Source organism: Streptomyces sp. NBC_01571, assembly GCF_026339875.1.
Taxonomy (GTDB): domain Bacteria; phylum Actinomycetota; class Actinomycetes; order Streptomycetales; family Streptomycetaceae; genus Streptomyces.
Genome location: NZ_JAPEPZ010000001.1, coordinates 5,028,594 through 5,486,360 on the forward strand (window position 1 = coordinate 5,028,594; position 457,767 = coordinate 5,486,360).

The window sequence follows — 457,767 nt, forward strand, 5'->3', positions numbered from 1 at the left end:
CGTCGTCCTGAAGGGCGCGCAGGGCCTGCCGGACGGTCCCCCGCTCGACACCGAACTCCTCCGCCAGCTCGGCCTGCGTGGGCAGACGGTCTCCCGCCTTGAGGTCTCCGGCCCGGATCCGATCCCTCAGGACGTCGGCGATCTCCTGCGGCGAAAGCCTTCTGCTGCCGTTCACTGCAACGTTCTCCTGGGTCACGACCAAACGTTACAACTCCCACCCATCTACGGGGAGTTGTTTAAAAGTTGTTTATGACTGGCGGCCAAGTGGGGACAACCTAAACAGAGTTGGCAGCCAACTTGGCCAAGTTGGCGGAAGTTTTGCCTCCCCCACCGAGCCAGGTGCCCCGACTCACCGGACTCACCCCCGCACACCCCAGAGGAACCACCACGCCACAGTAGAAGCAGGAGAACCGACCATGCCCGCCATCGCCCTTCTCTCCGCCCTCTTCGTCGTCGGCTTCGACCAGTTCGTTCAGTGGCAGTACGGCACGACCGGCGTCGTCGGTCTGCTGCTGCTCACCATCGGGGTCAAGGCGAAGAGCCCCACCTGCAGCTCCATCGGGGCGGTCGTCCTCGCCCTGCTGGTGGCCGGCCCCGCCCTGTGAGCCCCGGCCGGGAGACGGTCAGCCCGAAAGCAGCAGCTCCGAGCTGATGGTCTCCCACAGCGCGTCGAACCAGAGATGGGACTGCTCCACGAACGTGGTGTCCCGCGGCCCGGCTCCGTGCGCGAACGGGAACAGCATCGACTGGGTGCCCCGGACGTCGTACATCTCCAGGTACTCGTGGTCGACCTCCTCCTCGCGCCTGGCCAGGGTGTAGTACGCGAAGAGCGCTTCGACCCCGTTGAGCAGGTACAGCTTCACGGGCGGGGTGAAAGGCAGCGCGCGGAAGGCGACGTTGACGTCGATGCCGTGGGTGGCGCGCAGGGCGAGCAGGTTGTGGCGCAGCACCTGGCCCTGGGCGTTGCGGTTGGTGAGCCAGCTGCGCTGGAGCCGTCCCGAGGCCGAAGCGTCCACCGGGGCCGGGAAGGCCAGGTCGATGTCACTGCTGGGGAGCAGGACGCGGACGTCCACCCTGGCTGGTTTTATACGGCCCGCGTGAATTTGCCGGAGGGGCTCGCCCATGGCAAGGGTGAGCGAGATCGAGGTCAGGCACAGCGCGTCGATCTCCACGTGCCGGGCCCCGAAGGCGGCCGTGATCCGGCCGCCCAGCGCCACCGTGGTGGGCTGCGGTGAGGCTTCCGGGCCGGTCAGACCCCGTCCCAGGGTGTCGGCGACGGTGGCCGGGCTCCCCTTGGACATGTTGACGAGCAGGTGCTCCGACTGCAGGATGCGTAACGCCTGACGGACGGCCCCGCGCTCGACACCGAACTCGTCGGCCAGTTTGGCCTGTGTGGGCATGCGCTGGCCCGGCCGCAGCTTGCCGGACCTGATCCGGCTCCGCAGTTCGTCGGCCACTTCACGGTGTGACCTCTGTGGCCGTGGTGACCTGTTCCGCCCATTGGCGGCGGCGTGTTCCGGCTCCACGACCAAACACTACAACTTCGCGCCATCTTTGGGCAGTTGAAGGATAGGTGGTTATGAGTCGACCCAACGCGGAGATAACCATGAGTGAGTTGGTTGCCAACTTCAGCAACATGGTCAAACTTCCCGAGGGGTTGGCCGCCGGAGTCGTCCAAGCGCACGTTCGGTCGACCAGGTGGACGGTCCCAGCGGGGTCCGCCTCGCCGTCCCGAAGGAGGGACCGTCATGCCGCTCATCGCCCTCGCCGTCGCCGCCCTCGCCATCGGATTCGAACAGATCATCCAGTGGAAGTACGGGCCGATGGGCCTCATCGCCTTCGCCGTGCTGACCGTCGGCCTCAAGGCCAAGAACACCACCCTCAGCGGCATCGGGGCCGTGATCCTCGTCCTGCTGCTCTCCCAGTCCGGCTGATCGGGCACCACCGTCCGGCAGTCCGGCTGACCGGGCTCTCCTCCGGAGGGGAGCCGGGAGCCCGGTCGGTCCGTACGACGCACCGCCGCACGTCGAACAACAACCACAACCGCAGTGCTACGGAGCACGCACGAGGAACAAGGAGCCAGGAAGCCGCGGCCACAGGGAGGAGCAGGAGTCGGGCCGGTAGAACTCAGGACTCAGAAGATGTCCGGGCACCACGGTCGCCTGGACGTGCGGAGCAGGGCGTCGGCCACGGAGGCGGCGCCCTCTCGTTCTTCCCGCACCCGCCCGAGCGCGGCGAGCCGCACCGCCGACGCCTCGCCGAGCCACAGGGCCGACAGCTCACGTACGTCCAGCGTGAGGTCGGCGCTCTGCCCGGTCGGAGCGCACACCGCGCCGTCCGGACCCACGTCCAGCCGGTAGCGCCCGGCGGACAGTCCGTCCCCGTCGGTGACGTCCAGGACGAGGCTCCCCGAGCCCGCGTACGTACGCGCCTCCATGGCCCGTACGACATCCAGGATCCGCACCCACAACCAGTCCGCCTGGCTGGTGATCCGGGCGGCGCGCGGGTCCGGCAGGAAATCCGGCAGCAGGTCGTCGGGGGCGCGCCAGCCGGTTTTGACCCGGGTGATCCAGTCGATCGAGCAGAGGTAGTGCCACAGGGCGCGCTCGGCGGCGGGGGTCACCCCGATCAGCCATTTCACGGTGGCCGTGTTCAGCGGCTGCTTCGCGTCGCCCCAGTTGTCGTCCGACTCGTAGGCGACCAGGCCCTCCACCTCGCCGTCCGCCGAGCGGTACACGGCGTAGAACGGCTCCGTCCACGCGGCGCCGTCCGAGTTCAGCGCGCCGGTGTTCACCTGCCACCAGCGCTCGACACGGCTGACCACGCCCGGCTGGATGCGGCTGAGCCGGGCGTGCAGCTCCGGGCCGGTCTTGCGCACCTCCTCGCCGTCCACCAGGTCGATACGGCCGCCGTCGGCCGGGCCCGACCAGCGGCGGTCGAGGCCGGTCCTGGGGACGTCGACGGTCCACTGGGTGGCGGTGGTGGCGGGTCCGAAGCCGTACCGCCCGTAGATCGGGTACTCCGCGGCGATCAGCGTGGCGACCACGTCGCCCCGTTCCTTCGCGGCCGCGAGGGCGGTGCCCATCATCCGGGTGAGCAGGCCGCGGCGGCGGTGGGTGGCGGTGACGGAGACGTTCGTGATCGCTTCGGCGGGGACGAGGGCGCCGCCCACGGTGGTGAGCTGCTGCGGGAACGAGCGGAAGGTCGCGACGCATCGGCCGGCGTCGAAGGCGCCGAGTGTGCGCGGCAGGTGCATGTACGAGCCGCGGTCGGCCGTCTCCTGCTCGGAGACGGCTGGGGAGCGCAGGAATCCCGTGTTCAGCGCGCGGATCCAGTCCGGGATCTCGGTCTCGGTGATCGGTCGTACGTCTATTCCATCGCGGCGGCTCATGAGGGCACGCTAGGTGTACGTGCCCGAGGCTGTCGCGGGTTTTTTCGCCCCCGCCGCCCCTACCCGACCCATCCTGTCCCTGGGGCTCCGCCCCGGACCCCGCCAAGGGGCTGCCGCCCCCCTGGACCCTCGCTTCGCCCGAAGGGCTCGTCCTCAAACGCCGGACGGGCTGAAAATCTGCAGCCCAGGCCGGCACCCCCAGCCCGTCCGGCGATTGAGGACGAGGCCGTTCAGGCCGAACGGGGGTCTGGGGGCGGAGCCCCCGGGTACGCGATGGGTCGGGTAGGGGCGGCGGGGGCGAGGAAACCCCGCCGCCGGTCAGAACGTGGCGCGGATCTCGCCGACCTCGGCGCTCCCGCCCATCAGCGGAGCGCGCCCGATCCGCGACAGGACCGGCGCGTCCAGGCCCAACCGGGTCAGCGTGCGGGCCAGGACGGGACCCAGCGCCCGGCCACCACCGTCGTCGATCTTGAAGGCGAAGGCACGGCCGTCGGGAAGGGCCACCGCCTGGACGGCCTCCGCACCCATCTTGGACAGCACCCCCGGCACCTCCCGCATCAGCCACGTGTCGGGCCGCCGCGTACCGGCGACGTACTCGGGATGGGTCCGCATCGCATCGGCCACCCGCCGCTCCGCGGAACCCGGCGCGGCGGCGACGAAGGAGCGGAACGCCCGCGCCAGCCCGGTGAGGGTGAGGGCCATCAACGGCGCCCCGCACCCGTCCGTGCCGACCGCGGCCACCGGCTCCCCCGCCGCCTCCTCGACCACGGTGTGGACGAGCCGCTGCAGGGGGTGGCCGGGGTCGAGGTAGGACTCCAGCGGCCAGCCCCGCTGCGCGCACACGGCGAGCATCGCCGCGTGCTTGCCGGAGCAGTTCATGGTGACCCGGTCGCGCACACCGCCGGCTGCGAGGTAGGTCTCCGCCTCCACCGGGTCCAGCGGCAGGTCCGGCGGGCACTGCAACAGCCCGGCGCTCAGCCGGTGCTCGTCCAGCATCTTCCGCACGAGATCGAGGTGGAAGGTCTCCCCGGAGTGGCTGGCCGCGGCGAGGGCCAGCCGTTCACCGGTCAGGTCGAGGCCGGCCCGCAGCACCCCGGCCGCCTGCATCGGTTTGTTCGACGAACGCGGAAAGACGGGTGTGTCCGCGTCGCCGAGCGACCATTCGACGGACCCGTCCGCGGCCAGCACCACCAGGCTGCCCCTGTGGTGCCCCTCGACGAATCCCGAACGGACGACCTCGGCCAGAACGGGAAGGCCCGGAGGAGTCCGGACCGACCGGGGTGCCCGGAGCGCGGGGAGGGCCTCACCGGCCGCGCCCTCCGGATGGACCGGCGGGACCGAGGGGGACGACGAGGGTATGGAGGGGTCTGCGGGGGCGGCGGACATCGGCGGTGGCCTTCCGGGACGGGACCCGCGCGTTGATCGGACCGGGACGCCGCACCGGGGATGTCCCGGATGCCGCCGGCCGAGCGCCGCGACCGCGTGCCCGGGCCGTTCCCGGTGCGGTCGCAGCGACCACCGCACACCCCCGGGATCGCCGGGGGCCACCGCGTCACATGAGCAGGTCGTCTACTTGTGCTTCCCCATCACGGTACCTGCGGGCGATCTCGGCACTGCAATCGTCGGCCGTCCGCTGCAGCCGCTGGCGGCGCCGGGAGACCTGCTGCTCATAGCGCACCAGCCGCCCCATTCCCTCGACCAGCTCTTCGTCCGTACGGGCCTCCAGGTCCGACAGCTCCACCTCGGAGAGCATGTCGGAGGCGAGCCGGCGGTACTCCTCGCCGTGCGGTGTGCCCACCGTCACATGGCGGGCCGAGGATCGGTGCCGGGCCGGCGCGTCCGTCAGGATCTCCGGGAGCCGGTCGACGACCGAGGGCTCCCCCGCCGCCCCACGCCCCACGGCCGACGAGGCCGAGGACGAGGATGTGGGTGTGGATGTGGATGTGGATCCGGACGATCCTGCCGGTCCGCCCTCATCCGCACCCGAGCCCGACTCCGCGGCAGGCGCCCGCAGCCCCCCTCGCCGCGCCAGCTCCGCCCGCAGGATGTCGATACGGCCCTGGAGCAGCCGTCGCACATAGCTGAGGTCGGCCTCGTCGCGCTGGGCGTCGCGCCGCAGGGTCCGCAGTTCGGGCAGCCGCAGCAGGGTCAGATCGGGCTGGGGCGCGTCGGTGGGCAGCGGGCTGTCGGTGCGCTGCGCGGGAGGGCGGTGGGCTCCCGCGCGACCGCCTCCCGCCCGCGGACTCGTCCGGGTCAACGACACGGCTCCGGGCGGCTGCCCGATACTCGGTGTGCTCATGTGCCTCTTCCGTCCCCTCGACCGGCGCGGTCCACCCCACGGTTGCACCGCAACACACGCATCGTGCCACCCCAAGTGGCCGCTATGTGACCGAGTGCCCCTGATCGGACCTAGATGGGGGGTTAAGGACAAAAAAAGAAACCCCAAAGGGCGCCACAGGGACCTCGGAGGACTTCGCCGGGACCCTCCCGAACGGTCTTCGCCGCACACGGCATGATGGTCACATGCGTGCGGTGGTGCAGAGGGTGGACGGCGCGAGCGTCGTCGTGGACGGCGAGACGGTCGGGGCGATCGACGGCGAGGGGCTGTGCGTGCTCGTCGGCGTCACGCACGACGACACCAAGGAAAAGGCGGCCCAACTGGCCCGCAAACTCTGGTCGATCCGCATGCTGGCCGACGAGAGGTCATGCAGCGACATCGACGCCCCGCTGCTCGTGATCAGCCAGTTCACGCTGTACGGCGACGCCCGCAAGGGGCGCCGCCCCACCTGGAACGCGGCGGCCCCCGGCGACGTCGCCGAGCCCCTCGTCGACGAGGTCGTCGCGCAGCTCCGCGCACTGGGCGCGACGGTGGCCACGGGCCGTTTCGGCGCCCGGATGCGCGTCTCCCTGACGAACGACGGCCCGTTCACCGTCGTCGTCGACATGTGACGACTGACGAGCGGCGACGCACGACGGCCGACGGATGCCGACCGTCGACGGGCGGGGCGGACGGGTGCCAGGTGCCGGGTGTGACGGATAGGGCTAGGGCTACGGCTCGACGACGACTTCCTGCGCCGCGGCCGTGGTGTCCGCGAGCAGCGGCGCGTCGAGCGGTACGTTCCGCTTCACCAGCGCCAGCGCGATCGGGCCGAGCTCGTGATGCCGTACGGCGGTGGTGATGAACCCGATCTTCCGGCCGTCGGGGCCGTCGCCCGCCAGCCGGAGTTCGGCGCCGTGCGGCGGAAGGTGCACCTCGCTGCCGTCCAGGTGCAGGAAGACCAGCCGGCGCGGGGGCTTGCCCAGGTTCTGCACCCGGGCCACCGTCTCCTGGCCCCGGTAGCAGCCCTTCTGCAGATGGACGGCGCTGCCGATCCAGCCCAGCTCGTGCGGGATGGTGCGGTGGTCGGTCTCGAAGCCGAGCCGCGGGCGGTGGTGTTCGACGCGCAGCGCCTCGTACGCGAGAAGCCCGGCCGCCGGACCGGCCTTGCCGGCGTACGACTCCAGGTCCGTGCGCGGAAGGAGGAGATCACGCCCGTACGGCGTCTCGCGGACGACGGCTCCCTCGGGGACCTCGGCGATCGAACCGGCCGGCAGGTGCACGACCGCGAAGTCGCCCGTGCGGTCGGCGACTTCGACACGGTAGAAGAACTTCATGGACTCCAGGTACGCGATCAGCGCTTCCTGGGTGCCGGGCTCGACGTGGGCCCAGGTCGTGGTGCCGTCGTCGACGAGGTACAGCGCGTGTTCGATGTGGCCGTGCGCGGAGAGGATCAGCGCCTCGGTGGCACGGCCCACCGGGAGGTCCGTGACGTGCTGGGTGAGCAGCAGGTGCAACCAGCTCAGCCGGTCCTCGCCCGTCACGGCGACGACGCCGCGGTGCGAGAGATCCACGAAACCGGTGCCGTCGGCGAGGGCGCGCTGTTCACGGAACAGGTCGCCGTAGTGGGCGGCGACGTCTTCGTCGACGCCCTCGGCGGGGACCGCGCCGGGCAGGGCCAGGAGGGGGCTCTTCATATCCACACAGCCTACGACCCGGCAGCCGCCGAATTTATTTCTTATTTCCCGGACCCCTGCTTCTTGGTCCCTGCTTCTTGGCCCCTACTTCACTTCTCGGCCCCTACTTCTTGGCGGCGCAGTCCTGGCAGCGGCCGAAGATCGCGAAGTGTTTCATGTCCGTCTCGAAGCCGAAGGTGTCGCGGAGCTTCGCGGTGAACTCCGCGGCGACCGAGATGTCGGCCTCGATGACGTTCGTGCAGTCCCGGCACACCAGGTGGATGTGGTGGTGACGGTCGGCCAGGTGGTAGGTCGGCGCGCCGTGCCCGAGATGTGCGTGGCTGACCAGGTCCAGCTCCTCGAGCAGCTCCAGCGTTCTGTAGACCGTCGAGATGTTGACACCGGAAGCCGTTTTGCGCACTTCGACCAGGATGTCGTCCGGGGTCGCGTGCTCCAGCGTGTCCACGGCTTCGAGCACAAGCTGCCGCTGCGGAGTCAGCCGGTAACCGCGCTGCCGCAGATCGCTCTTCCAGTCGGTGCCTACCACGCGGCCCAGTCTAGGCTGCCAGGATCTCCCTGACGCGTGTCACGACGCTCTCCAGGCTGAAGGGCTTGGGGAGGAGGACCACCGGGACCTCGCGACCGGCGTCGCGCAGGATGCGGGCGACGTCCGCGCCGTCGAAGTCGGGGAGGTGTACGTCGAGGACGACGAGGTCGGGGGTCTCGGCGTACGCGGTGTTCAGCGCGGCGACGCCGGTGCCGACCGCGGTGACGGCGAAGCCCGCCAGCCGGAAGGTCTCGGTGAGCAGCTCGCGGACGTCCTGCTCGTCGTCGACGACGAGCACGCGGGCGGCGGCAGGCACGGGTACGGAGGCCGGTACGGGAGCAGGCGCGGCAGCGGGCACGGGCACGGCTGGGTTCACGGGCTCTTCAGGAAGGAAAGCGGGGCCGGTCACCCTCGTAGAGTTACCGGCCCCGCATCAGAGAAGCGTGAACTTTCCCTGTACATCGCTTGAGAGCGGCCGCTGACGACGCGATCGACGCCCGGTCTACTTGAAGAACGCGATCCCGTCGTCCGGCATGTCGTCCGGGAGGGCCTTGGCCCAGCGCTCGACGTCCTCCGGGGTGACGACCTTCTTCAGGTGCGCGGACATGTAGGGGCGCAGCTCGACCTCGGGGGTCTGCTTCTCGCCGACCCACATGAGGTCGCTCTTCACATAGCCGTACAGACGCTTGCCGCCGGTGTACGGACCGGAGGCGGCGGTTCGCGCCACCGCGTCCGTGACCAGGTCGATCTGCGGCTTCTTCTCGGCCAGGTCGCCGTACCAGATCTCGACGACACCGTCGTCGCGGGTCATGACGACCTCGACCTTGCGGTGGGCGTCGATGCGCCAGAAGCCCGACTCGGACTCCAGCGGCCGGACCTTGTTCCCGTCGGCGTCGAGCACCCAGGTGTGCGAGTGGTACTCGAGGAAGTCGCGCCCGTCGTGGCTGAAGGTGACCTCCTGCCCGAAGTTGCACTTCTCGGAGCCGGGGAAGTCGTGGACACCCGCGCCGGCCCAGTTGCCGAGCAGGAAGGCAAGGGGGAGCAGGTCCTTGTGGAGGTCGGACGGGATCTCGATCATGAGCAGCTTTTCGTCGTCGACGTCAGAGGCGGGGTCAGCGCTGGCCCTGGTACAGCTTCTTCACGGTCAGCCCGGCGAAGGCCAGAACGCCGACGCAGACCAGAACCAGCAGGGCTTCGAAGAATGCCTCAAGCACGGGGTGCTCCTCGGGTGACGCGGTGGTGGGCGGTGACAGGCGGTACAAGAACCGGACCCCACTCTAGTCGTGCGGGGCCCGGCTCTCTCTGCGAGGTACACCCTGGCGGCTCAGCCCAGCAGCTGGCTCTGCAGGGCCACCGTCTGCTGGAAGGGGACGGCCTCCGTGACGCCCTTGCGGGACTGCACGATCACGGCGAGGGTGTCCCCGGCCTCGAGGTACGCCTCGCGGACCTGCTCGGCGCCGTACGGCTTGGTCTCGGCGTACGGCGAACGGTCGACGTCGTCGATCCCGGCACGGGCGGGGTAGTCCTGGTCCCTGGACATGCCCGCGGCGCCGCGCATCGCGTACTCCGGGCTGTTGTAGGAGGTCAGATCGGTGGTGCCGAGCTCGTCCACGACGGCCGCGGTGCCGAAGTGCAGCAGGTAGATCCGCGTGTGCGTGCCGTCCGGTGTACGCCAGCCGCGCGCGGCGATGTTCCGCAGCCCGTTGTCGGTCAGCAGCTGTCCGATGGTCTCCCGGTCGTCCTTGGATGCGTACTCCGCCAGGAAGGTCTTCGTCGCCAGCCAGCCGTCCTCGCCGCGCAGCGCCGTGTCGGCCTTGGCGCCCTTCGGCGCGGGCAGTACGAGTCCGCGCAGGTCGGCGTAGTGGGTGCCGGCCTTGTTCGCCTCGTCGAACGGGCGGGGGCTGCCCGCGGGCAGCGGCGGCATGGTGATCTCCGGGTAGTCCCAGCGACCGTCCGACTCCGTCGCCAGACCCGGGACGTCGGTTCGCTCCATCCGGGTGATGCCGTACGCGGCCGAGGTGCCGACCGCGGCGAACACCACGGTGGCGGCCGTCCAGCGCAGGACGGCGCGCAGGACGCGGCGGTCCTTCTTCACCGGCGGTCCGGCGGGCACGCCGGCCGGTGCTTCGGCAGGCGGCCCGGCCGCCGGATCGACGGACGGTTCGGCCGCCGGATCGACGGACGGTTCGGCCGCCGGATCGACGGACGGTTCGACGGGCGGCTCGGCGGGGAGCTCGTCCGCCGGTCGGGGTGCGGGCAGCGGTGCGGCCTGTTCCTCGACGGACGTCGTCTGCTCGGTCATACCGCCTCCCCCGGTTCTGCGATGCGGTCGAGCTGCTCGCGCAGCAGCTTCGCGACACCCTTGGTGTTCAGTGGCTTGGCTCCGTACGCGGTGAGGCTGACCAGTACGTCGCCCTGATAGGCGGAACAGACCATCGCGTCGAGCTTCTCCTTCTTGTCCTTGGGCGGCAGGAAGCACTTGGCGTTCTTGTGGCCCTCGATCTTCGGCCCCGTGCGGAAGATCTTGAGGGCGTCGAAGAACTCGTTCTGGAACGTGGACATGTTCCGGACCGCCGTCTTGTCCTCCATCTGGGCCAGCTCGATGCTCACCGTGAACTCGGCCTGCAGCGTGTAGGTGTCGGTACCCAGGTAACTGCGCATCGCGATGCCCTTGGTGTGCTCCTTGTCGATGCGCTTCTCCAGCTGCCGCCGCTGGGAACGGGGCAGCTCGCGCAGCGACTCCTTGCGCAGGGCGGCGGCCTCGGGTCCGCTGAGCGAGGCGTCGTTGCCGAACTCGGCGATGTCGGGTCCCCGGGTCCAGCCGTCGGTGCCGTACGGCACGAGCACGGCGGCGAGTCCCGTGGGCCCCTTCGCCTTCCTGGCGTCGTCGTGCGCGGCCTTGGGGAAGGTCCAGGTGGGCGCGCCGGGGTCCCGGTCGGCGTCCTGGACGGTCACCACGGTGTAGGCGCTGCCCGCGACGACGGCCCCGACGAGCAGGACGGCACCGGCGACGGCGGCGACACGGCCACGGCGTACGCGCTTCCTGGCCGGAGCGGGCTCGGGCGCGCTCGCCCCGGGCTCGGCGGAGGGCTCCGGCGCCGCCGTCGCGGACACGGAGGACGACTCCGGCGCCGCCGGCTCAGGCGTGCCAGTGACGGTGGGCTCGGGCGTGCCAGTGACGGTGGGCTCGGGTGTGGCGGTGGACTCAGGCGTGGCGGTGGACTCAGGCGTGGCGGTGGACTCAGGCGTGGCGGGCGCCGGGACGGTCCCCGCGTCCGACGGGTTCGCCGGTTGCTCGTTCACAGCCGCTCCATCTGCCGCTTGGCCAGGTCCATGATCGTCGCCTTCGGGATCGGCTTGCTGTCGTAGATCCAGATCTCCATGGCGATGTCGCCGCGCCAGGCCTGCGCTTCCGCCCCGTAGACCGGCACGTAGCCGGGATTCGTGTCCGGCTTGCTGTGGACGTACACCATGCCGTTCCCCGTGCCGGGAATGGCCCAGCTGCGCGTGCCGCTCTCCTTGTCCGCCCAGTACTGGCCGTTGTCGGACGCGTCGCCGGCGGCGAGTTTCTCCTCCTGGCGGTACTGGAGGAGCCTGACTTCCACGGTGCCGGCGCTGCCCTGCTTCCAGCCCGTCACGGCCGCGCGCCGGAACTCGTCGGCGACCAGGTCCTTGAAGGCGCCGTCCGGCTTCGTGAACGACTCCGCGTACTCGCCGACGTCCATCCAGCCGTCGCTGCCGATCCAGTCGGCCTCCCGCGCGCCCTTGGGCCGCTTCAGCAGGAGCTTGCGCAGGTCGCCGTCGGTCTTCACCCGGTGGTCCTGCGCGGCCGAGAGGGGCTCGGGGGCCGCTCCCCGCGCCTGGGCGACCACGGGCTGCGAGAGCGACGGCAGCCCGGTGGGCTCACGGTCGGCCTGGATCAGGTAGCCGGCACAGGTACCGGCGACCAGCCCCAGCACGGCGGCCGTGGCGATCAGAAGGGTCGTACGCCCACGCCGACGCCGACGCACGCCGGGTGCACCGGACTCGTCAGGCGCGTGGGACACGTCGGGTACGTGCTCGGGCGTCTGCTCGGACGTATGGTCGAGCGGCTGCGGCGCTTGGGGGAGTTCCCCAGGTGCGTCGGCCGCTTCGGATGTTTCGGGTACTGCCTCGACTTCCAACTCGTCCCCCCACGGAACGCGAAGCACGGATTCCGTATCCGCGCGCACAGGAGACCCATGGGTAACCCACGGGGTTGTAAGAGCCCTGATCACGATTCGGACTCCGCCGACTACGATGCATCCATGGCGAAGAAGCTCCTGATCAAGGTGACGGCGGGGGCCGACGCCCCGGAGCGCTGCTCACAGGCGTTCACGGTGGCGGCGGTGGCCGTGGCCAGTGGCGTCGATGTCTCCCTCTGGCTGACCGGGGAGTCCGCCTGGTTCGCCCTGCCGGGCCGGGCCGCCGAGTTCGAGCTTCCGCACGCGGCTCCGCTGCCCGGTCTGATCGACTCGATCCTCGCGGCGGGCCGCATCACGCTGTGCACGCAGTGCGCGGCCCGCCGGGACATCACGGAGAAGGACGTGCTGGAGGGCGTGCGCATCGCGGGCGCCCAGGTCTTCGTCCAGGAGGCCATGGCGGACGAGACGCAGGCGCTCGTCTACTGAGCGGTCGCCGCCGGCCCGGGCGCGGGGCAGCCGAACTGCCGGACAGGCCCTACGGCCGCCGCTTCTTCCCGTCCAGCTCGTCCCACCACTCGTCGGACTTGGGGTCCCCCGACGGGTCGTCCCACCAGCGGTCCTCGGGACCGCGCCGGTTGGCCACCATCGCGGCGAGCGGCGGAATCACCATCGCCACCACGCACATCCCCACGGCCGCGGGAATCGACCAGATCCGCACGACTCCCCAGGCCAGGACGAAGAGACCGATGCACGTCCCCATCATGGCGAAGTACACGTGCCGCCGTCGTGCGTACATACGTCCAGAGTAGGTCCACGGAAGCGGTCCGGCGCGGGACGTGCGGGCATACCGAAGGGCCGCACCCCGAGCGTTCGACCCGGGGTGCGGCCCTTCAGCCGTTCAAGGTCCTGCGGGGTGCCGTCAGACGGCGATGGCGACCTCGGCGAGGCCGCCCGTCCGGGCGACGACCGTGCGGTCCGCGGTGCCGCCGGGGACCAGGGCGCGTACGGTCCAGGTGCCCTCGGCCGCGTAGAAACGGAACTGGCCCGTCGCGGAGGTGGGGACCTCCGCGGTGAACTCGCCGGTCGAGTCCAGCAGACGCACGTAACCGGTGACGGGCTCGCCGTCGCGGGTCACCTGGCCCTGGATGGTGGTCTCACCGGGCTTGATCGTCGAGGCGTCCGGGCCGCCGGCCTTCGCTCCACACATATTTCGATTCCGTCCTTCTGGCCTTGGGGGTTACTTGTTGGCGCCGAGCTCGATCGGGACGCCGACCAGGGAGCCGTACTCGGTCCAGGAACCGTCGTAGTTCTTGACGTTCTCCACGCCGAGCAGCTCGTGCAGCACGAACCAGGTGAGCGCGGAACGCTCACCGATGCGGCAGTACGCGATCGTGTCCTTGGCGAGGTCGACCTGCTCGTCGGCGTAGAGCTCCTTGAGCTCGTCGTCCGACTTGAAGGTGCCGTCGTCGTTGGCGTTCTTCGACCACGGGATGTTGCGGGCGCTCGGGACGTGGCCCGGACGCTGCGACTGCTCCTGCGGAAGGTGCGCCGGGGCCAGCAGCTTGCCGCTGAACTCGTCGGGCGAACGGACGTCGACCAGGTTCTGCGAGCCGATCGCGGCGACCACGTCGTCACGGAAGGCGCGGATCGCCGTGTTCTGGGCCTTGGCCTTGTAGTCGGTCGCGGCGCGCTCGGGCACCTCGACGACCAGGTCGCGGGAGTCGAGCTCCCACTTCTTGCGGCCGCCGTCGAGGAGCTTCACGTTCTCGTGGCCGTAGAGCTTGAAGTACCAGTAGGCGTAGGAGGCGAACCAGTTGTTGTTGCCGCCGTAGAGGACGACCAGCGTGTCGTTGGCGATGCCCTTCGACGACAGGAGCTTCTCGAAGCCCTCCTGATCGATGAAGTCACGGCGGACCGGGTCCTGGAGGTCCTTGGTCCAGTCGATCCGGATCGCGTTCTTGATGTGGTTCTTCTCGTACGCGGACGTGTCCTCGTCGACCTCGACGATGGCCACGCTCGGGTCGTCCAGGTGGGCCTGGACCCAGTCGGCGTCTACCAGGACGTCGCTGCGGCTCATGCTCTTTCTCCTCCGGGGCAGTTGCGGCGGGGCGGTGCGTTAGAGAGAGGGTGCGCGGTCATGCCTGTCTCGGCTGCGCGGCGCGCACGGGGGTCCCTGGCGAAGAAGGGCCAGGGCGGGGCGGATGGGCGAATGCCCCCGCTCAGAAGGTGCGACAGAGCATGGCGGCGACGCGGCACAGGTCTACTGCCCGCCGCTTCGTGAGGTCCGCCTGTCGCTTCATGCGTCCGATCGTAGGGACGGACAGCGCGACATGTCACCGGTGTGTCGCATCATGAGATGGGATCGTCCGGGATGTGGGATGAGATGACCATCGAAACCACTCCCGCCCGCTCACCGGGCCCCGGCGCCCGGCATCGCGTCCGCCGCGCATCTGCCGTACGGACGGGCCTGTCTCGCCTTTCGGACAGCCGCGCCCGACGCCGCCTCCGACCGTCCTTCCGGCCGCCGCCTCCGGCCCGTCGCCCCGAACGCGGCCCGCGATGCGACCGCCGGCCCCCCGTACCGCCGCCGGAACCGCGGACCCCGGCGGGGCCGGCAACCGTCCTACCCGACCAGCTTGACGTCCGAACCCTTCACCGAGATGTCCACTCCGTTCGCGGCCGCCTCGACCTTGTCGAGCTTGATGCCGCCCGGCAGCCCGTCGATCCTCTGCTCGAAGTCGGTGATCGCCCGGATCCGGCCCTCGACGACATCCACGCCCAGCTTGGGCAGCCCGTCCGCGTGCACCTTGACCAGGTTGCCCCCGACCACGGCGACGGAGCTCAGCACGGAGACCGGCTCGGGCAGCTTCTTGCCGAACACGGTGGCCGTGAGCTCGACCTTGATCTTCCCGTTCCCGCCGTCGGAGAGTCCGACGACCTGCGCGGTGACGCCGGGGGCGACCTGCGTCGGCTGGGACTTGGCGGCCTTGATCAGCTCGGCGTAGGAGACGGTCGCGGAGCCGGAGGCGCTGTTCGCGGTGGCGGAGCTGTAGTCGCCGTTGAAGCTGACGCCGTGCATCTCCGCGTTCAGGGTGTCGATGCGGATGGTGCCGGCGCCTCCCGCGGTGCCCTTGGCGCCCTCCGCCGACGCCTCGTAGTCCTTGATGCCGATCTTCACGTCGTCGAGTTCGCCGGCGGCCACCTGGGTGAGGAAGGGGAAGCCCTCGATGGACACGTCGGGGGTGCTGGTGAGGCCCTCGGTGCTCCTGATCCGGTCCGCCGCCTTGTCCTCCGCGAAGCCGACCGCCACGCGGTCCGCGATCACGAACAGCCCGCCGAGGATGACGGTGACGACCAGAATTATTCGCAGTGCGCGCATGCTCAGGGTTCCCCATCTGGACCGGGTCCGGGCGGCCGACATGGCCGTCCTGCGCGAACGTAACCCCGGAGGGCCCCGTGAAGGGGCCCTCCGAAGCGGTTGTCGATCACCTGTGACGAACGGCGGGGCCCTGGCGCCGGCAGGCCCCGCACGGCGCCCGCTAGCTCAGCGCGCGGCCCAGCAGGTAGACCGCCGGAGCGGCCGCCGCCAGCGGGAGAGCCACACCGGCCGTGAAGTGCACGAAACGCGACGGGTAGTCGTAACTGGCGACCCGGTGGCCGATCAGCGCGCAGACACCGGCGCCGAGCCCCAGGAAGGCACCCTGGCCGCCCAGGTCCGTCATCCCGCCGACCACGAATCCCGCGCCGGTGGCGACCAGCAGGGCCACCACCACGGAGGCGGCGGTGGGCAGCGGCAGCGCGCGGACCAGGATCGCCACCGCGACCGCGGCGGCGCCCACCGTGACGGCGTCCGGCTCGGCCGCGAGGTGACCGGCCGCGATGATCGACAGCGCCGCCGAGACGACGGTCGCCATCAGGCCGTACATCCGGGTGTCCGGGTCGGCGTGGCTGCGCAGTTGCAGGACGAGCGTGAGCAGGACCCATACGCCGAGGGTGCCGAGGATGGCGGCGGGCGCGTTCTCCCGGCCGGCCGCGAGCAGCACCACGTCGGCGGTCACCGCGCCCAGGAACGCCAGCGCGATGCCCTGCCGGGCGGGCCACATCCCGTTCAGCCGGAACCAGCCCGCCGCGGTGACGGCCTGAAGCAGCACCAGCGGGACGACGAGGGCGTACTCGCCGATCGCCGCCGTGCCCGAGAGCAGCAGCGCGAGCACCGCGGTGAGCCCGGCGGGCTGGATGCCGGGTTCGATGATGGGCGAACGGCCCTCGGCGCGGGCGCGCTGGGCGTCGGTGACGCGGGCGTTGCCGGTGACGGTCGCGGGGCCGTAGCCGGGTGCGGCCCCGGCGCCCGGGGCGTTTCCGGCCGCGGGGGCGGGGGCGGACCCCGCCATGGGCGCGGGCACCTCGGGGTGCTGCTGCGGCCGGGCGTGGTCCCAGCCCTGCGCGGCGGGTTCCCGGGGCGCCGGCCGGGCCGCGGCTCCGTACCCGTACGCCTGGGCGTGCGCGCCGCCCTGCGGGTGCCCGGTGCCCTGCGGCTCCGCGTACCCCTGGTGGGCCTGCTGGTGGCCCGGGGGCTCCTGCCGGCCGTCGGGGGTCCGGGGTGTCCGGGGCGGCGCGTACGCCGGGTCGGCGGCCGGCGTCGTGGGCTGCACCTGGGTCTCCCAGGTCTGGCCCTCCCACTGCTGGGTGTGCTGCTGCCAGTCGGCCTGCTGCTGAGGCTGCTGATACGGGTCGTGCCCCTCGTGCGGGGGCTCGAACCGGGGCTCGTACGGCTGGTTGCTCATCGTCTCGCTCACCCTCCTGCGAACGGCGGGAGCACCTCGACCGTGCCGCCCTCGGCCAGCGGTACCGTCTCATGGCCGCGGGTACCCACGGGGTCACCGTCGATGAGGAACGAGCATCGCCGCAGGACGCGGACGAGTTCGCCCGGGTGTCGCTCGCGGACCCCGTCGAGTGCCTCGGCGAGCGTGCCCGCCTCGTACGGCTCCTCGGCGACACCTGCCGCGGCCTTGGCGGCGGCCCAGTAACGCACCGTGCCCTTTGCCATGTCGTTCCTCAATCAGTGGACCAGCGGATCCAGTGGACCGGCGGATCGGTGGGTACGTGCCATCAGTCGATACGTGCGTCAATGGATACGTGCGTCGGTGGACACACGCATCGGTGAATCCAGTGAACACGGTCAGGCTAGCCCGCGGCCGAACCCGCCCACGCACCGATGCGGGCCAACAGCTCGTCGCGGGCCGCGTGCTCGGCGTGGCCCATCCCGTGCTCCACCCAGAGTTCGGCGTGGCCGCGGGATGCCTCGGCGAGCATCCGCGGGTGGTCCAGGGGGAAGTAGCCGTCCCGGTCGCCGTGGACGATCAGCAGCGGAGTGGGCGCGATGAGCGGGACGGATTCGACCGGCGAGGCCGGTACCGGGTCCCAGTCGCGGGAGTGGATGCGGGTCCGCAGTCCGTAACGGCCGACCACCCGTCCCGCCGGCCGGGTGACCAGCCAATGCAGACGCCGCATGGGAGCCGTACCCCGGTAGTACCAGCGGGCCGGCGCGCTCACCGAAGCCACCGCGTCCGTACGCGCCTCCGTGCGCCCCTCGTGCTCCCGGCCGGCTTCCCCGTGCATCGCCGCGTGCCGGAGCACCACCGACCCGCCCATCGAGAAACCGACGGTGGCCACGCGCGTGTGCCCCAGCTCGCGGGCCCATCCCACGGCGGCGTCCAGATCGTGCACCTCGCGGTCGCCGACGGTGGAACGGCCACCGGAACCGCCGTGACCTCGGAACGAGAACGTGACCACCGCCGCGTCCCGGCCGAGGACGTCGGCCACCCGGCGCACGTGCGGACGGTCGAGACCGCCCGTGAAACCGTGCGCCACGACGATCGCCAGGCTCCCGCCCACGTCGTCGGAAGTCCCCCTCGCGGGGTCGTACGCCGCATCGATCGTCACCCCGTCGACAGTGCGCAGAAACCTCCGCAAAGGGGCGCGCGAGGCCGTCTCAAGGGATGGACGAAGGGAAGATCCCGTCACTTGACCTGCCGGACCTGAGCTCATGTGGGCTATTCTGCTGGGCAGAGGACTCGGGCAGCGAAGCCCCCGGGTCCTTTTGTGCTTTCTGAAGCGTTGTATACGAAACGGGAAACCGCCGGTGTACGAAGCCCACGAAGGCACGGCGACTCCCCGGGACGCGGGAGCCGCGCCGCAGGGGAACAAGCGAAGAAGCAACGAAGCAGTGCCGCAAACTCCCCCACCGCCTTGAGGGCGTGGGAGGTACCCCCATACAGGGACCGAGGAGGAACCAGACGTTATGGGCGAGCGAACCGTGCACGAACGTAGGACGACCCGGGCAGGTGGGGCGCGATGAGTTCTCTGCTGCTCCTGACCAATGCCCTTCAGCCGTCGACGGAGGTGCTTCCCGCTCTCGGCCTGCTCCTGCACAACGTGCGAGTGGCTCCGGCGGAAGGACCCGCCCTCGTCGACACCCCCGGTGCCGACGTCATCCTGATCGACGGCCGACGTGATCTCCCGCAGGTGCGCAGCCTGTGTCAGCTGCTGCGCTCGACGGGACCCGGCTGTCCCCTCGTCCTCGTCGTGACGGAGGGCGGTCTCGCGGCCGTCACCGCCGACTGGGGCATCGACGACGTTCTCCTCGACACCGCGGGTCCGGCCGAGGTCGAGGCCCGGCTGCGGCTCGCCATGGGCCGCCAGCAGATCGTCAACGACGACTCCCCCATGGAGATCCGCAACGGCGACCTCTCCGTGGACGAGGCGACGTACAGCGCCAAGCTCAAGGGCCGGGTCCTCGACCTCACCTTCAAGGAGTTCGAGCTCCTCAAGTACCTCGCGCAGCACCCGGGCCGGGTCTTCACCCGCGCACAGCTGCTCCAGGAGGTCTGGGGCTACGACTACTTCGGCGGCACGCGGACGGTCGACGTCCACGTACGCCGGCTGCGCGCCAAGCTCGGTCCCGAGCACGAATCGCTGATCGGAACCGTCCGGAACGTCGGTTATCGATTCGTTACACCCGAGAAGGTGGAGCGGGCCGCGGACGAGGCGAAGGCCAAGGCCGCACAGCCAAAGGCGGCGGATGCGGACGAGACGGCGCACCGCGGCGCCGCGCGCGCGGTCGAGGCCAAGGCCGAGGCCCAGTAGGCCTCCGTACGCCCTGCCCAGAGGCGGGTCCATCCGCGTAGACTCCGCGCGTGGCCAAGGTGACGAGGGACGATGTGGCGCGACTGGCGGGTACTTCCACCGCCGTCGTCAGCTATGTCATCAACAACGGACCGAGGCCGGTTGCCCCGGCCACGCGCGAGCGCGTTCTCGCCGCGATCAAGGAGCTGGGGTACCGGCCCGACCGGGTCGCCCAGGCCATGGCGTCGCGGCGGACCGAGCTCATAGGCCTGATCGTGCCGGACGCGCGCCAGCCCTTCTTCGGCGAGATGGCGCACGCGGTCGAGCAGGCCGCGGCCGAGCGCGGGAAAATGGTCCTGGTCGGCAACTCCGACTACATCGCCGAGCGCGAGGTCCATTACCTGCGCGCCTTCCTCGGCATGCGGGTCTCCGGCCTGATCCTCGTCAGCCACGCGCTCAATGACAACGCCGCCGCGGAGATCGAGGCCTGGGACGCCCGCGTCGTACTGCTGCACGAACGCCCCGAGGCGATCGACGACGTGGCCGTGGTCACCGACGACATCGGCGGCGCCCAGCTCGCCACCCGCCACCTTCTCGAACACGGTTACGACTACGTGGCCTGTCTCGGCGGCATCGCGGAGACGCCCGTCGTCGGCGACCCGGTCTCCGACCACGTCGAGGGCTGGCGGCGTGCCATGCAGGAGGCCGGGATCCCCACCGAGGGCCGTCTCTTCGAGGCGCCGTACAACCGCTACGACGCGTACCAGGTCGGCCTGCAGCTGCTCGCCGGGCCCCACCGGCCGCCCGCCATCTTCTGCTCCACCGACGACCAGGCGATCGGCGTGCTGCGCGCCGCCCGTGAGCTGCGCATCGACGTCCCGGGGGAGCTGGCCGTGGCCGGCTTCGACGACGTCAAGGAAGCCGCGCTGACGGATCCGCCGCTGACGACGATCGCCTCCGACCGGTCGGCGATGGCCCGTGCGGCGGTGGATCTCGTACTCGACGACGGGCTGCGGGTCGCGGGGTCGCGGCGCGAGCGGCTGAAGGTGTTCCCGTCCCGGCTGGTGGTGCGGCGGTCCTGCGGTTGCGCGTGAGACCGCCGGTCCGGCTCCGGCCGGACGCGCGGTTCCCCGCCGCCCCCTGAAACGCACGTCGGCCCCGCGGATCGCGGGGCCGACGCTTTGTTTCCGGAGTGCGCCGGAGGGCACGAACCGCCTGGAACTGCGGGTGGTACCGACTAGAACAGCAGGTTGTACTGGTTGAAGCCGGAGCCCAGGCCGACCCGCGAGCCGAAGAGGCTGCTGGAGGCCTTGTTGGTGCCGGGGTAGAGCCAGAGCTTGCCCGCCGAGTCGCGGGTGACGACATCGGCGATGCCGTCGCCCGTGACGTCGCCGTTGGAGACGTACGAGGTGAAGTTCCAGCCCGTACGGGCCTGGATACGCGCCGACCACGGGGTGTGCTCGACCTGCGTGCCCCGGTAGAGGTACAGCACGCCGGAGCTGTTGCGGACCAGCAGGTCGGCACGGCCGTCGCCGGACAGGTCGCCGTGACCGAAGATCTTGACGTTCTTCCAGGCCTTGTTCACGACCTTCACGCGGCCGTAGAACTCGCCGTTGCCCTTGCCCGGGTAGAGGTAGACCGAGCCGTCGGCGTCCACCGCGACCAGGTCGGGGCGGGCGTCACCGGTCATGTCGCCGGGGATGGCGTACGACTTGTAGCCGCCCCACACCGAGGTGATCTGCATCCACTCGAACTCGTCCGAGCTGTGGTTCAGGTAGCTGCGGTACAGCTTGCCGTCGCCCTTGTCCCGGATGATCAGGTCCTGGAAGAAGTCCCGGTCCAGGTCGGCCTGCAGGCCCCAGCTGGCGTTCTGCCAGCCGCTGCTCTGGAAGGCGCGGGTGGTGAGCGAGGTGCCCTTGCTGTCCTGCTCGAACAGGCCTCCGGACGGGGTGCGCTCCAGCAGGTCGGCCTTGCCGTCGAAGGTCAGGTCCGCGTCGTCGATGCGCGGCTGCGCGGCCCAGGTGTACGAGGACACCTTGGTGAAGACCGGGTAGGCACCCTTCGCGGTGCAGCCCGCGACACCCCACGAGACGATGCCGACGACCTTGCCGCCGACGATCACCGGGCCGCCGGAGTCACCGTTGCAGGGGCTCTTGGTGCCCTCGTCGGTGCCGGTCGCCGGGGTACCCGCGCAGAACATCGAGCCCTCGACGAAGTCGTCCTCACCGAGGACCGTCCGCATCGCGCTGTTGCAGGTGGAGTCGGCGACCAGCGGCAGGGTCACCTTGCGCAGCGTGGCCGACAGCTCGGCACCGTCGGCGCCGGAGGTCAGGCCCCAGCCGTAGACGGTGGCGGAGTTGCCCGCCTTGTAGGAGGCGCTGTCGCCGGCGGCCACCAGCCGCTGCCACTGCTGCTCCAGCGGGCGGTCCAGCGTGAGGACGGCGATGTCGTTCTGGACGGTGTCGCTGTTGTAGTGCGGGTGGTTCCACTGGCGGTAGACGCCCGCGACCGTACCGGTCGTGTCGTCCAGCAGACCCGTGGCACCGGCCACCACAGCGCCGTTCTTGACCCAGTTCAGGCCGGCGACGCAGTGGGCGGCCGTCAGGACCTTGTTCGGGGCGACGAGCGTGCCGCCGCAGAAGTAGCCGGTGCCGGCCGCGCTGTCGTAGTAGGAGAGCTGGACCATCCACGGCGCGGAGGAGATGGTCGTCTGGCTGCCGCCGATGATGAACGGCGTCTTCTTGGGGCTCGTCGCCGGGGTCGCCTGGTCCTTGACGGCCTCGGCGACCCTGTGGCGCAGTTCCTTGTCCGAGACGGTCGGCTTCGCGGGCTGCGCCTGGCCGACGTCCGGCAGCGACGGTCCGTCCGCCGCCTGGGCGGGCTGCGCCGCGAAGGCGCCGGCGCAGGTCAGCGCCAACGCGAGAGCGGCCGTGGGCAACGCCGTGACAGGGCGTCTCCAGCGGTCGCGCAGAGCACGTATCACTCAGGGCTCCTGGGATGGGTGCGGGTGGGTCATGACGTGAATGGCCCGAGAAGGGCGTACGACGCACCGGCCCGACCGACGACAGCGGTCGTCGGACATGGCCGACCAACCGCCTGCGTCGAATCAGGCACCACCGCGGAGCCCCCCTCCGGCGCGGTGATCATAGGCCCCACCCGCCCCAGAACACATGTGCTAGGCACCAGGCATTCAAGTATTCGCCGGTCGCATTCCGTGAGATCACCCCGGCGCAACCTGTTGTTTCCCCGATCCGGGCGGGGCGGCGCGCCTTTATATCGGGCATACGAGGTTCTGTCGGGCTTCTCAGCGGGGACTCAGGGAGCTCTCATGATCGCGCGGGAGTCTCATGTCATGACCGAGAGCTTCCGCCGCAGCGGCGAGTACCCCCAGGGCGACGACCACCAGTCCCCGTACCTCCAGCAGCAGCCTGCCTCCGCTCCCTCCCCCGTGAACCCCGAGTGGCCGGCGCCGCCGGCGTACGCGCCGGCCCCGCCGGTCGCCGTCGAACCGGGCACCACGGTGTGGCCGGGCTCCGGTCAGGTCGGCAGCGGCGCAGCCGGCGGTCATGGCGGCGGTCATGGCGGCGGTCATGGAGGCGGAGGCGCCGCCTACCCGGGACATCCCGAGCCGCCGGCCGGCTCCACCGCGGTGCTGTCCGCGGCCCCCGTGCCGCCCGGGACCGCGCGGAAGAAGCCCACGAGGGGCCCGCTGGCCCTGATCGCCGCGGTCGCGATAGTCGCCGCCGCCATCGGGGGTGGCACCGCGTACGGCATCCAGGAGCTGACCGGCAAGGACACCGCGTCCAGCAGCACCAGCACCACCGTGGTGCCCACCGCCAAGAGGGGCACCGTCGCCGGGGTCGCCCAGGCGGTCAGCCCCAGCATCGTCGAGGTCAGCGCGACCTCGAACGCCGGTTCGTCCACCGGTTCGGGCGTGATCATCACGTCCGGCGGCGAGATCGTCACCAACAACCACGTCGTCTCGGGCGCCTCCGCGATCAAGGTGCGGCTGAACGACGGAAAGTCCTACACCGCGAAGGTCGTCGGTACCGACAGCAAGAAGGACCTCGCGCTCATCGAGGTCGCGGACGCGCCCTCCGGTCTGAAGGTCGCCACGCTCGGCAACTCCGACGGCGTCCAGGTCGGCGACGACGTCGTCGCGATCGGCTCCCCCGAGGGGCTGACCGGCACCGTCACCAGCGGCATCGTCTCGGCCCTCGACCGGGACGTGACCGTCTCCACCGACGAGAGCCAGGGCCAGCAGCAACAGCAGGGCGGCGACAGCGGTCAGTGGCCGTTCTCGTTCGGCGGCCGCCAGTTCAACGGCGACACCGGCTCCTCGACCACCACGTACAAGGCGATCCAGACCGACGCGTCCCTGAACCCCGGCAACTCCGGCGGCGCGCTGATCGACATGAACGGCAACATCGTCGGCATCAACTCCGCGATGTACTCGGCGGCTTCGGACTCCTCGTCCAGCTCGTCGGGAGCGGGCAGCGTGGGCCTCGGCTTCGCCATCCCGATCAACACCGTCAAGGCCGACCTGGCGAACCTGCGGGCCGGCGGCTCCGACAGCTGACACCACCGACACGGCTCCGACAGCTGACAGCAGCACAGGACAGCACACCCAGGAGGTCGACATGATCTGGAAGCGGATCTCTCGGATTTCCCCGGTCACGCACTCCCGCGAAGGCGGCGACCCGGCCGGGCTCGACCTGGCCCTCGCCGTGGCCCGTGAACTGCACCTGCCGGTGCCGCGGGCGCCCGAGGTGGCGCTCCCGGCCGCCGTCCCGCAGCTGATGGGCCTGCGCACCCCCGCCACCCGCTCGCACCGCCGCAAGGTCCCGCTGAGCAGGCTCAGCACGCTGGCGGGCTGAAGGTCCCACGGCAGTACGGGACACTCCTTCCGATCCGAGCCCTTCCTTCATAGCTGGGACGGTTCTTCCCCTACTGACGCTTTCCGCCCCCGCCCGGAAACGTGCGACGCTGAAGGCCGTCAGACCCTCCACCCCACCGCACCCGAGGACTCCCGCCCATGAGCCCCGCCGAAGGCGACCGTGAACCCCAGCGCATCCTGATCGTCGACGACGAGCCCGCGGTCCGCGAAGCACTCCAGCGCAGCCTCGCCTTCGAGGGGTACGACACCGAGGTCGCGGTCGACGGCGCGGACGCGCTGGAGAAGGCGACCGTCTACCAGCCCGAGCTGGTCGTCCTGGACATCCAGATGCCCCGGATGGACGGCCTGACGGCGGCCCGCCGGATGCGCGGTGCCGGCACGACGACCCCCATCCTCATGCTGACGGCCCGCGACACGGTCGGGGACCGGGTGACCGGCCTCGACGCGGGCGCCGACGACTACCTGGTCAAGCCCTTCGAGCTGGACGAGCTGTTCGCCCGGGTCCGGGCCCTGCTGCGGCGCAGTTCGTACGCGGCGACGGCGGGCACCGCCCCGGACGAGGACGCGCTCACCTTCGGCGACCTGCGGATGGACCTCGCGACACGCGAGGTCACCCGGTCGGGCCGGGCCGTGGAACTGACCCGCACCGAGTTCACGCTGCTGGAGATGTTCCTCGCGCACCCGCGCCAGGTCCTCACCCGCGAGCAGATCCTGAAGGCCGTCTGGGGCTTCGACTTCGAACCGTCCTCCAACTCCCTCGACGTCTACGTGATGTACCTGCGCCGCAAGACCGAGGCGGGTGGTGAGCCGCGGCTCGTGCACACGGTTCGAGGGGTCGGGTACGTGCTCCGCTCGGGCGGCGCGGAGTGATCAGACGGTTCAGATCCCTGCCGATCCGTTCCCGGCTGGCGCTGCTGGTGGCGGCCGCGGTGGCCTTCGGGGTCGCGGCGGTCTCGGTGACCTGCTGGTTCATCGTGCGGGGGAAGCTGTACGACGAGATCGACAACAACCTGCAGGACCAGAAACAGGCCCAGCAGTACACCCTGGTCCAGGGCGTCCTCGACAACTGCCGCAAGGAACCGAGCAACGACAACGACTTCCACGGACGGTTCGACGACTACGCCCAGGTGATCAACTCGGACGGGACCGTCTGCGTCTTCGGGTACTCGGCGGGCTCGGTGACGGTGACCGACGGCGACAAGGCCGTGGCCAAGCACCCGCAGTTCAACAAGAGCAAGCCGCGGAACGGGACCGACACCAAGGGCAACGACGTCCGGGTCCTGGCGATGCCGCTCGTCGTCACGAACTTCCCCCGCGAACTCCCCGGCACCCGCGTCCTGTACAGCGACCACGCCTACGTCGTGGCCGTTCCTCTCAAGAGCACCCAGGCCACCCTGAACGACCTGGCCCTCGTGCTGCTCCTGGTCTCCGGGATCGGCGTGGTCGGCGCCGGCGCGGCGGGCCTCGCGGTCGCCCGAGCGGGCCTGCGTCCCGTCGACAAGCTCACCGAGGCCGTGGAACACGTGGCCCGCACGGAGGACCTCTCGATCCGCATCCCCGTCGAGGAGGGCAACGAGGACGAGGTCGCCCGCCTCACCCGCTCCTTCAACTCGATGACGTCCGCGCTGGCCAACTCCCGCGAGCTGCAGCAGCAGCTCATCGCGGACGCCGGCCACGAACTCCGTACGCCCCTGACCTCCCTCCGTACGAACATAGAGCTCCTCACCCGCAGCGAGGAGACGGGCCGCCCGATCCCCCCGGCCGACCGCAAGGCGCTCCTCGCCTCCGTCAAGGCCCAGATGACCGAACTGGCCTCGCTCATCGGCGACCTGCAGGAACTCTCGCGTTCGGACGCGGGCCAGCAGGCGAACACCGTGCCGACGGTCCCCCTCCAGGACACGGTCGAGGCGGCGCTGCGCCGCGCACGGCTGCGCGGACCCGAGCTGACGATCACGGCGGACCTCCAGCCCTGGTACGTCCGGGCGGAGCCCACCGCGCTGGAGCGGGCCGTGGTCAACCTCCTGGACAACGCGGTGAAGTTCAGCCCGGAGGGCGAGGCCGTCGACGTCGTCCTCAAGGACGGCGAACTGACCGTCCGCGACCACGGACCCGGCATCCCCGCCGAGGACCTCCCGCACGTCTTCGACCGCTTCTGGCGCTCCCCGTCCGCCCGCGCGCTCCCCGGCTCGGGCCTGGGGCTTTCGATCGTGGCGCGCACGGTGCAGCAGGCGGGCGGCGAGGTGTCCCTGCGGCCGGCCGAGGGCGGCGGCACGGTGGTGTCGGTCCGGCTGCCGGGAGCGCCCACCCCGCCGCCGGACATGGCCCTCGACCAGGAGTGACCGCGGGGAGCGGGCTGCTCACGGGCTCACCGGCGCCAGCTCGGTGAGGCGCCGTTCGGCTCTCCGTAGGGCACGGGACGGCCCGTGAAGGCGTCCAGGAGGACGCGGTCGCCGAGCCGCCCGGCCAGTCGCACCGTCACCTTCTGGCGCAGCATCACACTGGCGCAGGGACCTTCGCGCACCCCGGTGACGAAGGCGGACAGCACCACGCTGCCCCCGGTCTCCAGCACGTGCACGGCGGGGCCGTCGTCGCAGGTCCCGTGTCCGGCCGTCACGGTGACCGACCGGCCGTCGCCGGCCACCTCGGCCGGCCCGGCGAGGGGCGCCAGTTCGCTCGTGGACACCTCCCGCTGCGGCCCGATCGGCGGCGGGGGGAGCTTCGAGGGGGCGACGGCGGCCCGCTTGAGCGGGGTGTCGTACCCCTCCAGGGTGAACAGCCAGGCCGGGACCGTCGCCGGGCCACGGCTGGTGGCGAGGGTCATCACGCCCTGCCTCGCCCCGGTCACGGTCAGGTGGGGGCCGTCGTTGCCTCCGCGGGCCACGGACCCGTACGCCTCGCGTGCCCCGGTCAGCGGCAGGACGGGCGGGGCTCCGCTCCTCCAGCGCACCTTCCCCTCCGCGGGCCCGGCAGCGGGAAGCGTGCCGCGCAGGACGAAGTTCTGCGTCGTGAAGGCGCGGGTGTCGGCGCCCGCGTGGAAGCCGCCCGCGGGCGGCTGCACCGCCTCCCCCATCGGGTGGTAGCCGGCGCGCCAGGTCCGGGCGGCCACGGATCCGTCCCAGGCCTCGGCGACTTGGCGGGCACGGGCCTCCCTGCGCGCCTGCGCGCCGTGGTGACCGCCCTCCTCACCGCCGCATCCGGCGGTGAGGAGGGCGAGGGCGAGCAGCAGGTGGGCGGTGACGGTGGACTTGATCTTCGTACGCATGGGATCCCCAGGGACGGACGTCGGCGGACGGAGTCGTGCGGCGTGGAGCCCGCACCGCACCTGTGACGCCCGGCCCCGGGCCGCGTTCGGTCCGTTCCTCCCGTGGCCGCGCACGATGCGGCATCGTTACCTCATCCCTGCCGGGGCGAGCGGGCAGGGAACGGACACCGCACGAACGGCGCGGCGGATCCGGCCGGCGACGGCGAGGCCGTACGCCGTACGCCGCCCGCCGGGGAGCTAGGCGCCCCGCGTCACCAGGGAGCCGGCCTCCGGCGTCGCCAGCCGCGCGTACGCGCCGCCCCTCGCCAGCAGTTCACCGTGTGTCCCGGCCTCCAGCAGCCGGCCGCCGTCCACGACCAGGATGCGGTCCGCGTCGGGCGCCAGCGACAGATCGTGCGTGATCATGATGGTGGTGCGGCCCGCCATCAGCCGCCGCAGTGGCCGCACCACCCGGCGGGCGGCGATCGAGTCGAGCCCGGCGGTCGGCTCGTCGAGGACCAGGACGGGCGCGTCGCGCAGCATGGCGCGGGCGATGGCGACGCGCTGGAGCTGGCCGCCGGAGAGCGCGGCCGTGCCGGGGGCGATCCGCGTGTCGTACCCGTCGGGCAGCGCGCTGACGAAGTCGTGCGCGGCGGCGTCCCGCGCCGCCCGCTCGATGTCCGCCCGGGACGCTCCGGGCCGGCCGCACTCGATGTTCTCGCGGATCGTGCCGCGCAGGACCAGGGTCTCCTGGGGCAGCAGCGCGACGTTCTCCCGCAGGAACTCCAGGGACATGTCGGGCAGGGGGACGCCGTCCAGGCGGATCACGCCGGCCGTGGGGTCGTAGAAGCGGGTGAGGAGTCTGGAGAGCGTGGACTTTCCGGCGCCGCTCGGACCGGTGACGACGACGAGTTCGCCGGGGTCCGCCGTGAAGGTCACGTCGCGCAGGGAATCGCGCTCGGCGCCGGGGTAGCGGAACGACGTGCCGTGGAAGTCGACCCGGCCGCGCACGGGCCAGTCCGGGTCCGGCTCGGCGGGTTCGGTGACGGCGGGTTCGGTGTCCAGGATCTCCTGGATGCGTTCCGCGCCGGCGGTGGCGGCGGTGAGGGTGAGGCCGAGCCCGCCCAGACTGCGGATCGGCGGGTACAGATACCCGAGGAACGCGGCGAAGGCGAGCAACCGGCCCAGCGACATGCGCCCCTGCGAGATCTCCCAGGCGCCGAGGCCGATGACCACGAGCACGCACAGGGTCTCGACGACCTCGACGAACTGCTCGTACCTCTCGCCGGCCCGTGCGCCGCGCACCGATGCCCGCATCCAGGCACGCGCCTCGCGGTCGAGCCGCCGCTCCTCGGCGCGCCGGCGGTTGTAGGCCTGGGTCAGCACCACGTTGCCGAGCGACTCCTCGACGACCGACGTGATCGCGCCGTCGGCGGTCCGCTCCTCCTGCGAGGCCTGCCTGATCCGGCCGGAGAAGCGGCGGGCGGCGACGAGGAAGAGCGGGGCGAGGACGAAGGTGACCAGGGCCAGGTCCCAGCGCAGCCAGAGCGCCGCGGCGGCGTAGAAGACGGCCGAGAAGGCGGCGGAGACCGTGCCGACGACACCGGACACGACCATCTGCTCGACGGCCTCGACATCGCCGGTGAGGCGTTCGACCAGGTCGCCCCTGCGGTGCTTCTGGAAGAAGTCGGGGGGCAGGTCCTGGACATGCCGGAAGACGCTCGCGCGCAGGCGCAGGACGAATCTCTCGGCGGTCCACACGGCGAGGGAGTTGCCGAGATAGCCGACGATCGCCCCGATCACGGACACGCCCAGCCAGGCTCCGGCCGGTCCCCAGAACGCGGCGAGCGACCCCGACGTGAGCGCGTGGTCGGTGAGCTGCGCGAAGAGCAGGATCGCGGCCGTCTCGGCGAGCGCGGCCACGACCACGCAGCCGACGATCAGCACCAGCCATGCGCGGTCGCCGCGGGTCAGCGGCCAGAAGCGTGCGAACCCGGCCTGTACTTCACGCATATCCACTCGGTTTCCCTTTCCGGTCCTCGAACTGTCCGGCAAAGCCGAGGCGGGGCCGCCGGAAAAGAATTCCGGAGACCCCGCCTTGTGCGATGCGCCGGCGCGCCCTTTGCGATCTTCCGGCCCGCCGTGCGATCCGCTAGCGGCCCTGGCGGCCGACCGGGCGCAGCTTCGGGGCGGTCTTCTTCGCGCCGGGCTTCGGTGCGGGCTTGGCGGCGTGCCGGTGGGCCGGGGTGGCCTTGCGGGAGTGCTTGACCGGGACGATCCTGTGGAAGCTCATGGGGTGCTCCTTGTTCGGTACGGGTGAATTCCCTTTGCCGTTCGCGCTGTTCGCTTTCGACATGGAAAACATTACGGCGCCCCGGACCCGGAAATCGCCAATTCCGCTGAGACCTGCATGAATTGCTACTGAAAGAAGTTCTCAGGACGACAGAGGAACCAATCAGCGGCTCACACAGAATTTATGACACCCCGTACCCGTGACTTACCGACGCAAGGCCAGGACGATTGAATTCAGCGGGGTTTTGTCAACGCCCGACCGACAGCCCCGTCCCCGTCACGTCGACCCGTATCCCGTCCCGCTCCACCCGCACGTCCCGCAGCCGGATCCGCCCGTCCGCCGGATGCGGCAGCCGGAAACCGAGCGAGAGCTGGTCGACGAGGACGGGGCGGGTCAGGCGGGAGAGGCCGTCGAGCAGCGCCGGGTCCAGGCCCAGCCGCTTCAGGAGCTCGGGGTGGGCCGTCGCCACGTCGAGGAGGTTCAGGCGCATCGCCTGGTGGACGAAGGCCGGCGACCCGGTCAGGGACGCGAGTTCGGTGTCGTCGCGCAGCGCCTCGCGCACCGCCCGGTCCGGCACCCCGAGCCTGCGGACGACCGACGGGACGGACAGCAGCGCCCTCGCCCTGACGGTCTGGCTGCCGAGGCGGGCCGCCGAGCGCGGGGTGAGGTGGAGGCCCTCGGAGGCGCGGGCACCGGGGCGGTACGTCGCCAAGTCACCGATGTCCAGGCGCATTCCGCCGATGTGGGTGGAGATGCCGCGCGTCCCGTCGCGCCGGATGCGCGCGTCGGCCCGGAGCCTCAGGTCGTGACCGGCGACCGGCAGGGTGCCGCGCGCCCGCACCTGGTCGCGGCCGTGTCCGGTGAACGTCAGCTGGGAGGAGCCCAGTTCGCGGTTCAGGTCGTCGAAGGAGAGGAGCACCTCGCCGTGCAGCTCGGGGATGCGGGCGCCGTGCACGTCGGTCGGTCCGTCGCTGTCGAGCCGTACCCGTGTCGCGGTCGCCGACACCTTCGCCAGGGAGACCCGGTCGGCGGCCACGTCCGGCACCGTCACCCGCACGGAGTCCAGCCGGTCGTCCGCGAGTTGGGTCAGGAAGGGGAAGCCCCCGATCTCGACCTCGGGCGCGGCGGTCAGGTGCAGCTGGTCCTTGAGTGTCTGCGAGGCCCGGTGCTCGGCGTACAGCAGCGCCCAGCGGTCGGCGAGCGTGAGGAACGCGGCGAGGGTCACGACGAGGACGGCCGCCTTCATCGCGAACGGCAGTCCCGCGAGGTGCCTGCGGCGGCGCCGGCTGCCCCGGCGGTGGTTGGGCGGGGCCCACGCCTCGCCCGGCTCCTCGCCCGGCTCCGGCGGGCCACCCGGCCCGGTCTCCGGCCCGTCCCCGTGGAGAAAGTCCTCCAGCGGGCCCGCGCCACCGAGGGTGCCCAGTTCGTCGTACGGGTTCGGGTAGCGGTCCGGCGGGTCGTCCGGGAGGTCGTACGGACGGTCGTACGGGTTCGGGAGGTGGTCGGCCGGAAGGGGATGCGCTGTCATGCGGTGGGGGGTACGCATCGTCTCATCCGACCATGCGTACCGCCCCCGACCGCAACCGCAACCGTCCGGATGCGATCTACTTCACGATCTTCGCCGGTTCCGGTGTCCGGCCCGAACGGCTACCGAACGACCGTGACACGGTCCGCCGCGGGCACCGGATACGGCGTCGTGGCCGAGGAGTTGGCCGTGAGGTAGGACTCGAAGGCGGCCAGGTCGTCGCCGCCGACCAGGACGTTCGTACCCTTGCCGAGCTCGGCGAAGCCGTCACCGCCGCCCGCGAGGAAGGAGTTCATCGCGACGCGGTAGCCGGCGGCCGGGTCGATCGCCGTGCCCTCGAGCTTGACCGAGCCGGCCACCACGCGGGCGGCGCCCGTCTTGGTGAGGTCCAGCGTGTAGGTCAGGCCCCTGGAGATCTGCAGGATCTTCGGCGCGGCCTCGTTCGCCCCGCTGACCTGCTGCTGGAGTGCGGTGATCAGCTGGGCGCCGGTGAGGGTCACGAGGTTGACGGTGTTGGCGAACGGCTGCACCGTGTACGCCTCGCCGTACGTCACCACGCCGTCGCCCTCGCCGCCGCTCGCGGTGTAGGTGAGCCCGGCGCGGATGCCGCCCGGGTTCATCAGCGCGATGTCGGCCTCCGGGTCGACCGACTTGCCGTACGCGAGCTGCGCGTCGGCGATCATGTCACCGAGCGGGGACTCGGTGCCGGCGTTGCCGATCTCGCCCGCGATGTAGCCGATGGGGCGCGAGGCGATGGGGCCGGCGAGGGTGTTCCACTTCGCGATCAGGCCCGTCATGTCGGCGGCCTTCGCCACGTCACGGGTGACCACGTGGTTCGCGGACTTCACCGCCGTACGCGCGATGTCGCCCGTCCAGCGGTCGTACGTCAGCGTGGTGTCCGTGTAGAGACGGCCGAAGGAGGAGGCCGACGTCACCATCCGGGGGTTGCCCGCCGGGTCCGGGATCGTGCACGCGTACGCCTGGTGGGTGTGGCCGGTGACCAGCGCGTCCACGGCCGGCGTGACGTTCTTCGCGATGTCGACGATCGGGCCGGAGATGCCGTCGCCCGCGCCGGGGCTGTCGCAGTCGTAGTTGTACGCCGCCGAGGCGGGCGCGCCGCCCTCGTGGATCAGCGCGACGATCGACTTCACGCCCTGGCGCTGGAGCACCTTGGCGTACTTGTTGATCGTCTCGACCTCGTCACCGAACTTCAGGCCCTTGACGCCCTCCGCCGACACGATGTTCGGGGTGCCTTCGAGGGTCACTCCGATGAAGCCGACCTTGACGCCGTTCTTCTTCCACACCCAGTAGGGCTTGAGGATCGGCTTGCCGGTCTTCTCGCTGGTGACGTTCGCGGCGAGGTAGGGGAAGTCGGCGCCCCGGAACTTCGCCTTCTTGTCGTAGCAGCCGTCCGTGGGGTGGCAGCCGCCGTTCTGCAGGCGGGCCAGCTCCTTGGCGCCCTCGTCGAACTCGTGGTTGCCGACGCTGGTCACGTCCAGGTCGAGCTTGTTCAGCGCGTCGATCGTCGGCTCGTCGTGGAAGAGCCCGGAGAGCAGCGGGGAGGCGCCGACCATGTCACCGGCGGCGGCCGTGATCGAGTACTTGTTGCCCTTGCGGGCGTCGCGCAGATGCGTGGCGAGGTACTCGACACCGCCCGCGTCGATCGACTTGGTCGTCCCGTCCGCCTGCAGCTCCGTGACCCGGCCGGAGGAACCGGACGGCGGCTCCAGGTTGCCGTGCAGATCGTTGAAGGACAGCAGTTGTACGTCCTGGTAGCGGCTGCTGCCGTGGTGGTGCCGGGCGGTCGCCCTGTCCTGCCCCGCGCTCGCCGGCATCGCGGCGGCCAGGGCGGCGACGGTGGCCAGGCCCGCGGCACCCGCGAGGAGGCGATGGGTACGTCTGTTCCGGAACGTCGGCGGCATGGGGTCCCCCCAGGAGAACGGTGAGAGCTACGAGTGTCACGAGCGCTGTGCGACGGCTGTGGCTTTGCACGCACTTTAGAATCAACGCGCGTAGCACACCAGGGGGTTCGGGGTTACGGACTGGTTGCCGTCGCCTCACCGGCAGACGCACGCGCGGGAGTCGCGAGGGGACGCGCGGGGAGCCGCGGTGTGGCGCGGCGCCGCCCCGGGAGACCGCCCGCCCCGCCACGATCCACATCCACCCCGCCCAACTCCTTGTCCGGAAAAGACCGCGCCGTACCCTCGTATCCATGACCAGCGACGACACCGCACCCCCCGCGCTCTCCCGCTCCATCGAGACCTCCAGCGCGCTCTCCCCGGCGCAGGCCGAGGACGTGCTCCGGCTCCTCTCGGAGGCCGCCCTGGCCGACGGACAGCAGGCGGTCTCCGAGCAGGGTCGGCTCCAGCTGAAGGGCGGTGCGCGCGAGGGCGTACGGCATCTGCTGCTGACCCTCGGCGACGTGCTGGTCGGATACGCCCAGTTGGAGGACACCGACCCGGTGGAGGCCCCGGCCGCCGAGCTGGTCGTGCACCCGGCGTACCGCGGACACGGCCACGGACGGGCGCTGGGTTCGGCGCTGCTCGCCGAGTCCGGCAAGCGGCTGCGGGTGTGGGCGCACGGCGGGCATTCCGCGGCCCGGCATCTCGCCCAGGTCCTCGGACTCACCCTCTTCCGTGAACTGCGTCAGCTCCGGCGGCCGTTGACCGATCTCGACCTGCCCGAGCCGAAGCTCCCGGACGGCGTGCGCGTCCGTGCCTTCGTGCCGGGCCGGGACGACGCGGCCTGGCTCGCCCTGAACGCCGAGGCCTTCGCCCACCATCCCGAGCAGGGCGCCCTCACCCAGCGCGACCTGGACGACCGCATGGCCGAGCCGTGGTTCGACCCGTCCGGGTTCTTCCTCGCCCTGCGCGGTGACGAACTCGTCGGCTTCCACTGGACGAAGGTCCACGCCACGGAGGGCCTCGGCGAGGTCTACGTCCTCGGGGTCAGCCCGGCCGCCCAGGGCGGCGGCCTCGGCAAGGCCCTCACCACGATCGGGCTCCGCCATCTCGCCGCGCAGGCTCTGCCGACCGCCATGCTCTACGTCGACGCCGACAACACCGCGGCCGTGGCCGTGTACGAGCGCCTCGGTTTCGTCACCCACGAGACGGACCTGATGTACCGCAGCGAGTCCTGACGGACCTGGGCGGGCCTACGTACCCGGCGTGGGGGCCGGCCGCATCCGGTCGGGGCCCGACGTACCCGGGCGGGGCCCACGCAGCCGGGGGTGGAGCCCGACGGACCTGGGCGGGCCTACGTACCCGGCGTGGGGGCCGGCCGCATCCGGTCGGGGCCCGACGTACCCGGGCGGGGCCCACGCAGCCGGGGGGGGGGAGCCCGGCGCACCCGGGCGGGACCTACCTACGTACCCGGGGGTGGACCCCGACGTACCCGGGCGGGGCCCACGCAGCCGGGGGTGGAGCCCGACGGACCTGGGCGGGCCTACGTACCCGGCGTGGGGACCGGCCGCATCCGGTCGGGGCCCGACGTACCCGGGCGGGCCCTACGTACCCGGGGGTGGACCCCGACGTACCCGGGCGGGACCTACGCACCCGGGCCGGACCGACGCACCCGAGGGCGGAGCCCCACGTACCCCCAGGGCGGGCCTGGCCCGGACGTGAGCGGGGTGCCGCGTACCCGGGGTGGGACTCGGCCGTGGCTGGGCCGCGCCCTGCGTGCTCGGGGCGGGGCCTGACGTGGTGGGGCGGAGCCCTCAGCGACGGGCAGGTGTGGGTGGGCGCCACGTCCGTGCGGGTTCCGTGCAGCACACCGCGCAGAGCAGTGCCGCCACGGCCAGGACGGCCGCCCACCGCTCGTGGGCGGCGTCCCAGTGCGGGTCGTTCACGGACACGACCAGCGCCCACCGCTCGGGCAGCAGCAGGGTCGGCACCGTCATGGCGGTGACCAGCAGGCCCGTCGCGACGGCCGGGCCCGGCTCGGCCCGGTCCGTGAACCGTACGGCGGCGGACGCGGCGGCCAGGGCGGTCGCCGCGATCGCGGCCGCCTCCAGCGTGAGCGCGCCGGCGGGGGGCCGCGCCCCCTCCGGTACGAGGAGCAGCGCGACCGTCCACCAGAGCGCGGCGGCCGGGGCCACCAGCGCCATCCGCAGGCCGCTGCGCAGCGGCCTGCGGGCCGGTACCGCCGCGGTGGTGTGCCGCGCCGGGTCGTCCAGCAGGAACGCCAGCCCCACGCCGAGGACGAGCGCGGCTCCCCGCAGCAGGTTGAGGCACAGCCACGGATCCGGCTGACCGGGCAGCAGGTGCGGGATCCCGGCCAGCAGGAACCCGAGACCGCCGCAGGCCGCGAGGGCCGTCCGGGGCAGGGTGCGCCAGACGGGCCGTACGAGGGCACGGATCACGGCCTGGTCCCCGTTCGTCCGCCCACGGTTCGTACGCTCCCGTTTCGTGCGCCGACTTTTCGTGCGCCGACTGTTCGCGCGCCGGCTGTTCGTACGCTCGCTGTTCGTACCCTCACGCCTCGTCCGCTCCCGCCTCGTCCCCTCACGGGTCGCGCGAGCGCGTCCGCGTCCGTGGCCGTGTCCGGCGCTGTCATCCCTCGCACGGGTCACCGTCCGGTTCCGGGTCCGTCGCCCCCGCCTTGGCCGGCACTCCCAGCAGCTCCGCGACCCGGGCCGTCGAGGTCTTCGGGGAGATCAGCTGCGACCAGTGGGCCTTCACCTTGGCGGTGACGCCGTAGCGGGGCTTCCTCAGCAGCTCCCGCACGATCCGCGTCTGTTCGTCGGTCATGGAGAGCGGCTCCGCGGGGGCCAGGACGATGGCGGAGCCGGTGACGCTGTCGTCGAGGCGGACGTGCCGGAAGAGCGTCATCGGGTCGGACTCCGCGCCCAGTGCCAGCCACATGATGGTCACCATGCGCGCGTCGCACACCGCGCTGCCCGCCTTCTCGTCCCCCGCGACCAGGACGGACGCGACGGCGACAGCGAACTCCGTGACCCGGTTGCCGCCCCAGGCGGTGCCGACGGTCACCTGGCCGGGCACGGTGGACGGTTCGAGGGCGGGGTTGTCCGCCAACCCGGAGCGGGCGTCGACGCGCTGGCGCACCGTCAGCCGCTCTCCCCAGGCGGCGCCGCCCGCGAGGCTCCGGACCCGGTCGACGACGGTGGCCCAGTCGGCCGTGCGACCCTTCCACTCGGGGAAGGCGCAGTACACCGAGGTGCCGTGCTCCAGACACGACTGGACCTTCTCGGGGGCGAGCGAGGCCCGTTCACGGGCCGCGACCGTCGCGGCCGGGGTGCCGCCGGACTGAGCGACCGCCCCCACCAGCGTCAGGGCGAGCGCACCCGCGAGGACCACCTGGACGGTCTTCGTACGGCCGCCGCCGACCAGCACCGCGAGAACGGTCACGAACAGGGCGAGCCCGAGGAGGTACAGCGCGTGCCAGGCGGCCGGACGGCCGAGCAGGTCGGAGGGGAACGGCCTGGCGCCGGTCTCGGTGACGACCGGGGACAGCCAGGCCGTCCAGCCCGTCCCGCCGGAGGCGCTCCCGCCGAGGACCTGGGTGAGGAGCAGGAAGACGAGGAGGACCGGCGCGGCCACGGCGGAGGGGACCAGGCGGCCGAGGAGGACACCGAGCGCGCCGAACAGCAGGACCGTCAGCGGGCCGACGGCCAGTTCGGCGGGTGAGCCGTGCCCGACGGCACCGGGCTTGAGCGCTTCCCAGGTGAACTGGACGGTGACGCAGACCGCGACGAACAGGGCGGCCGGGACGACGGACAGCGCGTGGGCGACCGTACGCCGCCAGGGCTCGACGACCAGCACCCCGAAGTGGCGTTCCGTGTCGTTGCGGTGGGAACGCCGGACGGCGCGGTTGACGCACAGCATGACCGAGAGACCGACGAGCATCGGCATGCTCTGGGTGGCCCGGTCGACGTCCTGCAGCACGGGGTAGTCGCCCGTCCGGCTCGTGCACTGCCACACGATCCAGCCGACGTACAGCAGCGCGACACCGACGAAGGACAGGTAGAGGCGCAGCTCGCGTGCCTCGAAGCGGGCGAGGGCGGCCACGGCCGCCCAGGGGTGCGGCTCCCGCGCCGGCCCGACGGCTTTGGCGGGGGTCTCCAGTACGGTGCTCATCCCGCCGCCACCTCCGCGGGCGCGCCGTCGAGGGTGAGCAAGTATCCGTCCTCCAGGGTCGGTTCGAGGAGTGCGGCGCCCGGGGGCGGGTCGCCGACGTTGCGGAAGGAACCCGTGCCCGTACGCCATCCGGCGCGTGCGGTCGGGTCGCGCTCGGCGCTGCTCCACACATGTCCGTCGGCGCGTGCGGCCAGTTCGACGGGGGTGCCCTCGAAGAGGACACGTCCATGGGCCATCACGATGACGCGCCGGCAGAGCATCGCGACGTCCTCGGTCTGGTGGGTGGAGAGGAGAACGGTGCGTTCCTCCCCCGCGCGGGCGATCAGCTCCCGGAAGCGCATGCGCTGCTCGGGGTCGAGGCCGACGGTGGGCTCGTCGAGGACGAGGAAGCCGGGGTCGCCGACGAGGGCCGCGGCCAGTGCGACCCGCTGGCGCATACCACCGGACAGCTTCTTGATCCGCTTGCCGCGTACGTCGGTCAGGTCGACGGCCTCCAGGACCCGGCGCACCTCGCGGTGCCGGGCCGTACGGTCCGTCTGCTCCTTGAGGATCGCCACGTAGTCGACGAACTCGAAGGCCGTGAAGTCCGGGTGGAATCCGGGGGCCTGCGGCAGATAGCCGAGCGTGCGCCGGAGGTTCTGGCGCCCGGCCGGCGTGGCCGGGTCGTGTCCGAGCACCGTGAAGGCGCCCCGGTCGGCCGGCACGGCGGTAGCGAGCACCCGCAACAGGGTGGTCTTTCCGGCCCCGTTGGGACCGATGAGCCCGGTGACACCTTCCTGGAGCCGCACCGACACGTCGTCGAGGGCGGGGGTCCTGCCGTAGCGGAGGCTCAGCCCGGAGGCGGAGACGGTGGGGGTCATACGGCGCTCCTGCGGAAGTGGTCGAAGAAGGGGGAAGGGGTGTAGATGACGGTGGTGAGAGGGACGGAGGGGACGGAGGGGACGGAGGGGACGGAGGGGACGGGTGAGAGGCGGGAGAGGGCGGAGAAGGGGTGCGTGGGGGAGGTGGCCGCGGGCCTCCTCATCCGTCGCTCCCGCCGTCACCGCCTCCGGTGTCCCCGCCGATGCCGCCCGCGAAGGACCGTCGGCGGTGGCGGTCGGAGGCGCAGACGACCACGTGGAGCAGCTCGGCCGCGAACGCCGCGAGTGAGACGGCCATCAGCAGCACGGCCTTCAGGAGGCGCAGCCGCCGCTCCCGTCGGGTGACCGGCACGACCGGCGGGACCGGCGTGGGCGGCGCAACCGGCGTGACCGGTGCGAGCGTCACGGCCTGCGCGGGTGGTGTCCGGTCCGTCATCCCGTGCCCCCTCGGGTGAACGCCCGGAACGGCTTCCGGGGGGACGACGCGTCGAACCCGTCGCGCGCCAGGTACAGCAGGCCGGCGGCCAGCGCGGCCACCGCCGCCGCGACGCCCTGCCCGGCCGCCGTGAACGGCGCGGGCGTCCCGTGGTGGGGCCCGGCCGCCGACGCCGTCAGAGCGATCAGCGTCACCCACACCGTGGCGACCAGGCCGGGCGCGAGCACCGGGCCCAGCCGGGGCGTCAGCGCGAGCCCGGTCCCGGTGAGGGCCAGCGCGGGCAGCAGCCAGGCCAGCGCGCGCAGTCCGTACGCGGGCAGGGCGAGGGTGGCGAGACCGTTCAGGCCGAGGACGACGGTCAGCACGGCGAGCGTGCGGATCATCAGCAGCCGGAATCCGTGCGTCGGTGAGACGACCGCCATCTCGTAGGTCGGGTCGAGCACGGGCCCGTACGACAGCGCGACCCCGGCGAGCGGGAGCAGCGGCGCGAGGGCCAGGAACAGGTTGGGCGCGGTGGCGGACTGCGCCGAGTCGGCCGCCGCCACGGTCATGACCAGCACGGCGGCGACCGCTCCCAGCCAGGAGCGGCGCAGCACGGGTGCGGCGGCCAGCAGGCGCGCGGTGTGGTCGGCGACGCCGATGCGCACCAGCAGTGACTCGAGCAGGCGCGGCCGCGGTGCGTCCAGTTCGGCGTCGAGCCGCTCCCACCCGGCGTCCAGCGCGACCGGGTCGGCCGCCGCGGCGAGCGTCTCCCGGCAGTGCGCGCACGAGGCGAGGTGGGTGTCCGCGGACCAGAGCCGGGGCGGGGTGAGTTCTCCTCGCGCATAGGCCCGGATGTCCTCGTCCGGCACGTGCCAGGCCGTGCCGGTCTCCCTGTCGATGCCGCTCATGCCAGCGCCTCCCGCAGCTGCTTGCGCGCGCGCAGGGCCCGCGTCTTGACCGTGCCGGGCGGTATGCCGAGCAGGACGGCCGCCTCCCTGGTGGTGAGGCCGTCGATCACCGTGGCCTGGAGCACCGCCCGCAGTTCGGGCGAGAGCCGGACCAGGGCGCCCGCGAGGTCTCCGTGCTCCACCCCCGCGAGCACGCGTTCCTCGGCGGACGCCTCGTCCCGGTGGCGCAGGCGGGCCAGGGCCTGCCGCAGCCGGCCGCGCGCGCCGTCGCCGCGCAGGGTGTCGATCAGTCGCCGGGAGCCGACGCGCCAGAGCCAGCCGGCCGCGTCGCCCTCTTCCCGGTAGCGCGCGGTGCCGCGCCAGACGGCGAGGAACGTCTCCTGCACGACGTCGTCCACCAGCCCGGCGTCCGCGCACCGTCCGCGCAGGCGCGCGGCCAGCCACGGCGCGTAGCGCCGGTACAGCTCCTCGAAGGCGCGACGGTCCCCGTCCGCCGCGATGGCCCGCAGCAGCTCCCCGTCGCTTCTCGTTTCCCTCACGTCACCTCATCGGACGAGCCCCGGCGATCGGTTCACGTTCGCGCCGACGGATTTCGCACTTGACTCACGGCACCCTCCTGCACCACCCTTTCACTACTCAATTAGTGAAAGGGTGGTTGTGGAGTGGTGGAGTACCGCATCGACCGGCGCAGCGGTGTCGCCACGTACGTCCAGATCGTCCAGCAGACCAAACAGGCCCTGCGCCTGGGCCTGCTGGAACCCGGCGACAAGCTCCCCACGGCCCGCGAGGTCGTGGAAGCCACCGCGATCAATCCGAACACCGTCCTCAAGGCCTACCGCGAGCTGGAGCGCGAAGGCCTGGTCGAGGCCAGACGCGGCCTGGGCACCTTCGTACGCCGCTCGCTCGGTACCGCCACCCCGGCCGACTCGCCCCTGCGCGCCGAACTGGACGCCTGGGTGACCCGAGCTCGCGCGGCCGGGCTCGGCCGGGACGACATGGCGGCGCTCTTCACCTCCGCACTCGACGACCGCTTCACTCAGGAACACGCCAAGGGAGACCAGGAATGAGCAACACCGCCATCGAGGCGGCCGGACTCGGCAAGCGGTTCGGGCGACGCGGGAGCTGGGCACTGCGCGCGTGCTCCTTCCGGCTCCCCGCGGGACGCGTCTGCGCCGTCGTCGGTCCCAACGGCGCGGGCAAGTCGACCCTGCTGTCCCACACGGCCGGCCTGCTCGCCCCCACCGAGGGCGCCCTCACCGTGCTCGGCACCCACCCGGCCGCCGCCCGCGAGCGCGTCGCGTACGTCGCCCAGGACAAGCCGCTGTACCCGCAGCTCACCGTGGCCCAGACGCTGCGCGTGGGCCAGGAGCTCAACCCCGCCCGCTGGGACGCCCGGGTCGCCGGGCGGATCGCGTACGAGGTCGGCGGCCTGGACCCGAAGAAGAAGATCCGCGCGCTCTCCGGCGGCCAGCGCACCCGGGTGGCCCTCGCCCTCGCGCTCGGCAAACGGCCCGAACTCCTGCTCCTGGACGAGCCGATGGCCGACCTCGACCCGCTCGCCCGGCACGAACTGATGGGCACCCTGATGGCCGAGGCCGCCGAGTACGGGACGACGGTCGTGATGTCCTCGCACGTCGTCGCCGAACTGGAGGGCTCCTGCGACTACCTGCTGCTGATAGGCGACGGCCGGGTACGGCTGGCGGGCGACCTGGACGACCTGCTGGCCGCGCACACCCTGACCACCGGCCCGGTCCGGGACCTCGCCCCGCACACCGTGGTCGAGTCCCGCACCACGGGACGCCAGCAGACCGCCCTGATCCGCCCGCAGGGCCCGTACCCCGCCGACACCGGAGCCACCGCGCCCTCGCTGGAGGACCTGGTCCTCGCGCATCTGCGCAACCCCGCGGCCCCCGCGCTGATCCTCGCACCCGCCCGCACCCAGGAGCCCGCCGTATGACCGCGCTCGCCACCACCGGCACCCCGGCGGCTCCCGTCCGCCGCCCGTCGGCCTCGCGCGGCCTGGTCCGGACGGTCCTGCTGCTGCACCGCCCGGCCCTCTGCGCCGGGGCGGGCCTGTTCGCCGTCCTCACCGTCCTGCTGCTGTGGCTGCACGGCCCCGCGATGGACGAGGCGGCCACCGCCTGGCGGCAGTACGACCACTGCCGGGAGTCCGCCTGCACCTACGACCAGGACTCCCTCCTCACCTACAAGTCCTTCTCCCAGTACGCCACCGTCGCGGTGACCCTCGTGCCGTTCCTCGTCGCCGCCTGGGCGGGCGCGTCGCTGTTCGGCCGCGAACTGGAGACCGGGACCGCGCGGCTCTCCTGGACCCAGTCGGTCTCCCCGGCCCGCTGGCTCACGGTCAAGCTGGCCCTCCCGGCCGCACTCGTCACCGCCGGGACGAGCGTGCTGGTCCTGCTGCACCAGCGGACCTGGCGCAGGAGCCAGAGCAGGATCGACACCGCCAAGGGCTGGGCCGACCCCCTCGTCTTCCACGCCAACGGCCCGACCACCGTCGCCCTCGCCCTGTTCGGTCTGGCCGCCGGCGCGCTGGCCGGCCTCGCGCTGCGCCGCTCGCTGGGCGCGCTCGTCGTCTCCCTGACGCTGACAGCGGGCGTCCGGGGCGCCGTCGCCCTGGCGCAGCCCCACCTCTGGTCACCGGTGCGGACCGTCACCAGCCTGCACCACAACGGCCCCACGAGCCTCGGCCTCACCGTCGACGAAGGCATCCTCACCTCCACCGGGGGCCGCCTCGCCAACCCGTACTGCGGCAGCGACCTCAGCATCCGGTGCCGCGAGCTGTACGCGAACCTGCACGCCACCAGCTTCTACAGCGACTCCCACCCGTACTCCCACTACTGGCCCCTCCAGTGGGTGGCGACCGGGATCGTCCTCGCCCTCACCGCGCTCGCCGTCCTCACCGCCTTCCGGCTGCTGACCCGGCAGGTCGGCGCCACCCCGAAGGAGGCCCGCCGATGAACGCCGTCAGCGGACTCCCGTGGACCGTCCTGCGCCTGCACCGCCCGGCGCTGGCCCTGTGGGGCGCGTTCGTGGCCGCCGTCGGCGGGCTCCTGGTGTGGGCGGTCGAGGTCCAGGCCGACCGGGCCCGGGAGGAACTGGCCTACTGCGCACACCACGAGACCTGCTTCCTCACCGCCACCGCCGACTACGGCAACACCCTCCGCTGGACCGCCGTCGTGCTGTGCTACGCCTTCTGCGCCGTCGCCGCCTGGGCGGGCGCCTCCCTGGTCGCCCGCGAACTGGAGTCGGGCACCGCACAGCTCGCCTGGACCCAGTCGGTGTCGCCGACGCGCTGGCTGACCGCCAGGCTCGCCGTGCCCGCACTGGCCGTCACGCTCGGCGGCGCGGTGCTCGTGGCGCTGTTCCGCTGGGCCTGGTCGAACAACCCGGACCGGCTGGACGACGGCTGGAGCGGCTTCAGCACCTTCGTCGCCCTGGGCCCCGCGACGGTCGCGTACGCCCTGTGCGCACTGGCCGTCGGCGCGCTCACCGGCCTGCTGCTGGGACGCGCGCTGCCCGCCCTCGGCGTGACCTTCGCCGTGACGCTGCTGCTCAACCAGGTCCTGGGGGCCTGCCGCGCCGACCTGTGGCCCAAGGTCACCCGGACCGGCACCACCGAGGCAGGGCTCCCCCACCGGGCCTGGCAGCTGGAGAACGGGGTGCTCGTCCACGGCCGCCGGGTCGCGAACCCCGACTACGGGCACTGCGTCGGTACGGCCGCGCGGATCAGACGCTGCGCGGCCGACCACGGGATCACCGGCCATTACTCGGTCTACCATCCGGTCTCCCACTTCTGGCCCCTCCACCTGGTGGAGACCGGCATCGTCCTCGCCGTCGCCACCGCGGCCACCGCGGTCACCTTCCGACTGCTGCGCCGCCGCACCGCGTAGACCCCGTCCCCGCACCGCGGGAAGAGAGCAGAACCGGCCTCCGCGACCTGTCCGTACGCCCTCCACGGGGGTGGGGACGTACGCGGCCCCCGGACATGTGACGTCCGGGGGCCGCCCCCCGATATCCCGCACGTCATGTCGCCGTAACCATCGATTCAGACGAGCTTGCGACGCTCAGCCAATGAAGCCCGCCGTGCCAGAGCCTTCGCCTCCACCGGAGAACGAGCCCCAGCCGTCGACGGCGGACGAAACCGTGTCCGTGCCCCGCCCGGGGCACTCCCGGTCGGACGAAGCCGTGAGCCGGGGAGCCGTCATCCGCCTCGCCGCGCTGCCGCCCGCCCGCTCCGACGCGCCGGTCTCGCGTCCGGCGCGGAAGAATGGGTCCATGAACCAGCCCAGCGCCCAGGCCCAGGTCCAGCACCCGCAGCCGTCCGTCGGTTCCATCGCCGCGCACCGGCCGCACACCGTCGCCGCCAACGTCTCCGACCTGGAGCCCGACCTCGACGCCGACCTCGACGCGTACGAGGACACGGTGCAGGACGGCGTCCAGCTCCCGCAGGGCCGGTTCCTGGACCGGGAACGCAGCTGGCTGGCGTTCAACGAGCGCGTCCTGGAGCTCGCCGAGGACCCGAGCACGCCCCTCCTCGAACGGGCGAAGTTCCTGGCGATCTTCGCCAGCAACCTGGACGAGTTCTTCATGGTCCGGGTGGCCGGTCTCAAGCGCCGCATCGCGACCGGCGTCGCCACCAAGTCCGCCTCCGGCCTGCAGCCGCGCGAGGTCCTGGAGATGATCTGGGCCCGCTCACGCGAGCTCATGGCCCGGCACGCGGCCTGCTACCAGGAGGACGTCGCCCCCGCGCTCGCGGAGGAGGGCATCCACCTGGTCCGCTGGAGCGAGCTCACCGAGAAGGAGCAGGCCCGCCTCTTCACGCTCTTCCGGCACCAGATCTTCCCGGTCCTGACCCCGCTGGCGGTCGACCCCGCGCACCCCTTCCCGTACATCTCCGGCCTGTCCCTGAATCTGGCCGTGGTCGTGCGGAACCCGGTCAGCGGTCACCGGCACTTCGCACGCGTCAAGGTCCCGCCGCTGCTCTCCCGTTTCCTGGAGGCCTCCCCGGACCGCTACGTCCCCATCGAGGACGTGATCGCGGCCCACCTGGAGGAGCTCTTCCCGGGCATGGAGGTGCTGGAGCACCACACCTTCCGCCTCACCCGCAACGAGGACCTCGAGGTCGAGGAGGACGACACCGAGAACCTGCTCCAAGCACTGGAGAAGGAGCTCATGCGGCGCCGCTTCGGGCCGCCGGTGCGCCTGGAGGTCGAGGAGTCCATCGACCGGTACGTCCTCGACCTGCTGGTACGGGAACTGAAGATCTCCGAGGCCGAGGTGTACCCGCTGCCGGGCCCGCTGGACCTCACCGGCCTGTTCGGCATCGGCGCCCTCGACCGGCCCGAGCTGAAGTACCCGAAGTTCATCGCGGGCACCCACCGCGACCTCGCGGAGGTCGAGTCGGCGTCCGCGCCCGACATCTTCGCCGCCCTGCGCGAACGCGACGTCCTGCTGCACCACCCGTACGACTCGTTCTCCACCTCCGTACAGGCCTTCCTGGAGCAGGCGGCGAGCGACCCGGACGTCCTGGCGATCAAGCAGACGCTGTACCGGACGTCGGGCGACTCGCCCATCGTCGACGCGCTGATAGACGCCGCCGAGTCCGGCAAGCAGGTCCTCGTCCTCGTCGAGATCAAGGCACGCTTCGACGAACAGGCCAACATCAAATGGGCCAGGAAGCTGGAGGAGTCCGGCTGCCATGTCGTGTACGGGCTCGTCGGGCTGAAGACCCACTGCAAGCTGTCGCTGGTGGTGCGGCAGGAGGGTGACACCCTGCGCCGCTACAGCCACGTCGGCACGGGCAACTACCACCCCAAGACCGCCCGGCTGTACGAGGACCTCGGACTGCTCACCGCCGACCCGCAGGTCGGCGCGGACCTCTCCGACCTCTTCAACCGGCTCTCCGGCTACTCGCGCCGCGAGACCTACCGCCGGCTCCTGGTCGCCCCCAAGTCGCTGCGCGACGGCCTGATCGCGCGGATCAACAAGGAAGTCCAGCACCACAACGCCGGACGCCCCGCCTTCGTCCGCATCAAGTGCAACTCGATAGTGGACGAGGCGATCATCGACGCGCTGTACCGCGCGTCCCAGGCCGGAGTCCCCGTCGACGTGTGGGTGCGCGGCATCTGCGCGGTCCGGCCCGGCGTCACAGGCCTGTCCGAAAACATACGGGTCCGGTCCGTGCTCGGCCGCTTCCTGGAACACTCACGGGTCTTCGCGTTCGGCAACGGCGGCGAGCCCGAGGTGTGGATCGGCAGCGCCGACATGATGCACCGCAACCTCGACCGGCGGATCGAGGCCCTCGTCAGGATCACCGACCCGGCCCACCGGGCAGCCCTCAGCCGGCTGTTCGAGACCGGGATGTCGGACACCACCGCTTCCTGGCACCTGGGCCCGGACGGCGAATGGACCCGGCATGCGACCGACCAGGATGGCCAACCGCTGCGGAACGTCCAGGAGATGCTCATAGACGCCCGGAGGCGCCGGCGTGGCACAGCAACACCTTGACCCCACCGACCCCACGGCCGGGTCCTCACCCCGGCTGGCGGCCCCGCCCGACCGGCGGCACCCCCATGAGCAGGGCGGTACGCCCGTCGGCGAGGTCCTCGCGGACTATCTGCGGGACCAGGCCACGGAGTTCCTCCGTTCGCTGCGGCAGCACCGGGAGACCGGCGCCGCGGCGGGCGGCTCGACGGATTCGGTCGACGCGGCGCGCGCCCTGCGCCGCTCGGCCCGCCGCATCAGCGGCACCCTGCACACCTTCCGGCCCCTCCTCGACACGGACTGGTCGGAGGGGATGCGCCCCGAACTCGCCTGGCTGTCGGGCACCTTGGCGCGTGAGCACGCCTACGCGGCCCGCCTGGAGCGGCTGCTCGGCGCGCTGAACCGGCTGTCGGGACCGACCGCCTTCCCCGCGCAGACCCCGGGGGGCGCCGACGTTCCGCCCAAGGGCCAGATGACCATAGGGGCGGCGAAGGCGGGCGCGCTGCTCGACCGGCAGCTGACCCTCGCCCGCACCCGGGCGCACTCGGCGGCGCTCCAGGCGCTGGGTTCCTCCCGCTTCCACGCGGTCGCGGACAGCGTCGCCGTGCTCGCGAGCGAGGTACCGCTCACCACCGCGGCCACCGCGGCCGACCTGCGCCCACTGGCGGCCGCCGCACAGGACCGGCTCATCGACGCGGTCGCCGCGCTGCCGCTGATCACGGCGGGCCATCCGTACAACGCGGAGGCCCTCGTCCTCGGCCTCTCCGCGGACGCGGCTCCCCATCCCCAGGACGCGCCCTGGCACCAGGTCCGGCTGCTGCTGCGGCTGCACCGCTACGCGCGCGAGTGCCTCTACCGGGAGGGCGTCCCCTCCGACGTACGGCTGCTCGGCGCGGGTCAGGCCCTCGACCGGCACCGGGACGCGGCGGAGGCGGCCGCGGCCGCGGCGTCGGCGGCCCGCACCCCGCGCATCGCCCCGGCGACCGCGTACGCGCTCGGCGTGCTCCACGCGGACCAGCGGCACGAGGTGGAGGCGGCACGCTTCGCGTTCCAGCAGAGCTGGCAGAAGGAAGCCGTACGCACCCCCTGAGGGAGACCCCATGACCGACGGCACCGACATCATCCGGGCGGCGGGCTGCGTCCTGTGGCGCCGCTCGCCCGTCGACGGCGAGCTGGAGGTCTGTCTGGTCCACCGGCCGAAGTACGACGACTGGTCGCATCCCAAGGGCAAGCTCAAGCGCGCCGAGGACGCCCTGGCCGGGGCGCTGCGGGAGGTCGAGGAGGAGACGGGGTACTCCGCGGTACCGGGCGCCACCCTGCCCACGCTCGGATACCTCGTCGGCGGACGCACCAAGGAGGTCCGCTACTGGGCGGCCGAGGCGGCGGACGGCTGCTTCCGGCCGAACAGCGAGGTCGACCGCGTCCTGTGGCTCCCGCCGACCGCGGCCCGGCACCGCCTGACCCAGCCCAGGGACCGCGACCTGGTCGACGCACTGCTGCACTCGCTGCATCTGGCGTAGGTCCGTGCGGCCCTGGGGCCCGGGGTGCGGCCGGCGAGGTCCCGGGAGACGGCCCAGGAGGTACGGACCGTGAAGTCCGGCGCACGCCGTCGCATCCCGCCTGGACGCCACGCCTGTACGAGGCACCCGCGCGCCGTACACGTGCGCCGGGTCGCACCCGGTCCCGTCCCGCCTCTTGCGCCGAAACCTGAACGATTGCGGCCGGTTGCCTAGAGTTACCAATGAGACCCGAGTTGTCGGAAACCACCCCGTGTCCTCGACGTAAGCGTTCCGTGACCTCACCGCACCGACCGCAGGGGTTCACCCTCCGTTCACTTATGGCCATCGGCGCCTTCACCTCTTCTGCCTAATTTCGGCCTTACGCGGTGCGGACCGCGCCCCGGGCAGGTCCTGGGACACGGCTTCCGCCTACCACCGACATCGCACGCCGCCACTCGACGGCGGCTCCTGGAAGGAACTCCCGAAAAGTGAAGCTTCAGCGCAAGAACCGGCTTCGCGCCCTCTCGCTCGGTGCCGTCGCCGTCTCCGGCGCCCTGGCCCTCACGGCGTGCGGCTCGGACGACACCGGCAGCAAGAGCACCGGCGACAAGGCGACCTCTTCCGCCACGAGCGCCAGCGCCATCAAGTGCGACGACGCCAAGGGCCAGCTGCAGGCCTCCGGCTCCTCCGCGCAGAAGAACGCCATAGACGCCTGGGTGAAGGAGTTCACCCAGGCCTGCTCCGGCGTCCAGATCAACTACAACCCGACCGGTTCGGGTGCCGGCGTGACGGCCTTCACGCAGGGCCAGACCGCGTTCGCCGGTTCGGACTCCCCGCTGAAGCCCGAAGAGGTCGGCGCGGCCACGAAGGCCTGTGGCGGCAACCCGGCCATCGACCTCCCGATGGTCGGCGGCCCGATCGCGATCGGTTACAACCTGCCGGGCGTGGACGGCCTCGTCCTCGACGCGTCCACCATCGCGAAGATCTTCGATGGCAAGATCACGAAGTGGAACGACTCCGCGATCGCGAAGCTCAACCCCACCGCGAAGCTGCCCAGCACCAAGATCCAGGCGTTCCACCGCTCGGACGAGTCCGGCACCACGGACAACTTCACCAAGTACCTGAAGGCCGTCGCCCCGTCCGACTGGAACTACTCCGGCGGCAAGGCGTGGCAGGCCAAGGGCGGCCAGTCCGCGCAGGGCTCCTCCGGCCTCGCCCAGCAGGTCAAGCAGACCGCCGGCGCGATCTCCTACTTCGAGCTCTCCTACGCCGCTGACGGCATCAGCACCGTCGACCTCAAGACGGACGCCGCCACCCCGGTGAAGGCCAGCGTCGAGAACGCCACCAAGGCCATCGCCACCGCCGAGGTCAAGGGCACCGGCAACGACCTGTCGCTCGGCCTGAACTACAAGCCGACCGAGGAGGGCGCCTACCCGCTCACCCTGGTCACCTACGAGATCGTCTGCGAGAAGGGCAACAAGGCGGACACCCTGCCCGCCACGAAGGCCTTCCTCAACTACATCGCGAGCGAGGACGGTCAGAAGCTTCTGACCGACGCCAAGTACGCGCCCATCCCCGCCCAGATCATCACCAAGGTTCGCGCCGCCGTCTCGAACCTGAGCTGACCTGAGTGTGCGGCCCGCCTCACCGAGGCGGGCCGCACCGTCCGGTGCACCGCCGCCTGGAGCCGCCACCCCTTACGGTTCCGCAGACCGGAGAATCCTGATGGACATAACGACACAGAACACCGAAGCACCACCTCCCACCCCACAGACTTCCGCGCCCGGCACGAAGATCGCCGACCGCGGCGCCTCCCGCACCGGAGACCGCGTCTTCATCGGTCTCTCCCGCGGGTCGGGCATCTTCCTTCTGGTGATCATGGCCGCCATCGCGGCCTTCCTCACCTATCGCGCGGCCAACGCGATCAGCGAGGACCACGGGAACTTCCTCACGACGTTCGAGTGGAACACCAACCTCCTGCCGCCCAGCTTCGGCATCGCGGTGCTGGCCTTCGGCACGGTGGTCTCCTCGATCATCGCCATGGCCCTCGCGGTCCCCGTCGCCGTCGGCATCGCGCTGTTCATCACGCACTACGCGCCGCGCAAGCTCGGCGGCCCCATCGGGTTCGTGATCGACCTGCTCGCCGCCGTCCCGTCCATCGTGTACGGCCTCTGGGGCGCCCTCGTCCTGGTCCCGCACATGGACGGCCTCTTCGGCTGGCTCGACCACTACTTCGGCTGGACCGGCATCTTCGAGTGGCAGGGCGGTGCCCCCCGCTCGATGCTCACCGTCGGCGTCCTGCTCGCGATCATGATCCTGCCGATCATCACCAACGTGAGCCGCGAGGTCTTCCGCCAGGCTCCGCTGATGATCCAGGAGGCCGCGCTCGCGCTCGGCGCCACGCGCTGGGAGGTCATCCGCATGTCGGTGCTGCCCTTCGGCCGCTCCGGTGTGATCTCCGCGTCGATGCTGGGCCTCGGCCGCGCGCTCGGCGAGACGATGGCCGTCGCCACGGTCCTCTCGCCGACCTTCGAGATCAACGCCAGCCTGCTCGACCCGGGCGGCGGCACCTTCGCGCAGAACATCGCGAGCAAGTTCAGCGAGGCCACCCCGCTCGGCCAGGACGCGCTGATCGCCTCCGGTCTCGTCCTGTTCGTCATCACCCTGCTGGTCAACGGCGGCGCGCGGATGATCATCAACCGCCGCAAGGAGTACTCGGGGGCCAACGCATGAGCCACGCATCCGTCACCGAGAGGCGCCCCAGCAGTCTGCGCGGCGCCAGCCTCCCCTCGTGGTCCCCGTGGGGGATCGCCGTGGGCGCGCTCGTCCTCGCCGTGGTCATCGGTCTGGTGGGCGGACTCGACAGCAAGGTCCAGTGGGGCCTGATCGCCGCGATCCTCTTCGTCCTCGGCACCTACGGCATCTCGGCCCGCGTCGAGGGCCGCCGCCAGGCCAAGGACCGGGTCGCGACCAGCCTCGTCTGGGTCTGCTTCCTCGTCGCCATCGTCCCGCTGGCCTCCCTGATCTGGGAGACCGCCAAGCGTGGCGTGAAGGTCTTCGACATCTACTTCCTGACCCACTCCATGGGTGTGGTCGCCGACACCGAGACCGGTGGCGGCATCTACCACGCGATCATCGGCACCCTCGAGCAGGTCGGCATCGCCACCCTGATCGCCGTGCCGATCGGTGTGCTCACCGCCGTCTACCTGGTGGAGTACGGACGCGGCAAGCTCGCCAAGGCCGTCACCTTCTTCGTCGACGTCATGACGGGCATCCCGTCGATCGTCGCCGGCCTGTTCGTCCTCAGCTTCTGGATCCTGATCCTGGACATGGGCTACTCCGGCTTCGCCGGTGCGCTCGCCCTGTCGATCCTGATGATGCCCGTCGTGGTCCGCTCCACCGAGGAGATGCTCAAGCTCGTACCGAACGAGCTGCGCGAGGCCTCCCTCGCACTGGGCGTCCCGAAGTGGCGCACCATCATCAAGGTGGTCCTGCCGACGTCCATCGGCGGTATCACCACGGGTGTGATGCTCGCGGTCGCCCGCATCACGGGCGAGACCGCCCCGGTGCTGCTCCTGGTCTGGGGCACGAACTTCATCAACACCAACCCGTTCTCGGACCCGCAGGCCTCGCTGCCGCTGTACATCTACCAGCAGTACGCGAACAGCGCCGGCTCCGGCGCGGCCTACGACAGGGCCTGGGCGGCGGCACTCGCGCTCATCGCCTTCGTCATGATCCTGAACCTGGCGGCCCGCGGCATCGCCCGCTGGAAGGCCCCGAAGACGGGCCGCTGACGCGGCCAATCAGCGACCCGAACCTCTCGAAAGAAGCAGTGACTGACATGGCCAAGCGAATCGACGTGAGCGGTCTGACCGCTTACTACAGCGCCCACAAGGCGATCGAAGACATCTCGATGACGGTCGAGCCGCGCTCGGTGACGGCCTTCATCGGCCCCTCCGGCTGCGGCAAGTCGACCTTCCTGCGCACCCTCAACCGGATGCACGAGGTCACCCCCGGCGGCCGCGTCGACGGCAAGGTCCTCCTGGACGACGAGGACCTGTACGGCCAGGGCGTCGACCCCGTCGCCGTGCGCCGCACGATCGGCATGGTCTTCCAGCGCCCCAACCCCTTCCCCACCATGTCGATCTTCGACAACGTGGCGGCGGGCCTCAAGCTCAACGGCTCCTACCGGAAGTCCGAGCTCAACGACATCGTCGAGAAGTCCCTCAAGGGCGCGAACCTCTGGAACGAGGTCAAGGACCGCCTGAACAAGCCCGGTTCGGGCCTGTCCGGCGGCCAGCAGCAGCGACTGTGCATCGCGCGGGCGATCGCGGTGGAGCCCCAGGTCCTTCTCATGGACGAGCCGTGCTCGGCCCTGGACCCGATCTCCACCCTCGCCATCGAGGACCTGATCGGTGAGCTGAAGGAGCGCTTCACGATCGTCATCGTGACGCACAACATGCAGCAGGCCGCGCGGGTCTCCGACCGCACCGCGTTCTTCAACCTGGCCGCGGTGGGCCAGCCCGGGCGCCTCATCGAGATCGACGACACGGAGCGGATCTTCTCCAACCCGTCGGTCCAGGCCACCGAGGACTACATCTCGGGCCGCTTCGGCTGAGCCGTCCCCCACGAACCCCTCGCGGTGCTGCATGGCGGTGCCACCGCGAGGACGAGAAGGGCCCGCCCCCGGCTCCCGGGGGCGGGCCCGCTCCCGTTCCGGCCTGAACGGCCTCGTCCTCAATCGCCGGACGGACTGAAAATACGGGCACACGCCTGAGCCGGGACCTACGCGGAAGACGGGGCCCGCGCCGGAAACGAGACCCGCCCCACAGACGCCCGACCCACGCCGAGGCCACGAACCTGGGCTGAAGACGAGACCCGCCCCACAGACGCCCGACCCACGCCGAGGCCACGAACCTGGCTGAAGACGAGACCCGTCTCATAGATGCCGGCCCAGGCTGTTAACGCTGGCCTGGGCCGGAGGCGCGGGCTCACGCCGCAGATCCCTGCGCGCGCCGAGGGCTCCGGCAGAGGCGATGCCCTCCAGCCCGTCCGGCGTTTGAGGACGAGCCCTTCGGGCGATCGGGGGTCCAGGGGGCGGAGCCCCTTGGCGGGGCACAGGGGCGGAGCCCCACAGAAGGTCTACGGCCAGAGCCACCAGCGGGGCCCAGGGGGCGGAAGCCCCAAGCCGGGGTCCAGGGGCGTAGCCCCAAGCCGGGGTCCAGGGGGCGAAGCCCCAAGCCAGGATCCTGGGCGAAGCCGCACGCCGGGATCCAGGGGGCGAAGCCCCGAGCCAGGGCCCTGGGCGAAGCCGCACGTCGGCGTCCAGGGGCGGAGCCCCAAGCCGGGGTCTGGGGCGGAGCCCCAGGTACGGGATGGGTCGGGTAGGGGCGGCGGGGGCGAGAGAAACCGGTCACCAACCCCCGCAGGGACCAGGCCCCCTACAGGAACGCCAGGTCAACAACCCAGAAGCTGGCGGCAGCCACCAACGCCGCCGCCGGCATGGTGATGAACCACCCCAGCACGATGTTCTTGGCGACACCCCACCGCACGGCGTTCACCCGCTTGGTCGCCCCCACACCCATGATCGCGGACGTGATCACATGCGTCGTGGAGATGGGCGCCTTGAACAGAAACGCCGTGGCGAACATGATCGACGCCCCGGTGGTCTCCGCGGCGAACCCCTGCGGCGGATCCAGCTCGATGATCTTCCGCCCCAGCGTCCGCATGATCCGCCACCCACCCGCGTACGTACCGAGGGACAGCATCACGGCGCAGGAGATCTTCACCCACACCGGAATCGGATCGTCGGCGCCCTGGACGTCACCGATGACGAGCGCCATCACGACGATACCCATCGTCTTCTGCGCGTCCTGCAGACCGTGCCCCAGCGCCATACCGGCCGCCGAAACGGTCTGGGCTATCCGAAAACCCCTCTTGGCCTTGTGCGGGTTGGACCGGCGGAACAGCCACATGATCGCGCACATCACCAGATAGCCGCCGATCAGACCGACGACCGGCGACAGGAACATCGGGATGATGACCTTGTCCAGGACGCCGGACCACAGGACGGTCGTACCGCCCGCGAGCGCCGCCCCCACCAGACCGCCGAACAACGCGTGCGACGAGGACGAGGGAAGACCGAAGTACCAGGTGACGAGGTTCCAGACGATGGCCCCGATGAGCGCGGCGAAGAGGATGCCCATCCCCTTGGAGCCCTCGGGCGTCGCGATCAGACCACTGCTCACGGTGTGCGCGACCCCGCTGCCGAGGAACGCGCCCGCGAGGTTCATCACCGCGGCCATGGCGAGCGCGGCCCGGGGGGTCAGCGCACGGGTGGACACCGACGTGGCGATGGCGTTCGCCGAATCGTGGAAGCCGTTCGTGTACGTGAATCCGAGCGCGACCCCGATGGTCACGATCAGCGCAAAGGTGTCCACGAAGCCTCAGGACTCCTTGACGGCGATGGTCTCCACCGTGTTCGCCACGTGTTCGAACGCGTCGGCCGCTTCCTCCAGCACATCCACGATCTGCTTGAGCTTCAGCACCTCGATGGCGTCGTACTTGCCGTTGAAGAGCTGGGCGAGCAGCTTGCGGTGGATCTGGTCGGCCTGGTTCTCGAGGCGGTTGACCTCGATCCAGTACTCGGTGAGGTTGTCCATGGTCCGCAGGTTCGGCATCGCCTCGGCGGTCAGCTCGGCCGCCCGCGCCAGCACCTCGATCTGCTGCTCCACGCCCTTGGGGAGCTCCTCGACCTGGTACAGCACGACCAGGTCGACGGCCTCCTCCATGAAGTCCATGATGTCGTCGAGGGACGAGGCCAGGTTGTAGATGTCCTCGCGGTCGAAGGGTGTGATGAAGGAGGAGTTCAGCTGGTGGAAGATCGCGTGCGTCGCATCGTCACCGGCGTGCTCGGCTGCCCGCATACGCTCTGCGATCTCGGCTCGGGCGGAGGCGTCGGCCCCGAGCAGTTCCATCAGGAGTTTCGAGCCCGTGACGATGTTGTCCGCGGATGCGGAGAACATGTCGTAGAAGCTCGTCTCCCTGGGGGTCAGACGAAATCGCACGTGAGGTCCTCGGGGTCCTTTTGTTTCGGTCAGGCTGATGCTAGGCGCATCATCCGGCCACGGCTAACCGGCCGTCCCCCAGTGTCGCCCATGAGGCACAGTGATCAGCACAGGGTCCGGTCCCGGCAGCGGGCAAGGGCCCTATACCCAACGAAGTTCGATACCATATACCTACCAGGGGTATATGTAACCGACCTTTCCGGCGGGATCAGCAGGAGGACACGATGACGACCACCGAGGCCGGCGCGCCGGTGCCCTCCGGTGACACGCGGGAGGCCGCGGAGGCGGTCGTGACCGACCACGACCGCGGTGTCCACGGCTACCACAAGCAGAAGGACGAGCACCTCAAGCGCCTGCGCCGGATCGAGGGCCAGATCCGCGGTCTGCAGCGCATGGTCGACGAGGACGTCTACTGCATCGACATACTCACGCAGGTCTCCGCCTCCACCAAGGCCCTGCAGTCCTTCGCCCTCCAGCTCCTGGAGGAGCACCTGCGCCACTGCGTCGCGGACGCGGCCCTCAAGGGCGGCGACGAGATCGACGCGAAGGTCGAGGAAGCCACGAAGGCGATCGGCCGGCTGCTGCGCACCTGAGGGCTGTCACCGTCCGCCCCCTCGCGAAGCCCGGCACACACCAGGCGGGCGGCGTGACGGCCGGACCTACTGCTCCGTGCCGCCCTCCCGCGCACGTTCTTCGGCCACTTTCAGCACCTCGTCGATGCTCTCCAGGCTGAGCCGGTCCTCATGGGCGGCCGACGCCGCGATGATCAGATCGCCGCACAGCTCGATCTCGGCGAGGGCCACGTGGTCCTGAACTGCCGTACCGCCGACCGGAGCCACGCGCGTCACCTCTTCCTGCCGTCACCGACTTCCTAGAGTAGGGAGCGGCCTACACACCGCGCATGGCACGGAAGGGCCATTTCCAGCCCCCAACCCCGCCTCCCACGAGGAGCCCGCGCAGGGACTCCGTGCCCCTGCGCCGCCCCCGGTTCGGGCCCCTACCCGCACTTCGCCGGCCCGCACGGCCTGCCGCACACCCTTCACCCCGCGGTCGCCGCACCTCTACGGCTCCGCGATCTTCCCCGCGAAGATGTCCGCGGATTCGGGAAGCCGTACGGGCGCCGGGACCCCGAAGTCGTACAGCAGGGTCGTCGAGGCGACCGCGACCGTACCCCTGTGCTGGCCGTTGACGAAGCTGAACCGGCACCGCAGCTCGCGGATCCGTCCCTCGTCGTCGAGATAGACGTCGAACGGGACCTCGGCGGTGGCGAACCCTTTCGCCGCCGCCCGCAGCGCCTCCCGGTTCCCCTTCGACGCGCTCCGCGCGGCGAGGTCCAGGTCGGCGGTCCCGCGATAGTGCGCCACCGGGACCCCCGCCACCTCCGTCCGGCCGGCGTACGTCGCCGTCCGCACCCCGCGCAGCAACTCGGCCGCGGCGAACGGGTCGGTGGCGCCGCCGGTCACCAGATTCCCGTCGGAGAGCGTCGCCGTGTCGACCCGCACCCACTTGTCGGCCGGGACACCCGCGCCGCGGTTCTTCATGAACAGGGCTCCCGGGGCGAGGAGTTCGGTGATCGGCCGGTGCTCCTCGGCACCGGCCGGGTCCTGCGGCAGCTCGACCGTGAGCTGCCCCGACTGCTTCCTGAAGTCGTAGACACCCTCACCCCGGATGGTGACGCGGGTCCCGCCGGTGGCCATCTCCATCGACGTACGGGCCCGCGCGCTGCCGGCGCGCTCCAGCGTGGCGGCGGCGCGGTGCAGCACCTCGGCGGAGACGGCACCCGAGCGGGTGCCCACGGCGGCGGGACGTGCGTCCTCCGCACCGGCGCGGCCGGCCGAACATCCGGCCACGCAGCACAGGAGCCCCGCCACCGCGACCGCGAGAACGCGAGCGTCCGTCCGCCTGCCCTGCTGCGCCACCATCGTCCGCCGACCCCCAGCCGGTCCGTCCCGGGCCTCCTGTCGTCCGGTTAACGACGAGTAGGGGCGCTCGTCACGCGGGTGCGATTCCGTTTGCTTGCCTGGGTAACGTTACGGACGTGGCGCAGCAGGACGACATCCCATTCGCCGGAGAACACCGGACCATCACGGTCGAACAGGGCCGCTTCTGCGTGGCCCGCTGCTCCTGCGGCTGGAGAGGCCCCGCCCGCCGGGCCCGCAGCCTCGCCCGCACGGACGCGGAGTCCCACACGACGCCCCCGCTCGCCTGACCCCGCCCTGCCCCGCACGCCCTCGCGCGCCAGGGCCGGGCAGGCGCGAAGCCCTCGGCAGGAGGCCGGATTCGGGGTGCGATGCCCGTGATATCCGTCATAGGGGGATCACGGTCCTGTAGCGGTTGCGTTCTTCGCCCGTCCGTTGTGGAACCCTCGGAACCGGTCACCCGTCTCGTCCCACGGGAACCGAGCGGGAGGCTCACATGCAACGGCGAATATTCATAGGCGGCGGCGCGGCCGTACTCGCGGCGGCGGTCACCACCGCGTGCAACGGGAAGGACGGGGCGGCCACCAGGACGTCGTCCGGGGCCGCGGAGACGTCCAGCGCCCCCGTCCGCACGACCTCGGGCGCCACCCCCGCCGGCGTCCGCGCCGCCGCGAACTGGACCGCCCTCGCCAAGGACCTGGACGGGCCGCTGGTCCGCCCCGGCGACCGCGCCTGGCCCGCGGCGCACCAGCTGTACAACACCCGCTTCGACACGCTGAAGCCCACCGCCGTCGCGTACGCCGCCCACGCGGACGACATCCGTACGGCCATGGCCTACGCCCGCGCCCACCACATACCGCTGTCGATCCGCAACGGCGGCCACTCCTACGCGGGCTGGTCCTCCGGCGACGGCCGGCTGATCCTCGACGTCTCCAAGCTGGACAAGATCCGGGCGTCCGCGAACGAGGCCGTCGTCGGCGCCGGTTCCAAGCTGATCGACGTCTACCGCGCCCTCGCCGCGAAGGGCGTCACCATCCCCGCGGGTTCCTGCCCGACCGTCGGCGTCTCCGGTCTGACCCTCGGCGGCGGCCACGGCGTCGTGTCCCGGGCCTACGGTCTGACCTGCGACAGCCTCACCCAGGCGACGCTGATCACAGCGGACGGCAAGCAGCTCGTCGCGAACGCGAGCGAGCACAAGGACCTCTTCTGGGCGCTGCGCGGCGCCGGCAACGGCAACTTCGGTGTCGTCACCGAACTCCGTTACAAGACCCACCCCGCCCCGCAGGCCGTCTCCGCGTACCTGTCCTGGCCGTGGGCCAAGGCCGCCGCCGTGGTGAAGGCCTGGCAGGAGTGGGGCCCGGACCAGCCGGACGAGATCTGGTCCTCGCTGCATCTCGCGAACGCCGCCGGGGGCACTCCCACCGTCTCCGTCGCCGCCTTCTCCCTCGGCACCTACGGCGAACTCCAGAACGCCGTGGACCGCCTGGCCGACCGGGTCGGCGCCCCCGCCTCCAGCGTCTCCCTCAAGAAGCGCTCGTACGAGGAGTCGATGGAGGTGTACGCGGGCTGCTCCTCCTTCCCCACCGACCCCCAGTGCCATCTGCCGGGCACGACGCCGGGCCGGGCCGCGCAGGGCGCCCTCGGCCGCGAGACGTACGCGGCCCGTTCGGACTTCTTCGACCGCTCGATCTCCGCGGCAGGCATCCAGACGCTCCTGAACCAGATCGCCGCGGTCCGCGGCGGCGCGGGCAGCATCGCGCTCACCGCGCTGGGCGGCGCGGTCAACCGTGTCTCCCCGACCGCGACGGCCTTCGTGCACCGCCGCTCCCGGATGCTCGCCCAGTACATCGCCTCCTGGCAGGCGGGCACCTCCGGCACCACGGCCCAGTCCTGGCTGACCTCCGCGCACACGGCGATGGCCCGCCACGCCTCCGGCGCCGCCTACCAGAACTACACGGACCCGACCCTCACGGACTGGCGCAAGGCGTACTACGGCGACGCGGCGCCCCGGCTCACCGCACTGAAGAAGCAGTACGACCCGGACCGCTTCTTCTCGTTCCCGCAGGCGCTGTAGAAGCCGTCCGCTCCAGAGGCCGTCGCCGCAGAAGCCGCGCCCGCGCGGCCCGGTGGGAACCGGGCCGGGATGGGAACCGGGCCGGGACCGGAGGCGGCGGCTACGCCGCCAGGTCGGGCTCTTCGGGCCGCTCCGCCCGCGCCTCCGGAATCAGCGCCCGCTGTCCCGTGAGACCCGCGCGCCGCGCCCGCACGAGCCGGCCGGCCCGCGGGGACCGCTCGACGGCCTTCATGACCGGCGTCAGCAGGGCCATGGCGAGCGGGGACAGCAGCAGGGCGACGGCGGTGCCGAGGGCGAATCCGCCGATGACGTCCGTCGGGTAGTGCACGCCCAGGTAGACCCGGCAGAACCCCTCGACGAGCGCGAGCCCTATCCCGGCCAGCCCGAACTTCCGGTGCACGACGAACAGGCCGACCCCCATCGCCATCGTGAGCGTCGCGTGGTCGCTCACGAAGGAGAAGTCGGTCTTGCCCGCCACCAGGACGTCGAGCCCCTGGTGGTCCACGAACGGCCGGGGCCGCTCCACGAAACCTCTTATCGGCACGTTCACCAGCACCGCGATTCCGGCGGCCAGCGGCGCCCACACCAGCCCGGCCACGGACGACGCCGCGCCCTCGCCGCCGCCGCGCCGCACGGTCCACCAGCACCACAGCACCAGCAGGACCATGGCGAGCAGCAGTCCGTACTCGCCCACGAACTCCATGCCCCGGTCGAACCAGTGCGGTGCGCCGTTGGCGAGGCCGTTGATGTCGTAGAGCAGGTCGACGTCGGGGTTCGAACCGGATTCGGCGAGTCCAGCCATGGTGCTGCGGCCCCTTCGTCGTCTTTCCCGCGGGCACGCCCTTTCGCGCGCCGCTCGATCCACCCCGTGATGTGTAGAACCGCGGCCCGGAGGTCCTGGATCCGCTCTACGTCATCAGGAACGCACACTGCCCTTCAGTACGTTCCACACTCCACCGAATGATCACGCAGACGTTATCGAAGAGAGATACATCGCCGCAGCTCAGGGGGTGGGTTCAGACCGTGGTCGGCAGTGCTTTCGCGCCATCCTCGGTCACGCGCGTCGCTCCGAAGTAGTCGGGGGTGTCGATCGGGTCGAAGCGGATGACGGCACCCGTCCGCGGCGCGTCGATCATGTAGCCGCCGCCCACGTAGATGCCCACGTGCCGGATGGCCCGCGAGTCGGTGAGGTCGTCGGAGAAGAACACCAGGTCCCCCGGCAGCAGTTCCTCCCGCGCGGGGTGCGGTCCGGCGTTGTACTGGTCGTTGGCGACCCGCGGCAGGGTGACCCCGACGCTTTCGTACGCGGCCTTCGTCAGACCCGAGCAGTCGAAGCGCCCGCCCTGGTCAGCGGTGCCGTTGCCGCCCCACAGATAGGGCGTGCCGAGCTTCTTCTGCGCGTAGTAGATGGCCGCGGCGGCCTGCCGTGAGGGATCGACCCGGTTCACGGGCCGGGCGAAGCTCTTCTCCAGGGTGGTGATCGTCTTCACGTAGTTCCGGGTCTCCCGGTACGGCGGGACGCCCCCGTACCTGATGACCGCGTACGCCCCCGCGTTGTAGGCGGCGAGCATGTTCTCCGTGATGTTCCCCGGCGCGTCCTTCACGTACGAGGCGAGCTGGCAGTCGTACGAGGCGGCCGACGGAATCGCGTCATTCGGATCCCATACGTCGCGGTCGCCGTCCCCGTCGCCGTCGACTCCGTGCGTGGCCCACGTCCCCGGGATGAACTGCGCTATCCCTTCGGCCTTCGCCGGGCTCCTGGCGCTCGGATTGAATCCGCTCTCCTGGTACAGCTGGGCGGCCAGCAGCGCGGGGTTGATCGCGCCGCACAGGTTTCCCCACTTCTGCACGAGCGTCTGGTACGCGGCCGGTACCGCGCCCTTGGCGAGCCCGACCGAGCCGCCTCCGACGCCGTTCGCGAGGTTGCCCGCGACCACGTAGACCCCGACGACGAGCAGCATCACGAAGGAGAGTCCCGCCCCGGCGACAGCGGCCGCCACGACCCATGCCTTACGCACCGTCAACCGCCCCTCGCCGCACAGGAGTCCGCCGCCGCCAGTGTAGAGGCGGCCCCCGCGCCGCGGGACGATCGCACACGAGGAGAAACCGCATGTGGCGGCCCTGTCCGGGCGTCTACCGCACCCCTTGCGCAACTCCCCTGCCCCGCAAGGCGGTAACGCGCCAAAGGGGACACCGGGCCACGGCCAAAAGGCGCCCGCGCGCGGCGTGGCGCTCCCCCCTACTGCTCCTGCGTCGACCGGTACAGGGCCCGGGCCTCGTCCCCGAGGACCACGCTGTACGAGATGTCGTCGGTGTCCCCGCCGGCCTCGTGGCCGCCGATGACTCCGACGACCTCCCCGTACCCGTTCACCCAGGGGCTGCCGCTCGTGCCGCCGGCGAAGGCGGGGCAGGCGATGCGCTGCTGGGTGCGGCTGTGGACGGTGGGCCTGTTCGTGCAGGTGATCGGCGCATCGAGGGTACTGGGGTAGCCGGTGACGGTCACGGCGGTCGCCCCGGTCTCCCGCCCCGTGACGAACGCGTTGCCGCCGACGACGTCCTCGACGCCCTTGCCGCCCCGGTCGGCGACGGTGGCGAAGGCGACGTCGCTGTCCTCGTCCTGGGCGCCGGTCCACGCGTCACCGACGTACGTCCTGCGGATCTCCCAGATGCCGTACGGCGCCTTCCCGTCGCGGTATCCGGGCGCGAAGCGGAGTTTTCCGCCGCCGTCCAGGCAGTGCGCGGCGGTCACGAGCAGGTTCCGTCCCTTGCTGTGCACGACGGACGCCGTACAGAAGTGGCCGCCCTCCAGAGCGCCGCTGCCCCCGAACAGCGCGCCGACGCGAGAGGCCGCCACGGTGCCGGAGGCCCGCGCGGTCACACCGAGGGGCCCGCGGCCGTCATCGGCCGCCGCCACGGAGGCCGATGTCACGGCCAGCACCGCGACCGCGACGAACAGGGCGTTCCGCCTGGCACCAGGGGGACGATTGATGCGCTTCATCGGTTCATACTCTGGCTCACGGATCTGAGAGAAATCCTGAAACCACCTTGAGAAATTGGCGTGAGTCCCCGGCGGAATCCGCCGTACGGCCCACGTCCACCGACCGTCCTCTCTCGCACTCCGATCAAATGACGTCACGCTACGTTACTCGAGCCACGTCCCCTGCGCGCGGCGGGCAGGATATCCACAGCCTGTGGACATCCACCCCGCACCGCACACCGCCCCGGCACCCGGGCGCTCCCGGGCACCACGGGAGGAAGGCCTCCACGGCCCGAGTACCCCCGAACCCCGACGGGACGCGGGCCGCCCCCGACGACGCCCGGATCCGGGACCCCGCCCTGACGCGGGCCTGTGCGGACGGGGCCGTGTCAGGACGCGGTCGGGGAATCGCCGCCCGCGGGCTCCCCGTCCCCGGCACCCCCGCCGTACGCCGCGGCCGTGCGGGCCGCGGCCTCCCGGGCGGCGCCCTCGGGCTCTCCGGCCGCGAGGCTCGCCCGGTACCAGCCCTCGCTGCTCAACGTCACGAACCGGCGCCCCTCGTCGGAAGCGAGCCAGGCCGTGCTCTCCTTCGGATCCACGGCCGGCCCGGACGACAGATGGGCGGCGAGCCCCATCAGACCGAGGTCCCAGCCGACACCGACCGCGCCGGGCCCGTACTGCGCCCAGCGTTCCTCGTCGACGTGCGCGATGTGCGCCAGCTCGAAGCGCGTCACGGCTTCCGCCACCGCCGTCAGCCGGACCTCGATCCAGCTGACCTCACCGCCGAACTCCCAGGTCGCGGCGAAGCCCCGGGGCGGATCGCAGCGCTCGACCGTGCCGCCCGCGTTGCCCTCCAGCTGGTAGGTGCCGCCGAGCCTCAGCTCCCCGGAGACCGGCAGGAACCAGCGTGGGATGCGCCGGGCGTTGGTGCAGGCGTCCCAGACCTCCTCGCGCGTCACGTCGTACGTCTGGCGCACCGTCACCACCCGCGCCTCGCCCGCCCTCCCGGAACGGGTACCGACCTGCCGCCTCACCGCGTCGATCTGATGGCTGACGTCGATCATGGAGTGCTCCTCGGATCCGCTCGCCCGGCGGCCATCTCACCACCGACAGCCTCCGAACCCGCGCAACTCCACGCATTCCCGCGAGCCCGGCCGAGCCGACTCCGGGCGACGGGAGCGCACCCCGCACCCCGTTCCGCGACGGACCTCGTCAAGTACCGCTCGTACCACGGCCTCCCGGCCCGCACCCACACCAACGGCTGTCCCTGCAAGGCCAGTCGGGCCGGTACGGCGGGGATACGGGCCGCGGCAACCGGCCGCGGCCCGTTTCCGTGCGCCACGGCGACGGGGATAGCCTGCGTGACAGCGATCGGGCGTCCACATCCCGCAGACGCGCGACCCGGAGAACATCGGCTCGACAACCCGTCAGAATCGGGACGCGTCCGCAGCACACCTACGAGGCGAGCAGGGCGACTGTCCCGCCCACTTCGTAGAAGGGGTTAACGACGGAACCACACGACAGGTTCCGCATCGACTTCATTGCCCGGCGTGACCTGCCGTGATACACAGAGTGACCATACGACTCTCCGCATACCGGCGCACGCCTCCCGAATGGGGCCCGCGTGCGCCGGTCGCAAGGGATTCGTACGAAACCCGCCAATCAATGACGCCAAGTCGACATGCGACAGCGTCATTGTCGGCGAGAATGGGCCCGACCTCTGCGCGCAGTGGCAGGGGGTGCAGAACTACCCACTAGGGGCGGTGACTTACATGCTTTTCGCAGCCGACAAGGGCGACATCACCACAATCATCGGCGGGATCGCCCCGGACTGGGGTCCCTTCGGCAGCCTGGGCAACGAAGCCAAGACGATGATCCAGGTCGTGATGGCGGTCGCCATCCTGCTCTGCCTCGGGATCGCGATCTGGGGAGCGGCCAAGCAACGCATCGGCGCGACGGCGCTGCGCGACACCTTCAGCGCGGAACAGGGCAAGGGCCTGATCATCGCGGGCCTCACCGGGGTCTTCATCATCGGGTCCCTGGGCACGCTGTTCACCATCGTGTACGGCATGGCCGTCTAGCCCCGGCCGGGGCGCCCGGCTTCTCTCTCCTCCGTCTGTCCGATCCACCTGTCCGTCGCGCCCACCGGCTGAGGTTGCGTTTCCCTGATGTCGAGTCACCACACCGCGTCCGCGCGGAAACCAGCACGGCTACCGTCGTACTACGCGATTCAGCAGAGGTTGAGGGGGCGTACGCGGCATGAGTCTCGGTGACGAACCCGGATACGGGGACGGCTCCCGCGGCGACGACGGGAGATACGGGGGCACGGGCCAGACCCGGACCCGCCTCCCCGACCGCCCCGGCGACGTCTACGGCGGCGCCCGCCGCGGACGCTCGTCCTCACGCAGCCTGGTCACGGTGGTCGGCGTCGTGGTCCTCCTGATCGCCGCGATCGCCTTCGCGAACCGTGGAGGAGACGATTCCCCTTCGACGGGCAACGGCGGTGGAAGCGGGGGCGACAAGTCCAGGACCTCCCCCACGGCGGCCTCCGGGGAGCGGCCGGTCGATTCGAAGACGAACGGGATTCCGGCCGGGTACAGCCACGACGTGCAGGGCGCACAGAGCGCGGGGGCGAACTACGCGGTCGCCCTGGGCTCCGACGGCATGTTCAACGCCGGCAAGCGCCATGCCATCGTGCAGGCCGTCGCCGACCCCAGCGCCCTGGACCGACTCCAGTCCGGCTTCGACGCGGACTACTCGGCGAACTTCCTGAAGAAGATCGGTCTGGACACCGACGGCGGCGCGCCCAGCGGAAGCACGTTCGTCAATCGCACCCTGCCGGTGGGCACCAAGGTCACCTCGTCCAGCGACACCGCGGCCACGGTCGAGGTCTGGTGCAACAGCCTCTTCGGGCTCACAGGCGAAAGCTCAACCAACCCTGTGACCAGCGGCTGGTTCACCGTGACCATGAAGCTGACCTGGAACGGCGACTGGAAGGTCCTGCAAACCAGCCAGAAGACCGGCCCGACCCCCGTCAACGGAGACAACGCCGTCTCCGGCGCCGACGAGATCGGCAAAGCGGTCGAGGAGTTCGGAGGGTTCACGTATGCCCGGTAGCCCGCACCACGCGATCAAGCTCACCGGCGTCGTAGCAGCCGTGCAGACCACAGCCGTGCTGCTGGCCTCGCACGCCTACGCGGCACCCACCCCGAAGGCCACCGACGACTCCTGCTCACTGATCGCGGGCCCGGCCAGGAAGTACTGCGAAAACGACGGCGGTTCCGGCGGCACCGCCGGCTCGCCCCCCAGCCTCACCTCCACCCTCGACCCCCTCTCCTCCCTCGCCAAGGGCTGCGCCGACGCCGCGTCCTGGACCATCGACAAGCTCTCCTCCGCGGTCAACGACACGGCGAACGTCGACTTCACGAACCCCAAGTTCCTCCAGCAGTACGCCGTCGTCTTCGCGGCGTCGACGATCCTCACCCTCCTCCTGTGGCTGCTCGCCGTGGCGAAGAGGGCGGTCCGGGGCGTCCCCCTCGGCACCGCACTCTCCGAGGCGATCGGCTTCCTCTGGCTCACGGTGCTGGCGTCCGCGTTCACCCCGCTGATCCTCTACACCGTCGTCTCGGCCTCCGACGGCGTCACCGACGTCCTCGCCAAGACCACCGGCAACCAGACCGACACCTTCTTCGGGACCTTCTCCGGCGCACTCGCCAAGGGCGAGAACATCGGCGGCGGCCCGATCATGCTGATCGTCGTGTCCCTGGTCTCGATCCTCGCCGCCGGCGTCCTGTGGCTTGAGCTCGTCATCCGCGCCGCACTCCTCTACGTCGGCGCCCTCCTCGGCACCGTCGTGTACGCGGGCCTCGTCGACAAGAACCTGTGGGGCCACGTCCGCCGCTGGGCCGGCGTCATGATCGCCGTCATCCTGGTGAAACCGGTCATCGTGATAGTGCTGGGCCTGGCCGGCGCCCTGTCGACCGACAACGGCCCGGACTCCTTCTCCGCCGTCGTCTCCGGCCTCGCCATCATCCTGCTCGCCATCTTCGCCAGCGCCATGATCTACCGCTTCGTCCCCGGCTTCGGCGACGAGATCGCGAACTCCCGCAACAACCGCATCATGCAGGGCGCCGAAGGCAAGGCCGCGGCCGTGATCAGCTCCCCGGCCACCCTCGTCGCCCAGGGCATCAAGACCCACAGCACCCGCGCCGACCACAACGGCGGCGGTGGCGGAGGCAACAGCGGCAACCAGCCGCCCCGCCCCGCCAACCCCGCCTCCGGCGGCGTGGCGGCGCACAGCACACGTACGCCGAACGGCGGCGGCGGATCCGTCCCGGCCGCCGCGCCGCCGCCACGTACGAGTCCCACCGGAAACACCCGCAACAGCAGTTCCAACCGCACGGGAGGTGAAGGGCGTTGACGACCGAGTCCCACGTGTCCCATCCGGTCACGCCCCGCCGTACATATCTGATCGGCCGCGCCCGGCCGAACGCGATGGTCGGCCGGAATCGCGAGTCCGGCGAGATCGTGCTCATCATCGCGGGCGCGTTCCTCGGCATGATGTGCGGTCTGCTCGTCCCCGTACTGTCCCTGCGGATCGTGCTGCTGATGGGCTTCCCGCTGCTCGCCCTCGCCGCGGTGTACGTCCCGTACAAGCGCCGCACGTTCTACAAGTGGTTCGAGATCAACCGCAGTTACAAGCGCAGCCTGCGCCGCGGCACGGCCTACCGCAGCAACGTCATGGAGGCCGGCACCCACCTCGACGGCCGGGAGATCGAGATCGGACCGCCGCCCGGCATCGGGCGGATCTCCTGGCTCGCGGCCCCCTTCGGACCCGACGAGATCGCCGTGCTCCTGCACGCCGACCGCCGCACCGTCACGGCCGCGATCGAGATCGAGGGTCCGGGCGTCGGCCTGCGCGACAGCGAGGACCAGGAAGCCCTCGTCGACCGCTTCGGCACCCTCCTCAAGCACGTCGCGAACGGCGACGGCTTCGTCACCCGTCTCCAGATGCTCGCCCGCACGCTCCCCGCCGACCCGGACGCCCACGCCAAGGACGTCGCCGTACGCGGGGACGATAAGTCCCCCGGCTGGCTGCAGCAGTCGTACGACCAGCTCCAGTCCATGGTGTCCACCAGCAGCGAGCAGCACCGCGCCTATCTCGTCGCCTGCATGCACTGGACCCGCGAACTCGCCGCCGAGGCCCAGGCCATGGCGCGAGCAGCCCGGCCCCAGGGCGGCAAGAAACTGGACCGCGACGCGGGTCTCGCCGTCGTCATGGCCCGCGAACTGACCGACATCTGCTCGCGGCTCCAGGAAGCCGACATCCGCGTACGCCAGCCCCTCGGCCAGGGCCGGCTCTCCTCCCTCGTGCACTCCATGTACGACCCCGACCACCCCATCGACCACATCCAGGCGATGACGAAGCGCAACGCGTGGCCCGCCGAGCTCGACGCCATGGAGCCCACCTACCTCCAGGCGAAGACCCGGGAGTCCTCCACCCGCGCGCCCTGGTGCCACGCCACGGCCTGGGTGAAGGAGTGGCCGATGACCCCGGTCGGCGTCAACTTCCTCGCCCCGCTGCTGGTCCACACCCCGGACGTCATCCGCACGGTCGCCGTCACCATGGACCTCGAACCCACCGAGATCGCCATCGAGCGCATGCTGACCGAGAAGACCAACGACGAGGCCGAGGCCAGCCGCCAGGCCAAGATGAACCGCACGGTCGACCCCCGCGACATCGCCTCCCACAACCGCCTCGACCAGCGCGGCGAGGACCTCGCGAGCGGCGCCGCCGGTGTGAACCTCGTCGGCTACATCACCGTCTCCTCCCGCTCCCCCGAGGCCCTCGCCCGCGACAAGCGCACCATCCGCGCCTCGGCCGGCAAGTCGTATCTGAAGCTGGAGTGGTGCGACCGCGAGCACCACCGGGCCTTCGTCAACACGCTCCCCTTCGCCACCGGTATTCGGAGGTAAGGCCCTGATGCGGGATCCGCTGTCCGCCGCCACGGACGCCTTCACGTCCTTCCTCTTCGGCAAGGTCGAGACAACCCGGCTGCCGGTCCGCACCTCCACGGGCCAGGCGCAGGCCGTCTACCTGCCCACCGCCGCACCCGGCCTCGGCGACTCCGGCGTCATCATCGGACGCGAGGTGTACTCAGGGAAGGGATACATCTACGACCCCTTCCAGCTGTACGGGCAGCAGCTCCCGGCCCCGCACTGGCTGGTCCTCGGCGAGTCCGGCAACGGCAAGTCGGCCCTGGAGAAGACCTACGTCCTGCGCCAGCTGCGCTTCCGCGACCGGCAGGTCGTCGTGCTCGACGCCCAGGGCGAGGACGGGGTCGGCGAATGGAACCTCATCGCGGAGGAGCTGGGAATAACTCCCATCCGCCTCGACCCCACGGCCGCCCTGGACATGGGAATCCGGCTCAACCCGCTCGACCCGGCGATCACCACCACCGGCCAGCTGGCCCTGCTGCGGACCATCATCGAGGTCGCGATGGGCCACGGCCTCGACGAGCGGTCCGGCTTCGCGCTGAAGGTCGCGCACGCCTACGTGAACGAGACGATCGTCGAGCGCCAGCCGGTCCTGATGGACATCGTCGAGCAACTGCGCCACCCCGAACCGGAGTCGGCCGAGGCGATGAACGTCGCCATAGACGACGTACGGGCCTGGGGCCTGGACGTGGCCCTGGTGCTCGACCGGTTGGTCGACGGTGACCTCAGGGGCATGTTCGACGGCCCCACGACGGTCGGCATCGACCTGGACGCCCCGCTCATCGTCTTCGACCTCTCCCACATCGACCGCAACTCCATCGCCATGCCCATCCTGATGGCGATCGTCGGCGTGTGGCTGGAGCACACCTGGATCCGGCCCGACCGCAAGAAGCGCATCTTCCTGGTGGAGGAGGCGTGGCACATCATCAACAGTCCCTTCGTCGCCCAGCTCTTCCAGCGCCTGCTGAAGTTCGGCCGACGCCTCGGCCTGTCCTTCGTGGCGGTGGTGCACCACCTGAGCGACGTGGTCGACGGAGCGGCGGCCAAGGAGGCCGCGGCGATCCTGAAGATGGCGTCCACCCGCACGATCTACGCGCAGAAGGCCGACGAGGCACGGGCGACGGGGCGGGTGATCGGCCTGCCCCGGTGGGCCGTGGAGATCATCCCGACCCTGACCCCGGGCATCGCGGTCTGGGACGTCAACGGCAACGTGCAGGTCGTCAAACACCTGATCACGGAGACCGAGCGGCCCCTCGTCTTCACCGACCGCGCCATGACCGAGTCCTCCGCGGACCACCTCGCCGACGACGCGCTGCGCGCCGCGGAACTGGAGGCCGAGGAGCGGGCGGCGGCCTTCGTGGAGCAGCACCTCAGCGATCTCGACGGCACGTCCGAGTCCACGGTGGCATGAGATGAGACCGGACGAGCGGGAACGGGAGCGCGCGGGGGGCATCCCCGACGGTCTGCTGGTGGGCGTACTGGCCTTCCTCCTCGGCATGACCCTGCTGGTGTGGTCCGCCACCGGGCTCGCCGGACGGCTGGCCCGGGGAGCCTGGCCGGCGGCGGTCACCGTCGCCCGTACGCCCCTGGCCCTGCGCCATCTGATCGGGCAGCCGCAGGACGTGGCGGGCGCCTGGCCCGACACCCCCGCGGGCCAGTTGCCGGGGTACGGGCTCTTCTGGGGTCTGTTCATCGGGCAGTTGATGGTGCTGGTCGTGCTGACGGTGTTCGTGATGGGCACGGTGGCGCGGTGGCGGGCGGTGCGGGCACGGCGGAAGGCGGGCGCGTACGCGCCGCAGGCCCAGGTCGCCGCTCGTGCACCCGAACCCGCACAGGACCCGGTCCAGGCGTACGCCGAGGTCCCGAAGAGCGCCGAGGAACCCGCGCGTCACGAGGTCCCGGTGCCCCGGCCCGCACCCGAACCGGTCGAACTCCCCACGGAGGCACCGCAGACGACGCCGGCTCCCCTGGCGGCCGGCGGCCCACGGGTGGGCGGCTGGGAAGGGACCCCGGCCGCGGGCACGGTCGTCCTCGGCCCCGCCGAGGCCCGTCACCCCACCGCCACCCAGGCCGTACGGGACGCGGAGGGCCCCGTCCTGGTCGTCACCTCGGACCCGAGGACCTGGTCGGAGACCAAGGACGCCCGGGCCAAGCTCGGCCCGGTCCTCCTCTACGACCCCACCCACCGCTGCGACACCCCGGCCCGTCTGCACTGGTCCCCCGCCGCCGGCTGCGAGGACAAGGCCACCGCGGCGGCCAGAGCCGCGGCGCTGCTGGCCCCCGTGCGCCCCAGCGCCAAGGTCGACCACGCCATGGCCGACGTCGCGGAAACGCTCCTGCGGAGCTATCTGCACGCCGCCGCCGTGGAGGGCAAGGCCTTCCGGCACGTCCACCGCTGGGCCCAGGGATCCCAGGTCCAGGACGCGGTACGGGCCCTGCGTACGAACCCCAAGGCCGCTTCCGGCGCGGCGGGCGAACTCGAGGCCGCGCTCACCTCGCACACCGAACGCCGTGACATAGCGCAGGAGTTGACGGCCCGCGCCCTGTCCTCCCTGTTCACGGTCAACATCCGCGAATCCTGCACGCCGAACCGAAGTGACGCCCTCACTCTGGATTCCTTCGTGAACGAAGGGGGCACGCTTTATGTGGTCGGTGAACCCATCGAGGACCCCAGGGCGAATCCCGGCGCCATGCCGCTCCTGACGGCCCTCGCCTCAAGCGTGGTCGAGCGCGGTCGCCGCATGGCCGAACGGTCATCCACCGGTCGCCTCGACCCACCACTTACGCTCGTCCTGGACGACGTGGCCGCGGTGGCCCCGCTCCCTCAGCTCCCCGACCTGCTGACCGCCGGAGCGGGCCTGGGTCTGCCGACCCTGGTCCTGCTCCGCTCCCGGGAACAGAGCAGATCCCGCTGGCCGCAGTACGACCTCCCGGTCTGACAAGGGGGGTCGGCCGTCCGTCGCGGGCCACCGATGCGTGATCCAGACGACGCCCTCTAAGACCGTGTGATCACGAACTCCAGATCCCGTGCTCCCTTGTCACCCACGGACGGAGTGCTCCCGCCGGTCGGCGCGAACCCCGTCCGCCGGTAGAAGGCCTCGGCGCGCCCGTTCTTCTCGTGCACGAACAGCCGTACGCGCTCCAGGCCGATCTCCCAGGCCCACGCGAGCGCGGCGTCGAACAGCGCGTCCGTCACACCGCTTCCCCGGTGCTCGGGCCGTACGAAGACACCCACCACATGTCCCTGGTCCCGCTCACTCACGTTCCCGAGGATGTCCAGCTCTCCGGCCTTCTCGACCAGCACGACCACGGAGCCGGTCCACACCCCGTCCGGGTCGACGGCGACGAACTGCCGCCGCTCGAGCACGCCTTCGGCGGCCCCCGCCGCCCGTTCCTGCCAGAACGAGTCGGGCCGCGCCACGGACTCCTCGTACGTCTCCACGAAGGCTAGATGCGCGACGGGGTCCCGCAGCGCGAGGAGCCGGAGCTCCTTCACCGAACGCCACTCGTCGGCCCGTATGGAACGGATCTCTTGGTTCATACGGGCCACGGTAATGCCCGGCCATCGTCGCGCTCACCCGGTTTTCCGCCCCCGACGTTCCACCCTGCCGACCCCGGAGATCCACCCTGCCGATGCCCGTGGTCCAGGCCCCCGTCATGCTCTTCCCTGTACGACGTGCTGTGCGACGTCCCCGACGGCGTTGCCACGACACGGAATTGACTCTTACTGTCGCCGGCTTGCCAGGGAGAAAGACGCATGCCCAAGGTCCAACTCGAAGAACTCCGTCACGTCATCCACCCTCCGGGCAAGCTGGAGAGCAGGGCGGAGCACTGGGCCGGCCGCCTCTACATGCGTTCCGTCTCCCTCCGGGTGACACGGCTCGCTCTCGGGACCCGTTTCTCGCCCAACCAGATCACGGCCGTGATGGTGGTCGCGGGCGTGCTCTCCGGAGTCGCGCTGGTCCTGCCGGGTCTGGGCGGTGCCGTGCTCTCCGTCGTCTTCATGCAGCTGTACCTTCTCCTGGACTGCGTGGACGGTGAAGTCGCCCGCTGGCGACGGCAGTACAGCCCGCTCGGCGTCTACCTGGACCGTCTCGGTGCCTATCTCGCGGACGCCGCCGTGATGGTCGGGATGGGCATCCGGGCCTCCGAACTCGGCCTGGACCCCTACCTGGTGGCCGGCCTCGCGGCGGCCATCGGCGTCCTGCTCCTGAAGTCGTCCTCGGACCTCGTGCACGTGGCCCGCTCCGACAGCGGCATGGAGAAGGCGACCGACCAGTCCGTCGTCCCGCGCTCCAGCGGTCTCGCCCGGATACGCCGTCTCGCCTCCGCGGTCGGCCTCCACCGCCTGGTCAACGGCATCGAGTGCACCCTGCTGCTGCTCCTGACAGCGGTCGTCGACCTCGCGCTCGGCGATCTGACGGCGACGCGTGTCGCTACGGTGGGCGTGACCGCCATCGTGTGGCTGCTCGTGCCCGCGCACATCGTCTCGATCGTCGCTTCGTCCCGTCTGAAGTAACGGCGCCCTGGGCAGCCCTCAACGCGTTCAGCCCCCACTCCCGGGGACGGGGGTGGGGGCTGAATGTCTGTACGGGTACAGGGCAGGGCCGACGGCGGGCCGGAAACACGAAAAAGCCCCAACTCGCGGGTTGTATCCCGGAGTTGGGGCTTCTTCTCAAAATTTGTTCGGCGGCGTCCTACTCTCCCACAGGGTCCCCCCTGCAGTACCATCGGCGCTGTAAGGCTTAGCTTCCGGGTTCGGAATGTAACCGGGCGTTTCCCTCACGCTATGACCACCGAAACACTATGAAACTGTCAACCGGAGCCGTGGCAAAGCTACGACGGTTGTTCGTGGTTTCAGAACCAACACAGTGGACGCGAGCAACTGAGGACAAGCCCTCGGCCTATTAGTACCGGTCACCTCCAGCGGTTACCCGCCTTCCAGATCCGGCCTATCAACCCAGTCGTCTACTGGGAGCCTTAACCCCTCAAAGGGGGTGGGAATACTCATCTCGAAGCAGGCTTCCCGCTTAGATGCTTTCAGCGGTTATCCCTCCCGAACGTAGCCAACCAGCCATGCCCTTGGCAGGACAACTGGCACACCAGAGGTTCGTCCGTCCCGGTCCTCTCGTACTAGGGACAGCCCTTCTCAATATTCCTACGCGCACAGCGGATAGGGACCGAACTGTCTCACGACGTTCTAAACCCAGCTCGCGTACCGCTTTAATGGGCGAACAGCCCAACCCTTGGGACCGACTCCAGCCCCAGGATGCGACGAGCCGACATCGAGGTGCCAAACCATCCCGTCGATATGGACTCTTGGGGAAGATCAGCCTGTTATCCCCGGGGTACCTTTTATCCGTTGAGCGACGGCGCTTCCACAAGCCACCGCCGGATCACTAGTCCCGACTTTCGTCCCTGCTCGACCCGTCGGTCTCACAGTCAAGCTCCCTTGTGCACTTACACTCAACACCTGATTACCAACCAGGCTGAGGGAACCTTTGGGCGCCTCCGTTACTCTTTAGGAGGCAACCGCCCCAGTTAAACTACCCATCAGACACTGTCCCTGATCCGGATCACGGACCCAGGTTAGACATCCAGCACGACCAGACTGGTATTTCAACGACGACTCCACCATGGCTGGCGCCATGACTTCAAAGTCTCCCAGCTATCCTACACAAGCCGAACCGAACACCAATATCAAACTGTAGTAAAGGTCCCGGGGTCTTTCCGTCCTGCTGCGCGAAACGAGCATCTTTACTCGTAGTGCAATTTCACCGGGCCTATGGTTGAGACAGTCGAGAAGTCGTTACGCCATTCGTGCAGGTCGGAACTTACCCGACAAGGAATTTCGCTACCTTAGGATGGTTATAGTTACCACCGCCGTTTACTGGCGCTTAAGTTCTCAGCTTCGCCAAACCGAAGTTTGACTAACCGGTCCCCTTAACGTTCCAGCACCGGGCAGGCGTCAGTCCGTATACATCGCCTTACGGCTTCGCACGGACCTGTGTTTTTAGTAAACAGTCGCTTCTCGCTGGTCTCTGCGGCCACCCCCAGCTCACCGAGTAAATCGGATCACCAGTGATGGCCCCCCTTCTCCCGAAGTTACGGGGGCATTTTGCCGAGTTCCTTAACCATAGTTCACCCGAACGCCTCGGTATTCTCTACCTGACCACCTGAGTCGGTTTAGGGTACGGGCCGCCATGAAACTCGCTAGAGGCTTTTCTCGACAGCATAGGATCATCCACTTCACCACAATCGGCTCGGCATCAGGTCTCAGCCTTGATGTGCGACGGATTTACCTATCACACGGCCTACACCCTTACCCCGGGACAACCACCGCCCGGGATGGACTACCTTCCTGCGTCACCCCATCACTCACCTACTACAGGTCTGGACCATCGGCTCCACCACTCCCCTTTGCCCGAAGGCTCCAGGGCGGCTTCACGGACTTAGCATCGCCTGGTTCAATGTTTGACGCTTCACAGCGGGTACCGGAATATCAACCGGTTATCCATCGACTACGCCTGTCGGCCTCGCCTTAGGTCCCGACTTACCCTGGGCAGATCAGCTTGACCCAGGAACCCTTAGTCAATCGGCGCACACGTTTCTCACGTGTGTATCGCTACTCATGCCTGCATTCTCACTCGTGAACCGTCCACCACTGCCTTCCGGCGCGGCTTCACCCGGCACACGACGCTCCCCTACCCATCACAGCAGGCGTTGGCCCTATTGCTGCAATGACACGACTTCGGCGGTACGCTTGAGCCCCGCTACATTGTCGGCGCGGAATCACTAGACCAGTGAGCTATTACGCACTCTTTCAAGGGTGGCTGCTTCTAAGCCAACCTCCTGGTTGTCTGTGCGACTCCACATCCTTTCCCACTTAGCGTACGCTTAGGGGCCTTAGTCGATGCTCTGGGCTGTTTCCCTCTCGACCATGGAGCTTATCCCCCACAGTCTCACTGCCGCGCTCTCACTTACCGGCATTCGGAGTTTGGCTAAGGTCAGTAACCCGGTAGGGCCCATCGCCTATCCAGTGCTCTACCTCCGGCAAGAAACACACGACGCTGCACCTAAATGCATTTCGGGGAGAACCAGCTATCACGGAGTTTGATTGGCCTTTCACCCCTAACCACAGGTCATCCCCCAGGTTTTCAACCCTGGTGGGTTCGGTCCTCCACGACCTCTTACAGCCGCTTCAACCTGCCCATGGCTAGATCACTCCGCTTCGGGTCTTGAGCGCGCTACTAAATCGCCCTATTCGGACTCGCTTTCGCTACGGCTTCCCCACACGGGTTAACCTCGCAACACACCGCAAACTCGCAGGCTCATTCTTCAAAAGGCACGCAGTCACGAGATATGTGCAAGCACATATCCGACGCTCCCACGGCTTGTAGGCACACGGTTTCAGGTACTATTTCACTCCGCTCCCGCGGTACTTTTCACCATTCCCTCACGGTACTATCCGCTATCGGTCACCAGGGAATATTTAGGCTTAGCGGGTGGTCCCGCCAGATTCACACGGGATTTCTCGGGCCCCGTGCTACTTGGGTGTTTCTCAAACGAGCCGTTGACGTTTCGACTACGGGGGTCTTACCCTCTACGCCGGACCTTTCGCATGTCCTTCGCCTACATCAACGGTTTCTGACTCGTCTCACGGCCGGCAGACCGTGAAAGAGAAATCCCACAACCCCACATACGCAACCCCTGCCGGGTCTCACACGCATATGGTTTGGCCTCATCCAGTTTCGCTCGCCACTACTCCCGGAATCACGGTTGTTTTCTCTTCCTGCGGGTACTGAGATGTTTCACTTCCCCGCGTTCCCTCCACTTACCCTATGTGTTCAGGCAAGGGTGACAGCCCATGACGACTGCCGGGTTTCCCCATTCGGAAACCCCCGGATCAAAGCCTGGTTGACGACTCCCCGGGGACTATCGTGGCCTCCCACGTCCTTCATCGGTTCCTAGTGCCAAGGCATCCACCGTGCGCCCTTAAAAACTTGGCCACAGATGCTCGCGTCCACTGTGCAGTTCTCAAACAACGACCAACCACCCATCACCCCCGGCTAACACCGGAGTTCACTGGGGCCGGCACTGAAGGCAGCCAACAATCGGCCGTACCTTCAGACACCCAACAGCGTGCCCGACCAGATCCCGTCCGGAGATCATGCTTTCCACGCTCCTCTCAGAGCAGTACTCGCAAGCCTCCGACCCGTGAAACCGGCCGAATAATCAACGTTCCACCCATGAGCAACCACCGTCGAACGTGTGCCGACGTAATGGCCCTGGACCACCAGGCAAGCCTGGCAGCCTAGATGCTCCTTAGAAAGGAGGTGATCCAGCCGCACCTTCCGGTACGGCTACCTTGTTACGACTTCGTCCCAATCGCCAGTCCCACCTTCGACAGCTCCCTCCCACAAGGGGTTGGGCCACCGGCTTCGGGTGTTACCGACTTTCGTGACGTGACGGGCGGTGTGTACAAGGCCCGGGAACGTATTCACCGCAGCAATGCTGATCTGCGATTACTAGCAACTCCGACTTCATGGGGTCGAGTTGCAGACCCCAATCCGAACTGAGACAGGCTTTTTGAGATTCGCTCCGCCTCACGGCTTCGCAGCTCATTGTACCTGCCATTGTAGCACGTGTGCAGCCCAAGACATAAGGGGCATGATGACTTGACGTCGTCCCCACCTTCCTCCGAGTTGACCCCGGCAGTCTCCTGTGAGTCCCCATCACCCCGAAGGGCATGCTGGCAACACAGAACAAGGGTTGCGCTCGTTGCGGGACTTAACCCAACATCTCACGACACGAGCTGACGACAGCCATGCACCACCTGTACACCGACCACAAGGGGGGCACTATCTCTAATGCTTTCCGGTGTATGTCAAGCCTTGGTAAGGTTCTTCGCGTTGCGTCGAATTAAGCCACATGCTCCGCTGCTTGTGCGGGCCCCCGTCAATTCCTTTGAGTTTTAGCCTTGCGGCCGTACTCCCCAGGCGGGGAACTTAATGCGTTAGCTGCGGCACCGACGACGTGGAATGTCGCCAACACCTAGTTCCCACCGTTTACGGCGTGGACTACCAGGGTATCTAATCCTGTTCGCTCCCCACGCTTTCGCTCCTCAGCGTCAGTAATGGCCCAGAGATCCGCCTTCGCCACCGGTGTTCCTCCTGATATCTGCGCATTTCACCGCTACACCAGGAATTCCGATCTCCCCTACCACACTCTAGCTAGCCCGTATCGAATGCAGACCCGGGGTTAAGCCCCGGGCTTTCACACCCGACGTGACAAGCCGCCTACGAGCTCTTTACGCCCAATAATTCCGGACAACGCTTGCGCCCTACGTATTACCGCGGCTGCTGGCACGTAGTTAGCCGGCGCTTCTTCTGCAGGTACCGTCACTTTCGCTTCTTCCCTGCTGAAAGAGGTTTACAACCCGAAGGCCGTCATCCCTCACGCGGCGTCGCTGCATCAGGCTTTCGCCCATTGTGCAATATTCCCCACTGCTGCCTCCCGTAGGAGTCTGGGCCGTGTCTCAGTCCCAGTGTGGCCGGTCGCCCTCTCAGGCCGGCTACCCGTCGTCGCCTTGGTGAGCCACTACCTCACCAACAAGCTGATAGGCCGCGGGCTCATCCTTCACCGCCGGAGCTTTCAACCCACCCAGATGCCCAGGCAGGTATTATCCGGTATTAGACCCCGTTTCCAGGGCTTGTCCCAGAGTGAAGGGCAGATTGCCCACGTGTTACTCACCCGTTCGCCACTAATCCACCCCGAAGGGCTTCATCGTTCGACTTGCATGTGTTAAGCACGCCGCCAGCGTTCGTCCTGAGCCAGGATCAAACTCTCCGTGAATGTTTTCCCGTAATCGGGACGACACCACGAGAGCGGAACCAGGAAGAGGAATAATCCTCCCGGTTCACAGCGTCCTCGCTGTGCGCCTACCCCGAAGGGGCAGGACTTTTTCAAAGGAACCTCGTCCCAGCCGATCGGCCGGAGACGGGGTATCAACATATCTGGCGTTGATTTTTGGCACGCTGTTGAGTTCTCAAGGAACGGACGCTTCCTTTGTACTCACCCTCTCGGGTTTTCCTCCGGGCGCTTCCCTTCGGTCTTGCGTTTCCGACTCTATCAGACCGTTTCCGTATCCGATTTCCTCGGTGCTTTCCAGGTTTCCGCTTTCGCGTTTCCCTTTCCGGCGGTTCCGACTCTATCAGATCCTTTCGGGCCTGATTCCCAGTCAGTGGGGCTTGTCTTCCCGGCTGTTGGGCCGTTCCGACGTCCCGAACTTTAGCGGATCCTCCCGGCAGGTCCTAATCGGACCGCCGAGCCCATTCGAATTGAATTCGGGCACACCGAATTCGCCCCGGCTGGGAGATCGTGCTGGTGGTTTGGGTGCCGCATCCGCGGCGGAGGTGCTACCGGGAAACCGTTACGGCTCCGTGGCAACTCGAAGAACTTTACGGAGCCAGGAGGGGTATGTCAACCGCCTCTGTCAAGATCTTTAATCGAGGTCGGTGAGTCGTCCGCCGGCGTCCGGCTGGGCGTGCTCCACGCGGCGGAGGAGCCGGGTCAGGACCTCGCCCAGGACACCGCGCTCCTCGGCGGAGAGGTCCTGGAGAAGGTCCTCCTCGAAGACCGTGGCCAGGCGCATGGCCTCCAGCCACTTCTCACGCCCCTCGGCCGTCAGCTCCACGATGACCCGTACCCGGTTCGACTCGTCCCGCTCCCTGGTGACGAGCCCCTCCGCGACCAGGCGGTCGATCCGGTGGGTCATCGCGGCCGGGGTCAGCCCCAGCCGCTTCGCCAGGTCGCTCGGACCCATGCGATAGGGGGCGCCCGAGAGTACGAGGGCCTTGAGGACCTCCCACTCTGCGTTGCTGATGCCGAGGTTGGCGGTCTGACGGCCGTAGGCGACGTGCATCCGGCGGTTGAGACGGCCGAGCGCCGAGACGATCTTCTCGACCTGGGGGTCGAGGTCCTGGAACTCGCGCTGATAGGCGGCGATCTGCTCTTCGAGGGTCGGCTCGCCGCTGACGCCGGGGGTGTCGGCCATGGCCGAAGTATCGCATGACTCGCTTGGCGTTGAAGTCCTTCGAGGTGTAGAGTTCAACTTCTAACTTTAGCTTCGAAGTCTTCAGGCTTGCACCCTTCCGGGAGCAGGCCTGTGCTTCGCGACCAAGGCAGGTGAAAGTGACCAGGGCGATGGGCGCAGCGATGCGCCGGATCCACGTAGGCAACGCACTCGGAGCGTTCGGGCTCGGCTTTACCGTCCCCTTCCTCTATGTCTACGTGGCGCAGGTGCGGGGACTCGGCTCCATGACGGCGGGCGTCGTGCTCGCCGTCTTCGCCGTGGCCGCGCTCGTGGTGTTGCCGTTCGCCGGGCGCGCCATCGTCCGGCGCGGTCCGCTGCCGGTCCTGCTCACCGCCCTGGCCACCGCCGCCCTGGGAGCGCTGAGTCTGGGGCTCGCGAGCAGTGCCACGACCGTGGTGCTGTCCGCGGCCGCGCTCGGTGCCGGGCAGGCCGTGATGCAGCCGGCGCTGGCGACGATGATCGTGGACTGTTCCACCGCGGACACCCGTTCGCGTGCCTTCGCCACTCAGTTCTTCCTGCAGAACCTCGGGCTCGGGGTCGGTGGTCTGATCGGCGGCCACATCGTCGACACGACCCGGGCGGGTTCGTTCACGCTGCTGTTCGGGATCGAGGCGGCGATGTTCCTGGTGCTCGTCGTGATCATGGCGACGGTGCGGATGCCGCGCGCGCCGCGGATCCGGGACGAGGCACCGCAGGCCAGGGGCGGCAGCTGGAAGCAGCTGCTCGGCAACCGGGCCATGGTGCAGCTGTCCGTGCTGGGCTTCGTGCTGTTCTTCGCCTGCTACGGGCAGTTCGAGTCGGGGCTTTCCGCGTACGGCGTCGAGGCGGCCGGGATCTCCACCTCCGCGCTCGGTACGGCGATGGCGGCGAACACGGCGATGATCGTGGTCGCGCAGTTCGCCGTGCTGAAGCTCGTGGAGCGCCGGAAGCGGTCCCGGGTGATCGCCGCGGTGGGGCTCATCTGGGCCGTCGCCTGGGTCGCGGCCGGGTACGCGGGCCTCGGGCACGGCAGCCGGACCATGGCGACGGCCGCGTTCGTCTCGACGTACGCGCTCTTCGGGCTCGGCGAGGCGATGCTGTCGCCGACCGTCGCGCCGCTGGTCGCCGATCTGGCTCCGGCGGGCCTCGCGGGGCAGTACAACTCCGCCTTCGCCCTGGTGAAGCAGCTCGCGCTGGCCATCGGTCCGGCGGTGGGCGGTCCGATGGGGGCCTCGCTGCACGGACCGTACGTCGTGACGTTCCTGCTGTTCTCGCTGGGCATCACGGTCCTGGCGGTGCGGCTCGGGCGGCAGCTCACTCCGGTGCAGAACCAGCCGTGGCTGGCGAAGAGCCGGGTGGTCGCTCGGGGCGGGGCGCCGGCGGAGCCGGTGGCCGCGAGCGCCTGACGAACGACGCGGAGCCGGGCCGTCACCACGTCCTGTGGTGACGGCCCGGCTGTCCGCATTCCGTGGGGGCTTCCGCGGGGAGTTCCGGTTCAGTGGGCGGTGCGGGGAAGAGCGAACTCGCACCACACGGCTTTTCCGCCACCGGGGGTGCGTCTGGAGCCCCAGCCGGAGGCGATCGTGGCGACGATCGCGATGCCCCGGCCGGCCTCGTCGGCGGGTTCGGCGCGGCGGCGGCGCGGGAGGTGGTCGTCGCCGTCGGTGACCTCGATGATCAGGCGGCGGTCGGTGCGGCGCAGCCGCAGCCGCATCGGCGGGGTGCCGTGCTGCAGGGAGTTGGCGACGAGTTCGCTGGTGGCGAGGACGCCCAGGTCGTGCAGGTCCGGGGGGAAGCGCCAGCTCGTCAGGACGCCGGAGGCGAAGGCCCGCGCGCGGGGGGCGGCTTCCACCCCGCCCAGCAGTTCCAGCGCGGCGTTGCGGAAGAGCTCGCCGTCGGGGCCCGTGCGGGCCGGGTGCTGGAGGACCAGGACGGCCACGTCGTCGTCGTGGTCGGCGGTGACGCCCGCCGAGCGGACGAGACGGTCGCAGACGACCTGGGGTGTGCCGGTGGCGCCGGCGAGGGCGCGCTCCAGGGCGGCGATGCCCTCGTCGAGGTCCTCGTCGCGGCGCTCCACCAGACCGTCGGTGTAGAGGACGGCCGTCGAGCCGGGGCCCAGGGGGACCGAGCCCGACGTGTGCATCCAGCCTCCGGTGCCGAGGGGCGGGCCGGTGGGTTCGTCGGCCCGCAGCACGGTGCCGTTCTCGTCGCGCACGAGGATCGGGAGGTGGCCCGCGGACGCGTACACGAGCCGGCCCTCGTTGGGGTCGTGGACGGCGTACGCGCAGGTGGCGATCTGGTTGGCGTCGATCTCGGTGGCCAGGCCGTCGAGGAGCTGGAGCACCTCGTGCGGGGGCAGGTCGAGGCGGGCGTACGCGCGTACGGCGGTGCGCAGCTGGCCCATGACGGCCGCGGCGAGCACCCCTCGTCCCATCACGTCGCCGATGACCAGGGCCGTGCGGCCGCCGCCGAGGGTGATCACGTCGTACCAGTCGCCGCCGACCGCGGCCTCGGTGCCGCCGGGCTGGTAGGTGGCGGCGACACGCAGGTCGTCGGGCTCCTCCAGCTCCTGGGGGAGCAGGGAGCGCTGGAGGGTGACGGCGGTCTCGCGCTGGCGGCGCTCGCTGGCGCGCAGCCGCTCGGCGGCCTCGGCGTGGTCGGTGACGTCGGTGGCGAAGATCAGCACACCGCCGTCGGGGCCGTCCGGGGTGGCGTCGACAGGTGTGCAGGTGAAGGTGTACGAGCGGCCGCCGGGCGCCTTGCGGGACTTGACCGTCCGCGGCTTGCCGCTGCGCAGGACCTGGTCGAGGAGCGGGAGCAGGCCGGTCTCGGCGAGCTCGGGGAGCGCCTCGCCCGCGGGCTCGCCGACGGGACGGGCGCCGAAGGCGGCCGCGTAGGCGTCGTTGACGTAGGCGAGGCGGTGCTGGGGGCCGTGCACGAGGGCGACCAGGGCCGGGACGCGGTCGAGGACCTCTCGCACGGGAAGGTCGTCGACGGCGGGGACGGGCTGCCGGTCGTCGGTCAGCCGCTCGGCGCGGGCCGCGGGCACGGCCCCTTCACCTCGCCGGTCCGGGGAGGCCATGTGCTCGGTCCGCGCTGCGGCGCGGCGCTGCGTTCCGGGGAGCCGGGCGCTCCAGCGCGTGAAATTCACCGAATCCTTGCCTCGTGATCCTTGCCTGGTGATGGTCGTCTCCGGTCGGCTCCGGATCCGGTCGGGGTCGGCCCGCGGCGCGGTCGCCGAGGGCTCTGCGTCCCCTGGGGGTGCGGCGCTTGGGAAGAAGCCTCGTGGGTGCGGAGAGCGGGCGGTCGGCCCGCCCAGGGTCGTGGACCAGTCTGGCCGACCGGACCGACATCCGTCAGACGCCTGCCTGATCGGTGGAGTTCCTGGGTCCGGTCAGGACGACCCCTTCGGGTCGAGCTTCGGGTCGAGTGGATGTTTTCCACCGGCCGCGAGTTCGAACTCCGCTCGGGGGTGTTCGAGGGATCCGAGCGACACGATCTCCCTCTTGAAGAGTCCCGCCAAGGTCCATTCGGCGAGTACGCGGGCCTTGCGGTTGAAGGTCGGGACCCTGCTGAGGTGGTAGACGCGGTGCATGAACCAGGCAGGATAGCCCTTCAGCTTGCGGCCGTAGACGTGTGCGACTCCCTTGTGGAGTCCCAGGGACGCGACCGAGCCGACGTATTTGTGGGAGTACGTCTCGAGCGGTTCGCCGCGCAGGGAGTGCGCGATGTTGTCCCCGAGGACGCCGGCCTGGCGCACCGCGTGCTGGGCGTTGGGCGCGGTCTCCTTGCCGGTCTCCGCGGCGGTGACGTCGGGGACGGCGGCGGCGTCTCCCGCGGCCCACGCGTGCGGGGTGCCGTCGACGGAGAGCCTGGGGGTGCACTTGAGGCGGCCGCGTTCGTTCAGCGGCAGGTCCGAGGCGGCGAGCACCGGGTGCGGCTTGACTCCGGCGGTCCACACGACCGTACGGGTGGGGAAGCGGGCGCCGTCACTGAGGACGGCGATCCGGTCCGCGCAGGAGTCGAGGCGGGTCTTGAGGCGTACGTCGATGTTGCGGCGGCGCAGTTGGGTGATCGTGTACGTGCCCATCTCCTCGCCGACCTCGGGGAGGATGCGGTCGGAGGCCTCGACGAGGATCCACTTCATGTCCGCGGGCTCGATGTTGTGGTAGTAACGCGCGGTGTAGCGGGCCATGTCCTCCAGTTCACCGAGGGCCTCGACGCCCGCGTACCCGCCTCCTACGAAGACGAAGGTCAGGGCCGCGTCGCGGATCGCGGGGTCGCGGGTGGAGGAGGCGATGTCCATCTGCTCGATGACGTGGTTGCGCAGGCCGATGGCCTCCTCGACGGTCTTGAAGCCGATGGCGAAGTCGGCGAGACCGGGGATCGGGAGGGCGCGCGAGATCGAGCCGGGGGCGAGGACGAGTTCGTCGTAGGTGAGTTGTTCCGTGCCCGCTCCTTCCTCGGTGGCGAGCGTGCTGAGTGTCGCGGTGCGCCGGGCGTGGTCGATGGAGCGGACTTCGCCGATCACGATCCGGCACCGGTCGAGGACCCGGCGCAGCGGGACGACCACATGGCGCGGGGAGATCGAGCCGGCGGCCGCTTCGGGAAGGAACGGCTGATACGTCATGTAGGGGTCGGGCGAGACGACGACGAGCTCGACCTCACCCCGTTTAAGTTCCGGCTTCAACTTTCGCTGGAGACGGAGGGCGGTGTACATCCCGACGTAGCCGCCGCCGACGATGAGAATGCGCACAGGTTCCTTCACCATCCCATGACGCACCCAGCTCTGGAGTTTGTCCACAGCCTCGACAATTTGTGTGACCGGCTGCCGTGAACGCGGAGGGTTGGCCGATTTGCCGGAGTACGAGGGAAATTCGCAGGTCAGCGCGAGTGGGCGGGGGGTGCGGAGGGGGCGCAACCGGGAGGTATCCGACCCGTACTCCGATCGGGGGGCGCTCTGTGCGGAACCTGCCCCTTCTGAATTGACCCCCACTCAACTATGTTCGTGTGTCGACGGGGTGTAGGGGGATGTGCTGGACGAGTCCGCGCGGCGGGTTCGGGAATCAGGCTTGTTCCGCTCGCTCCGTCTTCCAATGGCGGGGAGTCTCCGGGGGGAGACGTCATTACCGGGGGAACGCTTATGCACATTCAGGACTCTCATTGGTCTTCCGCGTCTGCCATCGCACCCGGTGGCACGGTCGGCGCGGCAGCGGGCGGCAACGTCCGTGTTCCGGCGGACGGATCACGGACGGCGCCGCTGCGCGTGGACGCACAGCGCAATCTGGAACACGTACTGCGCGCGGCGCGCGAGGTCTTCGGCGAGCTGGGCTACGGCGCGCCGATGGAGGACGTCGCGCGGCGCGCCCGGGTCGGTGTCGGCACGGTGTACCGGCGCTTCCCGAGCAAGGACGTCCTGGTGCGCCGGATAGCCGAGGAGGAGACCTCCCGGCTGACCGACCAGGCACGCACGGCGCTCGGTCAGGAGGACGAACCGTGGTCGGCGCTCTCGCGCTTCCTGCGGACGTCGGTGGCCTCGGGCGCGGGACGGCTGCTGCCGCCGCAGATCCTGCGGGTCGGTGTCGCGGAGGACGGCCCCGTCGCGGACGAGGCCAGGGTGCCGCAGCAGCGCTCCCAACTCGGCACCGAGCTCAGGCTCGTGGAGCAGCGGCCGACACCCGGGAACGTGGTCGACGACGCCGGGGCGGCCGCGCTGCTCGACGTGGTGGGCCGGCTGGTGGACCGGGCGCGTGCGGCGGGCGAGCTGCGCACGGACGTGACCGTGGCGGACGTACTGCTGGTGATCGCCACGGCGGCGCCCTCGCTGCCGGACGCCGCCCAGCAGGCCGCGGCCTCGGCCCGGTTGCTGGACATCCTGCTGGAGGGGCTGCGCTCGCGTCCCGCGTGAGCGGCCTCGGACCGGTCCGGCAGGGCCGACCGTTCCGGCAGCGGCCGGGCCTTCCCGCGGCGGTGGACCACCGCGCGCGGGCGCTCCGGCACGCACGCCGTACACGCACGCCGAACACCCGCGCCACGAGCGGCGCTCGCACCACCCGTACCACCCGGACATCCGTGCCACCGGCACCATCCCTGGCACCCGCACCACCCACAGTGCCCGTGCCGCCCGCCTCGTCGGGCGGCACGGGCACTGTGGGCTCCACGGACGACGCAGGACACATCACGACATAACGGCCATAGCGGCAACTTCCCTGCTGGAAGCATTTATTGACTATTCCCCAAACGGGTGACCGCTAGAGCTGTCGTGCGGCAAAACCCCCCGGACGAGTGGTTGGCCCGTGCGGCGCGGTCCCGCCCCTGCGGCATGTGGCACTCTGTCCCGGTATTCGGGTCCGAGTGTGCAGGCGGGGGCTTTCCGCGATGAGCGTTGACGGGCGGGACGAGTCACTCGGTGACGGCGGCGCGGAGGCGGGCGGGCGGCCCTCGCAGCAGGTCCCCAGTCAGGGCGGACCCCCGGCGGACGACCTGGGCACCTCCGGCCCGCCGACGCCCTCCGGCATCCCGGGCCCCTCCGGCGCCCCGAACCTTCCGGGCCCCTCCGGCACCTCCCACGGCACCCCCGGCGATCCCAGCGTCCCGGCGCAGCGCGACCGGTTCGATCCACGGGACGTCAGCGGTGTCCTGCCGCCCCCGGTCGAACTGCCGCCGTCCGACGCCGATCTGATCGCGCGCGTGCGGTCGGGTGACGACACGGCGTACGAGGCGCTGTACCGCCGTCACGCGGAGGCCGTCCGCCGTTACGCCCGTACCTGCTGCCGGGACGCGCACACCGCCGACGACCTGACCGCCGAGGTGTTCGCCCGCATGCTCCAGGCGGTGCGCGGCGGCCACGGCCCCGAGCACGCCGTACGCGCCTATCTGCTGACGACGGTCCGCCGCGTCGCCGCGAACTGGACGAAGTCCGCGAAGCGGGAGCAACTGGTCGACGACTTCGCGGTGTTCGCCGCGCAGGCCGTGCGCGGCGCCGAGGTCTCCGACGACGACACGCTCGACCTCGGCGCGGACGCGCGCGCGATGCACGAGGCCGAGCAGTCCATGGCCATGCGGGCGTTCCGTTCGCTGCCGGAGCGCTGGCAGGCCGTGCTGTGGCACACGGAGGTCGAGGACGAGTCACCGAGCGAGGTCGCCACGCTCTTCGGGCTGGACGCCAACGGCACCCGTGTCCTCGCCAGCCGTGCCCGCGAAGGCCTCAAGCAGGCCTACCTCCAGGCGCATGTGAGCGCCACGCTCACCCGCGACGAGGAGTGCGCGCGCTACGCCGACCGGCTCGGCGCCTACGCCCGCGGCGGGCTGCGCACCCGGGCCGAGCGCGGACTGCGCAAGCACCTGGAGGAGTGCGCCAAGTGCCGGCTGGCCGCGGGCCAGATCAAGGAGGTCGCCAGCGGCATCCCCGCCGTCGTGCCGGTCGCGGTCATCGGCTGGTTCGCTGCCGCCGGGTACGCGAAGGCCGTCGCGCTCATCGCCGGTGGTGCCGGGGCGGGAGCGGCCGGGGCGGGAGCGGCGGGAGCGGCCGCCGCGGCAGGTGGTTCCGGCGGAGCGGGCGCGGGTGGCGGGGCGGCGGTCTCCGAGGGACTCGGGGCGCCGGTCAAGGCCGGAATCGCGGCGGGCGTCGTCGCGGCGGCCGCCGCGGCGGCCGCACTCGCACTCGCCCTGGCGGGCAACGAGAGCACCGCCAGGACACCCGAGGCCGGGCCCGCCGCCTCGCCCGCCGTCGAAGCGCCGCCCCGGACACCGACGCTCCCTCCGTCGAAGAGGCCCGCGCCGCAGCAGCCGGTGGCGGCCACCGCGCCCGCCCGCACCCCCGCTCCGGCACCGAAGCCCACCCCGAAACCCGCGCCCAGGCCGTCCCCGCCCCCCACGAAGACGAAGCCGGAACCCACGACCGGCCCCACTCCGCCCCCGCCCCTGCCCCCGGACCCGGCACCCAGCCCGACGCCGACACCCGCACCGGTCGTCTACCAGTGGAACGAGCTGCGCTACGGCATCACCGGCGACCACACCGGGCCCGAGATGCGGCTCGGCGAGAGCAGCTGGGTCTGGCAGCGGTGGGGGATGTCGGTCTCGGACCAGCGGTACGCGCACGGAGTGACCGTCCACGGCACGTCCTCCGTCACCATCGACCTCAACCGCAGCTGCTCGGCGTACGAGGCTCAGGTCGGCGTCGACGACCTGACGATGGGCCTGGGCCGGGTCAGCTTCTCCGTCTACGCCGACGGAGCACGCCTGTGGCGGTCACCGCTGGTCAGGGGTGGCGACCGCGCGATCCCCGTCCGGGTGCATCTCGCGGGCCGGCAGACGGTCCGGCTCGTCGTCGAACCGCGCACGCCGTTCGACTCGGTGGCGCTGGCGGACTGGGCGGAATCGAAGTTCGAGTGCCAGTGAGCCCCATCGCAGGAGGAGCCGCACCGGCCACCGCACGAGGAGCCGCACAGGCCACCGTCCGCTCCGTCGGCACCGGTGGCCTCGGCGGCTAAGGACTAAGGACTGTCGGCGGGGTGCTCCTTCACCGCCTCCGCGAGGTCACGCAGGGCGTCGTCCGCGGTGAAGTCCGCTCCCCTGGCGCGCTCCGACGCGTAACGGCGGGGGCCGAGGGCCGTGCGGGCGGCGGCCTCACCACGCTCGGCGGCGGCGTGCTCCAGCGCGGGGCGGGGGTGACCGCCCCGCCATCGTGTCCCCACGGCGAGCAGACGGGTCGCGCGAGGATGGTCGCCGAGCCCGGACAGCAGGGCCGCCGCGCTCTCGACGAGGCTTGCCGTCACCACGTCGGCGCACCGCCCCGCCACCGCTGCCTCCAGGGCGTCGGCCATCTTCCGCAGCCCGTGCTCCGGACCGGACTCGGCGGCCGTGATGAGCGCATCGACCCAGTTCAGCGCCGCCATGAACTGCGGCGGAGGGGTGCCCCGCAGACTCATCTCGCCGGCCTTCCCCCACATGTCGCGCGCGAGGGCGATCTCGCCGTCGTCCAGGGCCAGCTGCGCGCGCAGCAGCCGGACGAAGGCGCGGGAGTCCATCACCCCGTACCGCTCGGCCGCCTCGTCCGCCTCCGCCAGGGCGGCCAGCATCTGCGGCCGCTCGCCCGCGCGGTAGGCGAGCTCGGCCAGCCGCGCCAGCAGGAACGGCGTCTCGGCGTGCGCGCCGACCTCGAAGGCGAGCCGCAGCGCCTCCTCGTACTCGGCCTTCGCCTCGTCGTGGAGACCGCGCGCCATGGCCGCCTCGGCGGCGGCGCTGCACACCTGGGCGCGCATCCAGCGGTCGCCCACCCGCCGGCTGAGCACACGCAGCTCGGCGAGGTCGTCGTCCACACCGGGCATACCGCCCGGGGCGTCGACGACCATGTGCGTACGGAACATCAGGGTGACGCCGATCGCCCAGTCGTCCCCGTAGGCACGGCAGTTGGCGACCGCCTTGTTCATGGCCGGACGCACGTCGTACGAGCCGCTCAGGAAGAAGGCGGCCATCGGCCAGACGATGCCCGGCATGCTCGCCGCGTCCGGGCCGCCCTTCTCGAAGGCGTCGCGCACCCGTTCCACGTACTCGCGGATGCGGGGATGGTCCTGTTCGTCCAGCGTCCCGGTCTCCACGCGCATGAACAGGTGCAGCATCCGTATCCGCATCCGCAGGCGGTGCAGCGGATGGGACTCCTCCCCGCCGGGGGCGTCGAGGAAGGCGTCCAGCGGGTCGAAGGGCTCCAGCTCGGCGAGTCCGGCGCACCCGTCGGCGCCGGGAGCCGGGTGTGCGCCGTGCGCGGATCCGGTCGCGTCGAGTGCCACGCCCAGACGCAGGACGCGTTCCGTCCACTCCGTGCCCTCGCGGCGGAAGTTGCGCAGCCACCAGAACCATCCCATGGCGAGGACGAGCGAGGCCGCCTCCTCCTCGGCGCCGGCGACGACCGAACGGTGGAGGGCCGCCCGGATGTTGTCGAGCTCGGTCTCCAGGCGGCGGATCCAGGGCAGTTGGGCGGCGGAGCGCAGCAGCGGCTCGGCCTGTTCGACGAGCCCCCGCGCCCACGCACGGTGGCGGCGCTCGGCCTCGGCGCGCAGGTCGGGAACCTCGGCGGCGCGCTCGGCCGCGTACTCGTGAATGGTCTCCAGCATCCGATACCGCATGCCCCCACCGCCACGCGCCCCGTCGGCGCCGCTCCCGTCGGGGTCCGCGTCGTACGGGGTCGCGACGACGAGGGACTTGTCGACGAGCGCGCCGACGAGGTGGGCGGCGGGGCCGGTGCACACAGCCTCGGCGGCGGCGAGGTCCCAGCCGCCGGCGAAGACGGACGCCTCGCGCAGCACGGTCCGCTCCCGCTCGTCGAGCAGGTCCCAGGACCAGTCGACGACGGCGCGCAGGGTCTGCTGGCGGGGCAGCACGGTGCGGCTTCCGGAGGTGAGGAGCCGGAAGCGGTCGTCGAGCCGGTCGGCGATCTGGCGTGGCGTCAGCAGGCGCAGGCGCGCGGCGGCCAGCTCGATGGCCAGGGGCAGGCCGTCGAGTCGCCGGCAGATCTCGTCCACCGCTTCGAAGTCGCGCAGGGCGGCGTCGGCGCCGGGACGCACGGCCGCCGCACGCTGCATGAACAGACGCCGCGCGGGATCCGGCGGCAGGGGCTCGACCGGACGCACCAACTCACCGGGCACGCCGAGGGGTTCACGGCTGGTCGCGAGGATCGTGAGCCCCGGGCAGTGGGTGAGGAGGGTCTCGGCGAGCTCGGCCGCGGCGCCGATGACATGTTCGCAGTTGTCGAGAATGAGGAGCGGGTCGCGCGCGGCGCAGTACTCGACGAGCAGGGCGAGCGGGTCGTCCTGGGCGACCACCGTCTCGTTGCTGATCAGCGCGGTCTCGCGGAGACCGAGGGCACTGACCACGGCGCCGGGGACCGCCTCGGGCCGGTCGAGCGGGGCCAGCTCGACCAGCCACGCCTGCGGGAGCCCGGCGGCGGCTTCCTCGGCGAGGCGGGTCTTCCCCGAGCCGCCCGGTCCGGTCAGCGTGACCAGGCGTGCCCGCCGCAGATCGGAACGGATCGCGTCGAGGTCGGGTTCCCTTCCGACGAACGAGTTCAGACGGGGACGAATGTTGCCGTTCCGCTCCGGCCGGGAGGGTATCGGCGCCGGCCCGGTCTCCTGGGCGAGCAACTCGGCGTGCAGGGCGCGTAGTTGGGGGCCCGGGTCAGTGCCCAGCCCGTCCAGCAGGGCACGGCGCACCTCCTCGTACGCGGCCAGCGCGTCCGCGCCGCGGCCCGTGTCGCGCAGGGCCCGGAGGAGCAGGGCGCGCAGGGCCTCGTCGTACGGGTGGGCGGTCGTCAGCTCCTTCAACTCCGGTACGACGTAGGGGGCGCGGCCCAGTCGCAGGTCCGCCTCGATGCGGGTGCGCGTCGCCTCCAGGCGGAGTGCGTCCGGGCGGGTCGCGGCGCTGCGGTCGGGGAGGTCCGCGAGGGCCGGACCGCGCCACAGGGCGAGGGCCTCGCGGAGGCTGCGGGCGGCGGTGGGGGCGTCGCCGTGTTCGAGTGCCGCCGTGCCCTCGCGGACCAGGCGCTCGAAGACGAACAGGTCCACGTCGTCCCTGGCGGCGCGCAGCCGGTAGCCGCCCGCCTCCGAGACGACGGCGTCCCTGCCGAGGGTGCGGCGCAGGCGCCCGACCAGGGCCTGCAGTGCCGCCGGGGCGTCCAGTGGGGGTTCGTCCGCCCACACCTCGTCGATCAGGGTTTCCGGGGATGTGGTGCGATCGGGGCGTCGGGCCAGGGCGGCGAGCAGCGCGCGGACGCGGGGGCCGCCCACCGTGGTCGGTGTTCCCCGCTCGTCCTCCGCCTGGGCCACTCCCAGGATCCTGTACCGCACGACCCTATTCTCACCGGTGCCGGTGGGTGGGGCCGCGGCTTTCCCCCCGCCCGAGCGTCGCGCCCCCGGCGGCCCCCCGAAAACCTTCCTTCGCCCCCGCCGCCCCTACCCGACCCATCCCGTACCTGGGGGCTCCGCCCCAGCCCCCGCCAAGGGGCTGCGCCCCCTGGACCCCCGCTCGCCCGAAGGGCTCGTCCTCAAACGCCGGACGGGCTGAAAACCCACACCTCGCCCCCGCACCGAAGGCCCCGTGCCGGCGCGTCACATGCCCGCAGCCGACGATGCACGGAAGGGGCCGTGCCGGCGTCTCGCAGGCCGCCACCCACACACCCGCAGCCGCCCCCGCACCCGCACCCGCCCGTGCCACGCGAGGGGCCGTCCCGGTGTCTCGCAGACCGCCGACCACGCACCCGCAGCCGCATCCGCACGCGCAGCCGCAGCCGCCCGTGCCACGCGAGGGGCCGTGCCGGTGTGTCGCAGGCCGTCGCTTACGTTCGGATCGAGCAGCGGCTCCCATGCCCGGCCCACGTCTGATCCGGCGGCGACGGCCTCGACACACCGGCACGGCCCCGACCCACCCACCGCGGACCACAGACCGGCAGCGACGCCCTACCCCCGCCCCCCGGCCCCCGCCCCCAACGCCCGCCCCTGCGGCACGATCCCCGCAGGCACCGCCCGCTGCCGCGCGGGCGTCCCCGTCCAGCACGTCCCCCGCCGCGCCAGCAACCGCCGCAGCCACAGCTCCAGGGAGACCAGATCCGCGAGCCCGTCCAGCGGCAGCGGCTCCCCCGCGGCAGCCGCCCGCAGGGCCTTGCGCACGACCCGCGCCTCCACCAGCCCGGCCTGCGCGAGCAACGGCGTGTCGAACAGCGCGATCAGGGAGTCCGCGGCCACCCGCAGCCCCGTCCGCGCGGCCGCCGCCGAGGACGCGTGCGAAGGCGCCCCCCACCCGGGCGGCAGTTCGGCCACCCCGGCCCCCTCCAGCACCGAACGCAGAATCTCCGCCCGCGCCCCGGGCTGGACCCGCAGCGCCTCCGGAAGGGCCCGGCAGGCGCGGACGACCTGGTTGTCCAGGAACGGCATGTGCAGTCGCTGGAAGCGGATCTCGGCGGCCTGCTCCAGGACGCGGAGATCGCCGGCCTGACGAGCGAGTGCCGCGCGGGCGCGGAAGTCACCGGGCCGCTGTCCGGGCCCGACCCCGGGCCGACCTGTGGTCCCCTGCAGGCGAACCGATACTTCAGCCAACGCCTCACCGGTGAGCCAGCGCGCCGCCGGGCCGGGCCGGGCCCAGGTGAGCGCGGCGAGCGACGCCCCCACGGCCCCGCCCGGTTCCTCGAACCGCCGGTGCAGCAGCCGGTCGGCGAGGACGTCGACACCGGTCCGGTACGGCGTGCGCGCCAGTCTGCGTGCCGCGCCGTACACGCGCGCGGGAACCATCACCGACCCGTCGGCCTTCGCCAACGCGGCGACGGGGCGCACCAGATGACGTCTCTTGCGGTCCATCAGCAGGTCGGCCAGCCGCGCCGGATGGGCGTCGAGCACCTGCCGGGCCCCGTACCCCGTGAAGTGGTCCGCGCTGCCGGAGGCGAGCCGCGCCCGGTGCCGCGCCGCGGCCACCAGCGAGGGTCCGGGTTCGTCGGTCAGCGGACCGTCCAGGTCGGCGTACGGGAGGGTCTCCTCGCCCCCGGTGACGACCACATGGTGCAGCCGGGGATTGGCGGCCAGCGTCCCGGCCCGCTCCAGTTCGGCCTCCCGCCCGCGCACCGCGAGGTCGTTGAACGTGACCGCGAGCAGCCGCTCCCCGGCCCCCGTGCCGTGCCCCAGTACGGTCCCGGGCGCCCCCGGAAGCCCCGCGGCGAGCAGGGCCAGCGTCCCGGAGGCGGGCCCTCCCGAGAGGTCGGACCCGATCCCGGGCACGGGCATGCCTCGCGCGGCGCGCCGTTCCGCGGGCCCCATTCCGGGGACGGGCCCGGGGTCGATGTCGGTGCCGGGAACGTGCCGGGGCGCGGCGAGACGCGCGCGCACGGCCTCCACGAGGGCGTCCCGGACGCCGTCCACCGCGCGGTCGGGGTCGGCGGAGGGCGCGGCGACGGCGAGCGACGCGACGGGTTCGTAGCCGGCGATCTCCCGGGCGCCGGTGCGCAGGATCAGCGCGTGTCCCGGCGGAATCCGCCGCACACCTTCGTAGGGCGTCGAGTCGTGGACCGCGGCCGGTACGTCGGGGGCGGCGAGCAGGGCCGCCAGATGTCCGAAGTCGAGGTTGGCCTCGATGAGGTCGGCGAGCGGCAGCGCGGCGGTCGCGTACGCGGTGCCGCCGGCCCAGGGGGTGTAGAAGACGGGCCGGATGCCGGCGAGATCACCCGCGACGGTGACGCGGCGGCCGACCTGGACGACGGCGGTGTAACTGCCGGACCACGCGGTGAGATGCCGCAGTGCGCCGCCGCGCGCCGCGAAGAGTCCGACCCGGATCTCCTCGTCGCTCGCGCCACAGGTGCCGAGGACCGCGATCCGGTTCTGGGCGTCGGCCTTCACGACGCGGACCTCGTCGGGGCGCCAGTCGCCGACCGCCCAGAGCGGATCGGGGTCGCCCCACAGGAGTTGGGAGCCCACCGGGTGCACGGTCTCGCCGTCGTTTCCGGTGGCGCCCGCCGAACCGATCTCGGGCGCCCTGGCGGCGGCACTGCTCCACCCCACCAACCACCGCATCGACGCCTCCACGGACTGTGGACAACCAGTGCACCGTACGAACTCGGCACCATGCTGCCACGAAGAGTGCGCGCGGGAGGCTTCCTGCGACGGCTTGCGCCCCCTGGAATGCGCCCCCGCGAACGCGTGCGCGCCGCTGGGGAGCGACTGCAAAGCCGATCCGAAACAACTGCGAACGCCCGCCGGGGGAAGGGCAGTCAGGGGGGACGGGCGAACGGGACGCCGAGGGCGGGGGTGGATCTGCGACGCGAATGCGCCCCCGATACGCTCCCCTCGGACACCCTGCGCGCCCTCAAGTCGCGTGGTGGGAGCGGTAATCACCCGCGCGAAGCACCGTCGATTTTCGGCCAAATCGGCCACGGCCGGACAGCCGTGCACACTCTCCGTACAGGCCCTGCGCACCGCTGGACCGACGCACGGTCCGGGAGGCGGAGTTCGCCTCCCGGACCGGTCCGCCGCCCGCGGGGATGGAGGCGGCGGTGTCCCCCAGCCCACTGGATCCAGTACAGCGGGCCGACCCACGCACCCTCCATGGAAGCGCTCCCCCGATGGCCGGAGAAGAGCGCACGGGCGGGCGCACAGCCACACAACAGGAGCACGCCGCAACCGTCCGTACTTCCGTACGGACCACAATCCCGCCATTGGGAACAACGCCCCTTAACGCATGGGATGCGGCGAACTACGCTGGGTTTACGAATGCCGCATGGTTATGCCAGCGCGGCAGCCGTCTGTGTCGAGGGGTGGCGCATGTCCAGGGAGCAACGCGGGCCGAACGAAAAACTCGGCGCCGTTCTCGCCCTCGCGGGAATCAGCAACGCAGGACTCGCGCGGCGCGTCAACGATCTCGGCGCTCAACGCGGGTTGACTCTTCGCTACGACAAGACGTCCGTGGCGCGCTGGGTGTCGAAGGGAATGGTGCCCCAAGGTGCGGCTCCGCACCTCATCGCGGCCGCCATCGGGCAGAAGCTCGGCCGCCCGGTGCCGCTCCACGAGATCGGTCTGGCGGACGCGGATCCCGCGCCCGAAGTGGGCCTCGCCTTCCCCCGTGACGTCGGGCAGGCGGTGCGGTCGGCCACCGATCTGTACCGTCTCGATCTCGCCGGGCGCCGGGCAGGCAGCGGCGGCATCTGGCAGTCACTGGCCGGATCCTTCGCGGTGAGCGCCTACGCGACCCCCGCCTCACGCTGGCTGATAACCCCGGCCGACAGTTCGGTGGCGCGGGACGCGAACCCTGCCGAGGGCTCCGGAGCGCCACTGAAAGTCGGCCACAGCGACGTGCAGAAGCTCCGCGAGGCAGCCGAGGACGCCAGACGCTGGGACTCCAAGTACGGAGGCGGCGACTGGCGTTCGTCGATGGTGCCGGAGTGTCTGCGCGTCGAGGCGGCTCCGCTGCTGCTCGGCTCGTACTCGGACGAGGTCGGCAGGGCCCTCTTCGGGGCGTCCGCCGAACTCACCCGCCTCGCCGGCTGGATGGCCTTCGACACCGGCCAGCAGGAGGCGGCGCAGCGCTACTACATCCAGGCGCTGCGGCTGGCCAGAGCGGCGGCGGACGTCCCCCTCGGGGGCTACGTGCTCGCCTCCATGTCCCTCCAGGCGACCTACCGGGGCTTCGGCGACGAGGGCGTCGACCTCGCCCAGGCCGCCCTCGAACGCAACCGCGGGCTGGCCACGGCCCGCACGATGAGTTTCTTCCGCCTCGTCGAGGCTCGCGCCCACGCCCGCGCCGGTGACGCCCACGCGGCCGGCGGGGCCCTGCGGGCCGCGGAGGGCTGGCTGGAGCGGGCCCGGGACGGCGACAACGATCCGTCCTGGTTGGGCTTCTACTCGTACGACCGGTTCGCCGCCGACGCGGCGGAGTGCTACCGCGATCTCAAGGCGCCGCGCCAGGTCCGCCGCTTCACCGAGCAGGCGCTGTCGAAGCCGACGGAGGAGTTCGTCCGCTCCCACGGTCTGCGCCTGGTGGTGTCGGCGGTCGCCGAGCTCGAGTCGGGCAATCTGGACGCGGCGTGCGAGCAGGGCGTACGGGCGGTGGAGGTCGCCGGGCGCATCTCCTCCGCGCGCACCACCGAGTACGTGAAGGACCTGCTCCACCGGCTGGAGCCGTACGGCGACGAACCGCGCGTGGCGGAACTCCGGGAGCGCGCACGACCGCTGCTGATGGCTCCCGCGTAGACCGTGTCGACGGCCGAGTTCAGTGGCCGCGTCGGTGGCCGTGTCCGGTGGTCGTGAGCGGTGGTCCGGCCCTTCGCGTCACCCGACGGGAAGGGCCGGACGGCGGGACCCGGCCGGGATCGGCTCCGCTCCGGTGTGCGGGGACGGGGTGCGCGGGGACGGGTGTGCGGGGCGGGTGTGCGGGGCGGGATGAGCCCCCGCGGGACACGGGCTCGCCCCGTCCCCCGCACGCGCGGCGTCCTCTCGTCCATCTGTGCGATCTTCGCGGCGCTTTCCGGGTTTGAGGGCATTGTCAGTGGCGCAGTGCACTATCGAAGCCGGGAGGTGGAGCAGGTGCGGATCGTTCACGACTGCGATGTGCTGGTGATCGGCGGCGGGATCGTCGGCCTGTCGACGGCGTACGCGATCACGCGCGCCGCGCCGGGCACACGGGTGACCGTGCTGGAGAAGGAGTCCGGCGCCGCCCGGCACCAGACGGGGCACAACAGCGGGGTGATCCACAGCGGGATCTACTACCGGCCGGGCTCGCTGAAGGCGCGCTACGCGGTGCGCGGCGCCGCCGAGATGGTCAAGTTCTGCGCGGAGTACGGCATCGCGCACGCCGTCACCGGCAAGCTGATCGTCGCCACCGAGAAGGCCGAGCTGCCCCGCCTGCACGCACTCGTGCAGCGGGGCCGGGAGAACGGGATTCCGGTCCGCGAGCTGGGCACCGCCCAGCTCGCGGAGTACGAGCCGGAGGTGCGCGGGCTCGCCGCGATCCATGTCGGCACGACGGGGATCTGCGACTACGTGGCGGTCGCCCGGCAGCTCGCGGAGGCCTCCGGCGCGGAGATCCGCTACGGGGCCGAGGTCGTCCGCATCGACCGGCGGGACGCCCTCGGTGTCGCCGTCCGCACCGGTGACGGCACGATCGTCCGTGCGCGGGTGCTGGTCAACTGCGCGGGGCTCCAGTGCGACGAGGTCGCGCGGCTCGCGGGGGACGAGCCCGGGATGCGGATCGTGCCGTTCCGCGGCGAGTACTACTCGTTGGCGCGCCCCGAGCTGGTGCGGGGGCTCGTGTATCCCGTGCCGGACCCCGCCTTCCCCTTCCTCGGGGTGCATCTCACCCGGGGGATCGACGGAGACGTCCACATCGGGCCCAACGCGGTGCCCGCGCTCGCCCGGGAGGGGTACGGGTGGGGGGTGATCCGTCCCCGCGAGGTGGGCACGACCCTGGCCTGGCCCGGGTCGTGGCGGATGGCCCGGCGGCACTGGTGGTACGGGGCGGGGGAGCTGCGGCGGTCGGTGTCCAGAAAGGCGTTCACCGGGGCCGTGCAGCGGCTGCTGCCGGCGGTGACGGTGGACGATCTGGTGCCTGCGGAGGCGGGAGTGCGGGCACAGGCGGTGCTGCGGGACGGGACGCTGGTGGACGACTTCCTGATCGAGGAGGGGGTGCGGACGGTGCATGTGCTGAACGCGCCGTCGCCTGCCGCGACGGCGGCTCTGCCGATCGGGAGAGAGGTTGCGCGGAGGGCGCTGGCCGCGCTGGCGGCGACCTGAGGGTTTTCGCCCCCGCCGCCCCTGCCCGACCCATCCTCCACCTGGGGGCTGCCGCCCCCAGACCCGGCCAAGGGGCTCCGTCCCTGGGCCCCCATCGCCCGCAGGGCTCGTCCTCAAACGCCGGACGGGCTGAAAATCCGCAGCCCAGGCCCGCACCATCAGCCCGTCCGGCGCTTGAGGACAAGGCCCTTAAGGCCGGAGCGGGGGGTCCGGGGGCGGCAGCCCCCAGTGGGCAGCGCACGGTTTCCGCGGGACCTGGTCGTAAAATCGACGCATTGTGTCTGAGTTCCTGAGCAGCTCCCCCGAAGAGCCCCAGCCCGCCGGCGACACCCAGCGGGAGCGCCCCCGTGCCAAGGGAGAGCCCCGGTTCCCCGACGGGCCGAAGGCCGATCCCGCCGGATCGCACTTCGAGCGGCGGATCCGGAGTTTCCAGCCGCGCCGGAGCCGGGTGACGGCCGGGCAGGCGGACGCCCTGCAGCGGCTGTGGCCCAAGTGGGGTCTCGACATCGACGGGCAGCGGATCATCGACCTGGCCGAACTCTTCGGTGCCGACCTTCCCGTCGTCCTGGAAATCGGGTTCGGCATGGGCGAGGCCACGGCGCGGATGGCCATCGAGGACCCGGGGACGGGCATCCTCGCCGTCGACGTGCACACCCCCGGCCAGGGCAACCTGCTGAACCTCGCGGACCAGAACGGACTGTCCAACATCCGGGTCGGCAACGGCGACGCGATCATCCTGCTCCGCGAGATGCTCCCGCCGGACTCGCTGAGCGGCCTGCGCGTGTACTTCCCCGACCCGTGGCCCAAGAAGCGCCACCACAAGCGCCGGCTGATCCAGCCGGAGTTCCTGGATCTCGTCGCGACCCGCCTCGCGCCGGGCGCCCTGGTGCACTGCGCGACCGACTGGGAGCCGTACGCCGAACAGATGCTGGAGGTGCTGACCGCGCATCCGGACTTCGAGAACACCGCGCCGGACGGCGGTTTCGCGCCTCGTCCGGGCTTCCGGCCGCTGACCCGTTTCGAGGGCCAGGGGCTGGAGAAGGGTCATGTGGTGAACGACCTCCTCTTCCGGCGCGTACAGCACCGGGAGCAGCACACGTCGGGCGACTGACACCCCCGCGGACCGCCTCCGGCACCGTCGCGGGCACCGCCCCTGCCTCGTTAGGGTCAATGCCGTGGCCACCTTCCCCGCGTACCCCACGCAACCCGGCGCTCCCGGCGACGCGCCGGCCGCCGGTGCGCCGCGGCTCCCGCACTGGTGGCAGCGATGGGGGTCCCTCCCTGCTCGAGCGCAGCCGCGGGCTTGGGGGAGGGTCCGGTACGGCGCGCTGACCGCCCTGCTCGCGCTCTCCGGTCTCGTGATCCTGGCCCTGGTGCGCCGGCAGACCGGTACCGAGGGCTTCCTGGTGGGCCTCGGCCTCGCCGTGCTGCCCGTCCCGCTCCTTCTCGCCGCGTTCCGCTGGCTGGACCGGGTCGAGCCCGGCCCCTGGCGGAACCTGCTCTTCGCCTTCGCCTGGGGCGCGTGCGCGGCGGCCCTGATAGCGATCGTCGCCAACAGCTTCGCGACCCGGTGGATAGCGACCGCGACCGCCGACCCGTCGAGCGCGGACACGCTCGGCGCGACGGTCATAGCCCCGATCGTCGAGGAGTCCGCGAAGGCCGCGGCCGTCCTGCTGGTCTTCCTCTTCCGCAGACGGCACTTCACCGGGATCGTCGACGGCGTGGTCATCGCCGGGGTCACCGCGACCGGCTTCGCCTTCACCGAGAACATCCTCTACCTCGGCAACGCCTTCGGCACGGACCAGCTCAGCGGCGAGCGCGGACTGGCCTCCGTCACCGCCGCGACCTTCTTCGTCCGGGTCGTGATGGCGCCCTTCGCGCACCCGCTGTTCACCGTGTTCACCGGCATCGGCTTCGGCATGGCTGCCCTGTCCGCCGAGCGCCGGCGGCTGCGCCGCGTCCTGCTGCCCCTGGGCGGACTGCTGCTCGCGATGGGCATGCACGCCATGTGGAACGGCTCGTCGAGCTTCGGGGAGTACGGGTTCTTCGCGGTGTACGGCGCGTTCATGGTGCCGGCGTTCGGGCTGCTCACGTTCCTCGTCGTCTGGACCCGGCAGCGCGAGCTGAGGACCGTCCGCGCCGAACTCCCGGCGTACGCCGTCGCCGGGTGGCTGACCCCGCCCGAACCGTACGTGCTCGGTTCGATGCGGGCACGGCGGCTCGCCCGTCAGTACGCGGCCCATCACTTCGGCAGGGCGGCGGCACGGTCGGTCGCGCGGTACGAGGCCTGCGCGACCTCGCTCGCGTTCCTGCGGCACCGGGGACGGAGCGGCCGCGCGGGCGCCGATTTCGTCGTCCGGGAGCGGGAGTTGCTCCACGAGCTGTGGCGGCACCGGGAGGTCGCCCGCCCCTCCCTCGCGTACGCGGCACGGGTGACCGCGCCGGCCGTAGCGCTGCCACCGCCGTGGCCCGCCGCGTACGGCCACGGCTATGGCCACGGCGGCGGCCACGGCTACGGCTACGGCTATGTGCCGGCGCAGCCGTCCGCCCCGGACGGACGTCCGTACCCTGCCCCGGCAGCGCCCCATCCGGCGTACGACCCGTACCGGACCTGAGCGGCGCCGGGGCCGGGGAGCGGATCGCTCAGGCCGACGCCTCCGTCAGCCGCGCCAGTTCGTCGTCCTTCAGCGTCAGGTCCGCGACCGCGAGCAGCGCCGGAAGCTGTTCGACCGTCCGCGCGGAGGCGATCGGTGCCGCGACCGTGGGCCGGGCGGCGAGCCAGGCGAGGGCGACCGTGGCGACCGGGACGTCATGGGCACGGGCGACCTCGTCGAGGGCGTCGAGGACACGGGGGCCCCGCTCCGTCTCGAGGTGCTTGCCCGCGCCCTCGGCCCGCGCCGAGTCGACGGTCGTGCCCGGGCGGTACTTGCCGGTGAGGAAGCCGGCGGCGAGGGCGAAGTACGGGACGGCGGCCAGTCCGGTCCGGGAGGCGACCTCCTGGAGAGGGCCCTCGTAGGTGTCGCGCGAGACGAGGTTGTAGTGGGGCTGGAGGGCGGTGTAGCGCGCGAGGCCCTCGCGGTCGGAGAACTCCAGGGACTCCGCGAGCCGCTCGGCGGAGAGGTTGGAGGCGCCGATCGCCCGGACCTTTCCGGCCCGGACCAGCTCGTCGAGCGTGCCGATGATCTCCTCGACCGGGACCGAGGTGTCGTCGAAGTGGGTGTAGTAGAGGTCGATGTAGTCCGTGCCGAGCCGGCGCAGTGACGCGTCGGCCGCCGCCCTGATGGTGTCCGGGGCCAGCCCCTTGTACTGGGGATGGGCGCCGACCTTGGTGGCGAGGACGACATCGGAACGGTTGCCGCGCGCGGCGAACCACTTGCCGATGATCGTCTCGGACTCGCCGCCCTTGTTGCCGGGGATCCACGCCGAGTAGCCGTCGGCGGTGTCGACGAAGTTGCCGCCCCCGGCCACGTACGCGTCGAGGACGGCGAAGGACTGCGCCTCGTCGGCGGTCCAGCCGAAGACGTTGCCGCCGAGGGCGAGCGGGAAGACCTCGAGGTCGGAGGAACCGAGCTTGCGGAGAGGAGTCATACCCCATTGCAACAGTCGTACCGGACGACTGCATTCCGCACCCGCCGTACTGGTGGCGGGCGCCGGATCAGGGGTTGATGCCCTTGCCGTGCAGCCACGCCATCGGGTCGATCGCGTCGCCGCCGCCGGGGTGGACCTCCAGGTGGAGGTGCGGCCCGGTCACGTTGCCGGTCGCGCCCACCCGTCCGATGACGTCGCCCGTGCCCACCTTCTGCCCCACGCTGACGCTGATGGACGACTGGTGGCAGAACCACAGCTCCGTGCCGTCGTCGAGGGTGAGGATCGTGCGGTAGCCGTACGCGCCGGCCCAGCCCGCCTCCGTGACGGTGCCGCTGTGGATCGCCTTGATCAGCGTGCCCGTGGGGGCGGCGAAGTCGAGGCCGGTGTGGTACCCGGAGGACCACATGGAGCCGGCGTCGCCGAAGCGGGAGGTCAGGGTGTACGAGGAGGTCGGCAGCGAGTAGCTCTTGGCGAGCTCCGCGAGGCGCGCGGCCTCGGCCTTCTGCTTGGCCTCCGCGTCCGCCTTCTTCTTCGCGGCGGCTTCCTTGGCCTTGGCCTCGTCCTGCTGCTCGGCGGCCAGCGCGACCGCCTTCTTCGCGGCGGCCGTCTCGGCGGCGGCCTGGGCCGCACTGTCGACCTGGTCCTGCTGGGACTCGGCCTGCTCCATGATGCGGGCACGCAACGCCTCCCCGGCGTCCGCGTTGCCCTGGGCGGCGTCGGCGCTGGTGAGACCGGCGCCGGTGAGCGGGGTGGAGGAGCCCTTCGGCGTGCTGGAACCGCCATCGGAAATCAGGGCCTTGGCCGACTGGGTGACCGAGGAGAGGTCGGGCAGCGAGATCGACACGGGCGGCTTGCCGGGCGCGGCGGTGGCGATGCCACCCGCACCGACGGCGGCCAGGACACCGACGCCGAGGACGGTGGAACTGCGGGCGAGCCCGCCCCCTCGCTGCTTGGAGACGCGGTGCCGGCCGCGGACGGGAGCGACGGAATCCGCGGTGGGGTTCCACTCCTCCCAGGGGCCCTCGTCGTCGCCGCGGGAGTAACCGAAAGTCTGGGTCTCGTTCGGCGCGAACGAAGTGGGCTGGGCAGGCCGGTTGGACGCCACGTGGGCGCGCTCCTTTCCTTCCTTCTCGCCTACCGGGTTAGCTGACGGGTTCGGAGCAGGAAGGTCTCCTACGCGCGTCAACCCACGGTGTCTCCACCGTGAAAGACGCTCGATTCACCCCAAGTTGGTGGTTCCCCGGTTCCCTCGCGGGATTCGGCGCGTGCGCACGGAGCCGTCTCTTGTGACGGCTGGGACGACCGCGCTGCGTTATCGAACGTTAATAGACTCCGGTACCGGATTCCAAGCCGTTCACGCTGATCATTGCGCTCTCTTGGCCAGGACTTACGGGCATGAGCGGCGGAAAACGGGCGAGTTGACCCACCCTCCCCCACGAGCCCGTCTTTGACGATGCGTCAGGCGTTGTGCGGAGGGACACCGTCCGGCTACCCCTCGTCACAACGATCAAGGAACGCCGCCGCCTACCCGGGACGCCGTACGGCGAGCAGCGCCATGTCGTCCGAGAGCGCGCCGCCCGTGTGCCGTCGGACCCCCGACGCGAGCGCGGCCAGCAGGGCGTCCAGGTCGCGGAAGGTCCGTCCCTCGAGCCGTTCGGCCGGCTCGTAGAAGTTCCCCCGGCGGTCGCGCGCCTCGGACAGCCCGTCCGTGTGGACCAGCAGTGTGGAGCCGGGCGGGAAGTCCGCCGTCTCCGTGCGGTCGGGCCAGGAGCCGAGCTCGCCCATGCCGAGCGGCAGCGCGGGGTCCGCGGCGTCGAGCGTGGCCAGCGTGCCGTCCGCGTGCAGGAGCAACGGCGGCGGATGGCCGCGGTTGACGATCCGTACCGCGTCGCCGTCGTGCGGGATCTCCGCGAGGACGGCCGTGGTGAAGCCCTCGAAGGCGTCCAGGCCCTCGCGCCGGGTGCCCTCGCGGGCCAGCGCCCGTTCCAGCCGCTGCGCGACCGCCTCCACCGTCGTCTCCTGCTCGGCCGCCTCCCGGAACGCCCCGATGACCACCGCGACGGCGGCCACCGCGCCCATGCCCTTCCCGCGGACGTCGCCCACCACCAGCCGTACGCCGTGCGGGGTGTCCTGCACCGCGTACAGGTCGCCGCCGATGGACGCACCCTCCTGGGCGGCCTCGTAGCGCGCCGCGACCTCCAGGGCACCGATCCTGGCCTCGGGCTCCGGCAGCACGGCGCGCTGTGCCGCCTCGGCGATCTGGCGGGCCCAGGCGAGCCGTTCGTCCGAGCGTCGGACGAGGACGTTGATGAGGACGGCGAGGCCGACGACGGTCGCCACCGTGACGACCTCGGTGATCGAGCCGATCCCCATGCGCAGGCCGGACCTGAGACGGAGTGCGAGCAGTGCGGCCAGTGTCAGGGCGCCTGCGAGGAGGGTGCCGCGCAGCGAGAAGAGAGGCGCGGCGACGAGCGGGGCTGCCGTGAAGAGCGGGGCCGCGGTGAATCCGGGCGGTGTCAGGACGTCGTAGACCACCGCGACGACGACGAGCAGCACCGGCAGTACCCGCACCAGGGTCGAGGCGTGCGAGATCCGGCGCGCGTCCGCCTCGGCCGGAATCCGTGGCGGCTCGCTCCCCAGCCCGGGGTCGGGCACGGGGTCGCCGGGCAGCCGTCCGCCCGACCGGTCGTAGGGCTGTTCGGCCCGCTGCGCACCACCTGGCTGCCCCACCCGTCCAGGTTTCCCGGAGTGGGGGGAGTGGGCCAGCGGTGTGGACCGACCGGGGGACGGCACCGAAGGCCCGAAACACCAGGGCGGGAAACACCGAGGCGGGAAACACCAAGGGCCGGACCTCGTGAATCCGAGTTCCGGCCCTTGGCCTTGAGTAGCGGGGACAGGATTTGAACCTGCGACCTCTGGGTTATGAGCCCAGCGAGCTACCGAGCTGCTCCACCCCGCGTCGTTGAAACCAGTGTACGCCATGTTCGACCCCCGGAGCACACCCGTGCACGCACGCCCCACGACCAGGCCTCTTCCTCCGCGGTTCCGCTCCGCTCCCCCCGCGGTTCCGCTCCGCTCGCGCCCACCACGGCAGGGGAGCCCGACCGCCGGAAGCCCCTCCGCCAAGGGCTGTCCCGTGATCCCCGGCGGGCGCACGACGACAGCCACGGCACCTCGCCGCGTTGTCGGATCGCCCGAACACACCCAGCATGAGGACGACCCTCCGCCTTGCGATGCACCGCATCCGACGCCGCGCGCCGATCCACCGGGGATCACGGGACAGCCCTTAAGGGGCGCCGAGAAGATGCCGGTTGGGTGCCGTGGCCCGCTCCTCGAACTCCGGGAGCACCACGACGTCCGCGCCCGCGGCCGCCAGCAGACCGTTTCCGTCCGCGCCCGCCACGAACGTGTCCGGCTCCCGCCAGGCGGTCACCACCCTGCGCACTCCCGCGTCGAGAATCAGCCGGGCGCAGGGCGCGGGCCGCGAGGCCCGCCGGGCGCACGGTTCCAGACTGCTGTAGACGGTGGCGGACGCCAGCCGCGGATCCCCGGCGGCGATCTTGGCGAGTGCCGCCTCCTCCGCGTGCGCGACCGGGTCGCCCCCCTCCCGCGAGTGTCCGCGGGCCAGCTCGGTGCCGTCCGCGGCCACCACCACCGCGCCCACGCTGAACGCGGTCTGCGACGGCGGGCAGAGCGCGGCCAGTTCGCACGCGACCCCCAGCCAGTGCCGGTCCGCGGCGGCCGCGAGCCCGCCGGTGCCGGGTGCCGTGGGGACGTAGCGGATGAGGACGACGTCTCCCACCGCCCGCGTCTCCACCAGCCGCATCCGCCCGGGCGGGTATCCCCCGGGCCCGAACAGCCGTGGTGCGTCCGCCTGTCCCACGAAGAGCGGGGCGACGGCGAGCTGCAGCTCGTCGGCCAGGCCCTGGCCCATCAGCTGGGTGTGCACGCGCCCGCCGCCCTCGACCATGAGACGCCGCACCCCCCGCACGTCATGGAGGTGTTCGAGCACGGCCCGCCAGTCCAGTTCGGCCCCCGTCGCCACCACGTCGACGCCCGGACCGCGCAGGGCGTCGGCGGCCCGTACGGCCCCCTTGTCCGTGGTGTAGACGATCTTCTCGCCGCCCGTGTGCCAGAACTGCGCGTCGGGGTCGAGGTCGCCGGACCCGCTGACGGTGACCTTCAACGGGTAGGCGGGGCGGCCTTCGGCGACGCGGGCCGCCCGCCGCTCGGCGGAGTTGACGAGAAGCCGGGGATTGTCCGAGCGGATGGTGCCGGCGCCGACCAGGATCGCGTCGCTGGACGCCCGCACCTCGTCGACCCGGTCGAAGTCGGCCGGACCCGAGAGCAGCAGCCGTTCGGGGCCGGTGTCGTCCAGGAAGCCGTCGAGGGAGACGGCGGCGGACAACAGGACGTAGGGATGGGGCATGGGACGCTGCCTCCGGCTCCGAGCTCCGCGCTCTGGGCTGCTAGTGACTCAAGTGGGTGCTCGAGTGGCGGTTCATCAGTGGTTCAACTTTTAAACAATACCTAGACTGGCGGCATGACGACCCGCTGGCTCACTCCCGCCGAGCAACGCGCCTGGCGCTCGTACATCGCCGCCGTCTCGCTCCTGGAGGACACGATCGACCGGCAGCTCCAGGCGGAGGCCGGCATGTCCCACCTTTACTACTCCATCCTGGCCATGCTGTCCGAGGCCCCGGAGCGGCGGCTGCGGATGACCGATCTCGCCGAGGTCCTGAAGATCACCCGCAGCCGGCTGACCTACGGCGTGACCCGGCTGGCGAACGACGGCCTGGTACGCCGGGAAGGGTGCCCCACGGACCGGCGCGGTCATGTCGCGGTCCTCACGGACGAGGGTATGGCCGTCCTGGAACGGACGGCGCCCGGGCACGTGGAGCAGGTCCGCGCGGCGCTCTTCGACCGGCTGACCCCGGAGCAGGTGGGGCAGTTGGAGGAGATCTGCGCGAGCATCACCCGCGGCATCCAGGGCGAAGGGCCCGGGGTCCAGGGGGAAGATCTGCCGTGGCGGCGGCGTTCCTCCTGAGGACGCACGGATGGGGTGGACCGGGCGGACCGGGCGGACGGGGTGGGCAGGGAAGCCGGGTGAGCCGCAGTCGGCCCATCTCCGCCGGAAGTGTTGCTTGAACTTTAAAGCATCAGGTACGGTCGCACTCCGAGGCTGTGCTTCAAATATGAAACACAGTCCCTGGGAAACCACTGCCACCGACCGCTGGACCGGAGAGACAACATGCGCGACTTCCCCACCGCCACGGTGCGCACCCGCGTCGCCGTGCCCCTGCGCTTCGGCGACGGCTACTCGGTCGACGCGGAACTGGTCACCTTCCACGGACTGGCCGACGGCCGGGAACACCTCGCCGTCGTGCTCGGCGAGGCGGGCGCGAACCCGCTGGTGCGCCTGCACTCCGAGTGCCTGACCGGCGACGTCCTCGGCTCGGCCCGCTGCGACTGCGGCCCGCAGCTGCGCGAGGCGGTGGAGCGGATCGCGGAACGGGGCGGCGTGCTCCTGTACCTGCGCCAGGAGGGCCGCGGCATCGGCCTCTACAACAAGCTCGACGCGTACGCCCTCCAGGACCAGGGTCTCGACACCTACGCCGCCAACGCCGCCCTCGGCCTGCCCGAGGACGACCGCGACTACACGGCGGCCGCCCAGATGCTCCGGGCCCTCGGCGTCGGCTCCCTGGACCTGCTCTCCAACAACCCCGACAAGGCCGAGCAGCTCCGCGACCTCGGCATCGGGGTCTCCCACCGCGTCCCGACGGGCGTCTTCACCACCGCCCACAACGTGCGCTACCTCCGCGCCAAGGTCCTCCAGACCCAGCACACGCTCCCGCTGCCGGAACTCACGGCGGGCTGAGCCCGGCTGCCCCCGACACACCGAAGCCCCGGGCCGCATGCACTCCGGCCCGGGGCTTGTCGGTAGACCCTGTGGGACTCGAACCCACAACCAATGGATTAAAAGTCCACTGCTCTGCCAATTGAGCTAAGGGTCCACGCACCGGCCCGCATCCATCCCGCGCCGACGCATCCCCGAGCATAGCCGGACGAGGCCGGGACTCCGATCGGGTATCGGTCTCCCGGCCGCGCCGAAGGTGCGCACGGCCGGGGACCAACCGCGCACAACGCTACGGATCGACCGGTTCGGGCGCACCCTTGCGCGCCGCCTCGCGGGCCCGGGTGCGGGCGTGGTCGGGGTTGAGGAACCAGTGGCGGGCCGAGGCCGTCCACCAGGCCGCGGCGGAACCGAGGACCACGAGGACGGCGACCGGGGCGTAGTTGAACGTCTCCCAGGTGACCGGGGAGACCTGCGGCAGCATGAACAGAACGGTGATGACGACCACCCAGACGACCGACACCACGCCGATCACGCGCGACCAGCGGCCCAGATGCCACGGCCCCCGTTCGAACGCCTCCCCCTTCCGCAGCCGCAGCAGCGTCGGGATGACGTAGGCGATGTAGAGCCCGATCACGGCGATCGACGTCACGGCCGCGTACGCGGTCACGTTGATGAGGTAGGGCAGCCCCAGCACCAACGCCCCAAGCGCCGCCAGCCACACCGCCGCGACCGGTGTGCGCGTGCGCGGGCTCACGGTGTGCCACACCCGGGAGAACGGCAGCGCCCCGTCCCGTGAAAAGGCGTAGATCATGCGGCTGTTGGCGGTCACGGACGCCATCCCGCAGAACAACTGCGCGCCGATCACGACCAGCAGCAGGAGCTTGCCCGCGGTGGCTCCGAGCGCGTCGAGCAGGATCTGCGCCGGCGGCGCGCCGGTCGCCGAGCCCAGCTCCTTGTCGTACGACTGGATGGCGAAGGTGAAGCCGAGCAGGAGGACGAAGCCCGCGATCCACGACGTCCAGATCGACTGCACGATGCCCTTGGGGCCGGCCGTCGACGCGTCGTGCGTCTCCTCCGTCATATGGGCGGAGGCGTCGTACCCGGTGAACGTGTACTGCGCCATCAGCAGGCCGACGAGGACGACGTACACACCGCTGCCCCAGCCGGTGTTGTTCACGAAGTGCGTGAAGACGAAGGACGCGGACTGGTGGTGGTCCGGTACAAAGGCGAGGGCACCCACGATCACCGCGACGCCCAGGACGTGCCACCACACGCTGATGTCGTTGAGGAGGGCGACGATCCGGACCCCGAAGGTGTTGAGCAGTCCGTGCAGGACGAGGATGCCGGCGAAGAGCAGGATCGTCCGGCCCGGCGTGACCTCGAAATCGAACTGCAGGTTCAGGTAGGCGCCCAGGAAGGACGCCGCGCCGAAGTCGATGCCCGCGGTCACCGCGACCTGCCCGAGGACGTTGAACCACCCCGTGAACCAGGCCCACGCCGCCGCGGAACGCTCGGGGGCGAGCCGGTGCGCCCAGAAGTACAGGCCCGCGGACGTCGGATAGGCCGAACAGATCTCGGCCATCGACAGTCCGACGAACAACGTCATCAGTCCGACCGCGACCCATCCCCAGGTGATCACGGCGGGACCGCCGGTGTTCATGCCGAACAGATACAGCGTCAGACAGCCCGAGAGCACCGAGATGATCGTGAACGAGACCGCGTAGTTGGAGAACGCCGACATGCGGCGGGCCAGAACCTGCGTATAGCCGAGCTGGGCAAGCCGTTCTTCGTCCGACAGCCCACTCGCCTTGGCGTCATCTGTCATGCCCCCAGCGATTCCCTTGCCGGGGGCATGACATGCGCCACAACGGTGAGCAAACTGGCTAGAAAAGGCCCCTGTAGCCCTGCCAGCCGCTCGCGATCTTCACCCGTGAGCCGAACGAGCCGGTCCCCGTCCCGGCGTTGCGGTAGACGTTCCCCGAGGTGTCGCGCTCGACCAGGTCGCTCTTCCCGTCGCCGGTGATGTCCCCGACCCCGACGATCGCGTTGTAGGACGCGCCCCAGCCGGAGAAGACCTTCACCCGGTCCTTCAGCGGGCCCGTCCCCGTGCCGTTGTAGCGGTACAGCGTCCCCGCCTTGTCACGGGCGAGCACGTCCCCGATCCCGTCGCCGTTGAGGTCCCCGGCACCGACGATCTTCGTGTAGCCCTTCCACGCCGTACGGATCCTCTTGCCCGCGGCGAGCGTTCCGTCGCTCTTCGCGGCGAACAGGTAGATGTCGCCGGTCGAGGCTTTCCGCGCCAGCAGATCGGGCCGCCTGTCACCGGTCAGGTCGCCCGGCGAGGTCAGGACGTCGTAGGCGTTCCATCCGGTGCCGAGCGCCTTGTACGGCGTCGAGGGGGTCGGCGCCGTGCCGCACGCGGGTTTGTAGCCGCGCAGGGACCCGTCGCTCATCCGCACCAGGACGTCGTTGCAGCGGTCGCCGTTCAGATCGCCGAACGGCACCGCGACGGTCTTCGTCGACCAGCCGCTGCCGGTGGCCTTCCCGGCGAACGCGCCCTTCCCGTCGCCCTGTTGGAAGGTCAGGCCGCCCGTAGAGTTCAGGGTGAGGAGGTCGGCGGTGCCGTCCGGAAGCCGTTCGGCGCCCACATGGTCGTGGCGCACCGGGCTGCCGCCGTGCAGCCGCACTGTGCCGCGCACCTGGAGGGGGCCACCGACACCGTCCGCGGGCGTGACGGAAAGGGTCCAGTCGTAGGAGCCGTCCGGCAGGAAGACGTCCCCCGTGAGCCCCGGATCATCGCCGTGCCAGCCGACACTCAGCTCACCTCGCGCAGCACCCCCGTCGCGACCGTCGCCGTAGACCTTGCCGGTGGCGCGGTTACGCACGGTCAGATCCCAGGTCGCGGCCGGCTTCGACAGCAGCACGGTGGTCAGCGTGTCCGGGATGGTGTCGATCTCGTGCGCCCCGACGGACGACGCGCTCCGCGCGGGCGCCAGCAACCGCAGCGGCTGCTGAGCCACCCCGGAGGGTACGAGGTGCACGCGCTCTTGGTCGTCCACGTACGCCGCGTTCGCGCCGGACTCGTCGACCGTCCAGCGCACGTCCCGCTGTGAGACCCCGGTGTCGGGCAGATCGCCGATGATCCGGCTCTCGGCGCTGCCACCCGCGACCGCCGTCAGCGTCAGCTTCCCGGCCCGCTTGTCGTGCGTGACGACGTACCCGTCGCCGAGCTTCGCCTCGCCGGCGGGCACGGCCACGGACTTCTTCGCCGTACGGTCGAAGACGCCGGCCCTGCCGCCACAGGTCCAGTAGATCCACCGGCCGAGGGCCTGGAGCTCGGTGGGCATGCAGCCCGCGTCCGTGGTCAGGGTCTCGGTGGTCTTCTTCGCGGTCAGGTCGTACGCCGTGACGGTGCCGGGCGTCGCTCCCGCCGTCCAGAGCACGTCGCCGGAGAGGGCGGCGGCTCCCGGGGTACGGGTGAGCGCCGGAGTTCCGTCGTTGCCGATCGCGTACACGTACTGCTTGTCGGCGGCCGTGTAGAGGACGTACCGGCCCGAGACTTCCGTGACCCGGCCGCCCGCGGGCACGCTCCGCTGCCACAGCCCCGCTGTCGTCGGGCCGTTCACCCGAAGCAGCTCGGAGGTGTCCGACCCGTGCTCCAGCCAGACGATCCGGCCGTCAGCCGTGCCGTGCAGCGGGGCACAGGCCGCGCTGTCGGTCGCGCAGGAGCCGATCACCACGTCGGACGTGAGGCGCGGGGTGAAGTCGACACGCTCGCCGTACTCGGGGCTTCCGGTCACGGCGACGCTCCGCACGTAGTCGTCACGCGTTCCGTTCCTGCTGGTGTCCGTGACGACGAGACGGCCCTGGTCGAGGGAGATCCCCTGGACCGGGACGGCCGGCTTGGGCAGCGGCTTGACCTGGGTGACGACCGGGGCGCCGTCGGGGCCGGGGGCGATGCGCTGGATGCCCCAGTCGTCGGCACCGGCGCGGCCCATCTTCACGGCGGTGCCCCCCGGACCGCTCACCATCCCGTAGGCCGAGGACGGCATCAAGGTCACCGCCGCACCGCCGCCGATCGGCTGCGCGACCACCTGGTTGACGCCGTTGACCAGCCAGTCGCCGACGACGGCCAGGTCGTGGTTGGAGTTCACCTGGTCACCGACGTTCCGCAGGACGACCTCGGCCGGTGCCGCCGACAGGTCGGCGCGGGGGAACACCAGCACCTTGGCCTTGTCGTAGGCGCCGACGACGACGTGGTCCGGCGAGATCCACACCTTGCTGTACGCGATGGAGAGCGGACCACTCCAGCTCTGCACCTGCCCGCTCTCCCGGTCGACGGCGACCAGGCGCGCCTCGCCGTCCAGCGTCGCGCGCAGGAAGACACTCTTGGCGTCCGCGCCGGCCGGCAGCCCGAACTTGAGACCAGCGGGTCCACCGCCGACGGTCACGTCTCGGGTGCTGCCGTCCGCCCCCGGGGTCAGCAGGTGAATGATCCGGGTGCTCGTGCCGTCCTCGGCGGTCCCGTTGCGAAAACCGACGACCAGGTTGTCGTAGGGATTCAAGAACCCGGTACCCGCAGGCATCTGGAGGCGCTGGGTCGTGCCGTCCGCCGCGTTCCATAGCTCGACCTGGCCGTCGGGGTACTTGTAGGCCAGGACGTCACTACCGGTGGGTATGGCGGACGCCCCGGACCGGACCGGGACGGGTACCGACTCACCGTCCGCGTAGCGCGTCCACAGTGACGGCTCGCTGCCCTCCACACGGTGGAAGACACCCTGTGCCCCGGCGCTGTCGTGGCCGTTCGCGCTCGAGGAGTTGAGGAAGGCGGCCGAGGTGTAGGTGTTCCGCAACTGGGCCGGAACCACCGTTTCCTGTGCCACGGGCAGCGCGGACGCCGGCGTCGGCAGCAGCGGGACCAGCCCGCCCGCGAGGGCCGCGGACGCGGCGGTGGCGACAGCGATACGTCTCCGTCGAGCGCGTTGGACGAAGGCATGACGAACCAAAGGGATCCCCTCCCGGAACGGTGCGGAGAGGCGACCACCGTCCCAGGCGTCGGCCTGGCCCCCAGCCGTCGCATCCCCCACACACAAGTCGGCCGATCATACAGAGAGTTCACAGGGGAGCAGAGAGCGTTTACCGCCCCTGCCCTCGCGGACAGCGATGTGGCCCCCACCCGGAACCCGGGTGGGGGCCACATCACTTGGCTATGTCAGCGGCGGTCAGCCGTTGCGCTTCCAGCGCGGCTTCTCGTCGCGGCGGAAGGAACCGCCGCCGGTGCCGGGGCCGGTGCCGGTGCCGGTGCCGCGGTGGTCGTCGCGGCGGCCGTAGGGACGCTCGTGGCTGCCGGAGCGGAAGCCGCCGCCCGACGGGCGGTCGCCCTGACGGTCACGGTTGAAGGGACGGTCGCTGCCACGGTGGCCGCCACGGTCGTCACGGCGCTCGAAGGAACGGCCGGTGCCACGGTCGTTGTCGCGGCGGAAGCCACCACGGTCACCGTCACGGCGGTCGTCACGGCGGAAGCCGCCACGGTCGTTGTCACGACGCTCGGGAGAACGGCCGCCACGGTCGTCACGGTTGAAGCCACCGCCACGGTTGTCGTCCCGGCGGAACCCACCACGGTTGTCGTCACGACGCTCGAAAGAACGGCCGCCACGGTCGTCGCGGTTGAAGCCGCCGCCACGGTTGTCGTCACGACGCTCGAAGGAGCGGCCGCCACGGTCGTCCCGACGGTCGTTGTCGCGGCGGAAGCCACCACGGTCACCGTCACGGCGGTCGTCACGACGGGCACCACGGTCGTCGCGGTTGAAGCCGCCACGGTCGTTGTCGCGGCGGAAGCCACCACGGTCGTTGTCACGACGCTCGTAGTTGCCCCGCTCGTCACGGCGCGGACGCGACTGCTCGTAGGACGGCCGCTCCGCGGGCTGCTCGGACACGGCGGCGGGCACCTCGGCGGGAGCCTCGGCCGCGGCCTGCTCGATCACGGCCTCCGCGGCCGCGGCGACCGCGGTCTCCGGGTCCTCGCCCCGCTCACGCGCGGCACGGGCGACCAGACGGTCGGCCTCACCGCGCAGCTCGGCGGCGCGACGCTGCGCGCGCTCCAGCTCCTTGGTGAGCTGCGTGACCTCGCGCTCGGCCTGCTGGGCGGCGTCGCCCGCGGACTGCGCCTGGACCTCGGTCATCGAGCGGGCGCCGGTGATCTCGGCGACCTCGGGCTCGAAGGCCGTACCGGAGTTGATGATGTGACGCGCGGCGTCGACGCCCGCGTCCTCCATCAGCCGGAAGATCTGGCGGCGCTGGTGCGGCAGCGACAGCGACACGACGGTGCCGGAGCGGCCCGCGCGAGCGGTACGGCCGGAGCGGTGCAGGTAGTCCTTGTGGTCACCGGCCGGGTCCACGTTCAGGACCAGGTCGATGCCGTCCACGTGGATACCGCGGGCGGCGACGTCGGTCGCGACGAGCGCGTTGACGTAACCGTCCTTGAAGTCGGCCAGCGTCCGGGTGCGGGCGCCCTGCGTCATGCCGCCGTGCAGGGCGTCGGCCTTCACACCGGCGTCGCGCAGCTGCTCGGCGATGCGGTCGGCGCCCAGCTGGGTGCGGACGAAGATGATCGTGCGGCCCTTGCGGGAGGCGATCGCGGCGGTGACCGGCGCCTTGTCCTTGGGCTTCACGATGAGGATGTGGTGCGACATGGTCGTGACGTTGCCCTGGGCGCTGTCGACCTCGTGCGTGACCGGGTTGGTCAGGTAGCGCTTGACCAGCGTGGAGATCTCGTTCTCCATCGTGGCGGAGAACAGCATGCGCTGGCCGCCGGCCGGGATCTGGTCGAGCAGCTCGGTGACCTCGGGCAGGAAGCCCAGGTCCGACATCTGGTCGGCCTCGTCGAGGACGGCGATCTGGGTGTTCTCCAGCGAGCAGGCGCCGCGGTTGATGATGTCGCGCAGGCGGCCCGGGGTGGCGACGAGGACGTCGACGCCGCGCTCCAGGGCGTAGATCTGGTTGCCCATCGACGTACCGCCGCAGACGACCTTCATCTTCAGGCCGAGGACGTCGCCGTAGGGCTGCAGCGCGTCGGCGACCTGCATGGCCAGCTCACGGGTCGGCGTGAGGATGACGGCGCGCGGCTTCTTCTTCTCGGTGTGACCGCCGGCGAGCTGCGCCAGGGTCGGCAGACCGAAGGAGAGGGTCTTGCCGGAGCCGGTGCGGCCGCGGCCCAGGATGTCCTTGCCGGCCAGGGCGTCCGGGATGGTCGCGGCCTGGATCGGGAACGGGCTGGTCACGCCGTTCTGAGCGAGCTTGCGGACGACGCCCTCGGGAAGACCGAGGGTCGCGAAGGTGATCTCGGGGGCGGCCTCGACGGCCTCGATGGTCTCGACGGAGGCCTCTACAGCGGCCTCGACGCCCTCGATGTTGTCGCCCTCGTTGTTCTCGGGCACGACGACGTGATCAGTACTGGAAACAGACATGCGAAATGCGAACCTTCCGGAGTTCTACGGCACGCGCCCAAACTCCGTGAAGTCGCAATCGACCGCCTCTATGCGGTCCGGCCACGGCAAGGGAGAGTACGCGCCACGCGGCGCTCTCTGCGTTGGCGCCGGGCAAATGGGATCAAACGATCTACTACCATACGCACCCCTCACCCCTGAAGGCAAACTGACCTCAAAAAGCCAGGTCAGGCGCGTACGAGAAGGGGAACACCACCGCCCCCCGAACCTATTCCCCGCCGTTCTCCCCTTCTTCCGGTCCTCGCTCCCCGCTCCCGCTCTCCGCCTCTCACCGACCCCCTCCTGCCCTTCCCGTCCTCCTCGTCCGCGTCACCACCAGCGGTGCCGGACCGGCGCCCCGGCCCGCGGCGCCGGCACCCGGTTCAGCATCTGGGTGCCCTGCTCGTGCGCGGACGACGACGGCTCCGCCGTACTCGGCTCGGAGGAGGGCGACGAGGACGGCGGGGGAGGCGGGGGCGGTGGTGTCGGATCGGACGTCGCACGGGTGGGACTCGGCACACCGCCGGACGGACCGGGCCGGTCCGTCCCGCCCTTCCCGTCCCCGTTCCCGCTCGCCCCGCCGGACGGCTTCGCCGCACCCGACGCCGACGCCGACGCGGACGCCTCGCCGGACCGTGCCTCACCGGGCCGGCCAGGGGCACCCCCCTTCGCCCCCGTCCCCCCGTGGAACCCGCCGCCGCCCCCGCCGCCCGCGGATCCCCCGTCCGGTGCGCCGCCTCCGCGGTGCCCCGCCGAGTGCGCGGGCTCGGGGCGGCCCGCGTCGTCACCCACACTCATGCAGCCGGCGGCGGCCGCTACGACGATGACCGTGGCGGCCAGACGGACGGATACGTACAAGGCGCGCACGGGCAGCCACCTCCGGTTGGGGTCTCCCTGCTCGATCGCTGCCGAGAGCCCGGGGAAGTTCGGGGAGTCCCCCTGCCCAACTCCCGCCGCCCGCAAGAGGACACGCGCCAAGACGCACCGCCGTCGGACGGCTCACCCGTATCCGAGCGCGTGCAACCGGTCGTCGTCGATCCCGAAGTGGTGAGCGATCTCGTGCACCACGGTCACCTCGGTCTCCGCGATCACGTCCTCCCGGGTCGCGCACATCCGCAGGGTCGGCCCCCGGTAGATCGTGATCCGGTCCGGCAGCACCCCCGCGTACCACTCACCGCGATCGGTCAGCGGAGTCCCTTCGTAGAGCCCGAGCAGCCCCGGGTCGGACGGGTCGGGCTCGTCCTCGACGAACACCGCCACGTTGTCCATCAGCCGTGTCAGCTCCGGCGGAATCCGGTCCAGCGACTCGGCGACCAGTTCCTCGAACTCCTCGCGCGTCATCTCCAGCACACGGCCATTGTCCGGCACGACCGCCCCGCACGAGAGTCGACGACGGCCCCGGACGGAACACCGGAGTCACCCAGCTCTCCAGGGGCGGAGTCACCGAGCCCTGCCGGTCGGGGGACCACCCGCCCGCGCCGCACCGCATACCCGCCCGCACCCTTGGGCATACGGGACCAATGGCCCGCGTCCCCGCTGCCGTAACCGTCCCCGCGACCGCCCTGGCCCGTCGCTGCCGCACCCTCGGCAGCCGCGTCCGCCGCACCCCTCGCGCCCGTCCCGTGGCCCAGGAACTCGTCCAGCAACCGTCCCCGTACGCCAGGGCGCTCGGCCTGATGGCCGTCGTCCTGCTCGGCGCCTGGCTGGGCCTGCTCATCGTGGGAAACGTGCGCGCCCCGGTCGGCCCGATGAACACCACGATGACCCTGCGCCCGTCGGTGACCGGCGGCACGAAGATAAACGTCTCCCCGCTGGGCGCCCTCGAACTCGACAGTCATGTCGCCCCCGTCCGGCTCGACGTCAACGTCGACCAGCTCGACCCGGTCCGCGCACAGGCCCTGGTCGACCACCCGGAGCGCCTCTCGGGCCTCCAGGACGAGGTCGCGCACGACGTCGAGCACGGCACGCTCGACCTGGCCGTACGGTCCTGCGTCGCGGTCGTCTCCGGGGCCACGGCACTCGGCCTCGCGGTCTACCGCCGGCCGCGCCGCGCCCTGGCCGCCGGCGGTCTGGCCCTCACCCTCCTCGCCGCCTCCGGCGCGACGGCCTTCGCCACCTGGAACCCGGACTCCGTCCTGGAACCGAAGTTCTCGGGCCTTCTCTCCTCCGCCCCGTCCCTCGTCGGCAACGCCCGCAGCATCGTCAGCGAATTCGACGTCTACCAGAAGGAACTGGCGCGCCTGGTGACGAACGTGACGAAGCTGTACGACGTCACCTCCACGCTCCCGACCTACGAACCGGACCCCAGCACGATCCGGGTCCTGCACGTGTCCGACATCCATCTCAACCCGGCGAGCTGGAAGATCATCGCGTCGCTGGTGAAGCAGTACGACATCAACGTGATCGTCGACTCCGGCGACACCATGGACCACGGCACCGCGGCCGAGAACGGCTTCCTGGACCCGATCGCGGACCTGGGCGCGCCGTACGTCTGGGTCAGGGGCAACCACGACAGCCGTCTCACCCAGCGGTATCTGGAACACCTGAAGAACACGCACGTCCTGGACGACGGCCGCGCGCTCACGGTCGCGGGCCTGCGCTTCGCGGGCATCGGCGACCCCCAGTTCACACCCGACCGCTCGGTCGCACCCGGCGGCGGCGCGGCGGAGGAGCTGGCCGGCGCCCGCCTCGCCTCCTCCCTGCGCGACCAGCGCGCCGCGGGCACACCCGTCGACATCGCCATCGCCCACGAACCCTCGGCGGCCCGGCTGACGGACGGCGAGGTGCCCCTGGTCCTGGCCGGCCACCTGCACCACGAACAGACGGAGGTCATGAAGTACGGAACCCGCCTGCGCGTCGAGGGCTCGACGGGCGGCAGCGGCCTGCGCGCGATCGAGGGCACCTACCCGGACCCCATCGAGGCCTCGGTCCTCTACGTCGACCGGGACACCCACCGCCTCCAGGCCTGGGACGAGATCAAACTGGGCGGCCTCGGACTCACGACGGCGGAGGTCAGCCGCCACCTCCCGAAGGAGAACCACCCCGGCGCCCCCCGATCCCCCTCTCCCACCTCACCCGCCGCCACCCCCGCCACTCCTTCCTCCAGCTCCTCCGACAGCGCCCCGTAAACCGTTTTGGCGATACCTCCCGCCATCCCATATGCTTCTCACGTCCCCGACGCGCTGAGGAAGCGCCCAGGCGGGCCGATAGCCCTCATCGTCTAGCGGCCTAGGACGCCGCCCTTTCAAGGCGGTAGCACGGGTTCGAATCCCGTTGGGGGCACGCAACACCGTGTGCGACACTGTTCACGCGTCGCACACAACAGCTTGGTCCTGTGGAGCAGTTTGGAGTGCTCGCCACCCTGTCAAGGTGGAGGCCGCGGGTTCAAATCCCGTCAGGACCGCTGAGGTTTCTCCGGAAACCTCGTGGCTGGGTAGCTCAGTTGGTACGAGCGATCGCCTGAAAAGCGATAGGTCGCCGGTTCGACCCCGGCCCCAGCCACCACATGAAGGGCCCCGTCCGTCGGACGGGGCCTTTCATCGTATGGTTCGTCCCTGAACTTGGCATGCACCGTGCAGGACACGGTGTCCTGGGGATGGGGAACCCATGGTGTTACTCAAGGGCGAGCCGAAGCCGCAGACCGCGGCCAGGCGGCAGGCGCCGGTGCGCGAACTCGACTTGGAGCGGTATCGCGCCCGATACGGACTACAGGCGGTTCTCCTGAGCAATCTGGCGATCGCCGGCGTGGCGATCTTCGGAGTCTGGCGCCTGGACGGCGACAAGTCCGTCATCATCGGCGTCCTCACCGCGGCCTTCACCGCCGTCAGCAGCATGACCACGGCCTACTTGGGCATCAAGGCCGTCTCCAACACCGCCCAGGCGATGGCCCAGTCGGCCCCCTCCCGCCGGGACGCGACACCCCCCGCAACACCCCCCAAGAATCCATAACCGCCCCCACGCCCCCGCGGCCGCCCATGCCACACGAGGGCTGTGCCGTTTGTAGCGCAAGGCCATCGCCGACGCACCCGCAGCCGCCGACACACGGAAGGGGCCGTCCCGGCGTCTCGCAGACCGCCGCCCACGCACCCGCAGCCGCCGACACACGGAAGGGGCCGTCCCGGCGTCTCGCAGACCGCCGCCCACGCACCCGCAGCAGCCGACACACGGAAGGGGCCGTGCCGGTGTGTCGCAGGCCGTCGCTTACGTTCGGATCGAGCAGCGGCTCGCATACCCGGCCCACGCCTGATCCAGCGGCGACGGCCTCGACACACCGGCACGGCCCCGACCCACCCACCGCCCGGCACACCCGCCACTGCCACTGCCACTGCCACCGCCACCGCCACCGCCACCGCCACCGCCACCGCCACCGGGAACCCCACCCCACACCCCCGCCGAAGGCACCCCCGCCCAAAACCGTTCGCCAGGAATTTCGGCGAGGTGAGATCCTGGACCGCGTATGTCTACGCATCCTGCCCCCGCCCTCGGCGATCTCGCCCCCCGCCTGGCCGAGCTGTCCCTGCGCGACGCGCACCGGCTCGGCCGCAGGCTCGAGGGCGCGCGCCGGATCCGCAAGCCCGAGGCCCGGACCGCCGTGCTCGCCGAGATCGAGGCGGAGGTCACCAAGGCCGAGGCCCGCATGGCCGAGCGCCGCGCCCGCGTGCCCGCCGTCACCTACCCCGAGCAGCTCCCCGTCAGCCAGAAGAAATCGGACATCGCCGACGCCATACGCGACCACCAGGTCGTGATCGTCGCCGGTGAGACCGGCTCCGGCAAGACCACCCAGATCCCCAAGATCTGCCTCGAACTCGGCCGCGGCGTCCGCGGCATGATCGGCCACACCCAGCCCCGCCGCATCGCCGCCCGCACCGTGGCAGAGCGCGTCGCCGACGAGCTGGACACCCCGCTGGGCGAGGCCGTCGGCTGGAAGGTCCGCTTCACCGACCAGGTCAACCCGGACGGCACCTTCGTCAAGCTCATGACGGACGGCATCCTGCTCGCCGAGATCCAGACCGACCGCGAGCTGCGCGCCTACGACACGATCATCATCGACGAGGCCCACGAACGCTCCCTCAACATCGACTTCCTGTTGGGCTACCTCGCGCAACTGCTCCCCAAGCGCCCGGACCTCAAGGTCGTCATCACCTCCGCGACCATCGACCCCGAACGCTTCTCCCGGCACTTCGGCGACGCCCCGATCGTCGAGGTCAGCGGCCGCACCTACCCCGTGGAGGTCCGCTACCGCCCGCTCCTGGAGGAGGAAGGCGACGACGCGGACCGCGACCAGATCACCGCGATCACCGACGCCGTGGAGGAGCTGCAGGCCGAGGGCAAGGGCGACATCCTCGTCTTCCTCTCCGGTGAGCGCGAGATCCGCGACACGGCGGACGCGCTCACGAAGAAGAACTACCGCTTCACCGAGGTCCTCCCCCTCTACGCCCGCCTCTCGCACGCCGAGCAGCACCGCGTCTTCCAGCCTCACACCGGCCGCAGGATCGTGCTGGCGACGAACGTCGCGGAGACCTCGCTCACCGTCCCGGGCATCAAGTACGTCATCGACCCGGGCACCGCCCGCATCTCCCGCTACAGCCACCGCACGAAGGTCCAGCGTCTCCCGATCGAACCCGTCTCGCAGGCCAGCGCCAACCAGCGCAAGGGCCGCTGCGGCCGTACGTCCGACGGCATCTGCATCCGTCTGTACTCCGAGGACGACTTCGTCTCCCGCCCGGAGTTCACGGACGCGGAGATCCTCCGTACGAACCTGGCGAGCGTCATCCTCCAGATGACCGCGGCCGGCCTCGGCGACATCGAGAAGTTCCCCTTCATCGACCCGCCGGACCACCGCAACATCCGTGACGGCGTCCAGCTCCTCCAGGAGCTGAACGCGTTGGACCCCACGGAGAAGGACGTACGCAAGCGCCTGACCGAGACGGGCCGCAAGCTCGCCCAGCTCCCCGTGGACCCCCGGCTGGCCCGGATGGTGCTGGAGGCCGACAAGAACGGCTGTGCGCGTGAGGTGATGGTGATCGCCGCGGCGCTGTCCATCCAGGACCCGCGCGAGCGCCCCTCCGACAAGCAGACGCAGGCCGACCAGCAGCACGCCCGCTTCAGGGACGAGACCAGCGACTTCCTCGCGTTCCTGAACCTGTGGCGCTACGTCCGCGAGCAGCAGAAGGAGCGGGGCTCCTCCGCCTTCCGCCGCATGTGCAAACAGGAGTTCCTGAACTTCCTGCGCATCCGCGAGTGGCAGGACATCTACACCCAGCTGCGCACGGTGGCGAAGCAGATGGGCATCCACCTGAACGAGGAGGACGCGGCCGACCAGAGCGTCCATGTCTCGCTCCTGGCCGGCCTGCTCTCGCACGTCGGCATGAAGGACGTGAAGGAGACCGGCGGCGAGAGCGGGCGCGCCACCGGCAAGAACGAGTACCTGGGCGCCCGCAACGCCAAGTTCGCGATCTTCCCCGGTTCGGCGCTCTTCAAGAAGCCCCCGCGCTTCGTGATGTCGGCCGAGCTGGTGGAGACCTCCCGCCTCTGGGCGCGGGTCAACGCGAAGATCGAGCCGGAGTGGGTCGAGCCCCTGGCCGGGCACCTCCTGAAGCGGACGTACAGCGAACCGCACTGGGAGAAGGACCAGGCCGCCGTGATGGCGTACGAGAAGGTCACCCTCTACGGCGTGCCGATCGTCGCCCAGCGGAAGGTCAACTACGGGCGCATCGACCCCGAGACGTCCCGCGAACTCTTCATCCGCAACGCCCTCGTGGAGGGCGACTGGCGCACGCACCACAAGTTCTTCGCCGACAACCGCAGGCTGCTGACCGAGGTGGAGGAGCTGGAGCACCGTGCCCGGCGCCGGGACATCCTGGTCGACGACGAGACGCTCTTCGACTTCTACGACCAGCGGGTGCCGGAACACGTCGTGTCCGGAGCGCACTTCGACTCCTGGTGGAAGCACAAGCGCCACGACGAGCCCGAGCTTCTCGACTTCGAGCGTTCGATGCTCATCAACGAGAAGGCGGGGGCCGTCACCAAGGACGACTACCCCGACTCGTGGCGTCAGGGGCGTCTCAAGTTCCGGGTGACGTACCAGTTCGAGCCGGGCGCGGACGCCGACGGCGTGACGGTCCACATCCCGCTCCAGGTCCTGAACCAGGTGACGGACGAGGGCTTCGACTGGCAGATCCCGGGTCTGCGGGAGGACGTCGTGACGGAGCTGATCCGCTCCCTCCCCAAGCCCATCCGCCGCAACTACGTGCCCGCCCCGAACGTCGCGCGGGCCTTCCTCGACCGTGCGGTCCCCCTCCAGGAACCGCTGGCGACGACGATGGCCCGCGAGCTGAAGCGCATGGTCGGTGTCACGCTCACCGCCGACGACTTCGACTGGTCCCGGGTCCCCGACCACCTGAAGATCACTTTCCGGATCGTCGACGAGCGGCGCCGCAAGCTCGCCGAGGACAAGGACCTCCAGGCGCTGCAGCTCCAGCTGAAGCCGAAGGCCCGCAAGGCGATCTCGCAGGCCGCGGCGGCGACGGCGGAGCGCGAGGGCGGCGAGTCCCTGGAGCGCACGGGCCTCACGGACTGGACGATCGGCTCGCTGGCGCGCGTCTTCGAGACGCGCCGGGCGGGCCAGCCGGTCAAGGCCTACCCGGCCCTGGTGGACGACGGCGACACGGTCTCCGTACGCCTCTTCGACACCGAGGCCGAGCAGGCGCAGGCCATGTGGAAGGGCACCCGGCGGCTGATCCTGCGCAACATCCCGGTGAACCCGGGCAAGTTCGCCTCGGACAAGCTGACGAACGCCCAGAAGCTCGCCCTGTCCGCCAATCCGCACGGCACCGTGCAGGCCCTCTTCGACGACTGCGCGACGGCCGCGGCGGACAAGCTGATCGGCGACTTCGGAGGCCCGGCGTGGGACGAGGAGTCGTACCGGAAGCTGTACGACAGGGTGCGCGCCGAGATCGTCGACACGACGGTCCGTACGGTCGGACAGGTGCAGCAGGTGCTGGCCGCCTGGCAGGCCTGTGAGCGCCGTCTGAAGGACGTCAGGAGCCCCGTGCTGCTGGCGAACCTCGCGGACGTGCGGGGGCAGCTCGACGCCCTCGTGAAGCCCGGCTTCGTCACGGCGACCGGTCTGCGCCGGCTGGCCGACCTCATGCGCTATCTGGTGGCCGCGGACCGCCGGCTGCAGCAGATGCCGACCAGCGTCCAGCGGGACACCACCCGGATGGAGAAGGTCCACGAGATGCAGGACGAGTACGCCTGGCTCCTGGAGCAGATGCCGCAGGGCCGTCCGGTACCGCAACAGGTCCTGGACATCCGCTGGATGATCGAGGAGCTGCGGGTCAGCTATTTCGCCCACGCGCTCGGCACGGCGTACCCCGTCTCCGACAAGCGCATCGTGAAGGCGATCGACGCCGCGGCGCCGTAACGGGGCCCGTACGGTGGGTGAGTTCGACCCCGGGCTCACCCTCCTGTACAGTCTCTTCTCGCAGCACAGCGCACGAACAGTGACTGCGAAACCTGGTCCTGTGGAGCAGTTTGGAGTGCTCGCCACCCTGTCAAGGTGGAGGCCGCGGGTTCAAATCCCGTCAGGACCGCAGTAGATACGAGAGCCCGGGTCTTCGGACCCGGGCTCTCGTGCGTCCGATACTCTCGCGCATCCCGTACTCCCGCGCGGTCCACACTCCTCCGCCCCTGCTCCGCCCGCGGGGCTTCCGCGTCTTGACGGCGCCACATTCCCCGGGTACCCCAGAAACCAGGGCTCTCGACCCCCTGGAGGTGGCCCATGGCGGCATCGGCCCGGCACGAGACGCGCGCCCTGCTCCGCGCCCATCTGTCGGCCGCTTCCGGCTACCGCCATCTGACCCGGCACTGCCCGATCTGCCACCGGCTCCTGAGGCTGGCCATGGAACCCGCTCCGTACGGCGAGGAGGACGAGACGGCGGCCGAGGACGAGAGCCCCTCCAGGGCCTGAGCCGGGGCGCCGGGAATACGGACCCCCTCCCAACTCCTTTAGCGCAGAGGAGTCGTGAGCGACAAGGACTCTGGCATGTGACGGGTGTCACCGCATAAGTTTTCAGAACAGCGAAACTTACACCCCACCTACAACTAGTCAATTTAATATGTGCAATTGCACCACCCGCCGAGGACTCCCACAGAAGATCCGACGGCCCTCCCCAGACTCCCACAAGGCCGCTCACAGACCCTCCGCGCCGCCCGCTCCCACGACCGCCCGGCGCACGGACGGAGCGTCAAGGGGGCGCGCCCGGGGCGCCGGAGGAGCGCCGTCGGGCCCGCCAGGACCCGGCCGGGGCACAAAAAAATCGCGCTGGACCCGGCGGAGTCCAGCGCGATCGACGACGCACCCTTGTCATTGGTGGAACTGGGTCGGGCGTGAGCCCTGTTGGGGCAGGACCCGCGTCGCTTGAAGCTGTGGTTCGGACGTTCCGGCGGATTGGGGGAGCTGCCGAATTGTCCGGTTATGTAATTGTTCAGGCCTCGCTGCGCTGCTGCGGGATGCCCGCAAGCAGTGCACGGACCTCCGCTTCGCGGTAGCGGCGGTGCCCGCCGAGCGTGCGGATGGACGTAAGTTTGCCGGCCTTCGCCCACCGTGTGACCGTCTTGGGGTCGACGCGGAACATGGTGGCGACCTCAGCCGGGGTCAGCAGCGGCTCGGCATCAGGGGTGCGAGCGGTCATGAGCGGCCTCCTCGGGAGAACCGAACCTTCTCGGTTCTTTCCTCTAAATTCTGCACCTTGACCCGCGTTGCCCGAAATGGCGGACGCGAGTCGAGTCGGTTATAGGACGAACGGCTTGTCCTCGGCACTACAACTACACCATCCGTCCAGCCGCGTCGGCCAAACCGATGGAATTGCCCTCCCAGGTGTTCATCAGCGACGGAAGCCGATGGACCATGCCATAGCGGACAGTCACGACACTGTGACGATCAGTCACAGGGCGATCAGGAGTCACCAGACCCCCCATAGCGTGCAATGCGGAGATTCCACCCAAACACGGGTAGAAGGAGTCCTCCCCGGACTCCTTGTCCTATTTTGGCACGGGGAGGGGTAAGCGATGCAAGAGCCAGGTAAGTGCCATCCGTCACGCTTGACACACCGTTGACACAAAAGACCGGATCGGGACCTACGTCCCGTAGTCGGGACCTACGTCCTACAGTGGGACCTCTTCGGCGTGCGAGGACCATACGTCAGTTCGGTTGCCCTCGGCTGAGATACGCGTCACACGTCCCGGACGGGGCCACGCGACACGCCCGGCCCACGTGATCCACCCGGCGGACCTCAGTTCGAGGACTGCCGGTCCCTGACCGAGCGCCAGCGCTCCACGAGCCGCCCGTACGCCTCGCCCGCGGTGGCCCCGTCCCCGTCGCGCAGCGCCTCGATGCCCTCGGCGACGTCCGCCGCCGAGTGGTCGTCCTCCAGGTGTCCGGCCGGCAGGACGTGCACCAGCCCGCCGTAGTCCAGCTCGACCAGCGAGCGCGGGTGGAACTCCTCGAGCCAGCGCCCCACGTCCACCAGGCCGTCGATGAGCGGCCCCTCGTCGAGGGTGTCCCGGAGCGTCTTCAGCGCCCGCGCGGTCCGCCGGCGCGCTTGCACCATCGGCGTCCGGTAGCGCAGCACCGGCGCCGCGCCGTCGCCGCCCGCGCCCTTCTCGTACTCCCGCTCCTCGTCGGAGACGAGCACGAACCAGTTCAGCGGCACCTGCCAGGTCGAGCTGCGGATCCACGGGCGGGCGTCGGGGTTGCGGGCCAGCCAGCGCTCGTAGTCCAGGGCGGCCTGTCGGCGGACGAGCGGGGGCAGCACCGCGTCCAGGACCGGTGCCGGCAGTTCCTCGGCCAGCTCGCCCAGCGCCTGCCAGCCCCGCAGCCGGGTGCGCCAGGGACAGACGCAGAGCACCCCGTCGACGTCCAGCACGAACGCGTCGGCGCTCTCGTGCACCGGCACGGGGATCGGCGGCGTCGGGAGCAAATCGGCCAGGGAACGGCGCAGTTCGTCCTGGTACGACGGACGCTCCGCGCGCCGGGCGTAGCGCGCCCAGTGGCCGCGCTCCGGCTCCGCAAAGGCGGCCAGCGGTTCGTAGACGCGCAGATAGGACGCGTACGGGACGACCACCGAGGACACCTTGGGCACCTCTGCTCCCTCCCCATCGGACCGAACACGAAACCCGGACGGGAACGTGTTCAACCGGCACACGAGCGACCGGGAAAACACTGCAAATCGTCCCACGGTCGTGCGGAAACGTACTCCGGGAGAAGGTGATCCTGAACACTGCGCGGATGGTGACCGGACACAGGCTCTACCCTCGTGCCCACGGGCGCCCGCCATCCGTACGGGCACCGTCCTCAACCGCCGCTACTTACCTGGGAGTCACCACAGTGACCGACGTAACCGACGGCGTCCTGCACACCCTGTTCCACTCGGATCAGGGGGGTCATGAGCAAGTCGTGCTGTGCCAGGACCGGGCCAGCGGCCTCAAGGCCGTCATCGCCATCCACTCCACCGCCCTGGGCCCCGCCCTCGGCGGGACGCGTTTCTACCCGTACGCGAGCGAGGAGGAGGCCGTCGCCGACGCGCTGAACCTCTCGCGCGGGATGTCGTACAAGAACGCCATGGCCGGTCTCGACCACGGCGGCGGCAAGGCCGTCATCATCGGCGACCCCGACCAGATCAAGAGCGAGGCGCTGCTGCTGGCCTACGGCCGGTTCGTGGCCTCGCTCGGGGGTCGTTACGTCACGGCCTGCGACGTCGGCACCTACGTCGCCGACATGGACGTCGTGGCCCGGGAGTCCCGCTGGACGACCGGCCGTTCGCCGGAGAACGGCGGCGCGGGCGACTCGTCGGTCCTGACCGCCTACGGGGTCTTCCAGGGCATGCGGGCCAGCGCCCAGCACCTGTGGGGCGACCCGACGCTGCGGGGCCGCAGGGTGGGCGTCGCGGGCGTCGGCAAGGTGGGCCACCACCTCGTGGACCACCTGCGCCAGGACGGCGCCGAGGTCGTCGTCACGGACGTGCGGCCGGACTCCGTGCAGCGGATCCTGGACAAGCACCCGACCGGGGTCACCGCCGTCGCCGACACCGAGGCACTGATCCGCGTGGACGGGCTCGACATCTACGCCCCCTGCGCGCTCGGCGGGGCACTGAACGACGCCTCCGTGCCGGTCCTCACGGCGAGGATCGTGTGCGGCGCCGCCAACAACCAGCTCGCGCACCCGGGCGTCGAGAAGGACCTCGCGGACCGCGGGATCCTGTACGCGCCCGACTACGTCGTGAACGCGGGCGGCGTCATCCAGGTCGCCGACGAACTCCACGGTTTCGACTTCGACCGGTGCAAGGCGAAGGCCGCGAAGATCTTCGACACCACGCTGGCCATATTCGCACGTGCGAAGGAGGACGGGATTCCCCCGGCCGCCGCGGCCGACCGGATCGCCGAGCAGCGGATGGCGGAGGCGCGTCACCGCGGCTGACGGAACCGGCCATTCGGAACTCCTCGTTCCGGCTCGTTTCCAGCTTGTCAGGGACCCGCCGAGGGAAGACTTGGAGAGAACTCTCACTCCTGTCGGCGGGTCGGGCGCCAATAAGAGGTTAAAATCGCGGTTGACCAGCGGGGACAGGGCACCTCGCAGGTTCTGGGCGTAGGCGCGTCCTGCGGGCGACGTACCGTATGGGCGCGGGCTCAGGTACCGTGGAAGCCCTACGGACCGGTCTCTCCACGGAGAGCCCGTTCCAGATCATGAACGCGTGTCAAGACTCTGGGGCCACCGAGCCCCGTATCCGAGGGGGTCGAGCCATGGGGCGCGGCCGGGCAAAGGCCAAGCAGACGAAGGTCGCCCGCCAGCTGAAGTACAGCAGCGGCGGGACTGACCTCTCGCGCCTGGCCAATGAGCTGGGCGCTTCGACTTCGAGCCAGCCGCCGAATGGCGAGCCGTTCGAGGACGACGACGAGGAAGACGACCCGTACGCCCAGTACGCGGATCTCTACAACGACGACGATGAGGACGAGGACGACCAGTCCGGTCCTCAGTCTCAACGTCGCGGCGCTTGACGCAACAGCGTCCCTCGCGGTTTCCGCGATCTCTCGTAGCAGATTCCTGTTGGCGGACTTCTGCCGACAGATCTTCGCCGGCGGTCCTCCGTCGGCGGGTTCTGTCGGCAGAATTCTCATGACAACCGCACTTCACCCGGTCCGGGGCGCCAGCGCCGGACCGGGTTTTGTGCTGCCCGGAGGGCGTCAGCTCGCGTAGTCGCCGATCAGGGCCGCGCCGGTCGTGTGCTCGCCGCGCTCGGTGATCTCACCGGCGATCCAGGCGTCCACACCGCGGTCCCCGAGGGTGGCGAGCGCCGCGTCCGCCGATTCCTCGGGGACGATCGCGATCATGCCCACGCCCATGTTGAGCGTCTTCTCCAGCTCGAGCCGCTCGACCTGCCCGGTCCGGCCGACGAGGTCGAAGACCGGGGCCGGCATCCAGGTCTCACGGTCGACGATCGCGTGCAGGCCGTCCGGGATCACCCGGGCGAGGTTCGCCGCGAGCCCGCCGCCGGTGATGTGGCTGAAGGCGTGCACCTCGGTGGTCCGGGTGAGCGCCAGACAGTCCAGCGAGTAGATCTTGGTGGGCTCCAGCAGCTCCTCGCCGAGCGTACGGCCGAACTCCTCGACGTGCTGGTCGAGGCTGAGGTTCGCCCGCTCGAAGAGAACGTGCCGGACGAGGGAGTACCCGTTCGAGTGAAGCCCGGAGGCCGCCATGGCGATCACCGCGTCACCCGTGCGGATACGATCCGCACCGAGCAGCCGGTCGGCCTCGACCACGCCCGTACCGGCGCCCGCGACGTCGAAGTCGTCCGGACCCAGCAGACCCGGGTGTTCGGCCGTCTCGCCGCCCACCAGGGCGCAGCCCGCGAGGACGCAGCCCTCGGCGATGCCCTTCACGATGGCCGCGACACGCTCGGGGTGGACCTTGCCGACGCAGATGTAGTCGGTCATGAAGAGCGGCTCGGCGCCGCACACCACGATGTCGTCCATGACCATCGCGACCAGGTCGTGTCCGATGGAGTCGTACACGCCGAGCTGCCGGGCCAGGTCGACCTTGGTGCCGACGCCGTCCGTGGCGGAGGCGAGCAGCGGACGCTCGTACCGCTTGAGGGCGGAGGCGTCGAAGAGGCCGGCGAAGCCGCCGAGTCCGCCGAGGACCTCGGGGCGCTGCGTCTTCTTCACCCACTCCTTCATCAGCTCCACGGCGCGGTCGCCCGCTTCGATGTCGACGCCGGCAGCCGCGTAGGAAGCACCGGAAGGGCTGCCCGTCGCCGGAGGTGACTGATCAGAGACAGAAGACATTGCCTGGGATCTTTCGGGTTGGTGAAACGGGGCTCTGCGGCACTTACGGGCGACGGATGGCGTCAGCCGCGGCCGTGGCTGCGGGACCCGCGGCCAGCTCGGTCTCCAGGAGCTGCTTGCCGAGCAGCTCGGGGTCGGGAAGCTCCATCGGGTACTCGCCGTCGAAGCAGGCCCGGCACAGGTTCGGCTTGGCGATGGTCGTGGCCTCGATCATCCCGTCGAGGGAGATGTACGAGAGGGAGTCGGCGCCGAGCGAGGTGCCGATCTCCTCGACGGTCATGCCGTTGGCGATCAGCTCGGCACGGGTCGCGAAGTCGATGCCGAAGAAGCAGGGCCACTTCACGGGCGGGGAGGAGATCCGGATGTGGACCTCGGCGGCTCCGGCCTCGCGGAGCATGCGCACCAGCGCGCGCTGGGTGTTGCCGCGGACGATCGAGTCGTCGACGACGACCAGCCGCTTCCCCTTGATGACTTCCTTGAGGGGATTCAGCTTCAGGCGGATGCCCAGCTGCCGGATGGTCTGCGAGGGCTGGATGAAGGTCCGGCCGACGTACGCGTTCTTGACCAGACCCGCGCCGAAGGGGATTCCGCTGGCCTCCGCGTAACCGATCGCGGCGGGCGTCCCGGACTCCGGAGTCGCTATCACCAGATCAGCCTCCACGGGGGCTTCCTTGGCGAGCTTGCGGCCCATCTCGACACGGGACAGGTACACGTTCCGGCCGGCGATGTCCGTGTCGGGGCGGGCCAGGTAGACGTACTCGAAGACACAGCCCTTGGGCTTCGCTTCCGCGAAGCGCGAGGTGCGCAGGCCGTTCTCGTCGATGGCGACGAACTCGCCCGGCTCGATCTCGCGGACGTACGCGGCGCCGCAGATGTCGAGGGCGGCGGATTCGGAGGCGACCACCCAGCCGCGCTCCAGTCGGCCGAGGACCAGCGGGCGGATGCCCTGCGGGTCGCGCGCCGCGTAGAGGGTGTGCTCGTTCATGAAGACGAGGCTGAAGGCGCCCTTGACCTGCGGGAGGACCTTCGCGGAGGCCTCTTCCACGGTGAGCGGCTTGCCGTCGTCGTCGACCTGGGCCGCGAGCAGCGCGGTGAGCAGGTCGGTGTCGTTGGTGGCGGCCACCCGGGTGGTGCGGCCGTCCTGCTTGGGGAGGTCGGCGACCATCTCGGCGAGCTGCGCCGTGTTGACCAGGTTGCCGTTGTGGCCGAGCGCGATGGAGCCGTGCGCGGTGGCACGGAACGTCGGCTGGGCGTTCTCCCAGACGGAGGCGCCGGTGGTCGAGTAGCGGGCGTGACCGACCGCGATATGACCCTGGAGCGAACCGAGCGAGGTCTCGTCGAAGACCTGGGACACGAGGCCCATGTCCTTGAAGACGAGGATCTGGGAGCCGTTGCTGACCGCGATACCCGCGGATTCCTGGCCTCGATGCTGGAGGGCGTAGAGCCCGAAGTAAGTGAGCTTGGCGACCTCTTCACCGGGGGCCCAGACTCCGAAGACGCCGCAAGCGTCCTGGGGGCCTTTCTCGCCGGGGAGCAGATCATGATTGAGTCGACCGTCACCACGTGGCACGGCTCCGAGTGTAGGCGAGATCGACCACTGGTCCGAATTGGGGATACGGGGCCGCTGCGGCTCACTTGTCGGCGACCGCCGTGACGTGCGTGCCGTTTGTGCTGGTCAGAGCGAGGCTGCGGTGATCCAGCGTGTAGCGCACCGTGCTGTCGAAGAGGCTCAGCAGGGTGCGCTCGGTGTCCATGAGTGAGGCGTCGCACACCATCCGGGTGGTCCGGGGGGCGCCGAGGGTGATATGTCCGTCGCGGACCGTGGCTTTCGCGGAGACGCTGTTGCAGCCGACGCGGCCGGAAAGCGTGCCCCGGCGCCGGTCCAGGACGAAGTACGCCGCGGCTCCCGCGGGCAGGGGCCGGGCCGCGTCGCCGACGCCGACGGACGTGATGGTCCACTTCGTGCCGTGGAGCGGGACGTCCGCCTCCCTGGTGAGACCGACCCGGTCGCCGTCGCCGGTGGTGAGGGTGAGCCGGTCGCCCTTGACCGCGGCGGTGAACGTGTCCCGGCCGAAGACGCGGACCAGGCTCTTCTCGAAGGCCATCGGGGTCTTCCCGCAGGCCATCTCCGTCATCCGGACGTCGCCGAAGTCGACGCGGTCGTTCTTGACGGTGGCGGTCGAACCGAAGCCGTTGCAGCCGAGGTTGCCGCTGACGCGGCCGTCCCGGTCGATCCGCAGGTAGGCGCCGCCGGGTGAGCGGGTGGTCCTCCCGTCGACGGTGAGGCTGTCGACGTTCCAGTGGACGCCGGTGACGCCGGTGCCGTGCGCCGCGGTGACGGACGACGAGCCCGTCCCGCCGGGGTCACCGCCCGCCGTCTCGGTGCCGCAGGCCACGGCGAGCGGAAGCAGGGTCAGGACGCTGAGGGTCAGTCGCTGCTTGTCCATGGCGATGGGACGGGACGGGTGGGGTGGTCGGTTCCCTCCGGCCCGGCGTCGCGCGGGCCCGTAGGCGTCGCGCGGATCCCCTCGGCGGCGTATTGCGCGGGGCGCGGCACGCGAGGTACGCGGGGCGCGGCGCGCGGGACAGGCGAGGCCCACGGCAGCGGTTACGCGGGTTCCGTCGCCGCGCATGCGCGAGCACCGCGGCGACACACGGCACGCGGGCACGGAGCGGGGAGCACACGGGGCACGGGGCTCGCCCTGACGGACACGCGAGGCGCACCGCAGGGGACTCGCGGGTCCGGCGCCGCTCCGGTGGTGAGGGTGCGGGTCAGCCCATGAGCGGCAGGAGCGGGGCGAGATCCGCCCGCTCCCCGCTCGCGCCGACCCTGGCCTCGTCCAGCGCCGTCCGCCAGTCCACGCGTCCCGTGGCGAGCCGGATCCAGGTCAGCGGGTCCGTCTCGACGACGTTAGGCGGCGTTCCCCGGGTGTGGCGGGGGCCCTCGACGCACTGCACGACGGCGTACGGCGGGATCCGCACCTCCGTCGACGCGCCCGGCGCCTTCACGGCGAGCGCGTCGGCCAGCAGCCGGGTGCAGGTGGCCAGGGCCTGGCGGTCGAAGGGGATGTCCGTGCCGGCGGCGCGGTTCAGGTCGTCGGTGTGCACGACGAGTTCCACCGTGCGGGTGACGAGGTAGTCGGCGAGGGTCATGGCGCCGGTGGGGGCACCGGCCGCCCGGTCGGAGCCGGGGGTCCGGGGGAGCGTGGCGAGCAGCCGGCCGTCGGGTGCGGTGGCCAGCCGCTCGGCGTACCGCTCCCCGGTGCGGGCGTAGAGCGCGTCGAGGTCGGGGTGGTCCGCGGCCAGGCGGCGCGTGCCGGCGGCGATGTCGCCCGCCCGCCCGGCGGTGGCGCACGGCCAGTCGAGCAGCGTGACTTCCCTGCCCGCGGGTTCCGGCCGGTCGAGGTTCCGGCTGACGTTCTCCAGGGCCGTCGTGACGTGCGCGGCCAGTTCCCGCACAGTCCAGTCCCCGAGGCCCGAGGACCGCGCCAACCGCTCCTCGTCGAGGTCGCGTACGCCGTCGCGCACGTGTCCGAACTGTGCGAGCACCGCCGCGCGCGTCTTGACGGGGTCGTAGGTGCGGGTGCGTTTCCTGGCCGGAGGCATGATCCCCAGAGTAGGCGGTGGACGGACGCGGGCGTGGGGCACGGGCGCGCGAAGGCCCCGCCCGGAAGTCCGCTTCCGGGCGGGGCCTTGACACTCGTACGGCCCGCGGTGCTACGCGAGGAGCGCCGGGATCGTCCCCTCGTGCGCCGTGCGCAGCTCCGTCAGCGGGAGCACGAACTCGCCCTGCACCTCGACCACCGCGGTCGCGTCGGACTCGGTCCCGTCCACGACACCGATGCGGGTGACGGGCAGGCCCCGCGCGCCGCACATGTCGTTGAAGCGGAGCTCCTCCGAGCGCGGGACGGCGACGACCGCGCGGCCCGCCGACTCCGAGAAGAGGAAGGTGAAGGCGTCGAGACCGTCGGGCACGACCAGCCGCGCGCCCTTGCCGCCGAGCAGCGCCGATTCGACCACGGCCTGGATCAGACCACCGTCGGACAGGTCGTGCGCCGAGTCGATCATGCCGTCGCGGGAGGCGGAGATGAGGATCTCGCCGAGCAGCCGCTCGCGCTCCAGGTCGACCTGCGGAGGCAGCCCGCCGAGGTGGTCGTGGACGACCTGCGACCAGGCCGAACCACCGAACTCCTCACGGGTGTCGCCGAGCAGGTAGAGGAGCTGTCCCTCTTCCTGGAAGGCGACCGGGGTGCGGCGGGCGACGTCGTCGATGACGCCCAGCACGGCCACCACCGGGGTCGGGTGGATCGCGGCCTCGCCCGTCTGGTTGTAGAGCGAGACGTTGCCGCCGGTCACCGGAGTGCCCAGCTGCAGGCAGCCGTCGGCGAGACCGCGGACGGCCTCGGCGAACTGCCACATGACGGCCGGGTCCTCGGGCGAGCCGAAGTTCAGGCAGTCGGAGACGGCGAGCGGCTTGGCACCGGTCGTCGCGACGTTGCGGTAGGCCTCGGCGAGCGCGAGCTGCGCACCCGTGTAGGGGTCGAGCTTCGCGTACCGGCCGTTGCCGTCCGTGGCGATGGCGACGCCGAGTCCGGTCTCCTCGTCGACGCGGATCATGCCCGAGTCCTCGGGCTGCGCCAGCACCGTGTTGCCCTGCACGAAGTGGTCGTACTGGGAGGTGATCCAGGACTTGGAGGCCTGGTTGGGAGAGCTCACGAGCCGGAGGACCTGGTCCTTGAGCTCCTCGCCCGTCGCCGGACGCGGCAGCTTGTTCGCGTCGTCGGCCTGGAGGGCGTCCTGCCACTCGGGGCGGGCGTAGGGGCGCTCGTAGACCGGGCCGTCGTGCGCGACCGTGCGCGGGTCGACGTCGACGATCTTGCCGCCGTGCCAGAAGATCTCCAGCCGGTCGCCGTCGGTGACCTCACCGATGACGGTGGCGATGACGTCCCACTTGTCGCAGATCTCCAGGAACCGGTCGACCTTCCCCGGTTCGACGACCGCGCACATGCGCTCCTGCGACTCGCTCATGAGGATTTCCTCGGGAGAGAGCGTCGAGTCCCGCAGCGGTACGTCGTCCAGGGTCACGCGCATGCCGCCGGAGCCGTTCGAGGCGAGCTCGGAGGTGGCGCAGGACAGACCGGCCGCGCCGAGGTCCTGGATGCCGACGACCAGCTTCTCGGCGAAGGCCTCCAAGGTGCACTCGATGAGGAGCTTCTCCTGGAAGGGGTCGCCGACCTGGACGGCGGGACGCTTCGACGGCTTGGCGTCGTCGAAGGTCTCGGAGGCCAGGATGGAGGCGCCGCCGATGCCGTCGCCGCCGGTGCGGGCCCCGTAGAGGATGACCTTGTTGCCCGCGCCGGACGCCTTGGCGAGGTGGATGTCCTCGTGCTTCATGACGCCGATGGCCCCGGCGTTGACGAGGGGGTTGCCCTGGTAGCAGGAGTCGAAGACGACCTCCCCGCCGATGTTGGGCAGGCCCAGGCAGTTGCCGTAGCCGCCGATGCCTGCGACGACACCGGGCAGGACGCGCTTGGTGTCGGGGTGGTCGGCCGCGCCGAACCGCAGCGGGTCGACGACGGCGACGGGGCGGGCGCCCATCGCGATGATGTCGCGCACGATGCCGCCGACGCCGGTGGCCGCGCCCTGGTAGGGCTCGACGTACGACGGGTGGTTGTGCGACTCGACCTTGAAGGTGACGGCGTAGCCCTGGCCGACGTCGACGACACCGGCGTTCTCACCGATGCCCACGAGGAGCGCGTCGGACTGCGGGGCCTTCTCGCCGAACTGGCGCAGATGCACCTTCGAGGACTTGTACGAGCAGTGCTCGGACCACATCACGGAGTACATGGCGAGCTCGGCGCCGGTCGGACGGCGGCCGAGGATCTCGACGACGCGCTCGTACTCGTCCTTCTTCAGGCCCAGTTCGGCCCAGGGCAGCTCGACGTCGGGGGTCGCGGCCGCGTTCTCGACCGTGTCCAGAGGCGTGCGGCTCATGCGGTGACCAGCTTCTTGAGGATCGAGGTGAAGAAGGGGAGGCCGTCGGTGCGGCCGGAGCCGACGAGGGGCTCGACGGCGTGCTCCGGGTGCGGCATCAGACCGACGACGTTGCCCGCCTCGTTCGTGATGCCGGCGATGTCGCGCAGCGAGCCGTTCGGGTTGACGTCCAGGTAGCGGAACACGACCCGGCCCTCCGCCTCCAGCATGTCGAGCGTGCGCTCGTCGGCGACGTACCGCCCGTCCATGTTCTTCAGCGGGATGTGGATCTCCTGGCCCGACGCGTAGTCGGCCGTCCAGGAGGTCCCCGCGTTCTCCACCCGCAGCTTCTGGTCGCGGCAGATGAAGTGGAGGTGGTTGTTGCCGAGCATCGCGCCGGGCAGGAGGTGCGCCTCGGTGAGGACCTGGAAGCCGTTGCAGATGCCGAGAACCGGCATTCCGGCCTTCGCCTGGGCGATCACGGTCTCCATCACGGGCGAGAAGCGCGAGATGGCGCCGGCCCGCAGATAGTCGCCGTACGAGAAACCGCCGGGCAGCACCACGGCGTCGACCTGCTTGAGGTCCTTGTCCTTGTGCCAGAGGGCGACGGGTTCGGCGCCCGCGAGCCGGATCGCGCGCTGGGTGTCACGGTCGTCGAGGCTGCCCGGAAAAGTGACGACTCCAATACGAGCGGTCACTTTCCTGCCTCCACCTTCTCGTCCTCCACCTTCACGGTGAAGTCCTCGATCACGGTGTTGGCGAGGAAGGATTCCGCCAGTTCGTGGATGCGGGCGAGGGCGGCCTCGTCGACCGGTCCGTCCACTTCCAGTTCGAATCGCTTTCCCTGACGTACGTCGGAGACGCCTTCGAAACCGAGACGCGGCAGTGCACGCTGCACCGCCTGGCCCTGGGGGTCGAGGATCTCCGGCTTGAGCATGACGTCGACTACGACGCGTGCCACTGGCACTCCCGGTGTGTGGTGCTGAGCAGGTCCCTTCAGACTACCCGTACAAAATTTCTACCCGCGTAGATTCGTAGAATCCTACGTGAGCCCGATCACGATCCCGCATCGACGCGGGGGCCTGCACGGAAAATCCTGGGAAAAACCGCAGAAGAGCGGTGGGACCCCATTGCCTCCTGACACGCGGAAGGATTTAGTCGGGCTTCACAATGCAATGCCCGGCACTGTACAAAGGAATTGGCAATAGCCGATACTTTGCCCAATAACAGCCGGACAGTCGGCATCTCCCCGACAACTCCGTGGCGTCCGCGCACGTCATGGGGTGTGATCGCAGAGGTGCCGCGCGAAGGGACCGATATTCGTGGCGCAGCGTGTCGTGGTCACTCTCTTCGACGACATCGACGGCTCGGAAGCGGCGGAAACGATCGCCTTCGGACTCGACGGCAAGTCGTACGAGATCGACCTCAATCCAACCAATGCCAAGAAACTGCGTAAGGTCCTCGCGCCCTACGTCGAGGCCGGCCGCAAGCAGTCGAAGTCCGGGAAGGCCTACACGCACACCGCGTTGACGCCCGACCCGGCCGCCGTCCGCGCCTGGGCCCGCTCCAACAAGCTGGACGTGCCGCCGCGCGGCCGCATCCCCAAGAAGGTCTACGAGGCGTTCGCCGAGGCGCACTGAGGCCCGCGCTCCGTCCGCCTCGGGGCGCCCCCACTGCCCCGGGGGTGCCCGCGAGGGCCCGTCAGCGGGCCTTGCCGACAACCGACTTGCGCAGACCCCCAGGTGATCAGCTACAGTCTGGAACACGCCGAGGGGCAAGGCCGAAAGGCCCGAACCCCGAGGAGTCACGCGGGTGTAGTTCAGTAGTAGAACATCCCCCTTCCAGGGGGAAGGCGCAGTGTGCAATTCCTGTCACCCGCTCTGCAACCCTTACCGATCAGGTAGGGTGGTGCTCGCACCGATCGGTGAAAGCCGGTCGGGGGCAAATGCGGACGTAGCTCAGTTGGTAGAGCGCAACCTTGCCAAGGTTGAGGTCGCGAGTTCGAGCCTCGTCGTCCGCTCCAGGAAGCAAAGACCCCGGTCAGTCGACCGGGGTCTTTCTCGTATGTCCGTCACACGGCTGCCGCATGAGCCGAAGACGTGTGTCCAGGTCGTGTGTTGAAAGCCCGTGCCGAAGGCCCGTGCCGATGGCCTGTGCCGGTGGGACCCGGTGAGAAGGAACAGCGAGAAGGCACCGGCATGCGGGCGTCTGACATTTGTCATGCGGAGTGATGACACCGCGCACTGCTGCCGCGTCCGGTCCGCGGGGACGCTGATTTCATGAACACGAACGAGCACGATGACGTGATTGAGGTCACCGATCTGCGGCGCGTGTACGGGGCAGATTTCGAAGCCGTGCGCGGAGTCACCTTCTCCGTGGGCCGCGGTGAACTCTTCGCACTGCTGGGAACGAACGGCGCGGGCAAGACCTCCACGGTCGAGCTGCTGGAAGGCCTCGCCCCGCCGGCCGGCGGACGGGTCCGGGTCCTCGGGCACGATCCGTACGAGCAACGCGCCGCCGTCCGGCCCCGGATCGGCGTGATGCTGCAGGAGGGCGGCTTCCCCTCCGAACTGACGGTCGCGGAGACCGTACGGATGTGGGCGGGCTGCACGAGCGGAGCCCGGCCGACGGCCCGGGCACTCGACCTGGTCGGGCTCACACGGCGGTCCCGCGTACGGGTGAAACAGCTGTCCGGAGGCGAGAAACGGCGCCTGGACCTGGCGCTCGCCCTCCTCGGCCGCCCCGAGGTCCTCTTCCTCGACGAGCCGACGACCGGGCTGGACGCCGAAGGGCGCAGGGAGACCTGGGAGTTGGTACGCGAGCTCCGCGACACCGGCACGACCGTGCTGCTGACCACGCACTACCTGGAGGAGGCGGAGCAGCTGGCCGACCGGCTCGCGGTCCTCCACGAAGGGCGCATCGCGGCCTCCGGCACCCCCGCCGAGGTGACCGCGTCCCAGCCGTCCCGGATCTCCTTCGAACTGCCGGCCGGCTACTTCCTCGGGGACCTGCCGCCGCTCGGCACGCTCGGCGTGACCGACCACGAGACGGCGGGCCGCACCGTCAGGCTGCGTACCGACGAACTCCAGCGGACCGCGACCCGACTCCTGCGGTGGGCCCAGGACGAACAGGTCGAACTGCGGGGACTCGACGTCCGGTCGGCCTCGCTGGAGGAGGCGTTCCTGCGGATCGCGCGGGACGCGTCCGGGGCCGACGGAGTCTCCGGTACCGGGTCCCGGGCCGAGGCCGGCTCCGATGACCGTGACACAGGGGCGACGACGGAGAAGGAGGCCGTGGCATGAGCGCGGCGACCATGACCGACCCCCGTACGGGGACCACCACGACGGCGGGGCGGATGGCGGCGCTCGCACGCGCCGAGCTGACCCTGCTGGGACGAACGAAGGCGACGCTCGCCGCTGCCGTGATCGTGCCGCTGGCCCTGCCGTTCAGCCTGCGCTCGACCGTCGACCAGATGGACCTGAAGGGCACCGGACTCTCGGTGGGCTCGGTCGTCCTGCCGTCCTCCGTCGGTTTCTCCCTCCTCTTCGCGGTCTACAGCTCGCTGGTGAGCGTGTACGCGGCCCGCCACAAGGAGCTCGTCCTCAAGCGGCTGCGCACCGGGGAACTGCGGGACACGGAGATCCTCGCGGGCGCTGCCCTGCCTTCGGTCGCGATCGGTCTGGTGCAGTGCCTGGCCCTGACCGTCGCATGTGCCGCCCTGCTGGACGTCGGGGCACCCCAAGCCCCCCATCTCGCCGTCCTGGGCCTGCTTCTGGGCCTGGCGATGTGGCCTCCGCTCGCGGCCGTCACCGCGAGCCTCAGCAGGAGTGTGGAAGGCGCCCAGGTGACCGCCATGCCCCTGATACTGCTGTCCCTGCTCGGTTCGGGCACCTTCGTCCCCCTCCAGATGATGCCCGGCGCACTGGCCTCGGCCTGTGAACTGCTGCCCCTGACCCCGGTGATCACCCTGGTCCGCGGCGGCTGGACCGGCGGCCTGTCCGCGCACGACGCCCTGGGCGCCGTCGGGACGGCGGTGGCCTGGACCGTGTTCGCGGTGTTTGCTGTACGGCGGTGGTTCCGCTGGGAGCCGCGGCGGTGACCACGCACCCTCGGAGGTCGGTATGAGCAGGCCGGGCGGCTGGTGGCGGGGCAAGAGCACGCCGGCGAAGGTCGAGACCTACACGCGGTGGTCGTTCCACTTCTTCGCCCTGATCGAGATCACCTCGATCGGACTGCCGCTGTTCGCGAACGTGGCCGGCACGCTGTCCTGGTGGCTGTTCGCGCTGGTGTGCGGGCACTCCGCGCTCTGCGCGGCGACCGCGTCGCGGGCGCTGGACTGGGTACGCGGCACCCGCGACCGCCCCCGGCGGATGCTGACCGCGCTGGCGGCGGTCACCGCTCTGGTCGCCGTGGTGGCGCTCACCCTCTCGGGCACGGACTGGCGTCCGGCGACCGACGTCGAGGTGCGCCAGGGCGCCTCGATGTTCGTCGGTGTCATCGCCTTCGGCACCGGGACCCTCGCGCTCGGCACGCGGGACCGGCGCCGGATGACCCATGTGGTGGTCGGGGCGACGGTGGGTGCCGGAGCGGTGTCGTTCCCGCTCGGCTTCCCCGGCCCCGCCGCGCTGATCATCGCCGGCACGGTCCTGCTCACCGCCGGATTCCTCGCCTTCACGGCCGCCTTCTCCGTCTGGCTGCTCAACGCCGTGTACGAACTCGACGCGGCCCGCGAGACCCGGGCCCGCCTCGCGGTCGCCGAGGAGCGGCTGCGGTTCGGACGCGATCTGCACGACGTGATGGGCCGCAACCTCGCGGTGATCGCGCTGAAGAGCGAACTCGCCGTGCAGCTGGCCCGGCGCGGGCGGCCGGAGGCCGTGGACCAGATGACCGAGGTGCAGCGGATAGCCCGGGAGTCCCAGCGCGAGGTGCGCGAGGTCGTACGCGGCTACCGCGAGGCCGACCTCACCGTCGAACTCGCGGGCGCTCAGGGTGTGCTGAAGGCCGCCGGCATCACCTGCGAGGTGACCGGTTCCGCGACGAGACTTCCCGCACAGGTTCAGTCGGCGCTCGGCTGGGTCGTCCGGGAAGCGACGACGAACGTGCTGCGGCACGGGGACGCGCGGCGGTGCGGGGTCTCGCTGCGGGTGGCGGACGGGAGGGTCACCCTCACGGTGGAGAACGACGGGGTGCCGGACGCGGTCGCCGCCGCCTCCGGAGCGGGAGAAGGCGCCGGGCCCGGCGACGGCTCCCGGCCCGGCGACGGCTCCGGGCCGGGCGAGGGCTCCGGGCTCGTGGGCCTGCGGGAGCGGCTGACCGAGTTGGACGGGACCTTGCGGGCCGGACCGGCCGACGGCGGCACGTTCCGTTTGACGGCCGAGGTGCCGCTTCCGAATCCGGCGGAGCCCGATCAGCCGGAGGCGAATCCACCGGAGCCGAATCCGTCGGCGGTGCCCGCGCCGCGTCGAGTGAACGAGGTCAGATCATGACGCACGTACCGTCCCCGTCACCCGTACCGCCCGTACCGCCCGTACGTCTGCTGCTCGCCGACGACGAACATCTGATCCGGGGAGCGCTCGCCGCGCTGCTGGCCCTGGAGGACGATCTCGTGGTGGTCGCCGAGGCGGCGACCGGGCCCGAGGCACTGGCCATGGCACGGGCGCACGTTCCCGATGTCGCCGTGCTCGATCTCCGGATGCCGGGGGCGGACGGTGTGAGCGTGGCCACATCGCTGCGGGCCGAACTGCCCGGCTGCCGGGTGCTGATCGTGACGAGCCATGGGCGGCCGGGTCATCTGAAGCGGGCGCTTGCGGCAGGTGTACGGGGCTTTGTCCCCAAGACCGTCAGCGCGCAACGGCTCGCCGAGATCATCCGTACCGTGCACGCGGGAAACCGTTACGTGGACCCGGAGTTGGCCGCCGACGCGATCTCCGCCGGGGACTCCCCGCTGACCGCGCGGGAGGCCGAGGTGCTCGAGTTCGCCGCCGACGGCGCGCCCGTCGCGGAGATCGCGGAACGGGCCGCGCTGTCGCAGGGGACGGTACGGAACTATCTGTCGTCCGCCGTCTCCAAACTCGGGGCGGAGAACCGGCACGCGGCGGTGCGTCTCGCACGGCGGCGAGGTTGGGTATAGTTGCTCTCGCACCACAGCGCATGCGGACGTAGCTCAGTTGGTAGAGCGCAACCTTGCCAAGGTTGAGGTCGCCAGTTCGAACCTGGTCGTCCGCTCCAGTGCAGAAGCCCCCGGCCTCCGGCCGGGGGCTTCTTCGTGTGCCGACCCGCTCCCTCAGCTCCAGCTGGTGCCGGTCAGCCGCTCGAACGCCTCGATGTACTTGGCGCTCGTCGCCTCCACGACATGCGCCGGGAGCGCGGGCGGCGGCTGCTCGCTCCTGCGGTCCCAGCCCGACTCGGCGGACGTCAGCCAGTCGCGGACGAACTGCTTGTCGAAGGACGGCTGGGCGCGGCCCGGCTCCCACGCGTCGGCCGGCCAGAAGCGCGACGAGTCCGGGGTCAGCACCTCGTCGGCCAGGACGAGGGTCCCGTCCTCGTAGCCGAACTCGAACTTGGTGTCGGCGAGGATGATCCCGCGCTCACGCGCGATGTCGCGTGCGCGGCCGTACACGGCGAGGGTCGCCTGACGCAGCTGCGCCGCGGTCTCGGCGCCGACCTGGCGGGCGACCTCCTCGTACGGGACGTTCTCGTCGTGCTCGCCGACCTCGGCCTTGGTGGCGGGGGTGAAGATCGGCGCGGGGAGTTCCGAGCCGTCGACGAGGCCCTCGGGCAGGGCGAGACCGCAGACCGTACGGGAGGCGTCGTACTCCAACAGGCCGGAGCCGGTGAGGTAACCGCGCGCGACGCACTCGACCGGAACCATCCGCAGCGACTTGCAGATCAGGGTGCGGCCGGCCCAGTCGGCGGGGGCGCCGGGCGGGAGTTCGGTGCTCAGGACGTGGTGGGGGACGAGGTCGGCGAGCTTGTCGAACCACCACAGGGAGAGCTGGGTGAGGACCCGGCCCTTGTCGGGAATCTCGGTGGGCAGTACCCAGTCGTAGGCGGAAAGACGGTCACTGGCGATCATCACGAGGTCGCCCGCCTCGTTCCGGTACAGGTCGCGCACCTTGCCGGTGTGCAGATGCACCAGACCCGGGACCTGGAGGGGCTCGGGCTTTTCGACGAATCCGGACACGGTTCCTCCCCGTATTTCTGTCCAAGTGGCTCGATTCTCCCGTATGCGGAGAGCGGCTCCGGCCACGGGGTGCCTGGACGGCGCGGGGAGGTACCGCGCGGGGTGCACGGCGGGTGCGCGCCGCGGCGCCTGCTCAGTCCCGTTTGCAGATGCGGTCGAGGAGGTTGGCCGTGGCCCGCTGGACGCGGGTGTCGACGTGGCCCGGCCGGTCCAGGGCCGGGGACCAGGCGAACGTCCCGGACGCAAAGACCAGCGCGCCGGAGGGCGCTCGGTAGAGGGAGGTCTCCTGGTGGCGGACGGCGCCCTCGCTGTCCCGGTACGGGGAGTGGGCGAGGAGGATGCGGCCGTCGTGCTCCGGCAGCGGGGCGCGGGGGAAGTAGCGGTCGGCCTCGCCCGCGACCATGCCCTCGAGTTCGTCGCCCTCGTGCGCGCCGGTGGCGTCCCACAGCCAGTGGTCGCAGTTGCGCACGACCAGGGGGTGGGGGTCGGGGACCCTGCCCGCGTACTGGATGCCGATGAGCTGCTGCTCGGGCCGGTCGATCTCCCGCCACAGCGACGGCTTTCCGGGGCCCCTGCGCTTGCGGCAGGTCAGCAGGCGGTCCGCGACACCGGACGGCGAGGGACCCAACTCCACTTGCCAGTACATGGTGTTGGCGGAGAGGAAGACCAGCGAAGTGCCGTTTCCGCAGGCGAGTTCCGCGGTGCGGCGCATGGCCGGCGACCAGTACTCGTCGTGGCCCGGGAAGACCAGGCCGCGGTAACGGGTGGGGTCGACGCGGCCGGCGTGCAGGTCACGGGCGTCGGCATAGGCGAGGTCGTAGCCGTAGCGCTCGGCCCAGCGGATGAAGTCGTAGGCGTGGCCGACGTGGAGAGGGAGGCCCGCGCCCGCGTACGGGCGGTCGAAGGAGACCGTCGTCGCCGCGTCCGCCTCCCCGAGGAGCCGGCCGTCCTCGTCCCACGCGTGATAGAGGCTCGCGCCCGTACGGCCGTCCTCCGGATAGAGGTTGTACGCCTGCCAGGTGATGTCCGGGAGCAGGAGCAACAGGTCGGCGGGGTGGTTGTCGCGGACAGTGAAGGGGACGTGGGAGCGGTAGCCGTCGGCGGTGGTCAGTACGGCCACGTACGCGCCGATGTTCCAGTAGCTCGGGATCTGCAGGCGCCAGGACAGCCACCAGTGGTGGCAGGAAACGGTTCTGTCGGCGGTGAGCGGCGGGGGCTGGACGATCCCGGAGAGGCGGGGGCTGGTGGTGATCTTGCTGGCGCCGTCGCCTCCGTAGTGCCCGATGCGGTAGATGTCGACGCTGAATTCCTGGGGCGGATCGACGGTGACATGGAAGTCGATGGCCTCGCCCGGGGCGGCCGCGCCGTTGGAGGCGAACCCCTTGATCTGGCGGTGCACGTCGTCCGCGGAGCGGGGGCCCCCGATCCTGGGCTGGGGAATGGCACCCCTCACCGGCTTCGTGGCGTCCCGCAGGAGGGTGGCGCCGGGGGCGTGGTCGATGTACCAGGGGACGACGTGCCCGGTGTCGTCGAAGTACTGCTCGTCGCCGCGGAGCCAGGGAACGGGTCCCTGGCCGAAGGGGTCCGTCACGGCGTGCGCGAGAGCTCCCGACTCCCAGCGACGGATCTGCTCCGATCCCATGCCTGCTCCCCTCCCTCGTGCCCCCGTCGGTTCCGTCAACCTCTGCCCGGCGCGCGAGTCTCTGCCCGGCGCGCGATCGGTCCCAGCACATCACATTACGCACGCACTCCGTCACCGTTCGTCGCGAATTGACGTGAACGGAACGGGGGAATCCGGACCCGGGCGGGAGAATCCGGACCGGGGTGAGTGGGAAGGGTCCCACTCGCTCGGTGCCGAGCACGGTACTCGGCCCGGTACCGGCGCGTCGCTGTCGTGTTCAGACGAGCCGGACCGGCTTCTCCGGGCGGACACCGAGGCGGCGGAGCCAGTCCCGGAGGGGGGCCGGGTCCCCGTCCTCGACCAGGGTCAGGACGCGCGGGCCCAGATCGGCCGCACGTTCGCCGCCGACCAGGAGGGACGGTCCGTCGAGCCAGTCGAGCCCGGGCGCCGCGCCCGCCGTGTCCATCGCGGCGCAGCAGACCATCGCGGTGACGTGGTCGGCCAGCAGCTCGCGTCCCGTGCGCGGCGGCTGGAGCGGGAAGAGCGGCAGCATCCCGTCCTCCCAGAACGCCAGGTCGGGCCCCGGCTGCTCCGCGCCGCCACTCGGTACGGAGACCGGCACCGACGCCTCGTCCCGGGCCAGCTCCGCGCTGAGGCCGGCCGCGAGCGCCGCCGTCCGCTCGCTCCCGAGGCAGAGATCGCCGTCGTCCTCGTCCGCGCCCATCCGCTCGTACGCTCCGCGCCGCTTGGTGACGAAGGGGACGGAATCCGGCTCGGGGGCCGTCCCGGAGGCGGCGCGCGTGCCGGTGTCGGCGTCGGTGGCTGCGTCGGCATCGGTGGCTGCGCCGGCTTCGCCGTCGTTCGGCGGCACCGTCAGGTGGTCCAGGACGCGTGCCAGTGTCGGGCCGCCACGGTCGGGCACCGTCGGGTCCGAGGAGTGGCGGACGCCCAGCGCGTCCAGGACCCGGTGCAGGCGGGCGGCGTCGGTCCGCCAGGTGCGGTCGACGACCTCGTCCGGATACTCCTGCCAGTCCACCGGAGCCCAGTCGGGCCCGGTCTCCGCGGGCCCGCCGTGGAAGAGCCGGGCGGCGAGCAGCGAGGCCGCCTCGTCCACCGTGCCGGGCTCTTCGAGCAGGTCGCAGGCGGGGCGCTCGCCGAGGCGCGAGGTGAAGCCCTCGGCCAGCCGGTCGCGGCGGGAGAGCTCGGTGAGGGCCGCGACGACACCCGCGTCCAGCCGGGACGGCCAGCGGCCCATCCGCCAGGCGGGCAGTGCGACGCGGTTCAGCAGCCGGTCCCAGCCCGCGTAGGCCAGGCCCACCTGTTCCTGGGCGACGATCCGCAGGCCGTAGTCCACGGCCTGCGCGCGCTCGGCCGCGGCGGCCGCCACTCCGCGCTCCATCTCGGCCGCGTGCCCCCGGCAGCTGCGCAGCAGCAGGCGGGTCACCCAGCCGACACCGGCCAGCACCGTGCGGACCACCGGGCCGTGGGCGGGTGCCGAGGCCACGGCCACGGCCGCGTCCAGCCCCCGTACGAACCGGCGGGCCGCGGCTATGTCCGGGTGCGCGGAGGGTCCCGTACCGGCGACGACCGGGGCGAGGACGGCGCGCAGTTCACCGACGCGCATCCACCACAGGAAGGGCGAGCCGATGACGAGGACGGGAGCGGCGGGGGTGCGGCGGACGTGCGCCGAGGCTCCTCGTGCGCCCGTTATCTCGTCCCTGGCCCGGGGCGGCGGCGGTCCGTGCGCCGGGTGGGTGCGGTCCTCCAGCCAGCTGTCGCAGTCCGGGGTGAGCGCTATCGCGGAGGGGGGAGGGACGTCGAGGCGGTCGGCCAGGTCCCGGACCATGCGGTACAGGTCGGGGGCGGATTCCTCCGCTACCGGGACCGTGGGGCTCACGGCGGGACGGGCGCGGGCGACGACGAGCGCGATGCCCGCGGCCGCGAGGAGGACGAGGCCGGCGAGGACCGCTACGACCCAGCGCGTGACGGGCCACGCCCCGCCGGTGATGTGACCGGTCGAGCCGCCGACGAGCAGCACGACGGCGACAGCCGCGGGCAGCAGGGCTACGGCCAGCGCGCGGCTGCGGATCCGCAGCACGGCGAGAGCCCGGGAGCGCGCGGCCTGCGCGCCCACCTCCACACCCATACCGGTCACGACCGGAGGTCACCCCCTACTGTCCGCTCGTACGGGGCTGTTTCACAGCCCGCGCCGGCGGATGCCCTGGCTTTGCTCACTCCCCCACTGTGGCACCCGCCACCGACATCGCAATGCCGGTGGGCCAAGTGCCGGAATGCTTTCGCCGCACCCTAGTTGGGGCCTCGGTCCCCGTCAGGCGGTTGGGGCATCGCTCACTCGATGGAATGGCTTTGGGGAAAGGTGGATGACCGTGGGCAATGATCAGGCCCCGGATTCCGTACAGAATCCGGGGCCCAGGGGCAGGTCGTGGACCGGGTGCTACGCCGTCGCCGCGGCCCCCGCCGAGGATTCGGCCGCGGCCTTCGCGGCGATGTCCGTACGGTGCTGGGAACCGTCGAGGCCGATACGGGCGAGCGCCGTGTACGCGCGGTCGCGCGCCTCGGTGAGGCCGGTGCCGGTCGCCGTGACGGACAGCACGCGGCCCCCGGCGCTCACGACCGCGTCGCCGTCGTACTTCGTCCCGGCGTGCAGGACGTACGCGTGCGGGGCGTCCTGGGCCGCCACCTCGTCGAGCCCGGTGATGGGATCGCCGGTACGCGGGGTGTCCGGGTAGTTGTGCGAGGCCACGACCACGGTGACCGCCGCGCCGTCGCTCCAGCGCAGCGGCGGCAGGTCGATGAGCGTGCCCTCGGCGGCGGCGAGGAGGACGCCGGCCAGCGGGGTCTTCAGACGGGCGAGGACCACCTGCGTCTCGGGGTCGCCGAAGCGGGCGTTGAACTCGATCACCCGTACGCCGCGGCTCGTGATCGCCAGGCCCGCGTAGAGAAGCCCGGAGAACGGGGTGCCGCGGCGGCGCAGCTCGTCGACGGTCGGCTGGAGAACGGTCTCCATGACCTCCTCCACCAGCTTCGGGTCCGCCCACGGGAGGGGCGAGTACGCGCCCATGCCGCCGGTGTTCGGGCCCTGGTCGCCGTCCAGCGCGCGCTTGAAGTCCTGGGCGGGCTGCAGCGGGACGACCGTCACACCGTCGGTGATCGCGAAGAGGGAGACCTCGGGGCCGTCGAGGAACTCCTCGATGACGACGCGTTCGCAGGCGTTGGCGTGCTCCCGGGCCTTCGCGAGGTCGTCGGTCACCACGACGCCCTTGCCGGCCGCGAGGCCGTCGTCCTTCACGACGTAGGGGGCACCGAAGGCGTCCAGCGCCTCGTCGACCTCTTCGGGAGCCGTGCAGACGTAGGAGCGGGCGGTCGGAACGCCCGCCCGTGCCATCACGTCCTTGGCGAAGGCCTTGGAGCCCTCCAGCTGCGCGGCCTCCTCGGAGGGGCCGAAGCAGGGGATGCCCGCGGCGCGCACGGCGTCGGCGACCCCGGCGACGAGCGGTGCCTCCGGGCCCACGACGACCAGCTCGGCACCGAGCTCGGTGGCCAGCGCGGCCACCGCGGCGCCGTCGAGGGCGTCGACCGCGCGCAGCTCGGCCACGTCCGCGATGCCTGCGTTCCCGGGGGCGCAGTGCAGGGCGGTGACGGCGGGATCGAGGGACAGGGAACGGCACAGGGCGTGTTCGCGGGCGCCGCCGCCGATGACAAGGACCTTCACGGGGTCAGCCTAACCGCCGGGGGCGAGTGTCCTTGTGGGGGCTTCCGAAGCGGGGGGTCGGCGGAGTTGGTGGGATCCTCCAAGTGGTCCTTGGGGGTTCCTGGGGTTCTCGGCTGTTCCGGGGGTCTCGGGGTCCCGGGTGACTCGCCGTCCCGGCGTCCCGGCGTCCTGGCGTCCTGGCGTCCTGGCGTCCCGGGGTCCTGGCAGGGACGTGGACAGGAACCGTGGCTCGGACGGTCACGGGCCCGTGACCGTGGCCGGACTCGGGCCCGGGCTACTCGTTCGAGAACTCCTCGACCACCGTGGCACCCAGTTCGCGGACGATCAGGTCGTGGCCCGAGAGTGCGGACTCGTCGAGGTCGGGGTCGTCGTCCTCGGGAATGTCGTCCTCGGGGGCCACCGGGGGCGGCGGCTCGGGGGCGGGAGGTCCGCTGGGTCTCGACGCGGGCGCGGCCGGGGCCTGGCCCGCGGGCGGCCCCTGCGGCGCGGCGGCGCGCGAGGCCGGGGCCTGCGACTGCGGGGCCGCGGGACGCGGTGCGGCCGGCGCCCCGCCGTATCCGGCACCGCCACCGCCGTACCCGCCGCCTGCGCCACCACCACCGCCGCCGAACCCGGGGCCGGGTGCCGTCATCGGCGGCGGTGCCGAGCCGCCCGAGGCGTCGACGATCGCCTCGATCTTCCACTGGATGTTGAACTGCTCGGCCAGCGCCTGCTTGAGGACGTCCTCGCTGCCGCTGCTCGCGAAGTTGTCCCGCGCGCCCGCGTTGACGAAGCCGATCTGCAGCGTCGTGCCGTCGTACCCGGTCACCTGGGCGTTCTGGCTGAGCAGGATCCAGGTGAAGCGACGGCGGTTCTTGACCGCCTCCAGGATGTTCGGCCACAGCACGCGGGGGTCGGGGCCACCGGCCGGGGGCGCCTGCGTCGGCGCCGCGGCGGGCGCCGCCGGGTTGCCAGGGGTGGTGGGAGCCGAAGGCGTCGGGGCTGCTGGGGGTGCGGCCTGGGCCTGGCCTCCGCCCGCGGAAGCCGGCGTCGGCCAGCCACCGGGCCGCCTGCCGCTGCCGGCGGCCGTCGCGGTGGGCCACGCACCGGGCGCGGGCCCCGCCGGCGGAGCCGCCGCGGCGGCCGGCGCCGGTGCCGGTGCCGGTTCGCTCGTCGGAGCGGGGGCGGCCGGCGTGGGGGCCTGGGACGCGGCGGCGGGTGCGGCCGGGGTGGGAGCCCCCGCACCCTGCGCCGGAGCCGCACCGCCGACACCAGCACCAGCACCGGCACCGGCACCGGCACCGGCACCGGCACCGGCAGTGTCGTACCCCCCGTGCCCCTCGGAGCCCGCGCCGCCGGGACCTTGCGCCCGTACGGCGGCCCGGGCCGCGGCGGGTCCGCCGCCCGGCGGGACCCCGGGGCCACCGGGGGCCGCGGTGGCCGCGGCCGCCATTCCATGTACTTCGGGACCGGGCACATACCCCATGGCGGGGGCGCCACCGCCGGAGAAGTTCACCCCGCGCTCGATACGGTCCAGCCGGGCCATGAGGGCCCGCTCGTCCCCGTAGGCGGCGGGCAGGAGCACGCGCGCGCAGATGAGTTCGAGCTGGAGCCGCGGCGAGGTGGCGCCGCGCATCTCCGTCAGTCCTTCGTTGACGAGATCGGCGGCGCGGCTGAGCTCGGCGGCACCGAAGACCCCGGCCTGGGCCTGCATGCGCTCCACCACGTCGGACGGGGCGTCGATGAGCCCCTTCTCGGCGGCGTCGGGCACGGCCGCCAGGATCACCAGGTCGCGCAGCCGCTCCAGCAGGTCGGCGACGAACCGCCGCGGATCGTTGCCCCCCTCGATCACGCGGTCCACGACCTCGAAGGCCGCGGCGCCGTCCCCCGAGGCGAACGCCTCGACGACCGAGTCGAGCAGCGACCCGTCCGTGTAGCCGAGGAGCGAGGTGGCCATGGCGTATGTCACACCCGCGTCGGCCGCTCCCGCGAGGAGCTGGTCCATGACGGACATGGAGTCACGCACGGACCCCGCGCCGGACCGCACGACCAGCGGCAGCACCCCGTCCTCGACGGGAATGCCCTCGCGCCCGCAGACCTCGCCGAGGTACTGGCGGAGGGTCCCCGGCGGCACCAGCCGGAACGGGTAGTGGTGCGTACGGGACCGGATCGTCCCGATGACCTTCTCGGGCTCGGTGGTGGCGAAGATGAACTTGAGGTGCTCCGGCGGCTCCTCGACGACCTTCAGCAGCGCGTTGAAACCCGCCGACGTGACCATGTGGGCCTCGTCGATGATGTAGATCTTGTACCGGCTGCTCGCGGGCCCGAAGAACGCCTTCTCTCGCAGGTCACGGGCGTCGTCGACACCACCGTGCGAAGCGGCGTCGATCTCGATGACGTCGATGGATCCCGGGCCGTTGCGTGCGAGGTCGCGGCAGGACTGGCACTCCCCGCAGGGCGTCGGCGTGGGCCCCTGCTCGCAGTTGAGGCACCTGGCCAGGATGCGCGCGCTGGTGGTCTTGCCGCACCCGCGCGGACCGCTGAACAGGTACGCGTGATTGACCCGGTTGTTCCGCAGCGCCTGCTGCAACGGGTCGGTGACATGCTCCTGCCCGATGACCTCGGCGAACGACTCCGGGCGATAGCGGCGGTACAGCGCGAGAGACGACACACCTACGAGGTTATAGGCGCCCACTGACAACAAGGACCGCCCGCGATGACAGCGTCCGGCAAGCGGGGACGGCACGCCCTCACATCCCCGGCAGACGCAAGCGCCCCCCACGCACCCGCCAGAGCCAACCTACCCTTGCTGCCTTCCGGCCCTGGGGGAGTTCAGTCAGATAGCGCCACGTGAGGGGCTGCGCTCACAGTACCCGATCCGAGCGGGGGGAACGAGTTCGCGAGCACTCCTCAACGTCTTGTATTGTTTGCCGCGGAGGATTCGCCTAGTGGCCTAGGGCGCACGCTTGGAAAGCGTGTTGGGGGCAACCCCTCACGAGTTCGAATCTCGTATCCTCCGCCAGTGCCTCACCGGGCACGACTCGAAGGGCCCCACCGTTCGCGGTGGGGCCCTTCGACGTTGTCCTCAGCCCTCGTTGTCCTGGTTTTTGTCCACAGCGGGTTCCTCCGCAGGTCCCCAGATCGCTTCGGCGATCTTCCGAGCGACGTCCTTGAACACTGCGTCGGGCACATGCAGGTACCGCGCCCGCATACTCGCGGACGTACCCGGCTCCCACCCCATGATCTGATCAATGACGCGGGACGGACACCGAGCAGCATGAGAACGGTCGCGGCCGTGTGACGTGCGTCATGCAGCCGCCCGTCCCGTACCCCGCGTCCTCCAGCAGTCGCTTCCAGTCGTGATAGTCCGTGTTCGGACTCAGCGGGCCCCCAAGCAGCTTGGTGAACACTTAGTCCGACTCGGCCCACAGGTCGCCGGACGCCTTACGCTCACGCTCCTGCGTCTCGCGGTGCGCACGGAGCATGACGACCAGCGGGCCCGGCAGGGGCACGGCTCGCCGGCCTGCCCGGGACTTGGTGTTCTTGGTCTCGCGCCGGACCTGCACCTTGGCAGGGCAGTACCCCGCCTTCCGGCCGCACGGCGAGGCTTCCGGGCACCCGTGCTCGTAGCGGGGCGGAGACGGTTCCGGCGCAGTTTCAGGTACTCGTTGTCCAGGTCGACGTCAGACCAGCGCAGTCCGAGCGTCTCGCCCCTGCCGCAGTCCGAGCGCCAGTGCCGGCATCCAGAGCGCGCTGTTCCGGCGCTTGTTGGCTTTGAGCAGCAGGCACTGAACCTCTTCCAGGGAGTAGGGCTCCACCTCGGATTCGTCCTCCTCCAGCCGCGGTCGGCGCGCCGCAGCACACCGCCTCCACCACGGCGGATCACCTGCTTGCCCACCTCAGGAGAAGATCACGAAGACCTGGAAGATCCTCCGCGGCTGTCGGCTGAAGGGCGACGGAATCCCACCGCGCCATGATTGGCATCGCCCGTCTCCACAACCTTGCCCTCACCGGATGAACGAGCGTGCCGGACCTCGACCGACCACGCTCACACCGACTCGAAGATTGATTACGGGACAACGCTCAGCCATGGCGGGTGTGCCCACAAATCCCACGTGGACGGCGGTACACGACCGTGCTGCACGCGCGTACGGATCACAGGACCGAGTTCGTGGTCGGGTAGCGGCTGGTCGGTGGATCGCGGGCGGTATGACGGTGTGTCTGTAGGGCCGCGCAGGGCGGGTGTGGCTTGATCGTCGGGCGGTCCCGGCAGGGGCCTGAACATCAACCGACGTCCGTGGCACGTGCGGAGTGCCACGCTCTTTGTCGAGGAGTCCCCATCGTGAGACCGACCCTGCAACATGTCATGTTCCCTCGACGTGGCGCGGGAGCCGCGGGTGAGCGGCGGCGCCCGGCCAGGCGTGCTGCCGTCCTGTTCGCCGCGGTGGCGCTGCCGGCGGCCCTGGTGGTGCCCTCGGCCACGCCCGCCGCAGCGGCGGTGCCCGTGACGGTCACCTTCAACACGGGCGCCGACCAGCCCTTCACCGTCCCGGCCGGCGTCACCCAACTGACCGTCACCGCCACAGGCGCCGCAGGACAAAACGGGACCAACGGCGGCACAGCCGGCAACGGCGCCACCGTCACCGGCACCGTCACGGTGCCGCCGAGCACCACCACCCTGTATGTCAACGTCGGCACGGGCGGGGGCGTCGGCGGCGGATCGGCGACTACGGGCGGTGCCGGCGGCGGTTCCAGCGATGTCCGCACCTGCAGCTCGGCCGGCCCCGGCTGCACCCTGACCGGCGTTCCCGGCACCGACCCCCGCCTCATCGTCGCGGGCGGCGGAGGTGGCGGCGGAAGCGGCTACTCCTCCCTCCTCAACCCGGAGGCCACCGGCGGAAACGCCGGAATCACCGGGGGGGCCGGCGGCAGCAGAACGAACAGCGGCCAGGGCGGCGGCGGCGGAACCCAGACCGCCGGCGGCGCAGGCGGAGCCGCATGCCCCTTTTCCGGTGGTACATCCGGCACTCCGGGCACGGGCGGTGCGGGCGGCAACGGCGGAGGCGGCTTCGGGGCGGGCGGAGGCGGGGGCGGCTGGTTCGGTGGCGGCGGCGGCGGAGGCTGCAACCGTATTGATTTTCCTCCCGCTTTCGGTCCCGGTGGTGGCGGTGGTGCGTCGAACCGCGTCCCCACGGGTGGCACCTCCGGACCTGCCGCGGGAGCGGCCAAGGTGACCATCACCTACGAGCCGGTGCCCCCCACCTGCGCGACCGCCACGCCGACCATCACCGGCACCAACGGCAACAACGTCCTGATCGGCACTCCCGGCGATGACGTGATCTTCGGCCTCGGCGGCAACGACGTGGTCGACGGCCGCGGTGGCAACGACATCATCTGCGGCGGCGACGGCAACGACTCCCTCACCGGCGGCGACGGCAACGACCGCATCGAAGGCGGCAACGGCACCGACACCCTGAACGGCGGGAATGGCAACGACGCCCTCTTCGGCGGTCCCGGCAACGACGCCCTCTTCGGCGGCACCGGCACCAACACCAACGACGGCGGCACCGGCACCAACGCCTGCTTCAACCCCTCCACCGGACCCGGCTGCTTCTGACCCCGCACACGCCTCCGACCTGATCGACGAACATCAGAAACGGGCCCCGGCACATCCCTCGTCACAGCGGCGACCCACGCACGAGGCCCGTTTCAACACTTCGTCCATCCGAGGAGAGGAAGCCTGCTCGCATACGGAGCCGAGTCCAGAGGCTCCTCCGCCAGTGCCTCACCGGGCACGACTCGAAGGGCCCCACCGTTCGCACTGGGGCCCTTCGACGTTGTCCGTCTCGGTTTCGGTCTCGGTTTCCGTCTCGACCGGCATTTCCTTCGGCTCCGGACGGCTCCCGGAGAGCCTGTCCGACCTGCCACGCGGCCTTCCGGCACATCGGGCCCGTGACGCGCGTGTACCGAGCGCTCATCCGGGCCGCTCCTCCGGGCTCCCGTCCCATGATCGCGTCGGCCACGACGTCCGGGACGCCAAGGATCAGGAGCACGGTCGCCGCCGTGTGACGAGCGTCATGCAGCGGTCCACCCCGAACGCCCGGTGAGGCGAAGACGGACCCCTCGCCCTCGCCGTCCGCACCGGCCGCGATCCGCTCGCGACGGGCCCGCTCCCCGTCGGGCGGTAACGGCCTTCCGTCCGCACGAGCAGTCCCCATAAACGTGCGCGGTACTTGGCCCGTTCCGCGATCAAGATCGATACATCTCGATATGGCCAGAAATACGAAGTGCCGCCACGCTGAGCAACGACTCCAGAGGTGGCGAACCGCCTCTCTCCGAGGTCCGTCTCATGGCTTCCCTCCGGCTGCGCGGTTCGGTTCCGCCTTCTCAGCTCAGTTGCTCGGCCAGTCCGACGATGATGCCCTCCGGGCCGCGGAGGTAGCAGAGCAGATAGCTGCCCTCGAACCGGGCGATCTCGCCGACGAGTTCGGCGCCGTGAGGGCGCAGGCGGGCAACGGTGTCCTCGATGTCGTCGACGGCGAACATGACGCGGTGCGTGCCGAGAATGTTGTGCGGCCGGTTGCGCGGCCCGGCACTGATCACCGCGGGGCTGCGGTACTTCGCCAGCTCGAGCCGGCTGTGCCCGTCCGGGGTCCGGACCATGGCGATGTCGCAGTGGACGCCGTCGAGTCCGGTGCACCGGTCGGCGAAGGGGCCCTCGACCTCCGCCCTGCCCTCCAGCTCCAGGCCGAGTTCCACGAAGAACGCGATGGCGGCATCCAAGTCCTCGACGACGATGCCGACGTTGTCCATCCGCTGAATCGCCATGCTGCTCTCTCCTTCTTCCTCGTACGGCCGGGTGGCCGCTGATGTCCCTGGGACGGAGCGGGTGGCACGCTCTCGACATCCACAGACCGCCGAACTCCGAACTTCATTCGCAGCGGGCGGCACGGCGGACGCCCGTATGGGGTCCGCGCCTCTCGCTCTGAGCCGGATCAAGGAGCAGGGGACGAGCCGGCGGGGCCCCGCGGCGCCGCGGGCGCGTCTCAGGACGCCCACGACCATCCCTTGACCCTTCACAGGCGCGGTCATGACCGCGCATTCATCCCGTCTTCACCTGCGGTGATGCGTCTTTGACAGGATTCTCAACGGGCCTGTGAACGTCGGGAGTTCCGAGCGTCCGGGCTCGCTGCCCGCCCAGCGGATTCACATCGCCTCCCCTATCGACCGTTAAGGACACGAGTGTTCCCTCCCCGTCACACCGCCAGAGCGGCACGCGTCATAGGCACCTTCGGCGCCGCGGCCGCACTCTCCATCGGTATCGCTGACACGGCGTTGGCATGCAGTATCAGCGACTTCTCGGCAGCGGCCGTGTGCGACGCGGGCGGCACCGGCGTCATCCGCGTCACCGACCGGGACGGCTCCGGCACCCCGGCCACCGTCAAGCTGTACCTGCAGCTGAACATGCCCGGCGGCGAGCGGCTCGTCGACACCAGGACCATCGAGCACCCGACCGCGCAGGGCGTATCCGTCGATCTCACTCCCTCGGACTGGTACCCAGGGGGGACCTACCGGGTTCACGTCAAGGCGGGCGACCAGGTCGACGACGACATCCAGCCGATGACCGTCATCCCGGATGAAACCTGCGCGCCCTCCACCCCCTCCTCCTCGGCGTCCGCCACTACGCCCACGCAGCCCTCCTCGCCGTCCTCCACCGCCCCGGCCGCGACGCCGAGCCCGGCGCAGAGCAGCAGCGCAGCCGCCGCGCCGGGTGCGAGCAGCGCCCCGACCCCCGCGGGCGGCAGCTCCGGCCTTGCCGAGACCGGCGCGGGCAGCGGCACCACCGTGATCGCCGGCGCCGCCGCGGCCCTGGTCGTGACCGGCGGTGGCATGGTCGTTGCGTTGCGCCGCCGAGCGGTACGCGGCTCCTGACGGCACCTGCTCCCTCTTGAGGCCGAAGCACGATCGAGCGGCTGGGACCGGGCGGCGGCCGGCCTCATCGCGCCGGTAAGCGAGCCGGCTCCCGTCTCGGTCGGGCCCCGCCGTCCGCGGCGGGGCCCTTCGACGTTGCCCGTCCCGGGTTCCGTCTCAGCTGGTTCTCTCTTCGGCTCCGGGCGACTCCCAGCGGGCCTGTCCTGGCACTTCGGTACGTAGCCAACGAGCAAGCACGGAGAAATCGGTCTCGGTGAGGCCCTCGGCCGGGTCGACACGGTGGAGCAGTGAGGGTCCTGGGTGCTGCGCGGCGACCCAGAGTCGGTCCACGGCGCTGATCTCGTCGTCGACCCAGATGAAGGGGCGGTGACCGGCCCACTCCACGAGGGGGCGCGTCTTCCAGTGCAGGCCGTGCGGGCCGACGTCGGTGGAGGGCTCGGGCCACTCCACGACCGGCAGCCTGGGCAGGCCGATCCGCGCGGCGACGGACTCGTTGGCCTCCTCTATCCATGTAGAGGCCCACACCAGATCGCATCCGAGCGCCATCAGGCGCGGCCCGAGGGCGCGGTCGAGCCGTCCGAGCAGTGGGTTCCCCCCGTCGGGGACCGCTCCGGGGCCGGAAGCGGGAGCCTGAAGCCCGCCGGGCGACGCACCGAACGGGATGAGCGGTCCGTCGACGTCCAGGAAGAGGATGGGGCGCTCCACCGAGTGGGTCACGGCTGCACGATAGCCCTGCGTGGCAGAGCGTCAGCGCCCATGTCGGCGTGTGCGGGGGCCTCTCCGCCTGGGCGCCTTGCCTCCTTGCCGCCCGAGCGCCCGGCCGACTCGCCCGCCTCGCCGCCTCGGCCGAAGAACGTACACAGCACAGCGTGAGGTTGTCGCCCGCCGAGGGGCGTCCGGCCAGATCACCTGACGGCCGGTCTGCCGACGGGAGGTCCACGGCGTACCCGCTTCCCGTCGACTCCGTCCGCCGCGAGCGCATCCACGGCGGCCCCCGGCGGCGAATGAGCCCGGGCGCGCAGGTGCTCACGTCCGTCCCGACCACGAGAACGGCCCGTTCACTCAGCCATGTACGACGAGAACACCCGTCAACTGTCCGTGACCTGGCCGCCGGGGGCGCCTCGATGAAGGGAATCGTCCGCGGCTACTGGTGCGAGTGCCGGACCGAGGACCTCGCCGCGGGCGGTCCGCCGGCGCTGCTCGCGTCGATGGACGCCTACTCGGCCGCGCAGGCCGACCGGTGGATGGCGGTCGCCCTGCGCACCATCACACCGGCGCTCGGACCCGCCGCGGCGGACGAGGCCTGGGACTGGCTGTACGACGGCCGCATCGAGATGCGCCAGGCCCTGCTGCGCTCGGAACCGTGTTCGGTGTCGGTCGACAACAAGGCCACCCGGCTCACCTGGACCGCCCGCCCCGTCCTCTTCCTGCCCCTCGCGCACCGCGAGGGGGCGGGCTCTCCGGACTGCGCCGCCAGGCGCACCCCCGGCACCGGCCGTCCGCATCCCCGTCCCCGTCCCCTGTAGGAACCTGCCCGGTACGGACGTACGGGGACTTGAAGGACCGCCCCGCGCGGGACCGGCGCCGGCGAGTACGCGCGAGGCGCGCCGTGACCTTTCCGCCACGCGCCCTGTTAGCGACTCTGCCCGCCGCCACCTGCGCCAGGGAAGCCCTCATGACGATGACCAGGCCGTGTCCGGCGGTGTACCCGTGACCACGACGGTTCCGAGCCCCAACGCGGTCGACGGCTGCTTCCTCAGCTACGAGCGGGACGAGCCCCGGTTCCGGCCCTATGTCGGGGCGGTCCTGGAGGTGACCGGCTCCTGCCCGGGTCCGGGCCCGGTGCGCGAGCAGATCGCCGACCGCGTGGACCGCATGCCGAGCCTCGCCTGCAGGGTCACCCGGCAGGGCCGCCGGACGGTCTGGGAGCTCGATCCCGGCTTCGACCCGCGCCGCCATGTGCACGAGATCGTCGTGGAGGAGGGCCTCCCCTCGCTCGGCCGGGCCGTGGACGCGCTGCTCGGTGAGCCGATCGGCGCCGGCGCGCCCCGCTGGGGGGTCTGGCTCATCCACGGCTACTCCCCCGACGCATACGCGCTGTTCTACCGCGCCCACCACGCCGCCCAGGACGGCCAGGCGGTGCTGGACGCGCTCACGACCCTGTTCGGGGTGGGTCCCGCCGTTCCTCCCCGCCAGGCCGTGGACGAAGCGATCGGCGGCCGTGGCACCGGCGGGGCACGGGACCCGCTCGCGTGGGTGAGGAACATCCCGGCGCGGGCGATCGCGCAGAACGCGGCCGACACCGTACGCGGTCTGCGGTCCACCCTGACGTGGGCGCCGCACCGCCCCCTCACCGGCCGGACCCGGCTGCTGTCGGCGGCCGTGCCGGTGTCCTGGCCCCGGGACGTCGCGAAGGCCCTCGGGGCCACGCCCAACGACGTCTGTCTGGCCGCGCTGGCGGAGGCGGTACGGGACTGGGTGCCCGAGGAGTGGCGGGCCCGCCCCGGGCGCGGCCGGGAGCTGCACGTGGGAATGCCGGTCAGTCTCCGCCGGCCGGAGGAGCGGTTCGCGGTGGGCAACAGGGTCTCCGCGGTGCGCGTTCCGCTGTCCTACTGGGCGAAGTCGCCCGCCGACCGGGTGGTCGCCGTCGCCCGCGCGACCCGCCGGGTCAGGACCGAGGGAATGCGCCGGGTACTGCGGGCACAGCTGGAGTGCCTTCCGCAGTGGCTCGTCTACCGCTTCGTCCGGCAGTCCTGTGCCGCGAGCAGCGCGGTGGACACCTCCGGGCTGCTGCGCGTTCCCCGCCGGCTGGCGGTCGGGGCGGATCCGGTCGAGGGGGTGGTGCCCACCCTGTTCCTGCACGGCGACCACCTCTTCGCGGTGTCGTTCCTCTCCTACCAGGGACGGGTCCGGGTGAGCTTCACCGTCGACCGGGCACTGGACGACGTCGGTGATCTCGCCGCCCTGTGGGCCGGAGCCGTCGAGCGGCTGTGGCGCGACGTCACCGTCAGCCCCGCCGACCCCCTGGGCCCTGCCGGTCACGCCGGTCACGCCGGTCACGCCGGTCACGCCGGTCACAGAGATTCGTACGCGTCCCGTACCGGGGAGAACTCATGAGCACGACCGGCCGTGAAGGGTCCACCGCCCTGGTCACCGGCGCCAGTTACGGCATCGGCGCCGACATCGCCCGCGCCCTCGCCGCCCGCGGCCACCACCTCGTCCTGGTGGCCCGCAGCGCCGATCCCCTGGACCGGCTCGCGGCCGCCCTCGAAGCCGAGTACGGGATCGGTGCCCGCCCGCTGGCCGCCGACCTGAGCACCGAGGCCGGCATGGAGCTGGCCGCCGCGCACGCGGGCGACGCCGACATCCTCGTCAACAACGCCGGTGCGGGACTCGGCCTGTCCTTCGAGCGCACGGCGTGGGAGGAGGAGCGGCGGATGCTCGCCCTCAACGTCGTGGCCCCCTCCCGGCTCGTCCACGCGGCGCTGCCCGGAATGCTCGGCCGGGGCCGCGGACGAATCCTGAACGTCTCCTCGGTGGCCGCCACCGCGCCGGTCTGGCAGGGCACTTCCTACGGCGCCTCGAAGGCGTACGCCCTGGCGCTGACCGAGTCGCTGGCCCACACGCGCCGTATCCGCAGCTCGCCGGTGGCGCTGACCGCCCTCGTACTGGGGCACACCGTCTCGGAGTTCCACGAGCGGGCCGGTATCCCGCCGTCCCCTCCGTCGCTCACCCTCGCCTCGCCGTACGTCGCCGAGCGGGCGGTGCGGGCCATCCTCCGGCGCCGCCCGCCCGTCGTCTGCGTGCCGAGCGTCCGCTACAAACTGCTGGCCGGGCTGCTGCGTCATCTCCCGCGCCGGGTCGTCGCCCTGCCCCACCTGGCCGACGACTTCACCGTCACCTCGTACGAGGCGCCACGCCCGCCGTACGGGGCCGGGGAGCCGCGGACCGGCGGGCGGGAGTCAGCCTGGGGTGACGGCCAGGACGGCGTTCTGCCCGCCGAAGCCCACGGACAGCGAGAGCGCCAGCCCTAGCCTTCCCCGGCGGCTCCCGGTCGGGATGTCGAGGTCGATCGCCGGATCGGGTTCCTCCAGGTTGGCCGTGGGCGGAACGAGACCCTGTTCGACGGCGAGAACGGTGAACGCCGCCTCCACCGCGCCCGCCGCTCCCAGCAGGTGCCCGGTCACCGGCTTGGTGGACGTCACCGGCGGGCGGTGCGGGAAGAGCCCGGCCAGCACAGCGGCCTCCGCCCGGTCGCCGGCCGGGGTCCCGGTGCCGTGGGCGTTGACGTGGGTCACGTCGCGCGCGCTCGCGCCGGCCTGTGCGAGGGCCTCGCGGACGGCCGTGCCGAGTCCCGTGCCGTCGGGATGAGGCCGCACCACGTGGTGCGCGTCCGAGGAGGCGCCGTAACCCGTGATCCGGGCGCGGGTCCGGGCACCGCGGGCCCGGGCGTCGGCGGTGCGCTCCAGGACCAGCATCCCGGCCCCCTCGCCGATGACGAAGCCGTCCCGCCGCCGGTCGAAGGCGCGCGGCGCTCCGGTGGGGTCGTCGAAGCGGTGGGACAGCGCGCCGATCCGGTCGAACCCGGCGACGTAGAACGGTGTGATGGCGGCGTCGGCGCCACCGGCCAGCGCGATGTCGCACCGGTCCAGGGTCAGCAGGTCCCGTGCCATGCCGAGGGCGGTCGCACCCGACGCGCAGGCGGTGTTGACCGTGCAACTGGCGCCCGAGGCACCGAACTCGATGGTCAGCTGGGCGGCCAGGGAGTTGCCCAGGGCGGCGGGCACCGCGTACGGCGACATGTCCTGCGGGCCGGCCGCCAGCAGCGCGCGGTGCTCGGACTCCAGGGTCTGGGCGCCGCCGGTGCCGGAGCCCACGATCACCGCGACGCGCGCGCCGTCCCACCGCGCCGGGTCCAGCCGGGCGTCGGCCAGCGCCTCCCGCGCGGCGAGCAGGGCCAGCTGCGCGCAGCGGTCGGGCCTGCGCGCCCGGGCCCCGCCGAGCCGGACCGGGTCGAAGCCGCCCACCCGGCAGGCCAGGTGGGCCGGAAACGTCTCCTGCTCCCCCGCCAGTACGGCGGTCGGCAGTCCCTTGCAGACCCGCTCCCAGCCGGGGGCCCAGCCGTCGCCGGCCGGGGTCACCAGTCCGAGGCCCGTGACGCAGACATCCTGTCGCCCGGTCATACGGAGGTCACCTGGCTCCGACGAGGGCGGCCACGTCCGCGACGGTGTGGGTGGCGCCGATCTCCTCCTCCGTCACCGCCACCCCTTTCTCGCGGCGCAGGACCAGGGCCAGTTCGACGACGGCGATGGAATCCAGGCCCGCTTCCTCGCGCGTGGCGTCCGGGCTGATGTCATCCTCGGAAAGCCCAAGAGAAACAAGAACGTTTTTGAGTTCTTCGTATGACACTTTTTCTCCGTCGCGTGGATGGCAGAGCAGACACCTCAAAGTACCATCTCCAAGGGAACCGAATTCTCCGAGAGAATTAATGCGACAGGCGAGCGATGGGCGAACGCAGGAATGGATATTCTGGAAAAGTGCCGGCCGTGGACCGCGGAGCATCTGCGGGCGACGGGACGGGACTGCTACTTCCGGGCGATCGGCGACACGTTCGACGGCACGGAGGCCGATTTCGAGGGCCGTCGGGTGATCGTCGCGGCCTCTCACGACTACCTGGGCCTCTCCGCGGAGCCCCGGGTGCGTGAGGCCGCCGTCGCCGCCGTACGGCGCTTCGGCACCTCGCTGGGAGGGTCCCGGGCGGTGAGCGGCTCGCTGGAACTGCACGAGGAACTGGAGAACGATCTGGCGGCGTTCCTGGGCCACGAGGCGGCCGCCGTTCTTCCCTCCGGATATCAGGCGAATTTGATGCTCGCCCCTCTCCTCGGGGACGGGGACACGGTATTCAGCGACTTTTCCAATCATGTTTCACTGGAAGAGGCCGTCCGTCTCGGCAGGGCGAACGAACGCAAATTCCTGCACGGCAACCTCGATCACCTGGAGGAATTGCTCAGCACCGCCGACGGAATCGGAAACGGAAACGGAGGAGCCGGAACCCGAGGGGACGGAAGCGGAACCGGCGGGAAATTGATCCTCACGGACGGGGTCTTCTCGGTGGACGGGGACGTCTGCGACCTTCCCGGCCTCATGAAGCTGGCGGACGCCCACGGAGCACGGGTCGTCGTCGACAGCTCGCACGACCTCGGGGTGCTCGGCCCGACCGGAGCCGGCGCCGGCGAGCACTTCGGACTGCGTCCGGACCTTGTCACCAGCGCCCTGTCCAAAAGCCTGGCCTCGGTGGGCGGGGTGATCGCCGGCCCCGCCGACGTGATCCGCTATCTGCGGTTCCACGCGCGGACGGCGCTGTTCACCGCGGCGGCCTCACCGGCCAACGTCGCCGCCGCGCTGGCCGCGCTGCGGCTCCTGCGCGCCGAACCCGAACGGCGCGTACGGGTCTTGGATCTCGCCGAGCGGCTGCACAACGGCCTGCGCGCGCTCGGCTTCGACACCGGGGCGTCCGTCACGCCGGTGGTGCCGGTGCTGGTGCCGGGGCGCGAGCAGTGCATGCGCATGTGGCGGGAGCTGTTCGAGGCCGGAGTGTTCGCCGCGCCCATGGTCCACCCGGTCGTCAGGACCGGCCGTGAGGTGCTGCGGATCACCCTCACCGCCGCGCACACCGATGACCAACTCGCGCGGGTCCTGGCCGCGTTCGAGCACGTGGGCCGCGTCGAGGGGGTCATCCCCGGCTCCGCGCCGGCCTCGCACACCCCGGTACGGATCGCCCGCCCGCGCGGCCCGCGGACACTGACCGCCACGCACGACGGGAGGCCCCTCGGTGCGGGGGTGCGGCGGCCCACCCCTTAGGCGGCGGACGTACTTCTCAGGCGGGGGACGTACCCGGTGCCGTTCCCGGTGCCGCGGATCAGCCGATCCTCACGGTCTTCGAGACGGTGACCTGGTCGATGTCGGTGGTGCGGACCGTCGCCTTCATCGTCCAGGTGCCGGCCACCGGGAGGGTGACGCCGTCGGCCCCCCAGTAGCCGCCCCGGTTCGCCAGTTCCGCGTCGATCGGGCCGATCCGCTGGGACTCCAGGGTGAAGGTGAGGCGCAGTTCGGGCACGGTCGCGATCCCTCCGTCGGGGCCGAAGATCACGGCCTGCACGGAGTTCTCGCCCACCCGGCCCGGTGCCAGTTCGATCTGCACCTTGCCGTGACCACCCGGTGTGCCCACGTCGAACGGAATGATCGTCGCGGCCCCCGCCGACTGCCCCGCGGCCGCGGTTGCCGAGGCCGCGGCGGCCTCGGTGGCCGCCCGGCCCGGCTGGGTCCCCGTGAGCAGGGTGGTGATCACCAGTACGACGATGCCGACGGTGACCTCGGCCAGGACCGAGCCCCGCAGGGCCCGCCGGTAGCGGGCGGTCTCGTCGGAAGGAGGCGCGTCCGGACCCGGGCCCGCACCCGGACTGCCGGAGGTGCCCTCCGCGTCGGCCGCACCGTCGTCGGCGCCGGCGGACGCGCCACCCGTCGTCGAAGCGCCGGACGACACGACCCCGGAGCCGGTCCCGCTGCCGTCCGCGACGACCGGTGCCCCGCCGCTGCCCACGACCGCCGGCGCCCCGACGGTCTCCGGCACGCGCTCGGCCACCGCCACCGCCACCGCGGCGCGCTCCTGCGCCGCCGCCATCAGCCGGCCCGCCCAGCGTCGCGAGTACGCCGCCCCCGCCAGCAGGCACAGCACCGCGATCAGCTTGGCGACGAGGATGCGGCCGTACGAGGTCGAGGTGAGGGCGTCCCAGGAGCCGAGGCCGCGCCAGGACTGGTAGACGCCCGTGACGACCAGGACGGCGACGGAGGCGAGGGCGAGCCGGGAGAAGCGGTTGACGGTGGCCGCGGGGAGCGGTTCGGCCGACCGGTACAGCGCGGTCAGCAGCGCCGTCAGTCCGCCCAGCCACACCGCCATGGACAGCAGGTGCAGGACGGAGGAGACCATCGCGACGGGTACCTGGACGCCGGCGGACGCGTGCTCGGCGGCGGCCCAGGTGACGGCGAGGGAGACGGTGAGCAGCGCGCCGAGCGCGAGGACGCCGCGCTCCCTCCGGTCCGCGCGTACCGGGTAGAAGGCCACCGCCGCCAGCAGCACCAGCCGGGCCAGCAGGGTGAGACCCGGCCTGCTGACCAGTGTCTCGTTCAGGACGGACGGGTCGAGGGCGTCCGCGGGGCCGCTGCCGCGTTCGTAGGGGCCCCGCAGCAGGAGCAGCGCGAAGGTCGAAAGGAACAGCGTCCACCAGCCCGCGAGGAGCAGTCGCCGTACCGGGCCCGGGAATCCGCAGACCAGGACGAAGGCGGCGGCCCCGATGAGCAGGGCGAGACCGCCGTACGCGACATAGCGCGCGAGGTCGTAGAGCGTGGCGGAGACCTTGTCCCCGGCGGGGTCGACGGGGACCGGCGCGACGGTCGCGGAGGGTTTGCCGATGGAGAAGGTGAAGGCGCCGGAGACCGGATGGCTGTCCGCCGAGACGACCCGCCAGGCCACGGTGAAGGTGCCGGTGCCGAGGCCCTTGGGCAGGGTCACGCGGGCGGTGTCCGACCGTCCGTCCGCGTGCCCCGGCTCGCCGGTGTGGACGCGCCGGTTGTCCGGGTCCAGCACGCGGAAGGAGTCGTCGAGGAGCCCGACCGACTCGGTGAACGTCAGGGTCACCTGGCGGGGAGCCGTCTTCAGCACGCTGCCGTCCTGGGGATCGGCACCGGTCAGCGCCGCGTGGGCGGACGCGCCGCCCACACCGCCGAAGAGGACCAGAACCAGCACCGTGCCCAGCAGGGCCAGGCCCCGGGCCACGCGCCGTCGCTCCCGTCGCTCCCGCTGTCCTCGTCCGCTCACACGCCGTCTCCGTCTCCGCGTTTCCCGAGTCACGGATACGTACGGACGAATCCGGCGCCGTGCTCACTCCACCGGCGATGCGCCCGATTCGGCCGGGGCGCCCGGGGTGCCCGGGGTGCCGGGCGAACCCGTCCCGAACACCGCTTCCCGGTGCAGGAAGGCGAGCCGGGCGCGCTTCTCGGGCAAGTAGACCCCGGGAAGGTCGATTTCGGGAAGCACGATCTCGGGGCCCGGTTCGAATCCCTGCCGGACCAGGCGGGAGATGGCCTTCGCGTTGCGTGCGTCGGGTTCGACCACCACCCGCCGCCGGTCGAGGCCGATCAGCACATAGGCGGTGAAGGCGGTCAGCAGCTTCGAGGACCAGCCCGGCCGGGCGCCCTCGGTGCCCGCCGGGCCGATCAGCAGATGGACCCCGATGTCGCCGGGCTCGACGTCGTAGCACTCGCTGACCCGGTCGGCCCCGGGCTCGTACGTCTGGAAGAGCGCGGCGGGCTCGCCGTCCTTGACCACGAGGAAGGCGTGGTGGGTGTCGAGCGAGTCGAGGTGGAGGTAGGTCTCCAGGACCTGTTCCCTGGTGAACCCGGTCATGCCCCAGAATCCGGCGCGCTCCTGTGTCACCCACCGGTGGATGACGTCCAGGTCGGCGGAAGGGTCGACGGGCAGGACGCGGACGGTGCCGAAGCCGTCGATCTCCTCTTCGTGGACGGCCTCGCGGGCGGACGCGTACGGCTCAGTAGTCATGGTTCTCCTCGTTGTCCCGGACGGATTCCGAGGTGTCGGGCGGGGCCGTCTCCCGTTCCTCGGTCAGCCGGCTCCAGTCGGTGCGGACGGGAATCAGCTCTCCCCTCAGCCACAGGGGGAGTTGGTCGCGGTGATGGGCCGAGCCGGGAACCCCGGAGGCACCGAACGGCACCACCCAGAGGCTGTTGTCGCGGTCGGCGAGGTCCCAGACGTAGCGGGCGGCCGGGCCGCGCGCGCTCAGGTCGGTGAGGCCGGGGACGGCCGAGGTGGACAGCACGCAGTCGTGGTCGCCGGCCAGCCCCGGTTCGTCGTACGCGTCGCCCGCCAGCGCCCGCCAGGGGGCGAGGCGGTGGCTGTCGCCCCAGACTCCGAGCGGCCGCGCGGCCGCCTCCTCGACGGCCGCGCGCACGAGGCCGGCACGGTCGATGCCGTACAACTCCTCGGCCCTGAGCAGACTTTCGAGGGCGAAGCCGATGCGGGGGAGCAGGGCGAGCCAGGGGCGGAGGACCTCGGGATACTCGGGCGGGTCGGCCAGTGCGGCAAAGACGGGGTGGGCCGCGAGCCGTCGTACGACCCCGCCGCGGACCGCCGCGTACGCCGCCGCCCCCGCGCTGTCGGCCTCCATCCGGCGGTCCCAGAGCAGCAGCCGGTCGCGCAGGGCCGCCGCCCGCGGGGTCAGTCCGTCGAGAGTGGCGAGGAGGTCCAACAGGGGTGCGGCGGAGGCGAGATGGGTGTCCATGTGGACAGCCGCCATGTCCGGGGCCGGCCAGGCCGTGCGGGAGGCGAGCAGGTCGCGGATGCGCGCGGCGCGGTGCGGCGGGGCGAACTCGACGCCGAGCGGGGTCGCGGGGCCACGCTGGTTGGCCATCACGGCGATGCCGTCCTCGACGGTTCCGTACGGCATCTCGTGCCAGCCCCGCCACTCGTGTCCGGGCTCCCAGGCGGCGACGATCCGGGTGCGGTTGTCCTCGTCGCGGACCGGAACCCGGCCCGCGACCCGGTGCAGCACCGCGCCCGTGGTGTCGGCGGCCTGGACGACGTTGACGGGCTCGGCCCAGAGGTCGAACGCCCGGTCCACGTCGGCGACTTCGCGGGCCCGCAGAAGCGGGAGCAGGGCGCTGAAGCCGAGGTCCCCGGTGACGCGGGGCGGGTAGCGGAGGCTGATGGGGCCGACCGCGCCGCGGCCGTCCGCGTCTCTTCCGCTCCCCTCGGCTCCCGCGTCGCTCCCCTCGGCCGTGCCGTGGTCCGTCTCGCTTCCGCCCATGACGACCAGCCCCCTCGCGGTCTCGATCACCTCGACCTCGACCGGTGCGCCGCCCGCGACCTCGACCGTCTCCACGTGCCGGGTCACCGGCCGCCACTGACCGTCCGGGTCCAGCGCCTCCAGGTCCTCGCCTCCCGCTCCGGCCGGGCGCAGCCGCTCCCGGTACAGGTCCTGGTAGTCGGCCATCGCGTTGGTGATGGCCCAGGCGACGGTGCCCGTGTGGGCGAAGTGGGCGATGCCCGGGACGCCGGGGACGGCGAGGCCGACGACGTCGAACTCGGGGCAGGAGAGATGGATCTGCTGGTAGACGCCGGGGTCCTCGATGAAGCGGTGGGGGTCGCCCGCGATGACCGGCCGTCCGGTGACGGTCCGTTCGCCGGTGACGAGCCAGCCGTTGCTGCCGGAGGTGCCGGGCCCGTCGGTGGCGAAGAGCCCCACGGCGTCGGCGCCGAGCCGCCGGACGACCTGCTCGCGCCAGAGCTTGGCGGGGAAGCCGGCGAACAGGATGTGGGTGGTCAGCCAGACACCGAGCGGGGTCCAGGGCTCCCAGCGGCCCGGTACGAGTCCGGAGCGGGCGAACTCCGGTGCGTGGCGGGCGCCTTCGGCGAGCCCTTCGTTGACCCCTTCGACGTACGAGACGACCCACTCGGCGGTCTCCGGGTCCCGTTCCTCCAGGGCGGCGAAGCAACGCCTCGCGGTGCCGTCGAGCCGGGCCCGGCGGGCGAACACGTCCCAGGCGGCTTCCCCCGCGCCGAGGAACGTGGCGGAGGTGCCCTGCGAACGGTGCCGTTCGACCTCCAGCTGCCAAGCGCGGTCGACGGCGGTGATACGGCCCTGGGCGCGGGCGAGTTCGAGCGCGCTCGCGGCGCGCAGGTGGGGGATCCCCCAGGGGTCACGGCAGAGCTCGGCGTTCATGATCCATCCCCACTGTTCTCAGGTTAGGCTAACCTAACTACCGTTGCGAAATCGTACGCGAGGGGTGGGGACAGGATGGGCCAGGGGCACGGCTGGGAGGGCGCGGTACTCAAGCTGCTGCGCGGCAAGGACTTCACGTTCACCGTGATCGGGGCCGAGGACGTCACCCCGCACTACCGGCGGCTGCGCCTCACCGCCGGCGGCATGCTCGCGGCGACCGGGGTGCATCCCACGCTGTGGGTCCGGCTGTGGTTCGACGACGCGGGCAAACCGCACCAGCGGGCGTACACGCTGGTCGACCCCGATCCGGCCGCCGGCACCTTCGGTCTGGAGTTCGCGCTGCACGAGGGCCGCGCCTCGGACTGGGCGCGGGCGGCCCGTCCCGGCGACACCATCGAGGCGACGGTCCACGGCACCGCGTTCACGGATCCGGACCCGGCCCCCTCCCATGTCTTCGCCGTCGCCGACCCGGCCTCGCTCCCCGCCCTCAACTCCCTGCTGGACGCGATGGGGCAGGCCCCGGCGACGATCTGGTTCGAGACGGACCACGGCGTGGACGGGCTCCCCTTCCGCACCGCTTCCGCCCGCCACACCGTCCGCCCGGTGCCCCGCCGCGACCGGGGCGCCCACCTCGTCGCCGAGGTCAAGGCGGACCTCCCCGGCCTCCTCGAGGGCGAGTCGGACCCGTACGTCTGGATCGCCTGCGACACCGCCACGACCCGCTCCCTGACGACGTACGTCCGCAAGGAGCTCGCCCTCCCCAAGCAGCGGGTCAACGCGATGGGCTACTGGCGTACGACCTGAACGGTGCCCCGCGCGAGGACGGTGCACCGCGCGAGGAGGCGCCGGGGCCGTCCGCGCCGGATCATCGACGCATGAACATCAGCCTTCACATCGCCCAGGATCCCGACGCCGACGAACTGCTCGGCCGCAGCCCGCTCGCCGCCCTGGTCGGAATGCTGCTCGACCAGCAGGTACCGATGGAGTGGGCGTTCAAGGGACCCCGCACGATCGCCGAGCGCCTCGGCACGGACGACCTGGACGCGCACGAGATCGCGGCGTACGACCCGGAGAAGTTCACCGCGCTGCTCTCGGCGAAACCGGCCGTGCACCGCTACCCCGGCTCGATGGCCAAGCGGATCCAGCAACTGTGCCAGTACCTCGTGGAGCACTACGACGGAGACGCCGCCGCCGTCTGGAAGGACGCCGGCACCGGCGCGGAGCTCCTCCGGCGCCTCAACGAGCTGCCCGGTTTCGGCGCCCAGAAGGCCCAGATCTTCCTGGCCCTCCTCGGCAAACAGCTCGGCGTACACCCCAAGGGCTGGCGCGAGGCGGCGGGCGCCTACGGCGAACCGAAGGCGTTCCGCTCGGTCGCCGACATCACCGGACCCGAGTCCCTGGCGAAGGTGCGGGCCCACAAACAGGAACTGAAGGCGAAGGCCTCCGGCGGATGACCGGCACCGTCCGCCCGGGCCGTGCCGGCGCCCGGGCCCGCGCCGTTCCCGGGGGCTGCCGCCCCCGGACCCCCGCTCCGGCCTGAACGGCCTCGTCCTCGAACGCCGGACGGGCTGAAAGACATGCCCCTGGCCCGAACATACCTACGAGGACCGCCACCTCCGGCCCGTCCGGCCTGAACGGCCTTGTCCTCAATCGCCGGACGGGCTGGGGGTGCGGGCCGGCGCTGAAAGCCTGACGCCCGAGCCGGAACGATCCAGCACGGGCGTGCACCATCCAGCACCAGCCCGCGTCTCCACAGACGGCCGAACTCTCCAGCACCGGCCCGCACCTCCACCCGACGGCCGAACTCTCCAGCACCAGCCCGCACCACCACCCGACGGCCGAACTCTCCAGCACCAGCCCGCACCACCACCCGACGGCCGAACTCTCCAGCACCAGCCCGCACCACCACCCGACGGCCGAACTCTCCAGCGCAGGCCTCCATCTCCACCCGACGGCCGAACTCTCCAGCACCAGCCCGCACCACCACCCGACGGCCGAACTCTTCAGCGCAGGCCCGCACCTCCAGCCCGTCCGGCGTTTGAGGACGAGCCCTTCGGGCGAGCGGGGGTCCAGGGGCGGCAGCCCCTTGGCAGGGGATCCGGGGGGCGGAGCCCCAGGGATGGGCCGGGTAGGGGCGGCGGGGGCGAGCGAGGGGCCACCGGCGCAGCCCCCGGCAGGGTCCCGTGTGGGCCACCCCACTGGCGGACCGCCCCCCACAGCCGAAGCATGAGACAGAACCGCGGCACCCGACACCGCCCCCACCGTCAACCACACGCCGCGCCCGTACGCCATGAGGGCGTATCTCCCCGCCGCCGGATGAACCAACCTCCCGCTGAGGGGACATGACCTGACATGAGTCCCGCCCCGTCGCGCCGCCGCCCGCATCCGTGGCGCCGGCACGCGTGGATGCGGGTCCTGGCGCTGCTCGTCGTCACGTTCCTCGCCGCGGGCGCGCAGGCCGAGGCGCTCTCCGCGTCGGCCCCCGTGGCGGTCGCCGACGTCTCCGGCCACTGCTCCGAACACGACGCACCCGACACGGCGCTCCGTCCGCCCGGCCGGCCCGAACACGGCCGCGTCACCCCGCCGCACCCCACCCCCGGCACCGCCGGACACCCGGACCACGCGTCCCGGCCCCGCCCCGTGGCGGCTTCGCCCTCTCCCGTCCCGCCCGCCCTGCGCTCGGTGGTCCTGCGCTGCTGACAGACCCGGTCGGTCAGCAGATCAGGTACCAGCGAACGCAAGGACACAGTCATGCCCAACGACCCGTACGCGGTCCTGCGCGCCCTGCTGCGCGCGGAAGCCGCACGCAACACGCCCAAGCCGAACCAGGACGCCCTCCGGCCGCACGGACCGGACGAGGGCCGGGACGCCGCGTCCCCGTCGTCTCTGACCTCCCCGGCTGTCGCACCGAGGAAGGGCGGGCGCGGCTAGGCGCCCACAGAGACAGGGGACGGCCGTCCGCACCGGACGGCCGTCCCTGGGGCATGTCCTCCCCTTCCCGTGGCGCCCTCCCCGTCCCGTCGCGCCCCTCCCGTCGGCGGGCACGCCGGGGGAGTCCTACCGCCTGCGGCGAGCCGTCCCGAAGAGGGAGCGGGTGATCTCCCGCCCGATCTGCGTCCCGACCGACCGCGCCAGGGACTTGAACACACCGCTGGTGACTACCTGCTCGACGACCGACGTCTCCTTCTTGGGACCGCCCTTCGCCGGCGTCCTCCCGGGCGAGGGCTCGACCTCCGCGGCAGCCCGCGCGCGTGCGGCCTCCTGAGCGGTGAGTTTCTCGTACGCGGACTCGCGGTCGACCGCCTGCGCGTACCGCCCGTACAGCGAGGACTCCCGCGCCGCCCGGTCCAGCGCGGCCGCGTCGACCGGACCCATCAGGGACCGCGGGGCCCGCAGCCGGGTCGCCGCGACCGGCGTCGGCGCGCCCTTCTCGCTCAGCACGGTCACCACGGCCTCGCCGATACCGAGCGCGGTGAGGACCTCCTCCAGGTCGTACCCGGAGTCCGGGAAGGTCCGCACCGTCGCCTTCAGCGCCTTCTGGTCGTCCGGTGTGAAGGCGCGCAGCGCGTGCTGGACACGGTTGCCGAGCTGCGCGAGGACGTCGGCCGGCACGTCCTTCGGGGTCTGGGTGACGAAGAAGACGCCGACCCCTTTCGAGCGAATGAGACGGACCGTCTGCGTGATGGACTCCAGGAAGGCCTTCGACGCGCCGGAGAAGAGCAGATGGGCCTCGTCGAAGAAGAAGACCAGCTTCGGCCGGTCGGCGTCGCCGACCTCCGGGAGGTCGTGGAAGAGGTCCGCGAGCATCCACATCAGGAAGGTCGAGAAGAGCTGCGGTCTGTCCTGGACCTCGGGGAGTTCGAGGACGGAGACCAGGCCGCGCCCGTCCGGCGCCGTCCGCAGCAGCGCACCGGTGTCGAACTCCGGTTCCCCGAAGAACGGGCTCATGCCCTGCGCCTCGAACGCGGTGATGGAACGCAGGATCACCCCGGCCGTCGCCGTCGACAGCCCGCCGATCCCCGTCAGCTCCTGCTTGCCCTCGTCCGAGCCCAGGAACGCGACGACCGCGCGCAGGTCCTTGAGGTCGACCAGTTCGAGGCCCTTCCGGTCGGCGTAGTGGAAGATCAGACCGAGGGACTGCTCCTGGGTCCGGTTGAGCTGGAGCACCTTCGACAGCAGCACCGGCCCGAAGCTGGTGACCGTGGCCCGTACGGGGATGCCGTGCCCCAGACCTCCGAGCGCGAGGAACTCGGCCGGGCAGCCGGCCGGCGTCCACGCCTGATGGAGCTCCTGGGCCCGCGCCCGCACCTTCTCCTGCGGCACGCCCGGCTCCGAGATCCCGGACATGTCGCCCTTGACGTCGGCCAGGAACACCGGCACCCCCTGGGCCGACAGCTGTTCGGCGATCAGTTGCAGCGTCTTGGTCTTGCCGGTGCCGGTGGCACCCGCGACCAGGCCGTGCCGGTTGAGCATGGGCAGCGGGATGCGGATCTGCGCGTCCGGCAGACACCGCCCGTCCCAGAGCAGGGCGCCCAGGTCGAGAGCCGGCCCGGCGAAGGCGTATCCGGCGGCGATCCTCAGGGCTTCGGCGGGCAGCGCGGCCCCGCCGCTCACCGCCTCCGGCCCGACGGCCGCGTCGCCGCTCACCCGATCAGGTGCAGCTGTCGGAGGCGTCCCCGACCCGGTGTCACTGTCACTCATGTCAGGCCTCTGTTCCCTGTTGCTTCCCGGTCCGGGTGTGCCCGGCAGGTTCCGGGCAGGCAGGGAGAGTTACCGGTTCGCCCGGATTTACAGCGTCTTTTCCAGCGTCGCACTCCGTCGCCATGGCTGCGCCCGGAAGGTCTGGGCCGGTAGGCTTTCCGTGTGATCTTCAAGCGCATCGGAAACGGCCGGCCGTACCCCGACCACGGCCGGGAAAGCACCCGGCAGTGGGCGGACGTCGCACCGCGCCCGGTCCGCCTCGATCAGCTCGTCACGACCAAGGGCCAGCTGGATCTGGAGACCCTCCTCGCGGAGGACTCCACCTTCTACGGCGACCTCTTCGCGCACGTCGTGAAGTGGCAGGGCGACCTGTACCTCGAGGACGGCCTGCACCGCGCCGTGCGCGCCGCGCTGCAGCAGCGCCAGGTGCTCCACGCCCGCGTCCTCGAGCTGGGCTAGAACCCGCCGGACCGGAGCCCCACCCCCGCGAACGGGCGTACGTTGACCCTTTTGGGTTGGACTGCGTGCGGGTCAATGATCATTTAGTAGGCATCGCCGCCGCGGCACACTACGCTGCGCCCATGAGCATGCTCACTCCCCCTGGCATGGGCGGCCAGTACCGGATCACGGGGGACAAGTACCCACGGATGCGCCGGCCCCGAGGGCGCCGCAGGCTCGTGTTCCTGGTCGTCGCCTCCGTCACCGCGCTCGGGCTGATCGGGTGGGGAACCCTCCAGCTCATCGACGTCTTCACGGGCGGAGGTGACAAGGCCACGGCAGCCGGCACCAAGGCGCACTGCGGGACCGGTCCGTCGGCCAAGGCGTCCACGGCCGCGGTGTCCAGCGCCGCCGGCGCCCTGCCCCGACCCGGCAAAATCACGGTCAACGTCCTGAACGCCACGCCCCGCAGCGGGCTCGCCAAGGACACCGCCGACGAGCTGAAGAAGCGCGGGTTCCGCATCGGCGACGTGGGCAACGCGCCGAAGGAGTACGACAAGAAGGTGGCCGGCCCCGGGCTGCTCCTCGGCTCCACGGCCGCCGTCAAGGCCGCGCTGCCCGTCCTGGGCACCCAGCTCGCCGGCGCCCAGCTGAAGGCCGACGGCCGGACGCAGGCGGACCGGGTCGACCTCGTCATCGGCACCGGCTTCACCTCGCTCACGAAGAAGGAGGACGCCGACAAGGCGCTCGCCCTTCTGACCCAGCCGAAGCCGGACTCCTCCACCGAGCCGAAGAACTGCTGACCGCCGGACGGCGCGACACGCGCCGCCGACGGCGCCGAACAGACCCGACACACCGAACACACCGGACACACCGAAGGTCCCGCGTCCGACGCGGGACCTTCGACGACTTCACGGGCCGGGCGGCACGCGGGGCTGCTACTCGGCGGCCCCGTACATCCGGTCGCCGGCGTCGCCCAGGCCGGGCACGATGTAGCCGTTCTCGTTCAGGCGTTCGTCGACGGAGGCCGTGACGACGGTGACCGGCGTGCCCGCGAGCTCGCGCTCCATGACCTCGACGCCTTCCGGGGCGGCGAGCAGCACGACGGCGGTGACGTCGTCGGCGCCGCGCTTGATCAGTTCCTGGATCGCCGCGACGAGCGTGCCGCCGGTGGCCAGCATCGGGTCCAGGACGTAGACCTGGCGCCCGGAGAGGTCGTCCGGCATCCGGGTCGCGTACGTGGACGCCTGGAGGGTCTCCTCGTCGCGCACCATGCCCAGGAAGCCCACCTCGGCGGTCGGCAGCAGCCGCACCATGCCGTCGAGCATGCCGAGGCCCGCGCGCAGGATCGGCACGACCAGCGGGCGCGGGTAGGACAGCTTGACGCCCGTCGTGGAGGCCACCGGGGTCACGATGTCGACCTGCTCGGTGCGCACGTCCCTGGTGGCCTCGTAGGCGAGCAGGGTGACCAGCTCGTCGGCGAGCCGCCGGAAGGTCGCGGAGTCGGTGCGCCGGTCGCGCAGGGTGGTGAGCTTATGGGCGACCAGGGGGTGGTCGACGACGTGGAGACGCATGCCCACAACAGTAGCCGGGCCGCCATGTCGCTCGCGCTGGCATCAAACCGCCCGTCCGGGGGAAGGCGGAAAGGACGAACCTGGGGTGGTGTGCGTATGACGGACCGGGAAGAGAAGTCCCCGGAGCAGTCCATGCAGCCGAAGCAACAAAAGCGCTCGGCGCGACCCGAGCGGCCCGAGCAGCCGCCACGCTGGCCGGAGCGGCCGGTCCAGCGGCCGGAGCAGGAGACGGACGCCCAGCGCAGGCGACGCCGGGCCCAGTTCCTCCGTGAACTCACCGAGGCGCGCGAGCTGCGCGACCGCGTCCAGCCACGCCGCGCCAAGGTCGCCCGCCTCCGCCACGCCATGCGCATGCGCACCTTCCGCTGGTAGCTCCGCGGGGATCCGCCCACGCCGTGAGGGCGTAGACATGCACGCGCGACGCCAAGGGCCGCGTACGATCCGCTGGTAGCGATCAAAAGAGGCAGACACAGCAGCCCGAAGACGTCCCCTGGGCGCTCTGTTTCTGCCACGATTCCGAGTGGGTGGGGTCTCGGAGCAGCACTCCCCGCCCACCAACCTCCGCCGGGGGGACCCCCAACCGGCACGCCTATGACCAGTGGGAGAGTCACGGTGTACTTCGCCGCACTGCTCGCGCGCACCGAAGACGGGTGGGAAGCGAGCGACACAGAGCTCGACGATGTGGAGACCCTGTCGGATCTGACCGACCTGGCCCGTGAAGCCTCGGAGGAGGACACGGTGCTCGTACTCATCGAGCAGGAGGACGCGTGGTTCGGCGTCGTCCGCGTGGACGGCGAGGAGGACCCTCGTATCTACGTCTCGGATGCCGCAGCCGCCGCCCGCAGCTCGTACGGCGAGATCCTGCTCACGGACGAACTACTAGGACGGGATCCGGGCGACGACGACGCCGACCTGGACTCCCTCGACCTGGACGGCACCGAGGACGGTGAGCCCGACGACGCACACGACTCCGATGACGAGGACGAGACCGTGTCCAGCGAGGCCGTCTCGCACAGCCCCGTCGGGGACCGCGAGATCCTCGCCGACCTCGGGGTGAGCGAGAAGGAACTGCTCGCCCTGGACGAAGGCGACGCGCTCAGCACGATCGCCGACGCCCTGGGGGCGGCGGAGGTCCTGGAGACCGTCCGCTAGTTCCCCGGGTTAGGTTTCCCGGGTGAGCGGCACAACAGAGACCTTTCCACGAGATCCGGTACGCGACCGCTGGCGGGCCGCGATGCGGCTCGCCCTGGACGAGGCCGAGCGGGCCGTCCGGGGCGGGGATGTCCCCGTCGGCGCCGTCGTGCTGTCCACGGACGGTACGACGGTGCTCGCGACCGGACACAACGAGCGTGAGGCCACCGGTGATCCGACGGCCCACGCCGAGGTGCTCGCGATCCGCGGGGCCGCCCAGCGGCTCGGCGAGTGGCGGCTGTCCGGTTGCACGCTCGTCGTGACCCTGGAGCCCTGCGCGATGTGCGCGGGCGCGCTGGTGCAGTCCCGGGTGGACCGGGTGGTCTTCGGAGCCCGCGACGAGAAGGCGGGCGCGGTCGGCTCCGTCTGGGACCTCGTACGCGACCGCCGGCTCAACCACCGGCCCGAGGTCATCGGCGGTGTGCTCGACGAGGAGTGCGGCCGTCTCCTCACCGGATTCTTCCGCTCCCGCTGAACCCCGGAGGTGCGGGAAACGGATTTCGGACCACGGCCCACCTTGGGGTAAGGTCTCTCTCGGTAGCGTGTCCGAGCGGCCGAAGGAGCTCGCCTCGAAAGCGAGTGTGGCGCAAGTCACCGAGGGTTCAAATCCCTCCGCTACCGCAGGTAGAAGGGGCGTCCGGTTCATCGAACCGGACGCCCCTTCGGCTTCCGTCTCAGTTTCCGTCTCAGTTGCGAAGCTGACCGCCCAAACCATGCGCGAGCAGGTCACCGCAAGAGCAGAATCTCAGTCGACATGTAGGAGTACTGGCCAACGGGGGCGAGGTATGGACTCAGGCCTATTCACGAATCTCGCGTCGGTCGTCACCGTAGCGGCAGTAATCTCGACAAACCCGGCAATCCGCCGCGTCCTCAAGTCGGTCTTCCAGCGCCCACGGGAGACTTCCGTCATCATCACGATGGACGGCAAGCAGATCGAGGTAACCGGCACCTCAACGGTGACAACGCAAGCTGCAGTTGAGTTGGTGCTGCGCAGAGCCTTCGAGGCGGACTCGGAGGCTGCCAGGGAAGACGACACAGCCGCCTCTCAGGCCCCGGATTCAGAAGGCACCCGAAGGAGCGGGGGTGCAGAAAATGAGTGAAGGAGTCGTTGGAGGCCCCGCCGACGTACCTGAGCCTTCTTCATTCGCGCACAACTCGGGCGCAACGAGCACGCCCCCCGCACTAACAACCGTGACCGCCCACTTCAAGTTGGTGTTTCTGTGCGTGACTGCAATCACTCTCCTCACCCTTGCAGCCAGCTTGTATATCGGCATCTTCGTAACGAAGCCGACTGAAGCCGCGAAGTCCGCAATGGATACCTGTTCGACCCTCGCAAATCTTGGCTTCGGTGCCATGGTCGGACTTCTGGGCGGCAAGGCCGTGAACTAAGGGGGCAAGGATCTCCCTGCCCCCTACCCGTGTTCAGCCGATCCGTACGAGTGCCCCAGCGAGTCCGTCATCGTCGCCTGGTCCGGCTCCGGGCGACTCCCAAATGAGCCCGTCAACTCGCTGCGCAACCTCATCGCGAACGGTGTCGACCATGTGCTGATACCGCGCAGCCATGGCGGTGGTGGACCACCCCATGAGGCCCATGACGGCCCTCTCTGAGACCCCGAGGATCAGGAGCACCGTTGCAGCGGTGTGACGTGCGTCATGTAGCCGGCCGTCCCGCACCTTGGCGTCCCTGAGTAGTTCCTTCCAGTCGTCATAGTCCGTGCGTGGAGGCGTTCCCCGCCCAACGGGCGTCGCGAAGAGCCAGCCCTCATCCGTCCAGTCAGACCCCGCCGCGTCGCGTTCGGCATCCTGCCTGGCTTTGTGCATCTTCAGCAGGTCTACGAGCTGAGCCGGCAGGCCGACCGATCGGCGCCCCGCGCGGGACTTCGTGTCCGCCGTCTCGGGGTTGGTCCGTTCGCGCTGCGGGCAGTAGCCGGCCTTTCTGCCGCACCTGTCGCCGCACCCGTGGGCGTAGTGAGGGCGGCGACGGCTCCGACGCACCATCAGCACCCCACGTCGCAGATCCACATCAGCCCACTTCAGGCCGAGAGCCTCCCCCTGTCGGAGCCCGAGAGCCAGAGCTACGGCCCAGCGGGCAGAGTTCCGACGGCCGTCGGCGGTCCGAAGCAGTCGTTGAACCTCCGTGACGGTGTAGGGCTCGATCTCCTCTTCGCTCAGACGAGGAGCCTTGGCGAGCTGCACCGGATTGCGCGTGAGGTGACCCCGCCGTACCGCCTCATTCAGTGCAGTCCGAAAGGTGCGGTGGATCTGATGGATCGTTCCGGCCCTGCGACCATCGGCCTGCATCTTTCCGTAGAACCGTTCGATGTGCTCAGGTCCGAGCTTGTCCAGACGGTGCGCTCCAAGAGCGGGGATCAGGTGTTTCCGCACTGCAACGCCGTACCCCACCATCGTGTTCTCGTTGACGGCCAACGGGGCGATGCTTTCAACCCAATGGGTCAGCCACGTCTCTACCGTCCAGGCTCGCCCGGCCTTCCGAACGGTGCCGCCGTCCCGCTGCTTCTCCAGCTCGCGGACGGCTGTCGTGACCTCGGCTCGGGTCTTGCGTTCGACATGGCGACGATCCGGCTTGCCGTTGTCCCGGATTCCTACGGTGACGCGGCCGTGCCACTTGCCATCCTTGCCCAGGTAGATGGACGAACGGCCGTTGGGCTGCCGGGTGCGCTTGTCGTTCTTCTCTTCTGCCACGGGTACTCCTCAGGCTGCTGCGGCGGTCATAGGGGCGGGGGTGTGCTGCGCCTCGCGGCGGCGGGTGACGAACTCGGGCACAGCGTCGACCGGCACCCTGCGGAGGTGGCCAACGGTGATGGATTCCAGCTCTCCGGAACTGATGAGCCGGTAGCAGACGGTGCGGCCGATCCGGAGGCGGCGGGCAGCTTCCTCCACGGTGAGCAGTACGAGGGTGTTGTCGAACGCGTCGGCGGGGGCCGTATCCATGCGGAGATCTCCCTGAAACCGAAGGAGTGAGGGGTAGCGGGTGCGCGTGTCTGTCCGAGGTTCGGATTTCTGCGTCACCGCGTCATCTGCGTCACTTGAGGCTCTGACCTGCGGTTTTGGGTGACGCGGCGGATCGGGGCTGCGTCACCGCTGCGTCATCGGCTGCGTCACCGGGTGACGCAGGTGACGCAGAATGACGCAGAGCCGACCGTCTGCGTCACCGCTATTGCCGCAGGCCAGCGGCGGTTTTCCGAGTCGGGTGACGCAGGTGACGCAGCGTCTTCCCTCTTAGGACAAAGAAGGGGCTGCCTGTAGTACTCGGGTGCGCCTCACAGAGCGAAGAAGGAGCCGCTGCGCGGCGCGACCTTGGAGCGGCGTTCCGCCGAACAGCAAGAGGAGCACGCCACGCCGCGGGTGCTCCTCTTGCTGTTGGCTTGAGCGTGTGGACCCACGGGTCAGAACGCCTGCGTCTGCTCGTGCGGTGGCAGGGTCAGGGCGACGGTGCGGGTCATTTCGAGGTAGCGGCCCGCCTTGGTACGGCCCGAGTCGATGAGCACGCCCCGTGCCGCCAGCGTGGGTTGGAGGCGCTTGAGGCGGTCGGAGAGGACTTTGCCGGTGGTCGGCCACCCCTTGGGCAGAGGGCGGCACTCGTCGCCGCTGTAGACGCTGCTGAGGCATGACAGCCACTCCGTGGACGTCATCCGCTGCGCCGTGCCCGGCTCGATGGTGTCGGCGTGCCGCAGGACGGTCTGTGCGAGGAGGTCCCCCTCGATCACGTCGTCGTTCAGGTCGTCCAGACTGGCTCGGTAGGCGGTGAGAGCTCCGAGCCCGGTCGCGGCATCGAGCTGTGCGCACAGGTGGGCGAAGTCCGCCATCCGTAGGTCGGTGGGGGTCTCCGTCTCCACTGCGCGGACCTTGACCGTCAGGTCCAGGAGCGAGCCGAGGACCACGGGCAAGACTTCCGCGTAATCCGCCCACAGTTCAGCTTCGGTACGCCGGACACGGGGCCGCTCCAACCGCAGCGGCAGGAGCCGTTCCGCAAGGTCGGGGCGGATGACACCGACGTCGATACCGGTGAGGAGCAGGGGGCGGCGGTAGCCGACGCGGAACACGTCCCCGTCGGTGAACAGCGCGCGTTTGACGCTCTCGGCTCCGGTCACGATGCAGCACATCGCGTCGGAGAGATCCGGCGTCATGTGCGACAGGTTGTCCAGCGCGGTGATCCATCCCGCCGCCACCGCCGCGATCAGGTTTTCCTCATCCTTCGGTGCCCGGCGCAAGTCACCGCTCATCCCCTCGATGATCCGGGTGAGCATCCGGCCCCCGGTCGACTTCCCCGCCCCCTGCGGCCCCGTAAGGAACGGCGCTGGTACCGGCACGGACGGCCCGAGACAACCGATCAGCCACGCGATAGCCAAGCACTCGGTTTCCGCGTTCGCGAAGTTGCACAGCCGCATCAGCAGGTCAATGCCCTTGCCGTTGGTGTCCTTCGCCGGCAACGGGAGTTCCCCAGTGAGCTGCGTCCGGCGCCAGCACACCTCACGCGGGTCGGGGGTGAGCACGTCCCAGCCGGTGGGGTGGATGCGGACGGACTTGCCGTCATCGCGGCCCAGGTCCAGCCACGTCGCCCCGTCGAACCCGGGGGCGACACGGATGTGCACGGCGTGCGTGTCCGCGTCCAACGCGAGTGCTTCGATCAAGTCCAACGCCTCCTTCATCGCCGACCCGTTGAACACGCCGTGCCCGTCCTTGAACAGGCCGACCATGAGTTCCTGGCGGTGGCTGCCCGTGGTGCCCTGCGAGCGGATCGGCCGGGCGACGGGGTGGCCCGTCTTCTGCGCGTACACGGTCCCGTCTGCGGTGCGGAAGTACCGGAAATGCTCCTGTGCGTAGTCCGCAATGACCTTGCGGCCGGGGTTCTTTTCGTCGTCAGACATGGCTGAGTCCCAACGTGATCAGGGCGTTGGTCCACGCGTCGGTGCAGTGCCGCGGCGATTCGCCCTTGGCCTGCGCGGCCGTGAACAGCCGTGCAGCGTGGGCATCGGTGAGGCAGCCGCACCGGCCGTGCGTGGACAGCACGGCGAGGAACGTCCGGTAGACAGTGGCGTGCACCGCACTCGATGCCGCGGCGATGCTCTGTTCCGCCATGGCGATGCCACGTTCGAGAAACGAGGGTGTGCGGTGCGGACACGCGCCCCGTTGGCCACTCAGGGGCACTGAGAGCGTCTGTGGCGCCCTACGGGCCGCGGGCGGCTCGTTTACTGTCAGGGCGCGCACAGCGTCCGTGAGAGCGGCCGTGACGCCCGTGCCAGATCCGAGCCAACGGGCGTATGCCATAAGGGACTTGATGTCGATGCCGGGTCGTACGGCGTTGGCGGACTGCATGGTGCCGCGGTAGATCCAGTGCTCGCCCCGGGTCGTGGCCACGGTCCGGGTGGCCGGCAGGGTCTCGCGGGCCCACGCGATAGCGGCGGGGTCGTCCAGGTCGACCACGGTCACCCCGGCGCCGCCGGGGTGGTAGGCGACCGCCGTCGCGTGCTGCCATACCGGCGCCCACGCTGTGGAGTTGAGGGCCTGCGGGTCGGTGGTGGCCGCGGCCCACCCGTGGCACGGCCGCGGGCAGACGCAGGGGCCCGGGGTCCGCATGTTGGGCCGGCCACCGCACGCGTTCCTGGCGCAGGTCGGGCAGTTCCCGAACGGCAGCTTCCCCCGGCGCAGTGGCAGAACGGGCACGCCCTGCGTCGCGAGAAGCAGGGCAGTGCGCAGGTGGTCTTTCATGCGGCGCTCCGGTCGGTGAGGAGCATTTGGTGGTGGCTGGGGATGGCGTCGATGACGCGCTCGCGCCAAAGCAGGGCGTAGTCAATGCAGTTCGCGCAGTTCTTGTGTGGGTGGCCGGGCAGCGGCGGCCGGCGGCGGGCGTGGGAACTCCAAGCGGCGGAGTCCGCGGAGGCGAGGAGGTGCCCGACGCGTTCCAGGCCGAGGATCTTGAAGCCGAAGCCATGCAGACGCAGGCCGTGCGCGGCCATCGCGGTGACGATGGCAGCGCCCTGGCGGGTGGACTGCAGTCGGCAGACCGAGCCCAAGCCGACGACCGGTTCCGCCCGCAGGTCCACGTCCGCCTTCTCGTACAGCTCCACGCAATGCTCGTACTCGGGGATGCTGCGCCCTTGTAGGACGGGGGCGATGCGCAGGTCGGGGGCGAGGGAGCGCAGTTCGAGGAAGTTCGCCACGGTGCGGCGCTGGTGCTCAGCAACGGACAGGTGGGTGCCGACGAAGTACTGACCGCCGAACCAACCGCCATGGATGATGGCGTCCTCGCACATCCAATCCTGTTGCGCAGCCCAGTCGTAGGGGCCGACGTGCTCCCAGATACGTCGCAGGTCATCGACGTACTGGCGCGGTGTGCGGGTCCAGATGCCCCTTTCCTTCAGCTCCGAGAAGCCTCCGGAGTCGATCGCGTAGGGGCCTTGAGCCTCGTCCCACTTCCGGGCGCGGTCGAAGTGCTCGGACTTCAAGAACAGCGGCACGTCGGTCAGGCGCAGCCAGTGCCGTTTGTGGGTGGTCAGGTAGAACCGCATACCGGCCGCGGCGGGAGCTCCCGCCGGTAAGGCTCGCGGCAGGCTGGTGGGTTGCGTCATGCTGAATGTCTCCAGTTCCTTCGAGGGATGCTGGTGGACAAGGGCGGCCCCGTTCTTTGGCGAGACGTGGGGGCCGCCCTTGGCGTAGCTAGCTGTAGAACTTGTTCCGCTTGATCACGGCTTTGCGGATGTTGACCGTCGTCCCGCCCTTCGAGCCGGATGCGGTGAAGATCTGCACGGCGATCCATCCGCCGAAGATCACGGCGGCGAGGATGATGAGTTGGGTGATCAGGGCGGTGAGTGCGGCGATGAACGTCGTCAGGAGCAGCAGCCCGCCGCACACCGCGAGGAACCCCACGCCCCCGAGCGCGACGTTCACGGCCGCCCGGGACACGGCCGGCTTGGCAGTGGCCGGCCCCGGCTGCACGGGGCTGATGGCGTAGCCGGTGACGACGCGGCCGTCCGGCAGGACGACGCTCGCCACGCTCGGAACGGCGCCCGGCTGCACCGGAACGAGCGGCGCCGGTGCCATGACGACGGGGGTGATCGGGGTGGGCCGGTGGACGTCCACGGCGGTCTCGTACCGGCCGTGGGGGGCGTGTTCGGGGTACATGCGGAATCCCTTCGCGATGCGGTGCAGGGAGGCGGGACCACCCCCGTGCGGGGTGGCTGTGGAGGGGTGTTTCGGGGGTCTGACCTGCGGTCCTCCCTGACTCCCTGAGCGATCATTTGTGCAGCTCAGGGGCAGGGAGGTGGGTCAGGGAGGGGGTTAGGGAGTTCTCCCTGTCTCCCTGCCCGGGGCGGGGTCGGCTCCCTGTCATCCTTCGGCGGAAGCGGAACCGTCCGCGTCGCGGTTGGCGAGCGAGCGCAGGACGCGGTCACGGCTGACGACCATGACCCCATCGGACTTGTGCGGCTCCGCGCCGGCGTCGTCCAGGACGCGCTTGAGGTCGATGAACGACCAGCCGCCGTACGCATCCGCACTCAGCGCAGCTAGGCGGGCCAGCACGTCCTTGGTCCGCACCCGCGGCTTGTCCCCGAGCACGCTCGCGATGTCGGTGAGCGGGTCGCGCTTCTCACCGCGGTTGAGGGTGGTGACGCCGTCACGCAGGGCCTTGGCTCGCTCGGTGATGGCCTTGGCGTCCTCATCCCCGATGAAGTGCGTGCGCACGGTGATGGAGGACTGACCCTTGGGGATCTCGATGCCGTCGGAGGCGATGACCAGGGTTCCCTTGTCGAGTCCCTGGCGCAGCAGGTGCGGGGCTGCGCCGGCGTTGACTGCCTTCTCGCCCAGCGCCATGACGGACTGCGCTGCGGTGCCCAGGGCGAGGGAGGCGCGGGTGTGGGCGCCCTCGCGGACCAGCTTGGGAAGGTTCTGGTCGGTCGGGTCCTGCGTTCCCTCGTACATGAGGACGTCGACCACGCGGCCCTGGTTGTGGACCTTGCGCACGGCCATGAAGTAGCGCGACAGGGCCTTGGATCCGCCGTAGGGGCGCTTTTGGTCGTCCATGGCCGGGCACATGAACGCCACCTGTGCTTCGTCCACGATCCCGATCAGCGGGTCGAACACGACAGTGGGGTCGGCCTGTCGCTGCGCGATCCGCTGGTTCATCTCGTCAACCAGGCCCTCAACCATCTCGGTCGCCTCGATCACGTGCTCATCGGTCGGGCCCTGAATCAGGATGGTGGCCAGTCCGTCGAACATCGACCAGTCGCCGGCGCCCTTGAGGTCAGCGATGCGGAACTCGACCCGTCGATCCAACGACGCCCACAGCGCCAGCGACCGAAGCGCGGCGGTCTTGCCCTGGTTCGACAACCCCGTGATCAGCAAATGCCGCTGATACAGAGACAGCGCCGCCGCGTCGCCGCGCAGGTCCTGCCCCCACGGGGCGCGGCCCTTGGTGTAGTCGGCGGTCATGGTCTCGTCGGTGACCAGCGGAGACGGGCCGATCGGCTCATCGAGCGCCCCGGAGTCCGCGATCCACAGCCGCACCGTCCGGGCAGCAATGGGGATCATGATGAACACTTCGTGCTCGTGCCGGGTCAGGTTCTCGGCAAGCTTCCGGCGCCGGTTCTGCACCTCGATCGTGGACACCCCGGACGGGAGCGTGACGTCGACTTCCACGCCGCATCCGGCGATCCGGATCGGCCCGAGCATCGACGCGCCGGCGTCGCCCATGTCCTTGATGGCGTTGCGGAGCGGGGCGACTCCGAGATCCCGGAGTGCCTTGATGACGATCGACGGGGTGATCGGCTCGCCCTCACCGTTCTTGATGTTCGCCGGCAGTGCCCACGCGGGGGCCGCGTGCTGCTTGCTGCCGACTGCCCACAGGGCGAGCAGGGCGAGGAACGGGCCGATCGTGATCACGGGCCCCCACACGACCTGAACGATCCAGATCAGCAGGTTGATGAAGTCGACGGCCGCCATCAGCGGCGTGACGACGTCACTGACGTCCTTGGTCGCAATCGCCATGACGATGCCGAGGGCGACCAGTCCGCCTATGCCCATGCCGGTGCCGGCCGCGATGCCCTTCGCCGCGTCGATCGGGGAAGTGAGCAGGTCCATGCGGCGGCGGTGCCGGGCGTCGCGGTAGCGCTGCCCGCGCTCCTCCCACTCGGCCGCGAGTTCCATGTTCCCCGCAGCCTCCGCGGTGCGCATGTACCGCTCGTAGCGGGCGGCAGTCCGGCCGTCCCACGCCCGGCGCCCGACGATCCGCGCGCCCCCGACCACATACAGGCTGTGGCGGGCGGCAGCGCGGGCGGTCGCTTTCGTGTGGTCGTGCGTGACGGCCGTCTTCACCGCACGCCCGGAACGGACCCACAGCGGAACGGGCGGGGCCGGGGCGGGTTCGGGGACCACGGTCAGGGTGGTGACGGTGGCGGGCTCGTTGGTGTCCTTGTGCAGGTGGACGACGTTCTCGGTCATGTGGAGCGTCTCCTGTTCAGGCGTGGGAGCCGGGGACGATGCGGTTGGCGAGGTACTCGAAGCCGTAGGCTTCGGCCTCTTCCTGGTCGACGAGCCAGTTGTGTTCGCGGGCGTCGCGGCGTGACTGCCGCTCGATGCCGAACCCGGCGCGGGTGTTGGCCACGACCCGCTCGAACACGCCCTTGCGGCTGAACTGCATGGCGTGGGTGAGTTCGTGAACGAGCGTCACGGCGAACGCTTCGGGGGTGGGGTGCTTGTCGACGTCGATGATGATCAGCGCGCTCTTGTCCGGGCGCGGGATGGCGCGGGCCTGGATCTCGCGGGCCACCTTGCGGGCGTCGCGTTCGGCACGGTTGAGGGTGCGGCGGTCGATGGCGCCGGCGAGGGCGATGTCGGCGGCGGTCATCGCTTCGGCCATGCCGCGTTCGTTGGTGAGGATCACCTCGACGTCCGGCATCCGGCCCGGCACCGCCCGGTTCACCACGGTCACGGCCTGTTCCGTCAGCCGTTTCGCGGTGCGGGCGGTCGAGCCGTATCCGGGGATCTTGTGCGTGCTCACGGTCGTCTTCACACGAGTCTCCGAGGGGAAAGCCGCAGGTCACGCGGCAGCAGATTCGGCGGTGATGCACAGACCGCAGATGCCGTGCCGGGTCGACAGGCAGTAGCTGTAGGTGATCTGGCACTTGGGGCAGGTGCGGCGGGCGAGCATCGCCAGGGCGAGCGCGCCCCACTTCCGCGACGTCATCGGCCGCACGGGCTTGGCCAGGTCGAGGCGGTAGAGGTAGGAGACGCGCACCCCGCCCTGTCGGCGGTTGACGCGCATGACTTGCGCGGCGATTTCTTGCCCTCCGGGGCGCAGACCGCGGGCCCGTAACTGTCGGCGGGTGGCGAGCCCGTCCGGGGCCAGGCGCCACGGATAGGTGGAAACCAGCGGGTTCGAGGGATTTGGACGGTGTTCTCGTGAGAACCCGCTGGGGACGTGGTCTTTTTGGTCGGGGGTGCCGCGCGGGTTCGGCTTTGGAGCGTGCGGCAGGATGGGGCTCCGATCGGTGGAGGGGGCGTTGGGGTGAGCTATGACCTGCAAGCGGTGATCGCCGGTGAAGAGGTGCTGCGCGCCGCTTCACTGGATTTGCCTGCTGCTCGGATGGCGTCGCTCGGACAGGGCCTGTCGCTGATGCCGATGACAGACGCCCTCTTTGATTCCGTCGCGGACGGCAGCGATAACGGCGCTTTGGGGTTCTGGCGGCTGCCGGGAGGGTTCGAGAAGACCCTCGCTGACTGGTCGACCGCTGGGCCGGTGGCCTACGTGGAAGCCGAGTACTTCGGCGGTGTGGGCGAGCAGCAGGCTGCCGTGTGGGATGCCGGCACCGTCGTGCTGGGACCGCTCCATGTACAGGAGGGCCAGCCCTTTCCGCCAGCTGGCAGCGCCATCTCGCAGGCACTTCGACGGCTGGGCGTCGTGGCGAGCGCCGGGGAGGACGAGTTCTCAGCTGTGGGATTGGGCCGTCACCGACACGGTGAGAGATGGATAGCCTGAGCAGCGGCTTCCGGATTCCCGCATGAACGGGCAAATTCCTGGCTCCGCTCGCGGAATCTGCCCGTAAGTGCGAGAACCTCGTGACCTCGTGGGCACGCCCCGCGCAGGATGCTCACCTGCGCACTTGCGCCGACGCGGCCGCCGCACATCTCGGGGAACCCGCGTGAACTCCAGTTGGTATCCCGTAGCGGTCCCCGGACGGGTCGAAGCACTTGCCCCACGCGGCGGACATCAGACGGCCGCCTTAGCGGCCCGCTCGCCGCGCAGGGTGTCCCGCAGCGTCCGGGCGTTGACCGGTGAGGTGTGGACCGCGAGGCGGATGCCCTCCGCGGTGAGCTTCGTGTCCGGCCAGTCGGCGGTGACGCGCCGTGCCTCATCGAGCAGTTGATCGGGGGTGCGCTTCGGCCGGCTCGATCGAGCGACTGCGGGGACCCGACCGGTTGCCCGGCGCGGGCGGGTCGACTCCGCAGCAGCCACTGACCGCCGCTCGATTGGCGTTGCGGGAATCGGGGCGGTGGGAGTCGGGACGGGCTTGAGGGGAACCGCCGGCTTCTCGAACGGAACGGTCACGGGATCGGGCATCCGCACGGGCGCCGTGGCGACCGGGGCGGGGGTCGATTCCGCGAGGTCAGCCGTAGACCGTTTGCTCACGCTCTCGGTAGATTCCTCCGCATTCACGACCGGCGCCGGAATCGACTCCGTGGTCGGGGCGGGGCGGTGGTGCAGGACCTTGGCGACCAGATCGGAGCCGAAGTAGATCGACCCGACCGGAAGCGAGGTGGCCAGCAGCACGAGGGCGTAGTTGGCAGGGTCCCAGTCGGCGAGCCGTCCCCAGTCGACCGTGGCGCCGTGCAACTGCGGGATGAGTCCGTGGACGTAGTTGAGGACCAGCGAAGCGGCGGTGTAGGTGCCCAGGACCCGCAACGCGAACGTCCTTGCCTGGTCTGTCAGGACCAGGGTGGCGACGAGGGCGAGGGCCATCAGGCCGTCGACCACGAACGGGTAGAGCGTCGCCGCGGTGTCATCCGCGCCAATCGCGGTGGCGATGTCCCGCAGCGCGTTCCAGGAGACCCGGAACGCCATGGCGACCACGACCACCAGAGCGAGGACTAACAGGCCCTTTCCCCACCGGTTCACGCCGCACCGCCGGCGGCTTCAGCGTCGGTGGTGCGGTTGGCGAGGACGCGGTACTCGGTGAGGACCCGAGCCAGGGCCCGGCGGACGCGGCGGGTGTCGACCTCGTTCGGGGTGTGGTCCATGGCGATGATCTGCGCGTCGATCAGGTCGACGTCCGCCAGGATCAGCGGGAGCTCCTGCTCGATCGCGTCCAGTTCCGCGTCGGTCGGCTCGTTCCACTCGGCGAACGCGGTAACGGCTTCCTGAACAGTGACGATGGGGTTCGCGCGTCGTCGAGGGCGTCGCCGCCTTCCGCGCGCTCGGCGACCTGATCCCCGACGTGCGGTTCTGGGAATGCGACTGGAACATCACCGACCGGCCCATCGCCTACGACTTCGCGATCAACTCCGCGGTCGACGACGCGGACGCCCTGCAGCGGTACTTGGAGCATCCGGCGCATCAGGCGGGCGTCGCGCTGTGGCGCGAGTTCGCGACCTGGGTGATCGCCGACTACCCCTTCTGAGCCGCGCGCCCCGGAGCCCCTCGCCACGACCGGCGGGGGGCTTCTCCGCGTCACGGGCCCCCAACTCTCCACAGTTCCCGTTCAACACGGCTTTATGCGGTGCTTGCACACAGTGCACATGTCTTGTGATGCTATGACCGCTTTTGACGGATGAGTTGACGGATCTGACGGATGATAGAGGTGGAGTTGACCGTGCCGGCCAGTACTGCGCCTCAAGCACCGCCCCAGGAACCGACGGCACCTCTGGAGCGGACCCCGCTCCACGAACAGGCACCTCCCCAGGAGCGGGCTCCCCTCCAGGAACAGCCGGCACCTCCCCAGGAGCGGCCCCAGCTCCTGGAACAGGCGGCACCGCCCCAGGGCCGGACGCCGGAGCAGGAGCGCGCTCCGCAGGAGCATCCGGCGCCGGAGCAGGAGCGGGCGCCCGAGGAGGAGCAGGCCCCGTTCCAGGAGGCCGCCCCCGAGCGCCGACGCGGCGCCGACACCCGGGCCCTCACCCAGGTGCTCTTCGGCCGGCTCAAGACGCTGGAGCCGGGCACCGCCGAGCACGACCAAGTACGCGGGGCGCTCATCGAGGCGAACCTGCCGCTCGTCCGCTACGCCGCCGCCCGCTTCCGCAGCCGCAACGAGCCCATGGAGGACGTGGTCCAGGTCGGCACCATCGGGCTCATCAACGCGATCGACCGCTTCGACCCGGAGCGGGGCGTGCAGTTCCCGACCTTCGCGATGCCCACGGTCGTCGGCGAGATCAAGCGGTACTTCCGCGACAACGTCCGCACCGTCCACGTACCCCGCCGGCTGCACGAGCTGTGGGTGCAGGTGAACAGCGCCACCGAGGACCTGACGACGGCCTTCGGGCGTACGCCCACGACCGCCGAGATCGCCGAGCGGCTGCGCATCACCGAGGAGGAGGTGCTGTCCTGCATCGAGGCCGGGCGCTCGTACCACGCGACCTCCCTGGAGGCCGCCCAGGAGGGCGACGGGCTGCCCGGGCTGCTCGACCGGCTCGGCTACGAGGACCCCGCGCTCGACGGGGTGGAGCACCGCGACCTCGTACGCCACCTGCTCGTGCAACTGCCCGAACGCGAACAGCGGATCCTTCTGCTGCGCTACTACAGCAATCTGACGCAGTCGCAGATCAGCGCCGAGCTGGGCGTTTCCCAGATGCACGTGTCAAGGCTCCTCGCCCGCAGCTTCGCACGTCTTCGATCCGCAAACAGGATCGAGGCGTAACCGGTAAGAGCGAATCGCTCAGAGATTCCTTTTCCGTCCGTTCAGCCGTGAAATGCCGTCAGACCCCCTTTTTCCAGGGCCGATTCACCCTCTCCATGTCGACATGTCACTACAGCGTGTTGCCGACATGTGACATTCTGCCGGAAGCGCGTTTGCCGCAGCCTCCCGACCGGTATTCAGGTGGAGGCTGCGTTCCTCCGACGGGAGCGTCCGCCGCGACCGTCCGCGACCCAAAGGGGGTGGCATGTCCGCAGACCAGGGCAGCTCGAAGGTGCTCACGCTCACGAAGAGCGACTCGGAGCCCGACGCGCTTCACGTTGTCATTGCCGACGTATCGGCCCTTCCGGCCCCGGATGCCGTCCCGGCCGCTCCGGCCGCTCCGGCCGCCCAGGCCGCTCCGACCTCGGAAGCCATCGACACCCGCACCCTGTCCCGCTCCCTGTTCCTGCGGCTCGCCGCACTCGGTGAGGACAGCCCGGAGCGCGGCTACGTCCGGGACACACTCATCGAGCTGAACCTCCCGCTCGTCCGGTACGCGGCGGCCCGCTTCCGCTCCCGCAACGAGCCGATGGAGGACATCGTCCAGGTCGGCACCATCGGCCTGATCAAGGCGATCGACCGCTTCGACTGCGAACGCGGGGTGGAGTTCCCGACGTTCGCGATGCCCACCGTCGTGGGCGAGATCAAGCGCTTCTTCCGCGACACGTCGTGGTCGGTCCGGGTGCCGCGCCGTCTCCAGGAGCTGCGGCTCGCCCTCACCAAGGCCAGTGACGAGCTCTCCCAGAAGCTCGACCGCTCCCCGACGGTCGCCGAACTCGCCTCCGTGCTCGGCGTATCCGAGGAGGACGTGGTCGACGGCCTGGCCGTGGGCAACGCGTACACGGCGTCCTCGCTGGACTCGCCGGCCCCCGAGGACGACGGCGGCGAGGGCTCCCTCGCGGACCGCCTCGGCTACGAGGACACGGCCCTGGAGGGCGTCGAGTACCGCGAGTCGCTGAAGCCGCTGCTCGCCAAGCTCCCGCCCCGCGAGCGCCGCATCATCATGCTGCGCTTCTTCGCGAACATGACCCAGTCGCAGATCGGCGACGAGGTCGGCATCTCCCAGATGCACGTCTCCCGGCTGCTCACCCGGACCCTCGCCCAGCTGCGCGAAGGACTCATCTCCGACTGAGGAGCCGGCGCGGGAGAACGACCTCCCGAGCCTTCATAATTGACGGTCCGTCAGTCACACTGGCGCGATGCGTCGAGCGGGTCGAGCGACTTGTCGTCCTGGCCGTCGAGGCGCCCTGGTGGGCGCCTCGACGGCTGTGGTGTGTCTGAGCGCCGTGCTGGCCGCGTGCGGCAGCGGCGGCGGAGGCGGCGGCCACGTCGCGGCGGGAGTGCCCGGGGGGTCCGGCAGGGCCGTGGCCCCCACCGGCGACGTCTCCCTGGCCCCACTGGCCGGGGGGAGCGCCTCACACCCCGGGAAGGGCCCCCGCGGCGACGCCGGGGCGGCCGCCGACGGGACGACGCGGCCGGCCGGGAGTCCGGGGCCGCCGGGACCGTCCTCGGACGTTGCCGGGAAGGGGGCGGGGGCGGGCAGCGGCGCCGGGACCGGCGGACCTCCGGCACCTGCCTCCACGGGCGGCAACCCGGGTCGGGCGCAGGCGAGTTCAGGCAGTGGGCCGACGACCGCCCCGCCGACGCACCCGGCACCGTCCGCGCCGGCGCCCGCCGCCGTGCAGGTGGGCGCGCCCGAGCGGGAGGCCACCGGTCAGCGCTGGTGCGAGAAGGTGACCCTCTCCTTCCGCAACACCGGCGGCACCGCGGTGCGTTCGGGCACGGTGACCCTCGGGACGCACATCATCGGGGCGCTCGGGATCGACTGGGCCACGATCGGGTCGACGCGGGACCTGCCCGCGCCGATCGCCCCGGGAGCGGGCACCAGGAAGTCCTGGACGGTGTGCGTCGACGCCTGGCGCGTGCCGTTGGGCATGCACATCGAGACACGGGACGTGTCCGTCCAGTGGAAGTGACCCGCCGCTACCGGCGGGGCGTCCTCACGACAGGGCGAGCCATGCCACGGCGGCGACGACCGCCACGGCGACGACGATGCCGATGATGAGGCCGATGCGGGGACCCGCCGGGGCGGCCACCTGCTGCTGCTGACGGGCCTGGGGGCCCTCGTCGACGAAAGCGCGGAACATCTGGGTGCTACCCGCGGGGTCGTAGTTGCCCTCGGGGCCCTGGGTGTTTGCCATGGCCCAGGACCCTAGCGAATAGCCGGAGCCCACCCAAGTGCGGGGGCCCCTCTGGTGCGCGGCCGGGCCTCACAGCCGACTCTCAGTCCGGCACCGCTCTCACCAGCAGGTTTACATTTGCCAATGCTTGCCTTTGCCATGTTTTTATCCCAGTGGGGACCATTTCGTTTGCCTGCAGCAACCAACTGCATTTATGGTTGCCCCAAGCAACGAATATGGAGGGGCGATGGCCGAGCGGGCGCAGTACGAGGAGTTGGCCCGTCAGCTCAGTGCCATCGGCGCCGTGAAGAGGGAGCTGGCGCGGATCCTGCCGCACGACTGCCCGGCGGGTTCCGCCGCCGTGCTGACGCTGCTGGGCCGCCACGGCGACATGCGGATGAGCAAGCTCGCCGAGCTGCTCTCCGTGGACATGTCCGTGACCAGCCGCCATGTCGCGCACGTCGCCGACCGGGGCTGGATCGAACGCCTCCCCGACCCGGCCGACAAGCGCTCGCGCATCCTGCGTCTCACCGACGCCGGGCACGCGCGGCTCGACGAGCTCTCCCGGCGCTCCTCGCAGCTCTTCGCCGACCGGCTCAGCGACTGGTCCGACCAGGAGGTCGGGCTGCTCAGCCACCTCATGGGCCGGCTGCGCGAGAGCTTCGGCGACTGCCGCACCACCCAGCGGCCCCCCTGTCCGGCCGCTGCCCAAGCAGCCCACGCAACAGAACCGACCACCACCCGTACACCCGCGTAAGCACACGAAGCACTAGAGAAGGAAGCCCATGGCAACGACCACACCAGCCGGTGTGCGGGCTCACGCCAAGCACGGAGGTGGGTCCTCCGACGGCGCTCCGATGACACACCGGCAGATCATGGAGGCGCTCTCCGGGCTGCTCCTCGGCATGTTCGTCGCGATCCTGTCGTCGACGATCGTCACCAACGCCCTGCCCGAGATCGTCGGCGACCTGGGCGGCGGCCAGTCCGCGTACACCTGGGTCGTCACGGCCGCGCTGCTCTCCATGACCGCGGCCACGCCCCTGTGGGGCAAGCTCTCCGACCTGTACAGCAAGAAGGCGCTCGTACAGATAGCCCTGGTCATCTACGTCCTCGGATCCGCCGCCGCGGGTCTGTCGCAGAACGCCGGCATGCTGATCGCCTGCCGCGTGGTCCAGGGCATCGGTGTCGGCGGTCTGTCCGCCCTCGCCCAGATCGTCATGGCGGCGATGATCTCCCCGCGCGAGCGCGGCCGCTACTCCGGCTACCTCGGCGCGACCTTCGCCGTCGCAACCGTCGGCGGTCCGCTGCTAGGCGGCGTCATCACCGACACCTCGTGGCTCGGCTGGCGCTGGTGCTTCTACGTCGGTGTGCCGTTCGCGGTCATCGCGCTGATCGTGCTGCAGAAGACCCTGCACCTGCCCGTCGTCAAGCGGGAGGTGAAGGTCGACTGGGGCGGCGCGTTCTTCATCTCTGCCGCGGTCTCGCTGCTGCTGGTCTGGGTCACCTTCGCCGGTGACAAGTACGACTGGATGTCGTGGCAGACCGCCGCGATGGTCGGCGGCGCGATCCTCCTCGGCGCGGTCTTCGTGCTCGTCGAGTCCAAGGTGAGCGAGCCGATCATCCCGCTGCGGCTGTTCCGCAACCGCACCATCACGCTCTCCTCCCTCGCCTCGCTCTTCGTGGGCGTCGCGATGTTCACCGGCACGGTCTTCTTCAGCCAGTACTTCCAGCTGGCCCGAGACAAGTCCCCGACGATGTCGGGCGTCATGACCATCCCGATGATCGGCGGCCTGTTCATCGCCTCCACGGTCTCCGGCCAGGTCATCACCAAGACCGGCCGCTGGAAGTACTGGCTGGTCAGCGGCGGCGCCCTGATCACCGCGGGCCTCGGCCTGCTGGGCACCATCCGCTACGACACGACCTACTGGCACGTCGCGATCTTCATGGCGCTGCTGGGCCTCGGCATCGGTATGACGATGCAGAACCTGGTGCTGTCCACGCAGAACCAGGTGGCGCCGTCCGACCTCGGGTCCGCCAGCTCCACGGTGACGTTCTTCCGCTCCCTCGGCGGCGCGATCGGCGTCTCCGCGCTGGGCGCGATCATGTCCACCCGGATCACCGACTACGTCAAGGACGGCCTGTCCGGCCTCGACCCCAAGTACGCGGCCGCGGCGGCCTCTTCCGGCACCGGCACCATCCCGGACATGGACGCCCTGCCCGCCCCGCTGCGCACCCTCCTGGAGAGCGCGTACGGCCACGGCATCGCGGACGTCTTCATGATCGCCTCCGCGCTGGCGCTGCTCGCCTTCTTCATCATGCTGTTCATCAAGGAGGTCCCGCTGCGGACCTCGGGCGCGCTGGCCCAGGCTGCCCAGGCCGCGCAGGCCGACGCGGGGGTTCCCGCCGTCGCCGCCGCCGAGGAGGCCCCGGCCCGGTCCGTCCCCGCGACGGGTACCGCGACGAGCACCGTGGCGGACACCGAGTCCGCGCCGGAGGGCACCCAGCGGCTCGCCGCCGTCGCCACGGCGACGCGGGAGAGCACCCCGGCGCCGTCCGGCGGGATCCCCGTCCGCGGCCACGTCCGCGGCGCCGAGAGCGCGCCGGTGCCGCAGGCCGCGGTCACGCTGATCTCGCTCGCGGGACGGCAGCTGGGCCGGTCGGTCGCCCAGGCCGACGGCTCCTACGCCGTGGACGCGCCCGGCACGGGTTCGTACGTCCTGATCGCCTCCGCCGACGGCTTCCAGCCGCAGGCCTCGACGATCGTCGTGAACGGCGAGCCGGTGGCGTACGACATCCTGCTGAGCGGCACGAGCGGGCTGAGCGGGCTCGTGCGGGCCGCCGGAGCCGGGACCCCGGTCAAGGACGCCATGGTCATCGTGACCGACGTGCGCGGCGACGTGCTGGCCACCGGGACCACCGGTGAGCAGGGCGAGTTCAGTTTCGCCGAGCTGGTGCCCGGACCGGTGACCGTCGCGGTGAACGCGGCGGGCCACCGTCCGCAGGCGCTGCCCGTCGAGGTCGGTGGCGCCGGGGTCACCCGGGTCGAGGTCGAACTCCGCGCGGGCGCCCAGCTCCAGGGTGTCGTACGGGCACCCGGCGGCCCGCTGCCGGACGCGCGGGTCACGCTGGTCGACGCGGCCGGCAACGTGATCGGCACGGCGCGCACCGGCACGGACGGCGCGTACGCCTTCACCGACCTGGACGGCGGCGAGTACACGGTCATCGCGACGGGTTACCCGCCGGTGGCCACCGCGCTGACCGTCGGCGGTCGCGGTGTCGACGACCACGACATCGAACTCGCCCACCCCGGCGAGTAAAAGGAATCCCCGGCCCGTGGGACGCGCGCTCCGAGCGGAGGCCGTGCTCCCACGGGCCGGTTCATGTGCAAGACAGGCAGGAGAAACGGGATGGGACTGACCGCACGGATTCGTACGCGGGACGGATGGGCCGTGTCGCACGCGGTCGTCACGGTGACCGACATGACCGGGACGCAGGTGCTGCGGGCCGAGGCGGACGCCGAGGGCGCCGTACGGGACGCGGGTGCGCTGACGCCCGGCGCGTACACCGTGATCGTCACCGCGGTCGGGTACGCGCCCGCCGCCTCCAGCGCGATCGTCACGGCGGGCGGACGGGCCGAGGTCGGCACCGTGGTCCTCGCCCGGCAGGGCGGCACCGAACTGCCGCCGCCCGGCCCGTGGACCGTCGACCCCGCCCACTCCTCGGTCGGCGCCGTCGCCCAGCACCTGGGCATCTCCAGCGTGCACGGCCGGTTCACCGACTTCTCGGGCACCATCGAGATCGCCCCGGACGAGGTGGCCAAGTCCCGTGTGGAGGCGGTGATCCAGGCGGCCTCCATCGACACGGGCAACGGGATGCGCGACGGCCACCTGAGGTCCCCCGACTTCCTGGACGTCGAGACGTACCCGCTGATCACCTACCGTTCCACCGGCCTGACCCCGGCCGGCTCCGACCGCTGGACCGTCCACGGTGAACTCACCCTGCACGGCGTCGTCCGTCCGGTGGACCTGGACCTCGCCTACCTGGGCACGGGCGCGGACCCGTGGGGCGGCACCCGCGCGGCCTTCCGTGCGACGGCACAGCTCCACCGTGAGGACTTCGCGATGAACTACAACCAGGTCGTCCAGGCGGGCATCTCAGCGATCGGCACCACGCTGAAGGTCGAGCTGGACGTGCAGGCGGTGCAGGGCGGCTCGTTGCCCAAGATGTGAGGTGCCCCGGATGTGAGGTGACACCCCACGCGGCGGCCCGTTCCCGGGCACGGGACAGCCCTTAGGCTGCCCCCATGGCACCGAACATCGCGACGAACACCTCCGTATCCCGCGACGAACTGCTCGACTTCGTCCGCCCCCGCCACCGCGCCATCCTGCTCACCCGCCGGGCCGACGGCAGCCCCCAGGGCTCGCCGTTGACCTGCGGGGTCGACGACGCCGGCCGCATCGTCGTCTCGACGTACCCCGAGCGCGCCAAGACCCGGAACGCCAAGCGGGACGAGCGGGTCAGCCTGATCGTGCTGAGCGACGAGTGGAACGGGCCGTGGGTCCAGATCGACGGCACGGCCGAGGTCATCGACCCGCCGGACTCCGTCGAACCGCTGGTCGAGTACTACCGGAACATCGCGGGCGAGCACCCGGACTGGGACGAGTACCGCGCGGCGATGCTCAAGCAGGGGAAGTCGATCATCCGGGTCACGCCCGAGAAGTGGGGCCCGGTCGCGACGGGCGGCTTCCCGGCGCGTCTGGCGTCCCAGGAGTAGCCGGGGAGCACCCCGAGACCGCCGGTGCCGCGGCGGTCGGCGTCCGCCCCGCCGGGCGGCCGCCGACCGCCGCGGGGCGATACGGCTAGGCCGTGTCCGCGCCGCGGGCCACCATCGTCTCGATGCCCGCGATCAGCGTCTCCAGGGCGAACGCGAAGTCCCGTTCGCGCATCTCCTCGACCGTGTCGCCGCCGCGTGCCTCCATCAGGTCCGCGGCGCTCTCGAAGTTGACCGAGAACTGCGGCTGTTCACTGATCGTGCTCATGGCCTGGCGGAAGTACTCCTCCTGGCTCATGCCCGCCGAGGCGCAGCGCTGCACGAAGTGGCCCTCGATGGTGCCGAAGCCGTACACGAACTGGAAGACCGCCGAGAGCGCGCCCATCTGGCCGTACGGGGGAAGACCCGTGCTGCGGACCACCTTCTGGACGCAGAGCGAGAAGGCCATGGAGTGCGGGCCGATGTTCAGAAACGTGCCGATGAGCGGTGACACCCAGGGGTGCCGGACCAGCAGGGCGCGGTAGCCGGAGGCCACGGAGCGCAGCTGGTCGCGCCAGTCCTCGCCCGACTCGGCGTCGGGCAGCACCAGTTCACCGAAGACCGCGTCGAGGGCGAGTTCGAGCAGGTCGTCCTTGGTGTCCACGTACCAGTACACGGACATCGCGGTGACGTTCAGCTCGGCGGCCAGCCGGCGCATGGAGAACCTCGCCATCCCCTCGGCGTCCAGCAGCCGCACCGTGACCTCGGTGATGCGGTCCCGGTCGAGCCCCGACGGCTGGCCGCCGCCGCGTGCCGCACCGCCCCGGGGGGCCTTGCCCTCCAGCCAGACACTGGTCCGCGCCGGACGCTTGGGCCGGTCGGCTGCCCTCACCATGGCGTACCTTCCTCGGAACGGGGACTGCGGTCACTCGCGACGGCGGGCCGGAACGCTCCCGTCCGTCCTTCCCGATGCTAAGCGCGCGCTCCACGGAATCCGCCATCGCGGAGTCTGCCCTCTCCCACGCCGTAGCAACGCCGCGGCCACGGAACGGGCGGTGGCCCGGAGCTCGTCGCTCCGGACCACCGCCCCCGTTGAAGACCTCCGGACCACTGCCCGGCGAAGACCTCCAGGTCAGCTCGTCGGCTGCGTCAGGTCGTAGAAGGTGGCCGAACCGACCGTCACCTTCTTGAAGTTGGCCGTGACCCACGAGCTGATCCGGGAGGAGGTGGAGGTGGTGCCCGAGGCGCCGCCACCGCCCATGCCGCCACCACCCATGCCGCCGCCCGAGATGAAGTAGTGGATCCTGCCGTCGGTCACGTACTTCTTGAACTGGGCCAGGGTCGGGGACGGGTCGGTGCCGTTGAAGCCGCCGATCGCCATCACCGGTTTCCCGGTGGCCAGTTGGTAGCTCGCCGAGTTCTGGGAACCGATGGCCGCGGCCGCCCAGGTGTAGTCGTCGGCGTTCTTCGACAGCAGCGTCCTGGCCGCGGAGCCGACGCTCGCGCCGTTCAGCAGACCGCCGGCGCCGGGACCCGCGCCCATGCCGCCGCCACCCGTGCCACCGCCGGGCATGCCGCCCCACTGGTTCCGGCCCTGGGCACGGCCGTTGCCCTGGGTGCTCCCGTCGCCCTGCTGGTTCTGGCCCGGGAAGCCACCGGTGCCGCCCGTCGGGGGCGCGCCCATGCCACCGCCCTGCTGCCCGTTCTGCTGGGTGCCGTTGCCGTTCCGCTGGTTCTGGCCGCCGCCGGGGAAGCCGCCCCGCATACCGCCACCGCCACCGGGACCGCCCGTCACGCTCGCCCCGGACGGACCGGCCGTCACGATGGAACCGGAGTGCCCGGTGTTCACCGTGGAGAGCGTGTACGCCGTCGGGCCGGCGACCGCGGCCACGAAGCCCAACCCCGCTGCCGCGAGCGCCAGATGACGGCCGAGCCGGGTCACGAAGATCAGACCGAGCGCGCCCGTCAGACCGCCGACGAGGACCAGCCACTTGAGCCAGGGCAGGTAGTCGGAGGTGCGGTTGAGGAGGACGTACCCCCAGGCCGCGGACGCGGTGACCGCGCCGGCCAGGGTGAGCGACGCCCACACCCTGCCCCGCTCCTCCCACAGCACCGTCGCGCCCATGCCGACGACGGCCGCGATGTAGGGGGCCAGGGCCACCGTGTAGTACTGGTGGAAGATGCCGGCCATGTAGCTGAAGACGGCCACGGTCATCAGCAGCGAGCCGCCCCAGGCCAGGAACGAGCCGCGGGTCAGGTCGGTCCGCCTCGCCTTCCGGGTGAGGACGATGCCGGCCACCAGCAGGATCAGGGCCGCCGGGAGCAGCCAGGAGATCTGGCCGCCGATCTCGGAGTTGAACATCCGGTCCCAGCCCGTCTCACCCCACCGCCCGGCGGCGCCACCGCCACCGCCACCGACGCTGCCGGTCTCGTCTCCGCTGATGCGGCCGAGGCCGTTGTAGCCGAAGGTCAGTTCCAGGAACGAGTTGTTCTGCGAGCCGCCGATGTAGGGGCGGGAGGACGCGGGCCACAGCTCGACGATCGCGACCCACCAGCCGCCGGCGACGAGCATCGCCGCCGCCGAGAGCCCGATCTGCGCGAACCGTTTCCGCAGGCTCACCTGCGCGCACACCGCGTAAAGCACGGCCAGCGACGGCAGGATCAGGAACGCCTGGAGCGTCTTGGCGAGGAACGCGAAGCCGACCGCGACGCCCGCCCACACCAGCCACTTCGTCCGGCCGTCCTCCAGGCCGCGCAGCACGCAGTAGACCGTGACGGTCATCAGCAGCGCGAGCATCGCGTCCGGGTTGTTGAACCGGAACATCAGCGCGGCGACGGGAGTCAGCGCGCACACCGCACCCGCGATCAGACCGGCCGCCGGGCTGAACCGGCGGCGTACGGCCGCGTACAGGACGCCGACCGTGGCGACGCCCATGAGCACCTCGGGGACGAGGATCGCCCACGAGCCGAGGCCGAAGATCCGCACCGACAGGGCCATCGGCCACAGCGAGGCCGGGGGCTTGTCGACGGTGATGGCGTTGGCCGAGTCGAGCGAGCCGAAGAAGAAGGCCTTCCAGCTCTGGCTGCCGGCCTGGACGGCCGCCGAGTAGAAGGAGTTGGCGTAGCCGGAGGCGCTCAGGTCGTAGAGGTAGAGCAGACCGGTGGCGACGAGCAGGCCGACGAAGGCGGGGCGCACCCAGCGCGGGTCCTCGGGCCGGCCGCGTCGGACGCGGTGGAGGAAGGGCCGCCCGGGCTCACCGGACCGGGGAAGGACGCCGGGTTCGGAGGACTCCCGCGGGGCCGTACCCCCCTGCGCGGCCGACGGGCGTCGCGCGGGAGCCGGGTCCGCGGAGGGATGCGTGTCGCGCTGGTGGCTCGTGTCGGGCTGAGTGGTCATCGTGCGTCCCTCGGATCGTGGTCGTACGGGCGCACCGGCTGCAACTGCACGGTGGCGTCCCCCCAGGTGCGGTCCGCGGCGTCACGGGCGCGGAACCCGTCGGTGTCGTAGCCGTTGTCGCGGATGTTGTCGTGGGCGTTGTCACAGGTGTTGTCGTACGGGGGCGGGGCCGCGGCCGGGGTGTGCTGCGCCACCACCGTCGAGGACGTGCCGTCGCGCCGGTCCGGGAAGACCCAGGCGCGGAAGAGCAGGAACCGCAGCACGGTCGCCGCCAGGTTGGCTGCGATCAGTACCGCCAGCTCGGTGGAGTGCGCGGGGCTGCTCGTCGCCGCGTTCAGCGCGGCGAGCGATCCGCTGGTGAGCGCGAGGCCGATACCGAAGACGACCAGGCCCTGCGCCTGGTGACGGACCGCGCCGCCCCGGCCGCGGACCCCGAAGGTCAGCCGCCGGTTGGCGGCGGTGTTGGCGACGGCCGAGACCAGCAGGGCGAGCGCGTTGGCGACCTGTGAACCCGAGAAGGTCCGGAAGCCGCTGTAGAGCAGCAGGTAGAAGAGCGTGGACAGGGCGCCCACCACGCAGAAGCCGACCAGTTGACGGGCGAGGCCCCCCGGCACGTCGGTCAGGTCGCGGTCGCGCGGGTCGTCCCCGAAGGGGCGCGCGAGCCGGTCGAGCGGCAGCGATCCGGTGCCGAGGGCGCGCCCCACACGCCACACGCCCTTCAGGTCGTCGGTCGCCGTCCGCACGATGTGCACGGTCGAGTCCGGGTCGTCGACCCAGTCGACCGGCACCTCGTGGATGCGCAGTCCGGCGCGCTCGGCGAGCACCAGCATCTCGGTGTCGAAGAACCAGCCGGTGTCCTCGATCAGCGGCAGCAGCACCTGGGCGACGTCACGGCGGATCGCCTTGAAGCCGCACTGCGCGTCCGAGAAGCGGGCCTGCAGCGAGCCGCGCAGGATCAGGTTGTAGCCGCGGCTGATGAACTCCCGCTTGGCGCCGCGCACCACGCGCGAGCTCCGGGCGAGCCGCGAGCCGATGGCGAGGTCGGAGTGGCCGGAGATCAGCGGGGCCACCAGCGGCAGCAGGGCGTTGAGGTCGGTGGACAGGTCCACGTCCATGTAGGCGAGGACCGGGGCGTCCGAGGCCGACCACACGGTGCGCAGCGCGCGCCCGCGGCCCTTCAGTTCGAGTCGGCAGGACCGGACCTCCGGTATCTGCGACTCCAGCCGTGCGGCCACCCGGGGAGTGGTGTCCGTCGACGCGTTGTCCGCGACCGTGATGCGGAACGCGTACGGGAACGTGCGCTCGAGATGCTCGTGGAGTCTCACCACACACCGCTGGAGGTCCTTCTCCTCGTTGTAGACGGGGATCACTACGTCCAGGACAGGCGTACCGGCGGACCCGGCCGGGAGGTGCTCCCGCGCCGGCAGGTCGCCGGGAGAAGAGTCGGTTCGCATGGGAACGACTCTGGTCAGACGCCCTGTTGCACCCATGTGGTGGCGCTGTGCTGTGGCTGTGAGTGCCGTTGCGTCTTTGTTTCCCCGGTCGTCTCCACGATCGGGTCGTGGGTGAGCGCGGGCAGGTGCAGGGTGAACACCGTCCTGCCCGGCACGCTGTCGACGGTGACGGCGCCCCCGTGCGCGGAGGCGACGGCCTGCACGATGGCGAGCCCGAGGCCGGTCGAGCCGGAGGCGCGGGAACGCGAGGAGTCACCGCGCGCGAAGCGTTCGAAGACGCGGGGCAGCAGGTCCGGCGGGATGCCGGGTCCGTCGTCCTGGACGTCCACGCACAGCCACGGCCCGTGCCGGTGCACGCGTGCGGTGACCGTCGTACCGGGCGGGGTGTGCGTTCTGGCGTTCGCGAACAGGTTGACCATGACCTGTTGCAGACGGGCGGCGTCCGCGAGGACGAGCGCGGGTTCGTCCGGCAGCTCCAGCCGCCAGTCGTGGTCCCGGCCCGCCGCCCGGGCGTCGCTCACGGCGTCGACGACGAGCGGTACGAGGTCGGTGCCGTCGTACTGGAGCGGGCGCCCGGCGTCGAGGCGCGCGAGCAGCAGCAGGTCCTCCACCAGCCCGGTCATCCGGCCGGCCTCCGACTCGATCCGCCCGAGGGCGTGCCGGGTGTCGGGCCCGGTCTCCTCACGTCCGCGTCTCGTCAGCTCGGCATAGCCGCGGATCGACGCGAGCGGCGTACGCAGCTCGTGACTGGCGTCCGCGACGAACTGCCGCACCCGCATCTCGCTCTGCTGACGGGCGTGCAGGGCGCCGTGGACGTGGTCGAGCATCCGGTTGAGCGCGGCGCCGACCTGGCCGACCTCGGTGTGCGGGTCGGCCTCGGACTCGGGAACGCGCTCGTAGAGGGTGACCTCGCCGGTGTGCAGGGGCAGTTCGGAGACGCGGGTGGCGGTGGAGGCGACCTTGCGCAGGGGGCGCAGGGCCAGCCCGACCAGGACACTGCCGGCGATGCCCGCCGCGACGAGACCGGCGCCGGTGACGCTGAACTCGACGAGGACCAGGGTGTTGACGGTGTTGGTGACGGTCCTGGTGGGGATGGCGACGTAGTAGGCGCCCCGGGGGCCTTCCCGGTACTCGGCGCGGTACTCGCCGAGGCCCGGGACGTCCACGTTGTGCGTGCCGGTCCTCGGCACGGTGGCGAGCGCGGCCTTCTGGGCGGCGCCGAGCTCCTCGGTGCCCATGTCCTGGACACTGCCGACGGCGGTGGCGTTCTCCTTGGAGACGACCGCCCGGGTGATCACGCCGTTCGACACGACGGCACCGATGGTGTCCGCCTGGTTCGGCCCCCTGGTGAGGAAGTCGAAGACGTCGGTCGACACGATGCCGGCGCCCGCGGACCAGGAGGTCGGGGGTATCCCGGTGCCACCGGCCTGGTTCCCGCCCCCCGGTTTGAACGGGCCGGTGGCGCGCTTGGCGACCTCGCTCAGCGTGCCGTCCAGCTGCTGGTACAGATGCGACCGCAGCGCGAACGTCGTCACCGTCCCGATCACCGCGCACACCACCGCGATCAGCGTCACCGCGGAGACGACGAGCCGCGTCCGCAGTGTGCGCGGCTGTCTCCCCCGCCCCTGCGCACGCGGCCGTCGCCGTCCGCTCATGACACCGCGGGCTTGATCAGGTAACCGGCTCCGCGCCGGGTGTGGATCATCGGCTCGCGCCCCGCGTCTATCTTGCGGCGCAGATACGAGATGTAGAGCTCGACGACGTTGGCCTGGCCGCCGAAGTCGTAGGACCACACGCGGTCGAGTATCTGTGCCTTGCTGAGCACGCGTCGGGGGTTGCGCATGAGGAACCGGAGCAGTTCGAACTCCGTCGCGGTGAGGTGGATGTTGTCCCCGGCCCGGGACACCTCGTGGCTGTCCTCGTCGAGAGTGAGGTCCCCGACGACCAGCGTGGAGTCGGAGCGCCGGTCGGCGGCACCGGAGCGGCGGATCAGCCCGCGCAGCCTGGCCACGACCTCTTCCAGGCTGAACGGTTTGGTGACGTAGTCGTCGCCGCCGGCCGTCAGACCGGCGATGCGGTCCTCGACGGCGTCCTTGGCGGTGAGGAAGAGGACGGGCACGTCCGGCAGTTCACGGCGCAGCCGCCCCAGGACCGCGAGCCCGTCCATGTCGGGCAGCATCATGTCCAGCACCACGGCGTCGGGCCGGAACTCGCGCGCGCTCTGCACCGCGCCCTGTCCGTCCCCCGCGCTGCGGATCTGCCACCCTTCGTAGCGAAGGGCCATGGACAGGAGCTCGGTGATCGACAACTCGTCGTCCACCACCAGGACTCGGACGGGGCTCCCGTCCGGCCTCAGCAGTTCGGTGCGCCCCTGGGGCGAGGTCGTGGTCATAGCGGACACCTTGCTGGGCGCCGCTGAGAGCATCCTTTCGGAGACCTGTGATTTTTCTGAGAAACACACAGGTGCCTCTCAGGGAATCCCTGGGAAGATCACTCGGCGCCGCGGGCAACTCCGCCCCGGGCATCTCCGGACGGGGGCGCGATCCCGAAGAGTCGCGCGCCGTTCTCGTAGCAGACCGCCCTCAGCCAGTCGTCCCCCAGGCCGAGCCGTTCCAGGGCGTGCAGTTGATGGGCGTAGGGATACGGGATGTTCGGGAAGTCGGTCCCGAGCAGGATCCGGTCGCCGAGGTCCGCGAGCCGGGCCGACGCCTCCCGTGGGAACGGCGCGAGCCGCTCGCTGAAGTCGGTGAACGCCATCGTCGTGTCGAACCGTACCTCCGCGTACCGCTCGCCGAGGGCGAGGAACTCCTCGTACTCGGGCATCCCCAGGTGCGCGACGATCAGCCGCAGCCCGGGATGCCGGGCGAGGACCCGGCCGGCGGGCTCGGGCCCGGTGTACTTGCCGGGCGTGGGTCCGGACCCGCAGTGCATCACGACGGGGATCCCGGCCTCGGCGAGCAGCCCCCAACTGGAGTCGAGAAGCCGGTCGGCCGGGTCGTACGCGCCCACCTGGACGTGTGCCTTGAAGACGCGGGCGCCCTGCTCCACCGCCTCCCGCACATACGTCTCGACGCCCGGCTCGGGGAAGAGGGTGGCGGTGTGGAGGCAGTCGGGCGTGCGCCGGGCGAAGTCGACGGCCCAGGAGTTGAGCCATCGCGCCATGCCGGGCTTGTGCGGATAGAGCATCGCCGTGAAGGCCCGTACGCCGAACCCCCGGATCAACGACAGCCGTTCGTCCTCGTCGCCGCGGTAGGTGATGGGCCATTCGATGCCGCCGGTCAGCGGGCCGAGGCCGTCGAAGTAGTCCCACACCTTGCGCAGGACCCGGTCGGGCATGAAGTGGGTGTGGACGTCGACGAGCCCGGGGAGCCCCAGCCGCTCCCAGAACCGCCGTACGTCCTCCGTGTCAGCCGTGCGCACGCCCGGACCCCCCGCCGCGCAGGAACGTGTGGCTGCGCTCGACCTTGGCGACGTGCAGGGAGTACGTCTCGTACCAGTGCTCGCGTCCGTGCCGCTGGGCGGCGAGGTGCTCCAGGTCGGTGCGCCACTGCTCGATGGCCGCCGGGTCACGGAAGTACGCGACGGTGATCCCGAGACCGCCGGGCGTCCGCGCGGAGTCCTCCCCGAGGAATCCGGGGATCTCCCTCACCAGCTCGCCCATGCGCTCGGCGGTCTCGGCGTAGCCGTGGTCCCCCTCGGTTCTCACGGAGGTGAAGACGACCGCGTGGTAAGGGGGTTCGGGGGCGGCGACGGGTGCGACGGATGCGTCGGGCAGGACGGTCGGGACGTCGCCGGCCACATGACCTTGGACGTCGACAGGTGTCCGGGGTTGATCGCTCATGTCGTCCACGATGGTCGTCGGTGTCATTGCCGGTCCACCCCCTTTCCGAAAGGGACGCCAAAGGGATCCGACTCTTGACCTCACGCTCCCCGGCCGGCCGGGCGCATCCTCAGAACAGCCCGTCCTGGACCACGGCGTCCTCCGCGTCGCGGAACTCCTGTACGGGCACGGTGAATCCGCTCGCTCCCGCGGTCAGTTCCCACCCGGTCATGAGCCGGGTGTCGAGTACGACCACGCCCTTCCCGGTCGCCAGGTGCAGATCGGGACCCGCGGCGGCGACCAGCTCTCCGCTCACCGCGCCGCCGCCGGTCAGCTCGCTCACCGCGCCCACGGCTGCCGGGACTCCGTCGAGCCCGAACACCCCGACGTGGTCGACGGCCCGGAAGGGCGCCCGCTCCAGGGAGTCGGGCCAGCCGTCGAGCGCCGCGACGCGCGCGTGCAGCTCCCGGATCTCCTCCAGCCGCTCGGCCGCGTCCGGCAGCGCCGACCGCACCCTTCGCTTGTCGGCGTACCGAATCCGGTCCGGCACCCCGAGCGCGGCCCGCAGCAACTCCTCGGTGCGCCGCGCGGCCATCAACGGCCCCTCTCCCAGCCAGCTGAAACACACGGCGCCCTGCTCCAGCAGTCGCGCCGAACCGCGTGCCGAGCCGGTGATCCCGACCTTCACCATCCCGGGTCCGAACCAGGCGAGGTACACGCGGTACGGACGCGGGTCGTCGGCCATCGTGTCGGCGGCCACGGAGTGCGCCCGGTCCAGCCGCGCGCACTCCTCGCACCGCGCTCCCGTGCTCCGCCCCGACACGGCCGCCCGCACGGGGCACGCGTTCCCACGGGCTCCCACGCATGTCCGGCCGCCGCCGGCCACCACGGCGAAGGCGACACGCTTCCCCGGGGACAGCGCACTCTCCCGCCCGCCACCCCACACCAGCACGGGACCGCCCGCCGACCACCGCAGACCCGAACATCTCCACGTCTGTGCCATCACTCACGAGCGTAGGCGCTGCCACTGACACGCGCCCGGCCCGCCCGCACGGAGCCGCCCACGCCCACCCCCCTCGAACGCCTCTCCGTGTCCTCACCGCTCCCGCGGAGTCATCACCGGCGGCTTCTCGGCCCCCGCCCCCATCCGCCCGGCGATCCGGTCCAACGACTCGGCCACGCGTCCCAGGGCGGCCGCCATCGCGTCCTGGCTCCGGGCGATCATCTGCCGGCTCCGGCCGATCACCTCGTGGCCCCGTGCGAGCGCGTCCTGGCTCCGGGTCACCGCACGCCGCCCATGGCCGGACTCCCGCAGCGGCCGGGTGGCCTCCGCCGCCGGCCGTGCACGCCGGGCCGCCGGCCGATTGTCCCCGGCCGGCAGCGCGTCGCGCTCGGCCGACAACTCGTCGCGCGCCGCCGCCCGCGCCGCGAGTTCCTCGTCCACCAGGATGTTCCGCTCCTCGAACCGTACGAGGGCATCGGCGACCTGCTGAGGCACGACGTAGGCGACGCTCCCGTCTGAGGCGGGTTGCACGGGGGCCGGTTCGAGGGCGTAGCAGCCGTCGCGCTGGACGGTCACGACGGTCTCGGCGACCCAGGCCTTGAAGGGCTCGCACGCGGGCTTGGCGCACCCGTCGACGAGCCTGACGAGCCCCTGCAGATTCACCATCTTCATCGACTTCTTGAGCCTGCGACCCGCGATCCTGCTCAAGCCGTCCGCTCCGTGGACGCCGCGCGCGAGATCCTCCAGACTCTGCCGGCACTCTGCCGCGACATGCCGGAGAAGGGCTTGGCGGGTGTTCGTGTACCCGAGAACCCTGGCCACGTCCGACGCCGCGAACCAGTGCTCTCCGTCCGGCAACGTCACCCTCCGTACCCGCGAGCCGGTCGCCGCGGACACGAAGTCGTCGATGTCGATCGCGTCCTGCTCGTACATCGAGCATCACCTCCACGCCGGAAATTAGGCGAGGAAGCGGGCAACTCCTCTGGACATCAACGACGTTCACCCGATAGGCGACAGAAGGATCGATTCGTCGCAACCAGCCCCACCCGGGAGGGCCGCCGGTCCGACGACGCAGAACGCGGATTCCGCCCAGGACGCGGCACGTCCACCGCCATGTCGCGGCTCCGGAAGCCGTCGGGTGTAACGCGGCGGGACCCCCACGGCGTGTAAGAGGTGACGTTCGACCACGAAAGGACACACGGTGAGGGAAGCACCCGCGGACTACCTGGAGTTCGCAGTCGCCCGCAGCGGGCCTCTGTTCCGGACCGCCTGTCTGCTCACAGGTGACTGGCACCTCGCCGAGGACCCGGTTCAGGAAACTCTCGCCAAGATGTACCGCTCCTGGCGGCGGATCAGCCGTGCGGAATCCCCGGTGGCCTACGCCGACACCGTGCTGGTGCGGACCTTCATCTCCCAGCGCCGCCCGCAGCTCCACCGAGCGCCCCAGCGACCGGCTTCCCGACGCGGCCGGCCCGGGGCAGGACGCTGAGCTGCGGATGGCCCTGCTGGACGGCTTGGCCGGATGACGGCCAAGGACCGTGCCGTGTTGGTGCTCCGCTACTGGGAGGACCGCTCGGGACGTCGGTTGACGTTCAGGCCCCTGCCGGGACCGCCCGAAGATCAACCCACAGCCACCCTGCTCGGCCCTACAGACACACCGTCATACCGCCCGCGATCCACCGACCAGCCGCTACCCGACCACGAACTCGGTCCTGTGATCCGTACGCGCGTGCAGCACGGTCGTGTACCGCCGCCCACGGGAGGGGCGGCGAAGCCCTCCCCAGCGAGTCAAAGATGATCCTGATCGGCGATGTCCGGGGCGTTGATGTCACCCGCTGATGTCAAAGGCCCCGCCGGTTCAACCGGCGGGGCCTTTGAGCTGTGTGCACTCGGCAGGATTCGAACCTGCAACCTTCTGATCCGTAGTCAGATGCTCTATCCGTTAAGCTACGAGTGCCTGTTCTGTTGTTCTATCGCTGTCCCGCTTCCGGGCTTTTGACCCGCTCGCGGCGACAGGAAGAACATTACATGACTGCCGCCGCCATGTGAAATCCATTAGCCACACCCCTTGTGAGCTGGGCAAACGCGCTTCCGGGGGGCGTAACGCCGAAGCCCCGGTCCAGAGGGACCGGGGCTTCGGATCTTGCTGCGGAGGCGGAGGGATTTGAACCCTCGATGGGCTTTAAGGCCCAAACCGCATTAGCAGTGCGGCGCCATAGACCGGACTAGGCGACGCCTCCAGCACTACCGCCCGCGCGAGCGCGGGTGGTGCGTTGCAGATGATGACACAGCCGGGTGGGCTGTCACCAATCGGCTCCTACGGTACTAGGCAGGCGGGCCGCAGAGCAAAGCCCCCCAGGCCCTCGGGGCGTCGCGCAACCGCGTGGGGCGCGGGGCGTTAGTCAGGTCATGTCGCGTCCTTCCGTCACCATCTCCCGGCCCCCTCTCTCCTCCCGGCTCCTCCTCTCCCCGCGGCTCGCGTTCGTCACCGCCGCCACCGCCGTGTCCGTCTCCGCCGTGCTGTCCGCCGTGCCCGCCGCCGCACACGCGGACGCCGGGGCGGGAGAAGGCCGGCACAGCGAGGCCACGCGTCCGCAGGCGCCCCGCACGGGATCCGTCCTCGCCGTCCTGATGCCTCCGCCGGTCCGCGCGGACGACTCCGGGGACCGGCTGACCGTCACCGTCCGCCACCTGACAGGCACCGGCGACAGAACGTACGACCTGCGGTGTCATCCGGCCGGCGGCAGCCACCCCGCCCCGGAGCAGGCGTGCGAGACGCTCGACCGGCGGACGACCTGGGGGAAGGACCCCTTCGCCCCCGTCGCGCCCGGCACGATCTGCACGATGGTCTACGGGGGACCGGCCACCGCCCACGTGACCGGGACCTGGGCCGGCCGGCCCGTCGACGCCCGGTTCGACCGCGCCGACGGGTGCCAGATCGCCCGCTGGGACGCCCTGGTACCGATGCTGCCGGACACCGGTGCGTAGTAGCGCGGTACCGCTGCCGGACCCCGGCGTGCGGTGGCGCGGTTGCCGCTGCCGGACGGTGGCGTGGTGGCCACTGCCGGACCGCACCGGGGTCCGGCGGAGGGCATAGCAGGATCATGGTTCGGGGGAGGGCGAAATGCACAGTCACAGGTTCTACGTCTCATCTGCGTCGGTTCTGCGTGCGACCTCCCTCTCATCCGGCATCGCGAGCGGAACCTCTGCCCGTAGACTCCCTCGCGTGACACGCTGCGGGCAGGTTGGCAAGATGGCCCTCGCGGTCGGCAAGGTGCGGTAACAGGGAGGAAGCGTCTCGTGAGCAGCAGGCCATCCCGAGGCGCTGCTCGCCTCGCAGCCATACTGGACGCGCTGCCCGACGCGTTGGTGCTGGTCAACGCCAATGGGACCGTCGTCAACGCCAACACCATCGCCCTGGAGGCCTTCGAGGCCCCGGGCACCGCTCTGGTGGGACGGGGCCTGCTCGATCTGCTCCCCCAGTTCGACTCGCGGCTGATCCCCGGGTCCATGCGCAGGCCCGACACCATCGACGAGCGCGGGCGGACCAAGCCGACCCGGATGGTCGCGCGGCGGACCGACGGGAGCGAGTTCCCGGTCGAGGTCACCAGCGCGAATCTGGAGGACGGCCAGCAGGCCTACGACAGCCACGGCTACACCGCCGACGAACTGCTCATGCTCGTCGTACGCGATCTGTCGGGCACCGTCGACACCGAGGCCGAACTCGCGCGTTCGCAGCGCCAGACCGAGATGATCCTGCGGGCCGCGGCCGAGGGCGTCGTCGGGACGGACACCGAGGGGCGGGTCGTTCTGGTCAATCCGGCGGCCGCCCAGATACTGGGATACCGGGCCAGCGACCTCGGCGGGCAGGACCTGCACTCCCTCATCCTGCACTCGCGCGCCGACGGTGAGGCCTTCGCGTACGAGGAGTCCCCGCTCGCCGACACCCTGCGCTCCGGGCGCAAGCACCGGGTGCGCGGGCAGGTGCTGTGGTCCAAGTCCGGGGCCAAGGTCCCGGTCGACCTCACGACCGCTCCGGTCCGGGACGGGGACCAGCTCGTCGGCGCCGTGATGACCTTCACCGACCGCCGGCCGTACGACACCCTCGTCGAGGAGAAGGACACCGAGGCCACCCGGCACGCCGAGGAGCTCGCGCGGATCGGTGAGGAGCACGCCGGGGAACTCGACGCGCTGCGCGAACAGCACGCGGCCGAACTGGCCGAGGTGCGCGAGAGCCACGAGGAGGAACTCGCCGCGGGCGACGAGCGGTACGCGGCGCTCGGCGAGCGCGAGAAGGACCGCTACGAGGCGCTGGCCGCCCGGCACGACCAGCTGCTCGCCGTGCTCGGGCAGTCCCTGCGCGGGCCCCTCGACCAGCTGCGCGGCGAACTGTCGAAGCTCGCCGCCGACGACGCCGGTCAGCTGTGGCCCGAGGCCAACCAGGTCCTGCACCACCTCGCCGCCGGCTACTCGCGGATCACGACGCTGGTCGACAACGTGCTCGGCTACCAGCGGCTCGACTCCGGCGCCGAACAGATCGTCCGTACGAACGTCATGCTCGACGCGGTCGTCGCGGCCGGTGTCGACGGCGCCGTCGAACTGATCGGGCCCGGGCGCGTGCAGTTCGCCGTGCACGCGCCGCCCATCGAGGCCGAGGTCGACGCCGGGCTGCTGGCGAGGGCCCTCGCGCATCTCGTCGCGGACGTCGCGGGCGTCGACGCGACCGGCAACACGCCGGTGTCCGCGGGCGGCTACATGGACAACACCGTCGTGGTCGCGGCGGCGCAGCGCGGCGAGGTCGTACGGATCGAGGTGCGCGGGCCGTACGCCGGGGGCGACCCGGTGCACGAGCCGATCGTGCGCGGGATCGTGCGCGCGCACGGCGGTGTGCTGCAGACGCACGAGGTGCCCGGCATGAGCGGCAGCGCGTTCGTGCTGGAGGTGCCGATCGGCACCGGCGCCGGGGCGGTCGTGCCCCCCGTCACGGCCATGCCGCAGATCGAGGCCCCGGTCTCCACCGGCGCCGAGGTCGCGCTGCCCGAGCAGGCCTCGCACCAGGGCGGTGGCAGGCGGCGCGCCCGGCGGTCCTCCGTGGACGCCTTCCTGGAGAGCGAGGTCGCCGCCGCGGAGCCGGTGGCGACCGAGAGCGGCGCGGTCGCTCCCACCGGACGGCGCCGCCGGCGCGCGGCCGGCGAGCAGGGCGCCGTCGAGGTGTCCGTGCCCGCGCAGGGATCGGGCGCCGAGCTCTCCGGTGACGACGGCTCGGGTGGTACCGGCCGTCGGCGCGGGCGGCCGAGTGCCGTCGAGGACGCGGGTGACGGCGGGACCGAGGCCGTCTCCGAGGGCGCGGTCGTCATGGCGGGCGAGCACGGGGCGGGGACCGCTGCCGTGGGTACGGGACTGGGTGGGACGGTGCCTCCGCAGGGAGTGCCCGTGCCGTCCGGGCCGGCCGGGTCGTCCGGGCGGCGTGCCCGGCGCGACGGCGAACAGCACGCGCTGCCGCCCGCGCTGCCCGTGGCCGCCGGCGCTCCGAACGCTCAGGGTGCACCGGGCGACCAGGGTCTGCGCGAGGCCGGCGGGACTGCCGAGGGTTCCGGTACGCAGGCCGGCGGGCGGCGCCGGCGCGCGCTGGCCGCGGCGGCCGAACGCGCCGCGGCCGCCCAGGAGACCGGCGCCCGTCCCGCGTTCGCGCTTCCGCCCGCGGACGCGGACCGTTCACCCGAGTACATCCAGGCCCAGCAGGCGCAGCAGGCCCAACTCGCCCAGCAGCGGCTCCTGGAGCAGGGCGGCGACGCCGTCGGCGCCGGGCACGTCCACGGCGGCGAAGGCCGTCACGACGTGATGTCCGCCGGCTCGGCCGACGAGCACACCCCGCCCCAGCCGCACCCCGTTTCCGCGCCGTCGGGTCGGCGCCGCGCGCAGCAGGCGCCGGCTCCGGCCCAGCCGGGCACGGTCCCGCCGGGTGCGGTTGCGCCGGGTGCGATCCCGTCGCCCCAGGTCCAGTCGGCGCCGGTCCAGCAGGGTGCCGTCCCGCCCGGTGGCCGGCCCGGACCTGCGGGAGCACCCGCGCAGGGCGGCGTCCCGGCACAGTCGCCCCCCATGCCGGGACTCCCCGGACAGGCCGTCCCCGCGCAGGCCCGGCCCGCCGCGGCCGCGGCACCCCAGGCCTGGCCGGCCCCGAACACCGAGGACACCTCCGGTGTCGGGGCCCCCAGCCCCGTGCGGCCCGGCGCCCCCGCGGCCCCCGTGCCTCCCGCCGTGGCCGCCTCCCAGCCGCAGCTCCGGCCGGAGGGCCCTGCCCAGGGCGCCCCTCTGCCACCCGAACTGCCCGCGCAGCCCCAGCCCCCGACGCGACCCCAGCCGCAGGCGCAGGCACGGATCGCCCAGCCGCTGCCCGCCGAGGCCGCCGCGCCCGTCGACCCCAACTCGACGCAGGGCCGGGCGATCAGCGTGCGGACGCTCGGGCAGGGGGTCCCGTTCGCCCGCCAGGCCGCCCCGAACGGATCGCAGGCACCGTCGCAGCCGCAGTCCGCCACGCCTCCCCCGCACCAGACGAACGGCTCCGGCCGCCGCCGCAAGCTCGGTACACCCCCGGAGCCCGTCGTCGAGCGCCCGGAGACCGCGGCCCGTGCGCACCCGACGGCCGGTCAGACCCCCGGGGCCCGGCCGCCCGGCGCGACCGACGGCGCGGGACGTTCGTACGCCATAGGAGCCCCGGACAAGAACGCCGACGAGGGCCCCGAGCCGCTGGACGGTCCCGGCGGCGCGGTCGAGGTCGCCGACCAGCCGCACCCGCGGCCGGTGGACGACGAGCTGCCGCCCGAGCCGCTGGACAACCCGCGCCGGCTGCTGGTGTGGCCCGCTCCGGACGTGACGACCCAGCAGGCGCTGAGCGACCGCGGGTACCGGCCCGTCATCGTGCACTCGCGCGAGGAGGTCGACGCGCAGATCGCCGCGTTCCCGGCCGCGCTCTTCGTCGACCCGCTGACCGGTCCGATCACCCGCACGGCACTCCAGTCGCTGCGCCAGGCCGCCGTCGCCGCCGAGGTGCCGGTGCTGGTGACGGCGGGGCTCGGGCAGGCGACGCGCGAGGCGGCATACGGCGCCGATCCCGCCGTACTCCTGAAGGCGCTGGCGCCCCGGGACTCCGAGCAGCACCCGCCGCGCGTGCTGCTCATCGAGGAGCACGCGGAGATCGCGCTGGCGCTGACCTCGACCCTGGAGCGGCGCGGCATGCAGGTCGCGCGGGCGTCCACGGACGAGGACGCGGTGACGCTGGCCTCGCAACTGCGGCCGAACCTGGTCGTGATGGATCTGATGCAGGTACGGCGCCGGCGTGCCGGAATCGTCGACTGGCTGCGGGCGAACGGGCAGTTGAACCGCACCCCGCTCGTCGTCTACACCGCCGCGGTCGACCCGGCCGAACTGCCGCGGCTCGCCGCGGGGGAGACGGTACTGTTCCTCGCCGAGCGTTCGACCAGCGCCGAGGTGCAGGACCGGATCGTCGACCTGCTGGCGCGGATCGGCACCAACTGACCTCGCGCGCGGCGCGCTCCGGCGTCCGTGGAGGGCCCTGCCTGTGTGCGGGGCCCCGGCGTCCGTACGGTGATGACCTGTGCGTATGCCGGGCGGGGAGCCGTGGAGGCGCCCGCCCGGCGTAGGGGGGTCAGAGCCTGGTCACGTCCAGCGCGCCCTCGGCGTACTGCCTGCGCAGCACCTTCTTGTCGAACTTGCCGACGCTCGTCTTGGGGACCGCCCCGATGATCGTCCAGCGCTCGGGGAGCTGCCACTTCGCGATCCTGCCCTCGGTGGCGAGGAAGGCGCGCAGCGTCGCGAAGTCGGCGGTGGAGCCCTCCCTGAGGACGACGGTGGCGAGGGGGCGCTCGCCCCACCTGTCGTCGGGGACTGCGACGACGGCGGCCTCGGCGACGTCCGGGTGGGACATCAGCGCGTTCTCCAGGTCGACCGAGGAGATCCACTCGCCGCCCGACTTGATGACATCCTTGGCGCGGTCGGTGAGGGTCAGGAAGCCGTCGTGGCTGATGGTGCCGACGTCACCGGTCTTGAGCCAGCCGTCCTCGCTGAACTTGTCGGCGGGCCGGAGGGGTTCGGTGCCCTGGCCGCCGTAGTACGCGCCGGCGATCCACGGACCGCGCACCTCCAGCTCGCCCGCGGACTCGCCGTCCCAGGGGAGCCGTTCGCCGCCGGGGCCGGTGAGACGGGCCTCGACACCGGCCGGGAAACGGCCCTGGGTGAGGCGGTAGGCGAACTCCTCCGCGGTGCCCACGACACTGGCCGGCGGCCGGGCGACGGTGCCCAGCGGGGACGTCTCCGTCATGCCCCAGGCGTGGCAGACCCGCATCCCCAGCTTGTCGAAGGCCTCCATGAGCGAGGGCGGACAGGCCGAGCCGCCGATCGTGACCTGGGTGAGGGAGGAGACGTCCCGGGGCTTGGCGTGCAGTTCGCCGAGCAGTCCCTGCCAGATGGTGGGGACGGCCGCGGCGTGCGTCGGCCGTTCGGCCTCGATCATCTCGGCGAGCGGCGCCGGCTGGAGGAAACGATCCGGCATGAGGAGGTTCACGCCGGACATGAACGTGGCGTGCGGCAGCCCCCAGGCGTTGACGTGGAACTGCGGGACCACGACGAGGGAGGTGTCCTGGTCGGTGAGGCCCATCGACTGGGTCATGTTGACCTGCATGGAGTGCAGGTAGATCGAGCGGTGGGAGTAGACGACGCCCTTGGGGTCGCCGGTGGTGCCGGAGGTGTAGCACATGGCCGCGGCGGCGCGTTCGTCCAGCTCGGGCCAGTCGTACGCGGTCGGCTTCCCCGCGATGAGCTCCTCGTACTCGTGCACCCGCACGCTCGCTCCGGCGAGCAGTGAACGGTCGCCGGGACCCGACACGACGACGTGCTCCACCGTCGGCAGATGGGGGAGCAGGGGTGCGAGCAGCGGCAGCAGGGAGCCGTTGGCGACGATCACGCGGTCGGCGGCGTGCCGGACGATGAACACCAACTGCTCGGCGGGGAGGCGGAGGTTGAGGGTGTGCAGGACCGCGCCCATGGAGGGGATCGCGAAGTACGCCTCGACGTGCTCGGCGTTGTTCCACATGAGGGTCGCGACTCGGTCGTCGTCCACGACGCCGAGGTCCTCGCGCAGCGCGTGCGCCAACTGGGCCGCACGGACGCCGATCTCGGCGTAGGAACGGCGCTGCGGCTCTCCCTCACCCGTCCAGGTGATCACCTGTGATGTGCCGTGGATGGCCGACCCGTGGGTCAGGATCCTCGAGATCAGCAGCGGTACGTCCTGCATCGTGCTCAGCACGGCGTCCTCCCGGGGGCGACATTGCCTACGCGGTGTTAAGGGTTGCGCTGATTCTGCGCACATACCGCGCGGTATGTCACTAGTTCCGGGCGATCGATCAGCTCACAGGGGCCGAACGGCCACCGGGGGGATCACAGAACACCGGTCCGGTGTCAGCGCACGGGCTCCAGCTCGGGATCCTCACGCAGCTTGCCGAGCGCCCGCGACACGGCCGACTTCACCGTCCCGACGGAGACGCCGAGCACCTCCGCCGTCTGCGCCTCGCTCAGGTCCTCGTAGTACCGCAGGACGACCATGGCCCGCTGCCGCGCCGGCAGCTTCATGATCGCGCGCCACATCGCGTCACGCAGCGCCTGCTGCTCGGCGGGGTCCCCGGCCGGCACCCCCTCGGGCTCCGGCAGCTCGTCGCACACGAACTCGTCGACCTTGCGCTTGCGCCACTGCGACGTCCGGGTGTTCAGCAGCGCCCGCCGTACGTAACCGTCGAGCGCCCGGTGGTCCTCGATCCGCTCCCACGCGACATACGTCTTGGTCAGCGCGGTCTGCAGCAGGTCCTCCGCGTCGCTCGGGTTGGGGGTCAGCGACCGGGCGGTACGCAGCAGCACCGGCTGACGCGCCTTCATGTACGACGCGAACGACGGGTAGGACGGATACGACGGGTACGGGAAGGTCCGCGTCGCGACGTTCGCACCGCTGGTGCAGACGGGTGTGGTCATGACTCCACGCTAGGAGTGACCCCTACTCCTTCGGATCGGCCGCAGGTCCCGAAGCGATGTCCCCCTCAGGTTGTAGGAGGGGGGCCCGCTCCACCTCCTGAGGGTGGACGAGCGGCGCCCGCACCCTGAGGGTTCACCCCTGAGAGACCCGTACGGCGGTGGTACGGCGGCCGCCGCACAGGGCTCCGGAGCGTCCTCACGAGACCCCGGGCGCCTCTTCTCCCCCGTCCGTCCCCAGGATCAGCCCCGAGGTGGGAACCCCGGTACCCGCGGTGACCAGGGTGCGGCGGGCACCGCGTATCTGGTTCACGGAGGTGCCGCGCAGCTGCCGTACCGCTTCCGCCACCCCGTTCATCCCGTGCAGGTACGCCTCCCCGAGCTGCCCCCCGTGGGTGTTCAGCGGGAGGCTCTCCGCGGCGACGAAGTCCGCGGCCTCCCCCGGTCCGCAGAACCCGAACTCCTCCAGCTGCATCAGCACGAACGGCGTGAAGTGGTCGTACAGAATCCCCACGTCGATGTCCGCGGGGGTCAGGCCCGAGGTCCGCCACAGCTGCCGGGCCACCACTCCCATCTCCGGCAGCCCGGTCAGATCGTCCCGGTAGAAGCTCGTCATCTGCTCCTGTGCCCGGCCGGCGCCCTGGGCGGCCGCCATGATCACCGCGGGCGGCCGCGGCAGGTCCCGGGCCCGCTCCACCGAGGTGACCACCAGCGCCTGGCCGCCGTCCGTCTCCTGGCAGCAGTCCAGCAGTCTCAGCGGCTCCACGATCCACCGCGAGGCGGCGTGCTCGGCGAGGGTGATCGGTCTGCCGTGGAAGTACGCCGCCGGGTTCGTCGCCGCGTACTTCCGGTCCACCACCGCGACCGGGCCGAAGGCCTCGGGCGTCAGCCCGTACGTGTGCAGATACCGCTGGGCCGCCATCGCCACCCAGGAGGCGGGGGTGAGCAGCCCGAACGGGAGGGCCCAGCCGAGCGCCACCCCCTCGGCCGACGGCTCCCGCTGCTGCACCCCGGCGCCGAATCTCCGTCCCGACCGCTCGTTGAACGCCCGGTAGCAGACCACCACCTCGGCCACGCCCGCCGCCACCGCGAGCGCCGCCTGCTGGACGGTCGCACAGGCTGCGCCGCCCCCGTAGTGGACCCGCGAGAAGAAGGACAGCTCGCCGATCCCGGCCGCCTGGGCGACGGTGATCTCCGGGCTGGTGTCCATCGTGAACGTCACCATGCCGTCCACCTCCCCCGGCGTCAGGCCCGCGTCGTCGAGCGCCGCCCGCACCGCCTCCACGGCGAGCCGCAGCTCACTGCGCCCGGAGTCCTTGGAGAACTCGGTGGCCCCGATCCCGACGATCGCGGCCCGTCCGCCGAGGCGGTCCCTCGTCCGCACGCTCATGCCGCGCCCCCGGCCGGGAGGGTGACCGTCACCGTCGCGGTCACATGTCTGCCGATGCCGTTCGCGCCGACGACCCGGACCGTCGCCGTGTCGCCCGAGACCTCCTCGACCGTGCCGGTCAACACCATGGTGTCGCCCGGGTAGTTGGGTGCGCCGAGCCGTATGGCGACCTTGCGCAGGACGGCGTGCGGCCCGAAGTGGTCCGTGATGTACCTGCCGACCAGGCCGTTGGTGGTGAGGATGTTCATGAAGATGTCGGGGGACCCCCTTCGCCGCGCCAGCTCCGGGTCGTGGTGCACGTCCTGGTAGTCCCGCGAGGCGATGGCGCCGGCCACGATCAGCGTGCGCGTGACCTCGATCTCCAGCGGCGGCAGTTGGTCACCGGGCCTGGCCGTCGGCAGTTCGTCACCGGATTTCGTCATCGGCGGATCGCCGGCGCGCTCCGTCCTCGGCGCATCCTTGTCGCCCGTCATGCCCCTCCCTCCTCGCGCACGAGCAACTCCCCCAGTTCTTGGAGCACTTCGTCGCCACAGCCCAGGTAGGCGTCCAGCTGCCGCCCCCACAGGAAGTGCCGGTGCACGGGGTGCTCCAGATCGGCCCCGGTCCCGCCGTGCAGATGCTGGCCCGTGTGCACGACCCGTCGCCCCGCCTCGGACGCCCACCAGGCGGCCGTCAGGGCGTGCGTCGCACAGGGCAGCCCCTCGTCACGCCGCCAGGCCGCCTCGTACGCCGTCACCCGGATCGCCTCGGTGTCCATGTACGCGTCGGCAGCCCTGAGTTGCACCGCCTGGTTGGTGGCGAGCGGGCGCCCGAACTGCTCACGTGTGTTGGTGTGCTCCACCACGCGCGCCAGCGACCCCGCGCACACCCCGGCCTGCAACCCGGCGAAGGCGGTCCGGGCGGTGGCGAGCACGTCCGCGTGAGCGTCCTCGGCGTACCCGGCCGCGAAGGCGTCGCGCGCACCCACGGAGGCGTCGGGCCCGGGGACGTCGGACCCGGTCGCGGCAGCGCAAGCGTCGGCGTCCCGCCCCCGCACCGTCTCGCCCCTCGTCTCTCCGCCCGTCTCCCCACCCGTCGCTCCGCCCAGCCGCTCGCCCGGCGTGCCGTCGAGGGTGAGCCGTCCCGCCGACCAGGGCGCCGTCAGCTCGACCGGCTCGCACCGCGCGTCGACGGTCCGCACCAGCCAGAGCCGACGCCGGTCGTCGGCGACGAGTACATGGGTGGCGTCCCGCAACCACGGCACCGACGGGACGACACCGCTCAACCGCCCCGAAGCCGTGGCGCGGACCGGTGACGGCGGGGAGACCGCACCGCACACCACCACCGTCCCGTCCCCGATCCCGGGCAGCAGCCGCTGCCGCTGCTCCGGCGAACCGTGTGCCGCCACCGCCAGCAGTCCGTACACACAGCTCGCCGCGAACGGCACCTGGGCGGTGGTCCGCCCCTGTTCCTCCAGGAGGAGCACCAGGCCGAGGAGCCCGGTCTCCGCCACGGCGGTCATCAGCCCGGCCGCGCACAGCGTCTTCCACAGCTCGGCGTCACTGCCGGTCCCGGCGGCGGACAGCCGCTCGTGGGTGGCGAGGTCCCCGAAGATCCGGGCGGCCAGATCGCGAGCCGCCGCCTGCTCCTCCGTGGGCGTGAAGTCCATGTCAGCGCCCGCCTCCCTCGATGCCGTCCCCGGCCCGGAAGACCGGCAGGACCATCTCCTCGTCGTACCGCTCGAACTCCAGCCGCACCGGCATCCCGATCCGCACCTTGTCGTACGGCACCCCGATCACGTTGCTCACGATCCGCACGCCCTCGGCCAGCTCGATCAGACCGACCGCGTAGGGCGGATCGAACGCAGGGAAGGGCGGGTGGTGCATGACGACGTACGAGTAGACGGTCCCCTCACCGCTCGCCTGGACGGTGTCCCACTCCAGGGAGCCGCAGGCGGCGCACCCCGGCAGCCAGGGAAGGCGCAGCGTCCCGCAGTCGGCGCACCGCTGGATCAGCAGCCGGTGACGGCCCACGCCCTCCCAGAACCCGGCGTTGTCCCGGTTGACCACCGGCCGTGGTCTGGCGCCTCTCGGCCTGCCCGCCGCCGGGGCGTACTTGAGGATCCGGAAGCGGTGTGTCCCCACGAGCTCGCCGGCCGACCGCACCTCCGTCCGGGTCGTGACGAAGTGCCCGCCGCCGAGCCGGGTCGTCTTGTGCTCGGAGACCGATTCGATGACCGCGTCGTAGGTGATCTCGTCCCCGGGGCGCAGTGGCCGCAGGTACTCCTGCTCGCAGTCGGTGGCGACCACCGAGGTGCACCCCGCGTCGTCGAGCAGCCCGAGCAGTTCCTCGAACGCGCCCGACCGGCTCCGCTGCCCGGAGAGGCCGCCCATCGTCCACACCTGGAGCATGGTGGGCGGCGCGACGGCGCCGGGACCCTCGTACGCCGGACTGGTGTCGTCCATCGCCTCGCACCAGTGCCGGATCATCGGCTCGTTGACCGGGTCCCTGCCGACGCCCGCGACGGCGGCCGGCCGTCCCTCGTACGCCTTCAGCCGCGCCGTCCACGCGGCCGGTCCGGCGCTCACCGCCGTCCCCTCGTCATCCCCAGCCGCATGGTGGCCACGATCTCCCGCTGCACCTCGCTCACCCCGCCCCCGAACGTGTTGATCTGCGCGGCCCTGTTCATCCGCTCCAGCTCGCCGTCCCCGAACACCCCCTGCGAACCGGAACGCACCAGCGCGTCGTCACCCACGATGTGCTGACATAAGCGATACGTCTCGACCGCCGCTTCCGTTCCCGCGACCTTCACGCCGGCGGCGTCGCCCGGCGCCAGCCGACCGGCCCCCACATCCGCCACCAGACGCCAGTTGAGCAGGCGCGACGCCGCCAGCCGCGCATGCGCCTCGGCCAGCCGCGAGCGCACCCAGGGCTCGTCAATCCGGCGCCGCCCTGTCACCGGATCGGGTGTGCGCGCCGCTTCCAGCGCGGCCGTGTAGAAGTCCTCCGCCTGCATGCCGATCGCGGCGAGGGCGACGCGTTCGTGGTTGAGCTGGTTGGTGATCAGCTGCCAGCCGCGGTTCTCCTCGCCGACGAGACGGGAGGCGGGGACGCGGATGCCGTCGTAGTACGTGGCCGTGGTGGTCAGGCCGCCGACCGTCTCGATCGGAGTCCAGGAGAACCCGGGGGCGTCCGTGGACACGAGGAGGATGGAGATGCCCCGGTGCCGGGGAGCGTCGGGGTCGGTGCGGCAGGCGAGCCAGATCCAGTCGGCGTGCTGGGCGTTGGAGGTGAAGATCTTCTGCCCGTGGACCAGGAAGTCCGTGCCTTCCCGTCGCGCGCGCGTGCGCAGCGCGGCCAGGTCCGTGCCGGCCGAGGGCTCCGAGTAGCCGATCGCGAAGACGAGGTCACCGCTCAGGATGCGCGGCAGGAAGTACTCCTTCTGCTCCTCGCTGCCGTACTTGATGAGCGTCGGTCCGACGGTGTTCAGCGTGACCATCGACACCGGCGCACCGGCCCGGTACGCCTCGTCGAAGAACACGAACTGCTCGTCCGCGCCGCGTCCTTGTCCCCCGTACGCGGTCGGCCAGCCGATTCCGAGCAGTCCGTCGGCACCGATGCGGCGCAGCAGCGCGCGCTGCCGATCGGGCTCGTGGGCGGGCGGGGGCCCGTCGGGCATCAGGTCCCGGAAGTACGTGCGCAGCTCGGCGCGCAGCCGTCGCTGGCGCTCGGTGGGGGCGAGATGCACGGCGGCGGCCCTCCCGGACCTCGTACGGACAGGGGTTTCTGACTGTCCGTCAGATACTGTGCGCTGTCAAGGTCGGCGGAGGGGGCGGGCGTCCGGCCGGCGGACGCCGTCCAGGGGACGCCCGGGAGGTGTTGGACGTGCACGGACACACCGAAACGCCTGCGCGACGGCACCGAAGCACCGTCGCGCGGACGCGTTACGACCCCAGGAAGCACACCCCCGTCAGGGAGGCGGGACCGATGAGCTCGACGAGGGCTCATCGGCCGGCGCTCACCAGAGCTTGGTGAAGTGGACGACGGTGGTCGACTGATTGACGGCTGTGAACGCGGAGTGGTTCACCTGCGCGGTATTGCTCTGGTTCGAGGCACCTGAGCCCACCGCCTGCTGTTGCGTGGTCGAGGAGTTGCCGCTGTTGTCGCGTCCGACCCCGCTGCCGCTGACGGTGGCCACGCCCGCGTTCGATCCGTTGTCCGAGATCGCGCCGTTGTCCGCCGTCGCGACACCCGTGAACAGGACGGCGGCGAGGGGCAGGGCCGAGACGGCGGCGAGGACGCGGGCGGTACGGATGCTTGCCATGTGAGTTCCTCCATGAACCGGATGTACGGACCGGCGGCGAGCCGGGTGGTACGTGGGATACGGCTTGCTCCGAGGTGGTCAGCCGACCACCTCGACGCTGTTCACGACGTCGCGAGTCCAGAGTTGCCCACCGAATCCCCGGCGAACCACCCCGGAAGCCGCGATTCCCCCTCAAGCGTGAGGACAAGTCGATAAACCCTCTTCGAGTCAGTAAAGCCGCAGCTCAGCACGGATCGGACGGGTGGAAACCAAGCACCGCAAGGGCTGAAGCGTTTCGCCACATGTCCGCCCCGGACCGCCCGGAACCCTCCCGCCACGCTCCCACGCCCGGCACGCTCTTCCTTTTTTCGAACACTCGTACGAACATAGAGGCATGGCCACCATCGACCGGCAGGCCACGACCCTGGCCCTGGCCCATGCCCTGTCCGCCGCCGAGCGCGGCCTCGCGGTGATCCCGCTGTCCCGTACGAAGCTCCCGGCCCTGCGCTCACCCCACCGCGCCGACCCCGACCCGACGACCCCGCCCTGCCACGGCGAGTGCGGCCGCTTCGGGCACGGCGTGTACGACGCCTCCACCGACCCCCGACGCATCCGCGCGCTCTTCGCCGCCGCCCCCTGGTCCACCGGCTACGGCATCGCCTGCGGCCTCGACCCGCACCACCTCATCGGCATCGACCTCGACACCAAGGCCGGTACGGACTCCTCCACCGCCCTGCGCGAACTGGCCCTGCGCCATCTGTTCACCATCCCCGACACCGTCGTCGTCGTGACCCCGAGCGGCGGCCGCCACCTCTGGCTGACCGGGCCACCGGACGTGGTCGTCCCCAACTCGGCCAGCCGGCTGGCCCCCGGCATCGACATCCGCGGCGCCGGCGGCTACCTGGTCGGCCCCGGCTCACGCACCGACCACGGGGTGTACGGCACGGCTCCCGGCACCGCCCACCTCGCGCCCGCGCCCTGCCCTGGTGAACTTCTGCGCCTGCTCACGCCCCCACCCCGTACGCGCCACCGCGCGCCTCCCCCAACCGGCCATCAGGGCCAGGGGCTGGTCCAGTTCGTGCTCGCCGCCCACGCGGGCCAGCGCAACACCCGCCTCTTCTGGGCCGCTTGCCGCGCCTACGAGAACGGCATCGGTCCCGACCTGACGCCCGCCCTCGTCGAGGCCGCCGTCCACACCGGCCTGACGGCACGCGAGGCCCACTCGACGATCGCGTCGGCGTCCCGCATGTCGTCCCGGCAACCCGGGCCGCCACCGGACTGAGACGCGCCGCGGATCACGGTTTCCCGGCGTACCGTCATGGCGCCGACCCGCCTCCTCCTGCCTCAGGCCCGGCACGACCCCCTTCGTTCGGTCGCGCGGGTCCGGCGGGCGGCGTCCATTCCCCGTCGAGGAGGCCGAGGACGACGACGTCCACGAAGGCGCCGTACACCCAGGCGGAGCGACGCAGGGTGCCCTCGACACGAAACCCGGCCCCGGTCGCGGCCGCGATCATCGCGGTGTTGTCCGCGAGCGTCTCGACCTGCAGCCGCTGCAGCCCCCGGACGGTGAACCCGTAGGTGCACAGCACCTGGACGACATCGCCCGCCAGCCCGCGTCCCCGGAAACCGGGGAGCAGGGAGATCCCCAGGTGGGCCGTCCGGTTGTGCGGGTCGATGCCCCACAACAGGGCCTCGCCGGCCAGCTCCTGCGAGGCGAGCTCGACCACCGAGAAGTACGCCTTGTCGTCCGACGGCACGGCGGCCGCGGCGGGAGACTCCGCCGCGTCCGGCGGGAGCGGCCGCCAGGGACGGGAGTCGACGCGCGAGCGCATCGCCACGTCGTCGTACAACTCTTCCTGGAAGACGGGCACATCACTGTCACGCCGAGCCCGCAACCCGACCTTGTCACCTCGTATCACCCGTCATTGCTACCCCACGGGCCACGCCCGATCAACCGGGTCACCGGCGGGGGAGGTCCCCCATGAAAGCGAGAACGGCCCCCGACCGAGTCACCCGGTCAGGGGCCGTTCATCTGCGGTGGGTGTGGGAGGTGAACCCGCGTGTGACCTGCCCGCACGCCGATCCGATCGCCCTCGACCGGCGTCCTGGCCCACAGATGGCCCACGGGAGCGCGCCGCGGCGGATCCACCGACCCGCAACTGAGCGGGCCTCGATTGGACGGCTATTCCACCCACCCAGACCGTGAAATCAGTTGTTGTTGGTGTTGGTGCCACCGCCGTTATTGTTGTTGTTATTGGCGTTGCCGCCATTGTTGTTGTTGTTATTGTTGTTGTTGACGTTGACGGTGATGTGCAACCCGCCGTCGTCGAGGTAGTCCCACAGGTCGCGGCCACCGTCGAAGTCCGCACCACCCTTGAGGTACGCCAGGTCTTCGGCGGCATCGGCCTCCGCAGCATCCTTGTAGTCCGCCAGGTCTCCGGCGCCGTCGACGCCCGCAGCGTCCTTGTATTCCGCCATGTAGTCGGCGGCATCGATGCCCGCAGCGTCCTTGTAGTCCGCCAGGTCTTCGGCGGCGTCGGCCTCCGCGACGTCCTCGGGGACGTGGAAGGTGACGCTTGAGTGGAAGGTCCTGTGCGAGTCATGACCTGCGGCCTGCGCCATGGGCGCCGACCAGAGACCCACCACCCCGCTGCCGAGCACGATCAGGGCTGCCGCCCTCGCGCCCAGGCGGGGGTGACGCGAGGGAGTGCCCTCGTCCTGGCGCCCGTCGCGCGTCACCTTGAGCTTCGGGGACATATTGCGTCCTCTCTCCCCGCATAGGCGAGGGAACTGTCCGATTGGTTCGAGGATGCAAACGTTGAGCCGCATCCAGCCTCATCACGCTTTCCGTGCGGACTGCATGCGATAACGGTTCGGCCTGTGGTGTTAGGCCAGATGCTGGCATGTCTACGACACGCGGCCCAGCACCAATGGCGCCTCCGGAGGCCAGGCGATAAAATGATCGGCCTCAAATTTCCATGACCGCCCGTCAGTTCGCTGGGGGGCCGTTCGAGGGACCGGTGCCGGGCGAAGCGGAGACGGCGGCCGGTGGTCGGGTCGCGCGGCGGGCCGGCCACGGCATCGCCGTGCTGTTCCGCTTCCGCGCCAGATCCCGCGGGGCGAGCAGTCCCGCCCCCACCCATCGGCTCATCGCGCGGGAGCCGGCCAAGGGCGGGTGAGCGGGCCGCACGCGGAAGGGGCGCCCCCGTTCCCGGGAGCGCCCCTTCCGACCCTCAAGACTTCTGACCTGCGCGGTGGGTGTGGGATTTGAACCCACGGTGACATCGCTGCCACGACGGTTTTCAAGACCGTTCCCTTAGGCCGCTCGGGCAACCCACCCCGCGCCACCCACGATCGTCGGTGGCGCGGGGACAAGACTAACCGGTCAGCTGTCGCCGTCGCGCTGGCCCAGGGTGACCTCGGTGGTGCGGGTCTTGCCGTCGCGTGTGTAGGTGAGCTTGACGTTGTCGCCGGGCTGGTGGGTCCAGATCTCGCCGATGAGGGTCGGGCCGCTGTCGATCACCTGGTCGTCGAGCTTGGTGATGACGTCGCCCGGCCTGAGGCCGGCCTTGTCGGCGGGGCCGCCGGACGTCACCGCCGCGGAACCGCTCGCGCCCTGTTCGGTGATCTTCGCGCCACTGGTGCCCTCTTCGAGGGAGACAGACGCGCCGATCACCGGGTAGACCGGCTTGCCGGTCTTGATGAGCTGCTGGGCGACGTTCTTCGCCTGGTTGATCGGGATCGCGAAGCCGAGACCGATGGAACCGGACTGACTGGTGCCGCCCAGTCCGCCGCCGCTCGTCGACTGGATCGCGGAGTTGATACCGATGACGGAGCCCTGGGCGTCCAGGAGCGGGCCACCGGAGTTGCCCGGGTTGATCGAGGCGTCCGTCTGCAGGGCGCTCATGTACGAGGCCTTGCTGCTGGAGCTGCCGTCGCTGGAGGCCACCGGGCGGTTCTTGGCGCTGATGATGCCCGTGGTCACCGTGTTGGACAGGCCGAAGGGGGCACCGATCGCGATCGTCGAGTCGCCGACGGCCACCTTGTCGGAGTTGCCGAGGGCGAGCGGCTGGAGATCGGAGGGCGCGTTCTTGAGCTTGATGACCGCGACGTCGTAACCCTGCGCGTGGCCGACCACCTCGGCGTCGTACTTCTTGCCGTCGGGGAAGGTCGCGGTGAGCTTGCCGCCGTCGACCGCGTCCGCCACGACGTGGTTGTTGGTGAGGATGTGGCCCTGCTTGTCGAAGACGAAGCCCGTGCCGGTGCCGCCCTCGCCGTTGGTGCTCTCGGCCTCGATGGTGACGGTGCTCGGCAGCGCCTTGGCCGCCACGCCCGCCACCGTGCCCGAGGCGCGCTTGACGTCGCCGCTGTTGCTCGGGGCGGAGACCGTCGTCGAGCCGGTGGAGCTGTCGTTGCCCCTGGCCAGGGAGTAGCCGATGCCGCCGCCGACTCCGCCCGCAACGAGCGCGGCCACCAGGATGGCGGCGACCAGGCCGCCACGGCCGTTCTTCGGCTTCGGCGCGGGCTGCCCGTAGGTGGAACCCCACCCGCCGCCGCCCGGGCCGCCACCGTCCGCGTACGCGGGGGTCGCGGGCGGCGGAGGCGGCCAGCCCGCCTCGGCCGCGGGAACGCCCCCGGGCGCCCCGGAACCGTAGCCCGGCGCCCCGGGAGTCCCCGAGCCGTGCCCGTACGGGTCAGGCGTCCCGGCACTCGTCGACGCGTACGCCGGTGCCTGCCCCGGTGCGCCGGGGGCGCCCGGAGGCACCGACGGGATCTGAGCGGTCGGCGCGCCCCCTTCGGGCGCAGCGTTCTGCGCGGAAGCAGCGGGAGTTTCCACCGGCACGGGAGGTGCGGACGGGGCCGGGGGTACTGCGGTGCCCTCGTTCTCGGTGCTCACAGCTCTTCTCCTCGATCCACGGCTGTTGTTCTCGGTCGCACTCGGTCACGCTCGCTCACGCTTGTCGACGGGTCCGGCGCGATGCAGCTGTGCTGGTTGTGCATGTGCTTTTTGTACGCCGTCAGCTTTTCCCACAGGACGTCAGAGCACCATAAGCGGTGGCTGTGGGTCCAGGTCCATTCTTTACATAGGTCTTTTCTGGCGCAATGGTTTCATTTGTGGCGTATCCGACCCGACGGTCGCCCCGCAGCGGTGGCACCATGACGCGGTGACCCACGCACGACAGCACCCGATCCAGGTCGTCGCCCATCGCGGGGCCTCCGAAGAGGCCCCCGAGCACACCCTGGCCGCTTACAAGAAGGCGATCGAGGACGGTGCCGACGCCCTCGAGTGCGATGTACGGCTGACCGCGGACGGACACCTCGTCTGCGTCCACGACCGTCGCGTCAACCGTACGTCCAACGGCCGCGGGGCGGTCTCCGCCCTGGAGCTCGCCGACCTGGCCGCGCTGGACTTCGGCGCCTGGAGGAACCGCGACGAGTCCCCCGACTGGGAGTACGGCCCCGGGGACCCGGAGGACACCTCCGTCCTCACCCTGGAGCGGCTGCTCGAACTCGTCGCGGACGCGGGCCGCCGCGTGGAGCTGGCCATCGAGACCAAGCACCCCACACGCTGGGCCGGGCAGGTCGAGGACCGACTGCTGCTGCTCCTGAAGCGTTTCGGGCTGGACACTCCGAAGAGCGCCACGGCCTCGCCCGTCCGCGTCATGAGCTTCTCGGCCCGCTCCCTGCACCGCGTCCGGGCCGCGTCCCCGACCATGCCGACGGTCTATCTGCTGCAGTTCATCTCGCCCCGGCTGCGCGACGGACGGCTTCCCGCGGGTGTCCGGATCGCAGGCCCTTCGATGCGGATCGTACGCAGCCACCCCGGCTACATCGAACGGCTGAAACGAGCCGGGCACCAGGTGCACGTCTGGACCGTGAACGAGCCCGAGGACGTCGACCTCTGCGTTGAGCTGGGCATTGACGCCATCATCACCAACCGGCCGCGCGCGGTCATGCGCCAGCTCGGCCGCTGACCTGGCGCGCTCCACCCTCGGAGGCCACCGGTCGAATCCCGGGACGGCCGTCGAAATCCAGCCATGCGGTGACAGGGAGTGCACCGGCGCGTTCGTTCCGTATTCGATCGTTACGAGTGCGTCAGCAGACGTGGATTGGCCGGTTTCCGGCCCAGTCCAGTGGGGCATCCACACCGTGGCGTGGGGCAAAGGAGGTCTCGGGGGTGGCGTTGGTGGTGGCACGGGAAGTGCCCACGTCGTCGAGCATGGCTGTTCCCCATGGCCCTGCGGGCGTGGGGAAGGCCAGACGTCGGATGCGGGATCAGCTGCGCACGGGCGGAATGGCGGAATCGGTCGTCGACGACGCCGTACTGATCCTTTCCGAATTGCTGAGCAACGCGTGCCGGCACGGCAGACCGCTCGGCGACGCCCTGTCGGGCGACGGCGACGTGCGGGCCGCGTGGCGCGTGGACGCGTCCGGAAGGCTCACCGTCGAGGTGACGGACGGCGGCGGGCCCACCCGCCCGGTCCCGGCCACCCCCTCGGTCACGGCACACGGCGGCCGCGGGCTGAACATCATCACGGCGCTGGCGAAGGACTGGGGCGTCCGCGACGACGCCCGCGGGGAGGTCACGGTGTGGGTCGTCGTCCAGGAGGACGTCGCCGACGTGACCACCGGGCATCGGCGCGACGACTTCGCTACGCGCGTCGCGTCACCGGCTGTGTCCGCGATACCCGAGCTGGACTTCGCGGACGCCTTCGACGACCTGGACTGAAAACACGGTTCCGGAAGCGTTGTCCACAGGGTCCCTTCGGCCGTCGCACGAACGGCTAGGCTCGCGCCCGTACGAGTCGAGCCGTGATCGGGAGACACCCACGATGGCCAAGAAGCGACCCCAGACGAAGGCCCAGCGGCCTCAGCTGCAAGACGGGGAAATCCCGGTTGTCGGCGCTCGCGAACCCTGCCCCTGCGGCAGCGGCCGCCGCTACAAGGCCTGCCACGGCCGGGAGGCCGCGCACGCGGTGACCGAGCTGGTGCAGCGCCCCTTCGAGGGCCTGCCGAGCGAGGGCGACTGGGTCGCTCTGCGCGAGCTGGTCCCCGCCGCGACGGTCGAGCTGAAGCTCAAGGAGAGCCTCCCCGAGGACGTTCCCTCGGTGACGCTCGCCACCGTCCTGCCGATGGCCTGGCCCGCGCTGCGCCGCGACGACGGCTCGGTCCTGCTCGGCCTGCAGAACGACACGGCGTCCGGCGACATCAGCCGCGACCTCGCCGACACCCTGCGGCGCGCCCTCACGACGGAGCCCGGCACGCCGGTCCCGGGCCGCCGCGCCCCGGCCGACGGCCCGCGGCTGCAGGAACTGCTCGACCCCGAAGGCGCCTTCGAGCCAGTTGTGCACACGGGCTTCGAGTTCTGGGTCCCGGACGCGGAGAACTCGACGCCGGACGTGGCCGCCTCCCTGGAGCGGGCCAACGCCGCGGCCGTCCCCACCGTGAAGCTCTCCGGCGTCGACGCCGCGTACTGGTGCGAGACCCCCGACAAGAACCACCTGCGCTGGGTCATGCCGCACCCCGAGGAACAGCTTCTGGACGCGCTCGCGCGACTGCACGCGGCCGGCCGGTCGAGTCTCGGCGAGGGCACCCGGCTGGTCGGCTCCTTCCGCGCGCACGGGCTCACCGTGCCGGTCTGGGACCTGCCGAGCGGTGTCACGGCCGACGACATCGAGAAGCCGGCGGCCGAATTCGCCGAACGCCTGGCGACCGCCCTGGCCTCGGACGCGCCGCTCACCGCGGACGAACGCCGGGCACGCGGCGGCCTCACCAACCGACAGGTCACGCTGAGCTGATCCTCGGTCGCGCCACTGACCGACCGGTCAGCTGGTCCAGGCCCTTGAGCGCAGGTGACTCCTGTCACAACTCCCGGTTGTGACAGCGGAATCCGTGTCCGAATAGCCGAGATCGAATTTGCGAACCGCCGATCTCTTGTTACCGTTCGAGTAGCCCGGTTGCTGGTGCATCCCCCGTCGCCAGCAACCGGGTCTTTTCATGCCCGGAATCCCGTACGGCGTCAACAGCCTTGCCACAGAGGCAAGTTGCTAAGAACCCGTACTGCTCCCGGAGCGCAGCAGCAGCGGCCCGTCACCGGTGCCCTTCGCGAACTCCGCGACCGCCGTGTAGGCCCCCGCCCCGCCCGCCGTGCGCTCCCTGGGCGTCTCGCACGCTCCCGGATCGTCCTCCGCGTCCACCGCGCACCTCATCTGCACGCTGTGGCCGGCGGGCCCCATGAGGCTCAGTACGGAGCTCAGCGCGTCGCCGGTCGCGTTGCGGTAGTACGTGCGCGCCCAGGTGTCCGCTCCCCGGGTCAAAACGCAGGTCTGTGCCTCGATGCCGTCCGGAGAGGAGAGTTCGGGGCCGCACCGGGCGACGGTGGCCAGGTCCAGCCCCAGCAGCCGGGTCGAGGACGCCGGCAGGCCCCCGGAGCCGGGAGGACGCCCCTTCGCGTCGACACGCCCGGAGGCGCCGACGACCGCGGGACCCTCGTCCCCGACGGGCCCCGCGGACGCCACGGTCACGGGCAGAGCGACGATGAACGCCACGACACCGGTCAATGCCCCCAGACGAACACTTCGGGGGCCGGGCCCGCCGCGCAGCGGCAAGGAATCTCTGTGTCGGCCAAGATGACGCTGCATACCGCGGAAGATAACGAGCCCGGGCGGGCGCGCGGCTCACCGCGCGCCGGAGCGCCCTACAACTCGGGCGCGCTCACACCCGTACGAGTGAGCGCCTCCACCACGGCGTCCACCACGGCCTCCACACCGGGCACCCAGGGCGCGGCCGAGCCGGGCAGCGGTGCGCGCTCCCAGCGGATCCGGCCCTGGCCGGTCTCGGACGGGGGCAGCGCGATGTATCCACCCTCGCCGTGGAAGCGCAGGGAACCCGGCACGAAGTCCTTGGCGTAGAGCAGCTCGCCGAGCTGCTCCATGGAGTACGGCGCGACGAGGATCGCCCACCGCGTGGGGGCCGCGACGACCGGGCCCAGGCGCATGCCCTTGCGGTCGAGCGCGTCGAGCGCGCGGGCCGCCGCGGGGGCGGGCAGGCTCACCGCGCAGGGCGCCCTGCCTCCGGTGGCCAGCACGATGGGTGCCGACGGCCGGTTGGTCCACCACCAGCGCACCATGCGCTCGTCGGTGGTGGCCGCGAGGAGGCCGGGGTCGAAGGGGTGGGCGCCGGGCACCGTGCACTCCGGGTCCGGACAGCCGCAGCGGGCACGCCCCTGCGGATCCGGTGCCACACCCGGGAGTACGGGCCAGCGCCAATCGGCCGCGAAGGTCAGGGCCGCGCTGAGCATCTCAGGCCTCCCGTTGTTCCGCCTGGACAGGAGCCTGCGTCGCCTTCCGAGGATCTCGCGCATGAGCGCTCGTTCCTTTCCGTTGCACGCCTGGCAACACCGTGGATCACATCACGTCATGTGTCGATCACTTCACTGTGCGTACCTGCTGGCGCATCACACCCCTGCACACGGCAAGGGGAACCCATCTGGGCCGAGCATTGGCTGCGTCCGCGTCCATACTGCGTCTGTCTGAAGCACGGGCATGGCGTGGGGTGGCGGCGCCTGGCGTTTTGCTGTCCCGCGTATTGCTTGCCGCCTCCGCCACGGGAGGATGGGGCACGGTCATCGGTAGTTAAGACGCCCGGGTCCGATTCCAGGTTCCGGGCGGATCCCAACCGCCCCTGGCCTTCACCGAGTACGTACCCACCACGACCGCTGTGACGCTCCGTCGAACGAGGCCAGTCGACCTCAATAACGTGTTACCCGAGTCAGTTTTGAGCCAACTTTGCTTTCCCGCAAGGGTTACCGAGGGTCTCCTGGACACCAGGAATCCCAGCAGGACAATGCTGGACATCCCCTCACGAGTGCGTGTACATGTGGAGACACTGCCAGCGGCGCAGAACGACATGGGGGTTTGCGATGCTATTGAGCAATACGCACAGGTCGGAAAGCCGGACGCCATGAACGCCCCTCACCTTCCGAAAGTGGCCGGAATCGATTCAACGGTTCCCGCTCCCGCACACACTGTCGCGCCTACATCCTCCGCCCCGGGCGCCACTTCGGCCACTCCGGACGCTCCGGCCACCGGCCCCGGCCTCGTCCTCCAGGACCGGCTCGCCGGCTGGGTCTCCGATCTCACGACGCTCCACGAACTCACCGAGCGCCTGGCGCGCACCGCGGCGCTGAGCGACGCCCTGCACGAACTGCTGCGCGCCGGAGCTTCCCTCGTGGGCGCGCGGCGCGGTCTCGTCGTCCTGGAGCCCGGCGACGGACTCGGCCCGGACACCACCGTCGGCCTGGGTCTGGGGCGCGCCGATCTCGGCCACATCGAGACCGTTCCGCGCAGCTCCATGTCGTACGGCAGGATCCTGGCCGGCCTGCCCGGCGCCGACGCCGAGATCGCTCAGCCCGATCTGCTCTCCGAGGACGGCCTCGACCCCCGCCACCGCGAGGTGGCCGCCCGGCTCGGCTACGCCGCGAGTTACACGCTGCCCCTGTCCACCCGGGCGGCGGGCCGGCTGGGCGCGGCCGTATGGCTCTACGACGAGCCCGCCGAACCGGTGGAGCGCCGGCGCCACCTAGTCGGCCTCTACGTCCGGTACGCGACCGAGCACCTGGCACGGCTGGTGGAACTGGAGCGCACGCGCGCGTGCCTGGCGACCGTCTCCGAGGAGCTGCTTCCCCCACGGCTGCCCCGGGTCCCCGGCATCCAGCTGGCCGCCCGCCATCGCACGGGTCCGCGCGGTGGCGGAGACTGGTACGACGCGCTGCCGCTGCCCGACGCCGCGCTCGGCCTCTCGGTCGGATCCGTCACCGGGTCCGGACCCAGCGCGATCGCCGCGATGGGCCGGCTGCGGGCCTCCCTGCGGGCGTACGCCGTCATGGAGGGCGAGGACCCGGTCGCCGTCCTGTCCGACCTCGAACTGCTGCTGCGGCTGACCGAGCCCGCCCGCTCCGCGACCGCCCTCTTCGCCTACTGCGAGCCCGCGCTGCGCAGGATCACCCTCGCCGGGGCCGGTCACAGCCCGCCGCTGCTCATCGGCGCCCGGCGCACGGAGTTCGTGGAGACCTCGCTGTCTGCGCCGCTGGGGATGCTCTCCTGCTGGGAGGCGCCGAGTGTCGAGCTGACCGCCGAGGCCGGTGAGACCGTGCTGCTCTACACCGACGGCCTGCTGCACCGCACCGGCGACCCCATGGACCGCGCCTTCGCCCGGCTGCACGCGGCGGCCGCGAGCGTGCCGAGGTCGCTGCGCGAGGATCCCGGCGCCATCGCCGACCATGTCCTGCGGACCGTGCTCCCGGACGAGTGCGGCTCCGGCTCCCCCGGGTCCGGGGTGCCGGTGGGCACGGCGAGACCCGGGCCGGGAGGCGGCAGCGACGAGGACGTGGTGCTGCTGGCGGCCCGCTTCGAGTGACGGCTTCGAGTGATCGGTTCGAGTGACCGCTTCCAGCGACGGCGTTGAGTGACGGCTTCGAGTGACGGCTTCGAGTGATCGGTGGAGTGATCGGTTCGAGTGACCGCGGCAGGGCCTTCACGAGGAGTGCTCCGGCGCCCTCGCGGCGGGTGGCTCAGCTGTTCTCGGAGCGCGCGCTCCGGCGGGCGCCTCCGCGGCGAACCCTCCGCCCCTCCCGGTGGACCCTCCACCGCGGTTCCCGGCGAGTCCCCCCGAGCACTCCTCGTGAGATCGGACGCACGCACGGTGCGTTCCGGCGGGCGCGCGGCGGGTCGTTTCGCACGCGCGGTGAGTTCCCTCGCACACGCGGTGAGCTCTCGGCGTAAAGCCCTTCCGGCCCGAGGCGCGTTCCCGTACGACCGTACGATGGAAGCGGTCCAGAGTCGTATCAAGGAGGCAGACCGTGTCGGAGGCGCTCAACCCGGAGACCCCGGAAACCGTGCTCGACGATGCCGCTGACGAAGCGGTCGAAGAAGAGCCGATCAAGCAGCGCAAGAACGGCCTCTACCCGGGCGTGTCCGACGAGCTCGCCGAGAGCATGAAGTCCGGCTGGGCCGACACCGAGCTGCGCGGCCTGGAGCCGATCGCGCAGGCCGAGTACACCGCCGCCCGCCGCGCCGCACTCTCCGCGCGTTTCCCGGGCGACCGGCTGGTCGTCCCCGCGGGCAACCTGAAGACCCGGTCGAACGACACGGAGTACCCCTTCCGTGCCTCGGTCGAGTACGCGTACCTCACCGGCAACCTGACCGAGGACGGCGTCCTGGTCATGGAGCCGACGTCGGACGGCCACAAGGCGACGATCTACCTGCTGCCGCGCTCCGACCGGGAGAACGGCGAGTTCTGGCTGTCCGGCCAGGGCGAACTGTGGGTCGGCCGCCGCCACTCCCTCACCGAGGCCGAGCAGCTGTACGGCATCCCGGCGTCGGACGTCCGCGAACTGGCTGCCGCGCTGAAGGAAGCCACCGGTCCCGTCCGTGTCGTGCGCGGCTACGACGCCGGCATCGAGACGGCCCTGACCGACAAGGTCACCGCCGAGCGCGACGAGGAGCTGCGGGTCTTCCTCTCCGAGGCGCGGCTGGTCAAGGACGAGTTCGAGGCCGGCGAGCTGCAGAAGGCCGTCGACTCGACGGTGCGCGGCTTCGAGGACGTCGTGAAGATCCTGGACAAGGCCGAGGCGACCAGCGAGCGCTATATCGAGGGCACCTTCTTCCTGCGCGCCCGCGTCGAGGGCAACGACATCGGCTACGGCTCGATCTGCGCCGCCGGGCCGCACGCCTGCACACTGCACTGGGTGCGCAACGACGGACCGGTCCGCTCCGGCGACCTGCTGCTGCTGGACGCGGGCGTCGAGACGCACACCCTCTACACCGCCGACGTCACGCGCACGCTGCCGATCGACGGCACGTACACCGAGATCCAGAAGAAGATCTACGACGCCGTGTACGAGGCCCAGGAGGCCGGTATCGCGGCGGTGCAGCCGGGCGCCAAGTACCGCGACTTCCACGACGCGGCGCAGCGTGTGCTGGCCGAGAAGATCGTCGAGTGGGGTCTGGTCGAGGGCCCGGTCGAGCGCGTCCTGGAACTCGGTCTGCAGCGTCGCTGGACCCTGCACGGCACGGGTCACATGCTCGGCATGGACGTCCACGACTGCGCGGCCGCGCGGACCGAGACGTACGTGGAGGGCACGCTGGAGCCGGGCATGTGCCTGACCGTCGAGCCGGGTCTGTACTTCCAGGCCGACGACCTGACCGTCCCCGAGGAGTACCGCGGCATCGGCGTCCGCATCGAGGACGACATCCTGGTCACCGAGGACGGCAACCGGAACCTGTCGGAAGGGCTGCCGCGGCGCTCCGACGAGGTCGAGGCGTGGATGGCCGCGCTGAAGGGCTGATCTTGAGCAGGACGGCCGGGTACCCCACGGGTGCCCGGCCGTTCCCGGTTCGCGGCGGGGTGGCCCGGACCCGTCCGGCCCGGCGGGGTGCCCCGGGCTTCACCGGCCGGGGAGCGTACCTCGACAGTCGGTGATCGGTGGTCGGCGGTCGGTGGTCAGTGGTCGGGCGGCTTCCGCGCTCCCTTCGGGCGCGGTGCTCGGGGGAAGGGCGCGGTTCCATGGATGACTTCTGGTCCGGTGTCGGTGTGGACCTGCATCTGGAGCCGGACGTGGCGGCGGGACGTCGGGCGGGGCTCGAACGCGCGCTGCGGGACGCGGTGCGCGAGGGACGGCTCGCTCCGGGTACCCGGCTGCCCGCGACCCGGCGGCTGGCGGCAGAACTGGGCGTCTCACGCGGCACCGCGAAGGCCGCGTACGACCAGCTGGTCGCCGAGGGATATCTGACGGCGCGGCAGGGATCGGGCACCGAGGTGGCCCAGTTGCCGGCCACCTCCCTGGAGGCACCCGAGGGAGCGGCGGACGCGCTTGCCCCTCGTCTCGACCTGCGGCCGGGCAGCCCGGACGTCCGCTCGTTCCCGGCCGCCGCCTGGCTGCGGGCGCTGCGCCGCGCGGTCGCGACGGCGCCCTCCTCGGCGTACGGCTACGGGGATCCGCGCGGCCGGATCGAACTGCGCACGGCGCTGTCCGGCTATCTGGGGCGGGCCCGGGGTGTGATCGCGCCGCCGGAGCGGATCGTGATCACTTCGGGGTATGTGCAGGGGCTCGCGCTCCTCACCCGTGTGCTGGGCGGCGGAGTTGTCGCGATGGAGGACCCCGGGCTGCCCTTCCACCGGGATGTGGTGCGGCGGGGCGGCGGAACGGTGGTTCCGTTGCCGGTCGACGAACGGGGCGCCCGTGCCGAGGAGTTGGCGGCCGGCGGAGCCCGAGGGGTGGTCGTCACGCCCGCGCACCAGTATCCGACCGGGGTCACGCTGCATCCGCGACGCCGCCGCGCACTCACCGACTGGGCCCGCGCACACGGCGCGCTGATCGTCGAGGACGACTACGACGGGGAGTTCCGCTACGACCGGCAGCCCGTCGGCGCCCTCCAGGGGATGGCGCCGGGACACGTCGCGTATCTCGGCACGGCCTCCAAGACGCTCGGGCCCGCGCTGCGGCTCGGCTGGATGGTGCTGCCGCCGCACCTGGTCGACGCGGTGACGGACGCGAAGCTGCACAGTGACCATCACACCGAGGTCATCGGCCAGTTGGCGCTGGCCGAGATGATCACCGGCCACGCGTACGACCGCCATGTGCGCGCCTGCCGCCTCCGCTACCGGCGGCGCAGGGACCAGCTCCTGGAGCGGCTCGGAGCCTCCCGGAGCGTGCGCGGGATCGCGGCCGGGCTGCACGCGCTGGTGGAGGTAGCCGACGAGGCGGAGACGGTGGCACGGGCGCAGGCGCTGGGACTCGCGGTCGGGCGGCTCGGGGACCACTGGCACACGCCCGGGATGCATCGGCCGCAGGGGCTGGTCGTGGGGTACGGGACGCCACGGGAGCGGGCGTACCCGGAAGCGCTGGAGGTGTTGGGGCGGGTGCTGGAGGGGCCTTGAGCGCCGAAGGCGTGCCGCCCTCCTCCGTCCCTCCGGCGAGGGCCGCGAGGGTGACCGATTGGGTCAGGAATCAGTGCCGTGATTGGGCCTGCCCAGGGGTCCACCGCGCTCCTAGGGTCGTTGTCATGACGAACCCCCTCGTCCCGCCCGCGGGTCCCCGGCGCGTCCTCGCCCTGGCGCAGTTGGCCAACTCCGTCGGCGACGGCGCCTATTACGTGACCTCGGCGCTCTACTTCACGCACGTCGTCGGCCTCGCCCCCGCGCGCGTGGGCCTCGGGCTGACCCTCGCCTGGGCGGTCGGCTCCCTGGTGGGCGTGCCGCTGGGGCGCCTCGCCGACCGGCGCGGACCGCGCGGCACGGCGGTGCTGCTGGCGCTCGCGACCGGGCTCGCGGTGGCCTCGTTCCTCGTCGTCCGCGGCTTCGTGCCCTTCGTCGCGGCGGCGTGCGCGTACGCCGCCGCGCAGTCGGGACTGGCGGCGGCGCGGCAGGCGCTGCTCGCCGGTCTGGTCCCCGCCGGGGAGCGGACCGGGCTGCTCGCGCACCTCCAGTCGACGCTCAACGCCGGTCTGGCCGTGGGCGCGGGCCTCGGCGGACTCGCCCTGCACGCCGGGACACGGGCCGCGTATCTCGGGGTGTTCGCGCTGGACGCGGTGAGCTTCCTGCTCTGCGCGGCGCTGCTGCTGCGGCTGCCGTCGCCGCCGGCGGCCGGCGTGACGCGACGGCACGGGACCGGCGTCCTGCGCGACCGCCCCTACGTCCTCGTCACCCTGCTGAACACCGTGCTGCTGCTGCGGATGCCGCTGCTCAGTCTCGGCGTCCCGTTGTGGATCACGGAGCGGACCTCGGCGCCCGCCTGGCTGGTCTCCGCGCTGTTCGTCCTCAACACCGTTGTGGTGATGGCCTTCCAGGTGCGGATGGCCCGCGGTGTCACGGGCCTCACCTCGGCCACGCGCGCGATCCGCCGCTCGGGGCTCGTCATGCTCGCGTCCTGCGCGGTGTTCGCCCTGTCGTCCGGCACCCCGCCGTGGATCGCGGCCGGGATCCTCGTGGCGGGCGCAATACTCCAGGTCGTCGCCGAGATGCAGCAGTCCGCGGGCTCCTGGCAGCTGGGGCTCGGTCTCGCCCCGGCCGACCGCGTGGGCGAGTACCAGGGATTCTTCGGCACCGGCGTCACGGTGGCCCGCACCATGGGCCCGCTGGTCCTGACGGCCCTGCTGGTGGGCTGGGGAACGCCGGGGTGGCTGCTGCTCGGGGTCCTGATGCTGGGGGCCTCGTACGGGACGGGGCCGGCGGCGCGGTGGGCCGCCACGCGAACAGCCGCCCGGGACACGGGACGCGGCTGCACGGAGGGCAGGAATCGCGGGACAGCCGACGTCGCGGAGAACCGCCCGGTCAGACAGCCATCAAAGGCGCGTCTTTCCGCCACTTGAGGACCTTGTCGAAGCTGACCACCGCGCCGCCGCCCCGGCCCGGCTCGTTGTCGAACCGGACGTGGTCGGCGAGCTCCTGGATCAGGCACAGCCCCCGGCCGTGCTCGGCGTCGGCGCGCGCCGGGCGGAGCGGGGGGCGGGCGCGTCCCGAGGGGAATCCCGGGCCGGAGTCGGCGACTTCGATACGGCACTTCTCGCCGTCGAGGTAGGCGGTCACCCGGTAGGCCCCGGTGGCCGCGCCGTGCGCGGTGTCGCCGCCGTGCTCGACGGCATTGGCGCACGCCTCCGTGAGCGCGACGGAGAGGTCGTACGAGATGTCGGGGTCGACGCCCGCCGTCTCCATCGTGCCGAGCAGCAGCCGTCTGGCGAGCGGAACGCTCGCAGCCTCGCGCCGCAGATGGAGTGACCACCAGATGCTCATGCTCCAGCCTCCAGGCCGCGGCTCGACATACCGTTACGTATTACCGCGAGTACCCGTGTGCAATCGCCCGGATGACGTGATGCCGCCCATACGGCGGATGCGTGCGCGTCAAGGAGGGTGTATGCGTGGACGGTTTCGCCCAAATGACTACTTTTCCGTCCGTATCTCGCGCGACGTCACCTTGCGGACCTGCCGTGGGCCACGGGGGCGCCCAGTGCGATGATGGCCCCGCCATGACTGCCCCCCACCCACGCAGGGCGCGCTCCGGACAAGAGCTCCGGATTCTGCGGGCCGCGGTGTTCGCCGCGGTCTGCGTCGTGCTGGCCGCGGCCGGTCATGGGATCGCCTCCTGCGCGACCGTCCCACTGTGGACCCTGGGCGCGGGCTTCCTCGCCGTCTTCGCCGTCGCGGCCCCGCTGGCGGGACGCGAGCGGGCGCTTCCGGGCATCGCGGCGGTGCTCGCCGTCGGGCAGACCGTGCTGCACACGCTCTTCGGACTCGGTGTGTCCGGCTCCATGGCGACGGGCTCCGGCTCCATGCCGATGACCGACGCGTCGCTCGTGCAGCGCGCCGCCCGCATCGTGTGCGGCACGGCCGCTGCGGCGATCAGCCCCGCACAGGCCCAGAAGATCCTGGCCGACGCGCGGCTCGACACGGACATGACGCAGTCCATGCCCATGTCGTCGATGTCGTCGATGTCGACGCAATCCATGTCGATGCATCACCCCGCGGACGCGATGTCGTCGGCCGCCGGCTCCTCGATGGGGTTGCTGCCCTCACTGCCGATGCTGCTCGGCCACGTCCTCGCGGCCGTCGCCGCCGGATGGGTTCTGCGCCACGGTGACATGGCGCTGCTGCGGCTCATGCGGCTGTCCGCGCACGGGGTGGCGGAGGGCGCGCTCGTGCGGTCCCTGCGCGCCGCGCTCGCGCTCGTACGCGCCCTGCGGGCGGGACTTCCGGGGACTTCGGGCGCGGCACCGCGCACGCCGCGCACCGCACCGCGCGCCACACCGAAGCCGCGCACCACCGCTCTTCAGCACTCCGTCGTCCGGCGCGGACCGCCGCACTCCACCGCTCTCGTCCTCGCTGCCTGACACGGCGCACCACTTCACGATCACGAAGGGGCCGCCGCCGTGCGGCACGCGCGCGTGTCCGACGACGCCTCGCACGGGGCGCCGCTCCGCGGCTGTCGGCGCGCACACCCCTTCCTCATCGGACTGAAAGTGGAGTGTCCTCTTCCATGAAGGCTTCCCGTATCGCCGCCGCCGGTGCCGTCGCCGCCTCGGCCGTTCTCGCCCTGTCCGCCCCCGCGTTCGCGCACGTCAGCGTCCAGCCGGAGGGCCCGGCCGCCAAGGGCGGGTACGCCGTCGTCGACTTCAAGGTCCCCAACGAACGTGACGACTCCGCGACCACCAAGGTCGAGGTGAACCTGCCCACCGACCACCCGCTGGCGTCCGTCATGCCGCAGCCTCTCGACGGCTGGTCCGTGAAGGTCACCAAGAGCAAGCTGGCCAAGCCGCTCACGATCCACGACGAGCAGATCTCCGAGGCCGTCTCCAAGGTGACCTGGACCGCCACCGGCAAGGGCATCGAACCGGGCTTCTTCCAGAAGTTCCCGCTCTCCATCGGCCAGCTGCCCGAGGACGCCGACGAGTTGGTCTTCAAGGCGATCCAGACGTACGACAACAAGGAGGTCGTGCGCTGGATCGAGCCGCAGAAGGAGGGTGCGGAGGAACCCGAGAACCCGGCTCCGGTCCTCGCGCTCTCCGCCGCGTCCGCGGACGGCCACCACAGTTCCGCCGCCGAGGACGCCTCCGACACCTCCACCCCGGCCGCCAAGGACACCGCCTCCGCCGCCTCGCCCTCCGACACGGACACCACGGCCCGCGTCCTGGGCATCGTGGGCATCGTCGTCGGAGCGGCGGGCGTCGCGTACGGCGTTCTGGCCGGCCGCCGGCGCGTCGACGCCTGAGGCCCACAGCACCCGTCCGGTGTGCACCGGCAGGTCGTACGCCCCCGTCACGGCGTCGTACGACCCCGGTGCACACCGGAGCCCTCACATCTGGGACATTTTTCTATGCGCAAGAAGACGTATGCCGCCGCCCTGTTCGCCGCCGCCGCACTGAGCCTTTCCGCATGCGGCAGCGGTGACGACGGCAACAAGCCGATCGCCGACGTGTCCGCCGAGGCCGGCTCGAACCCGGCCGCGACGGTCCTCGACCAGCCGTACGAGAAGCCGGATCTCGTCCTCACCGACACCCACGGCAAGAAGTACGACCTGCTCGCGGAGACCAAAGGCCGCCCGACGCTGATCTACTTCGGCTACACCCACTGCCCGGACGTCTGCCCCACGACGATGAGCAACCTCGCCGTCGCCAAGAAGCAGCTGCCCAAGGCCGAGCAGGACGAGCTCCGCGTCGTGTTCGTCACCACCGACCCGGGACGCGACACCCCCGCCGCACTCGGCAAGTGGCTCAAGGGAATCGACCCGGCCTTCATCGGCCTGACCGGCGACTTCGCCACCGTCCAGGCCGGTGCCCGGACCCTCCACATCACCATCGAGCCGACCACGAAGGACAAGAACGGCAAGCTCGTCTCCGTGCACGGCACCCAGGTCATCGCGTTCTCGCCGAAGACCGACGGTGGCTATGTGCTGTACAGCGAGTCCGCCACCGTCGACGACTACACCAAGGACCTCCCCAAGCTGATCAAGGGCGAGAACCCGTGAGGCGCCCCGCGGGAGCCGCGGCGGTGACGACCGCGGCACTGGCGCTGGCGCTGGCGGGCTGCGGCTCGGACGACTCCGTGTCCTCTACGTCCTCCAGGCCCGAACTGAAGGTCACCGGGGTCTACATGCCCGCCCCCGTGACGGACACCATGGCGGCCGGGTTCTTCACCGTCACCAACTCCGGCGGCACCGACACGCTCACCTCGGTCACCAGCGACCTCTCCGCCGACGTCACGCTGCACTCCACCAAGGACGGCGCGATGGAGGAGGAGAAGTCGTTCGCCATACCCGCGGACGGCACGCTCGCCTTCGCGAGCGGCGGCAACCACCTCATGTTCGAAAAGCTCACCCACAGACCCCGGGAGGGCGAGAAGGTGTCGCTGACACTCCACTTCGCCAGGACCGGCACGGTGAAGGTCTCCATGCCGGTGAAGTCCGCGACGTACAACCCGAAGACCGGGCACTGAGGGAGGGATCACCGTGACGCAGACCACCGCTCCCCGCCGTGCCGTCGTCCGTGGCTCGGTCCGTGGCGCCACCGGCGCCGTTTTCCGGATACGGACACTGCTGCTGCTGTTCCTCGCCGTCACCGGCGCGGTCCTCGCCGGCGCCGCCCCGGTCTCCGCGCACGCCGCGCTGACCGGGAGCAACCCGCAGCAGGGAGCGGTGGTCACGCAGGCACCCGACCAGGTGTCGCTCACCTTCTCCGAGAAGGTGGCGATGTCCGACGGCGCCGTGCGCGTGCTCGATCCCAAGGGCAAGCGCGTCGACACCGGCAAGGCGTTCGAGACGGGCGGCACCACGTACGGGGTGAAGCTGCACTCGGGACTGCCCGACGGCACGTTCACCGTCACCTATCAGGTGGTCTCGGCCGACAGCCATCCCGTGTCGGGCGCGTTCACCTTCTCCATCGGCGCGCCCTCGCAGACCTCCGTGGCGCTGTCCGACACGGCGGTCGGCGGCGGAGTCGTCGGAACGCTCTACGGCATCGGGCGCTATGTCTCGTACGCCGGTTTCATCCTCCTGGTCGGCGGCGCGGCCTTCGTGCTCGCCTGCTGGCAGCGCGGCGCCGGGGTCCGCGCGGTCCAGCGGCTCGTGGTCTCCGGGTGGCTCGCGCTGACCGGTGCCACACTCGCGCTGCTGCTCCTGCGCGGCTCCTACGTCGGCTCCGGCAGGATCGGCGACATCTTCGACCTGTCGCTGCTCGCCCAGGTGCTGCAGACCAAGTCCGGCGCGGCGCTGGTCTCCCGACTGCTGCTGCTCGCCGCGGCGGCGCTGTTCATCGCGGTGCTCTTCGGCGCGTACGCGCGGCGGGACGAGGCCGACGGCGCCGACGAGCGCACCGCCCAGGACGCCACGGGGGACACGGCCGACGCGGCCCGGGTCTCCCGCGGCGGCAGCGCGGACGACGGTGCGGGGACCGGCACCGGCGATCGTGCCGCCGGTGCGGGTCCCTCCATGGGCGCCGGTCGCGGCGAGCATGTCGCGGACAGCGACAAGAGGGACCTCACCTTCGGGCTCGCGATCGGCGGCACCGTCGTCGCGGCGGGCCTGGCCGCGAGCTGGGCGATGGCCGAGCACGCCTCGACCGGCATCCAGGCGGGCCTCGCGATGCCCGTCGACGTCCTGCACCTGCTGGCGGTCGCCGTCTGGCTGGGCGGACTGTCGACGCTGCTCGTTGCCCTGTTCAGGGCGCCCGCCGGGGAACAGATCGAGGCGGCGGCCGTACGGCGCTTCTCCCGCGTCGCGTTCGGCGGCGTGACCGTGCTGGCCGCGACCGGCATCTACCAGTCGTGGCGCCAGGTCGGATCCTGGTCGGCGCTCACCGGCACCTCGTACGGACAACTGCTGCTCGTCAAGATCGCCCTGGTGGCGGTGCTCGTCGGTATCGCCTGGATCTCGCGCCGCTGGACGGCACAGCTGTCCGAGGCGCCGACCGCGGTCGCCCGGCTGGTGGAGCAGCGCGCGGCGGAGAAGGAACCCGCCACGGTGGCCGCCGGCTCCGGGGACGCGCGCCGTGCCGCCCAGCTGGCCCGGCAGCGGGCCGCCGTGGCCACCACGCGGCAGAAACGCGTCCGCGACGCCGACCCGGTCCGTACGGGTCTGCGCCGCTCGGTGCTCGCCGAGGCGGGCGTCGCGATCGTCCTGCTGGCGGTGACGACCGTGCTGACGTCCACCGAACCGGGGCGTACGGAGGAGGAGGCCAAGGGGGCCACCGCGGCCGCCTCCCAGCGGTCCGGGCCGCTCTCCCTGAAGATCCCGTTCGACACCGGCGGCGAGGACGGCAAGGGCACCGTTGAGGTCACCCTCGACCCGGCCCGCGTCGGCGGCAACGAGATGCACATCTTCGTGGTGCGGCCGAACGGCAAGGCCTTCGACGTCCCCGAGGTCAAGGTCGCCTTCACGCTGGAGGCGAAGAAGATCGGCCCGCTGCCCGTGACCCCCGACCGCATCGCCACCGGCCACTGGTCGGCGATCGGTGTACAGATCCCCATGGCGGGCGACTGGAAGATCGCGGTGACCGTGCGCACCTCCGACATCGACCAGGCGACCGTGAACAAGAACGCGAAGATCGGCTGAACCACACCATGGCTGACCAGTCCAAGGCCTCTGCCAAGGGGGGCACCGCCGCCCGGCAGGACACCGCTGAGGAGTCCCCCCGGTCCCCCCTCCAAGGGGGAAAGGGCGCCTTTTCCCGGCGTCGGCTGCTCGGCACCGCGGGCGCCGGCGGTCTCGCGCTGGGTGCGGCCGGCGGCGCCGGATACGCGGTGGCGCCCGCGGCCGACCGGTCCACGCCCCTGACCTCGCTGGGCGCGGACACGGTGATGTTTCACGGGAAACATCAGCCCGGCATCACCACCCCGCTGCAGGCCCGCGGCCATCTCGTCGCCTTCGACCTGGCCCCGGGCGCGGGCCGCACGGAGGCCGCCGCGCTGTTGCGCCGCTGGTCGACGACGGCCCGGCGGCTGATGGCGGGCGAGGCGGCGGCGCACGACGACACGGACGTCGCCCGCGACGCCGGCCCGTCGTCCCTGACGGTCACCTTCGGCTTCGGCCACAGCTTCTTCGCGCGCACGGGCCTGGAGAAGCAGCGCCCGGTCGCCCTCGACCCGCTGCCCGACTTCTCCTCCGACCACCTCGACAAGACGCGCAGCAACGGTGACCTGTGGGTGCAGATCGGCGCGGACGACGCGCTGGTCGCCTTCCACGCCCTGCGCGCGGTCCAGAAGGACGCGGGTGGCGCGGCCCGGGTGCGCTGGCAGATGAACGGCTTCAACCGCTCACCCGGAGCCACCTCCCGACCCATGACGGCCCGCAACCTGATGGGCCAGATCGACGGCATGCGCAATCCGAAACCGTCCGAGCCCGACTTCGACCAGCGCGTCTTCGTGCCCGCCTCCGGCGACCCGACGTGGATGGCCGACGGCTCGTACGCCGTCGTACGCCGGATCCGCATGCTCCTCGACGACTGGGAGAAGCTCTCGGTCGGAGCCCAGGAGGACGTCATCGGACGGAAGAAGGCAACCGGCGCACCGTTGTCCGGGGGCTCGGAGACCACCGCGATGGACCTCGACAAGACCGACGCCGCCGGCGACCTGGTCGTCCCGATCAACGCGCACGCGCGCATCACCCGGCCCGACCAGAACGGTGGCGCCGCGCTGCTGCGCCGCCCGTTCTCCTTCCACGACGGCTTCGACCCGGACGGTGTGCCCGACGCGGGCCTGCTGTTCGTCTGCTGGCAGGCCGATCCGCTGCGCGGCTTCGTCCCGGTGCAGCGCAAGCTCGACCGGGGCGACGCCCTGTCCGCGTTCATCCGCCACGAGGCGAGCGGACTGTTCGCGGTGCCGGGCGGGGCGGCACCGGGGGAGTACGTGGGGCAGCGGCTGCTCGAGGGCTGAGGGCCGCTCGAGGGCTGAGGGCCCCCCTTCGGGTGCTGTTTCCGCAGCCGCGAGCCGGGGCGCACAAGGCCCATTAGGGTGAGGACATGCCAGCCAGCTATGCGTATCTCGGTCCTGAAGGCACCTTCACCGAAGTCGCCCTGCGCACTCTCCCGGAGACCGCCACCCGCGAGCTCGTCCCGATGGTGTCGGTCCCCGCCGCCCTGGACGCGGTGCGCAACGGCGAGGCGGAGGCCGCCTTCGTCCCGATCGAGAACTCGGTGGAGGGCGGTATCACCACGACCCTCGACGAGCTGGTCGCGGGCAGGCCACTGATGATCTACCGCGAGGTGCTGCTGTCGATCACCTTCGCCCTGCTGGTCAGGCCCGGCACCAAGCTGTCGGAGATCAAGACGGTGACCGCGCACCCCGCCGCGCAGCCGCAGGTGCGCAACTGGCTGAGGAACAACCTGCCGGACGTCCTCTGGGAGTCCGCGGCCTCGAACGCGGACGGCGCGCGTCTCGTGCAGGAGGGCCGTTACGACGCCGCCTTCGCGGGCGAGTTCGCGGCGGCCAAGTACGGCCTCGAGGCGCTGGAGACCGAGATCCACGACGCGGAGAACGCGCAGACGCGCTTCGTGCTGGTGGGCCGGCCCGCCCGGCCCGCGGCGCCGACCGGAGCGGACAAGACGTCCGTGGTCATCTGGCAGCGCGACGACCACCCGGGTGCCCTCCTCGAACTGCTCCAGGAGTTCGCGGTGCGCGGGGTCAACCTGATGCTGCTGCAGTCCCGGCCGACCGGGGAGGGCATCGGCAACTACTGCTTCGCCATCGACGCCGAGGGGCACATCTCGGACCGCCGGGTGGGCGAGGCGCTCATGGGACTCAAGCGGGTCTGCCCGGAGGTCCGTTTCCTCGGTTCGTACCCGCGTGCGGAAGTCGACCCCAAGGATGTGCGCGCGCCCCGGGCGGGCACGTCGGACAGCGAGTTCTCCGCCGCGTCGGACTGGCTGGCGCGCTGCCAGGACGGCCGGTTCTGAGCCGCTCGCCGGACCGTCTCCAGGGCCCTTCCTCGCCAGTCCTACCTGCAGATTTTCGTCATCCACAGATGTTATCCACAGGTTTGCTTCTCGACCTGGGGACAAGTCGACAACGAAGCACTACATCGTCGACAAATCGGCCTACAGGCCCTCACTTCGTCCACAGACCCTCACGTCACCCCTCGTCCACTCTTTTCCCTTGATCAATCCTTTGGAGCGAAGCATTTCCACTCGAACGTGGGTGTAGGGGTGGTTTGACCGGGGAATTCTCCGCCCGGCATGCGGCTTTCGGAATGATCCACTCCGCAGTCCACAGATCTTCCACACAGCCTGTGGATAACTTCGCGGGAGGCAGATGCCTGTGGACAACCCCGTCTCAAATCCCGGCCCCCACAAGGGAGTCCGGTCAACCGGCGCGCCGCCCTCTGCCCCGTTTCAGGGAGTGGAGTCCCTTTTATTGACGGCAATGGATGATCAAGGGAATCGATCCGGCATTTCACTCATAACGTGACACACGTGACGGAGTGGAATATCGAGTCGATGGCCGGAAGCGCGCACCGGTAGCCTTGTGGGGTGATTGACCTTCGCCTGCTCCGTGAGGACCCCGACCGTGTGCGTGCGTCGCAGCGCGCCCGTGGAGAGGACGTCGCACTCGTCGACTCCCTCCTCTCCGCCGACGAGCGGCGCAGGTCGTCCGGCGTCCGCTTCGACGAACTCCGTTCCGAGCAGAAGGCGCTCGGCAAACTGATCCCCAAGGCCTCCGGCGACGAGAAGGCCGAGCTCCTGAAGAAGGCCGGCGAACTCGCCGCCGCGGTCAAGGCCGCCGACGCCGAGCAGCACGAGACGGACGAGGAGACCAAGCGGCTCCTCCTCCAGCTCGGCAACCTGGTCCACCCGGACGTCCCGGTCGGCGGCGAGGAGGACTTCGTCGTCCTCGAGACGCACGGCACGATCCGCGACTTCGGTGCCGAGGGCTTCGAGCCCAAGGACCACCTGGAGCTCGGCGAGGCGCTCGGCGCCATCGACGTGGAGCGGGGCGCCAAGGTGTCCGGCTCGCGCTTCTACTACCTGACGGGCGTCGGCGCCCTCCTGGAGCTCGCCCTCGTCAACGCGGCGATCGCACAGGCCACCGAGGCCGGCTTCGTCCCGATGCTGACCCCGGCGCTGGTCCGCCCGCGCGCCATGGAGGGCACCGGCTTCCTCGGCCAGGCCGCGGAGAACGTGTACCACCTGGAGAAGGACGACTACTACCTGGTCGGCACCTCCGAGGTCCCGCTCGCGGCGTACCACATGGACGAGATCCTCGACGCCGACCAACTGCCCATGCGCTACGCCGGCTTCTCGCCGTGCTTCCGCCGCGAGGCCGGCACCTACGGCAAGGACACCCGCGGCATCTTCCGCGTGCACCAGTTCGACAAGGTCGAGATGTTCTCGTACGTGGCCCCCGAGGACGCGGAGAACGAGCACCAGCGGCTCCTGGAGTGGGAGAAGCAGTGGCTGACCGGCCTCGAACTGCCCTTCCAGGTGATCGACGTGGCCTCGGGCGACCTCGGCTCCTCCGCCTCCCGCAAGTTCGACTGCGAGGCGTGGATCCCGACCCAGGGCAAGTACCGCGAGCTGACCTCGGCCTCGAACTGCGACGGCTTCCAGGCCCGCCGGCTGTCCGTACGCATGCGCGACGGCAAGAAGGTGCAGCCGCTCTCCACGCTGAACGGCACCCTGTGCGCCGTACCGCGCACGATCGTGGCGATCCTGGAGAACCACCAGCTGTCCGACGGCTCCGTGCGGGTACCCGAGGTGCTGCGCCCCTACCTGGGCGGTCGTGAGGTCCTGGAGCCGATCTCCAAGTGACCGGCACCACTGGATCGACCGCGTCGGCCGGGGCGTTCCCCTACCGGCTCGTCGCGACCGACCTCGACGGGACGCTGCTGCGCTCCGACGGGACGGTCTCGGCGCGGACGCGTGAGGCGCTCGCCGCGGCCACCGCGGCGGGCGCGGCCCACATCGTCGTCACCGGGCGCGCGGTGCCCTGGACCCGGCACATCCTCGACGACCTCGGCTACGAGGGGCTCGCGGTGTGCGGTCAGGGGGCGCAGGTCTACCACGCCGGCGAGCACCGGCTGCTCACCTCGGTGACGCTCGACCGGCAGCTGGCCGGTCTGGCGATCGCCAAGATCGAGGCGGAGGTCGGCCCGCTGCTGCTCGCGGCGAGTCGTGACGGGCTCGACGGCGAGGTGCTGGTCGGCCCCGGCTACCGGACGCAGGACGGTCCGCTCCCGGTCGTGCCGATCAAGGACGCGGCGGACCTCTGGTCCGCTCCGCTGAACAAGGTGTACGTCCAGCACCCGACGCTCTCCGACGACGCGCTCGCGGCGGTGGCCATGCAGGTCGCCGGTGGTCTGGTCGGCGTCACGATGGCGGGCGCGGGCATCGTGGAGCTTCTCCCCCTCGGCCTCTCCAAGGCCACGGGGCTGTCCCTCGCCGCCCGCCGCCTCGGCACGCGGGCCGCGGACACCATCGCCTTCGGCGACATGCCCAACGACATCCCGATGTTCGCCTGGGCGGCGCGCGGGGTGGCGATGGCGGACGCCCATGAGGAACTCAAGGCGGTCGCCGACGAGGTGACGTCCTCGAACGACGAGGACGGCATCGCGGTCGTACTGGAACGGTTGCTGGGCTAGCCGGTCCGGGCCGGGAACTGCCGGCCCCGGGCCGCCGGCCGGTCCGGGCCCGCGGTTCGCAAAGCCCGGTCGTGGTGTCGCGGAGGATGCGCGGATCGAACGCGCGCGGGGTTTCCAGCCCCGACCACGGCTTAGCAAGCCGGTGCCTTTCCACTCGGCCAATCCTCCGGGTGGGCGGCCCGCGCGAGATGCGCGCTCGAAGCGGCCGCCCCGGGCAGCCCCCCGTGCGGAGCGGGTTCGACGGAGGGGTGACTACTCCGGAACCCGCCGCGGGCTGCCCTGTCGGGAGCTCGACGAACTGCTCCTGATGAACATCGTCGCGCTCCTCTCCCAGAATGCGGCGCCGGCCGGATGCGGCGGCGTGGACACAACTACTGTGCCCGTACGCCGCTTTGGGCGCCACTGATTAAGACCGTGCGGCTGCATGCGGGGGCCGTGCGGCGGCCGTGCGCGGGCCGTGCGGCAGCGGTCGATGGCCGCGTGCGGACGTCGTGGCTACTTGCGGCGCCACCTGCGCCGGCGGGCCTTGCTGAAGAACCAGCCCGCGGGCGGCTCGTCGGAGCGCCAGGGCTGTGGATCCGGTCCCCCTTCGCGCCAGCGGGCGGCGAGCATACGGGAGCGGGCGGACGGCTCGGCCGTCTCCGCGGACCGTATGAAGTCCTCGTCGAGTACGACGTCGTCCCAGAGGTCCCCCGGCCCCCGCTGTCCTTCACCCCGCTGTCCCTCGCTCTGCTGGCCCTCGCTCTGCGGTTCCGCCATCCCCGTTCCTCCTAGCCGCGCGTCCCCTTTTGCCCAGTGTGCCCGGACAGATGTGAAGTGGATGTCAAAGAAGGGGGCTCCACGCGTGCGTGGAGCCCCTGCTCACTCCTCGCCGGCCAGCGTCAGCGACCGCAGCCGCTGTCCGGCGTACCAGGTGGCGAGGACCGTGACGGCGACCAGCAGAACCGTCGCCGTCGGGAGTCCCACGTCCGAGGTGACGAGGTCCCCGCCGGTGACCTTGTGGGCCACCGCGAGCGCCCACTGCTGGACGCTGAGCGTGCGCGCGCCGGACACCAGCGACCCGAAGAGGGCCTCCCAGACCAGCGCGTAGACGAGGCCGAAGACGACCGCGTGCCGGGTCACCGTTCCCAGCAGCAGGAAGAGTGCCGCGTACGCGATCGAGGCGACCAGCGCGGCCACGGTGTAGGCGACGGCGATCTGCTGGCCGTTGCCGTTCAGGATCATGCCGGCGATGAAGGTCGGCACCGCCGAGAACGCCATGGTGACGGCGACCGCGACGATCAGCTTGGTGAAGATGATCGTCGGCCGCTTGAGGGGCTTGGCCAGCAGATACACCACCGAGCCGTCGTCGATCTCGGGTCCGATCGCGCCCGTTCCCGCGATGACACCGATGATCGGGACCATGGTGGCGAGCGCGAACCCGCCGAGCAGGTCCGAGGCCACCTGGTCGTCGGCTCCGGAGAAGCTGCGTACGGCCACGGAGATCACGATGAGCAGGACGGGCAGCACGCAGAGGATGAGGGCCCGGCGGCGGCCGAGCAGGCCCCGATAGGTGAGTCGGGCGACTGTGGGGTCGTACATGTTCGGCCTCCTACGCCGCGACGAGATACGAGAAGACGGACTCGAGGGACTCGTCGGACGGCGAGACCGTGAGCAGTCGGATGCCGTGTTCGCGTGCGACGCGCGGCAGCAGGGTGGTGAACCGGCCGAAGTCGACCGCCTGGACGCGCAGCGCGCCCTCGGCGAGGTCCACTTCGATGCCCGATGTCGACGGGTCCGCGATCAGGGCGGCGGCCAGTGTCCGGTCGTCGCTGGAGCGGACGAGGTAGCGGTGCGGGCGGTCGGTCATCAGCCGGCGGATGCGCCGGAAGTCGCCGCTCGCCGCGTGCCGGCCGGCGACGATCACCTCGATGTGGGCGGCGAGCTGCTCGACCTCCTCGAGGATGTGGGACGAGAACAGCACCGTGCGGCCCTCGTCGCCCATGCGGCGCAGCAGGTCCATGAGCTGCATGCGCTGGCGTGGGTCCATGCCGTTGAAGGGTTCGTCGAGCAGCAGCAGGGACGGTTCGTGGACCAGGGCGGAGGCCATCTTCACGCGCTGCCGCATGCCCTTGGAGTACGTCGAGATCTTGCGGTCCTGCGCGTACTCCATCTCGACCGTGGCGAGGGCCCGTTGGGCGGCCTTCGCGCCGAGTCCGTGCAGTTCGGCGTTGGCGACGACGAACTCACGGCCGGTGAGGAAGTCGTACATCGCCTCGCGCTCGGGGACGATGCCGATGTGCTTGTAGATCTCCTCGTTGCGCCAGACCTGTCGGCCGTCGAGAGTGACGGTGCCCGTGGAGGGGGCGAGGAAGCCGCCCATCATGTTGATGAGGGTGGACTTCCCGGCGCCGTTCGGGCCGAGCAGACCGGTGACTCCGGGGCCGATCGTCATCGTGATGTCGTTGACCGCCACCACGTTGCCGAACCAGCGGGAGACGTGGTCGATGTTGAGCGTGGTCACAGCCCGACCTTTCGGTAGCGGCGCATCAGGAGGCCGTAGCAGCCGGCGATGAGGCCCAGGACGACGAGGAGGTAGACGACACCCTGCCCGGACGAAGGGCCCTCCCCGCCGGGGAAGGCGGAGGTGGCGCCGAGGAAGGCCGTCTGCACACCGTCGATGAGGGTGATCGGGGAGAAGAGACCGAGCCACGGGACCGCGCCCGTGCTGGACTGGTTGAAGGCGATCGCCTGGACGGTGGAGACCGCCCCGTAGGAGATGGTCAGGGCGGCGATGACGGCCGCGATGCCGAAGCCACGGCGCGGGGTGATCGCCGAGATGACCAGGCCGATGCCGGCGAAGAGCAGGGACAGCAGCGCCACCGAGACGAGTCCCTGTCCGAAGCCCTTGGACTGGTCGGCGAAGTCGAGCTTCGCCAACAACGCCCCTACGTAGAGCACGATCAGCGGTGCGGCGGTGAGCACGAACAGCGCCGAGGCCAGCGCCGCGTACTTGGCGCGTACGTAGTCGACGGTCTCGATGGGACGCGAGAAGTACAGCGGAACGGTCTTGAAGCGCAGGTCGCGCGAGACCGACTGCGGTCCCTGGGAGGCGACGTACAGGCCGATGACGGCCTGCATGATGATCGCGTAGCGGGTGTAGTCGACGGGCAGGTCCTTCGCCTTGGTGGCGACCGCGACCGCCACCATGATGAGTGCGGGCACGCACATCACCACGAAGAGCAGCATCGGCAGCACCTTGGACTTGACCGAGCGGCCGAGTCCGTAGGAGCCGCGCAGCGACTGCGAGTACAAGGAGCGGCGGGCGTACGCGCGGCCCAGGCGGGGGCCGTCGTAGTGGCGGTAGCCGATGTTGTGGATCCGGGTCTGCTCGCCGTTCCGGGCGAGGGGCTGCTCAACCGCCATGGCCGACCGCCTCCTTCCGCTGCTCGTCGCGTTCCGTGTCGCTGTCCTTGAAGACCTCGGCGATGTGGTGCCTGCGCTGTTCCATGCGGACCAGGCCGAGTCCGAGGTCGGCGACGACGTCACGGACGAGGTCGTAGGTGTCCTCCCCCTCTGCGGTCAGCAGCAGGACGTGTCCCGCGCCCGGCAGCCCGCTGCCGTCGTGCGTCTCCACCCCGCGCGCCTGGAGCACGTCGCGCACCGCGCGGGTGCCGTCCGGGTGCTCGTCGGTGTCGGTGACCTCGATGGCGAGGGTCGTCGTGTTCTGGGTGAAGTCCGTGGTGGAGCTGGACCGCAGCAGCTTGCCGCCGTCGACGACCACGACGTGGTCGCAGGTCCGCTCCAGCTCGCCCAGCAGGTGGGAGGTGACCAGGACCGAGATCCCGAAGTCGGTGTGGATACGGCGGATCAGGCCGAGCATCTCGTCGCGGCCGACCGGGTCGAGGCCGTTGGTCGGCTCGTCGAGGAAGACCAGCTGAGGGTCGTGGACGAGGGCCTGCGCGAGCTTGACGCGCTGCTTCATGCCCGTCGAGTAGCCACCGATGGGGCGGTAGCGCTCCTCGTAGAGGCCGACGTGGCGCAGGGTGTCCGCGGTGCGTTCGCGGGCGGCGGCGGGCGGGAGCCCGGACATGCGCGCCATGTGCACGACGAACTCGGTGGCCGAGACGTCGGGGGGCAGGCAGTCGTGCTCCGGCATGTACCCGACCCGCTCGCGGATGGCGCCGCCCTCGGTGGCGACGTCCAGGCCGAGCACCCGTGCGCGGCCCTCGGTGGCGGGGGACAGACCCAGCAGGATCTTGATCAGTGTGGACTTGCCGGCTCCGTTGGCTCCGACGAGTCCGGTCACACCGGGTCCGACGTCCACGGAGAGCCGGTCAAGAGCGGTCACCCGTGGGTACCGCTTGCTCAGGCTTTCGGTCGCGATCACAGTCACGTTGTCGAAGGTAGTGGCGCACACCACAGGGGTCGTCAACCCGTGGAGGTGTATCCGCGTCCCTCTCGGGTCGTACGTGCCCGTAGGGGTCCCCCTGAGGTCGAACAACCGGTGGGGTGTCTGTCCCCATCGGGCCGGTCGTCCACAGGCGTCGGACGGCCCCATTGACGCAGCCTCTGACAACTGTCACATTCGCCAGTGTCAAGTTACGGGCACGTACCGCAGTCGATGGGGACGGGTGGGACGGCGGCATGACGACGGCAGTGGCGAGCGGACTCTCGGCGGAGCTGCGGGGGTTCCGGGAGGTCCAGCGTCTCGCGTACGACTGCGCGGAAGCGGTCGCCGCGCAGCTGAGGCCGGGCGTGACCGAGCGCGAGGCGGCGCGCATGCAGCGCGACTGGCTGCGCGAGCGCGGAGTGCGTGACTGGTTCCACCTGCCCTTCGCCTGGTTCGGGGACCGCACGGCGTTCGTGAACTTCCGCGTCCCGCTGCAGTTCTTCCCCACCGACCGGCGACTGGAGCCGGGGATGCCCTTCATCCTCGATCTGGCCCCGGTCCACGGGGGTTTCACGGCGGACATCGGATACTCCGGCTCGCTGGGCCTCAACCCCCTGCAGGACAGGCTGCTCGCCGACCTGCAGGCGCACCGCGAGCTGATCCTGCGCGAGGTCCGCGAGCGCAGACCGCTGCGCGAGATCTACGAGGAGGTGGACCGGCTCATGGTCCGCCAGGGCTACGCGAACCGGCATCGCGCGTATCCGTTCGGGGTGATCGCGCACAAGGTCGACCGGGTGAAGGAGCGCCCCTGGTCGCCCCGTCTGTTCGGGTTCGGCACGCAGTCCCTGAAGGGGCTCGCGGCGGACGCGCTCCACGGACACCGCGACGGCTGGTCACCGCTGTGGTCGCCGTACCGGTTCTCCGACCATCCGCCCCGGCCGGGGCTGTGGGCGGTCGAACCGCACCTCGGATTCCGGGGTACGGGTGCGAAGTTCGAGGAGATCCTGGTCGTCACCGATTCCAGGGATCCGGAGCAGAGCGCCTTCTGGCTTGACGACGATCTGCCGCACGTGCGGCGCTGGGCGGAGGAGAAGTGAGTCTCGACGGAGCGCGCGAGCGCCGGGTGCGGACGGGCGGAATCGAGCTGTGCGTCGCCGAGCTGGGCGACCCGGCACAGCCCACGGTGGTGCTCGTGCACGGCTATCCGGACTCCAAGGAGGTGTGGTCCGAGGTCGCGTCGCGTCTCGCCGAGCGTTTCCACGTCGTGCTGTACGACGTCCGCGGACACGGCGCGTCGACGGCACCGCGGCCGCTGCGGGGCGGCTTCACCCTGGAGAAGCTGACGGACGACTTCCTGGCGGTCGTGGACGCGGTAAGCCCGGACCGGCCGGTGCACCTGGTGGGACACGACTGGGGTTCGGTGCAGTCCTGGGAGTTCGTCACGGTCGCGCGCACGGAGGGGCGGATCGCCTCCTTCACCTCGATGTCCGGGCCGTCCCTGGACCACTTCGGGCACTGGATCAAGCGACGGGTCGAGCGCCCCACTCCGCGCAGGATGGGCCAACTCCTCGGCCAGGGCGCCAAGTCCTGGTACGTGTACCTGCTGCACACCCCCGTGTTGCCCGAACTCGCCTGGCGCGGCCCCCTCGGCAGGCAGTGGCCGAAGATCCTGCGGCGGGTCGAGCAGATGCCCCCGGGCGACTACCCGACCCCGTCGCTGCCGACGGACGCGGCGCACGGCGCCTGGTTGTACCGCGACAACGTCCGGGCCCGGCTGAGCCGGCCGCGCCCGGACGCCTACGCGCATGTGCCGGTGCAGCTCATCACGCCGCTGGGGGACGCGTTCCTCTCCGAGCGGCTCTACGACGACCTGGAGCGGTGGGCCCCCGAGCTGGTACGCCGCACGCTCCCGGCCAAGCACTGGATTCCACGCACCCGGCCCGACCAGGTGGCCGCCTGGATCACGGAGTTCGTGCACACGAACGAGGACGGTGTGCCCGTGCGGGACACCGTGGCCACCGGCAGGTACGCGGAGCGCTTCGGCGGACAGCTGGTGCTCGTCACCGGTGCGGGCAGCGGCATCGGCCGGGCCACCGCGTTCGCGTTCGCCGAGGCCGGCGCACGCGTGGTGGCCGTCGACCGGGACGCCGAGGGCGCCGCGCGCACGGCGGAGATGTCCCGGCTGATCGGCTCCCCGGACGCCTGGGCCGAGACGGTCGACGTCTCGGACGAGCAGGCCATGGAGAAGCTCGCCGAGAAGGTCGCCGGCGAGTACGGCGTCGTGGACGTGCTGGTGAACAATGCCGGGATCGGACTGTCGGGGTCCTTCTTCGACACGACCCCGGAGGACTGGAGGAAGGTCCTCGACGCCAACCTGTGGGGTGTCATCCACGGCTGCCGGCTCTTCGGGAAGCAGATGACCGAGCGCGGCCAGGGCGGTCACATCGTCAACACCGCGTCGGCGGCGGCGTACCAGCCCTCGAGGACACTGCCCGCCTACAGCACCTCCAAGGCGGCCGTCCTGATGCTCAGCGAGTGCCTGCGCGCGGAGCTGGCCGGCCAGGGCATCGGGGTCTCCGCGATCTGCCCGGGCTTCGTCAACACGAACATCACCTCGACCGCGCACTTCGCCGGGGTCGACGCCGCCGAGGAGAAGCGCCGGCAGAAGCGGGCGACGCGGCTCTACGGACTGCGCAACTACCCGCCGGAGAAGGTGGCCGACGCGATCCTGCGTGCGGTGGTCCGCAACCAGGCGGTCGTTCCCGTCACCCCGGAGGCGCGCGGCGCCCGCCTGATGGCGCGGTTCACGCCGAGGGCGCTGCGCGCCGTCGCGCGAATGGAGCCGCCGCTGTGAGCGAGCAGCACACGATCACCCCGCGCCGGGTCTCCTTCGACTGGGAGCGCACCCCGCTGCACTGGATACCGGACGAGCCCACCGCCACCCACGTCATCAACGTGCTGCACCTGCTGCTGCCGGCAGGGGAGCGGTGGTTCGTGAAGGTCCTCAGGGAAGGGCTGCCGCTCATCGGGGACCCCGAACTCCTGCGGGACGTCAAAGGGTTCATGGGCCAGGAGGCGACGCACAGCGTGCAGCACGCGTACGTCCTCGACCACCTGGCGGCCCAGCGCCTCGACACGGGGGACTTCATCCGGCACGTCGACTTCCTCTTCGAGAAGGTGCTCGGTGAGCGCCCGCCCCTGGGGGTGCCGCTGCCGGACCGGGAGTGGCTGCGCTTCCGGCTGTCGGTGGTCGCCGCGATCGAGCAGTTCACGGCGGTGCTCGGTGACTGGGTGCTGGCCGCCGACGGCCTGGACCGTGCCGGGTCCGACGAGGTCATGCTCGACCTGCTGCGCTGGCACGGCGCGGAGGAGGTGGAGCACCGCGCGGTCGCCTTCGACATGTACCAGCACTGCGGCGGCGAGAGCCTCCCCCGGTATGCCCGCCGGATCGTGGGCATGGCGGTCACGGCACCGATGATGCTCTACCTCTGGGCATGGGGCGCCGCCTATCTCCTGCGTCACGACCCGCAGCTCGCCGGGCGGGCCCGGTATTCGCTCGCGGCCCACAACAGGGCTGTGCGCAAAGGCCTGTTGCCCACCTGGAAGGAGCTCGGCGCGGCCGTGCCCCGCTATCTGCGGCGGTCGTACCATCCCTCGCAGGAGGGTTCGCTGCCCAGGGCCGTCGAGTATCTGGCGCAGTCGCCCGCGGCACGGACGGCGGCGGGGGCGATCGGTCGGGCCGCCGTCTCGTGAACGGCCCGGGAGGGCAGGGAGCGGTGAGCGACGAGCCGGTCGGTGCCGGGTACCGCATCGAGGACCTGGCGCACCGCAGCGGCGCCACGGTCCGGACGATCCGCGCCTATCAGGACCGCGGGCTGCTCCCCCGGCCCGAGCGGCGGGGCCGCGCCAACGTATACGCGGACGCGCATCTGGCCCGGCTGCGGCAGATCGCCGACCTCCTGGACCGCGGCTACACCCTGGCCTCCATCAAGGAGCTCCTGGAGGCGTGGGACACGGGCCGGGGCCTGGGCGGGATCCTCGGGCTGGTCGCCGAGGTCGACGGGCCGTGGACCGACGAGCGGGCGGTGCGGATCTCCCGGGCCGAGCTGGACGAACGCTTCGGAGGGAGTCCGGACGACGCGGCGGTTGCCGACGCGGTGGAACTGGGTGTGCTGGAGCCCGTTCCCGGCAGTGAGGACTCCTTTCTCGTACCGAGTCCCCAAGAGCTGTCCGTGGCGGTCGAGTTGTACGCGGCGGGAGTTCCGTTGTCCGCGATCTCCAGTCATCTGCGGGAGTTGAGGGTCAAGGTCGAGCACATCGCCGAGCGTTTCCTGGAGTTCACGACCGAGCACGTCTTCGCGCGCTATCTCGGTGAGCATCCGCCGACGGACGCCGAGGCGGCCGAGGCGGCCTCGCTCGTCCGCCGGTTGCGGCCGCTCGCGCAGCAGACCGTGGACGCCGAACTGGCGCGGGCCATGCGGCTGTTCGCCACCCGTCACCTGCGTGAGCACCTGGGAACGGAACAACCCGGTGAGCAGCGCGAGGAGACGTCCTCGGTGGTGCTCCCGACCGCCACAACGCGAGCCGTGGAGCGTCTGGTTGGTACGGATCAGGTCGCGGCCTTCGTCGCGACGGCGGCCGAACGCGAGGTGCAGGCACGGAGCTTGGACCAGCTCGCCACAAACCATGCCGCACGCCGCACTGTTGACGAAACTCCGTGAATGGGCGACCAGTTGTCCACAGAATCGTCAATTCCCCTGTGGATAACCACACTTGGCTGTGGATCAAACCTCCGAATCAAAATCAAATGCGTGATCAGCGTCTCGCCAGGCACCCTGGTCGGATGAACGAAGAGATGAAGGTAGGAATGGATGAAAGACGCACCGTGAAGGTGTCGAAGTACCTCTCGAAGCATCTGCGGCATCAGCCCGAGCGGATCGGACTCACGCTCGGCGAGGGAGGCTGGGTCGAGATCGACACACTGATCACTGCGGCCGCGTCGCACGGATTCCGGTTCACGCGCGCGGAGCTCGACCACGTGGTGGCCACGAACGACAAACAGCGCTTCGCCGTGGAGGGCACCCGCATCCGTGCCAGCCAGGGCCACTCCGTCGAGGTCGACCTGGGGCTGCCCCCCGCGACCCCGCCGGCGCACCTCTACCACGGGACCGTGGCACGCAACCTGGACGCGATCCGCGCCGAGGGCCTGCGGCCCATGAACCGGCACGACGTCCACCTGTCGCAGGACCGGGAGACCGCCACCCGTGTCGGCGCCCGCCGCGGGCGACCGGTCGTGCTCGGCGTGGACGCCGCCGCCATGCACCGCGACGGCCATGTCTTCCGGGTCAGCGCGAACGGCGTGTGGCTCACCGAGGCCGTGCCCCCGGCGTATCTGCGGTTCCCCGGCCCGCACTGACCGGGACCCGGCCCCGGAGTGATCACGCGATGGCCGCGACCACACCGCGGCTCGGCTTACGCTCGATGCATGAGTCTGCGTCTGAGCACCGTGATCCTGCCGTACCTCCGCTGGCACGAGGGCGGCCGTTCCGCCTGGCAGCGCGCGGAGCAGCTCGGCTTCCACACGGCGTTCACCTATGACCACCTCTCCTGGCGGACCTTCCGGGACGGCCCCTGGTTCGGAGCCGTACCGACGCTCACCGCCGCGGCGGCCGCCACCGACCGCCTCCGGCTGGGCACGCTCGTGACCTCGCCGAACTTCCGGCACCCGGTCGCCCTCGCCAAGGAACTGATCTCCCTCGACGACATCTCGGACGGGCGGGTCACCCTGGGCATCGGCGCGGGCGGCACCGGCTTCGACGCCACGGCGCTCGGCCAGGAGCCCTGGGCCCCGCGCGAGCGCGCCGACCGCCTCGCCGAGTTCGTACCGCTGCTCGACCGCCTCCTCACCGAGGAATCCGTCACGTCCGAGGGCACCTTCTACTCCGCGCACGAGGCCCGCAACATCCCCGGCTGCGTCCAGCGCCCCCGGCTGCCCTTCGCGGTGGCCGCCACCGGTCCGCGCGGGCTGAAGCTCGCCGCCCGGTACGGACAGGCCTGGGTGACGACCGGAGACCCGAAGCTGTACGAAACGGGGACCTCCGAACAGTCGGTTCAAGCCATTCGTGGACAGGCCGGGAAGCTGGCGGACGCCTGCGACGCGATCGGCCGTGACGCGGCCGAGCTCGACAAGATCCTGCTCACCGGCTTCACCCCCGACCGCGGCCGTCCGCTGGAGTCCCTCGACGCCTTCGTCGACTTCGCGGGCCGCCACGCCGAGCTGGGCTTCACCGACATCGTGATCCACTGGCCCATTCCCGACTCCGACTTCGCGGCCGACGAGAAGGTCTTCGAACGCATCGCCATGGAGGCCCCGGCGCAGCTGCGCTGACAGGCCCCGGCTCCGGGCTGTGACCGTACTGGTGAGAGCGGTAACCACTCACCTGTGCGAACCCCCGCACGGCCGTGCGGGCATATGCGCCAGAATGGCGCGGTGACCTCAGCGACCCGACAGCCCGAGCCCCCGGCCTCTCGCGCCTCCCGCACGCGCTCGACCGCGCTCGAACAAGGAGGTACTCCCATCGCCCCGCCCCGCCTGATCGCCACCGACCTCGACGGCACCCTGCTGCGCGACGACAAGTCGGTGTCCGAGCGCACGGTCGCCGCCCTGGCCGCCGCCGAGGAAGCCGGCATCGAGGTCTTCTTCGTCACCGGCCGCCCGGCGCGCTGGATGGACGTCGTCAGCGACCACGTGCACGGGCACGGCCTGGCGATCTGCGGCAACGGCGCCGCCGTGGTCGACCTGCACGGCGGCCCCGGTGCCCACCGGTTCGTCAAGGTGCGGGAACTCGCACGGGAGAACGCGCTCGACGCGGTAGGGCTGGTGCGTGAGGCCGCGCCGGGCACGGTGTTCGCCGTGGAACAGACGTACGGCTTCTATCAGGAGCCCGCGTATCCCAAGATGCACCTGGAGCTGCCGGACGCCCTCGGCCCCGCCGAGAAGCTGCTGGCACCCGATGCTCCCGGCGCCGGTGAGCCGGTGCTCAAGATCCTCGCCTTCCATCACGAGCTCGACCCCGACGCCTTCCTCACCGTGGCGCGCCGCGCGGTCGGCGACCGTGCCACCGTCACCCGCTCCAGCCCCAGCGCGCTGTTGGAGATCAGCGGCCCCGACGTCTCCAAGGCCAGCACGCTCGCGCTGTGCTGCGCCGAGCGCGGCATCGCGCCGGAGGAGGTCGTCGCCTTCGGGGACATGCCGAACGACGTCGAGATGCTCACCTGGGCGGGCACGTCGTACGCGATGGGCAACGCCCACCCCGCCGTGATCGCCGCCGCCTCCGGCCGTACGGTCGCCAACAACGAGGACGGCGTGGCGGTCGTCATCGAGCGGATCATCGCCGACCGGTCGTAGCACCGATTCGCAGAAACGATTCGAGCAGGCATCACGGTCCAGCGGACCGCGACCCCGAGCGGGACAGGCCACGGCACCGGATCGATGGCCGAGCCCGGTCGCGGGGTAATCCTCACCGCGAAGTACGAATGCGGTCCGGTCGAGTTGCCGGTCGTGCCCGACTGCGCGATGCGGCGGCGGTCGTCCCCGAACTGCCGTCGCTTCCCCAGCGGCGAGTCGATCGCAAGCCAGCCGTCGTGTGCCGGTCCGGCGTCCACCCGCGTGCCGGTCCGGCGCCCCCGTCCTGTTCACGTCGTACGCCCGGGGGCGCACACTCCCGGGCGGCCGTCGCCTCTACGGCGAGCCGGCCCGGGGAGCGTAGGGCGCCTGCCACACCACGGTCGTACCGCCGGCGTTCCCGCCGAGTCCCGGCCCGTACCAACTGTCGCCTCCCAGCGCCTCGGCCCGCCGCCTGAGATTCGTCAGACCGCTGCGCCGGCCGCGGTGGGGGATGCCGACACCGTCGTCCGCGACACTCAGCCGGACCCCGCGCCGCCCGTCCCGCAGGGTGACGGTCGCGTCGACGACGACATCGATGCGGGAGGCCCCGGAATGCCGGAAGGCGTTGGAGAGGGCCTCGCGCAGAGCGGCGATGAGATTCCTGGCGGTCAGTTCACCGACGGCCGTGTCCACGGGACCGACGAAATGGTGAACGGGCCTGAAGCCCATGGGCACGGCGGCCATGTTGATCTCGCGCAGTACGCGGGTACGCAGCCCGGACGGGGCCTCGGCGGGACCCTGTTGCAACGCGAAGATGGCGGTGCGGATCTCCTGGATGGTGACGTCGAGCTCGTCGACCGCCTTGCCGACGCCCTCCCGCACCTCGGGCACGCCCGAACACCGCTGGGCGCTCTCCAGCATCATCCCGGTCGCGAACAGCCGTTGGATGACGAGATCGTGCAGGTCGCGGGCGATCCGTTCGCGGTCCTCGTAGACCGCGAGCCGCTCCCGGTCCCGCTGCGCCTCGGCCATCATCAGTGCGAGCGCCGCCTGCGCGGCGAACTGCGCGGCCAGGGTGTGCTCGGCCTCGGTGAACGGGCGGGCACCCCGTTCCCGGGGAGTGACGAGGGCCCCCAGCAGGCGGCTCTCGCTCTGCAGGGGGAGCATCATCGTCGGACCGTACTCGCGGACGAAATCGGTGCGGATGCGCGGATCGGTGGCCGCGTCGTCGAGGAACACGGCGTTCCCGCCGAGGAGTTCGGCGACCAGCTCGCTCTCCGGGGGGATGACGAAGCCGAGCGCCTGGGACGGACGGTCCCTCGCGACCGCGGTGATCTCCAGGCCGCCCTCGTCGGCGGGCAGCAGCACGATCCCGGCCGCCGCGCAGGAGAGCCGGCGCGCCTGCTCGGCGACGACCTGGAGCGCGTCCTCGGCGTCGCCGCCCGCCAGCAGGGCCGTGGTGACGGCCACCGAACCGTCGATCCAGCGCTCGCGCTGCTGGGCCGCCTCGTACAGCCGGGCGTTGCCGATCGCGATACCCGCCTCCGCGGCCAGCACCCGGACCATGTCGAGATCGTGGTCGCCGAACGGCTCGCCGTCGCGTTTCTCGGCCAGATAGAGGTTCCCGAAGATCTCGCCCTGCACGCGGATCGGAACCCCGAGGAAGCTGCGCATCGACGGATGGTGATCAGGGAAGCCGCACGAGCGACCGTCTTCGTCCAGGTACGTGAGCCGTACCGGGCCCGGGTCGTGGATGAGCGCTCCGAGCAGCCCCCTGTGCCCGTCGGGCAGCCGCCCGATCCGCTGGGCGGTCTCCGCGTCGATCCCGTGGTACGCGAAGTCCACGAGCCCCTCGCCGTCCTCCTCGACGACCCCGATCGCCGCATAGCACGCGTCCGTCAGCGCTGCCGCGGTCTCGCAGATCCGGTCCAGCGTCGCGTGCAGCTCCAGCTCCGCCCCGACCGCCCGCATCGCGTCCAGGAGGCGCGCTACGTCCGGACCGCCGTCCGGGTCGGGCGAGGCGGAAGCCTCGGAAGCCACTGCCATGCCTTGAGCGTAGTTAGTCGCTTTTACTACCGAAAGTCGGGTACGGAACCCACGGCATCGCGGATACCCAGGGGCCCGGCGTCGGACGCACCCCTGCCAGCCGCCGCTCCGGCGAGCAGATCCCCCGCCGCCTCCCGCTCCACCATCTCCCGCAGCGGACCCTCCACCACGGACAACTCGGCGTACGCGCCCCGCTGCGCCACCCGGCCCCGTGCCAGCACGATCACCTCGTCCACCGCTTCCAGCCCGGCCAGACGGTGAGTGATCAGCAACGTCGTACGCCCCTCGGTCGCGGCCAGCAGGTCCGCGGTGAGCGCGTCGGCCGTCGGCAGGTCGAGATGTTCCGCGGGCTCGTCCAGGACGAGGACGGGGAAGTCGGCGAGCAGCGCTCGGGCGAGCGCCAGCCGCTGGCGCTGACCGCCGGACAGCCGCGCCCCGTGCTCGCCGATCAGTGTGTCGAGTCCGCCGGGCAGCTCGTCCGTCCACTCCAGGAGCCGGGCTCGGGCGAGCGCGTCGCGCAGCTCGGTCTCCGTGGCGTTCTTCCTGGCCAGCAGCAGGTTCTCCCGCACGCTGCTGTCGAAGAGGTGCGCGTCCTGGGCGCAGAGCCCGACCAGACGGCGTACGTCGTCCCCGTCCATGCCGTACGCGTCGGTGCCATTCAGCGTGTACGTCCCCGCATCCGCGTCCAGGAAGCGCAGCAGCACCTGTGCCAGCGTGGTCTTGCCGGAGCCGGAGGGGCCCACGACCGCGATCCTGCGGCCCCGTTCGAGCGTCAGGTCGAGGCCGGCGAGCGCGTCCCGGTCCTGTCCCGGGTGACGGGCCGCGAGTCCGCGCACCCGCAGCGGGAAGGGCGACACGGGTGCCGGCCGCGGCTGCTCCGGTTCGCGTACGGGGTCGGGGGCGTCCAGGATCTCGTACACGCGGCCCGCGCTCTCCCGCACCCGCTGCCGGTGCTGGACGGCGAGCGGCAGCCCCAGAACGGCCTCGAACGCGGCCAGCGGGACGAGGACGACCACGGCCATCGCCACGCCGCTCAGTCGTCCGCTCGCGACCGCCTGGGCCCCCACGAGGGCGGCCGTGGCGACGGTCAGGCCGGTCGCCAGTGCGGTGAGTCCGTCGCCGAGCGCGGTCGCGGCGGCGGACCGCGAGGCGATGCGGGTCAGCACGGTGTCGGCCCGCCGGGCCTCGGCAGTACGGGCGGCCAGCGCGCCCGCGACCGTCAATTCGGCCGTACCCGTGAGGAGATCGGTGACGCGGGTCGCCAGGTCGCCGCGGGCGGGGGCCAGTCGCCGTTGCGCGCGGCGCGAGACGGCCCCGGTCACGAGCGGGACGCCGACCCCGGCCGCCAGCAGCCCGGCCGCGAGGGCGGCTCCGGCCTCGGGCAGCAGCCAGGCGGTGAAGCCGACGGAGGCGGTCGACACCAGGACCGCGGCCCCGGCGGGCAGCAGCCACCGCAGCCAGTAGTCCTGCAGCGCGTCGACGTCGGCGACGAGCCGCGAGAGCAGATCACCGCGCCGGGTCGTGCGCAGCCCCGCCGGCGCGAGACGCTCCAGGCGCCGGTAGACGGCGACGCGGGTGTCGGCCAGCATCCGCAGCACCGCGTCGTGCGACACCAGCCGCTCGGCGTAGCGGAAGACGGCCCGGCCGATCCCGAACGCCCGCGTGGCCGTCACCGCCAGCATCAGATACATGACCGGTGGCTGCTGGGACGCCCGCGAGATGAGCCATCCCGAGGTGGCCATCAGGCCGACGGCGCTGGCGAGCGCGAGACTGCCGAGCAGGAGCGCGAGCGCGAAACGACCGCTGCGGGGACCGGCCATGGCACGGACCCGGGCGAGGACATCGCCGCGCCCGCTGGAGACCCCGAGGAACTCCTCCGCGTCGGCCGCGGGCACACCCTCCGGCTCGACCGGCCCGGGCCGCGTCGTGGTCCCGCCGTGCGCGGGACGCGGCACCGTGGTGGGCGCCCCGGGCTCCAGCCGCACCACCCGGTCCGCCACTCCCAGCAGCGCGGGCCGGTGCACGACCAGCAGGACCGTCCGCCCGAGGGCAAGCCTGCGCACCGCCGCCACGACCTCCGCCTCCGTCGTGCCGTCGAGCGAGGCCGTCGGCTCGTCGAGAAGCAGCACCGGCCGGTCCGCGAGGAACGCCCGTGCCAGGGCGAGGCGTTGGCGCTGCCCGGCGGAGAGGCCGCTGCCGTCCTCACCGAGTACCGTGCGGGCGCCGTCGGGCAGTGCGTCCACGAACTCCAGCGCCCCCGCGTCGGCCAGCGCCCGCCGTACCGCCGTGTCGTCGGCGTCAGGTCGTGCCAGCCGTACGTTCTCCGCGATCGAGCCCGCGAAGAGGTGCGGACGTTGCGGCACCCAGGCCACCCGTGAGCGCCACTCCTCCACGTCGCTTCCAGCGAGATCGGCTCCTCCGACCCGTACCCGGCCCGCGGTGGGTTCCACGAATCCGAGCAGGACGTCGAGCAGGGTCGACTTGCCCGCGCCGCTCGGTCCGACGAGTGCCACCGTCTCACCCTGCGCGACCGCGAAGGAGACGTCGGAGACCGCGTCCCCGGAGCGCCCCGGATAGCGGACCGTCACCGCGTCGAAGCTGATCTCGCCTTCCGGCACGGGAAGCGAACCGCCGGCCGGCAACGGTGTCTCCAGCACCGAGAAGATCTCCTCGGCCGCGGCGAGCCCCTCGGCGGCGGCGTGGTACTGCGCCCCTACCTGTCGCAGCGGCAGGTAGGCCTCGGGCGCGAGGACGAGGATGACGATCCCCACGTACAGATCCATGTCGCCGTGGACGAGCCGCATCCCGATGGTCACGGCGACCAGCGCGACCGAGATCGTGGCGAGCAGTTCCAGCGCGAAGGAGGACAGGAAGGCGATCTGCAGGGTCCGCATGGTCGCCTGGCGGTACTCGCCGGTGATCCGCCGGATCGACTCGGCCTGGGCCTTGGCCCTGCCGAAGACCTTGAGCGTGGGCAGTCCGGCGACCACGTCCAGGAAGTGCCCCGAAAGCCGTGACAGCAGTCGCCACTGACGGTCCATCCGGGACCTCGTGGCCCATCCGATCAGGGCCATGAAGAGGGGGATGAGCGGAAGGGTGACGACGATGATCGCCGCCGACACCCAGTCTTCGGTGACGATCCGCGCGAGCACCGCCACGGGCACCACGATCGCGAGGCCCAACTGCGGGAGATAGCGCGAGAAGTAATCGTCCAGCGCGTCCACTCCCCTCGTGGCGAGGGCGACCAGCGACCCGGTGCGCTGCCCGCCCAGCCATCCGGGACCGAGCGCGGCGGCCCGCTCCAGCAACCGCCCCCGCAGTTCCGATTTGACCGCCGCGCTTGCCCGGTGCGCGGCGAGTTCGGTGAGCCATGCGACGAGTGCCCGTCCCACGGCGACCGCGACCAGCAGGAGCAGAGGGGTACGAAGTTCCGGAGCCGAGTGACCGTGCTGGAAGGCGCCGACCACGACTTCGGCGATGAGCATCGCCTGCGCAATGACCAGCGTCGCTCCGACCGCGCCCAGCCCCACGACCGTCAGCAGGAAGACGCGGGTGGCGCGGGCGTACCGCAGCAGACGCGGGTCGATTGGTTTCACGTGAAACACACCCTTGGCTCATCCGGCATGTTTCACGTGAAACATGCCCTTACGTCGGATTCAGTGCGTGATATCCGCAGCGATGTGATGCGTACCGATTCGCTTGCGGAACACCCAGTAGGTCCAGCCCTGGTAGAGCAGGACGATCGGCGTGGCGATCCCGGCGCACCAGGTCATGATCTTCAGCGTGTACGGACTCGACGAGGCGTTCGTGACCGTCAGGCTCCAGTCCTCATTGAGCGAGGACGGCATGACGTTCGGGAAGAGCGTCAGGAAGAGCATCGCGACAGCGGCCACGATGGTGAGCCCCGACAGGGCGAACGCCCAGCCCTCACGTCCCGCGCGCGCCGCCGCCAGGGCGGCCACCAGAGCGACCACGGCCACGATCATCGCGACCAGGGACTTTCCGTCGCCGTTGTCCACCTGGGTCCAGCTCAGGAAGGCGAGTGCCAGCACTGCGGTGACCAGCCCGACCTGGAGGGACAGCCCGCGCGCCCGCTCCCGGATGTCCCCCACGGTCTTGAGCCCGACGAACACGGTCCCGTGGAAGGTGAACAGTGTCAGGGTGACGAGTCCGCCGAGGATCGCGTAGGGGTTGAGCAGGTCACCGAGACCGCCCACGTACTCGAAGCTCTTGTCGATCTTCACTCCGTGCACGATGTTGCCGAAGGCCACGCCCCACAGGAACGCGGGGATCAGCGAGGTCCAGAAGATCGCCGTCTCCCAGTTGCGCTGCCAGTTCTCCTCGGGCCGCTTCGCGCGGTACTCGAAGGCGACACCGCGCACGATCAGGCAGACCAGGATGAGCAGCAACGGCAGATAGAAGCCGGAGAAGAGCGTGGCGTACCACTCCGGGAAGGCGGCGAAGGTCGCGCCGCCCGCGGAGAGCAGCCACACCTCGTTGCCGTCCCAGACAGGGCCGATGGTGTTGATGAGGACCCGCTTCTCGGCGCGGCCGCGGGCCAGCAGTCCGGTGAGGATGCCGACCCCGAAGTCGAAGCCCTCCAGGAAGAAGTAGCCGGTCCACAGGACCGCGATGAGGACGAACCAGACGTCGTGAAGTTCCATGACTCAGCAGCTCCCTGGGCCCTAGTAGGAGAAGGCCATCGGCTTGTCGGCGTCATGGGAGTCGCCGCCGATCCTGGTGGGCGGGTTGAGATCGGCCTCGGTGAGCTCGGGCGGCCCCTGCCTGACGTACTTGAGCATCAGCTTCACCTCGATGACGGCGAGGACCGCGTAGATGAGGGTGAACACGATCAACGAGGTCAGCACCTCGCCCTGGGAGACTCCCGGCGAGACCGCGTCCCTGGTCCTCAGCAGGCCGTAGACCACCCAGGGCTGACGCCCCGTCTCGGTGAAGATCCAGCCCCAGGAGATACCGATGAGCGGGAAGATCAGCGTCCACTGGGACAGCCGCCACCACCAGAGGCCCAGCCTCGGTGTCAGCTCCATGTCCTTGGTGAGCATGAGCTTCGGCACCTCCTCGTCCCCGGTGCGGTGTGCCGGCGCCAGCCAGAGCTTCCGCCTGGTCAGCCAGAGGCCGGCCGTGCACAGGGCCATCGAGACCCCCCCGAAGCCGATCATCCAGCGGTACGCCCAGTAGGCGGTGGGGATGTTGGGACGGTAGTCGCCGGGTCCGAACTTCTCCTGCTCGGCCTTGTTGATGTCGTTGATGCCGGGAATCTTGGCGTTGAGGTCGTTCTTCGCGAGGAAGGAGAGGACCCCCGGTATCTCGATGGCGACCGTGTTGTGGCCCTCGGCGACATCGCCGTATGCGAAGAGCGAGAAGGGCGCGGGCTGCTGCGAGTCCCAGAGGGCTTCAGCGGCCGACATCTTCATCGGCTGCTGCTCGTACATCACCTTGCCGAGAGTGTCGGCGCTGACGACGGTGAGGAGCGTGCCGACGAGAGCGGTGACCAGACCGAGCCGCAGCGACATCCGCATGGTGCGGATGTGCCGCTTCTTGCGGAGGTGGAAGACCGCGATGCCGGTCATGAAGGCGCCGCCGACCAGGATGGAGGCGCTGATGACGTGCCAGAAGTTGACGAGCGCCGTCTCCTGGAAGAGCACCTTGGGAAAGTCCGTGAGCTCGGCCCTCATCGATCCGTCCGCCTTCTTCACGAGCCGGTAGCCGACCGGATGCTGCATGAAGGAGTTGGCGGCCATGATGAAGTACGCCGACAGGACGGTGCCTATGGAGACCATCCAGATACAGGCGAGGTGGATCTTCTTCGGCAGCTTGTCCCAGCCGAAGATCCACAGCCCGATGAAGGTGGACTCGAAGAAGAAGGCGATCAGGGCCTCGAAGGCGAGCGGGGCACCGAAGACGTCGCCGACGAAGCGCGAGTAGTCGGACCAGTTCATGCCGAACTGGAACTCCTGCACGATGCCGGTGACGACACCCATGGCGATATTGATCAGGAACAGCTTGCCCCAGAACTTGGTCGCCCTGAGGTAGTGCGCCTTGCCCGTCCGCACCCAGGCGGTCTCCAGGATCGCCGTGAGAGCGGCGAGCGAGATCGTCAGAGGGACGAAGAGGAAGTGGTAGACGGTGGTGATGCCGAACTGCCATCGCGCCAGGGTCTCCGGCGCCAGAGCCAATTCCACGTCGTCAGTCTCCTTACGCCGCCTTGCTGCAGCGGCAATTTGCCCCTTTTGTCACACGCATCACGGGGCAACCGGGACACGCTTGTGAACGCGTTCACATTCACAAGCAATTATGACGCATGGCTGTTCGAGACGGGACAGGTGGGGGGTCCCTAAAAGCGGACCGACCGGCTCCCCGCGTACAGGGGCCGGTCGGAACCTTGATCGGAAGGGCCTAGAGCTCCTTGTGGAAGCCCTCGGTCACCTTCAGGAAGATGTCGTTCGCCTCGGTCTCGCCGATCGTCACGCGCACCCCTTCGCCGGCGAAAGGCCGCACGACGACTCCGGCCTGCTCGCAGACGGCCGCGAAGTCGAGCGTGCGCTCCCCCAGCCTGAGCCAGACGAAGTTGGCCTGGGTCTCGGGCACCGTCCAGCCCTGGTCCCGGAGCGTCTCGACCACCCGGGCACGCTCGCCCACCAGTGAGCCGACCCGGCCGAGCAGCTCGTCCTCGGCGCGCAGCGAGGCGACCGCCGCGTCCTGGGCGAGCTGGCTCACGCCGAAGGGAACGGCCGTCTTGCGCAGTGCCGCCGCCACCGGTTCATGGGCGATCGCGAAGCCGACCCTCAGGCCCGCCAGCCCGTACGCCTTGGAGAAGGTGCGCAGCACACAGACGTTGGGCCGGTCACGGTAGATCGCCACACCGTCCGGCACCTCGACGTCACGGATGAACTCGCGGTAGGCCTCGTCCAGGACCACCAGCACGTCGCTGGGCACCCGGTCGAGGAACCGCTCCAGCTCGGCCCGGCGCACCACGGTGCCGGTCGGGTTGTTCGGGTTGCAGACGAAGATCAGCCGGGTCCTGTCGGTGATCGCGTCGGCCATGGCGTCCAGGTCGTGCACCTCGTCCGGCGTCAGCGGCACAGGCACCGAGGTGGCTCCGCTGACCTGCGTGATGATCGGGTACGCCTCGAAGGACCGCCAGGCGTAGACGACCTCGTCCCCGGGACCACTGGTGGCCTGCAGCAACTGCTGGGCGACCCCGACCGATCCGGTGCCGGTGGCCAGGTGCGAGAGAGGGACCGCGAAGCGATCCGACAGCTCGTTCATCAGGCCCGTGCACGCCATGTCGGGGTAGCGGTTGAACGAGGCCGCCGCCGCGGTCACGCTCTCGATGACGCCGGGCAGGGGCGGGTAGGGGTTCTCGTTCGAGGACAGCTTGTACGCCACCGCGCCGGCCGCAGCGGGCTTGCCCGGCTTGTAGGTGGGGATACCCTCCAGCTCGGCACGCAGCTTGGGGCTCGTCTCGCTCACCGCAGTCCTCCTCGCGACCACCGCTGGCTCATGACCACCACCGGCTACCAATACTTCTCACCTTATGAGGATTCGACGCCGCTGCGAATGGGCTGTGGGCACCTCGTACGACCTCACACGGCCGGTGGCCGGACACGTGCACCCCGGCGATCATCGCCGTATGCCCCCACGACCACTCCGAGATGCCCCGATGTGCGCACCACACGGTGTGCGACGAGCGTCACACAGAACCGGCGGTCATCCTCGTACGAAGGCGTACGAATTGGGGGGCGCACCATCCAGAACCGCATGCGCCGGTGGCTCACGCCGTGGCGCGCATCACCCGTGAAGGTGAGTTGAGACCTCTTCGAGACATGGCCCACTTGGCAGGCCCATGCGCGCCGACAAGTCACGTACTGCCATTGTATCGTTCAACTTCCTTTGTTTCCAAGGCACTTGAACCGTTTTGATCATGCAGAAACGTGCCTGTCAACGCGTGCATATGCGTCCGCACTACCCCACCGCATGAGCCCTACTATCGGCTCGCCATGACAGCAGCAGGGAAGCACCAGGTGAGCCGGGCGGAGACCACCCGCCGAGGCGGTCGACCGGGCCGGGCGGGTATCAGAGACGTGGCCGCGGCCGCAGGGGTCTCCATCACGACCGTGTCCGACGCCCTCAACGGCAAGGGCCGGCTCCCGGACGCCACCCGACGCCACGTCCGCGAAGTCGCCGACCGACTGGGATATCGCCCATCGGCCGCGGCCCGAACCCTCCGTACCGGAAAGTCGGGGCTCATCGGCCTGACGGTGACGACATACGGGGATGAACCTTTCACCTTCACGGAGTTCGCGTACTTCGCGGAGATGGCCAGAGCCGCCACCTCGGCCGCACTCGCCCGGGGCTACGCCCTGGTCATCCTCCCGGCGACCTCGCGCCACGACGTGTGGTCGAACGTCGCCCTGGACGGGACCGTGGTCATCGACCCCTCCGACCAGGACCCGGTCGTCAGCGAGCTCGTCCGCCAGGGCTTACCGGTCGTCTCCGACGGCCGCCCGGCGGGCACGCTCCCGGTCACCGCCTGGGTGGACAACGACCACGAGGCCGCGGTCCTCGGCATCCTCGACCATCTCGCGGACGCCGGCGCCCGCCGGATCGGCCTCCTGACCGGCACCTCCACGGACACCTACACCCACCTCTCCACCACCGCCTATCTGCGCTGGTGCGAGCGGGTCGGACAGGATCCGGTGTACGAGGCCTACCCCGCCCACGACCCCTGCGCGGGCGCCGTCGCGGCGGACCGCTTACTGGCCCGTCCCGACCGGCCCGACGCCGTCTACGGCCTCTTCGACCCGAACGGCACCGACCTGCTCGCCGCGGCCCGCCGCTACGGTCTGCGTGTACCGGACGACCTGCTGCTGGTCTGCTGCAGCGAGTCCACCGTCTATGCCAGCACCGAACCGCCCATCACCACGCTGTCGCTCAAACCGCGCCGGATCGGCACCGCCGTGGTCCAGCTGCTCATCGACGCCATCGAAGGGGTCGACTCGGACCAGCCGGTCGAGCAGGTGATACCGACGGAGTTGATCGTGCGGACGTCCTCCGAGCGGCGCTCGCCCCGCACGACGGTCAGCCCACCCCGGTCGCCCGAACAGGGGTGAACCCGGCGCCGGCGCGAGAAGTCGAGCCCGGCGTCGGCGCGCGGGGGTAACCCGGCGTCCGCCGGGGTTGACGCCCGGTGGGCGCGCCACGGGGGCGTCCACCTGCGAAAGCCCTGCCCAATTCGGGCGAAAACCGTGGCGAACAGGGCTCCTGCTCCGATTCACCACCCCTGGGTCATCACATGGCGCGATCCGCATTCCTATGATGGGCCCACGACACCGCGGGCCGCTGCGACCAGGCAGTCCGATCCGGTGCAGATGCGGCGCGATGGTGGTGGAGGGGTCGATGACTCAGGGGGCCGGTCAGGGACCCGAGGTGCTGCGGACGGAGACGTTGCGCGACTTTCGGGTGCCCGCGTACGTCAACGAGACCGGTCCGTACGTGCCGAGCACGCCTCCGGGCGAGCCCCTCGGCGCGATCGACGGGCTCGCCGAGGAGCCCGACGGCTATACGCCGACACAGCGCGACCTGCCCGTCATCAACCGGGGTGACACGGTTCAGGTCGCCGTCGACCCCGAGGCCGGGCCGGCTCCGCAGCCGGCCGAGGGCCCGGGTCCGCTCTACGTCGTCGGCGACGTGCACGGCTATCTCGACCAGCTGATCGCCGCGCTCCAGGAGCAGGGCCTCGTCGACGCCGCGGGCAACTGGTCCGCCGGGACCGCCCGCCTGTGGTTCCTCGGCGACTTCACCGACCGCGGCCCGGACGGCATCGGTGTGATCGACCTCGTGATGCGGTTGTCCGCCGAGGCGGCCGCGGTCGGGGGCTACTGCAAGGCGCTGATGGGCAACCACGAGCTGCTGCTGCTCGGCGCCAAGCGGTTCGGCGACACGCCGGTGAACTCCGGCGCGGGCACGGCCACCTTCCAGGCCGCCTGGCTGCTCAACGGCGGCCAGAAGACCGACATGGACCGTCTCCAGGACCATCACCTGCAGTGGATGGCCCGCCTCGACGCCATGGAGGAAGTCGACGGCCACCTCCTGATGCACTCCGACACCACCGCCTATCTCGACTACGGCGACTCCATCGAAGCGGTCAACGACACCATCCGCGAAACCCTCACCCGCAACGACGCCGACGAGTGCTGGGACCTCTTCCGGAAGCTGACCAGGCGCTTCGCCTTCCGCGACGACGGGGGCGCCGAAGCCGTCCTCTCCCTGCTGGACACCTACGGCGGCACCCGGATCGTCCACGGGCACAGCCCCATTCCGTACCTGCTGGGCGAGGTCGGCTCGGAGGAGGGCGAGGACAGCCCGAGCCCCGTGGTCGAGGAACCGCATCTTTACGCCGACGGACTGGCCATCGCGATGGACGGCGGGGTGACCATGGCCGGAAAGCTGCTGGTCCGGCAACTGCCCCTGGGTAGCTGAGCGCTCACCGGGCAGGCGTCCGCCACGAAGGACCGCGCCGGCCAGGGGGCAATTTCTGGAAACCCCCTGTCACGGCGTGCCGTCACCGCTCTACCATCGGCTTATCCGTAGCAGGCTCCCCTCCGTTTCTGCCCAACGGCTCGTCAGCGTGCGAGCCATCAGCCCTACGGAGCATCGGGGGATGCAGATGAACAGCGTTCCGCAGCACCTGCTGAGTGAGGACCGCCAGGAATACGAGCGGATCCTCGATGAGGCGCTGCGCTCCGCCCCACACCACCCGGAACTCGCCGCTGTCGGCCGGCGGCTCAACCCCGAGCAACTGCGCACCATGGCGCTCAACGCCACCGCACTCATCACGGCGGCCGCGACGACCGAGTACGCGCACTACGTGAAGGTCCGCGAGGAACTGCGCCATCCGGCGCCGTCCACCCCAGCCGTCAGCGAGGAGATCGGCTCCGCGGAGCCGGGCACCACCGCGGTGGGGCTCGCCACCACCATGGGGGAGGTCACCGAGACCGCCGGCGCCGGCGCCATCGCGGTCATCGCGGTGCTCGCTCCCGTGCTCGCCGGAACAGCCGCGGTGATCTTCCTGCTCGTCGGCTACCTGTTGAAGGTGCTCGATCCCGAACAGACGTTCGCCCAGACCCTCCTGACCACCGGGTGGGTCTTCGGCGCGGTCACGGCGGCCGCGATATTGGTCGCCGCGGTCGGGCTGCTGCTGACCGCACTGCGCAACGGCTCGTCCTCGCTCCAGGCAGGAGCGCGCGGCGAGCTCGACGAGGAGGTCGACCGCGCCAGGGAAGCCTGGCGGGACGCCCTGCTGGAGCGCGGCATCATGCCGTTCCTCCGGCACGCCCTCGCCGATCCCGCCGCGGCGGCACTGGACCGGCCGTCACCGACGCCCACCACCGGCCGCATGCCGCATCTCGGTTACAACCGGCCGGGGTTCAGCAGCCCCGATGGCGGGCCCGCGGCCGGCCCCCGGCCGAGCTTCACCAGCCCGGACTTCACGAGCCCGGACTTCGGGGGGCCCGAGCACCAGCCGGAGTGATCCCCGGCGGGCCGACACCGGGGGTGACAGACGCAACGGGCCCGCGCCGCCGGAGCGCGGGCCCCGATCGGTGCTCGGCATGCCCGCGTACGGGCTGTCGGCCGGCAGACGGGATCAGAGGATGCCCTGCCGCCGGGCCGCCGTGATCCAGGCGGGAAACTCGGAGAGCAGCCGGTCGTACAGCTCCGGGTCCGGAATGCCGCCGATGTCGTCCACGGCGAAGAAGCCGACGTTGTCGACGCGTCGGCCCGGCAGGGCGTCGAACCGCTCCAGCACGCCGTAGTCGGACCGGCCCAGGCCCACGAACTGCCAGAAGATCGGCTCCTCCACCGCCTCCCGCAGTTCCCGCTCGATCTCGTTGTTGCGATAGACGCCCCCGTCGGAGAAGAACAGGACCAGGGTGGGATCGGCCGCCGGGTGCTCCCTGACATACGTGCGCACCTCGGCGATCGCCTTCTGCTCCTCGTTCTGGATGCCGACCGTCCGCATGTCCACCTGTCCCGGCAGCAGCCCTTTCCGCGGCTTCCTGCTCCGCCGGAACAGGCTCAGCTCGCCGACGCGGACGTGAAGCTCGAGCCACTCGGGCAACTCGCCGAGGGCCAGATCCGGCAGCCGGGCCGCGTGGGAGGCGAACGTCCACGCCTGCATCACGCCGTCGTCGTCCAACTGGGCGGCCACGGCGGCCATCCGCTCGACCACGTCGGACACGACGCCCTTCGCGTACAGGAAGGACATGGAACCGGAGGCATCCAGGATCAACACCACACGCGCCGTGACACCCTCCGCCCCGTGCTTCCGCAGGCTGACCGCCACCTGCTCCTTGCGCAGGGAGAGCCGCTTGCGCATGTCCACGGGCAGCCGTGCCTCGCCCTTGGCGGGACGCGAGGGGGAGGCCGGGGGTGCTGGGGGAGTCAGGGGTGCCGGGGGAGTCGGAGGTGCTGGGGGAGTCCGGGGTGCCGGGGAAGCTTGAGCGGGCGGCGGGACCGGCACGGCGGCGGGCAGGACCACGGGCGGCACTACCGGCGCTGGCGTGGGAAGGCCGGGCTCCTCGTCCACGCTGATGCCGAAATCGGTGGCGAGTCCCGCGAGTCCGGACGCGTACCCCTGTCCGATCGCCCGGAACTTCCACTGTCCGCCACGCAGATACAACTCGCCGCCGATGAACGCCGTTTCCGTCGTGGCCTCCATCTCGAAGCGCGCGAACTCCCGCTGTGTCCCGGCGTCGAGCAGCCGCAGCGTCAGCCCGGACAGCTGGCCGAAGGTGCCGCCGTCCGCCGAGACACCCAGCACGACCCGCTCGATCTCCGGTTCCAGTGAGCGCAGGTCCACCTCGACCGTGTCCGTCGTGACTCCGGCGTCCTGCCGCTTCCCCAGGTGGCGTACGGCACCGGAGACATGCCGTGGCTGGTTGTAGAAGACGAAGTCCCCGTCGTCCCGCACCCGGCCGTCCGCACCGAGCAGCAGCGCCGAGGCGTCCGCGTCCGGCGCGCCGGGTCCTCCCGTCCAGCCGAGCACGGCCCGTACGGCCCCGACGGCCACCGGAAGGTTGGCGCCCTTGCTCATGGATGTCATGGACCCAGTCTGCCGAGTGAACCCGGCCGTCCGCAGAGGCGAACTCACCTGACATGCCGGCACGACGGGGTGGTGCCGCCTATGGTGCCGCTTCCTCCGCGTCCCTCCGTGTTCCTCCGCGGTCTTCGAGGAGGACGGTGCTCAGGGTGCGCCGGACCCTGAGCACCACGTCGGTGGAGTGTCCGGGAGTCAGTCGGCCAACGGCAGATACACCCGGTTCCCCCTCGCCGCGAACTCCTTCGACTTCTGGAGCATCCCCTCAGCGATCTCCTCGGGTGAAGCCCCCTCGGCCGCGGAACCACCGAACTGCTCCGCGATGCTCTGGCTGATCTTCATGCTGCAGAACTTCGGGCCGCACATGGAGCAGAAGTGCGCTGTCTTGGCAGGCTCGGCCGGCAGTGTCTCGTCGTGGAACTCGCGGGCCGTGTCGGGGTCGAGGGCCAGGTTGAACTGGTCCTCCCAGCGGAATTCGAAGCGGGCGTCGGACAGCGCGTCGTCCCATTCCTGCGCGCCTGGGTGTCCCTTGGCGAGGTCCGCCGTGTGGGCTGCGATCTTGTAGGTGATGACGCCGGTCTTGACGTCGTCACGGTTGGGCAGACCCAGGTGCTCCTTGGGCGTGACGTAGCAGAGCATGGCCGTGCCCCACCAGGCGATCATCGCGGCACCGATGCCGGAGGTGATGTGGTCGTACGCCGGCGCGACGTCCGTCGTCAGCGGGCCGAGCGTATAGAACGGAGCTTCATCACAGATCTCCTGCTGAAGGTCGATGTTCTCCTTGATCTTGTGCATCGGGACATGTCCCGGGCCCTCGATCATCGTCTGTACATGGAAACGCTTCGCGATCGTGTTGAGTTCCCCGAGCGTCCTCAACTCGGCGAACTGCGCGGCGTCGTTGGCGTCCGCGATCGAACCGGGCCGTAGCCCGTCGCCGAGCGAGTACGTGACGTCGTACGCGGCGAGGATCTCGCAGAGTTCCTCGAAGTTCTCGTAGAGGAACGACTCCCTGTGGTGTGCCAGGCACCAGGCCGCCATGATCGAGCCGCCGCGCGAGACGATGCCGGTCTTGCGGTTCGCGGTGAGCGGTACGTACGGCAGACGCACGCCCGCGTGGACCGTCATGTAGTCCACGCCCTGCTCCGCCTGTTCGACGACCGTGTCCTTGTAGATCTCCCAGGTCAACTCCTCGGCACGGCCGTCGACCTTCTCCAGCGCCTGGTAGAGGGGCACCGTGCCGATGGGGACGGGGGAGTTGCGCAGCACCCATTCCCGCGTGGTGTGGATGTTGCGGCCGGTGGACAGGTCCATGACCGTGTCGGCGCCCCAGCGGGTCGCCCAGGTCATCTTCTCGACCTCCTCCTCGATCGAGGAGGTCACCGCGGAGTTGCCGATGTTGGCGTTGACCTTCACCAGGAACCGCTTACCGATGATCATCGGCTCGATCTCCGGGTGGTTGACGTTCGCGGGCAGCACCGCGCGGCCCGCGGCGATCTCCTCGCGGACGACCTCGGGGTCGACGTTCTCCCGGACCGCCACGAACTCCATCTCGGGTGTGATCTCGCCGCGGCGGGCGTACCTGAGCTGGGTGACCGCCTCTCCGGGGCGGCCCCGGCGCGGCTGCCGCGGACGGCCAGGGAAGACCGCATCGAGATTGCGGAGGCCCCCGCGCGGTGAGGTGTGCTTGATCCCGTCGTCCTCGGGGCGGACCGGACGGCCCGTGTACTCCTCGGTGTCGCCCCGGGCGACGATCCAGTGCTCGCGCAGCGGAGCGAGTCCCCTGCGCACGTCCGTGTCGACGGTCGGATCGGTGTACGGGCCGGAGGTGTCGTACAGCGTGACGGACTGCCCGTTGGTGAGGTGCACCTGACGGACCGGCACCCGCAGGTCGGGGCGCGAACCCCCGACGTATGCCTTGTGCCACCCGATGGACTGCCCTGTCCCCTGGGACTGTTCGCCCGGGGACGCGGCCGACGGCCCGTCCGTCTGGCTGGAGGCAGGCGTGCGTACGTCCTTGTTGGTCATGAGACCTACTCCCTACGCCGGCATTACCCGGTAACAGGTTCAGCGGTCGACGCAGCGGCTTCCGTCTGCCGATGTTTCATGTGAAACATCGCTGAGACGGAGGTCAGCGCCCTCTCAGCCCGGTGCTCCGAGCTCCCGCGTGTGCAAAGGTGACTCCACGCTAGCGTCATGTCTGGCGCGGTGAACAGAGGGCCCTCGCCGTTCTTGCGATGATCGGTCGGTGACCACGATGCAGCAGCCCCCGTTCCCGCCGTCCGAGCCGCGACGCGGCCCCGGCCCCGACCCTGTCCCCGGCGACGGCGACGGCGACGGCCATGGCTCCGGACACGGCCGCGGGCACGGGCACGGTGGCGGCAACGGTCCAGGGGGCGGGCACGGACCGGGTGAGGGACACGGTCAGAGGCCGGACACCCTGCCGGGGACGGGGCACTCGCACAGTCACAGTCATGGCCCGGCCGCGCCCGTCTCCAAGCATCTGCGCAAGGTCATCGCGGCCGTGCTGATTCCCTTCGCCGCGGCGGTCGTTGTGGGTCTCGTGGTGCTCTGGCCCGGCGGCGCCCCGTCGCACGAGCGCACCGGTGTCGGCTTCGACCGGCAGAGCCAGCAGGCCACGGTCACCGAGATCGTCCAGGTGGACTGCAAGTCGGTGAACGCCTCGGGGGGCACGGCGGCCGGCGACACCTCCACCGCCGCGGGTTCCTCCGCCCGGCAGCAGGCGACGGGCGAGTGCAAGAAGGCGACGATCCGGGTGGACAGCGGCAAGGACAAGGGCCGTACCTTCACGGAGATCGTCCAGCCCGACCAGTCACGGCAGTTGCACCAGGGCGAGAAGGTCGTGGTCGCCTACGAGCCCTCGGCGCCCAAGGAACTGCAGTACTCGGTCACCGACGTGAACCGGAGGTTCCCGATGGCGCTGCTCGCCGGGATCTTCGCGCTGGCCGTCGTGGTGGTGGGCCGGATGCGTGGCCTCATGGCGCTGATCGCGTTGGCCGTCAGTTTCCTCATCCTGACGTTCTTCATCCTGCCCGCCATCCTGGAGGGCTCGAATCCGCTGGTCGTGGCGGTGGTCGGGGCGAGCGCCATCATGTTGATCGCGCTCTACATGTGCCACGGCCTGTCGGCCCGTACGTCGGTGGCCGTCCTCGGCACCCTGCTCTCGCTGGTGCTGATCGGTGTGCTCGGCTCGGTGTTCATCGGCTGGGCGGCCCTGACCGGCAACACCGACGACAACACCGGCTTGATCCACGGCCTGTACCCGTCCATCGACATGAGCGGTCTGCTGCTCGCGGGCGTGATCATCGGTTCGCTCGGTGTGCTCGACGACGTGACGGTGACGCAGACCTCGGCGGTCTGGGAGCTGCACGAGGCCAATCCCACCATGGGCCGGCGCGGCCTGTACCGCGCGGGCATCCGGATCGGCCGCGACCACATCGCGTCGGTCGTCAACACGCTCGTCCTGGCGTACGCGGGTGCCGCGCTGCCCCTGCTGTTGCTTTTCTCGATCGCTCAGAGCAGCGTCGGCGCGGTCGCCAACAGCGAACTGGTCGCCGAGGAGATCGTGCGCACCCTGGTCGGCTCGATCGGTCTGGTCGCCTCGGTGCCGGTCACCACCGCGCTGGCGGCCCTGGTGGTCTCGGCGGACCGTCCCGGGACGCCGGGCGTCCTCACGGCGGCCACAGGGCCCGTGGCGCCCGTACAGGAGCCCGCCGGGGGCCGGGGGCCGGTCCGGGGCGGCAAGGGTCGTCGCCGCAAGCACTGAGGCCGCCGTGCGCCCGCCCAGGGCGTGCGGAAGCGTTCCTCCACGCGGGTCCGGGAACGCTTCAGCCCGCGCTCTGCTCCTCCGCCAGGATGCGGTCCAGTGCCTCGTCGAGGTGGGTGTCGAAGTCCGCGAGGGAGCGCTCCTGCCCCAGCGGTACGAGCTTGTCGGTGCGGTCGAGGAATGCCACCAGCGGCGCGGCGCCTGACCGGAACAGCGCATGATCGCCGCCCACTTGGAGCCGGATCAGTACCTCGCCGAACGCGTCCGGATCGGCGGGCGCGATGTGCACATCGCCGTCGCCGCACGGCCGGCCCACCCCGTCGATCAGCAGCTCCCGCCCGAAGGCCCAGGTCACGGGCGCGTCGCCGGGCAAGTGGAAGGTCAGCCGCACGGCGTAGGGATCACAGGTCTCGTAGCGCAGCTCCACCGGGATGCGGAAGGACAGCTCCTCCGACACGAGGAAGCTCATCATGACCTCTGCCTGTACCGACTCGCGCATCGCCTACCCCGTCGTTTGCCATCGACTGGCCAGGAATCGTCCCCCTGACACTGCTGGAATCTTGCTCAACGTACACAAGAGATCACAAGGAGTGAGTTTTCAGATGCTGATAGAGATCGCGAGTGTCCCCAGTAGTCTGCTGATCTCACCTTGCAATTGTCGTGCCGCCGGTAGCAGTCGGTCGGCCTGGTGAACAGGGAGGGAGATGGCCACCGTTGCGGCGGTCGCCCCCGCGGTGATGGGCAGTGCGGCACACACCGTTCCCAGCGCGTACTCCTGCCGCTCGGTGACCGGGTCCATCCGTCCGGTGCGCTCCAGACGCCGCAGCAGGCCGGCGTTGTCACGCACCGTGTACGGAGTGAGCGACTGCACGGGATAGCGGTCGAGGTGATCCCTGCGGGCCCTCTCGTCGAGCTGGGACAGCAGACACTTGCCGACCGCGTGGGCGTGCCCGGTCTCCCTGAAGTCGGCCCACTCCTCCACCGCCGGATTCCCCGGGGTGTCCGCGACGCACATGACCTCGATCTCGCCGTCGCGGTAGACCGCGTAGTACACGGGAGCACCGATCGAGTCGCGCCACCGGGCGAGCGCGTCGCTCACCATGCTGCGACGTTTCTGCTGGGCTCCGCTGCTGCTCAACCGCTCGGCGGCCTCACCGAGGAAGAACAGCCCTTTCTCCCGGCAGAGATAGCCCTCGTGGACCAGGGTGCGCAGCAGGTGGTAGGCCGTGGGCAACGCGAGCCCGGCCTCCCGGGCGAGCTGTTTCGCGGGGGCCCCGTGCTCGCGCGCGGCGACGGCCTCCAGGAGACGCATCGCCCGTTGCACGGAGCCGATCAGGGTCGTGGGGTGCTCCGAGGCCGCGGCCTCCAGCCGATCGGTGCGCGCGACCGGCAAGGGAGCACGGATCTCCCCGGGTGACGTGCGCGGCTGGGCCGGCGGGACGTAGGACGCGGCGGAGACACTGGACCGCTGGACGGGTGGAGTGAGTGATTCTGTGGGTGCGGTGTCAACCGTGGCCAAGGGGCACTCCCGAAGCGCGAGGGGAACCGCCCGTGCGGGGGGACACGGGAGGGGGCTGTGCGCTGCCCGCGGGGGGTCGGCCCCGCGTCGATTTCCGGACTTTAACCGCCTGCCACCGCTCGCAGACGGCCCCGCCGGAAAACTTCCCTCGGGCGAGGGAACCTGGGGTTCCCTTTGCCCACCTGCCCGTTACCCGCGACTCACCCGGTTGTGCGTCACCAGTCGCCGCGGGAGGACGAACTCGACGTGAACTTGCGCACCACGTAGATCAGCCCGCCGACGAGCGCGACGAAGACCAGCGCCTTGAAGAGCAGGCCGATCACCACGGTGAGCACACTCACTATCACCGTGCCGAACACGACCAGAGCGATGACCGGCACCGCGATCCACTTCACCCACCACGGCATCCCGTTGAAGATCTCTCGCATTGCCCTTGTCCTTGCCTCTCTTCGCCCGTCGTCCCAAGTCCGGGACTCCGATTCCGGGTTCTCCGACTGTCCTGCGTTCGATGCTAGGGCCCAGGAGGGGACCTGCGGGCGTCTCGCACCCCTTGTCCTCCCCTGACCGTTCCCCTAGGGAACCCTGAGACCGGGGTCAGCTCTCCGGCGGAGAGAACATCACCAGCACCCGCAGGTCCTCGGTGATGTGGTGGAACTTGTGGGCGACGCCCGCGGGGACGTAGACGACGCTGCCGCGCGCCACCTGCGTGGTCTCCAGGCCGACCGTGATCGCGGCCCGGCCGCTCACCACGAAGTACACCTCGTCCTGCTGGTGGGGCCGCTGGGAGTCACGCTCACCCGCGTCGAGGGCGTACAGGCCGACCGACATGTTCCGCTCGTGCAGGAACTGCAGATAGGCGCCGTCGTTGGCGGCGCGCTCCGCCTCCAGTTCGTCCAGCCGGAATGCCTTCATCGCGCTCGTCCGCTCCCGTGCTCCGCGGGCTGTCCACAGCCCGTCTCGCCAGTCGATCTCTTCTGCCACGATCAGACACATGAAGAATTTCGTAGTCAAGACGGTCGCCAACGCCGGGGCCCTGGCCGTGGCCGTGTGGGTACTCGACAAGATCACCCTGACAGGCAACAGCACCGGCAAGAAGATCGTCACGCTGTTGCTCGTCGCACTGGTCTTCGGACTGGTGAACTTCCTGGTCAAGCCGGTGGTGAAGATCCTGACCTTCCCGCTGTTCATTCTCACACTCGGCCTGATCACGCTGGTGGTCAACGCCCTGATGCTGCTGCTCACCTCGTGGCTGGCCGACAAGCTGGACCTGAGCTTCCACGTCGAGGGCTTCTGGACGGCCGTCCTGGGCGGCCTGATCATCTCGGTGGTGTCCTGGGCGCTCAATGTGGTTCTTCCCGACGGCGACAACGACTGAGAGAGCCTCATGCCCTATCGCGTCTGCTTCGTCTGCACCGGCAATATCTGCCGCTCCCCCATGGCCGAGTCCGTCTTCCGTGCACGCATAGAAGAGGCCGGACTCGACGGCGTGGTCGAGGTCGACAGCGCGGGCACCGGCGGCTGGCACGAGGGCGACGGCGCGGACTCCCGCACCGTCGCCGTGCTGGACGCCAACGGCTACGGGAGCGACCACACGGCCCGCCAGTTCCGTGCCGCGTGGTTCTCCCGCCTCGACCTCGTCATCGCCCTCGACTCCGGCCACCTGCGGGACCTGCGCCGTCTCGCGTCCACTCCCGAGGACGCGGACAAGGTCCGCCTGCTGCGGTCGTACGACCCCGCGGCGCTCGACGATCCGGACGTCCCCGATCCGTATTACGGACGCCTGGACGATTTCGAGGAGTGTCTTGAGATGGTGGAGGCGGCGAGCCACGGGCTGCTCGCCGCTGTTCAGCAGGAACTGGAGGGACGGGCGGCATGACGTCAGGGGATTTCGTCACGGGAAGCGGCGACGGCACACGAGCGGTACGGGCGGGGCTGCCCGAACCCGTCAAACACGAGCCGACCCTGCCGGGGCCGGTCTTCGCCGCGCACTTCCATCTGCCGGGCGATCCGACCGGCCCGTACACCTATGGCCGTGACGAGAACCCGACCTGGACGCTTCTGGAGCGTGCCATCGGCGAGCTGGAGGCACCGGGGCAGGAGGGCGTGATCACGCTCGCCTTCCCCTCCGGGATGGCCGCCGTCTCGGCGGTGCTCTTCTCGCAGCTGCGGGCCGGGGACGTGGTGGTCCTGCCCGACGACGGCTACCAGGTGCTGCCGCTGGTGCGCGAGCAGCTCACTGCGTACGGCATCGAGGTGCGCACCGCGCCGACCCGCGGTGACGCGCAGCTCGACGTCCTCGACGGCGCGAAGCTGCTGTGGATCGAGACCCCCTCGAACCCGGGGCTCGACGTGTGCGACGTACGACGGCTCGTCGAGGCGGCGCACGCTCAGGGCGCCCTCGTCGCCGTCGACAACACCCTGGCCACCCCGCTCGGGCAGCGCCCGCTGGAGCTGGGAGCCGACTTCTCGGTGGCCAGCGGGACCAAGATGCTCACCGGGCACGGCGACATCCTCCTGGGATACGTCACCGCGCTCGACGCCGGTCCGATGGCGCCCGTGCGGCGCTGGCGGAAGATCGTCGGGGCGATCCCCGGCCCCATGGAGGCCTGGCTGGCCCACCGCTCGCTGGCCACGCTCCAGTTGCGCGCCGACCGGCAGAACGCCAACGCCCTGGTCATCGCCGAGGCGCTGCGGGGCAGGCCCGAGGTGACGGGACTGCGCTATCCGGGCCTGCCCGACGACCCCTCGCACAAGATCGCCTCGCAGCAGATGCGGCGCTACGGATGCGTGGTCTCCTTCACGCTGTCCACGCGCGCGCGTGCCGACCGGTTCCTCGACGCTCTGCGTCTGGTGGACGACGCGACGAGCTTCGGAGGAGTGCGGTCCACCGCCGAGCGGCGCGGCCGATGGGGCGGCGACGCGGTGCCGGAGGGCTTCATCCGCTTCTCGGCCGGCGCCGAGGACCCGGAGGACCTGGTGGCGGACGTACTCCGCGCACTCGACGAGTCCGCGGATTGACCTCTTGCTGAGCGGTCGGTGAGTAGGCTGCGCCATGCGTTCGACCGTCCGCAGCAGCCCGACGGACGGTCCGAGCCTCCCCCCTCGTGGCTCGGACCGTCCCGGTTCTTTGCGCTAAGAACCGCGCGAACAAGGCTAGTTGACTCTGTGTCAGTGTCCAATCACAGTAGCGACAGAGACCTATCGACTTATTTATAGTTGGGGTCCGGTCGAGGGTGCTGGGAAGGGAGGGGCACCATGGATCTGGCCCTGCTGCGGACGTTCGTGACCGTGCACCGGGCCGGTTCCTTCACTCGCGCCGCCGCGCTGCTCGGCCTCTCCCAGCCCGCCGTCACCTCGCAGATCCGCACCCTGGAGCGGCAGTTGGGGAGGCCGCTCTTTCTGCGTCAGGCCCGCGGAGTGACGCCCACGACGATCGGCGACGAACTCGCGCACAAGGCCGCACCCCATCTCGACGCCCTGGTGGAGATCGCCGAGGCCGGACTCGACGAGGACTCGTCGCTGCGTACCCTGCATCTCGCCGGGCCGCCGGAGTTCACCGCCGAGCGGGCGCTGCCGGCCCTGACCGAGCTGACGGGCGACGACGGACAGGGGTTCGCGCTGCGCGCCTCGTTCGGCAATGCCGAGGAGACATTGGAGGGGCTGGCCGCCGGACACCATGACCTGGCCATCACCACGGCCCGTCCGCGCGGCGCCCTGCTCACCGCGACCCCGCTCTGCGACGAGGAGCACGTCCTGGTGGCGGCTCCGCGCTGGGCCGCTCGCATCAACCCCGGAAAACTCCGCCGCAAGGGCTCGCCGGTCCTGGACAGCTTCCCCGTAGTCGAGGTCCACGAGTCACTGCCGCTCGTCGCCCGCTACTGGGCCTCCGTCTTCGACTCCCGTCCGGCCGCCTCGGGCACGGTGGTCGTCCCCGACCTCCGCGCCGTGCTCGCCTGCGCCGCCACGGGCGCGGGACTCGCGGTGCTACCACGGTATCTGTGTGCCGAGGCACTGGAGCGCGGAGACGTCGTGGCGCTCCTCGACCCGGTGGTCCCTCCGCTGCGCACGTACTTTCTGGTGGTCCGCACCGGCACGCTGGCCATGCCGCACATCGCTCGGGCATACGAATGGCTGCTGCGGGCCGCGGTGGACTGGGCCTGAGACCGGGCCGGGCCGGGCCGGGCCAAACTCCAGGTACTCGTGTGGGCCCACTCCGAGAGCCCTCCTGGGGCCCTCAAGGCTCCACGATGTTTCACGTGGAACCTGTCGGGCCACATTTCTCCCATGACCGTCCGACCCGTGGTCAAGCGCACCGCCCGTGCCGTCCTGCTCGATGGCGACGACCTGATTCTGATCAAACGCACCAAGCCCGGTGTCGATCCCTACTGGCTCACACCGGGTGGCGGGGTCGAACCGGAGGACACGACCGTCGTCGACGCACTTCACCGCGAGGTCCACGAGGAACTCGGAGCCAAGGTCACCGATGTGGTGCCCTGCTTCGTCGACACCGTCGAGCACATCGGCGATGACGGCGGCGCCACCGGCGTGAAAGTGCAGCACTTCTTCGTCTGCCGCCTGGAATCCATGGATCCGGCCCTGCGGCACGGCCCCGAGATCGACGAGCCGTGTGGCGAGTACGAGATCGTACGGGTGCCCTTCACCCGGGTCGGTATCGCCTCCGTCCACCTCGTCCCGCTGTCCCTGCGCCACTATCTCGACGGGAACATCGAAGGCGTACGGGCCATGCACGCGCCCGACCTGGGCTGACGCCCGCCGGCCGCACGGTTCTCGAGCTCACCCCCGGCCGGGCGCGCCCCTCGGATCAGTCCCCGGCCCCGACGAGTTCCTCGACCGAGTCGTGGCGGATGCGGTCCGACGGGATGCCGGCGTCTCTCAGCACGTTCATCCCGCTGCGGATCATGCCCGGCGGCCCGGAGAGGTAGGCGTCGTACTCGTTCCACGGCCCGTACTCGCGCACCGCGTCAGGCAGGTGGAGATGGGCCTGGTGGTCGACGATCGGACGGACGGCGAGCCAGGGGTGGCTCTGCTGAAGCCGCAGCATCGTGTCGATGTCGTACAGGTCGTGATCGGTGCGGGCACCGTAGAAGACCTCGACCGGACGCCTCTCCCCGTGCTCGGCAACATCCTCGACCAGCGCCTTGATGGGCGCGATGCCGGTGCCGCCGCCCAGACAGAGCAGTCCGCTGTCGCTGCTGTGGTCGACGGTCATCGATCCGGCCGGCGGCCCGAGACGGATGATGTCCCCGGGGCGGGCGCGGTGCACCAGGGCGTTGGACACCCACCCCGCCGGAACCGCCTTCACGTGGAAGGACAGCAGTCCGTCGGACCGGGGCGCGGAGGCGAACGAGTAGTGCCGCCAGATCCGGGGCCACCACGGCGTCTCCAGGCTCGTGTACTGCCCGGCGAGGAAAGGATACGGCTGGTCGGGCCGGACGGTGATGACGGCGACGTCAGGGGTCCTGAGGTCGTGCGCGACCACCTCGGCGTACCACCAGGCCGGGGCACGCAGCTCGTCCGAGGACGCCGCGTCGATCATGACCTGGGAGATGGTCGTGTACGCGCGCACCCAGGCCGCCTCGGTCTCGGCGTCCCAGACCGCCGAGCCGAACCGGCTGAGCGAACCGATGAGGCACTCACCCACGGCCGGGTAGTGCTCGGGCCGTGTGCCGTACTTGCGGTGACCGCGACCGAGGTTCTGCAGATAGTCGATGAGAACCGGGGTGTTGTCGATGTGCTCGGCCGCGGTGAGCAGCGCCTTGAGCAGGCGGTCCCGCTGGGTGTCCATCGCGGCGGGGAACAGCGACCGGAGATCCGGGTGCCGCACGAAGAGCAGCGCGTAGAAGTACGACGTGACCTTGTCGGCGACGGGGCCGACCTCGGCCATGGTCCGACGGATGAGCACGGCGTCGGGGGACGGTTCCGCGACTGCGGCGGGCCTTCCCGCGGGCACCGGACGGATCGGTCCCGGTTGCGAGGGGCCGGGGTTCCGGTCCGCGGGGGACTCCGTGGGAGGCACGTTCCGGGGGGCGGGCGTCGGCGGTGCCTGGAAGGGCGGGAGAGCGTTCCGGACGGCCTCGGGCGCTTCCTGGGGCGCGGCCGTGGGCAGCGCGTCCTCAGGAGCAGATATTCGTGTCTGCGTGCCCGTCTCCTCGCCTCCGTGGCGCCCGTGCCTCCCAGGGCTTCCTTCCGCTGGTCCGGGCTCCGTGGAGCGGCCCACGGGGCGCAGCGCGGCCAGCCGGCTGACCCCTTCGGTCTCCCGCTCTCTGTCGGCGGCCGTCGGCTCCGGTTCCTTGCGCGGGGTGAACCAGCCGCTCCCGCCATTTCCTCCGGAAGTGCCCTTGTCGGCCGACGTGGTGGTCGGAGCGTCCATACTGTGCCTCGCCTCGAACATCTTTCGGTCGGTCTACGCACTTCCGTGTTCGGAAGATGCCTGCTTTCCCCCGTAGACGGCTTGCTCTCCTGCCCCGTTCAGTCCTCTGACCAATGCGGCCACATTCAACCCAGGCTTCCGCTCAGCGCGGACAAGTAAGGCGAGAATGTGACATTGACCGCATCGCCCTCACCGCAGCATCCCACTCCGCGTCAACGCCCGTCCGCATAACGGAAAATTCGGGTCTCGATCTTTCCGTCCCGTTACGCTGCATTGGCCTGCGTTCACGCCCCACGACATGCCCGCACATCGCGGCGACCCGAACCGGAGTCGACCATACCGGCAGTCGCCCCACAGACAAGTCCGCTCTTCCCTCGAAGTGATCGAACGAGGGACTCCCCATCAATTGCTTTGATTACAGGGCTCGTCGGACCAATTCATAGGCATCCCACAGGCTCCGTCCCATGTAGGAGTGCGTGGCGATACCAGTCAGATGACGGTCCGCGTTGATGGCGACAGACACCGGCACCGCCTCGAACAGGTACTTGTCCGAGAGCGAGTCACCGTAGGCGACGCAGTCGGCCCGCCTCACCCCGAACTCTTCACAGAGCCGGTTCGCGATCTGCACCTTCGCCGCGGCACTCAGAATGCCGGCGAGATCGACGGGTTCGGCGAAGGGCAGGGCGGGGGAAGCGCGAGCCGTACGCCGCGTGCGCGCCCCACCTCGTCAGCCGCTCGACGAAGAAGGAGGGCGAGAGCGAGACGACGGCGCAGTAGTCCCCGTTGTCTCTGATCTCGGCCTAGACGTCTTCGATGCCGGACAGCCAGGGCGCTTGTTCGAAGGCCGCAGCCACATGTGCGTCCGTGAGTTGCGCCCACAAGGCGTACACCTGCGTGGCGTATTCCGGCGGGCCGATGCGTCCCGCCGAGATTGCTTGCTCGATCGCGAGGGTCTCGGCCTCCAGACCGATCTGCCGCGAGATCTCCAGAGGCGCGGAACTGCCGTACAACAGCGTCCCGTCGAGGTCGAAGAGGTGAAGGCGTGTCATACGGGCCGAGGCTAGTGGCGTGCGCGGTCTTCGCTGTTTCACGTGAAACGTCTGTGCCGGCCCGCTACTGACGGGGACGGCATGGCCAAAAGAGCATGCGTCCGCGGGCAAACAAGTGGACGTCGGGGGTATCTGTCGGACAGCCTGACCTGCGTGTCGACACCTTCCCTCCTTGCACTGCCCATCCGCCGTCTGACGCTCCGCGATCTCACCGCGTGCGCCGACTTGTCCGAGGACCGGGGATGGCCCCGCGAAGAACACAAATGGGGTCTGCTTCTGACGGCAGGGAAGGGATACGGCATCGACGCCCCGGACGGCGGCCTCGTCACCGTGTGCGTCGTGACTGAGTACGGAACGCCGGGCCGGCCCGATCTGGGGGCGATCGGAATGGTGCTGGTGGCGAAGCGGTATGCCCGCCAGGGCGTCGGCCGACGGCTGATGCGGTATGTGGTGGCGGAGAAGGGCCTCACCCCACTGACCCTGCACGCGACCCCTTACGGGCAGCCGCTCTATGAGGAGCTCGGCTTCAAGGTCACGGGCCGTGCCGAGATGGTCCGTGGACCCTTCGTCCTCTCCGGCCCGGAACCAGAGGTCACGACACGGCCGGCCGCCGCCGAGGATCTTGCCGGGATCCTCCGGCTCGACGCGGAGGTCTTCGGTCTCGACCGCACGCATGTGATCACGCGCCTTCCCGCCTTCTCCGACCAACTGCGCGTCGCCGAGGAGAACGGCCGGATCACCGGATACGGGGCCGCCTGGCCGAATATGGACACCCAGGTCGTGGGTCCCCTGATCGCCCGCGACACGGAGACCGCGAAGGCACTCGTCGCGTCGTTGGCCGCCCGTACCGACCGTCCGCTGCGCACGGACATCGATGTACGGCACCAGGAGCTGCTGTCCTGGGCGAAGGAGTGCGGCCTTGAATCCGTCGGCTTCAACGCCGTGATGACATACGGGATCTCGGAGCTGCCCGGCGACTGGACGCGACGCTTCGCTCCGCTGACGGTGGCGGCGGGCTGAGGAACCACCTGACACGCAACCGCGTCCTCGCGCGGAAGTGCCGTCCCCGGCATCTGCTGGGGACGGCACTTCGGCGGGGGCACGATCAGGCGAGAGCGTCCACAGCGGCGACAGCGAAACCGTGGTCCTGCTCCGGCGCTCCACCCCCGACGCCGATGGCGCCGATCAGACGGCCGTCACGGTGGACCGGCACACCGCCCGCGATGAACAGCAACGGGCGGTCGAGTGCGGTGGGCAGCGTGTGGAAGAGACCGCCGGGCTGGACCGCGTCGACGAGGTCGGCGGTGGCGGAGTCCAGCTGGAGGGCCGTGTAGGCCTTGCGGGTGCTGGTCTCGCCGGAGATCAGGACGGCCCGGTCGTCGCGCCGGAAGGCGAGCAGATGACCGCCCGCGTCGAGGACGGTGACGCTGACCGTGACTCCGGAGGCCTCGGCGGCCCGGTGGGCCGCGGAGAGGAGAACCTCGGCGTCCTGGATGGTCAGGGGGGCGACCGCGGTGGCAGTGGTGCTCATGAAGGGTTTTCTCCTTGTGGGGCTGTACTCGGCCGGGGGACGGGTGAGTCGTCGCCGGTGGCCGCCTGTCGGTCGGGGCGGTGAGCGGGTGAGCCGGTGGGCTCAGTGGTGGACAGCGGTCCGCTGCTCGGTGGACACGCCTTCGGTGACCCCGGCGCCCGGGGCGTCGGCCCGGCGCTCCAGAGCGGCCGAGAGGACCGCGAGGACCAGGGCTCCTGCGGCCAGCGCGGCGCCGACCCAGTTGGGTGCCGTGTAGCCCAGGCCCCCTGCGATGACGATTCCGCCGAGCCAGGCCGAGAGGGCGTTGCCGAGGTTGAAGGCGCCGATGTTCACGGCCGAGGCCAGCGTGGGAGCGCCGTGCGCCTGGTCGAGGACGCGCTTCTGGAGCGGCGGCACGGTCGCGAACCCCAGGGCGCCGATCAGGGCGATCGTGACCGCCGCGAGGATCTTGTTGTGCGCCGTCACGGTGAACAGTGCGAGCACGACGGCGAGGCCGCCCAGGGACGTGTACAGCATCGGCATCAGCGCCCGGTCGGCGAACCTGCCGCCGATGAGGTTCCCGCCGACCATGCCGAGGCCGAAGAGGACCAGCAGCCAGGTGACGGAACTGTCGGCGAAGCCGGTCACATGGGTCATCATCGGCGCGATGTAGGTGATGGCCGCGAAGACACCGCCGAAGCCGAGCACGGTCATCGCCATGGCCAGCAGGACCTGGACGTTCTTGAAGGCGGCGAGTTCATGGCGGAGGTGGACCCCTTCGGGCTTCGGCATCTCGGGGACCAGCTTGGCGACGCCCAGCAGACCGATCACGCCGAGCGCGGCCACGCCCGCGAAGGTGACCCGCCAGCCCGCGGACTGACCGATCAGCGTGCCCAGGGGGACACCCACGACATTCGCGATGGTGAGCCCGCTGAACATCATGGCGATCGCGCCGGCCTTCTTCTCGGGCGCGACCAGCTCGGCGGCGACGACCGATCCGATACCGAAGAACGCGCCGTGGGCGAGAGATGCCACGACCCGGCCCACCAGCATCAGTCCGAAGACCGGCGCCACGGCGGAGAGCAGGTTGCCGAGGACGAAGAGCCCCATCAGCAGCATCAGCATCCGCTTGCGCGACACCTTCGTACCGAGCGCGGTCATGATCGGGGCGCCGATCACGACGCCGAGCGCGTAGCCGGTCACCAGGAGCCCGGCAGTGGGGATGGAGACACCGAAGTCGCCGGCGACCTCGGGCAGCACACCCATGATCACGAACTCGGTGGTTCCGATTCCGAAGGCCCCGATCGCGAGGGCCAGAAGCGCGAGAGGCATGGTGGGGTACACCTTCCCAAAAGATTGCAGGAGCGCTTTGCGTGCGTTCACAATAGTTGCAGACGCGGGTTAAATGCAAGAGCGGACTATTGCACTTGTGCCCTACCCTGGTGACAGCCGCTCCGGGACGGAGGAACACGCCATGACAGCCACGGACCCCGCACTCACCGCCCTCGCACAAGGGTGGTGCGCCCTCTCCCTGCTGCACGGGAGGATCGAGGCCCACATCGAGCGCGCCCTGCAGGCCGGGCACGACCTGAGCGTGCGGGAGTACTCCCTGCTCGACGTGCTCAGCCGGCAGCACGACGGCGAGGGCGGTCATCTGCAGATGAAGCAGGTCGCGGACGCGGTCGTGCTCAGCCAGAGCGCCACCACTCGACTCGTCACCCGGCTCGAGGACCGCGGGCTGCTGTCCCGTTACCTCTGCCCGACCGACCGCCGCGGCATCTACACGAACGTCAGCGAGGCGGGTCTCAAGCTGCTCGACGAGGCACGGCCCACCAATGACGCCGCGCTGCGCGAGGCACTCGACGAAGCGGCCGAGAACCCCGCACTCGCACCGCTGGTCCGTGTCGTGGAGTCGGCGAGCGTGCCCGCATAGGCCCTGCGCAGACGGCTTTCCACCGCTGTATAGGCTGCGGCCATGGGAGATCTTGAGATCCGACCGGCCGTCGCGGACGACGTTCCCGCCATCGTCGCGATGCTCGCCGACGATGCGCTCGGGGCCCAGCGGGAGTCGCCGGACGATCTGACCCCCTATCTGGCCGCGCTCGAACGGCTCAGCGGGGACCCTAACCAGCACCTGGTGGTCGCCGTTCGCGCGGGGCAGGTCGTCGGCACCCTGCAACTCACCATCATTCCCGGGCTGTCCCGCAGAGGCTCGACCCGCGCTCTCATCGAAGCGGTGCGGGTGCGTACCGACGAGCGCGGCAGCGGCCTCGGCACCCTGATCATCGAGTGGGCGGTCGATGAATCCCGGCGTCAGGAATGCCGGTTGGTCGAGCTGACCTCCGACGCCAGCCGCACCGACGCCCACCGCTTCTACGAGCGGCTCGGCTTCACCGCCTCGCACGTAGGTTTCAAACTGGCGCTCTGAACGCACTCGACCGCGACGGCCCGGCGGTCCCACCTACGCCAAGGCGTCCTGTTTCACGTGAAACAGGACGCCTCTCAACGCATCGACGCCTACGCGAGGCCGCGCCACCCCTCGGGGTCCACTCCACCGGGCACAGGAGCGCTCTGGTCGTACGGCTGACGCGTGAAGACGAACGACCCGAGGTCCAGGTGGCTCAGGGACCCGTCCGGCCGTCGTACGGCCCGCAGCGGCTCCCCCGTGTAGTAGCCGTCGAGTCCCGTCCAGGTCCCGTCACCGTTCGGCCTGAAGCGGGAACGGCGGCCGGCACCTGCCAGCGGGCCCAACTCGACCACGCCGTCGGCGGCGAGGCGCAGCGCGCACCCCTGAGTTCCCCAGTACCAGGGTCCCGCCAACTCCAGGAGGGACGGTTCGATCCCGGTGGCCGGACGCCAGGGTTCGGGGATCCGCGGCTCGGCCTCGGCGACGATGCGTACGAGATCGGCTGCCACCGTCAGCGGTCGCGCGCCGGAGGTGCAGTTGGTCAGGACCACGGCCGACACGTCGTCCCGCTCGTCGAGGACGAGGGCTGCCATGAAGCCGGGCAGGGACCCCGAGTGGCCCGTGAGAATCCGGCCCGACCGGTGCAGCACCTGCAGTCCCAGGCCGTACGCGTCGCCCGAGGCCAACCCCTCAGCCTCCAGGGGAGCCGCGGGCGTCCGCATCTCCCGGAGGGATTCCGCGCTGAGCACCCGGTCGTCACCCTCCACCAGGAAGACCGCGAAACGCGCCAGGTCGCCCGTGGTGGACCACAGTTGCCCGGCGGGGGCCATCCGGCCGAGATCCTCCGCGGGCTCCGGCATCATGACGTCCGCCCACGGATGCACGGCCCAGCCGCCCGCGTGAGGTGCCTGCGGCAGCCCGCTCGTGCGGTGCAGGCCCAGGGGTTCGAGCACCTCGCGTCGCAGGACTTCCTCCCAGGGCGCCCCCCGCACTTCCTCGACCAGAGCGCCGAGCAGGGTGTAGCCCGGGTTCGAGTAGTGGTGAAGCCGCCCGACCGGGTGGAGGAAGGGCTGCTCGCCGAGGACATCGGTCAGCTCGGGCCGCTGGGAACCGGGGGTACGTTCCCACCAGGGGCCGGGTGTCTCGGCCGCCAGGCCGGCGGTGTGCGCCAGGAGTTGGGCGATGGTCGCCTCCCCCGCACCTGTTCCCGGCAGATGCTTCTCCAGTGGGTCGCCCAGATCCAGGAGTCCTTCGTCGCGCAGCCGCAGCACCAGCACGGCGGTGAAGGTCTTGGTGATCGAGCCGATCCGGTACTGCACGTTCTCGTCCGGCCCGTGCCCGTCCACCGAGGTTCGCGATCCGTGCCACACCGTCTGCCCGCCTCGGACCACCGCGGCCACCAACGACGGTGCCCGCCCGTCGGCCTGAGCGACGGCGATGCGGTGCGACAGAGCCCGGCGCGTGCCGGGAAGCAGCTCTTCCTGAGGTGTTGTCATACCCCCAGTCCACCCGGACCGGCCCCACACGTCGAGCCCATTTCCCTGGACTCCGGCAGATGTCCTCCGCCGCCGCGCCGGGCACACTGGATCAGGTCTGGGCCATGTCCACGAAGCGGGAGTAGTGGCCCTGGAAGGCCACCGTGATCGTGGCCGTAGGGCCGTTACGGTGCTTGCCGACGATGATGTCCGCCTCGCCCGCCCGCGGTGACTCCTTCTCGTACGCGTCCTCACGGTGCAGCAGGATCACCATGTCCGCGTCCTGCTCGATCGAGCCGGATTCACGCAGGTCGGAGACCATGGGCTTCTTGTCCGTGCGCTGCTCGGGGCCACGGTTGAGCTGCGACAGCGCGATCACCGGCAGTTCCAGCTCCTTGGCCAGCAGCTTCAGGTTTCGCGACATGTCGGAGACCTCCTGCTGCCGGCTCTCGGACCGCTTGCCGCCCGACTGCATCAGCTGCAGATAGTCGATCACGACGAGCTTCAGATCGCTGCGCTGCTTGAGACGGCGGCACTTGGCGCGGATCTCCATCATCGACAGGTTCGGGGAGTCGTCGATGTAGAGCGGCGCGGCGGAGACATCCGGCATCCGGCGCGCGAGCCGGGTCCAGTCCTCGTCGGTCATCGTGCCGGACCGCATGTGGTGCAGTGCCACGCGCGCCTCGGCGGACAGCAGACGCATCGCGATCTCGTTGCGCCCCATTTCGAGGGAGAAGATCACGCTCGGCATGTTGTGCTTGATGGAGCAGGCCCGGGCGAAGTCCAGCGCGAGCGTCGACTTACCCATGGCGGGACGAGCCGCGATGATGATCATCTGGCCTGGATGCAGCCCGTTGGTGAGCGAGTCGAGGTCGGTGAAGCCCGTCGGCACACCGGTCATCTCCCCCGACCGCGAACCGATCGCCTCGATCTCGTCGAGGGCGCCCTCCATGATGTCGCCGAGCGGCAGATAGTCCTCGGTGGTGCGCTGCTCGGTGACGGCGTAGATCTCGGCCTGGGCGCTGTTGACGATCTCGTCGACGTCGCCGTCGGCCGCGTATCCCATCTGCGTGATGCGTGTACCGGCCTCGACCAGACGCCGCAGCACCGCGCGCTCGTGGACGATCTCCGCGTAGTACTCGGCGTTGGCCGCCGTCGGGACCGTCTGGACGAGGGTGTGGAGGTAGGACGCGCCGCCGACCTTGGTGATCTCGCCGCGCTTGGTGAGCTCGGCCGCGACGGTGATCGGGTCGGCCGGCTCGCCCTTGGCGTACAGGTCGAGGATCGCCGTGTAGATCGTCTCGTGCGCGGGCCGGTAGAAGTCGTGGCCCTTGATGACCTCGACGACATCGGCGATCGCATCCTTGGACAGGAGCATGCCACCGAGGACGGACTGTTCGGCGTCCAGATCCTGGGGCGGGACGCGCTCGAAGGACGAGCCCCCGCCTTCCCACGGCCCGTTGTCCCGGTCGCGGTCGTGCTGTTCGTCACGGGCACGCCCCGTGTCGCGGCGCTGACGGGAAGCAGGCAGACGATCACTGGGACCGCTGTCGGCCCACGGGTCGTCCAAGGGCTCGGAAATACTCACCGAGCCACCTCCTCCCGTCCGCCGAGCGGACCTAGCCGTGCCCAATATTTCTACGGCACGGCACTGACAAATAAGGGGCCCAACTCCGGTTCTGACGCGTCGGTTTTGCGAGGTTTCCGAGGGCGGAGGAGAGAGCGGGCGCCGCACCACGGTAGGCCCGCGGGCACCGTCAGCCAATCTGGTTATCCACAGGCCATGTGGACGACGGCCCAGATGCTGTGGAGAACTCCACAAAACCTGTGCACGACCCGGTGGACAGGCCTGTGAACAAGCCCTCAGCGAGACCCCGGCAACACTCCTGACCTGGCCTTTCACCGTCCACCGGCTGTGCAGAAGAAAAACTTTCCTGGCCGGACCAAGATCCCTGCAAACGGCGCGCGACGACACGCCCGGCGACCTGACAAGTAAGGGTCATGACTGCATTGCATCTCTTACCTGTGGAAGATTAGATTGGTGCCCATGACACAGGCTCCCGCGGCGCCCAGGGCCGCCCGACGCCGGCACGACCGAGAGATCGTCGCGCTGGCCGTTCCGGCCTTCGGCGCACTCGTCGCCGAGCCTCTTTTCGTGATGGCGGACAGCGCCATCGTCGGCCATCTCGGCACCGCACAACTGGCCGGTCTCGGTATCGCTTCCGCCCTCCTCGTGACGGCCGTCAGCGTCTTCGTCTTCCTCGCCTACGCCACCACCGCCGCCGTCGCCCGGCGGGTCGGCGCGGGTGATCTGCGAGCCGCGATCCGTCAGGGCATGGACGGCATCTGGCTCGCGATCCTGCTCGGCACCGTCGTCATCGTCACCGTCCTGCCCACGGCCCCCGCCCTGGTAGAGCTCTTCGGCGCCTCACCGACCGCGGCCCCCTACGCGACGACGTATCTGCGCATCTCCTCACTCGGCATCCCCGCGATGCTCATCGTCCTCGCATCGACCGGGATCCTGCGGGGGTTGCAGGACACGAGGACTCCGCTCTATGTCGCCGTCGCGGGCTTCGTGGCCAACGCCGGGCTCAACGCCGGACTCGTCTACGGCGCCGGACTGGGCATCGCGGGCTCCGCCTGGGGCACGGTCATCGCCCAGTTCGGCATGGCCGCGGCGTATCTGTTCGTGGTCGTACGCGGAGCCCGGCAGCACGGGGCCTCGCTACGGCCGGACGTCGCCGGCATCCGGGCCTGCGCCCAGGCCGGTGCCCCCCTGCTGGTGCGGACGTTGTCACTGCGCGCGATCCTCATGATCGCCACTGCCGTCGCGGCCCGTCTCGGGGACGCGGACATCGCCGCCCACCAGATCATCATGAGCCTGTGGAGCCTACTCGCCTTCGCGCTCGACGCGATCGCCATCGCCGGGCAGGCCATCATCGGACGCTACCTCGGCGCGAACGATGCTCAGGGCGCCCGCGAGGCCTGTCGCCGCATGGTCCAGTGGGGCATCGCCTCCGGCGTCGTCCTCGGCCTGCTGGTCTTCGTCGCCCGGCCGCTGTTCCTCCCACTGTTCACCAGCGACCCGGCCGTCCAGGACACCGCACTCCCCGCACTGGTCCTGGTGGCTGTCTCCCAGCCCATCAGTGGAATCGTCTTCGTCCTGGACGGAGTCCTCATGGGTGCGGGGGACGGACCGTATCTGGCGTGGGCCATGCTGCTCACCCTCGCGGTCTTCGCGCCCGTCGCCCTGCTGGTGCCCGTCTTCGGCGGTGGGCTCACAGCACTGTGGGGAGCGATGACACTGATGATGGCGCTGAGAATGCTGACCCTGTGGCTGCGCTCCCGTTCGGGACTCTGGATCGTCACGGGCGCCACACGCTGATCGAGCGAGCGCAGGGAGCGCATGCGTGCACCGATCCGGCCTGCCGCCCGTTTCACGTGAAACCCGCGGCGCGCGAAGCCTACGTTTCACGTGAAACCGCTGATTCCGGGGAAGTCTCCCGTTTCACGTGAAACGAAGAAGGGCCGGACCCCGAGGGGTTCGGCCCTTCTCTCAGCTATGCCGAGCGCTGCACTCAGGCAGCGACAACCTCGATGTTGACCTTGGCGGCAACCTCGGGGTGCAGACGCACGGACGTCTCGTGGGCGCCCAGGGTCTTGATGGGCGAGCCCAGCTCGATGCGGCGCTTGTCGACCTCGGGGCCACCGGAAGCCTTGATCGCCGAAGCGATGTCGGCCGGGGTGACGGAGCCGAAGAGACGACCGGCGTCGCCGGAGCGAACGGCCAGGCGGACCCTGACGCCCTCGAGGCGGGCCTTGATCTCGTTGGCCTGCTCGATGGTCGCGATCTCGTGGATCTTGCGAGCACGACGGATCTGCTCGACGTCCTTCTCGCCGCCCTTGGTCCAGCGGATCGCAAAGTTCCGCGGGATCAGGTAGTTGCGAGCGTAGCCGTCCTTGACGTCCACGACGTCGCCCGCAGCACCGAGGCCAGAGACCTCGTGGGTGAGGATGATCTTCATGTTTCGGTCACCCTTCCCTTATCGCGCGGTGGAGGTGTAGGGCAGCAGCGCCATCTCACGGCTGTTCTTCACAGCCGTGGCGACGTCACGCTGGTGCTGCGTGCAGTTGCCGGTCACGCGGCGGGCACGGATCTTGCCGCGGTCGGAAATGAACTTCCGCAGCATGTTCGTGTCCTTGTAGTCCACGTACGTGACCTTGTCCTTGCAGAAAGCGCAGACCTTCTTCTTAGGCTTGCGCACAGGCGGCTTCGCCATGGTGTTTCTCCTGTGTGATCAAGAAGTGGGGGTACGGCCCACCCTCGGCCCGAAGGCCTAGAAGGGGGGCTCGTCCGAGTAGCCGCCGCCGGAACCGCCGGAGCTTCCGCCCCAGCCGCCACCACCGCCGCCGCCGCCCTGGTTGCCGCCACCGGCAGGAGTGCCGGTCGCCCAGGGGTCGTCCGCGGGGGCTCCGCCGCCGCCCTGCTGGCCGCCGCCGGAGCTTCCGCCCCAGCCGCCGCCCTGCTGGCCGCCGCCGCCGCCATTGCCGCCGCTGTAACCGCCCTGACCGCCTCGGCCGGTGGTCTTGGTGACCTTGGCCGTGGCGTTCTTCAGGCTGGCGCCGACTTCCTCCACGTCCAGTTCGTAGACCGTGCGCTTGACGCCCTCACGGTCCTCGTAGGACCGCTGCTTCAGCCGGCCCTGCACGATGACGCGCATGCCTCGCTGGAGCGACTCGGCGACGTTCTCCGCCGCCTGACGCCAGACCGAGCAGGTCAGGAACAGGCTTTCGCCGTCCTTCCACTCGTTGGTCTGACGATCGAAGGTGCGGGGGGTGGACGCGACACGGAACTTCGCGACCGCCGCACCGGAAGGGGTGAAGCGCAGCTCGGGGTCGTCTACAAGATTGCCGACGACCGTGATGACGGTCTCGCCTGCCATGGGGGAACCTCTCGGCGGGTTTGCTGCTGGCTGCTGGTGCTGCTACTCGATGCCCGAGATCAGCTGAGCTGGAGAGCTCAGTGGGTCTCGGGACGGAGGACCTTGGTCCGGAGGACCGACTCGTTCAGGTTCATCTGGCGGTCGAGCTCCTTGACGACCGCAGGCTCGGCCTGCAGGTCGATGACCGAGTAGATGCCCTCGGGCTTCTTCTTGATCTCGTACGAGAGACGACGACGGCCCCAGGTGTCGACCTTCTCGACCTTTCCGTTGCCCTCACGGACGACGGAGAGGAAGTTCTCGATCAGGGGGGCGACAGCGCGCTCCTCCAGATCGGGGTCGAGGATGACCATCACTTCGTAGTGACGCATGTGGAACCCACCTCCTTTGGACTCAACGGCCACGGTCGTTCCGTGGCAGGAGGGTTGTGATGCGTACGCAACGGTATCGGCCGCCACTGACAATCGGGCTCCGTTCGAAGCACCGAGTGATCGGTGAACCGAAAGGGAGTCCTCGTCGTGACCTGGCCGCGGCCTGGGCAGACACCGGTGCAGAGGGTACAGAGTACCTGCACACCCGCTTCGGGTTGAAATCCGGCCGGGGTCACCGTCAATCTGTACACATCGGGTGTGTATGGCGCTACGATGCGCCGCCTTCCGCAGGAGGTGCCTTATGGCACAGACAGTGCGAACCAACACCGCCGGATCCCTGCTCGCCACCGACCACAAGCCCCATCCGCTCCAGGACACCCTGCTCGCCGTGACTCTGGTGCTCGGAGTGACGGCGTTCATCACGGCACAGTTCGACAGCCTGCATCTGATCAGCTCCTGGACGGGGCTGCTGGGCATCTTCACCGGCGCCGGCGGGCAGTTCATCTCGGAGACGACCAGGCAGCGCTTCGGGCTGATCCTGGGGCTCGGCGCCTCCGCCGTCGGCTTCTTCCTCGGCATGGCACACGGCGGCCTCTTCGGCGGCGTCATCGGCTGAGGGGGCGAAGCGGCCGGGCGGCCCGGACACCACTCCGCGGCCGCCACACGGCCCCCGACAGGCGACACAACACCCCATAACGTCCCGACCGGGCATCGGTCAGGACGCAGGTTCCATACGGCCAGACGGGGCGCTCGCAGGGCGCAGTAGGCTTCGGCGCGAGAGCCGGAGCCCCTGTACCCATGGGGACACACCAGCCCGAGGAGCGCCCCGAATGAGCCTGACCCTGAGGACCATCAGCCGAGAGCAGCATCTGGCATACATCCAGAGCCTGCCCTCGGCTAGCCACATGCAGGTCCCGGCCTGGGCCGACGTGAAGGCCGAATGGCGCTCGGAGAGCCTGGGCTGGTTCGACGGCAGGAGCGGCGAGATGGTCGGCGCCGGACTGGTGCTGTACCGCCAACTGCCCAAGATCAAGCGCTATCTCGCGTATCTGCCCGAGGGCCCGGTCATCAACTGGTATGCGCCGAACCTCGACGAGTGGCTGCAGCCGATGCTCGCGCACCTCAAGCAGCAGGGTGCCTTCTCCGTGAAGATGGGGCCGCCGGTGATCATCCGGCGCTGGGAGGCCACCTCCATCAAGGGCGGCATCCAGAACCCGGACGTGAAGCGTCTGCGCGACATCGAGGCCGACTTCATCGAGCCGCGCGCCTTCGAGGTGGCCGACAAGCTGCGCCGCATGGGCTGGCAGCAGGGCGAGGACGGCGGCGCCGGCTTCGGCGACGTGCAGCCCCGCTACGTCTTCCAGGTGCCGCTGGCCAACCGCTCCCTGGAAGAGGTCCACAAGAACTTCAACCAGCTGTGGCGCCGCAACATCAAGAAGGCCGAGAAGGAGGGGGTCGAGGTCGTCCAGGGCGGCTACCACGACCTCGAGGAGTGGCAGCGGCTGTACGAGATCACGGCGATCCGCGACCACTTCAGGCCTCGACCGCTCTCGTACTTCCAGCGCATGTGGACGGCCCTCAACACCGAGGACCCCAACCGGATGCGGCTCTACTTCGCCCGGCGGGGCGGCGTGAACCTGTCGGCGGCGACGATGCTGGTGGTCGGCGGACACGTCTGGTACTCGTACGGCGCCTCGGACAACATCGGCCGTGAGTTCCGTCCCTCGAACGCGATGCAGTGGCGGATGCTGCGCGACTCGTACGCCCTGGGTGCGACGGTGTACGACCTGCGCGGCATCTCCGACTCGCTGGACGAGACCGACCACCTCTTCGGCCTGATCCAGTTCAAGGTGGGCACGGGCGGTCAGGCGGCCGAGTACCTCGGAGAGTGGGACTTCCCGCTCAACAAGCTGCTGCACAAGGCGCTCGACATCTACATGTCCCGCCGCTGAGGGTCCTGCCACCGAGCCGGCCCGAACAGCATGCCGAGCCGCTGATCCGGCCCGGTGTCGCTCCGTCGGTCCGGCGCATAAGCCACACTTTCCTTCCATACCTCTGATACACCGCAGCCACGAGAAAGGTTCCGGGACCGGCCATGGCGCTCACGCTCTACGTCGACACCGCGCGCTGGCGGGCACACCACAAGCAGGTGTCCGAGCAGTTCCCGGGGCTCGTCCCCGTCTGCAAGGGCAACGGCTACGGCTTCGGCCACGAACGGCTCGCGGACGAGGCCACCCGCCTCGGCTCCGACATCCTCGCCGTCGGCACCACGTACGAGGCCGCCCGGATCAAGGACTGGTTCGGCGGCGACCTGCTGGTCCTGACGCCGTTCAGGCGGGGCGAGGAGCCCGTACCGCTGCCCGACCGTGTCATCCGCTCGGTGTCGTCCATCGACGGCGTGTACGGCCTCGTGGGCGCCCGTGTCGTCATCGAGGTGATGTCCTCGATGAAGCGGCACGGTGTCAGCGAGCAGGATCTGCCGCATCTGCACTCCGCCATCGAGAACGTGCGGCTGGAGGGCTTCGCCATCCACCTGCCGCTGGACCGTACCGACGGCTCGGACGCCGTCGAGGAGGTCATCGGCTGGATGGACCGCCTGCGTGCGGCCCGCCTGCCGCTGCACACGATGTTCGTCAGCCACCTGAAGGCCCAGGAACTCGCGCGTCTGCAGCAGCAGTTCCCGCAGACCCGGTTCCGCGCCCGCATCGGTACGCGGCTGTGGCTGGGCGACCACGACGCGACCGAGTACCGCGGGGCCGTCCTGGACGTCACGCCCGTCGCCAAGGGCGACCGTTTCGGCTACCGGCAGCAGAAGGCGGCCTCGGACGGCTGGCTCGTCGTCGTGGCGGGCGGTACGTCGCACGGGGTGGGCCTGGAGGCCCCGAAGGCGCTGCACGGCGTCATGCCGCGCGCCAAGGGCGTCGCCCGGGCCGGCCTGGCGACGGTCAACCGGAACCTTTCCCCGTTCGTCTGGGCGGGCAAGCAGCGCTGGTTCGCCGAGCCCCCGCACATGCAGGTCTCGATCCTCTTCGTGCCCTCCGACGCCACGGAGCCGAGGGTCGGCGACGAGCTGGTGGCCCATCTGCGGCACACGACCACGCAGTTCGACCGCGTCGTCGAGCGCTGACGCAGGCGCGCCGCCTTCCCCCAGGGGAGCAGCAAGCAGCCGAAAGGCCGTACACGATCACCGTGTACGGCCTTTTCGTATGACCCGTGGGCACGGTGTTCGCTCAGGGCGAACGGTCCTCCACGGCCACGCCTCCGTTGCCCCACTGCACCGGCGGCCCCTCGAAGTGCGCCGCGTGCCTGGGCGGATGGGCCGCGGCCCCGAGGACGAAGGCGTCCTCCGCCCCGTCGAGGACTCCGCCCGAGGGGTCGTCGTCGCCCGCCTTGCGGACCATGTCCCGTTCCGGCATGAAGATGTCGCGTACTACCACGGCGCACAGGTACAGCGTGCCCAGGAGGTGGACGGCGATGGCGATCTGGTAGCCCTGCGATGAGAGGCCCTTGTGGGCGTCCCCGCTGGTCGTGTACGCGAGGTACATCCAGATCCCCAGGAAGTACGCGACCTCGCACGCCTGCCAGATCAGGAAGTCCCGCCAGCGCGGCCGGGCCAGCGCGGCGAGGGGGACCAGCCACAGTACGTACTGGGGCGAGTAGACCTTGTTGGTGAGGACGAAGGCCGCGACGACCAGGAACGCCAGCTGGGCGAAGCGGGGGCGGCGCGGGGCGGTGAGGGCGAGGGCGGTCATGCCCACGCAGACGAGCACCATCAGGACCAGCGCCCAGGCGTTCGCGGTGTCGGCGGTGATCGTGATCTTGAACCAGGTCGAGAGGAACAGGAAGACCGAACCGAAGTCGACTCCCCGGTCGTGGCTGAAGCTGTAGAACTTCGCCCAGCCCTCCGGGGCGAGGTACATGACCGGAAGGTTGACGACCAGCCAGGCGCCCACGGCGCCCATCACCGCGATCCCGAACTCGCGCCACTTGCCGGCCCGCCAGCACAGCACGAGCAGCGGACCCATCACCAGGAACGGGTAGAACTTGGCGGCGGTCGCGAGTCCGATCAGGATGCCGAAGGCGAGGGCGCGGCCCCGCGACCACATGAGCATCGCGGCGGCCAGCAGGGCCACGGCGAGCAGGTCCCAGTTGATGGTGGCCGTGAGCGCGAAGGCGGGCGCGAGGGCGACCAGGAGGCCGTCCCAGGGGCGCCTGCGGTGGGTGCGCGCGGTGCTCACGGCGATGACCGCCGCGCACACCATGAGCATCCCGGCGTTGACCATCCAGTAGATCTGCTCCTGGTCCTGGATGCTGCCGCCACCCGGCGTGAGCCAGGCCGCGACCTCCATGAACACACCCGTGAGCACGGGGTACTCGAGGTAGTCCATGTCGCCCGGGAGCTTGTCGAAGTACGGCACCAGGCCGTCGGCGAAACCGCGCCCCTGGTAGAGGTGCGGAATGTCCGAGTAGCACGCGTGCGTGTACTGGGTGCTGGCCCCGAAGAACCAGCCGCCGTCGTAGCAGGGCAGCTTCTGGACCATGCCGAGGGCGAACATGGCGATCGCGACGAGCGCGACGACCCGTACTGGCGTCCACCAGGACGTCCCCAGAAGGGCCCTTCGTCCGATGGGGCCGCCGATCAGCTCACTGCCGGCCGCGGCGACCTCGTCCTCCTTGGTCGGCCGCACCGGCTCCGGCTCGCGCACGCTCGCTCGCGTCGTCTCTGCACTGGGCATGGCGCACATCCTGCCGTACGGACCTGGGAGAGCGGTGGTCGGCGACGGATGCCGCCTCCGCTCCCGACCGCTTGTGATCAACGACACACCGGATGCCGCACGTGCGAATGGGGCCGACGGCATGTGCCGTCGGCCCCCTTTCGTCAGGCTCGCGTACGTCGCTCGGCCCGGTTGTTCCTCACTCAGCCGGTCTGGCCCCGGATGAAGCCGCCTCCGTTGCCGTTGCCTCCGCCGTTGCCGGCGGTATCGGTGGCCGTGGGACTGTTGGTGACGCCTCCGTCCGTCCCGCCGTTGCCGCTGCCACCCGCGTCCGTCCCGCCGTTGTTACCGCAGGTCCAGTCGAACTTGCCGCAGCTCTCGCTCGTCGTGGGCGAGGGAGAGTTGCTGAGCGTCGGGCTGGGGGTGTCGCTCGGCGTCGGGCTCGTCGAGGGCGACGAAGTGGCCGACGGGGTCGCGGACGGGCTCGGGGTGTCGTTGAGGACCTCGCCGATGGGCTGCGGCGGCGGGAAGTTCTCCACCTTCTGGCCCTTGAGCGCGGTCTCCATGTAGTCGTGCCAGATCTGGGCCGGGAACGACGCACCGTGGATCTTCTTCTCGCCGCCCGTGCCGTACATCTCCAGGAACGTACGGTTCTTGCTGCTCGCGTTGTCGTCCAGGCGGTACATGCCGATCGAGGTCGACAGCTGCGGGGTGTACCCGACGAACCAGGCCGACTTGTTGCCGTCGGTGGTACCGGTCTTGCCGGCCACCTGGCGGCCGGTCAGCCGCGCGGCGGTACCGGTTCCCTTGTCGACGACCGTCCGCAGCACGTCGGTGACGTTGTCCGCGACCTCCGGGCTGAAGGCTTCCTTCACCTTGGCGACGGTCCGGTGCTCGAACACCACGCCGTCCTTGCTGGTGATCTTCTCGACCGAGTAGGGCTCGCGCTGGCGTCCGCTGTCCGCGAAGGTGGCGTACGCACCGGCCATACGGATCGCGCTGGGGTCGGAGGTACCGATGGAGAACGAGGGGAAGGCGGAACTCGCCAGGCTGGTCTTGAGGATGCCAGCCTTGAGCGCGGCCTGCTCCACCTTGTCCGTACCCACGTCCATGCCGAGCTGGACGTAGGCGGAGTTCACGGACTCCCGCATCGCCTCACGCAGGTCGATCTTGTAGCTCGGCGGGTTGTACGACTCGTTTCCGTCGTTGGTCTGCAGCCACTCCTTGCCCTCCTCGTTGGTCCAGACGGAGTGGTCGTACTGCTTGATCTTGAGTTTGTTCTTGCCGCTGTACAGGCTCTTCGGAGAGGCGATCTTGCGCTGTCCCGACCCGTCGGGATCCTTCACGCCCCACTGCATGGCGGCCGCGAGCACGAACGGTTTGAACGTCGATCCCACCTGGGCACCGGTCTGGTCGGCGTTGTTGGTGAAGTGCTTGGTCGCGTCCTCACCGCCGTAGATGGCCTTGATCGCGCCCGTGGTCGGATCGACCGAGGCCCCACCGAACTGGACGAACTTGTCCGTGTCCGGCCGCACCTTGGGGTTGATCTTCTTGCTGCGGACTTCCTTCACAGCGGCTTCGAGGGCGTTGACCTTCGACTTGTCGAAGGTCGTATGGATCGAGAAGCCGCCCTGCTGGAGCAGGTTCTCGGTGATCTTGGTGTTGTGGACGACGTATCCCTTGGCGAGGTCGACGAGATAGCCGATCTGGCCGCTGAGCCGAGTGTTCGAACGCGGATTCTGGGCCTTGGGAAGTGTTTTGAACGTGGCCCGCTTCGCAGCGCTCAGGTGGCCGTACTTGACCTCTTTGTCCAGCGTGTCCGACCACTGGGCCGTGGCCCGCCTCGTGTTGGCGTCGGAGTTGGCCGCCGGGTCGAGCGACGTCGCGCCCGCCGGGTCGTAGTAGGTGGCGCCCTTGAGCATCGCCGCCAGGAAGGCGCACTGGCTCGGGTCGAGCTTGATGGCGTCCTTGTCGAAGTACGCGCGCGCGGCCGCCTGGAGTCCGTACGCCCCGCGACCGTAGTACGCGGAGTTCAGGTACCCCTCCATGATCTTTTCCTTCTTGACCGTGGCGCCCACCTTGATCGAGACGAAGATCTCCTTGAACTTCCGGGAGATCGTCTGCGACTGGTCGTCCAGCATCGCGTTCTTGACGTACTGCTGGGTGATGGTGGAACCACCCTGCGTCTGCCCGCCCCTGGCCATGTTCAGGAAGGCACGCGCGATGCCCTTCGGGTCGACGCCGCTGTCGGTCTCGAAGGTCTTGTTCTCCTGCGAGATGACGGCGTAGCGCATCGCCGCGGGGATCTGCGAGTAGTTGATGATCTGCCGGTTCGTCTCACCACCGGTGGCGACCATCTGGGTGCCGTCGGCCCAGTAGTAGACGTTGTTCTGCGCCTCAGCAGTGTGCGCCACGTCGGGGACGCTCACCATCGCGTACCCGATGCCGGCCACGGCCACCAAGCTCCCGACGAAGCCGATGAACAGACCCGACACCAGCTTCCATGACGGCACCCAGCGGGCACCCCCCGACCGGCCCGCGCGCGGGTAGTCGATGAAGCGTTTCTTGACGGGCCCCGAGGGACGGCCACGACCGGGCCCGTTCGGGCCGCCGCGCCGGCCCGCGGATCCGGCTGCTTCCGTGCCTCTGCGGCGTCCGCCGCCACTGCTCCTCTGTGCCGCGCGCCGGGCCTCGGCGCGGCCCCCGTACGGGCGCTCCTCCTCACCCCCTGACCCACCGGAACCGGAAGGTGACTCATAGGAGTCGGAAGGTGACCCAGTGGCGCCTCGCGGTGTCGCGCGGCGGCCTGCGGACGGGCCGGGCTGGCCGCGCCGGGCCGCGGCACGTCCGCCGCCCTGCTGCTGCGGCGGTTTGCGACGGTGCTCGCTCATCGAACGACTACTCCTAGGGCAGGCGCACCCTTGCGCGCCTGGAAACGGCGGCTGGTTTCCGGTCCCCCCGAAGTACGGATGCGGTCGATCACACATTCACCCGTACTCCACCGAGGACGAAGACGTCCTCAGGCGTCACTCGGTTCCCGGTGGTTTTGCATGGCGCACAGACTACGCACCGTCAAAACCCACCTAGCTCCGAAGTTCACCTCAAATCAGGCAACTTGCTTCGTATGAATCGGTGATGTGACGCCGTTCACCGTGGTCCCTCTTGTCGCAGACGCATGGCCGTTCTATCGTGCTGATGTATCGAGTCGATACATCAGCTCGGCATAAAGAACGTGCCGAGGAGGCCGCGACAGACAGGAGGCGACATGAGCCGGCGCTCCGGCATCCTCGAGTTCGCCGTTCTCGGTCTGCTCCGCGAGTCCCCGATGCACGGCTATGAGCTGCGCAAACGACTCAATACGTCACTCGGTGTGTTCCGGGCGTTCAGCTACGGGACGCTCTACCCCTGCCTCAAGACGCTGGTCGCCAACGGCTGGTTGATCGAGGAATCGGGGAGCACCCCAGAGGACGCCCTCGCCGCACCACTCGCAGGGCGTCGCGCCAAGATCGTCTACCGATTGACGGCGGAAGGTAAGGAACACTTCGAGGAGTTGCTCTCGCAGACGGGTCCCGACGCGTACGAGGACGAGCACTTCGCCGCTCGTTTCGCCTTCTTCGGGCAGACGTCACGCGACGTACGCATGCGCGTACTGGAGGGCCGCCGCAGCCGGCTCGAGGAGCGCCTGGAGAAGATGCGCGCCTCTCTGGCACGCACCCGGGAGCGCCTCGACGACTACACCCTTGAGCTCCAGCGCCACGGAATGGAGTCCGTGGAGCGCGAAGTGCGCTGGCTGAACGAGCTCATCGAAAGCGAGCGGGCGGGACGGGACATCAAGGGTTCCGCCACCGAAGGCACCTCCCGAGGTGTCTCCGACGGTCCCGCTCCGCAGCACAGCACATCTGGAGAGACGGGCGGCCTGCCCCGGCACCGGGATGACTCCCGACCGGATCCGTCCGACGACACCACCACGTGAGGTCCAGTCGGGGCTTCACCTCGTACACACAGGGAGCAACCGGAATGGGTTCGGTTCGCGTAGCCATCGTCGGCGTGGGCAACTGCGCCGCCTCGCTGGTTCAGGGCGTCGAGTACTACAAGGACGCCGACCCGGCGACCAAGGTCCCCGGCCTGATGCACGTCCAGTTCGGCGACTACCACGTCGGTGACGTCGAGTTCGTCGCCGCCTTCGACGTCGACGCGAAGAAGGTCGGCCTCGACCTCTCCGACGCCATCGGTGCCAGCGAGAACAACACCATCAAGATCTGCGATGTCCCCAACAAGGGCATCACGGTTCAGCGCGGCCACACCCTGGACGGTCTCGGTAAGTACTACCGCATGACCATCGAGGAGTCCGCCGAGGCCCCGGTCGACGTGGTCCAGATCCTCAAGGACAAGCAGGTCGACGTCCTCGTCTGCTACCTGCCCGTCGGTTCCGAGAACGCGGCGAAGTTCTACGCCCAGTGCGCCATCGACGCCAAGGTCGCCTTCGTCAACGCCCTCCCGGTCTTCATCGCCGGCACCAAGGAGTGGGCGGACAAGTTCACCGAGGCCGGTGTCCCGATCGTCGGCGACGACATCAAGTCGCAGGTCGGCGCCACCATCACGCACCGTGTGATGGCGAAGCTGTTCGAGGACCGCGGTGTCCGTCTCGAGCGCACCATGCAGCTCAACGTCGGCGGCAACATGGACTTCAAGAACATGCTGGAGCGCGACCGCCTCGAGTCCAAGAAGATCTCGAAGACGCAGGCCGTCACCTCGCAGATCCCCGACCGCGACCTGGGCGAGAAGAACGTCCACATCGGTCCTTCGGACTACGTGGCCTGGCTCGACGACCGCAAGTGGGCGTACGTCCGCCTCGAGGGCCGTGCCTTCGGTGACGTTCCGCTGAACCTGGAGTACAAGCTCGAGGTCTGGGACTCCCCGAACTCGGCCGGTGTCATCATCGACGCCCTGCGCGCCGCGAAGATCGCCAAGGACCGCGGCATCGGCGGCCCGATCCTGTCGGCGTCGTCCTACTTCATGAAGTCCCCGCCGGTCCAGTACTTCGACGACGAGGCCTTCGCCAACGTCGAGAAGTTCATCAAGGGCGAGGTCGAGCGCTAGAAAGACAGGCGCCGAGCGCCGGCCGACACGGCCCGCAGTGCCCGTAGGACAAGGCACCGCGGGCCGGTGGGACGCCGCGCGCGGCGCCGAGGGGCACTTCGCTCCTGCCCGTCGAGGGTCCCCGGGTCACTCACCCGGGGACCTTCCTCGTATGTGAGGCTGTGCCCCATGGCCGTCGTGCGTGATCTGCGCGTCCTCCTGCGCCTCCAGAACTTCCGACGTCTGCTCGGGGTCCGCCTGCTGTCCCAGGGCGCCGACGGGGTCTTCCAGGTCGCGCTCGCCACCTACGTCGTCTTCTCCCCGGAGAAGCAGACCTCCGCTGCCTCGATCGCCTCGGCGATGGCCGTACTGCTCCTCCCGTACTCCCTCATCGGCCCCTTCGCGGGCGTCCTGCTGGACCGTTGGCGGCGCCGCCAGGTCTTCCTGTACGGCAATCTGCTGCGGGCCGCGCTGGCGTGCCTGACGGCCGTTCTGATGCTGAGCCACGTGCCCGCCTGGCTCTTCTACGCCTCCGCGCTGTGCGTCACCGCGGTCAACCGCTTCGTCCTCGCGGGTCTCTCGGCCGCCCTGCCCCGCGTCGTCGACCCGGACCGGCTGGTGATCGCCAACTCGCTCTCTCCCACCGCCGGGACACTCGCCGCGACCGCGGGCGGGGGCCTCGCCTTCGTCGTGCGACTGGTCGGCTCGGACTCTGACTCGGCGGTCGTGCTCGTCGGGGCGGCCCTCTATCTGTGCGCGGCGCTCGCCGCGCTGCGCATCTCGCCGGAACTGCTCGGCCCGGAGCAGCACTTGGTGCGGCCGAACCTGCGCACGGCGCTCGCCGGCACCGCCCGCGGTCTGGTGGCGGGCGTGCGCCATCTCGCCGAGCCCGCGCGGCGGGAGGCCGCCTGGGCGCTCCTGGCCATGACGTTGATGCGCTTCTGCTATGGCGCCCTGACGGTCATGATGCTGATGCTCTGCCGGTACGCCTGGTCGTCCGGCTCGGACGACGGGCTCGCCCTGCTGGGGCTGGCCGTGGGCATATCGGGGGCGGGCTTCTTCGCCGCGGCCGTGGTGACGCCCTGGGCGGCGGGGCGACTGGGCCCCAGGGGCTGGATCCTCGTGTGCGCCGGTACGGCCGCGCTCCTGGAGCCCGCTCTCGGCCTGTACTTCACCCCGCCCCCTGTGCTGGCCGCCTCCTTCGTCCTGGGCCTGACCACACAGGGCGCGAAGATAGCCACCGACACCGTGGTGCAGTCCTCGGTCGACGACGGCTACCGCGGCCGGATCTTCTCCGTCTACGACGTCCTGTTCAACGTCGCGTTCGTCGGCGCGGCCGCGGTGGCCGCACTGATACTGCCTTCTGACGGCCGCTCGGTTCCGCTGGTCGTCACCGTGGCCCTGCTCTACGCCGCGGTTGCTCTATCTATGGCCCGTTTTGATCGCCAGTCAGTGTCACATCAATGACACAGAGCCCCTCCTGACTACTGCGTTGTCACAGGCTCCCGGTAACTTACGTGAGTCTTATTTCGCGCCACGCGCCTAGGTTCCAGGGGGGACCCCGAATGACTACTCCGCCGCCCCACGGCCAGAACCCGTACGCCCAGCAGCCCACCGCTCCCATGGGGCAGCAGCCCGTCCAGCCCGGGGTTCCCCCGCAGCAGCCCTACGCGCCGTTCCCCAACCAGGGTGCCCCGGTGCCGCCGCCGGCCCCCAGCCCGGCCAAGCGGGGCGGCAAGAAAGCGCTGCGCATCGTCGCGCTGATACTCGTCGCCGTGGCTCTGTACGGGGTGAAGTGGTACCTCGGCCAGAACGACGCGGAGACCGCGTCGGTCGGCAACTGCATGCACAACGACGGCACGGACTCCAAGGCCGACCTCAAGACGGTCGACTGCTCCTCGGGTGACGCCCAGTACAAGGTCGTCGAGAAGTTCGACGACACCAGCGACGAAAACAAGTGCAAGGACGTCACGGACTCGACGATCGCCTACATCCAGTCGGGCGGTGGCCACGACGTGGTGCTGTGCCTGAAGGAGAACAAGTAGCGGCACCGTTCACATACGGCGAGGGGTGGTGTTTCACGTGAAACACCACCCCTCGCCACTCTCCCTCGCTCACCCGTGGGTCATGTTTCACGTGAAACATGACCCACGGCCTTGAGCCTCAGCCCTGCTCGGACCACCACTCCTTGAGCGCCGCCACTGCCGCGTCGTGTTCCATCGGGCCGTTCTCCAGTCGGAGCTCCAGCAGGAACTTGTACGCCTGGCCGATCGCCGGGCCCGGGCCGATACCCAGGATCTCCATGATCTGGTTGCCGTCGAGATCGGGCCGGATCGCGTCCAGCTCCTCCTGCTCCTGAAGCCGGGCGATGCGCTCCTCCAGGCCGTCGTACGCACGCGAGAGTGCGGTCGCCTTGCGCTTGTTACGGGTGGTGCAGTCGGAGCGGGTCAGCTTGTGAAGACGGTCGAGGAGCGGCCCCGCGTCCCGTACGTACCGACGGACCGCGGAATCGGTCCATTCACCGGTGCCGTACCCGTGGAACCGCAGATGAAGTTCGACCAGTCGGGAGACGTCCTTCACGAGCTCGTTCGAGTACTTGAGCTCCGACATCCGCTTCTTGGTCATCTTCGCGCCCACCATCTCGTGGTGATGGAAGGAGACCCTTCCGTCCTGCTCGAAGCGCCGGGTCCTCGGCTTGCCGATGTCATGCAACAGCGCGGCCAGTCTCAGGACCAGGTCGGAGCCGTTCTCCTCGAGCTCCATGGCCTGTTCCAGGACGATCAGGGTGTGATCGTAGACGTCCTTGTGCCGGTGGTGCTCGTCACGTTCCAGCCGCAGGGCCGGCAGCTCGGGCAGCACATGGGCCGAGAGACCGGTGTCGACGAGCAGCGTCAGGCCCTTGCGCGGGTGCGCGGAGAGAAGGAGCTTGTTGAGCTCGTCCCGTACCCGTTCCGCCGAGACGATCTCGATACGTCCTGCCATGTCCGTCATCGCCGCGACGACGTCCGGGGCCACCTCGAAGTCGAGCTGAGCCGCGAACCTGGCGGCACGCATCATCCGCAGTGGATCGTCGGAGAAGGACTGCTCGGGCGTTCCCGGGGTGCGCAGCACCCGGGCGGCCAGGTCGTCCCGGCCGCCGTGCGGGTCGATGAACTTCTTCTCCGGCAGCGCGACAGCCATCGCGTTCACGGTGAAATCACGGCGCACGAGGTCTTCCTCGATCGAGTCGCCGTAGGACACCTCGGGCTTGCGGGACGTCCGGTCGTACGCCTCGGAGCGGTACGTCGTGATCTCGATCTGGAACGACTGCTGTACGCCGTCCACGAGGGCGTCCTTCTGGGCGCCGACGGTGCCGAAGGCGATCCCGACCTCCCAGACGGCGTCCGCCCAGGGCCGCACGATCTTCAGTACGTCCTCGGGCCGGGCATCCGTGGTGAAGTCCAGGTCGTTGCCGAGCCGGCCGAGGAGCGCGTCCCGGACCGAGCCGCCGACGAGGGCGAGGGAGAACCCGGCCTCCTGGAACCGGAGGGCGAGGTCGTCGGCGACAGGGGACACCCGCAGCAGTTCACTCACCGCGCGGTGCTGCACCTGGCTCAGGGCACTGGGATTGTCTTCGTTGGCGTTCGGCACAACAGAAAAGGGTACGTGGCCGGGGCACCCCGGGGCGCCTCCATAAAACGTGCACAGGCGTCCTCCCCTTTACACGCGCCTCAATACACGCACATACGGGACAGTCGGCCCAGTCTCCCGATCTTGTGGAGCACTCCGCGGCACTTCCTCTCAGCGCGCATCGTTACCATGCGTGGACGCACATTCCGACGACCACTGACGACGACGAGGGACGGGCGAGCGCGTGGCCGAGGCGGCAGACTTCCAGGGGACGAGTCCCTCACCTGCCCACCGGTGGTTGCGGCGCACCGGCGCGCTGCTGGCCGGGGCGCCCCTACTGGCCGGACTGCTCCAGCTACCCGCCTCTCCGGCCGCACACGCCGCGGAAACGGCCTCTGTGGCCGCCGCCAGCGGGTCCCGGACGGTCGACGTCTCCCTGGACTCCCTGAGCCCCAGCGCCCCCACGGACGGCGACACGGTCACCGTCTCCGGGTCGATCACCAACAAGGGCAAGCAGACGGTGACCGGCGCTCACGTGGGGCTACGGGTGGGCCCCTCCCTCAGCGGCCGGGTGGCCATCGACGACGCCGCCGAGCGCACCGGGTTCCAGCCGGGGCTCGACCCCCTGGAGGTCGGTGGCAAGTACGTCCAGAAGTTCTCGGAGCTCCCCGCCGGCGTCTCGCAGCGGTTCAGCATCTCGGTGCCTGTCAAGGAGCTCGACCTCGGCTCCGACGGGGTGTACCAGCTGGCCGTCTCCCTGTCGGGCCAGACCTCCGCGGAACCGTGGGAGCACGTGCTCGGGATCGAGAGGACGTTCCTGCCCTGGCAGCCCGAGGGCGCGGACACCAGGACGAAGACGACGTATCTCTGGCCGCTGATCTCTACGGTCCACCTCAGGGCGGAAACCGGCTCGGACGCCCAGCAGACCCCCGTCTTCCAGAACGACGAGCTGGCCAAGGAGATCGCCCCCGGTGGCCGCCTCGACCAGCTCCTGTCGCTGGGCGGCGATCTCGACGTCACCTGGGTCCTCGACCCGGACCTGCTGGCCTCCGTCGACGCCATGACGCGCAACTACCGGATCCAGGACGGCGACACCACGACGGCCGGCGAGAACCAGGCCGTCGCCAAGGAGTGGCTCGACAAGCTCGAGAAGACGGTCTCCGGCAAGGAAGTGGTCGCACTCCCCTTCGCCGACCCCGACCTCGCCTCGCTGGCGCACCACGGCACGGACGTCGCCGGCTCCCTGAATCACCTCAAGGACGCCACCGACGTGGCCTCCGACACCGTGGACACGATCATCCACGTGAAGCCGGAGACCGACTTCGCGTGGCCCGTGAACGGCGCCGTCGACCCGTCGATCATCAAGGTCGCCACCTCCGCGGGTGCCGACAAGGTGATCGCCCGCAGCGACAGCCTCCGCGAGACCGGCGATCTGACCTACACCCCCAGTGCGGCCCGCCCCATCGGCGGCGGCACGACGGCGGTGGTCTCGGACTACCGGCTGTCGACCGAGTTCCAGGGCGGCATGACGAAGGCCGAGGATTCCACGCTGGCCGTTCAGGAGTTCCTGGCGCAGGCTCTCGCGCTCAACCTCCAGGAGCCGAACGACCAGCGCAGCATCGTCGTCGCGCCGCAGCGCATGCCGTCCGCGAGCCAGGCGCAGACGATGGCGACGGCGGTGAAGGCGCTCCAGAACGGAAACTGGTCCGAAGCCCAGAGCCTGTCGGCGGCCGCCAAGGCCAAACCGGACCCGGACGCCACGACAAGGATCCCCTCGGGGTCCCTGTACCCGCATTCCCTGAAGAATCAGGAACTCCAGACCTCGGACTTCGTGACGATCCAGGACACTCAAGGCAACCTCGGCAAGTTCAAGGTCATCCTCACCGACAAGTCCCGCGTGGTGACTCCGTTCGGTCGGGCCATAGACCGGGGGATGTCGACATCCTGGCGCGGCCGCAAAGACCAGGGGGAGGCCTTCCGCGACGGAGTCAGGGGATACCTCGACGACCTCACCGGTCTCGTGAAGCTGATCAAGAAGTCCGACGCGAAGCTGTCGGGGCGCAGTGCCACGATCCCGGTGACGGTGCAGAACAACCTCGTGCAGGGCGTCCACCACCTGGTACTGCGCCTCACGTCGAAGCAGCCCACTCGCCTCAAGATCGGCAACGGCGCCTACTACGAGCAGCAGATCCAGGTCGCGGGCGAGCACAGCCAGTCGGTGAAGTTCACCACCTCCGCCAAGGCCAACGGTCCGGTGACGGTGACCGCCCAGCTGTTCACCGAGGACGGCCAGAAATACGGTGACTCCGTCGACTTCGAGGTGAAGGTCACCGAGATCACCCCCACGGTGATGCTGGTCATCGGCGGTGGCGTGCTCCTGCTCGTGCTCGCCGGGTTCCGGATGTACACGCAGCGCAAGCGCGCGGCGGCCCGGCAGGCCGTGGAGGAGCAGAAGAACGCCACGGGCGCCCCGGACGCCGAGGGCGGAACCGCGGCCGGGGCCACGGCCGAGGACGGCGTGAACGGCGTGAACAAGAACGCCGCAGGCACCGTAGACACTGTTGAGGACACCGAGCGCTCCAAGGACGGTCCCGACGGGGAGTCCATGTCGGAGTCCGGGGCAGACGCCCCGGAGCACCCGAGTGACCCCGCACCGGACACCGCACCGGAAAGCACCGACCCGTCCGGCACGGGTGAGAGAGTGGACCGTTGAGCGATGTCGTGGCCGGTGGGCCCGGGGACGATGAGGTGGGGTAACCATGAACGCGCCGTACGACGGTGACCGCGGCCAGGGCGCGGGCGGCTCGGGCTACCCCGAGGGCCACCCCGAGCAGGGCGCGGGGAACTCCGGCTACCCCGAGGGCTACCCGGAGGGACCTCCGGCCGAGCCCGGACAGGTGCCTCAGGGGCACTACCCGGACATGTACTTCCAGGACGCCTACGACCAGGACCCGTACGGGGCTCAGGATCTCGCCGCCCAGGATCCGGTGACCGAGGCGCTCTACGACCGTGCCGCGCACCCCCCGCCGCCCGCCGGGACGCACTACCCGCAGCAGCCGCTCTACGCCCAGCCGCCCACCGCCCAGCACGCCCCCGACCCTCGTGTGTGGGCCCAGACGCCCCCGCCGGAACCGGCGGGTCCCAGCCGGCACCTGCCGTACGGCGAGGACGCGCGCACGACCCAGTTCGTCGGCGTCGACGACCTTGTCACGCAGGCCGCCGACCAGCAGCCCGAGACCGACGCGTTCGCCCACCTCTTCCGTGACCAGCGGCAGGGCGGCATCCGACCGTCCATGGAGGCCACGGCCGCCCCGGCACAAGCACAGGCACCGTCCGTGCACCAGGGCTCGGCGGCGCAGCCGCCCGCCCCGATGTCCGAGCAGACGATGCAGCTCACCCCCACGGCACCGGCCACCCCCACGGCCGCCGCGAAGAAGGGCGGGCGCGCCTCGGGCCTGCTGAAGTCGAGCGCCGTCATGGCGGCCGGCACCCTGGTGTCCCGGCTCACCGGCTTCATCCGCTCCGCCCTGATCGTCTCCGCGCTGGGGCTCGGCTTCCTGGGCGACTCCTTCCAGGTCGCCTACCAGCTCCCCACGATGATCTACATCCTGACCGTGGGCGGTGGTCTCAACTCCGTCTTCGTGCCGCAGCTGGTGCGCGCGATGAAGGACGACGACGACGGTGGCGAGGCCTTCGCCAACCGCCTGCTGACCCTGGTCATGGTGGCGCTCGGCCTGCTGACCGCGCTCGCGATGCTCGCCGCGCCCCTTCTGGTCCGCATGCTGTCGAACCCTGTAGCCACCAACCCCGCCGCCAACGAGGTGGCCGTCACCTTCACCCGCTACTTCCTGCCCTCGATCTTCTTCATGGGCATCCACGTGGTGATGGGGCAGGTCCTCAACGCCCGCGGCAAGTTCGGCGCGATGATGTGGACCCCGGTCCTGAACAACATCGTCATCATCGTGACGCTCGGCATGTTCATCTGGGTCTACGGCACCGCCGCGAACTCCGACATGTCCGTCGAGAACATCCCGCCGGAGGGCCAGCGGCTCCTCGGCGTCGGCGTACTCCTCGGCCTCGTCGTCCAGGCCCTGGCGATGATCCCGTATCTGCGTGAGACCGGGTTCAGGCTGCGACTGCGCTTCGACTGGAAGGGTCACGGCCTCGGCAGGGCCGCGATGCTCGCCAAGTGGACCGTGCTCTTCGTCCTCGCCAACCAGGCGGGCGCGATGGTCGTCACCCAGCTGTCCACCGCCGCGGGACAGCACTCCGTCAAGGGAACCGGCTTCGCCGCCTACGCCAACGCCCAGCTGATCTGGGGTCTGCCGCAGGCGATCATCACGGTCTCCCTGATGGCCGCCCTGCTGCCGCGTATCTCCCGGTCGGCCCACGAGGGCGACAGCGGGGCGGTGCGCGACGACATCTCCCAGGGGCTGCGGACGACAGCTGTCGCGATCGTGCCGATCGCCTTCGGCTTCCTCTCCCTCGGCATTCCGATGTGCACCCTGATCTTCGGGTCCTCGGGCATCGCTCCGGCCACCAACATGGGCTACATGCTGATGGCCTTCGGCCTCGGCCTCATCCCGTTCTCCGTGCAGTACGTCGTGCTCCGTGCCTTCTACGCGTACGAGGACACCCGGACCCCCTTCTACAACACGGTCATCGTGGCGGTCTTCAACGCCGCGGCCTCGGCCGTGTGCTATTTCGTGCTCCCCGCCCGCTGGGCCGTCGTCGGCATGGCCGCCTCCTACGGCCTCGCCTACGCGATCGGCGTCGGCGTCGCCTGGAACAGGCTGCGCAAGAGGCTGGGCGGCGACCTGGACGGCGCCCGTGTCCTGCGCACCTACGCCAGGCTCGGTATCGCCTCGGTCCCGGCGGCACTGCTCAGCGGCGCCGCCTGCTACGGGATCGCACAGACGCTGGGACAGGGGGTCGGCGGATCGTTCGCCGCCCTGCTCGGCGGCAGCGTCGTACTGTTCGGCGTCTTCTACGTCGCCGCGCGGAAGATGCGCATCGAAGAACTCAATTCCATGGTCGGAATGGTCCGCGGGCGCCTGGGGCGCTGAGGCGGGGGTACGCGCACAACCATCGTCCGTCGTCGTGTGTCGTGCATAGCGCCGGACTGTGGGCACAATTGGTTTCTGCGTCGGACAGTGCGCAATGAATGGGGAGGCGGGAACGACGGTGGCGGAACGGAGCACGGCTGCCGTCGACGTGGCAGACAACAGCGGCGATGAGCCGCTGACCGCCAAGGCGGGCCAGTCCACGTCCGACGGGATGGCCCAGAACCGGGAGCGGGAGACGGACAGCGACGAGGCACAGGGGAGCGGCGGGACCGAGAGTCCCGGGAAGGTCTCACCCCCGGAACTGCACAGCGGCCACAAGCTGGCCAGGAGGTATCGCCTCGAGGAGTGCGTCACCCGTCTGGACGGCTTCAGCAGCTGGCGTGCGGTGGACGAGAAGCTGCGCCGCGCCGTCGGTGTGCATCTGCTGCCCGCCGACCATCCGCGGGCCCGCTCGGTACTGGCGGCGGCCCGGTCCTCCGCCCTGCTGGGCGACCCCCGCTTCGTCCAGGTCCTGGACGCGGTCGAGGAGAACGATCTCGTCTATGTCGTCCACGAATGGCTGCCGGACGCCACGGAGCTGACGGCGCTCCTGGCCGCGGGCCCGCTGGAGGTCCACGAGGCCTACCAGATGGTCACCCAGGTCGCCCAGGCCATGGCCGCCGCACACCGTGAGGGCCTCGCCCATCTGCGGCTGACCCCGAGCGCTGTGCTGCGCACGTCGAGCGGCCAGTGGCGCATCCGTGGGCTCGCGGTGAACGCCGCGCTGCGCGGCATCAGCTCCAACACCCCCCAGCGCACGGACACCGAGGCGATCGGCGCGCTCCTGTACGCCGCGCTCACCCAGCGCTGGCCGTACGAGAACGACGCGTACGGCCTGTCGGGGCTGCCCAAGGGTGTCGGCCTGATCGCACCGGACCAGGTGCGGGCCGGCGTCCATCGCGGCCTGTCCGAGCTCGCCATGCGCGCGCTCGCCAACGACGGCGCGACAGCCTCTCGCCACGAGTCCCCGTGCACGACACCGGAGGAGCTGGTCAAGGCGATCGCCGAGATGCCTCGCATCCGGCCGCCGGAGCCCGCGTTCACCGCGCCGCCGGAGTACCAGCGCACGTCGTACCAGCAGGGCAGCTACGGCCGCCCCACGCCGCACGCCACCCAGTCGGTGCCGACCCCGCCGCCCCCGCTGCAGAGCCGCACCGGCAAGGCCCTCAAGTGGACGGTGTCGGCCCTCCTCATCGCCGCCCTGGGCCTCGGCAGCTGGCAGCTCGCGGACGCGCTGATGGATCACGGCAAGTCCGACGACACCCAGCCGACGCGGACGACGGACGGCAACGACAAGAACAGCGAGAAGACCAAGCCGGTCAAGCCGATCACCATCAAGGACGCCCAGGAGTACGTTGCCAAGGGCGCCCCCCAGGCGGCCGGGGACGTGGGCAATACGTACGACGGGGCCAGTTCGACGTACTGGCGGAGCAAGAGCTTCGTGGACGGTCCGCAGATGAACCCGGCCTTCAAGCCCGGCGTCGGCATCGTCTACGACCTCGGCTCGCGGCAGACCGTCACGGCGGCTTCGATAGGGCTCCGGTACCCCGGCGATCACACCACGATCGGCCTGTACGCAACCGACTCGACGAGTTCTTCGACGCCCGTGGATTCGATGACGAGGATCGGGACCGTCACCACGAGTGGTACGACCGCGAAGATCACGGTCAGCAAGAAGGTGAAGAGCCAGTACGTACTGCTCTGGATCACGGCGATGCCCTACGCGTCCGGTGACCAGTACAGCAACGCCGGCTACAAGCAGGCCATCACCGACGTGAAGTTCACCGGCTGACGCTCGCGTAGGTAGGGGGAGGGGGTTCGATGGCCGATGAAGCCGCGTACGCCGATGCAAGCGATCAGGACCTCCTCGCCCGTCACGTAGACGGCGACCCGGAGGCCTTCGGTGAGCTCGTGCGGCGTCACCGCGACCGGCTCTGGGCGGTGGCCCTGCGCACGCTGGGAGACCGCGAGGAGGCCGCTGACGCCGTCCAGGACGCGCTGGTCTCCGCCTACCGGGCCGCGCATACCTTCCGTGGCCAGTCGGCCGTCACGACCTGGCTGCACCGCATCACCGTGAACGCCTGCCTGGACCGCGCCCGCAAGGCCGCCTCCCGGAAGACCTCCCCGGTCGACGACACCGAACGGCTGGAACAGCTCCTCGAACCCCACGAGTCCGCCTCAGCTCCGGCCGAGCGCAACGACCTGCACCGCGAACTGGTGACGGCCCTGGGCACCCTCCCGGCCGACCAGCGCGCCGCCCTCGTCCTCGTGGATATGCAGGGCTATCCCGTGGCAGAGGCGGCAGCGGTCCTCGACGTGCCCGTCGGCACTGTGAAAAGCCGCTGTGCCCGCGGCAGAGCCAGACTGCTCCCGTTGCTCACCCACCTTCGCTCGGAGAACGGAAGCAGCACGGGCGGCAACAGATCGGACGGCGGAAGGAACCGGACGCAGGGGGCATCCGTCCCACCGGCAGCGGGACCGCACGACGCGGGTCCCCATGACCCAGGACCAAGCGATTCAGCTGCTGTGAAGGGCGGAGGTGGGCGAGCGTGACATCCACGACGGATACGGCCGGGCACCCGGATGTCGCGGAGATCTCCGACCTCACGGAAGGTCTGCTCCCGCCCTCCCGTACCGCGGACGTTCGACGGCACCTGGACGACTGTGCGCTCTGCGCCGACGTGTACGACTCCCTGGAAGAGATCCGTGGGCTGCTCGGCACCCTGCCGGGACCGGCACGGATGCCCGACGAGGTAGCCGGCCGCATCGACGCCGCACTGGCCGCGGAGGCGCTGCTGAGCGCCGCGGCATCCGGCCATACATCCGAGGCGGACGATCAGCGCCTCGATGTTTCACGTGAAACATCAGACCCCGATTCACGTGAAACGTCGGACACGGGCGTCCCCGGTACGCAGACCACCCCTTCCGTGAACCGCCCCTCGGGACACCCCCACGCGGCCACCGGCCCGGGCCGTTCGCGTCGGGGACGTCCAGGACGCCGCAAGGCAGCCCTCCTCGGCACCGCGTTCACCGCCGCCGCGCTGGGGCTGGGCGCGATCCTCTTTCAGACGCTGGGCGATGACGGCTCCGGCAAGAGCCCTACGACAACGCAGCAGGGGTCGAAGAACACCTACTCCGAAGGAACGCTGCAGACCCGGGTCACCGATCTCCTCGCGAAGAACAAGAACGGCCGCGACCGCTCCGGCGGCTCGAAGCGTCCGTGGGGAGTCGAGTCCAATGGCGCGGACAACGGGTCCGCCGGAGTGGACACCTTGATCACGCCCGCTGTGGAGATCCCCGACTGCATCCAGCAGGGGACCGGAAGCACCGGGGCCGTCCTCGCCGCGGAAAAGGGCACGTACAAGGGAACGAGTGTCTATCTCGTCGTGCTGCCGGATACCTCCGACAGCGCGAAGGTCACGGCGTACATCGTCGACGCGGCCTGCGAGAAGCCCGGGGGAACATCTCCCGGCAAGCTCCTGCTGACCCACTCGTACACCCGCTCCTGACCGCGTGCCCGTAGAGTCGCCCCTTCCCCAGGAACCCCATGGGAACGCTGTGCCGTGCCCCATGTCCGTGTGCCCGGACACAGCGGGAATGCAAGCCCCTTAGTATCCGTTGGGTGGGGTGAGAGTTCTGAGAGAAGCTCCCACCGGCAGTACGTAGCAGTCTCCAGAGACGAGGAATGAAGCCGTGAGCGACGTCCGTAACGTGATCATCATCGGGTCCGGGCCTGCCGGCTACACGGCAGCGCTCTACACCGCGCGCGCGTCGCTGAAGCCGCTGGTCTTCGAAGGCGCCGTCACCGCGGGTGGCGCCCTGATGAACACCACCGAGGTGGAGAACTTCCCCGGCTTCCAGGACGGCATCATGGGCCCCGAGCTCATGGACAACATGCGCGCCCAGGCCGAGCGCTTCGGCGCTGAGCTGGTGCCGGACGACATCGTCGCCGTCGATCTGTCGGGAGAGATCAAGACCGTCACGGACACCGCCGGGACCGTGCACCGCGCCAAGGCCGTCATCGTCACCACGGGCTCGCAGCACCGCAAGCTGGGCCTGCCCCGCGAGGACGCCCTCTCCGGACGCGGCGTCTCCTGGTGTGCCACCTGTGACGGCTTCTTCTTCAAGGACCAGGACATCGCCGTGATCGGCGGCGGTGACACCGCGATGGAGGAGGCGACCTTCCTCTCCCGCTTCGCCAAGTCCGTGACGATCGTCCACCGCCGTGACAGCCTGCGTGCCTCCAAGGCCATGCAGGAGCGGGCCTTCGCAGACCCGAAGATCAAGTTCGTCTGGGACAGCGAAGTCGCCGAGATCGAGGGCGACCCCAAGCTCTCCGGTCTGAAGCTGCGCAACCTGAAGACGGGTGAGATCTCCGACCTGTCGGTGACCGGTCTGTTCATCGCGATCGGCCACGACCCGCGCACCGAGCTCTTCAAGGGCCAGCTCAACCTGGACGACGAGGGCTACCTCAAGGTCGAGGCGCCCTCGACCCGCACGAACCTGACCGGTGTCTTCGGCGCCGGTGACGTCGTCGACCACACGTACCGCCAGGCCATCACCGCGGCCGGCACCGGCTGCTCCGCCGCCCTCGACGCCGAGCGCTACCTCGCCGCCCTCGCGGACAGCGAGACCGCCACGGCTGCTGCCACCGTCTGACCCCCGTCCGCCCCACCGCACCAACCAGTTAAGGAGCCCGCCGTGGCCGGCACCCTCAAGCACGTAACCGACGATTCCTTCGAGCAGGACGTCCTCAAGAGCGACAAGCCCGTCCTGGTGGACTTCTGGGCCGCCTGGTGCGGTCCGTGCCGCCAGATCGCGCCGTCCCTCGAGGCGATCGCCGCCGAGTACGGCGACAAGATCGAGATCGTCAAGCTCAACATCGATGAGAACCCGGGTACGGCCGCCAAGTACGGCGTCATGTCCATCCCGACTCTGAACGTCTACCAGGGTGGCGAAGTCGCCAAGACCATCGTCGGCGCCAAGCCCAAGGCCGCACTGGTGCGGGACCTCGAGGACTTCATCACCGAGTAGTCGGTGAGCAGCCGCGCACAAGCGGCGTGTGTTTCACGTGAAACACGAATGGGCCGGCCCGGAAGGGCCGGCCCATTCGCTTTGCCGGCTCAGACATCAATCACAGGTACAGAGCGCCGACTACGGACGCGTCGCCGGCTACAACGGGCGAAGCGCCGGTTCCTTCTGTACCACCCCGAGGAGGCGGTCCAGCGCCATCTCCACGTCCTCCTTCCAGGAGAGCGTCGTCCGCAGCTCCAGCCTCAGACGTGGGTACGCGGGGTGGGGCCGGACGGTCTTGAAGCCCACTGCCAGGAGATGGTCCGCCGGCAGTACACAGGCCGGTTCCTTCCAGCGCGCGTCCCCGAAGGCCTCGATCGCCTTGAAGCCCCGGCGTAGCAGATCCTTGGCGACCGTCTGGACCATCACCCGGCCCAGTCCCTGCCCCTGGTAACCCGGCAGGATGAAGGCGGTCATCAGCTGGACGGCGTCCGGTGAGACCGGACTCGTGGGGAACGCGGTGGCGCGGGGGACGTACGCCGGGGGTGCGTACAGGACGAAGCCGACCGGCACGTCATCCACATAGACCACGCGGCCGCAGGATCCCCATTCCAGCAGGACAGCGGAGATCCACGACTCCTTCTCCAGCTCGGACGTTCCCGCCTTTACCGCGGCTTCTCCACTGACGGGGTCCAGTTCCCAGAAGACGCACGCCCGACAGCGCTGGGGCAGATCCGAAAGGTTGTCCAGCGTGAGCGGTACGAGCCGACGCCCCATGAAGGATGTTCCTCGCTTCCTTCGCCCGCGACCCCGCGGGCGGCAGTCAGAGCGCTTCGCTCCCTGAGCAGGCTACCGACGAACCCGCCGACCGCTCCCAGGCCCAGGCCCGCGGTCACCAGTCCGGTACGGCTCACGCTTTGCATGGCCCCTGCCTCCCCGATGAAGGTGCCCCAGGTGAATGCGCCGTACCCGATCGCATCGTATCCAGAATGCGATTCCATCGATACCGTCAGAAAGCAAAGAGCGGGCCGTGTTCCGGTACACACCGGACATGACCCGCTCTTGCGGTCGGTCGATCCGAGATCTCCCGGGCCGGGATGCTCAGTCCTGATCTCCCGGCCCGGAACGCTCAGTCCTCCGTGTCCTCCGAGTCGCCGTCCAGGAGGCTCCTCTGCAGAACGGGTCCCTCGCCCGGGGCCAGCGAGCCGAGGATCCGCTCGAGGTCGTCCATCGAGGCGAACTCGACGGTGATCTTCCCCTTCTTCTGTCCCAGGTCGACCTTCACCCGTGTCTCGAAGCGGTCCGAGAGGCGCGTGGCGAGATCACTGAGCGCCGGGGAGAGCCGAGCACCGGCCCGGGGCCCCTTGGAGCGCGTAGCGGTCTGCGGACGGGATCCCATCAGGGTGACGATCTCCTCGACGGCCCGCACCGACAGCCCTTCGGCCACGATGCGGTGGGCCAGCCGGTCCTGCTCCTCCGAGTCGGCGACAGAGAGCAGAGCCCGTGCGTGCCCGGCGGAGAGAACTCCGGCGGCGACACGGCGCTGGACCGCCGGCGACAGCTTCAGCAGACGCAAGGTGTTGGAGACCTGGGGGCGCGAGCGCCCGATCCGGTCCGCCAGCTGGTCGTGCGTGCAGTTGAAGTCCTGGAGCAGCTGGTCGTAGGCGGCGGCCTCTTCCAGCGGGTTCAGCTGGGCACGGTGCAGGTTCTCCAGCAGCGCGTCCAGGAGGAGCTTCTCGTCCTCGGTGGCGCGCACGATCGCCGGAATGGCGTCGAGCCCGGCTTCACGGCAGGCCCGGAAGCGCCGCTCGCCCATGATGAGCTCGTAGCGCGTCGGCCCCACCTGGCGCACGACGACGGGCTGGAGAAGCCCGACCTCCTTGATGGAGGTGACGAGCTCGGACAGAGCGTCCTCGTCGAAGACCTCACGGGGCTGACGCGGGTTCGGAGTGATGAAGTCGAGCGGCAGCTCGGCGAAGTGCGCACCGACCGGCGCGGCGGGCGCCTCCGGGCCGCCGCTCGGCGACGGCTCGTCGGTTTCCTGTGAAACAGGCGGCAGGGTGGCCACCTTCGCCGCCGCCACTCCCCGCTCCGCGGTCAGCAGGGGTGCGCCCGACGGTGAGGTGGAGAGTCCACCCACCGGCGAGGAAGCCGCCTTCTCCCCTGTCGGAGCCGCGGGGATCAGTGCGCCGAGGCCCCGCCCCAGCCCTCGTCGTCGCTCGCTCACTGGATCCCCTCCACAATGTTCTGACTGTTCTGTACGCCCACATGGGCGTTCTGCGCGTCGTACGCCACGCCGACTCCTCGGAGGGCGATTTCTCGGGCGGCCTCAAGATACGAGAGGGCACCACTAGATCCTGGATCGTAGGTCAGCACCGTCTGCCCGTAACTGGGGGCCTCGGAGATACGGACCGAGCGAGGAATGCTCGTCCGCAGCACCTCCTCGCCGAAGTGGCTGCGCACCTCGTCCGCGACCTGGGACGCCAGGCGGGTCCGGCCGTCGTACATGGTGAGCAGGATCGTCGAGACATGAAGGTTGGGGTTGAGGTGGCCCCGTACCAGATCGACGTTGCGAAGGAGCTGCCCCAGGCCTTCCAGCGCGTAGTACTCGCACTGGATGGGGATGAGGACCTCCGCGCCCGCCACCAAGGCGTTGACCGTCAGGAGACCGAGCGACGGCGGGCAGTCGATGAGGATGTAGTCCAGCGGCTGCTCATAGGCCTGGATCGCTCGTTCCAGTCGGCTCTCGCGCGCCACCAGGGACACCAGCTCGATCTCCGCACCGGCGAGATCGATCGTGGCAGGCGCGCAGAAGAGTCCCTCCACATCGGGGACCGGCTGGACGACCTCGGAGAGCGGTCTGCTGTCGATCAGTACGTCATAGATGGAAGGAACCTCGGCGTGGTGGTCGATACCCAGCGCGGTGGAGGCATTGCCTTGAGGGTCGAGGTCGATCACGAGGACCCGACCGCCATGCAGGGCCAGCGAGGCGGCAAGGTTGACCGTCGTTGTGGTCTTACCCACCCCGCCCTTCTGGTTGGCGACCACCATGACGCGGGTTTGCTCAGGCCGGGGCAGGCCCTCGCCGGCGCGACCTAGCGCCTCCACCGCCAATTGGGCAGCACGACCGATGGGAGTGTCGTCCATCGGAGGCGGTGTTTCACGTGAAACATCCGCCCCCATCGACTCGGTACGGGGACCGGGGACCGGATCGGTCATCGGTCCCGCGATGTTGGCGTCGGACCGCAAGGATTCACTCTCCTCGACTTCAGGCTCGCAATGAACAGAGCCTCCCATGCCTTCGGGGTCGTGAACCAGCGAGGCCCGTGCTTCTGTGGAGAAATCCACCTCTGTGGACACCTCCACGCCCTCTCGGAGTGAACCGAGAGGCTGCCGGTCGCGGGGTTCGGCCGCGGCCCGGCCGCGACTGATGATGCCGTGCAACAGTGAGCGACGTTTCACGTGAAACACGATGCAAGGCCGCCACGGCCACGACGGCGCGACACTCCGAGTGACATGGTCGGGCAGCTTGTGTGGAGTACGGCTCGTCGTCAGGACGGATCAGCCGCAGTGACGAAGAACTCCCGGCTCCGTCATGCGGAGCCGGGAGTCCAGGTCGACCATCCTCGTGGGATCAGCGTCGGCGCCGCGTTCGCCCGGTGCGCGCCGCCTTGGCCCGCTTGGCCGCGAAACGCACACCACCCGGACTCTCCCCGACCTCGACGCGTACGACGGTGGACAGCGGATCAACCACTCCCTCGCCGACGTGGAGCACGGAGGTCTTGACCGCACCGAGCTTGCTGAGTGCCGTTGTGGCGCTCTTCAGCTCTTCCTCCGCGGTGTCACCCTTCAGCGCGAGCATCTCGCCGTACGGGCGCAGCAGGGGGATCCCCCACGTGGCCAGGCGGTCCAGCGGGGCCACGGCTCGCGCTGTCACCACGTGCACAGGGGGAAGCTTGCCCATGACCTCCTCCGCACGACCACGGACGACCGTCACATGGTCGAGTCCGAGGAGCTCCACGACCTCGGTGAGGAAGGTCGTGCGCCGCAGCAGCGGCTCAAGGAGCGTGATCTTGATGTCCTCGCGGACGAGCGCGAGCGGAATACCGGGCAGCCCGGCGCCCGAGCCGACATCGCACACCGTCACGCCCTCGGGTACGACCTCGGAGAGCACCGCGCAGTTCAGCAGGTGCCGTTCCCACAGGCGGGGCACTTCGCGGGGACCGATCAGACCCCGCTGCACTCCGGCCTCCGCCAGGAGCTCCGCATACCGGACCGCGTCCGCGAAACGATCACCGAATACCTCACGCGCCTGTTCGGGCGCGGGAGGAAGCTCCGCTGCCTCCGTCACGGGGGACCGTCCTTCCGTACCGCATAAGCGCATTGAGCGCTGACCACCAGGACTATCAGGCTGACAAAGTTCGGCCCCGCCTGCTCAACAGACGGGGCCGGGGGAACATACGTACCGATCAGGCGGGGAGCACGACGACGAAGCGCTCCGGCTCCTCGCCCTCGGACTCGCTGCGCAGACCCGCGGCCTTCACCGCGTCGTGGACCACCTTGCGCTCGAAGGGCGTCATCGCCTTCATCTTCACCGGCTCGCCGGAGCTCTTGACCTCGGCCGCAGTCTTGGCGCCGAGCTCGGAGAGCTCCTCGCGCTTCTTGGCCCGGTAGCCCGCGATGTCCAGCATCAGCCGGCTGCGGTCCCCGGTCTCCCGGTGGACGGCCAGGCGCGTGAGCTCCTGGAGGGCCTCGAGCACCTCGCCGTCACGGCCGACGAGCTTCTGCAGATCACGGCCGGCGACGTCGCTGATGATCGAGACAGCGGCGCGGTCGGCTTCGACGTCCATGTCGATGTCGCCGTCGAGATCGGCGATGTCCAGCAGACCCTCGAGGTAGTCCGCCGCGATCTCGCCTTCCTGCTCCAGGCGGGACAGGGTGTCGCCCTCGGCGGCGGCGGAGGTGGTGCCTTCCGTCACGGGATGGACTCCTTCTTACTTCTTGGACGGGGACTTGGGCCGCTGCGGGCCCTTGCGCTGTCCTGACTGGGCTTTGCTGCGGGTACCGGCGCCCGGCTTGCTGCCACCGCCTGCCGGCTTGGGGGCGGCCTTGGCGTCCTGCGGCTCGTCGGACTTGACCAGCGAGGTCTTCGGTTCGGACTCGTCCGTCGTCTTCGCCGTACCGGTCGTCGTGCTCGACTGGCGCTGGGACTTGGACTGGCGCTTGGGCTGCTGGCGCTTGGGAGCACCGCCGCCGGTGGTGATCGTGGTGCCGTCCTCGGTCTCGACGACCGTCGCGCTCTCGCCCTTCACCACGAGGCCGTCGGGCTGGGCTACGAGGCCCGCCTTGGTCAGTCCGTTGATGAACTTGCGCTCGAACTCGTTGCGGTCGCGGCCCTTGCCGACGATCGTCTTGACGATGGTCTTCTCGCGCCGGTTGCGGGTCTTGCCGTGGTGCGTGACGTGCTTCTGCAGGCGCTCCAGGTACGCGGCCTGGGCCTTGCTGCCCGGAGTCGGGTTGTTGCGGATGACGTACATCTGCTGACCCATGGTCCACACGTTGGTGGTGAGCCAGTAGACAAGGACACCGACCGGGAAGTTGATGCCGAAGACGGCGAACATGACCGGGAAGACGTACATCAGCATCTTCTGCTGCTGCATGAAGGGCGTCTTCACCGTGGTGTCGACGTTCTTCGTCATCAGCTGACGCTGGGTGTAGAACTGCGATCCCGACATCAGCACGATCATGATCGCGGTGACGACACGGACGTCCGTGATGTGAGCGCTGAGCTGGCCGACCTTGTCGGCGCTGTCGGTGAACTTCGAGGCGAGCGGGGCACCGAAGATGTGCGCCTTACGGGCGCTGGCGAGCAGCTGATCGTCGATGACGCCGATCGTCTTGCCCGTCGCGATGCCGTTGAGCACGTGGTACAGGGCAAAGAAGAACGGGGACTGCGCCAGGATGGGAAGGCACGAGGAGAGCGGGTTGGTGCCCGACTCCTTGTACAGCTTCATCATCTCTTCGGACTGACGCTGCTTGTCGTTCTTGTAGCGCTCCTGGATCTTCTTCATCTCGGGCTGCAGGGTCTGCATGGCCCGAGTGGCCTTGATCTGCTTCACGAAGAGCGGGATCAGGCAGATACGGATCAGGATCACCAGGGACACGATCGACAGGCCCCAGGCCCAGCCCGTATCGGGACCGAAGATCGTCCCGTACACGGAGTGGAACTGGACGATGACCCAGGAAACAGGTGTCGTGATGAAGCTGAAAAAACCGGCAATCGTGTCCACTAATCAGGCTCCTTGAGCATGGGACGGAGTCTCGGCGGCCGGGCCCGGGGCAGTGGTCTCCCCGGTGGCCGGTTCGGCGGCGGAGGTTCCGCCCTTGCGTGCGCGCCAGGCGTCGCGCACCATCTCGTGCCACCGCGGACGCTTGCGCGGCGGAACATGGTCCACCCCGCCCAGCGACCACGGATTGCACCGGAGGATGCGCCAGGCGGTGAGTGCCGTTCCCTTGATCGCACCGTGGCGGTCGATGGCCTGGTAGCCGTAGTGGGAGCACGACGGGTAGTACTTGCACACCGGCCCCAGCAGCGGGCTGATCGTCCACTGGTACAGCTTGATGAGAGCCAGCAGCGGGTACTTCATCGCGCGCCCCCTCCCAGCAGCCGCTGAAGAGCGGCATCCAGGTCTTGGGCCAGCTGTTCATGGTCGGCGTCGCCCGCACCGGGCAGCGCTCGTACGACTACCAGGCTACCGGGGGCCAGCAGGCCGACCCGGTCACGCATCAGATGGCGAAGCCTGCGCTTCACCGCGTTGCGTACGACGGCTCCACCCACGGCTTTGCTCACGACGAAACCCGCACGCGTCGGGGGAGCGCTCTCCCCAGGCGCGTGCGGGTCCGTTGCACCGCTACGAAGGTGGACGACGAGGAGCGGGCGTCCGGCCCGGCGTCCTCGGCGTACCGCGGTCGCGAAGTCCTCGCGCCGCCTCAGCCGATGCTCGGAAGGCAGCACGTCATGACCTGTAAATGATCAGGCGGACAGGCTCGCGCGACCCTTGCCACGGCGGTTCGCGAGAATCGCGCGGCCGGCACGGGTGCGCATCCGCAGGCGGAAGCCGTGGGTCTTGGCGCGACGACGGTTGTTCGGCTGGAAGGTGCGCTTGCTCACTCGGGGGCTCCAGAAAGAATCGGTGGTGGCGGGGTGCCGTCCTGGCTGTCACCGTGCGCCCACGAGTAGCTCGCATTACGCCCGAGTGCACCGCTTCCCGATCACTTTTCGCGATCTGTGCCCATCGGAGGCAGGCGGCAGCAGCCATCGACAACTCGACCTGGTTACGGTACGCGCGGCTGCGCCATCCGGTCAAACCAGCACCTGGCGAGAGACACTATCCACAGGCTGGGGACAACAACTTGAACCACAGCGGTCGCCCTGACTACCGTGGCTGAACTCCGATTCGTTCCCTTCCCACCGCCCCAGCGGTTTTGTTCCCCCTCCCACCCGACTGACTTCCCAACCTGTTCCCAGAACCACACGTTCGTGGGACCCGTGAGAGAGCGTGCCCTGTGGCTGACGTACCTGCCGATCTTGCCGCAGTGTGGCCACGAGTACTGGAACAACTCCTCGGTGAGGGCCGTGGGCAGGGTGTCGAGGTGAAGGACGAGCACTGGATCAAGCGCTGCCAGCCGCTGGCACTGGTCGCGGACACCGCTCTGCTCGCCGTTCCGAACGAGTTCGCGAAGGGCGTACTGGAAGGCCGCCTCGCGCCGATCGTCAGCGAGACGCTGAGCCGCGAGTGCGGGCGTCCGATCCGCATCGCGATCACCGTCGACGACTCGGCGGGCGAACCCCCGCCGCCTCCCGTCCAGCCCCGGTACGACGAGTCCGAGTCCTCCTCGGGTCCGGGCCAGGGCCGCGACACGTACGACGGTCAGAGCGCCGAGGACCGCAACCCCTACGGCGGCCAGGCCCCCCGCGACGAGCGCGCCGGCTACGACACCCAAGGGCGCGACGACCGCAACGGCTACGACTCCGGTCGTGAGGATCGCAACGCCTACGACGCGCAGCGCCGCGAAGGTTACGAGGGGTACGGCCGCCACCGCGCCGACGACCGACGCGACGAACGGCGTGAGGACCGGCGTGAGGATCACCGGGGCGATCACCGGGGAGGGCGCGCCGACCAGCTGCCCGGCGGTCCCGGCGACCAGTTGCCGCCCGGCCGCTCCGACCAGTTGCCCACCGCCCGCCCCGCGTACCCGGACTACCAGCGTCCGGAGCCCGGTGCCTGGCCCCGGCACGGCCAGGACGACTACGGCTGGCAGCAGCAGCGCCTCGGCTTCCCGGAGCGCGACCCCTACGCCTCGCCGTCGCAGGACTACCGGCCGCAGTCGCCGGAGCGCCCGCCCTACGAGCAGCAGCGCCAGGACTACGACCAGCCGCGCTCCGACTACGACCAGCGTCCCGACCGCCGCGACCTCCAGGACACGTCCTCGGGCGGCGGCCACCTGCACCGCGGCGGCCCCTCGCTGCCCAGTTCCAGCGGCGCCCCCGGTCCGCTGGCCGCCAAGCCCGCGCCGGCATCCGGTCCGGGTGAGCCCACCGCGCGCCTCAACCCGAAGTACCTCTTCGACACCTTTGTCATCGGTGCCTCGAACCGCTTCGCGCACGCCGCCGCGGTCGCCGTCGCCGAGGCGCCGGCGAAGGCGTACAACCCCCTCTTCATCTACGGGGAGTCGGGGCTCGGCAAGACGCACCTGCTGCACGCGATCGGGCACTACGCCCGCAGCCTCTATCCGGGCACCCGTGTGCGGTACGTGAGTTCCGAGGAGTTCACCAACGAGTTCATCAACTCCATCCGCGACGGCAAGGGCGACAGCTTCCGCAAGCGCTACCGCGAGATGGACATCCTGCTGGTCGACGACATCCAGTTCCTGGCGGACAAGGAGTCGACGCAGGAGGAGTTCTTCCACACCTTCAACACGCTCCACAACGCGAACAAGCAGATCGTGCTCTCCAGCGACCGGCCGCCCAAGCAGCTGGTGACGCTGGAGGACCGGCTGCGGAACCGTTTCGAGTGGGGGCTGATCACGGACGTCCAGCCGCCCGAGCTGGAGACGCGTATCGCGATCCTCCGCAAGAAGGCGGTGCAGGAGCAGCTCAACGCCCCGCCGGAGGTCCTGGAGTTCATCGCGTCACGGATCTCGCGCAACATCCGCGAGCTGGAGGGCGCGCTGATCCGGGTGACGGCGTTCGCGTCGCTCAACCGGCAGCCGGTGGACCTCGGTCTGACGGAGATCGTCCTGAAGGACCTCATCCCGGGCGGCGAGGACTCGGCTCCGGAGATCACCGCGACCGCGATCATGGCGGCCACCGCCGACTACTTCGGTCTGACGGTGGACGACCTGTGCGGCTCCTCGCGCAGCCGCGTCCTGGTGACGGCACGCCAGATCGCCATGTATCTGTGCCGTGAGCTGACCGACCTGTCCCTGCCGAAGATCGGTGCCCAGTTCGGCGGCCGCGACCACACGACCGTCATGCACGCCGACCGCAAGATCCGCGCGCTGATGGCCGAGCGCCGCTCGATCTACAACCAGGTCACCGAGCTCACCAACCGCATCAAGAACGCCTGACGGACGCGGCGGTACGCCGACGACGGCGCCCCGGGACACGCTCCCGCGGGCGCCTTCCGTTGCTGACCCGCGTCCGTCCCCGACGCCGACGCCACCGCCGCTCTCCCGGCCACCCCCGACGGCCGTCCCCGCCGTCCCCGCAGGCATCCCGGGGATCGGCTCCCCACGTCTCCAGACCGCCGCCGCGGCTCCCGTGCGTCCGCCCGTCTCCTCCTCGGCCCGCCGCGCGCTTCCGAGACCCGCCGACTCCGCCCCCACCCGCGTTCCGACTCCGCCCCCGCAACGTTCCGGCTTCGCCGGCACGTTGCGGCTTCACCCCACGCCCCTGGAAGCGCCCCCCGGCACCCTCCGGAACGCCGTTCCGGAGGTCTCCGAGGCACTCCTCGTCCGCTTTCGGCGGCCGCCCGGCGTCGACCAGAGGTCATGCGCTCGGCACCATCTGTTCGAATACGCGCAGGGTTACGGCCACTCTCCACAGATTCGGTGACTTTCTGGCGTCCACACCCTGGGGACCGCGAAGTTGTCCCGATCGTGTCCACAGGGTGTGCGGTCGTAGGACCATCGGGCCAGGTCAGCCCCCTGTGGATTCGTGGACGAACGCTCTCCACAGACTGTGGACAAGGAAATGATCCACAGGCTGTGCGCGGAGTTGTCCACCGACGACCCACAGGTCGGCGCCTGTTGTCCCCAGTGAATCCCAGCTTCTCCACACCCCTGTCCACTGTTCGGCAACGAGACGCGCCCTCTCACCGTGTCGAGTGAAAGGCGTCACACCAAGGTGCCGGGTTGGGCTGTGGGGAACGGGGGTAAAGCTGGGGACGGCGCTGGGGAGAAGTGGCCCGAGGCTGTGCATCGTGTGTGCAGAACTTTTCGCCGTCCACAGACGCCCCCGGTTTTCCACCGCCTCCACCCACAGGGTCGGTGGACAAAAAATCCAGGCTGACCTGCGAAAACAGGGTTATCCACGGTTTCCACAGGCCCTACTACTAAGACCAACTAGAGAGAGCCTGGGAATCGTTTCGAAGTGGGGGCTGTGCACAACTTGCTCCTGGAGCCCTAGCTGCGGCTCGGCACGACTTGACCCCGAGGGGCACCGACTGTCAGTGCGGTGCGTCAGACTGTTCCCCGGTGTCCTTCCCCTCAGCGGGTCGAGAGACACCGAGTCAGACGACGAAGGCCTGCAGGGCGAGAGCGCCGGCAACAGACGGAGGCGGCAACGGTGAAGATCCGGGTGGAACGCGACGTACTCGCGGAGGCAGTGGCCTGGGCGGCTCGCAGCCTCCCGGCCCGTCCGCCGGCGCCTGTGCTCGCCGGCCTGCTTCTGAAGGCCGAGGAGGGCGCTCTGAGCCTCTCCAGCTTCGACTACGAGGTCTCGGCGCGGGTCTCCGTGGACGCGGAGGTCGAAGAAGAGGGCACGGTCCTGGTCTCCGGCCGTCTGCTCGCGGACATCTGCCGCGCCCTCCCCAACCGGCCGGTGGAGATCTCCACAGACGGTGTACGGGCGACGGTGGTCTGCGGCTCCTCCCGGTTCACCCTCCACACCCTGCCTGTGGAGGAGTACCCGGCACTGCCGCAGATGCCGTCGGCGACCGGCACCGTCCCGGGCGAGGTCTTCGCCTCGGCCGCCGCGCAGGTGGCCATCGCCGCCGGGCGCGACGACACGCTCCCCGTCCTCACCGGTGTGCGCATCGAGATCGAGGGCGACACGGTCACGCTGGCCTCCACCGACCGCTACCGCTTCGCGGTCCGCGAGTTCCTGTGGAAGCCGGAGAACCCGGAGGCGTCCGCGGTCGCCCTGGTGCCCGCCAAGACGCTCCTGGACACCGCCAAGGCCCTCACGAGCGGCGACAGCGTGATCCTGGCGCTGTCCGGCTCCGGTGCGGGCGAGGGCCTGATCGGCTTCGAGGGCGCCGGGCGGCGTACGACCACCCGGCTGCTCGAAGGCGACCTCCCGAAGTACCGCTCGCTGTTCCCGACGGAGTTCAACTCCATCGCCGTCATCGAGACCGCCCCCTTCGTGGAGGCCGTCAAGCGCGTGGCCCTGGTCGCCGAGCGCAACACCCCGGTGCGGCTGAGCTTCGAGCAGGGTGTGCTGATCCTGGAGGCCGGCTCCAGCGACGACGCACAGGCTGTGGAAAGGGTCGACGCGCAGCTGGAGGGCGACGACGTCTCGATCGCCTTCAACCCGACGTTCCTGCTCGACGGCCTGAGCGCCATCGACTCCCCGGTCGCGCAGCTGTCGTTCACGACGTCCACGAAGCCCGCGCTGCTGAGCGGCAAGCCCGCTGTGGACGCCGAGGCGGACGAGGCCTACAAGTACCTGATCATGCCGGTGCGCCTGTCCGGCTGAGGCGCTGAGCCCGCCGGGCCCACCCGGCCGGCGGGCGAATCCGCAGGTGGGGCGTACGCCTGAGCGGCTATGCCCGCAAGTGTGCGTGAGCGTCCGGGTTTAGGCTCAGACACAGGTACGAAAGTGCCCTCACGCCACGTCGAAAACCTAAGGAACAACTGATGGAGCTCGGTCTCGTCGGCCTCGGCAAGATGGGCGGCAACATGCGCGAGCGGATCCGCCGCGCAGGCCACACCGTCATCGGATACGACCGCAATCCGGAACTCGCCGACGTCCACAGCCTCGAAGAGCTGGTGGGCGCGCTCGAAGCCCCGCGTGTGGTGTGGGTGATGGTGCCGGCCGGTGCCGCGACCCAGTCCACCATCGACCAGCTCGGCGACCTGCTGGAGCCCGGTGACACCGTCGTCGACGGCGGCAACTCCCGCTGGACGGACGACGAGAAGCACGCCGGGGAACTGGCCGCCAAGGGCATCGGCTTCGTCGACGCCGGCGTCTCCGGCGGCGTCTGGGGCCTGCAGAACGGCTACGCGCTGATGGTCGGCGGCGACGCGGAGAACGTCGCCAGGGTCCAGCCCGTCTTCGACGCGCTCAAGCCCGAGGGCGACTCCGGCTTCGTGCACGCCGGCAAGGTCGGCGCCGGCCACTTCTCCAAGATGGTCCACAACGGCATCGAGTACGCCATGATGCAGGCCTACGCCGAGGGCTGGGAGCTCCTGGAGAAGGTCCACTCCGTCACCGACGTGCGCGAGGTCTTCCGTTCCTGGCAGGAGGGCACGGTCATCCGTTCCTGGCTGCTGGACCTGGCCGTCAACGCCCTGGACGACGACGAGCACCTGGACAAGCTGCGCGGCTACGCGGACGACTCCGGCGAGGGCCGCTGGACCGTCGAGGCGGCCATCGACCACGCGGTACCGCTGCCCGCGATCACCGCGTCGCTGTTCGCACGGTTCGCCTCGCGCCAGGACGACTCGCCGCAGATGAAGATGGTCGCGGCACTGCGCAACCAGTTCGGCGGCCACGCCGTCGAGCAGAAGTAATCCACAGATCCACATCCGCATCCACAGATCCCCGGCCGAAAGGCCAGGATCGGAGTCTCCGGGGGAGGTCGGCGAACGACCATGCACGTCACGCACCTGTCGCTGGCCGACTTCCGCTCCTACGCCCGGGTCGAGGTCCCGCTCGACCCGGGCGTCACCGCGTTCGTGGGCCCCAACGGGCAGGGCAAGACGAACCTGGTCGAGGCGGTCGGGTATCTCGCGAGCCTCGGCAGCCACCGGGTCTCCTCCGACGCGCCCCTGGTGCGGATGGGCGCCGAGCGGGCGGTCATCCGCGCCAACGTCAGACAGGGCGACCGGCAGCAGCTCATCGAGCTGGAGCTGAACCCCGGCCGGGCCAACCGCGCCCGCGTCAACAGGTCCTCGCAGGTCAAACCCCGTGACGTGCTCGGCATCGTACGGACGGTGCTGTTCGCACCCGAGGACCTCGCGCTGGTGAAGGGCGACCCCGGTGAGCGGCGCCGCTTCCTCGACGAACTGATCACCGCCCGCTCCCCGCGGATGGCGGGCGTCCGCTCCGACTACGACCGGGTCCTCAAGCAGCGCAACACCCTCCTCAAGACGGCCGCGCTGGCCCGCCGCCACGGCGGCCGCACCATGGACCTCTCCACGCTCGACGTGTGGGACCAGCACCTCGCCCGGGTGGGCGCCGAACTGCTCGCCCAGCGGCTCGACCTGGTCGCCGCGGTCCAGCCGCTGGCCGACAAGGCCTACGAACAGCTGGCGCCCGGCGGGGGACCCGTCGCCCTGGAGTACAAGCCCTCCTCGGCCGCCCTCACCGGCCACACCCGCGAGGAGCTGTACGAGCAGCTGATGGCGGCCCTCGCTGAGTCCCGCAAGCCGGAGATCGAACGGGGCGTCACCCTGGTCGGCCCGCACCGGGACGAGCTGCTGCTCAAGCTGGGCGAGCTGCCCGCGAAGGGATACGCGTCGCACGGCGAGTCCTGGTCGTACGCGCTGGCGCTGCGACTGGCCTCCTACGACCTCCTGAGGGCCGAGGGCAACGAGCCGGTCCTGGTCCTCGACGACGTCTTCGCCGAGCTGGACAGCCGCAGAAGGGAACGCCTCGCGGAACTCGTGGCTCCCGGCGAGCAGGTCCTCGTGACGGCGGCGGTCGACGACGACGTGCCGGGCGTCCTGGCGGGGACGCGCTACGCCGTCTCGGAGGGCACGGTGGAGCGGGTATGACGGAGAACACACCGTGGATCCCGGAGCCGTCCGCGCCGTCCGGTGAGGCCGCCGCGAAGACCCCCGAGCCGTCCGGCGTCGACCTCGCGCGCGTGGCGCTGCGCGCCGCGAAGGAACAGGCACGCGCGCGTGGGGACGCCGCGCAGCAGAAGAAGCAGGCGCGGCGGGGCGGGCTGCGCTCCGGAGCGCGCGCCGACGGACGCGATCCGATGGCGCTGGGTGCCGCGATCAACCGGCTGTTGACCGAACGCGGCTGGGAGACCCCGGCCGCGGTGGGCGGGGTGATGGGTCGCTGGCCGCAGATCGTCGGCGACGACCTGGCCAACCACTGCGTCCCGCTGCGGTACGACGACGACCCGGCCGAGCGGGTGCTGACCGTGCAGTGCGACTCGACCGCCTGGGCCACCCAGCTGCGGTTGCTCGCCCCGCAGCTGGTCGCGCGGCTGAACCAGGATCTCGGGCACGGCACGGTGCGGCTGATCAAGGTGCAGGGTCCCGGGGGTCCCCCGCGCCGGTTCGGGCCCCTGCGCGCCCCCGGGAGCACGGGTCCGGGCGACACCTACGGGTGACCGTGGCCCGTGGGAACCGGGCGCCGGAGGCGGGCGCTCGCGGTGGGGACTCGCAACCGCACGCGGTTGCGAACACCGACCTGACTCCACAGTAGCGAAGGGTTGACACCCGGAAGCGCTGAGTGCCTCCGTGAGCCTCTTTGAGGCCGGGGCCGCATATGGGGAGTCGGGCGAGGCGGGTTCAGGGCGGCACATGCGGACTCAGGTACCGGCAAACCCCCATCACTGTCGGCGCTACCGGTAGACTGGAAGCTAATCCCGGCCCACTTGTGGGGACCGTCCGGGAGAAGCTGAGCAACGCTGATCAAGGCTTACCAACGCAACGTGCCGCAGCCGCTCCGGCAACCCGCCGACGAGCCTGGTTTGTGCTGTGCCAGAAAGGGCGCTTCGTGGCCGATTCCGGCAACCCCAACGAGAACATCCCGTCCACCGACGCAGGCGCCGTCGCCGGGGCCACCGCCTCGAACGGCGAGGTCACGGCCTCGTACGACGCCAGTGCCATCACCGTCCTCGAGGGTCTGGACGCGGTCCGCAAGCGACCCGGCATGTACATCGGCTCGACCGGTGAGCGCGGACTTCACCACCTCGTGTACGAGGTCGTCGACAACTCCGTCGACGAGGCGCTGGCCGGCCACGCGGACACGATCGACGTCACGATCCTGCCGGACGGCGGCGTGCGCGTGATCGACAACGGCCGCGGCATCCCGGTGGGCATCGTCGCCTCGGAGGGCAAGCCGGCCCTCGAGGTCGTCCTGACCGTCCTGCACGCGGGCGGCAAGTTCGGCGGCGGCGGCTACGCGGTCTCCGGTGGTCTGCACGGCGTCGGCGTCTCCGTCGTGAACGCCCTGTCGAGCAAGGTGTCCGTCGAGGTCAGGACGGACGGCCACCGCCATACGCAGGACTACAAGATGGGCGTCCCGACGGCCCCGCTGGTCCAGCACGAGGCCACCGAGGAGACGGGCACGTCGGTCACCTTCTGGGCAGACGCGGACATCTTCGAGACCACGGAGTACTCCTTCGAGACGCTCTCGCGGCGCTTCCAGGAGATGGCGTTCCTCAACAAGGGCCTGACGATCAAGCTCACGGACGAGCGTGAGTCGGCGAAGGCCACCGCGGGCGCGGACGAGGCGGGCGCGGACGAGAAGGACGAGGTCAAGTCCGTCACGTATCACTACGAAGGCGGCATCGTCGACTTCGTGAAGTACCTCAACTCCCGTAAGGGAGACGTGGTGCACCCCACCGTCATCGACCTCGAGGCGGAGGACAAGGACAAGAGCCTGTCCCTCGAAGTCGCGATGCAGTGGAACAGCGGATACAGCGAGGGCGTGTACTCCTTCGCCAACATCATCCACACGCACGAGGGCGGTACGCACGAGGAGGGCTTCCGTGCGGCGCTGACCTCGCTGATCAACAAGTACGCGCGCGACAAGAAGCTGCTGCGCGAGAAGGACGACAACCTCACGGGTGACGACATCCGCGAGGGTCTGACCGCGATCATCTCGGTCAAGCTGAGTGAGCCGCAGTTCGAGGGCCAGACGAAGACCAAGCTGGGCAACACGGAGGCGAAGACCTTCGTCCAGCGCGCGGTCTACGAGCACCTCAACGATTGGCTGGACCGCAACCCGAACGAGGCCGCGGACATCATCCGCAAGTCGATCCAGGCGGCCACCGCGCGCGTGGCGGCCCGCAAGGCGCGCGACCTCACCCGCCGCAAGGGCCTGCTGGAGTCGGCGTCCCTGCCCGGCAAGCTGTCCGACTGCCAGTCGAACGACCCCACCAAGTGCGAGATCTTCATCGTCGAGGGTGACTCCGCCGGCGGCTCGGCCAAGTCCGGCCGTAACCCGCAGTACCAGGCGATCCTCCCGATCCGAGGAAAGATCCTCAACGTCGAGAAGGCGCGGATCGACAAGATCCTGCAGAACCAGGAGATCCAGGCACTGATCTCCGCCTTCGGCACCGGAGTCCACGAGGACTTCGACATCGAGAAGCTCCGCTATCACAAGATCATCCTGATGGCGGACGCCGACGTCGACGGCCAGCACATCAACACCCTGCTGCTGACCTTCCTGTTCCGCTTCATGCGGCCGCTGGTCGAGGCCGGTCACGTGTTCCTGTCGCGCCCGCCGCTCTACAAGATCAAGTGGGGGCGGGACGACTTCGAGTACGCGTACTCGGACCGTGAGCGCGACGCGCTGATCGAACTGGGCCGCCAGGCCGGCAAGCGCGTCCGTGAGGACTCGATCCAGCGATTCAAGGGTCTCGGTGAGATGAACGCCGAGGAACTGCGCATCACGACCATGGACCAGGAGCACCGCGTCCTCGGTCAGGTCACGCTCGACGACGCCGCCCAGGCCGACGACCTGTTCTCGGTCCTCATGGGCGAGGACGTCGAGGCGCGCCGCGCGTTCATCCAGCGCAATGCCAAGGACGTCCGCTTCCTCGACATCTGAGTCGGTCTCAGCTGACCGCGTCAGAAAGGATCTGCACCAGCAATGACCGACGAGAACACTCCGAGCATCCCTGAAGCGGGCGAGATCGCCCTGCGCATCGAGCCCGTCGGGCTCGAGACCGAGATGCAGCGCTCGTACCTCGACTACGCGATGTCCGTCATCGTGTCGCGCGCGCTGCCCGACGTACGGGACGGTCTCAAGCCCGTCCACCGCCGCGTCCTGTACGCCATGTACGACGGCGGCTACCGGCCCGAGAAGGGCTTCTACAAGTGCGCCCGCGTCGTCGGCGACGTCATGGGCACCTACCACCCGCACGGCGACTCCTCGATCTACGACGCGCTGGTCCGCCTCGCGCAGCCGTGGTCGATGCGGATGCCGCTGGTGGACTCCAACGGCAACTTCGGCTCTCCTGGCAACGACCCGGCCGCCGCCATGCGGTACACCGAGTGCAAGCTGAAGCCGCTGTCCATGGAGATGGTCCGCGACATCGACGAGGAGACCGTCGATTTCACGGACAACTACGACGGCCGCAACCAGGAGCCGACGGTCCTGCCGGCCCGCTTCCCGAACCTGCTGATCAACGGCTCGGCGGGCATCGCGGTCGGTATGGCCACGAACATCCCGCCGCACAACCTGCGCGAGGTCGCGGCCGGCGCCCAGTGGTACCTGGAGAACCCCGAGGCCTCCCACGAGGAGCTGCTGGACGCCCTGATCGAGCGCATCAAGGGCCCAGACTTCCCGAGTGGCGCCCTGGTCGTGGGCCGCAAGGGCATCGAGGAGGCGTACCGCACGGGCCGTGGCTCCATCACGATGCGCGCGGTCGTCGATGTCGAGGAGATCCAGAACCGCCAGTGCCTGGTGGTCACCGAACTCCCCTACCAGACCAACCCCGACAACCTCGCCCAGAAGATCGCCGACCTGGTCAAGGACGGCAAGGTCGGCGGTATCGCCGACGTCCGCGACGAGACCAGCTCGCGTACGGGCCAGCGGCTCGTGATCGTGCTCAAGAGGGACGCGGTCGCCAAGGTCGTCCTGAACAACCTCTACAAGCACACCGATCTGCAGTCGAACTTCGGCGCCAACATGCTGGCGCTGGTCGACGGCGTCCCGCGCACGCTGTCGCTGGACGCGTTCATCAGGCACTGGGTGACGCACCAGATCGAGGTCATCGTCCGGCGGACCAGGTTCCGGCTGCGCAAGGCCGAGGAGCGCGCGCACATCCTGCGTGGCCTCCTGAAGGCCCTGGACGCCATCGACGAGGTCATCGCGCTCATCCGACGCAGTGACACCGTGGAGATCGCGCGAGAGGGCCTGATGGGCCTCCTGGAGATCGACGAGATCCAGGCGAACGCCATCCTCGAGATGCAGCTGCGCCGACTGGCCGCCCTGGAGCGCCAGAAGATCATCCAGGAGCACGACGAGCTCCAGGCGAAGATCACCGAGTACAACGCGATCCTGGCTTCGCCGGTGCGTCAGCGCGGCATCATCAGCGAGGAGCTCGCCGCGATCGTCGAGAAGTTCGGCGACGACCGCCGTTCCAAGCTGGTGCCGTTCGACGGCGACATGTCCATCGAGGACCTGATCGCCGAAGAGGACATCGTCGTCACCATCACGCGCGGTGGCTACATCAAGCGGACGAAGACCGAGGACTACCGCTCGCAGAAGCGTGGCGGCAAGGGCGTTCGCGGAGCGAAGCTGAAGCAGGACGACATCGTCGACCACTTCTTCGTGTCGACGACGCACCACTGGCTGCTGTTCTTCACGAACAAGGGCCGTGTCTACCGGGCGAAGGCGTACGAGCTGCCGGACGCCGGCCGCGACGCCCGCGGGCAGCACGTCGCGAACCTGCTGGCCTTCCAGCCGGACGAGGCGATCGCCGAGATCCTCGCGATCCGCGACTACGAGGCGATGCCCTACCTGGTCCTGGCCACCAAGGGCGGCCTGGTGAAGAAGACGCCACTGAAGGATTACGATTCCCCGCGCTCGGGCGGCGTCATCGCGATCAATCTCCGGGAGACGGAGGACGGATCCGATGACGAACTGATCGGAGCCGAACTCGTCTCGGCCGAGGACGATCTGCTTCTGATCAGCAAGAAGGCCCAGTCGATCAGGTTCACTGCAACGGACGACGCGTTGCGACCGATGGGCCGTGCCACCTCGGGCGTCAAGGGCATGAGTTTCCGCGAGGGGGACCAACTGCTCTCGATGAATGTTGTTCGACCCGGTACGTTCGTGTTCACTGCCACAGACGGTGGGTACGCGAAGCGGACCGCCGTCGAGGAGTACCGCGTCCAGGGTCGCGGCGGCCTGGGTATCAAGGCCGCCAAGATCGTCGAGGACCGCGGCTCGCTCGTCGGCGCGCTGGTGGTCGAGGAGACCGATGAGATCCTCGCCATCACCCTGTCCGGCGGTGTGATTCGTACGCGAGTCAACGAGGTCAGGGAGACGGGCCGTGACACCATGGGCGTCCAACTGATCAACCTGGGCAAGCGTGATGCCGTGGTCGGCATCGCACGTAACGCCGAGGCCGGCCGCGAGGCCGAGGAAGTCGACGGCGAGGGCGCCGAGGACGAGACCGCCGAGGGCATCGACGCCGTCGGCACGGGCGAGGGCGAGCCGTCCTCGTCCGAGTAGCGCGAGGAGTGAGTCATCGTGAGCGGAGCCACGGGCGCCGGATCGACCGGTACGGACACGGACGGCGGCCGTGGCCCCGCCACGGACACGACTGACTCCCATGACTCTCATGGATCCCAGGGGGGAACTGTGACGGACACCCGAGGTCCGCAGGGCCAGCAGTACGCGGCCGGAGCGGGCCCCGCGGCTCCGGGCGGACCGGCCGCGGCCGGTCCCTCCACGACCCAGGCGGCGCCCGGTGCGCCGACCGCTCCGCCGACGGCTCCCGCGGGCGCCGGCACGGCCGCTCCGGCGGCCGCCTCCGCACTGCCGGGGGAGCGGCAACCGCAGCAGCCCTCGCAGCCGTATCACCCGCCGCAGGCGTACGCGGCGCAGACGCCGTCGGGCGCCGTGCGCCGGCCTCGGACGGGGGCGCGCACCACGCCGCGCACCCGCAAGGCGCGGCTGCGGGTGGCCAAGACCGACCCGTGGTCGGTGATGAAGGTCAGCTTCCTGCTCTCCATCGCGCTCGGCATCTGCACGATCGTGGCGTCGGCGGTGCTGTGGATGGTCATGGATGCCATGGGCGTCTTCTCGACGGTCGGCGGCACGATCTCCGAGGCGACGGGGTCGAACGAGTCGAACGGTTTCGACCTGCAGTCGTTCCTCTCCCTGCCGAACGTCCTGCTGTTCACGTCGATCATCGCGGTCATCGACGTCGTGCTCGCCACGGCGCTCGCGACGCTCGGATCGTTCATCTACAACCTGTCCGCGGGCTTCGTCGGCGGCATTGAGCTGACCCTCGCCGAGGACGAATAACAGCGGCCTCGGAGCCTCCGCCAGGGGACCGGGATACCGATTTTGGGACTGGCCGCGTCGTGCGCTAATCTTCAGAGGTCAGCGCGCGGGACACACACCGCAAAGCGCGGCGGGGCTATAGCTCAGTTGGTTAGAGCGCATCCCTGATAAGGATGAGGCCACAGGTTCAAATCCTGTTAGCCCCACCAGCAGAAAGACCCCCGGTCCACTAGGGCCGGGGGTCTTTTGACACCCACGATTGACACCAACGGCGCCGATCAGCCGATGAGCGGGTCCTCCAGCAGCTCCGCAAGCAGCGTGACGGCTTCCCGTTCGCTGTCGCCCACCACGTGCGTGTAGACGTCCATGGTCATGCTGATCTGGCTGTGCCGGAGGATCGCCTGAGCGACCTTGGGGTGCACCTTCAGGAAGGCGAGAAGGGTGCCGCAGGTATGCCGGGCGAGCCGGACCGTGATGCGGCGGACGCCGGCGCGCTTCACGAGGCGATCGAAGGTCCGGGAGAATCCGGTGGGGTCGATCATGCCGCCGTGCTCCGAGGGAAAGATCAGATCGTGGCCTTCCTCCTGCACCCACCGGGCTCCAGCGATCTTCTGTTCCAGTTCTTGAAGAGCCCGGCGTTCTTCCAGGACGCGGGCACAGAACTCGGGGAGGGGAAGTACCGCCTGTGAGGACTCGGTCTTGAGGTCCTTGAGGACCAGGCCGACGCCCTTCTCCCGCTGCACCTGTTTGACCGGGGTGAACCGGTTTGCCTCGAAGTCGATGTCCTGCCACCGCAGGCCGAGGACTTCACTCCGCCGAAGGCCGAGCACCAGGACCGGCACACAGGCCGCGTACAGGCGGTGCGCGCGGACCGAACGAAGGAAGGCGATCGCCTCCCGCGCGTTCCACGCTGCGCCCTTGTCCTTGGAGACCTTGGGCATGTCCACCAGGAGTGCGACGTTTCGGGTGAGCAGTTCCTCCTGCATTGCCCGGTTGAGGGCGTTGCGGAGGACCCGAAGCACCTCGAAGCGGGTGGCCGCGCCGCCCTTCTCGCGCTTGAGCGCGGCCATGAAGGCCCCGGCTGCGCTCCGCTCCGCCGGGCGCGCTTCACGGCTCCGCCGCGGGCGACGCTCCTGCCTCCGGCCCGCTCCGCCCGCGCTGCGCCGACGCGTGCCCACATGTGGATAGGGCCGGTGGCCATGAGTCGATCACCGCATAGAGCGGCCCGCGGTCAAGGCAATGCCTCCGGCGGGGGATCGACCGGCACCGGGATGGAGGGGGCGCCGTTGCCGACCGCGGGCCCGTGGATGGCGTGCGCGGTGGGCTCCCATCCCGTCCACCGCCGACCCAGGCAGAGCCGAGCAGACGCGGCCCATGGCGTCCAGGTCGTTCGTACAGTGGCGCGCTCCACCTTGACGCCCTGAACCACGCCCGCTCCACGGTGTGTGGGTCGACGGCGGACGGGATGGGAGCCGGGGTGAGTGGTGGGCTGAGGGAGATTGCTTCAGTCGCCGAGGAACCAGAGGTAGCTGTGCCGTCCGTTCATGACGACCTGACACATTTCTCGAGCCTGCACGACCCAAGCCCCGCCACAGGCGTCCGGAAGCCGGTCGAGTTCGGTGAGCAGCACCGGAACCTGTCGATGGTTAAACATCGTGTCCCCGTAAGGGATCAAGGCTGACAGCATCGAAGGCAGCTGGGTCGAGGCCAGCGAAGGCGTCCGTCCATTCCACCCCGTTCGTGCAGCGAGATGCTGTCTCTCACTTGCGCAATGGATCAGTAAGCTGTGCGTTAAATCTGGTCCGCCGGGGCAACAGCCGTACAACCATCGGCATCCCCCGCGGATCTGATCGCGTGAGTCAACCGACTCCACGATCACTTCTCCCTCCAGGGGAACGCACATGCGCATACGTGCCACCGTGGCCGCCGTCTCCGGCGCCCTGGCCATCTCCGCCCTCGCAGTCCCGGCCGCGCAGGCCGTCGGCGACTCGGGCACCCCGTACACGCTGAACGCGAGCTTCTCCAACGTCTCGATCGCGAAGGCGATCAAGGTCGGCACCACGAACGAGGTCAGCGTTTCGTACTCGTACACACTGACGCACGGCTCGACCGTGAACATCGCCGCGAAGGATTTCTACACGGACGCCTTCCTGTACCACGGCAGCTACAGCGACACGGCCCCCGAACTGTACGGCGACAACCCGGCGACCTGTACCGCCACCTCGTCGACGACGGCCACCTGCAAGGGCTCCATCAACATCTACCCGACCGACGCCGACCCGAAGATCGCGGACGCCGGCACCTGGAACGTGGCCGCCGAGGCCGTCGCCTTCAACGGCCAGGACCAGCAGAACCCCGACATGAGCAAGGTCGGCTACAAGGACCAGAGCGGCCTGGGCACCAGCCTGGTGCAGCGCTACTCGAAGCTGACGACCACCGTGAGCTCGACGTCCGTCTACAAGGGCAAGACGTTCACGGCGTCCGGCAAGCTCTCCCGCGCCAACTGGGACGACAACCTGTACCACGGCTACACCAACCAGCCGGTCAAGCTCCAGTTCCGCAAGGCCGGCACCACTACGTACACCACGATCAAGACTGTGTACACCGACTCGTACGGCAACCTGAAGACCACCGCGACCGCGAACTACAGCGGCTACTGGCGCTACAGCTTCGCCGGCACCACCACGACCCCGGCGGTCAGCGCCACGGGTGTCTACGTCGGCGTGAAGTGAGTTAAGACTCCAGCGGCCGCGGGTCCAGGCACAGGTCGTGGGCGGCCCTTGTCAAGACCATGTGCGTCGGCTGACACCAGTGGCTGACACCAACAAGCACGAACAGCAGCGGCCGGCGCCGGATCTCAGTGGACGATCGACCAAGGCGCAGGGGCCGTTGGTCGACGTCGACAGACCCCCGTGATCGACCTGATAAGGATGAGGCCACAGGTTCAAATCCTGTTGGCCCCACCAGCACGAAGACCCCCGGTCCACCAGGACCGGGGGTCTTCGGCATCTACGGCCGGCATCGGCCGCCGGGGGTGCGCCGGCCGGAGCGAGGGGGACACCGCTTCGTCAGCCGCGAGGTGAACGTCTCCTGGCTCGGCGGGCGACCTGGAAGGGAACAGGTAAGAGGTCGCTCGGTGGATCCGAGTTCTGTGTGTGGCCAACGGCGGTGCTGGCCGACGGCGTCAGGGGAACCTCTGAGAGCGCCGCGTGTCCGGCGATACGAAGACCACAAGCGGAGCCGGGCAGGGATATCCACCGGTGTCCGCGCATGAGAAAGCCCGGCAGCTCTTTCGAGGTGCCGGGCCTTCGGTTTCCGGGTGTGGCGGTGTACGCAAGTTCGCCGCTACGTCGGGCAGGAGGGGCAGAGTCGATGAGGTGGTGCGGTGCGCGTCAGCGCTGGAGAGGCGCCTCGCCGTGCTGGAGGGACGTATCACCGTCGGTCGTGGCATCGGGGGCGCGGAGGGCGGTGAGGCCGCTCGCTTCTGCGTCGACCCGCGGGCGGTGCCGGCAACTCGGTGAGGAGCCGTGGGCCTCGGCGTGGATACGTTGTTTCATCGTGGGGGGCAGGGCCCGACTGTAGGACGCTGCCCATGGCGCCGGCGCCGGCACCGTCACGGGAGCCGCGCTGTTGTGCGTCGCTCCGGTCTGCGGTACCGCCGCGGCCGCGGCGGTCGTGATGAATCCGAGCGTCGTGCAGAGCGCCAGGAAGGCGGTCACGATGACGGTCCACAACTTCATGACCTTGTTCTGGGTCATGGCCCCTCACTTTCGGGTCAGGCGATTTGCGTACTTTCCTCATGATGTGTAAGCAGCCCGCGAAGTGGTGGACCGACGCTCGTGGCGCGTCGATGTTCCGATGAACACCACCCGTATGGGCGCAAGACGTCTCTGAAGCCCCTGAAAAGCACGAAACAGCACCGAAAGGTCACCGTGTGTGAGGTGTGATCACCCTGAGATCGGAGTGGTCACGCCCCGTCCTACTGCTCTCCGCCGGACGGGAGTTGGGGGTCGATGCAGGTCACCGATCGATATCGGTCGGTGTGTATAGTCGGGCGCCAGAGGTCCCCTACGTCAAGAAAGACGAGGTCGCGCGGTGAAAAAGCTTCTCCTGGTCGCACTGGCCGCCATCGGCGGACTCCTCGTGTACCGCCAGATCCAGGCGGATCGCGCCGAGCAGGATCTGTGGACGGAGGCGACTGACTCCGTACCCACGGGTTCGTGAGTACCGACACCAGTCTCAGAGCAGACCCCGGCCGCCTCGCGGTCGGGGTTTTGTGTTTCCCGGGCGAGCGCCTTCCTGCTGCCTGCCTGCCTGCCTTCCTGCGTCTCCGCCGTTCGCTTCCGCAGACGAATTGATCGCAGGAGCGAAACATCCGGCTCTCCGGACAGGCGGTTTCGGCCGCTTGTCCGATAGCAAGGGCGAACCCGTGGCCGACGGGGCAGGATGACCACGGTCCGGGGTGACGACGAGGGGTGGGGCGTGATGGGGCGGCGCACGGTGGGACGGCGAGCGCCGTCATGGTACGGGCGGGCGCTCGGGGCCCTGGCCCTGGGAGCGGCGCTGTGCGCGACGGCCGTGTTCACGGGAAGGGCCTCGGCGGCCTCTCCTGTGGCGGAGTCCGGTACACCGAAGCCGTACGCCTACGCCGAGGACGACACGACGGTCGAAGGCACCACGACCACCACGAACGCCGCACCGCTGGAGCCCGGAAGGACGTACCGGAGCTCTCTCGGCGAGGGCGGCAAGCTCTACTACCGCCTCGCGCTCGACGCCACGTCCAACGCGTACGTCTCCGCCACCGCCGTTCCCAGGCCGGGCACCACGGTCTCCTACGCGGACGGCGTCAAGGTCTCCGTCCAGGACGACAACAGCCGCCGCTGCTCCTCCTCCGCGGCCGCCCACTTCGGTGCCTCCGAGAGCCCGCATCCCATCGCCGCCTGGGCGTCCCGCGAGATCGGCCCCACCAAGTACTCATGCCAGACGGCGGGGACGTACTACATGGTGGTCGAGCGCGTCGACACGTCCGGCTCGTCGGTGTCCGCGTCCCTCTCCCCCGGCGACTGGGATCTCGAACTCGGTTATGTGTCGGAACCCGCCCTGAAGAAGGCCGGTTCGACGAAGGCCCCCGAGACGTGGAACTCCGCCTCGCCCGAAGCCCTTCAGGGAGACGCGCGGACCCGGGCGGGCGGCGCGGGGTTCGCCACGGCCGCCGCCCTCGAGAAGGGGGTCTGGAAGGACCGGATCGGTCCTGGGCAGACGCTCTTCTACAAAGTGCCGGTCGGCTGGGGGCAGCAGTTCTACGCCGGCGCGGAGCTCGGCAGTTCTACGGGTGGTGACGGGTTCGTGGGCACGGCCCTGGTCATGTCCCTCTACAACCCCGTCCGCGGGTTCGTCGACGACGTGGGCTGTGGATACGACGGCAGCCAGCGAGCCGCGGCACTGGATCCGCTGCCTCCCGTCGCGTACGACAACCGCTACGCCCTCAACGACCGGACCAGCAGTATGCGGTTCGCGGGTTCGTACTACCTCGCCGTGCATCTCGCCGCGCGGGTCGCCGAGAAGTTCGGCGACGGGCCGTTCGGGCTGACATTGCGCGTACGGGTGGAGGGTGCCGCCCAGGCGGGCCCGGCGTACGCGGGGCGGGCGGATCCCCGGGGCGTGTTCGACGCCGCGGCCGGTGCCCCGGCGGAGGTCTCCGGCGGGGCGGTGGCGGGCGCCGGGGACCGCGCGGGCGGCACGGGCGGCGGCGCGGACCCGCACATGAAGGCGGTCGCCGCGGGCGGCCTCGGCACGGGGACCGCCCTGTTGCTGGTGCTCGCGGTGTGGACGGCGGTCGCACGGCGGCGGGCGAGGGTGTGGGCGGCGGCCGGGGACGCGGCCACGACGGCTTCGTCGGCGGCCTCCCAGGCCCTGCCCTGGGACCACGAGGCGCCCCGGGGCGGGTAGAACCGCTCGGGGTGCCGACCGGGTTCAGATCCGGGCCAGCGCCCAGAAACCCACCGCGAAACAGGCCAGCGCGAGCAGCAGGAGCGGGACTGCCACCCGGGCCGGCGGTCCGGGACGGGCCGTCCGCCGGGACACGGCCCGGTGGGAACCGGCCGAACCGTGCGCGTGCTGTTGCATCACGACCGTCGGATCCGCGGGCCGCTGAGGGACGGGCACCGGCGCGGACCGGAGGTCGAAGGGCCGCGCGTACACGGGGGTCGTGCTCGGCGCGGTGACCGCGGTGGGGGGAGTGGGCGGCTGCTCGGGCGGGTGCCACGGGTGGCCCGGGACGGGGCGCCGCTGCGTATCGTGCCAGGCGTGCTGCGGTTGCGGCTGGGCCTGTTGCGGCGGTGAGTTGTGGGGCTGCGGTTGCGGCTGCGGACGCGCCTGTGGTGGTGCGCCGGGGGCGGCTGCCCGGGGTGACGGCAGGTGGAAGCTCCCGGTGTCCGACATCGTGGACGGCCTCGGGGGCACCGAGTTCGGTGCGGGGCGCGGCGGTGTGACGTCACTGGGGGCGGGCGCGTGGCGCACGTCGCCGGTGACGGGCTCCCGGCGTGCGCCCTCCGGTTCGGACTCCCGGCGTACGCTTCCGGAGGTCGTCTCCGGCCACGCGCTCTCGGCAGCACCCGACTCGGGGACGGAGCGGGGCTCGGAGCCGGGACCGGAGGCGGAGCCGGGACGGGGGCCGAGGGCGGAACGAGGGCTGGGCGCCGAGCCCCCGTCAGAAACGGCACCCTGGACGGAAGCGGGGCTCTGGCCGAAAGCGGGACTCCGGCCGGAAGGGATGCTCCGGCCGGAAGCGGGGCCTCGGTCGTGATCCGGGCCTTCGCCGGAAGCCGGTCCGGAGAGGGACGCGGGCCGGGAGGCCGTGTGGTCGGTGGCGGGCCGGGCTGCCGTCCCGACCGGTCCTGTGGGGGCGAACCCCGGGGGGAGCGGGCCGACTTGGTCGAAGACCTCGACCAACTCGTCGTCGGGGCCGGGCTCGGGCAGCAGCTCGGCGGCCGAGGCCAGCGCCTTGCGCGCCCCCGTCGCGGTCCGGAACCGCGCCTGGGGGTCCGGCTGCAGCAGCGTGGCCACGACCTGCCACAGCGGCTCGGGTATGCCCTGGGGCGCGGGCGGTGTGCCGTTCTCCGCGAAGTACTCGATCAGCGCCTTGGCGTCCGGCTTGGCCCCCTCCAGCAGGTACAGGGCGACCAGACCCACGGCGAACAGATCGGCGGGGAAGTCCGGTTCGGCGCCCATCATCTGCTCGGGCGCGAAGTAACCGGGCGTTCCCACCACGTAGTCGGTCTCGGTCAGCCGTGGTTCGCCCAGCCGCATGGCGATGCCGAAGTCGGACAGCCGCAGCCGGGGCCGGGCCGTCCCCGTCGCTTCGAGCAGCACGTTGGCGGGCTTGATGTCGCGGTGCACGACCCGCTCGGCGTGGACCGCGGCGAGTCCCGCGAGGAGCTGGTCGAGCAGGGTGCAGACGAAGGCGGGAGGCAGCGGGCCGTAGTCGTTGACCAGATGGACCAGGGATCCCCCCGCGACCAGGTCCATGGTGAACAGGACCTTGTCGTCGTCGGCGGCCCAGCTGGTGGGCGCCAGGACGTGCGGGTGATCGATCCGCAGCGCCTGCTCCCGTACGAAGCGCAACAGCGCGTGCGCGTCGCTCTGTTGGAGCACCTTGGCGGCCACGTACCGGCGCCGTCGCCGGTCCCAGGCGCGCCATACGGCACCGACTCCCCCGTGGCCGATCGGGTCGACCAGCTCGTACCGTCCGGCGAAGACCTCACCCATGGTCGTGCGTCGCTCCCCTTCGGCAGTCGGTCCTGCGGCTTCCGCGAGGTGCCCGGCGGCCCGGGACGCGGCGCTGGACGGCGTTGCGAGCCCTCCAGCGCGGGGCGTGCGGCCGGCCGGACCGTCGGCTCAGTTCTGGTGCGACTGGTAGTGCGCGACGGCGTCGGAGGTGCGGCCGGCGCCGTACACCCGGAGGAACTCTGCCAGTTCCGGGTGGGTCGGAGCGAGGGTGTCGGCGGCCTCGATGATGTCCCCGGCGGCCGCCACGGAGCGCAGCAGCGACTGGATCTCGCGGACCACCCGCTTGACCGTGGGCGCACCGGAACTGCTCGTCGACTGCGTGGTGTTGTTGAGCACGGAGCCCCCCTGCGACTTCTTGATCTCGTCCATGCGCTCGGTCGCCTCGGCGGCGCTGACGCTGCCGTCCGCCACCTGCCCCGCCAGATCCTGCAGCAGCTGGACTCGCTGGACCACCGCGGGGTTGCCGATCTTGGCTCGCTGGCCGCTCATCAGCTGCGACAGCATGGGCGCGGACAGGCCCAGTACTCCGGCAAGACGCGCCTGGTTGAGGCCCAGATCGTCTATGAGCCTACGGAAGAGCGTCCCCAGCGGCTCCCCGTACCAGTTCCGCTGCAGCTCCTGGGCTCTTGCGGTTGCTTCTTGCTGTGCGGCGTCCATTGCGTCTCCCCATCGCTTCCCCAAAACCGTGGTTCGCTGTCGCGAACCACGTCGAGCATCTTACGGAGAGTGGTCGCCCACGGGGACCCCCAATCTTTTTGCGAGATACCGGGGGTGACCCGGTACTCTGGTGCCCGGCGCCCGTCGGTATCCGAATCAACCGGCCGGACGCTTCCCTCAAGGGGCCTTAGCTCAGTTGGTAGAGCGCTGTCTTTGCATGGCAGATGTCAGGGGTTCGACTCCCCTAGGCTCCACACCTCGGACCGGCCGGACGCCTTCATGGCGACCGGCCGGTTTTCGTATGCCCCGCTTTGCCCCTTCATGGTGACCTGCGTCACAGGGTTCAGTTCGCAGGCGTTGCATTTGTTTGCGCAAATGGACGGGGTGCGCGAGGGCCCCGGGGCCCTCGCGCGGGCGGTCTCCGCGCCCCGGGGGAGGTCGGGCTCCACTGTCGGAGCCGTGCGTGAACTGGCACAAGCAGAGGTGTGTAACCAGGGCAATGCGCACGGTGAAGAGAGTCTGTGTGGATGTTGTGCGTGAAGGCCGTTGCAAACGTCATCGCGGACGGAATCCGTAAACGAGAGCCTTCCCCGCCGGCGTTCCCGCCGTCCCTTGCTCTGTCCTCCCCGGTGCGACGGGCGCCGCGGTTTTGGCCCGTTCCACGTGAAACAACGCTGTGGGGCAGGAGACCCTCAAGTCTCCTGCCCCACAGCGTTGTTGATGTCCTGGACCAGGACTCAGTGGCGATCGTCGCGCTTCGCCGCTTCCTCCTCGGCCTGCTTGGCCTGGACCTCGGGGTCGAGGTCGGGTCGGCCGCTGCCGTCGACCGATGTCAGGCGGCCCGGCTCGGGCACCTCCGTCGCGGCGGGGGGCTCGACCAGCCAGTCAGGATTGGCCTGCTTGTCCCACCACCTCCAGGCGGCGTAGGCGCCACCGGCCAGAAGTCCCAGGACGGCCAGTCCCTTGACGGCGCGGCCGGCCTTGGCCCGCCGCCGATGCTTGCGGACCAGCTTCTCGATCTCCCTGGGCGAGACCTGTCCGCGCAGTGCGGCCAGCGCCGCCGCACCCCGTGACGCGGCCTCCTCCCGTACCGGCTGGGCCGCGGCCATGGCCTGCCCGATTCTCGGCTTGGTGTAGTCGGCGGCCTGGAGCGCCGCCTGGCGGGTACGGACGGCTGCGTGGTCGACCTTGGGCGGCACGTGGGAACGCGCCTGCTCGAGGCGCGGTGCGAGATGGGCGTCGTACTGCACGCGGGCCTGCTCTGCGGCCAGCGACATCTTGGGCGCGAGCCGTACGCGTGCCTCGTTCGCGTAGTGCGAGGCCCGGTCCTTGGCCGTGTCGGCGTAAGGCGCCACCACTTCCGCGGCGTGCAGCACGCTGTCCTTCGCCGAGCCGGTCGCGGCGCGCACGCTGTCAATGCGGGTCACGGGTTTTCCTCCTCCTCGGTGGCGTACTTGGGCGTTCGAGTACCCCAAACAGGCACAGTCCACCTTTCCACCCTTTTCGAGATCATGCCCCTTGCGCGACGGCGGGGCATGCGAGATAGGGCATACGGGGCAACAGGGCCTTACCACCGACCCTGCCACGGATCGGCGCTCGCGGCGCCGCCCGCGGGAGGACTCGACGCGTTTTCCGCAAGAGGGACGACGGGATGTTCGCCCGGAGGTGGTGGTCGGACGACGCGAGGCCCGGTCCGTGCGAGGATCGGGGGGTCAAAAAGAAGGCAACGGAAGGCAGATCGTGGCCGAGCAGCTTTACGCCACCCTGAAGACCAACCAAGGCGACATCGAAGTCCGGCTCCTGCCGAACCACGCGCCCAAGACGGTCCGGAACTTCGTCGAGCTCGCCACGGGTGAGCGGGAGTGGGTCAACCCGGAGACGGGTGCGAAGTCCACGGACAAGCTCTACGACGGCACGGTCTTCCACCGGGTGATCAGCGGATTCATGATCCAGGGCGGTGACCCGCTCGGCAACGGCACGGGTGGCCCGGGCTACCAGTTCGAGGACGAGTTCCACCCCGACCTCGCCTTCGACAAGCCGTATCTGCTCGCCATGGCCAACGCGGGCCCCGGTACCAACGGCTCGCAGTTCTTCATCACCGTCTCCCCGACGGCGTGGCTGACCCGCAAGCACACCATCTTCGGCGAGGTCGCCGGCCCGGCCAGCCAGAAGGTCGTGGATGCCATCGCGGGCACCCAGACCAACCCGCGCACCGACCGTCCGGTCAACGACGTCGTCATCGAGTCGGTCGTCGTCGAGACCCGCGAGGGCTGAGCCCGGAGGCCGAGGGGCCCGAGGACTCCCGCAGGGAACCAAACGCCCCGTTCATCCGTAAGGATGGGCGGGGCGATGCAGTGCGTACGACCGATTGAGGGGACTCGATGGACCAGGCGCCAGGCAGCCCGCAGGGCCCGAAGGACCAGGGATCGCAGGATGCCCAGGGCTTGCCGACCTGTTACCGGCACCCGGACCGCGAGACCGGTGTGCGCTGCAGCCGCTGTGAACGGCCGATCTGCCCCGAATGCATGGTCAGCGCGTCCGTCGGCTTCCAGTGCCCCGAATGCGTCCGGGGCGGCTCCGGTACGGGACACCCGCCGGCGGCCTCCCGGCCCCGCACGCTGGCGGGCGGCACCGTCGCCGCGGACCCCCGGCTCCTCACCAAGATCCTGATCGGGATCAACCTCGCCCTCTTCCTGGTGCAGCAGGCCGTCGGCGACCGCTTCACCGACAGCTTCGACCTCATCGGCCGGGCGTACGTCCCGGTCCTCGGCTCGGTCGAGGGCATCGCGGAAGGCCAGTGGTACCGGCTGCTGACGTCGATGTTCCTGCACGCCAGCTATATCCACATCCTGTTCAACATGCTCAGCCTGTGGTGGATCGGCGGCCCCCTGGAGGCGGCCCTCGGCCGGGCCCGCTACCTGGCGCTGTACTTCGTCTCGGGGTTCGCCGGCAGCGCGCTCACCTACCTGCTCGCCGCCCCGAACCAGCCGTCGCTCGGCGCCTCCGGCGCGATCTTCGGCCTCTTCGGCGCGACCGGGGTTCTCATGCGCCGGCTCAACTACGACATGCGCCCGTTGATCGGCCTGCTGGTGGTCAACCTGATCTTCACCTTCACCCCGGCGTTCGGCATTTCCTGGCAGGCCCACATCGGCGGCCTGGTGGGCGGTGTCGTCGTCGGCTACGCGATGGTCCACGCGCCGCGGGAGCGGCGGGCGCTGGTCCAGTACGGGGTGTGCGCGGCGGTGCTTGTCGCGGTGGTGGTCGCGACGCTGGTCAGGACGGCTCAGCTCACCTGAGCCGCCCCGGTCACCGCTGTTGTCCACAGACGGTGGCGGATCTTGTGCACGCTGTGGGGGAACAGCTGTGCCCCCTGTCGCTGACCCGAGTTTTCCCAGGTCGGACAGGGGGCGAACAGGCTTGCGGATCCCGGTAGGTCAGTCACACCGGCGTCAACCCTGGATGAGTTATCCACAGATCGTCGTTCTTTTTCCACCTGTGGAAAACAGTTGTGGATAACTCAGTGGATAGCCCTGGGGAGAGCTGTCCGGGAGCTGCCGCACCGTCGGTCGCGGAGCGCTACTTCCACTGCGTGGAGACGCCGAATCCCGCTGCGATGAAGCCGAAACCGACCACGATGTTCCAGTTGTCCAGCGCGTCGACCGGCAGTGAGCCGTCGGTCACGTAGAAGACCACGATCCAGGCGAGACCGATGAGGAACATGGCCAGCATGACCGGCGCGACCCAGCCGCGGCTGGTGAGCTTGATGTTGGTCGTCTGCTTCGCCTGGGGTGGCGTGTAGTCGGCCTTCTTGCGGATACGTGACTTCGGCACGAGGGTCTCTCCTGTCGATGCGCTGCGTGGCCGCGCAGGGAACTGGGGCGGGCTCCGGGGCAGCGTACAAGGGGACACTGAGCGCTCCCCCGGGCGTCCGTTAGCGTAGTGCTTCCGCGGCGCCGAAGGAGATAAGGGTACGTTGAGCAATTCTGCCGACTCTCCAGGGACGGGTTCCAGTCCTGCCGATACGCGCCGTTTCCGGCCCGTTCGCGTGCTCACCGTGGCCGTCTTCGCCCTCGCCGGCCTTATTTTCTTCACCAGCTTCAATACGGCCAAAGGCACCAATATCCGCACCGACGCGTCCCTGCTGAAGCTCTCCGACCTGATTCAGGAGCGCAGCCACAAGAACGCGTCGCTCGACGATTCCAACGGCGCGCTGCGGGACCAGGTCGACGCCCTCGCCGGACGGGAGAACGGCGGCAGCAAGGCCGAGAGCGACAAGGTCGCCGCGCTGGAGAAGAAGGCGGGTACCCAGCCGCTCAAGGGGAAGGCCGTCACGGTCACCCTCAACGACGCCCCGCCGAACGCCACGGCCAAGCTGCCCGGCTACCCCGAGCCGCAGCCCGACTATCTGGTCATCCACCAGCAGGACCTGCAGGCCGTGGTGAACGCCCTGTGGCTGGGCGGCGCCCAGGGCATCAAGGTGATGGACCAGCGGCTGATCTCCACGAGCGCCGTGCGCTGCGTCGGCAACACGCTGATTCTGCAGGGACGCGTCTACTCGCCCCCGTACAAGATCACCGCGGTGGGTGACCCCCAGAAGCTCCAGAAGGCGCTGGCGGACTCCCGGGCGATCCAGAACTACATGGTGTACGTCAACGTCTACGGGCTCGGCTGGAAAGTCGAGGAGAACGGGACGGTGACTCTTCCCGGCTACTCGGGCACAGTGGATCTCCACTACGCGAAGCCTGTGGAGTAGCCGGAGCCGCTGCCGCTGGGGGGCCTGTGTCGGTGCGAGTGGTCGTCAGGACGTTGAGCGAACTCTGCATCACCGTCGGCACACTGATCGTGCTCTTCGTGGTCTACGTGCTGTTCTGGACGGGCGTGAAGGCCGACAGCGAGATGGGCCACCAGATCGACCAGCTCCAGCGGCAGTGGTCGAAAGGGGCACTGGCGCAGCAGCGGGGGACGCCCACCGCCGCCCCGGCCACCGAGAGCCCGAAGGCGCCGCCCTCCTACACGTACGGCAAGCCCTTCGCGGTGATGTACATCCCGCGTCTTGGTTTCACGTGGAACAAGCCCGTGCTCGAAGGCACCGGAACGAGTGTCCTGAAGAAGGGGCTCGGCCACTATCGGGGGACGGCCCAGCTGGGGCAGACGGGGAACTTCGCCGTTGCGGGACACCGCCGGACCTACGGCGACCCGCTCAAGGACTTTCCGAAGCTGCGACACGGCGACGCGGTGGTGCTGACCGACGGGACGACCTGGTTCACGTATCGGATCGACAAAGGCCCTTACAAAACCGTACCCACGGACGTTGAGGTGATCGACCCTGTGCCACGTAAGTCCGGGTATACGGCTCCGGGCCGCTACCTGACGCTGACCACCTGCGAACCGGAGTGGGGTCACAGCCACCGGCTGATCGTCTGGGCGCATCTGGATTCCACACAGCCTGTGGAGGCTGGGAAACCGGGGGCGCTCCGCCGTTAGTCTGGTCCCGTACGGCGTGGGTCCGGTGGTGCAGGGCGGGGCTCTGACGCCGTGGTGCGACGGAAGGGACGGCATGTACGGCTTCATCTGGCGGCATCTGCCGGGGAACGCGTGGGTGAAGGCGCTGATCTCACTCGTGCTCGTCCTGGCGGTGGTCTACGTGCTCTTCCAGTACGTCTTCCCCTGGGCCGAACCGCTGCTCCCCTTCAACGATGTGACGGTGAACAACCAGTGAGCGCGCGGATCCTCGTCGTCGACAACTACGACAGCTTCGTCTTCAACCTGGTCCAGTACCTGTACCAGCTGGGCGCCGAGTGCGAGGTGCTGCGCAACGACGAGGTGTCGACCGCGCACGCGCAGGACGGGTTCGACGGGGTGCTCCTGTCGCCCGGCCCGGGCGCTCCCGAGCAGGCCGGCGTGTGCATCGAGATGGTCCGCCACTGCGCGGACACCGGGGTACCCGTCTTCGGTGTCTGTCTCGGCATGCAGTCGATGCAGGTGGCGTACGGCGGGGTCGTGGACCGTGCGCCGGAGCTGCTGCACGGCAAGACCTCGCTGGTGGAGCACGAGGGCAGGGGCGTCTTCGCCGGACTGCCGTCCCCCTTCACCGCGACCCGCTACCACTCGCTCGCGGCCGAGCCGGAGACCGTGCCGACCGCGCTGGAGGTCACCGCTCGCACCCACGACGGGATCATCATGGGCCTCAGGCACCGTGAACTCCCGGTTGAGGGCGTGCAGTTCCATCCCGAGTCGGTGCTGACCGAACACGGGCACCGGATGCTCGCCAACTGGCTCGTGGAGTGCGGCGACCAGGGTGCCGTGGCGAGGTCGGCGGGGCTCGCCCCGGTGGTGGGCAGGGCCACGGCGTGACCGCGCTGCGCCCCGAGCGCGAGTCCGGCGCCGCCTACGGCGCCGCCGGAGGAGACGGGTCCTCGTACGGGCAGCAGCCGTACGGGGCGCCCGGGGCGTTCGAGGGCGCGATCGAGCAGCTGGCGGACCCGCTCACCGATCCTCTTCCGGGCACGGCCCCCGCTCCCGGCCGCACACCTCCCGTCCACACCGCCCCCGGCCATGCCGTTCCGGCCGCGCCCACCGCCGGGCCGCAGGCCGGTCCGGGGCAGCAGTGGCCCGGCCACCATCAGTACGCGGGGGACGGCTCCGCCGGGTACGCGCGGGACTGGCAGGGGGCGGCGCAGGGCGGCTACGACGGCGCGCGGCAACGGCAGCCGTACGCGGAACCGGCGACGACCGCCATGCCGGCCTTCCAGGAGTCCGCGCCCCCGTACGGGGCCTCCACGGCTCCGCCCCCGTACACGCCGCCCCCAACCCCGTCCGCGCCCGTGTACGGGGCCTCCACGGCCTCGTCCGGTCCGGTGCCCGGTCCGGGCTACGGCGGCGTACCTCCGACGGCGGCCCGGCCGCTGGACGACGAGACCGTGGCGCTGCGGGCCTCGGAGGTCTCGGAGGCCCGGCTCATGGCCGCGCCCAAGACGCGTACCGACGCCGCGGACGATTCGGCAGCCGTGCCCGGGGGCCGCGCGGCCCGACGCAAGGCCGCACGGCGCCATGGGCGCCACGGAGGCCCCCCGGAGTCCCTGGAGTCCCAGACGCCCCAGGAAGGGGCGCAGGAGGCCTCTGGGGCGCCGCTGAGCCGTGTGGCGGCCCGCCGGGCCGCCCAGGCGCGGAAGCCCGGCGCGGCGGTCGTCGTGAGCCGGATGGTCGGCGAGGTCTTCATCACCACCGGCGTCCTGATGCTGCTGTTCGTGACCTACCAGCTGTGGTGGTCGAACGTCCGGGCGCACCAGCAGGCCGGCAGCGCCGCGCACCACCTCCAGGAGGACTGGGCGAGCGGCAAGCGGAGCCCGGGGACGTTCGAGCCGGGACAGGGCTTCGCCATCCTGCACATCCCGAAGCTGGACGTCGTCGCGCCGATCGCGGAGGGCACGAGCAAGACGAAGGTGCTCGACCGCGGCATGGTGGGCCACTACGGCGAGGGCAGTCTCAAGACGGCGATGCCGGACGCCAAGACGGGCAACTTCGGCCTCGCGGGCCACCGCAACACGCACGGTGAACCGTTCCGCTACATCAACCGCCTCAAGCCGGGCGACGCGATCGTCGTCGAGACGCAGGACGACTACTTCGTCTACAAGATGGCGTCGATCCTGCCGGTGACGTCCCCTTCGAACACAAGTGTGCTGGCTCCCGTCCCCAAGGGGTCCGGATTCACGGGGCCAGGCCGCTACATCACCCTGACCACCTGCACGCCGGAATTCACCAGCAAATACCGGATGATCGTGTGGGGCAAGATGGTCGAGGAACGCCCGCGCAGCAAGGGCAAGCCGGACGCCCTCATCGGCTAGGCGCATCCAGCGGTGCGCTGTCGGCCCCTCGGGCGACGAGCACGTGAGACAACCTGAGACAGACCAGACGGGGCAGATGCACAGTGGCAGCGAGGACCGACCACGACGAGCGCACCGACGCCGACGCCGAGGCGCCCGCACCGAAAAGGCGTGGTCCCGGCCGGATCGCGATGGCGGTCAGTGTCTTCGGCGAACTCCTCATCACCGCGGGCCTGGTGCTCGGCCTCTTCGTCGTCTACTCGCTGTGGTGGACGAACGTCGTCGCGGACCGCACGGCGCACCAGCAGGGCGACAAGGTCCGTGACAACTGGGCGGCGGCGGACAAGGGCCCCGGCGCGCTGGACACCAAGGACGGCATCGGCTTCCTGCACGTCCCGTCCATGAAGAACGGTGAGGTGCTCGTCGAGAAGGGCACCTCCACGGAGATCCTCAACGACGGCGTCGCCGGCTACTACATGGACCCCGTCAAGTCGTCCCTGCCGATGACCGGCAAGAACGGCAACTTCACGCTCGCCGCCCACCGCGACGGCCACGGCGCCAAGTTCCACAACATCGACAAGGTGGAGAAGGGCGACCCGATCGTCTTCGAGACCAGGGACAAGTGGTACGTCTACAAGGTCTTCGGCATCCTCCCCGAGACCTCGAAGTACAACGTGAAGGTCCTCGGCCCGGTCCCCAAGGAGTCCGGCAAGAAGAAGCCGGGCCACTACATCACCCTGACGACCTGCACGCCCGTCTACACGTCCCGCTACCGGTACGTCGTCTGGGGCGAGCTGGAGCGCGTCGACAAGGTGGACAGCGCGCGGACACCGCCGAAGGAACTGCGCTGACACCGCCGAACGCACTGCGCTGAGCCGCCGCCCCGCAGCTCGCGGGCGGGGTCCGGGCACGGAACCGGTGCTCCCGAGGCCGTGGCGCGCGAGATTCCCGGCGAGGCGCCGCACACACGACAGATCCCCGGTACCTCGTGACGAGGTACCGGGGATCCGCTGTACGGAAGGGGCGGCGACGGCCCCGGGGACCACCTACCCGGTGACACCACCGAAGAAGTTGGTGCCGCCGTCGTTGCCGCCGTTGTTCCCGCCGCCGCCGATGGTGGTCAGGGTGATCGCCGCGTTCGGGTCCGCCTGGCCCTGCTGCGGGTTCTGTGCGATGACGCGGGCGTTGTCGCCCTGATCGCCCTGCACCTGGATGTTGTTGAAGCCGTTCTGCTGCAGGATCTGCTTGGCCTGCTGAAGGGTCCGGTTCGCGACGTTCGGGATGTCCTTCTGCGGGCTCTGGACCTTCTTGCCGATCTGGATGTTCACCGTGGAGTTCTTGTCGGCCGAGCTGCCCGCCTGCGGACTGGTCGAGATGACCTTGCCGACCTGGGCGTCGTCCGCGGTGTCCACCTCGGTGCAGTTGCCGGCCAGGTTGCTCGCGGTCATCTGCGCCTTGGCCGCCTCACAGCTCTGGCCCGTCACGTCCGGCACAGTGGACTTCTCCTGCGCCTTGGCGATGGTGAGGGTGATCGTCGAACCCTTCTGCACCTCCGTGCCGAGCTTCGGGTCCTGGTCCAGGACCGTGTTCGGGTCCTCCGTGGAGATCTGGGGCTTCGTCTTGACCTGGAACCGGTAGCCGTCGCCCTCGAGCTTCGCCTTGGCGTCGTCGAGGCTCTGGCCGGTCACACCGGGCACGACCACCTTCGGCGCGCCGGTCGAGACCACCAGGTCGACGGTGTCGCCCTTCTTGACGTCCGCGCCGGCCTTCGGGTCCTGGTCACAGACGCTGCCCTTGGGCTGGGCCTCGCACGGCTTCTTGGTGGTCGTCACCGTCAGTTCGACGTTGGCGGCCATCGCCTTGGCGTCGCCCAGGGTCTGGCCGACGAAGTTCGGGGCGGCGAAGGGCTTGTTGCCGTCGCTGCTGCCGCTGAAGGCCCACTTGCCGATCAGGATCGCGCCGATGAGGACCAGGACCCCCGCCACGACCAGCAGGATCGTCGAGGTGTTCGACTTCTTCTGCTGACGGCGCCGGGGCGGACGGTCGTCGTAGCCGCCGAAGCCGCCGTCGTCCGGGTTCATCGGGGGAAGCATGGAGGTGGCCTGGGCGTCCGTGGAGCGCAGGGCCGTGGTGGCCTGGTCGTTCGGGTAGCCGCCGTAGCCGACCGAGCCCATGGCGGCGGTGGCCGCGACCGGCTGGCCGTCGAGGCAGGCCTCGATGTCCTGGCGCATCTCGTCGGCGGACTGGTACCGGTAGTCCGGGTCCTTGACGAGCGCCTTCAGCACGATCGCGTCCATCTCGGGCGTGATCTCGGGGTCGAAGACGCTCGGCGGCTGCGGCTCCTCCCGTACGTGCTGGTAGGCGACCGCGACCGGCGAGTCGCCCACGAACGGCGGGCGGACCGTCAGCAGCTCGTAGAGGAGGCAGCCGGTGGAGTAGAGGTCGCTTCGCGCGTCCACCTGCTCGCCCTTGGCCTGCTCCGGGGAGAGGTACTGGGCGGTGCCGATGACCGCGGCCGTCTGCGTCATCGTCATGCCGGCGTCGCCCATGGCGCGGGCGATGCCGAAGTCCATCACCTTGACCTGGCCGTTGCGCGTCAGCATGACGTTCGCGGGCTTGATGTCGCGGTGGACGATCCCGGCGCGGTGGGAGTACTCCAGGGCCTGGAGGATCCCGATGGTCATCTCCATGGACCGCTCGGGCAGCAGTCTGCGTCCCGAGTGGAGCAGCTCACGCAGGGTGGAACCGTCCACGTACTCCATCACGATGTACGGGATGGAGATGCCCTCGATGTAGTCCTCACCCGTGTCGTACACGGCGACGATCGCGGGATGGTTGAGCGAGGCGGCCGACTGGGCCTCCCGGCGGAACCGGGCCTGGAACGACGGGTCGCGTGCGAGGTCCGCTCGCAGCGTCTTCACCGCCACGGTGCGACCGAGCCGGGTGTCATGGGCGAGATGGACCTCCGCCATGCCACCACGGCCGAGCACCTGGCCCAGCTCGTACCGGCCGCCGAGGCGACGCGGCTCTTCCATAGCTACCTACCAGCCCTCTCCGTCGATCCCGACCGCACGCTTGTGTGGTCCGGCGGTGTGCCGTCCGGGCATACCGTACCCGGATCGACTTGTGTGACCTGGCCGAGCCCGTCACCCGATACAGGACCGGTATCGCAACGTGCACCGATGTGAAGGGGACGTGACAGGGGTCACTTCTTGCTGTCGATTACTGCCTTCATCACACTCTTGGCGATCGGGGCGGCGAGACCACCACCGGAGATGTCGTCCCGGTTGGCGCTCTCGTCCTCGACCACCACGGCGACGGCGACCGGAGAGCTGCCGTCGGCGAGCTTCGCGTACGAGATGAACCAGGCGTACGGGTTCGCGCTGTTGGCCACACCGTGCTGGGCGGTACCGGTCTTGCCGCCCACCGTGACGCCGTTCTCGTTGATCTGGGCGTTGGTGCCGGTGCCCTCCTTTACGACCGTCTCCATCATCGACTGAAGGATCTGGGCGTTGTCCTTGGAGAGCGGCTCGCTCAGCTTCTGCGGCTCCGTCTGCGAGATCACGTCCAGGTTCGGGGCCTGCAGCTTGTCGACCATGTACGGCTTCATGAGCGTGCCGTCGTTGGCGACCGCCGAGGCGACCATGGCCATCTGCAGCGGGGTCGCCGCGGTCTCGAACTGGCCGATGGAGCTGAGCGCCGTCTGCGGCTTGTCCATCGACTTGGGGAAGACGGAGGCGTTCGAGCGGACCGGCGTGAACTGCTGGGCGTTGAAGCCGAACTTCTCGGCCTCCGACAGCATCTTGTCCTTGCCGAGGTCGGCGCCGATCTTGCCGAAGACGGTGTTGCAGGAGTAGCGGAGCGCGACGCGCATGGTCGCGTCCTTGCAGGGGATGCTGCCCTCGTTCTTCAGCTCGGTCCTGGTGTCCGGCAGGGTGTACGGCAGCGGTGAGTCCGTCTTCTGGTCCGCGGACGAGTACAGCCCGTTCTGCAGCGCCGCCGCCGCGGTGACCACCTTGAAGGTGGAGCCCGGCGGGTAGGTCTCGCGCAGTGCCCGGTTGAGCAGCGGGTCGTTGGGGTCGTTCTTCTTCTGCAGCTTCGTCCAGGCCTTGCCGTCGACGCTCGTCGAGTTCCCGGCGAAGGTCGAGGGGTCGTACGACGGGGTCGAGGCCAGTGCCAGGATCGCGCCGGTCTTGGGGTCGATCGCCGCGACGGCGCCCTTGCCCTGCTTCAGCAGACCCTGGTACGCGGCCTTCTGCGCGGCGGCGTTGAGGGTGGTGACGACGTTGCCGCCCTGCTTCTTCTTGCCCGTGAGCATGTCGAGGGTGTTGCGGAAGAAGAGCCGGTCGTCGTTGCCGGTGAGGATGCCGTCGTCGATGCTCTCCAGCTGGGTGGCGCCGAAGGCCTGGGAGGCGTACCCGGTGACGGGCGCCCACATCGCGCCGTCCTTGTAGGTGCGCTTGTACTCGAAGTCGTTGATGCCGTCCTTGGCCGACTTCGCGGCCCCGGTGATCGGGTTGCCGTCGACGATGATGTCGCCGCGCGGGGTGGCGTACCGCTCGATGGCGACGCGCCGGTTGAGCGTGTCGGTTCGCAGGCTGTCCGCCTGGACGTACTGGATGTAGTTGTCGCGGATGAGCAGGGCGAGGACGAGGAGTCCGCAGAAGATCGCGATCCGGCGCAGGGGCTTGTTCACGGGCGGACCACCTGGGTCATCTCGGCGTCGGGGCTGGGCGCGGGTGCGGGGGCCGGGCGGCGTGCGGTGTCGCTGATTCTGATGAGGATGCCCATCAGCGCCCAGTTGGCGATGACGGAGGAGCCTCCGTAGGCCAGGAACGGCATCGTCATACCGGTGAGGGGGATCAGGCCCATGACGCCGCCCGCGACGACGAAGACCTGGAGTGCGAAGCCGCCGGAGAGACCGACGGCGAGGAGCTTGCCGAACGGGTCGCGGGCCGCGAGCGCCGTACGGATGCCGCGCTCCGCGATCAGACCGTAGAGGACCAGGATCGCCATGATCCCCGCCAGGCCCAGTTCCTCGCCGAAGCTGGCGAGGATGAAGTCGGAGTTGGCGGCGAACCGGATGAGTTCGGAGTGGCCCTGTCCCCATCCGGTGCCGAGCGTGCCGCCGGAGCCGAAGGCCCACAGGGCCTGCATGGCCTGCTCGGAGTGGAGGATGCCGTCGTGGGTTCCGGCCTGGCTGAGCTTGTACTCGTGCAGCGGGTTGAGCCAGGCCTGGACACGCGTCTGGATGTGCGGTTCGAAGCTCGCCACGCCCACGGCGCCGACCGCCGACATCAGCAGACCGAAGACGATCCAGCTGGTCCGCTCCGTGGCGACGTACAGCATGATCACGAACATGCCGAAGAACAGCAGCGAGGTACCGAGGTCGGTCTCGAAGACCAGGATCAGGATGGAGACGAACCAGACCACCAGGATCGGGCCGAGGTCGCGTCCGCGCGGCAGGTAGAGGCCCATGAAGCGGCGGCTGGCGAGGGCCAGCGCGTCGCGCTTGACCATCAGGTAGCCGGCGAAGAAGACCGCGAGGATGATCTTCGCGAACTCGCCGGGCTGGAGGGTGCCGAGGCCGGGAATCGAGATCCAGATCTTGGCGCCGTAGATGTTGGCGCCGAGCCCCGGAACCAGCGGCAGCAGGAGCAGGATCAGGGCGCCGAACATGGAGATGTAGGTGTAGCGCTGCAGGACACGGTGGTCCTTGAGGAAGATCAGTACGGCGACGAGCAGGCCGATGCCCAGCGCCGTGTACATCAGCTGGCGGGGCGCGGCAGGGGCGAAATTGGGCAGCGACCGGAGCAGCTTGGACTGGTCGAGGCGCCAGATCATCACCAGCCCGAGCCCGTTGAGGAGCGTCGCCAGCGGCAGCAGCAGCGGGTCCGCGTACGGGGCGAACTTGCGCACCGCGAGATGGCCGACGCCGGCGAGCAGGCCGAGTCCGAGGCCGTAGCTCAGCAGGCCGGGCGGCACCGAGTCATTGATGGCCAGGCCCACGTTGGCGTAGGCGAAGACCGGGATGACGACGGCGAACACCAACAGTGCCAGCTCGGTGTTGCGCCGGCTCGGCGTGCCGATCGACCCGATCGTCGACGTGTGGTGCGTCGGCGTGTTCGTACTACTGCTCATGGTGTGACAGGGCCCCTCACGGCTTCTTACTGCTTACCGCACAGCGAGACCAGCTTCTGCTCCTCGTCGGAGAGGCTGGGGCCGGGTGTGGGAGTAGGTGCGGTCTTGGACGGGTTCGCCGACGGTGAACTCGACGAGTTCGGTGTCGGCGTCGGGCTGGACGTGGCCTTGGACGTCAGAGAGGTGGTTGTGGTTCCCGTGGTCCCACCAGCCTCGCCCTGACCGGTCTTGGCGTTGTTCTGCGTCTCGGCGGAGCGGCGCTCCGAGTCCTTCCTGCACGCGGACGCCTGCACGGCGAGCTCGTCGATCTTGGACCGGGCGTCGCTGAGACCGCCCTCCGCGATGGTCGCCTTGACCTGCTTCTGCTGGTACGGCGGCAGGTACTTGAGTTCGATCTCGGGGTGGTCCTTCTCCACCTTCGAGAGCGAGACCCAGGCCAGGTCCTGGCTGATCCCGCGGTACAGCGCGACGTGCTTGCCGTTGCTGCCGACGTAGTACTGCGTCTGCGTCCACCGGTAGCCGCCGTACGCGCCGCCGCCGATGACGGCGAGCGCGAGCACGGAGTAGAAGGATCTCTTCAGCCACTTGCGTCCGCCGCGCGGCTTGACGAAGTCCTCGTCCGAGTAGTCGGCGAAGCCGCCCGTGGGGGCGTAGCCGTCGGCGTCGCCGCTGCCGGGCGGCCCGAACTCGCCGCCGCCCTGTCCGGGCACCGGACGGCCGAGACCGGAGGCGCGGCCCGCGGGCGTCTGCATGGCGCCGTTGTCGTGCAGCTGGTGCTGGTTCTCGGCGACCGCGCCCACCACGACGGGGGTGTCGGAGAGCTGGGCGGCCAGTGTGTCGCCGGAGTCGATGTCGAGGACGTCGGCGACGATGACGGTGATGTTGTCGGGGCCGCCGCCGCGCAGCGCGAGCTCGATGAGGTTCTGGACGGTCTCCTGCGGGCCCTGGTAGCTGGCGAGGGTGTCCTCCATCGTCTGGTGCGAGACGACGCCGGACAGTCCGTCGGAGCAGATCAGGTAGCGGTCGCCGGCGCGGACCTCGCGGATGGAGAGGTCCGGCTCGACGTGGTCGCCGCTGCCCAGCGCGCGCATCAGCAGGGAGCGCTGCGGGTGGGTGGTGGCTTCCTCCTCGGTGATGCGGCCCTCGTCGACGAGGCGCTGCACCCAGGTGTGGTCCTGGGTGATCTGCGTGAGGACGCCGTCCCGCAGCAGATAGGCGCGGGAGTCGCCGACGTGCACGAGTCCGAGGCGCTGGCCGGTCCACAGGAGGGCGGTGAGGGTGGTCCCCATGCCCTCCAGCTGGGGGTCCTCCTCGACCATCATCCTGAGCTGGTCGTTGGCCCGCTGCACGGCGGTGCCGAGCGAGGTGAGGATGTCGGAGCCGGGCACGTCGTCGTCGAGCGCCACGATGGTGGAGATCACCTCGGAGGAGGCGACCTCACCGGCGGCCTGGCCGCCCATTCCGTCGGCGATCGCGAGCAGCCGGGGGCCGGCGTAGCCGGAGTCCTCGTTGCCCTCGCGGATCATGCCTTTGTGCGATCCGGCGGCGAAGCGCAGTGACAGACTCATGCGCACCTCGCCCGTCGGCTCCGGGTACATCCGCACGGTGCCCACCCTCCGGTCGGGAGCGCGCCGGGGTCCTTCGTGTGGACCGCCGCTGCGTGCTCGCTCCGCTCGCTCATTGTCGTACTACTTCCGCAGCTCGATGACGGTCTTGCCGATGCGGATGGGCGCACCCAGCGGGATCGGCGTGGGAGTCGTCAGTCGGCTCCGGTCGAGATACGTGCCGTTGGTGGAGCCGAGATCCTCGACGATCCACTGGCCGTCCCGGTCCGGGTAGATCCTGGCATGGCGGCTGGACGCGTAGTCGTCGTCCAGCACGATGGTGCTGTCGTGCGCGCGGCCGAGCGTGATGGTCTGCCCCTGGAGCGCGACCGTCGTGCCCGTGAGAGTGCCCTCGGAGACGACGAGTTTGGTGGGGGCGCCGCGGCGCTGGCGTCCGCCGCCGCTCGGCGCCGCCTGCTGGCGCTGCGGCGGTGGCGCCGCAGCCTGGCGCGCGGCCTGTTGCGGCCTGGCGGCGTCCCTGCGCGAGCCGCGCTGTGTGACACGCGTTCCGAACAGGTCGCTGCGGATGACCTGCACGGCCACGATCACGAACAGCCACAGTACGGCCAGGAAACCCAGCCGCATGACCGTGAGGGTCAGCTCTGACATTGCCCCCGCTTCACCCTTCGGCTTGCCGGTAAATGATGGTGGTGCTGCCCACGACGATCCGCGAGCCGTCGCGGAGCGTAGCGCGGGTGGTGTGCTGCCCGTCCACCACGATGCCGTTGGTGGACCCGAGATCCTGGATCGTCGAGGGCGTTCCGGTCCGGATCTCACAGTGCCGGCGGGATACGCCGGGGTCGTCGATCCGCACGTCGGCTTCGGTGCTGCGGCCCAGCACCAGCGTCGGGCGGGAGATCTGATGGCGGGCGCCATTGATCTCGATCCAGTGCCGCGTGCGGCCACCGCTCGCCGGCCCGGCGGACGGGCCGGGCCGCTGGCCCATGGGCGAAGGCCCCGGGCGTCCGGGCGGCGGCGCGGACGGCATGGGAGGTACGGCGGCCGGCGGGTAGCCGTACCCGCCCTGGCCGCCCTGGCCGCGCGGGGACGCCGGAGCGGGGCCCGCGGGGGCGCGCTCGGGCGCCTGCTGGTCGGTGGAGGAGGCGAGCGTACGGCTGCGCACCCGGTACAGACCGGTGTCGAGGTCGTCCGCCTTCTCCAGATGGACCTTGATGGGGCCCATGAAGGTGTAGCGCTGCTGCTTGGCGTAGTCGCGCACCATGCCGGCGAGCTCGTCGCCGAGCTGGCCCGAGTAGGGGCTGAGGCGGTCGAAGTCCGGTGTGCTCAGCTCCACGATGAAGTCGTTCGGTACGACGGTCCGCTCGCGGTTCCAGATCGTGGCGTTGTTGTCGCACTCGCGCTGCAGCGCTCCGGCGATCTCCACGGGCTGGACCTCGGACTTGAACACCTTGGCGAAGGTGCCGTTGACCAGACCTTCGAGACGCTGCTCGAATTTCTTCAGGACTCCCATGGGGCACCTCCTCCTTCGTAGCCGTCCTGGTACTGCGTGCTGCCTGTGCCGTACTGCGCACGGCCCACCGCGTCGTACGGTCGGCCGCTGTCGTCCTGGTCGTGCTGGTACTGCTTACTGATCGTATCCACGCGCCGGGAAATCGGCTGGTTCCCCCTGTCGGCCCGGTCGACAGGTTGTCGACGCCTTCCGAAGTCCCCTCCCGAAGTTCCCTGCGGGGCACCTTTTCGAACTCTTCCCTGCACTACTCCTGCCAAGGATCGTAGAGGCGGCCCGGGACCAGTGTCCCGCACCCGACTGTGCACGCTGTCCTGCTCCTGGGGAGATGGCCTGGACCGGTACGAGGTTGATACGTGAACCGGTTCTCGTCGATACGTGGAGCGGCGCCGACGTGCTCGGGCCCCGGTCCGGGGCAGCCGGCCCCGGGCCCAGGGGCGCCGGGGCCGCTCGAAAGCGATGTGAATCCGCCCCTGCCACCGTGCTAATCTTCTGCATGTCGGAAGGCGCTCGCACCACACGGTGGGGCACCGGAGGACACACCCAATGCGCGGGTGGCGGAATAGGCAGACGCGCTGGATTCAGGTTCCAGTGCCCGCAAGGGCGTGGGGGTTCAACTCCCCCCTCGCGCACCAGTGAAGAGGTCCCATCGTGATCACGATGGGACCTCTTCCGTATGCCCGGACCAGGGTGGATCCAGGGTCCCGGCGGCTCTGGTCCGAGTGTGTTCTGTCTCTCAATTTTTCTCGGCTCGCCGGGAGCGCGGTCTCAGGGGTGCCGGCGCAGGGGTAGATGGATCTCCAGCAGCGTGCCGGTGGGGGTGCCCGGGGTGACGCGCGTGCGGCCGCCGAGGTCGTCGATCCGGTCGGTCAGGGAACGCAGGGCCTCGGCGGAGCCGGTCGCGGGCCCGTGGCCGTCGTCGGTCACCTTCGCGTAGAGCCAGCGTCTGGTGACGCGGACGACGGTGGCCACCTGCCGCGCGCCCGAGCGGGTCAGGCGGTCGCGCAGGGCCTCGCGCAGGGCGAGGAAGGTCTCCTCCCGGTAATGCTCTGAGAGGGTCCGCTCGTCCCCGACGACCTCGACGGAGGTCCGGATGCCGAGGCCGGCGCGCGGGCGGGGGCCCGCGAGGAAGGCCTCCAGGGCCTCGCGCAGGGGCGGCAGGTCGGCACGCCGGCGCAGGCCCCCGACGAACGCCTGGTTCTGCCGGGCCGCTTCAGCCAACGCCCGCTCTGCTGCGGCGAGATGAGCGGCGGGGGTCTGGGGAGGGGTGGGGGAGCCGGGGGCTGTGAGGGGGCCCGTGGTGGCGCGTGCGCCGGAGGCCGTGGGCGTCGCCGGGGTCGGCGTGGTGGCGGCCGTCGCGGCGGCTTCGAGGCTGTGGCGGGCCGTGGACAGGGCGCCGCCCAGTTCGTCGTGGAGCTGCCGGGCCAGCCTGCGGCGCTCACCGCGGCCGTCGTCGCCGGACCACACTCCCTCCCCGGCGTCCCGGAGCACCTCACCAAGGCGCCGGACGACCGCGACGGCACGCGGCAGCACGCTCTCCCGGTGCGCGATGCCGTGCTCCAGGACGTGCAGCAGGGCGCACTCCAGGAGCAGCGCGACGGCGGCCGCCACCTGGTGGGGGGAGGCCGCGGGCGGGGCGACGGGGGCGGGCGGGGCGTCCGCGGCGGAGGGGGCGGACGTGGTCGGGGCGGTTTCCGCGGCGCGCACCAGGACGGTGCGGGCGAACTCCGCCAGCGTGCCGCGCAGGGCCGGTACCTCCGCCTCGGCGGGGGCGAGTACGGCGGGCAGCCGGGCGGTGAAGCGGTCGAGGACGGCGTCGGTCTCCCAGGCCCCCAGGGTGTCGTCGGCCGGGCCGGGGGCGGGGCCGCGACGCGGTGACATCCGGGACGCCGCACGGACCAGGCCCTCGTGCAGGGCTTCGCCGAATCCGCTGCCGACGACCGGCACCGCGCCGGGAACGGAGACGGCCGGGGGGACGGTGGCGGGGGCGGTCGTGCTGCTCATCGGACTCCTCAACGCTCGGGTGACGCTCGGGTGCCGGGGCAACGTGGCCATCGCCAACGTAACAAACAGACTTGTCTGATTGTCAAGGGTCGACGAGCGTTCCGGACGGCTTGTGGCCACGGGATCGCTCTCCCGTCAAGGGTCCGGTCATGGCCAAGAGCAGCAGGATGTATGGGGATTGGATGGAGGTCTCCGTTCACGGGGCTGTCGAGTAAAACAGGCATGGTTGTATGATTCCGGTTGTTGCTGGCGCCCACGGGCACCCGCGCGCTCCTTCATGCCAAGCGCAGGAATAGGCAGGTGCAGCCTGATGCAGACTCGGTCCGAACAGACCCGTCAGGCTCTCGTCCGTGCCGCGGCGGAACTGATAGCGAACGGCCGGCCCGCCGATGCGGGGCTGGTCAACATCTGCCGCCAGGCCGGAGTGAGCCGGGGGGCTCTCTACCACCACTTCTCCTCCATCGCGGAGCTGAACGCCGCCGTCTACGAGCAGGCGCACGGGCGCGTCGTCGCGCTCATGGACGAGGCCTTCGGGGGCGGCGCCGTGGAGGACGCCCCCGAGCGCCTTCTGATCGCCTTCTGCGAGGCCCTGCGGACGGAGGAACTCGTCCGCGCCGGCATCCAGTTGGCGGTGGACGGGTCGGCCGGGCCGCCCCGGCTGCGCGACGACGTGCTGACGCTCGTACGCGGGCGCGTCGCCGACACGCACCGGGACGCCGTGCCCGCGCCGGAGGATCTCGCCGACCTCGCCGTCGTGGTGGCCGCGGGGCTGGAGACCCTGGGGCACACGGATGCCGAGTGGTGGGACGCCAAGACGTCCAAGAGGCTGTGGGCGCTGTTGCGGCCGTTGTTCTCGGTGGGAGCCGTCGAGGCCGTCGGGGCCGCGGGTGCGGTGGGTGCCATCGGTGGCGCGGGTGCCGCGGGCGGGATGGGTACGAAGGGGGCCGGGCGGCGAGGGGACGGCGAGCGGGTCTGAGGCGCCGCGGTGGGCCGCACCCGCCCTGGGCGGAGCCGTGGCGGGGCGCGTCTGTCCTGCGCGGCGGTTGGTGTGGCGGGGCGCCTGTTCCGCCTCCGGGTGGGTGCGGGGTGAGGCGTATCGGAGCGGGCCGGGATCGGGGATCAGGATCAGCAGGCCTCTGCCCGGGCGGAGTTGTGTGAACCGGCGCCAGGGGCGGGATGCTGTCGAGGCTCGTGCGGCTCGTGCGGCTCGTGCGGTGGTGTTCCGGTGAGCTCGTGGGTGAGGCGAGGCGAGGCGGGGACGCGGAGCGTCGGTGATGCGGCCCGTGCGGCGAGTGCGGCGGACGCACTCGGGTGCACGAGTGCACGCGGCTGCCAGGGGTGGTGGCCGCGTTCCCGGCACGAGTTGTGGAGCACGGTCGGGTTCCGGGCCCCGGCCGGTGACTTGGGGGCGCCTGGCCGCTCGGCCGGTTCGGCGAGGTCCGGTCGGGACGGGCCGGTCCGGCGGGGTTCCGCGAGGTCCGGCCGCGCTCAGACGTCCTCGGGCGGCACGGTCATGCTGGTGCGCAGGCGGCCGAGCAGGCCGGGAGTGGCCAGGCCGGGCAGCAGGAAACGCCAGAACGCGCCGATGCGGTCGGGCAGGTCCTCGCGGTTGCTGTACACCTGCGACATCAACTGCAGCCCGGTGAAGGCGCCGACGATGGTCGAGGTCGCTTCCTGGATGTCCACGCCGGGCAGGATCTCGCCCTGTTCCTCGGCCTGCCGCAGCAGCGCCAGGATGGCCGCGCCGGACTGCTCGTACGCGGTCTGCGGCGGGCGGGAGAAGGACGTCTGCTCGACCGCGAGCCGCACACTCGCGCGCAGCACCGGGTCGCGCTGGAGGCGCTGGGCGAACTCCAGGGTCAGGTCGATGACCGCCTGGAGCTTCACCGCCCGGTCCGGCACCACGAGTGCCTCGCTGTGCGCGGTCACCAGGGCCACGGCGATTGCTTCCTTGGAGGGGAAGTGGTGGTACAGCGCGCCTCGGGTGAGACCCGTCCGGGCCAGGATGTCGTTGGTGCTCGCGGCGTCGTAGCCGCGCTCGTCGAACACCCGCGCCGCGGACTCCAGGATCGAGTGCCTCGACCTCGTCCCGCGCTCTTGTGTGGCCATGCCAGGTCCTTGCTCTCGCCCCGCTGGAATTTTACCGACTGGTCTGTATTGTATCGGCAAGGCGGCACGCCGCCAGGGGGCGGGAGTATTCGCTTCCGGTTCGGCTCGGTTTTCGGTCGCTCCGAGCGCGGTCCTTCAGCGTTCCTTCAGCGGTTCTCAAGCGGGCTGTGCGGGTGGTCCCCGTGACGGTCGCGGGGACCACCCGGCGGTCGCGGGCGACCGCCCGGGACTACGGATGGCCGAGCCTAAAGCCGACCCCGCGGACGGTGATGATCCAGCCGCTCGAACCGAGCTTGCCGCGCAGGCTGCTGACGTGGGTGTCTATGGTGCGTCCGCGGTGGGACCAGGTGTCGTCCCAGACCTGCGCCATGAGCTGGCGGCGGGGCATCACGGTGCCGGGCTGCGAGGCCAGCAGGTGCAGCAGGTCGAACTCCTTGCGGGTCAGGTCCACCGGCTCCCCGTCCAGGGTGGCCACTCGCGTGCCGACGTCGATGCGCAGCGGCCCGTGGGTGATGACCTGGGCGGACGCCGGCTGCTGCCGTACCCGGCGCATCACCGCCTCCATCCGTGCCAGCAACTCCCGGAAGCCGTACGGCTTGACCAGGTAGTCGTCGGCTCCGGCCTGCAGTCCGAGCACCCGGTCGAGCTCCGACCCGCGCGCGGTGACGGCGATGACCGGGGTGTCGCAGACCGCCCGGATGCCCCGGCACACCTCCAGCCCGTCCAGGTCGGGCAGGTCGAGGTCGAGCAGCAGGAGATCGGCGTCGCGGTGCGCCTGGAGCGCCTTGGTGCCGGTGGCCACGCTCTGCGCGGCGTACCCCTGGCGCAGCAGGCCCTGGACGAGGGAGTCGGCGGCCCTGGGGTCGTTCTCCACGACCAGGACACGCAGGGCTCCGGCCGGGGGGCCGGGGTCGTCGGTGGCCGCGTGTGCGGCAACCGGCCGCCCGGGGTGGGGAATCGTGGGGCGGTGCGGGAGATTGCGCTGCGATCGGACGTCGAGTAGATCCACGGCTTGCCGATTCATCTGCTCCTCCTGAGGCACAGTCTCGTCATCACGGAACGGACTGCTGAACGCTCACCTCAAGGACGATAGCAAACAGACTTGTCTGATTGTCAACGTGTTCTTCGTCCCCCGCGCGTCGGTCTGTGCTCTGTGTCATCAGTCCGCGTTGACCTGCATGGATGTGTGGTTCTTCGCCATTTCGAGGTCAGGTTTCCGTGGGGTCCGCACGAGGCGACGAGCCACGCCGCGACGGGCTTGATGACTCTAACCATGCAGGTCTGCATGGTTTCGGAGAGGCGGTTACGCAAGTGGCGCGATCGTGTCGTACCGGCCGGTAACGACGGCCTGAACCTAGAGGGATACTAAAGCTTTACTTGAAGAACCGAACAGACATGTCTGTATCTTGTGCGAGCAAGAGAACGTCGGCCACGGGGGGTGGCTGCCGACAGTGCGGAGTGCTGCCCCCTGCTCGGAAACAGACAGGAGTGCCGTACATGTCGTACACCACCTCCACCCGTGTGTCCGTCGAAAGCGACGTCGCGACGGTGGCCACGAGGGCCCCACGAACCACCGCGAGGACTCCGCAGCCCCGGCTGACCACGACGGTTCCGCGCGAGTACGTTCATCGCGCCGCCGTCTCCGAAGTGCTGCTGACCGGCTGGGAGGCCGCCGCCGAACCCGTCGGGCCCGACCGCTCCGACGTCTTCGCGGTCAGCGCCCAATGGCCGCGCAGCCACTCGTTCTTCACCCAGTCCGGCGGCTATCAGGACCCGATGCTGCTGATCGAGTCCGTCCGGCAGATCGGCTCCCTGCTCGCGCACGCCGAGTTCGGCGTCCCCTTCGGGCACCAGTTCCTGATGTGGGACATGTCGTTCAGCACCGCTCCCGAACTCCTCGTCGCGGACGCCGTGCCCACCGAGGTCGAACTGCGCACCGTCTGCCGCGACATCGTCCGCCGGGGCCGTGTGCTCGGCGGTATGCGCTACGACGTCACCGTGCTGCGTGACGGAAAGGCCCTGGCCACCGGGGGCGCCGCGTTCAGCTGCACAAGTCCGGCCGTCCACCGCAGGCTGCGCGCCGGCCGTCCCACCACCACCGACCGCGTCGTGCCGCCGGGGATCGAGCCCGCCGCCGTGGGCCACTCCGGCGACCACCATGTGCTGCTCGCCGAGCCCGAGTCGGCGGCCGGCACCGGCGACCGCTGGGAACTGCGAGTCGACACCGCCCATCCCACCTTCTTCGACCATCCCGTCGACCACATACCGGGCATGGTGCTGCTGGAGGCGGCCCGGCAGGCCGCCCTCGTCTCGACGGGCATGCCCGACGCCCTGCTGCTGGGCCTCAAGAGCAACTTCGCGCGCTACGCCGAGTTCGACGCCCCCTGCTGGATCGAACCGCGGGTCGAGCCGCACGGCACCGACGGCGGCGTACTGGTGCGGGTGCGCGGCACGCAGCACGCTGAGACGGTCTTCACCGCCGAACTCGTCCTGAGCCCGCGCGGCCGCTGAACCCGTCCACCGTCCGGGCCCCTTGGCGACCGTCCCATCCCGAGGAGAGTGTTCCGTGCCCACCCTTCTGATCACCGGCGCGGCCGGCTTCGTCGGCAGCCATGTCACCCGTGAAGCGGGGCGGCAGCGGGCCGAGTTGAGGCTGATGTCGCACCGCAGTCCCCTGCCCGGTTCCGGCCCCACGGTCGTACGGGCGGACCTGAGCGAACCCGCGTCCCTGCGCGGGGTGTGCGAGGGCGTCGACGTCCTGATCCACTGCGCCTCGCGGATCGGTGGAGACGCCGTGGCCAACGAGGCCGTCAACGCCCGCGGTACGGCGGCCCTCGTCGAGGAGGCGCGCAGTGCGGGGGTTGCGCGCATCGTCCAGCTCAGCACCGCTTCCGTCTACGGCCGCGGTACCTTCCGCGGCAGCCGGCCCGGGGAACTGACGCGCAATCCGGGCTCGCCCACCTCCCGTACCCGGGCCGCGGCCGAGGACGCCGTGCTCGCGGCCGGCGGCATCGTCCTGCGGCCTCATCTGGTGTACGGGGAGGGCGACGCGTGGGTGGTTCCGGGACTGGCCCGGATGCTGTCCACGCTGCCCGGTACCGTGGACGGCTGGCCCTCCCGGACGTCCGTGATCGCGGTGTCCGAGCTGGCCGGACTGCTGGTGGCGACCGCGCTGGCCCCCGCCGCCGACCTGACGGCCTCCGTCTATCACGCGGCCCACCCCGAGCCCGTCGCCGTGGACGCCCTGCTGCGCGCGGTGGCGGCCTGCGTCGGCATCGACCGGCCGGACCGGGACCTGACCGCCGACCAGGCCCGGGCGGTCCTGGAGGAACGCGGTGTACCGGCGTCGGGGCTCGACCTGTTCACCACCGACCACGTCTTCGACAGCGCCCCGCTCTGGTCCGATCTGCGCCGTACTCCCGGCCCGGGGTTCGACACCGATTTCGCGCTCGCCGCGCCCTGGTACCGCAAGGTCCTGCACTCCGACCGCGAGTCCCGGCACCCCGCCTGAAACGGCCCGCACTCCGGCTGGAGGTCCCTGCACTCCGGCTGAAGGTCCCCGCACTCCGACCGAGGGTGTCTCCGCACTCCGGTCGACTCGACTCCCGTCGGCCCGGAAAACCTGCGAGAAGGCCGAAAGCACGTCCATGGAATGCTGCATTCCTGCTCTTTCCGGACCCGACGGTTCCGCCCGTCGGGTCCGGCTTTTTGACGGAGGCCTGACCTTTTTCTTTCCTCTTCCGCAAACTGCTGCCCCGGGTCTGCGGATTCTGACCCAGTTCTGCAACGGACCGTATTGAAGGGGGGTGTGGGCTCGAACAGTCTTGTGGCTCCGAGCGGAGTCAGGGGAGGTTCATCGTGCGCAAGGTGCTCATCGCCAACCGTGGCGAAATCGCTGTCCGCGTGGCCCGGGCGTGCCGGGATGCCGGGATCGCGAGCGTTGCCGTGTATGCGGAACCGGACCGGGACGCTGTGCATGTCCGAGCGGCGGACGAGGCGTTCGCGCTGGGCGGTGACACCCCGGCCACCAGTTATCTGGACATCGCGAAGGTGCTCAGGGCCGCCGGGGACTCGGGGGCGGACGCGGTCCATCCCGGGTACGGCTTCCTGTCCGAGAACGCCGACTTCGCGCAGGCGGTCCTGGACGCCGGACTGATCTGGATCGGGCCGCCCCCGCAGGCCATCCGTGACCTGGGGGACAAGGTCGCCGCCCGGCACATCGCCCAGCGTGCCGGTGCCCCGCTCGTCGCGGGCACCCCCGACCCGGTCTCCGGCGCGGACGAGGTCGTCGCCTTCGCGAAGGAGCACGGGCTGCCGATCGCGATCAAGGCGGCGTTCGGCGGCGGCGGACGCGGGCTGAAGGTCGCCCGCACCCTGGAGGAGGTCCCGGAGCTGTACGACTCCGCGGTCCGGGAGGCGGTCGCCGCGTTCGGACGCGGCGAGTGCTTCGTCGAGCGTTACCTCGACAAGCCCCGCCATGTGGAGACCCAGTGCCTGGCCGACACGCACGGCAACGTGGTCGTCGTCTCGACCCGTGACTGCTCGCTCCAGCGCCGCCACCAGAAACTGGTGGAGGAGGCTCCGGCTCCGTTCCTGTCCGACGCGCAGGTCGCCGAGTTGTACGCGTCGTCCAAGGCGATCCTGAAGGAGGCCGGCTACGTCGGCGCGGGCACGGTGGAGTTCCTCGTCGGGATGGACGGCACGATCTCCTTCCTGGAGGTCAACACCCGTCTGCAGGTCGAGCACCCGGTCACCGAGGAGGTCGCCGGCATCGACCTGGTCCGGGAGATGTTCCGTATCGCCGACGGTGCGGAACTCGGCTACGGCGATCCCGAACTGCGCGGCCACTCCTTCGAGTTCCGCATCAACGGCGAAGACCCCGGCCGGGGCTTCCTGCCCGCCCCCGGCACCGTCACCACCTTCGCCCCGCCCTCCGGCCCCGGCGTCCGCCTCGACGCGGGCGTGCAGTGCGGCAGTGTGATCGGTCCGGTCTGGGACTCCCTGCTGGCCAAGCTGATCGTGACCGGCCGTACCCGCGCGGAGGCGCTGCAGCGAGCCGCCCGTGCCCTCGACGAGTTCGAGGTCGGCGGGATGGCGACCGCCCTGCCCTTCCACCGCGCGGTGGTGCGGGACCCGGCGTTCGCTCCGGAGCTGACCGGCTCCGCGGACCCGTTCACGGTCCACACCCGGTGGATCGAGACCGAGTTCGTCAACGAGATCCCCGCCTTCACGGCCCCCGCGGACCTGGGCGCCGAGACGGAGGAGGAACCGGGCCGCGAGTCCGTCGTGGTCGAGGTCGCCGGGCGGCGCCTCGAGGTGTCCTTGCCGTCCTCGCTGGGCATGGCGACGGCCCGCGCAGCACTCGGCGGGGGCGCCAGGCCCAAGCGCCGCGGCACCCGCAGGTCCGGGCCGGCGGCCTCCGGCGACACCCTCGCCTCGCCCATGCAGGGCACGATCGTCAAGGTCGCGGTCGAGGAGGGCCAGGAAGTGCGGGAGGGCGACCTCGTCGTCGTCCTGGAGGCCATGAAGATGGAGCAGCCCCTCAACGCCCACCGCTCCGGCACCGTCAAGGGCCTCACCGCCGAAGTGGGCGCGTCCGTCACGTCCGGCGCCGCCCTGTGCGACATCACGAGCTGATGCATGAGTGGATTCTCGGCGAATTCGCCAGGGAACTGTGCGGTCCTCCGGAATTACCTGCGGAATTCTGACCGGGTCTGACAATTACCTGACACAGGGAATATTGAAACCGCTCTTATCGCCCCGGATACTGAATACGAGCTTTCTTCAACTGTCGTGTGTGGTGGGCCCCGAGGAGAGGGAAACGTATGTACAGCACGCTGATTGTGGCTCGGATGGACCCCGGGTCGAGCGTCGACGTGGCCAGGATTTTCGGTGATTTCGACGACACGGAAATGCCGCACCGCATGGGAACCCGCCGGCGCCAGCTCTTCCAGTACTGTACTTCCACCTCCAGGACTTCGACGCGGACAACGGCGGCGAGCTGATCCAGCACGCCCGGCACGACGCGCGCTTCGTACAGATCAGTGAGGACCTGAAGCCGTTCATCGAGGCGTACGACCCGGCCACCTGGCGCTCCCCGGCCGACGCGATGGCCACGCGCTTCTACAACTGGGAGGCGTCCGCGTGACCGGCCGACGAGTCGTCATCACCGGCATAGAGGTGCTGGCCCCCGGCGGTGTCGGGGCGAAGAACTTCTGGAACCTGCTGAGCGAGGGCCGCACGGCCACCCGCCGCATCAGTTTCTTCGACCCCAGCCCCTTCCGCTCCCGGGTCGCCGCGGAGATCGACTTCGATCCCGCGGAGCACGGACTGAGCCCGCGGGAGATCCGCCGGATGGACCGCGCCGCGCAGTTCGCGGTGGTCGCGGCCCGCGGCGCGGTCGCCGACAGCGGCATCGACATCGACGCCCACGACCCGTACCGGGTGGGTGTCACCATCGGCAGCGCGGTCGGCGCCACCATGGGTCTCGACGAGGAGTACAACGTCGTCAGCGACGGCGGCCGGCTGCGCCTGGTGGACCACGCGTACACCGTCCCGCACCTGTACAACTACCTGGTTCCCAGCTCCTTCGCGGCCGAGGTCGCCTGGGCGGTGGGCGCGCAGGGCCCCAGCACGGTGGTCTCCACGGGCTGCACGTCCGGCATCGACTCGGTCGGCCACGCCGTCGAGCTGCTCCGCGAAGGCTCGGCCGACGTCATGATCACGGGTTCGTCCGACGCCCCGATCTCGCCGATCACGATGGCGTGTTTCGACGCGATCAAGGCGACGACGCCCAGGGACGACGCCCCCGAGCGGGCCTCGCGACCCTTCGACGGGACCCGCAACGGGTTCGTCCTCGGGGAGGGTGCCGCCGTGTTCGTCCTGGAGGAGCTGGAGAGTGCCCGGCGGCGCGGCGCGCACATCTACGCCGAGATCGCCGGGTACGCGACGCGCTCGAACGCCTACCACATGACGGGTCTGCGGCCGGACGGCGCGGAGATGGCCGAGGCCATCACGACCGCGCTGGACGAGGCCAGGATGAACCCGACCGAGATCGACTACATCAACGCGCACGGCTCGGGCACCAAGCAGAACGACCGCCACGAGACGGAAGCGTTCAAGCGCAGCCTGGGCGATCACGCCTACCGGACCCCGGTCAGCTCGATCAAGTCGATGGTCGGGCACTCGCTCGGCGCGATCGGTTCCATCGAGATCGCCGCGTCCGCGCTGGCCATGGAGAACCACGTCGTGCCGCCCACGGCCAACCTGACCACCCCCGACCCCAAGTGCGACCTCGACTACGTTCCGCTGGTCGCCCGGGAGCAGCTCACCGACGCGGTGCTCACGGTCGGCAGCGGCTTCGGGGGATTCCAGAGCGCCATGGTGCTGGCGCGTCCCGAGAGGAGCGTGGCATGACCACCACGGTGGTAGTGACCGGTCTGGGCATCGCCGCCCCCAACGGACTGGGCGCACAGGACTACTGGGCCGCCACCCGGACCGGCAAGAACGGCATCGGACGGGTCACCCGCTTCGACCCGTCGTCCTACCCGTCGACCCTGGCGGGCGAGGTGCCCGGCTTCGTCGCCGAGGACGTGCTGCCGAGCCGGCTGCTGCCGCAGACCGACCACATGACGCGGATGGCGCTGGTCGCCGCCGACTGGGCGCTCGCCGACGCGGGGATCGACCCCAAGGAGCTGCCGCAGTACGACATGGGCGTCGTCACGGCCAGTTCCTCGGGCGGCTTCGAGTTCGGCCAGGGCGAGCTGGAGAAGCTCTGGAGCCAGGGCAGCCAGTACGTCTCCGCCTACCAGTCCTTCGCCTGGTTCTACGCCGTCAACAGCGGCCAGATCTCCATCCGCAACGGGCTGAAGGGTCCCAGCGGCGTCATCGTCAGCGACGAGGCCGGCGGTCTCGACGCGGTGGCGCACGGCCGGCGGCTCATCCGCAAGGGCACCCCGATGATCGTCTCCGGGGGTGTCGACGCGTCGATCTGCCCCTGGGGCTGGGTGGCGCAGATGGCCGGCGACCGGCTGAGCACGAGCGACGAACCGACCCGCGCCTATCTGCCCTTCGACGCCGACGCGTCCGGCTATGTGCCGGGCGAGGGCGGCGCCATCCTGATCATGGAGTCGGCCGAGTCGGCGTGTGCGCGCGGTGCCCGGATCTACGGCGAGATCGCGGGCTACGGCTCGACGTTCGACCCACGGCCGGGCAGCGACCGTGAGCCCGGACTGCGCAAGGCGGTCGAACTCGCCCTCGCCGACGCGGACGTGGCACCCGGGGACGTCGACGTGGTCTTCGCGGACGCCGCCGGCGTGCCGGAGCTGGACCGGATCGAGGCCGAGGCGATCTCGGCGGTCTTCGGTGTCCGGGGCGTCCCGGTCACCGCGCCGAAGACGATGACGGGCCGGCTGTACTCCGGCGCGGCCCCGCTCGACGTCGCCACCGCCCTGCTCGCCATGGAGGAGGGGCTGATCCCCCCGACGGTGCACGTCGACCCCGACGAGGAGTACGGCCTCGACCTGGTCCTCACCCAGTCGCGCCCCGCCCAGGTGCGTACCGCGCTGGTCCTGGCCCGCGGCTACGGCGGTTTCAACTCGGCCGTGGTCGTGCGCGCCGTCGACTGACCGGCACGGTCCTGCGGCTCCCGCCCCGTCGCCGCTCCTCCCTCCCGTGACCGACCTTCTGCCACCCCGTCACCGCTGCTCGGCTCCCGGATCGACCGGACGTCCCATCGACCGGACGCCCCATCGCCCGACCGATCACCGCCCGACCGATCACCGCCCGACCGAACCATCGCCCCACCGATCACTGCCCGACCGAACCATCTCGACCTGGGAAGGAACCCACGTGTCCACTACGGAATTCACCTTGGACGACCTGCGCCGCATCCTGCTGGAGGGCGCGGGCGTCGACGAGGGCGTCGACCTCGACGGCGACATCCTCGACGAGCCGTTCGAAGTCCTCGGCTACGAGTCGCTGGCCCTGCTGGAGACCGGCAGCCGTATCGAGCGCGAGTACGGGATCGTCCTCGACGAGGACCTGCTGACCGACGCCGACACCCCGCGCGCCCTCATCGAGGCCGTGAACCACCAGTTCGGCGCCGACGAGCCCGCCGCCGCCTGACCCCGACGGCTTTCCCGGGCCGGGCGAAACCTTTCACCGCATCCGAGCGGAGCCTCGTCCCGCCCATCCGAGCGGGACCCCCGTCCGGCCCGGGCCCGCCGCAGACCACACGCCACACAGGGAGAGGAAGCACATGTCAACGCTGGAGAAGCGGGTCGCTCTCATCACCGGAGCCACCAGCGGCATCGGTCTCGCGTCCGCCCGCGCGCTGGCCGCCGCCGGCCACCGGGTGTTCATCGGCGCCCGCAACGCCGACAACGTCGCCGAGACGGTCAAGACGCTCCAGGACGAGGGGGTCGAGGCGGACGGCAGCGTCCTCGACGTCCGCGACCCGGCCTCGGCCGCCGCTTTCGTACAGGCCGCCGTCGACCGCTTCGGCACCGTCGACGTCCTGGTCAACAACGCCGGCCGGTCCGGCGGCGGTGTCACGGCCGACATCGAGGACGAGCTCTGGACCGATGTCATCGACACCAACCTCAACAGCGTCTTCCGGCTGACCCGGGAAGTGCTCAACACGGGCGGCATGCGCCACCGGAGCCGCGGCCGGATCATCAACATCGCCTCCACGGCGGGCAAGCAGGGCGTGGTCCTGGGCGCCCCCTACTCCGCCTCCAAACACGGCGTGGTCGGTTTCACCAAGGCACTCGGCAATGAGCTGGCCCCCACCGGTATCACCGTGAACGCCGTCTGCCCCGGCTACGTCGAGACGCCGATGGCCCAGCGCGTGCGCGCCGGGTACGCCGCCGCCTACGACACCTCCGAGGACGCCATCCTCGAGAAGTTCCAGGCGAAGATCCCGCTCGGCCGCTACTCCACCCCGGAGGAGGTGGCCGGCATGGTCGCCTACCTCGCCTCCGACACGGCCGCCTCGGTGACCGCGCAGGCCATCAACGTCTGCGGCGGACTCGGCAACTTCTGAGCGCCCCCGGCCACCCCCGTCTCACTCCCCCCACGCCCGCCACCACCGGCTCCCCCACCGGCAGCCCGTACCCAGCCCTGGAGAAGAAAGCGTCATGACGACCCGTGAGGTAGAGCACGAGATCACGATCGCCGCGCCCGCACCGGCCGTGTACCGGCTGCTGGCGGAGGTCACCAACTGGCCGCGGATCTTCCCGCCCACCATCCACGTCGACCAGGTCGAGCGGAACGGCTCCGAGGAACGCATACGGATCTGGGCCACCGCCAACGGCGAGGCGAAGAACTGGACGTCGTGCCGCGAGCTGGACCCCGACGGCCTGCGGATCACCTTCCGCCAGGAGATACCCGCCCCCCCCGGTCGCCGCGATGGGCGGGACCTGGATCATCGAGCCGCTGGGGGAGGACGCCTCCCGGGTGCGGCTTCTGCACGACTACCGCGCGATCGACGACGACCCGCACGACCTGCTCTGGATCGAGGCGGCGGTCGACCGGAACAGCCGCTCCGAGCTGGCCGCGCTGAAGAAGAACGTCGAGTTCGCGCACGCGGCGGAGGAGGTGACCTTCTCCTTCGAGGACACCGTGCTGGTCGACGGTTCGGCGAAGGACGTGTACGCCTTCATCGACGAGGCCCACCTGTGGCCCGAGCGGCTGCCGCACGTCGCCACCGTCCGCCTGGAGGAGGACACCCCGGGCCTGCAGACCCTGGAGATGGACACCCGTGCCAAGGACGGCTCCGTCCACACCACCAAGTCCTACCGGGTGACCTTCCCCCACCACCGCATCGCCTACAAACAGGTCACCCTGCCCGCACTGATGACCCTGCACACCGGACAGTGGACCTTCACCGACACCGACGAAGGCGTCACCGCCACCTCCCAGCACACCGTCACCCTCAACACCGACAACATCCACGACATCCTCGGCCCCCACGCCACCGTCGCCGACGCACGCACCTACGTCCACACCGCCCTGTCCACCAACAGCCGCGCCACCCTCACCCACGCCAAAGCCCACGCGGAGAGCGGGCGTTGACGATGGCGACGGACCATCAGGACACCGACACGACCACCCTGGACACCGACGTCCTCGTGGTCGGAGCGGGCCCCGCCGGTCTGATGCTCGCCACCGAGCTGAGGCTGGGCGGCGCCGAGGTGGTCGTCGTCGACCAGCGCCCCGGCCCGACCACCGAGTCGCGGGCCTCCACGCTGCACGCCCGCACCATGGAGATCCTCGACTCGCGCGGACTGCTGGACGAGCTCGGTACGCCGCCGTGCGAGCCGCGCGGCCACTTCGGCGGCGTACCCCTGGACCTGACGCTGCCCGGCCCGTACCCCGGGCAGTGGAAGGTGGCCCAGACCCGTACCGAGGAGCTGTTGCAGCGCCGGGCGGCCGACCTCGGCGCGGATCTGTGGCGCCGGCACCAACTGCTCTCCCTGACCGTGCCGGACGGGGCGGCCGGCGTGCCCGAGGGCGTGGAGGCCGAGACCATCGGCCCGTACGGTCCGGTCCGGATCCGGGCCCGCTATCTGGTCGGCTGCGACGGCGAGGACAGCACCGTGCGGCGGCTGGTCCGGGCCCCCTTCCCCGGGCACGACGCCAGGCGCGAGCTGCTGCGGGCGGACGTCTCCGGCATCAGCGTCGCCGACCGGCGCTTCCAGCGGCTTCGGCACGGGCTCGCCATCGCCGCCACCCGGGACGGAGTGACCCGGGTGATGGTCCACGAGTTCGGCCGGCCCGTCACCGAACGCGGCGGCGGCGAACCGGACTTCGCCGAGGTCACCGACGTGTGGAAGCGCGTCACCGGCGAGGACATCAGCCAGGGCACCCCCCTGTGGGTGAACGCCTTCGGTGACGCCAACCGGCAGCTCGCGCGATACCGGCACGGCCGTGTCCTGTTCGCCGGGGACGCGGCGCACCGGCAGATGCCGAGTGGTGGCCAGGCCCTCAACCTGGGCGTCCAGGACGCCTTCAACCTCGGCTGGAAGCTCGCCGCGGTCGTGCGCGGCAGTGCCCCCGAGGAACTCCTCGACACCTACGACACCGAGCGCCGCACCGTGGGCCGTCAGGTCCTCGCCAACATCCGGGCCCAGGTCGAGCTGCTGCTCGGTGGCCCGGAGGTCGAACCGGCCCGTTCCCTGCTCACCGAACTCCTCGCCGTGGACGGCGTACGCCGGCACCTGGCCGGGATGATCAGCGGCCTCGGCATCCGGTACGACGTCGGAGGTGCCGAGAACGACGCGGGCGTCGGGGGGAACGGCGACGTCCAGGGGGGCGACGGGGGAGCGGCAGTCGGTCATGGCTTCGGGTCCGGCACCCTCCTCGGTGTCGGCGCCGGCCCCGGGATCGACTCCGGTGACACGGCCGCCCGGCATCCGCTGCTCGGGCGGCGGCTGCCGGACGCGTGGCTGGAGCCCACGGGCGGTGGCCCGCGGCGGCGTACGGCCGAGCTGTTGCGCACCGGTCGCGGGCTGCTGCTGTCCCTGGACGGGAGCAGGAACGTGAACGGGAACGGGAACGGGAACGGTGGTGGGGCGCTGCGCGCGGCGCTGGAGCCCTGGGCGGACCGGGTCACCTTCGTGGCCGGTCCTTCCGAGCCCGGGAGTCCGCTCCCCGCGGGCCAGGCCCTGCTCGTACGCCCCGACGGTCACGTGGCCTGGGCCGGTGCGCGCACGGACGGCCTGTCCGAGGCTCTGACCCGCTGGTTCGGCTTCCCGGCCGACGCCGCCTGAGCGCGCCCGTACGACCCGTACCGGCCCCAACCGGCCGGCGCACATCCGCACATGAGGACCCCCGTACCGGCTCCAACCGGTCGGCGCACAGCCGCACATGAGGACCCGTACCGGCCCCAACCGGCCGGCGCGCACCCGCACATGAGGAACCGCACACACGCCACCCACCGATGCGAAGCGCGCCGACGCGCGCGAGGAAAGGACACCCATGGACGCGCAGAGGGACGCGGACGTCATCGTCGTCGGCGCCGGCCCGGCCGGGCTGATGCTGGCCGGGGAGCTGCGGCTGGGCGGGGTGAGCGTCGTCGTCGCCGAGCGGCTGGAACGGCCCACCGGACAGTCGCGCGGGCTCGGATTCACCGCCCGCGCGATGGAGTCGTTCGACCAGCGGGGCCTGGTCCCGCGCTTCGGCGGCCTGGAGAAGAGCCCGATGGGCCACTTCGGCGGGGTGCAGTTCGACTACACCGTGCTGGAGGACGCCCACTTCGGGGCCCGCGGCATCCCGCAGTCCCGGACGGAGGAGGTGCTGGAGGAGTGGGCCCGCGACCTGGGTGCCGACATCCGGCGGGGCTGGGAGTTCCGGGCACTGGTGCAGGACGGGGACGGGGTCACCGTCACGCTGGACACGTCCGCCGGGGAACGCACACTGCGCGCCGCCTACCTGGTGGGTGCCGACGGTGGACACAGCCCGGTGCGCAGGGCCGCGGGTTTCGACTTCCCCGGCACCCCCGCCACCCGGGGCATGTACCTCGCCGATGTGGTCGGCTGCCAGGTCGAGCCCCGCTTCCTGGGCGAGCGGCTGCCCGGCGGCATGGTGATGGCCGCGCCGCTGAAGGAGGGCGTGGACCGGATCATCGTCTGCGAGCACGGCACCCCGCCGGCCGACCGCAGCGAGACCCCGGAGTTCTCCGAAGTGGCTGCGGCCTGGCTGCGGTTGACGGGTGAGGACATCTCCGGCGGAGGCGCCGACTGGGTCAGCTCCTTCACGGACGCCACCCGGCAGGTCACCGAGTACCGGCGCGGCCGGGTGCTCCTCGTGGGCGACGCCGCGCACATCCATCTCCCGGCCGGCGGCCAGGGCCTGAGCACCGGGGTCCAGGACGCGGTCAACCTCGGCTGGAAACTGGCCGCGACCGTGCGGGGCGTGGCTCCTCAGGGCCTGCTGGACACCTACCACGACGAACGCCACGCCGTCGGCGCCCGGCTGCTGATGAACACCAGGGCCCAGGGCACGGTCTTCCTCGGCGGCCCCGAGTCGCAGCCGCTGCGCGACCTGTTCGCCGAACTCATCGGCCTCGACAGCGTCAAGCGCCATCTCGCCGGTGTGGTCAGCCATCTCGACGTCCACTACGACCTCGGGGACGGCGGACATCCGCTGGTCGGCCGCCGGCTGCCGCCGCGCGCGCTGGACACCGCCGCGGGCGAGGTCCGTACGCCCGAACTGCTGCACCCGGCCCAGGGTCTGTTGCTCGACCTCGCCGACGACTCCGTGCCGCGCGAGGCCGCGGCCCGCTGGAAGGACCGCGTCACCGTCGTCACCGGCAGCCCGCGGGACCCCGACGCCTTCGGCGGCGCCACCGCGCTGCTGGTCCGCCCCGACGGCTATGTCGCCTGGGCGGACACCGGTACGGGGGAGCTGTCCGCCGCGCTGCACCGCTGGTTCGGCGCGCCGGAGGGCGGCTGAGCTCCGCCGCCCGCACCGACGGCTGGCCACGTCCCGGCGACCACGAGAGCCCGCACACCAGAGCACGACCACGAGAGGAAGTAACCCAGTGAGCGTTCCCACGGCCGAGACCATCCCCTCGTCCGTATCCGGTTCGTCCGTGCCCGGTTCGTCCGTGCCCGGCCCGTCCGTGCCCGGCCCGTCCGTGCCCGGTTCGTCCGTGCCGGGCTCGGCCATGTCCCCGGGTGTCCGTCCCGTCGCCCTGCAGGCCGGTGACGTCACGCTCTCCGCGTTGATCGCCCAGCCGGCCGGGCCGCCGCGGGCCACCGTCGTCGCGGTGCACGGCGGAGGGATGAGCGCGGCCTACTTCGACGGGCAGGCCCATCCCGACGTCTCCCTGCTCGCCCTCGGTGCCCGGCTCGGCTACACCATGGTCGCCGTCGACCGGCCCGGCTACGGGCTGTCCGCCGCGGACGCCCCGGGCGGCCAGACCCTGGCCGAGCAGGCCGGCGCGCTGCACGCGGCGCTGCGGCACCTGGCCGGGCGCGCCGAGACGGGCGCCGGGGTGTTCCTGCTCGCGCACTCCTTCGGCGGCAAGCTGGCGCTGACGTACGCCGCCTGTCAGGCCGGCGACCCGGATCCGGCCCTCCCCCCGCTGCTCGGGCTCGACATCTCCGGGCTCGGCCGGGACTACGCGGTCGACCCGGGCAACGGACCCGACCCGCACCAGCACCACAACTGGAAACGGAACTGGGGCGCTCTGCGCTTCTATCCGCCGAACACCTTCCGCGAGGCGGAGGCCATGGTCGCGCCGATGCCCCCGCGCGAGCGGGCGGAAGCCCTGCAGTGGCCACGCCGGTTCCCGGTCGCGGCGGCGGCGGTGCAGGTCCCGGTGCGGCTGACCTTCGCCGAGCAGGAACTGTGGTGGCACCACGACGAGGACACCGTCGCCGACCTGGCCGCGCACTTCGCCTCGGCGCCGTCCGCCTCCGTCGACCGCCAGCCCGGCGCGGGGCACAACATCAGCCTGGGCTGGGCCGCCCGTACGTACCACCTGCGCGCGTTCGCGTTCTTCGAGCAGTGCCTCGCGCGCCGGACCGCGGGCCCGTCCGTCACCCCCTGACGTCATGACGACGACACGCGGGCCCGGCGACGGGGCCGGTACACGCCGTGCGCCGTTCCGGTCGCTGGCCGTGCGCAACTTCCGGCTCTTCGCGGCCGGCCAGGTCGTATCCGTCGCGGGCACCTGGATGATGGTCACCGCCCAGGACTGGCTGGTGCTCTCCCTGACGGGGGACTCCGGCGCCGCCCTGGGAGTGGTCACGGCGCTCCAGTTCACCCCGCTGCTGCTGTTCACGCTGTACGGAGGCCGGCTCGCCGACCGTCACGACAAGCGGCTGCTGCTCACCCTCGCCAACCTCGTCTCCGGCGTCCTCGCCCTGGCGCTCGCCGGGCTCGTGCTGACCGGTTCCGTCCAGCTGTGGCACCTGTACTGCTTCGCGCCGGCCCTGGGCACCGTCAACGCGGTCGAGGTGCCCACCCGGATGGCGTTCGTCAGCGAGATGGTCGGCCCCGACCTGCTGCCCAACGCCTCCGCGCTGAGCGCCGCCTACTTCAACACCGCCCGCGTGGTGAGCCCCGCCCTCGCCGGGCTGCTCATCAGCGCGGTGGGCGCGGGGCCGGCGGTGCTGTGCAACGCGGTCAGCTATCTCGCCACCGTGACGGCACTGCGCCTGATGCGCCCGGGGGAACTCCTGCGGACCACCGCGCCGGAACGCGGTGCCCGGGTGATCGACGGCCTGCGGTACGTGCGCGGTCGCCCCGATCTGTTCGTACCGCTGGCGCTGGTCGCGGTCGTCGGCCTGTTCGGCTTCACCTTCCAGCTCACCCTGCCGCTGCTCGCCAAGTCCGTCTTCCACTCGGGCGCGACCACGTTCGGGCTGCTGACCACGGCGTTCGCCGCCGGTTCGCTGCTCGCCGCGTTCGCCACCACCGCCCGCGGCGGCCGCCCGGCGGCCCGTACCGTCACCGGCTCCGCGCTCGCCTTCGGACTCCTGGAGACCGCGGCCGGCTGGTCGCCCACCTACGCGTGGGCGGCCGTCCTGCTGTTCCTGACCGGTTTCGCGACCCTCTACTTCGCCCAGGCCGCCAACCACCGCATCCAGTTGGGCAGCGACGCCGCCTACCGCGGCCGGGTGATGGCGCTCTACACGCTCATCCTGCAAGGACTCACCCCGCTCGGCGCTCTCCTCGTGGGCTGGCTCACCGTCCGGCACGGTGCGCGCTCCGGCCTCTACGTGGGAGGCGTCGCCTCGTCGACGGCGGCGCTCGGGGTGCTGCTCGCCGGGCGCACACGCCGTCTCCTGAACAGCCACCGGCCGCAACCGGCACTGGGCCGGGCCCGGCCCCAACCACGAAAGGCAGCCCCATGAGCGAAGAGAACCCGTGCAGTTGGCTCGATCGGCTTCCCGACCCGGTCGCCCTGCGCGCCATGACTCCCGACGAGCGGGCCGGTGCCATCGGCCACTGCCTGCGGCTCGAACTGCACGACCTGCTCGCGGTCCCGCCGGGCCACCGGCTCTCGCCCGCCCTGTCGCTGCGCGGCCAGGGCCTCGACCCGCTCGACGCCCTGCACCTGGGGCGCCGGATCCGGCGCGCCCTCGACGCCGAGGTACCCGCCGAGGTGCTGCGGGAGAGCACCGTCGGTGAACTGACCGCGCTGCTCGCCCGCTGACCCGCCCGTATCCAGTCCTTCTCAGACCTCTCAGACATGTGAAGGGGAGACCACCAGATGGAGCCCGCGATACCCATGGAACTCGACGGCCGACTGATGGAGCTGGCCGAACGCAAGGACACCGCCCGGACCGGACAGGACCCGAAGGCCACCGAACGCCAGCACGCCAAGGGCAAACTGACCGCACACGAGCGCATCGAGCTGCTGCTGGACAAGGGCAGCTTCCAGGAGGTCGAGCAGCTGCGCCGGCACCGGGCGACCGGCTTCGGCCTGGAGGCCAAGAAGCCCTACGGCGACGGTGTGATCACCGGCTGGGGCACGGTGGAGGGCCGTACCGTCTTCGTCTACGCGCACGACTTCCGCGTCTTCGGCGGCGCGCTCGGCGAGGCCCACGCCTGCAAGATCCACAAAATCATGGACATGGCCATCGCCGCCGGGGCGCCCCTGGTGTCGCTCAACGACGGCGCGGGCGCCCGGATCCAGGAGGGTGTCTCCGCGCTGGCCGGCTACGGCGGCATCTTCCAGCGCAACACCCGGGCGAGCGGGGTGATCCCGCAGATCAGCGTCATGCTGGGCCCGTGCGCGGGCGGTGCCGCGTACTCGCCCGCGCTGACCGACTTCGTCTTCGCCGTCCGCGACATCTCGCAGATGTTCATCACCGGGCCGGACGTGGTCCGCGCGGTCACCGGGGAGGAGATCAGCCAGAACGGGCTCGGCGGCGCCGACGTCCACGGCGAGGTCTCCGGGGTGGCGCACTTCGTGCACGACGACGAGGAGAGCTGCCTCGCCGAGGTGCGCTACCTCCTGGCGATGCTGCCGTCCAACAACCGTGAGCTGCCGCCCCGCCATGTCAGCGGCGACCCGGGTGACCGGTCCGGGGACGTGCTGCTCGACCTGGTGCCGCACGACGGGAACCGTTCGTACGACATGCGGGCGGTCGTCGAGGAGCTCGTCGACGACGGCGACTTCGTGGAGGTGCACGCGGGCTGGGCGCCGAACATCGTCTGCGCGCTGGCCCGAGTCGACGGCCACACCGTGGGGATCGTCGCCAACCAGCCGGCGGCCATGGCGGGTGTGCTGGACATCAAGGCGAGCGAGAAGGCGGCACGGTTCGTCCAGTTCTGCGACTCCTTCAACATCCCGCTGGTCACGCTGGTCGACGTGCCCGGGTTCCTGCCGGGCGTGGACCAGGAGCACGAAGGCATCATCCGGCGCGGCGCGAAGCTGCTGTACGCGTACTGCAACGCGACCGTGCCGCGGGTCTCCGTGGTGCTGCGCAAGGCGTACGGCGGCGCGTACATCGTGATGGACTCCCGGTCCATCGGCGCCGACATCGCGCTGGCCTGGCCGACGAACGAGATCGCGGTGATGGGCGCGGAGGGCGCCGCCAACGTCGTCTTCCGCCGGGAGATCGCGGCCGCGGACGACTCCGACGCGATGCGTAGAGAGAAAATCGACCAATACAAGAGGGAGTTGGTCCACCCTTACTACGCCGCCGAACGTGGGCTGGTCGATGACGTCATCGATCCGCGTGAGACCCGGGCGGTCCTGGCCCGTTCGCTGTCGATGCTCGTCGCCAAGCACGCCGAACTGCCCCGCCGTAAACACGGCAACCCGCCTCAGTGAGCGGCCCCGAAGAGTGAGTGAGGGAGGATCCATGACCGCACAGCACCCTGACACCGACCCCGTGGCCGGTCCGCTGTTCCGGATCGAGCGCGGTTGCCCTTCGCCGGAGGAACTGGCCGCGCTGACCGCCGTGCTCATGGCGGTGACCGCCGGCCCCGGCGCCGTACCGGACGACGTCGCCCGCAGGCACCAGGTGGTCGCCCTGTGGCGGCGGCCCGAGCGGATCACCGGCTTCGACGGTCCGCGCACCTGGCGAGCGGCGGCCTGAGCGGATCGGACGGGGGTGGAGCAGGCCGAGGGGCCGGAGAGTTCCCAGGAACTCTCCGGCCCTTCGACTGTGCGTGACCGGGGGGATCGGCGGGCCGGTCGTGGCCGGTCACACGGAGGTCCGTGCCCCGCGGGGTGCGGTCTCAGCGCTCGAGGTCCCCGTGCTCGGCGGGATCCCTGAGCATGGAACGCAGGCCCGGTTCCATCTGCACCAGGCGTGCGACCGCGTCGGGGGCGTACAGATACGCGGTGGGCACCGCGCGAACGGCGACGGGCCGGTCCCCGGCGCCGGCCAGGGCCACCGCGGCGATATGGGTGGAGCAGAGCGGAAGGTTGCCCACCACCCAGCCCGTCGGCCGCTCGGCGAGTCCGGCCTCGCCGAGGTAGTCGAGGTCGGCGCCCCGCGTCAGCCCGGTGCCCAGACCCTTCAGGTAGGCCTCCTTCCGCGTCCACAGCCGGCCGAAGGCCATGGTCCGCTCGTGTTCGGGCAGCTTCCCGAGCTCCTCCCGCTCGGACGGGTGCAGCGCCGGCAGACACACCTCGACGGTCTCGGCGGACGGCAGCCGCTGTACGTCGGCGCCCACCCGTGCCTCGGCCACCACCACGATCGCCAGACCGTGGCTGTGCGAGAGCGAGAACTGGGGGGCACCGCCGGGCACCCCGAGCACCACCGGCCGGCCGTGCCGTTCCCCGTTGCCCTTGTGCCGCTCGCCGGCGAGGTTGAGCCGGCTCGGTTCGATACCGGTGTATCCGGCCAGGACCCGGCGCAGTCCCACATGCGCCGCGGCGTACATCTGGCGGTCGTCGGGCCGGCGGTAGGAGTCGGCCCTTCCTCGCTCGTGCGCGTCGAGCTCGTCGTACGGGACATCACGCGGTGAGTCGGGCGGCGGCAGCAGCCACACGTCCAACTCCCCCCGCGCCACGGCGAGCCGGCGCACCGCCGGGGTCAACGACGGCCTTCCGCGTGGGCTTTGGCGTGGGTGAGGGTGGCGCGGCTGTTGGTGGACAGGGCGGTGTGGACGTAGGTGCGTGCGTCGGCGACGGTGGCGTGGGGGCCGAGGATGTCGTGGATGTTGTCGGTGTTGAGGGTGACGGTGTGCTGGGAGGTGGCGGTGACGCCTTCGTCGGTGTCGGTGAAGGTCCACTGTCCGGTGTGCAGGGTCATCAGTGCGGGCAGGGTGACCTGTTTGTAGGCGATGCGGTGGTGGGGGAAGGTCACCCGGTAGGACTTGGTGGTGTGGACGGAGCCGTCCTTGGCACGGGTGTCCATCTCCAGGGTCTGCAGGCCCGGGGTGTCCTCCTCCAGGCGCACGGTGGCGACGTGCGGCAGCCGCTCGGGCCACAGGTGGGCCTCGTCGATGAAGGCGTACACGTCCTTCGCCGAACCGTCGACCAGCACGGTGTCCTCGAAGGAGAACGTCAGCCCGGCATCGGCGACCTCACGCTCGGCGTTCTCCTTGAGCGCCGCGAGCTCCGCGCGGGCGCTGCGGTCGACCTCGGCTCCGATCCTGTCCAGTGCCTCGGGGGCGTCGCCCTCGGCCCGGAACTCGTGCAGCAGGCGCACCCGGGAGGCGTTCTCCGCCAGCGGCTCGACGAGCCAGGCGCCGCCGATCCCGGCGACGTGCGCCTCGGTGACCAGGTGCTGGAAGTTGACCCGCAGTGCGGCGGGTTCGACGATCCGGCGCAGGGGCCGGCTGCGCGGCCCGCCCTTCACGGACGGCTCGCCCTCCACCGACGGCCCGCCCTCGGTAGAAGGCCGGCCCTCCACGGTCGGCGCGGTTTCCCAGATCCGCAGCCGCTCCTCGCCCTCGGGAGCTTCCTCGTGCGCGACGTGGATGACCGAGGGGAAGATCCGGGGCCAGTTCCCCACCTCGGCGATCAATCGGTGGACCGTGTCCGCCGGAACCGCGACGTTGATCTCGTGCGCGACTTGGCGCATGCCCGGGTGCTCCATGCTTGCTGTCTCCTCGTCCTGGTGTGGTGCGCGCGGACGGGACGGGGCGGGAACGGTGCCGGACGGAAAAGCGGGTCTTCGAAGTTAGGCGGGGTTGAGGTGTCCGCGGGCTCGGCGGGTGGTGACGCAGCGTGTGCGTAGGCGCTGGCTGTCGGCATTGCGGAAGCCGAATGCGTTGCGGGCGACGAGCTTGATGACGCGGTTGATGCCTTCGCTCTTGGCGTTGCTGTGGCCGGTGTCGATGAACCCGGCGATCTCGGGCCACCAGCGGTCGACGGTGGTGGCGAGGGTGCAGGCTTCGGGGATGTCTGAGTCCGCGCACCAGGTGAGGAACTTCCATCGGGCGTGGCCTACTTCTTCGCGGTCGGCGCCGGTTCGGGCCAGGGCGAGGAGGGTGCGCAGGCTCTCCTTGGCGATCCAGGCGGTCAGCAGCGTCTGCCCGATCGGCCCCTCGTCCAGCAGCGCGTTCCACATCGTGGCGAACTGCTGGTCGGTGAGGTCCTCACGGTTGCGCAGCAGCCGTCGACGGGCCTTCCATTCCGGGTCGGTGGCGCGTCCACGCCGGCCCCGGATCTCGGCGGTGGTGCGACGCCGTACAGCAGAGAGCATCTTGTTCGCGAGCTGGACGATGTGGAAGTGGTCAACGACCACGATGGCATCGGGCAGGCCGGTGCGGATCGCGGCCCGGTAGGTGGCTGACATGTCGATGGCGACGTAGCGGATGTTCTTTCTCCACTCCAAAGGGGTGGTGGACAGCCAGGCCAGGACGTCGGCGGCGGCACGGCCCTCGACCTGCCCGAGCAGGCCACCGGCCCCGAGCGCGTCGACGAACCCGGTGTGCCACCTCTCGCGCACCAGGTGCCACTTGCCGGTGTCCGCATCCTGTTCCCAGCGCGGCCGTCCGCGCCGGGTCTCGTCGACGCCCAGCACCTCCACTTCCGGCAGCGGCGCCTCGGTGACCTCGCGGGCGGCCGCGCGGAAGGCGTCCATCACCGTCGGCCAGGACACGTGCAGGTCACGGGCGGCCTGGACCACGGTGGAAGCAGCATCCCGCACCCGCAGGGCGGCAGCCCGGCGCAGCCGGCCGGTGATCCGGGCCCCGGCCGGTATCTGCCGAACCTGCTCGGTGAACGACTTCCGCTCGCATCCGGACTCCCGGCAATACCAACGCCGCTTGCACCACACGAACTCCAATCCCCGTTCTCCGTAAGGAAGATCACGTGGACGGGTGTACACGAGGCCCTTCACATGTGACGCGAACACGCCGCAGGAGGGACAGGCCCGGGCGGCTTCGTCCGCTGTGGTCAGATGCACCCGCCGGGTGCCGTCCATCAGCCGCTCAACGCTCTCGACGGCAAGGCCGTCCAAGTCGAGCAGCACCGCCGTATCGTTGTCCAAGCCCGTGGTTTCTGGTGATCAAACTGCCGGAGAACAGTCATGATCGCCGATGACCACGGACGCCCTGCACCCACGAGCCGACCACCCCCACGCTTACCCTCCGTGAGAACCCCGGAGGACGAAGGCTCACCCACCCCGCCTAACTTCGAAGACCCGGAAAAGCCGCTGCCGGGTGGGGGAATTCCCGGCAGCGGCCGGCCAGTGGGGGTGGGAACGCGCCCATGTGCCCGCGTCCGTGCGCGATCTTGGTGGACGTCCTTCTGCCGTACGACGCGGAAGGACGTTGTTTCACGTGAAACCGGCGGTCGGCTCCTGCCGTGCGGTGACGCGCTCTCCGGACCCGGCGGCGGGCCGGTCGCCGCCCGGCCGGCCTGCCGCCGGGTGGCTCACTCGCCCGCGGCGCGGGTGTGCACGACCCGGTAGGTGTTCTCGTCCTGCCAGGTCTGCAGCGCGGCGACGCGGGCGTCGACCTTCTGACGCTCCGGGGAGCGCTCCCCCTGCGGCACGGAACGGAAGGCGTCGTAGGCCTCCTTGCTGTCCCACTGGGAGTAGACGACGACGAACTTGCCGTCGAGGCCGCGGGCGCGCAGGCCGCGCAGAACCGTGTGGGTGCGGTAGCCGGGGACGTCGACCAGCCACGTCTGGGACTCGCCCAGCGCGTCGATCAGGTCCTCCTGGTCGTCCGGCAGTACACCGAACAGCTCGATGGACGTGTAGTCGTCGTGGTCCGGGGAGATCTCCGTGACGCCGCCCAGTTCCGGCTTCTGCTGGGTGAAGGCGATCTCGTTCTGGAGCAGACGGATCGAGGTGGTGATCTCGCCGAAGAGCGGCAGGGTGCGGTGCTTGAACTCCTCGCCCGCGTAACGGCTCTCCAGGTCCTCGGTGCTGCGCCACTGGATGAAGTTGGCCGTTCCCGGCTTGTCCTGTCCGGCGTGCACCGTGCTGGATATCCAGCCCTCATAGGCCGCCGTGTCGACGATCTGGCGCATCGCGGCGAGCAGCTTGACCTGCTTCTCGGCGGCGTCGGTCGAGAACAGGTTGAGAACGGTCAGGTGCTGACCATCGGCTGCGATCTTCGGCATTCTCTCGTCTCTTCCGTTCGAGGAAAGGTGAGTTGCGAATGGAGGTACGAATGCAGCATGGCAAGGGGATCTGCCCATGTGAAAGGCTCTGCGGTTCAGGAATGACCGCTCATTTGTCAATTGTTCGAGGGGGGTGTCAGATCTTTCCCCACTTCGTCAGAGCTGTGAAAAACGGCCTTGGTCGCCGATTGGCGCGGGCGCCATGCTCGGGTAATGCAGTCAGGCCCGGAAGAATCAGAGATAGCCACTCTCCTGGACCGGTACCTCATCGGTCTCGACGACGACGAACTCGACGACGCCTGGGCGCGGGGGCTCTTCACGAAGGACGCCCTGGTCGAGTTCCCCATGAGCCGGCACGAGGGTCTCGAAGGACTCGCCGGCTACCACCGTGACGCGCTGACGGCCTTCGCCGCCACCCAGCACCTGGGCTCACCCGCGTTCGTCGCCCTCGACGACGACGGTGAGCGGGCCACGCTGCGCGCCAACCTCGTCTCGACGCATGTCCACCACCCCGGCGCGGCGGACGAGCCCCTGTTCCAGGTCGGCACCCTCGCCAGCGGTGAGGCCCGCCGCGCCGCCGAGGGCTGGCGACTCTCCTCCCTGACCTTCCGCGTGCTCTGGAGCCGCGGCACCCCGCCCGGACCCCAGGAGCCCCGATGACGACTCTGGCGGCGGCCAGCGCCCAGGACATGAAGCTCGCGATCATGCTCGCCGACATCGGGGTGGTGCTCGTGGCGGGCGCCGCACTCGGCCGGCTGGCGCAGAAGCTGCGCCAGCCCGTGGTGGTCGGCGAGATCACCGCGGGCATCCTGCTCGGCCCGAGCGTCCTCGGTCTGCTGCCGGGGAACCTGACCGAGCGCCTCTTCCCCGTCGACGTGCGGCCGTTGCTGTCCGCGGTCTCCCAGGTCGGCCTGATCCTGTTCATGTTCGTGGTCGGCTGGGAGTTCGAGAAGCGGCTGATCCGGCCGCACGCCCGGCTCGCCGCGGGCGTCTCCCTGTCGTCGATCGCGATGGCGTTCGGTCTGGGGGTGGCGCTCGCCCCGTTCCTGTACGACGAACACGCCACCGTGGCCGGACACCACATCTCCTTCGTCGCGTTCGCCACCTTCATCGGCACCGCGATGTCGGTGACCGCCTTCCCGGTGCTGGCGCGCATCCTCACCGAGAACAAGCTCCTGGACACCCGGGCCGGCTCCCTCTCGCTGGCCAGCGCCGCCATCGACGACCTGCTCGCCTGGTGTCTGCTGGCGTATGTCTCCGCCCTGGTCACGGCGAACGGCAACTACTCCGACCTCGCCCGCATCGGGCTCTACAGCGCCGCCTATGTCGCGGGGATGTTGTTGGTCGTACGGCCGCTGGTGGCCCGTCTCGTCTGGCGCTGGGCCGCCACCGAGCGCTGGTCCGCGTTGCTCGCGGTGCTCTGCGCGGGTGCCCTGACCTCGGCCTGGCTGACCACCTGGATCGGCATCCACGCCATCTTCGGGGCCTTCCTGTTCGGGTTCGTGATGCCCCGTGAACCCGCGATGGTCCTGGCCGAGCATCTGCGCAAGCCCATGGACCACGTCAGCGTCGTGCTGCTCCCGGTCTTCTTCATCGTCACCGGGCTCGGCGTGGACCTCGGCGCGCTCACCTCCGGCGACGTCGTCGCGCTCGTCGCGATCATCGTGGTGGCCTGCACCGGCAAGCTGGTCGGCGCGATCCTTCCGGCGCGGCTGGCCGGGTTCTCCTGGCGCGAGGCGAAGGACCTGGGGCTGCTGATGAACACCCGGGGTCTGACCGAACTCATCATCCTCAACGCCGCGGTGAGCCTGGGCGTGCTCGACGGACGCATGTTCACCATGCTCGTGATCATGGCCCTCGTCACGACGGCGATGGCGGGACCGCTGCTGTCCCGGCGCGGTCCGGCAGCGGCCGACGTGTCGGAGACGTCGGAGGCGCCGAAGGCGGCCGGGGCATCCAGGGGATCCGAGACACCGGCCCCGTACGGCCCGGAGGCCGCCGTGGACTTCATCCGCCCACGCGGCTGAGACCCGCGCACCGGGCCCCCGCGCACCCGACCTTCACGCACCCGACCCCCCGTGTGGCCGAGCCTCCCGGGCCGCTGAGGTCCCCGCCCCCCCCCGGATCCCGCGCACGCCGTCCGAAGCGTGCGCGTACCCCCGTAACCCGTCACCCGTAACCCGTATCCGAGAACGAGAGGGCTGTCGTGATACCCGTTTCGCAAGCCATCCCCGAGCAGCTCGGTCCGGTCGACGGCCGTGCGCTGCGCACCGTGTGCGGGCACTTCGCCACCGGTGTCACGGTCATCACCTCGGGCAGCGGCGAGAACGCCGCGGGCGCCACGGTGAACTCCTTCACCTCGGTCTCCCTGGACCCGGCGCTGGTGCTCATCTGCCTGCACCACAACTCCCGGCTGCTGCCCGTGGTCCAGGAGTCCGGCGGCTTCGTCGTGAACTTCCTGACGCAACGGCAGGAGCCGGTGGCCTGGGCCTTCGCCGGCCGGCGGACCGCCCGGATCGAGGAGGTGCCGCACCACAGGTCGGTCCACGAACTGCCCGTGCTCAGCGAGGCGCTGGCACACCTGGAGTGCCGGCTGGCCGCCGAGTACGACGGCGGCGACCACACCATCCTGCTCGGCGAGGTCGTCTCTCTCGGTACGCCCGCCGGGGACGAGGATCCGCTGATCTTCTTCCAGGGCGCCATGCGGGAACTCGGCGACGACCGGGTCCTGCCGGGCCGGTGACCCGGTGACGGACGTGGGCGGCGCCCCGGCGGGCGGGCCGGACTCAGTGGTGACGGGCCGTGGCCTGCTCCTCCGCCGTGTCGAACTCCTGACGCGCCTGCTCCACCAGCGGCAGGTGGACGGTCGACCAGTCCGTGAGCGAGGCGAACAACGGCGCCAGGGTCCGTCCCAGGTCGCTGATCTGGTACTCCACCCGGGGCGGCACCTCGGGGAAGTACGTGCGGATCACCAGTCCGTCGCGCTCCAGCTGACGCAGCCGCTGGGTCAGCACCTTCGGCGTGATGGTGCCGATGTTGCGCTGCAGTTCCACGAAGCGCTGGGTGCCGAAGGCGTTGAGCGTCCACAGGATCGGCGTGGTCCAGCGGCTGAACACGATGTCGAGGACCGGCTCGATCAGGCAGGGCTGCCGGGAACCGGCCGCGGCCGCGTGTGCGGCTTCGGGGCCGGCCGGGACCGGGGTGGCGCCCGCGACGGCGCTCTCGCCCCCGGTCGCGGCGCCCGTGGTCGTCGCGACCCCGGGTGCCGCGCCGTCGTTCCTGGCCGCGGTGCTCTTCATGCCGATCATCACCTTCCGGGAAGTCACTTTCCTCTAGGTACCTACTTTACTCAGGATGCTAGCTTCCGAGAAGCCAGCGATACCCGCACCTCCCCGCACGTCCCCGTCCCAGAATCCTCATGCTCCTAGGGAGTGACATGTCCATCCAAGAGTCCACCCACAGCCCCGCGGTGGCGGGCGACTCCGGGCCGGTCCGCCGCCCCGGACTCATCCTGGCCTTCCTCTGCCTGGCCGGCTTCATGACCTTCCTCGACGTCTCGATCGTGAACGTCGCCCTGCCGACCATCGAGGACGAACTCAACATCTCCACGACCGCGCTGCAGTACGTGGTCACCACCTACGGCATGCTCCTGGGCGGCTTCCTGCTGCTGACCGGCCGGCTCGCCGACACCCTCGGCCGCCGCCGGATGCTCCAGACCGGCCTGCTCCTGTTCGCGGGTGCCTCCCTGCTCGCCGGAGTCGCCCAGAACGCCACGATGCTGATCGGCGCCCGCGGCGCACAGGGCCTGGGGGCCGCGTTCATCGCCACCGCCGCGCTCAGCCTGCTGACCAACAACTTCGAGGAGGGCCCGGCCCGCAACAAGGCCCTCGGCGCCTGGGGCGCGCTCAGCGGTCTCGCCGCCGTCGCCGGCGTCACCCTCGGCGGTCTGCTCACCGACGGTCCCGGCTGGCGCTGGATCTTCTTCATCAACGTGCCGATCGGCGTCATCGGCGCCCTGGTCGCCCCGATGGTCGTCGGCGAGAGCCGCTCCGCCGAACGCAGCAGGTCCTTCGACGTCGCCGGTGCCGTCACCCTCACCGGTGGTCTGGTCTCGCTGATCTTCACCCTCGGCCAGACCGTCTCCGACTCCGACGTCCCGACCGGCCGGGTCATCGGCGGCTTCGTCCTCTCCGCGCTCCTGCTCGTCTCCTTCGTCCTGATCGAGCGCCGCGCCAAGGAGCCGCTGATGCCGCTCGGCGTCTTCCGCCGCCCCTCGCTGCGCGCCGCCAACGTCATCGCCGTCCTGCTGCTCGGCACCTGCGTGACCCTGTTCTTCTTCGCCAGCCTCTTCATGCAGCAGGTCCTGGACTACTCGGCCGTCAAGACCGGCTTCGCCTACGTGCCGCTCGCGGTGCTCACCGCCGTCGGCGCCGGCATCGCCTCCCAGGTCGTCACCAAGGTCGCCGCCAAGCCCGTCCTGCTGGTCGGTCTCGCGCTCTCCGCGACCGGCATGATGCTCCTGTGGCGCGCCCCGTCCGACGCCTCGTACCTGACGGACGTGCTGCCCGCCTTCGTCCTCATGGGCCTCGGGCTCGGCATGTCCTTCGTCCCGCTGCAGGTCTCGGCGTTCGCCGGGATCGAGGAGCGCGAGTCGGGTCTGGCCGCCGGCCTCATCAACACCGCCCAGGAAGTCGGCGGCGCGCTCGGCCTGGCCGTCGCGGCGACCTACGCCTTCCGCCGCGTCGACGAGCTGACGGCCAAGGCCCACGGAGTCCCGGCCCTGGTCCAGGACGCCCGTACGACCGTCTTCCACGACGCGTTCCTCGTCGGTGCCTGCTTCGCCGCGGCCGCCTTCCTGGTGACCCTGGTGCTGCTGCCGCTGACCAAGTCCTCCGAGCAGTCCGCGGCCGTGCCCGCGCACGCCTGACGGAAGAACGGACCCGGCCATGTCCAAGCAACTGCCCCTGTCCGCCGCGGCGGAGGAGTTCCTCGCCGAGAACGCCCTGTGCACCCTGACCACCCTGCGCCCGGACGGCACCCCGCACGTGGCGCCCGTACGGTTCACCTGGGACGGTGAGGCGGGCCTGGCCCGGGTGATGACCACCGTGCACCGCCGCAAGTCCCGCAACCTGCTGGCCGCGGCCGGCGGCCGGGCCGCCGTGTGCCAGCTGGTGGGGCCCCGCTGGATCACCCTGGAGGGCCCGGCGACCGTCTCCACCGATCCGCCCCGGGTGGTGGAGGGGATGCGCCGCTACGCAAAGCGGTACTGGTCCCAGCCGCCGCAGCCGCCGGGCCTGGCGGTCATCGAGATCGCGGTGGACCGGGTGATGGGCCTGTACTGAACCGGACCGCACCGAACTCCCTTACCGGGCACGCGCGAACGGGCCGGACGGAGGAGACGGTCGCCGGGCGGACGAGAGGGTGCCGGAGGACACTTCCGGCACCCTCTCGCATGCTCCCCCTGTAGTACGCACCCGGTACCGCCCAGTAGCTGCCGGACCTCTGACGAACTTGTCAGAACTTGTCAGAGTTCTGTACCGGCGGCCATTCAGCTTCCCGGGAGCCCTCGGAATACTGGAGAAAACGCCAGCGGGAGAGGGAATATGGACGCTTTCAATGCCGATGTGATCGTTGCCGGTGCAGGACCCTCAGGGCTCATGCTCGCAGGGGAACTCCGCCTCTCGGGTCTCTCGGTCATCGTGCTCGACCGGCTGGAACAGCCGATGCAGCAGTCCCGCGCCCTGGGGTTCTCGGCCCGCACGATCGAGGAATTCGGCCAGCGTGGACTTCTCGGGGAATTCGGCCCGCTCGAGACCATACCCGGCGGCCATTTCGGTGGACTTCCCATCGACTACCGCATTGTCGAGGGCGGCAATTTCGGTGTCCGTGGAGTTCCGCAGTCGCGCACCGAGGCCATCATCGACAAGTGGGCCACGCGGCTGGGCGCCGACATCCGCCGGGGCCACGAGGTCATCGGCATGACGCAGGACGAGGACGGTGTCCGGGTCGAGGTCGCGGGGCCCGAGGGCGTGGAGACCCTGCGCGCCGCGTACCTCGTCGGCTGCGACGGAGCCCGCTCCACCGTCCGCCACCTGGCGGGGATCGACTTCCCCGGGGTCAGCGCCACCATCGAGATGAAGATGGCCGACGTCGCCGGCGTCCAGCTGCGGCTGCGCCCCACCGGCGAGGTCGGTGAGGCCGGCATGGTCGTCGTCCTGCCACTCGGCCCGGGCGCCACCCGCGTGGTGGTCTTCGAGCGCGGCGCGGGGGTCCGTCCCACCCAGGAGCCGCCCACCTTCGAGGAGGTGGCCGCCGCCTTCCAGCGGGTCACGGGCGAGGACATCAGCGGTGCCGAGCCGCTGTGGACCAGTTACTTCACCGACGCCAGCCGGCACGCCGCCGCGTACCGCAAGGGCCGGGTCTTCCTGGCCGGCGACGCCGCCCACATCCACCTGCCGATCGGCGCCCAGGGCATCAGCGCGGGCGTCGGCGACGTGGTCAACCTGGGCTGGAAGCTCGCCGCGGCCGTCAAGGGCCACGCCCCCGCGGGCCTGCTCGACACGTACCACTCCGAACGCCACCCGGTCGGCGCCCGCATCGTCCACAACACCCTCGTCCAGCGCACCCTCTACCTCGGCGGCCCCGAGGCCCAGCCGCTGCGCGACCTGTTCGCCGAGCTGGTCCGGATCGAGGACGTACGGCGTCACCTCGTCGGTCTGGTCACCGGTCTCGACATCACCTACGGAGCCGTCGAGGGCGGCCACCCGCTGCTCGGCCGCCGGCTGCCCGACCGGGACCTGCTGGTCGGCGACGACAAGACGACCACCTACGAGCAGCTGCACGCGGGCCGTCCGGTCCTGCTGGACCTGCACGACAGCGCCGCGCTGCGCGAGGCCGCGGCCGGCTGGGCCGACCGCGTCGACGTCGTCACCGCGACGCGGCCCGACGCCGGAGCCCCGGCCGCCGACCTCCTCGTACGCCCCGACGGCTATGTCGCCTGGGTCGGCGCCGACGGCTCGGCCGAGGGACTGACCGACGCGCTCGCGCGGTGGTTCGGCGAGCCCCGCGACGCCGCCTGAACCACCCGATCCCCCGACCGGTCGACCCCGAACCCCCGTAGGACGCGCGCCACCGATCCGACCCGTCCGTGAAACGAGAAAGAGGAGTGCGGTCTTGCCCACCAAGGCTGAGGAAGCGAAGAAGGCCGACAAGGCCGCCGAGTGGACCGAATGCGACGTAGCCATCCTGGGTTCGGGCCTCGCGGGCTCGATCATGGGAGCGATCCTGGCCCGCCAGGGCGCCGACGTGGTGCTCATCGACGCCGGGCAGCACCCCCGGTTCGCCGTCGGTGAGTCCCAGAACCCGCAGCTCGTCGAGTGGCTGCACATTCTGGCCGTGCGCTACGACGTGCCCGAGATCAAGCACATGCTGGACGTGAAGGCGGTCACCGAGCACATCGGTCCGACGCACGGCCGCAAGCAGAGCTTCGGCTTCGTCACGCAGCGGCCGAACCGCGAGCCGGACCCGCGCGAGGCGACGATGTTCGTCATCCCGAAGATGCTCACCGAGGCGGTGCACCTCTTCCGGCAGGACACCGACTCGCACTATCTGAACGTCGCCGCCAAGTACGGCTGCACCCTGCGCCAGAACTGGTTCGCCACCGACCTGGACGTCGACGACGACGGTGTCACCGTCACCGGCAGGAACGGCGAGGTCTTCCGCGCCAAGTACCTGATCGACGCGAGTGGCTTCCGTTCCCCGCTGGCCGAGAAGTTCGACCTGCGCGAGAACCCGCCCCGGCACAAGCACCACGCCCGCTCGCTCTTCACGCACTACGTGGGCATCAAGCCGTACGACGACGTGTGCAACTACCCGGACGCGCTCCGCCCGCCCGCCGAGTCGCCCTTCCACGGCGGCACCCTGCACCACCTCATCGAGCGCGGCTGGTTCTGGATCATCCCGTTCGACAACTACAAGGACTCCAAGAACCCGGCCTGCAGTGTCGGACTGACCTTCGACGAGCGGCTGTACCCCAAGCCGAAGGACATGACGCCGGACCAGGAGTTCAACCACTACCTCGACATGTACCCGGCGGTGAAGCGGCAGTTCGACGGAGCCAAGCGGATCCGCGAGTGGGTCTCCACCGACCGGATCCAGTACTCCTCCAAGCGCACCATAGGCGCCCGCTGGTGCCTGATGTCGCACGCGGCCGGCTTCATCGACCCGCTGTACTCACGCGGCCTGTCCAACACCTTCGAGGTCGTCGACGCGCTCGCCTACCGGATCCTGGACGCCCTGCGCGAGAACGACTTCACCGAGGAGCGCTTCGAGTACGTCGAGCGCCTGGAGCAGGGACTCCTGGAGTACAACGACAAGATCGTCAACAGCTCGTACATCGCCTTCAGCCACTTCCGGCTGTGGAACGCGGTGTTCCGGGTCTGGGCCTGCTTCACCACCCCGGCCACCATGCGGCAGATCATGGCGCGCCAGAACTTCCAGCTCGACGGTGACGACCGGCACTTCAAGGAGATGGAGAAGGCGCCGTACACCGGCCTGTGGTGGCCGGACAGCCACGCCTTCAAGGTCCTCTTCGACATCACCGCCGAGACCTGCGAACGGTACGAGGCCGGCGAGATCGACGGTGACAAGGCCGCGGACATCGTCTTCGAGGCGATCCGCGACTGCGAGTCGGTCAACACCCCGTTCGGCTGGAAGGGCCCCGAGGACCTCCGGTTCTTCCGGGCCACCACGCCCACGATGATGAAGTTCATGTGGTGGGCGAGCACCTCCGGCCCCAAGGAGATGCGCGACCTCGGCCGTTCGATGCTCGCCGGAGTCGTCAAGCAGGGCATGAAGGGCCGCAAGGTCTCCTGACCCCCGCCGCGGTCACCCTCCGCCCCACCGGGGCCCTTCCCCTGGCCGCGGTTCGCCGGCCTCGGTTCCCTCTGGACGCGGCGCCGGGCCCACCCTCCCCCCGTGGGCCCGGCGCCGTCCCTTCCCGGGTCCGAGGTCCCCGGCCCGAGGCCTTCGCCGAATCCGGGCCCTTCCCGGGCCCTGTGGCTTTTCGTCCTGCGAAGGCTTCCCCTCCGGCCCTCCCCGGGCTTCCACTTCTCCACTTCTCCACCTCTCCGGCTCCCCCGTTCTTCTCTCCCCCCACTGGCAACCACCGTCTCCTAGAACACTTGGGACATCCGTGATCACTCGTAGAGCACTGATCGGTGCGGGATCCGCCGCCGTCGGCCTGGCCGTCCTGCCCACCAGCCCCGTCCTCGCCGGCTCCGGCGCCACACCCTGGAGCACGCTCGCGGGCAAGCTCCAGGGCCGTCTGGTGCTGCCCACCGACACCGCGTACGCCGTGGCCAAGCAACTGGAGCTCGGCCAGTTCGACGCCGTCAACCCTCGGGCCGTCGCCTACTGCGTCAGCTCCGCCGACGTCTCCGCCGCCCTATGCTTCGCCCAGACCTACGGCCTGCCGTCCGCCGTCCGCAGCGGCGGTCACAGCTTCGCGGGCTACTCGACCACGCCCGGCCTGATCATCGACGTCTCGCGGCTGAACGCGATCACCGTGGGCGACGGCACGGTCGACATCGGTCCCGGCGCCAAGAACGTCGAGATACTCAACGCCCTCGCCCCGCACGGCCTGGTGGTCAGCGAGGGCGGCTGCCCCACCGTGTCGGCCGGCGGTTTCCTCCAGGGCGGCGGCTTCGGCTTCCTGACCCGCCCGCTGGGCATGGCCTGCGACGCGGTCACCTCGGCCGAGGTGGTCCTCGCCGACGGCCGGGTGGTCACCGCGTCGCCGACCAGCCACTCCGACCTGTTCTGGGCGATCCGCGGCGGCGGTGGCGGCAACTTCGGCGTCGTCACCCGCTTCACGGTCACCCCGCACGAGGGCGACCAGATGGCGATCAGCAACCTGATCTTCCCGTACGACCGGGCCGCCGACGTGCTGCACGGGGTCGGCCAGTGGCTGGTCGACGCGCCCCGCACCATCGGCGGCGGCGCCTACCTCGTGCAGGCCGACGCCGCGCCCGGCACCGTACCGGCGCTCAACGTCTTCCTCGCCTCCCGCGGCACCCCGGCCGAACTCGCCGCGGAGTCCGCGCGGCTGCTGGCGCTCACCGGCGCGGTGACGGCCCGCCAGGACGCGGTCATGACGTACCAGCAGGTCATGATGATGATCTTCGGCTGCGGCACACTGACCGAGGACCAGTGCCAGCGCGCCGGGAAGTCCCCGAACGGCGTGCTGACCCGGCCCGCCTTCGGCCTGGAGCGGACCCGGCTGGGCCGCGCGCCGTACGCGCAGAGCGACTGGGCGGACGTGCTGACGGCCTTCGACGCCGACCGCAGGGCCGGCCAGGCCCGCTACCTCGACCTCCACTTCTTCGGCGGGGCGGCCAACGATCCGGCCCGCACCGACACGGCGTACGTGCACCGCGACTCGCTCTTCTCCGTCAACTACCGGGTCCTCATCAACGACCCGGCGCAGGTGACCGCGGAGGCGAGGAGCGTCGCCACGGGCTGGGTCGACCACGGGTTCGCCACCATCGACCCGCTGTCGAACGGCGAGACGTACCAGAACTGGATGGACGCGGAGCTGACGGACTGGCGGCAGTCGTACTACGCCGAGAACTACGCCCGGCTGTCGGTCGTGAAGGCCAAGTACGACCCGCACCGGTACTTCAAGTTCGCCCAGGGCGTCGGGGCCTGAGGCGTCCGGCGTTCCGCCGCCTCTGTGACCCCGGTGATTCCCGTGCCCCTTGTGGCCCCTGCGCACCTCCGACCGTGAGGGGCCGCCGGACCGGTGTCCGGCGGCCCGCCCGCTCGACGGTCCGTTCGCTCGAGGGTCCGTCAGCCCGACGGCCCCGCTCCGTCGCCCCGTCAGGGACGGCGGCCGTACCAGCCCACCAGCCTGTCGATACCGGGAGCGTCCTCGTGCACCTCCACCACCGGTCCGAACGGCACCTGGCCGCCGCGGGGTTCCGCGGGCACGGCCCGGTGCATGGAGGCCAGCGGCGCGGCGAGCATCTCCGGGTCCCACTCGGGGGTCTGGCCGGTGGCCTTGGCCAGGTCCCACGCGTGCAGCACGAACTCGTTGGTGTAGATCACCGAGGCGACCACACCGGGGACCGGGCCCCAGGGCAGACCGATCTGGCGGCCCAGCACGGCGGGGTCCTGCCAGACGGCGTCGAACTCCTGCGTCGCCGCGGCCCAGGCCTTGGCCCAGTCACCGTCGGCGACGTCCTCGGCGAAGTGCGGAACGCTCATGAAGGAGCCGCCGGCGCCCAGGACGGCGACCCTGCGCAGCACCGACACCACGTGGTTGGCCATGTCGCGGACCGTGTAGTCGGGACACGGGGTGACGGTGTCGTACTGCTCGGGGCGGAGCGCGGTGAGCGTACGTCCGGTCAGTTCGACGGCCTTGAACAGGCCGCCGCGGGGGTCGGCGGGCGGGGCGGCGGCGGGCGCGGCGGGGTTCGCGGTGTCAGCCATGTCGTGAGTCGTGTCGTGAGTCATGTGTTCATCGTCGATGTCAAACAGGTCATCTTGTGGCCTATTACCGAAGCCATATCCGATGGTGCCGAAAATGTATGGAGTGGCTCAAAACAGCTTAAAAATCCGCCGGGTTCACCGGCCTGGGGACGGCCGACCGTGGCCGGAGGGGGTCTGTCGGTGGTAAAGGGGGCGCGTCGTGAAGGCTGACCGTCTGGTGGCGACCCTGCTGCTTCTCCAGGCGCGCGGCCGGGTGACCGTGCGCGAGGTGGCCGAGGAGCTGGAGGTGTCCGAACGCACCGCGCGCCGCGACCTGGAGGCGCTCACCAGCGCGGGTGTCCCCGTCTACTCGCAGCGCGGCAGGGGCGGCGGGTGGAGCCTGGTCGGCGGTGCCCGCACCGACCTGACCGGCTTCACCTCGCGGGAGATCGGGGCGCTGTTCCTGGCCGCGGGTCCGTTGGCGGCCTCTCCCGAACTGCGGGCCGCGCTGCGCAAGTTGATGCGTGCGGTGCCCGCGCCCATGCGACCGCATGCCGAGGCCGCCTCCAAGGCCATTCTCGTCGACGGCCTCGACTGGTCACGTACGGCGGGCAGCAGCGGACCCCACCGGCACGCCCTGGAAAGGGCGGTGCTCGACGGCCGGCAGGTCCGGTTGGGCTACGCGCACGCCGAGCGGGCCCCGACAGAGGGCGACTTGGGGGAGCACGGCTTGGACGAAGGGGGCTCGGGTGAGGGCGGCCCGGGTGAAATCGGCTTCGCCGAACTCGGCTTGGGCGGGATCGGTTCGGGCGAAGGCGGTTCGGTCGGAAGCGGCTCGGGCGATCGGTGGTCGGGCGATCGGTCGTCCGGTGAGCGAGTGGCCGGCGAGCGGACGGTGGATCCGCTCGGACTGGTGTCCAAGGCCGGTCGCTGGTACCTGGTGGCGGGGACCGGAGAGGGACTGCGCACCTTCCGGCTCAGCAGGGTCACCTCCGTGGAGCCGACCGGTGCGCCGGTGCGGCGTCCGGAGGGGTTCGAACTCGCCTCCGCTTGGCGGGAGCTGGCGTCCGAGGTGGAGCAACGGCTGTCCGCGGCGAGCGTACGGGCCCATGCCGACGCGGATGCCCTGCCGGTGCTGCGGCAACTGCTCGGCGGCCGGCTCCGTACGGGCGAGGTCCGGCCCGACGGCCGGGTCGCCTTCACCGCCGACGGCCCCTCGGTGGAGGTGCTGGCCGCGCAACTCGCGGGCCTCGGCGCCCGGATCGAGGTGCTCGACCCTCCTGAGGCGCGCGAGTCGCTCGTGCGTCTCGGCCGGTCGCTCACCGCGGTGTACGGCGGGTACGACGGTCGTGACGGCGATCAGCTAAGGGATAGTCACTTTCCTGTAGGTACCTACTATGTTGAGGATGCTAGCGTCCCGGTCATGGCTGCGACCCGCTGAGAAACCGGCTGCGACCGACTGCCTCATCGGCTGACTGGCCGATGCCCGATATGCCCGATGACCGATGACCACTGACCACTGACCACGGATCAACGCACACGCACTAGGGAGCTGTTTCATGATTGTCGTCACCGGAGCCACCGGAAACGTCGGGCGTCCGCTGATCGAGGCGCTGGCCGAGGCGGGGGAGCAGGTCGTGGCGGTCTCGCGCCGCCCGTTGCCGTCCCCGGCGGAGGATGTCCGGCACGCCCAGGCCGACCTCGGGAACGCGCGGAGCATGCGGCCGGTCCTCGAAGGCGCCGACGCCTTCTTCATCCTGCTGGCCGGCGAACTGCTCGGCCACGGCGAGGCCGCCACCGAGCTGTTGACGGCGGCCAAGGACGCCGGGGTCGAGCGGGTCGTGCTGCTCTCCTCGCAGATCAACGCCACCCGTCCCGGCGTCGCCTCGCACGGCAGGCTGCGCGAGTTCGAGGAGGCCGTGCGCGGTTCCGGCCTGGACTTCACCATCCTGCGCGCCGGCGGCTTCGCCTCCAACGCCTTCGCGTGGGCGGAGTCGGTCCGCGCCGACCGTACGGTCTTCGCCCCCTTCGGCGACGTGGCGCTGCCGGTCGTCGACCCGGTGGACATCGCCGCGGTCGCCGCGGTGGTGCTGCGCGAAGACGGGCACGCCGGCCGTACGTACGAGCTGACCGGCCCCGAAGCGATCACTCCGCGCCTGCAGGCCGAGGTGATCGCGGAGGCGATCGGCGAAGAGGTGACCTTCGTGGAACTGACCCGCGAGGCCGCCCACGCCCACATGGCGCAGTTCATGCCCGAGGACGTCATCCCCGGCACCCTGGACATCCTCGGCGAACCGCTCCCCGCCGAGCAGCGGGTCAGCCCCGACGTGGAGAAGATCCTGTCCCGGCCCGCCACGCCCTTCTCCGGCTGGGTCGCCCGAAGCCTCCCGGCGTTCAAGTAACCCACCGGCGGCCCCCACCGCCCGCCCCTCTTCCCCCTCATTCTTTTCGTCCCTTCTTCTTTTCGTCCCTTCGTCGCGTTCCTTCTGTGTCCGTCTCCCTCTCTCCTCTCCCCCGTACCGCCGCCGGATGCCTGCTGCGATTCATCCCCCGCGGCCGCAGGCATCCGGCGGTCCATGTCCGACGGCGGTTCAGGAGCGACGGCGGTCCTGAACGACGGCGGCGTGGCCGCGACGAACGGGGGCGGCGTGGCGGCCGCGAACGACGACGGCCCCGCGGGTCCAGGACCCGTGGGGCCGCCGCACGTCACCCGGAGGGGTCACGCGGCGAAACGGTCGGCCAGTTCCTTGGCCTTGATGGCGGCGGCGTCGAGCGCCTTGGTACGGGATGCCTCGAAGAGCGGGACCAGCTCGGACATCGCCGGGTTGTGCGGGGCCATCGTGAGCTCCGGGACGATGAAGTCGAGCTCGAGGCCCAGGGTGTCGCGCAGGATGGCCCCGAGGTAGTTCTGTACGTATTCGAAGCCCTCGCGGGGGGTGCCCGGCGCGTACGAACCGCCGCGGCTGGCGACGACCGTGACCGGGGTGCCCTTGACCTTCGAGTCCTCGGTCATGGCGGTGCGGCCCACGAGGAGCACGTTGTCCAGCCACGCCTTGAGGGTCGACGGGATCGCGTAGTTGTACATCGGCGCGCCGATCAGGATCGCGTCCGCCTGCTCCAGTTCCTCGATGAACTTCACGCGCTCGGCGAAGGCGGCGGCCTGCTCCGGGGTGTGCGCGTCCGCCGGAGCGAAACCGGCGGTGTGGGCGTCGGCCGTGATGTGCGGAGCCGGGTTCGCGGCGAGGTCGCGGTAGATCACGGTGCCCTGCGGGTGCTGCTCCTCCCAGGCCTTGCGGAAGGCGTCGGTCACCGTGCGTGAGGTGGAGGCGGTACCCGGGAACACGGACGAGTCGATGTGAAGGAGGGTGGCCATGGGGGATCTCCAAAGGGTGCGGCGGATCGAGCCCGACGGGACGGATCCCGGTGGCTTCTTTTTTGTACTCGACTAGAGATAACACAGCTACTTACTTTTTTTCATCCCCCAAGGAGAACGCAGTACTCTTGAGCCATGCCAGAGCTGGGAGCACACGACGCGGGGCCGTGCCAGAAGGTCGACGACGGCATGGCCCGGGTCTTCCAGCTGTTCGGAAAGCGCTGGACGGGCCTGATCGTGGCCGTGCTGCTGCCGCATCCCGTGCACTTCGCCGACCTGCGCCGGGCGATCCCCGGCATCAGCGAACGGATGCTCTCCGACCGCCTCACGGAACTCGCCGCGGCGGGACTCGTCGTGCGCGAGGTCGACGAAGGCCCTCCACTGCGGGTCTCGTACGGTCTGACGGAGGCCGGCGCCGCACTGGAGCCCGCGCTGCTGGAACTGGGGAGCTGGGCGGAGAAGCACCTGCCGGGAAGCCCGCAGTGCCCCTCCGAGCTCAGGAAGTGAGCCGACCGGAGGGGTCCGGGAGCGGCCCGGGAGGGGACCGGAGGGACCGGGAAGCGGTTCCCGCACGGGGCGACCGTTCACAGGCGCGGAGTTGTCCACAGGGTCTGACGCGTTTCGGCCACCGGCTGTACGGTCATCACGAGTTGATGTTCGTGTGTGCGGGGGAGGCGGTCGCCATGACCGAGCTGGGTACAAGAGCCGAGGCGCTGCAGGCGCCCAGGGTTTCCGGAGTCTTCGCGGTGCCGGGGTTCGCGGGCTGGCCCGTGCAGGGCTCGCCCAAGGAGAGGGGCAAGGCCCTCCGCGCCCGGGTGCCGCGCGCCGCCCACGCCGAGCTGACCCCCGACGCCGACCGGCCGGACGTCGTGGCCGTGGTCGAGGAGTCCAACCACGGCAGGATCCCCGGGCTCACGCCGATACGGGTCGGCAGAATGGCCGCCACCCCCTTCGCCTTCCTGCGGGGTTCGGCCGGCCTGATGGCGTACGACCTCGCGCGCACCCCCATGACCGGTATCGACGCCCAGATCTGCGGTGACGCCCACGCGGCGAACTTCGGCCTGTACGGCGACGCGCGCGGCGGCCTGGTCATCGACCTGAACGACTTCGACGAGACGGTGCGCGGCCCCTGGGAGTGGGACCTCAAGCGCCTCGCCGCGTCGCTCGTGCTCGCGGGCCGGGAGACGGGTGCGGACGAGGACACCTGCCGCAAGGCGGCCCACGACGCGGTCGGCGCCTACCGGCGCACGATGCGCCTGCTCGCCAAGCTCCCGGTGCTGGACGCGTGGAACGCCATCGCGGACGAGGAGCTCGTCTCCCACACCGACGCCCATGACCTGCTCGGCACCCTGGAGCGGGTCTCGGAGAAGGCGCGGGCCAACACCAGCGGGCGGTTCGCCGCCAGGTCGACGGCGTCGGTCGAGGGCGGCGGACGGCGCTTCGTCGACGCGGCGCCGGTGCTGCGCCGCGTGCCCGACGCGGAGGCGGCAGCGGTCGCGGCGTCGCTGGAGCAGTACCTGACGACGGTCTCGGAGGACCGCCTCCCCCTCCTCGCCCGGTACGCGGTGCACGACGTCGCCTTCCGCATCGTCGGCACCGGCAGCGTCGGCATGCGTTCGTACGTCGTGCTCCTCCTGGACCACCGCGGCGAGCCCCTCGTCCTCCAGGTGAAGGAGGCCCGCGCCTCGGCGCTGCTGCCGCACCTGGCGACGGCCGGTCACGCCGTGCCCGACGTGTCGCACGAGGGCCGCCGCGTCGTCCTCGGCCAGAAGCGCATGCAGGTCGTCAGCGACATCCTGCTCGGCTGGACCACGGTCGAGGGCCGAGCCTTCCAGGTGCGCCAGTTCCGCAACCGCAAGGGCAGCGTCGACCCCGCCGCCCTCGCCGTCGACCAGGTCGACGACTACGCCCGGATGACCGGCGCTCTCCTCGCCCGCGCCCACTCGCACAGCGCCGACCCCCGCCTCGTCGCCGGCTACTGCGGAAAGAACGAGGAACTCGACGAGGCCGTCGCCGCGTTCGCCGTGGCCTACGCGGACCGCACGGAGGCGGACCACGCGGCCCTGGTGACGGCGGTCCGGGAGGGGCGGATCGCGGCGGAGCTGGGGGTCTGAGAAGGGAAGCGGACCCGGAGATTCTCGGGGCGCCGGGGTGTGACCGGGGGAGCGGCAGGCCTCAGCCGGTGGTTCCGGGTGAGCCCGGCGAGGCGTGGCCTACGCTGGGCGGGTGACGACCCCGGAAGCCGAGCACAACCAGTCCGACCGCATCGAGGCCGAGGATGCCCGGTCCCAGGATGCTGGGGATCCCCAGTCCGCCGCCCCGGCCTCGACCACGGCGGCCGAAGCCGCGGCGCCCGAGAACAGGACCGCCCAGGACGCGGGCACCGAGAACGCGGGCACCACGCAGGTGGGCGCCGAGAACGTGAGCCAGGAGAGCGTGGACGAGCCGAGCGTGGGCGGGCCGAGCGTGGACGAGCCGAGCGTGGACGGGCCGAGCGTGGGCGGACAGAGCGTGGGCTCCGACGCTTCGGGCTCCGAGGGCGGCGCACCGCAGGGTGAGGCGCGGCCCGAGGCGCGTCTCGAACGGGCGGTGCGGGCGGCCGAACAGGCACTGATCGAGTTCGAGATCGCCGTGGAGACCTTCCGCGTCGAGGTCGAGAACTTCTCGCGGCTGCACCACCAGAAGCTCGGCCCGATGTACTCCCGGCTCGACGAGCTGGACGCGCAGATCGCCGAGGCACAGGCCGCGCGCACCGGGGACCCGGAGGACATACGCAAGGCGGACGAGGCGCGCGCGCGGGTCATGCCGATGCCTGGGGTCGAGGAGCTGTTCCACGGCTGGATGGACTCGGAGGGACTGTTCCCGGAGGCCCTGGCCATGCTGACGGACCAGCCCGTGCGGCCCCCGCAGCGGGTCCGCCCCAGCGACGAGGCCCGCAAGCTCTACCGTGAGCTGGCCCGCAAGGCCCACCCCGACCTGGCCCAGGACGAGGACGAGCGCATGCGGCGCGACGAGTTCATCTCCCGGGTCAACGCCGCGTACGCCCGGGGCGACGAGGCACTGCTGCGGGAGCTCTCCGAGGAATGGGCGGCGGGTCCGGTGCCCAAGGAGTGGAAGCCGAGCCGCAGCGAGGAGCTGTACGCCCGTCTCGAGTGGCTCTCCGAACGCAAGGAGATGCTGACTCTGGTCGCCCATGAGCTGGAGGAGAGCGCCATCGGCGCCATGCTCAAGCTCGCCCCGGACGACCCCGACCGGCTCCTGGAGGAGATCGCCGAGCAGCTGCTGGCCCAGGTCGGCGAGCGCGAGGCGGAGCTGGCCCGACTGGTCGGCTAGGACCTGGTCCGTCGGCCCGCCCGGTCGGGTAGCGTCTGAGGCATGCAATTCGGATCTGGTGTGCCCACGGTCGAGATCGCGGATCTCACGGACGGAGACTTCTTGCTGGACGTCCGGGAGGACGACGAGTGGGAGGCGGGCCACGCCGAAGGGGCGCTGCACATCCCCATGAGCGAGTTCGTCGCGCGCTACGGCGAGTTGACCGAGGCGGCGCCGCAGGACGGCAGGGTCAACGTGATCTGCCGTTCCGGCGGCCGTTCCGCGCAGGTCGCGATGTATCTGGTCCAGCAGGGCGTCGACGCCGTGAACGTCGACGGCGGCATGCAGGTCTGGGCCGCCTCGGGCCGCCCGGTGGTGGACGACAAGGGCGCCGCCGGCTTCGTGCTCTAGTGCCGCCGCGCCGTTTCCGGTGCGGGGTGGGGTCCGGACTCGGGTGTGTGGTCGGTCACCCGAGGGGATGGGCCGCGAGGAGATCGCCCAGCGCCTCCTCGTGAGCGGCCGCGGGCCCGAGGGACAGCTCCAGGTGCTTGGCCCAGGCGTGATAGCGGTGCAGCGGAGAGTCGGTGTCCGCACCGAACCCCCCGTGCAGATGCTGAGCTGTCTGCACGACCCGCCGTACCCCCTCCGACGCCCAGATCTTGGCGACGGCCACGTCCCCGGCCACCGGGAGCGCCCCGCTCGCCCCTGCGACGGCTCCCGTACCGACACCTCCCGTACCGGAAGCTCTCGTGCTGATCCGCCACGCGGCCTGCCAGAGTGTCGCCTCCATCGCGCGCAGGTCGATATAGCGGTCAGCGGCCTGCACGGCGACGGCCTGGAACGTGGCGACCGGAAACCCGAACTGCTCGCGTCTGCCGGTGTACGCGCTCGTCATTTCGAGGACCCGCTCACCGAGCCCGAGCGCCTGCGCACAGGTCCCGGTGGTCAGCAGCTCCCGCAACCTCTCCCAGGCCCCCTCCGCGTCGACGACCTGCCGGGCGGCCAGCCGCGCCGACTCCAGACGCAGCTCGCCGAGGCGTTCCCCGGACGTGGAGATCTGCTCGCCGAGCACGGTTCCCTCGTGCTCCCGGGGTACCAGGGCGAGGACGGTCCGGCCGTCGTCCGTGTGCGCGGGTACGAGGATGTGGTCGGCTCCGTGTGCCCACGTGACCGCCGTCTGCACTCCGTCCAGGATCCACACGTCTCCGTCCTGCCGGGCGGTCACGGCGCGTTCGGCCGGTTCGTGACCGGTACGGCCGTTCGCCGCGACGGTCAGTACGACCTCACCCCGGCCCGCCCGCGCGAGCAGCTCGGCCTTCGTCTCCTCGCCGCCGTACTCCTGCACGGTGACCGCGGCCGCGGTGCTCTCCAGCAGCGGCACTCGCGCGAGTACCTTCGCGGACTCGCGCAGGACCAGGCACAGGGCGATCGCGTCCAGGCCCGCTCCGCCGTACGCGGGGTCCAGCAGCAGGCTCAGCAGGTCCGCGTCGGCGAGCTTCGCCCACAGCGCCCGGTCGAAGTCGTCGGCGACGGCGCCCGCGGTGAGTGCGGGGCTCGGCACCCCGTCCGGCGCGACCCCGCCGAACACCGCCCCCGCCGCCTCGACCGCCGCCTGCTGTTCCTCGGTGAAGGTGAAGTCCACGGTCCTGTCCTTCCACGCGCCGACCCACCGACCGGGTGACTCACCCGGTACCGGACAGGGCACCCGATCTGACGGAGCGTCAAGATAGAACAGGTTCTACGAGAAGGGAACGGTCACCCCGCTTCCGGCTACCGGTCGAAGTCCAACTCCACGCTCTCCGTGGCCGGATGCGACTGGCAGGCCAGCACGTATCCCGCCTCGGTCTCCTCCGGCTCCAGCGCGAAGTTGCGGTCCATCCGCACCTCGCCCGAGACCAGGAAGGCCCGGCAGGTCCCGCACACCCCGCCCTTGCAGGCGTAGGGAGCGTCCGGCCGGTTGCGCAGCACCGCGTCCAGGAGCGATTCGCCGTCCTGGACGGGCCAGGTCCCTCCGCGGCCGTCGAGCCGCGCGGTCACCGTGCTGTGCGCGGGAGCCGGTATGCCGGGAACCTTCTCGGCTCCGCCGTCCACGTGGAAGATCTCCTCGTGGATCCGGGCCCGTCCCACACCCAGCCCGCGCAGGGCGCGCTCGGCTCCCTGCACCAGCCCGAACGGCCCGCACAGGAACCATCCCGCCACCCGGTCCACGGGCAGCAGCGCCGGAAGCAACTGCTCCAGTCGCTCCTGGTCCAGCCGCCCGGACGGCAGCCCCGCCTGCTGTTCCTCCCGGGAGAGCACCGTGACCAGCTGGAACCGCTGCGGAAAACGGTCCTTGAGGTCGGCGACCTCCTCCAGGAACATCGTGGACGCGGACGTCCGGTCGCTGCGTATCAGGCAGAAGCGGGCCTCGGGCTCCCGCGTCAGCAGCGTGGCGACGATCGACAGCACCGGTGTGATCCCGCTGCCGCCGACCACGGCCGCGTACAGCCCGGCCGCCGGTTCCAGCGTGAAGCGTCCCGCCGGTGTCATCACCTCCACCTCGTCGCCGACGGCGATCTCCTTGAGCGCGTACGTCGAGAACGCTCCGCCGTCGACCAGGCGCACCCCGACCCGCAGGGTGAGCGGGCCCTCGTCACCCGGGGCGGGTGCCGGAGAGCAGATGGAGTAGGTGCGCCGTGTCTCCGTGCCGTCGACCGTGCGCCGCAGCGCGAGGTGCTGACCCGCAGCGTGCCGGTACTCCGTGCGCAGCGCGGGCGGCACCGCGAAGGTCAGGGCCACCGAGTCGTCGGTGAGCCGGTCGAGCGCGGCCACCGGGAGCGGGTGGAAGCGGGCCATCACAACTCCTTGAAGTGGTCGAACGGTTCACGGCAGGACAGACAGCGCCGAAGTGCCTTGCAGGCGGTGGACGAGAAACGGCTGAGCAGTTCGGTGTCGCTCGACCCGCAGTGCGGACAGCACACGGGCTCGTGGGCGTCCTGGGCCGCCGTGGTGATCGTGCGCGTCGGTCCCAGTCCGACCGCCACCGGACCCGTCCCCCGCCCGCCACGCGGCGGTGCTATCCCGAACTCCCGCAGCTTGCGGCGTCCTTCGTCCGAGATGTCGTCCGTCGACCAGGCCGGGCTGAGCACCGTCCGTACGGACACCTCCCGCACCCCGTGCTCGTGCAGTACGCGCTCGATGTCCATGGTCATCGCCTCGACAGCCGGGCAGCCGGTGTACGTCGGGGTCAGCTCGACGTCGACGGCGCCCTCGCCACGGACGTGCACGGCGCGCAGTACGCCCAGGTCCTCCAGGGTGAGCACGGGCAGCTCCGGGTCGGGAACGGACCCGGCCAGTCTGCGCAGTTCCTCCTCCAGGGCGGTGGTCGTCGTCACCATGACGCCCCCGGGTGGCTGCGGTGCAGATGCTGCATCTCGGCGAGCATCCGCCCGAAGGGCTCGGTGTGCAGTCCCTGGCGTCCCGCTCCGGCGGCCCATGCTCCGGACTGCGGGCCCTCGGGGACCTCCAGCGTCGCGCGACGCAGGACGACAGTGACGGACTCCAGCCACCCGGCCCTCATCGCCTCCCAGTCGACGTCCACGCCCTCGACCGGCTGGAACATCTCTCCCGTGAAGCGCCACAGAGCGTCGCAGGCCTGTCGCATCCGCTCATGGCTGACGTCCGTGCCGTCGCCGAGCCGCAGGGTCCACTGCTCGGCGTGGTCCTGGTGGTAGGCGACCTCCTTGACGGCCTTCGCCGCGAGCGGGGCGAAGGCGCCGTCCCCGGTGGCCAGTTGCGCGTACAGGAGTCGCTGGTAGGTGGAGAAGTACAGCTGACGGGCGATGGTGTGCGCGAAGTCGCCATTGGGCTGTTCGACGAGCTGGAGGTTGCGGAAGGCGCGCTCCTCGCGCAGATACGCCAGCTCGTCCTCGTCGCCGGCCATGGACAGCAGCACCCTGGCCTGGCCGAGCAGGTCCAACGCGATGTTGGCCAGGGCCACTTCCTCTTCGAGGACGGGAGCGTGGCCGGCCCACTCCCCCAGGCGGTGCGAGAGCACCAGGGCGTCGTCGCCGAGGGCGAGGGCCGCGGCGGTCGCCGTCCCGGACGCGGCGGGCGCCCTGGACGGCTCCCTCGTGGACGCCTCGGCCGTGGGCGGGTGGGGCACGGGTGCGTTCGTCACAGGTGCTTCACCCCTTCCGGGATCTCGTAGAACGTCGGGTGGCGGTAGGGCTTGTCCGCGGACGGCTCGAAGAACGGGTCCTTCTCGTCCGGGGAGGACGCGGTGATCGCGGCGGACGGGACGACCCAGATCGAGATGCCCTCGCCGCGACGCGTGTACAGATCCCGCGCGTTGCGCAGGGCCAGTTCGGCGTCCGGTGCGTGCAGGCTGCCTGCGTGGGTGTGCGAGAGCCCGCGGCGCGAGCGCACGAAGACCTCCCACAGCGGCCAGTCGTTGGTGGTCATGCGCGCGCCTTCCCGTTCTCGTCGGCCGAGCCGCGTATCTCCTCGGTCGGACCGGCGGTGTGCTTGTCCGCGTAGGCCGCGGCCGCCTCCCTCACCCACGCACCCTCTTCGTGGGCCTGCCTGCGCTGCGTGATGCGCTGGTCGTTGCACGGGCCGTTGCCCTTGAGGACCTCCCAGAACTCCGTCCAGTCGATCGGGCCGAAGTCGTGCTGCCCCCGCTCCTCGTTCCACACCAGGTCCGGGTCCGGCAGGGTCAGGCCGAGCGACTTGGCCTGGGGGACGCAGATGTCCACGAAGCGCTGGCGCAGCTCGTCGTTCGAATGGCGCTTGATCTTCCAGGCCATGGACTGCGCCGAGTGCGAGGACTCGTCGTCGGGCGGGCCGAACATCATCAGGGAGGGCCACCACCAGCGGTTCACCGCGTCCTGCGCCATCTCGTGCTGCCCGGGGGTGCCGCGGCTGAGCGCCAGCAGCAGCTCGTACCCCTGGCGCTGGTGGAAGGACTCCTCCTTGCAGACGCGGACCATCGCGCGTGCGTAGGGCCCGTACGAGCAGCGGCACAGGGGGACCTGGTTGGTGATCGCAGCGCCGTCCACCAGCCAGCCGATGGCGCCGACGTCCGCCCAGGTCAGCGTCGGGTAGTTGAAGATCGACGAGTACTTCTGGCGGCCGGTGTGCAGCTTGTCGAGCAGCTCGTCGCGGCTGGTGCCGAGCGTTTCGGCCGCGCTGTAGAGATACAGCCCGTGCCCCGCCTCGTCCTGGACCTTGGCCATCAGGATCGCCTTGCGGCGCAGTGAGGGCGCGCGCGTGATCCAGTTGGCCTCCGGCTGCATGCCGATGATCTCGGAGTGTGCGTGCTGGGCGATCTGCCGGACCAGCGTGGAACGGTAGGCGTCGGGCATCCAGTCACGGGGCTCGATGCGTTCGTCGGCTGCCACGGAGGCGTCGAAAACGGCCTCGTACGCTGCCGTCGACCCGGCTTCGCCCGCGGGCGCTGCCGCCTGCGTACGGGCCGTGCGATGCGCTGCTGCTGTCGCCATGCGGTCCCCCTCGACCTCTCGCTCCCGACCGACCGATCGTTCGGTTCTGTCGATTCAATGGTGGGACGGGCGCCGTAAGGTGTCAACCGCTGTGGATAACCTCGAGGCGACTGTTGTGCCCGGTGTGCCGGACGGGGCTGTGCCGGGGGGCCGAGCCTGAGTACGGTTCCCGTGCGCACGCCGCGGAGTGCTGCGCGCGGGGCCCGGGTGCCGCGCGCCCGGCGGCGGGAATCGGACCGGGATCGGAATCGGGGCGGAATGGACGCGTACGACGAGGGCTCGAACGCCCGACACGGGCCGGACGGGCCCGGCGGCCCCCTGCGCCAGGGCCCCGTCTCCGCCGGTGCCGTGCCCGAGGGCGCGTCCCCCGCCGCCGCCGCGCCGGAGCCGTCCGGCCAGACGGCTGCCGGCGACGAGCCCACGCCGGGGAGACCTGCCGCCGGGACGCCGCACGCCGGCACGCCTCAACCGGAGAACCGTCACGGCGGTATACCTCACGCGGAGACGCCCGACGCGGAGACGCCCGACGCGGAGACCCCGCCCGCCGGGACGCAGCACGCCGGGACGCCTCACGCCGAGACCGCGCACGCCGAGACCGCGCACGCCGAGACCGCGCACGCCGAGACCGCGCACGCCGAGACCGCGCACGCCGGAATGCCTTACGCCAAGATGCCGCACGCCGAGCCGGTCGACGCCGGGACGCCTCACGCCGGGACCGTCGGCGCCGGGGCGGCTGTCGCGCGCCCCTTCCCCCGGGTTTCCGAGGCGCCTCCCGGAAACCCGCTGAATGCCCCCGCCCTCGCGCCCGCCGCCACCGGCATCGCCGCCCTCTCGCTGCGCCATCAGATCGCCGCGGCGTTCGCCCTCGCCGTCGTCGCGGTCGTCGCCTGTGTGCATCTCGGCATGGTGTTTCTGCACGTCGCGCCCTCGAACACGGTCACCAAGCAGCACGGCAGGGCGATCGACGAGTGGATCTACCCCGAGTTCGAGCAGAACTGGAAGCTTTTCGCCCCGAACCCGCTGCAGCAGAACATCGACGTCCAGGTCCGCGCCCGGATAAGCACCACGGACGGCGGCGCCACCGAGACCGGCTGGTACGACCTGTCCGCGCTGGACGGCGCGGCCATCGACGGCAATCCGCTCCCGAGCCACACCCAGCAGAACGAACTGCGCCGGGCCTGGGACTTCTACGTCGGCACGCATGACAACAACAACCGCCCGGTGGGCCTGCGCGGCGACCTCTCCGAACGCTATCTGCGCCGTGTCGTGCTGCTGCGCCTCGACCGTGAGGGGGCCGGCGGCAGGGGCTCCGTCGTCGAACGCGTCCAGGTCCGGTCCCTCACCACCAACGTGCGGCCCCCCAAATGGAGCGATGAGCAGGTGTCCGACCAACCCGTCCTGCGCGAGCTGCCCTGGTGGACGGTCCCCGAGGAGGACCTGGCGGACACGCGGACGACGGAGGCGAGCGCCCGATGAACCGATTCGCCGTTCCCGTCTCGCGTGGCATCGCCCGGGTCACCGACGCCGCGCTCGGCCCGTACCAGGCCGCCGTGATCCGCATCGGCTTCGCCGCCACCTGGCTGCTGTTCCTGCTGCGCGAGTTCCCCAACCGCCAGGAGATGTACGGGCCCGACGGCCCCTGGAGCTGGGGCCTCGCCCGGCGGCTCGTCGCGGACAACCACGCCTTCACGGCCCTGATGTGGTCCGACAGCCAGGTGTGGTTCGAGATCGTCTACGCGGTGGCCGTGCTGTCCAGCGTCCTGCTGCTGGTGGGCTGGCGGACGCGCACGATGTCCGTGCTGTTCATGGTCGGCGTGCTCTCGCTGCAGAACCGCAGCATCTTCATGGGGGACGGCGGGGACAACGTCATCCACCTGATGGCGATCTATCTGGTGGGCACGCGCTGCGGCCAGGTGTGGTCGCTGGACGCCCGGCGGGCGAGGCTCGCGGGGGAGGCACGCGCGCGGGGGGAGGCCTCCCGGGCCGCGGGCCCGGACCGGGTCGGCCCCGTCCTGTGGTCGGGGCTCGGCCTGCTGCTGGCCGCGGTGACGTTCGCGGGAGACCTCGGCGGCGGCTGGCTGACGGTCTTCTGGGGACTGTGGGCGGTACAGGGGCTGTGGTGGGCCGTCGGCCGTCGGGCGCGCACCCTGCAGCCGCGGATTCTGCTCGACGTGGTCGCCAACACGGTGCACAACGCGGCCCTGTTCGTGATCATGGCCGAGGCGTGTCTGATCTACGCGACCGCGGGCTGGTACAAGATCCAGGGCTCGCGCTGGCAGGACGGCACGGCCGTCTACTATCCGCTCCATCTCGACTACTTCTCGCCCTGGCCGGCCCTCTCCGACCTGCTGGCCGCACACGGCACGATCGTGATGCTGGTGACCTACGGGACGGTCGTCGTCCAGGTCGCCTTCCCCTTCACCCTGTTCAACCGGCGGGTGAAGAACGTGCTGCTCGCGGTGATGATGACCGAGCACGCCGTGATCGCCGTGGTCCTCGGACTGCCGTTCTTCTCGCTCGCGATGATCGCCGCCGACTCGGTGTTCCTGCCGACGTCCTTCCTGCGGCGGCTCGGCGGACTGGCGGTACGCGTGCGGGGCCGGCTGCTCCCGGGCGGCGCCCCGGAACTGCCGGGTCAGCGCGCGCGAGGCTCCCGCACCCCGGAGGGCTCCGAGGAGCCGCACGTAGGCTTCCCCGCATGAAGGACCCCGCTGACGACCGCGACCGCATGGACGACCGCGACCCAACGGACGACCGCGACCCAACGGACGACCGCGAACCCATGGACGACGGCGACCGAACGGACGACGGCGACCGTGCGAAGGACCCCGTGGGCACCTGGCACCGGCTCGTCGGCGCCGCCGTCCTGCTCGACGGCTTCCACGCCCTCAAGCACGCGGTGCGCTTCCGGGCCGAGGTCCTGGCGGCGGTCACCGCCGACCGGCAGGCCGCGCTGGCCCTCGCCGAGGAGCTGGCCCCGGACGTACGCGACACCCTGGACGGCCTGCTGGTGGAGGTCCCCGAGGCCACCTACCGGTCCCTGGTCCCGCGTCCGCACCCCACCGCGGTCGCCGCACTGGCCGTACGTCCCTCCCGCGAGGCCGGTCTGCGGGCGCTGACGACCATGCCCCGCACCGCGCCCGTGGTGGTGCTCGACCAGCCGCGCAATCTCGGCAACGTGGGTGCCGTGATCCGGCTCGCGGCGGGCTTCGGTGCGACCGGGGTCGTCACGACGGGCACCCTCGATCCCTGGCACCCGACGGTGGTGCGCGGCGGGGCGGGCCTGCACTTCGCGACCGCCGTGGAGCGGCTGACGGTGGCGGAGCTGCCGTCCGGGCCGGTGTTCGCCCTCGATCCGGAGGGCGAGGACATCCGGGGGTCGAAGCTCCCGGACGACGCCGTGCTCGCGTTCGGCTCCGAGCGCAGCGGTCTCTCCGCCGAACTGCGGGCGCGGGCCGACCACCTGGTGTCGCTGCCGATGCGCCCCCAGGTCTCCAGCTACAACCTCGCGACCAGTGTGGCCATGACGCTGTTCCACTGGAGCGCCGCCGGGGGCGCACCGGTCAGGGCCTAGGCCTCGCGCCGCACCTCGACCACCCGGAAGCGGTTGGCCACGAACGCACCGTCGCACAGTGCCGCGTTCGCCGCCGGGTTGCCGCCGGAGCCGTGGAAGTCGGAGAAGGCCGCCGTCTGGTTGACGTACACCCCGCCCGTGAGGTTCAGGGAGAGCTGGGCGGACTCCTCCAAGCAGACCTCCTGGACGGCCTGCTCGAATTCCTCGTCGGTGGTGTACGCGCCGACGGTCATCGCGCCCTTGTCCCGGACGGTCCGGCGCAGCAGCTCCACGGCGTCCGCCGCGGAGTCGACCGCGACCGCGAAGGAGACGGGGCCGAAGCACTCGCTCATGTAGGCGGCTTCGTCGTCGGTGCCCTCCCAGTACTTGCGGGCGCCGTCGAGCTTCACGATCACCGGCGTCCGGACGACGGCGTCGGGGAACTCGGGGTTGCTGATCTCCCGGGAGGGGAGGGCGACCTCGCCGAGGCCGGCGGCGGCCTCCAGGCGGGCCTTCACGTCCGGGTTCACGATGGCTCCGAGCAGTCCGTTGGCCCGGGCGTCGTCACCGAGGAGTCCGCCGACCGACCTGGCGAGGTCGGCGACCACCTCGTCGTACGACTTGGGGCCCTCGTCCGTACGGATGCCGTCGCGCGGGACGAGGAGGTTCTGCGGGGTCGTGCACATCTGGCCGCTGTACAGGGACAGGGAGAAGGCCAGGTTGGACAGCATGCCCTTGTAGTCGGCGGTCGACTCCACGATCACCGTGTTGACGCCGGCCTTCTCGGTGTAGACCTGCGCCTGGCGGGCGTGGGTCTCGAGCCAGTCGCCGAACGCCGTCGAGCCCGTGTAGTCGATGATCCGGATCTCGGGGCGGACGGCCAGGGTCTTGGCGATGCCCTCTCCGGGGCGCTCGGCGGCCAGCGCCACCAGGTTCGGGTCGAAGCCCGCCTCGGCGAGCACCTCGCGCGCGATGCGCACGGTGAGCGCGAGCGGCAGCACCGCGCGCGGGTGGGGCTTCACGAGGACGGCGTTGCCGGTGGCCAGGGAGGCGAACAGGCCCGGATAGCCGTTCCACGTGGGGAAGGTGTTGCAGCCGATGACGAGCGCGACGCCGCGCGGGACCGGGGTGAACTGCTTGGTGAGCGTGATCGGGTCGCGCTTGCCCTGGGGCTTCGTCCACTCCGCGGTGTCCGGGGTGCGGACCTGCTCCGCGTACGCGTACGCCACCGCTTCCAGTCCGCGGTCCTGTGCGTGCGGGCCGCCCGCCTGGAACGCCATCATGAAGGCCTGGCCGCTGGTGTGCATCACGGCGTGCGCGAATTCGTGCGTCCGGTCGGCGATCCGCTTGAGGATCTCCAGACAGACCACCGCGCGTGTCTCCGCGCCCGCGTCGCGCCAGGCACGCTGGCCGGCCCGCATGGCGGGCAGCAGCACGTCGATATCCGCGTGCGGGTAGGTGACGTCCAGCGCGATGCCGTACGGCGAGACCTCGCCGCCCACCCAGTCGTCGGTGCCCGGCTGGCCGAGGTCGACGCGGGTGCCGAGGACGGCGTCGAAGGCGGCCTTGCCCTCGGCCATGCCCAGGCTGCCGTTCTCGCCGTAGGCCTTGGGGTGTTCGGGATGCGGGGACCAGTACGCGCGTGTGCGGATCGCTTCCAGCGCCTGGTCGAGGGTGGGCCGGTGCTGGGCGATCAACTGGTGCGCGGTGAGTTCGGCGGCCATCGGGGACCAACTCCTCGTCTCAGGAGCGCTTCATTGCGCTCGCGAGCTGGGCAGGAACGGACAGTCAGAGTTAGAGTAACCGAACGATCGGTCGGGACAAGGGGGTCCGCCGCATCTGTGGAAACCCCCGTGCGGGAGGATCGCGAGCATGACAGCACTCGACCTCAACAGCCCCGTGGCCGTCGTCGGCACCGGCACCATGGGCCAGGGCATCGCCCAGGTCGCGCTGGTCGCGGGCCACCCCGTGCGGCTCTACGACACCCTCGCGGGCCGGGCCGACGCGGCGGCCGAAGCGATCTGCGCCCGCCTCGACCGGCTGGTCGACAAGGGCCGGTTCAGCGACGCCGACCGGGACGCCGCGCGCGGGCGGCTGCGCCCCGCGCGGAGCCTCGACGAGCTGGCGGACTGCGCGCTCGTCGTCGAGGCCGTCCTCGAACAACTCGACGTCAAACAAAAGCTGTTCCGCGATCTCGAGGACATCGTCGAGGACGACTGCCTGCTCGCCACCAACACCTCGTCCCTGTCCGTCACCGCCATCGGTGGCGCCCTGAGCAACCCCGGCCGCCTGGTCGGACTGCACTTCTTCAACCCCGCGCCGCTGCTGCCCCTCGTGGAGGTCGTCTCCGGGTACGCGACCGACTTCTCGTCGGCCACGCGCGCGTACGAGACGGCACGCGCCTGGGGGAAGACCCCGGTCGCCTGCGCCGACACCCCCGGCTTCATCGTCAACCGCATCGCGCGGCCCTTCTACGCCGAGGCCTTCGCGGTGTACGAGTCGCAGGCCGCCGATCCCGCCACCATCGACGCGGTCCTGCGCGAGTCCGGCGGCTTCAGGATGGGCGCCTTCGAGCTCACCGACCTGATCGGCCAGGACGTCAACGAGTCCGTCACGCACTCCGTGTGGCAGGCCTTCTTCCAGGACCTGCGCTTCACCCCGTCGCTCGCGCAGCGGCGGCTCGTCGAGTCCGGACGGCACGGCCGCAAGACCGGGCACGGCTGGTACGACTACGGGGACGACGCCGAACGCCCCGAGCCGCACACCGCCGAGAAGGCGCAGCCGCCCGCCCACGTCGTCGTCGAGGGCGACCTGGGACCGGCCTCCGAGCTGGTCGCCCTGATCCGCGAGGCGGGCATCCAGGTCCGCGAGGACGAGGAGGACCACGGCACCCGCCTGCTGCTGCCCAGCGGCGGCCAGCTGGTCCTCGCCGACGGCCAGACCTCGATCGAGTTCCGCGACGTCGTCTACTTCGACCTGGCGCTGGACTACCGCGCGGCCACCCGCGTCGCCCTGTCCGCGTCGCAGGACACCGCGCCCCAGACGGTCGCGGAGGCCATCGGCCTGTTCCAGGCGCTGGGCAAGGACGTCAGCGTCATCGGGGACGCCCCCGGCATGATCGTCGCCCGGACCGTGGCCCGCATCGTCGACCTGGCGCACGACGCGGTCGCGAAGGGAGTGGCCACCGAGGAGGACGTCGACACCGCGATGCGCCTGGGCGTCAACTACCCTCTGGGGCCCTTCGAGTGGTGCCGCAGGCTCGGCAGGACCTGGGCGCACGACCTCCTGGAGGAGCTGCACCTGCGCGAGCCCTCCGGCCGCTACGCCCCCTCCCTCGCCCTGTACCGCCACGGGCACGCCACCGAGAAGCGGGAGGGCACCTCATGACCACCGCCAAGCGCGACACGTACACCCCGGAGACCCTGCTCTCCGTCGCCGTCCAGGTCTTCAACGAGCGCGGCTACGACGGCACCTCCATGGAGCACCTCTCCAAGGCTGCCGGCATCTCCAAGTCGTCGATCTACCACCATGTCGCCGGCAAGGAGGAGCTGCTGCGCCGCGCCGTCAGCCGCGCCCTCGACGGCCTCTTCGAGATCCTCGACGAGGAGCACGCGTGCGTGGGGCGCGCCGTGGAGCGCCTGGAGTACGTCGTACGGCGGATGGTCGAGGTGCTCACCGCCGAGCTGCCGTACGTGACCCTGCTGCTGCGCGTGCGCGGCAACACGGGCACCGAGCGGTGGGCCCTGGAGCGGCGCCGTGACTTCGACCACCGGGTGGCCGAGCTGCTGAAGGACGCGGCGGCCGAGGGGGACGTGCGCAGCGACGTGGAGGTCCGGCTCGCGACCCGGCTCGTCTTCGGGATGATCAACTCGATCGTGGAGTGGTACCGGCCGGACGGGCGGGGCACGGTCGAGCGTGAGGTGGCCGACGCGGTCGTACAGGTGGTCTTCGGGGGACTCAGGGCCGAGAGCTGATCTCAGCCCTCCGGTTCCAGGTCCTCCTCCTCGAACACCAGCAGCGTCCGCGTGCTGAGTACCTCCGGGATCGCCTGGAGCCGGGTGAGGACCAGCTCGCGCAGCGCCCTGTTGTCAGGCGTGTGGACCAGCAGAAGCACGTCGAAGTCACCGCCCACCAGTGCGATGTGGGACGCCCCGGGAAGGACCCGCAGCTGCTCGCGCACCGTGCGCCAGGAGTTCTGCACGATCTTGAGGGTGATGTACGCCGAGGTGCCCTGTCCCGCGCGTTCGTGGTCGACGCGCGCCCCGAAGCCGCGGATCACGCCGTCCTCGATGAGGCGGTTGATCCGCGCGTAGGCGTTCGCCCGTGACACGTGGACCCGTTCGGCCACGGAACGTATGGAGGCGCGGCCGTCCGCCTGGAGCATCTGCAGGATGTCCTGGTCGATCGCGTCGAGCGGACGGGCGGGCGGCGCGACGGCGCCGGCCTCCGGCGGCTCGGCCATTTGTTCAGGTGCCATGTCCCCCCGCCTCCCTACCATGGACGTACTGCGTCCATCTCAGGCTGTGCAGAACCGTTTGTCCACAGCCTGCCGGTGCCTGTAGCCAAAATGTGCCGACGACCGAACAATCGGTAGGTGAGGCGCACCACACCCGTGATGCGTCCCGAGCCGCTCCCACGAGGAGGTGCCGTCATGACGGTCATGGAGCAGCGAGGTGCTTACCGGCCCACGCCGCCGCCCGCCTGGCAGCCCCGCACCGACCCCGCGCCGCTGCTGCCCGACGCGCTGCCCCATCGCGTCCTCGGCACCGAAACGGCCGCACAGGTCGACCCGGATCTGCTGCGCCGTCTGTACACGGAGCTGGTGCGAGGCCGCCGCTACAACACGCAGGCCACGGCTCTCACCAAGCAGGGCCGCCTCGCGGTCTACCCCTCCAGCACGGGCCAGGAGGCCTGTGAGGTCGCCGCCGCGCTCGTCCTGGAGGAACGCGACTGGCTCTTCCCCAGCTACCGCGACACCCTCGCCGCCGTCGCCCGCGGCCTCGACCCCGTCCAGGCCCTGACCCTCCTGCGCGGCGACTGGCACACCGGGTACGACCCCCGTGAGCACCGCATCGCTCCGCTGTGCACCCCGCTCGCCACCCAGCTTCCGCACGCGGTGGGCCTCGCGCACGCCGCCCGTCTCAAGGGCGACGACGTGGTCGCGCTCGCCCTGGTGGGCGACGGCGGCACCAGCGAGGGCGACTTCCACGAGGCGCTGAACTTCGCCGCCGTGTGGCAGGTCCCGGTCGTCTTCCTCGTCCAGAACAACGGCTTCGCCATCTCCGTCCCGCTCGACAAGCAGACCGCGGCTCCTTCGCTGGCCCACAAGGCCGTCGGCTACGGAATGCCCGGGCGCCTGGTCGACGGGAACGACGCGGCGGCCGTGCACGAGGTCCTGAGCGACGCCGTGCGCCACGCGCGCGCCGGCGGCGGTCCGACGCTCGTCGAGGCCGTGACGTACCGCATCGAGGCCCATACGAACGCCGACGACGCGACCCGCTACCGCGGTGACTCCGAGGTCGAGACCTGGCGCGCGCACGACCCGATCGTGCTCCTGGAGCAGGAGCTGACCGCGCGTGGTCTCCTCGACGAGGAGGGCATCCAGGCCGCCCGTGAGGCCGCCGAGGCGATGGCCGCGGACCTGCGTGCCCGGATGAACCAGGACCCGGTGCTCGACCCCATGGATCTGTTCGCCCATGTGTATGCCGAGCCCACACCGCAACTGCGCGAACAGGAAGCGCAGTTGCGTGCGGAGCTGGCGGCCGAGGCCGAGCCGGACTCCGCCGCCGGATCCGAGTCGGAAGGCAGCGGCCGATGACCACCGTCGCCCTCAAACCCGCCACCATGGCGCAGGCCCTCACCCGCGCGCTGCGCGACGCCATGGCCGCCGATCCGAGCGTCCACGTCATGGGCGAGGACGTCGGCACCCTCGGCGGCGTCTTCCGCGTCACCGACGGGCTCGCCAAGGAGTTCGGCGAGGACCGCTGCACGGACACCCCGCTCGCCGAGGCGGGCATCCTCGGCACGGCCGTCGGCATGGCGATGTACGGGCTGCGGCCGGTCGTGGAGATGCAGTTCGACGCCTTCGCCTACCCGGCCTTCGAGCAGCTGATCTCGCACGTGGCGCGGATGCGCAACCGCACCCGCGGCGCCATGCCGCTGCCGCTGACCATCCGTGTGCCGTACGGCGGCGGCATCGGCGGCGTGGAGCACCACAGCGACTCCTCCGAGGCGTACTACATGGCGACTCCGGGGCTCCATGTCGTCACGCCCGCGACGGTCGCCGACGCCTACGGGCTGCTGCGCGCCTCCATCGCCTCCGACGACCCGGTCGTCTTCCTGGAGCCCAAGCGGCTGTACTGGTCGAAGGACTCCTGGAACCCCGACGAGCCGCAGTCCGTGGAGCCCATAGGCCGCGCGGTGGTGCGCCGGCCGGGCAGCAGCGCCACGCTCATCACCTACGGGCCGTCCGTGCCCGTCTGCCTGGAGGCGGCCGAGGCCGCGCGGGCCGAGGGCTGGGACCTCGAGGTCGTCGATCTGCGCTCCCTCGTCCCCTTCGACGACGAGACGGTGGCGGCGTCGGTGCGGCGGACCGGCCGCGCGGTCGTCGTGCACGAGTCGGGCGGCTACGGCGGTCCCGGCGGGGAGATAGCGGCCCGGGTGAGCGAGCGCTGTTTCCACCACCTCGAGGCGCCGGTGCTGCGCGTGGCCGGGTTCGACATCCCGTATCCGCCGCCGATGCTGGAGCGGCACCATCTGCCCGGCGTCGACCGGATCCTGGACGCCGTGGCGCGTCTCCAGTGGGAGGCGGACAACTGATGGCCCAGGTGCTGGAGTTCAAGCTTCCCGACCTCGGCGAGGGCCTCACCGAGGCGGAGATCGTCCGCTGGCTCGTCGAGGTCGGTGACGTCGTCGCCGTCGACCAGCCCGTCGTGGAGGTGGAGACCGCCAAGGCGATGGTCGAGGTCCCGTGTCCCTACGGGGGCGTGGTCACGGCCCGCTTCGGCGAGGAGGGCACGGAGCTGCCGGTCGGCTCCCCCCTGCTGACGGTCGCGGTCGGCGGCGACGCGCCGGCGTCCGGCGGTGCGGACGAAGGGTCCGGCAACGTGCTCGTGGGCTACGGCACGGGAGCGCCTCCGGCGCGTCGCAAGAGGGTGCGGACCAGCCCGGTCGCGCCCGTCCGGCCCGCCGACGGAGCCGTGTCGAACGGCGGCTCCCCGGCCGCCGCCCAGGGAGTGGACGGTACGTCCGGACCACTCGGAACGGGCCGGGTGGCCGGCGTGGACACGGCGGCCCCGGGACGTACGGCCGTGCCGGAGCGCACGGACGCGCGCGGGCTGACGGGCGCGCGGGGACTCGGGAACGCGGGGACACGGACGACCGGTCCCGTTCCCGTCATCTCCCCGCTGGTCCGCAGGATCGCCCGGGAGAACGGCCTGGACCTGAGGCAACTGACGGGCTCCGGCCCCGACGGACTGATCCTGCGGGCGGACGTGGAGCACGCGCTGCGCTCGGCCGACGGCACCGTCCTGCGGGCGGAGACCCTCGCGGTCCCCCGCCCACCCGAAACCGCCTCCACTCCCACCGCCACGCCCGGGGCCGACACCCGTGTTCCCCTGCGCGGCATCCGGGGCGCCGTCGCCGACAAGCTCTCCCGCAGCCGGCACGAGATCCCCGACGCGACCTGCTGGGTGGACGCCGACGCGACCGAACTCCTCGCCGCCCGCGCGGCGATGAACGCCGCCGGCGGTCCGAAGATCTCCCTGCTCGCGCTGCTGGCCAGGATCTGCACGGCCGCGCTGGCCCGCCATCCGGAGCTCAACTCGACCGTCGACATGGAAGCCCGCGAGATCGTCCGGCTCGGGCACGTCCACCTCGGCTTCGCGGCACAGACCGAACGCGGCCTCGTCGTCCCCGTCGTCCGGGACGCGCACACCCGCGACGCGCAGTCGCTGAGCGCCGAGTTCGCCCGGCTGACCGAGGCCGCACGGACCGGGACCCTGACCCCCGGCGACCTCACGGGCGGCACCTTCACGCTGAACAACTACGGGGTGTTCGGCGTCGACGGCTCCACGCCGATCATCAACCACCCCGAGGCGGCCATGCTCGGTGTCGGCCGGATCGTCGCCAAACCCTGGGTGCACCAGGGCGAGCTGGCGGTGCGGCAGGTCGTCCAGCTCTCGCTCACCTTCGACCACCGGGTGTGCGACGGCGGCACGGCGGGCGGCTTCCTGCGGTACGTGGCGGACTGTGTCGAACAGCCGGCGGTGCTTCTGCGTTCCCTGTGATCGCCGCGGCCCGCATACTCGGGGAATGACCGCGTACGAGCCACCGGGCGCCCCCGGCCCCACCGCCCCGTACGACGCCGTCGTGCTCGCCGGCGGTGCCGCCCGGCGGCTGGGCGGCGCGGACAAACCCGGTGTGCGGGTGGGCGGGCGCCCCCTGCTCGACCGGGTCCTCGCCGCCTGTGCGGCGGCCACCACCACGGTGGTCGTGGCCGAGCCCAGAACCACCGTGCGTCCCGTGCGGTGGGCCCACGAGGAGCCACCCGGCGGGGGGCCGCTGGCCGCCCTCGACGCCGGGCTGCGCCGCACGTCGGCGGAGGACGTCGTGGTGCTCTCCGCCGACCTGCCGTTCCTGGACGAGGGGACGGTACGCCGACTGCTGGACGCGCTCCGGGGGAGCCACGCCCCGCGTGGCCCGGGGCGCCCCGACGGCGTTCTGCTCAGCGACCCCGACGGCCGCGACCAGCCGCTCGTGGCCGCGTACCGGGCGGGGGCGCTGCGCCGGGAACTGGCCGCGCTCGACTCGGCGCACGGCGGACTCACCGGTCTGCCGCTGCGACGGCTCACCGCCGCGCTGGATCTCACCCGCATCTCCGACCCCGTCGCGTCCTTCGACTGCGACACCTGGGACGACATCGCCGCCGCCCGGGCACGTATCAGGGAGCATGGGCACGTGTTGGATGAATGGATTTCCGCAGTCAAGGACGAGCTGGGCATCGACCTGGACGTCGACACCGGCGTTCTGCTCGACCTGGCCCGCGACGCCGCGCACGGAGTGGCGCGGCCGGCGGCACCGCTGACCACGTTCCTCGTGGGATACGCGGCCGCGCGGGCCGGGGGAGGCCCCGAGGCCGTGGCCGAGGCCGCCCGCAAAGCCGCGGCGCTGGCGCTGCGCTGGGCCGACGAGGACACCCCCGGGGACACTCCCGGCGCCGAACCCGGAGCAGGATCCGGCGCCACACCCGGCTCTCACACCCCCACGGGTTCCGGCACCGGACCCGGCTCCGACGCCGCCCCGGACGCCTGATGACCTCGCCGGGCGCCCGCGTCGGCCGGGACGCCGACGAATTCGACGTGGAGGAGGCCCTGGCCTTGGTCAAGGACCCCCGACGCTCGGCGGGCCACGGCGACGCCGCGACCGGCACACCCGTGCCCGAGGCCGTGCCCCCCTCGCACGCCGTGCGGACCGGGCACGGCGGAGAGCGCAAGGCCACCCCCTGGCCCGGCGCCCGCACCACCGCCGAGCGGGCCGCCCGTTCACTGCCGCACCGTGCTCCCGTCTCCGTCCCGCTGGACGCCGCCCTGGGCCTGGTGACCGCGGCGCCGCTCACCGCGCTCACGGACCTGCCCTCCTTCGACACCTCCGCGATGGACGGCTGGGCGGTCGCCGGTCCCGGCCCCTGGGACGTCCGCGACGAGGGCGTCCTCGCGGGCCACGCGAAGCCGGAGCCCCTCACCGACGGCGAGGCGGTGCGGATCGCCACCGGAGCACGCGTCCCGCGGGACGCCACCGCCGTCCTGCGCAGCGAACACGGACGCATCGACGACAAGGGGCGGCTGCACGCGACCCTCCCCGAAGGCCTCGGCTCCGGGCGGGCCGGCGGAACGCCCACGGTCGTGCACGGACAGGACATCCGGCCGCGCGGCCAGGAATGCCGCAGCGGCGACGGGCTTCTGCCCACCGGCGCCCTGGTCACTCCCGCCGTGCTGGGCCTCGCCGCGGCCGCCGGATACGACACCCTCGCCGTCATCCCCCGCGCACGCGTCGAAGTCCTGGTCCTCGGTGACGAGTTGCTCACCGAGGGACTCCCCCGGGAGGGACTGATCCGGGACGCGCTCGGCCCGATGCTGCCGCCCTGGCTGCGCGCGCTCGGCGCCGACGTCGTTGCCGTACGCAGACTGGGCGACGATGCCAAAGCCCTGTACAAGGCGATCACCGGCTCCGCCGCCGACGTGATCGTCACGACCGGCGGCACCGCCGCGGGTCCCGTCGACCACGTCCACCCGACCCTGAGCCGTATCGGCGCCACTCTCCTCGTGGACGGCGTCGAGGTGCGCCCGGGCCATCCCATGCTGCTGGCCCGCACCAAGGAGAACCAGCATCTCGTCGGCCTGCCCGGCAACCCTCTGGCGGCCATCTCCGGGCTGCTCACACTCGCCGAGCCGCTGCTGCGGAACCTGGCGGGGCGGGTGGCGCCGGAGCCGTACACACTGCCCGTCAGGGACGGGGTGCACGGGCACCCGTACGACACCCGTCTCATCCCCGTCACCTTGCACGGGGACCAGGCGGTTCCGCTGCGCTACAACGGTCCGGCCATGCTGCGCGGCATCGCCGCCGCCGACGCTCTCGCGGTCGTTCCGCCCGGTGGCGCCCGCCCGGGTCAGGAGCTGGAACTCCTTGATCTGCCCTGGGCGTTGGCCGGCGTCGGTACCTGCTCGACATGAGTCAGGGCGTCGCCCGGCGTCGGTACCTGCTCGACATGAGTCAGGGCGTCGGCCGGCGTCGGCTCATGCGCCGGGCGGTGAGGGGGATCGGGGCGTGTTTCACGTGAAACGTCCGGACCGTGCTCCGGTCGTCCGGGTGGGGCGGCGGCTGAAGCGGCGGCCTGTCACCACTCGTCGTCGTGGACCACCCGGAAGCTGCCCACGACGCCGTCGTCACCGAACATGGCACCGGCGATCAGTGCGTCGGTCCCGAACGCGTCTCCGTTGACGGGACTGGTCACGACGCCGTTCGTGGCGCCATGGGGGCCGACGGTGGCGACCGGGGAGCCGCCGTTGCAGTTGAACCCGCGGTAGACCTCGACGGTCCTCCTGCTGTCGTTGTAGATGCTGAAGCTGTTGGCGCCCAGCCCGCTGGCCGCGGCGATGCAGCCCTCGATGGAGCCGGAGTACGTCCGCTCGTTGAAGTAGATGTACCCGGGTCCCTCGTGGTCGCGGCCCCCGCGGCCCTCGTGGTCGCGCCCCCCGCGGTCGCCGCCCTCGCCCTTGTTCCTGCTCACGGTGCCGCCATCGAGGGGAGGCGTGGCGGGGATGGCCTTCTTGGCGGACGGCGCCGCCTTCTTGACGGACGAGACCGCCCGCTGGACGGACGGGGCGGCCTGCGTGGACTCGGCGGGCGAGGCGTAGGTGATGCCGGTGGTGGCGAAGGCCGCTGCGCCTACGGCGGCGGCCACGGCGAAAGTACGCGTGGGCATGGGACTTCTCTCTGCCTCGGAGACGTCGGCCGGACAGCCGACCTGCGTTGAACGTACTAATGGCTGCATTGACTGTCATGTCGGGCATGTCCAACGTGTGATGTCGGGGGACCGGACGGGTGCAAAAGCGGAACTCCCCGCATATCGGCGCGGAGATGGGTGCCTGGTGTGTCGTCAGCGCGCGTCGCCGGGTCAACTGCGCGGAAGGCTCTGCCTGATGCTGATCACCCGGTCGCCGAACTGAAGGGCCGCGGCCTCCGGGTCGGTGTGGTCCAGCACCCTCTTGCGCCGCACGACGGCGACGACGAGATCGGAGCACTCGCGGGGAGACCGGCCCACCTCGTCCTTGGTCACCGCACGTTCGACGAGATCGAGTCCGCTGCCGTGGGTCATCAGGTCCTCCAGGGTGTCGGCCGCGTGCGGGCTGGCCACGGACACGCCGAGGAGACGGCCGGCCGAGCTGGAACTCGTGACCACGGTGTCCGCGCCGCTCTGTCTGAGCAGGGGGACGTTCTCGTCCTCCCGGACCGCGACGACGAGAGTGGCCCGCTTGTTGAGCTGGCGCGCGGTGAGCGTGACCAGTGCCGCGGTGTCGTCGCGCTGCGGGGCGACGATGACGCGCGCGGCCGTCTGCAACTCGGCCTTGCGAAGGGTGTCGGTGCGGGTCGCGTCGCCGAGCACGGCCACGAGCCCGTCGCTGCCGGCGGCCTCGACCGCCTTGCGCTGTGGATCGACGACGACGATGTGGTCCTTCGCCGTGCCCTGGCCCAGCAGCGACTCGACGGCGTGCCGCCCCTTGGTGCCGTATCCGACGACCACGACGTGATCCCGCATCCGCGAACGCCACCGGTGGACGCGCACCTGTTGGCGGGTGCGTTCCGTGAGGACCTCGAGCGTGGTGCCGACCAGGATGATCAGGAACAGCACGCGCAGCGGCGTGATGACGAGGATGTTGGTGAGCCGGGCGGCGTCGCTCACCGGAGTGATGTCGCCGTATCCGGTGGTCGAGAGGGTGACGGTCGCGTAGTACGCGGCGTCCAGGAAGTCGACAGTGCCGTCCGCGTTGTCGTTGTAGCCGTCACGGTCGACCCAGACCAGAAGTGTCGTGACGGCCAGTACCAACAGCGCCATGGCCAGTCGCCGCAGGACCTGCTGGAGCGGTGGCAGTGTCCTCTCGGCAGGCATGGTGATGGCGCGCGCGGCTTCGGCGTCCTCCAGGGCTTCGCCCCGCGACCGGTACCAGAGGGACCGGAGGATCGAGAACTTCTCGGGTCTGGGGAGGGGCTGCTTCTCGTGGCTCATGGCTTGCCCCCTGCGGCGGTGATCCAGTCGGTCGGCACGGTGACCATGGTCCCGGACGAACGCCCTCGGCACGCGGGCCGACCGTCCTGTCGGCAGTGGCGTCGTCCCCGTTGGCAGTAGCGTCGTCACCGTTGCCCGGTTCGTAGGGTGCGTTCGGAAGACTGCTGGAGGGGCGGGTCTTGAGGGACCACACGGTTGTTGTCGGCTTCGGGACCAAGGGGCGGTCGGCGGTGCAGACCGTCTGCGCGAAGGGACTGAGGAAGGAACTGGTCGTGGTCGTCGACCCGAACTCCGAGGCGGTCGACGCGGCGAAGGCGGACGGATACGCGGGGGTCGTCGGGGACGCGACCCGCAGCGACGTGCTGGTGCGGGCCGAGGTCCAGAAGGCACGGCAGATCATCGTCGCGACCCAGCGCGACGACACGGCCGTGCTGGTCACGCTGACCGCCCGGCAGCTCAACCGCGAGGCGAAGATCGTCGCCGCGGTGCGGGAGGAGGAGAACGCGCCGCTGGTGCGGCAGTCAGGCGCCGACGCCGTCATCACCAGCGCCAGCGCGGCGGGACGGCTCCTCGGACTCTCCGTGCTCAGCCCCAGCGCGGGCCTGGTCATGGAGGACCTCATCCAGCAGGGCAGCGGGCTCGGCATCGTCGAACGCCCGGTCATGAGGGCCGAGGTGGGCAAGGGCGTGCGCGAGACCGACGACCTGGTGGTGAGCGTCGTACGGGGACATCGGGTGCTGGGATACGCCGATCCGGCCGTCGGGACGCTCCAGCCGACCGACCGGCTCATCACCATCGTGCGGGCCGCTCCGCGTCCACCGGTGGCGCCGGGCACCCGTTCCCTCCCGCAGGAGTAGCGTCGCCCTCATGTACGCGATCACGATTCCTGAACCTGGTGGGCCCGAGGCGCTGGTGTGGGCCGAGGTCCCGGACCCCGTGCCCGGCGACGGCGAAGTCCTTGTCGAGGTGGTGGCGAGCGCGGTCAACCGTGCCGACCTGATGCAGCGGCAGGGCTTCTACAACCCGCCGCCCGGAGCGTCCCCCTACCCCGGTCTCGAATGCGCGGGACGCATCGTCGAGATGGGGCCCGGTGTCTCGGGCTGGGCCGTCGGTGACGAGGTGTGCGCGCTGCTCGCGGGCGGTGGGTACGCCGAGAAGGTCGTCGTCCCGGCCGGACAGCTGCTGCCCGTGCCCGAGGGCCTGGACCTCAAGCAGGCGGCGGCGCTGCCCGAGGTGGCCTGCACCGTCTGGTCGAACGTCTTCATGATCTCCCACCTGCGTCCGGGCGAGACCCTGCTCCTGCACGGCGGCTCCAGCGGCATCGGCACCATGGGGATCCAGCTCGCCAAGGCCGTGGGCGCGAAGGTCGCCGTCACGGCGGGCACCAAGGAGAAACTCGACTTCTGCGCCGAGCTCGGCGCGGACATCCTCATCAACTACCGCGAGCAGGACTTCGTCGAGGAGATCGAGCGGGCCACGGGCGGTACGGGTGCCGACGTCATCCTCGACAACATGGGCGCCAAGTACCTCGACCGCAACGTGCAGGCCCTCGCCGTCAACGGACGGCTCGCGATCATCGGCCTGCAGGGCGGTGCCAAGGGCGAGCTGAACATCGGCGCGCTCCTCACCAAGCGGGGCGCCGTCAGCGCGACCTCGCTGCGTGCCCGCCCGCTCGGCGAGAAGGCGGCGATCGTCGCGGCCGTACGCGAGCACGTGTGGCCGCTGATCGAGTCCGGTCACGTGCGCCCGGTGGTCGACCGTGAGCTGCCGATGAGCGAGGCCGCGGCGGCGCACCGGATCCTGGAGGAGAGCGGTCACATCGGCAAGGTGCTGCTCGTCGCTCCCTGACGTGTGCCCATGGCGGCCTCCGGCGTCCCCTGTGCGGGCCGGCGACGGTCGGCGTGGCGGTGGGCGGGTGGCGTGGCTGGGCGGCCCGCTCAGCCACGCCGCAGGCGCAGGGCGAGGAAGGCCATCCCCAGGCCCAGGCCGATGAGGATCAGGCCGCCGCCCAGCGGCAGGATCCGCAGCGTCGGCCGCGCCGGCGCGGCCGGGCGGACGACGTGCTGCTCGACGGGTACGGCCGCGTTCGGCGGCGGCCCGGTGGTGACGTCGGAGCCGGGGCTCTCCTGGAGGGGGTCCCGGTCCGTGTACGTCGGCGCGGAGTCCTCGTCGTATGCGCCCTCACCCTGGTTTCTCTCCTCGCGCCCCGGCCGCGCACGGCCCTCTCCCGCCTCGCTTCCCGCGCGGGAGTCCTCCACGGCTGGGGTGGGTCCGGCGGCCTCCGGAACGGACGGGGCGTCGGCGGGGGCCGATCCGGGGGTCGATCCGGAGACCGAAGCGGCGGCCGGGACGGATGGCGGGCGGGGCGGTCGCGCGGCCGGCGAGCGCGACGCGGAGGGCCGGCGGGCCGGTGACGCGGAGGGCCGACGGCTCGGTGACGCGGACGGCCGGCGGGACGGCTCCGCGGACGGCCGCCGGGACGGTTCCGCGGAGGATGACGTGGCCGGTGAAGCAGAGGACGACCTGGCCGGTGAAGCGGGCGGCGAGGTGGCCGGTGACGCGGACGGTGGGGCGGACGACGCGGCCGCGTACGAGGCGGCCCAGAACGGGTATGCCATGGCGGTCGCCAGTATCAGCAGCAATATCGGCCCGCGGGATGAGCTGAGCCATGGAGTCACGCCGGTGACCCCCTCCCGGTAGAGGAGTCCCATGATCATTGGGGCAAGCCTCACATGACGCCCTCTTCCCGGCATCTCGACGGTGACCGGGCGAGTGGATCACTCTGTGTGGGGGGCGCCACCGTGATGAGGTGGAGTGGTGCGAGACAATGGCGGCATGGAGATGCCGAGGAACGAAAGGTCGCCGGAGGACCCCCAGATCCTGGTCGTGGGCCAGGACGGAATGGCTCTCGGTGGCACCGGTGACGAGGACTCCCGCGAGGTCCCGGTGACAGAGATGGTCGAACAGCCAGCCAAGGTCATGCGCATCGGGAGCATGATCAAGCAACTTCTCGAAGAGGTGCGCGCCGCGCCCCTGGACGAGGCGAGCCGGGTCCGGCTCAAGGAGATCCACGCCAGCTCCGTGAAGGAGCTGGAGGACGGCCTGGCACCCGAACTGGTCGAGGAGCTGGAGCGGCTCTCGCTGCCCTTCACCCACGACGCGACTCCCAGCGACGCCGAGCTGCGGATCGCGCAGGCGCAGCTGGTGGGCTGGCTCGAGGGTCTCTTCCACGGAATCCAGACGACCCTGTTCGCGCAGCAGATGGCGGCCAGGGCACAGCTGGAGCAGATGCGCCGCGCCCTTCCGCCGGGCGTCGGCGGCTTGGACGGCGACGAGGATCCGCGCACGGGCGGCCGCTCGGGCGGCCCTTACCTGTAGGTCCCGGTTACCGGTAGGTCCCGGCGGCGTCGCGGGCGGGGAAGCGGCCCGGGTCGGCGCGGCGGCCCGCCGCGCGTATCGCGTCTCCCCCCGGGTCCGCGGCCGGTGCACCGGCCCGCTCGACGGCACGGACACAGCGGGCCCGGCACGAAAGTGCCGGGCCCGCTGTGTCTTCCGGTCGTCGGGGGCCGGTGGCAGACGTCCCCGGTCGTCGGGGACCGGCCGTCACCGACGGTTCAGGACGGGTCGCCGGTCGAGACCTTCAGCTCGATCTCCGGCATGTCCTTCGGGTCGACGTCCGTTCCGGCGGTGGGGAACTGCTCCATGACCGTGCCCTCGCCGTACGTGTTCTCGTCGACGGGGGTTTCGTTCATCTGCCAGCCCGCGGCCTGGAAACAGGACTTGACCGACTTGATGTACCGGTAGGTGAAGTCGGGAACCTGGATCTTGTCCGGGTCGTCGTACGACTCCTGCGGATCCGTGCACTTCTCCGTGTCGATCGTCTTCGACGTCTCCGGACCCCGGTGGCCCGCCACCACGGACGGCGACGTGCTCGCACCGCCGCCACCGCCCTTGTCGTCACTGCCGCCGCCGTTCATCGAGAGGGCGGTGATCAGACCGCCGATCGCGACGATCGCGACGACGATCGATCCGATGACGACCCCCTTGTTGCTCCTGCGGCCCCCCGGACCGCCCGAGGCGGACGTCACGTGCTGGGGCGCGAGGTTGTACGGCGGCGGGGTCGGCACACCGTGCTGCGGGCCGTACGGCGTGGTCTGCGGGGCCGGCTGATAGCCCCCCTGCTGGGGATAGCCGTACGCCGGGGAGGCCGCGGGCGGCGGGGTCGGCGCGCCGTAGGGGCCCGGCTGGTACGGCGTCTGCACGGGACCCGGCGTCGGCATCGACTGGTCGACCGGCGGGAAGACGGCGGAGCCCACGCCCGCGCCGCTCGACGTCCTGGCACCCGGCACGATGCTCGGCGGGGCGGCATGGAGCGACTGGGCCACGCGCAGGCACTCGTCGCGCATCGCCTCGGCGCTCGGGAAGCGCTCGTTCGGGTTCTTCTTCAGCGCACGGGCGATCAGCGCGTCCACGGCCGGCGGCAGCGAGCGGTTGACCGAGGAGGGCGCGACCGGCTCCTCCTGGACGTGCGCGTACGCGATGGCCAGCGGCGAGTCCGCCTCGAACGGCAGCCGTCCGGTGACCAGTTGGAACAGCATGATGCCGACCGAGTACAGGTCCGACCGGGCGTCCACGCCCCTGCCGAGCGCCTGCTCGGGAGAGAGGTACTGCGGGGTGCCGACGACCATGCCGGTCTGGGTCATCGAGGTGACCCCGGACTGCATGGCGCGGGCGATGCCGAAGTCCATCACCTTGACGACGTTGCGCTTCGTCATCATCACGTTGCCCGGCTTGATGTCCCGGTGGACCAGACCCATCTCGTGGCTGATCTCCAGGGCGGCCAGCACGTCCGCGGTGATCTTCAGGGCCTTGTCGGCGGGCATGGCGCCGTACTGCCGGATGTCCGCGTCGAGGACCGAGCCGAGCGGCTTGCCCTCGATGTACTCCATGACGATGTACGGCGTCGTCATGCCGTCGAGGTTGTCCTCGCCGGTGTCGAAGACCGAGACGATGTTCGTGTGCGTGAGCTTGGCCACCGACTGGGCCTCGCGGCGGAAACGCTCGCGGAAGGCCTGCTCACGGCCGAGCTCCGTGTGCAGTGTCTTGATCGCCACCTGGCGGTCGAGCACCGAGTCGTACGCGAGATGCACCGAAGCCATGCCGCCCTCGCCGAGCAGATCGCGCAGCTGGTAGCGGCCGCCGGCGACCGCGCGCCCCGCGTACCGGCCCTGTGCGCCGTCCTGGCTCATGTTCTGCGTCCCCCATCGGCACGGCGGCAGCGTCGGCTGGTTGCTCCCGCGGTCCGTGATCGATTGACTGTGATCGAATCGATCGACTGTGATCACCCGTGTTCCGGTGATCGATTGGCTGATTCCCGGCCAAGTCTGCCCGAGGGCGGTGACACGTCAAGCTCGGTGCCCGTTCCGTGACCGTACGCGAAAGAAGCGTCGCGGAAGCGTTACAGGTGCCGTGCGGGCGGTACACAGGATTTGCGCGCGGGCACCCGGGGCGGGTTGGATGGCCGGTCCATCTCGATTCCATCTCGGACCGGCACCCCGCGCCGAGCCTGTAGCGTGGCTCGACGGAGACCGTAACAACCACCGCGCAGACCGCGGGCAGAAACGACGGCGAGGACTGATGGCACAGCAGCAGCGCGCTCAGGGCCCGTCCGACCCCGAGGCGACTGGCGGCGGTATGTCAGATGCGCCGGAGATGTGGGGTAACGGCGGACTTGTGGGGGATGGCCGGTATCGGCTGACCCACAGACTAGGCCGGGGCGGCATGGCCGAGGTGTTCGCGGCCGAGGACGTGCGCCTCGGGCGCACCGTCGCGGTCAAACTGCTCCGCTCGGATCTGGCCGAGGACCCGGTCTCGAAGGCCCGCTTCACGCGCGAGGCCCAGTCGGTGGCCGGACTCAACCACCACGCCGTGGTCGCCGTGTACGACTCCGGCGAGGACGTGGTCGGGCACGGGGTCGTCCCGTACATCGTGATGGAGTTGGTCGAGGGCCGCACCATCCGTGACCTGCTCATCAACGCCGAGGCCCCGGGGCCCGAGCAGGCGCTGATCATCGTCTCGGGTGTGCTGGAGGCGCTGGCCTACTCGCACCAGCACGGCATCGTGCACCGCGACATCAAGCCGGCGAACGTGATCATCACGCAGACCGGTGCCGTGAAGGTGATGGACTTCGGCATCGCGCGCGCCCTGCACGGCGCGCAGTCGACGATGACCCAGACCGGCATGGTCATGGGCACGCCGCAGTACCTCTCCCCGGAGCAGGCGCTCGGCAAGGCCGTCGACCACCGCTCGGACCTGTACGCGACCGGCTGCCTGCTCTACGAACTTCTCGCGCTGCGGCCCCCGTTCACCGGTGAGACGCCGCTGTCGGTGGTCTACCAGCACGTCCAGGACATCCCGGTGCCTCCGTCCGAGGTCGCGGCGGCGGCGCCGCCGGAGCTCGACGGGCTGGTCATGCGCTCGCTCGCGAAGGAGCCGGACGACCGGTTCCAGACCGCCGAGGAGATGCGCGGGCTCGTCCAGTACGGCCTGCAGATGCTGTACGACCAGGGCGGACACACCGGCACCTGGAACACCGGACCGGTCACGGTGCACGAGGGGCTGAACGCCCCGGCGGCGGGCTTCGCGGGCACGACCGCGCTGCCGCACCCGGGTGATTCCGGCACGACGCAGATCCCGGCGCCGATCATCCCGCCGTACGGCGGCGGTGACGACGGCGGCTTCGAGGGGCACGGCAACGGGGGCGGCGGCCGCGGCAAGCTGTGGATCCTCGCGGTGCTCGCGGTGATCGCGATCGCGGCGGGGGTCGCGCTCGCGCTCAACAACACCGGTGGCGGCGGCGGCAGCGGCGGCACCGGTACGACCCAGTCGCCCACGGTCACGCGGTCCGACAAGGGCGACGAGCCCAGCGAGAGCCCGAGCGACGACTCCACCGACACCTCGACGGACAGTTCCACGGACAACGGCACGGGCTCGGACTCCGGTTCGGACTACACGCCGTCGGACACCCCCTCCGAGAGCTACAGCAGCCGGCCCTCGGACGAGCCGTCCGACGAGCCTTCGGACACCCCGACGAAGTCGACGCCCTCGGAACCGTCGAACGAACCGAGCAGCGATGCGCCGGCGTCTCCGGACCCCACGGGAGACGGCGGTGGCGACACCCAGGGCAACACCGCGAATCCTTGAGGGGATCCGACCGAAACGCCCCCCACGCGCGCGTGAGGCCCGGAAACGGGCGCCACGCGCGCGTGGTGTTTCCGGGCCGCCGGAGCGGCCTGGCGGGGTGTCCTGGCCGTCTCCCGGGGTGTTCCCGGTGGTACGCCAGGCCGACGATCAGCCCGTGAACGCCTCGCACACCGCGTCGTACTCCCGTGTCCACCACACCGCCAGCGCCGAGGCCGCCGGGAACTGGGGGTCGGCACGGGTGTCGCCGCGCTCGTAGTGCCAGCGCAGCATCCAGAAGTCGTTGAGACGTTCCCACCACACGCGGTGCACGGCGGCCGCCAGTTCGGCGGCCCCCGCACCCGCCGCGCGCCGGTACGCGCGCGCGTAGGCCCGCACCTTGGCCAGGTCGAGCGCGCCGACGGGCCGCACGAAGAAGATCATCGCGGCGCGTACGGCCTCCTCGGCGCGGGGGTGGACGCCCAGCCGGTCCCAGTCGACGATCGCGGCCGGTTCGCCGTCGCGGTAGAGCAGGTTGAACGGGTGGAAGTCGCCGTGCACCCAGCCCACCGAACCGCCCTGCGGAGGCCGCCGGTCCGCGTGCTTCTCCAGGAGGGCGCGCCGTTCCAGGAGCCGGTGCCGCGCCAGTTCGTCGAAGGCGTCGGGCGGCCGGTGGCTGCGCACCCTGGCGAGCAGGCGGTCGATGAGCGCGAAGGTGTCGGCGGGATCGGCACCCCGGGCCGGGTCGGTGCCCTCATGGGCGCGTGCCTCGGTGTTCCCGGTGCCGCCGGCGTTTCCGGTGTCCCCGGTCGGACCGGCGTCCCCCGCGCCCTCCGGCGTCACCTGGGCCCCGTCGGGCGCCTCCTGGCCCCTGTCCGGCGTCCCCTCCGGCGTCCCGGCCGCCTCGTCCGGCGTCCCCTCCGGGGCCCGATACGGCCCGGCGTCGGTGGGCGGTTTCGCGGCGGAGCGTCCCTGGGTGGCCATCACCCGCTCCATCACCCGTTCCAGACTCGCGTGGACGACCCCGAGGAGGGCCCCCAGCCGGGCGCACTGCGCCGTGGTGAGCTGACCGCCGTGCCGGTGCCCACCGTCGATCCAGGGATGCAGCGCGTACGCGTGGCCCCCGACGACGGCGACCGTGCGCCCGTCGGTGCCGGCCAGCGGCGGGGCGACGGGAACGCCGAGATCCGCGAGACGCTGGGTCGCCCGGTGCTGGCGGGCGATCGCGGCGGGGTCGGCCGTCTCGGGGTCGAAATGGTGCTTGAGGAAATAGCGGCCGTGTGTGGTGCGCAGCCGGTAGCCGCGGTTGAGCAGCCCCTGTTCGACGGGGTCGCAGGTCAGCGCGGACCCGGCGGCGTACTGGCGGAGGAGGGCGCCCAGAGGGGGCGCGTGAATCACAGGAATGGGTACGGATGAGCGCGGCACGCGCCAGATGCTAGGGCACCCTACACGCCCCTGACCTGCGTTTGTCACACACAGTCATGTTTGATCACGATATGGTCACAGGATGTGCTGGAACTGCCGTTCCAGACCATCGTCCGTGGAGTGCACGGTGCAGAACTGGGGGGTGACGCCCAGATAGACCGGGTCGAACCGTTCGCCGTCCACGAGCCGCGGGGCGGGGCCGAAACGCTCCCGCTCCGCCGCGGTCGGCTCGACCGCCTCGCACCGGCCCACGATCTGCACGGACCACAGGCTCTCGCCCGGCCGCGCGGAACTCAGGTTGTCGGTGCCGTACGCGATGACGCCGCCGACGCAGGCCTGGTGGCTTCCGCAGCCCCGGTGCATACGCAACAGCACGCGCCCCTCCACCACGATGTGGCGGGCCGCCGCGAGCAGGGGCAGCGCGTGCCGACTGGCGGCCACCCGACCGTGATCGGTGCGGCCCATCAGGTCCACGGCGAGCTGTTCGTCGGTGGGCATCCTTCCAATCTTCGGCACCCGGAAGGCCCGGGCAAGAGCCGCCCGTCCCGGGAGAGGGGGCCATAGGTCCCGAATGAACCCCGGGCCCCGGCCCCACCCAGGCCGGCCCGGATTCGTCAGCGGCGCTGCTTCTCCGCCTGGATGCGTGCCACGTACGCGGCCGCCTGGGAACGCCGCTCCATGCCCAGCTTGGACAGCAGGCTCGACACATAGTTCTTGATCGTCTTCTCGGCGAGATGCAGCCGCTCGCCTATGGCGCGGTTGGTCAGCCCCTCGCCGATCAGGTCGAGGATCCTGCGCTCCTGCTCGGTGAGGTGCGCGAGCCGGTCGTCGCCGCGGGGGCCGCCGTCGCGCAGCCGCTCCAGGACCCGGGCCGTGGCCTCCGGGTCGAGCAGGGACTTCCCGGCCGCGACATCGCGCACGGCCGCCAGCAGTTCGCCGCCGCGGATCGCCTTCAGTACATAACCCGACGCGCCCGCCATGATCGCTTCGAAAAGTGCCTCGTCATCGGCGTAGGAGGTCAGCATCAGGCATTTGATGGCCTCGTTGCCGGACCGGATCTCGCGGCAGACCTCCACACCGCTGCCGTCCGGGAGCCGTACGTCGAGCACCGCGACGTCCGGGTGTGTGGCGGGAATCCGTACCAGCGCGTCGGCTGCCGTCCCGGCCTCGCCGACCACTTCGATGCCGTCCTCCACGGAGAGCAACTCGTGGACCCCGCGCCGCACCACCTCGTGGTCATCGACGAGAAATACGGTAATTTTTCCGTTTTCGGGCACAAAGTAAGTGTCACACACCACCCCCGGCCCCGCGGAGGTCCACTCTTCCCGTGCCCGGGGTGGCCGGGATAACGTGCCGGTGTTCCGGCCCCCTGCAAGGCTGCGACCAGTGCTGTGACCAGCAACTGTTCCCGACCCGCGCGAACTACTTGGAAATCCGACTAAAAAGTACTTGGAAATCCAAGCAAAAAGGCAGGTCAGGAGGGGTTTCACAGAAATGTGGAGCACTGGGTAACGTGACCGTTGCAGGGCGCTCGCCGGGGCACCTGTCACGCCTGTTCCGGCCGAGTGGCACCCACCCCGTGCACGGGTACTGGAACGGCGAGCCGCTCCCTCGAGCTCTCAATGAGCGAGGGGGAACCCAGCCACCCGGCAACCCCGGGGGCCGGACCGACGGAGGAGCACACGTGACCGTGGAGAGCACTGCCGCGCGCAAGCCGCGACGCAGCGCCGGTACGACCGCTGCGAAAAGCGGCGCCAGTACGGCCGGTTCAAAGACCGCCGCGAGCAGGACCGCAGCGAGCAAGGGCACCGGCGCGGCCGGCAAGAAGTCACCGGGTACTTCGGGCGCGGACCCCGAACTCGTCCAGCTGCTGACGCCCGAGGGCGAGCGGGTCGCGGACGCCACGTACGACCCGTACGTCGCCGACATCACCCCCGAGGAGCTGCGCGGCCTGTACCGGGACATGGTGCTGAGCCGCCGCTTCGACGCCGAGGCCACTTCTCTGCAGCGCCAGGGCGAGCTGGGTCTGTGGGCCTCGATGCTCGGCCAGGAGGCCGCCCAGATCGGTTCGGGCCGTGCCACCCGTGACGACGACTACGTCTTCCCGACCTACCGCGAGCACGGCGTCGCCTGGTGCCGCGGGGTCGACCCGACCAACCTGCTCGGCATGTTCCGGGGTGTGAACAACGGCGGCTGGGACCCGAACAGCAACAACTTCCACCTGTACACGATCGTCATCGGCTCGCAGACGCTGCACGCCACCGGCTACGCCATGGGCATCGCCAAGGACGGCGCGGACTCGGCCGTGATCGCGTACTTCGGGGACGGCGCCTCCAGCCAGGGCGACGTCGCCGAATCGTTCACCTTCTCCGCGGTCTACAACGCGCCCGTCGTGTTCTTCTGCCAGAACAACCAGTGGGCGATCTCCGAGCCCACCGAGAAGCAGACCCGCGTCCCGCTCTACCAGCGCGCGCAGGGCTACGGCTTCCCGGGCGTCCGCGTCGACGGCAACGACGTCCTGGCCTGCCTGGCCGTGACCAAGTGGGCCCTGGAGCGGGCCCGCCGCGGCGAGGGGCCGACGCTCGTCGAGGCGTACACGTACCGCATGGGCGCGCACACCACCTCCGACGACCCGACCAAGTACCGGGCGGACGAGGAGCGAGAGTCCTGGGAGGCGAAGGACCCGATCCTGCGCCTGCGCGCGTATCTGGAGGCCTCAAACCACGCGGACGAGGGATTCTTCGCGGAACTCGAGGCCGAGAGCGAGACGTTGGGCAAACGAGTACGCGAAGTCGTCCGGGCCATGCCGGACCCCGACCACCTCGCGATCTTCGAGAACGTGTACGCGGACGGGCACGCGCTCGTCGACGAGGAGCGAGCCCAGTTCGCCGCCTACCAGGCGTCGTTCGCGGATGAAGGGGAGGGCAAGTAGCGATGGCTGCGGAAAAGATGGCGCTGGCCAAGGCGATCAACGAGTCGCTGCGCACGGCCCTCGACGCCGACCCCAAGGTCCTGATCATGGGTGAGGACGTCGGCAAGCTCGGCGGTGTCTTCCGGGTCACCGACGGCCTGCAGAAGGACTTCGGCGAGGACCGGGTCATCGACACCCCGCTCGCCGAGTCGGGCATCGTGGGCACGGCGATCGGCCTCGCCCTGCGGGGCTACCGCCCGGTGGTGGAGATCCAGTTCGACGGCTTCGTCTTCCCGGCGTACGACCAGATCGTCACGCAGCTCGCGAAGATGCACGCGCGGGCGCTCGGCAAGATCAAGCTCCCCGTCGTCATCCGCATTCCCTACGGCGGCGGCATCGGCGCCGTGGAGCACCACTCCGAGTCCCCCGAGGCGCTCTTCGCGCACGTCGCGGGCCTCAAGGTGGTCTCCCCGTCGAACGCGAGCGACGCCTACTGGATGATGCAGCAGGCCATCCAGACCGACGACCCGGTGATCTTCTTCGAGCCCAAGCGGCGCTACTGGGACAAGGGCGAGGTCAACACCGACGCCATCCCCGGCCCGCTGCACAAGGCGGTCGTGGCCCGTGAGGGCAGCGACCTGACGCTCGCCGCGTACGGTCCGATGGTGAAGGTCTGCCTGGAGGCCGCGGCGGCCGCCCAGGAGGAGGGCAGGTCGATCGAGGTCCTGGACCTGCGGTCGATGTCGCCCATCGACTTCGACTCCGTCCAGACCTCGGTGGAGAAGACCCGCCACCTGGTCGTGGTGCACGAGGCCCCGGTGTTCCTGGGCACGGGCGCGGAGATCGCCGCCCGCATCACGGAGCGGTGCTTCTACCACCTGGAGGCACCCGTCCTGCGGGTCGGGGGCTACCACGCCCCCTATCCGCCGGCACGCCTGGAGGACGAGTACCTTCCGGGCCTGGACCGGGTGCTCGACGCCGTCGACCGCTCGCTGGCGTACTGAGGAGAGGGTCGTGACGACGATGACTGAGAACGCGTCGGGGCTCCGCGAGTTCAAGATGCCCGACGTGGGCGAGGGACTCACCGAGGCGGAGATCCTCAAGTGGTACGTCCAGCCCGGTGACTCCGTCACCGACGGCCAGGTCGTGTGCGAGGTCGAGACCGCCAAGGCCGCGGTCGAGCTGCCCATCCCGTACGACGGCGTGGTGCGCGAACTCCGCTTCCCCGAGGGGACGACGGTGGACGTGGGCCAGGTGATCATCGCGGTGGACGTGTCCGGAGGAGCGGCGCCCGTGCAGGCGTCGCCGGCGGCGGCCCCGGCCGCCGAGCCCGTCCCCGTGGTCCCGCCGTCCCAGGCGGCTCCCGCCGGGGAGCCCAAGCCCGAGGGCCGCACGCCGGTCCTCGTCGGGTACGGGGTGGCCGAGTCCTCCACCAAGCGCCGGCCCCGCAAGGGCACCGAGGTTCCCGCGCAACCGTCCGAGGTGTTCCGGGCGGCCACCGCGGTCCAGGGCGAGCTCAACGGACACGGCAGGCCGCGCCCGCTGGCGAAGCCCCCGGTCCGCAAGCTCGCCAAGGACCTCGGGGTCGACCTGACGACGGTCACACCGTCCGGCCCGGACGGCATCATCACGCGCGAGGACGTCCACGCGGCGGTGGCGCCCGCACCGGTGCCGGCCCCGCAGACGTCCGTCGAGGAGACCGCCACGGCCGTCCGCGTGCAGGCGCCCGCCCCGGTCGCCACGTACGACGCGGTGCGGGAGACCCGTGTCCCGGTGAAGGGTGTCCGCAAGGCCACCGCCACCGCGATGGTCGGCTCGGCGTTCACCGCTCCGCACGTCACCGAGTTCGTGACGGTCGACGTGACCCGCACGATGAGGCTCGTCGAGGAGCTCAAGCAGGACAAGGAGCTCGCGGGACTCCGCGTGAACCCGCTGCTGCTCATCGCCAAGGCCCTGCTGGTGGCGATCAAGCGCAACCCGGACGTCAACGCGTCCTGGGACGAGGCGGCCCAGGAGATCGTCCTCAAGCACTACGTGAACCTGGGCATCGCCGCCGCCACCCCCCGTGGTCTGCTCGTCCCGAACATCAAGGACGCGCACACCAAGACGCTCCCCCAGCTCGCCGAGTCCCTGGGCGAGCTGGTGGCGACGGCCCGCGAGGGCAAGACCTCACCGGCCGCGATGCAGGGCGGCACGGTGACGATCACCAACGTCGGCGTCTTCGGCGTCGACACCGGCACGCCGATCCTCAATCCCGGCGAGTCGGCGATCCTCGCGATCGGTGCGATCAAGCTCCAGCCCTGGGTCCACAAGGGCAAGGTCAAGCCGCGTCAGGTGACGACGCTCGCGCTCTCCTTCGACCACCGCCTGGTCGACGGCGAGCTGGGTTCCAAGGTCCTCGCCGACGTGGCGGCGATCCTGGAACAGCCGAAGCGGCTGATCACCTGGGCGTAGCGGGACGATCGAGGGGGAACCGCGCACGCGGCTCCCCCTCGGACGCTTTCCCTACGCCGACGGCGGCCCGTGGTCGGCGCGCGGCGCCGTGAGCTGGTCGGCGACGTGGGCCAGCCAGCCACTGGGGGAGTATGGCGCCGGAGGATCGACCTCCATGCCCAGCTCGGCGACGGCCAGGGCGTAGCCGGTCTCGTCCAGATTCAGGGCGAGGAGCTCGTGCAGCTCGCCGGCCAGGCGGGCCACCAGCTGCGGATCGGTGCTGCCGGTGTAGTCGGCGACGGCCGCGTCGTGGTCGTCGAACTCGTCCGGCATGTCCTGCGAGAACCATCCGCCGAGGAACTGGGCGAGTTCGGGGAAGCGGGCGTGCCACTCCCCATGGGTGAAGGGGTGGGCCGGAGCCGGCACCTCGCCGCCCTCGACGCTTCGCCTGATGTGATCGGCGAGGAGAAGCAGCCAGTTCTGGACGGCGCCCTCGGGCAGGCCGACGTCGGGGATCTCGTAGAACTCGCCCAGACGCTGCCGAAGCCGCCCCGGGGGGTTGCGGGCGTACTCGCGCAGCTGCTGTTCGGCGATCGCCAGAGCCCAGGGGCGGGTGTGCCAGGTGTGCCGCAGATACGCGGTCAGGGCGGCGCTCGGCTCCTCCTCGGTGTCGTCGGCGACGCGACCCGTGTAGGCGCGTACGACCTGGTCCAACTCGCCGTAGCGGCGGTCGTGTTCGAGGGGGTTCATGGGCACGGCGGTCGGCTCCGTGGGTGAGGGGGACACGAGATCGCGGAGAGAGGTCAGAGGTAGACGGGGAATGTGGCGTGCACGACGAATCCGTGCGGCTTCGAGGCGTCCCGTTTCAGGATGACGCGCGCGGCCCGGACCTCGACGGACTCGCGCCCGGCCAGCATCATCGCCTGGAGCAGCACGCGGCCCACCGGGTCCGGGCGGCTCGGCCAGGCCGCCTCGATGGTCAGCCTCGCACGGGTGGAGAGGGCCAGCCAGCGGTGGATGACCTGCTCGTTCCGGTTGACGGTCTGCTGGGTGGCCCACTGGGCGGTCTCGCGGTCGGGATAGGTCGCTGCCCGTTGCGCGGTGGTCATGGCTGGCGCGTGCCTGTCTGTCGAGGTGGAGTGGAGGGCGGTCAGCGGACGGCGACGGTCAGGAGGCGGTGTGGTCGTGCCGCAGGTGGCCGTTGACGGTGTCCAGCAGGACCGAGAGTGTTTCCGCGGTGGCCCAGGGCATGGTCCGGGCCATCGGGGACTGTGCGTCGTGCGACTCCAGTACGTGTACGAGGGCGTACTGGGCCTGCGCCACGACGGGAGCGAGGAACTCCCCGCAGAACGGGTGCTCCGAGTCGATCGCGGCACGGATCGCTTCCCGGGGCGTGGGGTACTCGCCGTCCGAGAGCCAGTTGTCGTGGAATCCCCGCAGCGCACGGAACCGAACTTCTGATTCCCATGCGGAGCCGGGAGCGGCGCCGGGGTCCGTGACGCCCTCCCGCTCGACGAGCCGGATGGTTTCGGCCAGCAGACGCAGGTACGCGGGGCCGTCCGTTCCCGCGGCCGCGCGGCCGAGTTTCGCCGTGAATTCCTCGGGCAGTGGGGCGTCAGGCCGGGCCGAGAGGTGTTCGGCCGCGAGGTCGAGGAGCGCGGTGACGGCGGTGACCGGGCAGAGCCACTCGGCCTCGTCGGACGAGCGGATGAGGCGTACGAAAGCCCCCAGTTCGTCGGTGAGCGCGTATGTGCCCTGGGATTCCTGGCACATGATCGCCAGATCGAGGACCCTGGCCACCGGGCCTCGGTCGAAGGCGGACCACGTGAACGACAGCACGGTATTTCCTTTCGAGGGAATTGGTGGACGTGCGGCTGAGCCTCCGGGGATTCTTTCCGCGTTCGGACCACCGTTATTGCGTAAGTCGCCGGTTCTGTTTCTCAGTTCACCGGCATTGACGTGACGACGGTGAAGGGAGGGTCGAGTCCGTCGCGGTATCGTAGTACGACCCGCACCCGGTGCGTATCGTTCACCTGGGCCCGATCGCCGGCGGTGGCGTAGTCCGCGCTGCTGACCGTCGATCCGGTCACGTCGGTGAAGGAGAGTTCGACCGGTGGCTGGATCTTTGAATTGTTGGGATCCCAGCCCGGGTTGTTCCGTTTCCTTCTCTCGACCCGTTCGATCCATTTCTCGATGCGGTCCGCGTTGTCGATGTCGTCGAGAGCCGCCTGCGTGTAGCGCTGCGCGGACGGGAGATCCTTGAAGGTCGAGGCCGAGCTCGCACTCGAATCGTCGCGAAGTCGGCCCTTGAGCTGGTCGTCGCTCAGTCCCACGTGCTTGTCGATGGAGTGACCGCCGTACAGCCCTTCGTCATTGGCCAGGTCCAGCGGGTAGAAGTGGTTCTTCTCATCGTCGTCCTTGGTGTACTTGTGTTCCTTCTTGAATTCGTTGAGCGAGCGCGCCCCGAAAGCTTCCGCGCGGGCCTCTTCGGCGGCATAGGTGGGGGCCTGCCGATACGCCTCGTCGATATCGCTCTTGAGCGCGCGGAGTTGGGGGGTGAGCGCGTCGACCCTGCTGTTGTACTTCTCCACGACGGCGTTCAGTGCCGCGGTGTCGATGTTCAGCGTGATCTCGGCCCCGAGTTCCACGGCTCCCTTGGCGAGCCCCTTGAAGAAGCGGCCCACCGCCTTGGCGCCTTCCTTGAGGTCCCCCACGTCGAGGTGGCTGAGGTCGAGGTCGCCGACGGCCTGCTTCACGGCTTTGGAGTAGATCTCCCAGACGTCGTGGTTCAGCTCGACGGCCGCCTCGGCGAAGTCCCGCAGCCGGTCGCTGATCTTCATCGCGGAGTCGAACAGGACGGTCATGACCGGGTGGGTCGCGGTCTGGGCGGCGGAGCTGTCGTGCCGCCACTCGTAGCCGCCGGTGTGCTTGCCCCAGGCGGTGGTGCCCCACAGCGAACTGCAGAACCGGCGCATGGCGTCGTACCACTCGCTGTTGCTCTGCTGGGTGATCCCGCTCACCTGACCGGTCAGCGTGCTCTCCGTCAGCGAGAGCGACATGGTCATGTCCGCCCAGGACTGGGACAGGGAGTTGAGGTAGTGCTGTTGGGGGAACGGGTAGACCTCGGCGACCTTGCCCCAGCGGAAGGCGTGTTCCAGCAGGGGCCGCAGGATGTGCCAGACGACGTCGGGGACGTATTCGAGCAGCGAGCGGATGAAGTCGTCACCGCCGTCGTCGTCACCCCATTTCAGGTCCGGGACCGGTCCGTAGTCGGGGGCCTTGTCGATGACCACCGGCGGTGCCTGCACCTGGGCCGGCGTCTTGCCGGAGGCGTCGTTGGCGGCCTCGGCCCTGGAGTAGTTGTTGGCGGTCGTGGCGAACCCGACGGCGGCGCCTCCGACGCTGACCACGCTCTTGGCCCAGACCTCCAGGTAGCGGTTACCGACCTCGACGTACGCCGTGGCGAAGGCATGGGCCGCGGTGCCGTACCCGCCCGCGTCGGGGTACTTCTCCAGGGCCGTCACCAGATCCTTGGCGGCCTTGTCGAAGGGCGTCTGCTGTCCGGCGAACGCGCCGGCCACCCGGTGCAGATCGGACGGTTTGACGTCGATGGTCCCGCCCTGGGGCGGAGTGGGGGTTCCCATCAGGCGGCCCCCCAGCCGCGCAGCACCGCCCGGTGCGCCGCCGCGTAGTTGACATGTCCCGAGGTGACGATCTCGTGCAGCCACTTCTGGGCGGCCTGGAGGTCCTCGGCGGAGTGGCTCCACTCGTCGAGCTTGTCGACGAAGACCTCGCGGGTCTCACCCTGCCAGGACAGGACGACCGGCTCGACGCGGTCGTAGAGGTCGTCGAGTCTGCCGTTGAGCTGCTTGAGGATGTCCTCCAGCTCGATGGTGAGGTGTCTCAGAGTGGCGAAGGCCACTGTTATGCGGTCGTCGTCGGCCGACATCCGTATCCCCCCGGGTTGGCTCACTGCTGGTCGTGGTGCCCGCGCGAGGTCACATCGCGTCGAGGCTGCTGTGCGGGCGTGAGGGCTGCTGCGTCGCGGCCGGGTCCGGGGTGGAGAGCTTGTCCATCTCGCTCGTGATGTCCGCGCCGACCTGGATCCTGCGGAAGTTCTCCAGGGTGTCCAGTTCCAGCCGGGAGAAGCCGCCCCGGCTCATCCGCACGGCCTGTTCCAGGAGTTCCATCACTTCGCGGATGCGTACGGCGTCCTCCGCCGCCGCGCGGTGGAAGGTCCGGTACGCCTTGGCCGCCGGGCCGCGCCAGCCGGCCTCGATGCCGTCGACGATCGTGTCCATCCGCTCGACCTGCTTGTTCAGGTGGTCCTGCATGGCGTGCAGATCCTCGGCGAGCTTCTTCAGCCCGGAGTCGGGGATCTGGAGGTCCTTGCGCCCACCCGTCGTATCGCCCATGCGTGCCGCTCCCCCTCGTCACATCGGCAACTCGGTCTTCATCGTATGGCTGTTCGGTGCCTGGCCGGGAGACCGTCACGGGGTCATCACATGGGTGGAACGGCGTTCCGCGACAGCGGCGGGTGCGACGAAGGGGGCCCGCCGCTGTTCGCGGCGGGCCCCCTTCTCGTCTGCGGGTGGTGCTTTCCCCGAGGGGAGGACTACTTGGCGAAGGCGTAGCTCATCAGCTTCTTCGCGTCCGACTCGCGGGCCGGGATGGACGTCGAGGCGAGGACGGTGCCGATGACCGTCTTGCCGTTTCGGGTGGCGGCGAAGACGAGGCAGTACTTGGCCTCGGGGCCGGAGCCCGTCTTCACGCCGATGGTGCCGCTGTAGCTGCTGAGCAGACCGTTGGTGTTGGTCCACGCGGCCATGGTGCGGGTGCCGCCGGTCTTCGTGACGGTCTTCGCCGTGTACGACTTGGTCTTCACGACCGTCTTGAACGTGCTGTTCTTCATCGCGCTGCTGGCGAGCTTCGTCAGGTCGCGCGGGGTCGAGTAGTTGTTGCCGTTGCCGATGCCGTCGAACGAGTCGAACTTGGTGTTCGTCAGGCCGAGGGACTTCGCCGTGCTGTTCATCTTGCCGATGAACGACTTCACACGGGCGGCGCGGGTCGAGCCCGAGCCGTACTTGTCCGCGAGCGCGTACGCGGCGTCGCAGCCGGACGGCAGCATCAGACCGTAGAGGAGCTGACGGACGGTGACCTTGTCGCCGACGATCAGGTGGGCCTGGGAGGCGTTGTTGGCGACCACGTAGTCGCTGTACGCCTTCTGGATGGTGACCTTGGCGTCCAGGTTCAGGTTCGACTGCGCCAGGACGACCTTGGCGGTCATGATCTTGGTGGTGGAACCGGTGGAACGCCTGGTGTCAGCGGCCTTGGTGTAGAGGGTCTTGGCCGTGCCGTTGTTCATCACGTAGCCGCCCTTGGCGGCGATCGTGGGCGTGGTCACGGCACCCGCGGGTGCCGCGCCGAAGGCTCCGGCGGCCAGAACAGCGCCGGTCGTGACGGTCACAGCGGCGGCCCTGCGGAAACGCGTGCCCTTAATGCCGGTAATCAAAATGAACGCTCCGAATGCGCGAAATGCCCCTGGGAGAACGGCACATGGCAGTGCCGTCTCACGTACGGACTCCCCACGCGCCCAAAGGGATGCACGGAAAAGGGAACCGAATGATGTGACGTGGGTTACGTCGGGAGCCCCAAGGTGAACGCGCGAGAAGCCGTCGGGTCGCGCTGGTCCGCATCCTGGACGGGCGACCGCGATGCGTGCGTGTTGTATCTATGATGTGCGCATGCCTGCCGCCCCACCCGTGTCCGCCCCGCACGCCGTCCCTCCGGTGAAACAGCCGCCCGCCGCCGAGCGGGTCTACGCCCATGTCAAGCAGGGTGTGCTGGAACGCCGTTACGAAGGGGGGACGCTGCTCACCGAGGGCGAACTCGCCGACGCCGTCGGGGTGTCCCGTACACCGGTGCGCGAAGCGCTGCTCCGGCTCGAGGTCGAGGGCCTGATCAGGCTCTACCCGAAGAAGGGCGCGCTCGTCCTGCCCGTCTCCGCGCAGGAGATCGCGGACGTGGTCGAGACCCGCCAGCTCGTCGAGGAGCACGCGGTCCGCAAGGCCGTACCGGCCGCGCCGCGGCTCATCGCGCGGCTGGAGGAACTCCTCGCCCAGCAGAAGGAACAGGCCGCCGCGGGCGACCTGGCGGGCGCCGCCGTCACCGACCGCTGCTTCCACGCGGAGATCGTCCGCAGTGGCGCCAACGAGATCCTCTCCCGTCTCTACGACCAGCTCCGCGACCGTCAGTTGAGGATGGGAGTGGCCGTCATGCACGCGCACCCCGACCGGATCACCAAGACGCTCACCGAACACGAGGAGATCCTCGAAGCCCTGCGGTCCGGCGACGCGGAAGCGGCCGTCGGCATCGTCCACCGCCACGTCAGCTGGTTCTCGAACCTGGCGCGGGGAGAGGTGCGATGAGCTCCCACTCGGCCGTGTCACTGCCGGGTGATCCACCCGGCGGCCGCCGCGCCGTCGGCGTCTGGGGCATCGGTGTCGCCGTCTATTTCGTCGCGGTCATCTTCCGTACGTCGCTCGGGGTGGCCGGACTCGACGCCGCGGACCGATTCCACGTGAACGCCTCCGCCCTCTCCACCTTCTCGATCCTCCAACTCCTCGTCTACGCGGGCATGCAGATACCCGTCGGGCTGCTCGTCGACCGGCTCGGCACCAAGCGGGTGCTGACCTTCGGCGTCCTGCTGTTCACGGCGGGACAGCTGGGCTTCGCGTTCTCGTCCTCGTACGGGATGGCGCTGGCCTCGCGAGCGCTGCTGGGCTGTGGGGACGCGATGACGTTCATCAGCGTGCTGCGGCTGGGCACCCGCTGGTTCCCGGCCCGGCGCGGACCGTTGGTCGCTCAGCTCGCGGGGCTCGTCGGCATGGCGGGCAACCTCGTGTCGACCCTCGTGATCGCGCGGCTGCTGCACGGGGTCGGCTGGACGGCGGCGTTCGCGGGCAGCGCGTTCGCGGGCGTGGTCGTCCTCGTCCTGCTGCTCCTCTTCCTCAAGGACCACCCCGAGGGTCACGAGCCGGAGCCGTTCCCGCACCAGGGGGCCGCCTATGTGCGCCGGCAGATCCTGGCGTCCTGGCGCGAGCCCGGCACCCGGCTGGGCATGTGGGTGCACTTCACGACGCAGTTCCCGGCGATGGTGTTCCTGCTGCTGTGGGGCATGCCGTTCCTGGTCGAGGCGGAGGGCCTGTCGCGGGCGACGGCCGGTGAACTGCTCACCCTCGTCGTCCTGTCCAACATGTTCGTCGGACTCGTCTACGGCCAGATCGTCGCCCGGCACCACGCGGCGCGGCTGCCCTTGGCGCTCGGGACGGTGTCGGCGACCGCGGTGGCGTGGGCGAGCGCCGTGGCCTACCCCGCGCAGCACGCGCCGATGTGGCTGCTGGTGACGCTGTGCACCGTGCTGGGGGCCTGCGGCCCGGCTTCCATGATCGGGTTCGACTTCGCGCGGCCCGCGAATCCGCCCGAGCGGCAGGGGACCGCGTCCGGGATCACCAACATGGGTGGTTTCGTCGCCTCCATGACGACGCTGTTCGCGATCGGGGTGCTCCTGGACGCGACCGGGGACAACTACCGGGTCGCGTTCTCCGCGGTGTTCGTCCTTCAGGCGGTCGGGCTGAGCCAGATCTTCCGGCTGCGCAAGGAGGCGGCGCGCAGGGAGCGGGAGCGGCTGGTCGCGAGCCGGGTGGAGACGGTGCACGTGCCGGCGTAGTCACCGCCGGTACTCCTCGCCCCGCCCCCACCCTTCCCCCGAGCTGCCGGCTCCGCTCGGGCGGAGGCGACCGGTCCGCGCCGTTTCCGGCGCCGTTGCCGCGGACCCCGGACCGCCCGGGCCCGCCCTTCGTTACTGCGTGACCGTGAAGTTGCGGAGGATCGCCGTGGTCAGGTCCGGGTCGCCCTCGGTCTTGATGCGGTCGGAGACGGCTTCGGGGGTCACGCGCCCGCAGGCCAGCCGGAAGAAGGTCTCCCAGTCGAGGGTGAGGGTGGCGGCCGGGCCGAGAGAGGGGGCACCGTCTATCGAACCGCGCCCCTCGGCGTCGACGCGGACCGTGCGCAGGAACTCCACGGGCCCGTGGACATCGAAGACGACCGCCGAATGCGCGGGCGCCCCCGCGTCCTTGGCCACCACCTTCGGCAGCGCGGCGAGCAGCTGGTCGCGGACGATCTGCGCGCCGGGCGAGTCGAGGTTGCCCGGCCGGCCGAGGGTGGCCCGGAGGTCCTGCTCGTGCACCCACACGTCGAACGCGCGGTTCAGCATGGCGTGTTCGAGGGTCACCTCGGTGCCGAGCGGCCCGCGCACCTTGGTGTCCGGCTGCCGCGTCTCGTTCCGCAGCTGACGGTTGCGGCGGATGATCGTGTACTCCAGCTCGGAGGTCATCTCGGGCGCCGTGTGGTGGCGGCGCACATCGACCTGCATCTCCATGTAGCGCTGGTGCTCGTTCGTGACGTGGAACAGGTCCCGGGGGAGCGTGTGGATCGGCCGCGGATCGCCCAGCATCTCGCAGTCGAGCCCGATCACGTGCGACACCAGGTCCCGTACCGACCAGCCGGGGCAGGGCGTCCGCCGGTTCCATTCGCCCTCCACCAGCGGCGACACCAACTCGGATATCGCATCGATGGAGTGGGTCCAGGCGTCGGCGTAG

Annotated in this window: 393 protein-coding genes, 19 tRNA genes, 3 rRNA genes, 1 other RNA gene, 10 pseudogenes and 1 riboswitch (2 of these 427 running past the window's edge); of the genes and pseudogenes, 216 read left to right on the top strand and 210 right to left on the bottom strand. The window is 70.6% G+C overall.

The features are described from left to right. Window positions 1-202, bottom strand: the 5' end (the start) of a protein-coding gene (locus tag OHB41_RS22600) for a GntR family transcriptional regulator (protein WP_266700043.1). 677 nt of this gene lie to the left of the window's left edge; 202 of the gene's 879 nt are visible here — the first part of the coding sequence; it begins with the start codon at window positions 200-202; its stop codon lies off the left edge, out of view. Window positions 203-416: 214 nt separating this feature from the next. Here OHB41_RS22600 and OHB41_RS22605 point away from each other — a divergent pair, with 214 nt between their 5' ends. After that, window positions 417-605, top strand: coding sequence for a hypothetical protein (locus tag OHB41_RS22605; protein ID WP_148009080.1), 189 nt, complete (start codon window positions 417-419; stop codon window positions 603-605). Window positions 606-623: 18 nt separating this feature from the next. Here OHB41_RS22605 and OHB41_RS22610 read toward each other — a convergent pair whose 3' ends face one another. Next, complete coding sequence (locus tag OHB41_RS22610; protein WP_266700044.1) at window positions 624-1,532, bottom strand: winged helix-turn-helix domain-containing protein; 909 nt, start codon at window positions 1,530-1,532, stop codon at window positions 624-626. 216 nt (window positions 1,533-1,748) lie between these two features. On the opposite strand from OHB41_RS22610, the gene OHB41_RS22615 reads away from it, so the two are divergent. Next, the gene (locus OHB41_RS22615; protein WP_266700045.1) at window positions 1,749-1,934 is read left to right on the top strand and encodes a hypothetical protein; all 186 of its coding nucleotides are present in this window, start codon (window positions 1,749-1,751) and stop codon (window positions 1,932-1,934) included. Window positions 1,935-2,134: 200 nt separating this feature from the next. Here the strand turns inward: OHB41_RS22615 and OHB41_RS22620 are convergent, their stop codons facing one another. The 3 genes from OHB41_RS22620 to OHB41_RS22630 all read right to left on the bottom strand — a co-directional run bounded on the left by OHB41_RS22620 (window position 2,135) and on the right by OHB41_RS22630 (window position 5,690). After that, window positions 2,135-3,391: a GNAT family N-acetyltransferase gene (locus OHB41_RS22620; RefSeq protein WP_266700046.1), complete on the bottom strand. Its 1,257-nt coding sequence runs from the start codon at window positions 3,389-3,391 to the stop codon at window positions 2,135-2,137. Window positions 3,392-3,709: 318 nt separating this feature from the next. Then, the gene (locus OHB41_RS22625) at window positions 3,710-4,777 is read right to left on the bottom strand and encodes an asparaginase (protein WP_266700047.1); all 1,068 of its coding nucleotides are present in this window, start codon (window positions 4,775-4,777) and stop codon (window positions 3,710-3,712) included. Window positions 4,778-4,943: 166 nt separating this feature from the next. Beyond that, a complete protein-coding gene (locus OHB41_RS22630; protein WP_266700048.1) occupies window positions 4,944-5,690 on the bottom strand; it encodes an RsiG family protein in 747 nt (248 codons plus the stop codon). A gap of 224 nt (window positions 5,691-5,914) precedes the next feature. On the opposite strand from OHB41_RS22630, the gene dtd reads away from it, so the two are divergent. Beyond that, window positions 5,915-6,340, top strand: coding sequence for a D-aminoacyl-tRNA deacylase (gene dtd / locus OHB41_RS22635; RefSeq protein ID WP_266700049.1), 426 nt, complete (start codon window positions 5,915-5,917; stop codon window positions 6,338-6,340). A 99-nt stretch (window positions 6,341-6,439) separates the two neighbouring features. On the opposite strand, the gene ygfZ is transcribed toward dtd, so the two are convergent. The 7 genes from ygfZ to OHB41_RS22670 form a co-directional block, all read right to left on the bottom strand. Continuing rightward, window positions 6,440-7,405, bottom strand: coding sequence for a CAF17-like 4Fe-4S cluster assembly/insertion protein YgfZ (gene ygfZ / locus OHB41_RS22640; RefSeq protein ID WP_266700050.1), 966 nt, complete (start codon window positions 7,403-7,405; stop codon window positions 6,440-6,442). 103 nt (window positions 7,406-7,508) lie between these two features. After that, window positions 7,509-7,931 carry a Fur family transcriptional regulator gene (locus tag OHB41_RS22645; protein WP_266700051.1) on the bottom strand — a complete coding sequence of 141 codons (423 nt, stop codon included), beginning with the start codon at window positions 7,929-7,931 and terminating at the stop codon, window positions 7,509-7,511. A 10-nt stretch (window positions 7,932-7,941) separates the two neighbouring features. Continuing rightward, a complete protein-coding gene (locus OHB41_RS22650; protein ID WP_266700052.1) occupies window positions 7,942-8,307 on the bottom strand; it encodes a response regulator transcription factor in 366 nt (121 codons plus the stop codon). Between the two features lie 126 nt (window positions 8,308-8,433). Then, window positions 8,434-9,009: a heme-binding beta-barrel domain-containing protein gene (locus tag OHB41_RS22655; protein ID WP_266700053.1), complete on the bottom strand. Its 576-nt coding sequence runs from the start codon at window positions 9,007-9,009 to the stop codon at window positions 8,434-8,436. Window positions 9,010-9,255: 246 nt separating this feature from the next. Beyond that, window positions 9,256-10,233, bottom strand: a complete 978-nt coding sequence (locus OHB41_RS22660) for a hypothetical protein (protein WP_266700054.1) — start codon at window positions 10,231-10,233, stop codon at window positions 9,256-9,258. Next, entirely contained in the window at window positions 10,230-11,234 is a 1,005-nt protein-coding gene (locus OHB41_RS22665; protein ID WP_323138391.1) for a hypothetical protein, read from the bottom strand. The genes OHB41_RS22660 and OHB41_RS22665 overlap by 4 nt, the downstream gene beginning before the upstream one ends. After that, window positions 11,231-11,977, bottom strand: a complete 747-nt coding sequence (locus tag OHB41_RS22670) for a hypothetical protein (protein WP_266700055.1) — start codon at window positions 11,975-11,977, stop codon at window positions 11,231-11,233. The genes OHB41_RS22665 and OHB41_RS22670 overlap by 4 nt, the downstream gene beginning before the upstream one ends. A 240-nt stretch (window positions 11,978-12,217) precedes the next feature. Between OHB41_RS22670 and OHB41_RS22675 the strand changes: the two genes are divergently transcribed. Then, window positions 12,218-12,580 (top strand): DsrE family protein, encoded by a 363-nt coding sequence (locus OHB41_RS22675; RefSeq protein WP_266700056.1) that lies wholly within the window; start codon window positions 12,218-12,220, stop codon window positions 12,578-12,580. Between the two features lie 49 nt (window positions 12,581-12,629). Here the strand turns inward: OHB41_RS22675 and OHB41_RS22680 are convergent, their stop codons facing one another. From OHB41_RS22680 to OHB41_RS22710, 8 genes are all read right to left on the bottom strand, one after another. Then, entirely contained in the window at window positions 12,630-12,890 is a 261-nt protein-coding gene (locus OHB41_RS22680) for a DUF3099 domain-containing protein (RefSeq protein ID WP_153289844.1), read from the bottom strand. A gap of 123 nt (window positions 12,891-13,013) precedes the next feature. Continuing rightward, a complete protein-coding gene (locus OHB41_RS22685; RefSeq protein ID WP_018527919.1) occupies window positions 13,014-13,301 on the bottom strand; it encodes a DUF1416 domain-containing protein in 288 nt (95 codons plus the stop codon). 30 nt (window positions 13,302-13,331) lie between these two features. Continuing rightward, window positions 13,332-14,171 (bottom strand): sulfurtransferase, encoded by an 840-nt coding sequence (locus OHB41_RS22690; RefSeq protein ID WP_266700057.1) that lies wholly within the window; start codon window positions 14,169-14,171, stop codon window positions 13,332-13,334. A 142-nt stretch (window positions 14,172-14,313) separates the two neighbouring features. Beyond that, a complete protein-coding gene (locus OHB41_RS52350; protein ID WP_350310325.1) occupies window positions 14,314-14,394 on the bottom strand; it encodes a putative leader peptide in 81 nt (26 codons plus the stop codon). 323 nt (window positions 14,395-14,717) lie between these two features. Then, window positions 14,718-15,473, bottom strand: a complete 756-nt coding sequence (locus OHB41_RS22695; protein WP_266700058.1) for an LmeA family phospholipid-binding protein — start codon at window positions 15,471-15,473, stop codon at window positions 14,718-14,720. A 160-nt stretch (window positions 15,474-15,633) separates the two neighbouring features. Then, window positions 15,634-16,878 carry a hypothetical protein gene (locus OHB41_RS22700; RefSeq protein ID WP_266700059.1) on the bottom strand — a complete coding sequence of 415 codons (1,245 nt, stop codon included), beginning with the start codon at window positions 16,876-16,878 and terminating at the stop codon, window positions 15,634-15,636. An 8-nt stretch (window positions 16,879-16,886) separates the two neighbouring features. After that, window positions 16,887-17,141, bottom strand: coding sequence for a MoaD/ThiS family protein (locus OHB41_RS22705; protein ID WP_266700060.1), 255 nt, complete (start codon window positions 17,139-17,141; stop codon window positions 16,887-16,889). Window positions 17,142-17,278: 137 nt separating this feature from the next. Then, entirely contained in the window at window positions 17,279-18,142 is an 864-nt protein-coding gene (locus OHB41_RS22710; RefSeq protein WP_266700061.1) for an alpha/beta hydrolase family protein, read from the bottom strand. Window positions 18,143-18,448: 306 nt separating this feature from the next. On the opposite strand from OHB41_RS22710, the gene OHB41_RS22715 reads away from it, so the two are divergent. Both OHB41_RS22715 and OHB41_RS22720 read left to right on the top strand, forming a co-directional pair. Beyond that, window positions 18,449-19,240 (top strand): winged helix-turn-helix transcriptional regulator, encoded by a 792-nt coding sequence (locus OHB41_RS22715; RefSeq protein WP_266700062.1) that lies wholly within the window; start codon window positions 18,449-18,451, stop codon window positions 19,238-19,240. 50 nt (window positions 19,241-19,290) lie between these two features. Next, window positions 19,291-20,313, top strand: a complete 1,023-nt coding sequence (locus tag OHB41_RS22720) for a LacI family DNA-binding transcriptional regulator (protein ID WP_266700063.1) — start codon at window positions 19,291-19,293, stop codon at window positions 20,311-20,313. Between the two features lie 143 nt (window positions 20,314-20,456). On the opposite strand, the gene OHB41_RS22725 is transcribed toward OHB41_RS22720, so the two are convergent. Further along, window positions 20,457-22,202 carry a trypsin-like serine protease gene (locus tag OHB41_RS22725; RefSeq protein WP_266700064.1) on the bottom strand — a complete coding sequence of 582 codons (1,746 nt, stop codon included), beginning with the start codon at window positions 22,200-22,202 and terminating at the stop codon, window positions 20,457-20,459. 369 nt (window positions 22,203-22,571) lie between these two features. Here OHB41_RS22725 and OHB41_RS22730 point away from each other — a divergent pair, with 369 nt between their 5' ends. From OHB41_RS22730 to OHB41_RS22745, 4 genes are all read left to right on the top strand, one after another. After that, window positions 22,572-23,798, top strand: a complete 1,227-nt coding sequence (locus OHB41_RS22730; RefSeq protein ID WP_266700065.1) for a S1C family serine protease — start codon at window positions 22,572-22,574, stop codon at window positions 23,796-23,798. Between the two features lie 61 nt (window positions 23,799-23,859). Beyond that, window positions 23,860-24,096, top strand: a complete 237-nt coding sequence (locus tag OHB41_RS22735) for a hypothetical protein (RefSeq protein WP_266700066.1) — start codon at window positions 23,860-23,862, stop codon at window positions 24,094-24,096. A 158-nt stretch (window positions 24,097-24,254) separates the two neighbouring features. After that, window positions 24,255-24,986, top strand: coding sequence for a response regulator transcription factor (locus OHB41_RS22740; RefSeq protein WP_266700067.1), 732 nt, complete (start codon window positions 24,255-24,257; stop codon window positions 24,984-24,986). Beyond that, window positions 24,983-26,455 carry a sensor histidine kinase gene (locus tag OHB41_RS22745; protein ID WP_266700068.1) on the top strand — a complete coding sequence of 491 codons (1,473 nt, stop codon included), beginning with the start codon at window positions 24,983-24,985 and terminating at the stop codon, window positions 26,453-26,455. Before OHB41_RS22740 ends, OHB41_RS22745 begins: the two co-directional genes overlap by 4 nt. Window positions 26,456-26,481: 26 nt before the next feature. Here the strand turns inward: OHB41_RS22745 and OHB41_RS22750 are convergent, their stop codons facing one another. From OHB41_RS22750 to OHB41_RS22770, 5 genes are all read right to left on the bottom strand, one after another. Then, window positions 26,482-27,378, bottom strand: coding sequence for a hypothetical protein (locus tag OHB41_RS22750; protein ID WP_266700069.1), 897 nt, complete (start codon window positions 27,376-27,378; stop codon window positions 26,482-26,484). Between the two features lie 237 nt (window positions 27,379-27,615). After that, window positions 27,616-29,370: an ABC transporter ATP-binding protein gene (locus OHB41_RS22755; RefSeq protein WP_266700070.1), complete on the bottom strand. Its 1,755-nt coding sequence runs from the start codon at window positions 29,368-29,370 to the stop codon at window positions 27,616-27,618. Window positions 29,371-29,509: 139 nt separating this feature from the next. Beyond that, entirely contained in the window at window positions 29,510-29,650 is a 141-nt protein-coding gene (locus OHB41_RS22760; RefSeq protein ID WP_266700071.1) for a hypothetical protein, read from the bottom strand. A gap of 247 nt (window positions 29,651-29,897) precedes the next feature. Next, window positions 29,898-31,196, bottom strand: coding sequence for an LmeA family phospholipid-binding protein (locus OHB41_RS22765; RefSeq protein ID WP_526024953.1), 1,299 nt, complete (start codon window positions 31,194-31,196; stop codon window positions 29,898-29,900). A 101-nt stretch (window positions 31,197-31,297) separates the two neighbouring features. Beyond that, on the bottom strand, window positions 31,298-33,097 hold the full coding sequence (locus tag OHB41_RS22770; protein WP_266700073.1) for a bifunctional metallophosphatase/5'-nucleotidase: 1,800 nt from the start codon (window positions 33,095-33,097) through the stop codon (window positions 31,298-31,300). A 290-nt stretch (window positions 33,098-33,387) separates the two neighbouring features. Here OHB41_RS22770 and mshD point away from each other — a divergent pair, with 290 nt between their 5' ends. After that, window positions 33,388-34,314, top strand: a complete 927-nt coding sequence (mshD, locus tag OHB41_RS22775) for a mycothiol synthase (RefSeq protein ID WP_266700074.1) — start codon at window positions 33,388-33,390, stop codon at window positions 34,312-34,314. A 576-nt stretch (window positions 34,315-34,890) separates the two neighbouring features. Here mshD and OHB41_RS22780 read toward each other — a convergent pair. The 7 genes from OHB41_RS22780 to OHB41_RS22810 all read right to left on the bottom strand — a co-directional run bounded on the left by OHB41_RS22780 (window position 34,891) and on the right by OHB41_RS22810 (window position 39,995). Then, entirely contained in the window at window positions 34,891-35,535 is a 645-nt protein-coding gene (locus tag OHB41_RS22780) for an ABC transporter (protein WP_266700075.1), read from the bottom strand. A gap of 190 nt (window positions 35,536-35,725) precedes the next feature. After that, a complete protein-coding gene (locus OHB41_RS22785) occupies window positions 35,726-37,270 on the bottom strand; it encodes an ABC transporter permease (RefSeq protein ID WP_266700076.1) in 1,545 nt (514 codons plus the stop codon). Further along, on the bottom strand, window positions 37,267-38,130 hold the full coding sequence (locus tag OHB41_RS22790; RefSeq protein ID WP_266700077.1) for an ABC transporter ATP-binding protein: 864 nt from the start codon (window positions 38,128-38,130) through the stop codon (window positions 37,267-37,269). The genes OHB41_RS22785 and OHB41_RS22790 overlap by 4 nt, the downstream gene beginning before the upstream one ends. After that, window positions 38,127-38,294: a hypothetical protein gene (locus tag OHB41_RS22795; RefSeq protein ID WP_266700078.1), complete on the bottom strand. Its 168-nt coding sequence runs from the start codon at window positions 38,292-38,294 to the stop codon at window positions 38,127-38,129. Before OHB41_RS22795 ends, OHB41_RS22790 begins: the two co-directional genes overlap by 4 nt. Beyond that, a complete protein-coding gene (locus OHB41_RS22800; RefSeq protein WP_266700079.1) occupies window positions 38,291-38,566 on the bottom strand; it encodes a hypothetical protein in 276 nt (91 codons plus the stop codon). The genes OHB41_RS22795 and OHB41_RS22800 overlap by 4 nt, the downstream gene beginning before the upstream one ends. Further along, on the bottom strand, window positions 38,563-39,456 hold the full coding sequence (locus OHB41_RS22805) for an anti-sigma factor family protein (RefSeq protein WP_266700080.1): 894 nt from the start codon (window positions 39,454-39,456) through the stop codon (window positions 38,563-38,565). The genes OHB41_RS22800 and OHB41_RS22805 overlap by 4 nt, the downstream gene beginning before the upstream one ends. Next, window positions 39,453-39,995, bottom strand: a complete 543-nt coding sequence (locus tag OHB41_RS22810) for an RNA polymerase sigma factor (protein ID WP_266700081.1) — start codon at window positions 39,993-39,995, stop codon at window positions 39,453-39,455. The genes OHB41_RS22805 and OHB41_RS22810 overlap by 4 nt, the downstream gene beginning before the upstream one ends. A gap of 123 nt (window positions 39,996-40,118) precedes the next feature. On the opposite strand from OHB41_RS22810, the gene OHB41_RS22815 reads away from it, so the two are divergent. The 11 genes from OHB41_RS22815 (at window position 40,119) to pstB (ending at window position 52,077) form a co-directional block, all read left to right on the top strand. Further along, a complete protein-coding gene (locus OHB41_RS22815) occupies window positions 40,119-40,523 on the top strand; it encodes a GntR family transcriptional regulator (RefSeq protein ID WP_266700082.1) in 405 nt (134 codons plus the stop codon). Further along, window positions 40,520-41,413 (top strand): ABC transporter ATP-binding protein, encoded by an 894-nt coding sequence (locus tag OHB41_RS22820; RefSeq protein WP_266700083.1) that lies wholly within the window; start codon window positions 40,520-40,522, stop codon window positions 41,411-41,413. The genes OHB41_RS22815 and OHB41_RS22820 overlap by 4 nt, the downstream gene beginning before the upstream one ends. Beyond that, window positions 41,410-42,435 carry an ABC-2 membrane transporter-related protein gene (locus tag OHB41_RS22825; RefSeq protein ID WP_266700084.1) on the top strand — a complete coding sequence of 342 codons (1,026 nt, stop codon included), beginning with the start codon at window positions 41,410-41,412 and terminating at the stop codon, window positions 42,433-42,435. Before OHB41_RS22820 ends, OHB41_RS22825 begins: the two co-directional genes overlap by 4 nt. Further along, on the top strand, window positions 42,432-43,367 hold the full coding sequence (locus OHB41_RS22830) for an ABC-2 membrane transporter-related protein (protein WP_266700085.1): 936 nt from the start codon (window positions 42,432-42,434) through the stop codon (window positions 43,365-43,367). Before OHB41_RS22825 ends, OHB41_RS22830 begins: the two co-directional genes overlap by 4 nt. Window positions 43,368-43,752: 385 nt before the next feature. Further along, on the top strand, window positions 43,753-45,984 hold the full coding sequence (locus tag OHB41_RS22835; RefSeq protein WP_266700086.1) for an RNA degradosome polyphosphate kinase: 2,232 nt from the start codon (window positions 43,753-43,755) through the stop codon (window positions 45,982-45,984). Then, window positions 45,965-47,050 carry a CHAD domain-containing protein gene (locus OHB41_RS22840; RefSeq protein ID WP_266700087.1) on the top strand — a complete coding sequence of 362 codons (1,086 nt, stop codon included), beginning with the start codon at window positions 45,965-45,967 and terminating at the stop codon, window positions 47,048-47,050. The genes OHB41_RS22835 and OHB41_RS22840 overlap by 20 nt, the downstream gene beginning before the upstream one ends. A gap of 10 nt (window positions 47,051-47,060) precedes the next feature. Beyond that, entirely contained in the window at window positions 47,061-47,480 is a 420-nt protein-coding gene (locus tag OHB41_RS22845; RefSeq protein ID WP_266700088.1) for an NUDIX hydrolase, read from the top strand. 467 nt (window positions 47,481-47,947) lie between these two features. Then, window positions 47,948-49,084 carry a phosphate ABC transporter substrate-binding protein PstS gene (gene pstS / locus OHB41_RS22850; protein WP_266700089.1) on the top strand — a complete coding sequence of 379 codons (1,137 nt, stop codon included), beginning with the start codon at window positions 47,948-47,950 and terminating at the stop codon, window positions 49,082-49,084. Window positions 49,085-49,184: 100 nt separating this feature from the next. Beyond that, entirely contained in the window at window positions 49,185-50,192 is a 1,008-nt protein-coding gene (gene pstC / locus OHB41_RS22855; protein ID WP_266700090.1) for a phosphate ABC transporter permease subunit PstC, read from the top strand. Next, window positions 50,189-51,253, top strand: a complete 1,065-nt coding sequence (pstA, locus tag OHB41_RS22860; RefSeq protein ID WP_266700091.1) for a phosphate ABC transporter permease PstA — start codon at window positions 50,189-50,191, stop codon at window positions 51,251-51,253. Before pstC ends, pstA begins: the two co-directional genes overlap by 4 nt. Before the next feature lie 47 nt (window positions 51,254-51,300). Further along, complete coding sequence (gene pstB / locus OHB41_RS22865; protein ID WP_266700092.1) at window positions 51,301-52,077, top strand: phosphate ABC transporter ATP-binding protein PstB; 777 nt, start codon at window positions 51,301-51,303, stop codon at window positions 52,075-52,077. Between the two features lie 823 nt (window positions 52,078-52,900). Here the strand turns inward: pstB and OHB41_RS22870 are convergent. Beyond that, complete coding sequence (locus tag OHB41_RS22870; protein WP_266700093.1) at window positions 52,901-53,899, bottom strand: inorganic phosphate transporter; 999 nt, start codon at window positions 53,897-53,899, stop codon at window positions 52,901-52,903. Between the two features lie 6 nt (window positions 53,900-53,905). After that, a complete protein-coding gene (locus OHB41_RS22875; protein ID WP_148009124.1) occupies window positions 53,906-54,526 on the bottom strand; it encodes a DUF47 domain-containing protein in 621 nt (206 codons plus the stop codon). 224 nt (window positions 54,527-54,750) lie between these two features. On the opposite strand from OHB41_RS22875, the gene OHB41_RS22880 reads away from it, so the two are divergent. Next, complete coding sequence (locus OHB41_RS22880) at window positions 54,751-55,119, top strand: metal-sensitive transcriptional regulator (RefSeq protein WP_266700094.1); 369 nt, start codon at window positions 54,751-54,753, stop codon at window positions 55,117-55,119. Window positions 55,120-55,185: 66 nt separating this feature from the next. On the opposite strand, the gene OHB41_RS22885 is transcribed toward OHB41_RS22880, so the two are convergent. Both OHB41_RS22885 and OHB41_RS22890 read right to left on the bottom strand, forming a co-directional pair. Beyond that, window positions 55,186-55,374 (bottom strand): hypothetical protein, encoded by a 189-nt coding sequence (locus OHB41_RS22885; RefSeq protein WP_266700095.1) that lies wholly within the window; start codon window positions 55,372-55,374, stop codon window positions 55,186-55,188. Window positions 55,375-55,587: 213 nt separating this feature from the next. Beyond that, window positions 55,588-56,448 (bottom strand): SCO4651 family lipoprotein, encoded by an 861-nt coding sequence (locus tag OHB41_RS22890; protein WP_266700096.1) that lies wholly within the window; start codon window positions 56,446-56,448, stop codon window positions 55,588-55,590. 116 nt (window positions 56,449-56,564) lie between these two features. On the opposite strand from OHB41_RS22890, the gene OHB41_RS22895 reads away from it, so the two are divergent. Next, on the top strand, window positions 56,565-56,735 hold the full coding sequence (locus OHB41_RS22895) for a hypothetical protein (protein ID WP_266700097.1): 171 nt from the start codon (window positions 56,565-56,567) through the stop codon (window positions 56,733-56,735). A 206-nt stretch (window positions 56,736-56,941) separates the two neighbouring features. Continuing rightward, a complete protein-coding gene (locus tag OHB41_RS22900; protein WP_266700098.1) occupies window positions 56,942-58,519 on the top strand; it encodes an FAD-binding oxidoreductase in 1,578 nt (525 codons plus the stop codon). A gap of 100 nt (window positions 58,520-58,619) precedes the next feature. Here OHB41_RS22900 and OHB41_RS22905 read toward each other — a convergent pair whose 3' ends face one another. From OHB41_RS22905 to OHB41_RS22920, 4 genes are all read right to left on the bottom strand, one after another. Beyond that, window positions 58,620-59,321, bottom strand: a complete 702-nt coding sequence (locus tag OHB41_RS22905; protein WP_266700099.1) for a phosphatase PAP2 family protein — start codon at window positions 59,319-59,321, stop codon at window positions 58,620-58,622. 214 nt (window positions 59,322-59,535) lie between these two features. Continuing rightward, window positions 59,536-60,543, bottom strand: a complete 1,008-nt coding sequence (locus OHB41_RS22910; protein WP_266700100.1) for a C40 family peptidase — start codon at window positions 60,541-60,543, stop codon at window positions 59,536-59,538. A gap of 215 nt (window positions 60,544-60,758) precedes the next feature. Then, window positions 60,759-61,517 carry a trypsin-like serine peptidase gene (locus OHB41_RS22915; RefSeq protein ID WP_266700101.1) on the bottom strand — a complete coding sequence of 253 codons (759 nt, stop codon included), beginning with the start codon at window positions 61,515-61,517 and terminating at the stop codon, window positions 60,759-60,761. 368 nt (window positions 61,518-61,885) lie between these two features. Further along, complete coding sequence (locus tag OHB41_RS22920) at window positions 61,886-62,560, bottom strand: SRPBCC family protein (RefSeq protein ID WP_266700102.1); 675 nt, start codon at window positions 62,558-62,560, stop codon at window positions 61,886-61,888. A gap of 708 nt (window positions 62,561-63,268) precedes the next feature. Between OHB41_RS22920 and OHB41_RS22925 the strand changes: the two genes are divergently transcribed. The 6 genes from OHB41_RS22925 to OHB41_RS22950 all read left to right on the top strand — a co-directional run bounded on the left by OHB41_RS22925 (window position 63,269) and on the right by OHB41_RS22950 (window position 70,432). Continuing rightward, complete coding sequence (locus OHB41_RS22925; protein WP_054232206.1) at window positions 63,269-63,577, top strand: DUF8827 family protein; 309 nt, start codon at window positions 63,269-63,271, stop codon at window positions 63,575-63,577. Window positions 63,578-63,755: 178 nt separating this feature from the next. Beyond that, window positions 63,756-64,613 (top strand): hypothetical protein, encoded by an 858-nt coding sequence (locus OHB41_RS22930; RefSeq protein WP_266700103.1) that lies wholly within the window; start codon window positions 63,756-63,758, stop codon window positions 64,611-64,613. Then, window positions 64,603-65,916: a hypothetical protein gene (locus OHB41_RS22935; RefSeq protein WP_266700104.1), complete on the top strand. Its 1,314-nt coding sequence runs from the start codon at window positions 64,603-64,605 to the stop codon at window positions 65,914-65,916. The genes OHB41_RS22930 and OHB41_RS22935 overlap by 11 nt, the downstream gene beginning before the upstream one ends. After that, window positions 65,913-67,472 carry an SCO6880 family protein gene (locus OHB41_RS22940; RefSeq protein ID WP_266700105.1) on the top strand — a complete coding sequence of 520 codons (1,560 nt, stop codon included), beginning with the start codon at window positions 65,913-65,915 and terminating at the stop codon, window positions 67,470-67,472. The genes OHB41_RS22935 and OHB41_RS22940 overlap by 4 nt, the downstream gene beginning before the upstream one ends. A 7-nt stretch (window positions 67,473-67,479) precedes the next feature. Then, window positions 67,480-68,904 carry an ATP-binding protein gene (locus tag OHB41_RS22945; protein WP_266700106.1) on the top strand — a complete coding sequence of 475 codons (1,425 nt, stop codon included), beginning with the start codon at window positions 67,480-67,482 and terminating at the stop codon, window positions 68,902-68,904. Window position 68,905: 1 nt separating this feature from the next. Beyond that, window positions 68,906-70,432 carry a type VI secretion protein gene (locus OHB41_RS22950; RefSeq protein WP_266700107.1) on the top strand — a complete coding sequence of 509 codons (1,527 nt, stop codon included), beginning with the start codon at window positions 68,906-68,908 and terminating at the stop codon, window positions 70,430-70,432. 56 nt (window positions 70,433-70,488) lie between these two features. Here OHB41_RS22950 and OHB41_RS22955 read toward each other — a convergent pair whose 3' ends face one another. Then, on the bottom strand, window positions 70,489-71,034 hold the full coding sequence (locus OHB41_RS22955) for a GNAT family N-acetyltransferase (RefSeq protein WP_266700108.1): 546 nt from the start codon (window positions 71,032-71,034) through the stop codon (window positions 70,489-70,491). A 216-nt stretch (window positions 71,035-71,250) separates the two neighbouring features. Between OHB41_RS22955 and OHB41_RS22960 the strand changes: the two genes are divergently transcribed. Then, a complete protein-coding gene (locus OHB41_RS22960; protein ID WP_266700109.1) occupies window positions 71,251-72,012 on the top strand; it encodes a CDP-alcohol phosphatidyltransferase family protein in 762 nt (253 codons plus the stop codon). Window positions 72,013-72,177: 165 nt separating this feature from the next. Here the strand turns inward: OHB41_RS22960 and rrf are convergent. The 4 genes from rrf to OHB41_RS22980 all read right to left on the bottom strand — a co-directional run bounded on the left by rrf (window position 72,178) and on the right by OHB41_RS22980 (window position 78,549). Beyond that, window positions 72,178-72,294, bottom strand: a 5S ribosomal RNA gene (rrf, locus tag OHB41_RS22965). A gap of 86 nt (window positions 72,295-72,380) precedes the next feature. Next, window positions 72,381-75,502, bottom strand: a 23S ribosomal RNA gene (locus OHB41_RS22970). A gap of 320 nt (window positions 75,503-75,822) precedes the next feature. Continuing rightward, window positions 75,823-77,348, bottom strand: a 16S ribosomal RNA gene (locus OHB41_RS22975). The 16S, 23S and 5S rRNA genes sit together here, the layout of an rRNA operon. 649 nt (window positions 77,349-77,997) lie before the next feature. After that, window positions 77,998-78,549, bottom strand: a complete 552-nt coding sequence (locus tag OHB41_RS22980; RefSeq protein WP_266700110.1) for a MarR family winged helix-turn-helix transcriptional regulator — start codon at window positions 78,547-78,549, stop codon at window positions 77,998-78,000. A gap of 149 nt (window positions 78,550-78,698) precedes the next feature. Here OHB41_RS22980 and OHB41_RS22985 point away from each other — a divergent pair, with 149 nt between their 5' ends. Continuing rightward, on the top strand, window positions 78,699-79,973 hold the full coding sequence (locus OHB41_RS22985) for an MFS transporter (RefSeq protein WP_266700111.1): 1,275 nt from the start codon (window positions 78,699-78,701) through the stop codon (window positions 79,971-79,973). An 89-nt stretch (window positions 79,974-80,062) separates the two neighbouring features. On the opposite strand, the gene OHB41_RS22990 is transcribed toward OHB41_RS22985, so the two are convergent. Continuing rightward, a complete protein-coding gene (locus OHB41_RS22990; protein ID WP_266700112.1) occupies window positions 80,063-81,718 on the bottom strand; it encodes an ATP-binding SpoIIE family protein phosphatase in 1,656 nt (551 codons plus the stop codon). Window positions 81,719-81,961: 243 nt separating this feature from the next. Beyond that, complete coding sequence (locus OHB41_RS22995; protein ID WP_266700113.1) at window positions 81,962-83,338, bottom strand: NAD(P)/FAD-dependent oxidoreductase; 1,377 nt, start codon at window positions 83,336-83,338, stop codon at window positions 81,962-81,964. A 372-nt stretch (window positions 83,339-83,710) separates the two neighbouring features. Between OHB41_RS22995 and OHB41_RS23000 the strand changes: the two genes are divergently transcribed. Both OHB41_RS23000 and OHB41_RS23005 read left to right on the top strand, forming a co-directional pair. After that, window positions 83,711-84,475 carry a TetR/AcrR family transcriptional regulator gene (locus OHB41_RS23000; RefSeq protein WP_266700114.1) on the top strand — a complete coding sequence of 255 codons (765 nt, stop codon included), beginning with the start codon at window positions 83,711-83,713 and terminating at the stop codon, window positions 84,473-84,475. A 470-nt stretch (window positions 84,476-84,945) separates the two neighbouring features. Then, window positions 84,946-86,967, top strand: coding sequence for a sigma-70 family RNA polymerase sigma factor (locus OHB41_RS23005; protein WP_266700115.1), 2,022 nt, complete (start codon window positions 84,946-84,948; stop codon window positions 86,965-86,967). A 95-nt stretch (window positions 86,968-87,062) separates the two neighbouring features. Here OHB41_RS23005 and OHB41_RS23010 read toward each other — a convergent pair whose 3' ends face one another. Further along, complete coding sequence (locus tag OHB41_RS23010; protein ID WP_266700116.1) at window positions 87,063-90,407, bottom strand: AfsR/SARP family transcriptional regulator; 3,345 nt, start codon at window positions 90,405-90,407, stop codon at window positions 87,063-87,065. A 609-nt stretch (window positions 90,408-91,016) separates the two neighbouring features. Beyond that, complete coding sequence (locus tag OHB41_RS23015) at window positions 91,017-93,113, bottom strand: asparagine synthase-related protein (RefSeq protein ID WP_266700117.1); 2,097 nt, start codon at window positions 93,111-93,113, stop codon at window positions 91,017-91,019. Between the two features lie 747 nt (window positions 93,114-93,860). On the opposite strand from OHB41_RS23015, the gene OHB41_RS23020 reads away from it, so the two are divergent. The 4 genes from OHB41_RS23020 (at window position 93,861) to OHB41_RS23035 (ending at window position 99,439) form a co-directional block, all read left to right on the top strand. Beyond that, entirely contained in the window at window positions 93,861-95,285 is a 1,425-nt protein-coding gene (locus tag OHB41_RS23020) for an NsdA family TPR-like regulatory protein (protein WP_266700118.1), read from the top strand. A 303-nt stretch (window positions 95,286-95,588) separates the two neighbouring features. Next, a complete protein-coding gene (lhgD, locus tag OHB41_RS23025; RefSeq protein WP_266700119.1) occupies window positions 95,589-96,824 on the top strand; it encodes an L-2-hydroxyglutarate dehydrogenase in 1,236 nt (411 codons plus the stop codon). A 289-nt stretch (window positions 96,825-97,113) separates the two neighbouring features. Next, window positions 97,114-97,935: a tRNA (guanosine(46)-N7)-methyltransferase TrmB gene (trmB, locus tag OHB41_RS23030; RefSeq protein ID WP_526025055.1), complete on the top strand. Its 822-nt coding sequence runs from the start codon at window positions 97,114-97,116 to the stop codon at window positions 97,933-97,935. Window positions 97,936-97,999: 64 nt separating this feature from the next. Further along, window positions 98,000-99,439, top strand: coding sequence for a PrsW family intramembrane metalloprotease (locus OHB41_RS23035; protein ID WP_266700121.1), 1,440 nt, complete (start codon window positions 98,000-98,002; stop codon window positions 99,437-99,439). Window positions 99,440-99,467: 28 nt separating this feature from the next. On the opposite strand, the gene OHB41_RS23040 is transcribed toward OHB41_RS23035, so the two are convergent. The 5 genes from OHB41_RS23040 to OHB41_RS23060 all read right to left on the bottom strand — a co-directional run bounded on the left by OHB41_RS23040 (window position 99,468) and on the right by OHB41_RS23060 (window position 104,841). Next, the gene (locus OHB41_RS23040) at window positions 99,468-100,412 is read right to left on the bottom strand and encodes an aldo/keto reductase (protein ID WP_266700122.1); all 945 of its coding nucleotides are present in this window, start codon (window positions 100,410-100,412) and stop codon (window positions 99,468-99,470) included. Between the two features lie 67 nt (window positions 100,413-100,479). After that, the gene (locus tag OHB41_RS23045; RefSeq protein WP_266700123.1) at window positions 100,480-101,517 is read right to left on the bottom strand and encodes a M23 family metallopeptidase; all 1,038 of its coding nucleotides are present in this window, start codon (window positions 101,515-101,517) and stop codon (window positions 100,480-100,482) included. A gap of 11 nt (window positions 101,518-101,528) precedes the next feature. Continuing rightward, a riboswitch (cyclic di-AMP (ydaO/yuaA leader) is annotated at window positions 101,529-101,686 on the bottom strand. Window positions 101,687-101,936: 250 nt separating this feature from the next. Then, entirely contained in the window at window positions 101,937-103,142 is a 1,206-nt protein-coding gene (locus OHB41_RS23050; protein WP_266700124.1) for a PP2C family protein-serine/threonine phosphatase, read from the bottom strand. Window positions 103,143-103,297: 155 nt separating this feature from the next. Then, window positions 103,298-103,371: transfer RNA gene (locus OHB41_RS23055), tRNA-Met, on the bottom strand. A gap of 327 nt (window positions 103,372-103,698) precedes the next feature. Continuing rightward, entirely contained in the window at window positions 103,699-104,841 is a 1,143-nt protein-coding gene (locus OHB41_RS23060; RefSeq protein WP_266700125.1) for a dihydrofolate reductase family protein, read from the bottom strand. A gap of 114 nt (window positions 104,842-104,955) precedes the next feature. On the opposite strand from OHB41_RS23060, the gene OHB41_RS23065 reads away from it, so the two are divergent. Both OHB41_RS23065 and OHB41_RS23070 read left to right on the top strand, forming a co-directional pair. Beyond that, complete coding sequence (locus tag OHB41_RS23065; RefSeq protein WP_266700126.1) at window positions 104,956-105,459, top strand: MarR family winged helix-turn-helix transcriptional regulator; 504 nt, start codon at window positions 104,956-104,958, stop codon at window positions 105,457-105,459. Between the two features lie 204 nt (window positions 105,460-105,663). Continuing rightward, entirely contained in the window at window positions 105,664-106,290 is a 627-nt protein-coding gene (locus OHB41_RS23070; protein ID WP_266700127.1) for a GTP cyclohydrolase II, read from the top strand. A gap of 63 nt (window positions 106,291-106,353) precedes the next feature. Here the strand turns inward: OHB41_RS23070 and OHB41_RS23075 are convergent. The 5 genes from OHB41_RS23075 to OHB41_RS23100 form a co-directional block, all read right to left on the bottom strand. Further along, window positions 106,354-106,426 (bottom strand) — tRNA-Lys (locus OHB41_RS23075). 132 nt (window positions 106,427-106,558) lie between these two features. Continuing rightward, complete coding sequence (locus OHB41_RS23080) at window positions 106,559-108,094, bottom strand: amino acid permease (RefSeq protein ID WP_266700128.1); 1,536 nt, start codon at window positions 108,092-108,094, stop codon at window positions 106,559-106,561. Between the two features lie 58 nt (window positions 108,095-108,152). Further along, complete coding sequence (locus OHB41_RS23085; RefSeq protein WP_266700129.1) at window positions 108,153-111,275, bottom strand: FG-GAP repeat domain-containing protein; 3,123 nt, start codon at window positions 111,273-111,275, stop codon at window positions 108,153-108,155. A 216-nt stretch (window positions 111,276-111,491) separates the two neighbouring features. Continuing rightward, window positions 111,492-113,735, bottom strand: coding sequence for a DEAD/DEAH box helicase (locus tag OHB41_RS23090; protein ID WP_266700130.1), 2,244 nt, complete (start codon window positions 113,733-113,735; stop codon window positions 111,492-111,494). A gap of 1,017 nt (window positions 113,736-114,752) precedes the next feature. After that, window positions 114,753-115,103 (bottom strand): metallopeptidase family protein, encoded by a 351-nt coding sequence (locus tag OHB41_RS23100; RefSeq protein ID WP_266700132.1) that lies wholly within the window; start codon window positions 115,101-115,103, stop codon window positions 114,753-114,755. Between the two features lie 170 nt (window positions 115,104-115,273). Here OHB41_RS23100 and OHB41_RS23105 point away from each other — a divergent pair, with 170 nt between their 5' ends. The 8 genes from OHB41_RS23105 to OHB41_RS23140 all read left to right on the top strand — a co-directional run bounded on the left by OHB41_RS23105 (window position 115,274) and on the right by OHB41_RS23140 (window position 122,724). After that, on the top strand, window positions 115,274-116,881 hold the full coding sequence (locus tag OHB41_RS23105; protein WP_266700133.1) for a metallophosphoesterase family protein: 1,608 nt from the start codon (window positions 115,274-115,276) through the stop codon (window positions 116,879-116,881). Between the two features lie 81 nt (window positions 116,882-116,962). Continuing rightward, window positions 116,963-117,035 (top strand) — tRNA-Glu (locus OHB41_RS23110). A 46-nt stretch (window positions 117,036-117,081) separates the two neighbouring features. Continuing rightward, window positions 117,082-117,156 (top strand) — tRNA-Asp (locus tag OHB41_RS23115). A 24-nt stretch (window positions 117,157-117,180) separates the two neighbouring features. Continuing rightward, window positions 117,181-117,257: transfer RNA gene (locus OHB41_RS23120), tRNA-Phe, on the top strand. A gap of 102 nt (window positions 117,258-117,359) precedes the next feature. Further along, window positions 117,360-117,701: a hypothetical protein gene (locus tag OHB41_RS23125; RefSeq protein ID WP_266700134.1), complete on the top strand. Its 342-nt coding sequence runs from the start codon at window positions 117,360-117,362 to the stop codon at window positions 117,699-117,701. A 508-nt stretch (window positions 117,702-118,209) separates the two neighbouring features. Next, window positions 118,210-122,178, top strand: a complete 3,969-nt coding sequence (gene hrpA / locus OHB41_RS23130) for an ATP-dependent RNA helicase HrpA (protein ID WP_266700135.1) — start codon at window positions 118,210-118,212, stop codon at window positions 122,176-122,178. Window positions 122,179-122,272: 94 nt separating this feature from the next. Next, window positions 122,273-122,347, top strand: a tRNA-Asp gene (locus OHB41_RS23135). A 188-nt stretch (window positions 122,348-122,535) separates the two neighbouring features. Then, entirely contained in the window at window positions 122,536-122,724 is a 189-nt protein-coding gene (locus OHB41_RS23140; RefSeq protein WP_266700136.1) for a DUF6274 family protein, read from the top strand. Window positions 122,725-123,241: 517 nt separating this feature from the next. Here the strand turns inward: OHB41_RS23140 and bldC are convergent. Both bldC and OHB41_RS23150 read right to left on the bottom strand, forming a co-directional pair. Further along, window positions 123,242-123,448, bottom strand: a complete 207-nt coding sequence (gene bldC / locus OHB41_RS23145; protein ID WP_003949541.1) for a developmental transcriptional regulator BldC — start codon at window positions 123,446-123,448, stop codon at window positions 123,242-123,244. 600 nt (window positions 123,449-124,048) lie between these two features. Continuing rightward, window positions 124,049-124,897, bottom strand: a complete 849-nt coding sequence (locus OHB41_RS23150) for a DUF8083 family protein (RefSeq protein ID WP_266700137.1) — start codon at window positions 124,895-124,897, stop codon at window positions 124,049-124,051. Window positions 124,898-125,142: 245 nt separating this feature from the next. On the opposite strand from OHB41_RS23150, the gene OHB41_RS23155 reads away from it, so the two are divergent. After that, window positions 125,143-126,231, top strand: coding sequence for a Leu/Phe/Val dehydrogenase (locus tag OHB41_RS23155; RefSeq protein ID WP_266700138.1), 1,089 nt, complete (start codon window positions 125,143-125,145; stop codon window positions 126,229-126,231). Between the two features lie 323 nt (window positions 126,232-126,554). Beyond that, window positions 126,555-126,809: a DUF3073 domain-containing protein gene (locus tag OHB41_RS23160; RefSeq protein ID WP_037615441.1), complete on the top strand. Its 255-nt coding sequence runs from the start codon at window positions 126,555-126,557 to the stop codon at window positions 126,807-126,809. A 186-nt stretch (window positions 126,810-126,995) separates the two neighbouring features. Here the strand turns inward: OHB41_RS23160 and purM are convergent, their stop codons facing one another. The 7 genes from purM to purS all read right to left on the bottom strand — a co-directional run bounded on the left by purM (window position 126,996) and on the right by purS (window position 135,030). Then, on the bottom strand, window positions 126,996-128,096 hold the full coding sequence (gene purM / locus OHB41_RS23165; protein WP_266700139.1) for a phosphoribosylformylglycinamidine cyclo-ligase: 1,101 nt from the start codon (window positions 128,094-128,096) through the stop codon (window positions 126,996-126,998). A gap of 43 nt (window positions 128,097-128,139) precedes the next feature. Next, window positions 128,140-129,666, bottom strand: a complete 1,527-nt coding sequence (gene purF / locus OHB41_RS23170) for an amidophosphoribosyltransferase (protein ID WP_266700140.1) — start codon at window positions 129,664-129,666, stop codon at window positions 128,140-128,142. A gap of 61 nt (window positions 129,667-129,727) precedes the next feature. After that, complete coding sequence (locus OHB41_RS23175; RefSeq protein ID WP_266700141.1) at window positions 129,728-130,543, bottom strand: META domain-containing protein; 816 nt, start codon at window positions 130,541-130,543, stop codon at window positions 129,728-129,730. Window positions 130,544-130,868: 325 nt separating this feature from the next. Continuing rightward, the gene (locus tag OHB41_RS23180) at window positions 130,869-131,702 is read right to left on the bottom strand and encodes a maleylpyruvate isomerase family mycothiol-dependent enzyme (RefSeq protein WP_266700142.1); all 834 of its coding nucleotides are present in this window, start codon (window positions 131,700-131,702) and stop codon (window positions 130,869-130,871) included. Window positions 131,703-131,813: 111 nt separating this feature from the next. Further along, entirely contained in the window at window positions 131,814-134,090 is a 2,277-nt protein-coding gene (purL, locus tag OHB41_RS23185; protein ID WP_266700143.1) for a phosphoribosylformylglycinamidine synthase subunit PurL, read from the bottom strand. Beyond that, entirely contained in the window at window positions 134,087-134,767 is a 681-nt protein-coding gene (gene purQ, locus OHB41_RS23190; protein WP_266700144.1) for a phosphoribosylformylglycinamidine synthase subunit PurQ, read from the bottom strand. The genes purL and purQ overlap by 4 nt, the downstream gene beginning before the upstream one ends. Beyond that, a complete protein-coding gene (purS, locus tag OHB41_RS23195) occupies window positions 134,764-135,030 on the bottom strand; it encodes a phosphoribosylformylglycinamidine synthase subunit PurS (RefSeq protein WP_266700145.1) in 267 nt (88 codons plus the stop codon). Before purS ends, purQ begins: the two co-directional genes overlap by 4 nt. A gap of 361 nt (window positions 135,031-135,391) precedes the next feature. On the opposite strand from purS, the gene OHB41_RS23200 reads away from it, so the two are divergent. The 8 genes from OHB41_RS23200 (at window position 135,392) to OHB41_RS23235 (ending at window position 140,297) form a co-directional block, all read left to right on the top strand. Further along, on the top strand, window positions 135,392-135,709 hold the full coding sequence (locus OHB41_RS23200) for a histone-like nucleoid-structuring protein Lsr2 (protein WP_266700146.1): 318 nt from the start codon (window positions 135,392-135,394) through the stop codon (window positions 135,707-135,709). 168 nt (window positions 135,710-135,877) lie between these two features. Then, window positions 135,878-135,949 (top strand) — tRNA-Gly (locus OHB41_RS23205). Between the two features lie 67 nt (window positions 135,950-136,016). Then, window positions 136,017-136,092 (top strand) — tRNA-Gly (locus tag OHB41_RS23210). Between the two features lie 256 nt (window positions 136,093-136,348). Further along, window positions 136,349-137,371: an ABC transporter ATP-binding protein gene (locus OHB41_RS23215; protein ID WP_266700147.1), complete on the top strand. Its 1,023-nt coding sequence runs from the start codon at window positions 136,349-136,351 to the stop codon at window positions 137,369-137,371. Then, window positions 137,368-138,168: an ABC transporter permease gene (locus tag OHB41_RS23220; protein ID WP_266700148.1), complete on the top strand. Its 801-nt coding sequence runs from the start codon at window positions 137,368-137,370 to the stop codon at window positions 138,166-138,168. The genes OHB41_RS23215 and OHB41_RS23220 overlap by 4 nt, the downstream gene beginning before the upstream one ends. 22 nt (window positions 138,169-138,190) lie before the next feature. Further along, window positions 138,191-139,555, top strand: a complete 1,365-nt coding sequence (locus OHB41_RS23225; RefSeq protein WP_266700149.1) for a sensor histidine kinase — start codon at window positions 138,191-138,193, stop codon at window positions 139,553-139,555. Beyond that, window positions 139,552-140,199: a response regulator transcription factor gene (locus tag OHB41_RS23230; RefSeq protein ID WP_266700150.1), complete on the top strand. Its 648-nt coding sequence runs from the start codon at window positions 139,552-139,554 to the stop codon at window positions 140,197-140,199. Before OHB41_RS23225 ends, OHB41_RS23230 begins: the two co-directional genes overlap by 4 nt. Before the next feature lie 22 nt (window positions 140,200-140,221). After that, window positions 140,222-140,297: transfer RNA gene (locus tag OHB41_RS23235), tRNA-Gly, on the top strand. A 55-nt stretch (window positions 140,298-140,352) separates the two neighbouring features. Here OHB41_RS23235 and OHB41_RS23240 read toward each other — a convergent pair. The 6 genes from OHB41_RS23240 to ffs all read right to left on the bottom strand — a co-directional run bounded on the left by OHB41_RS23240 (window position 140,353) and on the right by ffs (window position 149,448). After that, entirely contained in the window at window positions 140,353-141,252 is a 900-nt protein-coding gene (locus OHB41_RS23240) for a phosphoribosylaminoimidazolesuccinocarboxamide synthase (RefSeq protein ID WP_266700151.1), read from the bottom strand. A 133-nt stretch (window positions 141,253-141,385) separates the two neighbouring features. Next, window positions 141,386-142,894, bottom strand: a complete 1,509-nt coding sequence (locus OHB41_RS23245; RefSeq protein WP_266700152.1) for a N,N-dimethylformamidase beta subunit family domain-containing protein — start codon at window positions 142,892-142,894, stop codon at window positions 141,386-141,388. 256 nt (window positions 142,895-143,150) lie between these two features. Further along, complete coding sequence (locus OHB41_RS23250; RefSeq protein WP_526024954.1) at window positions 143,151-145,028, bottom strand: M48 family metalloprotease; 1,878 nt, start codon at window positions 145,026-145,028, stop codon at window positions 143,151-143,153. Window positions 145,029-145,328: 300 nt separating this feature from the next. Beyond that, a complete protein-coding gene (purD, locus tag OHB41_RS23255) occupies window positions 145,329-146,606 on the bottom strand; it encodes a phosphoribosylamine--glycine ligase (RefSeq protein WP_266700153.1) in 1,278 nt (425 codons plus the stop codon). Window positions 146,607-146,880: 274 nt separating this feature from the next. Further along, window positions 146,881-149,256, bottom strand: coding sequence for a DNA polymerase III subunit gamma and tau (locus tag OHB41_RS23260; RefSeq protein WP_266700154.1), 2,376 nt, complete (start codon window positions 149,254-149,256; stop codon window positions 146,881-146,883). Between the two features lie 93 nt (window positions 149,257-149,349). Beyond that, window positions 149,350-149,448, bottom strand: an RNA gene (ffs, locus tag OHB41_RS23265) — signal recognition particle sRNA small type. Window positions 149,449-149,519: 71 nt separating this feature from the next. On the opposite strand from ffs, the gene OHB41_RS23270 reads away from it, so the two are divergent. After that, window positions 149,520-149,607, top strand: a tRNA-Ser gene (locus tag OHB41_RS23270). Between the two features lie 63 nt (window positions 149,608-149,670). On the opposite strand, the pseudogene OHB41_RS23275 reads toward OHB41_RS23270, so the two are convergent. Next, window positions 149,671-150,445 (bottom strand): annotated as a pseudogene (locus OHB41_RS23275) (site-specific integrase); the annotation flags it as partial. Here OHB41_RS23275 and OHB41_RS23280 point away from each other — a divergent pair. Further along, a pseudogene (locus OHB41_RS23280) lies at window positions 150,399-150,603 on the top strand (hypothetical protein); the annotation flags it as partial. The pseudogenes OHB41_RS23275 and OHB41_RS23280 overlap by 47 nt on opposite strands. 324 nt (window positions 150,604-150,927) lie before the next feature. Then, window positions 150,928-152,202, top strand: a complete 1,275-nt coding sequence (locus OHB41_RS23285; protein WP_266700155.1) for a calcium-binding protein — start codon at window positions 150,928-150,930, stop codon at window positions 152,200-152,202. 283 nt (window positions 152,203-152,485) lie between these two features. Here OHB41_RS23285 and OHB41_RS52670 read toward each other — a convergent pair. Beyond that, window positions 152,486-152,686, bottom strand: a pseudogene (locus OHB41_RS52670) (site-specific integrase); the annotation flags it as partial. 286 nt (window positions 152,687-152,972) lie between these two features. Then, the gene (locus OHB41_RS23295; protein WP_266700156.1) at window positions 152,973-153,413 is read right to left on the bottom strand and encodes a VOC family protein; all 441 of its coding nucleotides are present in this window, start codon (window positions 153,411-153,413) and stop codon (window positions 152,973-152,975) included. A gap of 414 nt (window positions 153,414-153,827) precedes the next feature. Here OHB41_RS23295 and OHB41_RS23300 point away from each other — a divergent pair, with 414 nt between their 5' ends. After that, entirely contained in the window at window positions 153,828-154,517 is a 690-nt protein-coding gene (locus OHB41_RS23300; RefSeq protein WP_266700157.1) for an LAETG motif-containing sortase-dependent surface protein, read from the top strand. 156 nt (window positions 154,518-154,673) lie between these two features. On the opposite strand, the gene OHB41_RS23305 is transcribed toward OHB41_RS23300, so the two are convergent. Beyond that, the gene (locus OHB41_RS23305) at window positions 154,674-155,234 is read right to left on the bottom strand and encodes an HAD domain-containing protein (RefSeq protein ID WP_266700158.1); all 561 of its coding nucleotides are present in this window, start codon (window positions 155,232-155,234) and stop codon (window positions 154,674-154,676) included. Window positions 155,235-155,641: 407 nt separating this feature from the next. Between OHB41_RS23305 and OHB41_RS23310 the strand changes: the two genes are divergently transcribed. The 3 genes from OHB41_RS23310 to OHB41_RS23320 all read left to right on the top strand — a co-directional run bounded on the left by OHB41_RS23310 (window position 155,642) and on the right by OHB41_RS23320 (window position 158,551). After that, on the top strand, window positions 155,642-156,043 hold the full coding sequence (locus OHB41_RS23310) for a hypothetical protein (RefSeq protein WP_266700159.1): 402 nt from the start codon (window positions 155,642-155,644) through the stop codon (window positions 156,041-156,043). Window positions 156,044-156,227: 184 nt separating this feature from the next. Next, complete coding sequence (locus OHB41_RS23315; RefSeq protein ID WP_266700160.1) at window positions 156,228-157,634, top strand: wax ester/triacylglycerol synthase domain-containing protein; 1,407 nt, start codon at window positions 156,228-156,230, stop codon at window positions 157,632-157,634. Next, window positions 157,631-158,551 (top strand): SDR family NAD(P)-dependent oxidoreductase, encoded by a 921-nt coding sequence (locus OHB41_RS23320; RefSeq protein WP_266700161.1) that lies wholly within the window; start codon window positions 157,631-157,633, stop codon window positions 158,549-158,551. Before OHB41_RS23315 ends, OHB41_RS23320 begins: the two co-directional genes overlap by 4 nt. Here the strand turns inward: OHB41_RS23320 and OHB41_RS23325 are convergent. Continuing rightward, a complete protein-coding gene (locus OHB41_RS23325; RefSeq protein ID WP_266700162.1) occupies window positions 158,480-159,700 on the bottom strand; it encodes a beta-ketoacyl-[acyl-carrier-protein] synthase family protein in 1,221 nt (406 codons plus the stop codon). The genes OHB41_RS23320 and OHB41_RS23325 overlap by 72 nt on opposite strands. Window positions 159,701-159,707: 7 nt before the next feature. Continuing rightward, a complete protein-coding gene (locus tag OHB41_RS23330) occupies window positions 159,708-159,926 on the bottom strand; it encodes an acyl carrier protein (protein WP_266700163.1) in 219 nt (72 codons plus the stop codon). A gap of 111 nt (window positions 159,927-160,037) precedes the next feature. On the opposite strand from OHB41_RS23330, the gene OHB41_RS23335 reads away from it, so the two are divergent. After that, window positions 160,038-161,378 (top strand): aminotransferase class I/II-fold pyridoxal phosphate-dependent enzyme, encoded by a 1,341-nt coding sequence (locus tag OHB41_RS23335; protein WP_266700164.1) that lies wholly within the window; start codon window positions 160,038-160,040, stop codon window positions 161,376-161,378. 58 nt (window positions 161,379-161,436) lie between these two features. Here OHB41_RS23335 and OHB41_RS23340 read toward each other — a convergent pair whose 3' ends face one another. The 3 genes from OHB41_RS23340 to OHB41_RS23350 form a co-directional block, all read right to left on the bottom strand. Then, window positions 161,437-163,392, bottom strand: a complete 1,956-nt coding sequence (locus OHB41_RS23340) for a copper resistance CopC/CopD family protein (protein WP_266700165.1) — start codon at window positions 163,390-163,392, stop codon at window positions 161,437-161,439. A gap of 63 nt (window positions 163,393-163,455) precedes the next feature. Further along, on the bottom strand, window positions 163,456-164,133 hold the full coding sequence (locus OHB41_RS23345; RefSeq protein ID WP_266700166.1) for a GNAT family N-acetyltransferase: 678 nt from the start codon (window positions 164,131-164,133) through the stop codon (window positions 163,456-163,458). Further along, window positions 164,123-166,312: a penicillin acylase family protein gene (locus OHB41_RS23350; protein ID WP_266700167.1), complete on the bottom strand. Its 2,190-nt coding sequence runs from the start codon at window positions 166,310-166,312 to the stop codon at window positions 164,123-164,125. The genes OHB41_RS23345 and OHB41_RS23350 overlap by 11 nt, the downstream gene beginning before the upstream one ends. 75 nt (window positions 166,313-166,387) lie before the next feature. Here OHB41_RS23350 and OHB41_RS23355 point away from each other — a divergent pair, with 75 nt between their 5' ends. The 4 genes from OHB41_RS23355 to OHB41_RS23370 all read left to right on the top strand — a co-directional run bounded on the left by OHB41_RS23355 (window position 166,388) and on the right by OHB41_RS23370 (window position 169,243). Continuing rightward, window positions 166,388-167,116, top strand: a complete 729-nt coding sequence (locus OHB41_RS23355; protein ID WP_266700168.1) for a siderophore-interacting protein — start codon at window positions 166,388-166,390, stop codon at window positions 167,114-167,116. Between the two features lie 71 nt (window positions 167,117-167,187). Continuing rightward, window positions 167,188-167,766 (top strand): HhH-GPD-type base excision DNA repair protein, encoded by a 579-nt coding sequence (locus OHB41_RS23360; protein ID WP_266700169.1) that lies wholly within the window; start codon window positions 167,188-167,190, stop codon window positions 167,764-167,766. A gap of 898 nt (window positions 167,767-168,664) precedes the next feature. Continuing rightward, a complete protein-coding gene (locus tag OHB41_RS23365; protein WP_266700170.1) occupies window positions 168,665-169,012 on the top strand; it encodes a hypothetical protein in 348 nt (115 codons plus the stop codon). A 51-nt stretch (window positions 169,013-169,063) separates the two neighbouring features. Next, entirely contained in the window at window positions 169,064-169,243 is a 180-nt protein-coding gene (locus tag OHB41_RS23370; protein WP_266706576.1) for a hypothetical protein, read from the top strand. A 126-nt stretch (window positions 169,244-169,369) separates the two neighbouring features. On the opposite strand, the gene OHB41_RS23375 is transcribed toward OHB41_RS23370, so the two are convergent. Then, a complete protein-coding gene (locus OHB41_RS23375) occupies window positions 169,370-171,013 on the bottom strand; it encodes a helicase HerA-like domain-containing protein (RefSeq protein ID WP_266700171.1) in 1,644 nt (547 codons plus the stop codon). A 162-nt stretch (window positions 171,014-171,175) separates the two neighbouring features. On the opposite strand from OHB41_RS23375, the gene OHB41_RS23380 reads away from it, so the two are divergent. Together OHB41_RS23380 and OHB41_RS23385 are read left to right on the top strand one after the other, a co-directional pair. Then, window positions 171,176-171,472 carry a type II toxin-antitoxin system VapB family antitoxin gene (locus OHB41_RS23380; protein WP_003955420.1) on the top strand — a complete coding sequence of 99 codons (297 nt, stop codon included), beginning with the start codon at window positions 171,176-171,178 and terminating at the stop codon, window positions 171,470-171,472. A 122-nt stretch (window positions 171,473-171,594) separates the two neighbouring features. Further along, complete coding sequence (locus OHB41_RS23385; protein WP_266700172.1) at window positions 171,595-172,254, top strand: LytR C-terminal domain-containing protein; 660 nt, start codon at window positions 171,595-171,597, stop codon at window positions 172,252-172,254. 135 nt (window positions 172,255-172,389) lie between these two features. Here the strand turns inward: OHB41_RS23385 and upp are convergent, their stop codons facing one another. Further along, entirely contained in the window at window positions 172,390-173,025 is a 636-nt protein-coding gene (upp, locus tag OHB41_RS23390; protein ID WP_266700173.1) for a uracil phosphoribosyltransferase, read from the bottom strand. Window positions 173,026-173,157: 132 nt separating this feature from the next. On the opposite strand from upp, the gene OHB41_RS23395 reads away from it, so the two are divergent. The 5 genes from OHB41_RS23395 to OHB41_RS23415 all read left to right on the top strand — a co-directional run bounded on the left by OHB41_RS23395 (window position 173,158) and on the right by OHB41_RS23415 (window position 175,605). Continuing rightward, window positions 173,158-173,397 (top strand): hypothetical protein, encoded by a 240-nt coding sequence (locus tag OHB41_RS23395; protein ID WP_266706065.1) that lies wholly within the window; start codon window positions 173,158-173,160, stop codon window positions 173,395-173,397. A 240-nt stretch (window positions 173,398-173,637) separates the two neighbouring features. Further along, window positions 173,638-174,177, top strand: coding sequence for a tRNA adenosine deaminase-associated protein (locus tag OHB41_RS23400; RefSeq protein ID WP_266706067.1), 540 nt, complete (start codon window positions 173,638-173,640; stop codon window positions 174,175-174,177). 82 nt (window positions 174,178-174,259) lie between these two features. Further along, entirely contained in the window at window positions 174,260-174,691 is a 432-nt protein-coding gene (gene tadA, locus OHB41_RS23405; RefSeq protein ID WP_266706068.1) for a tRNA adenosine(34) deaminase TadA, read from the top strand. Between the two features lie 61 nt (window positions 174,692-174,752). After that, window positions 174,753-174,837 (top strand) — tRNA-Ser (locus OHB41_RS23410). Window positions 174,838-175,407: 570 nt separating this feature from the next. Then, window positions 175,408-175,605 (top strand): hypothetical protein, encoded by a 198-nt coding sequence (locus OHB41_RS23415; protein WP_266700174.1) that lies wholly within the window; start codon window positions 175,408-175,410, stop codon window positions 175,603-175,605. 33 nt (window positions 175,606-175,638) lie between these two features. Here OHB41_RS23415 and OHB41_RS23420 read toward each other — a convergent pair whose 3' ends face one another. The 9 genes from OHB41_RS23420 to OHB41_RS23460 all read right to left on the bottom strand — a co-directional run bounded on the left by OHB41_RS23420 (window position 175,639) and on the right by OHB41_RS23460 (window position 184,603). Next, entirely contained in the window at window positions 175,639-176,919 is a 1,281-nt protein-coding gene (locus tag OHB41_RS23420) for a tyrosine-type recombinase/integrase (protein WP_266700175.1), read from the bottom strand. 9 nt (window positions 176,920-176,928) lie between these two features. Continuing rightward, window positions 176,929-177,168: a helix-turn-helix domain-containing protein gene (locus tag OHB41_RS23425; protein WP_266700176.1), complete on the bottom strand. Its 240-nt coding sequence runs from the start codon at window positions 177,166-177,168 to the stop codon at window positions 176,929-176,931. Between the two features lie 455 nt (window positions 177,169-177,623). After that, on the bottom strand, window positions 177,624-179,105 hold the full coding sequence (locus OHB41_RS23430; RefSeq protein ID WP_266700177.1) for an AICE element replication initiation protein: 1,482 nt from the start codon (window positions 179,103-179,105) through the stop codon (window positions 177,624-177,626). Next, window positions 179,098-179,946: a bifunctional DNA primase/polymerase gene (locus OHB41_RS23435; RefSeq protein ID WP_266700178.1), complete on the bottom strand. Its 849-nt coding sequence runs from the start codon at window positions 179,944-179,946 to the stop codon at window positions 179,098-179,100. Before OHB41_RS23435 ends, OHB41_RS23430 begins: the two co-directional genes overlap by 8 nt. Further along, window positions 179,943-180,806: a deazapurine DNA modification protein DpdA family protein gene (locus OHB41_RS23440; protein ID WP_266700179.1), complete on the bottom strand. Its 864-nt coding sequence runs from the start codon at window positions 180,804-180,806 to the stop codon at window positions 179,943-179,945. The genes OHB41_RS23435 and OHB41_RS23440 overlap by 4 nt, the downstream gene beginning before the upstream one ends. Window positions 180,807-180,894: 88 nt before the next feature. Beyond that, entirely contained in the window at window positions 180,895-181,359 is a 465-nt protein-coding gene (locus tag OHB41_RS23445) for a hypothetical protein (RefSeq protein ID WP_266700180.1), read from the bottom strand. Between the two features lie 204 nt (window positions 181,360-181,563). Next, the gene (locus OHB41_RS23450) at window positions 181,564-183,672 is read right to left on the bottom strand and encodes an FtsK/SpoIIIE domain-containing protein (RefSeq protein WP_266700181.1); all 2,109 of its coding nucleotides are present in this window, start codon (window positions 183,670-183,672) and stop codon (window positions 181,564-181,566) included. A gap of 16 nt (window positions 183,673-183,688) precedes the next feature. After that, window positions 183,689-184,231, bottom strand: a complete 543-nt coding sequence (locus OHB41_RS23455; RefSeq protein ID WP_266700182.1) for a hypothetical protein — start codon at window positions 184,229-184,231, stop codon at window positions 183,689-183,691. Window positions 184,232-184,270: 39 nt separating this feature from the next. Next, entirely contained in the window at window positions 184,271-184,603 is a 333-nt protein-coding gene (locus tag OHB41_RS23460; RefSeq protein WP_266706069.1) for an RRQRL motif-containing zinc-binding protein, read from the bottom strand. Between the two features lie 135 nt (window positions 184,604-184,738). Here OHB41_RS23460 and OHB41_RS23465 point away from each other — a divergent pair, with 135 nt between their 5' ends. Then, window positions 184,739-185,209: a hypothetical protein gene (locus OHB41_RS23465; protein ID WP_266700183.1), complete on the top strand. Its 471-nt coding sequence runs from the start codon at window positions 184,739-184,741 to the stop codon at window positions 185,207-185,209. A gap of 231 nt (window positions 185,210-185,440) precedes the next feature. Here the strand turns inward: OHB41_RS23465 and OHB41_RS23470 are convergent, their stop codons facing one another. Both OHB41_RS23470 and OHB41_RS23475 read right to left on the bottom strand, forming a co-directional pair. Beyond that, window positions 185,441-186,346: a DUF2637 domain-containing protein gene (locus OHB41_RS23470; protein ID WP_266700184.1), complete on the bottom strand. Its 906-nt coding sequence runs from the start codon at window positions 186,344-186,346 to the stop codon at window positions 185,441-185,443. After that, window positions 186,343-186,603 carry a DUF6284 family protein gene (locus tag OHB41_RS23475; RefSeq protein WP_266706070.1) on the bottom strand — a complete coding sequence of 87 codons (261 nt, stop codon included), beginning with the start codon at window positions 186,601-186,603 and terminating at the stop codon, window positions 186,343-186,345. Before OHB41_RS23475 ends, OHB41_RS23470 begins: the two co-directional genes overlap by 4 nt. Before the next feature lie 8 nt (window positions 186,604-186,611). Here OHB41_RS23475 and OHB41_RS23480 point away from each other — a divergent pair. The 4 genes and pseudogenes from OHB41_RS23480 to OHB41_RS23495 all read left to right on the top strand — a co-directional run. Next, window positions 186,612-186,848: pseudogene (locus OHB41_RS23480) on the top strand (Dabb family protein); the annotation flags it as partial. Window positions 186,849-187,040: 192 nt separating this feature from the next. Continuing rightward, window positions 187,041-188,081 (top strand): RNA polymerase sigma factor SigF, encoded by a 1,041-nt coding sequence (locus OHB41_RS23485; protein WP_526024955.1) that lies wholly within the window; start codon window positions 187,041-187,043, stop codon window positions 188,079-188,081. A 244-nt stretch (window positions 188,082-188,325) separates the two neighbouring features. After that, a complete protein-coding gene (locus OHB41_RS23490; protein ID WP_266700185.1) occupies window positions 188,326-189,252 on the top strand; it encodes an RNA polymerase sigma factor SigF in 927 nt (308 codons plus the stop codon). A gap of 118 nt (window positions 189,253-189,370) precedes the next feature. Further along, window positions 189,371-190,096, top strand: coding sequence for a hypothetical protein (locus OHB41_RS23495; protein WP_323138392.1), 726 nt, complete (start codon window positions 189,371-189,373; stop codon window positions 190,094-190,096). A gap of 24 nt (window positions 190,097-190,120) precedes the next feature. Here OHB41_RS23495 and OHB41_RS23500 read toward each other — a convergent pair whose 3' ends face one another. Beyond that, on the bottom strand, window positions 190,121-190,321 hold the full coding sequence (locus OHB41_RS23500) for a hypothetical protein (RefSeq protein ID WP_153289730.1): 201 nt from the start codon (window positions 190,319-190,321) through the stop codon (window positions 190,121-190,123). 226 nt (window positions 190,322-190,547) lie between these two features. Between OHB41_RS23500 and OHB41_RS23505 the strand changes: the two genes are divergently transcribed. From OHB41_RS23505 to OHB41_RS23520, 4 genes are all read left to right on the top strand, one after another. Then, window positions 190,548-191,057, top strand: a complete 510-nt coding sequence (locus OHB41_RS23505; RefSeq protein WP_266700187.1) for a MarR family winged helix-turn-helix transcriptional regulator — start codon at window positions 190,548-190,550, stop codon at window positions 191,055-191,057. Window positions 191,058-191,157: 100 nt separating this feature from the next. Continuing rightward, window positions 191,158-193,617 (top strand): MFS transporter, encoded by a 2,460-nt coding sequence (locus OHB41_RS23510; protein WP_526025056.1) that lies wholly within the window; start codon window positions 191,158-191,160, stop codon window positions 193,615-193,617. 90 nt (window positions 193,618-193,707) lie between these two features. Continuing rightward, on the top strand, window positions 193,708-194,529 hold the full coding sequence (locus OHB41_RS23515) for a YceI family protein (protein WP_266700189.1): 822 nt from the start codon (window positions 193,708-193,710) through the stop codon (window positions 194,527-194,529). Window positions 194,530-194,603: 74 nt separating this feature from the next. Continuing rightward, the gene (locus OHB41_RS23520; RefSeq protein ID WP_266700190.1) at window positions 194,604-195,074 is read left to right on the top strand and encodes a PPOX class F420-dependent oxidoreductase; all 471 of its coding nucleotides are present in this window, start codon (window positions 194,604-194,606) and stop codon (window positions 195,072-195,074) included. Window positions 195,075-195,159: 85 nt separating this feature from the next. Here the strand turns inward: OHB41_RS23520 and OHB41_RS23525 are convergent, their stop codons facing one another. The 9 genes from OHB41_RS23525 to OHB41_RS23565 all read right to left on the bottom strand — a co-directional run bounded on the left by OHB41_RS23525 (window position 195,160) and on the right by OHB41_RS23565 (window position 205,657). Then, a complete protein-coding gene (locus tag OHB41_RS23525) occupies window positions 195,160-195,945 on the bottom strand; it encodes a TetR/AcrR family transcriptional regulator (RefSeq protein ID WP_266700191.1) in 786 nt (261 codons plus the stop codon). 237 nt (window positions 195,946-196,182) lie between these two features. Then, window positions 196,183-198,447: a glycosyltransferase family 39 protein gene (locus tag OHB41_RS23530; protein ID WP_266700192.1), complete on the bottom strand. Its 2,265-nt coding sequence runs from the start codon at window positions 198,445-198,447 to the stop codon at window positions 196,183-196,185. Continuing rightward, window positions 198,444-199,901 (bottom strand): bifunctional glycosyltransferase family 2/GtrA family protein, encoded by a 1,458-nt coding sequence (locus OHB41_RS23535; protein WP_266700193.1) that lies wholly within the window; start codon window positions 199,899-199,901, stop codon window positions 198,444-198,446. Before OHB41_RS23535 ends, OHB41_RS23530 begins: the two co-directional genes overlap by 4 nt. 14 nt (window positions 199,902-199,915) lie before the next feature. Further along, entirely contained in the window at window positions 199,916-201,556 is a 1,641-nt protein-coding gene (locus OHB41_RS23540) for a sensor histidine kinase (protein WP_266700194.1), read from the bottom strand. Then, on the bottom strand, window positions 201,553-202,293 hold the full coding sequence (locus OHB41_RS23545) for a response regulator transcription factor (RefSeq protein WP_266700195.1): 741 nt from the start codon (window positions 202,291-202,293) through the stop codon (window positions 201,553-201,555). Before OHB41_RS23545 ends, OHB41_RS23540 begins: the two co-directional genes overlap by 4 nt. Window positions 202,294-202,391: 98 nt before the next feature. Continuing rightward, on the bottom strand, window positions 202,392-203,321 hold the full coding sequence (locus OHB41_RS23550; protein WP_266700196.1) for an amidohydrolase family protein: 930 nt from the start codon (window positions 203,319-203,321) through the stop codon (window positions 202,392-202,394). Further along, window positions 203,308-203,742 (bottom strand): antibiotic biosynthesis monooxygenase family protein, encoded by a 435-nt coding sequence (locus OHB41_RS23555; RefSeq protein WP_266700197.1) that lies wholly within the window; start codon window positions 203,740-203,742, stop codon window positions 203,308-203,310. The genes OHB41_RS23550 and OHB41_RS23555 overlap by 14 nt, the downstream gene beginning before the upstream one ends. Window positions 203,743-203,851: 109 nt before the next feature. Beyond that, window positions 203,852-204,724, bottom strand: coding sequence for a DUF2797 domain-containing protein (locus OHB41_RS23560; protein WP_266700198.1), 873 nt, complete (start codon window positions 204,722-204,724; stop codon window positions 203,852-203,854). A 93-nt stretch (window positions 204,725-204,817) separates the two neighbouring features. After that, a complete protein-coding gene (locus OHB41_RS23565; RefSeq protein ID WP_266700199.1) occupies window positions 204,818-205,657 on the bottom strand; it encodes a BRO-N domain-containing protein in 840 nt (279 codons plus the stop codon). A 268-nt stretch (window positions 205,658-205,925) separates the two neighbouring features. On the opposite strand from OHB41_RS23565, the pseudogene OHB41_RS23570 reads away from it, so the two are divergent. Next, a pseudogene (locus OHB41_RS23570) lies at window positions 205,926-206,300 on the top strand (sigma factor); the annotation flags it as partial. Window positions 206,301-206,608: 308 nt separating this feature from the next. On the opposite strand, the gene OHB41_RS23575 reads toward OHB41_RS23570, so the two are convergent. Further along, window positions 206,609-206,681 (bottom strand) — tRNA-Arg (locus OHB41_RS23575). 192 nt (window positions 206,682-206,873) lie between these two features. After that, window positions 206,874-206,964: transfer RNA gene (locus tag OHB41_RS23580), tRNA-Ser, on the bottom strand. Window positions 206,965-207,133: 169 nt separating this feature from the next. On the opposite strand from OHB41_RS23580, the gene OHB41_RS23585 reads away from it, so the two are divergent. Both OHB41_RS23585 and OHB41_RS23590 read left to right on the top strand, forming a co-directional pair. Next, window positions 207,134-207,712, top strand: a complete 579-nt coding sequence (locus OHB41_RS23585; protein ID WP_266700200.1) for an SSI family serine proteinase inhibitor — start codon at window positions 207,134-207,136, stop codon at window positions 207,710-207,712. Between the two features lie 312 nt (window positions 207,713-208,024). Then, complete coding sequence (locus OHB41_RS23590; protein WP_266700201.1) at window positions 208,025-212,260, top strand: hybrid sensor histidine kinase/response regulator; 4,236 nt, start codon at window positions 208,025-208,027, stop codon at window positions 212,258-212,260. Window positions 212,261-212,390: 130 nt separating this feature from the next. Here the strand turns inward: OHB41_RS23590 and OHB41_RS23595 are convergent, their stop codons facing one another. From OHB41_RS23595 to OHB41_RS23630, 8 genes are all read right to left on the bottom strand, one after another. After that, window positions 212,391-214,034: a long-chain fatty acid--CoA ligase gene (locus OHB41_RS23595; protein WP_266706072.1), complete on the bottom strand. Its 1,644-nt coding sequence runs from the start codon at window positions 214,032-214,034 to the stop codon at window positions 212,391-212,393. A gap of 164 nt (window positions 214,035-214,198) precedes the next feature. After that, a complete protein-coding gene (locus OHB41_RS23600; protein WP_266700202.1) occupies window positions 214,199-214,762 on the bottom strand; it encodes a SigE family RNA polymerase sigma factor in 564 nt (187 codons plus the stop codon). Window positions 214,763-214,958: 196 nt separating this feature from the next. Further along, window positions 214,959-216,149, bottom strand: a complete 1,191-nt coding sequence (locus OHB41_RS23605) for a lipid-transfer protein (protein WP_266700203.1) — start codon at window positions 216,147-216,149, stop codon at window positions 214,959-214,961. Next, entirely contained in the window at window positions 216,146-216,571 is a 426-nt protein-coding gene (locus tag OHB41_RS23610) for a MaoC family dehydratase (RefSeq protein WP_266706073.1), read from the bottom strand. The genes OHB41_RS23605 and OHB41_RS23610 overlap by 4 nt, the downstream gene beginning before the upstream one ends. 47 nt (window positions 216,572-216,618) lie before the next feature. Beyond that, window positions 216,619-217,797, bottom strand: a complete 1,179-nt coding sequence (locus tag OHB41_RS23615; protein WP_266700204.1) for an acyl-CoA dehydrogenase family protein — start codon at window positions 217,795-217,797, stop codon at window positions 216,619-216,621. Window position 217,798: 1 nt separating this feature from the next. Beyond that, window positions 217,799-218,716 (bottom strand): bifunctional MaoC family dehydratase N-terminal/OB-fold nucleic acid binding domain-containing protein, encoded by a 918-nt coding sequence (locus OHB41_RS23620; protein ID WP_266700205.1) that lies wholly within the window; start codon window positions 218,714-218,716, stop codon window positions 217,799-217,801. Then, entirely contained in the window at window positions 218,713-219,876 is a 1,164-nt protein-coding gene (locus OHB41_RS23625) for an acyl-CoA dehydrogenase family protein (protein ID WP_266700206.1), read from the bottom strand. Before OHB41_RS23625 ends, OHB41_RS23620 begins: the two co-directional genes overlap by 4 nt. A gap of 270 nt (window positions 219,877-220,146) precedes the next feature. Further along, on the bottom strand, window positions 220,147-220,452 hold the full coding sequence (locus OHB41_RS23630; protein ID WP_266700207.1) for a hypothetical protein: 306 nt from the start codon (window positions 220,450-220,452) through the stop codon (window positions 220,147-220,149). 373 nt (window positions 220,453-220,825) lie between these two features. On the opposite strand from OHB41_RS23630, the gene OHB41_RS23635 reads away from it, so the two are divergent. Further along, on the top strand, window positions 220,826-221,713 hold the full coding sequence (locus tag OHB41_RS23635) for a bifunctional DNA primase/polymerase (RefSeq protein ID WP_266700208.1): 888 nt from the start codon (window positions 220,826-220,828) through the stop codon (window positions 221,711-221,713). A gap of 34 nt (window positions 221,714-221,747) precedes the next feature. On the opposite strand, the gene OHB41_RS23640 is transcribed toward OHB41_RS23635, so the two are convergent. Both OHB41_RS23640 and OHB41_RS23645 read right to left on the bottom strand, forming a co-directional pair. Beyond that, window positions 221,748-222,350, bottom strand: a complete 603-nt coding sequence (locus OHB41_RS23640; RefSeq protein ID WP_266700209.1) for a GNAT family N-acetyltransferase — start codon at window positions 222,348-222,350, stop codon at window positions 221,748-221,750. A gap of 289 nt (window positions 222,351-222,639) precedes the next feature. Continuing rightward, window positions 222,640-223,188 (bottom strand): hypothetical protein, encoded by a 549-nt coding sequence (locus tag OHB41_RS23645; protein WP_266700210.1) that lies wholly within the window; start codon window positions 223,186-223,188, stop codon window positions 222,640-222,642. Between the two features lie 221 nt (window positions 223,189-223,409). On the opposite strand from OHB41_RS23645, the gene OHB41_RS23650 reads away from it, so the two are divergent. Further along, complete coding sequence (locus OHB41_RS23650; RefSeq protein ID WP_266700211.1) at window positions 223,410-223,610, top strand: hypothetical protein; 201 nt, start codon at window positions 223,410-223,412, stop codon at window positions 223,608-223,610. A gap of 73 nt (window positions 223,611-223,683) precedes the next feature. Here OHB41_RS23650 and OHB41_RS23655 read toward each other — a convergent pair. Both OHB41_RS23655 and OHB41_RS23660 read right to left on the bottom strand, forming a co-directional pair. Beyond that, window positions 223,684-223,770: transfer RNA gene (locus tag OHB41_RS23655), tRNA-Ser, on the bottom strand. Between the two features lie 46 nt (window positions 223,771-223,816). After that, window positions 223,817-225,328 carry a trypsin-like peptidase domain-containing protein gene (locus OHB41_RS23660; protein ID WP_266700212.1) on the bottom strand — a complete coding sequence of 504 codons (1,512 nt, stop codon included), beginning with the start codon at window positions 225,326-225,328 and terminating at the stop codon, window positions 223,817-223,819. A gap of 268 nt (window positions 225,329-225,596) precedes the next feature. Here OHB41_RS23660 and OHB41_RS23665 point away from each other — a divergent pair, with 268 nt between their 5' ends. The 3 genes from OHB41_RS23665 (at window position 225,597) to OHB41_RS23675 (ending at window position 228,230) form a co-directional block, all read left to right on the top strand. Further along, window positions 225,597-226,406, top strand: coding sequence for a glycerophosphodiester phosphodiesterase (locus OHB41_RS23665; RefSeq protein WP_266700213.1), 810 nt, complete (start codon window positions 225,597-225,599; stop codon window positions 226,404-226,406). A gap of 116 nt (window positions 226,407-226,522) precedes the next feature. Then, window positions 226,523-227,161 (top strand): ATP-binding protein, encoded by a 639-nt coding sequence (locus tag OHB41_RS23670; RefSeq protein WP_266700214.1) that lies wholly within the window; start codon window positions 226,523-226,525, stop codon window positions 227,159-227,161. A 103-nt stretch (window positions 227,162-227,264) separates the two neighbouring features. After that, window positions 227,265-228,230, top strand: a complete 966-nt coding sequence (locus OHB41_RS23675) for a DUF5926 family protein (protein WP_266700215.1) — start codon at window positions 227,265-227,267, stop codon at window positions 228,228-228,230. Window positions 228,231-228,479: 249 nt separating this feature from the next. Here the strand turns inward: OHB41_RS23675 and OHB41_RS23680 are convergent, their stop codons facing one another. Continuing rightward, window positions 228,480-229,073 (bottom strand): hypothetical protein, encoded by a 594-nt coding sequence (locus OHB41_RS23680; RefSeq protein WP_266700216.1) that lies wholly within the window; start codon window positions 229,071-229,073, stop codon window positions 228,480-228,482. A 56-nt stretch (window positions 229,074-229,129) separates the two neighbouring features. Beyond that, a complete protein-coding gene (locus OHB41_RS23685) occupies window positions 229,130-229,795 on the bottom strand; it encodes a bifunctional DNA primase/polymerase (protein ID WP_266700217.1) in 666 nt (221 codons plus the stop codon). 482 nt (window positions 229,796-230,277) lie between these two features. Here OHB41_RS23685 and OHB41_RS23690 point away from each other — a divergent pair, with 482 nt between their 5' ends. From OHB41_RS23690 to OHB41_RS23705, 4 genes are all read left to right on the top strand, one after another. After that, the gene (locus tag OHB41_RS23690; RefSeq protein WP_266700218.1) at window positions 230,278-231,849 is read left to right on the top strand and encodes a PP2C family protein-serine/threonine phosphatase; all 1,572 of its coding nucleotides are present in this window, start codon (window positions 230,278-230,280) and stop codon (window positions 231,847-231,849) included. Window positions 231,850-232,291: 442 nt separating this feature from the next. Then, on the top strand, window positions 232,292-233,779 hold the full coding sequence (locus OHB41_RS23695; protein WP_526024956.1) for an aminopeptidase P family protein: 1,488 nt from the start codon (window positions 232,292-232,294) through the stop codon (window positions 233,777-233,779). 218 nt (window positions 233,780-233,997) lie between these two features. After that, a complete protein-coding gene (pdxR, locus tag OHB41_RS23700) occupies window positions 233,998-235,371 on the top strand; it encodes a MocR-like pyridoxine biosynthesis transcription factor PdxR (protein WP_266700219.1) in 1,374 nt (457 codons plus the stop codon). 125 nt (window positions 235,372-235,496) lie between these two features. Next, window positions 235,497-236,801 (top strand): MFS transporter, encoded by a 1,305-nt coding sequence (locus OHB41_RS23705; RefSeq protein WP_266700220.1) that lies wholly within the window; start codon window positions 235,497-235,499, stop codon window positions 236,799-236,801. On the opposite strand, the gene OHB41_RS23710 is transcribed toward OHB41_RS23705, so the two are convergent. Beyond that, window positions 236,764-237,222 carry an ATP-binding protein gene (locus OHB41_RS23710; protein WP_266700221.1) on the bottom strand — a complete coding sequence of 153 codons (459 nt, stop codon included), beginning with the start codon at window positions 237,220-237,222 and terminating at the stop codon, window positions 236,764-236,766. The genes OHB41_RS23705 and OHB41_RS23710 overlap by 38 nt on opposite strands. Window positions 237,223-237,455: 233 nt before the next feature. Here OHB41_RS23710 and OHB41_RS23715 point away from each other — a divergent pair, with 233 nt between their 5' ends. The 9 genes from OHB41_RS23715 to OHB41_RS23755 all read left to right on the top strand — a co-directional run bounded on the left by OHB41_RS23715 (window position 237,456) and on the right by OHB41_RS23755 (window position 247,549). Then, window positions 237,456-238,316, top strand: a complete 861-nt coding sequence (locus OHB41_RS23715) for a hypothetical protein (RefSeq protein ID WP_266700222.1) — start codon at window positions 237,456-237,458, stop codon at window positions 238,314-238,316. Window positions 238,317-238,462: 146 nt separating this feature from the next. After that, on the top strand, window positions 238,463-239,194 hold the full coding sequence (locus OHB41_RS23720) for a YcnI family copper-binding membrane protein (RefSeq protein WP_266700223.1): 732 nt from the start codon (window positions 238,463-238,465) through the stop codon (window positions 239,192-239,194). A 105-nt stretch (window positions 239,195-239,299) separates the two neighbouring features. Next, window positions 239,300-239,950, top strand: coding sequence for an SCO family protein (locus tag OHB41_RS23725; protein ID WP_266700224.1), 651 nt, complete (start codon window positions 239,300-239,302; stop codon window positions 239,948-239,950). After that, the gene (locus tag OHB41_RS23730) at window positions 239,947-240,417 is read left to right on the top strand and encodes a copper chaperone PCu(A)C (RefSeq protein WP_266700225.1); all 471 of its coding nucleotides are present in this window, start codon (window positions 239,947-239,949) and stop codon (window positions 240,415-240,417) included. Before OHB41_RS23725 ends, OHB41_RS23730 begins: the two co-directional genes overlap by 4 nt. Before the next feature lie 97 nt (window positions 240,418-240,514). After that, window positions 240,515-242,530 carry a copper resistance CopC/CopD family protein gene (locus OHB41_RS23735; protein ID WP_526025057.1) on the top strand — a complete coding sequence of 672 codons (2,016 nt, stop codon included), beginning with the start codon at window positions 240,515-240,517 and terminating at the stop codon, window positions 242,528-242,530. An 8-nt stretch (window positions 242,531-242,538) separates the two neighbouring features. After that, window positions 242,539-243,849 carry an iron uptake transporter deferrochelatase/peroxidase subunit gene (efeB, locus tag OHB41_RS23740; protein ID WP_266700226.1) on the top strand — a complete coding sequence of 437 codons (1,311 nt, stop codon included), beginning with the start codon at window positions 242,539-242,541 and terminating at the stop codon, window positions 243,847-243,849. An 86-nt stretch (window positions 243,850-243,935) separates the two neighbouring features. After that, the gene (gene pheA, locus OHB41_RS23745; protein ID WP_266700227.1) at window positions 243,936-244,868 is read left to right on the top strand and encodes a prephenate dehydratase; all 933 of its coding nucleotides are present in this window, start codon (window positions 243,936-243,938) and stop codon (window positions 244,866-244,868) included. Between the two features lie 573 nt (window positions 244,869-245,441). Beyond that, entirely contained in the window at window positions 245,442-246,719 is a 1,278-nt protein-coding gene (serS, locus tag OHB41_RS23750; protein WP_168528975.1) for a serine--tRNA ligase, read from the top strand. Continuing rightward, complete coding sequence (locus OHB41_RS23755; RefSeq protein ID WP_266700228.1) at window positions 246,716-247,549, top strand: HAD family hydrolase; 834 nt, start codon at window positions 246,716-246,718, stop codon at window positions 247,547-247,549. The genes serS and OHB41_RS23755 overlap by 4 nt, the downstream gene beginning before the upstream one ends. 80 nt (window positions 247,550-247,629) lie before the next feature. On the opposite strand, the gene OHB41_RS23760 is transcribed toward OHB41_RS23755, so the two are convergent. The 6 genes from OHB41_RS23760 to OHB41_RS23785 all read right to left on the bottom strand — a co-directional run bounded on the left by OHB41_RS23760 (window position 247,630) and on the right by OHB41_RS23785 (window position 251,918). After that, a tRNA-Ser gene (locus tag OHB41_RS23760) sits at window positions 247,630-247,717 on the bottom strand. 327 nt (window positions 247,718-248,044) lie between these two features. Next, window positions 248,045-248,308, bottom strand: a complete 264-nt coding sequence (locus OHB41_RS23765) for an SGM_3592 family protein (RefSeq protein WP_266700229.1) — start codon at window positions 248,306-248,308, stop codon at window positions 248,045-248,047. 102 nt (window positions 248,309-248,410) lie between these two features. After that, a complete protein-coding gene (locus OHB41_RS23770) occupies window positions 248,411-249,130 on the bottom strand; it encodes an ABC transporter permease (protein ID WP_266700230.1) in 720 nt (239 codons plus the stop codon). Between the two features lie 10 nt (window positions 249,131-249,140). Next, window positions 249,141-250,052, bottom strand: a complete 912-nt coding sequence (locus tag OHB41_RS23775; protein WP_168528977.1) for an ABC transporter ATP-binding protein — start codon at window positions 250,050-250,052, stop codon at window positions 249,141-249,143. Further along, window positions 250,049-250,954: an ABC transporter permease subunit gene (locus tag OHB41_RS23780; protein WP_266700231.1), complete on the bottom strand. Its 906-nt coding sequence runs from the start codon at window positions 250,952-250,954 to the stop codon at window positions 250,049-250,051. Before OHB41_RS23780 ends, OHB41_RS23775 begins: the two co-directional genes overlap by 4 nt. Further along, complete coding sequence (locus tag OHB41_RS23785) at window positions 250,944-251,918, bottom strand: ABC transporter ATP-binding protein (RefSeq protein WP_266706076.1); 975 nt, start codon at window positions 251,916-251,918, stop codon at window positions 250,944-250,946. The genes OHB41_RS23780 and OHB41_RS23785 overlap by 11 nt, the downstream gene beginning before the upstream one ends. 257 nt (window positions 251,919-252,175) lie before the next feature. On the opposite strand from OHB41_RS23785, the gene OHB41_RS23790 reads away from it, so the two are divergent. The 7 genes from OHB41_RS23790 (at window position 252,176) to OHB41_RS23820 (ending at window position 259,329) form a co-directional block, all read left to right on the top strand. Next, window positions 252,176-253,018 carry a M24 family metallopeptidase gene (locus OHB41_RS23790; protein ID WP_266700232.1) on the top strand — a complete coding sequence of 281 codons (843 nt, stop codon included), beginning with the start codon at window positions 252,176-252,178 and terminating at the stop codon, window positions 253,016-253,018. Further along, on the top strand, window positions 253,015-254,775 hold the full coding sequence (locus OHB41_RS23795; protein ID WP_266700233.1) for an SDR family oxidoreductase: 1,761 nt from the start codon (window positions 253,015-253,017) through the stop codon (window positions 254,773-254,775). The genes OHB41_RS23790 and OHB41_RS23795 overlap by 4 nt, the downstream gene beginning before the upstream one ends. Then, window positions 254,772-255,674: a metal-dependent hydrolase gene (locus OHB41_RS23800; RefSeq protein ID WP_266700234.1), complete on the top strand. Its 903-nt coding sequence runs from the start codon at window positions 254,772-254,774 to the stop codon at window positions 255,672-255,674. Before OHB41_RS23795 ends, OHB41_RS23800 begins: the two co-directional genes overlap by 4 nt. Window positions 255,675-255,697: 23 nt before the next feature. Then, window positions 255,698-256,642: a MerR family transcriptional regulator gene (locus OHB41_RS23805; protein ID WP_266700235.1), complete on the top strand. Its 945-nt coding sequence runs from the start codon at window positions 255,698-255,700 to the stop codon at window positions 256,640-256,642. Window positions 256,643-256,788: 146 nt separating this feature from the next. Next, on the top strand, window positions 256,789-257,337 hold the full coding sequence (locus tag OHB41_RS23810; protein ID WP_266700236.1) for an RNA 2'-phosphotransferase: 549 nt from the start codon (window positions 256,789-256,791) through the stop codon (window positions 257,335-257,337). A gap of 69 nt (window positions 257,338-257,406) precedes the next feature. After that, window positions 257,407-258,309 carry an LLM class flavin-dependent oxidoreductase gene (locus OHB41_RS23815; RefSeq protein WP_266700237.1) on the top strand — a complete coding sequence of 301 codons (903 nt, stop codon included), beginning with the start codon at window positions 257,407-257,409 and terminating at the stop codon, window positions 258,307-258,309. Window positions 258,310-258,411: 102 nt separating this feature from the next. After that, window positions 258,412-259,329 carry a Cof-type HAD-IIB family hydrolase gene (locus OHB41_RS23820; protein ID WP_451289412.1) on the top strand — a complete coding sequence of 306 codons (918 nt, stop codon included), beginning with the start codon at window positions 258,412-258,414 and terminating at the stop codon, window positions 259,327-259,329. A 333-nt stretch (window positions 259,330-259,662) separates the two neighbouring features. On the opposite strand, the gene OHB41_RS23830 is transcribed toward OHB41_RS23820, so the two are convergent. The 5 genes from OHB41_RS23830 to hisC form a co-directional block, all read right to left on the bottom strand. Then, entirely contained in the window at window positions 259,663-261,354 is a 1,692-nt protein-coding gene (locus tag OHB41_RS23830; protein WP_266700239.1) for a sensor histidine kinase, read from the bottom strand. Between the two features lie 26 nt (window positions 261,355-261,380). Then, window positions 261,381-264,950, bottom strand: coding sequence for a thiol reductant ABC exporter subunit CydD (gene cydD, locus OHB41_RS23835; protein WP_266700240.1), 3,570 nt, complete (start codon window positions 264,948-264,950; stop codon window positions 261,381-261,383). A 60-nt stretch (window positions 264,951-265,010) separates the two neighbouring features. Further along, window positions 265,011-266,018, bottom strand: coding sequence for a cytochrome d ubiquinol oxidase subunit II (cydB, locus tag OHB41_RS23840; protein WP_266700241.1), 1,008 nt, complete (start codon window positions 266,016-266,018; stop codon window positions 265,011-265,013). A 21-nt stretch (window positions 266,019-266,039) separates the two neighbouring features. Continuing rightward, window positions 266,040-267,557, bottom strand: coding sequence for a cytochrome ubiquinol oxidase subunit I (locus OHB41_RS23845; protein WP_266700242.1), 1,518 nt, complete (start codon window positions 267,555-267,557; stop codon window positions 266,040-266,042). A 214-nt stretch (window positions 267,558-267,771) separates the two neighbouring features. Next, complete coding sequence (gene hisC / locus OHB41_RS23850) at window positions 267,772-268,848, bottom strand: histidinol-phosphate transaminase (protein WP_266700243.1); 1,077 nt, start codon at window positions 268,846-268,848, stop codon at window positions 267,772-267,774. Window positions 268,849-269,375: 527 nt separating this feature from the next. On the opposite strand from hisC, the gene OHB41_RS23855 reads away from it, so the two are divergent. From OHB41_RS23855 to OHB41_RS23865, 3 genes are all read left to right on the top strand, one after another. Continuing rightward, a complete protein-coding gene (locus tag OHB41_RS23855; RefSeq protein ID WP_148009248.1) occupies window positions 269,376-270,488 on the top strand; it encodes a LacI family DNA-binding transcriptional regulator in 1,113 nt (370 codons plus the stop codon). A gap of 286 nt (window positions 270,489-270,774) precedes the next feature. Further along, window positions 270,775-271,857 carry a metallophosphoesterase gene (locus OHB41_RS23860; RefSeq protein ID WP_323138393.1) on the top strand — a complete coding sequence of 361 codons (1,083 nt, stop codon included), beginning with the start codon at window positions 270,775-270,777 and terminating at the stop codon, window positions 271,855-271,857. Window positions 271,858-272,038: 181 nt separating this feature from the next. Next, a complete protein-coding gene (locus tag OHB41_RS23865; RefSeq protein ID WP_266700244.1) occupies window positions 272,039-272,908 on the top strand; it encodes a hypothetical protein in 870 nt (289 codons plus the stop codon). A gap of 114 nt (window positions 272,909-273,022) precedes the next feature. Here OHB41_RS23865 and OHB41_RS23870 read toward each other — a convergent pair whose 3' ends face one another. Continuing rightward, a complete protein-coding gene (locus OHB41_RS23870; protein ID WP_266706078.1) occupies window positions 273,023-274,471 on the bottom strand; it encodes a VWA domain-containing protein in 1,449 nt (482 codons plus the stop codon). 198 nt (window positions 274,472-274,669) lie between these two features. Next, entirely contained in the window at window positions 274,670-276,499 is a 1,830-nt protein-coding gene (thiC, locus tag OHB41_RS23875; protein WP_266700245.1) for a phosphomethylpyrimidine synthase ThiC, read from the bottom strand. 220 nt (window positions 276,500-276,719) lie between these two features. Here thiC and OHB41_RS23880 point away from each other — a divergent pair, with 220 nt between their 5' ends. Further along, window positions 276,720-278,258, top strand: coding sequence for a YibE/F family protein (locus OHB41_RS23880; protein ID WP_266700246.1), 1,539 nt, complete (start codon window positions 276,720-276,722; stop codon window positions 278,256-278,258). Window positions 278,259-278,319: 61 nt separating this feature from the next. Here the strand turns inward: OHB41_RS23880 and OHB41_RS23885 are convergent, their stop codons facing one another. From OHB41_RS23885 to OHB41_RS23900, 4 genes are all read right to left on the bottom strand, one after another. Then, window positions 278,320-278,757 (bottom strand): SsgA family sporulation/cell division regulator, encoded by a 438-nt coding sequence (locus OHB41_RS23885; RefSeq protein ID WP_168529012.1) that lies wholly within the window; start codon window positions 278,755-278,757, stop codon window positions 278,320-278,322. 99 nt (window positions 278,758-278,856) lie between these two features. Further along, window positions 278,857-279,651 (bottom strand): IclR family transcriptional regulator, encoded by a 795-nt coding sequence (locus tag OHB41_RS23890; RefSeq protein ID WP_266700247.1) that lies wholly within the window; start codon window positions 279,649-279,651, stop codon window positions 278,857-278,859. A 341-nt stretch (window positions 279,652-279,992) separates the two neighbouring features. After that, complete coding sequence (locus OHB41_RS23895; protein WP_148009254.1) at window positions 279,993-280,205, bottom strand: DUF5326 family protein; 213 nt, start codon at window positions 280,203-280,205, stop codon at window positions 279,993-279,995. A gap of 166 nt (window positions 280,206-280,371) precedes the next feature. Further along, on the bottom strand, window positions 280,372-280,689 hold the full coding sequence (locus tag OHB41_RS23900; RefSeq protein WP_266706079.1) for a cupin domain-containing protein: 318 nt from the start codon (window positions 280,687-280,689) through the stop codon (window positions 280,372-280,374). A 79-nt stretch (window positions 280,690-280,768) separates the two neighbouring features. On the opposite strand from OHB41_RS23900, the gene OHB41_RS23905 reads away from it, so the two are divergent. The 5 genes from OHB41_RS23905 (at window position 280,769) to OHB41_RS23925 (ending at window position 284,544) form a co-directional block, all read left to right on the top strand. Beyond that, complete coding sequence (locus OHB41_RS23905; RefSeq protein ID WP_266700248.1) at window positions 280,769-281,152, top strand: phage holin family protein; 384 nt, start codon at window positions 280,769-280,771, stop codon at window positions 281,150-281,152. Window positions 281,153-281,161: 9 nt separating this feature from the next. Continuing rightward, window positions 281,162-281,653 (top strand): low molecular weight protein-tyrosine-phosphatase, encoded by a 492-nt coding sequence (locus OHB41_RS23910; RefSeq protein ID WP_266700249.1) that lies wholly within the window; start codon window positions 281,162-281,164, stop codon window positions 281,651-281,653. Beyond that, a complete protein-coding gene (locus tag OHB41_RS23915) occupies window positions 281,650-282,795 on the top strand; it encodes a cystathionine gamma-lyase (protein WP_266700250.1) in 1,146 nt (381 codons plus the stop codon). The genes OHB41_RS23910 and OHB41_RS23915 overlap by 4 nt, the downstream gene beginning before the upstream one ends. Before the next feature lie 237 nt (window positions 282,796-283,032). Next, window positions 283,033-283,938: a LysR family transcriptional regulator gene (locus tag OHB41_RS23920; RefSeq protein ID WP_266700251.1), complete on the top strand. Its 906-nt coding sequence runs from the start codon at window positions 283,033-283,035 to the stop codon at window positions 283,936-283,938. Between the two features lie 123 nt (window positions 283,939-284,061). Further along, window positions 284,062-284,544, top strand: coding sequence for an NUDIX domain-containing protein (locus tag OHB41_RS23925; RefSeq protein ID WP_266700252.1), 483 nt, complete (start codon window positions 284,062-284,064; stop codon window positions 284,542-284,544). Between the two features lie 55 nt (window positions 284,545-284,599). Here the strand turns inward: OHB41_RS23925 and OHB41_RS23930 are convergent, their stop codons facing one another. Then, window positions 284,600-286,189: a globin domain-containing protein gene (locus OHB41_RS23930; RefSeq protein WP_266700253.1), complete on the bottom strand. Its 1,590-nt coding sequence runs from the start codon at window positions 286,187-286,189 to the stop codon at window positions 284,600-284,602. Window positions 286,190-286,583: 394 nt separating this feature from the next. After that, window positions 286,584-287,217: pseudogene (locus OHB41_RS23935) on the bottom strand (HAD family hydrolase). Between the two features lie 153 nt (window positions 287,218-287,370). Here OHB41_RS23935 and OHB41_RS23940 point away from each other — a divergent pair. Continuing rightward, window positions 287,371-288,237 carry a GNAT family N-acetyltransferase gene (locus tag OHB41_RS23940; protein ID WP_266700254.1) on the top strand — a complete coding sequence of 289 codons (867 nt, stop codon included), beginning with the start codon at window positions 287,371-287,373 and terminating at the stop codon, window positions 288,235-288,237. An 85-nt stretch (window positions 288,238-288,322) separates the two neighbouring features. Here OHB41_RS23940 and OHB41_RS23945 read toward each other — a convergent pair whose 3' ends face one another. Together OHB41_RS23945 and OHB41_RS23950 are read right to left on the bottom strand one after the other, a co-directional pair. After that, complete coding sequence (locus OHB41_RS23945) at window positions 288,323-288,748, bottom strand: GlcG/HbpS family heme-binding protein (RefSeq protein WP_266700255.1); 426 nt, start codon at window positions 288,746-288,748, stop codon at window positions 288,323-288,325. A gap of 102 nt (window positions 288,749-288,850) precedes the next feature. Continuing rightward, entirely contained in the window at window positions 288,851-290,059 is a 1,209-nt protein-coding gene (locus tag OHB41_RS23950; RefSeq protein ID WP_266700256.1) for an MFS transporter, read from the bottom strand. Window positions 290,060-290,201: 142 nt separating this feature from the next. Here OHB41_RS23950 and OHB41_RS23955 point away from each other — a divergent pair, with 142 nt between their 5' ends. Both OHB41_RS23955 and OHB41_RS23960 read left to right on the top strand, forming a co-directional pair. After that, the gene (locus OHB41_RS23955; RefSeq protein ID WP_266700257.1) at window positions 290,202-290,660 is read left to right on the top strand and encodes a MarR family winged helix-turn-helix transcriptional regulator; all 459 of its coding nucleotides are present in this window, start codon (window positions 290,202-290,204) and stop codon (window positions 290,658-290,660) included. A 42-nt stretch (window positions 290,661-290,702) separates the two neighbouring features. Then, on the top strand, window positions 290,703-291,155 hold the full coding sequence (locus OHB41_RS23960; RefSeq protein WP_266700258.1) for a GNAT family N-acetyltransferase: 453 nt from the start codon (window positions 290,703-290,705) through the stop codon (window positions 291,153-291,155). Window positions 291,156-291,244: 89 nt separating this feature from the next. Here OHB41_RS23960 and OHB41_RS23965 read toward each other — a convergent pair whose 3' ends face one another. After that, on the bottom strand, window positions 291,245-292,630 hold the full coding sequence (locus OHB41_RS23965; protein WP_266700259.1) for a serine hydrolase domain-containing protein: 1,386 nt from the start codon (window positions 292,628-292,630) through the stop codon (window positions 291,245-291,247). Between the two features lie 91 nt (window positions 292,631-292,721). After that, the gene (gene dnaB, locus OHB41_RS23970; protein ID WP_168529027.1) at window positions 292,722-294,197 is read right to left on the bottom strand and encodes a replicative DNA helicase; all 1,476 of its coding nucleotides are present in this window, start codon (window positions 294,195-294,197) and stop codon (window positions 292,722-292,724) included. Between the two features lie 450 nt (window positions 294,198-294,647). Here dnaB and OHB41_RS23975 point away from each other — a divergent pair, with 450 nt between their 5' ends. Next, entirely contained in the window at window positions 294,648-295,994 is a 1,347-nt protein-coding gene (locus OHB41_RS23975) for an MATE family efflux transporter (RefSeq protein ID WP_526024957.1), read from the top strand. A gap of 193 nt (window positions 295,995-296,187) precedes the next feature. On the opposite strand, the gene rplI is transcribed toward OHB41_RS23975, so the two are convergent. The 4 genes from rplI to rpsF all read right to left on the bottom strand — a co-directional run bounded on the left by rplI (window position 296,188) and on the right by rpsF (window position 297,920). Beyond that, window positions 296,188-296,634 (bottom strand): 50S ribosomal protein L9, encoded by a 447-nt coding sequence (rplI, locus tag OHB41_RS23980; RefSeq protein ID WP_148009270.1) that lies wholly within the window; start codon window positions 296,632-296,634, stop codon window positions 296,188-296,190. Window positions 296,635-296,652: 18 nt separating this feature from the next. Continuing rightward, window positions 296,653-296,889, bottom strand: coding sequence for a 30S ribosomal protein S18 (rpsR, locus tag OHB41_RS23985; RefSeq protein ID WP_003949403.1), 237 nt, complete (start codon window positions 296,887-296,889; stop codon window positions 296,653-296,655). 57 nt (window positions 296,890-296,946) lie between these two features. Further along, window positions 296,947-297,552 (bottom strand): single-stranded DNA-binding protein, encoded by a 606-nt coding sequence (locus OHB41_RS23990; RefSeq protein WP_266700261.1) that lies wholly within the window; start codon window positions 297,550-297,552, stop codon window positions 296,947-296,949. 77 nt (window positions 297,553-297,629) lie between these two features. Next, complete coding sequence (gene rpsF, locus OHB41_RS23995) at window positions 297,630-297,920, bottom strand: 30S ribosomal protein S6 (RefSeq protein WP_005482942.1); 291 nt, start codon at window positions 297,918-297,920, stop codon at window positions 297,630-297,632. A 301-nt stretch (window positions 297,921-298,221) separates the two neighbouring features. Between rpsF and OHB41_RS24000 the strand changes: the two genes are divergently transcribed. The 3 genes from OHB41_RS24000 to OHB41_RS24010 all read left to right on the top strand — a co-directional run bounded on the left by OHB41_RS24000 (window position 298,222) and on the right by OHB41_RS24010 (window position 301,047). Beyond that, window positions 298,222-298,536 (top strand): hypothetical protein, encoded by a 315-nt coding sequence (locus OHB41_RS24000; protein ID WP_266700262.1) that lies wholly within the window; start codon window positions 298,222-298,224, stop codon window positions 298,534-298,536. A gap of 214 nt (window positions 298,537-298,750) precedes the next feature. Continuing rightward, window positions 298,751-299,872: a lipid II:glycine glycyltransferase FemX gene (locus OHB41_RS24005; RefSeq protein WP_266700263.1), complete on the top strand. Its 1,122-nt coding sequence runs from the start codon at window positions 298,751-298,753 to the stop codon at window positions 299,870-299,872. A gap of 143 nt (window positions 299,873-300,015) precedes the next feature. Next, window positions 300,016-301,047: an alanine racemase gene (locus OHB41_RS24010; RefSeq protein WP_266700264.1), complete on the top strand. Its 1,032-nt coding sequence runs from the start codon at window positions 300,016-300,018 to the stop codon at window positions 301,045-301,047. A gap of 103 nt (window positions 301,048-301,150) precedes the next feature. On the opposite strand, the gene OHB41_RS24015 is transcribed toward OHB41_RS24010, so the two are convergent. Next, window positions 301,151-302,656, bottom strand: coding sequence for a glycosyltransferase family 87 protein (locus OHB41_RS24015; RefSeq protein WP_266700265.1), 1,506 nt, complete (start codon window positions 302,654-302,656; stop codon window positions 301,151-301,153). Between the two features lie 182 nt (window positions 302,657-302,838). Next, window positions 302,839-305,526 (bottom strand): transglycosylase domain-containing protein, encoded by a 2,688-nt coding sequence (locus tag OHB41_RS24020; protein WP_266700266.1) that lies wholly within the window; start codon window positions 305,524-305,526, stop codon window positions 302,839-302,841. Window positions 305,527-305,900: 374 nt separating this feature from the next. On the opposite strand from OHB41_RS24020, the gene OHB41_RS24025 reads away from it, so the two are divergent. From OHB41_RS24025 to OHB41_RS24040, 4 genes are all read left to right on the top strand, one after another. Continuing rightward, on the top strand, window positions 305,901-306,608 hold the full coding sequence (locus OHB41_RS24025) for a PadR family transcriptional regulator (protein ID WP_266700267.1): 708 nt from the start codon (window positions 305,901-305,903) through the stop codon (window positions 306,606-306,608). A gap of 44 nt (window positions 306,609-306,652) precedes the next feature. Next, window positions 306,653-307,735: an inositol-3-phosphate synthase gene (locus OHB41_RS24030; protein WP_266700268.1), complete on the top strand. Its 1,083-nt coding sequence runs from the start codon at window positions 306,653-306,655 to the stop codon at window positions 307,733-307,735. 168 nt (window positions 307,736-307,903) lie between these two features. Continuing rightward, window positions 307,904-309,181: an MFS transporter gene (locus tag OHB41_RS24035; protein ID WP_266700269.1), complete on the top strand. Its 1,278-nt coding sequence runs from the start codon at window positions 307,904-307,906 to the stop codon at window positions 309,179-309,181. A 98-nt stretch (window positions 309,182-309,279) separates the two neighbouring features. Further along, a complete protein-coding gene (locus tag OHB41_RS24040) occupies window positions 309,280-309,759 on the top strand; it encodes an LppU/SCO3897 family protein (protein WP_266700270.1) in 480 nt (159 codons plus the stop codon). 118 nt (window positions 309,760-309,877) lie between these two features. Here the strand turns inward: OHB41_RS24040 and OHB41_RS24045 are convergent, their stop codons facing one another. Then, window positions 309,878-311,344: a CCA tRNA nucleotidyltransferase gene (locus OHB41_RS24045; RefSeq protein ID WP_266700271.1), complete on the bottom strand. Its 1,467-nt coding sequence runs from the start codon at window positions 311,342-311,344 to the stop codon at window positions 309,878-309,880. 223 nt (window positions 311,345-311,567) lie between these two features. On the opposite strand from OHB41_RS24045, the gene OHB41_RS24050 reads away from it, so the two are divergent. The 7 genes from OHB41_RS24050 (at window position 311,568) to trxA (ending at window position 321,462) form a co-directional block, all read left to right on the top strand. Next, entirely contained in the window at window positions 311,568-314,036 is a 2,469-nt protein-coding gene (locus tag OHB41_RS24050; RefSeq protein ID WP_266700272.1) for a DUF6049 family protein, read from the top strand. Between the two features lie 46 nt (window positions 314,037-314,082). After that, window positions 314,083-316,389 carry a murein biosynthesis integral membrane protein MurJ gene (gene murJ / locus OHB41_RS24055; RefSeq protein ID WP_266700273.1) on the top strand — a complete coding sequence of 769 codons (2,307 nt, stop codon included), beginning with the start codon at window positions 314,083-314,085 and terminating at the stop codon, window positions 316,387-316,389. Window positions 316,390-316,507: 118 nt separating this feature from the next. After that, a complete protein-coding gene (locus OHB41_RS24060) occupies window positions 316,508-318,220 on the top strand; it encodes a protein kinase family protein (protein WP_266700274.1) in 1,713 nt (570 codons plus the stop codon). A 29-nt stretch (window positions 318,221-318,249) separates the two neighbouring features. Beyond that, complete coding sequence (gene sigM / locus OHB41_RS24065) at window positions 318,250-318,981, top strand: RNA polymerase sigma factor SigM (RefSeq protein ID WP_266700275.1); 732 nt, start codon at window positions 318,250-318,252, stop codon at window positions 318,979-318,981. Then, entirely contained in the window at window positions 318,978-319,937 is a 960-nt protein-coding gene (locus OHB41_RS24070; RefSeq protein ID WP_266700276.1) for an RsmA family anti-sigma factor, read from the top strand. Before sigM ends, OHB41_RS24070 begins: the two co-directional genes overlap by 4 nt. 184 nt (window positions 319,938-320,121) lie before the next feature. Next, window positions 320,122-321,087: a thioredoxin-disulfide reductase gene (gene trxB / locus OHB41_RS24075; protein WP_266700277.1), complete on the top strand. Its 966-nt coding sequence runs from the start codon at window positions 320,122-320,124 to the stop codon at window positions 321,085-321,087. A 42-nt stretch (window positions 321,088-321,129) separates the two neighbouring features. Next, window positions 321,130-321,462: a thioredoxin gene (trxA, locus tag OHB41_RS24080; protein WP_266700278.1), complete on the top strand. Its 333-nt coding sequence runs from the start codon at window positions 321,130-321,132 to the stop codon at window positions 321,460-321,462. 138 nt (window positions 321,463-321,600) lie between these two features. On the opposite strand, the gene OHB41_RS24085 is transcribed toward trxA, so the two are convergent. The 9 genes from OHB41_RS24085 to rpmH all read right to left on the bottom strand — a co-directional run bounded on the left by OHB41_RS24085 (window position 321,601) and on the right by rpmH (window position 328,612). Beyond that, a complete protein-coding gene (locus tag OHB41_RS24085) occupies window positions 321,601-322,218 on the bottom strand; it encodes a GNAT family N-acetyltransferase (RefSeq protein WP_266700279.1) in 618 nt (205 codons plus the stop codon). Between the two features lie 352 nt (window positions 322,219-322,570). Beyond that, on the bottom strand, window positions 322,571-323,668 hold the full coding sequence (locus tag OHB41_RS24090; RefSeq protein WP_266700280.1) for a ParB/RepB/Spo0J family partition protein: 1,098 nt from the start codon (window positions 323,666-323,668) through the stop codon (window positions 322,571-322,573). Then, window positions 323,665-324,738, bottom strand: coding sequence for a ParA family protein (locus OHB41_RS24095; RefSeq protein ID WP_323138455.1), 1,074 nt, complete (start codon window positions 324,736-324,738; stop codon window positions 323,665-323,667). The genes OHB41_RS24090 and OHB41_RS24095 overlap by 4 nt, the downstream gene beginning before the upstream one ends. A 337-nt stretch (window positions 324,739-325,075) precedes the next feature. Continuing rightward, complete coding sequence (rsmG, locus tag OHB41_RS24100) at window positions 325,076-325,792, bottom strand: 16S rRNA (guanine(527)-N(7))-methyltransferase RsmG (RefSeq protein ID WP_266700281.1); 717 nt, start codon at window positions 325,790-325,792, stop codon at window positions 325,076-325,078. A 118-nt stretch (window positions 325,793-325,910) separates the two neighbouring features. After that, window positions 325,911-326,420, bottom strand: coding sequence for a Jag family protein (locus OHB41_RS24105; protein WP_266700282.1), 510 nt, complete (start codon window positions 326,418-326,420; stop codon window positions 325,911-325,913). A gap of 15 nt (window positions 326,421-326,435) precedes the next feature. Beyond that, complete coding sequence (yidC, locus tag OHB41_RS24110) at window positions 326,436-327,731, bottom strand: membrane protein insertase YidC (protein WP_266700283.1); 1,296 nt, start codon at window positions 327,729-327,731, stop codon at window positions 326,436-326,438. 3 nt (window positions 327,732-327,734) lie between these two features. Beyond that, window positions 327,735-328,088, bottom strand: coding sequence for a membrane protein insertion efficiency factor YidD (yidD, locus tag OHB41_RS24115; protein ID WP_168529051.1), 354 nt, complete (start codon window positions 328,086-328,088; stop codon window positions 327,735-327,737). Beyond that, window positions 328,085-328,456 (bottom strand): ribonuclease P protein component, encoded by a 372-nt coding sequence (gene rnpA / locus OHB41_RS24120; RefSeq protein ID WP_168529052.1) that lies wholly within the window; start codon window positions 328,454-328,456, stop codon window positions 328,085-328,087. The genes yidD and rnpA overlap by 4 nt, the downstream gene beginning before the upstream one ends. A gap of 18 nt (window positions 328,457-328,474) precedes the next feature. Further along, on the bottom strand, window positions 328,475-328,612 hold the full coding sequence (gene rpmH / locus OHB41_RS24125) for a 50S ribosomal protein L34 (protein ID WP_006381191.1): 138 nt from the start codon (window positions 328,610-328,612) through the stop codon (window positions 328,475-328,477). A 395-nt stretch (window positions 328,613-329,007) separates the two neighbouring features. Between rpmH and dnaA the strand changes: the two genes are divergently transcribed. The 9 genes from dnaA (at window position 329,008) to OHB41_RS24170 (ending at window position 342,303) form a co-directional block, all read left to right on the top strand. Further along, entirely contained in the window at window positions 329,008-331,071 is a 2,064-nt protein-coding gene (gene dnaA, locus OHB41_RS24130; RefSeq protein ID WP_266700284.1) for a chromosomal replication initiator protein DnaA, read from the top strand. 1,219 nt (window positions 331,072-332,290) lie between these two features. Further along, window positions 332,291-333,421, top strand: coding sequence for a DNA polymerase III subunit beta (dnaN, locus tag OHB41_RS24135; RefSeq protein ID WP_153289618.1), 1,131 nt, complete (start codon window positions 332,291-332,293; stop codon window positions 333,419-333,421). Between the two features lie 161 nt (window positions 333,422-333,582). After that, complete coding sequence (gene gnd / locus OHB41_RS24140) at window positions 333,583-334,458, top strand: phosphogluconate dehydrogenase (NAD(+)-dependent, decarboxylating) (protein WP_266700285.1); 876 nt, start codon at window positions 333,583-333,585, stop codon at window positions 334,456-334,458. Between the two features lie 81 nt (window positions 334,459-334,539). After that, complete coding sequence (gene recF, locus OHB41_RS24145) at window positions 334,540-335,664, top strand: DNA replication/repair protein RecF (RefSeq protein ID WP_266700286.1); 1,125 nt, start codon at window positions 334,540-334,542, stop codon at window positions 335,662-335,664. Further along, window positions 335,661-336,233: a DciA family protein gene (locus OHB41_RS24150; protein WP_266700287.1), complete on the top strand. Its 573-nt coding sequence runs from the start codon at window positions 335,661-335,663 to the stop codon at window positions 336,231-336,233. The genes recF and OHB41_RS24150 overlap by 4 nt, the downstream gene beginning before the upstream one ends. Before the next feature lie 365 nt (window positions 336,234-336,598). Continuing rightward, window positions 336,599-338,683 carry a DNA topoisomerase (ATP-hydrolyzing) subunit B gene (gyrB, locus tag OHB41_RS24155; protein WP_323138394.1) on the top strand — a complete coding sequence of 695 codons (2,085 nt, stop codon included), beginning with the start codon at window positions 336,599-336,601 and terminating at the stop codon, window positions 338,681-338,683. A 42-nt stretch (window positions 338,684-338,725) separates the two neighbouring features. Further along, complete coding sequence (gene gyrA, locus OHB41_RS24160) at window positions 338,726-341,317, top strand: DNA gyrase subunit A (RefSeq protein WP_266700288.1); 2,592 nt, start codon at window positions 338,726-338,728, stop codon at window positions 341,315-341,317. Between the two features lie 18 nt (window positions 341,318-341,335). Next, complete coding sequence (locus OHB41_RS24165; RefSeq protein WP_266700289.1) at window positions 341,336-342,115, top strand: DUF3566 domain-containing protein; 780 nt, start codon at window positions 341,336-341,338, stop codon at window positions 342,113-342,115. A gap of 111 nt (window positions 342,116-342,226) precedes the next feature. Continuing rightward, window positions 342,227-342,303, top strand: a tRNA-Ile gene (locus OHB41_RS24170). Between the two features lie 69 nt (window positions 342,304-342,372). Here OHB41_RS24170 and OHB41_RS24175 read toward each other — a convergent pair. Both OHB41_RS24175 and OHB41_RS24180 read right to left on the bottom strand, forming a co-directional pair. Continuing rightward, window positions 342,373-343,170: pseudogene (locus OHB41_RS24175) on the bottom strand (site-specific integrase); the annotation flags it as partial. A gap of 428 nt (window positions 343,171-343,598) precedes the next feature. Further along, the gene (locus OHB41_RS24180) at window positions 343,599-343,748 is read right to left on the bottom strand and encodes a hypothetical protein (protein WP_266700291.1); all 150 of its coding nucleotides are present in this window, start codon (window positions 343,746-343,748) and stop codon (window positions 343,599-343,601) included. Between the two features lie 247 nt (window positions 343,749-343,995). Here OHB41_RS24180 and OHB41_RS24185 point away from each other — a divergent pair, with 247 nt between their 5' ends. Continuing rightward, a complete protein-coding gene (locus tag OHB41_RS24185; protein WP_266700292.1) occupies window positions 343,996-344,826 on the top strand; it encodes a hypothetical protein in 831 nt (276 codons plus the stop codon). Window positions 344,827-344,976: 150 nt separating this feature from the next. Next, window positions 344,977-345,060: transfer RNA gene (locus OHB41_RS24190), tRNA-OTHER, on the top strand. 426 nt (window positions 345,061-345,486) lie between these two features. On the opposite strand, the gene OHB41_RS24195 is transcribed toward OHB41_RS24190, so the two are convergent. Beyond that, entirely contained in the window at window positions 345,487-345,852 is a 366-nt protein-coding gene (locus OHB41_RS24195) for a DUF6344 domain-containing protein (RefSeq protein ID WP_266700293.1), read from the bottom strand. A 337-nt stretch (window positions 345,853-346,189) separates the two neighbouring features. Here OHB41_RS24195 and OHB41_RS24200 point away from each other — a divergent pair, with 337 nt between their 5' ends. After that, window positions 346,190-346,318 (top strand): DLW-39 family protein, encoded by a 129-nt coding sequence (locus OHB41_RS24200; RefSeq protein WP_003999697.1) that lies wholly within the window; start codon window positions 346,190-346,192, stop codon window positions 346,316-346,318. A gap of 222 nt (window positions 346,319-346,540) precedes the next feature. Continuing rightward, window positions 346,541-348,043 (top strand): hypothetical protein, encoded by a 1,503-nt coding sequence (locus tag OHB41_RS24205; protein ID WP_266700294.1) that lies wholly within the window; start codon window positions 346,541-346,543, stop codon window positions 348,041-348,043. 24 nt (window positions 348,044-348,067) lie between these two features. Here the strand turns inward: OHB41_RS24205 and OHB41_RS24210 are convergent, their stop codons facing one another. Next, complete coding sequence (locus OHB41_RS24210) at window positions 348,068-349,861, bottom strand: serine/threonine-protein kinase (protein WP_266700295.1); 1,794 nt, start codon at window positions 349,859-349,861, stop codon at window positions 348,068-348,070. A 129-nt stretch (window positions 349,862-349,990) separates the two neighbouring features. Continuing rightward, the gene (locus tag OHB41_RS24215; protein WP_266700296.1) at window positions 349,991-350,539 is read right to left on the bottom strand and encodes a helix-turn-helix domain-containing protein; all 549 of its coding nucleotides are present in this window, start codon (window positions 350,537-350,539) and stop codon (window positions 349,991-349,993) included. 181 nt (window positions 350,540-350,720) lie between these two features. On the opposite strand from OHB41_RS24215, the gene OHB41_RS24220 reads away from it, so the two are divergent. Next, window positions 350,721-350,793: transfer RNA gene (locus tag OHB41_RS24220), tRNA-Ala, on the top strand. Between the two features lie 483 nt (window positions 350,794-351,276). Here OHB41_RS24220 and OHB41_RS24225 read toward each other — a convergent pair. Next, the gene (locus OHB41_RS24225; protein WP_266700297.1) at window positions 351,277-351,966 is read right to left on the bottom strand and encodes a DUF5324 family protein; all 690 of its coding nucleotides are present in this window, start codon (window positions 351,964-351,966) and stop codon (window positions 351,277-351,279) included. A 313-nt stretch (window positions 351,967-352,279) separates the two neighbouring features. Between OHB41_RS24225 and OHB41_RS24230 the strand changes: the two genes are divergently transcribed. Together OHB41_RS24230 and OHB41_RS24235 are read left to right on the top strand one after the other, a co-directional pair. Further along, window positions 352,280-352,813: a peptidylprolyl isomerase gene (locus OHB41_RS24230; RefSeq protein WP_266700298.1), complete on the top strand. Its 534-nt coding sequence runs from the start codon at window positions 352,280-352,282 to the stop codon at window positions 352,811-352,813. 107 nt (window positions 352,814-352,920) lie between these two features. Further along, the gene (locus OHB41_RS24235; RefSeq protein WP_266700299.1) at window positions 352,921-353,835 is read left to right on the top strand and encodes a rhomboid family intramembrane serine protease; all 915 of its coding nucleotides are present in this window, start codon (window positions 352,921-352,923) and stop codon (window positions 353,833-353,835) included. A 280-nt stretch (window positions 353,836-354,115) separates the two neighbouring features. Here OHB41_RS24235 and crgA read toward each other — a convergent pair whose 3' ends face one another. Then, entirely contained in the window at window positions 354,116-354,370 is a 255-nt protein-coding gene (crgA, locus tag OHB41_RS24240; RefSeq protein WP_153289608.1) for a cell division protein CrgA, read from the bottom strand. A 142-nt stretch (window positions 354,371-354,512) separates the two neighbouring features. Here crgA and OHB41_RS24245 point away from each other — a divergent pair, with 142 nt between their 5' ends. The 6 genes from OHB41_RS24245 (at window position 354,513) to OHB41_RS24270 (ending at window position 359,213) form a co-directional block, all read left to right on the top strand. After that, window positions 354,513-355,292: a DUF881 domain-containing protein gene (locus OHB41_RS24245; protein WP_266700300.1), complete on the top strand. Its 780-nt coding sequence runs from the start codon at window positions 354,513-354,515 to the stop codon at window positions 355,290-355,292. Between the two features lie 32 nt (window positions 355,293-355,324). Beyond that, window positions 355,325-356,023 carry a class E sortase gene (locus OHB41_RS24250; protein WP_266706082.1) on the top strand — a complete coding sequence of 233 codons (699 nt, stop codon included), beginning with the start codon at window positions 355,325-355,327 and terminating at the stop codon, window positions 356,021-356,023. Between the two features lie 73 nt (window positions 356,024-356,096). After that, window positions 356,097-356,258 carry a hypothetical protein gene (locus tag OHB41_RS24255; protein ID WP_165854063.1) on the top strand — a complete coding sequence of 54 codons (162 nt, stop codon included), beginning with the start codon at window positions 356,097-356,099 and terminating at the stop codon, window positions 356,256-356,258. Continuing rightward, entirely contained in the window at window positions 356,255-356,893 is a 639-nt protein-coding gene (locus OHB41_RS24260) for an aminodeoxychorismate/anthranilate synthase component II (protein WP_266700301.1), read from the top strand. Before OHB41_RS24255 ends, OHB41_RS24260 begins: the two co-directional genes overlap by 4 nt. Then, a complete protein-coding gene (locus tag OHB41_RS24265) occupies window positions 356,890-358,383 on the top strand; it encodes a class E sortase (RefSeq protein WP_266700302.1) in 1,494 nt (497 codons plus the stop codon). Before OHB41_RS24260 ends, OHB41_RS24265 begins: the two co-directional genes overlap by 4 nt. Before the next feature lie 83 nt (window positions 358,384-358,466). After that, window positions 358,467-359,213 (top strand): class E sortase, encoded by a 747-nt coding sequence (locus tag OHB41_RS24270; RefSeq protein WP_266700303.1) that lies wholly within the window; start codon window positions 358,467-358,469, stop codon window positions 359,211-359,213. A gap of 195 nt (window positions 359,214-359,408) precedes the next feature. On the opposite strand, the gene pknB is transcribed toward OHB41_RS24270, so the two are convergent. The 7 genes from pknB to OHB41_RS24305 all read right to left on the bottom strand — a co-directional run bounded on the left by pknB (window position 359,409) and on the right by OHB41_RS24305 (window position 367,709). Then, window positions 359,409-361,397 carry a Stk1 family PASTA domain-containing Ser/Thr kinase gene (gene pknB, locus OHB41_RS24275; protein WP_266700304.1) on the bottom strand — a complete coding sequence of 663 codons (1,989 nt, stop codon included), beginning with the start codon at window positions 361,395-361,397 and terminating at the stop codon, window positions 359,409-359,411. Window positions 361,398-361,567: 170 nt separating this feature from the next. Continuing rightward, a complete protein-coding gene (locus tag OHB41_RS24280) occupies window positions 361,568-363,058 on the bottom strand; it encodes a peptidoglycan D,D-transpeptidase FtsI family protein (protein WP_266700305.1) in 1,491 nt (496 codons plus the stop codon). Continuing rightward, window positions 363,055-364,503 carry an FtsW/RodA/SpoVE family cell cycle protein gene (locus tag OHB41_RS24285; RefSeq protein WP_168529074.1) on the bottom strand — a complete coding sequence of 483 codons (1,449 nt, stop codon included), beginning with the start codon at window positions 364,501-364,503 and terminating at the stop codon, window positions 363,055-363,057. The genes OHB41_RS24280 and OHB41_RS24285 overlap by 4 nt, the downstream gene beginning before the upstream one ends. Window positions 364,504-364,529: 26 nt before the next feature. Then, window positions 364,530-366,071: a Stp1/IreP family PP2C-type Ser/Thr phosphatase gene (locus OHB41_RS24290; protein ID WP_266700306.1), complete on the bottom strand. Its 1,542-nt coding sequence runs from the start codon at window positions 366,069-366,071 to the stop codon at window positions 364,530-364,532. A gap of 120 nt (window positions 366,072-366,191) precedes the next feature. Beyond that, entirely contained in the window at window positions 366,192-366,716 is a 525-nt protein-coding gene (locus tag OHB41_RS24295; protein ID WP_266700307.1) for an FHA domain-containing protein FhaB/FipA, read from the bottom strand. A gap of 10 nt (window positions 366,717-366,726) precedes the next feature. Next, the gene (locus tag OHB41_RS24300) at window positions 366,727-367,578 is read right to left on the bottom strand and encodes an FHA domain-containing protein (protein WP_266700308.1); all 852 of its coding nucleotides are present in this window, start codon (window positions 367,576-367,578) and stop codon (window positions 366,727-366,729) included. After that, entirely contained in the window at window positions 367,566-367,709 is a 144-nt protein-coding gene (locus OHB41_RS24305) for a hypothetical protein (RefSeq protein ID WP_266700309.1), read from the bottom strand. The genes OHB41_RS24300 and OHB41_RS24305 overlap by 13 nt, the downstream gene beginning before the upstream one ends. 414 nt (window positions 367,710-368,123) lie before the next feature. Here OHB41_RS24305 and OHB41_RS24310 point away from each other — a divergent pair. Continuing rightward, window positions 368,124-368,210, top strand: a tRNA-Leu gene (locus OHB41_RS24310). Window positions 368,211-368,343: 133 nt separating this feature from the next. On the opposite strand, the gene OHB41_RS24315 is transcribed toward OHB41_RS24310, so the two are convergent. Next, the gene (locus OHB41_RS24315) at window positions 368,344-369,579 is read right to left on the bottom strand and encodes a sensor histidine kinase (RefSeq protein WP_266700310.1); all 1,236 of its coding nucleotides are present in this window, start codon (window positions 369,577-369,579) and stop codon (window positions 368,344-368,346) included. A gap of 310 nt (window positions 369,580-369,889) precedes the next feature. Between OHB41_RS24315 and OHB41_RS24320 the strand changes: the two genes are divergently transcribed. Continuing rightward, on the top strand, window positions 369,890-370,555 hold the full coding sequence (locus tag OHB41_RS24320) for a TetR family transcriptional regulator (RefSeq protein ID WP_266700311.1): 666 nt from the start codon (window positions 369,890-369,892) through the stop codon (window positions 370,553-370,555). Between the two features lie 512 nt (window positions 370,556-371,067). Here OHB41_RS24320 and OHB41_RS24325 read toward each other — a convergent pair. Both OHB41_RS24325 and OHB41_RS24330 read right to left on the bottom strand, forming a co-directional pair. Continuing rightward, the gene (locus OHB41_RS24325; RefSeq protein WP_266700312.1) at window positions 371,068-371,688 is read right to left on the bottom strand and encodes a ScbR family autoregulator-binding transcription factor; all 621 of its coding nucleotides are present in this window, start codon (window positions 371,686-371,688) and stop codon (window positions 371,068-371,070) included. Window positions 371,689-371,917: 229 nt separating this feature from the next. Continuing rightward, the gene (locus tag OHB41_RS24330) at window positions 371,918-372,712 is read right to left on the bottom strand and encodes a response regulator transcription factor (RefSeq protein ID WP_266700313.1); all 795 of its coding nucleotides are present in this window, start codon (window positions 372,710-372,712) and stop codon (window positions 371,918-371,920) included. A 473-nt stretch (window positions 372,713-373,185) separates the two neighbouring features. On the opposite strand from OHB41_RS24330, the gene OHB41_RS24335 reads away from it, so the two are divergent. The 16 genes and pseudogenes from OHB41_RS24335 to OHB41_RS24410 all read left to right on the top strand — a co-directional run bounded on the left by OHB41_RS24335 (window position 373,186) and on the right by OHB41_RS24410 (window position 390,752). After that, complete coding sequence (locus tag OHB41_RS24335; RefSeq protein WP_266700314.1) at window positions 373,186-374,199, top strand: ScbA/BarX family gamma-butyrolactone biosynthesis protein; 1,014 nt, start codon at window positions 373,186-373,188, stop codon at window positions 374,197-374,199. Between the two features lie 55 nt (window positions 374,200-374,254). Beyond that, complete coding sequence (locus tag OHB41_RS24340) at window positions 374,255-375,199, top strand: NAD-dependent epimerase/dehydratase family protein (protein WP_266700315.1); 945 nt, start codon at window positions 374,255-374,257, stop codon at window positions 375,197-375,199. Between the two features lie 347 nt (window positions 375,200-375,546). Continuing rightward, window positions 375,547-377,325 carry an acetyl/propionyl/methylcrotonyl-CoA carboxylase subunit alpha gene (locus tag OHB41_RS24345; RefSeq protein WP_266700316.1) on the top strand — a complete coding sequence of 593 codons (1,779 nt, stop codon included), beginning with the start codon at window positions 375,547-375,549 and terminating at the stop codon, window positions 377,323-377,325. A gap of 188 nt (window positions 377,326-377,513) precedes the next feature. Beyond that, a pseudogene (locus OHB41_RS24350) lies at window positions 377,514-377,836 on the top strand (TcmI family type II polyketide cyclase). Continuing rightward, window positions 377,833-379,104: a beta-ketoacyl-[acyl-carrier-protein] synthase family protein gene (locus OHB41_RS24355; RefSeq protein WP_266700317.1), complete on the top strand. Its 1,272-nt coding sequence runs from the start codon at window positions 377,833-377,835 to the stop codon at window positions 379,102-379,104. The pseudogene OHB41_RS24350 and the gene OHB41_RS24355 overlap by 4 nt, the downstream one beginning before the upstream one ends. Further along, window positions 379,101-380,315: a ketosynthase chain-length factor gene (locus OHB41_RS24360; RefSeq protein ID WP_266700318.1), complete on the top strand. Its 1,215-nt coding sequence runs from the start codon at window positions 379,101-379,103 to the stop codon at window positions 380,313-380,315. The genes OHB41_RS24355 and OHB41_RS24360 overlap by 4 nt, the downstream gene beginning before the upstream one ends. A gap of 223 nt (window positions 380,316-380,538) precedes the next feature. Then, window positions 380,539-380,814, top strand: coding sequence for an acyl carrier protein (locus OHB41_RS24365; protein ID WP_266700319.1), 276 nt, complete (start codon window positions 380,539-380,541; stop codon window positions 380,812-380,814). A 133-nt stretch (window positions 380,815-380,947) separates the two neighbouring features. After that, window positions 380,948-381,733, top strand: a complete 786-nt coding sequence (gene fabG / locus OHB41_RS24370; RefSeq protein WP_266700320.1) for a 3-oxoacyl-ACP reductase FabG — start codon at window positions 380,948-380,950, stop codon at window positions 381,731-381,733. A gap of 94 nt (window positions 381,734-381,827) precedes the next feature. After that, window positions 381,828-382,764 (top strand): annotated as a pseudogene (locus OHB41_RS24375) (aromatase/cyclase). Window positions 382,765-382,766: 2 nt separating this feature from the next. Beyond that, window positions 382,767-384,461, top strand: coding sequence for an FAD-dependent monooxygenase (locus OHB41_RS24380; protein ID WP_266706083.1), 1,695 nt, complete (start codon window positions 382,767-382,769; stop codon window positions 384,459-384,461). A 208-nt stretch (window positions 384,462-384,669) separates the two neighbouring features. Continuing rightward, a complete protein-coding gene (locus OHB41_RS24385) occupies window positions 384,670-386,145 on the top strand; it encodes an FAD-dependent monooxygenase (RefSeq protein ID WP_266700321.1) in 1,476 nt (491 codons plus the stop codon). A gap of 214 nt (window positions 386,146-386,359) precedes the next feature. Beyond that, entirely contained in the window at window positions 386,360-387,247 is an 888-nt protein-coding gene (locus OHB41_RS24390) for an alpha/beta hydrolase (RefSeq protein WP_266706084.1), read from the top strand. 4 nt (window positions 387,248-387,251) lie between these two features. Then, window positions 387,252-388,556, top strand: a complete 1,305-nt coding sequence (locus OHB41_RS24395; protein WP_266700322.1) for an MFS transporter — start codon at window positions 387,252-387,254, stop codon at window positions 388,554-388,556. Continuing rightward, window positions 388,553-388,858 (top strand): acyl carrier protein, encoded by a 306-nt coding sequence (locus OHB41_RS24400; protein WP_148014262.1) that lies wholly within the window; start codon window positions 388,553-388,555, stop codon window positions 388,856-388,858. Before OHB41_RS24395 ends, OHB41_RS24400 begins: the two co-directional genes overlap by 4 nt. A gap of 57 nt (window positions 388,859-388,915) precedes the next feature. After that, window positions 388,916-390,484, top strand: coding sequence for an acyl-CoA carboxylase subunit beta (locus OHB41_RS24405; RefSeq protein WP_266700323.1), 1,569 nt, complete (start codon window positions 388,916-388,918; stop codon window positions 390,482-390,484). Window positions 390,485-390,515: 31 nt separating this feature from the next. Then, window positions 390,516-390,752 (top strand): acyl-CoA carboxylase subunit epsilon, encoded by a 237-nt coding sequence (locus tag OHB41_RS24410; RefSeq protein ID WP_266700324.1) that lies wholly within the window; start codon window positions 390,516-390,518, stop codon window positions 390,750-390,752. A gap of 142 nt (window positions 390,753-390,894) precedes the next feature. Here the strand turns inward: OHB41_RS24410 and OHB41_RS24415 are convergent, their stop codons facing one another. The 4 genes from OHB41_RS24415 to OHB41_RS24430 form a co-directional block, all read right to left on the bottom strand. Next, on the bottom strand, window positions 390,895-391,701 hold the full coding sequence (locus OHB41_RS24415; protein WP_266700325.1) for a 4'-phosphopantetheinyl transferase family protein: 807 nt from the start codon (window positions 391,699-391,701) through the stop codon (window positions 390,895-390,897). Beyond that, the gene (locus tag OHB41_RS24420) at window positions 391,698-392,705 is read right to left on the bottom strand and encodes an aromatase/cyclase (RefSeq protein ID WP_266700326.1); all 1,008 of its coding nucleotides are present in this window, start codon (window positions 392,703-392,705) and stop codon (window positions 391,698-391,700) included. Before OHB41_RS24420 ends, OHB41_RS24415 begins: the two co-directional genes overlap by 4 nt. A gap of 84 nt (window positions 392,706-392,789) precedes the next feature. Further along, entirely contained in the window at window positions 392,790-394,103 is a 1,314-nt protein-coding gene (locus OHB41_RS24425) for an ISL3 family transposase (RefSeq protein WP_266696430.1), read from the bottom strand. 386 nt (window positions 394,104-394,489) lie between these two features. Next, window positions 394,490-395,185 carry an antibiotic biosynthesis monooxygenase family protein gene (locus OHB41_RS24430; RefSeq protein WP_266700327.1) on the bottom strand — a complete coding sequence of 232 codons (696 nt, stop codon included), beginning with the start codon at window positions 395,183-395,185 and terminating at the stop codon, window positions 394,490-394,492. A 213-nt stretch (window positions 395,186-395,398) separates the two neighbouring features. On the opposite strand from OHB41_RS24430, the gene OHB41_RS24435 reads away from it, so the two are divergent. The 3 genes from OHB41_RS24435 (at window position 395,399) to OHB41_RS24445 (ending at window position 397,928) form a co-directional block, all read left to right on the top strand. Then, a complete protein-coding gene (locus tag OHB41_RS24435) occupies window positions 395,399-395,845 on the top strand; it encodes a nuclear transport factor 2 family protein (protein ID WP_266700328.1) in 447 nt (148 codons plus the stop codon). Continuing rightward, window positions 395,842-397,212 (top strand): cation:proton antiporter, encoded by a 1,371-nt coding sequence (locus tag OHB41_RS24440; protein ID WP_266700329.1) that lies wholly within the window; start codon window positions 395,842-395,844, stop codon window positions 397,210-397,212. Before OHB41_RS24435 ends, OHB41_RS24440 begins: the two co-directional genes overlap by 4 nt. Before the next feature lie 179 nt (window positions 397,213-397,391). Further along, the gene (locus tag OHB41_RS24445; RefSeq protein ID WP_266700330.1) at window positions 397,392-397,928 is read left to right on the top strand and encodes a flavin reductase family protein; all 537 of its coding nucleotides are present in this window, start codon (window positions 397,392-397,394) and stop codon (window positions 397,926-397,928) included. A gap of 43 nt (window positions 397,929-397,971) precedes the next feature. On the opposite strand, the gene OHB41_RS24450 is transcribed toward OHB41_RS24445, so the two are convergent. Then, window positions 397,972-398,325 carry a winged helix-turn-helix transcriptional regulator gene (locus OHB41_RS24450; RefSeq protein WP_266706085.1) on the bottom strand — a complete coding sequence of 118 codons (354 nt, stop codon included), beginning with the start codon at window positions 398,323-398,325 and terminating at the stop codon, window positions 397,972-397,974. A gap of 296 nt (window positions 398,326-398,621) precedes the next feature. Here OHB41_RS24450 and OHB41_RS24455 point away from each other — a divergent pair, with 296 nt between their 5' ends. The 5 genes from OHB41_RS24455 (at window position 398,622) to OHB41_RS24475 (ending at window position 405,893) form a co-directional block, all read left to right on the top strand. After that, window positions 398,622-400,112 (top strand): MFS transporter, encoded by a 1,491-nt coding sequence (locus OHB41_RS24455; protein ID WP_266700331.1) that lies wholly within the window; start codon window positions 398,622-398,624, stop codon window positions 400,110-400,112. Between the two features lie 19 nt (window positions 400,113-400,131). After that, window positions 400,132-400,527 carry a pyridoxamine 5'-phosphate oxidase family protein gene (locus OHB41_RS24460; protein ID WP_153289575.1) on the top strand — a complete coding sequence of 132 codons (396 nt, stop codon included), beginning with the start codon at window positions 400,132-400,134 and terminating at the stop codon, window positions 400,525-400,527. A 261-nt stretch (window positions 400,528-400,788) separates the two neighbouring features. Next, window positions 400,789-402,264, top strand: a complete 1,476-nt coding sequence (locus OHB41_RS24465; protein WP_266700332.1) for an FAD-dependent monooxygenase — start codon at window positions 400,789-400,791, stop codon at window positions 402,262-402,264. A gap of 94 nt (window positions 402,265-402,358) precedes the next feature. Next, window positions 402,359-404,059 carry an NAD(P)/FAD-dependent oxidoreductase gene (locus tag OHB41_RS24470; protein WP_266700333.1) on the top strand — a complete coding sequence of 567 codons (1,701 nt, stop codon included), beginning with the start codon at window positions 402,359-402,361 and terminating at the stop codon, window positions 404,057-404,059. A 319-nt stretch (window positions 404,060-404,378) separates the two neighbouring features. Then, entirely contained in the window at window positions 404,379-405,893 is a 1,515-nt protein-coding gene (locus tag OHB41_RS24475) for an FAD-binding oxidoreductase (RefSeq protein ID WP_266700334.1), read from the top strand. A 170-nt stretch (window positions 405,894-406,063) separates the two neighbouring features. Here OHB41_RS24475 and OHB41_RS24480 read toward each other — a convergent pair whose 3' ends face one another. Next, on the bottom strand, window positions 406,064-406,675 hold the full coding sequence (locus tag OHB41_RS24480) for a TIGR03086 family metal-binding protein (RefSeq protein ID WP_266700335.1): 612 nt from the start codon (window positions 406,673-406,675) through the stop codon (window positions 406,064-406,066). A gap of 199 nt (window positions 406,676-406,874) precedes the next feature. Between OHB41_RS24480 and OHB41_RS24485 the strand changes: the two genes are divergently transcribed. Beyond that, window positions 406,875-408,095 (top strand): helix-turn-helix transcriptional regulator, encoded by a 1,221-nt coding sequence (locus OHB41_RS24485; RefSeq protein WP_266700336.1) that lies wholly within the window; start codon window positions 406,875-406,877, stop codon window positions 408,093-408,095. A 118-nt stretch (window positions 408,096-408,213) separates the two neighbouring features. Beyond that, window positions 408,214-409,056 carry an NAD(P)H-binding protein gene (locus OHB41_RS24490; protein WP_266700337.1) on the top strand — a complete coding sequence of 281 codons (843 nt, stop codon included), beginning with the start codon at window positions 408,214-408,216 and terminating at the stop codon, window positions 409,054-409,056. 317 nt (window positions 409,057-409,373) lie between these two features. Here OHB41_RS24490 and OHB41_RS24495 read toward each other — a convergent pair whose 3' ends face one another. Beyond that, window positions 409,374-410,027, bottom strand: coding sequence for an FMN-dependent NADH-azoreductase (locus OHB41_RS24495; protein ID WP_266700338.1), 654 nt, complete (start codon window positions 410,025-410,027; stop codon window positions 409,374-409,376). Between the two features lie 135 nt (window positions 410,028-410,162). On the opposite strand from OHB41_RS24495, the gene OHB41_RS24500 reads away from it, so the two are divergent. The 4 genes from OHB41_RS24500 to OHB41_RS24515 all read left to right on the top strand — a co-directional run bounded on the left by OHB41_RS24500 (window position 410,163) and on the right by OHB41_RS24515 (window position 413,750). Then, the gene (locus tag OHB41_RS24500) at window positions 410,163-410,534 is read left to right on the top strand and encodes a winged helix-turn-helix transcriptional regulator (RefSeq protein WP_266700339.1); all 372 of its coding nucleotides are present in this window, start codon (window positions 410,163-410,165) and stop codon (window positions 410,532-410,534) included. A 176-nt stretch (window positions 410,535-410,710) separates the two neighbouring features. Next, window positions 410,711-412,141 (top strand): DUF2252 domain-containing protein, encoded by a 1,431-nt coding sequence (locus OHB41_RS24505; RefSeq protein ID WP_266700340.1) that lies wholly within the window; start codon window positions 410,711-410,713, stop codon window positions 412,139-412,141. Between the two features lie 397 nt (window positions 412,142-412,538). Further along, window positions 412,539-413,360 (top strand): J domain-containing protein, encoded by an 822-nt coding sequence (locus tag OHB41_RS24510; RefSeq protein WP_266706087.1) that lies wholly within the window; start codon window positions 412,539-412,541, stop codon window positions 413,358-413,360. Window positions 413,361-413,420: 60 nt separating this feature from the next. Continuing rightward, window positions 413,421-413,750: a rhodanese-like domain-containing protein gene (locus OHB41_RS24515; RefSeq protein WP_266706089.1), complete on the top strand. Its 330-nt coding sequence runs from the start codon at window positions 413,421-413,423 to the stop codon at window positions 413,748-413,750. Window positions 413,751-413,805: 55 nt separating this feature from the next. Here OHB41_RS24515 and OHB41_RS24520 read toward each other — a convergent pair whose 3' ends face one another. The 6 genes from OHB41_RS24520 to paaA form a co-directional block, all read right to left on the bottom strand. Continuing rightward, the gene (locus OHB41_RS24520; protein WP_266700341.1) at window positions 413,806-414,981 is read right to left on the bottom strand and encodes an acyl-CoA dehydrogenase family protein; all 1,176 of its coding nucleotides are present in this window, start codon (window positions 414,979-414,981) and stop codon (window positions 413,806-413,808) included. Between the two features lie 128 nt (window positions 414,982-415,109). After that, complete coding sequence (locus tag OHB41_RS24525; RefSeq protein ID WP_266700342.1) at window positions 415,110-416,174, bottom strand: 2Fe-2S iron-sulfur cluster-binding protein; 1,065 nt, start codon at window positions 416,172-416,174, stop codon at window positions 415,110-415,112. After that, window positions 416,174-416,713 (bottom strand): 1,2-phenylacetyl-CoA epoxidase subunit PaaD, encoded by a 540-nt coding sequence (paaD, locus tag OHB41_RS24530; protein WP_266706091.1) that lies wholly within the window; start codon window positions 416,711-416,713, stop codon window positions 416,174-416,176. Before paaD ends, OHB41_RS24525 begins: the two co-directional genes overlap by 1 nt. Further along, window positions 416,710-417,378: a 1,2-phenylacetyl-CoA epoxidase subunit PaaC gene (gene paaC / locus OHB41_RS24535; protein ID WP_266706093.1), complete on the bottom strand. Its 669-nt coding sequence runs from the start codon at window positions 417,376-417,378 to the stop codon at window positions 416,710-416,712. The genes paaD and paaC overlap by 4 nt, the downstream gene beginning before the upstream one ends. 116 nt (window positions 417,379-417,494) lie before the next feature. Further along, window positions 417,495-417,782 (bottom strand): 1,2-phenylacetyl-CoA epoxidase subunit PaaB, encoded by a 288-nt coding sequence (gene paaB / locus OHB41_RS24540; protein WP_148009329.1) that lies wholly within the window; start codon window positions 417,780-417,782, stop codon window positions 417,495-417,497. Then, window positions 417,779-418,822 (bottom strand): 1,2-phenylacetyl-CoA epoxidase subunit PaaA, encoded by a 1,044-nt coding sequence (gene paaA / locus OHB41_RS24545; protein WP_266700343.1) that lies wholly within the window; start codon window positions 418,820-418,822, stop codon window positions 417,779-417,781. The genes paaB and paaA overlap by 4 nt, the downstream gene beginning before the upstream one ends. Before the next feature lie 258 nt (window positions 418,823-419,080). On the opposite strand from paaA, the gene OHB41_RS24550 reads away from it, so the two are divergent. From OHB41_RS24550 to OHB41_RS24560, 3 genes are all read left to right on the top strand, one after another. Then, window positions 419,081-420,298 carry a DUF5819 family protein gene (locus tag OHB41_RS24550; RefSeq protein WP_526024958.1) on the top strand — a complete coding sequence of 406 codons (1,218 nt, stop codon included), beginning with the start codon at window positions 419,081-419,083 and terminating at the stop codon, window positions 420,296-420,298. Continuing rightward, on the top strand, window positions 420,295-421,524 hold the full coding sequence (locus OHB41_RS24555; protein WP_266700344.1) for an HTTM domain-containing protein: 1,230 nt from the start codon (window positions 420,295-420,297) through the stop codon (window positions 421,522-421,524). Before OHB41_RS24550 ends, OHB41_RS24555 begins: the two co-directional genes overlap by 4 nt. Before the next feature lie 80 nt (window positions 421,525-421,604). Then, a complete protein-coding gene (locus OHB41_RS24560) occupies window positions 421,605-422,396 on the top strand; it encodes a TrmH family RNA methyltransferase (protein WP_266706097.1) in 792 nt (263 codons plus the stop codon). Here the strand turns inward: OHB41_RS24560 and paaN are convergent. Beyond that, complete coding sequence (paaN, locus tag OHB41_RS24565) at window positions 422,393-424,099, bottom strand: phenylacetic acid degradation protein PaaN (RefSeq protein WP_266700345.1); 1,707 nt, start codon at window positions 424,097-424,099, stop codon at window positions 422,393-422,395. The genes OHB41_RS24560 and paaN overlap by 4 nt on opposite strands. A 148-nt stretch (window positions 424,100-424,247) precedes the next feature. Between paaN and OHB41_RS24570 the strand changes: the two genes are divergently transcribed. Both OHB41_RS24570 and OHB41_RS24575 read left to right on the top strand, forming a co-directional pair. Further along, complete coding sequence (locus OHB41_RS24570) at window positions 424,248-425,762, top strand: 3-hydroxyacyl-CoA dehydrogenase (protein ID WP_266700346.1); 1,515 nt, start codon at window positions 424,248-424,250, stop codon at window positions 425,760-425,762. Continuing rightward, window positions 425,759-426,349 (top strand): TetR/AcrR family transcriptional regulator, encoded by a 591-nt coding sequence (locus OHB41_RS24575; RefSeq protein WP_266700347.1) that lies wholly within the window; start codon window positions 425,759-425,761, stop codon window positions 426,347-426,349. The genes OHB41_RS24570 and OHB41_RS24575 overlap by 4 nt, the downstream gene beginning before the upstream one ends. A gap of 2 nt (window positions 426,350-426,351) precedes the next feature. On the opposite strand, the gene OHB41_RS24580 is transcribed toward OHB41_RS24575, so the two are convergent. Beyond that, window positions 426,352-426,852: an Lrp/AsnC family transcriptional regulator gene (locus OHB41_RS24580; RefSeq protein ID WP_385086152.1), complete on the bottom strand. Its 501-nt coding sequence runs from the start codon at window positions 426,850-426,852 to the stop codon at window positions 426,352-426,354. A gap of 174 nt (window positions 426,853-427,026) precedes the next feature. Between OHB41_RS24580 and pdhA (OHB41_RS24585) the strand changes: the two genes are divergently transcribed. The 5 genes from pdhA (OHB41_RS24585) to OHB41_RS24605 are packed head-to-tail and all read left to right on the top strand — an operon-like array spanning window position 427,027 to window position 433,105. Beyond that, window positions 427,027-428,193 carry a pyruvate dehydrogenase (acetyl-transferring) E1 component subunit alpha gene (pdhA, locus tag OHB41_RS24585; RefSeq protein ID WP_266700348.1) on the top strand — a complete coding sequence of 389 codons (1,167 nt, stop codon included), beginning with the start codon at window positions 427,027-427,029 and terminating at the stop codon, window positions 428,191-428,193. Next, window positions 428,190-429,194 carry an alpha-ketoacid dehydrogenase subunit beta gene (locus tag OHB41_RS24590; protein ID WP_266700349.1) on the top strand — a complete coding sequence of 335 codons (1,005 nt, stop codon included), beginning with the start codon at window positions 428,190-428,192 and terminating at the stop codon, window positions 429,192-429,194. Before pdhA (OHB41_RS24585) ends, OHB41_RS24590 begins: the two co-directional genes overlap by 4 nt. Continuing rightward, entirely contained in the window at window positions 429,194-430,663 is a 1,470-nt protein-coding gene (locus OHB41_RS24595) for a dihydrolipoamide acetyltransferase family protein (RefSeq protein ID WP_266700350.1), read from the top strand. The genes OHB41_RS24590 and OHB41_RS24595 overlap by 1 nt, the downstream gene beginning before the upstream one ends. A gap of 25 nt (window positions 430,664-430,688) precedes the next feature. Beyond that, window positions 430,689-431,687 carry an NTP transferase domain-containing protein gene (gene mobA / locus OHB41_RS24600; RefSeq protein ID WP_266700351.1) on the top strand — a complete coding sequence of 333 codons (999 nt, stop codon included), beginning with the start codon at window positions 430,689-430,691 and terminating at the stop codon, window positions 431,685-431,687. Further along, a complete protein-coding gene (locus OHB41_RS24605) occupies window positions 431,687-433,105 on the top strand; it encodes a molybdopterin molybdotransferase MoeA (RefSeq protein WP_266700352.1) in 1,419 nt (472 codons plus the stop codon). Before mobA ends, OHB41_RS24605 begins: the two co-directional genes overlap by 1 nt. Before the next feature lie 164 nt (window positions 433,106-433,269). Here the strand turns inward: OHB41_RS24605 and OHB41_RS24610 are convergent, their stop codons facing one another. Together OHB41_RS24610 and OHB41_RS24615 are read right to left on the bottom strand one after the other, a co-directional pair. Next, a complete protein-coding gene (locus tag OHB41_RS24610; RefSeq protein WP_266700353.1) occupies window positions 433,270-433,857 on the bottom strand; it encodes a hypothetical protein in 588 nt (195 codons plus the stop codon). A gap of 192 nt (window positions 433,858-434,049) precedes the next feature. After that, on the bottom strand, window positions 434,050-435,159 hold the full coding sequence (locus OHB41_RS24615; RefSeq protein ID WP_266700354.1) for a potassium channel family protein: 1,110 nt from the start codon (window positions 435,157-435,159) through the stop codon (window positions 434,050-434,052). Window positions 435,160-435,338: 179 nt separating this feature from the next. Between OHB41_RS24615 and OHB41_RS24620 the strand changes: the two are divergent. Beyond that, a pseudogene (locus OHB41_RS24620) lies at window positions 435,339-436,016 on the top strand (potassium channel family protein); the annotation flags it as partial. Window positions 436,017-436,026: 10 nt separating this feature from the next. Next, on the top strand, window positions 436,027-437,007 hold the full coding sequence (locus OHB41_RS24625) for an NAD(P)H-quinone oxidoreductase (RefSeq protein WP_266700355.1): 981 nt from the start codon (window positions 436,027-436,029) through the stop codon (window positions 437,005-437,007). A gap of 89 nt (window positions 437,008-437,096) precedes the next feature. Here the strand turns inward: OHB41_RS24625 and OHB41_RS24630 are convergent, their stop codons facing one another. Then, window positions 437,097-437,417 (bottom strand): hypothetical protein, encoded by a 321-nt coding sequence (locus OHB41_RS24630; protein ID WP_266700356.1) that lies wholly within the window; start codon window positions 437,415-437,417, stop codon window positions 437,097-437,099. Window positions 437,418-437,658: 241 nt separating this feature from the next. Here OHB41_RS24630 and OHB41_RS24635 point away from each other — a divergent pair, with 241 nt between their 5' ends. Next, window positions 437,659-437,859 (top strand): hypothetical protein, encoded by a 201-nt coding sequence (locus OHB41_RS24635; protein ID WP_266700357.1) that lies wholly within the window; start codon window positions 437,659-437,661, stop codon window positions 437,857-437,859. Window positions 437,860-437,994: 135 nt separating this feature from the next. Beyond that, a complete protein-coding gene (locus tag OHB41_RS24640; protein WP_266700358.1) occupies window positions 437,995-438,537 on the top strand; it encodes a bacterial proteasome activator family protein in 543 nt (180 codons plus the stop codon). 236 nt (window positions 438,538-438,773) lie between these two features. On the opposite strand, the gene OHB41_RS24645 is transcribed toward OHB41_RS24640, so the two are convergent. Further along, window positions 438,774-440,408: a protein kinase domain-containing protein gene (locus tag OHB41_RS24645; protein WP_266700359.1), complete on the bottom strand. Its 1,635-nt coding sequence runs from the start codon at window positions 440,406-440,408 to the stop codon at window positions 438,774-438,776. Window positions 440,409-440,796: 388 nt separating this feature from the next. On the opposite strand from OHB41_RS24645, the gene OHB41_RS24650 reads away from it, so the two are divergent. Then, window positions 440,797-442,362 carry a protein kinase domain-containing protein gene (locus OHB41_RS24650; protein ID WP_266700360.1) on the top strand — a complete coding sequence of 522 codons (1,566 nt, stop codon included), beginning with the start codon at window positions 440,797-440,799 and terminating at the stop codon, window positions 442,360-442,362. A 147-nt stretch (window positions 442,363-442,509) separates the two neighbouring features. Here OHB41_RS24650 and OHB41_RS24655 read toward each other — a convergent pair whose 3' ends face one another. The 3 genes from OHB41_RS24655 to OHB41_RS24665 form a co-directional block, all read right to left on the bottom strand. After that, complete coding sequence (locus OHB41_RS24655; RefSeq protein WP_526025058.1) at window positions 442,510-443,736, bottom strand: phosphotransferase; 1,227 nt, start codon at window positions 443,734-443,736, stop codon at window positions 442,510-442,512. 102 nt (window positions 443,737-443,838) lie between these two features. After that, on the bottom strand, window positions 443,839-444,261 hold the full coding sequence (locus tag OHB41_RS24660) for a pyridoxamine 5'-phosphate oxidase family protein (RefSeq protein ID WP_266700362.1): 423 nt from the start codon (window positions 444,259-444,261) through the stop codon (window positions 443,839-443,841). 116 nt (window positions 444,262-444,377) lie between these two features. Further along, window positions 444,378-445,040 (bottom strand): response regulator, encoded by a 663-nt coding sequence (locus OHB41_RS24665; RefSeq protein ID WP_266700363.1) that lies wholly within the window; start codon window positions 445,038-445,040, stop codon window positions 444,378-444,380. A gap of 407 nt (window positions 445,041-445,447) precedes the next feature. Here OHB41_RS24665 and pdhA (OHB41_RS24670) point away from each other — a divergent pair, with 407 nt between their 5' ends. Genes pdhA (OHB41_RS24670) through OHB41_RS24680 form a run of 3 tightly spaced genes read left to right on the top strand, consistent with a single transcriptional unit; the run spans window position 445,448 to window position 449,128 of the window. Continuing rightward, the gene (pdhA, locus tag OHB41_RS24670) at window positions 445,448-446,695 is read left to right on the top strand and encodes a pyruvate dehydrogenase (acetyl-transferring) E1 component subunit alpha (protein WP_266700364.1); all 1,248 of its coding nucleotides are present in this window, start codon (window positions 445,448-445,450) and stop codon (window positions 446,693-446,695) included. A 2-nt stretch (window positions 446,696-446,697) separates the two neighbouring features. Continuing rightward, on the top strand, window positions 446,698-447,678 hold the full coding sequence (locus tag OHB41_RS24675; RefSeq protein ID WP_266700365.1) for an alpha-ketoacid dehydrogenase subunit beta: 981 nt from the start codon (window positions 446,698-446,700) through the stop codon (window positions 447,676-447,678). A gap of 10 nt (window positions 447,679-447,688) precedes the next feature. Continuing rightward, window positions 447,689-449,128, top strand: a complete 1,440-nt coding sequence (locus OHB41_RS24680) for a dihydrolipoamide acetyltransferase family protein (protein ID WP_266700366.1) — start codon at window positions 447,689-447,691, stop codon at window positions 449,126-449,128. A gap of 51 nt (window positions 449,129-449,179) precedes the next feature. Here the strand turns inward: OHB41_RS24680 and OHB41_RS24685 are convergent, their stop codons facing one another. From OHB41_RS24685 to OHB41_RS24715, 7 genes are all read right to left on the bottom strand, one after another. Next, entirely contained in the window at window positions 449,180-449,863 is a 684-nt protein-coding gene (locus OHB41_RS24685) for a contact-dependent growth inhibition system immunity protein (protein ID WP_266700367.1), read from the bottom strand. A 47-nt stretch (window positions 449,864-449,910) separates the two neighbouring features. Continuing rightward, window positions 449,911-450,216 carry an RNase A-like domain-containing protein gene (locus tag OHB41_RS24690; RefSeq protein WP_266700368.1) on the bottom strand — a complete coding sequence of 102 codons (306 nt, stop codon included), beginning with the start codon at window positions 450,214-450,216 and terminating at the stop codon, window positions 449,911-449,913. Window positions 450,217-450,274: 58 nt separating this feature from the next. Next, on the bottom strand, window positions 450,275-450,946 hold the full coding sequence (locus OHB41_RS24695) for a hypothetical protein (protein ID WP_266700369.1): 672 nt from the start codon (window positions 450,944-450,946) through the stop codon (window positions 450,275-450,277). A gap of 101 nt (window positions 450,947-451,047) precedes the next feature. Next, window positions 451,048-452,751, bottom strand: coding sequence for an RNase A-like domain-containing protein (locus OHB41_RS24700; protein ID WP_266700370.1), 1,704 nt, complete (start codon window positions 452,749-452,751; stop codon window positions 451,048-451,050). After that, window positions 452,751-453,056, bottom strand: a complete 306-nt coding sequence (locus OHB41_RS24705; protein ID WP_168529138.1) for a WXG100 family type VII secretion target — start codon at window positions 453,054-453,056, stop codon at window positions 452,751-452,753. Before OHB41_RS24705 ends, OHB41_RS24700 begins: the two co-directional genes overlap by 1 nt. Window positions 453,057-453,105: 49 nt before the next feature. Beyond that, complete coding sequence (locus OHB41_RS24710) at window positions 453,106-453,522, bottom strand: WXG100 family type VII secretion target (RefSeq protein ID WP_266700371.1); 417 nt, start codon at window positions 453,520-453,522, stop codon at window positions 453,106-453,108. 200 nt (window positions 453,523-453,722) lie between these two features. Beyond that, window positions 453,723-454,619 (bottom strand): D-alanyl-D-alanine carboxypeptidase family protein, encoded by an 897-nt coding sequence (locus OHB41_RS24715; RefSeq protein WP_266700372.1) that lies wholly within the window; start codon window positions 454,617-454,619, stop codon window positions 453,723-453,725. Between the two features lie 232 nt (window positions 454,620-454,851). Between OHB41_RS24715 and OHB41_RS24720 the strand changes: the two genes are divergently transcribed. Next, window positions 454,852-455,535 (top strand): GntR family transcriptional regulator, encoded by a 684-nt coding sequence (locus OHB41_RS24720; protein ID WP_266700373.1) that lies wholly within the window; start codon window positions 454,852-454,854, stop codon window positions 455,533-455,535. Continuing rightward, the gene (locus OHB41_RS24725) at window positions 455,532-456,836 is read left to right on the top strand and encodes an MFS transporter (RefSeq protein WP_266700374.1); all 1,305 of its coding nucleotides are present in this window, start codon (window positions 455,532-455,534) and stop codon (window positions 456,834-456,836) included. Before OHB41_RS24720 ends, OHB41_RS24725 begins: the two co-directional genes overlap by 4 nt. A 132-nt stretch (window positions 456,837-456,968) precedes the next feature. Here OHB41_RS24725 and OHB41_RS24730 read toward each other — a convergent pair whose 3' ends face one another. After that, window positions 456,969-457,767: the 3' portion of a maleylpyruvate isomerase family mycothiol-dependent enzyme gene (locus OHB41_RS24730; protein WP_266700375.1), read on the bottom strand. 26 nt of this gene lie beyond the right edge of the window; the window shows 799 of its 825 coding nt (coding positions 27-825); its start codon lies off the right edge, out of view; it ends in the stop codon at window positions 456,969-456,971.

Bases quoted from the DNA above. Each gene is read 5' to 3' on its own strand.
- OHB41_RS23990 (WP_266700261.1), bottom strand. From the start codon at position 297,552: ATGGCAGGCGAGACCGTCATCACGGTCGTCGGCAATCTTGTAGACGAC.
- paaN (WP_266700345.1), bottom strand. From the start codon at position 424,099: ATGGCCGCCGAACTCACCGCGCACCAGTTGATCGCCCAGCACCGGCCC.
- OHB41_RS23605 (WP_266700203.1), bottom strand. From the start codon at position 216,149: ATGAGCGTGCGGACGAGGGACCGCCTCGGCGGACGGGCCGCGATCGTC.
- tadA (WP_266706068.1), top strand. From the start codon at position 174,260: ATGCGGCTCGCCCTGGACGAGGCCGAGCGGGCCGTCCGGGGCGGGGAT.
- OHB41_RS24385 (WP_266700321.1), top strand. From the start codon at position 384,670: ATGGACGCGCAGAGGGACGCGGACGTCATCGTCGTCGGCGCCGGCCCG.
- upp (WP_266700173.1), bottom strand. From the start codon at position 173,025: ATGCGTCTCCACGTCGTCGACCACCCCCTGGTCGCCCATAAGCTCACC.
- OHB41_RS24235 (WP_266700299.1), top strand. From the start codon at position 352,921: ATGGACCAGGCGCCAGGCAGCCCGCAGGGCCCGAAGGACCAGGGATCG.
- OHB41_RS23395 (WP_266706065.1), top strand. From the start codon at position 173,158: ATGCAGCCGAAGCAACAAAAGCGCTCGGCGCGACCCGAGCGGCCCGAG.
- OHB41_RS23585 (WP_266700200.1), top strand. From the start codon at position 207,134: ATGTCGCGTCCTTCCGTCACCATCTCCCGGCCCCCTCTCTCCTCCCGG.
- OHB41_RS24500 (WP_266700339.1), top strand. From the start codon at position 410,163: ATGCCAGAGCTGGGAGCACACGACGCGGGGCCGTGCCAGAAGGTCGAC.
- OHB41_RS24615 (WP_266700354.1), bottom strand. From the start codon at position 435,159: ATGAGCCACGAGAAGCAGCCCCTCCCCAGACCCGAGAAGTTCTCGATC.
- OHB41_RS23425 (WP_266700176.1), bottom strand. From the start codon at position 177,168: ATGGATACGGCCCCCGCCGACGCGTTCGACAACACCCTCGTACTGCTC.
- OHB41_RS22615 (WP_266700045.1), top strand. From the start codon at position 1,749: ATGCCGCTCATCGCCCTCGCCGTCGCCGCCCTCGCCATCGGATTCGAA.
- OHB41_RS24005 (WP_266700263.1), top strand. From the start codon at position 298,751: ATGAGCCTGACCCTGAGGACCATCAGCCGAGAGCAGCATCTGGCATAC.
- OHB41_RS23930 (WP_266700253.1), bottom strand. From the start codon at position 286,189: ATGTTCGAGGCGAGGCACAGTATGGACGCTCCGACCACCACGTCGGCC.
- OHB41_RS23345 (WP_266700166.1), bottom strand. From the start codon at position 164,133: ATGACTACTGAGCCGTACGCGTCCGCCCGCGAGGCCGTCCACGAAGAG.
- OHB41_RS23015 (WP_266700117.1), bottom strand. From the start codon at position 93,113: ATGCGGTGGTTGGTGGGGTGGAGCAGTGCCGCCGCCAGGGCGCCCGAG.
- OHB41_RS23945 (WP_266700255.1), bottom strand. From the start codon at position 288,748: ATGAGCACCACTGCCACCGCGGTCGCCCCCCTGACCATCCAGGACGCC.
- OHB41_RS23490 (WP_266700185.1), top strand. From the start codon at position 188,326: ATGTCCGCAGACCAGGGCAGCTCGAAGGTGCTCACGCTCACGAAGAGC.
- OHB41_RS22830 (WP_266700085.1), top strand. From the start codon at position 42,432: ATGAACGCCGTCAGCGGACTCCCGTGGACCGTCCTGCGCCTGCACCGC.
- OHB41_RS23445 (WP_266700180.1), bottom strand. From the start codon at position 181,359: ATGTACCCCGAACACGCCCCCCACGGCCGGTACGAGACCGCCGTGGAC.
- OHB41_RS23525 (WP_266700191.1), bottom strand. From the start codon at position 195,945: ATGGTGAGGGCAGCCGACCGGCCCAAGCGTCCGGCGCGGACCAGTGTC.
- OHB41_RS22685 (WP_018527919.1), bottom strand. From the start codon at position 13,301: ATGTGTGGAGCGAAGGCCGGCGGCCCGGACGCCTCGACGATCAAGCCC.
- OHB41_RS22785 (WP_266700076.1), bottom strand. From the start codon at position 37,270: ATGAGCACCGTACTGGAGACCCCCGCCAAAGCCGTCGGGCCGGCGCGG.
- sigM (WP_266700275.1), top strand. From the start codon at position 318,250: ATGGCCGATGAAGCCGCGTACGCCGATGCAAGCGATCAGGACCTCCTC.
- OHB41_RS24040 (WP_266700270.1), top strand. From the start codon at position 309,280: ATGACTACTCCGCCGCCCCACGGCCAGAACCCGTACGCCCAGCAGCCC.
- OHB41_RS23005 (WP_266700115.1), top strand. From the start codon at position 84,946: ATGAGCGTTGACGGGCGGGACGAGTCACTCGGTGACGGCGGCGCGGAG.
- OHB41_RS23780 (WP_266700231.1), bottom strand. From the start codon at position 250,954: ATGGCGGTTGAGCAGCCCCTCGCCCGGAACGGCGAGCAGACCCGGATC.
- OHB41_RS22900 (WP_266700098.1), top strand. From the start codon at position 56,942: ATGCAACGGCGAATATTCATAGGCGGCGGCGCGGCCGTACTCGCGGCG.
- OHB41_RS23925 (WP_266700252.1), top strand. From the start codon at position 284,062: ATGACCGTCCGACCCGTGGTCAAGCGCACCGCCCGTGCCGTCCTGCTC.
- OHB41_RS24020 (WP_266700266.1), bottom strand. From the start codon at position 305,526: ATGAGCGAGCACCGTCGCAAACCGCCGCAGCAGCAGGGCGGCGGACGT.
- OHB41_RS22705 (WP_266700060.1), bottom strand. From the start codon at position 17,141: ATGGCAAAGGGCACGGTGCGTTACTGGGCCGCCGCCAAGGCCGCGGCA.
- OHB41_RS23430 (WP_266700177.1), bottom strand. From the start codon at position 179,105: ATGTCTGACGACGAAAAGAACCCCGGCCGCAAGGTCATTGCGGACTAC.
- OHB41_RS24650 (WP_266700360.1), top strand. From the start codon at position 440,797: ATGGCACAGCAGCAGCGCGCTCAGGGCCCGTCCGACCCCGAGGCGACT.
- OHB41_RS23515 (WP_266700189.1), top strand. From the start codon at position 193,708: ATGGGACTGACCGCACGGATTCGTACGCGGGACGGATGGGCCGTGTCG.
- OHB41_RS24405 (WP_266700323.1), top strand. From the start codon at position 388,916: ATGGAGCCCGCGATACCCATGGAACTCGACGGCCGACTGATGGAGCTG.
- OHB41_RS22920 (WP_266700102.1), bottom strand. From the start codon at position 62,560: ATGATCGACGTCAGCCATCAGATCGACGCGGTGAGGCGGCAGGTCGGT.
- OHB41_RS23230 (WP_266700150.1), top strand. From the start codon at position 139,552: ATGACGCACGTACCGTCCCCGTCACCCGTACCGCCCGTACCGCCCGTA.
- OHB41_RS24490 (WP_266700337.1), top strand. From the start codon at position 408,214: ATGATTGTCGTCACCGGAGCCACCGGAAACGTCGGGCGTCCGCTGATC.
- OHB41_RS23725 (WP_266700224.1), top strand. From the start codon at position 239,300: ATGCGCAAGAAGACGTATGCCGCCGCCCTGTTCGCCGCCGCCGCACTG.
- OHB41_RS24595 (WP_266700350.1), top strand. From the start codon at position 429,194: ATGGCCCAGGTGCTGGAGTTCAAGCTTCCCGACCTCGGCGAGGGCCTC.
- OHB41_RS24095 (WP_323138455.1), bottom strand. From the start codon at position 324,738: ATGGGAGGCTCTGTTCATTGCGAGCCTGAAGTCGAGGAGAGTGAATCC.
- OHB41_RS22795 (WP_266700078.1), bottom strand. From the start codon at position 38,294: ATGAGGAGGCCCGCGGCCACCTCCCCCACGCACCCCTTCTCCGCCCTC.
- OHB41_RS24605 (WP_266700352.1), top strand. From the start codon at position 431,687: ATGACCTCGCCGGGCGCCCGCGTCGGCCGGGACGCCGACGAATTCGAC.
- OHB41_RS24380 (WP_266706083.1), top strand. From the start codon at position 382,767: ATGGCGACGGACCATCAGGACACCGACACGACCACCCTGGACACCGAC.
- OHB41_RS23320 (WP_266700161.1), top strand. From the start codon at position 157,631: ATGAGCACGACCGGCCGTGAAGGGTCCACCGCCCTGGTCACCGGCGCC.
- OHB41_RS22825 (WP_266700084.1), top strand. From the start codon at position 41,410: ATGACCGCGCTCGCCACCACCGGCACCCCGGCGGCTCCCGTCCGCCGC.
- OHB41_RS24495 (WP_266700338.1), bottom strand. From the start codon at position 410,027: ATGGCCACCCTCCTTCACATCGACTCGTCCGTGTTCCCGGGTACCGCC.
- OHB41_RS23160 (WP_037615441.1), top strand. From the start codon at position 126,555: ATGGGGCGCGGCCGGGCAAAGGCCAAGCAGACGAAGGTCGCCCGCCAG.
- OHB41_RS23905 (WP_266700248.1), top strand. From the start codon at position 280,769: ATGAAGAATTTCGTAGTCAAGACGGTCGCCAACGCCGGGGCCCTGGCC.
- OHB41_RS22960 (WP_266700109.1), top strand. From the start codon at position 71,251: ATGCCCAAGGTCCAACTCGAAGAACTCCGTCACGTCATCCACCCTCCG.
- OHB41_RS22750 (WP_266700069.1), bottom strand. From the start codon at position 27,378: ATGCGTACGAAGATCAAGTCCACCGTCACCGCCCACCTGCTGCTCGCC.
- OHB41_RS22770 (WP_266700073.1), bottom strand. From the start codon at position 33,097: ATGCCGCCGACGTTCCGGAACAGACGTACCCATCGCCTCCTCGCGGGT.
- OHB41_RS22880 (WP_266700094.1), top strand. From the start codon at position 54,751: ATGACGACCACCGAGGCCGGCGCGCCGGTGCCCTCCGGTGACACGCGG.
- OHB41_RS23545 (WP_266700195.1), bottom strand. From the start codon at position 202,293: ATGACCACGACCTCGCCCCAGGGGCGCACCGAACTGCTGAGGCCGGAC.
- OHB41_RS23895 (WP_148009254.1), bottom strand. From the start codon at position 280,205: ATGCGAGAGATCTTCAACGGGATGCCGTGGTGGGTGAAGTGGATCGCG.
- OHB41_RS24180 (WP_266700291.1), bottom strand. From the start codon at position 343,748: ATGTTTAACCATCGACAGGTTCCGGTGCTGCTCACCGAACTCGACCGG.
- OHB41_RS22915 (WP_266700101.1), bottom strand. From the start codon at position 61,517: ATGAAGCGCATCAATCGTCCCCCTGGTGCCAGGCGGAACGCCCTGTTC.
- OHB41_RS23435 (WP_266700178.1), bottom strand. From the start codon at position 179,946: ATGAAAGACCACCTGCGCACTGCCCTGCTTCTCGCGACGCAGGGCGTG.
- OHB41_RS23335 (WP_266700164.1), top strand. From the start codon at position 160,038: ATGGATATTCTGGAAAAGTGCCGGCCGTGGACCGCGGAGCATCTGCGG.
- OHB41_RS22945 (WP_266700106.1), top strand. From the start codon at position 67,480: ATGCGGGATCCGCTGTCCGCCGCCACGGACGCCTTCACGTCCTTCCTC.
- OHB41_RS23000 (WP_266700114.1), top strand. From the start codon at position 83,711: ATGCACATTCAGGACTCTCATTGGTCTTCCGCGTCTGCCATCGCACCC.
- OHB41_RS24455 (WP_266700331.1), top strand. From the start codon at position 398,622: ATGTCCATCCAAGAGTCCACCCACAGCCCCGCGGTGGCGGGCGACTCC.
- OHB41_RS23310 (WP_266700159.1), top strand. From the start codon at position 155,642: ATGAAGGGAATCGTCCGCGGCTACTGGTGCGAGTGCCGGACCGAGGAC.
- OHB41_RS23790 (WP_266700232.1), top strand. From the start codon at position 252,176: ATGACGACGGCAGTGGCGAGCGGACTCTCGGCGGAGCTGCGGGGGTTC.
- OHB41_RS23615 (WP_266700204.1), bottom strand. From the start codon at position 217,797: ATGGACTTCACGCCCACGGAGGAGCAGGCGGCGGCTCGCGATCTGGCC.
- OHB41_RS23900 (WP_266706079.1), bottom strand. From the start codon at position 280,689: ATGAAGGCATTCCGGCTGGACGAACTGGAGGCGGAGCGCGCCGCCAAC.
- OHB41_RS24710 (WP_266700371.1), bottom strand. From the start codon at position 453,522: ATGGGCGATACGACGGGTGGGCGCAAGGACCTCCAGATCCCCGACTCC.
- OHB41_RS23385 (WP_266700172.1), top strand. From the start codon at position 171,595: ATGAGCATGCTCACTCCCCCTGGCATGGGCGGCCAGTACCGGATCACG.
- OHB41_RS24290 (WP_266700306.1), bottom strand. From the start codon at position 366,071: ATGAGTCTGTCACTGCGCTTCGCCGCCGGATCGCACAAAGGCATGATC.
- OHB41_RS24150 (WP_266700287.1), top strand. From the start codon at position 335,661: ATGACGGAGAACACACCGTGGATCCCGGAGCCGTCCGCGCCGTCCGGT.
- OHB41_RS24360 (WP_266700318.1), top strand. From the start codon at position 379,101: ATGACCACCACGGTGGTAGTGACCGGTCTGGGCATCGCCGCCCCCAAC.
- OHB41_RS23645 (WP_266700210.1), bottom strand. From the start codon at position 223,188: ATGTCCCCGAAGCTCAAGGTGACGCGCGACGGGCGCCAGGACGAGGGC.
- rplI (WP_148009270.1), bottom strand. From the start codon at position 296,634: ATGAAGATCATCCTCACCCACGAGGTCTCTGGCCTCGGTGCTGCGGGC.
- OHB41_RS23360 (WP_266700169.1), top strand. From the start codon at position 167,188: ATGAACATCAGCCTTCACATCGCCCAGGATCCCGACGCCGACGAACTG.
- pstA (WP_266700091.1), top strand. From the start codon at position 50,189: ATGAGCCACGCATCCGTCACCGAGAGGCGCCCCAGCAGTCTGCGCGGC.
- OHB41_RS23535 (WP_266700193.1), bottom strand. From the start codon at position 199,901: ATGCGAACCGACTCTTCTCCCGGCGACCTGCCGGCGCGGGAGCACCTC.
- OHB41_RS22630 (WP_266700048.1), bottom strand. From the start codon at position 5,690: ATGAGCACACCGAGTATCGGGCAGCCGCCCGGAGCCGTGTCGTTGACC.
- OHB41_RS23370 (WP_266706576.1), top strand. From the start codon at position 169,064: ATGCCCAACGACCCGTACGCGGTCCTGCGCGCCCTGCTGCGCGCGGAA.
- OHB41_RS24460 (WP_153289575.1), top strand. From the start codon at position 400,132: ATGTCCAAGCAACTGCCCCTGTCCGCCGCGGCGGAGGAGTTCCTCGCC.
- OHB41_RS23530 (WP_266700192.1), bottom strand. From the start codon at position 198,447: ATGACCACTCAGCCCGACACGAGCCACCAGCGCGACACGCATCCCTCC.
- OHB41_RS24725 (WP_266700374.1), top strand. From the start codon at position 455,532: ATGAGCTCCCACTCGGCCGTGTCACTGCCGGGTGATCCACCCGGCGGC.
- pdxR (WP_266700219.1), top strand. From the start codon at position 233,998: ATGGATGACTTCTGGTCCGGTGTCGGTGTGGACCTGCATCTGGAGCCG.
- OHB41_RS23520 (WP_266700190.1), top strand. From the start codon at position 194,604: ATGGCACCGAACATCGCGACGAACACCTCCGTATCCCGCGACGAACTG.
- OHB41_RS22985 (WP_266700111.1), top strand. From the start codon at position 78,699: ATGGGCGCAGCGATGCGCCGGATCCACGTAGGCAACGCACTCGGAGCG.
- OHB41_RS24700 (WP_266700370.1), bottom strand. From the start codon at position 452,751: ATGGGAACCCCCACTCCGCCCCAGGGCGGGACCATCGACGTCAAACCG.
- OHB41_RS23220 (WP_266700148.1), top strand. From the start codon at position 137,368: ATGAGCGCGGCGACCATGACCGACCCCCGTACGGGGACCACCACGACG.
- OHB41_RS24465 (WP_266700332.1), top strand. From the start codon at position 400,789: ATGGACGCTTTCAATGCCGATGTGATCGTTGCCGGTGCAGGACCCTCA.
- OHB41_RS23610 (WP_266706073.1), bottom strand. From the start codon at position 216,571: ATGACGAAATCCGGTGACGAACTGCCGACGGCCAGGCCCGGTGACCAA.
- OHB41_RS24285 (WP_168529074.1), bottom strand. From the start codon at position 364,503: ATGAGCAGTAGTACGAACACGCCGACGCACCACACGTCGACGATCGGG.
- OHB41_RS23885 (WP_168529012.1), bottom strand. From the start codon at position 278,757: ATGCGCGAGTCGGTACAGGCAGAGGTCATGATGAGCTTCCTCGTGTCG.
- OHB41_RS22690 (WP_266700057.1), bottom strand. From the start codon at position 14,171: ATGAGCCGCAGCGACGTCCTGGTAGACGCCGACTGGGTCCAGGCCCAC.
- rpsF (WP_005482942.1), bottom strand. From the start codon at position 297,920: ATGCGTCACTACGAAGTGATGGTCATCCTCGACCCCGATCTGGAGGAG.
- OHB41_RS23920 (WP_266700251.1), top strand. From the start codon at position 283,033: ATGGATCTGGCCCTGCTGCGGACGTTCGTGACCGTGCACCGGGCCGGT.
- OHB41_RS24215 (WP_266700296.1), bottom strand. From the start codon at position 350,539: ATGGACGCCGCACAGCAAGAAGCAACCGCAAGAGCCCAGGAGCTGCAG.
- yidD (WP_168529051.1), bottom strand. From the start codon at position 328,088: ATGAAGTACCCGCTGCTGGCTCTCATCAAGCTGTACCAGTGGACGATC.
- OHB41_RS24430 (WP_266700327.1), bottom strand. From the start codon at position 395,185: ATGCCGAAGATCGCAGCCGATGGTCAGCACCTGACCGTTCTCAACCTG.
- OHB41_RS23675 (WP_266700215.1), top strand. From the start codon at position 227,265: ATGGCCAAGAAGCGACCCCAGACGAAGGCCCAGCGGCCTCAGCTGCAA.
- OHB41_RS23960 (WP_266700258.1), top strand. From the start codon at position 290,703: ATGGGAGATCTTGAGATCCGACCGGCCGTCGCGGACGACGTTCCCGCC.
- OHB41_RS22660 (WP_266700054.1), bottom strand. From the start codon at position 10,233: ATGACCGAGCAGACGACGTCCGTCGAGGAACAGGCCGCACCGCTGCCC.
- OHB41_RS22955 (WP_266700108.1), bottom strand. From the start codon at position 71,034: ATGAACCAAGAGATCCGTTCCATACGGGCCGACGAGTGGCGTTCGGTG.
- OHB41_RS23105 (WP_266700133.1), top strand. From the start codon at position 115,274: ATGGCCCGCGTCCCCGCTGCCGTAACCGTCCCCGCGACCGCCCTGGCC.
- OHB41_RS22995 (WP_266700113.1), bottom strand. From the start codon at position 83,338: ATGGTGAAGGAACCTGTGCGCATTCTCATCGTCGGCGGCGGCTACGTC.
- OHB41_RS23245 (WP_266700152.1), bottom strand. From the start codon at position 142,894: ATGGGATCGGAGCAGATCCGTCGCTGGGAGTCGGGAGCTCTCGCGCAC.
- OHB41_RS52350 (WP_350310325.1), bottom strand. From the start codon at position 14,394: ATGAAGCGACAGGCGGACCTCACGAAGCGGCGGGCAGTAGACCTGTGC.
- OHB41_RS23125 (WP_266700134.1), top strand. From the start codon at position 117,360: ATGGTGTTACTCAAGGGCGAGCCGAAGCCGCAGACCGCGGCCAGGCGG.
- mshD (WP_266700074.1), top strand. From the start codon at position 33,388: ATGACCAGCGACGACACCGCACCCCCCGCGCTCTCCCGCTCCATCGAG.
- OHB41_RS23350 (WP_266700167.1), bottom strand. From the start codon at position 166,312: ATGAACGCCGAGCTCTGCCGTGACCCCTGGGGGATCCCCCACCTGCGC.
- OHB41_RS24720 (WP_266700373.1), top strand. From the start codon at position 454,852: ATGCCTGCCGCCCCACCCGTGTCCGCCCCGCACGCCGTCCCTCCGGTG.
- OHB41_RS24000 (WP_266700262.1), top strand. From the start codon at position 298,222: ATGGCACAGACAGTGCGAACCAACACCGCCGGATCCCTGCTCGCCACC.
- OHB41_RS23295 (WP_266700156.1), bottom strand. From the start codon at position 153,413: ATGGCGATTCAGCGGATGGACAACGTCGGCATCGTCGTCGAGGACTTG.
- OHB41_RS22890 (WP_266700096.1), bottom strand. From the start codon at position 56,448: ATGGTGGCGCAGCAGGGCAGGCGGACGGACGCTCGCGTTCTCGCGGTC.
- OHB41_RS24435 (WP_266700328.1), top strand. From the start codon at position 395,399: ATGCAGTCAGGCCCGGAAGAATCAGAGATAGCCACTCTCCTGGACCGG.
- OHB41_RS23600 (WP_266700202.1), bottom strand. From the start codon at position 214,762: ATGACCACACCCGTCTGCACCAGCGGTGCGAACGTCGCGACGCGGACC.
- OHB41_RS24300 (WP_266700308.1), bottom strand. From the start codon at position 367,578: ATGGGAGTCCTGAAGAAATTCGAGCAGCGTCTCGAAGGTCTGGTCAAC.
- OHB41_RS22845 (WP_266700088.1), top strand. From the start codon at position 47,061: ATGACCGACGGCACCGACATCATCCGGGCGGCGGGCTGCGTCCTGTGG.
- OHB41_RS23555 (WP_266700197.1), bottom strand. From the start codon at position 203,742: ATGAGCGATCAACCCCGGACACCTGTCGACGTCCAAGGTCATGTGGCC.
- OHB41_RS23375 (WP_266700171.1), bottom strand. From the start codon at position 171,013: ATGAGTGACAGTGACACCGGGTCGGGGACGCCTCCGACAGCTGCACCT.
- OHB41_RS24625 (WP_266700355.1), top strand. From the start codon at position 436,027: ATGTACGCGATCACGATTCCTGAACCTGGTGGGCCCGAGGCGCTGGTG.
- OHB41_RS23365 (WP_266700170.1), top strand. From the start codon at position 168,665: ATGAGTCCCGCCCCGTCGCGCCGCCGCCCGCATCCGTGGCGCCGGCAC.
- OHB41_RS24295 (WP_266700307.1), bottom strand. From the start codon at position 366,716: ATGTCAGAGCTGACCCTCACGGTCATGCGGCTGGGTTTCCTGGCCGTA.
- OHB41_RS23175 (WP_266700141.1), bottom strand. From the start codon at position 130,543: ATGGACAAGCAGCGACTGACCCTCAGCGTCCTGACCCTGCTTCCGCTC.
- OHB41_RS24420 (WP_266700326.1), bottom strand. From the start codon at position 392,705: ATGGAGCACCCGGGCATGCGCCAAGTCGCGCACGAGATCAACGTCGCG.
- OHB41_RS23685 (WP_266700217.1), bottom strand. From the start codon at position 229,795: ATGCGCGAGATCCTCGGAAGGCGACGCAGGCTCCTGTCCAGGCGGAAC.
- purL (WP_266700143.1), bottom strand. From the start codon at position 134,090: ATGAGCCGCACGCCTCTGGACACGGTCGAGAACGCGGCCGCGACCCCC.
- OHB41_RS22765 (WP_526024953.1), bottom strand. From the start codon at position 31,196: ATGCGTACCCCCCACCGCATGACAGCGCATCCCCTTCCGGCCGACCAC.
- OHB41_RS24440 (WP_266700329.1), top strand. From the start codon at position 395,842: ATGACGACTCTGGCGGCGGCCAGCGCCCAGGACATGAAGCTCGCGATC.
- OHB41_RS24590 (WP_266700349.1), top strand. From the start codon at position 428,190: ATGACCACCGTCGCCCTCAAACCCGCCACCATGGCGCAGGCCCTCACC.
- OHB41_RS22950 (WP_266700107.1), top strand. From the start codon at position 68,906: ATGAGACCGGACGAGCGGGAACGGGAGCGCGCGGGGGGCATCCCCGAC.
- OHB41_RS24690 (WP_266700368.1), bottom strand. From the start codon at position 450,216: ATGACCACCGCGCAACGGGCAGCGACCTATCCCGACCGCGAGACCGCC.
- OHB41_RS24325 (WP_266700312.1), bottom strand. From the start codon at position 371,688: ATGGCCACACAAGAGCGCGGGACGAGGTCGAGGCACTCGATCCTGGAG.
- OHB41_RS22905 (WP_266700099.1), bottom strand. From the start codon at position 59,321: ATGGCTGGACTCGCCGAATCCGGTTCGAACCCCGACGTCGACCTGCTC.
- OHB41_RS23540 (WP_266700194.1), bottom strand. From the start codon at position 201,556: ATGAGCGGACGGCGACGGCCGCGTGCGCAGGGGCGGGGGAGACAGCCG.
- OHB41_RS23680 (WP_266700216.1), bottom strand. From the start codon at position 229,073: ATGCAGCGTCATCTTGGCCGACACAGAGATTCCTTGCCGCTGCGCGGC.
- OHB41_RS24560 (WP_266706097.1), top strand. From the start codon at position 421,605: ATGGACGACGGCGACCGAACGGACGACGGCGACCGTGCGAAGGACCCC.
- OHB41_RS22925 (WP_054232206.1), top strand. From the start codon at position 63,269: ATGCTTTTCGCAGCCGACAAGGGCGACATCACCACAATCATCGGCGGG.
- OHB41_RS22835 (WP_266700086.1), top strand. From the start codon at position 43,753: ATGAACCAGCCCAGCGCCCAGGCCCAGGTCCAGCACCCGCAGCCGTCC.
- OHB41_RS22820 (WP_266700083.1), top strand. From the start codon at position 40,520: ATGAGCAACACCGCCATCGAGGCGGCCGGACTCGGCAAGCGGTTCGGG.
- OHB41_RS22790 (WP_266700077.1), bottom strand. From the start codon at position 38,130: ATGACCCCCACCGTCTCCGCCTCCGGGCTGAGCCTCCGCTACGGCAGG.
- mobA (WP_266700351.1), top strand. From the start codon at position 430,689: ATGACCGCGTACGAGCCACCGGGCGCCCCCGGCCCCACCGCCCCGTAC.
- bldC (WP_003949541.1), bottom strand. From the start codon at position 123,448: ATGACCGCTCGCACCCCTGATGCCGAGCCGCTGCTGACCCCGGCTGAG.
- OHB41_RS24015 (WP_266700265.1), bottom strand. From the start codon at position 302,656: ATGCCCAGTGCAGAGACGACGCGAGCGAGCGTGCGCGAGCCGGAGCCG.
- pheA (WP_266700227.1), top strand. From the start codon at position 243,936: ATGCCAGCCAGCTATGCGTATCTCGGTCCTGAAGGCACCTTCACCGAA.
- OHB41_RS23325 (WP_266700162.1), bottom strand. From the start codon at position 159,700: ATGACCGGGCGACAGGATGTCTGCGTCACGGGCCTCGGACTGGTGACC.
- OHB41_RS23090 (WP_266700130.1), bottom strand. From the start codon at position 113,735: ATGTCTGTTTCCAGTACTGATCACGTCGTCGTGCCCGAGAACAACGAG.
- OHB41_RS24315 (WP_266700310.1), bottom strand. From the start codon at position 369,579: ATGAGCAGCACGACCGCCCCCGCCACCGTCCCCCCGGCCGTCTCCGTT.
- OHB41_RS24705 (WP_168529138.1), bottom strand. From the start codon at position 453,056: ATGTCGGCCGACGACGACCGCATAACAGTGGCCTTCGCCACTCTGAGA.
- OHB41_RS23690 (WP_266700218.1), top strand. From the start codon at position 230,278: ATGCTGGACATCCCCTCACGAGTGCGTGTACATGTGGAGACACTGCCA.
- OHB41_RS22755 (WP_266700070.1), bottom strand. From the start codon at position 29,370: ATGCGTGAAGTACAGGCCGGGTTCGCACGCTTCTGGCCGCTGACCCGC.
- pstB (WP_266700092.1), top strand. From the start codon at position 51,301: ATGGCCAAGCGAATCGACGTGAGCGGTCTGACCGCTTACTACAGCGCC.
- OHB41_RS24085 (WP_266700279.1), bottom strand. From the start codon at position 322,218: ATGGGGCGTCGGCTCGTACCGCTCACGCTGGACAACCTTTCGGATCTG.
- OHB41_RS23565 (WP_266700199.1), bottom strand. From the start codon at position 205,657: ATGTACGAGCAGGACGCGATCGACATCGACGACTTCGTGTCCGCGGCG.
- OHB41_RS24410 (WP_266700324.1), top strand. From the start codon at position 390,516: ATGACCGCACAGCACCCTGACACCGACCCCGTGGCCGGTCCGCTGTTC.
- OHB41_RS23630 (WP_266700207.1), bottom strand. From the start codon at position 220,452: ATGGCAAGCATCCGTACCGCCCGCGTCCTCGCCGCCGTCTCGGCCCTG.
- OHB41_RS23765 (WP_266700229.1), bottom strand. From the start codon at position 248,308: ATGGCGGAACCGCAGAGCGAGGGCCAGCAGAGCGAGGGACAGCGGGGT.
- OHB41_RS24525 (WP_266700342.1), bottom strand. From the start codon at position 416,174: ATGGCCCGCTTCCACCCGCTCCCGGTGGCCGCGCTCGACCGGCTCACC.
- OHB41_RS23710 (WP_266700221.1), bottom strand. From the start codon at position 237,222: ATGAGCATCTGGTGGTCACTCCATCTGCGGCGCGAGGCTGCGAGCGTT.
- OHB41_RS23595 (WP_266706072.1), bottom strand. From the start codon at position 214,034: ATGCAGGACGTACCGCTGCTGATCTCGAGGATCCTGACCCACGGGTCG.
- gnd (WP_266700285.1), top strand. From the start codon at position 333,583: ATGGAGCTCGGTCTCGTCGGCCTCGGCAAGATGGGCGGCAACATGCGC.
- OHB41_RS23040 (WP_266700122.1), bottom strand. From the start codon at position 100,412: ATGACTCCTCTCCGCAAGCTCGGTTCCTCCGACCTCGAGGTCTTCCCG.
- OHB41_RS23855 (WP_148009248.1), top strand. From the start codon at position 269,376: ATGACAGCAGCAGGGAAGCACCAGGTGAGCCGGGCGGAGACCACCCGC.
- OHB41_RS24480 (WP_266700335.1), bottom strand. From the start codon at position 406,675: ATGGCTGACACCGCGAACCCCGCCGCGCCCGCCGCCGCCCCGCCCGCC.
- OHB41_RS24255 (WP_165854063.1), top strand. From the start codon at position 356,097: ATGTACGGCTTCATCTGGCGGCATCTGCCGGGGAACGCGTGGGTGAAG.
- OHB41_RS23180 (WP_266700142.1), bottom strand. From the start codon at position 131,702: ATGCCTCCGGCCAGGAAACGCACCCGCACCTACGACCCCGTCAAGACG.
- OHB41_RS24640 (WP_266700358.1), top strand. From the start codon at position 437,995: ATGGAGATGCCGAGGAACGAAAGGTCGCCGGAGGACCCCCAGATCCTG.
- OHB41_RS23715 (WP_266700222.1), top strand. From the start codon at position 237,456: ATGACTGCCCCCCACCCACGCAGGGCGCGCTCCGGACAAGAGCTCCGG.
- OHB41_RS24505 (WP_266700340.1), top strand. From the start codon at position 410,711: ATGACCGAGCTGGGTACAAGAGCCGAGGCGCTGCAGGCGCCCAGGGTT.
- OHB41_RS23865 (WP_266700244.1), top strand. From the start codon at position 272,039: ATGCAGATGAACAGCGTTCCGCAGCACCTGCTGAGTGAGGACCGCCAG.
- fabG (WP_266700320.1), top strand. From the start codon at position 380,948: ATGTCAACGCTGGAGAAGCGGGTCGCTCTCATCACCGGAGCCACCAGC.
- OHB41_RS23705 (WP_266700220.1), top strand. From the start codon at position 235,497: ATGACGAACCCCCTCGTCCCGCCCGCGGGTCCCCGGCGCGTCCTCGCC.
- OHB41_RS22805 (WP_266700080.1), bottom strand. From the start codon at position 39,456: ATGAGCGGCATCGACAGGGAGACCGGCACGGCCTGGCACGTGCCGGAC.
- OHB41_RS23140 (WP_266700136.1), top strand. From the start codon at position 122,536: ATGGCGGCATCGGCCCGGCACGAGACGCGCGCCCTGCTCCGCGCCCAT.
- OHB41_RS22605 (WP_148009080.1), top strand. From the start codon at position 417: ATGCCCGCCATCGCCCTTCTCTCCGCCCTCTTCGTCGTCGGCTTCGAC.
- OHB41_RS22695 (WP_266700058.1), bottom strand. From the start codon at position 15,473: ATGCGCGCACTGCGAATAATTCTGGTCGTCACCGTCATCCTCGGCGGG.
- OHB41_RS23065 (WP_266700126.1), top strand. From the start codon at position 104,956: ATGACGACCCGCTGGCTCACTCCCGCCGAGCAACGCGCCTGGCGCTCG.
- hrpA (WP_266700135.1), top strand. From the start codon at position 118,210: ATGTCTACGCATCCTGCCCCCGCCCTCGGCGATCTCGCCCCCCGCCTG.
- OHB41_RS24320 (WP_266700311.1), top strand. From the start codon at position 369,890: ATGCAGACTCGGTCCGAACAGACCCGTCAGGCTCTCGTCCGTGCCGCG.
- OHB41_RS24580 (WP_385086152.1), bottom strand. From the start codon at position 426,852: ATGGCACCTGAACAAATGGCCGAGCCGCCGGAGGCCGGCGCCGTCGCG.
- OHB41_RS23965 (WP_266700259.1), bottom strand. From the start codon at position 292,630: ATGACAACACCTCAGGAAGAGCTGCTTCCCGGCACGCGCCGGGCTCTG.
- OHB41_RS23860 (WP_323138393.1), top strand. From the start codon at position 270,775: ATGACTCAGGGGGCCGGTCAGGGACCCGAGGTGCTGCGGACGGAGACG.
- OHB41_RS22710 (WP_266700061.1), bottom strand. From the start codon at position 18,142: ATGAGCTCAGGTCCGGCAGGTCAAGTGACGGGATCTTCCCTTCGTCCA.
- OHB41_RS24035 (WP_266700269.1), top strand. From the start codon at position 307,904: ATGGCCGTCGTGCGTGATCTGCGCGTCCTCCTGCGCCTCCAGAACTTC.
- recF (WP_266700286.1), top strand. From the start codon at position 334,540: ATGCACGTCACGCACCTGTCGCTGGCCGACTTCCGCTCCTACGCCCGG.
- OHB41_RS24550 (WP_526024958.1), top strand. From the start codon at position 419,081: ATGGACGCGTACGACGAGGGCTCGAACGCCCGACACGGGCCGGACGGG.
- OHB41_RS24610 (WP_266700353.1), bottom strand. From the start codon at position 433,857: ATGCCCACGCGTACTTTCGCCGTGGCCGCCGCCGTAGGCGCAGCGGCC.
- OHB41_RS24675 (WP_266700365.1), top strand. From the start codon at position 446,698: ATGGCTGCGGAAAAGATGGCGCTGGCCAAGGCGATCAACGAGTCGCTG.
- OHB41_RS23915 (WP_266700250.1), top strand. From the start codon at position 281,650: ATGACGTCAGGGGATTTCGTCACGGGAAGCGGCGACGGCACACGAGCG.
- OHB41_RS22930 (WP_266700103.1), top strand. From the start codon at position 63,756: ATGAGTCTCGGTGACGAACCCGGATACGGGGACGGCTCCCGCGGCGAC.
- gyrA (WP_266700288.1), top strand. From the start codon at position 338,726: ATGACCGACGAGAACACTCCGAGCATCCCTGAAGCGGGCGAGATCGCC.
- thiC (WP_266700245.1), bottom strand. From the start codon at position 276,499: ATGACCAACAAGGACGTACGCACGCCTGCCTCCAGCCAGACGGACGGG.
- OHB41_RS23810 (WP_266700236.1), top strand. From the start codon at position 256,789: ATGGATGAAAGACGCACCGTGAAGGTGTCGAAGTACCTCTCGAAGCAT.
- rpsR (WP_003949403.1), bottom strand. From the start codon at position 296,889: ATGGCGAAGCCGCCTGTGCGCAAGCCTAAGAAGAAGGTCTGCGCTTTC.
- OHB41_RS22680 (WP_153289844.1), bottom strand. From the start codon at position 12,890: ATGTACGCACGACGGCGGCACGTGTACTTCGCCATGATGGGGACGTGC.
- OHB41_RS23770 (WP_266700230.1), bottom strand. From the start codon at position 249,130: ATGTACGACCCCACAGTCGCCCGACTCACCTATCGGGGCCTGCTCGGC.
- paaA (WP_266700343.1), bottom strand. From the start codon at position 418,822: ATGGCGACAGCAGCAGCGCATCGCACGGCCCGTACGCAGGCGGCAGCG.
- OHB41_RS24575 (WP_266700347.1), top strand. From the start codon at position 425,759: ATGACCACCGCCAAGCGCGACACGTACACCCCGGAGACCCTGCTCTCC.
- OHB41_RS22800 (WP_266700079.1), bottom strand. From the start codon at position 38,566: ATGACGGACCGGACACCACCCGCGCAGGCCGTGACGCTCGCACCGGTC.
- pstC (WP_266700090.1), top strand. From the start codon at position 49,185: ATGGACATAACGACACAGAACACCGAAGCACCACCTCCCACCCCACAG.
- OHB41_RS24390 (WP_266706084.1), top strand. From the start codon at position 386,360: ATGTCCCCGGGTGTCCGTCCCGTCGCCCTGCAGGCCGGTGACGTCACG.
- pknB (WP_266700304.1), bottom strand. From the start codon at position 361,397: ATGGAAGAGCCGCGTCGCCTCGGCGGCCGGTACGAGCTGGGCCAGGTG.
- OHB41_RS23950 (WP_266700256.1), bottom strand. From the start codon at position 290,059: ATGCCTCTCGCGCTTCTGGCCCTCGCGATCGGGGCCTTCGGAATCGGA.
- OHB41_RS23560 (WP_266700198.1), bottom strand. From the start codon at position 204,724: ATGGCACAGACGTGGAGATGTTCGGGTCTGCGGTGGTCGGCGGGCGGT.
- OHB41_RS24645 (WP_266700359.1), bottom strand. From the start codon at position 440,408: ATGAGCCAGGACGGCGCACAGGGCCGGTACGCGGGGCGCGCGGTCGCC.
- OHB41_RS22625 (WP_266700047.1), bottom strand. From the start codon at position 4,777: ATGTCCGCCGCCCCCGCAGACCCCTCCATACCCTCGTCGTCCCCCTCG.
- OHB41_RS23060 (WP_266700125.1), bottom strand. From the start codon at position 104,841: ATGCCCCATCCCTACGTCCTGTTGTCCGCCGCCGTCTCCCTCGACGGC.
- OHB41_RS22980 (WP_266700110.1), bottom strand. From the start codon at position 78,549: ATGGCCGACACCCCCGGCGTCAGCGGCGAGCCGACCCTCGAAGAGCAG.
- purM (WP_266700139.1), bottom strand. From the start codon at position 128,096: ATGTCTTCTGTCTCTGATCAGTCACCTCCGGCGACGGGCAGCCCTTCC.
- OHB41_RS23500 (WP_153289730.1), bottom strand. From the start codon at position 190,321: ATGGCAAACACCCAGGGCCCCGAGGGCAACTACGACCCCGCGGGTAGC.
- OHB41_RS24010 (WP_266700264.1), top strand. From the start codon at position 300,016: ATGGCGCTCACGCTCTACGTCGACACCGCGCGCTGGCGGGCACACCAC.
- efeB (WP_266700226.1), top strand. From the start codon at position 242,539: ATGGCTGACCAGTCCAAGGCCTCTGCCAAGGGGGGCACCGCCGCCCGG.
- dtd (WP_266700049.1), top strand. From the start codon at position 5,915: ATGCGTGCGGTGGTGCAGAGGGTGGACGGCGCGAGCGTCGTCGTGGAC.
- OHB41_RS24185 (WP_266700292.1), top strand. From the start codon at position 343,996: ATGCGCATACGTGCCACCGTGGCCGCCGTCTCCGGCGCCCTGGCCATC.
- OHB41_RS23070 (WP_266700127.1), top strand. From the start codon at position 105,664: ATGCGCGACTTCCCCACCGCCACGGTGCGCACCCGCGTCGCCGTGCCC.
- OHB41_RS24395 (WP_266700322.1), top strand. From the start codon at position 387,252: ATGACGACGACACGCGGGCCCGGCGACGGGGCCGGTACACGCCGTGCG.
- cydB (WP_266700241.1), bottom strand. From the start codon at position 266,018: ATGGAACTTCACGACGTCTGGTTCGTCCTCATCGCGGTCCTGTGGACC.
- OHB41_RS23225 (WP_266700149.1), top strand. From the start codon at position 138,191: ATGAGCAGGCCGGGCGGCTGGTGGCGGGGCAAGAGCACGCCGGCGAAG.
- OHB41_RS24330 (WP_266700313.1), bottom strand. From the start codon at position 372,712: ATGAATCGGCAAGCCGTGGATCTACTCGACGTCCGATCGCAGCGCAAT.
- OHB41_RS23650 (WP_266700211.1), top strand. From the start codon at position 223,410: ATGACCGCCCGTCAGTTCGCTGGGGGGCCGTTCGAGGGACCGGTGCCG.
- OHB41_RS24570 (WP_266700346.1), top strand. From the start codon at position 424,248: ATGACAGCACTCGACCTCAACAGCCCCGTGGCCGTCGTCGGCACCGGC.
- OHB41_RS23720 (WP_266700223.1), top strand. From the start codon at position 238,463: ATGAAGGCTTCCCGTATCGCCGCCGCCGGTGCCGTCGCCGCCTCGGCC.
- OHB41_RS22935 (WP_266700104.1), top strand. From the start codon at position 64,603: ATGCCCGGTAGCCCGCACCACGCGATCAAGCTCACCGGCGTCGTAGCA.
- OHB41_RS22675 (WP_266700056.1), top strand. From the start codon at position 12,218: ATGGCGAAGAAGCTCCTGATCAAGGTGACGGCGGGGGCCGACGCCCCG.
- OHB41_RS24555 (WP_266700344.1), top strand. From the start codon at position 420,295: ATGAACCGATTCGCCGTTCCCGTCTCGCGTGGCATCGCCCGGGTCACC.
- OHB41_RS23355 (WP_266700168.1), top strand. From the start codon at position 166,388: ATGGGCCAGGGGCACGGCTGGGAGGGCGCGGTACTCAAGCTGCTGCGC.
- OHB41_RS24660 (WP_266700362.1), bottom strand. From the start codon at position 444,261: ATGCCCACCGACGAACAGCTCGCCGTGGACCTGATGGGCCGCACCGAT.
- OHB41_RS23505 (WP_266700187.1), top strand. From the start codon at position 190,548: ATGGCCGAGCGGGCGCAGTACGAGGAGTTGGCCCGTCAGCTCAGTGCC.
- pdhA (WP_266700348.1), top strand. From the start codon at position 427,027: ATGACGGTCATGGAGCAGCGAGGTGCTTACCGGCCCACGCCGCCGCCC.
- OHB41_RS22700 (WP_266700059.1), bottom strand. From the start codon at position 16,878: ATGAGCAACCAGCCGTACGAGCCCCGGTTCGAGCCCCCGCACGAGGGG.
- OHB41_RS22740 (WP_266700067.1), top strand. From the start codon at position 24,255: ATGAGCCCCGCCGAAGGCGACCGTGAACCCCAGCGCATCCTGATCGTC.
- OHB41_RS24335 (WP_266700314.1), top strand. From the start codon at position 373,186: ATGTCGTACACCACCTCCACCCGTGTGTCCGTCGAAAGCGACGTCGCG.
- murJ (WP_266700273.1), top strand. From the start codon at position 314,083: ATGAACGCGCCGTACGACGGTGACCGCGGCCAGGGCGCGGGCGGCTCG.
- OHB41_RS23910 (WP_266700249.1), top strand. From the start codon at position 281,162: ATGCCCTATCGCGTCTGCTTCGTCTGCACCGGCAATATCTGCCGCTCC.
- OHB41_RS23080 (WP_266700128.1), bottom strand. From the start codon at position 108,094: ATGACAGATGACGCCAAGGCGAGTGGGCTGTCGGACGAAGAACGGCTT.
- OHB41_RS22760 (WP_266700071.1), bottom strand. From the start codon at position 29,650: ATGAGCTTCCACAGGATCGTCCCGGTCAAGCACTCCCGCAAGGCCACC.
- OHB41_RS23215 (WP_266700147.1), top strand. From the start codon at position 136,349: ATGAACACGAACGAGCACGATGACGTGATTGAGGTCACCGATCTGCGG.
- OHB41_RS24030 (WP_266700268.1), top strand. From the start codon at position 306,653: ATGGGTTCGGTTCGCGTAGCCATCGTCGGCGTGGGCAACTGCGCCGCC.
- ygfZ (WP_266700050.1), bottom strand. From the start codon at position 7,405: ATGAAGAGCCCCCTCCTGGCCCTGCCCGGCGCGGTCCCCGCCGAGGGC.
- OHB41_RS24195 (WP_266700293.1), bottom strand. From the start codon at position 345,852: ATGACCCAGAACAAGGTCATGAAGTTGTGGACCGTCATCGTGACCGCC.
- OHB41_RS24400 (WP_148014262.1), top strand. From the start codon at position 388,553: ATGAGCGAAGAGAACCCGTGCAGTTGGCTCGATCGGCTTCCCGACCCG.
- OHB41_RS22735 (WP_266700066.1), top strand. From the start codon at position 23,860: ATGATCTGGAAGCGGATCTCTCGGATTTCCCCGGTCACGCACTCCCGC.
- OHB41_RS23450 (WP_266700181.1), bottom strand. From the start codon at position 183,672: ATGACCGAGAACGTCGTCCACCTGCACAAGGACACCAACGAGCCCGCC.
- OHB41_RS23830 (WP_266700239.1), bottom strand. From the start codon at position 261,354: ATGGCAGTGGCTTCCGAGGCTTCCGCCTCGCCCGACCCGGACGGCGGT.
- OHB41_RS23955 (WP_266700257.1), top strand. From the start codon at position 290,202: ATGACAGCCACGGACCCCGCACTCACCGCCCTCGCACAAGGGTGGTGC.
- OHB41_RS22730 (WP_266700065.1), top strand. From the start codon at position 22,572: ATGACCGAGAGCTTCCGCCGCAGCGGCGAGTACCCCCAGGGCGACGAC.
- OHB41_RS22620 (WP_266700046.1), bottom strand. From the start codon at position 3,391: ATGAGCCGCCGCGATGGAATAGACGTACGACCGATCACCGAGACCGAG.
- OHB41_RS23635 (WP_266700208.1), top strand. From the start codon at position 220,826: ATGGCCACCATCGACCGGCAGGCCACGACCCTGGCCCTGGCCCATGCC.
- OHB41_RS23815 (WP_266700237.1), top strand. From the start codon at position 257,407: ATGAGTCTGCGTCTGAGCACCGTGATCCTGCCGTACCTCCGCTGGCAC.
- OHB41_RS24205 (WP_266700294.1), top strand. From the start codon at position 346,541: ATGACCACGGTCCGGGGTGACGACGAGGGGTGGGGCGTGATGGGGCGG.
- OHB41_RS23870 (WP_266706078.1), bottom strand. From the start codon at position 274,471: ATGAGCAAGGGCGCCAACCTTCCGGTGGCCGTCGGGGCCGTACGGGCC.
- OHB41_RS24025 (WP_266700267.1), top strand. From the start codon at position 305,901: ATGAGCCGGCGCTCCGGCATCCTCGAGTTCGCCGTTCTCGGTCTGCTC.
- OHB41_RS23440 (WP_266700179.1), bottom strand. From the start codon at position 180,806: ATGACGCAACCCACCAGCCTGCCGCGAGCCTTACCGGCGGGAGCTCCC.
- OHB41_RS22655 (WP_266700053.1), bottom strand. From the start codon at position 9,009: ATGATCGAGATCCCGTCCGACCTCCACAAGGACCTGCTCCCCCTTGCC.
- paaB (WP_148009329.1), bottom strand. From the start codon at position 417,782: ATGACCACCAACGACTGGCCGCTGTGGGAGGTCTTCGTGCGCTCGCGC.
- OHB41_RS24210 (WP_266700295.1), bottom strand. From the start codon at position 349,861: ATGGGTGAGGTCTTCGCCGGACGGTACGAGCTGGTCGACCCGATCGGC.
- OHB41_RS23510 (WP_526025056.1), top strand. From the start codon at position 191,158: ATGACACACCGGCAGATCATGGAGGCGCTCTCCGGGCTGCTCCTCGGC.
- OHB41_RS22715 (WP_266700062.1), top strand. From the start codon at position 18,449: ATGAGTTCTCTGCTGCTCCTGACCAATGCCCTTCAGCCGTCGACGGAG.
- OHB41_RS23020 (WP_266700118.1), top strand. From the start codon at position 93,861: ATGTCCAGGGAGCAACGCGGGCCGAACGAAAAACTCGGCGCCGTTCTC.